The following is a 461,373-nucleotide window of genomic DNA, read 5'->3' on the forward strand; positions in this document are numbered from 1 at the left end:
AGTTTCAGGGCGCTTTTTTTCGAGTGGGGGCGCTTACCACTTAGGCACGTAGTTTTGGGCGCAACCAACACGTAGGCGACAGCCCTGTGTCCACGTAACAGCAGCTCCCTACCGTCTCTACGGGCGCCTGTGCGCACATGGAGCGACCTTCCAGCAGCAGCGCGTGAAATTCCGTCGAAACTCCATCGGCACGCACCCCCTTAAAACATGGCAGCGCGGCCTACGACGTCGCATTCACATGTGAAAGCCGGTCAGCCGACTGTCCCGCCTTGCGGGAGAAGCCGAAGCAGTACGTGCACGGGAGTGCTTCTACGTGGCTCGTGGAGAAGCTACGTAGCTTTTCTAGTCGCACTACGTGGTTCCACTAAGTGCTCCAGCGGAGCACTACGTGGTCCCTCTAAGTGCCCTAGCGGAGCACTACGTGGTTCCACTAATAGCGCATCCCTGTCAACTTATCGATACTTACCCTAAATAACGAGATCCGCGCCTCTGCGTGCAGGCGCGGAACTTCACGACACACTGGGGACTGGCAATGCACACCGACACGACGCACGTCCGCCTCTTCGAGGAGGACTACTGGCAGCAGGCACTGGAAGTGGGGGACGCACTGCGGGCCAGCGAGCCCGTGCACCGCGCCGCGGTGGGCGGGTACCTGCCCGTGTGGATCATCAGCCGCTACGCCGACGCGCGACGCGCCCTGACCGACCCCGACCTGAGCAAGGACGCCGCCCTCATCCGCCCGGTCCTGGAGCAGCACCTGCACGCCGCAGGACTACCGACCGAACTGTCCGGGATGTTCCGGCCGCACATGCTGTTCCAGGACGAACCGGCCCACCGACGTCTGCGTCGCTTGCTGGCCGACAAGTTCACCCGCACGCGGATCGAACAACTCCGCCCCAGGGTGCTGCACCTGACCAGAACGTTGATCGACGCGCTACCCGCCGACAAGCCGTTCGACCTGGTCGACAGGCTCGCCTTCCCGCTTCCGCTCACCGTGATCTGCGAACTGATGGGCGTACCGGCACAGGATCATGAGGCACTGCGGGACTGGACCGCAGCGCTGATGGACGACAACCCCTCGCGCCTGCTCCCGGCCTCCCTGGCGATGGAGGACTACTTCACCGAGCTGATCCGCTCCAAGCGCACACGATCCGAAGACGATCTCCTCTCGGCTTTGCTCCGGGGCTCGGGTGCCGACCGTCTCGACGACGAGGAGCTGATGGGCACGATCTTCCTAATCATCGTCGCCGGACACGAAACGTCCACCAACGCCATCACCAAGGCCGCACGGTGGCTCATGGCCGACTCCCGGCTGTGGCGCCATCTCGCGGACAACCCGCACAAGACTGCCCAGGCGATCGACGAGGTGTGGCGGTTCGACTCGCCGGTACGCATGGCGACCCACCGGGTCACCGCGGCACCGGTCGTCTACGGTGGCGTCGAGATCCCGGCCGGCGAGATCGTCTTGGTATCGCTGATGAGCGCCAACCGCGACCCGGACGCCTTCGACGACCCGACCACACTGGACATCGACCGCAGGAACGCACGCCGACACCTGTCCTTCGGCCACGGCATCCACCACTGCCTGGGAGCACCCCTGGGCCGCATGGAAGCCGAGATCGCACTACGCGAATTCATCGCCCGCTTCCCGCGCGCCCGGCTCGCGGTCGAATCCGACCGGCTCCCAGCACAGCGCAGCGCCATCATGGCCGGCATCGAGGAACTACCCGTACTCGGCGGCCGACCATAGACAGCCGGGCGGGCGGCGACACGATCGGCGTCGTGTCGCCGCCGTCCCGATCACGCACCGGCCAGGCCGGCGGCGACCTCGTCCGCCGACAGGCCCAAGAACCAGTTACGGACACCCTTGCGATCCTTGACCCCACGGCTCGGGTCTTCGGCGACGAGCTTGCCGATGATCTTCGACACATGGACCTCCACCGTGCGGTGGGACAGCCCTCCCAAGGTCTCGCCGATCTCCCTGTTGCTCATGTCCTTCGCCACCAGTGAAGCGACCAGGAACTCCTGCTTGGACAGATCCGCCGGACGGCGGACGTTCATGATCGGCCGCGGCCGGAGATCATCGGCCAGGGCCATCACCGCGTCGGCGGCAAGGCGCTTGCCCAACGCGACATTGATGTCGAACTCCTCGTCACCCAGCTCGCTGCGAGCCTTGTCCTCCGCCCTCTGCTGCACGCGGAGCCACGGAAGAAGTCCTTCGATCGACGCGTTGGTCAGCTTGCGAGCGGCAAGGGCCGCGCCCATCAACTGCGCGCCGTGCTCGTGGTCGCCGAACTCGACGGCGATCAGGAACAGCAGCCACTTCGTCCACGCAGGCCCCCAGGTGTCGCCGATCGCGTGCTGGATACGCAGTGTGCGTTGAGCGAGCACCATCGCCTCGCTGGGGCTGCCGTGCAGCAGTTCGGCCAGCGCCAGCGTCCACAGAGCCCACGAGATCGACCACGTGGCTTCGGCCTTCTCCGCGGTGACCAACAGCCGTCGGCACCAGGGGAACGCCGTATCGCCATCGGTGAGGAACGCAGCGCTCATGGCGCCGAACATCAGCGCCATGAAGGCATCGGCCTCGCTGCCCGCTGCCAGGAACGCGTGTTCCGCCTGTCGATAGCCCTCCACAGAGCCTCGCGCGCGTTCGGGATCTCGTTCGGCCAGCCACAGCCTCGTCGCCCGCGCGTACAGCAGCGGAGGGAACGTGTCCTCACAATTCAGCGCGCGTGCCCCGTCCTCGGCCTGCTCCAGCAGTGGAAGCGCATTGGCCTGGTTGCCCTGGATGAACGCAAGCCATGCCGTCAGCGACAGGGCCGCGACACGTTCGACGGTCGCCGTCTCGGCGGTGTCGTCCAAGGCGGCGGCCACCATGTCGCGACCGTCGTTGAGCCTTCCCGCGAACACCAACGCACGGCTACGTCCGGTGGCCAACGTCAACCGCAGCGCCGATCGCCGATGCCCCATCGCAAGGAAGAACTCCTGCGCCGCGAGGATGTTCGGCAACTCCGCGCGGACACGCTTCATCCACCCGACCTCGTCGGGCCCCAGCCACTGCTCAGCCGCCCGCTCGGCGAGGGAGAGGAAGTAGTTGGCGTGGGCGCAGCGCAGCTTCATCGATTCGCCGGACGCCTCGACCAGCTCCTCGCCGTAGAGGCGGATGGTCTCCAGCAGCCGGAACCGGGTGCTCGGCCCGCGTTGGTCGACCACCAGCAGCGACTTGCGCTTGAGACGCGTGAGCAGCGACCGTACCTCGGCCCGGTCGATACCTCGGCTCTCCGACACCGCCGCCGCCGCGTCCAAGTCGAACCCGCCGGCGAACACCGACAACAACGCCCACATCTGCCGAAGCGGCTCGGCGAGTAAACCGTAGGACCAATCCAGCGTGGCGCGCACGGACCGGTGCTGCTCCTGCACCGCGTCACCGCCAACCAGCGTGTCCAACAGCTCCCTGCGCTCCGCCAGCATCTCGTGCAGCGTCATCGTCTCCAGCTGCACCGCCGCCAGCTCGATGTTCAACGGAATGCCATCGAGCGCTTCGCACAGCTCGATCGCCACGGGATAATCCGATGGCTGGATCTCCGCGCCGACATTCCGAGCCCGGTCCTCCAACAGCTGCAACGCTTCAGGTACGCAGCAGGAGCACTCCTCGACGCAGGCACGTTCGTTGTTCACCACCGACAGGGGTGGCACGGCTACGATTTGCTCACCTTTGACGCCGAGATTCTCTCTGCTTGTGGCCACCACATGCAGCCGCGGGGCAGCCGCGAGCAGATGACGCAGCAGCCGCGGCACCTGCCCCGATCCCGGCTCGCTACCCACCAGGTGCTCGCAGTTGTCGAGGGCGAGCAGCATCCTGCCCCGCGTCGACAGGTGCTCGATCAGTCGTGCCGTTGCCGGAGCGGGCGAGTTGTTCAGCAGGCCCAACGCCTCGGCGATCGTGGACGCCAGCCGGTCCTCGGTGGCCTTGAGTCCCGCCAGCGGGACCAGCACGACCTCGTCGAAATCGCCGGCCAGATCACCGGTCAGGCGTTCCAACAACCTCGTCTTCCCGACACCACCGGCACCGGTCAGCGTCACCAGACGCTTCGTGGCGAGCAACTTCGTCGTCGCCCGCAGCAGTGTGCCGCGCCCGATGAAGCTCGTCATGTCCGACAGTGCGGCACTGATGGCGAAGTCGACGGGCAACTCCTGCTCCGACGCAGGAATCGCCCTTCTGCCTCCGTTCGCCTCAGCTCCTATCACCATGCTCGTTGCCCCCCGGCACGTAGTACAGCCGGCACACCCACCGCGCCGACCTGGTTCCACGGACACGGTATGAGACCGCTCCCGCTGGAGCCCTACCAGGCAGGACTCCACAGAGACAGAAGATGATCACTTACCGTGCCCAAGCGACCGTACACCGCAAAAGTGCGGTCTCGCACGAGATATGAGCAAACCTCCAATCAGAGTCCGCGACCACAGCCATCCGTCACCATCGCCTCATTGACACCCGCCAGCCCAGGCGGCCACGACATCACCCCGCAGCAGACGACTTACCTCGATCTTCGCCCTGCGGCGCCAAGGGATGCGCCTCACCCGTCAGGGCCGACAGCGCCTCGGCCACCTCCTGCACTGACGCACGCACGTACGTGGCCGTCACCCCGTACCGGTTCGTCGAAGCCGTCGCGTGCCCCGCGTACGCTCGCGCAACCGCATAGCCGAAACTGCGCTCCACCCAGGTCAGAGTGGTATGCCGAAGCCAGTGCATGGTGATGCCCTGGGTCCTCACCGACTCGATGTGCTCACCGAGACGCGACCACAGATGGTCATACCGTCGGTCGGTCAACGGCTTCCCATCCAAGTAGCGGAAGACGGCGCTCTCCGGATCGCGCGCCCCACGCGTGCGCGCGTGGCGCTGCAAGTGCGACATCAACGTCGGCGACACGGGCTGCCACCGATGAACATTGCCTTTCTCCCGCAACTGCACGAGGCACTGCACCGGATCCAGGTCTCGAAGCCGCAGGGCCAACGCCCCACCACGCCGCGCCGCAGTCTCGATGTGGAACCGCAGCAGCAACGAGTCAAGCTTCGGATCGTTTCCGGTCAACGAAGCGACCTCTACGATCTCCTCGACCAGACCGACATCCAAAGAACGACGGTTCGACTTCACACGTTTGGGCTTTCTCACGTGCTCGGTAGGTACATCCCAGGGATCCATCAGTCGGTTGCTGACGGCGTGTCGGTACAGACATCGCAACGCCTCGAACGCATGCTCCGCAGCGCTGTGTCCTCCCCGGCCGGACCGCCGCTGAACCACCGTCGCCTTCGTATGCTCGATCAACCAGTTGACGTCGGTAGGATCAATCTCATCGATGCGACGATCCGCCCATACCCCCAGCATCTTGTTCCAATAAGTCGAATAAAGCTTGCGTGTCCCGTCCGGCACCGCACCGGCAACCCGCGGAACAAACTCCACAAAAGTAGGAAGAGGCGATCGACGGCTCCCTCGACCAATAAGCTGTTCCGGCGATACTCCCAACTTCCCAAGAAGCGCCGCCGCCATTTCGATGTCACCGCTCATGACGTGATCCACCTACCTGCACGTCAATACTGCGCCGGAGTTGCTCCTCATGGAAGCCGCGTACCATCTCTTCGACGTTGACGGGAGGATGCACAATCAGCATGTTGTACTCGGGCACGCCAACGAGAAACGCCAAATCGCCGTTCGACAGGTCGCAATAATGCAGCAGGCTTGCAGTAAGTCGAATCCGAAACTGACCGTCAACCGTCAGTCGACCGTCCGGAACCGGCTTCAACACCGCGTAGTTAGCACCGATCGAACTGGCCAAACGCGTGTCAATTGACCAGTTCAACGACCTGAGAACATGGCGACCCGCCACGCGCCCGCGATCGTCGACCAGGCATGCACCGAAGGTAATCACGGAACCGTTGATGCGAGAATGCAGGTCACCCAGATCCACTTTGCGCATCTGGCGACGTTGCCGCCCAGGTAGCACCACCGGATAATTGAGCGCGCCGACAACGGCATCATCGATGCCGGAGAAGCCAGAACCAGGCGAGACGAGAGATCGGCCCGCAGCCTCGACACTCTCGCTCACAGTCCCCCCGAAGTAACATCGACACTAGATGTACCGACGAGGTTAGCTCGCACCAAATGCGGTCGCCAGCATTTCACCTGCCGAAATCCGAGGGCGAGCGGCGCGTGCGCGCTCGAACAGTGGCCGTTCCCACGGCGTGCGACTCAAATCCTTCCACTGGCCGAAAGAATGAAGGCATGCCAGCCTGCGGCAGTGCGACGAGGATCACACCGTCGCGCGGGCCTGATGTCGGAGATATTTCATCCAACGACAGTGTCGGGATCCCGCAGGCTCGCCGTCCGCCGACCTTCTCTCAACTCGAAAGACGTGTGGATCCTGGCTGACGAACAAACCAATCCACTTCCCTTCCGGTGGACGAGGCATCCGCCGGTCCGCTGGAGGACCCGGACGGGGCGTGGATCCCGCTAGTCCCAGTGCCAGCGGTATTGCCCTGGCGGCCGATCGCGCGTGACCGCCGACTCGCTCAGGTATCGCGGCAGAAAGTCGAGTGCATCACGCAGGGCTTCCAGGTTCGGCGTGTTGACCATCGACCGATCCTGCCGAACACCGCCCGCGCAGCTCCTCACCGACCAGGAAGCGATCACTCAGGGCAGACACTGCACAGCAGGCAGGCAGGAGCACGTCTCACGAGCCGCTCACTTCGGCCCGCGGCAGCCCGTATCGCACCGAGTCGATACCCGGAGATGGTAGAAGTTACCGTGCGCTACATCGACACAGTCACCGCCGGGTCCACGTTCGAGGATTGGTTGCTCCCGCGTCTGGCCGAGGCCGACCTGGCGGCGATCCGCACCGGGTTCCTCACCCTGTCAGCGGTGGACACCATCGAGCAGCACCTGCTCGGGCTGCTCGACCGGGAGGGTCGAGTGCTGGTCGTCGCAGGCGGCGCGCCGGACCAGGCCGACCCGGACGCGCTCGTCCGGCTGAGCGAGCTTCTTGCGCCCTACGGTGACCGGGCTGTGCTGCGGGTCGTGGTGGGTCCCGAGGAGTTCCAGAACGCCAAGACCTACCACCTCCACTTCCCCGACGGTCACGCGGAGGCGTGGGTGGGGTCGGCGAACCTGACTCGCGGCGGCCTGACCGGTAACCACGAAGCGGGCGTGACGCTGGACTCCCGCGACCCGGCCGAAGCGCCGATCGTGGACGACGTGTTGGCCGGAATCGAGGCGTTCCGCGACAGGCCCGGGACGACCGGCGTCTCCGAGGAGACCAGGTTGCTGCTCACGCGACGCCGAACCACTCGCCACCGGCCCGACGTCCAGCGGGTCGAGATGGCGCCGTCGATGGTGTTGGAGGACTGGCTTCAGGACGCGATGGACCGCGTCGACGCCGTCGCGTCCCGAGATGGTCTGCCCGTGGGCGTTCCGACGCCGTTCGCCGACCTGAACGTGCTGACCGGCGGACTGGCTCCGGGCACGTTGACCGTGATCGGAGGTCGGCCGGGTTCGGGGCGCAGCACGCTGCTGCTCGACTTCGTGCGCCACGCCACCATCCGGCACTCGCTGCGTAGCGCGCTGTTCTGCCTCGACCAACCCGGCATCGACGTAGTGCAGCGGATCCTGTGCGCCGAAGCGTCGATCAGACCCCATGACATGCGCACCGGGCGTATGTCGGACGAGGACTGGACGGGCCTGGCCCGACGTATGAGCGAGGTACACGAGGCGCCGTTGATCCTCAACGCGACACCGTCGGCCGACCTCGACGGACTGTGCGAGGAGGCCGTCGCCCTGGCCCGTGACGAGGCGCTGCACCTGGTGGCGATCGACCCGCTCAACATGGTGCGGGCGAGGACGGAACCCGGCGCAGGCCGGGAACGCGAGGTGTCGATCGTGACACGCCAGCTGAAGACTCTCGCGCTGGACCTGGACATCCCGATCGTGGTGACGTGCGAGGTCGGGCGTGCCGTCGAGGGACGCCTGGACCACCGTCCCCAACTGGGAGACCTCCGCGAGTCCGACACGATGGCGCAGGTCGCCGACACGGTCGTGCTACTGCACCGTCCGGACCAGTACGAGCGCGACGATCCGCGTGCCGGTGAAGCGGACCTGATAGTCGCCAAGCACCGCGGCGGCCCCACGGCCACCGTGACCCTTGCTCACCAGTTGCACTACGCCCGGTTCTCGGACCTGCCTGGCTAATCACGAAGTGCTGAGCAGCGGACGTCGTCCTCGGTCATCGAGAAGCGCCATGCCCGGCGACGTGCAGACGGAGCCAGGTGCGTTGTAGTGCTTGTAGTCCTGGTCGGCCTCGAACATGCGTGTCCTATGCTCGCGATGCATGCGTGATTTCTGGACCAGAAGGCGACTGTCCATCAAACGGATCGCTAAACCCGCACACCTAATACGACAACGATAAGTTATTATCAAGGCTGCTGTGCGGTTGCAGCCTGCGAGCCTGCTCGATGTTCTATTTCGCTTGATCTCGGCCGTGCGGGTGGATCCGGCGTCACGCCATCCACTATGCGAGGCTCAACACCTCAACACCACCGACGCGGCAAGTCGAAACGGAGACGCTGTGAGCGAGGGCGCTACCACCGGGCGCGAAGAACTGACTCCCGCCCAAGAAGAAGAGCTGGTGGCTCGGATGCTGCGCCACCAGGTCGGCATCGAACCCGACCACTGCGGCGCGGTCCTCGACCTCGCCGCAGTGGGACTGGTCAACAGCGCGTGGCGGAATAGTCCGGTCGAGGACTGGCACGCCGGCGACGGCCCGTTGAGCGACGGCGACATGCTCCGCATCAATTCCCACACAACCAGCCGGGTGCGCGACATCATCCGACGCTGGCGCACCGACTGCGGCATCGACGCCCATGCACCCGTCGCCTATCTGGACGAACTCGACATCGAGGCGGTCGACTGGCTCGCGGGCAAGCTGTGCCGTTGGCTGACCGACCCTCGGCGCAGACTGCCTACCGGGGTCGCCCTCGCCGACCTCGCTGGCGACAACCTCGACGAGTACACCGATCACGCCTTGGGGGTCCTCGGCGGTGTTGCCCAGCTGGCCGAAGACCGCAACGCCCACTACGCCTTCTGGCGCGCCGCAGCCCATGCAGGGCTTGCCTGTCGCCACTGGTGGGGTACCCCGACCTGGCCGGGGCTGGTCGACCGCTTCGTCCGCGCGCTGGACGACCCGACCGACTCGCATTGGGGCACGGAAGGCCAATGGTTCTCCCGATTGCGCCCACGCCCACGGGAGATCGCAGACAACAACCGGCTGCGACGTGCGCTTCTTCAGCACCCGTGGAAACTTGGCTCGGAGTCGGCCCAGTTCCTTGTCAGCGCCGGTATCGGCATGATGCGCGATTCCATCCCGCCATTGCCTGCGACGGATTCCACCAGCTAGCGACGTCGGGCCAGCCACATGGTCGGGCAGCGGTTCGGGCCGGGCGCTGCGTGTTGCGTCGGCCAAGAGGGGTATGCGCCGTGCCGCTTGCCCGCCCATCCTTGCGCGGTGGTGTCTGCCTCCACCCAGGTGACTGTGCCCAGCGAGAAATACTCGTCAATGGCTGGGTTCACCGGTGCAGCTCGCCGCTACAGTAGTCACCAGGGCAGCGATGGCACTCCGTCGGATGTCAGGCCCCACATGCGCAGCCGCTCGGCGTGTTCCTGCTGCCCGGTGGCCTGGAGGGAGTTGATCAGGCCGCGAGAGGCGTGCTTGTTGCCGGCGTGCACTTCGTCCCACAGCAGCTCGTGTTCGCCATGCTTGGCTATCAGATCCGCCAACGCCCACGCACACGTGGAATCGGTTTCGGCACGGCTGCGCAGTAGTGTCACGGCCACGGAGAGGCGTCCACGCGTGGCAAGGTGTCGGGCCAGCTCGATTACGGCGTCGGTGTCGCCAGCGTCGCCACGAGCGCGCAACTCGTCGATCGTGTCGTGCTTTGCAAGCTGGTGATAGAGCTGACGGCGAGCGTGAGTGTCGCCAGCGTCGGATAGGGAGCGTAGCTCGTCCAGCATGCCGTGCTCGCCCCGAAAGGGACGAACGCGAAGACCGGTAGCTCGGCCAACGCATCTACGGCCGCATCAAGACGCTCTCGGGAGCGCTCGTCGGCCGAGGACAGCTCGTGATCGCCGACAACGCCGCACGGAGTTCGGCGCCGAGAAGGGCGTGAGCTTATCCACCTGACCGACAAGGAGTCCACCATGCCGGGCGTGCCGAACACCGACGTCGGCACGCGGCTCAAGGTGGAGGACCTGGAAGGCCCCGACGCCTAGCGTCGCCGTCGAGCCGTGTGCACAGGCGGCGGGATCTGCCGCCACGTCGTCCTATCCCTCTGGCCAAGGCGTTTGACGGATCCGAAGGCGGCTTCGAGGGCGTCGAGTCGTACCATCACCGCCGTGCCAGGTACGGCCCGCCGTCGCCAGGCCGCGTGTGGACGCCTCGCGCGGCTGGTTGTCGTGCTGGCCGTGTTCGCCGGGTTCGCGATCGGTCTCCAGTGCACCGACGGCATGGCCCCGGCCATGCCCATGGCACACGGTGTCACCTCCGCCTCCTGCGCGTGCGGTTCACCTGCCGCGGACATGGTGCTCGGCACGTGCGTGAGCCTGGCAACCGTCATGGAAGAGGGCTCGCCGAAGTCCGACGGCCTGGGCGGTGCGCTGGCGGTCTGTCTGGCGTTCCTGGTCGCCGTCGTGGCCGCCGCCGCGTCGCTGGGTCCGGACCGGCTCCGCGGCGTCTTCCGGCTGCTTCGACCCGCCCCCGCAGTAGTGGTCCGTGCGGTCCGGCCGCGGGCGCTCAGCCTCGCGGAACTCTGTTTGCTGCGGACGTAGGAGGAGTCTGCCCGCGTCACGGACCGCATGTCGAGGCGCGGATATCACCGCGCGCACCGACTCTCCGGTCGGAGGCGTTCGTCGTCCCTTCCTCTTCCGTTCTCCGCTGGAGGCATTTCCGTGAGTCTTGGCGCTGTCCTGGTCACCGGCCTGTTCGCAGGCGGCGTATCCTGCGCCGCTGTGCAGGGTGGTCTGCTCACAGGCTTGATCACCCGGCAGAAGGCCGCAACCACCGAGCTGGCCGCACCTCCGCGCCGGACGAAAAGTCGAACCCGCCACAGCGGGACCGACGCCGCGCGCGACGAGCAGACCGTGCTGGCCGCCGAACCGCCCACGTGGCGGGCCCGGCTCGCCGACGACATGGTTCCGGTCGGCGGGTTCCTGGCCGGGAAGCTCGTGTCGCACACCGTGCTCGGCGCGTTGCTGGGCGCGCTCGGCAGCGCCGTGGAGCTGTCGGTCGGCGTTCGCACGTGGCTCCAGATCGGCGCTGGTCTGCTGATCATCGTGTTCGGCCTGGCCCAGCTCGGGGTGCCGGGCTTCCGCGGCATCGTCGTCGAGCCGCCGATCTCCTGGATGAAGCTGGTGCGCAACCGGGCCCGTTCGCAGGCTGCGCTGGCTCCGGCGCTGCTCGGGGTGGCCACGGTGCTCATCCCGTGCGGGGTGACGCTGTCGGTGGAGGCGCTGGCGTTGACGTCGGGCTCGGCTCTGGCCGGGGCGGCGACCATGTCGGTGTTCGTGCTCGGCACCGGGCCGCTGTTCGCCGTGCTCGGCTACGCCGCTCGCAAGGCTGCCACCGCATGGCGGGGACGACTGGCCGTGGTCACCGGGCTGGTGGTGCTGGCCATGGGGCTCTACACCCTCAACGGCGGGTTGGAGTTGGCGGGCTCGCCGTTGGCGGCCAGCCGGATCACCCAGGCCGTGGGCGGCTCCGACTCGCCGGCCGACACCACGGCGGCGTCCGTCGTGGATGGACGGCAGACCGTGGTGATCACCGCACGGACGGGCTCCTACAGCCCGGCGAACGTCCGGATCCAGTCCGGCGTGCCCACCACGCTCGTGGTCAAGTCGGACGGCGTTCAGGGCTGCGCGCGGTCCTTCGTCATCCGCGAGGAGCACAAGATCCTGCCGGTCGAAGGGGAGACCCGCGTGGACCTCGGCGTGCTCCAACCGGGACGGTTGGACTACGCGTGCGGCATGGGCATGTACACCGGCGTCATCACCATCGTCTGAACAGGAGTCCACAGTAGCCATGACGACATACGTGTTCCAGGTCGAGGGTATGCACTGCGGCAGCTGCGCACTGCTCATCGACGACACACTGGAGGATCTCCCCGGCGTGCTCGACACGCAGACCACGGTCAAGCAGGGACGCAGCACCGTCGAGCTGGACCTGAGCCGGAACAGCCCGGAGGACGTCATCCAAGCGATCGAGGAACTCGGATATCGCGCGTCGCCGATGACGTGACGGTGTAGCCGCACGGTTCGGCGGTACAGGCACACAGCCTGTACCGCCGAACCGTGCGGATGGTGTGCTCAGCTGCTGGTCTCGACGATCCCCGAGCGCAACAGTCCGTGGAGGCGGCTGAGGTCGACGTTGCCACCGGAGAGCACCACTCCCACGCGTCCGCCGGGAGCGTGGACCTTGCCCGCCAGCACCGCTGCGGCTGCCAGTGCGCCGGAAGGCTCGACGACCAGCTTCATCTCGTTGAACAGCAGTGCCATCGCCGCGCGGATCTCGTCGTCGTCCACCACGAGCACCTCGTGCACGTGACGGCGGATGAGCGGGAAGGTCAGCTCACCGGGGATCTCGCCGGTGACGCCGTCGGCGATGGTGCGCGGGACCGGGATCCGCACTCGTTCCCCTGCACGCAACGACCGGCGGTTCTTGTCCCCCGCCGCGGTCTCGACGCCGATCAGGCGGGTGCCCTGGTCGGCTGCCGCGGTCACCACACCGGCTCCCGCCAGTTGGCCTCCTCCGCCCAGCGGGATCACCAGCACGTCGAGTTGTCCTGCCTGGTCCAGGAACTCGGCGGTGGTGGTGCCCGCGCCGGCGATCACGTCGTGGTGATCGTACGGGGGAATCGAGGTGAGGCCGTGTTCGGCGGCGAGCCGGGCGGTCAGGGCGAAGCGGTCCTCGGTGTAGCGGTCGAAGGTCACCACTTCGGCGCCGAGTCGTCTGACGGCGGCGAACTTGGCCGGCGGGGCGTCGGCGGGCATCACCAGCATCGCGGTGCTGCCCACCGCCGCGGCGGCCGAGGCCACGGCCAGGGCATGGTTACCCGAGGAGAACGCGATGACGCCGCGCGCCAGTTGCTCGGCGCTCAGCCGTGCGACGGCGTTGCAGGCGCCCCGGAATTTGAACGAACCGGTGCGCTGCAGATTCTCGCATTTGACCAGCACCTGGCCGCCGGTGTGCTCGTCCAACGGGGCCGCGTGCAAGACGGGCGTTCTCACCGCAGTCTCGGCCAAACGTGCTGCGGCGTCGTGCACGTCGCGTGCCGTCACCGTCGCGGCGGTGGGTGCCTGTTGGGGTTGAGTGCTCATCACTTCGTCCTTCCGCTGGTGGCGGCTGTGGTGGCCGTGGGTTGCACGACGGCCGGTGAGACCGTGGACGGCAGGTGCCCGGCTCGCAGCAGCAACGCGAGCGCACCTGTGCCCACCGCACCCGTGGCGGTCAAGGCGATCCACACCAGAGCGGGCCACCCACTGGTCAGGCCCACGCCCCACACCCACCCGGTGGCCAGGTTGCCCAGCGTGATGCCGATTCCCGACAGGGTGTTGTAGAAGCCGTAGTGCGTGGCGACCAGACGACCATCGGCGAGGGTGACGATCGTGTCCATCTCGAACGGGTAGGCGATGGCCATGCCCACGGTGAGCAACACCGTGGACACCAACGCGGGCGTCAGAGTCAGCACCGCCGCACCCACGCCCGCCGCCGGTGGCGTCGACAGGTGAGCGGTCATCACCAGCGGCAGGAACGACACCGCCATCAGCCCCAACCCGGTGGTGACCGAACGGCCCGCGCTCCACCGGGTGCGGGCCCACGCGGTGAGCCGCACCTGGCCCAGGATAGCCACGACCGCCGACACGGCGAACAGAGCGCTGCTGCCGGTGTCGCCCGCCTCCGCGCCGAGCACGTGCGCGGCTTGCAGCGGCAGGGCGAGGTAGATCTGCGACGACAGCACGTAGGAGCTGATCATCGCCAGGGAGAACAGCAGGAACGCCCGGTTGCCCACCACCGTCCGCCAGTCCGCGAGCACCCCGGCCGCGCCGGTCGGGCGCTCGGCGTCGTGGTCCTGGCCGCGCGCGGGCAACGCGCGGAGTTGCAACACTGCCAGCACGGTGAAGATCGCCGCGGCGGTGAGGCACACGACCCGGAAGTCGAGCGTGATCAACGCCAGTCCGACCAGCGGGCCCACCAGGATCCCGGCCTGGTAGAAGACGTTGAACACGGCGAACGCCTCGACCCGCTTCGGACCGGCGTCGGCCGCGACGTAAGCGCGGACCGACGGGTTGAACAACGCCCCGGCCAGACCGGTCGCCACGGACGCGACCAGCAGCGCGGGCAGGGTGTCCACCACACCCAGCAGGGCGAACCCCACGGTCCGCAGCGCGCACCCCGCGATGATCATCGGCTTGTAGCCGAGCCGGTCCGCCAGCGCACCACCCAGCAGGAACAGGCCCTGCTGGCTCAACGTGCGCACGCCCAGCACCAGCCCGACGGTCCACGCGGCCATCCCGAGCCCGTTGGACAGGTGGTTGGCCAAGTAGGGCATGAGCATGTAAAAACCGAGATTGATGCCGAACTGGTTGACCACCAGCAGTTGCACGCTGCCGGGCAGGGCACGCAACTGCCGCCACGTGCCGGTCATCGCCCGGCCCTCAAGTGCGCCAGGCGCGGGTCGGTCACCGGGTCGGTGACCGTGGTGCACCGGGTCCAGCGGTCCACGACCCGCTCGCCGGGGTGCGAGATCTGGTCGGGGTGCTCGGAGGGGGCGCGGTCGAGCAGGTTGTGAGTGTGGCAGAAGGTGTCGTTGTAGACGGTGTCGAAGTAGCGCTGCGGCCCGTCCGGGAAGATCGCCGCGATGCGGGTCTCCGGCGGCAGCGTGCGGGCCAGCCACCCCGCCACCAGGCCGACCGCGCCCACGCTCCAGCCTCCGCTGGCGTAGTGGCCGGTCGCCAGCTCCCGGCACGTCCACACCGCCTCCGGTGCGGTGACCCAGTGCACCTCGTCGAACGCGCGGTAGTCCACGTTGCGGGGATAGATGCTGCTGCCCAGCCCACGCATCAACCGCGGCCCGGCGGGCTGACCGAAGATCGTCGAACCGGCGGTGTCCACACCGACGAGCCGCAGCCGCGGGTTGTAACGGCGCAGCGCGCGGCTGACGCCGGCGGAGTGGCCGCCGGTGCCCACGCTGGTCACCAGCACGTCCACCCGGCCCAACTGTGCGACGAGCTCCATCGCCAGCGGCTCGTAGGCGGTAACGTTGTCGGGGTTGTGGTACTGGTCCGGGCACCACGCGCCGGGCTCGGCGTCAAGCAGTTCTCGCACCCGACGCCTGCGCGCCTCCTGCCACCCGCCGACCGGATCCGGCTCGGCGACGATGTCCACGCGCGCGCCGTAAGCACGCAGCATGTGCACCATCATCGGCTCCATGCCCGGGTCGGTGACCAGGGTGACGGGGTGCCCGTGCACGATGCCGGCCAACGCCAGCCCCAGGCCGAGGGTGCCGCTGGTCGACTCGACGATCGGGGCGCCCGCAGCCAACTCGCCGCGGTCGCGGGCGCGTTCGAGCATGTGCAGCGCGGGCCGATCCTTGATACCACCCGGGTTGTGGCCTTCGAGCTTGGCCCAGAACCCCCGGCCATCGTTGGTGAACGGCTCGTCGATCCACAGCACCGGCGTGTTGCCCACCACCCCGGCCGGCGTGTAGCAGGGCGCGGCGGCGGAGGTGAGCACTAACCGCGCCGAGGACGGCACGGGCTGCTCGGCAACGTCCGCACCAGGGCGTGCGGCAACGACTGGAGAAGAAACAGACATTGGAAGAAGACCTCTTCGATAGTAACGAAACGACAGCGTTCAACAGCCCTGAGCCGAGCGCGCCGTGGACCAGCCCGTTCCCGAAGTCCGCCCGCGGCGTGTTCACGCGGGTGCGGCGCCTCCGGCACGGGGGCGGCGACGGTGGTGGACGCCTCGGCGACCTGTCACTGCCGCGACACGCAGACCATCACCAGCAACCGGATGCCAGAGAGGGGGCACACCACTGGGATCTCTGCCGCAGGACGCCAAGAAGCGCCGGCGGCGTCCTGCGGCTGAGGTGCGGTCACCTGCACAACGGGTAGCTCCGGGGAGCGGACTGTGTCAGCCTGCACAGCCAGCAGTCCCGTCCCCGACGGCCCGCAGATCGGGTCGTCGTGCTCGGCCGGAGTGCCCGATCCGTCCGGGACGTCGTACGAGTCCGACGGGCCGCCTTCAGCCGCCAGGTCGTTGTCCCCGTGATGATCGTGAACGACCGCGGTGTCGAAGAGCGGTTGAGACGTCCGAGCACCTACCGCCTCGAACGACGTGCGTGCCTCGCTGTCGACATGCCCATGGCAGAACAACACACCGAGCAGGGCGAGAACGGCCGTGAGGATGGCCGTCGAACCGCCGCGCGGTCGCGCGCCCCCAGTGGCAGCGATAGGCACATGGCCACCCTACCGAGATCTTCACGCACTGTGCCACTTCAGACACGAACCGTGAAATGTGACTAATGTGACACAAATAAGGAACAGTCCGACAACAAAACCTGATATTTTTGTTACGGAGCGTCAACTAGCGAGCACTCATCGAGCACGCCGCCTGGGTCAGCCCACCACCCTGCGGGCACCGATGTAGTGCCCGTCGCCGCGCAACGGGCGGACGTCGACCAACTGCCCTTCGGTGGGCGCGTCCACCATCTTGCCTTCGCCGACGTAGATCGCCACGTGGTGGATGGCGGCGGGATTCCCCGTTCCGTCGTCGTAGAACACCAGGTCGCCCGGCTGGAGTTGGTCCTGGGACACCGGCTTGCCCACGCGGTACTGGTCGACCGCGACCCGCGGCAACGTGACGCCGGCGGCGGCGTAGGCGAACTTGGTCAAGCCGGAGCAGTCGAACGCGGCCGGCCCGTTGCCACCCCACTGGTACTGCGATCCCCGCTTGCCGAGCGCCGTCTGGAGCGCGGTGTTGGCCGCACCGAGAGGGCCGAGGTAACTGCCGGTGTCCTTGACCTGCCCGAAGCCCAGGTTCGACTTCTCGGTGGAGCTGAGCCGGTTCATCGCCTTGCGCAACTCGCCGATGCGACCGTCCAGGTCGGTCTTGCGCTTGCCCAGGTCGTCGTTGAGCTTCGCCGCGTCGTCCGCGGCCTGCCCGGCGCGGTTCCTCGCGTCTTCCGCGTTCGCACGGGCGTCGTCCGCCTGCGCCACCGCCGCACCCAGCCGATCCAGTGACTCGGCGTTGTCGGCGGCCAGGAGGTCCAAGGCCGACATCCGCTCGAGGAAGTCCTGCTGCGAGTCGCTGACCAGCAGCGCGGACAGCTGGTTGAACCGGGCGCCCTCGAAGGTCGCCTCGGTGAGCAGGTCCACTCTCCCGCGGAACTGCTCCTCGTCGGCCTTGGCTCCGCCCAGCGCCTGCTCCGCCGAGGCCAGATCGGCGTTGGCGCGGTCGAGTTCCCCTTGTTTCGCGGTGAGGTCCTCCTGGGCTTTCAGCAGGTCGTCGTTGAGCTTCTCCGCCTGTTCGCTGAGCTCTTCGTACTGCTTGACCGCATCGGATTCGGCCGGCTGCGCGGCAGCGGGACCGGAACTCGTTCCGATGACGGTCATGACAGCGGCGGCGGCGAAGGTGGCTCGCAGGCCGCGTTCGGTTCGTCGCGACATCACGTGGGCAGATACCTCCTCGGTCGGGGTGGTGGACGGCTCCTCGGAAGCAGGCCGGACGGTACAAGGAGCCGGGGACATGTCTACTATGAGGTTTAGTAGACCGAGAGAGCGGGGTGCGATCTGTGGTTGGGCTGTGGAGTTGGCCTCGCGCGCTTGTCGGTGCAGCGCTCAGTGCGATCGCGGTCGCGGTGCCGACCGATGTCATCGACAACCCGCTCTTCACCCGGATGACCCCGGTGCGCTGGTGGGAACTGCCGGTCATGGTGTGCATCGCCGCCCTGACGGCGATGTGGGCCGGACTTCGGCCACAGCGCGCGGAGAGCGTCGGCTCGGCCCGCACTTGGGGAAGTTCGCTGCTTGGCGCGCTGGCCGTCGGGTGCCCGGTGTGCAACAAGGTGGTCATCGCACTCTTGGGCACGTCCAGCGCGCTTGCCGTGTGGGCTCCGCTCCAACCCCTGTTGGCCGTGGCCTCGCTGATCATCCTGGCGACCGCAGTGGCCGCCCGATGGCGGCTCCGCGATTGCGCGCCGCAGACGTGTCCACCCGCGCAAGGCGAGGCAATCCCCTTGCAGCGGGACGCGAAGAACTCGGTGTGACCGCCACGCCACCGGTCGCCGACCTCCCCGGCCGGCCGGCACGCCCTGACCCTCGTCAACCCGTACCGATGTCCACAGTAGAAACGAGGCCGCCGGTGGTGCCGGTCAAGACGGTCGGACGCACGACGTGGCGGGCGGTCGCGACCGCGGTGGTCGGCGGCGTGAGCTTGGCGTTGGCGTTTCCACCGTTCGACCTGTGGCCCCTGGCCGCGCTCGGACCCGCCCTGCTCGTCCTGTCGGTAGCCGGCCGCCGTTTGCGCGTCGCGTTCGGGCTCGGGACGGTCTTCGGGCTGTCCTTCTTCGGCCCGTTGCTGTGGTGGTTGAGCAACCTCGGTCTGCTGCCGTGGATCGGTCTGGTCGTGCTCCAGGCGTTGTTCCTCGGCCTGCACGGGGTGCTCGTCCGGTTGCTGATGCGGCTGCCGTGGTGGCCGGTGGCGGTCGCGGCGAGTTGGGTGGCGGTCGAAGCCCTGCGTGGCCGGTTCCCGCTCGGCGGGTTCCCGTGGGGCCGGTTGGGCTTCAGCCAGGCGGACGCCCCTTCGTTGCCCTGGGCGAGCCTCGGCGGGGTTCCGCTGTTGACCCTGCTGGCGGCGGCCACCGGCACGGCGTTGGCTTGGGCGGTACTGTCGGGCGTCCCGTGGAAAGCCGGTGCGGCGGCGGTGCTGGCCACCGGTCTGGTGTGGACGGCCGGGGTGGTCCTGCCCGCGCCGAGCGCGTCCGACGACGACCTCGTCGTGGCGGTGGTGCAGGGCAACGTCCCGCGCGGGCGCACTCTGACCGAACAGGTGCGCGTGCGGCAGGTCACGCAGAACCACGCCGACGCGACGCTGCAACTGGCCGAGGACGTGCGGGCCGGGCGAGTGCCCGCGCCGGATCTTGTCGTGTGGCCGGAGAACTCCACCGATACCGACCCTCGGGGCAACCCTGTGGTCGCCGAGGCCATCCGCTCAGCCGTGCAGGCGATCGACCGCCCGGTGCTGATCGGCGCGATTGTCCGCGAGGGCGGTCGGATGTTCAACGTCGGCCAGTTGTGGTTGCCCGACCGGGGTGCTACCGCCGAGTACGCCAAGCGGCAGCTCGTGCCGTTCGGCGAGTACGTGCCGGGCCGGTCGCTGTTCGGCTGGGTGGGGCAGTTGCAGTACGTGCCACGCGACTTCAGCCCCGGCACCGGAGACGGCGCGCTCGACGCCGCCGGCACCCGGATCGGCGACGTCATCTGCTACGAGGTCGCCTACGACGGCCTGGTCCGCTCGTCGGTCGAAGCCGGAGCGGCCTTGCTCGTCGTGCAGACCAACAACGCCACCTACATGCTCGACGGCCAACGAGGCGAGACCCTCCAACAGCTCGCCATGGCGCGGGTGCGCGCGGTGGAGCACAACCGACCCGCGGTAGTCGCCTCCACCACCGGGGTCAGCGCCGTCGTCCGACCGGACGGCTCGATCGCCGCCGCCACCGAGCCGTGGGCCAGGCAGGTCCTGGTCGAACGGGTCAACCTCCGCACCACGACATCGCCGTGGCTGTCCCCCTGGCTCGAACTCCTGGCCTCCCTGCTCGTGGTGGCCGCGACGGTCGCCGGGCTCAGGCGCGCCGATGAGCGAGCAACGCCCCGATGACACCGCCAGCAAGGACAATCGCCGCACCGATCAGCGAGGTGACGAGCGCCTGGACGCCCAACGGCTGGTCGACCGGCTCGGAGCGGCGCAGCACGTAACCGACCAGGAAGGTGACCGCCACGGTTGTCATGAACGCGAAGTGAAGCAGCACGAGGACGTGTGACCTGGTGCGGACCGGCACGGGGAGCGCGTCGACGAACCCCGCGATGCCCGCCGCCAGGGCCGCGAGCAGGCCGTAACCGATCCACGACGTCGACGCCCGCACCAGCGGCGCGGGATCGGCGGCCGAGTACGAGGCGATGTCCAATCCCAGACTCAATGACCAGCACCCGATCACCACCACCCCGAGCAGGGAGTGCGGCCGGAGGTGCCGGCGCAGTGGCCGTGACCGAGCCGTGTCCTTGTCCGCGTCGCTCCACACCAACCGAAGTCTACTATTTAGTATAGTAGGTCCGCGAAGGGCGTGAGGTCGATGCCGAAGGTATCGAGGACCCGGCGTGAACGCGACCGGGCGGCTGCGGCGAACCTGCACGAGGACGAGGTCTCCAAGCAGCAGAAGGTCGGCTACACGAGCGCGTACAAGCGGTGGCTGGTCCGCCGCTTCGTAGGCATCTCGCTGCTGGTTGTCGCGGTCGTCACGGGGGCCACTCACGTCGTGGTGCACCTCGGCAGCGTGCAGTTCCTGCCGACCACCGGGCTTCAGGACCTGCTCACCGGATACCCGATGGCCGGGTTGCTCGCCGTCGCGGGCGGTGTCGTCCTCAGCCGCAAATGACCACGACGTGGGAGACGATCGATGCCGCTTGCCGCTCTGCCCAGCCCGCCGACGTCGGTCTGGTACCTGGGTCCACTGCCGATCAGGGCCTACGCCCTGTGCATCATCCTCGGCATCATCGCCGCGGTGCTGCTGACCCGCCGCCGTATCCGCGCCGAGGGCGGTGACCCCGACGTCGTGCTGGACATCGCGACGTGGGCGGTTCCCTTCGGCATCGTCGGCGGGCGGCTGTACCACGTGGTGAGCAGCCCGGAGCTGTACTTCGCACCGGGCCGCAACCCGGTCGAGGCGTTGTACGTCTGGGAAGGCGGCCTGGGCATCTGGGGCGCGGTCGCGCTGGGCGCGGTGGGCGCATGGATCGGGTGCAGGCGCAACGGTGTGGGCTTCGCCGACTTCGCGGACGCCGCTGCGCCCGGCCTGGTGCTCGCGCAGGCCATCGGACGGTGGGGCAACTACTTCAACCAGGAGCTCTACGGCGGCCCGACGACGCTGCCGTGGGCGTTGGAGATCGATCCCACGCACCGTCCCGCGGCCACCCCGGACATCGGTCTCTACCACCCGACGTTCCTCTACGAGTCGTTGTGGAACCTGGGTGTGCTGTTCGTGCTGCTGTGGGCGGGACGGCGCTTCGCGTTGGAGGGCGGCCGGCTGTTCGCCCTGTACGTCGCGCTCTACACCGCCGGACGCGGGTGGATCGAGATGATGCGGGTGGACCGGGCCAACGAGATCCTGGGGCTGCGGCTCAACGTGTGGACGTCGGTGATCCTGTTCGTCGTCGTGGTCGCGTTCCTCCTGGTGCGACGCCGGAAGCCGGAACAGGCGTCAGCCTGAGCCGGCGCCGAAATGTGCCACGGCGGTCCCGACCTCCCCGGGCGTGCGGAACACCAGCGGCTCGGTCACCTGAGTGACCGAGCCGTCCGGTCGGACGAGGTAGCTGACCGGGAGGATTTGCGGCACCTTCAACGCCCGCTGCACCGCCTCGGAGTCGTCGACGACGCTCGGATACCGCACTCCCAGCGTGATGACCGTGTCCAAAGCGTCGGATGCCCGGTCCTTGACGTTGACCCCGAGCACCGGCACGGCGCCCGGTTCGGTGGCGTACGCCTGGAGCACGGGCATCTCTTCACGGCAGGGCTGGCACCAGGACGCCCACAGGTTGAGCAGCACGGTCCGGCCGACCAGCGCGTCGCCGAGATCAACCGTGCCGGGCGCGCCGAGGCAGCGGACGGCGACATCGGCGAGCGGAGACCGCGAAGTTGCCGTTCTCCCCCGGCAGCGCGGTGCCCGGGTAGTGGCCGGGACCGATTTCCAGGTCGCGGTCGGTGGCGCCCTCGACGATCGCGAACCGGAAGTCGGCACCGAACACCGGCACGTACATCTTGGCGAACGCCTCACCCTGCACGAGATCCACGCGTGACTGGCGCTGCGGGCCGACCTGCTGCACCGTGTTGGCGTCCGCGGACCACCGCTCGTCCAGCGCCGCACTCGCCTCGCCCTGCTTGCCCGCCGAGATGAGATCGGTGACGTACACCTCGTAGACGACTAACAGGAGCACCACCAGCCCCAAGGTGACGAGCAACTCGCCGAGGCCCCTGAGCATGCGCCGGCCGATGCCATCAGGCCGGCCCGCTGCCACCCGAGGCATCACCACGGTGTCGATGTCCACGACCTCTACTATGCATATTAGTACCGCGGTCCGACAAGGAGATCGCGCACCGCACCGCGTCGAGCGGCGCACTTCCCGAGGAGGACCGAATGCGACGTGGGATCCAGGTGTTCGCCTGCCTGGCGCTGGCGGCGCTGGCCACCGCATGCAGCCAGGCAAGCCCAGAGCAGCCCGGCACGGGGACATCCGGCGCGGCGGCGCCCGGGTTGGCCCACGTGCACGGCCTCGGCGTGGATCCGGCGGACGGCATGCTGTACGCGGCGAGCCACTACGGCCTGTTCACGGTGCCTGAAGGCGCGGAGGCGGAGCGGGTCGGCGATCGGATGCAGGACACGATGGGTTTCACGGTCGTCGGCCCGAACCACTTCCTGGGCAGCGGTCACCCGGACCCGAGGGACGCCGGCAAGGCACCACAGCTCGGTCTCATCGAGAGCACGGACGCCGGGAAGAGCTGGCGTTCGCTGTCGCTCGAAGGTGAGGCCGATTTCCACTCGTTGGAGGCGAAGCACAGTGCGGTGTACGGCTACGACAGTCAGACCGGGCAGCTCGCCGTCACGTCGGACCAGCGGAACTGGGACCGGCGCGGCCAGGTGCCCCTGGCCGACTTCGCGGTCAGCCCGACGAGTCCGGACACCCTGCTGGCGACCACCGAGCAGGGACTCGCCCGCAGCACCGACGGTGGACGCACCTTCACCCCGCTCACGGGCGCGCCGCTGCTGCAACTGGTCGACTGGCCGTCAGAGGCGACCATCGTCGGTGTCGCCCCGAACGGCGGGGTCCACGTCAGCGCGGACGGCGGTACGACCTGGGCCCGTCCCGGTCAGGTGCCCGGCAAACCGACCGCATTGGCCACCAACGGTCCATCCGAGGTCTTCGTGTCCACCACCACCGCGATCCACAGCTCGACCGACGGCGGCGCCACGTTCACCCAGCGGCAGGCGCTCAACTGATCCCCGCACCACGTGCCTGCAACCAGGCCAGCGGGTCAGCCTTGCGACCGTCCGGCTCCCACACCTCGAAGTGCAGGTGGGGGCCGGTCGAGATGCCCCGGTTGCCGACTCGCGCGATCAGGTCGCCGGCCTTGACCTGCTGTCCCTCGCGGACCGAGTAGCTGTCGATGTGCCCGTAGACGGTCATGGTGCCGTCCGCGCGCTCGATCTTCACCCACAACCCGAAACCACTCGCGGGCCCGGCCTCCCGGACCACGCCGTCGGTGGCGGCGTAGATGGGCGTCCCGATCCGGTTGGCGATGTCGAGCCCGTAATGGGTGGTGCCCCAGCGCGGCCCGTAGTTCGACGTGATCTCGCCCTGCACCGGCGCGACGACCTTCGGGCGGCGCGCCTCCTCCGCCTCCCGTTCGGCCTGCCGCTGCGCCTCGATGCGCTGGTCGTCGATTCGCTGCGACTTGCGCAGTTTGCCGACCTCGTCCTGGGCGGGCTTGGCCACGAGCACCACAGCCGGCGGCGCGGCTTGACCACCGACCCCGGCGAAGTTCGCCGCCGCCAGCGGCCGGATGTCACCCGACACGATCCCACCCGGCGGCGGCGCGTTCTCCGGCGAGTCCAGCACCGCTGCCGCAGCTGCTCCGATCATGATTCCACCGGCTACCACAACCACTCGGCGACGGGACACGCACAGCCTCTTCCGCTCGGGGGACGCGGGGACCTTAACAACTATCTTGGATAGTAGAAAGCTGTCCGTCATGACTGCCGGGGTCGCCGCACGCACGTGGGCCCACGTGGGCCGCCGAGCGGCGTTCTCACCCTGCTCCTACCTCTGCTTCCGATGTGATCAGCTACAGCACGGACACCACGTCAGCCCGCAGGCCGGTCTCTGTCCATTTCGCACAGCGGCGGTGAAATCAGCGGGCTACGGCGTCGCCGTGAACACGTTCCTCGACTCGTGTCACCGCAGGATCTTCGCCCTCCTGTCCCGCTCCGGCCCCGCCGAACAGGGACGACTACTGAGGCTGGGGTTCGAGTGGTGGCACGGCAGGCCGGACCCATGGGGTTCGCGGTAGACGACTACGAACAACACAGCTACCAGACCATGCTCGACCACCTCCCGGAGCGGCTTTACCGACGAGTGCTGGACGCGGGCTGCAGCGAAGGCGTGTTCACCGAACTACTGGCCGCGCGATACCCGCAGGCCGAGGTCGTCGGCGTGGACATCACCCAGCGGCCGGTCGACCGCGCTCGCGCCGGCAGTGCGTCCGGATCCGGGAAGCGGCCCCGCTACCTGCGGCTGGACATCGTCAGCGACGACTTGGACGACCGGTACGACGTCGTGATCTGCGCCGAGATGCTGTACCACCTCGGCCGTCCCGAGCGGTGCGGCAGTTGTGCCGACGACTGAGCGAGCTGCCGACGCCGGGCGGGATCCTCATCATGGCCCATCCATGGCCCGAGGCACGGCAATTGCACGCGGACCTCGAACCGGACACGGCACTGCGGCGCCTGCACGAGCACGTCGACCGGACATCCTGGCGGCCGTTCGCGGTGACGCTCTACGAGCGGCGAACCGACCCGTCCTGGACACGGTGATGAGCCCGCACGGAGCACATCACCGCGGTATCAGGAAGTCCCGCCGCGCACGCACGTGACAGGACGCGACCGGTCGTTCCGCACTACTCGACGTAGGAGACGACCGCCATCATGCCCGCCTCGCCGTGGTAGACGTTGTGGCAGTGGGTCAGCCACTGGCCCGGGTTGTCGGCGACGAAGTCGACGTCGAGGCTCCGGCCGGGCAGGACGAGCGCGGTGTCCTTTCGTGGCCCGCGGTCGCCGGAGCCGCGCACCTGGAATGTGTGCCCGTGCAGGTGCATCGGGTGGAACATCGTGGACTTGTTCTTCATCCGCAGCCGCACGTACTGCCCTTCGCGGATCGGCAGGCCGTCCTTCGGGTCGTACGGCTTGCCGTTGATCGTCCAGTCGTAGCGCTCCCCGGGGCCTTCCAGCACCAGGTCGTGCACCACATCGGGCTGCTTCACCGGCACCGCGACCCGGTCGGCCGCCTCCAGTTCGACCGCCATGAGCACGCGCAGCTCCATCAACTCCGCGACCGCCTCCGGACCGGCCGGTGCCACCTTCGTGGTCGGGTTCCGGAGGATCACCTGCGAGTACAGGTCGCGTCCCTCCGCGATGGCGAGCACCGGCACGGCCCCGTCCGGCATGGTGATGACCGCGTCCACCCGCTCGCCCATGCCGATCATCACCATGTCGGCCTCGACCGGCTTCGCCGGGAACCCGTCGGTGTGGGTCACGCGCATGCGCACCCCCGGCAGGCCGACCCGGAACGCGGTGTCGGCCGCCGCGTTGATCAGGCGAAGACGCACCCGTTGACCCGCCTTGACCTCGGTCGAGACCGGGTCGCGGAACGTGCGTCCGTTGGCAAGCACGTGGGGATAGACCAGGTCGCCCGCGTCCCCGCCCAGCAGCACCGACCGCGGCATCGCGCCCATCGACCCGTGGTCCATGCCGCCCATGCCGTTGCGCTTCAGCTCGTCCAGTGCCTCGTCGGGCGTGCGGTCGATGCCGTCGAGCCAGTCGTCCAGCACGATCACCAGCTCGCTGTCGTAGTCCGCCCCGTCCTCGGGATCCTCCACGATCAACGGCGCGTAGAGCCCGCGGTCGAGCTGCACGCCCGAGTGCGGGTGGAAGAAGTACGTGCCGGCATCCGGAACCGTGAACTCGTAGGTGAACTTCGAGGCCTGCGCGATCTCGTCCTGGGTCAGCCCCGGCACACCGTCCATGTCGTTGCGCAGGGCGAGGCCATGCCAGTGGATGCTGGTCGGGGCGGGCAACTCGTTGCCCAGCTCGACGCTGAGCACGTCGCCCCGCTTGACCCGGATCTCCCGGCCCGGCAACTGTCCGCCGTAGCTCCAGGTGTCGACCTGCACACCACCGAGGTCCACCACTCCGGTGACCGCGTTCAACCGCACGGACGTCTTCGCCGCACCGGCCGCCCGACGTGCGTTCTCGGCGTCGGCCACCTTGGGTGAGTTCGGCGCGACCGGGGTCGTGCCCGCTCGGCCGGACGACGAGCACGACGCCAGTCCGATGGTGGCCGCGGCACCGACACCGAGCTGAAGGAACCGGCGTCGGTGGAAAACCCGTCGTGTCGTCATCTCACTCCCGTCGAGCTGTCTACTATGCACCATAGTAGCGGCGTTTGCGCACGACGAGGGCACCCCACGCCACGAGTGCGACTCCGACCAGGAGCAGGGCGGTTCCCGCTGCGTACTGCCCCACCTCAGCGGGTTCGGCGCCGGCCGGCAGGTAGAGGGAACGACGCTCGGATCGGACACCGCGCCCGGCGAAGTCCACGGGCACCCACGCCTCGACCGCACGTCCCTCCGATGTCAGCTCCGCGTAGACGAACCACAGACCGACCGAAGGCAGCGTGATGTCACCGCGGAACTCCCCGGCCCCGGTGAGCGGCGCTTCCACCACCTCACCCGCGCGACGGGCCAGCAGCCGCATCGGGATCAGGTCGACGGTGGCCGCCCCTGTCGGATCCGCCACCCGCACGAGTAGCCGGCCAGCCCCCTCCGCCGTGACTTCCATCCCGACGGTGGCGACCTCCTCGCCCTGCCCGGGGTCATGGGCACGGGCCTGAGGTGGGGTCAGGAGCGGCAGGAACACGAGCAACCCGACGGCCGCCGCGGCCTTGAGGGCTCCGACACGCCGAAGGACAAGAAGGAGGAGCAGGAGCGGCACCACGACGGCCGTCGCGATCGCAGTGTCGGTCAGACCGACCGAACTGAGCCCGGTCGCGGACGCCACCAGTTGGCCCGCCACGATTCCCAGCCCGGCGAGCGGCCACCTGGCGGCGGCCCACCGGCCGGGGAAGTCCAGCAACAGCAACCCGAGCAGGGGCAGCGGCAGGTCCGGCCCCGGCCACCCCGCCAGGGCGAGCACGGCCGCGACGACCGCGCGCAACGCGACGTAGCCGGCCACCGCCCAGGTCACCGCATAGCGGCGTCCGACCACTGAACGCACGACCCACGCGGTTCCCAGGCTCACCGCGACCAACACGGGCAGGTACAGCCAACCGGCGAACTGCGGGACATCGGTGTCGTACTCCAGCAACACCACCTGGCCCGCACCGAGAAGAACCCCGCCCAACGCGCCGTGCAGCGGTCGCGATCCACCCGGACGCAGGCCGACGAACACGGCGACCAGGAGCACGAGGGTCGCCACCACGGACAACAGGTGGGGCGGTGACCACAGCACCGCGTCGCGCCCGAAGGCCGCGTGCCACCAGGCGTCGGCCGGGGCGGCACCCGCGGTCACGACGCCGGCCGCCACCGCGAGCGGCAGACCGGGTGTGCCGAGGACGGCCTTGAACGATCGAGTCCGGACCAGCACGCGCACCACCCACGTCGCGAGCACCACGCCCACCACGGCGATCGACCCGTACAGCAGCAGGTGCGGAGGGATCAACGCGTCGTCGCGTCCCACGATCGTGTGCCACCCATCGTCCCAATAGGTGGCGAACAACCCGAGAACCGCACCCGCCACCACGCTCCAAGCACCGATCGGACCCACACCGCGCTCGTCCACTGCAGACCACCCGTCTTGATCGGAGACGAGCCCAGCATACCCCCGGGGGGTAATTAGGCAAGCCCTGTCAGCCGGCTGCCTTCACGACGCAGTCGGCATCCGCGGGGACGCTGACCACCACTTCTGTCACAGCCTCGCCGAACACGTTCACCTTGGCCCCACAGATCCGTTCCGGATTGCCCAGCTCCTCGTCCTTCTTCTCCGGGAACGATCCGCCGCAGGCGCGAGTCCACGTGACGATCCGGTAGCTCCCGACGGTCATGCTTTCGGACAGCTCGGCGGGGGCGGACCGGTACGAGCATTCCAAGACGACCTTGCCGTCCGCGTCCTCGACCCTGTGGTCGAGCCCGAAGTCGCGGCCGATCTCCTGGCACATGACGTGCCACCGGCCCGCACTTGTCCAGGAGAAGGAGTCGTTGACCTTGGTGGCACCCCAGGCGATGTGCCCGCCCGACAGGTTGACCCGAGCCAGACTGCGCCATCCGTTCTGGCCGTAGGTGTAGTTGCACACACGCACGCACTCGACCCGATGATGCGGGACAACTGCTCCGCGTCGAGGTGCTCGTGTCGCTCGCGGTGATGGCGTTCTCGAACGCGGCCGACCGGCTCCAGTCGGCGTTGGCCTGGGTGGGGCTCGAATCCCAGGTGGACGTGACGCTGTCCAGGATGGCCAGACGCAACGGAGTGGAGGTAGAGGACCGGTTCCAGTGGTAGTTGTTCCAACTGTTGGTGGCGTTCACGGGCAACGCGGTCGTCACCAAGGCAGCGATGACCATGGGCACAAGTGCCCACAGGGGTTAGCGCATGGCGGGCCCCTCAGGACGCAGGGACGGTGCCCGTGAGGTGCCGGTACCACAGTGCAGTGAGCCACGTCCCGACCGCCGACCACACCTACGAAAGTAGGACTTCGATCGCCTACGCAAGTATTACTATGTCTGATAGTAGCCAATCATCCAACCGTTGCAATCGGACTGCTATCATTCGTAGTAGGGACGTGCCAGAGCGGTGGATTCCTGCCACATCGACGCCCTGTCCGGCGCCGGACGGAACTTCCTGATCCTCGACGCCGCCGCACAGGTCGGCTGCCCCTGGCTGCGGCGGGGACTCACTGCGGCTGTTCGCCCCCGCCCGACACAGCCGCAATCGTGGATCCGCCCTGTCGGGCTAGGTCGGGCACGACGCCGCCTTGCTCGGCACGCACCTGGACCGCCACCTCGTCGACGGCGCTGTCAGGGCCGCTTCAGCGCACCCTTAGGATATCCAGAGCTGACCCGATCGTGCTCGACCGACCTGTCGTCACCCCGACACCCCACACCCGGATCCGCCTCGTCATCCCGGTCCCGTACGGCGCAGCGACGGTCGGTCGTCGGATTCTTCTCGTGCGGTCCGTGCCCGCCGCGATCGCGTTGTCGCTGGTCCTGCCAGCTCGCTGGCACCGGGGCGTCGCCAGGGGCGCTTGGCCGGGTCGTAGCCGGTGCGCAGGTCGCCGGTCACGCGCTTGCGCCACGCCGGTTCGGACGCGGATTCAGCAGAGGACGCCCCAGAGGACGACTTCCCGGGGGACTCCGCGCGGGATTCCGGGGCGGACTCCGATTCGACGCCGGCCGGCACGGGTTCGCGACCGGCCACGAACGCGGCCAGGGCGGTGGTGATCGGCACGGCGGCCACCAGGCCGATGCTGCCCACCAGGGTCCGCACGACCTCCTGCGCCACCTCCTGCGCGGTCAGGATCTCGCCCAGGCTCCGCCCGGACAGCGAGAACGCCAGCAGCAACGGCAGCGCCGCGCCCGCGTACGCCATGACCAGCGTGTTCACCACGGACGACAGGTGGTCGCGGCCGATCCGCGACCCCGCCGCGTACAACTCGCGGAACCCCAGCCCCGGGTTGGCCCGCCGTAGCTCCCACACCGCGCTGGTCTGCGTCACGGTCACGTCGTCCAGCACGCCCAGCGCGCCGATGAGCGTGCCCGCCAGCAACAGCCCGCGCGTGTCGATGCCGTGCCCGAGCAGTGACACCAGGTTCGCGGTGTCCTCATCGAGCCCGGTCAGCTTGGCGGCCGCGGAGAACAGCGCGCCCAGCACGCCGATCAACCCGAGGCTCGCCAACGTGCCCAGCACCGCGGTGGACGTCCGGGCGGACAGCCCGTGGGTCAGGTACAGCACCACGAACATGATCAGCCCCGCGCCGACCACGGCCACCGTCAGCGGGTTCTCACCGGCCAGGATCGCGGGCAGCACGAACAGCACCAGCACCACGAAGCTCAACGCCAGCGCGCCCAGCGCCGCCAACCCCTGCCAACGCCCCAGCAGCAGCACGGCCACCGCGAACAGCACGGCCAGCAGCAGCAACGGCACCCCGCGCTGGAAGTCGGCCAACTGGTACGACGTGCTCTCCCCGGGGTTGCCCCCGCCGTAGGACAGCACCACCGCGTCGCCGACCGCGAACTTCGGCGTGCCCGGCTGGTCCGGCACCGGGACGCGGATCTCCCGCCCGGCTGCCGCGCCGTCGCTCATCTTCACGGTCACCAGCACGCACCCGGTGGCGCCCGGCTCGGTCGCGTCCGGCCCGCATCCGCCCTGGACCACGGCGGTCACGTCGCCGCGCACCGGCACCTGCGCCAACCCTGCCGCCGCACCCGTGGGCTGGTCTCGTCCGAATGGATACAGCAGGAGCGTGCCGACCACGGTCGCCAGCACGAACGGCAGCAGCAGGACCAGCAGCAGCTTGCGCACCGGCTTGGAGGCGGGCTCGGCGGGGCCGTGCCCGTGGCCGTGGGCGGCGATCAGGTCCTTGACATGCACGTGTACATACTGCCCGAACCACCTCGACCGGGCGCATCCAGACAGTTCGCCCGCCGCACAGGTCCAGTGGTCGACGACCTGACCGGCGACGCGGCCACTTTAGTATTCGGTATCCAGGGCGGCCACGCCGTCGTGGCGGCGTACGTCGACAGCGTCATCGGGCCGGTGCGGGCGGTGCCCGACTTCCGCTTCGCCCGCCGCTCCCCGGAGGCGGGAATCCGTGGGCACGTGGGTGAGGAGTCGTTCCGGCAGGGGCACAGCGCAGCCGATGGGGGTTGCTGCTGCCCGCACAACCGCCGCGTCATTTGCCCTACTGGTTCCGCTCACCGGTCTCTTGCTCGCGATGGTGTGGAGGTGTCGGGTTCTCGCGGTCGGTGGCGGCCAGCACGGCCTCGGTCAGTTGATCCGCAGGGGTGCTGCGCCCCGGCCGCTTGACCAGGGACACGTGTGCTTCGTCGCGCATCCGCTGCACCATGTGCGGGTAGTGCAGCTCGAAGGCCGGCCGCTCGGAGCGGATGCGGGGCAGCTCGGTGAAGTTGTGCCGCGGCGGCGGGCACGAGGTCGCCCATTCAAGTGAGTTGCCGAAGCCCCACGGGTCGTCCACAGTGACGACTTCGCCGTAGCGGCAGCTCTTGAACACGTTCCAGATGAACGGCAGCGTGGACGCGCCGAGCAGGTAGGCGCCGATGGTGGAGATGGTGTTGAGCGTGGTGAAGCCGTCGCTGGGCAGGTAGTCCGCGTACCGGCGTGGCATGCCCTGGTTGCCCAGCCAGTGCTGGACCAGGAAGGTGGCGTGGAAGCCGAGGAACGTCGTCCAGAAGTGCAGCTTGGCGAGACCTTCGTCGAGCATCCGGCCGGTGATCTTCGGGAACCAGAAGTAGATGCCGGCGTAGGTGGCGAACACGATCGTGCCGAACAGCACGTAGTGGAAGTGCGCCACCACGAAGTACGTGTCCGAGAGGTTGAAGTCGATCGGCGGTGATGCCAACAGGACTCCGGAGAGCCCGCCGAAGAGGAACGTGACCAGGAAGCCGACGCTGAACAGCATCGGTGACTCGAACGTCAGCTGCCCCTTCCACATCGTGCCGATCCAGTTGAAGAACTTGATGCCTGTGGGCACCGCGATGAGGAAGGTCATGAACGCGAAGAACGGCAGCAGCACCGCGCCGGTGGCGTACATGTGGTGGGCCCACACCGCCACGGACAGCACCGCGATGCCCAGCGTCGCGTAGACCAGGCCGTTGTAGCCGAAGATCGGCTTGCGGCTGAACACCGGGAAGATCTCCGACACGATGCCGAAGAACGGCAGCGCGACGATGTAGACCTCGGGGTGGCCGAAGAACCAGAACAGGTGCTGCCACAGGATCACGCCACCGTTGGCCGGGTCGAACACGTGTGCGCCGAGCCGGCGGTCGGCGAGCAGGCCGAACAACGCGGCCGTCAGGATCGGGAACGCGATGAGGAGCGCATATGGCGACCGGGACCGTGATCACTGGCGAGGCCGGTGAGCTGCGCGACCACGACCAGCAGGACCAGGATGCCGACGATGATCGTGGACACCTTCACCCAGCGCGGCACCCTGGGCGGTGTGTGCGAGCGCGGTCCGCGGTCGGGCGTGACGCGGGTGTCGTCGCCGCTGGACGGATCGGGCGATGTGTTCACCAGGGACCTCCTCGGTCGTTGCACCGAGTTTATTGAGACACTGTGTCGCTGTCTGACGGAAGCGTCACAGGGTCGTCGTCACGTATACTGCGAGCGTGTCCAGGCTATGGAGCGACACGATCGACGCGCACCGCCACACGGTGCGGGAGGCGATCGTCAACGCCACCACGGAACTGGTGGGCGAGCAGGGACTGCTGTCGGTGACCATGTCGAAGATCGCCGAGAAAACCGGGATCGGGCGGGCGACGCTCTACAAGTACTTCCCCGACGTCGAAGCGATCCTGCACGCCTGGCACCAACGGCAGATCGCCGATCCCCTCCGACGACTCACCGACATCCGAGATCAAGCCGGCGACGCCCGCAAGCGACTCGAATCCGTCCTGCACGCCTACGCGCGCATCTCCCGCGACCGGTTCTCCCACGACCATCCCGGCCCTCACCTCGCCGCGCTGCTGCACCAAGGCATGCACGTCACCCAAGCCCAGCAGCACGTCCACGGCCTGATCAAGGACCTGCTGACCGAAGTAGCGGCGACCGGCGACCTCCGGGACGACGTCGCACCCGGCGAACTCGCCGGCTACTGCGTCCACGCCCTCGCGGCAGCCGGCAGCCTGCCATCCGAGACCGCGGTCCGCCGTCTCGTCACGGTCACCCTCGACGGCCTGCGACCGCCGCACTGACGTGCGCCAGCGCAGATGCCTCGCCAGCTGTCCAGTCCCCACACATGCCTGACGTCGCTCCGTTCGCAACGGCGTCCCGGCGTGTCGGCCCCTACCGGTCGGCAGGCTGAAGGCGTGCGGATTCCTGGGTGACCAGCCACCGGCCGTCCGGTTGCCGGTGCAGCACGAGAGAGCTGTCCTGGGCCGGCTTGTCACCGGCCTGCCACGTGCCGCGTAGCGCTATCGCGCCCCGGTTCTCGTCGACCGTCACCACGTCGAGTGACAGCACACCGGCGACCGACACCTTGTCGTCCCCGACCACCTTGCCCCTGGGGTGGTCGGGGTTGTCCGGTGCGAGGTACGGCAGCACACGGCGGTTGACGCGGCTCACCTCCTCCGGTCGAACGGTGTGCGCGGCAACCAGGTATGCCCTTGCGACGGACGTGGGATCGGTGAAGTCGACGCCCGGTTCGGCGGGAGGGATGCCGGATTCGGGCGGCTCGACCGGGACGGCGGCAGCGGACCTCGCGTCCGGGCCGGGAGGCTGCTCGTCCACCGAGGTGGTCGAGGCGGACGGCTGGCCGGTGGGCGGGCTTCCCGCGCCGGGGTCTTCGTCGTCCAGTGTGGAGATGAGCAGGACTCCCCCGACGAACAACGCCACGAGCACGACTCCCCGGACACTTCCCGATGCCATCACCACTCCCCGGTCACGCGGCGAAGCTGATGTGCAGGTGGTCGTAGTGGCCACCGGTCGGGCTGCTCACGTCGTACACGCCCGCACCCGTGTACCGCTCGCCCCACCCGTCCTGATCACCGGTGGAGGGGTCCCAGTACCGCGCTTGCCAGATGATGTAACGGATCTTCAGTGGACCCGCGTACGCTCGCGCCCACGCCGCCACCCGCCACCCGGCGACAAGCTGTTCACCGGCAGGGAAGACGCCGAAGCGATCCGGGAACACGTCGCACGCACGCCCGGTCGGGTGGTCGCTGGTGGGCGTTTCGGGACGCGCGCCCCAACAACTCACCGACGCGATCTGCCCGCCGAACGCGGACCGGATCTGACCGAGCGCGTGCGCCGTGCCGGCAGTCAGACATCCCGAGGTCGTCGGGTCGTCCACCACGCATCCGGTCACCGGCCCGGTGTAGGCCACCGGCGCGGGCAGTCCCGCCAAGTCCGCTCCCACGGGGACCGGGCCCGCCTGGTCCGGTGTGGAGCCGACAGCCGCGCATTCGCGCTCGTACCGCCGGATGTTGTCGAGGTAGCGGCGGATGAGCGACACGCACTGCGCACCACAGTCCACTTCACCGGGTTCCGGCATGCCGGTCCGGCTGAACAGGACCCGTCCGCACCCGGCGATGTGGCAGACGCTCATCGCGTCGTGGGGTTCGATCGACTTGCCGGTCCGCTCGACGTGCGCGGTCATCGCCCGCAGGTTGCCGCACAGGAACTTCAGCCCCAGCCGAAGGTGGATCACCGGGTTGAAGATGTCCGCATCGGCGGTCGGCGGCACGCTCGCCCACCGTTCACCACCGAGGCTGATCCAGTTCGCCTGGTTGATCTGGAGCAGACCCGCCGCGCCCCCGTTCACGTCGTTGCTCCACGCCCCAGGTCGCCACCCCGATTCGGCCTGCACCTCGGCGACGACCCGCAGCGGACTCAACTCGGGGCAGTTCGCCGCGACGAAGGAGTCGATCAGGGGCGCGGTCTCACGCGCCAGCGCGGGCAGTTTCCCGATTTCGAACGTCTGCTGCCACGCGGAAGTGCTGTCGGAGGTCGCCTGATTCGCCTGGGGAAAGAAGTTGGGGGCGAAGAGGAAAGGGATCGCGAGAAGTAACGCACCGCCCGCAGCGCACAGCAACAGGACCACGTGCGGTGGTCTCATCGCGCCTCCCCCACCTCCCCCGGCAACAACTACCCGTCATAGTAGTTGACGATCGACAGCCGGCGGTGCCGCCCGACGGAGTAGTAGCCCGCCCCACACGACACCGACGACGGCCAGCACGAGCCAGGCCGCCGCTGCCGCGATCGAGCGGGGTGAGTCGAGGGCGAGCGCGGCGTCGCCGAGGGTGGCGGCCAGGGCGGTGGTCGGTACCAGGCCGAGCGCGGTGCCGGCGGCGAAGGAGGTCGGGGCGACCGCGGTGACGCCGGCGCCGTAGTTGGACACCGCGAACGGGATCACCGGGAGCAGGCGGAGCACCAGCGTGGCGGCCAGGCCGTTGCGCGCGAAGACGGCGTCGAGAACCCGCAGCCTGCCGGACCCCAGCCAGCGCGCGACGGACCGCCGCCCCGCCAGGCGGCCGATGAAGAAGGCGATCAGCGCACCGACGGTGAAGCCGACCACCGCGACGACCAGTCCGGGCAGGATGCCGAACAGCAGGCCGGACGCCGTGGCCAGGACGGGTTTCGGGAAGAACGCCGCCGTGCCCACCGCGCACAGCAGGAAGAACACGAGCGGAGCCCACAGTCCGTTGCCGGCGACCCAGCTGCGGAGCTGCTCGGGCTCGGGCAGGTCGACCAGCACGGCTGCGACGGCAAGCCCGAGGACCACGACGGCCAGGCCGACCAACCGCGCGTGCCGCACCGTCTCCCCCGAACCGCTCCCGTGCACAACCCTTACCGCCGCGAGCGGCCTACTATGAACTATCGTAGACGATGTGAGGTCCTGGTCGTGATGAAGCCGCAGCTCCGCGAACGCGCCAAATCGGACCCGAGACGGCGCTCCGACCAGCCACTCGTCGCCCGACCCCGGCCGGCTGACGGCCACCGAGCGGCCAAGCCGCGCCGGCGCTCAGCCCGCAGCCAGGTCGCGGCGGCGATGAGCGTGCTGCTCCTCGCGGGGCTGACCGTCGTCGTGGTGCGCAAGACCGTCACATCACCTCCACTGCCGGTCCAAGTCGCGGCGCCAGCCGCCGCCGACGCCCACGAGGACGGCGGGCACCCCTCCCCCGGCCGCACTCCCCCGGCACCCAACCCCGATCCGGCGCTGTTCGACGCGGCCACCGCCTCGGCCGAGCTCCCGCCCGGCGGGGAGTTCACCGCACAAGGAGGCAAGAAGTGGACGGTGCTCCCCGGCACGGCAGCGGCCGTCGGCGGACCGGACCGCGTCACCTACACGATCGAGATCGAAGAGGGCGTGCAGCTCGTCGGCGGCCCCGAGGGCTTCGCCGCCGACGTCACCACCATCCTCGCCGACCCGCGGGGGTGGATCGGCGACGGGCAGACCGGGTTCCAGCGGATCGACAACGGCAAGCCGGACCTGCGCATCAAGCTCACGTCGCAGCTGACCACGCGTGAGGTCTGCGGGTTCTCGATCCCGTACGAAGGGTCCTGCGCCACCACCGACGTCGTGACCATCAACGTCGCCCGGTGGGTGCGCGGCGCGGTCTCGTTCCAGGGCGCGCTGGTGGAGTACAAACAGTACGTGGTCAACCACGAGGTCGGGCACGGCCTCGGCTACCCCCACAAGTCGTGCCAGGAGAACGGCGCGCTCGCCCCGGTGATGATGCAGCAGTCCTGGGGCGTCTCGAACGACTACCTGACCGCGCTCGGCACCGATCGAGTGGTCGCGGACGGCAAGGTGTGCCGGCCCAACGCGTGGCCGTACCCGACCGGGGGCCGCTGAGGCGCCGTCCCGGAATGGAGGCTCCGCACATGGTCACGACCGAGGAACGGACGACCGCGTCGCCCCGGTTCGACTGGGCGGTCGCCGGCGGCTCGACGTTGCTGTTCGGAGGCGTCGTGCTCGACGGGTGGGCCCATCACAACCTCGCCTCGGCCCTGGAAACGTTCTTCACCCCGTGGCACGCCGTGTTGTACTCCGGTTTCGCCGTGGTGGCCGCGGTGCTCGTCATTCCTGCTGTTCGCTCTCGGCGATCAGGACTGCGGCGATCCCTGCCCGACGGTTACCTGCCGTCACTGCTGGGGGTGGCGCTGTTCCTCGTCGGCGGCGCGGCCGACCTGGCCTGGCATCTCGCGTTCGACATCGAAGTCGACCTGGAAGCCGCGCTGAGTCCGACGCATCTGTTGTCGTTGACCGGCGGCGTCCTCGTGTTGTCCGGACCGCTGCGATCCGCGTGGCGGACGCATCCCGGCGGGAGCGCTCCGCTGCCGGCGGTCGTCTCCCTGGTGCTGACGTCCTCGCTCATCGGGTTCTTCGCCGAGTTCGGCAGCGTGTTCAACACCCTGTGGCCGGCCGGACGCAGATGCCCGGCGCGGTCGAACTGCCGCCCGAGGGGGACAGTTGATCGGTGTGTCGAGCGTGATGCTCCAGAGCGCGGTGATCGCCGGGACGCTACTCCTCCTGCTCCGCCGCTGGAGCCCTCCCTTCGGCACGGTGACCGCGCTGTTCACGGTCGAGATCGCGATCGGGTGCCTGGTCCACGGAACCCAGCAGTTGATCCCGGCCGTGCCTGCCGCGGGCCTGCTCGCCGACCTGCTCATCGCCCGCGCGACCGGCGTCCGGGCGGGTGGTCGTGCTGAGGATCGTCAGCAGCGCCGTTCCGCTCGTGCTGTTCGCCCTGTACTTCCTCGCCCTGGCGCTGACCGACGGGGTCACCTGGCCGGTGGAGCTGTGGACCGGCTCGATCCTCATCGCGTGCGCGACCGGTCTGCTGACGAGCTACGTCACGGTCCCGTGGCGCTCGGCGGTGGAGCACGGCCGCAAAGAGTGAGAGCGAATTCGATTCCGCTACGGAAAGACGACGACTTCGGTTCAGATGTGATTCACCACATTCCACATCCGCATCGAAACGTACCTCTTCGGCGTGAACAAAGGCCCGCCCGGTGCGCGTCAGGTGATTTGTGTATCGTGATGGCGTGCTCTATCGCGTCCGCATCCGAGCCTCGCAGTGGGCCTTGGTGTGGGCTGTCGCGTTCGCCGTGGTCGGCATGCACCACCTCGGCACGCAGGAGCCGGCCGCGCACCCGACGGCCGCCTCGGCAGCCGTCACCGTGGTCGACTGCTGCGCGCACGGCGCGTCCGAAGAGCACGCTCCGGCCCCCGGCGGCCAACACGACATGCTGCACCTGTGCCTGGCGATCCTGTGCGCGGTACTGGGCCTGACGCTGACCCTTTTTACTCTGCGCGGTCGGGCAATCACGGAACGTTTCAGCTCACTGCGGACGCGAGCGGTGCGGCCGCGTCCCCCTCCTCCGAGACCGGGTGGCGCTCGGGCGCTGCTGGCCAACCTCTGCGTCTTGCGGCTGTGACAGGCGGCGCGTGACGTCCGATCAGGACGCCGACGCGACGCCACACGACCGACTCGATCTTCAACACCCGCAGAGGACATCATGACCAGGAAGAATCTGGTCGGGACGGCGCTTGCCGTCCTGACCACCGGACTCGTGCTCACCGCGTGCGGCAACGGCTCCGACACCGGCTCCGGCGGCCACGACATGGGCAGCATGACCGGGACCACGAGCACCACCAGCGCTGCCGCCGCGCCGGCGGGCGAGCACAACGACGCGGACATCACGTTCGCGCAGGGGATGATCCCGCACCACCAGGGCGCGCTGGAGATGTCCAAGCTCGCCGAGGGACGGACGTCCAACGCCAAGGTGCTCGACCTCGCGTCGCGCATCGAGAAGGCGCAGGACCCTGAGATCAAGACGATGACCGACTGGCTCAAGGCGTGGGGCGCCGAGGCGCCCAGCACGGGCATGCCCGGCATGGACCACGGCTCCACACCCATGCCCGGCATGATGAGCCAGGCCGAGATGGACATGTTGAAGCAGGCCAAGGACGCCGACTTCGACAAGATGTTTCTGGAGATGATGATCAAGCACCACCAGGGCGCGATCGAGATGGCCCAGACCGAGCTCCAGCAGGGCTCCAACGCCGACGCCAAGAAGCTCGCCCAGCAAATCATCGACTCGCAACAGGCCGAGATCACCGAGATGCAAGGCCTGCTCCAGACCGGCTGACGCCGATCGAGTACCGCTGCCCTCGCATCACGCTTATTATCCCCGGTAGGAGGCGTGATGCGAGGGCTCGGCGAGTTGGAAACCGCGATCATGGACGTGCTGTGGCGCACGTCCGAGGCTAAGCGGGTCCGCGATGTGCTTGAAGCGATCACCAAGGAACGCACGCTCGCATACACCACGGTCATGACCGTGTTGGACAACCTGCACCGCAAGGGCTGGGTGGTCCGCCACATGGAGAGCCGGGCCTACCGATACCAGGCGGCGATGAGTCGGGACGAGGCCGAGGCCAAGGCGTTGCGGGAACTGCTGGACACGGCAGGCAACCCGGAGGCGGTCCTGATGCACTTCGCGCGAACGGTGTCCGCACGGGAGTCCGAGGTGCTGCGCAAAGCCCTCGATGGAGAACCATGATTCTCGCGTTCGCGCTCGTCCTGGGCGCCCTGGTCGTCGGCTGGGCGGCCCCACGGCATTTGCACAGGCTGACCACGAGCCGGGTAGACCCGGCATTGGGGATCGCCTGGTGGTTCCTGACCTGCCTCGGCGTGGCCGCGACCGCGGCGGCGGGCGTGGTGATGGTGCTGCTCCCGGAGCACGGCCCGGCCAGGTGGGTGTTGGAATGGCTGCACGGGTGCTGGACCGCCGTGTCCCACGGCGGCATGCCCCGTCTGGACGACCTGGCGGGCCTCCTCGGCACCACCGTGCTGCTGGCCGTCGCGGCCAGGGTCGGCATCGGCGCGGCCCGACGACGTGCCGCCTCCCGACGTACGCACCGCCGACAACTGGACCTGCTCCGGATCGCCGCACGCGAGCAACCCGGCCCCATCCCGGTGCTGTGGCTCGACCACGACCAGCCGCTGGCCTACAGCGCCTCCGGCACGCCGCCGTTCATCGTGGCGAGCCGCGGGCTGGCCGACCGGTTGTCCGACGCAGAGTTGGACGCCGTGCTTGAACACGAGCGTGCCCACATCCACGGACGTCACCACATGCTCGTCGGGCTCGCCGAAGCCCTGGCCTGGGCGATGCCGTTCGTGCCGCTGACCCGCCAAGCGCCGGACGCGATCCGAGTACTGGCGGAGATGGACGCAGACCGCCGTGCCGCCGCACGGCACGGCGCGGACACCGTGCGCGACGCGTTGCTCCGGATCGGGGCCGGCGGCGCACCGGCCGGGGCGCTGGCGGCAGCCGATCACGATGTCGCACTGCGACTCGAACGGCTGGCGCGCACGCACCGGACCCCTCTCGTGCGCCGCGTCGGCGCACTGGTGACGGTCGCGGTCGCGGCGACCAGCCTGCCCGGTCTGGCCGGACTGGGCCTGCTGGTCGCCACGGCCGCGATCTCCTGCCCACTGCTGCCGATGTGATCGGCTACCGGGTGAGCACGACGTCGACCCAGTAGTGGTTGGCCCCGAACGAGGTGTTCGGGAACCCCGTGCCCACCCGGTAGACGCCGTTGGATGAGTTCTCGGCGTTCGCCGGTGCGGTCAGCGGTGAGCTGGTCACCGTGTAGCCGCCGAAGTAGCCCTGGTTGATCGCGTACCGACCGGTCGTCGTGGTGTACGAGGCGATGTAGCCGGTCCCGACGGTCATCGGCACGGCGGTGGCGAAGGTCAACGTCTGCCAGCCGGTGGCGGTCTCGTTCGAGAACGTCCCGGTGGTCAGCAGCGTCCCGTCGAGCGACCACAGCGAACCGGTGTGCGTGCCGGTGTTCCCGATGCCCTTGTAGAACTTCACGCCCGTGACCGAGCCGCCGGCGGAGGACGCGAACCGGACGCCCAGCTCATAGGCACCGGTGTCCTCCGCCGCTGTGGTCGTCGGGACGGTGGCCGCGCTGAACAGCGAGCACGGGCAGGTCTGACTCGCCGTGCTGGTGAACGACCACGTGCTCGCCGACGCCGAGAGGTTGCCGTTGACGTCCGCCGCCCGCACGGTGGCGGTGTACTTCGTGGACGCCGCGAGCCGCGCGGCCGGTGTCCAGATGACCGTCTGCTGGTCGGCGGAGCGGGTGACCGCGCCGGCCAGCGTGGCGCCGCCGGGGTCTCGGACGGTGACCCGGGTGTTGGTCAGATCGATCGGCTCGTTGAACGACGCGGTGGCGGTGCTGGTCAGTGCCACGTCGACGGCGTCGGGCAACGGTGTGCGGCCGGTCATCACGGGCGCGGTGGTGTCGGTGTTGGGCGTGTAGACGACGTCGACCCAGTAGTTGTTGCCCTGGTAGGTCATGGTCGGGAACCCGCCGCCGGGCTGGAACACGCCGTTGGGGTTGCCGTCGCCGTTGCGCGGCGCGGTCAACGGCCCCGCGTCCACCCCGGCCCGCTGGAAGTAGCCCTGGTCGTTGGCGTAGCTGCCGGTGGTCGTGGTGTAGGAGGCGGTGTAGACCAGGCCGGGCGCCACCGTCACCGGGGTGGCGAACGTCAGGGTCTGCCACCCGGTGTCCGACTCGACGGTGAAGGTGCCGGTCGCGAGCCGCTGACCGGTCGCAGACCACAGCGAGCCGGTGTGCGTGCCGGTGTTGCCGGCACCCTTGTAGAACTTCACGCCGGTGATCCGGCCGCTCTGCGTCGGGCTGAACCGCACGCCCAGCTCGTAGGAGCCGCTGTCCTGGGCGGATGTCACCGCGGGCGTGGTGGCGGTGCTGAACAACGAGCACGGGCACGACGCCGTGGTGGTCGTGGTGAACGACCACGTCGCCGCGCCCGGCATCGCGTTGCCGTTGGCATCGGCGATGCGGAAACTCACGCCGTAGGTCGTGCCCGGCGTCAACGCCCCCGACGGCGTCCAGGTCGCGGTCCGCTGGTCACCTGACAACGAAACCGTGCCGGTGAGCTTCGCCCCGGCAGGGTCGGTGAGCCAGACCTGCGCGCTGGCCGGGTCGACCGGCTCGCTGAAGGTCCCGGTCACCGATGTGGTCAATGCGACGCCGGCCGCGTCGACCGCCGGGGTGCGGGCGGTCAAAGTCGGCGGGGTGGTGTCGCCGTTGAGCCCGTTGCGGTACACCACGTCCACCCAGTAGTTGCCCGCGTTGTACGACGAGGTCGGGAACCCTCCGCCGTAGCGGTACAGCCCGTTCGGTCCGTCGGCTCCGTTCGCGAGCGCGTGCACCGGACCGTAGTCCGCGCTCGCTCCGGCGAAGTAGCCTCCGGTCACGGCGTAGCGGCCGTTGGGTGCGTAGTAGGACACGATGTAGGTGGTGTTGGCTTGCACGACGACCGGGGTGGTGAACGTCAGGGTCTGCCAGCCGGAGGAGGACTCGCCCGTGAACGTGCCGGTGGACAGGAGCAGCCCGGTCGAGGACCACAACGACCCGGTGTGCGTGCCGGTGTTGCCGGCGCCCTTGAAGAACCGGACGCCCAACACCTCGCCCTTGCCGTCGAACCGCACCTTCGTGCCCACCTCGACCGGCGCGGTGTCGCCGGAGGTTTCGGCCGCGGGGCGGGTGAAGTCGTCCCACACCGTGCAGGGGCACGTCGCGGGCCGGGTCGCGCCGGTGGTGAAAGACCACGTCCACTGGCTGGTCTGGTTGCCCGCCGAGTCGGCGACGCGGACCGACGCCGAGTAGGCGGTGCGGGGCAGGAGCGCCGCACTCGGGGTGAACTGCGCGGTCCTGCCGTTGCCGGTCACCGAGGTGGTGCCCGTGATCGCGCCGCCGGGCCCGCTGACCGCGAACTGCACCGAGGTCGGGTTGACCGCTTCGTCGTAGGTCGCGGTCAGCGTGGGGTTCAGCGCCACGCTGCCCGCGCCGCTCGACGGCATGGTGTTCACCAGGTCCGGCGCCCGGGTGTCCGGACCCGTGTCCGGCGCCCACAGCACGTCGACCCAGTAGTTGCTGTCCACCGAGGTGCGGTCCGGGAACCCGGCGCCCGACCGGAAGACCCCGTTGGGTCCGTCCACTCCGGCCTGCAAGCCGGTCAGCGGCTCCAGGTACTTCGACTTGCGGCTGAAGTACTCCGTGTCGACGGAGTACTTGCCGGTCGGTGAGAAGTACGAGGCGACGTACGTGGTGTTCGCGGTGACGGCGACCGGCACAGGGAAGGCCAGCGTCTGCCAGCCCGATGCCGTCTCAGCGGTGAACGTGCCCGTCGCCAACTGCTGCCCCGTGGACGACCACAAGGTGCCTGTGTGCGTTCCGGTGTTGCCCGACCCCTTGTAGAAGCGGACTCCGCGCACGTAGCCGTCGCCGTTCGCGCGCCACTTCACGCCGAGTTCGAGTGAGCCGCCGTCCGCGTTGTCCGGCACGGCCGGTGCGTCGGCATTCGTCCACAGGCCGCACGGACACGTCCGGGCCGCCACGACGGGTGAAACCGACACCGGTGCTGAAAGGTTCAACGAGTCGTCCACCGCCCGGACCCGCAACTGCGCCGGACCGGACGCCGACGGGGTGTAGGTGTAGCTCCACGACGATTGACCGGCCTGCCACACGGCCGGGTGCCATCGCGCGCCACCATCGGTGGATACCTCCACACCTCCGACCTGGCCCGCAGCGTCGGTCACCGTGCCGGAGAAGGTGTGCGGAACGCCCACGGTGGACACCGCGGGCACGTTGGTGTAAGCGACGGTCGGCGCCTGGGTGTCCGTGATACCGCCCGACTGGACCAGACCGGCCATCAACGTGGTGGCCTGCACGCCCATGTCCGCGAGGAAGTTGATCGTCGCCTGCTGCATCCGAACGTCGGCCGTCGGCGTGTTGGTGAGGAACGCGTGCTCGTTGTCCACGCCCCACGCCCACTGCACCGTTCCCGCGCCGAACACCAACGATCCCGACGGGTGCCGGTAGTAGGTGATGGCGTGGGTCTCGGTGCCGGAACCGTACACGTCACCCCAGTTCTTCAACCCGTAGACGCCGGCCAGGTACACCGACGTCCGCGACATCTGCGCCACACCAGGGGGTTGAGATCCGTTGTCCGGTACGGTGTTCCACTCGTACCCTAGCGTCCCGGCTCGAACGTGTAGGTCGATCCGGCGGCCATGGTCTGCAGCGACGTGTTGCGCCACAGTCGCATCTTGCCGTAGGCGGCAGGCACCTGGAGTGAGTCTTCGCGGCGACCGTTGACGGTGAAGATGTTGCCCAACAAGGCGTTCTCCGGCCGACCGCCATCCTGTGGCGGGCTGTAGCGGGGATCGCGCCACGTGCCCGTCCAATCGGCGAGCCCGTCGTTCTGGGTTCCCTTGGTCTCCTTGAAACAGGCCAGCGTGCGCCAGTCCGTCTGCGAGGGGTCGATGGACTTCTCCCACCGGGTCTTCCAGAAGATCTCGTTGGCGGTCAGGAAAGCCAGGTGCACGCCAGCCTCACGGGCTGCCTCGACGTTCGCGCGCTGCTCGTTCGACCAGTACTCGTCGTGGCCGACGGCCATGAACACCTTGTGGTTCTTGATCAGCTGTCCGCGGCGAGCCGAGTCCACGTCGGTGGTGTAGCTCAGGTCGTACCCGTTGCGCTCCAGGAACCGAAGCATCGGGTACTCGGCGTTGAAGACGAAGTTGTCGTCGCCGTCACCTCCGGTGTAAGGCCGGTTGTAGCTCACCTTGTACGCCTGGCCACCCTGACCGGGGCCGTCACCGAAGTACAGGCTGTTGCCGCCGTACCGGTTGTAGGCCACCCACGTCGAGTCCGAGGTCTGGAAAAGGACCCTCGATCTGCTCGCGTCATCGCGGATCACGAACACGATCTCGTTCAGAGCACCGGTGTCGTTGCGCTGCACCCGTGCGTAGTAGATGCCCGAGACCGCATCCGCCGGAACATTCCAGCTTACCGACACCGCCCAGTTGCCGCAGTCGATCAACGCGGTCGGGCCGTCACGCAGGCATGGCGGCTGGTTCTGCGCGGAGCTCCGCGACACCGATCCCACGAACCGCGCGCCTTTGCCCGCGTAGTAGCCCAACCGGTAGATATCGAGCCGGTAGGATGTCGCGGTGGTCTGCATCTTGAAGTCGACGCGGCCACCGGGTAGCGCGCTGATGTCCGTGGTGTAACCCACGATCGAGTCGTTGCGCACGGGCACCTGCCAGTTGTCCGCCCCCGCCTTGGTGTTCTCGCACGCCACCTTGTTGACCACCGGCGCATCACACGGTGCGGCATTGGCCACGTGAGGGGCGATGGTGCCGATGACGACGGTGACACCGAGTGCGAGCGCAAGCGCGACGACCAACCGCAGGAGTCTTGCGATGAGCATCGAGCGCAGCGGCACCTGCGGTGTCGTCATGACGGGTCACCTCTCCGGGGCATCAACAGTCCGTGACGCACTGACTACTATGACCCGTAGTAGAAAGCCGTCACCGCAGAAGTCGATCGCAACGCGCGGGGCGTTACAGCGAAGAGCGATTCGATGTGCGCGGTGGACCTATCGGAGTCGCCGGCCGGCGAGGCTTCGCGACTGCGTCCGTCAGCGCGGCGGTCGCAGGCCGGCGATCGTGACAGTGACGAGTCTGCGGACGGCGGCCTCGGATCGCAGGCTCTCGGCTGCCGAGAGGGCGTGCACGCAGTAGGCGGCGAGTTCGTCGGGTGCGACGTCGTCCCGGAGGTCGCCGGTCGCCGCGACTTCGATCAGCAAGTCCTTGATCAGGTCCTGGACCTGCTGTTGGGCATGAACGAGCTGTGGGCCCTGGTGGAGGGCCGCGGTGAGTTGGTGGCCGGGACGGTCGTGGGACGAGCGTTCCCGCGAGATGTGCGCGTAGGCGTGCAGAACGGCATCGAGCCGCTCGCGGGGGTCGGCGACCCGATCCCGGATGTCGACGAGCTGCCGGAGGTGATCCTCGACCTGTCGTTGGTGCCACGTGTGCAGGATCGTCTCGACGTCGGGGAAGTACTTATAGAGAGTCGCCCTCCCGATCCCGGTGTGCTCGGCGATCTTCGACATGGTCACCGACAGCAGGCCGTGCGCCCGGACCAGTTCTGCGGTGGCATCGAGGATGGCCTCGTGGACCGCTTGGCGGTGCGCGTCGATCGTCTCGTTCCACAGCCTTGGCACGCTCGAAGTGTACGGCGCGACAACACAGAGACACGATGGTTGGACAGCGACAGATTGTCTCGATAAACTTCGCGGAACGACGAGGAGGCCACCGTGAGCACACCGCCCGACCACTCCGGCGACGACACCGGCCCGAGTCCCGCGCCGGGACCGGACTCGGACACCCCGCCCGGGGTGCCGCGCTGGGTGAAAGTGCTCGCGGTCATCGCCGGAGCCCTCATCCTGCTGGCTTTGATCGTGATGCTGACCGGACTCGGAGGCGAGCACGGCCCTGGTCGTCACACCGGTGCCGGCGTGACGGTCGGCGTCACGACCGAGGAGACGGCAGCCGGCGGTGAGGTGTGAGGTTGGCGCCCGGCACCCGCAAGTTCGTGCTGCTCGTCCACATCACGACCGCGGTGGGGTGGTTGGGGGCGGTCCTGGCCTACCTCGCGCTGGACATCACCGCTACCACCGGTCAGGACGTGGAGACGGTGCGGGCCGCATATGTCGCGATGGAACTCATGACTTCCTACGTCATCGTTCCGCTGGCGCTGGCATCAGTGCTCATCGGCATCGTCAACGCGCTGGGCACGCCGTGGGGGTTGTTGCGGCACTACTGGGTGCTGGTCAAGCTGCTGCTGACCACGTTCGCCGCGACCGTGCTCTTGACCGAGGTGTCGGCGGTGCGCCACCTGGCCGACGCGGCGACCTCGGCCGCCGATCCCCGTGAGTTGCCCGGCACGCTCCTGCACTCGGCCGGCGGTTCGGCGGTGTTGCTGCTGGTCGTGATGCTGTCGGTGTACAAGCCGCGCGGTGTCACGCGCTACGGGTGGCGCAGGCAGCAGGCGCAGCGGCGTGAGCAGCGGCCGACACCGGTCCGATGACCGGCACCCGGCGGTTCAGCTCGCGGCGCTGTCGTCGGCCGGTCGGTCGATCAGGTGGTTGTTCAGGCCTTCCGACATCTCGGCACGGCCGGGGCCGCCCGCGGCCACCCAATCGAGGATCAGGTCCACCGCCTCGTCGGTGAGCACGCCGCCGAACCACACCGGCCTCGCCGCGACACCGCGCGCCGGCCTGACCACGACGACGTTGGACGACTCGCAGGAGCTCAGGCAGTTGGCCACGGTGACCGCGTGCGACCCAACACCTTCGCGGAACCTGCGTAGTTGCCTCACGTGGTCGACGTCGGGGTGCTTCTTCACGGTGCCGCAGCAACAGCCCCGGCAGACGGTCAACTTGCTCGAATCGGACACCTGATCTCCATGCCGCCGCCGTTACAGCCCTCAACGTACTAGGACGGGTAGTGCTCTGGTCAACGCCGGTCACTGCGTGACGTGCACCTGTGCAAGTGCTCCCCGTATACCCTTCGGGGTATACGGGGAGCAGACCGGTGCGAGCTTGACACGCCACCGGACTAGACCTCGGCCGCCGCCTGCTCGGCAGGCTGGGCGACCCGGCCGCGCAGGGTGAGGGCAGCCAGCAGCGCAGCAGTCAGGGCGACCAGCGCAGCGCCGGTGAAGGCGGCCGAGTAGCCGTCGGTCAGGGCGACCGCGTCACCCAGCCGGTCGGCGCCCTGTGACGTCGCCACCGCGGTCATCGCGGCCAGGCCGAGCGCCGAGCCGACCTGGTAGGTGGTGTTGACGATGCCCGAGGCCAGTCCGCCCTGCTCAGGGGAGACTCCGCCGATGGCGGCCATCGTCGCCGGGATGAAGACCAGCGCCATGCCGACCGCCGAGATCAGCGAGCCCGGCAAGACGTCGACGACGAAGCTGCCGTCCGGGTCGGCGGTGGCCAGCAGGCCCAGGCCGACAGCCAGCACGGCGAGCCCGGCCACGATCAGCGGCTTGGTGCCGAACCGGCCGATCAGGCGGCCGGAGACGGTCGTCATCAGCACCGTCATCAGCACTGTCATCGGCAGCAGCGCCGCACCGCTGGCGAACGCGTCGAACCCGAGCACCTGCTGGACGTAGAGGTTGAGGAAATACCACATCGGGATCCACGCCGCGCCCAGCAGCGCCATCGCGACGTTCGCCGCGGCGAGGTCGGGGGTGCGCCACACCTTCAGCGGCATCAACGGGTTCTTCACCGCGCGCTGAACCAGCAGGAACCCGATCAGCAGGACCGCCGCGGCAGCCAGCTGCACGAGAGTGGCGGTCGACGCCCAGCCCTTCTCAGGAGCCTGAACGATGGCGTAGACGGCCAAGGCGAGCCCGCCGGTGACCGCGATCGCGCCACCGACGTCCATGCCACCGCTGCGACCGGGGACGGCGGGCAGGAGCTTGGGCGTGAGGGCGAGGGTCAGCACGCCGATCGGGATGTAGATGATGAACACCCACGGCCAGCTCAGCCACTCGGTGATCACGCCACCGAGGAACACACCCGCCGTGCCGCCCGCCGGTGCCGCCGCGCCGTAGAAGGCCATCGCCTTGGGCAGCTCGTTCGGCTGACCGGCGAACAGGACCATCAGCAGCGTCATCGCGGCCGGTGCGATCAACGCCGCCCCGACGCCCTGCACACCGCGGCCGATGATCTCCACACCGACGCCGGTCGCGGCGGCGGCGACGACGGACCCCGCGATGAGGGTGGTCCACCCTGCGGCGAACACCCGACGTGCGCCCCAGAGGTCCGAAAGTCTGCCGCCGAGCAGCAGCAGACCACCCAGTGCGACCGCGTAGGCGTTGAACACCCACTGGAGACCACCGGGCGTGAAACCGAGGTCGCGCTGCATGTCGGGCAGCGCCACGGCGATGATCGAAGTGTCCATGATGACCATGAACTGCGCCGCCGCGAGCACGACCAGTGCCCACCAGCGCCGGGGATCGGGGTTCATGACGGTCCTTCCAATCTTCGTCACCTATACCCCCTAGGGGTATCTTGCAAAGCGACCGAAAGATACCCCTAGGGGGTACGCTGATGTCAAGTCGCAGTTTCCGATGACAGGCGGCGGGCGACCCGCAGGACGGGAGAGACGTCGGGTGAGCCGGACGGGAGACACACGTCCGGCTCACCCGACGCAGCCGCCGAGGAGGGGGGAGGGCTCGACGGACACGGGCCGCGCGGGCAGCGCGGACCCTTTCCTACTATATCGACTAGTAGAGGTCGCGTCTTCTGAGGGCCCCTTCGACCACGTAACATGTCGTGGTCGAAGGGGGCATGATGCACGGGCTGGGCGAGTTGGAAGAAGCGGTGATGGACGTGCTGTGGCGCGCGTCCGAGCCGATGAAGGTCCGTGACGTCCTCGACGACCTCGACACCGGCAGGCAGCTCGCCTACACGACGGTCCTGACCGTGCTGGACAACCTGCACCGCAAGGGCTGGGTCCAGCGCGAACTTGTCGGCAAGGCCTACCACTACGAGCCGATGACGAGCCGTGCCGAAGCCGCGGCGAACGCCGTGCGCGAGCTGGTCAACGCCTCCGGCGACCCGGACGGCGCGCTGCTGCACTTCGCGCGCTCCGCGTCGGAGCACGAGACCGAACTGCTCCGCAAGGCGCTGCCGAGGAAGCCGTGCAAGAAATGACCGTGGCCGCCGCGTTGCTGGTCACGGCAGGGCTGATGGGCGTGCTCGCACCCCGTCAGTTGGTGCGCCTGGTCGCGTGTGGCACCGACCCGCTCGTCCCGCTGCTCGCATGGCTGGCTTGCGCCGTGAGCGTCGTGACCACCGCCGCCCTGGCCGTGACGCTGCTCCTCCTGCCCGACCACGGTTCCCACGCGCTGGCCTTGGCGCACGAGTGCTGGTCGTCGCTGGCCCATGGCATGACGCCACGCATCGAGGCAGCCGGCGGCGTCATCGGCCTGGTGCTGCTGGTCGCACTCCTGAGCAGGCTGACCGTCGTGAGCATGAGAGGCGCACGCCGGCGGGCAGGCAGGCGCCGGGACCACCTGGCGACGCTCCGCGTCGCCGCCCGTCGCGAACCCGGCTCACCGACGACGCTCTGGCTCGACCACGACGAGCCGCTGGCCTTCAGCCTGGCCGGCACGCCGGGCGTCGTCGTCGCCACCGAAGGCCTCCGCCGCCGACTCACGCCCGAACAGGTCGACGCCGTGCTCGCCCACGAGCGCGCCCACCTGCGAGGCAGGCACCACCCCCTCGTGGCCACCGGTGACGCGCTGGCGACCGTGCTGCCATTCCTCCCCCTGTTCCGCCGCGCGCCCGCCGTCGTGCGGGAACTGGTCGAACTCGCCGCCGACGCCGCCGCCGTCCGCGCCTGCGGGGTCGACGCCGTCCGGGCAGCCCTGCTGGGCGTGTCGGGCAACGGCGCACCGGGCTCGGCGCTCGCGATGGGCCGGGACTCGGTCGACGTGAGGCTCGAACTCCTGGCCGGCCCGCGTCGCCGACCTGATTCGGCTCGTAGCCTGCTGGTCTACGGAACGGCCTGCGTTGCGGCCATGGTGATCCCGGTGATCGCCGCGTTCACCGGACTGCTGGCCGTCATCCTGGTCGCCTGCCATTGACGTTGCCAATCGCATCGGTCGCGAGTCGATCGTCCGACCCCTAAAATCTACGACCGTGGATAGTCGGGGAACATGACCGGCCTCGTGACACTGCTGGCGGTGACCACCGCCTCGGTGGCGGCGCTGTACGGCGCGGCCACGTTGTTCCGCCTGAGCGCGGCGATGGTCGAGGCGTCGCCGTTCCTGTCCGGGCACGTGCCGAGCGAGCACGCGGTCTCCCGCTATCACGTGCGTTGGTACACCATCACGATGGTGTTCCTCGCGTTCGACATGGAGATGGTCTTCATGTACCCGTGGACGCTCGTCGTGGCGGAGCTGGGCACGCCCGCAGTGGTCGAGATGTTCCTCTTCCTCGCGGTGTTGATGGCCGGGGTCTGGTACGCCTGGCGGGAAGGCGTGTTCCGATGGACCTGATCGAGTGGTTCCTCAGGCGCACTCCCCCGCGGCCCTTCGTCATCGCCACCCCCGGCGGAACCCTCGCTCGCTTCGCCGTGGAACGGGTTGTCCGCGAGCGCGGCTGGTCGACCGCGAGCAGTCCCGCCGAGGGAAACGTGTTGGTCGTCGCCGGCCCGCCCGCATCCGGACTGGACGCCTCCATCGACCGCGTGTGGAACGCCATGCCCCTTCCACGGACACGCACCCACGTCACCGCCGCAACAGAAGCGCCGACCGCACTGGACGCCGCAGCCGCTCGGCTGCACGACCGGGTGCGCCAACGCGACGAAGCCGCTCATCAACCGGCGGAGCTTCCTGAGGACGTGCACGAGATGTCCTGCGGCTCAGGCATGTCCTGCGGGTCCGCCACGCCGGGGATGGACCACGGTGGCCACCAGCACGAGGCGGATCACCAGCACAATACTCGAGAGCATCACAGCGGGCAGGAACCCGATCCAACGCACAGCGGTCACCACAGCCAGGACATGCACCACGGACACGACATGTCCGGCATGGAGATGCCCGGCAGGGTGCCCATGGCGGACCGCGCGACCGACCGCGACGGTCTGATGCTCGATGTGCTGCACGTTCCGCTGGGCCCGGCCCTGCCGGACTGGCCGGAAGGTCTCATCGTTCACACGGTCTTGCAAGGAGACGTGGTCCAAGAGGCACAGGTCGAACTGCTCGCCGGTGCGCATCACACGTCGTGGCGCCAGGAGGTTGCCGACCCTGCGCTCGTCCACCGGCTCGACAGCGCGGCCAGGTTGCTGTCCGTCGCCGGCTGGCAGGACGCGGCCACCACCGCACGACGCCTGCGAGACGACATCTTGGCCGGGTGGACACCCGAGCCCCGACTGGACCGATGGGCCAGGCGGGTGCGGCGTTCCCGGACGCTGCGGTGGTCGCTGGCGGGTGTCGGCGAGTGCGAGGGCAGCGATGCCCTTGGTCGCCTCTACCGCTGGATCGAGGGAGAAGACGAAACGCTCTCGTCGGACGTCCTCCCGCACCTGCTGGTCGGTACGGAGTTGTCCGCCGCGCGATTGATCGTGGCCAGCGTAGGCCTGGACCTCGGCCGGCGGGTGCACGCGCATGGTTGAGGAGACAGCGTGGTGGGGCGGCCTGCTGTTGCCGCTGGTCCTGATCGCCTTCGCGCTGGCAGCTGCCTCGCTGGACTCCGCGCTGGCGTCGAAGGCCTCGGGTGCGCCGCTCGACCTCGCCCGACCACTCCGTGCCACAGCCGGGCTCCTGGTGCAGCAACGCCGCGGCACGCTCGCCGCCGACTCCACGCTGTGGCGAACGGGCGGGGTTGTGCTGCTGGTAGCGGCGGTCTTGGCGTCGGCCGCCACACCGCTGGGTGACTGGGTGGTCGGCGACCTGTCGGTTGGTGTCGTGTGGTTCAACGCGATGGAGGTCGTCGCCTGGGCGGCGGTGTGGTTGGTGGGCTGGGGCGCGAACTCGGCGTTCGGCCTGGTGGCCGGCTACCGGTTCGTCGCCCAGGGCTTGGCTTACGAGTTGCCGCACATGTTCGCGCTGATCACGGCGGCGCTCGGCGCGGGGTCTCTGCGAGTGGGCGACATCGTGGCGGCGCAGGACGACCTGTGGTTCGTGGTGTGGATGCCGATCGCGTTCGTCGTCTACCTGGTGTCGGTGCCGGCCATGGCGTTCTTCCGGCCGTTCGACCAGGCCACCGGCGTCGACGTCGCGGGTGGTGCGCTGGCCGAGCTGTCCGGCGTCGACCGACTGGTGTTCGTCGCCGGCCGGTGGCTGCTGCTCACGTCCGGCGCGGCGATGGCGGTGCCGCTGTTCCTGGGCGGCGGGCACGGGCCACTGCTGCCCGGCTGGCTGTGGTCGGTGGTCAAGACCGCCGCCGTGCTGGCGCTGCTGGTGTGGGTCGGGCGCCGGCTCCCCACCATCCGGGTGGACAGGTTCCAGGAGGTCGCGTGGATGGTCCTGATCCCGGCAGCCCTGCTGCAGGCGTTGTTCGTGTCCGTCGTGGTCGTGTGGGGGTGATCTCCGGTGTGGCGTGACGTGCTGTTCTGGGTGTGCTCGGTGCTCGCCGTGGCGACCGGGATCGCCGTGTTCCGGGTGGACTCGATGGCCCGCGCGACGTTCGCGTTGCTGGCGTCGTTCATCTTCGCGGCGGGCACCGTGCTGCTGTTGGACCTGCCTTACCTCGGTGTGCTGGTCATCCTGATGATGATCATGGAGATGGTCGTCATGGCGGTCTTCATGATCATGTACATGATGAACCCGGCGGGACTGATGCCGATGACCATGGTGCACAACCAGAAAGGCTCGCTGACGATCGCTATCGGCACGTTCGTCCTGCTCGCGTCAGGTGTGCTGCTCACACCGTGGCCGACATCGTCCGCTCCGCGGCCGGAGGACCCGACGATGCAGCTCGGCGAGGCCCTGATGGGCTCGAAGATGCTGGTCATGATCGTGCTCGGCCTGGCGTTGTTCGCGACCATGGTGTGCACGGTCGTCCTGGCCACGCACCGGGGCCGCTACGACCGCTACGGCGACCGGCTGGAGCGCAAACGCCCGCACGACCCGATCCGGGGAGGTCTGGGCCGATGAGCCTCCAGGCTTTCCTGCTGCTCGCATCCGCGCTGTTCAGCGTCGGGCTGTACGGCGCGTTGTCCCAGCAGTCCATCGTGATGATCATGATGGGGTTGGAGCTGATGGTGAACGCGGTCATCGTGGGCGCCGCCGCGTTCTGGTTCCACACCTCGCCCGACCGCGGCGACGGGCAGGTGATCGTGCTGCTGGCCGTGACCGCGATGGCCATCGAGATGGCGGTCGGTTTCGCCGTCACCACCGCGATCTTCCGCAGCCGGGACGTCGACATGACCGACATGGCCGCGGACCTGAAGGGCTGACGGCGTGCTGCTGTGGATGCTCGTTGGCGTGCCGGTCTTGATCGGCTCGGCACTGGCCGTCGTCGGGCGACGAGCGGATCGGCTGGCTCCAGCTGCCGCCGTGGGTACCGGTGTCATAGTGCTCGCGCTGGCGGTGTGGGCCTCGGTCTCTCGACCGGCGGCGTCCGCACCGCTGCTCGACGGTCTTCCGGTCGGGCTGGCGGTGGACGGGCTGTCCGCGGTGATGGTGCTGACCGTGGCCGCCGTGCTGCTGGCTGTGCTGGTTTTCTCGGCCGGCGAGATCAATGACGCTCGCGCCCGGTTCTTCGGGTTGGTGCTGCTGTTCGCGGGCGCGATGCTGGTGACCGTCACCGCGACGACGATGACGGCGCTGCTGATGTCGTGGGAGGTGATGGGTGCGACTTCCTACGCGCTCATCGGCTTCTGGTGGCGTGACGAGAACCGGGTCGCGTCGGGCAGCGTTGCGTTCCTGACCACGCGGACCGCCGACCTCGGCCTCTACCTGGCCGCCGGTGCGATGCTGGCCGGTGGTTCCGGCGGACTTGTGCTGGCCGACCTGCCGGGGATCGAGCCGGGGTGGCGGGACGTGGCGGCGACGGGTGTGGTCGTCGCGGCTCTCGGCAAGTCGGCGCAGTTGCCGTTCAGCTTCTGGTTGTCCCGTGCGATGGCCGGCCCGAGCCCGGTGTCCGCGCTGCTGCACTCGGCCACGATGGTGGCGGCGGGCGCGTACCTGCTGCTCCGGGTGCAGCCGCTGCTCGGTGCGACCGGTTGGGCGGCCGCGGTGGTCGCGTGGGTCGGCGCGCTGACGGCGTTGGTGCTCGGCGCGGTGGCCGTGGTGCAGCGGGATCTCAAGCAGTTGCTGGCCGCTTCGACGTGCTCCCAGGTCGGGTTCATGGTGCTCGCCGCAGGAGCGGGTGGCGTGGCGGCCGGGACCGGACAACTGGTCGCGCACGCGGCGACGAAAAGCCTGTTGTTCCTGTGTGCGGGTGCCTGGCTCTCAGCATTGGGCACCAAGGATTTGCACGCGTTGCGGGGCGTCGGGCGGCGTTATCCGGTGGTCGGGGTCAGCTTCGGCGTCGGAGCGGCCGCACTGGCCGGCGTGCCGCCGTTGTCGATCTGGTTCACCAAGGACGCTGTGCTGAGCTCGGCGCTGCACTCTTCTATCGCGCTGTACGTGGTCGGACTCGCCGCGGCGGTGGCGAGCGGCTTGTACGCGGGCCGGGCGTTGTTCCTGCTGTGGGGACCGCCGGCGGTGAACCCCGAGTTCGACACCGAGGAACGCGGCACAAGGGTGGTGACACGCCTTCAGCAGTGGCCGCTGCCCGTGTTGGCGGTCGGTGCGGTGGGACTGGGTGCCGTGTTCGGCTTGGGCGATTCCCGGTGGTGGGAGACCGTGCTGTCCGCGGTGATCGCCTTGGTCGCGGTCGGGTCGGCGGCGTCGTCGACCCGTGACGGATCGGATGTTCTCGGTGGTCGGTCGCGCGCACTGTCGACATGGCTGTACATGAACACCCTGGTGAGCAGGGGCGTGGGCACGCCGGTGGTCGGGCTCGCCGGATTGCTGGCCCGCTTCGACGACCGGGTGCTGGACGCCGGGGTGCGCCGGGGCTTCGGCACGCCCGTGATCGTGCTCGCCGGGTTGCTCGCCCGATTCGACGACCGGGTCGTGGACGGCGGCGTGCGCGTGACGGCCGGATTGAGCGGCGCGGTGGCGCGTGTCGCCGACGCGAAGGTCGACTGGTCGGTGGACCGATTGGTGCGATGGATCGCGAGCGTCGCACGTGGCCTCGGCCGTGTGGCCAGGCGGCCGCAGACCGGCCAGCTGCACCACTACTACGCCCAAGCCGTGGTCGCCCTCGTGGTGCTCGCGTTGCTGGCGATCGTCGTCGGACGAGGATGAGGTGAACGTGCTCAGCATCGTGGTCTTCCTACCGGTCGCGGTGGCGGTGGCGCTGCTCGCGCTGCCCCGGATCGGAGACCGGGTCGTGCGGTCGGTCTGGATCGCGGTGAGCGCGCTGGACGTGCTGCTCGTCGTCGCGTTGTGGATCGGCTACCGACCTGGGGAATCCGGGTTCGCCTACGAGGTCGACCGGCGGTGGATCCCGAGCGTGGACTCCGGCTACCACGTCGGCGTCGACGGGCTGAGCCTGCCGCTGGTGGCGCTCACGACTGTGCTGTTCCTGGCCTGCGCGATCTACTCGGCGCGGGAGACGCGACGGGTCCGGTCGTACGCGGCGCTGTTCCTGTTCCTGGAAACGGTGTGCCTCGGGCTGTTCGTCTCGCTCGACCTCATCCTGTTCTTCGTCTTCTTCGACCTGTCCATCGTGGGCATGTACTTCGTGATCGCCGGCTGGGGCCATCGGGACGCGGCCCGTGCGGCGCTGAAGTTCTTCCTCTACACGTTCCTCGGCTCGTTGGCGCTGCTGCTGGGGTTCATCGGCCTGTACCTCGCGGCCACGCCACACACCTTCGACATCGTCGAACTGATCCGCCAGGACCCGCTGGCGGGCAAGGGCACCGTGGCGGCCCTGGTGCTGGCGGCGCTGGCTCTCGGGCTGATGATCAAGACGCCGACCATTCCGTTCCACACGTGGCTACCGCCCGCGCACACCGAAGCACCGGCGGCCGGATCGGCGATCCTCGCCGGTGTGCTGTTGAAGATGGGCACCTACGGTTTCGTGCGCATCGCCATGCCCGCGCTGCCCGGAACCTGGCGGAGTTACGCGATGGTCTTCGTGGTCATCGGGGTGGTGAGCGTCGTGTACGGGGCGTTGGTGGCGTTGGCACAGCGCGACTTCAAGCGGATGATCGCCTACACGTCGGTCAACCACATGGGGTACGTCATCCTCGCCGTCGGCGCTGCCGGGGTGGTCTCGTCGTCCGACGCGCAGGCCCGTGAACTGGCGGTGACCGGCGCGGTCACCCAGATGGTGAGCCACGGCCTGATCACCGGTGCGCTGTTCCTGTTGGCCGGCGTGCTCTACGAACGCGGCGGCACCTACGAGATGGACCGCTACAGCGGGTTGGCGGCGCAGGCGCCGCGTTTCGCCGGATTGACCGGTCTGGCCGCGTTCGCCTCGTTGGGGCTGCCGGGCTTCTCCGGGTTCATCGCGGAGTTCCAGATCTTCACCGGCTCGCTCGGCGGCGCACCGATATCCACGGCCGTGGCCTTCCTGGGCATCCTGATCACGGCCGCGCTGTTCCTCCGCGCCCTGCAGCAGTTGCTGATGGGATCGTTCCGCTCCCCCAACGGCCCGTTCCGGGATCTGACCGCCCCGGAGGCGGTCTCCATCGCACCGCTCATCGTGCTCGCGGTCGTCATCGGGCTGTTCCCGCGCTTCCTGCTGGACCTCATCGAGCCCGCCTCGCGGGTGCTGACCTCGATCCTCGGTGGGTGACACCGTCGTGGAGATGATGGACGAGAACCCCCTCGCCCTGCTGCCCGAGATCCTGCTCGCCGTCGCCGCCGTGCTCGGCCTGCTCCTCGGCTCCTACCTGCCGAAACACCGGCAGTGGCTGGTGCGGCTGCTGGCCGCGCTCGCCTGCGGGGCCGGTCTGGTCGTGACGGCCTCGGTGTGGAACGGCGAGCCGATGGCGGTGTTCGGTGAGACCTACGTGGTGGACGTCGCGACCAACGCCACGCGGGTCGCCGTGCTGGTGTCCGTGCTGCTGGTCCTGGGTTTGGCGGGGGCCTCGGTCCGCGGTGCGATGCGGGAGAGCGAGTTCGTCGTGCTGCTGTTGCTCGCCGCGTTGGGCAGCGTGCTCCTGGCCGGGTCGAGCGACCTCATGCTGCTGGCTGCCGGCTACTTGCTGGCCAGCATCCCCCTCTACGCGTTGGCGGGCTTCGCGAAGGACGCGCCCGGCACCGAGGCGGCGCTCAAGTTCTACCTGATGGGAGCCCTGCTCGGGGTCACGATGCTGGCCGGGCTCGTGGTGCTCTTCGGCGTGGGCGGTGCGACCGAGTACACCGCGTTGAGCAGCGGGCTTGCGGACGCACCCGTTGCGGCCTTGGCTGTGGGTGCGATCGCGGTGCTGGCCGGGTTGCTGTTCAAAGCCGGCGCGGTGCCGGCCCACTTCTGGGTGCCCGACGTGACCGAGGGAGCCAAGCCCGTGGTCGCGGCGTTCATCACGACGGTGCCCAAGATCGGCGCGGTGGTCGCGATCTACCGGTTCGTCGCCGTGCCGCTGGGCCAGACGCGGGTGGACTGGGCGCTTCTGGTCGCGGTCATCGCCGCCGTGACGATGACGCTGGGCAACCTGGCAGCGTTCTTCCAGGACAACGTCCGCCGATTGCTGGCGTACTCCACGATCAGCCAGGTCGGCTACCTGCTCGTCGGCGTCGCCGCGGTCGACCGCAGCGAACTCGCGCTGCCGAGCGTGTTGCTCTACCTCGGCGGATACGCCGTGACCAACCTGGGCGCGTTCGCCGTGGTGTGCGCACTACCCCGCGCAACGGTCCTCACCGACTACCGGGGTCTGATCCGCCGCCACCGATGGCTCGCGGTCAGCCTCGTCGTGCTGCTGCTCGGCCTCGTCGGCACACCGCCGACCGTCGTCTTCGCGGGCAAGCTCACCGTGTTCACCGCCGCCTTCGAAGCCGACCTCGTGTGGCTCGTCGTCGTGGCCGCCATCAACACGGTCGCCAGCGTCTTCTACTACCTGAGTTGGATCGGCCCGGCGTTTCGGGGTGAGGAGTCGGCCGCACCCGAGATCAGCCGCTGGGCGGTGCGCACCGCCTACGTGACGGCCACCGTGTCCGTCTTGCTGGGGCTGCTGACCGGTCCTCTGCTCGCACTTCTCGGCACGTGATGCAAGGCGTCCGGAACGGTCGTGCAGACCGCTCCGGACGCCAGGTGGGTCACACTGCTTCGGCCAACTCCCGCTCTTCCGCCTTCACCTGGACCGACGGGGTCCCAGTGTCCGTAGCGGTGGTGCGAAAGCCGCGCAGGCGCAGGCTGTTCGACACCACGAACACGCTGGAGAACGCCATCGCGGCACCCGCGATCATCGGGTTGAGCAGGCCGGCCGCCGCCAGGGGCAGTGCGGCGACGTTGTAGGCGAACGCCCAGAACAGGTTGCCCTTGATCGTGGCCAGCGTGCGGCGGGACAGGCGGATCGCGTCCACGGCGGCACGCAGGTCGCCTCGCACGAGGGTCAGGTCGCTGGCCTCGATCGCCGCGTCGGTGCCGGTGCCCATGGCCAGGCCCAGGTCGGCCTTGGCGAGGGCGGCGGCGTCGTTCACGCCGTCGCCGACCATCGCGACGACCTTGCCCTCGGACTGCAGGCGCGTGATGACGTCGACCTTGTCCTTCGGCAGCACCTCGGCGATGACCTCGGTGATGCCGACCTCGGCCGCGACGGCCCGCGCGGCGGCTTCGTTGTCACCGGTCAGCAGGACGGGCGTCAGCCCGAGCGCGCGCAGCTGCCGGACGGCCTCGGCGGAGGTGGCCTTGACGGTGTCGGCGACGACCAGGACGGCTCGCGCCTCGCCGTCCCACGCGACCAGGACCGCGGTGCGGCCCTTGGCCTCGGCGGCACGCTTGGCCTCGGCCAGGTCGTCGTCCAAGTGCACGCCCCACTCGGCCAGCAGCCGCTCACGGCCGACGATGACCGCGTGACCATCGACCACGCCCTGCACCCCCAGGCCCTCCAGGTTCTGGAACCCTTCGACCTCGGGCAGGTCGCCCACCCGCTCGGCAGCACCGGTGGCAACGGCCTTGGCGATCGGGTGCTCCGAGGCATGCTCGAGCGCACCGGCCAGCCTCAGCACCTCATCCTCCTCGACGCCGGACGCCGTGTGCAGGGAGACCAGGCTCATCCGGCCGGTGGTGACGGTGCCGGTCTTGTCCAAGACCACGGTGTCGACCCGTCGGGTCGACTCCAGCACCTCCGGCCCCTTGATCAGGATGCCGAGCTGCGCGCCGCGCCCGGTACCGACCAGCAGCGCGGTCGGCGTGGCCAGGCCCAGGGCGCACGGGCACGCGATGATCAGCACCGCGACCGCCGCCGTGAACGCCGCCGACACTCCCCCGCCCGCACCGAGCCAGAACGCCAGCGTGCCCACCGACAGCGCGATCACGACCGGGACGAACACCGCCGAGATCCGGTCGGCGAGGCGCTGCGCCTCGGCCTTGCCGTTCTGCGCGTCCTCCACCAGCCTGGCCATCTGCGCCAGCTGCGTGTCGGACCCGACCCGCGTGGCGGTGACGACGAGACGTCCACCGGCGTTGACGGTCGCGCCGACGACCGCGTCACCCGGGCCGACCTCGACCGGCACCGACTCGCCGGTCAGCATGCTCGCGTCGACCGCCGAGCTGCCCTCGACCACCACGCCGTCGGTGGCGATCTTCTCGCCCGGCCGGACCACGAACCGGTCGCCCGCGGTGAGGTCGCCGATCGGGATCCGGACCTCGCGGCCGTCCCTCAGCACGGCGACGTCCTTCGACCCCAACTCCAGCAATGCCCGCAGCGCCGCACCCGCCCGCCGCTTCGACCGAGCCTCGAAGTACCGGCCGGCCAGGATGAACACCGTCACGCCCGCGGCCACTTCGAGGTAGATCGCGCCAGCGCCGTCGGTGCGCTGCACGGTCAGCTCGAACGGGTGCGTCATGCCGGGTGTGCCGGCGGTGCCGAACAGCAGCGCGTACAGCGACCACGCGAACGCCGCGATCGTGCCCATCGAGATCAGCGTGTCCATCGTCGCCGCGCCGTGCCGCAGGTTCGTCCACGCCGCCCGGTGGAACGGCCACGCGCCCCACACCAGCACCGGAGCCGCCAGCGTGAGCGAGATCCACTGCCAGTAGGTGAACTGCAGAGCCGGGATCATCGCGAGCAGGATCACGGGCACCGCCAGCAGGGTGGAGACGATCAGCCGTTGCCGCAGGGCCGTGGTCGGATCGACCTCGATCGCGTCGGCTCGCTCGGGTTCGGCGGCGGGGAGTGCGGCCTGGTAGCCGGCCGCCTCGACCTGGGCCACGAGGGTCTGCGGGTCGACGTCCTCGGGGAAGGTGACGCGCGCCTTCTCGGTCGCGTAGTTGACCGTCGCGGTCACACCGTCAAGCTTGTTCAGCTTGCGCTCGATCCGGGCCGCGCACGAGGCGCAGGTCATGCCGGTGATCGCCAGTTCGATGTCAGCCATGACCGTGCTCCTCCTCTTCCACCTGACCGCCCGCGGTGGGCGTGGATGCCGTGGTGGTTGTCTGCGCCGGCCGCTCGACACCGGTGGTGTCCACGGTGAACTCGGCGGTGCGCACGACGCCGTCGTGCTGGAAGTCCAGGAACAGCCGGTAGCCACCGGCGGACGGCACCTCGGCCACGAACGCGATGCTCGGACCGGCGGGCGTCTTCCCGTCACCGGGTGCGCCCTCCGGGTGTACGTGCAGGTAGGCCAAGTCGCCCTCGCGCAACGCCACCAAGTGACCATACGCCGCCAGGTAGGGCTGCAAGTCGGTGACCGGTGCGCCGTCCTTGGTGACGGTCAGGCGGATCGGGGAAGCCGTGCCTGGGACGAGGTCGCCGTCCAGTTGCACGCGGTAACCGTCGACCTCGGCGACGCGGGAAGGCTCGTGGGCGCGCGGTTCGAACGCACCCGCCGCGTTGACGTCGACACCGAGCGTGGTCACCTCGGCACCCGTGGGCTTGAAGTCGGCGAAGACGCGGTAGCTCCCGGCCTCCGGGACGTCGAAGGGCACGGTCCACGTGCCGTCCGGGGCCATCTCGGGGTGGACGTGCCGGAAGTGGGAGGTGTCGCGACGGACCGCGATGAGGTGCATCCGCTTGTCGTGCTCGACGTCGAAGGCGGTGACGGCCGTGCCGCCGGGGCCCAGGACACGAAAGGAGAAGGAGTTGTTCCCCGTGGTCAGCGTCGTGTCGGTGGGCGCGAGGGTGTAACCGCCCCTGGACGACGCCAGCCCCGCGGGCTGGTCCTGCGCGGTCTCCGCGACGGTGCCGCTGTGGTCGTCCCCGTGGCCGGTGCCCTCGGCACCGGACTCGCCGTCGTGACCGCTCGGGGCGGCTTCGACGGTGAAGGGACCGACAGCGCTTCCGGCCGCCCAGGCGCCACCGGCGACCAGGGCGAGTACCGCACCGTAGGCGGAGAGCTTCGCTGCTGTGTTCATCTCAATCCTTGAGCTGGGGAGCCCGCCGCGCGGGCGGGCTCCGGGTGGATCGGCATTCAGCCGGCGAGCGCGTAGCCCGCTTCCTCGACCGCGGCCTTGACGTCCGCTTCTTCGACCGGGGTCGCACTGGTCACCTTGACCGCGCCGGTCGGCAGGTCGACATCCACGTTCGTCACGCCGGGGATCTGCGACACCTCCTCGGTCACCGACGCCACGCAGTGGCCGCAGGTCATGCCGACGACGGTGTAACTGCTCTCGATCACCGGTAACTCCTGTTCGTTGTCAGGAACGCACCAAGCGGGCGATCGCCTCGCTGGCCTCGCGCACCTTCTCCTCGGCGCTCTCGCCGCCCGCGTTCAGCGCATCGGCGACGCAATGCCGGATGTGGTCGTCGAGCAGGCCCAGGGACACCGCCTGCAGCGCCTTCGTCGCCGCGGCGATCTGCGTGAGCACGTCGATGCAGTACTCGTCGTTCTCGACCATCCGCTGCAACCCGCGAACCTGGCCCTCGACCCGACGCAACCGCTTGAGCAAGTCGTCCTTGCCGCTCGTGTATCCCCGCATGTCCGCTCCTTCATCCGCCCGACGAACCTCAAACTACTCGCGAGTAGACCCTCGGGGCGGGCGCCCTGCTCACAAACGAAAAGATACCCCCGGGGGGTACCTCTGTCAAGTGATCCGGCGGGCACCGTCAACCCCCTCCCCGTACCGGTACGCAGGACTCGCCCACTACGACAATCAGGAGGTCGTCGCGACCACGACACAGGAGATGCTCCGCGCCTACCCTGCCGACCTCGGCAAGGTGGACCGAGAGGCCCTCGCGAAGTGCATCCAGGCGTGTTTCGAATGCGCACAGGCGTGCACCGCCTGCGCGGACGCCTGCCTGAGCGAGGCCGGAGTCGCAGAGCCGGTCAAGTGCATCCGAACCAACCTGGACCGCGCGGACATCTGCGCCACCACCGGTCGGGTCCTGTCCCGGCACACCGGCTACGACGCCAACCTCGCCCGCGCCGTGCTCGAAGCGTGCGCAGCGGCTTGCAAGTCGTGCGGTGACGAGTGCGGCCAACACTCCGGGATGCACGACCACTGCCGGATCTGCGCCGAAGCCTGCCGACACTGCGAACAGGCGTGCCGGGAACTTCTTGCCTCCCTCGGGTGACGGACAGTCGGAGCCGGGAGGTCCGTGCCATGACCCGGGCTCGACGAGGCGATGGCACGTGCTCCCGGCGTCGACCGGAAAACGGTCCACCGCTTCCTCATGTGCCTCATCGCAGTCGATCTTACTATCCGTGATAGTGGACGAACGCCGCGTCCTTCCGTAGCCTGTCCGAGACCCGATCCGGGGTCACCCATTCGGATTACCTACCGCACGAAGGAGGCTTGCGCGATCGTGGCGTCCCCACCCGCTCAGCGCACTGTCCGGGCCGCGCTGGCGGCCACCGCCGCCGCGGTGCTCACAGCCGGTATCGCCGCACCACAAGCCGCAGCCGACCCAGCGGTGCCGTCCAACGCCTCCGAGGCGCTGAAGAAGTACACCGAACTGGCCGGCCAAGCCGAGAAGCTCAACGAGGAGCACCTGCGGGCACAGGACGACCTCAAAGCCAAACAGGGCGAGCTGGACAAGGCCAACGGCGACCTCACCGGTGCGCGCCAGGCAGAGGAGCAACTGCGCGGCCAGGTCGACCTGCTGACCGAGGCCTCCTTCGAAGGTGCCCGGTTCAACCAGCTCTCCGCGCTGCTGGTCAGCAACTCTCAGCAGGACTACCTGAACCGGATGTCCGCGCTCGGCATCCTGGCCGACGACAACGCGGAGGCCCTGGCAGGGCTGTCCAAGGCGGTCACCGACGCCGACGACGCCCAACGCCGGGCCACCGACGCCGCCAATGCGGCCACCAAGATCCTGGACGACATCGCCCAGCGCAAATCCGACCTGGACAAGCAGGTCGCCGACGCGCGCGCCCAGTACGACCGGCTGAGTTCGGCCGACAAGGCGACGCTCGCCAGTCCAGGCGACACCACCCGCATCCCCGTCCCCGCCGGCACCGCCGGAAAGGCGCTCGAGTACGCCCTGGCCCAGCGCGGCGACGACTACGTCTTCGGCGCCAACGGCCCCGACCAGTGGGACTGCTCCAGCCTCATGCAACAGTCCTACCGCGCCGCCGGCATCTCGATCCCCCGCACCACCTACGGCCAGGCCGGCATCGGACGCCCGGTCTCCCGCGGCGAGGTCAAGGCGGGCGACCTGATCATCTACTACGCCGACCAGCACCACGTCGCCATGGCGGTCGACAGCGTCCGCGCGGTGCACGCCTCCACCGAGGGTGTCCCGGTGAAGATCGCCGACATCGACTCGATCGGGCCGATCAACACCATCCGACGCATCGAAGGGTGAGCACTCCACACGGAAGTGCAACACAAGACTCCAGGTGATGCCCGGAGCGGCGAGGATCGCTCCAGACATCCCTGAACGCAGACGTCGTGCCGGGCACGCGGTCCGTCGGCCGGTACTCGTGTCGTACCGGACGACGTAGAACAACTCCGGGTGCTTGCAACCTACTTCGTCATCTCATGACCGACCTGCGCGTGGCCGCGCCGGAACCGGCGCGCGGAGCATCCACGCCCGACACCACCAGCCTGCCGCACAGACCGCACCGCGGTGCTCGGGGGAGGCTGTCTCCAGCGCGACCCGCAGCCTCGGAACCGACTTCGATTCCCATCCCGGTTGCCGCAACCCGGTGCACCCTTCCCACTGGCAGGTGCGCGGCACATCCTCTGCGCCGCCACCGTCGCGTCGCACCGGTGAGCACGCCCGACGCCGCCGATGACCTCGCGAGAGGTCGACGAGCAACGGCTCCGTGAACATGGCCGCCTGCGCACCTCAGGACTACTGCCCGCCAGCAGTCGCCTCGTGGAGTTGCCGGTCACCAACCGTCCGGTATACGGTACGGGGGTACCCCATACTGGCCGCGTTCGACGAACGTTTCCGCTGCCAGCGTCCACCCCACCTTCCCGCCATGGAGCACCGATGCAGAACAACTCGATCAACGTCAGCGGCATGACCTGCAACTCGTGCGTCGGCAAGGTCACCGCGGCGGTCTCGTCGGTCCCCGGAGTCGAGGACGTCGACATCGACATCGCCACCGGAAAGGTGACCGTCATCGGCGATCAGGTCGACCTGACGAACGTGAAGTCCGCGGTCGAGGAGGCCGGCTACAAGATCGCGTCCTGATATGACGGTCTGCGGCGCACCTCGCCTGGTGCGCCGCAGACCTCCTGACTGCGAGGGAGGCCGACGTGGACCAGGAACAGCCAGAAGTAGTGATCAAAGTCGTGAACTCGGGCCCCTATCAGGTGAAAGGACCGATGAGACTGGTGGACCACGCCGGCAACGCGTTCGACGTCCCCGCGCGCCGCAGCGTCCTGCTCTGCAGATGCGGCAGATCCGCGACGAAGCCGTTCTGCGACGGCACCCACGCGAAGACCGGTTTCCAGTCGGAGGAGGCCGCCTCGACCGGCTGACGAGACAATCCCAGGACACAGAGAGGGGTCGACGTATGAACACAGAACATGCCGGACACCACCAAGAGCACAACACCCACCAAGGACACCCACCCCGCGCGGGGTGGGGCATGGCAGCCTCGGCCACTCTGCACTGCCTCACCGGCTGCGCCATCGGCGAAGTCCTGGGCATGATCATCGGCACGTCGCTGGGCTGGAACAACCTCGCCACCGTCGTACTGGCGGTCGGACTGGCGTTCGTCTTCGGCTACGCCCTGACCATGCGCGGAGTCCTCAAGGCCGGTGTCGGCTTCCGCCGCGCGCTGAAGGTGGCCCTGGCCGCCGACACCATCTCCATCGCCGTCATGGAGATCGTCGACAACGCCGTGATGCTCACCGTCCCCGGCGTGATGGAGGCAGGCGTGGCGTCGTGGCTGTTCTGGGGAGCGCTCGCCTTCGCCCTCGCGGTCGCCTTCGTGGTCACCGTGCCGGTGAACAAGTGGCTCATCGGACGCGGCAGCGGCCACGCCGTCGTGCACGCCTACCACCACTGAGCCGATGACCCACCCACCCGAACACTTCACCTACCGCGGTCGGGACGGCTGCGCACTGCACGCCGCCTCCCTCGGTGACGGCCCACCCGTCGTACTCCTGCACGGCGGCGGGCCCGACCACCACAGCCTCCTACCACTGGCCGGATCCCTGGCCGACCGGTACACCGTGGTCCTACCCGACGTGCGCGGCTACGGCCGATCGATCTGCACCGACCCCGGCAGGCACACCTGGAACAACTACGCCGACGACGTCACCGCCCTGCTAGACCACCTCGACGTCGAGACCACCGTCCTGGGCGGCACCGGCCTCGGTTCCAGCATCACCCTGCGCACCTGCCTCCGACACCCCTCGCGCGTCCGCGCCGCCGTGCTGATCAGCGTCGAGGACATCGAAGACGACCACGCCAAGGCAGCGGAGGTCGAGTTCCTCGACGCCTTCGCCGCACGAGTACGCACCGAGGGCATCCAGGCGGCATGGGCCCCGATCCTCCCCACCCTCACGCCCGTGATCAGCACCCTGGTCGCCGACGCCATCCCCCGCTCGGACCCCGACAGCGTCGCCGCGGCCGCCGCCATCGGCCACGACCGCCTGCTCCGCTCCCTCACCGAACTGGCCCACACCACCACACCGACACTGGTGATCCCCGGCATCGACCAACGCCACCCCACGGCGATCGCCGAAGCCGTAGCCGCGACACTGCCCCACGGCAGACTCGCCACCACCGGCATGTCGGACAACCTCCGCACCGCAGAGGACCTCGCCATCGCGTTCGAGCCGCCCATCAGCACGTTCCTCGCCGAACTCCAGTAACCCCTTCAAGCGATCTGGTAGCACCGAAGGCACCGCAGCCTCAACAATCACCACGACAGCGTGCTCCAGCCGCAGGAGGGCATCAACCAACCCTCTGCCAAAGAAAACGTCCTACCACTGGTCCGTGATCACCCGCACCGTCCGCGCATGGTGCTGCGGCGTCACCGACGGGTGTCTACGGCGCTTCCACTAATCCCGAGCGCATCCCGCGATCGCCCGGCGCCGGCCGGTCCCCAATTCGACCAGCACTTCAACGGTCTGCTCCAGTATCATCCCATCGTGCCGGTGGAAGGCCCAACCTTCGGGCACCCACCCGACGGAGTGAACGATTTCCGATCGCACGAACTGCGCAGCACCTGTCGTCAGACGACTCCTGTCGCGGTACGGATGCGACCTAACAATGAACGCATTCTGTCGCGAAGACGGGATCTCGTCGCTAACGTTCTGACCAACACGGCCTCGCTAAAGCACTACGACCTGTCCTGCCTACGTCGCAAGACCAAGCTCGCCGCCTGTCACGCCGGACCGTTCTTCGAGGGCAGCGCCCGCATCGACGTCGCCCACGACCTCATCGTTCACGGCGAACGACTACTGCGGTATATCAAGGTCTTTGCAGCAAAATTTCCACTTCAACCCGCTACCGCACTCGCACGGCCGGTATTCACCCTCGCGGTAGGTTCCGTCTGGAAGATCCAGCGGCGGGACCGGCTGTTGGACCAGCAGTACCGTGCCAGGACTGACCGTTACCGACATCGACGGCTCGTCGTCGATGTGCCATGGAGCCCGGTCCGATGCGTTCCCGTCCATCGGCCTGGTCATGGCGAGCTCGTCAACCACCGAGCGGTGGTGCTTGTAGAGCTCACAACCGCAAGACGCGACGAGGACGAGGCGCGCGAGCGCGCCGTCAACGCCTGGGTCCAAGCAGCGGACCACCACGTGCGCGGTGGCATCGACGATGCGGAAGGCGGCGCCGAGGATGCTGCGTCGTCACCACCCACCGGTTACCGACGGGACGCCACGTGGGTCGTTCCATGCAGTACGACGAGACCAATCACCGCGGCCGCATCGTTCGCGGACGGGCCACGGCATGATGGACCGGGTGTCACCGAGTCACCACGAAGTCGTCGGCGCCTTCATCGTCCGCGCCCGGCGCATCCAGGCCCACTCGCTCGTCCAGGACCCCACCATCCTCTCCGATCTCGCCCAGGAACGGTTCGACGTACACCTGCGCCCGGACGGAACAAGTCGGATCCGCCATCGCCTTCCTCCCGACGAGGAGGTCTTCGAATCCTTGGCCACGCGGGTCCGCCCGCTGCTCCTCGGGGACGAGTCGGTCCACCACTTCAAGGTCACCAAGGCGTTGAGGCGCCTGCTCGACACGAGTCCGGCCCCTGACGTCGAGCAGTACCGTGAAGAGTTGAACGAGCTGCGCGAAGCGTGGAAGACGACCACGACCGGCAAGACCTACGGGCTGGTCCAATGGAGGGGAACCGAGGTTCCCGACACACTCACCCCGGTGTCCAACGTGCTCCTGGCCGAGGCATGGATGTACATCGACCTCGTGCACGTCGATCCCGACCAGCGCAGACGTAACGCCCTGGACTACCCGATGCGGCAGCGCTACCTGGCCGCGGTGCGCTACTACTGCCGGATCGCCGAGCTGGTAGTACGGACGTTGCGCTACGTGGAGAAGCTGCGCGACGCCGGCGTGGTCGTGCTCGACGCCGCCGACTGGGAACGCGACGTCGTCGTGGGCTCGGAGATCGTCGAGGAGGGCATCATCCGCGTCGCGCCCGCCGGGACCGGGGCGACTACGGCGGACTTCGGCGAGCAACCCGGGGAAGCCTGGCGTGATCTCACCGCCGTCGAGGCACTCCGACAGGGCTCGGCGACACGACTGCGAGTGATGCTCAACCGTGCCGACGGAACCCTGGTGGCCGCCTACGACACCGCCATCGTGCCCCGCCCCGCCGATGCGGAGGATCGGCAGGGCGCCGACGTCCTGATCGCCGGCGGAGTGGTGTGCCGTCTACGGTTCCCGGTGGCCGACGGACAGCCGGGTCCACCGTCGATGAAGCTGGTCAGCGCAACCGACAGCAACACGGCCCATCTGGCGCTGTGCCGCTTCCAACTGCGGACGGGCGAGGCGCACACCCTGGCGTTCTTCGGCGAACACGACGAGGAACCGCACTTGACCTTCACCACCACCGACCTCACCGCCGAGGACACCGAACAACTCCGGGTGGTCATCGACACGCTCGAAGACGTCTTGGCCATCGGAGCCCTCACCGGCCGAAGCCTGGGCCGCCCTACCGCTGTCGGCTATCAAGAACGCGTCCTGCTTCGGGTCGCGCGACGACTCCACGAAGGACGAGTCGCCGAACTCGCCCGCTCTATCGGCCCACGAATCGACCCCCGCGGCGAACTGCCCACCGGCGAACACAGCTGCCTCATCCGGAACGAACCGCAGACGATGACGTTGGCGGGAGTTGAGGTCCCGATGCCCGCCTTCGTCGTGTGGCACCCTCGCGCTTCCACCCGCGACCTCGGACCGGCACCCGAACACGGTCCCGAGGCACGACGGTTCGACATCGCCGCCCCGCAAGGCGAGCGGTTCCTCGCCTGGGCACCCGACATCTGCACGATCGCACCGGACGAGATCACCCAGCACGTAGAGCCGTGGGACCTGTTCGGCATCGACCAGCGGACCTGCCCGTTGTGACCGACCCGCCGCGACGACGGATCCGGGTGGCGGACACGTCACCCGGAACTTCCCGTGCACTTCTCCCGCTGCGATGAGATTCCCCAAGACGTCGGCATCACGGCGACTTCAACCACGATGCCTTCGCGACGACCGTCGGGGATGGACAGCTCACCGCCGGCGGACTCGACAGGACAAAGCGCGTGCTCGCGGTCGACGCCTGGGTTCAATCCTCGGACCAGCAAGCGCCTGCGGTGGCGGCCACGATGCGACGATCCGCGCCGAGGACGCTGCGCCATCGCCACCGCGTCTACCGGCCGTTCCAGAAAACCTCGAAGCCTATGTGATCAGCCGCTGGATCACTACCCGGCCATCTGCATCGGCATCCGCGAGGCCAGCCAACGGTCCGACCGCCGCTTGGCCACCGAGGCCGAGAAACGACCCGGCCACCACTCCGAGGTCCTCACCAGCCGCCCGCCCGCGCCTGCAGACCCTGGTGACGACAGGCGCGCCTGTCGAGACGAAACGGGAACGGGTGTTCGATAATGTCTACGGTCACAACCTGTTTCCGCAGGCTACAGGGACAGCGTCATCCCCGTGGCTGCACGCTCACACGAAGGCCTGATCACATGAGGATCGACATCGAGCACCACGCCCGAGGGCTGCTGGAGCACCTGGGGCAGAGCGGCGAGAACGAGGTCGCCGACTACCTCCGAGAGAACGAGATCGACATCCAGAACGGTCACTTGGTCGTCGAGTATCTCGTCGGCACGGGATTGGCCAGAGACTGCTCCACCTTCGGTGGTCCCGACTGTCGTCTCACCGGCAGTGGTCTGGCCAAGGCCCAGCAGTTAATCGCCGAGCGGAACAGCCCGGTCCGCCGCCTGGGCACGCTGTGGACCAGGATGCTGCGCTGGTTGGAGGACAACCGCGGGGTGTCGGACTGGAGCGGATTTCTCGCTGGCGACGGCATGCGTTACCCCGGCGGCGACTTCACCAAAGCCGAGGTGGAGAAGGAGGCCGCCTACCTCTACGGGCACGGTCTGATCACCGCTGCGCGCGTCGACGAGGCCGAGGATGGCACCCTCCGCCCCGGCATCACCACCGCAGGCCGCGACTGTCTGATCCATTTCGAGGGAGACGTGAACCAATACCTCAACCGTGGTGGGCGCTCCACCACAAGCCACACGACCCACAACAACACGACGATCACGATGACCGACAGCGTCGGCAACATCACCAACGCCAGCTCCAACGTCCAGCAGAACGTCAACTCCGGGCTCGACACCACCGAGGTGCTCAAGTTCGCCGGCGCCGTTCGACAGACTCTGCCCGTGCTCGGACTGGACGAGGAAGCCCGGCAAGCCGCCGACGCCCAAGCCGAGGAACTTCACCAGCAGGCGAGTGCCGCGACTCCGGACCGCGGTCGGATGCGAGCCTTGACCGACAGCATCATGCAAACGTTGCAGACGGCCGTGCCGACCATCGCCCTGGAGATGATCACTGGTCTGGGCATGCAGGCGATTCAGGCTCTCGGCGGCTGACAGCCCGCTCCCACGAGACCGGGCTGCAACTCTGGACGCCCAACTCAACCATCGACGCCGCAGGTCGCGATGCTCAATAGCGTCGCCAGCCAGAGGCAGAACAAGCGCGCCTGGGACGCGGCACCGACGATCGCATGGTCGTTCGCGCCCGCCGCCGAGCGCGGTCCCGTCTACGCGCCGGTCACTGACTTGAGGGCCTTCTCACCCAACCCGATGGCGGTCGACCGAACCACCGTGGGCGCAGCCATGCGCAACCCGTCGAGAACTGCGTCGAGCAGTCCGCGCAGCCTGCCCCGGTCCGGAGCAGCCGAACTCGCTTCCTGATGCAGCTCCTCCGCCTGGGCGTCGAGTGCCTCGTGCGCACTCTGCTCGACCCCGAGGACAGGCAGACTCTGACGGACGAAACCGGCGAACTTGAGCACCTCGGTGGTGCTCAGGCCCGCGTTCACGTTCTGTACGACATTGTCACTCGCGACGGTGATGTTGCCAGTGCTGCCGGTCATCATGATGTTGGTCGTGGTATTCGACTGTTGCCCTCGGTTCAAGTATTCGGAGACGTTGCCATCGAAGTCGACAAGACAATCCCGACCGTTAGACGTGATAGTCGACCTCGCCACCCCCGGACTCCTGCTCGCGGTGGACAGCGTCTTTATCAGGCCACGCTCATGGAGATAATCGGCCTCGCGCAACACTTCTTTCTCCGTGAAGTTATTGCCGTAATACCCGATGTCAGGACCGGCGAGAAATTCAGACCACGGGCGGGATCCGGTCTGTCGATCGTGACCATCTAGCCAGGTCAGCATACGCGAACGTAGGACGCCCAACCGTCGAGCAGGCTTCATGCGCTCGCGCCGAATCTTTTGGACCGCTACCACCCCCTCGGCGTTGATCGACGCGTCCGGGCCCTCATGTGTCGTAAGGTCGTCGACCAGACCCCTGTTGCCAAGGAAGGTGACCAGCTTCCCGCCCGTCTCGGCGTCGAGGCTGTGGGTCGACAGGTACGACGAGACACCCTCGTCGGGCGAATCATACAGGAATTCCAGAAGTGCAGTTGCGTACTCGTCGATGTCAACACCCATGTTGTGCCACCCTTCTTCACCAATGATTTCGTACGGTGATCAAGCTTGTCCCTACTGCCAGCACCCTTGCAGCATCTACGCGCTTCGCTGGCGTCACGCCCAATACCGACATGAGGATGCACAGGGCGGTGGTCGAGCGTATCCTGCACTGATGACTGCATCCGCCGCCTCGGCGTGACCGACGACTTCGCTGGCCGTTCATCATGCGCCTTCCCGATCACCGGACGGAGAGCCTCATTCGGCAGCGGTGATGCGGCGCTGCTCGTCGGGTCGACACCTCGACTCTTCGATCTGGCGCTCAAGTTCAGCCTCGCCGGTGTCCCGCCTCACCCGCAGTGCCTTCATGTACGCCGAAGAGGGCTGCGGAGGCTCGTTGCGCACGTAGCGACCGAGCACGGCGAGCCCTTCACGGCACGCGCACCAGACCAGAGGCTGCGCGGTCGTGTCCTCGCCTTCCCCGAACATGAGCAAGATGCCCGACTCGCGAATGGCGTCATGGACAAGGTCGATTTCCGCACGCACCATCGGGTCCGTGAGGTACTCGATTGCCCGCCCCAGTTGATCGAGGTGCCTACCGAGCTCCAGGGCGCGGGCGCGTTGAGCGGGCTGTAGTGCAGCGACTTCGTTCGGACTGTCCAGGAGGGCGGCCAACTCGGAGTCCTTCTGCAACGTGCGTAGGGCCTCGATTGCCTGATCCGCCTTCTCTCGGCCGCGTTCCAGGACCGCGTTCTCGTGTTCGAACTTGTGCTGCCGCTCCTGGGTCTTCTTGCTGCCGAAATAGGCACCGACCCCAGCGGTGATCATTGAGCCGACCACTGTTCCGACCGGGGCCAGCCACTCCCACGCCACGTCTTACCTCCAGCGATGCGTCAGATCGGCGAAGCGGTCAAGCCCGGCCAGGGGCCGAACATGTCGTACATCGCGGCACGGGCCTCGTTTTCGGCGTCGATCTTCTCGCGAAGGCCGGTGTCAGTGCCGTCGAGGTAGTTCGCCACTCCTTCCATCGTTTCATGGAACAGCCGCATGTGAACCCGGGGAAGCGCTGCGAGCGTGGGTGAGCCGTCCTTGACGACGGGGTACCTGAAGTGCTCCGAGGTCGGGTCGAAGCTCTGCAACTGCATCAACACCCGCTCGACGTTATCAACCGCGGCCGTATCATCATCGGGATAGACCTCTGTCAGAAGCTTCCGGGCCTGTCGCCACAGCAGTTCCAGCTTGTGCGTATGGGGAAAGTCGACTTCCTCTCTCTTGCAACGCAGGCATTGAATGATCAAGTTTTTGAGCTGCAGCTCAACGTGCTGACGCCAACACATCAGGAAGGGATAGACCAAGTAGTCCTGGTTGTGACCGGTGACCGCAACCTGCGCCAGGATCAGCCCGGCCGCCTTCCGGTAGCCCTCGATGTAGCCAAGCCACTGGTCCCGGGGCCAATCCATGCAGGCGACGAACCACCAGTCGTCGTTACCGGCAAGAAGATCTGCCTGCGAGTTGGGCCAAGCCGCAGCGGGTCCATCGAATGGGTCGGTCACGGAAAAAGCGTGAGGCACGCTTGCCGTAAGGTCGAGAGGTTGGCCCCTACTGTTCCCACTGGCTCAGCCCTTGGCAGCGCCCCGCAGGCAGCGGCGATCACCCAGCTCGTATCACACCGCACCGGCGATGTCCTGCTCTACGACGACCCGGACATGTCCGTGGTGATGAGCGCGCAGGGTCGAGCAAGCCGCGATCCTGGCCACCTCGATCAACCCACCGGCGGAATGCCCGGAGAGCTGTGACCCGGCTTGCCCATGAGCGGATCGATGAACGCCCCGATAACACTGACCTGGCGCCGCCCACAGCCTTGGCCGGCACGAACCAGCTCGCCGAACCGAACCAAGTTCCCCATCGAGGTCGAGTCGACCGCGCCCCTACCCTGAAGCACCCGGAACGCGCCCGTCCACGCTCGGCAAGACCGATTACCCGTATCGTCCGACGGCCATGGTCGCAGTGAGGTACTGCTGGCTATGCTCACGCCCGGCCAGAGCTTCGAACTCGAAGTGCCACTTCGGCGCCTTCGAACTCACAGGGCGAAGGAGGTAGCGCAGTGGCCAAACGATCAGCTGCGCCGAAGCCGCCTTCCTACGTCGAGCGCCTAATGGCCGAACTGGACAACATCCACACGGCCTACCAGGAAGTCCTGGCAGCCTCCGGCATCATCAACATCGACCCCAACCGGCATGGCCGCGGAGATATGGTCTTTATCGGTTTCGCCAGCTGGGGCTGGGCTTCCAGCGATGCCCCGCTGGAAGCGGCACGCATGAAACTCCTGGCCCAGATACGCGACTGGGAGCCCCGCTACCGACTGCTGTTCCCCCACCCCACCCCCGCGGTGACCAAGCGCTTGGACACGCACCTGGGCCGCCTGGAGGACTGGCTCGTCCGCCCAGGCCGCGCCTGTGGCATCCCCGACACCGTCGCCGCAGCCACCAGCATGATCAATTTCGATCTGGCCGAGCTGCGCTCGATGACGGGCCTCCTCACCGGCGACGACTATGCCGTCCGGCTCGTGGTCGACACCAACACGCTGCTCGACAATCCGGACCTGGCCGCACACGTCCCCACGCTCGGCGGCAAGTACATGGCGCACCTGCTACCGGTCGTGCTCCGAGAGATCGACGACGCCAAATGTGCCGGACGGAACCAGGACCTCCGCGACGCCGCCCAACGAGCCGACCGGCGCCTCAAAGGACTACGCACCAACGGCGACCCACGCACAGGCGTCCGGGTCGCCGGCGACGTCTCCGCCGTCTTCGAGCACATCGAACCCCGCGGCGACGACCTGCCGTCCTGGCTGGACCTCTCCGTGCCCGACGACCAGTTCATCGCCTCCAGCCTCCTGCTGCAATCGCGGCACCCCGGCTCTGCGCTCTACGTCGCCACCAGCGACATCAACCTGCAAACCAAGCTGTCCGCAGTCGGCCTGCCCTACGTCGAACTGCCCTGAAACGGACGCACTCGACCGACAGAGTCGGTCGAGCACCTCGCGCACGTTCCACTCGGCATGCCCGACCAGATCGCGATACAACATCACGACCAGCGGCATGGCTACTTCGTTGAGGCGCGACGCACTCGTAGCATCCCGCCATGAAGTTCCCCGGACGCCGTGTCCACGAAGACTTCGACCACAACGTGTTCACGGCGATGGTCGAGCGGATCAACAAGCTCACGGCCGACGGCCTCAGCGACGACGAAGCACACGAACGCGTCGTCAACGCCTGGACGCAGGCCGCGGACAAACACGCACCCGCGGTGGCGTCGATGATGCGGCGCAGTGCACCGACGACCGTGCGACATCGCCGTCGCAGCCACACGCCCTTCCGGCGGGCTCTCAGGATGTACTGGGGTCGACCGCTCGACCTCTACCTGGCCATCTGCGTCAACGCCCACGACGCGGGCAAACGGTTCGACGACCGCCTGGCCGCCGAGGCCGAAGAACGGCAGGACTACCACTTCGAGGTCCTGACCGGCCTCTACGCCCGCGCCTGTCGCACCGCGCTGGAGATCCATCACGCCCTCGCAGGCGGCTACCCGATGGCGGCACTGGCCCGCTGCCGCACATTGCACGAGATCGCCGTGATCATGCTCGTGCTGACCGAATTCGGCGAGACGACGGAACATGCGGACCTGGCAGAGCGGTTCTACCTCCACGAACGAGTACTGACCGCCAAGGACGCCAAGACCTACCAGGACCACTGTGAAGTGCTCGGTGGCGAGCCGCTGGCCGACGAGGAGATCGCCGAGCTGGAGCAAGCCCGGCAGGAGCTCCTCGACAGGTTCGGCACCGACTACAAGGATTCCTACGGCTGGGCCTCGGGTGTGGACGGGCTGCGGCGCCCGAACTTCGCCCAGCTGGAGAAGTTGGTCAAGGTCGCCCACCTGCGCGGCCACTACTACTGGGCCAGCCACGAGATCCACGCCGACGCCAGAGGCGACCAACTCAACGTCGTCGAACGCGGAGACGTCCTCCACAGACAGACCGGACCGATGCTGTCCGGCCTGGCCGAGCCGGCGACCTGGGCGCTGGCATCCCTCGAACTGTGCATGCAGACGCTGCTGTACAGCACAGACGACGTCTCACCACTGGAGATGCTCGGCAGCAAGGCACTGCAACACCTCATCGACGACGCGAAGAAGGTGTTCGCACAGTCGGAAGAGTATGTGGAGGAGATGGAGAACCGCGTTCACCTATGGCCGCGATGGAGGCGCGAACTCTGGATTAGGTGGCGATTGTTTATTCAGCGGTTCTGAAAACAGAATATCGTCATAGAATATGACGTCCAAGCTTTGCACATCTCTCAACCGCTCCAAGAGGAGTGCCGCAGAACCTATAGGCTGTCACCGAGAGTACCCAGCGGGGCAGCGGCCGCTTCCACTGGACGAAAACCGACGTGGGGAATTCCCCACTCTTGCAAAGACGCCCCAGACCCCTGCTAGGCTGGACTTATGAGCCACTCCCCTTCGAGAGGAGTGGGAAATTCCCCACGGATGCGTGTTCGGGCAAACCTCTCGGACACATAATTTGCCCCGCGAGATATTTCCAGGTCACCTGGGATGCTCGTGGGGCAAATTGCTTCCCGATGCGGCTTCGACTTTACCTGATGGCCGCTGCTCGTAGCGTGTCTGCTGGCGCGATGGCAGGAGCAGTGGGCTACGGCCAGCTCGTCCCACGACCTGTCGACCGCGGTCGCCGCCGTGCTCGCCCGGCGGCGGGTACTCAACTCCCCCGGCCCGGGATGCGTCCCGCGAGCGGGTGGTGCGGAGGGCGAATTGGAACCCAATCTGCCGGCGCCGACGCTGGGGCACTGCCGGGCGGATCGGTCGCTGTAGAGGCTGGCGTGTGGGGCGAGCTCTGTGAGCCGGTGCATTGACCTTCGCGGCGGGCGCGTCGGGTTGATCCGCCGCCGAGACCGCCGCACAACTCAAGGCCAGCAGGTGTTGTTCACCTGCCTCTCCACGATCTCCGGTCGCGAACCTGCCATGGACAAGCTGCGGTGCCACGCGCCTGCGTGGTGTGCGTGCTCGCCCGGTGGTACCGCGGTCGAGCAGAGCGACCCCGACGGTGTCGCAGCGGAGGACGAGTCCGAGTTCGTCGACCAGCCGTGCGGTGTGCTCCGGGCCGGGGTTGTCGGCAATGCCCACGGCGGTGAGGTGTGCGGCGATGCGGCCGAGCAGGTGATCCTCGCGCAAATAGAGGTTGCCCGGCGCCCCCTCCGGTCGGGTACGGGCGCTGGTGTGACCATGACGGCAACGGTACGCGGCACGACCGTGGGAACGGTGCGAGTCCATCTTCCGCCCGCAGAACCCGCACTGGAGCCTGCCCGCCAACAGGTAGACGCACTCGCCTCGGTCAGCGTCGGCCTGCCGGGTGCTGTTCCTGGCGGCCTGGATGGTCTGGGCGGTGACGAAGTCCTGCTCGGACACCAGCGGGGTGTGGGCGATGCACGTCGAGATCGCCCAGGCGTGCTGCTCGTTGCGGACGCTGGTGCGTCGACCGCTCGGCGAGCGGGTGGCACGGTCGGCGCTGGTGCGATTCCACACCTGACGACCGGTGTAGCGCGGATTGCCCAGGATCTCCATCACCGTACGCAGCGACCAGCCGGGTTCGACTCGAGGCCGGTCGCGTTCCGCGTCGGCGCTCGACGGGCTGGGCACGGCCTGCTCGTTGAGGTGGCGGGCGATACCTGCGGCACTGTGTCCGGACAGACGTAAGGAGAAGATCAGCTGAACCACAGGCGCCGTGACCGGATTGGGCACGAGCCGCTGCTGCCGCACACCGCGCCGCGCCAACGCTCGATTCGGGTGCGGGCCAGCGTCGACGAGACAGTAGCCGTAGGGCGGCCTGCCGCCGAGGTAGCGGCCCTGCTCGACGGTCTGCATCCGCATGGCGGTGACGACCCTGTGGCGGGAACGCAGCACCTCCGTGAGCGAGCGCTTCGCCAGCAGCGCCAGCAGCGCCTCGTGCGCGGGATTGTCGAAGTCCACCGGCCCCTCGGCCTCCGGCAGCCACAACTGCACCCCGTACCGCTCCAACACCGCCCGCAGCTCCCGCACCTGAGCGCCGTCGAGGAACGCACGCTCGTACTCTCCGACCACCACCGCGTCGACCTGGTCGGCGTTGGCCGCGATGTAGCGCAGCATCGCCGCCGCCCGAGGCCGTAGATGCCACGGCACCTGACGGGAACACCCGACCTCGAAGTACTCCCCTACGATCACACCGTGCCCGCCGGTCAGCCTACGGGACACATCCAGCTGCCACGCCCGCGACGTGCGCGGGTCCTGGTGCTCACGAGTGGAAGCCCGACCGTAGAACAGAAACCGCAAACTGCCGACAGGAGTCGCATCCATGGCCGGGATGCCCGGCGGGACCGTGGCGGCGATCCACTCGGCAAGCGTGGTCGGACGGGACAGTGCGGACACCGACATGGCGCGGTCCTCGACATCGGAACGGGGGTTGGACGCCGAGGTGACGAGGCGCCTTCGCCACGATGACAAGGAACTCCAGATATACGCCCAATCGGAGCAGCCCGAGCCGCCTGTGCTTGTCTGAACAGCTGCGGCATACGCGTATCTGACCGCCTGGTGGCGTCGATACCCACGGCAAGTCGCTGCTCGATAGCGCGGAACCGCGTTGCCGCAGGCTTGACGTCGGCTTCAGTCTCTCGCGCACCGACGCCGACCTACCCCAGGTCGACTGCTCAACCGCTGTCCGGGTTGGCGCTGGTGAAGTGGTCGAGCTCGTCGAGCTGCTGTTGGACGCGTTCGGCGTCGGCGTCGCGGCCTTGGTCCCGGTACAGCTCCAGTGCCTCCTCCCACACGGTGCGGGCCTGCTCGTGTTGTCCGAGGGCGGCGTGGGGGTGGCCCACGCGGTCGAGGTTGTTCGCGACCTCGTAGGTGTTGCCGAGGTCGCGGTTCAGGGTGAGGGCGTGGTGGTAGTGGTCGAGGGCCTGGTGGTGGTCGCCGGTGTGGTGGGCGATGTAGCCCAGGCTGTCCAGGGTGGCCGCTTCGCCTGTGGGGTTGTGGTGGTGTCGGTGCAGGGTGAGGGCGGCCTGGCAGTGCTCGCGGGCGGCATCGAACCGGCCCAGCCGCGCGGCGTACCAGCCCACCGAGTTGAGCGCGTTGGCTTCCCGCACCGGCTGGTCGAGGGCGCGGTAGAGGTCGAGGGCGTGGTGGGTGTGCTCGAGGGCCTGCCGGTCGTCTCCCCGTCGTTCCCAGGCGACCGCGAGCACCTGGCGGGTGAGGGCCTGTTCGGTGGGGTCGTGGTGGCGTAGGGCCAGGGCGAGGGCCTGTTCCAGGTGGGTGGTGGCTTGTTCGTGCAGGCCCAGCAGGGAGCAGGCGAGGCCGAGTTGCCGGTGGGTGCGGCTGCGGGTGGTGGGGTCGGGCAGGTGGTCGGCGGCGTCCAGTGCGGCCTGCCACGTGGTGACCGCGTCGCGCCGGTGTCCTCGTCGGAGGTGGAAGGTGTGCAGGTTCCAGGCCAGGTGCCAGACGGTGTGGTGGTGGCCGAGGGTGGCGGCGGTGCGCTGGGTGGCCAGCAGGGTGGCGTGCTCGGCCTGCAGCCAGGCCAGCGCCGTGGCGGTGTCGGGCAGCGGGTGTGGGTGCACGCCGGGCGCGGGCGGCTCGGGCGACACAAGAGGGCGGTGGGGGTCCAGGAGGCTGTCGGCGGCGTGGGCGGTGTGCAGGTGGAAGTCCACCACCCGGGTCAGGGCCGTGTCCCGCACGTCGTCGGGCAGGGCGGTGTGGGCGGTGTCCGCGGCGTAGCGACGGACCAGGTCGTGCATGGCGTACCGGCCACCGGGTCGTCGTTCCAGCAGCGAGGCGTTCTCCAGCCCGCTCAGCGTCCTGCGGACGGAGCGGTCGGGCAGACCGGTGAGGGCGGCGGTGGCAGGCGGGGTGGTGTCCGGGCCGGGGGCGATGCCCAGCAGCGCGAACAGAGTGCGCTGGGTGTCGGTGAGGTGGCGCAGGGACCAGGACAGCACCGTGGGCAGGCTGGCGGCCGGGTCGCTGTCGTGGTCGAGCGCCTCCAGCCCGAGGTCGCGCAGTTCGGCGGCGACCTCGGCCAACGCCACGTCGGGGTGGGGCCCGGCGGTGCGCGCGGTGATCGACAACGCCAGCGGGTGGCCCCCGCACAGCCCGATCAGCTCGTCCACGGCCTCGGGTTCGGCTGCGACGCGGTCGGCGCCCAGGCGGGCGGCCAGCAGGCCGCGGGCCTCGTCGCGGTCCAGGACGTCCAAGGGCAGGTGGCGGGCGCCGTGCCGGTCGATCAGCGAGGCCAGCCGGTGACGGCCGGTAACCAGCACGGTGCAGGACGGCGAGCCGGGCAGCAGGGGGGTGACCTGGTCGCTGGTGGCGGCGTTGTCCAGCACGATCAGCATCCGCCGCCCGGCCACCAGGCTGCGGTACAACGCGGCCTGGGCGTCGAGGTCGGCGGGGATGCGGTCGGGGTCGACGCCCAGGGCGTCGAGGAACCCGCGTACCGCCACTGCCAGCTCGGTCGGCTCGCCTGTGGGGCTGAAGCCGTGCAGGTCCACGAACAACTGCCCGTCGGGAAACCGCTTCAGGTGCCGATATGCCCACGCCAGGGCGAGCCAGGTCTTGCCGATGCCCCCGGCTCCGCCGATCGCCGAGACCAGCACCGTCGCGCCCTGCCCCGCACCCGCCAGGCCGGTGGTTAGGGCTGCGGTGGTCGGTTCCCACGCGTCGGTGCCTGGTTCCTGCGGTGTAGCGGCGTGGGTCAGGGCGCGATCCAGACGGGCCAGCTCCGCGGTCCGGCCGGTGAACAGTCCCGGTGCGGCGGGCAACTGCCGCGGAATGACCGGCGCGGGCCGCGGTGGTGGCGGGTGCAGATTCAGGTTGCCGTGCACCACACCGACGGCGGCACCGTGATCGGTGGCGACCAGGTCACCGTGGATACTCGTTGTCACCGCGGTGCTGGCGTCCGGGGTGGTGTCGGGGTGAGGCGGGTCGGCCGCCGACGCGGTGTGCCCGTGGTCCGCGTCGGCTAGGAGCTGTTTGGGGTTCGGATCTAGGTCAGGCCGGGTGGTGTGCTGGTAGGGCTGGTAGAACACGGGTGTGGCGCGTTTTGATCTGGCCGATGCCGAGTGGGCGTTGATCGAGCCGCATGTGCCGGTGGCTGCTACGGGGCCGTTGCCGCGTCGGGTGCGGGATCAGTTCAACGGGATCCTGTGGCGGTTCCGCACCGGGTCGGGTTGGCGTGACGTCCCGGAACGGTACGGGCCCTGGTCGACCGTCTACTCCCGGTTCAACGCCTGGGCCAGGGCGGGGGTGTTCCAGAGGTTGATGGACGCGCTGATTGCCGAGGCCGCCTCCCGCGGGCAGGTCGGGTTGGAACTGGTGAGCGTGGACTCCACGATCGTGCGGGCGCATCACGAATCGGCCGGACTCGCGGTCGCCGGGGAGACCCTCGACGCGCTGGAGCAGGCGCTGACCGAGGAAAAAGGGGCTCCGCTGCCCACCCAACACAGCGTGCTGCGGGTAGTGCGTCGCGGTCCGCGCCTGACGCGTCCGGCGCGGGCACGTCTGCCGGTCGGGACCGTGCCGCCCTCCGGCGGCGTCGCAAGGCGCGGGCTGCGGCGGCCGGGCTCGGCCGGTCCCGAGGCGGGCTGAGCAGCAAAATCCACACCGCGGTCGACGCCGCCGGGCTGCCGTTGGCGTTCGTGCTCACACCCGGCCAGGCCGCGGACGGCCCACAGTTCCAGACCGTGCTGGACCGGATCCGGGTTCCCGGCCCGACTGGCCGACCCCGCACCCGCCCGGACGCGGTGGCCGCCGACAAGGCGTACTCCTCCAAGGCCAACCGGGCCTACCTGCGCCGCCGCCGGATCACCGCCGTGATCCCGGAGAAGACCGACCAGCAGGCCAACCGCAAGAACAAAGGCTCGGCCGGAGGGCGGCCGGTGTCGTTCGATCCCGCGCGCTACCGGCGGCGCAACACCGTCGAACGCTGCTTCCAGAAGATCAAGACATGGCGCGGCCTGGCCACCCGCTACGACAAGACACCACAAAGCTACGAGGCCGGACTGAACCGCCCCGGCTTTGGTGGGGACTCCATTGCTTGTGGAGGATGGAGTCATGGCAGGAACGTCACGGCACTCGGCCGAGGTGCGTCAGCGGGCGGTGCGGCTGGTGGAGGAGCACCGGGAGGAGTATCCGTCGTGGTGGGCGGCGGTGTGCTCGATCGCGCCAAAGTTCGGGGTGACTCCGGAGACGCTGCGCAAGTGGATCAGGCAGGCCGAGGTCGACTACGGCACCCGTCCCGGGACCACGACGGAGGAGTCTGCGGAGCTCAAGCGTCTCAAGCGTGAGGTGGCGGAACTCAAGCGCGCCAACGAGATTCTCCGGTCGGCGGCGACTTTCTTCGCGGCGGAGCTCGACCGCCCCACGCAACGGTGATCGCCTACATCGACGAGCACAGGGACCGGTTCGGGGTCGAGCCGATCTGTCGCGTCCTCCGTCAGGCAGGCGTGGCGATCGCCCCGTCCGCCTACTACGCCGCCAGAACTCGCTCCGCCTCGGCGCGGGCCGTCCGCGACGGGGAACTGCGCGAGGAGATCCTGTCCGTGTGGCGGGAGAACTACCAGGTCTACGGAGCGCAGAAGATCTGGATCGCATTGCGGCACAAAGGAATCACGGTCGCCCGGTGCACGGTGGAGCGGCTGATGCGCGAACTGGGCATCACCGGCGTGGTGCGCGGCCGTCCCCGCCGCACCACGATCCCCGCCAGGGACGGGCGCCGCGCCGGCGACCTGGTCGACCGGGATTTCACCGCCGGGCGGCCGAACGCGTTGTGGGTGGCGGACTTCACCTACGTGTCGACGTGGTCGGGCACCGTTTACGTCGCGTTCATGATCGACGTATTCTCCCGTCGGATCGTGGGCTGGAAGGCCGACACCTCCATGCGCACCGGGCTGGTGCTCGACGCGCTGGAGATGGCGTTGTGGGCCCGCGGGCACACAGGTCACCCGATCGCGGCGGGGTTGATCCACCACTCCGACGCGGGCAGTCAATATACGTCTTTCGCCTTCACCGACCACCTTCTCGCGGCCGGGATCGACGCCTCGATCGGCTCCGTCGGCGATGCCTACGACAACGCCCTGGCCGAGTCGACCATCGGGCTCTACAAGACCGAACTGATCAACCGGCGAGGCTCCTGGCGCACCCGTGACCAGGTCGAATACGCCACCCTGGAATACATCGACTGGTACAACAACCGGCGGCTGCACAGCAGCATCGGGCACCTGGCACCCGCTGAAATCGAGGCCGTCTACTACCGTCAACGCCAGCCAACCCCGGCTGGAGCAGTCAACTGAACGAGTCTCTATCGAACCCGGGGCGGTTCAACCCGTGTGCTGCCACACGCTCAGGCGCTGTCCCGATTGACGCCGGTGACGCCATCGAGATCGTCGAGTTGCTGCTGAACGCGTGCAGCATCAGTACTGCGACCTTGTTCCCGGTACAGCGTCAGTGCCTCTAGCCAGGCCGTGCGAGCCTGGTCATGTTGTCCGAGGGTGACACATGGGTGGCCGATTCGGTCGAGGGTGTCGGCGACCTGATAGAGGTTTTCCGTAGCGCGGTAGAGCGTGAGTGCCGACTGGTAGTGATGCACGGCTTGATGGTGACGGCCGGTGCGATGGTCGATGTAGCCGAGGCTATCCAGAGTTGTAGCCTCGCCACCGGGGTCCAGGAGGTGTCGGTGCAGGGCCAGGGCCTCCTGACAGTACTCGCGGGCGGTATCGTGATCGCCCAAATGGGCGGAGAACCAGCCCACTGCGTTGAGTGCCGCAGCTACCCATACCGGGGTACCGCAGGTGCGGTACAGGTCCAGGGCGTGTCGGGCGTGGCGCAGCGCCTTCCCGTCCGCTCCGCGTTGTGCCCACATTGATGCGAGGGCATGGTGTGTGCCTGCCCGTTGGAGCGTGTCGTCGTGGTGCGTGGCCAGGGTGAGCGCCTGATGCAGGTGGTCGCTGGCCTCGTCGAACCGGCCTAGGGCGGCATGGGCGTGGCCAAGGTAGCGGTGTGCGCGGATGCGGGCGGCAGGGTCGGATAGGTGTTGGGCAGCGTCCAGCGCCGTTCGCCACATGGTCAGGTCGTCGTGGAAGTAGGCCCGCCGCTGGTGCAGGACTGCCACATTCCAGGCGAAGTGCCAGGCGGTGTGGTGGCGGTGATAGGAGGCGGCGGTGCGCTGGGCCGCGATCAGTTGGAGATGTTCGGCCTCCAACCAGGCCATCGCCGCCGACTCGTCGGGCAGCGACTGCGGCACCACGCCAGCGGTAGGCGGCTCTGGCCGGATCGACGCGCCATAGGGATTGACTAGGTGGTGGGCCGTGTAGGCAGTGTGCAGGTAGAAGTCCATCGCGCGCTCCAGTGCCGCCCATCGCACGGACTCCGGGAGGTAGCTAGGAGCGGTGGTGGCGGCGTAGGCGCGGACTAGGTCGTGCATCGCGTACCTGCCGCCCGGTCGCCGTTCGAGCAGCGACGCGTCCTCCAGCGCCGCCAGCGTCCTGCGGGCGGGGCCGTCGGGTAGGCCGGTAAGAGCGGCGGTGGCGGATGGGGTGATATCGGGACCAGGGGCGATCCCGAGTAGGGCGAACACGGTGCGCTGCTGTTCGGTGAGCCGGCGCAGGGACCAGGACAGCACAGTGGGCAGACTCGCGGCCGGGTCGGTGTCGTGGTCGAGCATCTCCAGCCCGAGTTCACGCAGTTCGGCGGCGACCTCGGCCAGCGGGGTGTCGTGGCGGCTGTCGGCGGTGCGGGCGGTGATCGACAGGGCCAGCGGGTGGCCACCGCACAGCCCGATCAACTCGTCCACGGCCTCGGGTGCGGCGGCGACGCGGTCGTGGCCAAGTCGATCAGCCAGCAGGGCACGGGCCTCGCCGCAGGTGAGGACGCCGAGAGGCAGGTGGCGGGCGCCGTGCCGGTCGATCAGCGAGGCGAGCCGGTGGCGGCCGGTGACCAGCACCGTGCAGGTGGGTGAGCCGGGCAGCAGGGGAACGACCTGGTCACCGGTGGCGGCGTTGTCCAACACGATCAGCATTCGACGCCCCGCGACCAGGCTGCGGTACAGAGCAGCCTGCGCGTCGAGGTCAGTTGGGATACGGCCAGGGTCGACCCCCAAAGCGTTGAGGAACCCACGCACCGCCGCCGCTGGCTTCACCGGATCGCCCGCAGCACTGAAACCATGTAGGTCCACGAACAGCTGGCCGTCAGGGAACTGGTCGAGGTTGCGGTGTGCCCAGGCCAGCGCGAGCCAGGTCTTGCCGATGCCACCAGCCCCGCCGATCGCCGACACCAGCACCGTCGCCCCCGCGACAAGGGGACCAGTTGGCCGGCCAGCGGGTGCCGGTCCCGCCGCGCGGGCGTGCGGTCCGTCCGGCGCGGCGGTACGGGTGAGGACATGATCCAACCGGGCCAGTTCCGTGGTCCGGCCAGCGAACAGTCCCGGTGCGGCAGGCAGCTGCCGCGGCACCACCGGAACTAGCTGCGGTGGTGCGGCGTGCAGGTGCACGTTGCCGTGCACCACGCCGACGGCGGCGCCGTTATCGGTAGCGGTGATGCCACCGTGAGTTCCTGTCGTCATCACGGTTCCGACGGCTGGCGCCATGTCGAGGTGGGGTGGGCTGGGCGCCGACGCGGTGTGCCCGGAATCCGGGTCGGCTACCGAGGGTCTCCTGACTCCCTCGGTGGTGAGGTGTGTGGTGGGTGGATGGTGAGGTGGTCGCCTGTGGCGGCGCCGATGGTGATACCCCACGCCGCACCGTTGACCCCGCCGTGGATGGTCGTGCTGCGATCACCAGCCTGATCGGCACGGTCGCGACCGACCCCAAGGGTCTTGCCTGCGGTACCGGGATCGTCGGATGCGTCGTCGGGGTCTGGGGACGTGCTGTGCAGGGTTGGTATGCTGGGGCCGGGTGGATAGGCGGCAAGGTGGTGGAGTCGGGTCTGAGTGGTGGCCGAAAGTCCGGTGCCGCCGCTAAGCTCGCGCATGCGGGTGACGATGTGGTCCGCCCAGATGGTGATGTCGATGTGTCGTCCGGTGCGGGCAAGTGCCTCCGCGCCGAGGAGCAGGAGCCGTTCGTCGTGGACGATGTCGGTCTCCAGGGAACCGAGCTGGGGTGGGATCTCCTGGTGTCGGTCGCGTTCGAGCAGCAGCTCCCAAAAGGTGACCAGGGCGGTGCGGCGGTGTGCGTAGGCGTGGTGGCGGAAGGTGTCCACCCACCGACGACGCACGTCCTCCAGCGGAGTCCCGCGCCACAGCCCGAGGGCCTCGTGGAGCCGGTCGGGATCGCGACGCGCACCTGCAACATGGGCCGCGCGGAGGAAGCGGTGGTAGTCGATCGTGTCTGGGTCAATGTCGAGCAGGTAGGCGTTGGCACCGGGCTCATGGCGTAGCCACGCCCGCTCACCACCCGCTTCTTCCATGGCATCGCGAATGTAGGTGACGTAGCGAGTAAGGGTTTCCGCCTTGGGCTCGCTGCGGCCTTCCTCGCTCCAGATTCGGTCGAGCAGGGTCGTGACGGGTACGGGTCGGCCGACGTCGACGGCCAACAGGCCCAACAGACACCGCTCCGCCGACCTGGTCAACGTGATGACGTCGTGGTCGTTGTGGATCTCGACGTTGCCCAGTATCCGGATCTCCACCCGTCCCCCCGGCTGTAGCCCCTTCTTGGGAGCGCAGTCTGTCGAGATTCGCACCGCCGTCCAGCCGATACGACGGTGCTGCACTCGTCCGTAACGCGGGTCCACCCGGATGGGGCAGGAGCCGTCGACGGTGCGTGGCGGTTTCACACTTCGGGTTCAACCGAGTGGTGTCCGACAACTGCGGACACCACGGCGGACACGATTCCCACCCATTTGGGGTAGCGATGTCCGTCCCGGTGTCGCGGACGCCGTCCGGGGATCTGTCGCGTGCGTTCGCCGATGCTGATTCCAGTCCCGGCACACGGGATGCGAGGTCGGAATCGGAGATCGACGTCATGAGCGGCTTGGGTGGCTACGGCCATCACCTACCGGATGCGTACCAGGCGGAGCAATTCCACTGCCGGGTCTTACTCCGGGAGGGTGTGCGCGGCGTGGTGCCGGCTCCTTGGGCGGGGAGGGAGGTGGCTGTGGTGATCGAGTTCGAGGATGTGGTGTGGCAGGAGTCGTTCAGCGGCGCTCAGTCCGGCGGTTGATCAGAAGGAGGGTGTTGATGTTTCGTCCACGAATCAAGTTCGAACACCGGCCCGTCCGCTACGGCGAGGACCGGATCAGGATCGGGGGCGACGTGGTCGGTGTCGCCTCGGAGATCAGTGACCCGGAAGGGTGGGTGTGGACGTTGCTCAACACCCTCGACGGCACGCGCACGGTGGACCAGGTCGTCGCCGACCTGGTCCACCGCTACCCCGACCGGTCGCAGGAGCAAATGCGGCAGGCGGTGGACGACCTGGTCACGACAGGGTACGTCTACGACGCCGCCGCACCTCCACCAGAGCGGGTGATCGGCACGGGGTTGGATCGGTACGACCGGGGAATGATGCTGTTGCGGTGGATGGACCGCACTCCCGGCCGCAGCGCCTGGGACGCGCAGTTGCTGCTGCACCAGGCGCGGGTCACCGTGGTCGGGGTCGGTGGTGTCGGTGCCGAGGCGGCGTGGGCGTTGGTCGCTTCCGGTGTCGGGAAGGTGCACTGCGTGGACGGGGACGTAGTGGAGCGGTCCAACCTCAATCGGCAGGTCCTCTACACCGAGCACGATCTGGGGCGGTCGAAGGTCGATGCTGCGGTGGAACGGCTGCGGCAGCACAACGGCGAGGTCGTGGTCACCGGTGAGCACCTGATGATCAACGGCTCGCAGCAGTTGGAGGCCCTGGCGGCGGATTGCGATGTGCTGCTGCTCGCCGCGGACACGCCAGGTGAGATCCGGTCATGGGCCAACCGGGCATGTTTGGTGACCGGGACGGCGTGGGTGCACGGCGGCTACTTTGGCCCGCAGGTCCATATCGGACTGTACCGGCCAGGAAGCGGGCCGTGCGCAGACTGCGGCCGCACCGCCCGGTTGGAGCGTGATGCCAGGTTGCCTCCGCTGACCTCATGGACACCGGCCCGCAGTCAGACGCCTCCGCACGCGGCGAACGCGGTGACCGCAGGGATGACCGGATTATTGGCGGCCCACGCGGTCACCAGCCTGATCACCGGCGCGCCCGCACTGTCGGTCAACCGGGAATACGGGCTGAACCTAATAACCCTGCGCGAACACACGGTCGGGTTGGATTCACCCCGGCCCGACTGCCCGACCTGTTACGGGCTGCTCTGATCCGCTGCTCCGGCTTCCAGCGCGCGAAGCCGGAGCAGCACCTGCTCCGCCTGCGGATCCATCAAAGTGGTCAGCACCGCTATCGCCTCCTCCAGCTTCTGCCGGGCTTGCGCTGGTTGCCGGAGGTACTCGTGAGAGGTGGCTGCGGTCTCGCACAGTGGCGCGACCAGGTACTCCATCCCTCCTACCTCCCGGCACGACTGCAATGCCTGCTCGCACAGCTCCAACACACGGCGATGTTCACCCAATTGCTGCCAGGCGACCGCCATCGCCTGCAGGGCGTGTGCCTCGCTCGCGGGATCGGCCGCGCGACGCAATACCAGCTCGCGCTCCGCGTGTACTAGTCCTTCCCGTGGCCGTCCGGCGGCGGTGTGGATCGCCCCCAGGTTGCCCTCTACCACTGCCTCGGTGCGCACTTCCCCCGCCTGGCGCGCCAGCGGTAGGGCTTCGGTGTAGCAGGCCAATGCCTGCCCGTAGCGTTCGTGCGCCCTGTGCAGATAGCCCAAGCCACACCACGCATCCAACTCACGGACCGTATCGCCCACCCGGCGCGAGACCTCCAACACCTGCATAAAATCGGCTTCGGCCTGCGCCCACAGTCCCATATCATGATGGGTGTTGCCGCGGCGGATCAGCAACGACAACTCCGAGGCATCGTCGCCAGTTGCCTGTGCGGCCGACAATCCCAGCGTCTCCGCCTCCAGCCGCAACGGCCACCACGACTGCGGACGCAACGTCACGAACCGGTACGCGCCAGCCAGCAGGATCGTCTCTTCCCACAACCGGTCCTGGTGGGCGATGCGCACCGCCGACATCATCGTAGGCAACTCCGAGATCAACCACTCCATCGCCGCCGCGCGGTCGAACTCCGGCACCCCACGAGCCCTGCCTCGCAGCGCCAAGGGCGAATTGCCGGGAAACACGACCCGGTCTGCCACATCGGCGACTGTCGCGTACCAGCCGATCACCCGTTCCACAGCCTGTCGCCGCTCCGGCCCGGAATCGTCGGCATCTGCCCGCCCCGCCGCGTAGGCGTGCGCCAAGTCGTGCAGCCGGTACCGCCCCACCCCGACCGGCTCCACCAGATTCAGATCGGCCAAGTCCTCCAACAGCCGACGGGCCTGCGGCATCGGCCAGTCCGACAAGGCTGCCGCCGCACCCTCGCTCAGTTCGACTGTGGGATGCAGGCCCAGCAACCGGAACAGGCGAGCCTGCTCCGGTGACAACCGTGCATACGACGCGTCGAACACCGCCCGCACCGCAGTCGAATCATCCCCCGACACGCTCAACCCCTCCACCCTGCCCCTCTGCCCGGCGATCTCGGCCACCAACCCCGCCACACCGCCATGCCTACGCCCCGCGACCCGACACGCCGCCACCCGCAACGCCAACGGCAACCCGCCACACAACGAAACCAACGACGCGATCGCCTCCGACTCCACCCGAGCACGCTCCTGACCGATCACACCCTCCACCAACGCCACCGCATCCTGAGCGGGCAGCACCCCCACCGGCAGCCGTACCGCACCGTCGGAGACCGCCAACCCCGTCAACGCCGCACGCCCGGTCACCACCGTCACACACCATGACCCCACAGGCAGCAACGGCCTCACCTGGTCCGCCGACACAGCGTTGTCCAACACCACCAACACCCGCCGCGACGCAGTCAACGACCGATACAACCCGACCTGCGCCTCCTCAGCCGCGGGCACAGCCTCCGCCGAAACCCCCAACCCTTGAAGAAACCCTGCCAACACCGCCGATGGCGCCAACGGCGCACTCGGCCCGTAACCCCGCAGATCGGCGAACAACGTCCCGTCGGGAAACCGCGACTCGGCACCTCGCGCCCACCGCACCGCCAACGACGTCTTCCCGACCCCACCCATCCCCTCCAACACCACCACCGACGGACCATTCGGCTCATCCGACGACCCGCCCAGCGCGCTGTCCACCGCCGCGAGCTCGACGGCCCGGCCGGTGAAGTCCCGGACGCCAGCTGGCAATTGCCGAGGTACCGGACCCCGTGGCGTCGGAAGCACCACCTGTCCGATGCTGCCCGCCTGCACCACCACACCCGCCACGGCCGTTCCCGCCAACGAGTTCGACACACCCATCCCGTCCGTCACCCACCACAGATCCCACAACCGGTACCGATGAACCGCCCCGGCTTTGGTGGGGACTCCATTGCTTGTGGAGGATGGAGTCATGGCAGGAACGTCACGGCACTCGGCCGAGGTGCGTCAGCGGGCGGTGCGGCTGGTCCAGGACCATCGGGATGAGTACCCGTCGTGGTGGGCGGCGGTGTCCTCGATCGCGCCGAAGTTCGGGGTGACCCCGGAGACGCTGCGCAAGTGGATCAGGCAGGCCGAGGTCGACCACGGTGCCCGTCCCGGTACCACGACCGAGGAGTCCGCGGAACTCAAGCGCCTCAAGCGTGAGGTGGCGGAACTCAAGCGCGCCAACGAGATTCTTCGATCGGCGGCGACTTTCTTCGCGGCGGAGCTCGACCGCCCCACGCAACGGTGATCGACTACATCGACCGCCACAAACAGGAGTTCGGGGTCGAGCCGATCTGTCGTGTCCTGCGTGGGGCAGGCGTGGCGATCGCCCCGTCCACCTACTACGCCGCCAGAACTCGCCCCGCCTCGGCGCGCACCGTCCGCGACGGGGAACTGCGCGAGGAGATCCTGTCCGTGTGGCGGGACAACTACGAGGTCTACGGGGCGCGCAAGATCTGGACCACGTTGCGTCACAAGGGGATCACGGTCGCCCGGTGCACCGTGGAGCGATTGACGCGCGAACTGGGCATCACCGGCGTGGTGCGGGGCCGTCCGCGCCGCACCACGATCCCGGCGAAGGACGGGCGCCGCGCCGGCGACCTCGTCGACCGGGACTTCACCGCCGGACGGCCGGACGCGTTGTGGGTGGCGGACTTCACCTACGTGCCGACCTGGTCGGGAACCGTCTACGTCGCGTTCGTCGTCGACGTGTTCTCCCGCCGGATCGTGGGCTGGAAGGCCGACACCTCCATGCGCACCGCGCTGGTGCTCGACGCGCTGGAGATGGCGTTGTGGGCCCGCGGGCACACGGGTCACCCGGTCACGGCGGGGTTGATCCACCACTCGGACGCGGGCAGTCAATACACGTCTTTCGCGTTCACCGACCACCTTCTCGCGGCCGGGATCGACGCCTCGATCGGCTCGGTGGGCGATGCCTACGACAACGCCCTGGCCGAGTCGACCATCGGGCTGTACAAGACCGAACTAATCAACCGACAGGGCCCCTGGCGCACCCGTGACCAGGTCGAATACGCCACCCTGGAATACGTCGACTGGTACAACAACCGGCGGCTGCACGGCAGCATCGGGCACCTGGCACCCGCCGAAGTCGAGGCCGTCTACTACCGTCAACATCAGCCAACCCCGGCTGGAGCAGTCAACTGAACGAGTCTCTATCGAACCCGGGGCGGTTCACCGACGCACCACCGCATCAACTGGAGTCCACCCGGTCGGCTCACCCACCCGCGACACACATCCTCCTGGCCGTCGATCGATCGACGGCCAGGAGGATGTGGAAGCATCGGATAGCACACCGGTTGTTGACCCACGGCTGCTGAAGCTACGGCGCTACCAGCCGGTCGGATGGTGGAGTACAACCGACGGTGCGATCGACACGCGAGATAGACCACGTCGCAGCCACTCACAACGCCATCGGCAATCTCGCGAACACCGATGTCCACCGAGCGCGTTCGGTGACCAACGATCACCGCCGAACAGCGGACCGGAGTGGTGGCATACCCACCAGTCGGGTGGACTCGTGCAGCCGATTGAGCGATTGGTGCGCCAAATAGCACGTAATCCACCCTCACCGGTCGGTAGAACGGGGGTTCATCGGCGCACCACGCGGTTCTGCCCTCGGGGGTCGACATGACGGGTACAGGTCGGCACGCGGTCCACCGCACGATGGTCCTTTTCGACGTGGAGGGTTCCAGCGCCCCCGACCGGACGCTGACTCACCAGTTCGGCACTCGCGCGGGGCTGTACGCGGTGGTCGGAGAGGCGTTGGCGGCGGCCGGAGTGCCTTGGGACGCCTGCTACCACGAAGACCGCAGCAACGGCCTGCTCCTGCTGATCCCGCCGGAGCATCCGAGGGCGCCGCTGGTTGAGGCGCTGTCGGGAGCGTTGGCGCGGACGATGCATGGACACAACACCAGCAGCCCCGACGCCTCCAGGGCACGACTGCGGCTGGCGGTGCATGCGGGTGAAGTCGCCATCGACGAAGACGGCGTCACCTCCACATCACTGACCACGGCGTTCCGGATGGTCGACGCGCCGCCGTTGAAGCACGCCCTGGCAGATGCGCCCGGTGTGCTAGCGATGATCGTGTCCCAGGTGGTGTTCGACGAGGTAGTGCGGCACTGCGCCACGTTGGACGCGGCGACGTTTCGGCCGGTCGAAGTGACGGTGGGCGGGATCCGCGACCTTGCTTGGATCACCGTGCTGGATCGCCCCTACGAACCCGACCCAGCCGGGCTCGATCGGCGACCGACGGATTCTGTGTCGTCCACCCTCATGCGAGGTGGACGCGCCTCGCCCGTGCCCGACACCGACGACACAGAACTGCCCGGTGTTCCTGGGCCTCGTGCCGTGACCATCGTGGGCGGCGTAAATGGAGCCGGGTCAGGCATCACGATCGGCGCCGCCACGGGCGACCACTTCGCCCTCGGCGCACCACCGGCAGGCGACTCGGAAAACCCCCAGTAGCCGACACGGGGAACGGGCACACCGTGTCGGCACACGAGCCCGAAGCCACACCACCCACTGGCACGCAGACGGTCACACGGATTCACGGCGCCCTCACCGCCACCGACAACAGCACCTCCATCGGAGCGGTTCACGGCGGCCTGCACCTACACCAGTCACCACCCTTACCGCGCATACCTGCCCCGCGGCAGCTCGGTCCCCGACCGACGGCGTTCGTCGGCCGCGTCGACCAGCTCGCCGCGCTCGACCGCGCTCTCACCACCGATCCTCACACCGGGAACGGCGAATTCCGAACCGGCGACGCGGCGGTGATCTCGTCCATCGGCGGCACCGGCGGCATCGGCAAGACCTGGCTCGCCCAAACCTGGGCCCACGACAACCTGCACCGCTTCCCTGACGGGCAACTCTCCACCGACCTGCGTGGCTTCAGCCCTGGCCAGCCTCGTGCGCCGATCGACGTGCTGGGCGACTTTCTCGACGCCCTCGGCATCGACCGCGATAACCAGCCCAACGACCTGGAAGCCCGAATCGGGCTTTACCGCACCCACACCAACGGCAGACGCCTACTCATCCTGCTCGACAACGCCGCCCACGCCGATCAAGTCCTGCCGCTGTTGCCCGGCGGCACCACCTGCACCGTCTTGATCACCAGCCGCGACCAACTCCACGGCCTCATCGCGCGCCATGGAGCACGCCCTGTTCACCTCGACACCCTCACCGACGCCGAGGCCCACACCCTGCTCACCACCGCCCTCGATAACACCCCCACCACCTCCGAGACCGAACGCGCGATCACCGAACTGATCGGCCTGTGTGGCAGGTTTCCCCTCGCGCTCGGGCTGATCGCCGCCCGAATCCGCACCGATCCTCATCTGCTGTACGACCTCGCTGCCGAACTACGTGAACTCGGCCTGGATGCCCTCGACTCTGGCGACTCGCACGCCAGTCTGCCTACCGTTCTGTCTTGGTCGTTGCGCTACCTCACTAAACAACAACGCGCTCTGTTCGAGTTGCTTGGCATCGCCCCCGGCCTCGACGCCTCGCTGCCTGCTGTCGCCTCTCTCGCCGGACAACCCTCACGGGAAACTCGTATAATGCTACGCGCCCTGACCGATGTCTCGCTGGTTGCTCATCTTCCCGGCGACCGTTACTCAATGCACGATCTGGTACGCAGCTATGCCACTACACGCGCCAACAGCCTGCCCCAAACGGATCAGCTTGTAGCACTGCGACGGATCGTCGACTTCTATCTCCACACCGCATATACTGCAAGCCGAATCCTAGAGCCCAACGGTACGACAATTCAGCCAAATCCTCCCGCTTCCGATGTCCAACATTACCCGATGACCGACCACTCCACCGCGATAGCCTGGATGGACGCTGAGCATGCTTGCGTTTTGGCTTCCCAGCGCACCGCCTTTACTTATCAGTGGAATGACATTGTGATTCAGTTCGCTTGCACGCTAATCGGGCTCCATTCTCGGCGAGGACACATACTAGACGATCTCGCTTCGTGGAAAGCAGCCTTGAAGGCCGCCGAACTCTCGTCCAGCATCGATGCTCACATACTGACCCATAGAGGACTCGGCTTCGCCAACGCACAGGTAGGAGGACACAATGAAGCCATCCGACATTTGAACGAGTCCCTCTCCATCGCTCGACAGCGAGGTGATCGAGCTGAGGAAGCTCATAGCCAGCGTGTCCTCGCTTGGGTGTGGGCAATGCAAGGCAACGGTCGTCGAGCGCTGGAACACTGCCGACTCGCGCTTGGGTTGTATCGCACAGTCAACCTGCCTACAAGGGAAGCGAATGCCCTTAATGACCTTGGTTGGTTCGCCGCCCGCTTGAAAGACTTCGACACCGCGCGCGCCAACTGTCTGGCCGCTCTCGCTATGCACCGACAGCACGGAAGTGCTACCGGCGAGGCATCGACATTGGACAGCTTGGGATACATAGCACACAGCACGGGTCGTCATCACGAGGCCATCGAGCACTACAAGGGCTCCATTGCACTTCTCGTAGCTAATAGCTTCAGCGCGCACGTCTCCGATATCCTCGACCGACTTGGCCATCCTCACGCCGCATTAGGTCAACACAACGAGGCTCGGCGAGCATGGCAGCAAGCCCTGATGCTCTATCAAGAGCAGGGCCGGACCGCCGATGCCGAACGCATCCAACAGCAGCTCGACGACCTCGACACTGTCATTCGTTGATTGCTCATCCGGACTCAGCGTTGCGCACTGCCTGCCCCAATAAGTTGCGTTGCCGCAAGGAACCAGCCATCTTCACCAAGAAGCCCGGCCGTTCTTGATCGAACGCGACCGCCCAGTCATGAAATCGAGCCATCTGAAAAGATGGTGCCAGTTGCCACATGCCGTCTTTGATCACCGTAGATGTCTGGTCCGGCATCGTTTCACCGATAAACGTCAGCAGACGTTCCAAGTCACTCAGCAGTGGTAAGGCGGCTCGCAGCCGACCCGGTTCAGCGGCGGACGCGGTCAACAGGAATCGATTAACCGACCACTTGCGACGGCGGAACGCCGTGTCCATGACGGTCAGCAGCGCCTCAGCATCAAGAGGACCACCCGTCCGGCGTTCAAGCGCCTTCCAGGCCACCGATTTACCACGAGACTGCCCAGGCAGAACTGCAATGGCCCCGACGACGACTGCCACCCACTGCCATGGGTCCACCTGCCGTTCCAGCGCGTCGTCGAGCGGCAGGTTGAACGCCGTGAGCGCGGCCAATGACGCGACGCCAGCCGCAGCGAGTCCACGTCGCCAGGTCAGTTGGGGCCGTATAGAACGCCAACGTTCCAAAACTCGGTGTGCTGATGGGTCGTCGAACAGGAGCCGCAACGCCGTGCCCTGCGGCAGCGGTTTCACCGCCGAACCGCCTTCGGTAGCCAACACCATGAACATCGCCGCGGGCCAGGTGATGACGCAGAACAGCAGTGGGCGCATAAAAGCAACCCACTCCCCGACCCAAATGTCCTGCGCGAACTGCGTGACCGTCCCGATCGTCAGCAACCCGCCGAGCCCCACCACGAGCCAGAAAAGCACTTTGCCGACCACTTCCGCCGCTCGTGCAGGAACGAACCTTCCCGGTCGAGCGCTCAGCACCAGGTGTGCTACCGCCACAACCAGGCCAGCGACGCTGAGTAAGTCGGGGCGGCCAGCGCGGACCTGGGCGATCCCGAAGAACACGAGCATCCCGATCGCGGTCCACCTCGCCACCTCACCCAGTGCTGTGATCATCCGGCTAGTGCCGTCCCCTCCAGCGCGGGTCGCGTCAACCAGCGAAGTGAGGAGTCCCGACCTCGCCACGTGAACCATTAGACGCAATCGCTCCGGACCGCTGAAACCTGCTAGGAAATCGCCGTAGGCACCTGCCTGCTTGACCGCAAGCCTGCGGAGATTCGCAGGTAAGGCGACGACGTACCACAGCAGCTCAGTACGACAGTCTGGAGACGCCAGCGGCAGCATCCGAATCCCGGAGTAGCGGGCCGACGCGCCGCCGGCGAGGATCGCCCGACGGATGGTGGCGTCTACGGCCGGCTGCGCTGCAAGAGGCAGCACGAGCGGTCTCCCGGTTAGGCTGTCACGGAGCACGGTCAGAGCGAAGAGTTGTGACAATGGCCAGCGGAAGTCACCTTGAGGTTGTCCCCGATGACCGGACACCGGATTTCATGCCACGAGAGTGAGACCTTGACGATAGCCGATGCGGGCTTCGTGCGGGGTGCGGTAGCCGAGTGTCGAATGTAGACGGTCGTGGTTGTAGTAGCCCAGGTAGGCGAACACGTCCCTGCGGGCGTCGTCGCGGGTGTCCCACACCGTTGTGCCGATCTCGGTCTTGAGGGTGGCGAAGAACGATTCCGCGACCGCGTTGTCGAAGCACGACCCGGTCCGCCCCACCGATGGCCGGATGCCGTGACCGGCGAGGGCGGAGCGGAACAGTCCGGAGGTGTATTGCGAGCCGCGGTCGGCGTGAAAGGCCGCGCCGTCGCCGGTCAGGCCGCGTCGGACGGCGAGGTCGAGGGCGTCGCGGACCAGCTCGGCGCGCATGTGGTCGGCCATCGCGTGCCCGACGACCTCGCGGTTGTGCAGGTCTATCACCGTGGCCAGGTAGAGCCACCCCTCCCGCGTGGGCAGGTAGGTTATGTCCCCGACCAGCCGCCTGCCCGGGGCCGGGGCGGTGAAGTCGCGGCCGATCAGGTCCGGTACCGGCGCCGCGACTGCATCAGGCCTGGTCAGCGACCTGCGGCGTCGGCGGGTGAGACCGACGACCCCGCGCTCGCGCATGACCCGCCCGACCCGCTTGTGGTTCACCCGACGGCCTCGGCGGCGCAGCGCGACGACGATCCGCGGACGCCCGTAGGCGCCCCGGTGACCCGCGTGCACCTCGGCGATCTCGGCGGCCAACTCCTCGTCCGCCTTCGCCCGCTCCGCCCTGGTCGGGGCGGCGGCGAGCCACTCGTAGAACCCGGGGCGTCGCACGCCCAGGACCCTGCACAGCCGGGTGACGCCGAAGACGGCGCGATGTTCGGAGATGAACCGGTAGCTGCGGGTCAACGACCCATCTCCCGTGCAAAATACGCGGCCGCCTTACGCAGGATGTCCTTCTCCAACTCCAACTCGGCCACCCGCTTGCGCAGTTCCCGCAGCTCCTGGCGCTCATCGGCCGACACACCGCCCACCGGCGCAGCGACCTGGGCCTGTTCGGCGGTGCGGACCCAGTTGCGCAGCGTCTCGTGGTTCACGCCCAGCTCACGGGCGACCTGCCGCAACGGCCGGTCCGACGAACGGGCCAGCTCGACGGCGTCCCTGCGGAACTGCTCGGGGTACTTCGACTTACCTGACACGGAGGACATCCTTCCCCCAGAACGCTGTCTGGGATCAAGGCGTCCGGTTCAAGGGGACAACCTCACCTGGTACCAGTCCGTCTGCTCTGGCAGTGTCGAGCTGGTGGTCTTGAACTCGGCGCGCGAGCCGCGTGATGAGCTCGTCCCGCACGGCTCCATCGGGGCTTCGCAACGCGGCCACCAACATCGCACGCCCATCAGCATCGTCCAGGAGCGCGTCAACGTCGATCTCCGGGTTCTGCCGCAGGACGTAGCGGGCGGCCAGGTGAGCCTGGGTAAGTGGGCTCCGGAAACGGAATGTCGTTCCCTCGAATCGACCGAGGTCAGCCACGACGACGGCCGCTACGCTATTGGCACCGACAGCTGCGTTCGGATCGACGATCAGACGAAACGCCGCCTCTTCCGCGTGCGCCACTCTCGCGGCAAGGTCTTCGCCGAGGTACCCTGCCAGATCAAACCGGGACGCAAGGAAGCCGTCAATCACCTCCTTCCGGGATTCGCCCCGGAATGGCGCCGTCGCCCAGTACGACGCGAGGCCGCTGAACAAGGCCACTTCCCGCCGCAGCTCGACGAACTCCGGATCGGTGTGCAGCCGGTCGAGCAGGGCCGCATGCGTCGATATCGTGATGCCATGGCGCTGCAATAGTCGCAAGCTTGACAGCGCCGTCAGCTCGCCGACCGCGAGGACGACGTCAGCGTTCGGCGGTGGCGTGCGCATCGCGATCACGGCCCGGTCCCGGTGCCTGGTGCGCAGGAACTCTCCGACCGCCGCCGCGTACTTTGCTGCCTGGTCGAGGGTCAGATCGTCGCCGATGTCGAACGCGAACAGCCACCGGTGGCGGCCGGTCCTGTCGTCGAGGTACTTCCCGAGCTTCTCCCCCACCACGGCGTCGTCGAATCCTTCAGTAAGATGCCGCCGGATCGCGCCCACGGTGATGCTCTCCAACGCGCGCACCTCGACATACACCACGAGGTCCCGCGGCTTGCGCCGGTGGAAGGACCGCCGGCACCAGTCAAGGGCGAACCGGCGGAGCACCGCCGTCTTGCCCGACCCGCGACCGCCGCACAGGAACGTCACTCCGCCAGCGACAAGCGTCGAGACGGACAGGCTTCTCGGCGGCCGTCCTACAGGCTCGTCCATGCGCCGCACGCCGAGGTCGACCTGGTGCCGACGATCGATGCGATCACGCCGCTCGCTCTGCTCGATCCGGAGTTCGACCGCCGCGAGCACCTCCTGCATGTCGTGCCGGTCGATGCTGGGGGCAAGCAGGACGACCGTCGCACCGATGATGCTGAGCACCACCCCGGCAGCAGCCAGTGCTGCGAACTTCACGCCGGTTCCCGCGAGCGGCGATAGGTCCTGGGTGTACAGCGGCACCGCCGCCATCGCCACCGCGAAGAGCCCCAGGATCATGCAGGTCACGCCGACCGTAAGGCGCAAGACGCCACGCTGCACCCGACGTTGCTGCACGACGGCGACCATGGTCACCACAACGGTCGCCAATCCAGACAGGGCGGCGACCAACCAACCCACTACCCCAATCAGCGTTTCCTCCATGCCCTACCCATACATGATCAACGATGGCGGCCGCGGCGGCCGCTCAGCCGTATTTCGAATCGCCATCCCCAAGCGTTAGCGATTCCACGTGACCGCTGCCGGGGGATCCGCTATCAGTGAGCCCTTTCCAACCTCATCCAGCGTCGAGGTGAAGCGTGAGGACGGCTCTGGTCAGGTCGGTGGTGCGGGTCGTGAAGCAGCGGAGTCTGCGCAGCAGCCGCCAGGCCTTCAGGATCGAGACGGATCGTTCGCCGAGGGCGCAGATGCGGGCATGTGAGCGGTTGACAGCCTGCTGACCGGGCGAGAGGTTGTGCCACTTGCCGCGATAGGGCACGCGGATTGGACTGCCGGTTCCCCGGCAGGCCTTGTCCGCCCAGCATGGGATGGCCGCTCCGGCCAAGGCGTCCACGATGCCGTGGGCGCGGGCCGAGGTCAGATCGTGGGCCGCGCCTGGCAGTGTGGGCGAGGTCCAGAGCAGTCGCCCGGCCGGGTCGGCGAGGACTTGGACGTTCATGCCGTGGCGTTTCTGTTTCCCGAGTAGTACGGCCGGTCGGCGGCGATGCGGTCGATGGGCAGCAGGGTGCCGTCGGGGATGACGTATGCCTTGCGTGTGGCGACTTTCAGCGCGTCGGCCAGGTCCGGTGCCAGTGCCGCCAGGAGTTGGACAGCTTCGTGGATGTAGCGGCAGACAGTGGCCAGGCCGACGCCGCCCCCGCGGCAAGGCGGCTGTAGGTGTCGCCGCGACGCAGATGCGCCAGCACCAGCAGGGCTTGGCGTCCGGGAACCAGCCTGCGCCACCTGCTGCCGATCCGGCGCCGGTGCGTGGTCAGTTCCCGGGCCAGGAACTGAAGGTGTGAACTGGACAGGTCGATCGCTGATAGGCGGACAAGCACTCGAAGCTCCTGGCGATGGCCTTGCTCATGGTCGAGAAGTCATCTACCAGGAGCTTCGCAATGCTGCACCACGGTCACCGCCCACGCCATCAGATCGGAAAGGACTCAGTGATGGATTTGCTCTACAGGCTCGGGGAACGCAGCCGCATGTCGTGGCGGAAGAAGCCATGGAGCCCACACCTACAAGCGACTACAGTTAAGTGCGCCCGGTGGCGAGACGCCGCGTCGAAGCAGGCAGCTCTCGATCCGGGCCCGGATGATCCGGCCATCGCCCTCTCCGGAGAAGGGTGCAACCTGACGTCCGCCGGGTTCCGCACCGCTCCCGGCGGAGACAGCAAGGCAGCCTCGCGCCAGCTAGGGCGTGTCTGACGGATCTTGATGTTGAGGTCCGGCAGAGTTCCGGTCATGGGCAAGCAATTGATGCCGGATGCGGCGTGGGCGGTGCTGGAGCCGTTGTTGCCGGATCATTCGCCGCGTCGGGGTGAGCGGTGGCGTGATCACCGTCAGGCGATCGAGGGCATCGCCTACAAGTACCCGGTGGGCGTGCCCTGGCGGGAGGTGCCGGAGCGGTTCGGGCCGTGGCAGACACTCTACGAGCGGTTCGGCCACCGAACTCGTGATCAACCTCAAGCGCACGACCCACGAACTGCTCCCCATCGACTTGAGCGGTGAACCCACCACCGTCGAACTCATATCGCATGTGGAAATCGGCGAACTGATCGACCGCCGACCACAGAAGGCGCTGAATCACAGCATGACGAGCACAACCTTTTGGAAATAAACTGACCAGCAGAGCACAAATTTGACACGTGCATGATGCCGCCCGCCTGGGCTACGGTGACCAGGTCGCCCTCAACGGCGAGCGAGTCGAACAACGCCCATATGGCCGCATTTTTGCGGAAATGATGTGGTGAAGCAGCCGGAGGGGGAGCAGTGCGGGAGCCGCGGCGGTGGTGGCAGGAGGTCGAGGCGAGCGACTGGACGGCGTTCGCCATGCCTGACGACCTGGTGCGGGAGCGGTATACCGCCCTGCTGGCCGCGCTGGAGGAGTTGTCCACTCGCGGCCCCATGTCCACTCTGACCGAAATCGCCGATCAGGCCAAGGAGGTCGGCTACCACGATCCCCTACCCGAGGGTGAGTTGCGTTCGGCGCTCGACCAACTCGCCAAATGGGGATTCGCCGAGCCCTTCCGGGACTACGCGGCGCCGGTCCGCAGTTTTCAAGGGATGGTCGTCCGACAGGAATCGTGGGCACTCACCCGCAAGGGCAGGGGGATCGTCGCCGCAGTGCGACTCGCAATCGTCGACGCACGGAGAGCACTGCAACTGCCCAGCAGGCTCCTCGACGGGGTTGAGAGCACGATCCGCGGATTGTTGGCACACGCGGATAGCGACCCGGGTTTGCTCCCGGTGGACTTGGACGACGTGCGGACACGGGTCGACGAACTGCAGAAGGTGACCGCCGACTTCTACGCGGCACTCGCCCAGATGGTGCAGTCCGACGTCACCGACGACGATGTCTTCGGCGAGAACCGGGACCGGGTCGTCGAGGCGTTGCGGCAGTTCCCTCGCGAATACGAACGAGCGCTGCAGCGAGTGGAAGCGGCTTTGAAGGATTTGCGAGCGGCGGGCCATCACGCCTTGGTGGAGGCTGCGGTCGGCCACGCCGGTTTGATCGATGCGGCCGATCAGCAGAGCTGGGTGGAGGACAGGGTGCGGCGGCTCGCCGACCTGGAGGCGTGGTTCCACCCCGACGGCACAGTGCACCGGTTGATCGCCTCGGCGACGGGAGCCGTGCACACGCTGCTCGTGGCGATCGACCGCCGCTACACGGCCCGCCGGAGGGGATCCGACCTCGGGCACGACTTCCGGATCCTGGCGCGGAGTCTCCACGGGCAGCCGACGGACGTCGAGGCCCGGCGTGTGTACGCCGCCGCGTTCGGGGACTGGCCCGCGTGGCACGCCGTGGCTCGGGCGACCGAGGAGGACGTGGCGCACGGGACGTTGGCGGTGGGTAGCCGCACCAGACACCACGTCGAGGTGACACTGCGGGAGCACGAGCGCCACGGACCCCCCAGCGGACGACCGCGCAAGGTGGCGGACACGAGCAAGGAGCGCGAGGCCGCACTGAAGGACGCCGCAGAGCAAGCCGTGCACCGGCAACGGCTGATCGCCTTGTTGGAGACCGGTGGCGAGGTCGGGCTGGACCACTTCGCCGGGCTCACCGCCGACGCGGCCACGGTCCTGATGCGCACCATCGAGGTCGCGCTGACCCGGTTGGACCCCGTCACCGGCCTCGGACGAGCCTATGCGGACAGCGCGAACCTGCAGGTTATGGTGAGGATCGGGGTCCCGGGGAGGGTGGTCCGCGTCCGACTCTCCAACGGGGTGCTGACCGCCCCCGATGTTCGCGTGCGCGTCATCCCGTCCGCCGACGTCGAGACCGATCCCGACACCGAACGCAAGGGCGGTGCGGCATGAGCAGCGCCCGTGCCCTGACTCCCGAACTCCGGGAGCCCGCGCGCAAACTGATCGCCACCGGTCGCATCCTGGCCGAGCGCGATGTGGAGCTGTACCGGGCCGCCGTGCAGGGGCGCCGCGACCTGACCGAATTCTTCCGCACGGAGCTCGGCTGGACTCTGGAGGTCGTCGAGTCCGCTGAACTGGTCCGCCTCCACAAACGTCGCACCGACGTGCCGACCGACCGGGGACCGTGGTTACGCCGTGACGGCCGTGATGCGCACCTGGCTTCGAAGGACGTGCTTGTACTGGTCGCGCTCGTGTGCGAACAGCTGTGGCGCAGGCCGCGGATGAGCCTGCGCGAGTTGATGCAGGCCATCGCCCAGGTGTGCGCCGCCGAGGCGCCGACCAGGCAGCTGCCCCACTTCAAGATCGTCGCCTCCGACGGCACGGGGAAGAAGGAGGCGCGGACCAGCCGGATCAACCTCGTCGACGCCCTCAAACTCCTGGAGAACGAGGGGGCGATCTCCGTGGACGCGGACCTCGACCGCGTAATCGGCGAGGACGAGAGCGATCTGGTGGTCACCGCCTCGCGGGAGAGATTGGCGCAGAAGTTCTCGGCGCTGTCTCCCGCCCTCCTCGGCTTGGAGGGACTGCCGGTGGCCCGGCACGCCGATGCCCTGTCGTCGAGCGTACTGGTCGACGACTCCGCCCCCGTGGACGAACCGACCGTCGACGACCGGCGACTGCTGGCCATCCGCCGCCTGGTCGACGATCCCGCCACCGACCCGCTCGACGACCGGGCCGCGATGCCGTACCTGCACACACCCGCCGGCCGCGACCGGGCTCTCGAGGTCACCGCGGCCCTGGGGTTCACCACGACCGCTCGGCGCGACTGGTGGGAGGTCACCGATGCCACCGGCATCGGCACGTCGATCAACTTCCCCAACGGGCGGCGGAACGAGCGGCAGGCGGCGCTCGCCCTGCTGGAGGCGGTGAACCGGCGTGCCGAACCGCAACGCGAGCTGCACATCTCCGAGGTGGTCGAGTTGTTCGAGCGGGTGAGGACGACCTTGCCGCGCTGGGCAGCCGCCTACGACCACCGCCTGCGCGTGCTGGCGAGGGCGGCGGCTGCGGAACTCGTCGCCGTCGGGTTGCTCGTACCGGTGCGGCAGGACACCTGGCAGCCGACACCCGGTGTCCACTTCTGGCGGGTCGTGGTCCGGCGCACCAACACGTCGAACACCGAGGAGCACAGCGAGCGATGAGCACTACGGAGCACCCGGCGACGCGGTTGGGGGCTGTGCGCGATCTGCCTTCCGTCGGTGTGCCGGGCGTCGACGGCCGTTGGCAACCGTCCCGTGCCGGTGTGGTCAACTCCTGGGCCTGGTCCAACGAGGTCTTGGTGTTCGCGGACGGTTGGATGACCCTGACCGGCCCGAACGGGTCCGGCAAGTCTTTGACGGCGTCCATGCTGGTCACGCTCCTCCTGGACGCCGACACCTCGCAGACCGCCCTGTCCGTGTCGGGCAAGGCGGCGGGCACGCTGACCAGCAGGCACACCGACCGCAATGAACGTGAGGACCGCACGGGCGCCTGGTGGCTCGAATACGGGATGCGGGACGCGGACAGTTCGGAGACGACTTACCTGACCACCGGGCTATGGCTGCGTTCGGTCGGTGGAAACCTTCAACGGGCCTTCTTCATCGCGCCTGCTCGGGTCGGCCCGCAACTCGTGCTGGAACGGGAGGGGAACCCCGTCCGCATCGAGGACCTGGCTGCTCAACTGGCCATGGCCGGTGGCGAGTTGTTCACGTCGGCCGCCCCGCTGAGGTCGAAGGCTTCGGGGCACCTCGCGGCGGTCGGTGACGAACCCGGTTACCGCCACGCGGTGCGCACCCGCCTGTTCGCCCCGCTGGACGAAGTCCAGTTCGAAGCGCTCGTTGGCGTCCTGCGCAGCCTGCGGAGCCTGCGCACCGCGGAAGCCATCCCGCCGGCTCAGATGCGCGCCGTCCTCACCGAGGCCTTGCCCGCCTTGGACCCCGACCGCCTGACCGTCATCGGCGAAGCCATGGAACGCATCTCCGAACTGGAGACGCAACTGGTCGACATGCGCGACGAGGCCAAGCAGCTGACTGCCACCGACAGGCGGTACCAACGGTATGTCTCGGCGCTGGTCGCGGTGGAGGCGGCGCAGCTCGCGGCGGCCAACACGGACTTCGACGCCCAGACGCGCCGGACCCGGGATGCCACCGCGAAGCTCGACGCGGCCCGACGGGAGCAGGACGAGGCCGCGGAGCGGCTCAAGGACCTGAACGCCCACATCTCCAAGCTCGAAGGTCGACGGGATGCGACGGACACCGCGCTGCGCGGTCACGCCGGAGCCGAACTCCCGCACATGGAACGCCGGGCGGCGGAACTGACGCAGGAGGCCGTTCGAGCTGAAGGCCGAGCCGACGAAGCCGAGCACGACGCCCGGAGCGCAGCCGAGCAGTCCGTCGAGGCCGCGTCGAGCGCCGTGGAAGGGGCGGTCCACCTCGCAGAGCTGTCCGACGAACTGCGCTCCGCATCCCGCGAGGTGGGAGCCGGCGCCGCACTCGACAGGCTCTTCGAGGTCGCTGACCTGCTGACGTCGGCCGGCGAGCACGAGCCGTCGGCGGTCGAGTTCCAGCAGACGTGCGCCACCCCACTGGCGTGGGTGGCCGCGCGCACCGAGCAGGTCGCCCGCGTCGACGGAGCGCTGCAGGCGCACGCGGACGCCCAACGCGACGAGCGCTCGGTCGCCCAGGAGCTGCGCCGGCTCGAACAGGACGAGACCGAGGCCCGGCACCGCGCGGAGGACTCGACCCTGGCACGCCAAGCGGCCGAGGCACGACTGGTCGAGGAGGTCGCCGCCTGGGAGGCACGGGGCACGCACTTCGGCGACGTGCCCGTCGACCTAGTCGAAACGCGCGATTCGGTTGGCGAGCGCCTGGCACCGGACCGCATTGAAGCCTGGCTCTCGTCGGCTGAGAGCCTCGTCCGCAGCCGGATCGACGTGGCGGGACGTCACCGCGCCGCCGACACCGCCGCGGCTCTGCGGGATCAGGCCGAGCAGTCGCTCGGCGCCGCGCGCGAGGAGCAGCGGAGCGCCGAGGAGGCAGTCGGGGAGACGACCGCGGCGCTCTTGGCGGTGCACGAGGAGAACCAGGCCGAGGAGGCGGAGGACGGGCGCCGACGCGACTCGGCGGCCGAGAGGTGCGCACGGGAGACGGTCGCCGCACGACACCAGCTGGACATCGCCGAGCAAGCCGCTCGCGAAGCCGACGCAGCCGCCGGGCGGGCCGCGACGAGTTGGGTGGAGGAGATCCACCGGTGGCACCATGCCGCGCGGTTCCTGACCACCGTCCCCCTCCCCGAACCCGCCGTGGACATCGACCCGGCCACCGTCCGGATCGCGGTGGTGCAAGCGCACGCGCAGGTGAAGACAGAGCTGGAGCTCCTCGTCGACGCCGCTCGGCGGGCAGTCACGAGCGCTCGGGGCGCGGTTGACGAGGTCGAGGGCGCACTCGCCGATGCTCGGAGGGCGGCTCCGGTTCCGACGGCGCCCCCGTGGCGTGGTCGCCGACCGGACCAGGGCGTACCGCTGTGGGCCCTGGTGGACTTCGCCGAGGGTTTGTCACCCGACGAGGCGGACCGGCTGGAGGGTGCACTCCTGGTCTCCGGCCTGCTGGACGCGCTCGTGACGCAGGACGGTTCGGCACTGGTCGGCGACCTGGTCCTCACCTCCGACGTACCGGCGCCGGGACGCACGCTGGCCGATCTGTTGCGCCTTGAACCCTCCCCCGGCGTTCCCCCGGACCGGGTCACCGCGCTGCTCCGGTCGATACCGGCTCCTCAGGTGGTCGAGCACGGCATCATCGCCGCAGGGGCCCTGACCGCAGCCGCACCTGAGGGGTACCGCGCGGAGTTCATCGGCCGCACGACCCGCGAGCGCAGGCGCCTGAGGCTGGTCGCCGACCTGGAAGCAGAACTGGCCCGCGCCGTGGCGGTGGTCGGCGCGGCCGAGGAGGAGGTGTCGAAGCGGGAGGCGGACGTCCTCGCGGCGAGGGCGGAACGCGACGCGTTCCCCGAACCGACCGCACTCTTGAACGCGCGCCGGGAAGCGGAGCGGCTCCGTGCCGAAGCGGACCAGGCACGGCACCGGGCAGCGGAGCGCACGACCCAGGCGGAGCGGGAGCGGGACCGGGTGCTCGCCCTGCTGGACGCGGCAGCGACGAAGCGGGTCTCCCGCGTCGCCAGTGCCGAGCAGCAGCTCCGTCATGCCGAGGAGGTCGCCGTCCGGGCACGTTCCAAATCCGACGAGGCGGCACGGGTAGCGGAGGTACGTCGAACGACAGCAGCCGAGACGGCCACAGCACTGAGCGAGGCGACCGAAGCACAGCGGGAGGCAGATGGCGAACGCGCGTCGTTCCCCGACTTGGAAGATGTCCGGCGTGCACACACAGATGAGGACCGCCACGAGGAGGAGTTGCGTCGCGCGACCGCGCTGGTCATCCCAGCCGCGGAACGCCACCGGGAAGCCGGCGAGGCGGTGCGGGAAGCCCTGCGTCGGCTGAATCACGCGGCCACGCTGCCTGACGGGACGTTGCTGCCCACTGAACGAACGCTTCTCCGGGAGCACGGCACCATCGTCACCCGCCTGGGGCACCAGGTGGAGCTGTGGGGACAGGCCGCCAAGCGCGCCGCTGACCTGTCCCGTCAAGCACGCGCCTCGGCCGACGTGGCTCGTCAACGCGCCGACATCGCCGCCAGGTCGCGGGCTGAGGTGGAGGAGGCCAGGCTCACCGCGATCCGTGAAGCCTCCGCCGTCGCCGAGGCGCGGGAACTGCACGGTGCCGAGTACGAGCAACTGCGGTCCGCCAGGGAACAGGTCGTCACCGAGCTGACCGGCGCGAAGGAGGAGCACTCCGGGGTGCTCAAGCGCGGTCAGAAGGCCGGAGAAGCCGCAGCCGCAGCACAGGCCACGCTCAATGGCATCGCGCCCCAACGCGAGGCCGCCGAGAGACGACGTGATGGGTGCGTGCGACAACTCGGTCGGCTCGTCGAGGAACGCTTCGCCTCCGTACCGGACGACCTCAGGGACGACTCGGGCAAGCCCGCGCACCTCACCGCCGCTCTCACCTGGGCACGACGGCTGCTGGCCGACCGCACGGGAGGAACCGACCGGTTGGAGGCACTTCGCCAGGCACGCGCCCAGGCGCTCTCCCAACTGGAGGCGAGCGTCCGCACGACCAGCAGCGCTTTGGCGCGGTTCGACCGCCAAGTCGTGCTCGAAACCGTCGAGGGCACCGAGTGGCGTCGTGCCGTGGTGGCCGACCCCGGAGCGAACCGGGGTGAAGACCTCCACGCTGCCGTCGAGAAGCTGGAAGCGACGGCAACGCAGTTGGAGGAGGACCTGCGAGATGACGTGAAGCGCACCTTGAAGACGGGCCTGTTCACGCAACTCCGGCGCGACATCCTGGTCCGCAGGCAGGCGGCCCAGGAGTTGGTTCGCCACATCCGCGGCACTCTTGCCGAGGTGCGCACCGGTGTGGCCAAGGTCGGCGTGCAGGTCGACTGGATCGTCCGGGAGGACGAGGACGCCCGGCGCATGGTCGAGTTGATCTCGCAGCCGCAGTCGGATGAGATTTTCGAGGACATGTACACCGTGCTGCGCCAACGGATGAACGAGAAGGCGGGCGAGTCGTGGAAGGACCGCGTCGCGCACACCTTCGACTACCGCTCGTGGCACGACTGGAAGATCTTCGTCACTCACTCCTCCTTCAGCGACCAGGACCAGGGGAAGTTCCGCGAGGTGACTGCGCGTTCCAACCCGCTGGAAACCCTGTCCACCGGCGAGCGGCGGTTGGCGACCATGCTGCCCCTCCTCGCGGCGGCGTGGTCGATGTACTCCGGAGCGGACTACCGGGGACCGCGGTGGGTGTCGATCGACGAGATCGACGCCGCGTTCGACGAACCGAACCTCCGGCAGGTGCTTGCCCTCCTCCGATCCTGGGAGTTCGACGTGCTGGCGACCGCACCGTTCATCACTCCCATGATCAAGAAGGAAACGGGTCGGGTCGTGGTCCACCAGGTCGTCACCGCGGGCAAGCGCCGCGTCACCGTGCCGTGGCTGTGGGAGGGACAGGGCGAGCCGGAAGTGCTGACCCTCGACTTGGCCCTCGGCAGGAGCGACGACTGATGCCAGCACGGCTGGACGACCTGGCACGCGACCAGGACCTGGCTCCGCTGTGGGAGGCCGTGCACAGGAGGCTGTGCACGGGTGCTCGACCGGAGGCCATCGCAGGGATTCGCGTGGACGGCCTGTCGACCAACGGGATAGCGCTGCTCAGGGCGTGGCTGGACACCACCACGCGCCGTCGACGCGACAAATCGGCCGTGGAAGTCCGGGACGGCGCGGCAGTGGTGCCGTTGCGCCAAGTGCTGACCGCCCTCGGAGTAGGGACCGACCAGTTGCTCCCCCTGGTTGAGTTGGCCGTGGGGCGTCCGGTGATCGACTCGGCGGCCCTGCGACGGGAAGCCCTCGCCCAACGACGTGACCTCTGGGCCGAAGTCGAGGCGAAGCTGCCCACCCTGCCTGGTCTGGTCGCGCGGATGCGCGCCGCGGGAACCGACGACGAAGCGTCGGTCCGGCGCTTCACCGACGCGCTGGCGAAGATCGTCTCCGCACTGCCGTGCGATCCACCGATCAGCCTGGCCAAGTTGTCCCACGACAATGCGGGTGATCCCCACTTCTTCGACCTCGATCGTCTCGCCGGCGCGCGGCTCGTGAGCGCGGTCGCGGAGTGGACCGGCAAGCCCGAACCGACACGTCCCGATTTGATCCGGGCTCTGCTGACCGAGGTAGGCATCCTCGCCGACCGGTTGTCCGCCACGGTCCTGTTGCACCAAGTGCGAGTGGTCGGCGACGGCCCGGTGGACCGCCGCCTGCGCGACGCGACCACACCGGTAGCGGTCACGCTGCTGGACCTGACCGTGCACCCACCCACGCTGGCTCCCCAGGTGCTCACCGTTGTGGAGAACCCTTCCGTCCTCGAAGCCGCGATGCGCCACCGAAGCCCGCTCGCCTTCGCATGCACCAGCGGCCACCTCGGCAGTGTCGACCACGCTTTGCTCCAACTCGCCGTCGACCAGGGCGTTGCCTTGCGCTACGCGGGAGACCTGGACGGCCCTGGCCTGCGCATCGCCGGCCAGGTCGCGACGACGTACGGAGCCACGCTGGTTGCCATGTCTGCGGACGTCGTCCGGCACGCCGGGGCGGAGCCGTCTGCCGTGCCGTTCGGTGAGCCTGCCGACTGGCTCGATCCCGGACTCCGAGATGCCATCGCCCTTTCCGGACGCATCGTGTACCAAGAACACGACGCGGTGTTGGGAGAGCTTCTCACGGATCAGCCCGATCTACATACGCACTCGACTTGAACACGAATCATATCCAAACGGTCGTCCGCACGCCTTGGAAAGTCACGTGTCGACGTAGTCTTCGAGGTTGTCGAACTGCCGCTGAACGCGTTCGGCTTCGCAGCTTTGTCCCTCGTACAGCCTCCAGCACTTCCCGCCATATCATCCAATAAGGCCACCAGTGCAAGCGTCCAACTATTGAAGTTTGTGATGTTGTCAACATTTTTAGCGAGTTCACTTCGCGTCGTTTAACGCCGAAAATACCCGCAGACGCCGCCCGTAGTGACGGAGCGTGTTCACCGAAGAGGGCTCCGGCTTCCGCTGCATGAAAGTCTCCGTGGGGAATCCCCCACTCTTGCCACAGGAGGCTCGCGCCCCTGCTAAGCTGGACTTATGAGCCACCCCTCCTCGACAGGAGTGGGGAATTTCCCACGGGCGCGTGTTCGGGCAAACCTCTCGGACACGCGCACTATTCACACGGCCCACGGGTTTGATGATCACATCAGCCTCGTGGGCCGTGTGCGTGTAGCGAACTTGCAGGTCAACTGCCCTGTAGAGGCTCGCCACGCTCTCTATCTCAGCATCGGCCAGGGTCGCTCCGACGTTACCCAGTGAGTCGATCATCGCGTGCACCTCGGCTGCGCTCAGCGCGTCTGGTGCCGGCGTTCCCTCCAGTTCCGCCCGCGCGGCTGCCCGTACCGCCTGCGCCTCGTTCATCGGCTCGACCAGTGCCAGCGGGTCAATTCCCGCTTTGATCGCCTCTTGGAACCGGCTCAACTGAGCTTCCGCTTTGGCGAGCCGCGCTTTCACGGCCTCCCTGCCGTTCGCCGCGCCGTTCGCTCCCTGCGACTCCAACAGGGCGGCAACGGTCCGGTCCCGGTTCTCCGGCGCGAACAATCGCCCGAGCCACCCGTTCACCGCATCCTGAAGAACGTCCTCGCGGAGGTAGACCGTAGGCGGATGCGTGGCGAGCGCAGGTGATCCGGGCGCGAGCGTCCTAGCCGGACACCGGTAGTACACGCCGCGCGCTCGTGGGCTTGCTTCCATCTTCCGACCGCAGGCGGTGCACCTAACGATGCCCCGGAACAGGTACGGCCGTTTCGTGGGCCGCTCGGCGCGCTCGGTCTTGCGTGCCGTCTTGAGCCCGCCAGCGGACTTCGACTTGCGTAGCAGGTGCGCCTGCGTGAACTCCTCAACGCTCACGATCGCCGGGTGCGCAGGCTTGCGGGACCGCACGATCCGGTCGGCGCTCGCCCGCCGGAAGCGGATCACGTAGCCGGCCGCCACGTCGTCAGGGTCGAGCAGCATCTCCTGCCGCGCCCACCGGCCGAAGAACGCGAACCCGGTGTACCTCGGGTTGTCCAGGATCGCCCGGACCGTGCTGCCCTGCCAGCCATCGGCCAACCGGTGCCGGTTCTGGTCCGGCCGCCGAGCAGACGGGCAGGGAATCCCGTCCCTGTTGAGGCCCGTTGCGATCGCCCGGTCACCTCGACCGCGCACGTACTCGGCGAAGATCCGCTGGACCACCTCCGCCGACTGCTCGTCAATGGCCAGCACCCGCAACCGGTAGCCCTCACTCGCCTTCCGGGGGTTCGGGTGCGGACCACCGTCCACCACGACGTAACCGTACGGCGCACGTCCGCCCTGGTGCCGCCCCTCGTTCACGACTTGAGCGTCCATCGCCGCGCGAACTCGTGCCTGCACGTGCTGCCGCTCGGATTCGCTCATCCCTCCGAGCACGCTCATCAGCATCTTGTGTGACGGGTTCCGGGCGTCGAACTTCCCGCCCAGCTCCGGCACCCACAGGTCAACGCCGTACGCGGCGAACTTCGGCGCGACGAGTGAGAACTGATTGCCGAACCAACACCGAGTGCCCTCCCCGACCACCAGGGCGTTCCACCCGCGATACGAGTCCTTCAACGCCGCGAGCAGCCGAGCCGCCTCTTCGCGCCGCTCCCACGGCACGGACCTCGACTGCCCTACGTCGAAGAACTCCTCAGCGACGACACCGCCAAGCGGCTCCACGAACTTCCGCGCGTTGCCGAACTGCCAACCACGCGACGTCTCGGGATCTTGGTTGTCCTCGGTCGAGCACCGCCCGTAGACCGCTACCGGCCCGATCCCGTCCTCGATCGCTTCGACCACCTCGACGCCCAGCAGCTCGTCCAGCGTCGCCCACGGATCTCGGCTGATTTCAACAGTCATCGTCACCCCCTCCCGGAGGTCCGTCCAAGACCTCCACCTCGGTCAGTTCGACCAGTATGGCAAGCAGTATGCGGCTGGTAGAAGCCGTCAGCACAGGTAGTTCATCCGGCAGGCGCACGGTGACACGGCCATCACCGGTCATGCCTGATCACCGCCCTGCGAGCCGATTTCATCATCCCTACTCGCTCGACAGCCGCCCGGATGTCGGCCGTCAGGTAGCCACGGACACGCCGTGAGGTCTCCCCATCCGGCACGTACTGCCGCAGCGGCTTGCACCCCAGCTCGCTCATCTCGCGAGCGAACGTGACCGCCTCGACCTCCAACCCCTCGACCAGCTCCGATGTGGGCACGAACTCGCGTTCGTCCAGCTCCTCGCCGAGGTAGTCCACGACCGCCGCCAACGGTTCCGGCAGGTCCACGACCCATCCGTCCGACGTCCCGCTCACGATCGCCTTGACGACCGACGTCGAGTCGATCGGACGTGCCGCATCGTCACCCACGGCGTGACCGGCGAGTGTGCCCGCGGCTTCCCTCAGCGCTCGACCACGCGCACAGATCACCCTCCACTCGGCGTTGGGCATGTAGTACGTCCGCACGGTCATGGCGATCATGTCCGTCCCAGCGTCCGTCTCGCCGTCCGGCCGGAGGATGCCGACGCCCTTGTGACTCGGCAACAACGTCGAAGCGTCGTACCCACGCGTGTTCATCTGCTCGCCGAGCACGATGTTCGAGTCACGCCAGTCCATCACCCGCAGCGCGAACCGCGAGCCGAGCACCGCCCGCAGCCGAGACGGGATGGTGTTCGAGTCCGGCCGCTGAGTGGCCAGGATGACCACCACACCGGCCGCCGGTCCCTTCCGCACGAGGTAGGTCAACAGGTCCGCGATGTACGCGCCGAGCGTGGTCTTCTTGCCGCCCACCTGCTCACGCGTCGGGTTCTCCAGGAACACCTGAACCTCGTCGATCACCACCCCAGTGATCGGCATCGCAAGGTCTGCGTCCCGCGAGATGGCTGGCGTGATCTTCGACTCCGGACAGATCTCATCGTCCAATGTGGCCATCCGCGCATACCGCGCTTGGACCTCCGCCACCAACTCCACGAGGTGATCCCGCACGGCGTACGCGTGCTCAAGCTCGTCCCCGCACACGTAGCGGTAGGCGATCTGCTCGGCGGCCTCCCAGTCCTTGCCACCCTTCCCGTCAAACACGTACAGCCGCGCGTACGGGTCCAGCACGAGCCCAGCGGCAGCCAACCGAGTAGCGAACGTCTTGCCCTGCCTAGGAATCGCCCCAACGAGCAATGACGTCCACACCAACGGAAGATCAATCCGCCGGTTCCGCGCGTCCCGACCGAACGGCACCGGCCGCCACGCATCCCACCGCTCCACGTCGAGCAGCGGCGTCCGCAACGGCGCACCCGCATACGGGTCTTCATCCGCCACCCACAGAGCCACCCGCCCCGCGTGCCCGCCCCGACCGCGGACCCGCTCCACGATGAGCTGCACCTCGTCCACCGCCAGCGCCGATGCCAGCGCGTCCCGGTGCTTGATGACGTCCACAGCCTTCCGCGTGGCCGGAAGGTCGACCGTGACCGCCCAGCCCTCACCCACACGTGCCGCGCGCTCGACCAACCGCAAGGTCTCGTCCTTGCCGATCAGCTTCGCGTCCCGGAACGCGTCGACCAGGAGCTGCGAGTCCATCGTCCAAGCCAGTGTGCGCGGTCCACCCAACACCGCCTTGCGCCCCGGCGAGCCGTCCTTCCGACGCCCCACGATCGCCAGCACCACCGACACCAACCCGGCGGCACTCCACAAGACAATCCCGCCATAGAGCACGTACAGAACGAGCAGCGCCGCCGCGACAGCCCCGACCACCGCACCGGTCACCTTCCACCGGAACAGCGTCAAGACGCGGATCTCCACGAACTTGTCCGCCAACTTCTCGGACTGCTCCGCAGCCTCCCGGTAGTCCCGCACGCGAACCCAGCGCCGCCACGCGCGAGCCGCTACCACTGCTCCCCTGCCCACTCCGCTGACGAACCGACTCGGCAGACCCACAAGCCATCCGAGTACATATTTCAACCAACACTGAAGGAATTGTGATGACTTCAACTTCGGCGGTACGACACCGCCTCGCCGCCAGCCGCTCCCCAACCGCCGAACCAACGTCTTCGGTTCACCGACCAACTCGCCATCGAGCACCGGCTCCGTAGGCACCAGGTCGCCGTTCATGAACGGCCCCCGTCCTCCATGAGCGCCGCAGCAAGCCGTGACGACAACCCGCGCGAGCACCCGGTGACTTCCCGGACCCACGCCGGCGTCACCTTCACGTCCGGCGTCCGCGCCGCCCGAGCCACCGCGAGATAGTCCGCGAACGACGTCCGCGGAGCCGTAGGCGCCGGTGCCGGCGGAGCGCTCGGCGCAGCGCTCACGGCCGCGCCGAGCTTGTCCCGCAACTCCGTAACCGCCTCCGCCGCCACGAACACGACCAACGGCGGCACCGAGTGCAGCACCACGAGCGCCGCCGAGCCGGCCACGAACGCACTCCAGGTGTTCATGACGTACGTGGCAGCGAGCGTGAACCACTTCGCCGCCCGCACCCACCCGCCCATCCGGACGCCGTACCGCGCGGTGACCTGCTCGGCCCGGAGAATCGCCAGGAGCACGAGCGACACCATCGGATCGAGCAGCCACGCCGCAGCCCAGGCGAGCGACCACACCGGCGCACCAGCCGCTGCGAACTGCTGGACGTTGGTCATCGTGAACGCCAGCCCGAGCAAGATCCCCGTCCAGCACAACCGGTCAACCTGTCGAGCCGCCCGATCAACCGGCTCACTCATCGTCGCTCACCCCGACGACGAGACGGCTCGTACGTCGTCACGGTCAGCGCTCGCGTCAACGCATAGGACGCGAACAGCGCCGGCACGACGAGCACCACCAGGAGCAGCCACCCGTCACCGCGATGGGTGATCACGACCCACTGCACGAGCACGATCAATACCGCGTTCACGGCCACCCGGCCAGCGAGCGACACCAGCCGCGCACTCGTCCGTGCCGCACTCGCGGCGGCCTTCGCTCGCCGAGCACCAGCCCGCCAGACGAGCAGCAACACCAGGACCACGCCGAGCCCAGCGAGCAGTTGCGTCGGAGTGAGGCTGAGAGCGTTCATGAACCCGGCCCCCTCTCGACCCGTTCACCGCGTCGCAGCCAGTGCGGGTGCAGATCGCGCCGATCATCGGCAGCCAGCCCACCCCACACGCCGACCGTGTCCGCCCCGGCCGTGCGCAACGCCAGTTCCAAGCACTCGTCCCGCACCGGGCAGCCGGCGCACATGCGCGCGGCCAACTCCCGATCGGTCATCTCCTCGTCAATCCACGGCGGCAAGTCCGGGAACGCCTCCATGCAGAGCCCGTCGCGTTCCACGACCAGGGCCAGCACCGCACTCGGCACCCACCGGAGCCGGTCCAGCTCCCAGGCGATCTCAACCAGGTTCACGGCGTGCCTCCCGAACGGGGCTTGCCGAGCAGCCGCACGAGCGCGACCACCGGGATGACGAACCGGCCGTGCCGCCGCACCAGCGGCAGCCTGCCGAGCCGAACGGCGCGGTGGATCGTGGCCGGCTCGACTCCGAGCGCCCAAGCCGCCTGACGAACGGTGTAGCCGGAAGAAGACAGAGAAGTACGCATCAGAAAAGCCCTTCGACTAATCGAGCTGACGATTTCAGCTCTAGATTGCTGATTTCAGCGCAACGGAAGGCGCGTTTGATCGCACCCGACGCGAAATGCGCCGTGTCACGTCACGGAACAGCGGAAGACGGCTAATCTCAGCGCTGAGGCGGAGCGCGGAGGAATACGTGTCGGAGGATTGGGCGGCAGTCGCCAAGGCCATCAACCAGCGCGTGAACGAGCTGGGTTGGCGTCAACGGGAGCTTGCGGAACGCTCGCACGTCTCCCAAGCGATCGTCCGCGAGATCCAGCACCACACAGTCGAGCGCCGCCGCAGCCCGCGGACCCTGGAGTCCCTGTCGACCACGCTCGGCTGGCACCCGCAGCACCTGGACTCCGTGCTGCACGGTCGAAGGCCACCGGAAGCCGACGAGCCGATCACCAACCCGACCGACAGCCTCTGGTCCCGTTTGGACGGTTTCGAGCAGCGGCTCAACGACATCACCGACCGCCTCGACGACCTCAAGTCGGACCTCTCGACCGTGATCGAACACGTCCGCGACCGCCGCTAGCGCGATGCATTTCCGCTGGTAGAACGAGCTGCTTTCCATAGGCTCAATTCCACAGCGGAGAGGCCTTCGGCCCCATGCATCACCGATGCACATCCAGTGCACCACCAGTGCACATCGCTCCGGGGGATAGCGAGAAGATGAGCCAGCACGAGGGTTGGACCGGCCGAACCGCCAGCGCACTCCAAGCAGCGATGCGCCTCACCAACGAAGCGTTCGCCGAGCACCTGGGAATCGCCGTCCGCACGGTCGCCGGCTGGCACCAGAAACCGGACCTCAAGCCGAAGTCCGAGATGCAACAGCTCCTCGACACCACCCACGACCAGGCGGACCCAGCGGTCAAGTCCAGGTTCGCCGCCCTGATCACACCGAAGCTCGACCTCCCCGACGGCTCGGCAGCCGACGCCGAACTACGGCTCAGCTCAGACCCGAACATCGTCGCGGCGCTCGACTGGCTCGACCAGCACGCAAGCTGGGAGCCGGGAACGGCACGGCGCGACGTCGCCGCCCGCCTCGTCCGCCTGGACGTCCGCGCGCTACAGGACCGGGGCGTCCGCCGAGGTCGGGTGAACCAGCGCGACACAGCACGAGCGCTCGCTGAGTACTACGGCACGACCACCACCGACCACGGCCGCTACGCCGCCCGCTTCGGCTCCGCCACCCGCGCGTCCACGACCGTGCTCACGCACCCGAACTGGCTCGACCTCGACTGCCCACTCATCTCGGCCCACGACCGGCTCAAGCTGTCGACCGTAACCCCGGACGATCTTCAGCCGATGAACGAGGAGAGCGCTGGACGCGCGGCCCAGCGGCTGGCCGAAGCCCTGGCGCTCGGCAACCGCATGGTCAACATGCCGCTGTATCGACTACTCGACGTAGGCGTGCAGAGGAACAAGCTCGGCGGCGGAGTCGGCGTGACGAACTTCGTGGGGTACGTGGTGACGATGGACCTGCTCGAAGGCGAGCTGGTCGATGCGCTCACCACCAACCAGCCGATCAGCCCCGGCGCCCTACCCCTCCGCGACGCCTACCTACCCAACCTGCTCTCGGTCCTCGACGTCTCCAGCCGCATGTGCGCGGGCGGCGCTCTCGCCCTGACCGCGATCGCACGGCCAGCCGACCCCTTCCGCGGCGAAGCGGACTACCTCCTGCTGGTCCAGGAACGCTCCGGCCACGTCATCAACGCCGCACGCCGCCTGGCCGTGATTCCCAAGGGCTTCCACCAGCCGCTGACCGACTACCGGGCCGATACCCAGATCGGCGCGACGCTCCGCCGCGAGATGGAAGAGGAGCTGTTCGGCCGCGACGACATCGACAACACGGTCGGCGACCAGCGCCACGCGGACCCGATGCACCCGACCCGCCTGTCCGAGCCGATGCGCTGGCTGCTCGCCGAGCCCGGACGTCTGCGGATGGAGTGCACCGGCTTCGGCCTGAACCTCGTCAGCGGTAACTTCGAGTTCGCTAGCCTGATCGTGATCGAAGACGAACAGTTCTGGACCGAGTTCGGCGGACAAGTCCGAGCGAACTGGGAATCAGCGAACCTCCGTCAGTTCTCCAGCCTCGACACCGACAGCCTCGAAGAACTGACCAACGATGTAGCGTGGAGCAACGAAGGACTGTTCGCGCTCCTCCAGGGACTCCGCCGCCTACGGCAAATCGGCGGAAGTCGCGTGAACCTGCCAACGATCGAATGGGAGACAGAGTGACCGCCAACTGGCAAGCCGGAAACGCCAACGAGGACGGCGCGGTGACCCGCGGCTGGCTGGTAGGCCACTTCATCGACCCGTCCGAGGGCGTCCGGTCCCAGAAGGACGTAGAGGTCAAGTGGTTCAACCACCCGGCGGGTGACAAGCGCGTCGAGTGGACCTCCGACGACCAGCGAACCACCCTGGTCCTGTTGGTACAGGGCAACTTCCGCATCGACACCACCGAAGGCAACACCACCATGACCCGCCCCGGCGACTACGTCATGTGGGGTGCCGGCGTCGATCACTCGTGGGAAGCGCTCGAAGACTCGACCGTCCTCACGGTCCGGTGGCCGTCACAGACCTGACACCTCGACCGCCGGCAGCTTCACCCGCCGGCCACCAATCTCCGCAAGCCGCCGAAGTCCCTGGAGCAACGCGAACAGCCCTTCGTTGCTCCAGGACTTGTGCGTCACCAAATCAGCAATCAATTCGTCATCGAGGCTCGAATACAACCGCAGACCAGACGCCTCCCAGTTGGACTCAATCGCCCCACCGAAGCGCGTCCAAAACTCCTCGTCCTCGATAACCACAAGACTGGCGAACTCGTAATTCCCGCTCACCAGGTTGAACCCGAACCCGGTGCATTCCATCCGCATCCTGCTCGGATCATCACGCAGCCACCTCATCGGCGCAGACCACCGGCCAGGGTGCATCGGCGAAGCCGCACGACCCTCCCCCACCGTGGTGTCCACCTCGTCGCGGCCGAACAGCTCCTCCTCCAGCTCACGGAGCAGCGTGGCACTGACCCGAGCGTCCGCACGCACATCGGTCAACGGCTGGTGGAAGCCCTTCGGCACGACAGCAAGCCGCCCGGACGTGTTGAGCACATGCCCCGACCGCTCCTGCACCAGCAGCGCGTAGTCCGGCGCTCCCCGGTACGGATCACGCGGTCGAGCGATCGCACACAGCGCCAGCACACCACCCGCGCACACCCGGCCCGGTAGGTCGAGCACGGCGTCGAGATTCGGCAAGAACTCGCTCCGAAGCGGCAGGGCATCCGGGCCCGCGCCAGAGACCACCGCGTCAACCAGCTCGCCTTCGAGCAGGTCCGCCGTCAACGCGTACTCGGCGAAGTCCACCAACCCCACAGTGCCCTCGATGGCCGAGTCGACGTCTACTCGCAACAGCCGGTAGAGCGGCAGGTTCATGACTCGTACGTCCAACGTGGCCCACTCAGCGAGCCGTGCCACGGCCGCCTCCGCCGCCGCTTCACTCAAGCCAGCGCGCGGGCCGTCACGACGGCCGGCAAGCACCAGGCGGTCGTTCTCCGCCGTCAACGAAGCGGGCTGATCAAGCCACTCGTGACGAGCAAGGATGCTGGTCCTGACGTCTTCGCCACCACAACGCACGCGGTACATGTCGTACTCCGCGACTCCACGGCGGTAGTACGCACGCAGCGCCCGAACGATCTGCTCCCGGCTCGCCCTCGTGCGCCGATACCGCCAGTCGACCAGCGCGCCCGCCTCGAACGTGGCGAGCTTGGCGTGAACCTTCGCCCGACTCTCCCCCGGCGCCCACCCGGCCCGCTCGTCCAACCAATCCGCCATGCCGGCCAAATCGGCGTTGCCACGCATGTCCAGCTTGCCGACCCTGTTGCCCGCAGAGCCAGCGGCCGAAGGCTCCGCCAACAGGTCATGGATGCTGGTCCGGAAGATCTTCTCCAACAGCCGAGCAGTCACCGGCCGCACCGGACCGAGCGGCTGACCGGACGACCTCCGCCCCGCAGCCAACCTGTGAAGGTGGCGCAAGCTGATCGTGCCGGGTTCTCCAGCCTCCCGTGCGAAGACCTCGACGTACTCGGCGAACTCCTCCAGCGTCTGCTGTCGGTCCCAGATCTTCTGCTCAAGCACCGTGCGCGCCGTCCGCATGACCACCTCTTATCGGCTGATTCTGCGCTGACAAGCCGTTGATTTCAGTGTGTCACGACGCAGCAGTCACCCGTCCCGAGGCCCGTTCCACCCAACCAACCCGTCCCGACCGACGGGACACCAAGCACATCAGCACTGACCAGCGAAAACGCGCCGTAGTGACGTTTGGGACGGGACACATCAACCCGTCCCAAACGCACGAAACGGCCGTGCGCGACGCCATCCGAATGGATGGTTCGCACACGGCCGTCCCGTCCCACGGGTGTCGGGAGGCGTCCGGCACCTATGCCCAACCGTCAGGACGCAGTCAACGACGGTTGGAGGTTTCCAGCGCCAACAGCCGCGCCAGCTCCCGGCCGCTCAGCAACCCGTCACTCTCGACCGGCGACACGAGCCACCGCGTCTCGTACCCCTCAACCACAGCCGGCGGCAGCGGCAGCAACCCATCCGCGGGGAAGACCAGCTTCTCGTTCAACCCTTCGGCCGACGATACGACGAACACCGCCGACTCGATCATCACGCCGAACATCGGTACCGGAAGCATCACCACCGGCGTCGGCGCAGTCCTGAACGCCTCCGACTCGATCACCCGCCGCGCTGGCTCCAGCTCCACGACGAGCGCGGTCATCAGCGTCCCAAGGACAGCCAACGTCGACCGCGTGACGCCCTCCCCCACCACCGGCCACAGACGCCGGACCTCCTCCGGGTCCAGCGTCGCCAACGCCGGAGATGACAGGGCGAGCGCATCGGACTCGGCGTTCGTCACGGGATCGACGTAGGTGTCATCGATCCACAGCGCACCCGGAACCACCGGCCACCCCCGCTCGACGCACTCCAGCGCGGTCTCCAGCCCGTTACTCCCCACCTTCGCCGCCAACCCAGAAGATACGGGGAATCGCACGCCCACCGGCCCGGTAGAAGATCAGCGCGTTCTCCGCCGACTGAAGACCCATACGCGCCCCGCCGTGCACCCCGACCACCTCCACGCCCGTCTTGGTGGTCATCCCCCACGCCACGATCTGCAAGTCCTCCGGAGGCCCGAACGTCTCCTGCACCATCGCGAACACACGCGGAGCCTGATCGTCCACGAACTCCTGAACCTCACCGACGACCTTCGGATCATCGAACAGCGAGACGGGCCTCTCCCCACCCTCTCCCTGCTCGCCGTCACTCACCAGCGTCACCATCATGACTGCCTTCCCTCTGCTCCTCACGGATCAGGCGCACCTCATCCCGCGCCCAAACCGCCGCCTGTGCGTTCTCCTGGCACTGCCGCACGTACTGCCTACCGACGGCAACGAGGTAGAGCAGAGGGATCACGAGCCATACCAAGAACAGCGCCATGCCGCCGAGATCACTCGCCAACTCACTCCACACCACAACCATCACCACCTCAGACGATCCGTTGACCAGGAGTTTGGCCAGCGGTCCCGCCGAGATGAATGACCTATCTCTGACCTACCAAGACATACGCGGTCACTGAGAGGAATCAGCACCATCGGACGTTATCGGCGACCAGCCGGTATGTCGCAGTTCGACTGGCCGTGCCGCGTCGACGTACAAAATCAGCTCACGGCAGAGCAGATAGCACCGATCTAGCGCATTCCAATCAAGATCAATTCTGTCGCCGACCACCGAGACTCCAATAGCACGAATCTTGTCACGGTCTTTTGAGTTCCGCTGTCGCATGGTAAGAGAACCAAGACCATGCGCAATGGCGTTGCGCACATCTATCGCAGCGTCGAATTCAGACCAACGACCAAAGGACTGAATATCGATAGAATGATACCGAGACAAACTACTTTTTCTTTCATCCCAAGTACTAGTCGCGCGAAGTTCCATGTCGGTGACCAGTTGCCTGATAACCGAACTATGACTTTTGATAGTTTCTCGCCAGATTTGCCCACCAAGTGAGTCTAGGTATGACTCAACCACGCCTACGTATCTAAGGTATGTCGATGCAAGCTTCGTTTGATCATGATCGAACGCACCGAGTGATCCCGCGACCTGGATTCGACCAACAATGACGTCGTCTTGCTCTGTCGACCGATAGACAGCGCGGTTCTCAGCAAGAAGGGCCAAAGCTTCTTCGGCCAGCTCCAAATTATACCTAGACATCTGCCGTCCGACCAGCAATAGATGCGTACAGAGGCGAGGACGCTTTAAAAGCAGCTAGGCGCTTCTTTGCCCCCTCACCCTCTTCGCCTTCTACTTGACAGCAACTCATCAGTGATTCTATGTACCAGGGCTTCAGCACATCTGGAGCCGATTCAAATCCGTCGACTACATCGCTCGCTGCCAAGCGTCCTGCGCCTGCCAGCGTTCGTGTTGCGTAGGCAACTGTAGTAGAGGATGACGATTCAAATCGAAGGCGGCTAACCCAAGTGATCCTACGAGGCAGGTCGGCATGTGAACCCTTAAGTAGATCCAGGTCTTGCATCAGTTGCAGGAACCATTGCCGCTGCCACTCATTCATTGAAAGGTCCGTAGCGGAATCGACCACCTTGGCAACTTCCTCAGGAGCATCTTTGTAGGCCGCTGTGAGATAACGGCATACAGTAGGCGTTATCGCCGGAATGTAGGGGAGTATCTTGCCAACATCTTTCACCACTGTGGAGTCTCCTGCCACAGCAAGGCTCCCGATAGCGCGACGAAGTGTGCGCATACCGGCTGAATCGATACTACGCAGCTTTATGCCTTCCCCCTCTTGTCCGGTCGCGGTACGCTGAACAATCAGTCGAGCACTCTCCGGATTTTCGGAAAAATCTTCAATATATTCACTGACGGCCGTTTCAATCTCGTCCAAGTCTACCGCACCTTGGCGTTCATGTTCGACCAGGCCAACATTGTCAAAGACGTATTTCACAAAGCCATGAGTCAAAGTTTTGTATTCGCTTGTCACCAAGCCAACAGCCCTCGCCGAAGCATCCAACTTCTCAATCGATTGCAGAGCTTCGCCGTAGGACCGGCACGCTATCCGGAAGTCATCGTTATACCGCCAAACCGGCAGACCGTGACGTATCAGATCCCGCTCAACACGTTCGATATAAACTTCCGACAGAAAGTCAGATGGATCAAGGAGTTGCGGAATCCCGAACGTTCTACCTTGGACCTCTTGTAGCAGTTCAATCAAATGTTCGATCGCATCGAAGTCCCCTCCTCGCACCCTCAGTTCACGTGCAAGAATATTGTGATCGACATACTGATAGAAGGCGGCAATATCGGCAGATACAACATACTCGATTTCGGAGTCATTCAGAAAGAACAGATTCAGCACGGAATCTTCGGTAGCGGGCCGCCGCTTTGTCGCGGCATATGAAATTGGCCCGTTCACAAATTTCAAATACGCATTTCCTGATCGATCGAAGACGAATCCATCACCTACTGCCAGCTTCGTCAACGCCCGGTAGACGATACGTTCAACTACCCCCCAAACCGCCACGGGCCTCGTACCGTGCAATTTACGAACCGAGGTAATCTCTTGGGGTGCCGGTTTGAAGCCGCCCCTTAGCTGCGAAGTGATCGATTTTACTAGCCGCCCGGAATTCTTCGTAATATTAATCCAGTTCACTTCACGAGGCAGCATATTGCGCTCAGTTGCAGCTTCCTCCTGTATTGCTTCACTCAGTTTTAGCCGACTAACGATTTTTTCCGGTATAGCTTTCATGTCAACCTCTTTCATCACCCATTTGGTCAACCCAGCGGCTCATTGCTAGGTGCATTTCCAGATTCACACCTCTCGTTAGTCCGTACGGTATATCATCTCCACGAGGTTCGGCACTACCCTTCGACAGGTGCCATCTTATGCGCATCTGGAGTCGCGCGCACCATCAGCAGTCGCCCAGGGTTGTCTAGGTCAGAAATTCTGATCTTCCATCTGCAAACTATCGACCCAATGCCCTCCCATAAGAACTGCTTCTGTGTCACGATGCGCTCCGCGCCTAAGCGGAGCACTCCGAGTTCGATCCAGTTTTTTATAGATGACATCAATACATAAACACCATTCCAAATGATACCTCAATGGCGCGGGCCATCAATTCCGAGATAAAGTCGGTCAGTTTCGCGCAACTGGAAACGTGTGGATAGTGCGCAAGTCGCTCTCGGACACAGAATTACCCCACGGAAACGCTTTGAAGACTATCAAAGCGTTTCCGTGGGGTTTGTCGTTTCTACGGCCTCGGGGGCTGGGTGTCGAGCGGCCAGGGTCAGTTGGTCGATGTCGTAGACGATCACCTGACCATGTGCGCGAAGCTCGGCGACCAGCTCGTGCGGTGATCGGGCCGGGCGATCCTCGTCGGGATGCAGGAGTTCGGCGAGCCTGGTCAGCAGCTCGTCCTCGCGGACGTAGAGCGTCTTGGCCGCTTCTCCCCTACGCTGTTCGGGGTGGTCGCCTTGGTGGCGGCAGCGGTAGCCGGGACGGCCGTGGGCCCAGTGGGAGTCCATGCGGCGTCCGCAGGGGCGGCAGCGGAGGTCTCCGGCGAGCCGGTAGGTGCGGGTGGTGCCGTCCTGGGTGGGACGGGCTGTGCGCAGGCGCTGGACTGAGACGAAGGCGTGCTCGCCGACCAGCGCGGCGTGCGCGGGAGCGTTCGAGAGCACCCAGTTCTTCTTGGCGGCGGTACGGCGCCCTGGTCGCCCGCGGCGCCGTTCGGTCGGGGTGGTGTTGTCGCGTTCGGCGGTCTGGCGGCCCCAGACCTGCCAGCCGGTGTAGCGGGGGTTGTTCAGGATCGTCGCCACGGTCTGCACCGTCCAGAGCCCGCGGATACGGTGCCGGTTGCGGTCGGCGTCGTGCTCGGCCGGGCAGGGCACCTTCTTGTCGTTGAGCGCCGCCACGATCGACTCCAGGCTGACCCCGCCGAGGCGTTGGGCGAACATCCACCGCACGTGCGGCGCGGCCACCGGATCCGGCTCCAACCGCCGCAGCCGACGACCCGCTTGGGCGTGGGAAGGAATCGGGTGGGGTCCGGCGTCGACGAACCGGTAGCCGTAGGGCGCCCGGCCGCCGAGGTAGCGGCCCTGGTCGCGAGTCTGGACCGTCATCGCCGCCCGCGCCCGGTACTTGGCCCGCCGGATCTCGTGCAACGACCTTGCGGCGAGGATCGTCATCAGCGCCTTGTGCTCCGGGGTGTCCGGATCGACCGGGCCTGCGGCCTCGGGCAGCCACACCCGGACTCCGTAACGCCGGAACAACGGCAGCAGCCGCGCCAGTTCCTCACCGGCGAACGCACGCTCGTACTCCCCCACCACGATCGCGTCGAACCCCCGGTCCGGGTCGCGCAACGCCCGCAGCAGCGCCGCGGCCTCCGGGCGGTCCCGCCACGGCACACTGCGCGACTTCCCGACGTCGAAGTAGTGCGCCACGATCGTGCCGTGGCCAGCCGTCAACTCCTCGGCCGACTCACGCTGCCACGCCGCCGACGTCACCGGGTCCTGGTGCTCGGAGGTGGAGGTGCGACCGTAGAACGCGAACCGCACCCCGCCCGCCGCGCATACCGACTGCCGCTCCGAACGCGCCTGATCAGGCAGCCCCATCCACTCGATGAGCACATCACGACCCGACCGCACGACACCCGCCTCGACGACCACGCCACCCTCAACCCCGTCACACACGACCGCGAGCAGAACCGACGCGGCCGACGATCACTTCATGATCAACTATAGGTGGGCGGATCTTCGATCGGGCACGACCCCACAACGTGATGGGATCCTGGCGGCTCGCAGAGTCCGACAGAAGCGGTCACGAGGCCACCCGGCAGCGTTGGCGACCTCGCTCCCCACGTCGGGGCAGCCACAGTGGACGCGACGCCCGCGCCACAAGCGGCTACAGGGCGTCGAATCCCCCTGGGCGGCTACGTCACGCAGAGCGCCGTCACCGAGGACTTCGTCGCCGCCATCCCCGACGGCCTCGGCTGGTCGAGGCCGCGGACAGCGCTCCGTCAGCCGAGCAGGCCGAACTCCGCCAGGATCGCCGGCCACTTGCGCAACAGCGCCTCCAACTCGGCCGAGGACCAGATCGTGATGTCCGGCCGCCGGGCTTCCCGGTTGTGCTGCTCGACCCAACGGACCGCGTCCTGGGTGAAAGAACCCGTGGTGGCGACGATCAGTCCCCGGATGGGCTCACCCTCCCAGAGCGGCAGCTTCGCGTGCACCAGGTCGGCGATATCGGAGGAGTTGATCCCGCGCCCGGGCCAGTGCTTGGCCTGGACGATGACCCGTTCCAGACGCTCGGCCGCCAGGCCGTCGGACACGCGCCGAAACGCCTCGATGTCACGGCCGGCGTCCGCTGCGTTGACGTTCATGGGCCGGTTGATGTTGGTGTACGTGCCGGCATGCTCCAGCAGGCGGGCAAGCAGCCGCTCGAACCCGTCGGCGTCGACCCGCTCCCAGTGCACCACGGACGGCACCGACGAGGCCGTGGCACCGGCCAACACCGCAAGGTCGTCGACCTCCACCGGCACCGGTGCCTCGTCACCGTAGAGGGCCAATTCGACGTGCGGCCGAAACGCCGGCCAGTCGAACACCGCGATGTCGCGCAGGTCGTGCGGCTCGCCGAAACGCAGATGACGGTGCAGGTCATGCTGACGAGGACCTCCTGTCAGCGCCTCGCCCAGCAGGCGCTCGATCTCTGCGACCACCACCCGCAGGGTGTCGACAACCGGAGCCGTCTCGACCTCCGTCAGCAAGGTCTCCGGGTCCGTGGGCACCGGCTCGAGCAGGCCGTCGACCTCCCGCACGAGGTCGGCGGCACGCTTGCGCACCAGGCGTTGGCGGGCGCGGGCGAGTCGCTGCCGGTACCGGGCCGCCTCGGTGCCCGGCGCGGCCACCTGCGCCTCGAAAGCGTGCAAGCCCAGGGGCTCGTCGATCTCCAGGTAGTCCACACGTGCCTGCCCGATCGCCCCGTAGTCGACGACTTCAACCTCCAGGCGCCAACCGTCGATGGCCGGCAGGCTCGCCGCGATGTCCTTCCACGACTGCGCCAACTCGCCGTACAGGACCTCGTCGTCACTACCGCCGGCGAGGAACGGCCCCTCGGGCACAAGATCCCGCATCCGCTGCCATACACGATCCAGCTTGTCCAGGTTGAGCGCCACCCGGTCGTAGACCTCCAGCGCGGCGGAAAGATCCATCCCACGATTCTCGCAGGCCAGCCGATCATCGGAGGGCTACGACATGCCGCCGCGCAGGTCCACTCCCGCGGCTCCGCACACGACCACCAGTCCCGAGGCGCGCAGACGAGCTGGAAGCGAGCCCACCGCGACGCCCGAGTCCGCCGCCCGAGTCCGCAAGCCCGGCCAGCTCGCCCAATAGGTGGTCCTCGCGGCGATACAGCGGCCTGAGTACCTGTGGGACAGCCCCGCGCCGGGCGTGTTCCTCGTGGACGCCGCACTGCTGGCCGGAATGTGGATTGTGCCGCCCGACGCGGCGGGATGGACGATGCTGCCCGGCCTCGGGCTGCTGGCCGGGAATCTCGACGGCCAGGGGCTGCACTGCGTGTGGCGGCGCGTGCAGCCGGGCTACGCGCGGTTCCAAGACGAAGAGCGCGCGGCGCTGCACCGCTGGCTACGCCACGGCGGCAGCCGGGCGTAGCTGCCGGGCGGCGGAGTGGTGTCAGCCGCGGGCGCGCGGATGAAAGGGCAGCACCTCGGCCAGTGGGCCCGGCTCGGCCGGGTGGCAGTTGCAGGCAACGTTGTCGAGCACGCCGCCAGCCAGTCCCAGACCGGGGTCAGGGAGGTGCCAGCCCGTGTGGGACTCACGCACCGAAGTAGGTGAACGGAGCCCACAGGGTCGCTGGAGCGCCGTGGTCACGTGCTCGCTCGATCGCCGAGCCGAGAGCCTTGGTCCCCGTCATCGTGGCCAGACCTTCATGGAAACGGGTCATCAGCCGCACAGTCCTCGGTGTGTCGGGCACCGGCCACAGTGCGGCGACGACCGACCGGGCGCCGCAGGCGAGCAGTACCGCGGGGAATCCCAGTTGTTCCCCCGGGCTCTGGGTGCCGATTCCGGCGAGATCGCACGCGGACAACACGATCAGGGACCCGGGCTGAAGGTCTTCGGCGAGCATGGTGCCGACGGGTAGGGTGCCGCCGAGCAGGAGCGCGGATTCCAGCGGCTTGGCCGGGCTGATCATGCCGTGGCACGCGAGGTGCACGATCGCGCTCGTGCGGATCCGGTCCACCAGGTCCTGCGATGCCCGGGCGCCGGTGTCGAAGGCCTGCCGGGTTGCCGACCGCAGCCGTTCTTCGTTCCCAGGGCCGGCAACGGTTCCGATGATCGTGGGCGGCACGCCGTGGACGTCCGCGACCGCCTTGGCCTCGTCCACGACGTAGGGCAGTTCGTCGTCGCCGGAGGAGGGGTCGGCTGCCACGAGGATGGTTCCGGATGCGACGGGGTGTTCGGCGGCGAGCACCAGAGACCGCGCGGATGGCGCGATCGTGAGGTCGAGCGTCGCGCACACTGGCCGGTCGTCGATCAGTGCCGTGTAGAGCGGGAGCTGGGCGGCCTCGCCCAGCGGCACGACCACGAAGGGCTGCTCCCGCAGGTCGGGCCAGCGGTCCAACAGCGGCTGCCACACCGTCCGGCCCAGCCATTCCAGCAACTGCTCGATGTGCTGGGACAGCACGAGGCCGGTGATCCGCCGTTCGCGCCGGTCCGTGGCCACGGCGTGCAGTTCGCTGACCTTGCGCTCGATCGTCTTGATGTCCGCGTCGGGCAGTGTGATGCTGGTGGCGAGGCGGGTCTGCGGGTCGTTGAGTGCTGCGGCGTCGAACCGGATTGCGACCCCGTCGTGTACGCCACCGCCCAGGTAGACCAGCGAGCGGCCGGTGGCCCGCATCGCCTCCAGTGTGATGCCCGTACCGGCGGCCAGTGCGACTCGGGCACCGCCGGTCCGGTTGTGGTCGATGCGCTGGAAGTCAGCCAGGATCTGCTGGGAGTAGAACGCATCCAGCTCGCCGGGTTCACCGCCGAACGTCAGCGTGCGCCGGGCGGCGGAGATTTGCTCGCGCAGCGTCTCCTGCACCTGCCCCTGTGCCGAGGCCGGTTGCCCGGTGGCCAGGGCGGTCGCCGACCGGAGGAGCATCCGGTCGTCCAACCGGATCGAGGTGAGCTGCTCGGCGATCGCGCCCGCGGCCGCAGGCAGGCTGGCGTGGTGAGCGGCGTAGGCGATCATCTCGGCGTTGCGGAACAGGTCCCGCGCGAACGCCTCGAGCAGGCCCGGGCGTGGCTGGATCTCGTTGTCGAGGTCCAGCTTGGAGATCGCGGAGGCCATCACCCAGCCGGTGGCCACCACCCGGTGCCAGTTGCGGGCGCCCAGATCTGGGACCAGCAGGATCTTCGCGGTCGCCAGGGCGACCACGGCTGCCCGGAAGTCGTCGACGATCCGCGGTGCGCAGTCCTTGATCAGTTGCCAGGCCAGCTCCTGCACTCGGGGCCAGCGGTTGGGGCCGCCGGGATTGGCGTGCGCGTGCCGGGCCAGATCCCTGATCTCGAGATAGCGGTCGTCTAGGCTCTTGCGCTGGCCGAACAACCCCATGGTGTGCCCTCGTCTCCACGCGCCGGCAGGTACGGTGGTCCATCGTGACGACGGACGCCCTGTTACACGGTGAGAACGCCGACGACCTGCGCGAGCTGCGCACCCGCGTCAGGCGGAGCCGGTTGACCGTCGAGGAATGGGCCGAAGTCGCCACCACTCTGGTCACCCTCCGCGACGCCCTCCGCCGGGGGACGGCCCGCGAGGTGCTGAGGGCCATGGGTGTCTTCGACGATCTGGTCGGTGTGCGGGTGCGGGCCGAGCCCGGCGCCCTGCCGGTCGACGGACCGCCGGACGAGGTCGTGCACCTGGTGCACGAGGTGGAGCTGGCGACAGACGCACGGCTCGCCGGTTTGCCCGCCGATGATCAGTAGACCCGCGTTGCTGCTCTACGCCTTCGCGTCCCTCGACGGTGGTCGGGTCATGGCCGAACAGGGCTGGCAGCAGCTCGATCAGGTGTGGCGAGCGTGCCGGGAGGCCGGCTCGATGACCGCGCCGCTGTTGAGCGTGGACGCGCCGGAGCAGCTGCCTGCGGTGCCCACGGGAAGCGGTCCCTTCCGGATCGTCGCCTCCGCGGCTCGGGCTACTGCCGGCCGTATCCGATCGATGTTCGTCTTCGCTGAGCACGGCACCGCGGGTCTGGTGGCAGCCATCTCCGCGGACGACGACGGTGAACGAGCCTGGGCCGACCTGATCGAGCAGTGGCACGCCGTTGCCCGGCCCGACGCCGAGCGCAACGGAATCGGGCGCGTCACGGTGCTGCTCGGCCTGTCTCCTGACAGCTCAGCCCTGGACGACCTCGCCACGGTGGGTAACCGGCTGGCGCGCAAGCTGGGCGTGCACGCGGACCTGCCGCTGGCCGACCCAGGCCCCGCGGGGGCGTTGCTGTGGGAGCTTCGCCCCTCGTTCGAGACCGCTGATCGCCACCGCACCCTCGTCATCGCCGCACCGGAACACGCTGAGGACACCGTCGACGAATGGATCTGGACGGCCGACGGCCACCAGGGCCTGGTACCGCTTGTCCGGTATTGCCTCAACATCTACCGAGCCGGTCACCAACGCCGTGTCCACGAAGCACAGACACCACTGCCCGACCTCGTGGCCGACACCGACACCGCCGTCACAGGCCTCGCCTCTCAACTGGCCAGTGTCGGCAGCCCGTCCGCTGCCCCGGCCACGGTGCTCGCCACGGACGACCTCGTCCAGCAGGTCCAGCTCGCCACCACGAAACTGCTGTGGCGCCAGACAAAGATCCGGGAGATGGCGACGACCACCCGGGCGCTGCACGTGAACGCCCGCCGCAACCGGCCCGCCCCCAGCCCGATCCCCGGCGGCATGTTCGCCCGTGACGACACCGACTTGGCGTGGTTCGTCGACCAGCTCGACCGCGAAGCCACCTACCTCGATGCCCTGATCCAACGAGCGACCACCGTCAACGCCACGGCGGCCAACGTCACCAGCGCCGTGACGACCCGACGGCGCGACCGGATCACCCTGCTGCAAACGTCATTCCTGGGCGCCCTGCTGATGGCACTCGCCGCCATCCAGTCCTTCCAGTACACGACGTCGCTGAACCCGGCCCTCAAAGGCCCCGTGATCGGTGCGCTCGCCGCGGCCGCGTTCGGGCTCCCGGTGCTCGTAGCCCGGTGGAGCGGTCTCGTTCCACGGACAGAGGCATACCGGTGGCTCGACCTCGTCGCCGCAACGTGCTTCGGCGCAGCGCTCGGCTGGCTCGTCAGCAGCATCGTCTGGATGGCAGCGGCGGAGCGCCTCGCTCCCCCGGTCGTCACCGGTTGCGCGGTCGCCCTCGGAGCACTCCTCGTCCTGACACCCACGTGGCTGATCAGCCGGCGCCGGATGTGGTCGGGTGTGCGGTGGCGCCCAGGACGTGAATCCGGCGGCTGGCGTGTTCGATGACCGCGAGCACGTACAGGCGGGCACCGCTCAAGGTGGAGGTCTCAACGAAGTCGCACGCCGGCACAGCGCCAGCCTGCGAGCGGAGGAATGCCGACCAGGTGGCGAAGGTGCGCTCGGCCGCCGGATCGACTCCGGCGTCCTTGAGGATCTGCCAGACGGTGGACGCGGCCACCTTGATGCCGAGTACGAGCAGTTCGCCGTGGATGCGGCGGTTGGGATTCTCACTTGCCAGGCGCAGCACCAGGAGCCGGATCGACCGTACGGTCCGTGGTCGGACGGGACGCTTGGGGCGGGACTTAGGCCGCGTGGCGGTGTGCGAGAAATCCCGGTGCCAGCGCAGCACCGTCTCCGGACGTATCCGCAGCCTGAACCGACGGAGCGCCTCCGTCGGGAGTCGGTGCAACAGCGCCGCGAGGAACGCCCGGTCGCCTGGGGAGAACCGCGGTCGGGTCTTGCCCAGTTGGCGTTCCAAGACCGTGATCTGATGGCGCAGCACCAGGATCTCCGCATCCTTGTCCCGATCGCTCGCGGGCAGCAGCCGCAGTAGCGCGAACGCATTGGTCACGCCAGCTAAGCCAGTCGGAGCAGCATCACCGGCCATCATGCCGTGCTGATCGACAACAGCGCGGAATCAGGACCGCTTCCGCGCACCGTCTCTGCAGCCCCGCTACCTGCACGGATGAGGTTATCGACAGCCACAAGGCCGCGATCTGGTCGGCCACCTCGAGCAGCTCGAAGTTCTTGCTTGACAACGCCGTGAGGCGACGCTTCCCGTGAAGAGGATATCGGGGACGGCCTGACCTGATCTCTGGCGTTGCACGCGCCGTCCCTACTTCACGGTTGAGTGGATGATGAAGCCCACTTCATCCGCAGCGGCGCTACTGCACTGGAGTGAATTTTCGCTCGATTGGAGTAACAGAGAACAAATCCGTGACGTTGCCGGCCTATCGTCACCACCTCTTGAAGTGACGGAGCCAGCGGGAGGCGCTGTGGGACCGAAGCGTTGCGATTGGCGAATTAAGGACAAGCGTCAGACACTATTCGAGGCATGTCTCCTCTAAACGTGTCTTTTTCGGACTGTCTGCCAACGGTGAAACGAATCGAGAATTCCTTAGTTTCAACGTCGCTGGGCGTGCCTACATTCGAGTGTACACCGGTGATCTAAACGCAATGCGATCTGGCCGAGAGGAGCGGGACTTGGAACCGGAGAAGTCTCTCGCCGAAGCGCCACGACGAATTATCTTCATTGGAGGCGTGCACGGTCGTACTGGTACGAGCGTGGTTAAACGATTGCTGTGTGGCCACCCAGATGTCAGTGCCGTCGCCGGCGGCGAGACGCGGATGCTCGAGGCAATTTGCGAACTTTGGCCGACGCTGGCAATTAATGTCGCATATACCCCGAGTGCAGCGATGAGCGGACTCGCCGCCTTTACGGCCCACGTGCACAACATGCTCGGGGACACTCCCGAGCTGAGGGGAGCAATCGACAGGCTCGCCGACCAACTCGGCGTGCGTTACCTACGCCTGCCCGGCCGGCAACGTCTGCCTATGCCAGCGCCTCAGGATGAGGGGTCGCTGACCGAAGCACTCGGGGCTTTCATCGTCGAAGCGTTTAGCGCTGCTGCTCTTGACCCAACTAGGCCAGTCCTGTGCGAGAAGACTCCCAGCAACGCTCTCTATCTTCGCCGATTGTGCCGTCTATTGCCTGGAGCTCGCATTGTGGTGATGGTCCGGGCTCCGTTGGCCGTGGCGCTATCGCACACGCAACGAGACTGGGGTCCGCCTGACCCGGCCGAGGCTGTCGCATATACCGCCGCGTATTTTAAGCGGTGGCGGCTCATGGACGTACAAGAGGAGCGCTGCCTGCTGGTGAGACAGGAAGACCTGGTTATCGACCCCGATCGGACCTTCTCGCTGATGTTAGATCACCTCCGTCTGCGCAAGGATGACGAGCTTCTGCGTCACGCGCGCAGCCAACTGCGGCCAAGTGTGGACCGCCGTTCACGGTTCGCGATATCGGAGTTGGCGGTTCTGAAGGCACGGCTAGGCGACGAACTCGATGCATTTGGGTACGAAAGCTGAAACCGGGGCAGGCGATGAGCAGTGAGATCTCAGCGTTCTTGCAGGCCAAATGGGAAACCGAGGCGGACGAGAGGGAGCGGGCGTATGTTCCACTTGTAAGGCCCTACTTGCCTCCTCTGGACAAACTTCTACCGCTGTTAACTGAGATCTGGGCTTGCGGTCGGATCACCAACAATGGCCCGCTTCAGCAGAGGTTAGAGGCGGCTCTACAAGACCGCCTCGGCTGGCGCAACGTCGTGGCCACAGCAAATGGCACGCTTGCTTTGCAATTGGCCTGCCGGTCGCTCGATCTCGACGGCGAGGTGATCGTTCCTGCCTTCACCTTCCCAGCGACTCTGCAAGCATTGATGTGGAACTCTCTGGTACCCGTTCTCGTAGATGTGGAGCCGGACTACTTGACCATCGCTCCCGACGCAGTGGAGGCCGCCATCACACCGCGGACAGTTGCCATACTCGCTGTACACACTTTCGGGCAACCTGCTGACGTCCTGGCTCTGCAGAAAGTCGCCGACCGGCACAGTCTTGCGCTGGTATATGACGCGGCTCCCGCAGCTGGCGTCCGTGTCCATAACCAGCCTGTTACTGCATTCGGCGACGTGTCCGTCGTCAGCTTTCATGCCACCAAGGTGATGCACACTGTAGAGGGCGGCGCGGTTACGACCCCTCACGAATCGGTAGCCAACGCGGTGCGGCGATTGCGAAACTTTGGCCTTGGTGGCGGTCGAGAGGCGCTCGCGCTAGGTACGAACGCCAAGCTGAACGAACTCGAGGCGGCGGTGGGCTTGTTGGTGCTGGACGCGTTGGATACTGAGATCGCTAATCGTGCAGTTGCTATGAACGCCTATATCGAAATGCTTGCGGATATTCCTGGCGTACGAGTTTTGAGTGCAGCCGCAGATGTGCAGCCCAATAATGCATACGCAGTCGTCCGACTACGAACAGGTGTACAGGCAAGGGCTGATGAAGTGCATCGCCGACTTCAGGTTGCCCGAATCGACAGTCGACGCTATTTCAACCACTGCTATCAACTCGCCGATGTACTGCGGCGCGATGAAACCGCTGTTGCTGATGCGGCCGCGGAAGACGTGTTGTGCCTCCCGCTTTGGGGTGACATCCCCCTTGCGACTTTGCGGCGCATAAGCGACGTCATCGAGGAGGTCATGGCATGACCGAGCGCAGCCGCGGTGAGGTATGGGTGCAAAATCCGCCCTGTGCGATGCTGTTAGAGAGAGTTGCCGCTGGTGCCGGCGTGGCTATGGCGAAGCGCACCCATGGAGTTTGGGATCATCTGAGCCTGCTTACAACCGGCGGTTGGCGGGCCGACAGTTGGCGCCGTTGCGACCAGATGATCTTTAAGCAGGTTCGAGAGTTCGAGCCCTCAATCAAGGGCGAACGCCGGGAGTACATGCGCTACCTCAACGAACTCCTCGACGATGTGGTCAATCCCCCTCGAGATCCCCGCTGGCTGGAGACAATCAGTCTGGATCTGGACTACCTCACAAAGAAGCTCTACAAACCAGCTTTCAGACTTCGAACGAGAGTTGACCCTCGACTGCTTGCCTACTGGCAATGGCAGTATTCCTATGCAGACCTTATCGGGGCGTACGGCCTGGCGACCCGCGAGTTCCATTTTGCACAGATGCTCACGCAGGGAGTGATATCGCTTTCAATACTGGAACTCCCGGATATCGCGCGCAGCTGCCACGTCATTGTGGTTGGCCCAGAGAAGACTCGGGATCTCGCGTCGCGATGGCGATTAGATGACGGCCACTTCTCATTTATCCCAGCGCCTGATTGGCCCTCGCGGCGTCCTGACGGCAACCTGTTCAGCGACCCTGTGCTGCCAGCTCTGCAGACTTTCCGGATCCGCCACGAACTACTTGCGGAGCTAAAGTCGATTAAAAGTGCCCGACCACTGCTCTATCTGTTTGAACTAGGCACTTGCGCACAATGGCTCATCGCCCGACTATTCCGAGACCGGCCGAGCGCCTCCTATCTCGATCTAGGCCGGACACTGGAGTTGTGGTTCCCCGATTCTGCATGGCCTTTGAAGAAGCCTGTTTCTGCGTTCTACCGGCGTGCAGCCCGCGCTTACTACGGTGATCGCCGCTACACGAGCCTGGTGGCCGCATCATGAACGATGCGAGGACGATCGTATTGACGAGCGCGACGAGCGGGGTGGGCGCCGCAGTGCTGCAAGCGGCCGCACTCAGTCGGAACGCCTACCGGATCACGGGGATGAGTTCGGTCCCCGCAGATATACCGATGGGTGTTACCGCCTTAGCATGCCCTCCGACCGCACACCGCGTGGCCTTCCAGACGCGAGTTCTGGAGCTGGTGGAAACGGTTGGCCAATGCCTGCTGGTACCTGGCAGAGACGAGGACGCCGTCGCGCTATTGGAAATCGCCCTGGCGTTGTCTGAACGTGGGGCGACGCTGACCAGCGGACCGGGAAGCGTGATCTCGGCCGCCTATGACAAAGCAGCTACTGTGCGTATGTTTGGTGCCATAGGACTGCCGTTTGCTGGAACTTCGGACGACATTGAAGGTGCTGCGAAGTTGGCTAGCCGATTCGGCTGGCCACTGATAATCAAGCCTCGACATGGAAACTCATCGCGCGGTGTCCGACTAGCGCGAAACGAAAGCGGATTGCGTGCCTGTTTTCGTCCGGACGTGGACATTGCTCAGGAGTTCCTTCAGGTGGGCTCGCGGGACCAACGTAGCTGGGACGGCCAATTCCCTGGGGGGCAAGATGGCGAGTATTCCCTGCAACTCCTCTTGGATAGACGAGGACAAAAGATCGGCCACTTCTGTAGTCGCAATACGCTGGCAGCGGGCGTTCCCCGCCTTGTGGAAACTGTAGCCGACACGCAGATTGACGTTCTTCTTCAACAGTTTCATCATACCTTGGGTTCGCTAGGCGCATGGGGTGTCTGGAACCTACAAGGGAGATGCTGCAATGACGGAACCATCCGCGTGTTCGAGATCAACGCGCGACCTACCGGACTTACCGGACTACGGGCCCGACTCGGATTCAATGAGTTAGACCTATTGTACGAGGCGTTGATTCTCGGTTATTCCCAGTCAGTGTTGGAATCGCCGACTGTAGGCCTACTCATCAACACGGTGTCAGGCGTTGTCGTCAACGCCGACCGCCCTGGGCCGGAGGTACTTACTTAGTGATCACGTCGACTATCGCCGTCACCGGTTCCAAGGGCTATCTCGGCAGCGCAGTCACCAAGGCATTGGCGGAGCGCAACTACGTACACGCTATCGTCGCCGAGCGCCTAGAACGTCTCCGCCCAGGCGCCCTGAATTGCCAAGCGGTTCTGCATTGCGCTGGCAGGCTTCGCGGGCACGGCGCCCAGCGGATCTGGGCCGACAACGTCACCACCACCGCCACGCTACTACGGGCCGTGCGGTCGAATACTGTGATCGTCTTGGCCTCTTCCCGCGCTGTCGACTCGGCGGTTCCAGACCAATACAGCCGCAGCAAGCAGGCTGCGGAGCAGCTGGTGGCCGCCCATCCTGGACCAACGTGCGTGCTGCGACTCACGGTATTGGCGGGCCCGTCACCTGGCGGCCTCGGACGATCGTTCTTGTCACGCATGACCGCTCATGCGATCCGCGATAGGACGATCACTGTCCCTCAGCACACCCGACCAGTCGACCTGCTCGACGTTCGAGAGGCGGCGGCCGTACTGGCAGCCGTCTCCGTTGCGCCTGACCGGCGCCGCATGACACTTCACGCAACAGCCGGTCCCGTGGATCTCTTCGGTCTCGCCGAGCTAGTGGCTGACACTGTGTACGCCGTAACACGCCAGCGAACGCAGCTTGTTCGTGCCGCGATGCCAGCCAACCATAGCCCCAGTCCAGCAAGCCCGGCCGCATGGCGAGACCTGTGTACGCGGCATGGGGTGCATCCGATACCTCTGGAGATCACCGTCCGGGACGCGGTCGAAGCGCATGTTGCAGCCCTGGAGGCAGGCCGTGTCGGACCATGACAGGCTCATACTTGTAGCCTCCGGACCAGGTCGCTGTGGCGCGGACACGGTGCTTGATGTCCTGGGGCGCCACCGGTCCGCCATTGTGTGCCAATCGCTCGGACCGCCAGTGGTTGCAGCTTTTATCCAGCTACTCATCCACGCGCCCAGCGACAATGAGGTTTGGTTGCCGCGGCGCGCGGCGCAAGCGTTCACTGATGTTTTCGAGCGGCTGGAGGCGATGGGCGAGGGTGGCCGGGTTGCGGCTATGTCCCTAGCAAGATCCGTACAGGCTCAACCGATGTACATCCCGGTGTATGGACAACTGATGCTTCCCGCAGAAATTCCCCTGCAGCAATGGAGTTCTCTTGTGCGCCAGACACTGTTCAAGGCAGCTGGCCTTGATGATGCAACCCACTTAGCTCTAAAGACTGGCCCGCACTGCGCCCCTCTTGCGCTTTCGCTGTTGCGACCGGCTGACGCCTTGATATATACAATTCGCCATCCCGCAGAGACTGTAATCGGCCTCACCGAGTCGGTGGTGGACGGCATGCGACCTGCGGAGGCTGTGCAATACGTTGAACTCCATCTACGGCAAGCTGCCCATCTCCTTGCCACTTCGGCGTTTCCGACATTGTTAGTTCGTCTCGAAGACTTGGTGACCCAGACCGAGGTATCGCTCGCACAGTTGGTTAACACAACCAAGCTGTCCAACGAGAGAGACTGGCAGCAGGCAGCGCTCGCGGCGCTACCCAACGACATTTATTGCTCCCCGCGTTGGGACCACCCGACCGTGCGGCCGTATCGCACTGAGTTGGCAGCGTTGGGTGACGCATGGGGATATGCATGAGCGTCGGTCTTCCAATCATTGCCTCAGTTGCATCCGTCGATATCGCTACTTGCGTTGCCGCCCTGCGCAAGTATGGGGTTGTAATAGTTGAGCGATGGGCGACCGGGCGCAAGCTTGAGCAGTTAATCGACGAACATAATCAGGTCTTCGCGGCAAAGATCGACACCACGCGCGAGCTGAACAATTATCGTCCAGGCACAGGGTCACGCGCGGCACGGCTGGTCACCGACCAGATCGCGGCTATTCTACCAGAGACCTTCACCTTCCTTACTGACACCACATTGCGCGGGATCGCCGGATCCTATCTTGGTCGAACTGCCACTATCAACCACGCCGCCTATCTGACTCTTGACGTCGCCCACTCCACGCCTGTGACCGAACTGCACTACGATCGAAAGCATGCCCTCAAAGCATTTTTATGCCTTACTCCCGCATGCCGGGCATATGGCGCTCCGGAGTTCGTCCCGGGCAGCCATCGCCACAGCAAGATGATCCGCGAGGCTCACCTCGGCGCCGGAATTCCGGAATCCGATCTACCCATCGAATTCGGCCACGATGGCCGGGTAGCTATCTCAATGAATAGTCCGGCAGGAAGCCTAGCCATCTTCGATACCGACTGCCTGCATAGTGGAGGTCGGGTCCTGCCAGGAAAGCTTCGTCGGGTCCTGCGCGGACACTCCCACTCCACTGACGTAAAGGCGGCGCTCAGTTCAGGGAAAGATTAGTTTGGTCATACTGTCTTGCTCGACGCAACTGGCAACTACCTATGGGAAATTAGCTGGTATACGGAGTCAACAGACTCGACTTCCGTCTGAGTGTCGGTGAAGACTCGAAGATCAGGGTGGGACGGCGTCTCGTACGGATCATCTACGCCGGTAAGACCACTAAGCTGACCCGCCCTCTGTCGGGCATATAGCCCCTTTACGTCGCGCTCAGTGCACACCGCGACGGGCGTAGCGATGTGCACCTCGAGAAACTTTATCCCCTCGCTGGCGTGAAGAAGTCGAACCTTTTCTCTACTAGCCGCATACGGGGCAATCACCGATACCAGAACCGTTACGCCGTTGCGCGCAAGCATCACCGCCAGAACACCGATGCGGCGTACGTTCTCTTCGCGGTCGACCCTACTGAACCCAAGGTCGGCGGTGAGGTCTCGGCGGATCTTGTCGCCGTCGAGCACTTCGACTCTGTGCCCCTCGGCTCGCAGACGGCTCGCAACACCGTTCGCAATTGTCGATTTTCCAGCACTTGGTAGACCAGTGAGCCACGCCGTCAATCCGGATTGCCGAACGGCGTGGTTGGACGTCTCGGCCTTTGGGTCCTTCAAATCGCTCACATACGAATCATCGTCAGAGTCGTGTACACGGTTACTGATCGACCGGGCGGGGATGGACGGTGTCGTGAGCATGTCAGCAGATCTAGAGCCGATCGGGCGTAGTAGTCCTCTAGATGTTGCGCCTCCAGCCAGTCGCATCGCGCTCGACCAAACGGACGTCGCCGTCTGCCGTGGTTGAATCCGTGCCTGATTCGTTACCCGAAGGATACGGATGTCAACGACGGAAGTTCTCGCCATCAAGGTCGACATCGATGCGGTCGCCCTGTCCTTGCTGAGATGGGAGGCGGTCGGCCTCCAGGCCCGCTTCGTCCGTGAACGGATCGGGCAGTCGGACTACTCGAACACGGTGACGGTGCCCGGCGAGCTGCGCTTCCACCCTGACGACTCGCGTGACCGGTACAACGTCACGAACCTCTTCGAGGGCGACTACCTGCCGGGCCTCATCTGGCAGTTGCGCTCGACGCGGCACGGGCCGCTCATGGGCTATCAGACCATGACCGACGCGATGAAGGCCAAGAAGCTGCGCGCTCCTTGGATGATCTCCGAGAGCATGAAGCGGTGGTACTCGACCTACGCCCACGCGCCTGCGCCGACCACCCGCGACTGCGGGCCGCGTTGTAGGACACACCGCTCATTGTCGGCCCCATGTCGGATCGGAGCTGCCAAGTGCGGTCACCCCACCGCCGAACAGCCGACGAACCGACCCGATCATCACCACCACCAGCCGCAAGCAAGCCGCCACGACCGAGCCCCTGCTCGACTACGTAGCCGATCGAGACCGCCCACGACTTCCCGCTCCCGTGAAAACGAACTGAGGTCCGGAGGTCAGCGGACGTACTGGCGCGCCACGTCCACGAACGCTCGCACCTCCGCCTCCATCGCGTCCGCGGCCTTCCGCACAGTCAGCGGCAACGTATACCGCTCGAACGTGGATGCGTCCTCCGCGATGAACCGCACCATCCCCAGCTCGCGGTCGGCCTGGCGGACGGCCCGCGCGCCGGCGGCCAGCTCGTCCGGACCGGACAGGTCGAGCAGGCCGGAGACCTGCCGGATCTCGTTGCGCGCCGTGTAATAGGTGTTCTCGACCTCGAACTCTTCGGCCATCTCCACCACGTCGGCCCCGAGTGTCCGGCGGCGGTGCAGTGTGTTCAGCCGGATCAACGTCGAGCGGGCCGTGGTCGCGGCCTCTACCAATCGCGCGCATCGCTCCGCTCTCTCCTGCCGGGACCGGGCACGCGCCGCGAACAGTGCCTTCACGGGCTCCAGCATCACGCCGAGCGCGACACCGCCCAGCGCGAACAGGCCGGTGATCAATGGGGTCAGCATCCCGACAGCGTCGCCGCAGTCGCGCGGCCGGGCGATCGACCGACACGGTGAGATCGCTACGCCGGCAGCTTCCGTGCTGTCGCCGCGAACTCGTGCACCACATCCTCTAGCGTGTGGGCGACGTCGAGCACGGCCTTCGGCGGCCTGTCTTTGTCGAAGCGCTCGCCGTCGTCGCCGACGAACCGGGCACCGCGGAGCGCGCGTTCAGCCTCCCTCACCCCCATAGCGGCGTCCACCAGCTCGTCCGGGCCGCTCAGCCGCAGCAGCGCCACGGCCTGCCGCAGCTCGTTGCGGGCCAGCCGGTAGGCCTCGACCAACTCCTCCTCGCGCGTCGCGTCGACCTCGACTCCGGACGCGGCGCGACGGTGGGCCTGGTTCAGCGCCAGCAGACGGGCTCGACACGTCATCGACGCCTCGATCAACTTCGCACATCGTGCCGCCCGGTCGTCGCGGACACGGGCACGCCGCGCGGCACCGAGCTTGAGCGGTTCGACCAGGGCGCCGACGGTCACGCCACCGAGCGCGGCGGTCGCGGCGATCAGAGCGGGGGCCAGGGTGGTCCACATGCCTACGAGGTGCACCGCGCAGTCGGCCAGGTACATACGCCGAGCAACTCCAGCCGAACGGATCAGCTACTCGCCGGCACCAATCTCAGGTCCGTCACGGCCCTGTTCAACACGCCGCATGGCCACGCCTCGCCGCAGTCGGCGCCCAGGACTCGGCGGCCTTCGCCAGCGCCCAGAAGTACATGTTCGGGTCGGTGCTCTTCTCATTCATGCGGGCATCGTGACAAGGCGGTGTTGCCCACCCATCCCGACACTCCATCGCGCCCCTCAGCGTTTGACGCCACGTCGGGTTCAGAAGCGGCGGAGGTTCCACAGCTGCTGCTCGTGCAGGGCGGTGAGCACGCGCTTCTCCAGTTCCACCGCGGTGGCCCGGTCGGCCGTGGTGGCCCAACACAGCCACAACCCGGCTTCACACATGGCCAGGGCCGCCCAGCCTTTCACGTCCAGCCGCTCCCCAGCGGTCAAGGCCGCCAGCCGCCTGCTGAGGAACGCTCCATCGTTCAAGGCGCGATCCAGTACCGCTCGGCCCAAACCGGACACCGCCGCCTTGCCGGTGCAGTAGGCGGCCATCCTGCCACGCAGGCCCACGCCCCGGCGGTCTCCAGCCATACCCACGTAGACCAGTCCCGCCGTGGTGGCGGCCAAGTACACCCCCGGCGAGCGAGGCGCCGCCGCAGGCAACACGTCAAACGGAATCCAGGGCGACCAAGTGGCCAGTGCAGCCACGGGCTCGGACAGCTCCACCGCCACAGTGTCGATCACGGTCCGCTTGTCCGCAGCGATGTCAGTCAAAGGAACCACCTCCGCAACTCTGGACCAGTACTGTCGCTCGGACCATAAACCGTGCGAGCAAGCGTTCGCGCGTCTACCGAATCTCGGCACTAGCGGACGTTCGCCGCCATGCTCGATCAGCGGCATGTCAGGACGTTCGCGTAGTTTCCGAGCCGGTATCGCCCGGTCGGTGTGGATATTCGAATCGGGGCTGGTGCTGTTGATCGGTGCCTGGGCTGAGGTGTCGGACGCGTCTTGCCCGTCGCCCGCGGGCCGACGGGTCGTGGATGTTTCGCGCTCAACAGATCCGAGTCTTACGGGGTGTATTGCTGCGGGGTGTGGCGCAAGGCGGGCGCCGTTGGTGACTGACAGCGCCGGAACGACGCGATATCGTGCTGGGCGTGCCCGCAGTTCTTCGGTGCGGGCGGGTGGCTTGCCGTGTGGACTCGCTGGATGGGCGAGACGAGCGCGGTGAACAAGTTGTCGGGTCGCGTGGGTGGGGCCGCTGTGCAGGCGGGCACCGTGCACGGGGGTGTGCATCTTCATGTCGATGTTCCCGCGCGGCCGGTGCCGCGACAACTGCCCGCCGACGTGGCCGGGTTCACCGGTCGTGAGGAGCAGTTGGCGTGGCTGGACGAGCGTGCGCGGCAGGGCGGGGTGGTGGTGGTCACCGGCACCGCCGGGGTCGGCAAGACCTCGCTGGTCGTGCGGTGGGCGCACCGCCACCTTGAGGGCTTCCCCGATGGCCAGCTCTACGTCGACCTGCACGGCAGTTCGCCACGCGGTCCGGTGACCTCCGGCGAGGCCCTGACAGGCTTCCTGCGCTCGCTGCACGTCCACCCGGAGACGATCCCGGTCTCCGACGAGGACAAGGCGGCCCTGTACCGCTCGCTCACCCACGGCCGTCGGCTGCTCGTGGTGGTCGACAACGCCGCCGACGCCGACCAGGTACGCCCGCTGCTGTCCGCGTTCGGCACGGTCGTGGTCACCAGCCGCAACCGGTTGGCGGGCCTGGTGGCCCGCGACGGCGCCGTCCGCCTCGGCCTGGACGTGCTGCCGGCGGCCGAGTGCCTGGCCCTGTTGCGTGCGACCGCGGGCGCCGACCGCGTCGATGCCGACCCGGACGGGGCCGCGCGGTTGGCTGAGCAGTGCGCGTATCTGCCGCTGGCGTTGCGCGTGGCCGCCGAACGCATCGCGGCCGACCCGTTCGCCACGCTCGCCGACCTGACCGCCGAACTGGCTGCCGAGGAGGACCGCCTCGACCTGCTATCCGCGGAGGGGGACCCGTCGTCGGCGGTGCGCGCGGTGTTCTCCTGGTCCTACCGGTCGCTGTCCGACGAGACCGCGGCGGCGTTCCGGGCGCTCGGTCTGCACCCGACGCCGGAGTTTTCGCTGCGCGTCGTGACCGCGCTGCTCGACGCCACGCCCGGCCGGGCCCGGCGCCTGGTCGAAGCACTGGTGTCGGCACACCTGGTCCAACGCACCGCCCGCGACCGCTACCGCCTGCACGATCTGCTCCGGGTTTACGCGGTGGAACTTGCCGCGGACGCCCCTGGATGTGCGGGCGCGATCCGCCGCGTCCTGGCGTGGTACCTGTACGCGGCGGACGCGGCCGACCGCGTCCTGCTGCCGCTCTACCGCCGGCTGCCGCTGCCCGACGACCGGGTGGCCCGCGAGCAGTTCGCCGACCGGGCGGCGGCGATGCGGTGGTGCGAGGCGGAACGCGTGAACCTGGTGGCAGCCGTCCGCCTCGCGGCGGACTCCGGCGAACACGCCATCGCCGCACGGTTGCCAGTCGCGCTGTGCAGCTTCTTCGACCTGCGCAAGTACTGGCTCGACTGGGCGACCACGTTCGAGATCGGCAGGGAAAGCGCGCGGGCTGCGGGCGACCGGCCGGTGGAAGCCCATCTGCTCTACGGACTCGGCACCATCCACTACGAACTCTGGCAGGACGACCACGCCGCCGCGCGGTACCGGGAAGCGTTGGCGCTCAGTCGCGGGATCGGCGACGGCTGGGGAGTGGGCGCCGCCCTGGCCGGACGCGCCTACCTCCACCGCAGGCACAAGCGCTTCTCCGCGGCGTTGGACGACTTGCGTGAGTCGCTGGCCGTCCGTGAGCGCATCGGCGATGAACGGGGTGTGGCGATCACGTTGAACCGGCTGGGTTCGGTGTACCGGGATTTGGGGCTTCTGGACGAGTCGCTGGCGCACCTGACCGGTTCGCTGGAGGTACGTCGACGGATCGGAGACCGGCACGGGCAGGGGTATGTGTTCCACAGTCTGGCCGTGACCCACGAGTATCTGGGTCAGCCCGACTGAACCGCCCCGGCTTTGGTGGGGACTCCATTGCTTGTGGAGGATGGAGTCATGGCAGGAACGTCACGGCACTCGGCCGAGGTGCGTCAGCGGGCGGTGCGGCTGGTCCAGGACCATCGGGATGAGTACCCGTCGTGGTGGGCGGCGGTGTCCTCGATCGCGCCGAAGTTCGGGGTGACCCCGGAGACGCTGCGCAAGTGGATCAGGCAGGCCGAGGTCGACCACGGTGCCCGTCCCGGTACCACGACCGAGGAGTCCGCGGAACTCAAGCGCCTCAAGCGTGAGGTGGCGGAACTCAAGCGCGCCAACGAGATTCTTCGATCGGCGGCGACTTTCTTCGCGGCGGAGCTCGACCGCCCCACGCAACGGTGATCGACTACATCGACCGCCACAAACAGGAGTTCGGGGTCGAGCCGATCTGTCGTGTCCTGCGTGGGGCAGGCGTGGCGATCGCCCCGTCCACCTACTACGCCGCCAGAACTCGCCCCGCCTCGGCGCGCACCGTCCGCGACGGGGAACTGCGCGAGGAGATCCTGTCCGTGTGGCGGGACAACTACGAGGTCTACGGGGCGCGCAAGATCTGGACCACGTTGCGTCACAAGGGGATCACGGTCGCCCGGTGCACCGTGGAGCGATTGACGCGCGAACTGGGCATCACCGGCGTGGTGCGGGGCCGTCCGCGCCGCACCACGATCCCGGCGAAGGACGGGCGCCGCGCCGGCGACCTCGTCGACCGGGACTTCACCGCCGGACGGCCGGACGCGTTGTGGGTGGCGGACTTCACCTACGTGCCGACCTGGTCGGGAACCGTCTACGTCGCGTTCGTCGTCGACGTGTTCTCCCGCCGGATCGTGGGCTGGAAGGCCGACACCTCCATGCGCACCGCGCTGGTGCTCGACGCGCTGGAGATGGCGTTGTGGGCCCGCGGGCACACGGGTCACCCGGTCACGGCGGGGTTGATCCACCACTCGGACGCGGGCAGTCAATACACGTCTTTCGCGTTCACCGACCACCTTCTCGCGGCCGGGATCGACGCCTCGATCGGCTCGGTGGGCGATGCCTACGACAACGCCCTGGCCGAGTCGACCATCGGGCTGTACAAGACCGAACTAATCAACCGACAGGGCCCCTGGCGCACCCGTGACCAGGTCGAATACGCCACCCTGGAATACGTCGACTGGTACAACAACCGGCGGCTGCACGGCAGCATCGGGCACCTGGCACCCGCCGAAGTCGAGGCCGTCTACTACCGTCAACATCAGCCAACCCCGGCTGGAGCAGTCAACTGAACGAGTCTCTATCGAACCCGGGGCGGTTCACTTGCGGGGACGGTACTTCCGGACTGTCGGTTCCGGTCGTCGGGTGGGTGGCGGAGGGCGGTGGTCGCGGTCCGCATCCGGGTTGTGACCGTCCCGTCCGGCGCCCGGGGCTGCGATGACGAAGGCATTGACAGCCCGAAAGCACCTTCCCCGCAAGGGGATCGATCTCCACCGTAAGGTCACGGCCGCGACCGGCTACCAACCGTCACCACCGGAAGTGCGCCAGAGCCACTCGTTTGACCCCGACGTCGTTGAGGATGTCGACGGCAAGCCCATTGGAACCGCGGTGAAGCGCATGTGCCGGTTGTTCGACGAAATTGGCGACCATTGCCCTACGGCCAGCACCGTCCGGCACGGCGGCAACCGGAACTGGCCGAGCCCGACGTGCCGCGCAGGCCTGACCAGCCGATGACACGGAGGCCCGGAACGACTCTTGTTCCGGGCCTCCCGTCTCGTCGCAGGACGTTCACAACCGGGCCGCAACAGGGCTCGCGTATTCCTGTCACCAGGCAAGGCAGTCAGAGGGGGACAGGAAGATGCGCAGACTCATACCGGCAGTGCTCACCGCCGCGGCGGCGTTGACGCCGATGATGGTGCACACCGCGACCGCGACCGCCACGTGCGTGCCCGAGGTGACCATCCAGAACGCCGGGCAGTACGAGGGCAGCCTGAACGCGGCCAACGCGCTGGTGTTCACCGTGGACGTGGCGCCGGGGTGCGATGGGCAGGGGACGGTGGCGTACCGGACCAAGGACTACAACGGCGTGGAGGGGTGGGCGACCGCGCACAACGACTACACGCCGGTGAACGGGGTGCTCCAGGTCGGGCAGGGGCCGCTGGTCGTGAAGGTGCCGCTGGTCTCGGACCAGGAGGTCGAGGAGGACGAGTCGATCGCGGTCGAGTTGTACGACCCGCAGGGGGTCGTCATCGTCAACGACGTCTTCGGCCTCGGCACGGTGTACGACGACGACTCGCTGTCGGTGTCGCTCGACGGCGGCAAGATCTGCTGGGACCCGGAGTGGACGGGCGTGCAGCTGGACCTCACGTCCGCGGCCGAGATGCCGGTGACCGTCAGGTTCCACGTGTCCGGCGGGACGGCCGTGGCGGGCGTGCACTACGAACCGGTCCGCGAGGGGACGGTCACGATCCCCGCGGGCTCGACGACCGGCATGGCCGCGGTGCGGCTGTTGCCGGGTGCCGAGCGGGAGCCGGACCGGTACTTCGTGGTCGAGATCTTCGACCCGTCGGCGGGGACGGTCGGCACCAGCCGGGCGACGGTGACGGTGCGGCCCCCGACCTGATCGGGCCGCGTGGCGAAGTGCTCTGGCCGTGGGGGGCGGTGGTCATCGCCCCCCCCCACGGTCACGCGCTGAGCGCTTGGGCGTCCGGCAGGGCGTTGGCCTGCTCGTACAGCCTCATCGCCGTCCGGCGGTGGTGGGCCGCGACCGGGTCGCTCAGGCGGTCGGCGAGATCGGCGAGGTTGCGGTGGACGTGGGCCTCCTCGTAGGGGTCCGGCACGCGTTCCCTCACGACGAGGGCGGCGTGCAGGTGCTCGCGGGCGGCGTCGAGGTCGCCGACGAGCAGCAGCGCGCGACCGATGTGGCCCAGCGTCGAGGACTCGCCGTGCCGGTCACCCACCTCGCGGCTGACGGCCAGCGCCTCTTCGAAGCGCTCCAGCGCGGACGCGTGGTGCCCGCCGTCGAGGCGCGCGATACCGGTGTCGAGCAGCGTTTCCCACTCCAGCCAGCGGTCGCCGATGTCGCGGCTGATGGCCAGCGCGCGTTCGAAGTGCTCCGACGCCCGGTGCCGCTCGCCGACCTGCAAGTACGCCTCGCCGAGGGTGTCGAGGGTGCCCGCTTCCAGCCGGGCGTGGCCCAGCTCGCGCAGCCGGCGCAGCGCCTCGTGCAGCGGGGCGAACGCCAGGTCCGGCCGGCCCATCCGCACGTACGTGTGGCCGAGGTTGCGCTGGGCCAGCGCCCGGCCCAGGTCGTTCCCGGCGGCGGTGCTGTGCTCGACGGCGAGGTGGTGGGCGGTGACGGCCCGGTCGAAGTGGCGCAGCTCGGCGTGCATGTTGGCCATGTTGTTGTGGATGTGGCCCTGGGCCGCCAGGTCGCCGACGGCACGCGCGACGGTCAGGGCGCGGTCGCTGGCCGCGAGCGCTTCGGGCAGCCTGCGGGTCATGAAGTAGGCCACGCCGAGCGCCCGCAGCATCTCCGCTTCGGCCGCGGTGTCGCCGAGGTCGCCGGCCGCCGCCGCGCCGTGCCGGCACAGCTCGACGCGGTCGTGCCAGTGGCCGGCGGCGTCGTAGAAGCTGGTGAGCAGCGAGGTCAGCTGCCAGGCCGCGGTGAGGTGGCCGTTCTCCCGGGCGTGCGCCACGACCGGGACCAGGTTGGCCCGCTCCGCGTCGAGGAACGCCAGCGCCGCGCGCTTGTCCGGGGCGAACGGCGGCTCGGCCGGCGTGTGCCGCGGGGTGGGGGTGACCGGGCTGCGGTCGGGGTCGATGAGCCTGCTCGCCCGGAACGCCGCCGCGAGGTACCAGTCGACCAGCCGCGCGGTGCCGTCGTGGTCGGGTTCGTCGGCGCGCACGCGGCAGCGGGCGTATTCGCGGATCAGGTCGTGGAACCGGTAGCGGCCCTGCTCCACCGGCGTGACCAGGTGTGACGCGGCCAGTTCCGCCACGGCACGTCGACCGGCCGCGGCGGGCAGGCCGCACACGGCGGCACCGAGGTCGCCGCCGAACGTGGGGCCGGGGTGCAGGCCGAGCCCGCGGAACACCCGGGCCACCTCCGCGGTCAACGGCCGGTAGGCGCTGTTCAGGACGGTCCGCACGGTGCGGGAGTCGCCAACGACGGCCAGGCCGTCCAGCCGCTCGGAGTCGGTCAGTTCGGCGGCGAACTCGGCGACCGCGCCGACGGGCCGGCCGACCAGTCGGGCCGCGGCGATGCGCAGGGCCAACGGCATCCCGCCGCACAGCCGGGCCAGCCGGGCCGCCGGACCGGACTCGCGGGCCACCCGGTCGTCCCCGATGACGCTGCCGAGCAGGCTGACCGCCTCGTCGTCGCACAGGGCCGCCACGCCGACGACCCGGGTGGCGTGCCGGGCGGCCAACGCGGCCATGTTCTGCCTGCTGGTGAGCAGCAACAGGCTCCCGGGGCCGGGCGGCACGAAGCGCAGCACGTCCTCCACGCCGGCCGCGTCGTCCAGCACCACCAGGTACCGCTTGCCGTGCAGCAGCGACCGGTACAGCGCGGCCTGCTCGTCGGGTTCGCCGGGGATCCGGTCGTCGGGCACGTCCAGGGCGCGCAGCAGGTGGGCGAACGCGTCGCGGCCGGGCAGGGCCAGCTTCGGGTCGTGCCCGCGCAGGTCCAGGTACAGCTGCCCGTCGGGGAACCGGTCGGCGACCCGGTGCGCCCACTCCACGGCCAGCGAGGTCTTGCCCATGCCGGCGGCACCGGCGACCACCACGATCGGGAACCCGTCCCGGGCGTCGTGCGGTGCGAGCACCCGGTCCAGTTCGGCCAGCTCCGCGGTGCGGCCGGTGAAGTGGCCGACCCTGGCCGGGAGCTGCCGCGGCGGCACGGTGACCGCCGCGGGCAGCGGGTCGAGCACTGGTTCGCGGCGCAGGATGGCGGTGTGCAGGTCCACCAGCTCCGGGCCGGGGTCGACGCCGAACTCGTCGGCGAGCGTGCGGCGGAGGCGGGCGAACGCGTCCAGGGCGTCGGTGTGCCTGCCGCAGCGGTGGAGCGCGAGCATGTGCAGCCGGACCAGGCGTTCCGTGGTCGGGTGCTCGGCCAGCAGTCGGGGCAGTTCCAGCACGGCGGCCTCGTGGCCGCCCGCGCGGATCTCGGCTTCCCAGAGGTCCTCCACGGCGGAGAGCCGCAGCGCGTGCAGGCGTTCCACCTCGTGCTCGCCCCACGAGCTCAGGTCGGTGCCCGCGAACGCGTCGCCCCGCCACAGGCCCACCGCCTCGCGCAGCACCGCCACCGCCCGGTCGACCGCTGCTCCCCCGGTCAGGGCCGACCGCCCGGCCGACGCCAGCCGTTCGAACCGGTGCGCGTCGACCTCCTCACGCGGCACGTCCAGGACGTAGCCCGGGTTCCGCGTGGTCAACGCCTCGGGCACGCCGCAGGCGGACAGCGCCTGGCGGATGCGCGCGACGTGGCTGTGCAGGGTGCGCAGTGCGGTGCGCGGCGGGTCCTCGCCCCACAACACGTCCACCAGCCGTGACGCGGACAGCACCTCGCCGGCGTGCAGGGCGAGCACGCCCAGTACCGCACGCTGTCGGGTGCCGGCCAGCGCCGCCGCGCCGCCGGAGCCGTGCGCGCAGACCGGACCCAGCACGCGGATATCGGATCTGACCAGGTCAGCGGGGTGTTCCAGGTGCCGGGCACCGGTCACAACAGCACCACAACCGCAGGACAACGACACCTCCGTAGACCTGTCGGTGTCGGGCGGACAGGGATCGCCCGGAAACCGAGGGGAAAGCTGCGATGGATGCACACTTCCGTAGTCGTCCGAGAAGCACTTGGCGCTACGCGCTGCCCGCCGTCCTGGTGACCGCCGCCGTGGCCGCGACGCTGGTCCCGGCCCAGGCCGTCGCACAGGTGAACCCCGCCACGACGGTCGAGGAGGACCAGGACTTCCCGCCGATGACCACGCCGGACCCGACCCGCACCGACCCGGAGGTGCTGGCCGTCACCAGCGCCGCGGCGGACGCCCTGGAGTACTCCACGGCGGTTGTGGCGGCCGACCCGACCAGGGTGTACCCGGAGGGCTCGGTGGAGGCCATCCTCCAGGCCGGGATGCTCACGATGCCGGCGGAGGTGCTGCGGGAAGCCACCCGTTCGGCGCAGGCGATGGTGAACGCCGACGTCGACGCCAGGATGGCCGAGTTCGGCCAGTACGGCCGCAACGACTGGACCACGCACGCCCGGCTGGGGTTCGCGGGCGTCTTCCGGACCGAGACGCTGCCGGTGGACCGGGCCGCGCTGACCGCCCGGCTGACCAGCCAGGCCGACCAACTGGCGATCGAGGGCCGCGCGGCCGAGCAGCAGGTCGACGAGGAGGCCGACAGGCTCGGCGTCGACCCGTCCACCATCAAGCGGGTGAAGGCGCTCGCCTTGGACATCACGTCGGTGAAGTGCTTCGAGACGACCTCCCAGGAGTGGTTCAGCGACGAGATCGAGATGGGCGGGGTGGTCGTCGGTTCCGACGGGGTGACCAAGAAGGTCCCGCCGTTCCAGGTGCACGACGACTTCGACGCCGGTGAGATCATCACCTACGGCAACGGCGGCAAGCGGTTCTCCACGCTCGACATGTCCCAGCCCGGCGTGTGGCCGCGGTACTACGGGCACAGCGTCTTCCTCTCCGAGGAGGATCTCGGCGGGTTCTCCGACGCCCTGACGACCGCCTGGGAGAAGGTCAAGGGCATCGTGCAGGACGCGATCGCGAAGCTGATCGGCGGGCTGCTCTCGCCCTACCTCGGCGCCGCCATCGCAGGCGCGATCGGCAAGGCGGTCGCATGGCTGGTCAACGTCTTCATCGGGTGGCTGATCAAGCTCGTCAAGGACGACGTCTTCGCACCGCAGCACGTGAACGTCAAGCTGCCGTCGAACGCCGAGTTCATGTACACCAACCCGGTCCACCTCGGTTGGGACGACCACCGCTCGCCGACCATGTCCGGTTGGTACAAGGGCCACGGCGGCGTCTACCGGGTCAACGCCCACCTGGAGGTCCTCCCCTGACCTCTCCACCGACCACGGCCGGCCCGCGAGCGAATCCCGCTCGCGGGCCGGCCGTCGTCGTGGCACGGGCGCTCATTCGTCCTTCTTCTCCTCCCGCGAGTGGCGCAGGTACAGGTCGCGGAGGAGGTTCACCGTGTCGACGGGCAGGAGCGGCTGCCCGCCGGAGAGCCTGGTCACCAGCGCGTCCGCCTGCCCGGTCGACGTCGGAGCGCCCGCCCGATCCCAGTCGTCGCAGGTCCGGGAGGTCCATGAGCGTGTGGTGTCACGTCCGCGGAACTGTCGACCGAAGTCGCGGCGTCAGCGCGTGTGCCAGGCCGGCAGGGTCATTGCGTTGCGGGGTAGCTGCTGGTCACGGCGGTGATCAGGTCCTGTGACCGGCGGTTGGCGCGTCGAAGGGCACGGGCGATGTTGGTGTCGCCGTTGGCGTGTGGGGTGCCAGAACTCTGCACCGGGCCGCTGAGCTGCGGTGACCGTGCAACACGGTCGACAACCCCGGAAACCCCGGACCGTCCACCGAGACCGGACCACCCGCCTCGGCATCCACACCCGCACCCCATGACGCCCCGCCGGCAGGAGCTGGTCGTCTCCGTTCCGAAGCGTGTCGTGTCCGGGCTGCCGGACAAGGCGCCTGCGTGGTGTGCGCGCTGACGTGACGGCACCGCGTTCGAGGAGTTCGACGCGGGTGGCGTCGCAGCGGAAGACGAGCCCGATCGACGGTCTGCACGCGTATGGCGGTGACGACCCGGTGGCGGGAGCGGATCACCTCCGTTTGTGAGCGCATCGCGAGCAGCGACAGCAACGCCTCGTGCGCGGGGTTGTCGAAGTCCACCGGCCCCTCGGCCTCAGGCAGCCACAGCTGCACCCCGAACTGCTCCAGCACCGCTCGCAGCTCCCGCACCTGGGCGCCGTCGAGGAACGCACGCTCGTACTCGCCGACCACCACCGCGTCGGCCCGGTCCGCGTTCGCCGCGATGCAGCGCAGCATCGCCGCGACCCGAGGCCGCAGATGCCGGGGAACCTGACGGGAACACCCGACCTCGAAGTACTCCCCCACGATCGCGCCGTGCCCGTCGGTGAGCCTGCGCGAGACATCCAGCTGCCACGCCCGCGAGGTACGCGGGTCCTGGTGCTCGTGGGTGAAAGCGCGACCGTAGAACAGGAACCGCAGACTCCCGACCGAAGCGGCGTCCAGGGCCGGGATGCCCGGCGGGATGGTGGCGGCGATCCACTCGGCGAGCGTGGTGGGACGCGGCGGGGCGGACACCGTCATGGCGCGGTCCTCGACTCGGCACGGGGAGTTGGATGTCGAGGTGACGAGGCGCCCACGCCGCGATGACGAGGGGTTCAGGAGGTACGCCTGGGTGGACCGGTGCTGCGGTCTTGGGCGTTGATCCGGGAGCCGGTCCGATGAGGTGGTCGGCAGACCGACCCTTGATCGTTGATCGGGGGGGTGCTCGTGGACCGTCGTGCTGAGGGACGCTGATCGGGTTCACGCGCTGTGAGACCGCGAGGACGTGTGCTTCAGCGGCTTGCGGGTGATGCGGTGAGGTCGAGCGCGATGTCGGTGATCATGTCTTCCTGGCCGCCGACCATGCCGCGCCGGCCGACTTCGACGAGGATCGCGCGGGTGTCCAGGCCGTAGCGCGTCGCGGCGGCTTCGGCGTGGCGGAGGAAGCTGGAGTAGACCCCGGCGTAGCCCAGGCTCAGGGTTTCGCGGTCGACCCGGACCTCCCGGTCCTGCAACGGGCGGACCAGGTCGTCCGCGGCGTCCATGAGCGGGAACAGGTCGCAGCCGTGGTCCCAGCCCGTGAGGTCGGCGACGGCGATGAAGGCTTCCAGCGGGCAGTTGCCGGCACCGGCGCCTTGACCGGCCAGGGAGGCGTCGACCCGGGTCGCGCCGTGCTCCACCGCGACCACGCTGTTGGCGACGCCCAACCCCAGGTTGTGGTGTGCGTGGATGCCGATCCCGGTGTCCGGTTCCAGGACCTCGCGGTAGGCGCGGACGCGGTCGCGGACGTCGTCCATGGTGAGGCGGCCACCGGAGTCGGTCACGTAGACGCACCGGGCGCCGTAGGACTCCATGAGCTTGGCCTGTCGCGCGAGTTCGGCCGGTTCGGCCATGTGGGACATCATGAGGAATCCGGCGACGTCCATGCCCAGGTCGCGGGCGGCGCCGATGTGCTGGGCGGAGATATCGGCCTCGGTGCAGTGCGTGGCGACCCGGACCGAGCGGATGCCGAGGCGGTGTGCCTGCCGCAGGTCGTGCAGGGTGCCGATGCCGGGCAGGAGCAGCGTGGTGGGGACGGCGCGCCGGGTGACGTCGCAGACCGCCTCGATCCACTCCCAGTCGGTGTGCGCGCCGACGCCGTAGTTGATGCTGGAGCCGGACAGCCCGTCGCCGTGGGCGATCTCGATCGCGGCGACGCCCGCCGCGTCCAGTGCGCCGGCGATCGACCGCGCCTGGTCGACGGTGTAGCGGTGCCGGACGGCGTGCATGCCGTCCCGCAGGGTCACGTCCTGGACGTACAGGCTGCTCATCGGTTGTCCTCCCGGCGGCGGGCGGCCATGTGCTCGGCGGTCCGCAGGGCCGCCGAGGTCATGATGTCGAGGTTCCCGGCGTAGGCGGGCAGGTAGTGCGCGGCACCTTCGACCTCCAGGAACACGGAGACCTTGACGGCGTCGGCGGGTGCGCCGGCCGGGACCAGGCGGTGCAGGGGGTCGTCGGCGGCGACGGCGTCGAACTGGACCTCCTGCTTGAGCCGGTAGCCGGGGACGTAGGCCTGCACGCGCCCGACCATCGCCTCGATCGACGCGGTGATGGCCTCCGTGTCCGCGCCGGACACGAGGCAGTGCACGGTGTCGCGCATGATCAGCGGGGGTTCGGCCGGGTTGAGGATGATGACGGCCTTGCCCCGCGCGGCGCCGCCGACCTTCTCGATCGCGGACGCGGTGGTCTCGGTGAACTCGTCGATGTTGGCCCGCGTACCCGGGCCCGCCGAGCGGGAGGAGATGGAGGCGACGATCTCGCCGTAGTGCACGGGGGTCACCGCACCGATCGCGGCCACGATCGGGATGGTGGCCTGCCCGCCGCACGTCACCATGTTGACGTTGGTCGCGTCGAGGTGCTCGTCCAGGTTGACCGGCGGCACGACGTAGGGCCCGAGCGCCGCGGGGGTGAGGTCGACGACGGTGCGGCCCAGGGCGCGCAGGACTTCGTCGTGGCGCCGGTGCGCGCCGGCCGAGGTCGCGTCGAAGACGTACTCGACGTCGGCGAACTCGTCGAGGCGCACGAGGCCGTCGACGCCCTCGTGGGTTGTGGCGACCTTGAGGCGGCGGGCGCGGGCGAGGCCGTCGGAGTCGGGGTCGATGCCGACCATCGCGGCGAGGTCGAGCTGGTCCGACTGCCGCAGGACCTTGATCATCAGGTCCGTGCCGATGTTGCCCGAGCCGATGATCGCCACTTTCGCGGGGCCGCTCACGGGGTGCTCCCTTCCGGGGCGAAGCTGATCCGGACCGACCCGAGGCCGGAGATCCGGGCGGAGAAGGTGTCACCGGGCACGACGGGGACCATCGGGCCCAGCGCGCCGGTGAGGACGACGTCCCCGGCGCGCAGCGGCTCGCCGCGCTTGGCCAGCGTCGAGGCGAGCCAGGCCGCGGCGGCGAGCGGGTCGCCGAGGCAGTCGCGGCCGGTGCCCTTCGAGACGAGGTCGTCGCCGCGGTGCAACCGCATCTCGACGTCGGCCGGTTCGACGTCGTGGATCGGCACGCGGGCGTCGCCGAGGACGAACAGTCCCGACGAGGCGTTGTCGGCCACCGTGTCGACGATCGTGATGTCCCAGCCGGCGATCCGGCTGTCCACGATCTCCAGGGCGGGTGCGAGGAACGCCGTGGCGGCGCGCACGTCGGCCGTGGTGCACTCCGCACCGGTCAGGTCGGAGCCCAGGACCAGCGCGAGCTCCGCTTCCACCTTGGGTTGCAGCAGTCGGCCGGCCGGCACCGTCGCGCCGTCGTCCAGTGCCGTGTGGGAGAACAGCGCCCCGAAGTCGGGCTGGTCGACGCCCAGCTGGCGCTGCACGGCGGGTGAGGTCAGGCCGATCTTGCGGCCGACGAGGCGGTGCCCGGCCGCGAGCACGCGTTCGGTGTTGAGCCGCTGCACGGCGTAGGCGGCGTCGACGTCGCCGTCGGCGAACAGGTCGCGGACCGGCGGGCACGGCGTGGCGGTGTCGGCCGCGGTCGCGAGCGCCTCCGCGGCCTTGCGGACGGCGGCGTTCACCGCGGTACCCGGCGGGATCGGGTCGAGGACATCGTGGACCTCCGGGGGTGGGATGTGACGTGCCAGGTATAGGTCGAAGCGGTGGGGTGTGCCAAAGTTCGTTCCGTGACGCGGAACAGCCACTACGGGAACATGCTCGACAAGGCCGCCGCCGTGCTCGATGTCTACCGACCGAACGGCGGCGAGTTCCGCCTCACGGAACTGGCAACCAGAGCGGGGCTGACCAAGACGACGGCTTTCCGACTCGTCGGCGACCTCGTCCGCCTCGGCCTGCTGGAACGTGACGGCGAGCGGTACCGGCTGGGTGGCGCGCTGTTCGAGCTGGGTTCGCTCGTGCCCCGCCGGCAGGACCTCCGCGAGACCGCGCTGCCGTTCCTGCAGGACCTGTTCGAGAGCACCCGGCAGACCGTCCACTTCGGGATCCGCGACGATCGCGACGTCGTCTACCTCGAACGCATCCACGGCCACGACGCGGTCCCGCTGCCGTCCAGGATCGGCGGCAGGCTGCCGCTGCACTGCACCGCGATCGGCAAGGCGCTGCTCGCGTTCTCCGAGCCCGAGCTGGCGGAGGCCGTCCTCGCCGATCCGCTGCCGGCGCTGACGCCGTCCTCGATCACCGACCCGGTGCTCCTGCGCACAGCGCTGGAGCAGACGCGGGTGTCCGGTCTGGCCTACGAAGAGCAGGAGGCCGCACCGGGGGTGAGCTGCATCGCCGCGCCGGTGTTCCGCGGCGCGGTCGTCGTGGCCGCGTTGTCGGTGGCGGTGCCGCGCGAGCAGTTCCGCCCCGCCCACCTGGCCCCCGCGGTGCGGACAGCCGCGCTCGGCCTGTCGCGGACGTTGCGCCAGTCCGCCGAACCGGCCCGGTAGCGCGGCTGCCCCCATCGCGAATCCGGGGGTGGGTGGATCACGCCGCCGGCGCCGCGGTCTTCGCCTCGACGGCCTCCGGCTGCTCGGCACGCGCTTGCTTGAGCACGAGACCGGCGACGAGGCTGATCGCCGATGCCGCCGCCATGTACCCCGCGACGGCGACCCAGGAACCGGTGGACTCCAGCAACGTCGCGCTGATGGCCGGGGCCAGCGCGTTGCCGAAGATGGTGCCGAACGTGAACCCGATCGCCATCCCGCTGAACCGCAGCGACACCGGGAACGCCTGCGAGAAGAACACCGGGAACATCGCGAAGTTGCCCGAGTAGCCGGCGAACAGCAGGGCGAACCCGAGGAACATCAGCACCGGGTTCTTCGTGTTCAGCAAGGCGAACCACACGAACGGGAGCACGACCATCGAGGCGGCGGTGGCGGTGAAGACCGTCCGCGGCCCGATCCGGTCGGCGAGGCGGCCGTAGAGCGGTGCGCAGACCACGACCACCACCAGCCCCGGCAGGAGGGCGCCGAGCATCGTGGACGTGCTGAGCCCCAGTGCGGTCTTGCCGTACGTGAGGGCGTAGACCGACCCCACCGTGATCATGATCCCGGCGCCGACGGTCGCCAGGGTCACGAGGACGACGGTGCCGCCGCACTTGCGCAGCACGTCCACCAGCGGCAGCTTGTGGACCGCGCCGGTGGTCTTGGCGTTCTCGAACTCGGGGCTCTCGCGCAGCTTCACCCGGATCACGAAGCCGGTGATCACGAGCAGGAAGCTCGCCAGGAACGGGATCCGCCAGCCCCACGTGAGCAGGTCGTCCTCGGGCAGCTGCGACACCAGCAGGAACGCCACGTTGGCCAGGATGGTGCCGACGGCCGTGCCGGTGTTGAGGATTCCGCCGAAGAAGCCGCGGCGGTGCTCGTCGGCGTGCTCGACCGTGAGCAGCACCGCGCCGCTGGACTCACCGCCGAACGACACGCCCTGCACGATGCGCAGGGCGACCAGCAGCACGGGTGCGGCGATGCCCCACTGGCCGTACGACGGGAGCAGCCCGATGGCGGTGGTCGCGAGACCCATCATCACCAGCGTGGTGACCAGGATGAACTTGCGGCCCATCCGGTCGCCGAGGTGCCCGAACAACAGGGCGCCGAAGGGACGTGCGACGTACCCGACGCCGAAGCTGGACAGCGAGATCAGCGTGCCGACGACCGGGTCCGCGGCGGGGAAGAAGATCTTCGGGAACAGCAGCGAGGCCGCCAGGCCGTAGAGGGCGAAGTCGTAGTACTCGATCGTGGTCCCGAACCACCCGGCGAGGGCGGCCCGGGCCGGTTGCCGGTGTGGTTGTGTAGCGGTGGACATGGCTGCCTCCGAGCGAGCTGGTCGAGTGGACGTACCTTTGCCGCGGGGATCGACCGCGACAACGCCCGGGTTCAGTCAGCGGACCGGGGAAGCGGATCACCGGGCGAACCGGCGCAGGAACGGCAGCACCACGGCCGCCACCTCCTCGGCCTTGTCCTCCATGAGCGCGACCGTGCCGCCCTCGATCACGGCTCGGCGCACGACCTCGGCAGCGGTCAGGTTCCGGGCCAACGGCTCCAGCGCGGGCAGCGCGAACGGGTCGTCGGCGGCGCCGAGCAGCAGGACCGGCGCCCGGACGTGCCCGATGCGCCGCTCCATCCCGTACCGGGCGCACGCGAGGTGGCCTTCGCGGGGATCGACGCCGGGAGCCAGCGCGTCCCGGACGAACCGGTCCAGCAGGCCGGTCGCCTCGCGCGGGTAGTGGGGCCGCCGCTGCTCCCACCACGTCAGCAGGTGGCCGCCGCCCGGGTCGCGGGGGGCGTCGTCCACCCCGGGACCACCCACGCGCGACGCGCGGTAACCCGCGTCCGTCCACGGCGTGGAGGACAGCACCGCGGCCGTGACCCGGTCGGGCGCGGCGGCGGCCAGCTCGACCGCGACCACGCCACCGGTGTGGTGGCCGAGCAGTGCCGTGCGGTCCACGCCGAGGGCGTCCAACGCCGCGAGCGTGCCGCGGGCGTAGTCCTCGATGAGCTGCGGAACGGGCAGCGGCGAGCTGTTGCCGAACCCCGGCACGTCGATCGCGATCACCCGGTGGTCGGCGGCCAGCAGCGGCTGGAGCTCGCGGAACTCGTCCAGCGAGCGCGGGGCCTGGTGGAGCAGCAGGACGGGCGGTCCGCTCCCCTGCTCCGCGTAGTGCACCTGGCCGCCGGGGACCGCGACGTAGCCGTACTCGACCGCGCTCACACCGCGCTCCCGGCCGGAACCGTCTTCCTCACCATCGGCCTCCACCCGCCGCACCTCCAGCCGGTCCCGCGACACCGCGAGCCGTGCGCGCAGTGTCCGCCGTCACGGTCGGTGAGCCCACCTCTCCGGTCCGCTCAGCGGACCACCGCCGACGAATGGCCCCACCACGGCCGCTACCGGAAACGCGCAGGTAACGGACGGTGACAGTCACTGGACTTGGATCTTGCCGGATGGCGATAATCACGACCCGTTCCCGGCCGGTGAGGAGGCTCCATGCCAGCAGAGGACGAGGGCCGGCCGAGCTCGGTTCTCGGCAAGGCCCAACTGCTGCTGCGCGCTTTCGAGTCGGGCACCTACCAGTTGGGGCTCACCGACCTGAGCCGCCGGTCCGGCGTGCCCAAGGCGTCGGCCTACCGGCTGGCGCAGGAACTGGTCGAGTGGGGGCTCCTGGAACGCCGGGGCGACTGTTACCAGCTCGGGTTGCGGATGTTCGAACTCGGCCAGCGGGTGCCGGTCTCGGCGGTGCTGCGGTCCGTCGCGGGCCCCGCGCTGGCCGACCTGTTCGCCGTCACCCGGGCCACGATCCACCTGGCCGTGCTCGACGGCGCCCACGTGCTCTTCCTGGAGAAGGTGGCGGGCGAGGCCAACATCCACTCGCACTCGCGCATCGGGGGCCGGTTGCCCGCGACGTGCACGGCGACGGGCAAGGTGCTGCTGGCCGCCGCACCCGACCTCGAGGAGCACCTGGCCCGCTTCCGCTCGGCCGGGTTGGCCCACCTGACCTCCCGCACCGTGTCCTCGGTGGACGACCTGCGCAAGCAGTTGACGGCGGTCCGGGCCCAGGGGTTCGCCCTGGAGATCGAGGAGACGATGCCCGGCGTCGGCAGCCTCGCGGTCCCCGTGACCGGCGCGGACGGCACCGTCCACGCGGCGGTGTCGACCACCGCGCCGGTGGCCCGTCTGACCCCCCGGCACCTGCTGCCCGAGCTGCGCACGGCCGCGACCACCATCGCCCGGGCGCTCGACCGCGCGCTGCTCACCGCCTCGGCGGTGCGCGACGAGCCGTTCACCGTGACGCTTCCGGTGAAGCGGGCGGCCGGCTGACCGGTCCGCTGAGCGGTCCGCCCCCTTGGCCGGGTCCGGCGCCGACCCGACGATGATCGGGGTGAGCGAGGATCAGGCGAGTTCCCCGGTCGACCTGCTGACGAGCCGGTCACGGCAGGACCCGGACCGCGAGTTGGTCCGCTTCGACGACGGCACGCGCCTGCGCGTCGGTGACGTCGAGGAAGGCTCCCGCGCGCTCGCCGCCCGGCTCCGGGTCCCGCCCGGTACCCGCGTGCTGACCTGCGTGCGGCCGGGCGGCGTGGCCGTCGAGCTGCTCTTCGGCCTCGCCCGGCAGGGCGCGGTGGAGGTGCCCCTGGCCCTCGACGTCACCCCGTCCGCCGCCGAGTCGATCCGGCGGTCCACCGGCGCCGCCGTGCTGGTCGCGGGTACGTCCGCGATCGCGGACAACCCCGCCGTGCGCGCCCTGCTGAGCAGGGTCGAGCGGGTCGTGCTGGTCGCCGAGGACGATCCCGGTCCGGGTGGTCACCCGTTCCTCCGCGAACTGCCCGTCGTCGGGGCGCGGGAGCACCGGCCCGCACCGGGTGACGTGCTCGTCGTGCTGTCCACCTCGGGCACCACCGGACGGGCCAAGGCGGCCGAGCTGCCGCACTTCGCGGCCGTGCGCCACGCCCGTCGGGTGGCTGCGACGATGGGGTACGGCCCGACGGACGTGCTGTTCAACGTGTTCCCCTGGCACCACGTCAACGTTCGGCACACGGCGCTGCTGCCCGCGTTGCTGACCGGCGCGCGGCTGGTCGCGCACCGCCGCTTCTCGGCCTCCCGGTTCTGGGGGGCGTGCCGGTCCGAAGGGGTCACGGCGTTCAACTTCATGGGCGCGATGCTGGCGATCCTGGACCGGCGGCCGGGCGACGGCCGCGACCGGGACCACGCCGTCCGCCTCGCCTACGGCGCGCCGGCGCCCGCCGAGCTGACCGCCCGGTTCCTGGAGCGGTTCGGGGTGCGGGCACTGGAGGCGTACGCGAGCACCGAGCTGGGTGACGTCGCGGCCAACACCCCGCACGACTGGCGGCCGGGCACGGCGGGGCGTGTGGTCCCGGAGTACGAAGTCGCGATCCTGGACGAGGCCGGACGGCCCCTGCCACCCGGGTGCACCGGGCAGATCGCCGTGCGCGCGAAGCTTCCGCACATGCGGTTCCACGGCTACGCCGGCGACCTCGTCACCACCGCATCGGTCCTGCGTGACGGCTGGTTCCGCACCGGCGACCGCGGGCGCTTGGACGAGGACGGCTACCTGGCCTTCGCCGGGCGGCGCGGTGACGTGGTGCGGCGGCGCGGGGAGAACATCTCGACCTGGGACGTCGAGCAGGTGGTGCGCGCCCTGCCCGGCGTCGTGGACGCCGTCGCGCTCGGGGTCGAGTCCGACCTCACCGAGCAGGAGGTCCTGGTCGTGCTCACCACCGACGACCGCACCGTCGACGGACCGGCGGTGCGGGACTGGTGCCGCACCCGGCTGCCGCGGCACGCCCTGCCGCGGTACGTGCGCATCACCCGCGAGCTGCCGCGCAACGGCAGCGGCAAGGTCGTCAAGTCCCTGCTGCCGGCCACCGTGGACGACTCCACGTGGGATGCCGAGCACCGGTCCGCCCAGTGAACCGGACGCGGGCTGCCCGACGTCGCCGCTCCTTACGGTCGGGTGACCTCACCCCGGTCCACCTGGAGGGCAGCGTTGCGCGTACTCGACCTCACCGACGACCTGGCCCGGCAAGGCGCACGACTGCTCGTCGGACTCGGCGCCGACGTGGTGCGCGTCGACCCCGACGAAACGCTGGACGAGGCGGAACACCTCCACTGGCACGCCGGGAAGAAGCTCGTCCGGATCTCCGGTGACGACGACCTCGACGCGCTGGCCCGAGACGCCGACGTCGTCCTGGAGAGCGGCCCGGTCGCGACGCTGCGCGGCCTGCGCGCCGACGGCACCTCGCGCTGGCCGCACGCCGTCCACGTGGTCGTGACCCCGTTCGGGCTGACCGGCCCGCGCCGGGACTGGATCGGCGGCGATCTCGTGCTCGCCTCGGCCGGTGGGATGACCTGGCTGGGCGGGCAGCCCGGCGGCCAGCCCAAACCCCCGCCGCGGGAGCAGGCGTGCCAGGTCGCCGGGGCGCACGGGGCGATCGCGGCCCTGCTGGGCGTCCTGGCCCGGGACCGCGTGGGCACCGGTCAGCTGATCGACGTCTCCGCCCAGGAGGCGGTCGCCGCCACGCTGGAGACCGGCGCGATCTCGTGGATCCACGCCGGTCGGTTCCCGGTCCGCAACGGCGGCGTCTACGAGCACGTGGCGCACCGGATCTTCCCGGCCGCCGACGGGTACGTGGCGGGCGGCTACTCCGGCAGCGACCGCATGTGGACGGGCCTGCTGGCCTGGCTGGCCGAGGAGGGCGAGGCCGGCGAGCTGCTGGACGAGCGGTTCGCCGACCCGGTGGTGCGCTGGGCGGAGCGCCCGCGCGTCGACGCCGTCATCGCCCGGTTCGTCGCGAAGCGGACGGCGCGGGAGGTGACCGAGCAGGGTCGCGAACGGGCCCTGCCGTGGGCCGAGGTGACGCCGCCCGCGGCCTTGGTCCGCAACCCGCAACTCCGCGACCGGCGGTTCTTCGTCTCCATCGACGGCACCGAGGACGCCGGGTTCCCCTGGAACGCGCCGGGCCTGCCCCGACCGGTGGCGCTGTCCCCGCTCACGGAGGGCACGTGGACCGGCCCGGCGCGCGGCCGGCGGGCCACGAGTGGCCGTCCTCCCCTCGACGGCGTGCGGGTGCTGGACCTGACCTGGGTGCTGGCCGGGCCGTACGCGACCAAGGTCCTCGCCGAGCACGGCGCCGACGTGATCAAGGTGGAGTCCCGGCACCGGCACGACCCGACCCGGTTCTCGCCGTCCATGCGGCTGCGGCCGGGCGCGGGCCCGGACGACTCGGGCTACTTCCTGAACTTCAACCGGGGCAAGCGCAGCGTCGCGCTCAACCTGCGCACGCCCGAGGGGCAGGCCGTCCTGCGCGACCTGGCCGCCCGCTGCGACGTCGTCGTGGAGAACTTCAGCCCCGGCGTGCTCGACAAGTGGGGGTTGGACCACGAGTCGCTCCGCGCGCTCAACCCGCGGGCGGTCCTGGTGTCGATGTCCGGCGTCGGGCACACCGGCCCGTGGCGCAGGGCGGTCACCTTCGCCGACACGCTCGCCGCGATGTCCGGGCTGTCCAGCGAGACGCGCGATCCCGGGATGCCACCGCAAGGGCTCGTGTTCGGCCTGGGTGACGTGGTCGCGGCCAACGCGGCGGTGCTGGGCGCACTCGACCTGCTCGTGCGCGGCCACGGCGGGCACGTCGACCTGTCCCAGCTGGAGGCGATGGCCGCCACGATGGGCCCGGCCGTGCTCGACCACGGGCACGACGACCCGCGCACGGCCGCGCACCCGAACCGGTCGCGCCACGCCGTGCCGCACGGCGTCTACCCGGCGGCCGGGGACGACCGGTGGGTCGCCATCACCGCGCTGGACGAGGCCCAGTGGGCGGTGCTGCGGGACCTCGCCGACCTACCCGGTGACGGTGACCTCGCCCGGCGGCGGGCGGCCGAGGACGAGATCGACGGGGCCCTCGCGGCGTGGACGCGTGAGCAGGACGCCGAGCACCTCGCCGCGCGGTTGCAGAGCGCCGGAGTCGCCGCCGCCCTGGTCGCGACCGGCCGCGACCTGGTCGAAGGTGACGAGCACCTGGCCGAACGCGGCTTCTACCAGCCCTTGGACCACCCTGTCGCGGGGACGGTGCTGCACGAGGGCATCGTCGCGCGCCTGACGGCGACACCCGGTGCGCTGACCTCACCCGCTCCCCTGCTGGGCCGGCACACGGACGAGGTACTTCGGGAACTGCTGGACGTCGACGACAACCGCCTGGCGGCCCTGCGCGCCGCCGGGGTCACCGAATGAGAGGAGCGCCGGTGCTGACCGTCACCCAGGACGCGGGTGTGGCCACGATCCGGATCGACCGGCCCCCGGCCAACGCCGTGGACCCGGCCATGATCGCGGAGTTCCAGGAGGTGCTGCCCCCGCTGGCCGAGGACCCGACCGTGCGGTGCCTCGTCGTCACCGGCACCGGGCGGTTCTTCGTCGCCGGCGCCGACATCGCCGTCATGCGGGACCTGTCCGGGGCCAACCAGGCGAGGATGCGCGGGTGGGTCGACGTGCAGCGCCTGCTCGAACGGGCGCCGAAACCGGTGGTCGCGGCCATGAACGGCCACGCCCTGGGCGGCGGCGCGGAGCTGTCGCTGGCCTGTGACCTGCGCATCCTGTCGGCTGCGGCGAGCTTCGGCTTCCCCGAGATCACCCTCGGCCTGTTCCCCGGCGCGGGCGGCAGCCAGCGCCTGCCCCGGCTCGTCGGGCCGCACCGGGCCAAGCGGCTGATGGTGGACGGCACCCGGCTCACCGCGCACCGGGCGTGGGAACTCGGCCTGGTGGACCGGGTGGTCGAGCCCGAGGTCTTCGACGCCGTGGTCGCGGAGGAGGCTCGGTTGCTGGCGGCCAAGCCGACCGCGGCGATCGGGCTGATCAAGCGGGTCGTGGACGAGGGCTACGGGCTGCCGATCGAGGAAGCGCTGCGGCACGAGGAGAAGGGCGTGCTGGAGCTGACCGGCACCGCGGACGCCGCCGAAGGGCTCCAGGCGTTCCTGGACAAGCGCCCGCCGCGGTTCACCGGACGCTGACAGCGCGGGGGCGGCACTCCGGGTGCCGCCCCCGCGCTGTCAGTACTGCGCGACCATGGGGGTGTCCACCCCGATGTCGCCGACCTTGCCCGCGCCGCCGGGGTCGCCCAGCGGCGCGTCCCGGCCGGGCAGGGTCTGGGTGAAGAAGGCGATCGAGTCGGTCACGAACACCGCCTTGCCCTCGTCACCACGTGCCTTGCGGTCCACGAAGATGGCGTCCACCGGGCACTCCGGTTCACAGGCGCCGCACTCGATGCACTCGGTGGTGTTGATGTAGCTCTTGCGCTCGCCGACGTAGATGCAGTCGACGGGGCAGACGTCCAGGCAGGCGCGGTCGGTGACGTCGATGCAGTTCGCGCCGATGACGTAGGCCATGGTTTTCCCTCCGGGGGTCAGGAGTTCTCGGTCGAGTGGCCGGGGAACAGGGACAGCTCCGGGTCCAGGGCGACCGCGGCGTTGTTCACCGCCGTCGCGACCTCGCCGAAGCCGACGGACATCAGGCGCACCTTGCCGTCGTGCTCCGCCACGTCCCCGGCGGCGTAGACGCGGTCCAGGCTGGTGCGCATCCGCGAGTCGACCAGGATCGAACGGCCCCGCAGCCGCATACCCCAGTCGGCGAGGGGGCCGAGGTCGCTGATGAACCCGAGGGCCGCGACGACGCTGTCCACCTCGAACACCCGCGGCGCGTCCTCGCCGCGGACGCGGACGTGCGCCAGCCGCACGGTGTCCTCGCCGACGAGCGCTTCCACCTCGGCGTCGGTGACGACCCGCGTCCCGCCCTCGGTGACGGCCGTGACGTTGGCGGCGTGCGCGCGGAAGGTCGAACGGCGGTGCACGAGGGTGACCGACTTCGCGATCGGTCCCAGTGCCAGCGCCCAGTCCACCGCGCTGTCGCCCCCGCCCACGACGAGCACGTCCTGACCGCTGTGCGCGGCGGGGTCGGTGACGAAGTAGCTCAGGCCCCGGCCGAGGTACTCCTCCCCGGCGGGCAGCTTGCGCGGCGTGAAGGTGCCGATGCCGGCCGTGACGATCACCGCGCCGGCGCGGACGAGCCGGCCGTCGGACAGCGTCACCTCGGGCCGGCCCTCGTCGTCGCGGCCCAGTGCCACGGCCTGGCGGCCCAGCAGGTACTCCGGGCCGTACCGGTCGGCCTGGTCGAGCAGTGCGGCCACGAGGTCGCGGCCCCGCACGCGCGGCAGTCCGGCGACGTCGAGGACCTCCTTCTCCGGGTACAGGGCGGAGATCTGCCCACCGGCCTGGGGTAGCCCGTCGACCACGACGGTGCGCAGCCCGCGGAACCCCGCGCAGTAGGCGCCGTAGAGCCCGGTCGGTCCGGCGCCGACCAGGAGGATGTCGGTGTCGAGCGGTGCAGGGGGCATGGGCCGGCCTCCGTCGGTGCGGTGGTGTCGGGAGTGGACGGACGACGTCCGCGGATCACCGGACCCTAGGGCGGTGTCGCGGTACGAGCGCGGGTCGCGGACCGCTGAGCGGACCGCGGCCCGGATTTCGGATCCGGTCCGGTGAGCGGACCGGAGGCGTTGGCCTGCGGGCACCCGGGTGGTGGACTCGCCGTCAGCTTCGGCACAACGAACTTGGAGCGGCCATGAGCACGCAGAACGGGGAGAAGACCGGCACCCCGCCTCGGCGGACCCGGCGACCGGCGATCCTCCCGGGCCGGCAGGACTGGTCGAGCTGGCCGCACTACCAGGCCGCGGCGGCGGGCTTCCGCGGCTACTGGTACCCGGTCGGCTATTCGTCGCGGTTCACCGGCACGCCGCGGCAGGTCACCCTGCTGGGCCAGAAGATCGTGCTCGTCCGCGACGGCGGCGAGGTCTACGCGCTCAAGGACCGGTGCCCGCACCGCGGCGTGCCGCTGTCCGAGGGCAACCAGCAGTTCCCCGGCACCATTTCCTGCCCGTACCACGGCTGGACGTTCGACCTGAAGACCGGCGACCTCAAGGCCGCGATCACCGACGGCCCCGCCTCACCGATCTGCGGCAAGGTCACCCAGCCCACGTACGCGGTCGAGGAGCGCCTGGGCATGGTGTGGGTCTTCGTCGGCGACGGCGAGCAGGCCCCGCCGATCGACGAGCAGCTGCCCGAGGAACTGGTGGGCAACGCCGCGGTCGTCGGGTCGCGGATCCAGCCGCGCGAGGGCAACTGGCGCTTCGCCTGCGAGAACGGCTACGACGAGGGCCACGCGAAGTACCTGCACCGCACCGCCCTGTGGCGGTTGTTCAAGGCCATGCCGGTGTGGAACGAGACCCGGATCGTCCAGCGCGGCCGGTGGATCTACCGCGTCCAGGACGAGCAGTACTGGACGGCGGACTTCCCCGGCCTGGGCAAGTGGGACAACCAGGCGTGGTTCAAGCTGAGGCCGCCGAAGAAGGTCGGCAACATCGGCAACACCGGCTCGCACCGGCAGGTCAACCCGGTGATCGCGGCGCAGGAGTTCCCCGGCTTCGCCTCGGTGAGCATGCCCGGTGTGCTGCGCATCGTCTACCCGACGTTCATCCACTACGAGTTCTACGTGCCGGTCGACGCCGACAACCACCTCTACGTCGGCGTGATGGCCGATTTCCGGCGCGGGTGGAAGGCGTTGCCCTTCTACGCCAAGTACCTCGGTTTCGTGCGGTGGCTGTTCCACGGCCAGTTCTCCGCGCAGGACAAGTGGATGGTGGAGGTGACCGACGCGCCGCCGGAGAAGCTCTACCGGCCCGACGACTCGCTGCTCAAGTGGCGCAAGCTCGCCGAGGACACCTGCGAGGAACGCGTCGAGCGGCTGGGCGCGCAGGGCGTCGCCGTCCCGGTTCCCGAGGCGGACTGATGGCGCGCGTGGTGCTCGGCGTCGGCGCGTCCCACTCGACGCTGATGAACACCCACTGGGACCAGGTCGTGCACACCGACCGCGCGGAGCGGTTCCGCGACGCGCTGCGCGAAGCGCGGAACGAGATCGCCGCGGCGAAGCCCGACGTCGCGATCATCGTGGGGTCCAACCACTTCCGCGGGTTCTGGCTGGACATGATCCCGTCGTTCACCCTCGGCGTCGGCGAGGTGATCGGCTCGGGTGAGGCGAAGACGCCGTCCGGGCCGCAGAAGACCGCGCCGGGGTTCGCGCAGCGGCTCGCGGAGGAGCTGGTCGAACGGGGCACCGAGGTGGCGATCTCGGCCCGCCTGCAGATCGACCACGGCCAGACCCACGCGATCCAGTACCTCCTCGACGGCGTCGACGTGCCGGTGGTGCCGCTGGTCGTGAACGTCTTCGCCGCCCCGCTCCCCCGCACCGACCGCTGCGCCGAGCTGGGGCGCAACCTGACCGCCGCGGTCGAAGCGCTGCCCGAGGACCTGAAGGTGGTCGTGATCGCCTCCGGCGGCCTGTCGCACCAGCTGCCCTGGCCCGACGACTGGCGCGCCCCCGACGGCGAGGACGAGGAGTTCCTGGTGGAGGCGTGGCTCAACGGCCGCGGCGACTGGGAGCGCTACGACGGCCGCCGCCGCGAGATCATCACCGGTGCCCGGCCGGTGCTGTTCCCCGACTTCGACGAAGCGTTCCTGGCCGACCTCGAACGCGGCGAGCTGGAGAAGTACACCGCACTGACGACCCGGGAGATCGGCGAGGTCGCCGGCAACGGCGGTCAGGAGCTGCGCACCTGGCTCGTCATGGCCGCCGCGCTGGGCTTCGCGCCCGGCCGCGCGCTGGCGTACTCCCCCATGCCGGAGTGGCTGACCGGGATGGGCGTCGCGGTGATCAGGCCGTGACCGCCCTCGACGCGGTGCTGGGGCACATCACCGAGGACCGGCTCCGCGCGGCGGCACGCGCGGTCACGGCCATCCCGAGCCCCACCGGCCGCGAGGCGCCGTTGGCGCGGATGCTCGCCGCCCGGCTGTCGGCCGCGGGTTTCGCCGCGCAGGCGCAGCACCTGGACGAGTTCCAGGCCAACGCCGTGGGCCGGCTGCGCGGGACGGGCGGCGGCGAGGACCTCATGCTCTACGCACCGATCGACACCCTCACCACCGGGCAGCCCGAGCTGGACGTCCCGTGGATCGGGCCGGAGCTGCGCCCGGACATGCTCGCGCAGGCGCGTGACGAGGGGCCGTTCGTCTTCGGTCTGGGCGCGAGCAACCCCAAGGGCCACGCCGCCTGCGTCCTCGTGCTGGCCGAAGCGCTGGGCGCGGCCCGGCCCGACCTGGCCGGTGACGTGGTCGTCGCCTTCGGCGCGGGCGGGATGCCCACCAACGCCGTCGAGGCGCCGGGCTACCCCGCCCGCGCCAACACCGGTCACGGCGTCGGCTGCTCGTTCCTGCTGGAGCGCGGCTGGCACGCCGACCACGCGGTGATCGCCAAGCCGGGTGACTTCATCGCCCACGACGAGGTCGGGCTGTGCTGGTTCGAGATCACCGTGCCCGGCACCCACACCTACGTGGGCAGCCGTCACCGGCTCCCCTACCGCAACCCGATCGTCACCGCCGCCGAGGTGGTGACGCGCCTGGAGCGGTGGCTGGCCGACTACCCGGCCAGGCACCGCACCGCCACCGCCGCACCGCAGGGGGTGATCGGGTCGATCGCCGGCGGCTGGGAGCGGGTGCTCGCGGTCACCCCGGCGGTCTGCCGGATCCGCCTGGACCTGCGGATCGCGCCGGGGGTGACGCCGATGGCCGTCAAACGGGAGCTGGCCGCGTTCCTGGCCGGGTTCGACGACGACCTCGGGCTGGAGATGGTGCTGTCGATCCCCGGCACCCGCACCCCGCCGGACGCGCCGATCGTGCGCACCGCGATCGAGGCGTGGGAAAGCACCCGCGGTCGGCCGCACGAACCCGTGCCGGACAACAGCGGCGCCACGGACGCGAACATCCTGCGCGCCCGCGGCATCCCGACCGTCCGGACCGGCATGCCCAAGGTCACCTCGACCGACTTCGACGTCGACTTCAGCCGCGGCATGAACACCGTCGACGTGCGCGCGATGCGCCGCCTGTGCGAAGTGCTGGCGCGCACCACCCTGTCCATCACCCAGAAGGAAGCAGCATGAGCCCACCACCCGAGAGCCACTACGCCGACGGCGGCGGCGTCACCTACCACTACCACGACCTCGGCTCGGGCCCGGACACCGTGTTCCTGCACGGCGGCGGTCCCGGCTGCACCGGGTGGAGCGACTTCGGTCCGGTGGCGCCGCTGTTCGCCACCGACCGGCGGTGCCTGCTGGTGGACATCCACCAGTACGGCCGCTCCTCGAAGACCCAGATCACCGGGCCGATGTGGGACCACCACGCGGCCAAGACCGTCGCCCTGCTCGACACCCTGGGCGTCGAGCGCGCCGACTTCGTCTGCAACTCCTGGGGCGGCACCATCGCGCTCAACCTCGCCGCCAAGTACCCGGACCGGGTGCGGTCGCTGGTCGTCACGGGCAGCATGCCGGTGTTCCACGGCCCGCTCGCCCCGCTACCCGAAGGTGGCCGCCGCGGTCGCAACGCCCGCGACGCCTACTACGGCGGCGAAGGCCCGACGCGCGAGAAGATGCGCCGCCTGATCACCACCCTGGAGTGGTACGACGGGGACCGGCTGCCCGAGGAGACGCTCGACCTGCGCTACGAGCAGAGCCTCGACCCCGGCGAGCGGGAACTGGCCGCGATGTCGGACTCGCCACGGGGGGAATGGCAGGACCTCACCGCCGAGCTCGGCCTCATCCAGGCCCCGGTGCTGTTCATCTGGGGCATGCAGGACGCGTTCCTCACGCCCGACTACCCGCTGATGCTGGCCCGCATGGTGCCCCGAGGCAACCTGCACGTCATGGACCACGTCTCCCACCACCTGCAGGAAGAGCGCCCCCACGCCTACCACGCGGTGGTCGACGGGTTCTTCCGCTCCTTCGTCCCGGAAGGGGTCGCCGCGTGAAGGCCCTGTTCGCCCTGGCCGCCGCGGCGGCGGCCATCGCCGCCCTGCGCAAGCTCGCGGCCCACAGCAACACCCAAGTGCACCGCATCAACACCGAGGAATCCTCATGAGCATCTGGACCGACCTGAGCCCGATCGCCCACCGCGTCGAGTACGTCGACGCGGCCGGTGTGCCCACCCGAGCGCTGCGCGCGGGCAACCCCGATGCCGACGCCGTGGTCTTCCTGCACGGCACCAGCGGGCACCTGGAGGCGTTCAGCCGCAACATCGCGGCGCACGGCGAGTTCGACGTGCACGCCATCGACATGCTGGGCCACGGCTACACCGGCAAGCCCGCCCGGCCCTACGAGATCGCCGACTACGTCCAGCACCTGCTGGACTACTTCGACGCCGTGGGCATCCGCGCCGCGCACATCGTCGGCGAGTCCCTGGGCGGCTGGGTCGGGGCGCGCGCCGCGATCGACAGCCCGGAGCGGGTGCTGAGCCTGCAACTGCTGTGCGCCGGCGGGACCGTGGCCAACCTCCAGGTCATGGACCGCATCCGCACCAGCACGAAGGCCGCCGTCACCACCGACGACGTCGAGCTGACCCGCAAGCGCCTGCGGCTGCTCATGGCCAGCGCCGAGAACGCCACCGAGGAGCTGGTGGAGGTCCGGCACGCGATCTACCACACGCCGGAATTCGTGGCCAACGTGGACAACCTGCTGTCCTTGCAGGACATGGAGCGGCGCCAGCGCAACCTGCTGCGCCCGGAGCACCTGGCGCGCATCACCCAACCGACGCTGATCGTGTGGGGACGCCAGAACCCGTTCGGCGAGGTCCCGGAAGCCGCCAAGATGCACGAGAACATCCCCGGGTCGCAGCTGGAGCTGTTCGAGGAGTGCGGGCACTGGCCGCAGCACGAGCAGGCCGCCCGCTACAACCCGCTCAGCGTGGAGTTCCTGCGCAAGGCCGCCGCGGCATGAGGGCGGTGCGGTTCCACGCGTGGGGCTCGGCTCCCGTCGTGGACGACGTGCCGGAGCCGGTGCGCGGCGAGGGCGAGGTGCTCGTCGACGTCCAGGCGGCGGCGGTGGCGCACCTGGACACCACCGTCGCGAGCGGGACGTTCGACCTGAAGCCGCCCCTGCCCTACACCGGCGGGGTCGAGGGCGCGGGGGTCGTGGCCGAGTGCGACGCGGACTCCGGCCTCGAACCGGGCTGCCGGGTGATGCTGCGCGGCGCGGGTCTGGGCCTGCTGCGCGGAGGCACCTGGACCGAGCGGGTGAGCGTCCCGGCCAAGGCCGTGACCCGGCTGGACGCCCCGCTGGCCCCGGCGATCGCGGCGACCTTCTTCGTCCCGGCGACGACCGCGTTCGCGGCCCTGCACGACGTGGCCCGGCTCGGCGAGGACGAAGAGGTGATCGTGGTCGGCGCCGCCGGCGCGGTCGGCTCGATGGTCGCGCAGCAGGCACGGCTCGCCGGCGCGAAGGTGACCGGCGTCGTCGGACGCGCGGACCAACTGGCCGACGTGCCCGACGGGGTCACCGGCGTGTGCCTGGACTCGGCCGAGGACGTCGAGCGGCTCGCCGCGGACCGCCCGGCGTCCCTGCTGGTCGACACGCTCGGCGGCGACGGGCTGGTGGCCCGCACCCGTTGGGTCCGACCGGGCGGGCGCGCGGTGGTCATCGGCTACGTGACCGGCGCGGAGGTCCGCGTCGACCTGCCGTCCTGGCTGCTCGACGACGTCGCGCTGCTGCCGGTCAACATGATCCGCCGGGAACGCCGGGCCCGCGAGGTCGCCGGCGACCTGGTGAAGCGGCTGGCCGCGGGTGAACTCCGGGTGGGCGTGCAGGAGTACGCGTTCGCCGACGCGGCGTCGGCCGTCGAGGACCTGAAGGCCGGCCGGGTGCGCGGCCGAGCGGTCCTGATCCCGTAGTCCAGGTCCGGTCGGCGGACCGGTCGCGCCGTGCGAACCGGTTCCGCTGACCGAACCGGCCCGATGTCCGGACTGGCGGTGCTTCCATGACGGCGAACAGCGTCCTCGGCAAGGTCCAGCTCATCCTGGAGGCGTTCGGCCCCGACGACGAGCACCTGAGCCTCACCGAGCTGTCCCGGCGGTCCGGGGTGGCGAAGGCGTCGGTCCACCGCCTGGCGCAGGAACTGCTGGCCTGGGGCGTCCTGGAACGGCGCGGCAGCGACTACTGGCTCGGCATCCGCCTGTTCGAGATCGGCCAGCGGGTACCTCGCCAGCGCATCCTCCGCAACGCCGCCCGCCCGTACATGGAGGACCTCTACCACGCCACGAACGAGACCGTCCACCTCGCCGTCCCCGACGGTCGCGAAGTCCTCTACCTGGAGAAGGTGTCGGGCCACGGCCAGGTGACCAGGCCGTCGCGGGTGGCGGGCCGCATGCCCATGCACTGCACCGCGACCGGCAAGGTCCTGCTCGCCTTCGGTCCCCGGGCACTGGTCGACGAGGTGATCGCCGATCCGCTCGAACGCCTCACACCCCACACGGTGAGCGCGCCGGGACTCCTGTTGAACGAGCTGGCCCAGGCGCGGGCGAACGGCTACGCGGTCGAGTACGAGCAGACCCGCGTCGGGTACGTCAGCGTGGCCATCCCCCTGACCGGCCCGACCGGCCTGACCACCGGCGCGCTGTCCATCACCGCGCCGTTGTTCCGGGCCGACGTCGCCAAGTACACGGGATTGCTGACGATGGTCGGCCACCGGATCACCAGGACGATCAGCGCCCTGCAGTCGCAGTCCTCCGAGCCGTGAGCCGCGGGGGTGATTCCCGATCCGCGGGTCCGGTGACCGAACCGCCTCGTTGTCCCGTGCCCAGCGCCACAACAAGCTGACCGAAAGCAGCTCGCCCTCGGGAGGAACGTTGCGGAGAAAACTCAGATGGCTCGGTGTCGCGGTCACAGCGGTGGTGGCCGTGACGTCCATCGCCACCGGTGGCACGGCCACCGCGGACAGCTCGCGCCTGGACACGCGCTCGCTCCAGGTCCGCACGGAATCCGGTGAGCTCATCGGGAAGACCGACGGCGTGGTGGACTCCTTCCTCGGAATCCCCTACGCCGCTCCCCCCGTGGGAGGTCTCCGGTGGCAACCACCGCAACCGCCGCGGGGGTGGGCGGGAGTACGGCCCGCGACCAACCACGGGCCCACCTGTCCCCAGGCGTACCAACCGCTGGTGACCGAGGACTGCCTCTACGTGAACGTGCACCGCCCGTCGAGGCCGGCCGGCGAACGCCTCCCGGTGCTGTTCTGGATCCACGGTGGCGGGTTCTCGGCCGGCTCCGGCAACGTGGACGCCTCCCTGGTGGCCCGGACCAACAACATCATCGTCGTGTCGATCAACTACCGGCTGGGCGCCTTCGGCTTCCTGAGCCTGCCGGGCCTGAGCCAGGGCGGCGCCGGGAACTACGGCCTCCTCGACCAGGCCGCCGCGCTCCGCTGGGCCAACCGGAACATCGACCGGTTCGGCGGCGACAGCAGGCGCGTGACGATCGCCGGCCACTCCGCCGGCGGCCACTCCGTGTGCTCCCTGCTCGCTTCACCCCTGATCCACGGCTTGATCAACGGGGCGGTCATCGAGAGCGGGGGGTGCCCGAGCCGCACCGTCACCGAGTCCCAGGCGGCCGGCCGGCGCTTCTCCACCGACGCCGGGTGCGGCACGACGAACAACCCCGTGGCCTGCCTGCGCGGGAAGTCCGCGGCCGAGATCCTCAACTCCAGTGCGGGCTTCCGAGGCGGTGTCCTCTCCGGAGCGCTCCCCACGGCGGGCGTCGCCGAACTGCCGGTCGCACCGCTGACCGCCTTGCAGACCGGCAGGTTCGAACGGGTCCCGCTGCTGATCGGCAGCACCCGTGACGAAGTGCGGCCCTGGGCCCTGCCGTTCGCCTACGCGACTCCCGCGCAGTACGAGAAGAGCCTCCAGTACCTGTTCGGCGACCGGGCGGCCGACGTCCTGGAGCAGTACCCGTTGAGCGACTTCCCCTCCCACGAGACGGCGACCTACGCCCTGGGCTCGGTGTGGCTGGACTCCAGTGCCTTCTACGGGCTCGGCGGGTGCGGATACGCACAACTCGCGAAGCAGGTCTCGAAGTACCAACCGAAGACGTACCTGTACAGGTTCGACGCACGGAGCCCCGGTTCCGGGCCGGAGAACCCGAACGCCTTCGACCCCGGTTCCTACCACGGGGTGGACCAGCCCTACCTCTGGCCGACGCCCGACAGCCTCCACGACCGCGACGAGCTCCGCCTCTCGTCCGAGATGGTCCGGTACTGGGGCGCCTTCGTCCGGCGGGGTACGCCGGACACGACGGGCCAGGCCCCGTGGCCGGGCATCTCGAACGACCGCGTGATGATCCTGAAGACCGGTGGCAGCGCGACCGTGTCCTCGGCGGAGTTCTCCGCCACCCACCACTGCGACCTCTGGAACAGCACCAACCACAAGTGGCTCGACCTGGCTCCCGACAAGCTCGCCCGACAGGTCGGGGTTGGGCGGTAGTCACTTCCCGACGGCGCCGGCCGACGAAGTCCCAGGACGCGTCGGCCGGCGATCCGCCGGAGCCACCGACTTCGGTGACCGCACCTCCCGCGGAGAGCGGGAACCTGAGGTTCCCCCGACAACCCGAGGCGGTTGTTACCCGGATCGGATCGGTGATGCCGGGATGGCAGTCGGTTCGGTCTGGGCGGCGTGCCAGGCGGCTTCGTACTCGTCGGGACTGAGCCGGCCGAGGTCCTTCTGGATGCGTTCGGTGTTGTGGAACCCGTCGATACAACGGAACAGTTCGTTCTCGGCCTCGTCGCGGGTGCGCCAGGAGCGGCGGTAGACCAGCTCGATCTTGAGCGTGGAGAAGAAGTTCTCCATCAGGGCGTTGTCGCAGGAGTCGCAGACCGACCCCATCGAGGGCAGGATTCCGTTGTCCACCAACCGTTCCGCGGAGCGGAAGGCCGTGTAGGTCGAGCCGCGGTCGCTGTGGTGGATCAACTGCCCGTCGCGCACGTCGCGGGACCAGATCGCGTACTCCAGGGCGCCGAGCACGAGGTCGGTGTCGCAGCGGTCGCTGGTCTTCCGGCCCACGATCCGGTTGGAGAACGCGTCGCGCACGGCCGCGAGCCAGAAGGCACCCTCGCCGGTGCGGATCCGGGTCGCGTCGCCCCCCACACACAACAACCGGTCCGGCGCGGAGGCGCTGAAGTCCCGGTTCACCCGGTCAGGCCAGTCGCACGACGGCGTGGACCTTGCAGACGGCGGCGTGGGCGACCGTGGCGACGACGGCCACGCGCACGGTGCTGTCGTCGTACTTGTCGCGCACCTTGCCGGACAGCTCGACGGCCGCTCCCGCGTCGTCGTCCGGAACGGCGACCGGGCGGATGAAGCGGCTGGTGAACTCGACGATCGCGCCCGCGTCGCCCGCCCAGTCGGTGATCGCGGTGCCGGTCAGGGCCATGGCGAGCATGCCGTGCGCGATGACGTCGGGCAGGCCGGCCCCGACTGCCACGCGCTCGTTCCAGTGGATCGGGTTGAAGTCCAGCGAGGCCCCGGCGTAGCGGACCAGGTCGGCGCGCCGCAGCCGCACCTGGCGGGCAGGCAGCGCGTCCCCGACCGAGACCGACTCGTGGGTCCTGGCGCTCATGCCCCTCCTCCTGTCGATCCGCCCCCCGGCCGCACGACGAGCAGCGCGGTCGCGGTCAGCACGGGCTCGCCCTCGGTGGTGGTGATCTCGTGGCGCAGGGTCAGGAACCCGCTGCCGAGCCGGGTGGTGATGTCGGTGACCGAGACGGTGTCGTTGACCAGGTCGCCGGCGACCAGGGGCCTGCGGTAGTGGAAGGTCTGCTCACCGTGCACCATGCGGGCGTGGTCGAAGCCGAGGGCGGGGTCGGCGACGAGCGACTCGAAGGCGCCCCGGGTGATGGCGGCCGCGAAGGTGGGCGGCGCGATCACGTCCGCGTACCCCGCGGCCCGGGCGGCGTGCGGGTCCCGGTACACGGGATTCGGGTCGCCGATCGCCCCGGCGAACTCCCGGATCTTCTCCCGGCTGACCAGATAGGGCCGGGTCCGCGGGTAGCTGCGCCCGATGAACGAAGGGTCCAGAGCCATGGCGCCACCCTAGTACGGAGACCCGGCGCGGACGATAATTGAAAAACCAACTTCCCGTTTACCGGTCGCCCGTCCGGGCAGGCGTTTCCCGATTCGGTACGAAAAAGTTTCGAATCGAGCGGCGAGACTATCCCGCAACGGGCGCCCGCGGTCAATCCGAAGGTTCGGACAAGGGACACGAAGGCACTGTGACGATGATCACACTTTTATGAAAAACCGACCGTAATCGCTTGGGCAGTGGCAGGTTCGGCGCCCTGGGGCTATCGGCACGTGCACCGGCGACCCACGTGCACCGGTGATCATTGACGGAAACGGCTGGCGCGCATTAATCACGCGAAGCGCGCCGGAGTTTCCGTGCCGAACTCCCGGGGAGCCGGTCGTACCGGCTTCGAAGCTGGGCAACGGGAGCCGGTGACGGCTCCGAACAGGCTCGGAGATCTGGGGACTCGTCATGGGAATTCTTGACGGAAAACGCGTCCTGGTGACGGGGGTGTTGACCGACACGTCCATCGCCTTCCACATCGCGAAGATCGCGCAGCAGGAGGGCGCGCAGGTCCTGCTGACCGCGTACCCGCGGCCCGGGCTGACCGCGCGCATCGCCAGGCGGCTGCCGTCCGGACCGGACAACGTCCCGCCGGTGCTGGAGCTGGACGTCACCGACGCCGCGCAGCTCCAGTCGCTGGAGGGCCGGCTCCGCGAGCACGTGGACGGCCTGGACGGCGTGGTGCACGCGATCGGGTCCGCGCCACCGGGGGCGCTGGGCGGCAATTTCCTGAGCACTCCCTGGGAGGACGTCGCCGCGGCCGTGCACGCCTCGACGTACTCCCTGAAGTCGCTGACCACGGCGTGTCTGCCACTGCTCGGACCAGGCGGTTCGGTGGTGGGACTGGACTTCGACGCGTCCCGCGCGTGGCCGGCCTACGACTGGATGGGGGTGGCCAAGGCAGGGTTGGAGTCGTGCGCGCGGTACCTGTGCCACTACCTGGGCCCCAAGGCCATCCGGGTCAACCTGGTCGCGGCCGGGCCGCTGGAGACCGTCGCGGCCACCAGCATCCCGGGCTTCCACGAGATCTCCGCCCCGTGGGCCGAGCACGCGCCGCTCGGGTGGGACATCACCGACCCGGTGCCGGCGGCGCGGGCCTGCGTGGCGCTGCTGTCCGACTGGTTCCCGAGCACCACCGGGGAGATCGTCCACGTGGACGGCGGCGTGCACGCCGTGGGCGGCGGGCACTGACCGGACCGGGCACGCGCACACCGAACTGGGAAGAAGAAGACATGCCCCCAAGCAGGGAAGAAATCGCCGACTTCGTCACGTCCGTTCTCGCGAACTTCCTCGAAGGGGAGTTCGACGAGGGGATCGACTGGGCCGCGCCGATCGGCGCAGACGGACTGGGGGTCGAATCCATCGGCATCCTGGAGGTCGTGGTCAACGTCGAACAGGAATACGACTTGAGCATTCCCGACGAGGTCATCGAGAGAATGGCTTCCGGCACGTTCGGCGCGTTGGTGGACGAGGTGGCCGCACTGCACCCGGCGACCGCGGAAGCGAAAGGAGCGTGACCCGGTGATCACCACGGCTGACATCCGCACGATTCTCGTCGAGGGAAGAACGCTGGCCGGCGTCGACGAGCTGGAGGACGACACCGAACTGGTGGTCGACTCCTTCTCACTGGCCTGGTTGCAGCACAGCCTGCGCACCGAGCACGACATCGAACTGGATCTTCGCGAGGTCCGCGCGGAGCACTTCTCGTCGCTCACCCGGATACGGGACTACGTCAACGAACTGGCCGCTTCGACCAGGCAGGGCTGAGGAATCGCGATGACAGCCGACACCGACGTCGTCATCACCGGGATCGGGGTGTTCACCGCGTTCGGCTTCGGCGAGCAGGCGCTCCTCGACGGTGTCTTCACCGGGACGCACGCGTTCGGCCCGGTGCGCCGCTTCGACACCGGGCGGTTCCGCTGCGGTGCGGCGGCCACCTACACCGGCAGCGGTCCCGGCTACCCCGGCATGCCCGACGACGCCACCGCGCCGCTGCGGCAGCGCGACGTCCTGGTGGCCTGCTCGTCGGCCGCGATCGGGATGTCCGGGCTCGCCCCCTCGGCGATCGCCGGCACTCTCGTCGGGAGCCAGGGCGACTACACGCCCATCACCTCCTTCTGGCGCTCCGGCGACGACGGCGACGCGCCGGTCCCCGTCGCGGACAGCCTGCCGAGCCACCTGTCGCACGCCCTGGCGGACGAACTGGGGCTCGGCGGGCTCCGGTCGACGTTCATCAACGCGTGCGTGGCCTCGGCGGACGCCGTCATCCACGCCGCCAGGCTGATCCGCGCCGGGCGGGTGGACGCGCTGCTGTGCGCGGGTGCCTACCTGGTCGAGGAGGAGCTGTTCGCGAAGTTCGACTCGGCCCGCGCGTTCGCCAAGGACGGGCACGTCCGCCCGTTCTCCAAGGACCGCACCGGGCTGCTGCTGGGCGACGGCGTGGCCGCGCTCGTCCTGGAGTCGGGGCGCGGCGCGCGGGCGCGCGGGGCCGAGGTGCTGGCCCGCGTGACGGGGTGGGGCATCACCTCCGACGCCTTCCACGTGAGCCGCCCGCACCCCAGGGGACGGGGCACCGCGGACGCCGTGCGGGCGGCGCTGCGCACCGCACGCCTCGACGCGGACCGCGTCGACTACGTCAACGTCCACGGCACCGGCACGGCGTCGAACGACACCGCGGAGACCGCCGCGCTGCACGACGTGCTGGGCGCCAGGGCGCCGGAGGTCGCGGTCAGCTCCACCAAGAGCACGACGGGGCACCCGCTGGAGGGCGCCGGCGCGGTCGAGGCCGTGATCACGCTGTTGGCGCTGCGGCACGGCATCGTCCCGCCCACGGCGAACTTCACGACGCCGGACCCCCGGTGCGACCTGGACTACGTCACCGACACCCCGCGAGAGGTGCGCATGGACCACGCCGTCTCCCTGAACTCCGCCTTCGGCGGGGTCAACACCGCACTCCTGCTGAGCCGCCCGTGACCACTGCGACGACGATCGGCCACCACCTGGTGGCCGAGGCGTTCCTGTCCCCGTCCGGGCGCGCCCCGGACGGGTCCGCGCACGAGCCGGTGGCGCTGCCCAGGGTGTCCGGCTTCGTGGAGTCGACCTTCAGCCCCCTGGTCCGGGCCGTGGTCGAGCGGTGCGTGGCCGGGGTCACCGGTGGCGAGCCCTTCGGCGACGAAGGGGCCAGGACGGCTCTCGTGCTCGCCACGACCTTCGGCGACGCGGTGACCGCGGACCTGGGCAGCAGGCTGCTGGCGTCCGGCCAGATGCAGAACCCGCTGCTGTTCTACCAATCGGTGCCCACCACGATCCTCGGGGTGGTCGCGCGCGACTTCGGCATCACCGGGCCGACGATGTGCTTCTCCGCGCAGCGGGACCTGCGCGACGAGGCCCTGGACCTGGTGGACGTGCTGCTGAACGACGACGAGGTCGACCAGGTGCTGCTGGTCGCCGTCGACCTCGAAGCCGACGTCCGGGCCCGGCGGGTCGCCGAGGAGCTGGTCGAGCGGGGCACGCGGCTCCCCCTGGCGCGATCCGACACGGCGGTGGCCTTCCTGTTCCGCGGAGCCGCGCCGCCACACGACCGGACACGGTCCGGCGCGGTGGTCGAGGGCGACCCCGGATCGGGGTTCGGCGCGCTGTCCGGCCTGGTGGAGCTCTACCTCGCCGCGCTGACCGCCCGGCGGTCGCCGGAGCGCGGCGCCCTGACCGTCCCGCTGACGACGGCCTGGGGGCCGCGTCGGCTGACGGTGCTGCTGTGAGTCGAGGACCCGGGGAGCTGGAGATCGTGACAGGGCACATCAGGCGCGTCGGAGGTGGCTCGTGGTCGGACCGGTGACGCTCGACGGCTTGCTCGCCGCCAGCGCCGCGCGGCACCCCGGCCGACCGGCGCTGGTCGCCGACGGCCGGACCTGGACCTACGCCGAACTGGACGCCGCCGTCGACGACCTGGCGGAGCGGATCGGGCGGGCGGGCGTGCGGGCCGGGGACCGGATCGGCGTCTTCGCGCCCAAGTCGGCCGAGGCGGTGCTCGGCATCTACGCGGGGCTGCGCGCGGGGGCCGTCGTGGCGCCGCTCGACGTCCGGGGCCCGGTCGGCCGCACCCGCCGGATGCGGGACCAGGCGGGGTTCTCCCTGCTGCTCACCACTCCGGCGACGCGCGCGGCGGCCCGGGTGGTGGCCCAGGCGGACGAGGACCACCCACCCGCCGAGGGCGACCTGGGGCACGGGATCGGCTGGACGAGGTGCGATCCCCCGCCGACCACCGCGCCCACCACCGAGGGCGGGTACGTGCTGTTCACCTCGGGCAGCACCGGCCGGCCCAAGGGCGTCCTGCTGTCGCACGGGAACGTCGCGCACTTCGCGCTGTGGGCGGCCCGCGAGGTGGGCCTGGCGGAGACGGACGTGGTCGGTTCGCAGGCGGCCCTGACCTTCGACCTGTCCACCTTCGACCTGTTCGGCACCGCCGCGGTGGGGGCGTGCGCCGTCCTGATGCCCGAGCGCATCCGTGCGTTCCCCCGCGACGTGGCCGCGTGGCTCGCCGAGCGGGCGGTGACCGTGCTGTACGCGGTGCCGTCGCTGTACCAGGAGCTGCTGGAGCGCGGCGGTTTCCGGGACGACTTCCCGCCCGCGTTGCGCGTCGCGCTCTACGCGGGCGAGCCGTTCCCGCCGCGCGCACTGGAGACCTACGTCGAACTCCTGGACGGGCGGCCCCTCTACAACCTGTACGGCCCGACCGAGACGAACGTGTGCACGTTCACCAGGGTCCCGCCCGACTGGACCGCGGACCGCGGGATGACCGTCGGGCGGGCCGTCCCCGGCGACGTCGTCGACGTGTTCGACGAGTCCGGCCGGCCCACGGACGGGGAGGGCGAGATCTTCGTCGCCGGCGCCACGGTGTTCCGGGGCTACCTGGAGGCGGGCGAGCTGCACGACCCGACCCGCCCCCTGCGGTTCGGCGACGGGGTCGTGCGCCGCGCCTACGCCACCGGCGACATCGGCCGCCGCACGCCCGACGGGCGGATCGTGCTGCGCGGACGGCGCGACGTCCAGGTCAAGCGCCGCGGCTACCGCATCGACCTGGGCGAGATCGAGAGCGTCGCCGGCGAGGTAGCCGGGGTGGACGCGGCCGTCGCCGTCCAGAAGCCCGGCGACCACGAGGGCGGGATATGGCTGTACGCCTCGGGCGCCGCCACCGAGGGGGAGATCACGGGCCACCTGCGCGGTCACCTCCCGGTGTACATGGTGCCCGACCGCGTCGTCCGCCTCGACGCGGTGCCGGTCAACGACCGCGGCAAGATCGACCGCCTGGCGCTCGCGTCGGCGACGTACCGGCCCTCGGTCGACGGACACGGAACAGGAGAACACGGTGACTCTTCCTGACGACTTCCAGGGCATCCTCGAAGCCGCCCACGGAATCGGTCCGGAGCTGGCCGCGTCGGCCCGCGACGTCGACGCCCGCACCGGTGACAGCCGCGAGGCGTACCGCGTCCTGCGCGACGCCGGGTTCCTGCGGCTCATCGTCCCGCGGCGACACGGCGGAGCCGGTCTGGGGTTCGAGCAGTACTGGCGCGTCCTGGCGGTCCTCGCTTCCTACAACGGCGCCGCCGCGCTGGGCTTCAACATGCACAACGCCGTCATCGGACCCATGTGCGAATCGGCGGACACGCCACTGCCGCCCATGGCCGAGGAGTTCCGCACCTGGTTCTTCGACGAGATCGTGCGCGGCGGCCGGATGTTCGCCTCCGCGACCTCGGAACCGGGCAGCGGCGCGAAGCTGCTGGGCCTGCGCACCACCTACCGGCCGACCCCCGACCGCTCCGGGTTCGTCATCACCGGCAGGAAGTCGTTCGTCTCACTGGCGGGCGTGGCCGACTACTACGCGGTGCCGGCACGCCCCGAAGGCAACACCGATCCGGGCAAGATCTCGCACTTCCTGGTTTCCCCCGACGACGTCGGCGTCACCTTCGGGGAGGTGTACGACCTGAGCGCGATGTACGGCACCAGCACCGCCGGCATGACGCTCGACGACGTCGAGGTGCCCGCCTCGCGGCTCTTCCTCGGCATCGAGGGCATGTCCCTGCCCCGGATCATCCGCGAGCCGCACTGGATGGTCGCCGGGTACACCGGGGCGTACCTCGGGATCGCCGAGGCCATCCACCGGCACGTGGTGGAGGCGGTGGCCACGACGCCCTCGCGCGCGGAATCGCCCGTGGTCCAGCGCAACCTCGGTTACCTGTCGGCCCGCCTGGCCGCGGCGAGCGCCCTCGTGCACGAGGCCGCCCGGTCGATCGACGCGGACCGCGGCAGCACCGAGACCAACGCCAGGGTGCACGCCGCCAAGTACGTCGTGGGCGAGCTGGGCGCCGACCTCGTCCGGGAGGCCGTGGCCACGTGCGGGTCCGCGGCGGTCAGCCGGTCGAAGCCGCTGGAGCGGTTGATCAGGGAGATCCAGTACTGCGCCGTGATGCCCGCCAAGCCGGACGAGTGCCTGGAGTACCTGGGCAAGGCTGCTCTCGGGGTAAAACTGCACGAGGAAGGCGCGTTCACCTGGTGAACGCCGACGCGGAGGAGCGGTCATGACAGCCCGAGAGCAGGACCACGACGGAGTGAAGCCGGGGTACTCGTTCACGCCCCGCTTCTACGAGATCGACGGCCAAGGCGTCATGTTCAACATGTGGTACCTGGGCTACGTCGACGAGGCCATCGACGTCTTCTTCACCGAGCGGGGGCTGCCGTACCCGCAGTGGCGGCACCTGGGCTTCGACGTGCACGTCGTGCACTTCGACTTCGACTTCAGCGCCGGCGTCCGGGCCCGGGACCAGGTGGAGGTCCTGGTCAGCACGTCCCGGATCGGCGGGAAGAGCTTCACCCTCGACTTCGCCTTCCGCCGCGACGGGCGGACCGCCTGCACCGGCGGCATCGTCTACGCCACCGTCTCCACCGAGGGGCACGGCACCATCGCGCTGCCCGACCGCCTGGTCGAGGCCCTCGGCCCGGTCCGCCCGCTCCGCGGCTGACCCGGCGGCGCACCCACCAAGAACCACGAGCACAGAAGGGCCACCGCCGACATGGCAGAGCTGACGCTCGACGAGCGCGACCGCGTCAAAGGAATCGTCTGCGAGGCGCTGGACCTCCAGCCCGAGCAGCTCGCCGACACCGCCGACTTCAAGGAGTACGGGGTCGAGTCGGTGCAGGTGATCGAGATCATCACCATCATCGAGGACGAGCTGGACGTCACCATCGACCTGTCCGAGGCGGGCCGGATGACGAACCTCGCCGGGGCCTACGAGGTCGTGGCAGAGGCGCGATGAGCACGGCGGAGCGGGTGGTCGTCACCGGGCTCGGCGTCGTCTCGAACATCGGTACCGGCGCGGCCGGGTTCACCGAGGGCCTGCGGGCGGGGCGCAGCGAGGTCGGCCCCGTCACGGCGTTCGACACCACCGGCTTCGACCACGTCAACGCCTGCGAGGTGCCGGACTTCCGACCCGAGCGGTGGATCAGCCGGGTGCCCGCGGCGGAACTGGGCAGGGCGAGCGGGTTCGCCGTCGCGGCGGCCCGGATGGCGGTGTCGGACGCCGGCCTGGCCGACGCGGACCTGCGGGACCGCCGCGGCCAGGTCGCCATCGGCACGACCAACGGCGAGGGCGCGGACCTCGACCGGCTCGGCGCCCAGTTCGTCGCCGGCGGGCCGGAGGCGATGGACCCGGTCCTGGCCGGGCGGGTGGGGGTGGACCGGCTGGCCGCGTCCGTCGCCGGCGAACTGGGGCTGTGGGACGTGGAGGCGGTGGTGTTCACGACCGCCTGCGCGGCGGGCAACTACGCCATCGGGTCCGGGTTCGACGCCATCCGGTCCGGTGACGCGGACTACGCGCTCGTCGGCGGCGCGGACGCGGTCTGCCTCCAGTCCTTCGCGTCGTTCTACCGGCTCGGCATCATCGCCCCCGACAGGTGCCGGCCGTTCGACGCCGATCGCCAGGGCATCCTCAACGGCGAGGGCGCGGGGGTGCTGCTGCTGGAGAGCCTCACCGCCGCCCGCGCGCGGGGGGCGCGCATCCACGCCGAGGTCCTCGGCTACGGGCTGAACTGCGACGCCGCCCACCCGACGCTGCCGGACCAGGGCGGCGTCGAGGTCTGCATCGCGCTCGCGCTGGCCGACGCCGGGGTGCGGCCCGAGGAGGTGGACCTCGTCTCCGCGCACGGCACCGGGACGAAGTTCAACGACGTCACCGAGGCACGGGCGATCCGCGCCGCCTTCGGCGACCACCCGCCGCGGACGATCGGCCTCAAGTCGATGCTCGGCCACGCGATGGGTGCCGCGGCGGCCCTCGGCGCGGTCGCCGGGACGATCGCGATCACCGGGGGCTTCATTCCCCCGACCGCCAACCACCGCCGCACCGACCCGGAGTGCCGGATCGACTGCGTCCCCAACGAGTCGGTCCCGGCGGAGGTGCGCGTGGTGCAGAACAACAGCTTCGCGTTCAACGGGAACAACGCGATCGTCGTCCTCACCCGGTACGAGGAGCACACGTGATCGTCGTCGACTGGGCGGCCGTCTCCCCGTTCGGGGTGGACACCGCGGACTTCGCCGCCGGCATCCGCGCCGGGGGGCCCGGCGGCGACGGACCCCGGGCGGTCCCGGGCTTCGACCCCCGCGAGGTCGTCGGCAGGCAGGCGGTGCTGGGCATGAGCCGCGCCGCGGCCCTCGCCGTCGTGACCTGCGCCCGCCTGGTCGCCGACGACGACGTGCCGGCCCGCACCGGGCTGGTGCTGGCGACCACCGGGAGCGTGCAGAGCAGCCTCGACGTCGTCCGCATCTCGTTGACCGGCAAGAAGCCCTACCGCATCCCGCCGTCGACCATCCTCGCGGCGACCATGAACAGCGCCGCCGGCCAGTGCTCCATCCACCACTCCCTCAAGGGGCCCAACACGACCCTGGCCGCCGGTCGGCCCTCCGGGCTCGTCGCCCTCGGCTACGCCCGGCGCCTCCTCGGCGCGGGCCGCGCGGACACCGTCGTCGCGGGTGCCGTCGAGGAGCACTCCGAGGCCAGGCAGCAGGTCGACCGGTTGTCCGGCGGTACCGCGCCCCTGGTCGAGGGGTGCGCGATGTTCCGGCTGGAGCGCGCGGGGCGGGGGCTCGCCGAAGTCCTCGCCGTCACCTCGCTGGTCGCCCCGGACGGCGAGACCGGCGCCGCCGTGACCCGCGCGGTGCGGCGGGTCCTCGACGCCGCGCCCGCCGAACCCGTGTGGATCGCCACCACCTCGGGCGTCACCGACGACGACGAGCACACCGCCGTCGTCGAAGAGGGTCGTCCGGAGGTCGTGCTCGCCCCGCTGACGGGATCGCTGGGCGAGGCCCACTCCACGTCCGCCGCCTTCCAGTTGGCCGCCGTCCTGAGCCACGCCGCGGCCGACCCGGGTTCCGCCGGCCGGCTCGCGCTGGTGACGTCCGCCGACCCCCGGGGAGCCGTGGCCGCCGCCCTCCTGCGCCTGGGCCGCCCGCGTGCCGGCGGGTGAGCGGGAGGTGGCGACCGCCGAGTGGCACGAGTTGTCCGCGAACGGTCCGACGGCGGTGCTCGTGCACGGCATCGAGGACGGCTGGCGCAGCTGGGCGGAGCTGGCGGAACTGCTCGCGCCGCGCCACCGACTGATCGCGCTCGACCTGCCGTGGCGCGCGGGCAACGACTACTCCTGGCACGCGAGCGGCACACCGGGGCAGTGGCTGCGCCGCGCGCTGGCAACCGTGCCGCACCCGGTCCACGCCGTGGTAGGCCACTCCTTCGGGGCGAACGCGACGCTGGAGCTGCTCAGCGCGGGACTCGCGTTCGAACGCGTCGCCCTGCTCGCCCCGGTGTACCAACCGGGCGGCGCCGAGGTGGACGACGGCTTGAGGTCCGCGGCGCGCGTCGCGCTGGAGTCGGCCGTCCGCGACGGGCTCCGGTTGAAGGTGCGCGCCAGGACGATCGCACCGCGCGTCCTGGCGGGCATGGAGCGCAAGCTGGTCCAGCACGTGGTGCCGCGGGCCTTCGGGCCGTTCCTCGACTGCACGGTCGCCACCTGGGAGCTGGACCTCAGCGGGGTGGGCAGCCGGACGCTGGTCCTCGCCGGCACCACCGACGTCTCCCTGCCCCCGGCGGGCGCCCGCGCGCTCACCGAGGCGATGCCGGCCGCGCAGGTCCGCCGGCACGCCCACTACACGCACTTCTGCCACCTGGAGCAGGCCGGCGACGTGGCGGCGGAGCTGGAGGACTTCCTCGGCACGTGACGGACGCCCGAAGGGACCCCCGCCCCGCTCAGGGCCGCCAGGTGTGGAAACCCCGGCCCGACTTCTTGCCCAGCCGACCGGACTCGACCATGTCCGTCAGCAGGGGGCACGGGGTGTAGAACGGGTCGTCCAACAGCTCGCGCAGCACCAGCAGGGTGTCCCGGACGGTGTCCAGGCCGATGAGGTCGGCGGTGCGCAGGGGACCCGTCTGGTGGGCGAAGCAGGACACGAAGACCTCGTCCACGGTGGCCGCGGGGGCGGTGCCCTCCGCCACCACCTTCACCGCCTCGTTGATGGCCAGCATCAGCACCCGGTTGGTCACGAACCCCGGCGCGTCCGCCACCACGATCGCCTTCTTGCCCAGCGACGACAGCACCTCGGCCGTGCGCGCCATCGTCGCGTCCGAGGTCCTCGGGCCGCGCACGACCTCGACGGCCTCCTTCAGCGGCGCCGGGTTCATGAAGTGGGTGGCCAGCACGCGGTCCGGTCGGGTGGTGACGGCCGCCAGCACGTCGACCGGGATCGCCGACGTGCACGACGCCAGCACGGTGTCCGGCCCGCACAGGCGGTCCAGCGCCGCGAACAGCTCCTCCTTCACCGCGATCCGCTCCGGGCCGCACTCCACGACGAACCCGCTCCCGGCGAGCGCGTCGAGGTCGGCGGTCCAGCCCACCCTGCCCGGCACCCCGGCCGGATCGGCCGGCGCCGGTCCGAACAGCACCTGGAGCCGCAGGCCGTCGCGCACCCGGTCCGGCCCGGTGGCCAGTGCCGCCGGGTCCGGGTCGACCACGACCACCTCGTGCCCGGCCGCGGCGAAGCACTGCGCCACGCCGGTGCCCATCACCCCGGCGCCGACCACACCGACCTTCACCGCCGCCTCCCGTCGACCAGCCGCACGTGCGCGGGAACGGGCAGTGGCTCGGGCGAGGTCCGCGCCAGCAGCATCCGGTCGCCGTCCCGCTGCACCACCTCGAACCCGGCGAACCGCAGCGTCACCAGCATCACCTGGTTGACCGGCGTGCGCAGGAAGCGCGCCACCGGCCGCCGTCGCCGCTCCACGGCGTCGCGCACGATGTCGCCCAGCAGCGCCGAGCCCACACCGCGCGACATCACCCGGCACGACATGAGCAGCAGTTCCAGCACCGCGTCGCCGCCGAGGTGCGCCACGACCGCGAGCCCGATCGTGCCGTAGTCGCCGAACCGGTCCCGCAGCCGTGCCACGAGCACGTCGTGCTCCGGCGACGCGCACAACGCCCGCAGTTCGTCGAGGTCGTAGGTGATCCCCGTGGTGTTGAGCTGGTGGGTGCGCACGGTCAGTTCCCGCGCGCGGTCCAGGTCGGCCTCGGTGGCGGGCACGACGGTCAGCTCCAGGTCGAGCGAGGCCAGGAACCGCGCCGCCGACCCGTCGAACCGCTGCTCGGCCTCCGCGCGCTCCCGCTCGGTCAGGTAGGACTCGCGCCGCCGACGCGACTCCGCCGTCACCGGCCCGGTCCGGAACTCCGGCAGCGACGCCAGTGACCCCACCTGCTCGGCCGGGTAGCAGCGCACCTGCGGCAGTGCCGCGGCGACCTCCGCCCGTTCCACCACGTCGTTGTCGGTGAACGCGATGGTGTCCAGCCCGATGCCGAGTCCTCGCGCGATCCGCCGCACCGCCTCGGACTTCGGACCCCAGCCGACCTCCAGGGCGCAGAACATCCGGTCCAGGCCGTGCTCGGCCAGGTGGGCCAACGCCACCTCGTGGTCGCCGCGACTGGCCACCGCGTGCAGGATTCCCCGCTCGTCCAACGCCTTGAGCGCCGCCACCGCCTCCGGTCGCGGCACGGGGCGGTCGCCTTCGAGCACCACGCCGTCCCACAACGTGTCGTCCAAGTCCCAGACCAGGCACTTCACCGCCGTCACGACCCACCCCGCAACGCGTAGCCGCCCAGGTGCTGCTCGGCCACCTCGTCGGCGCCTTCGATGATCCGCATGACCGCGGCGTCCCGGTGGAACCGGCCCACCGCGCTGTCCGGCGCGATCCCCGCCGCGCCGTGCAGCCGCACGGCGTGCTCGGCGACCACCGAAGCGGCCCGCGCCGCGCCGTACTTGGCCAGCACGGTTTCCGCCAACGCCTCCGGGTCGCCGCACTCGCGCAGGGCCGTGGCGTGCGCGCAGAGCTGCCGGGCGGCCCGCGTCTCCACCAGGCACCGGCCGAGCACCGCGCGCACGGACTGGTGCGCCGACAGCGCCGTGCCGCCCTGCGTCCGGGCCGCGACGTGGGCGACCGCGAGGTCCAGGCACGCCCGGGCGAGGCCCGCGCACCCCCAGGCCACGGTGAAGCGCCCGTGGTCCAGTGCCGTGCCGACCACGTGCGACAGGCCGAAGCCGGGCGGCGCCAGCACCTCGGCCACCGGCACGTCGTCGAAGCGCACGTGCGCGATCCGCGCCGCGCGCATCCCCAGCTGCCCGGTGACCGGTTCCACCGAGACCCCGGGCTGCCGGGCGTCCACCAGCACGGTCACCGGCCGCCCGTGCTGCGTGGCCAGCACCAGGAACACGTCGGCCACCGCCCCGAACGTCACCCACAGCTTGCGCCCGCGCACCCGGCCGGCGTCGAGCGCGGTGCTCACCGAGGCCAGGTCGCTGCCCGCGCCCGCCTCGGTCGCCGCGAACCCGGCCAGCACCTCGCCAGAGGTCAACGCGGGCAACCAGCGGTCGCGCTGGCCGGCGTCACCCCAGCGCAGCACCGCGGCGGCCACCATGCCCTGCACGGTGACCAGGCCGCGCAGCGCGCCGCAGACGCCACCGAAGTCCGCGCACAGCCGCCCCACCTCGGTCGGTGACCAATCCCGGCCCCCGTAGCGGGCGGGCACGTCGGCGGCCAGGAACCCGGCCCCCGCCACCGCCCGCACGACCTCGGCAGGCACGCCGCCCGCCCGGTCCCACTCGGCCGCGTCCGCGCGCACCGACTCCGCGAAGGTGACGTGGTCCACCGCTCACCGGGCCGCGGCGAGTTTGCCGCGGACGAACGCGGCTATTCGGTTCATGGTCCGGAAGTTGTCCAGGTCGAGATCCTCGACGTCCACCCGGATGGTGAAGCTCTTTTCCACGTAGGTCACCAGTTCGAGGGCGAGCAGCGAGTTCACCAGGCCGAGCGCGAAATAGTCCTGGTCCGGTTCCAACGGGCTTTCCGGCAGTGCCGAGGCGAAGAACGCGCGTATGCGCTCGACGATCGGGCCGAGGTCGTCGTCCACGCCGAAGTCGCTGGCCACATGACCTCCTCCGGTGAAGTCCACGGCAACGTAACACGGTCGGGCAACTGTGGCGACCAGTGGTTCAACATTCAACGTCCGGCCGCGACCGGAGCGCCGGTTCGGTCCTCCGAATGACATGCCACCAATTGGCGGTTGCCCCCGTCGGCGGGCGCTGGAAACGTCGGCGCTCCGGTTGTTGCGTTCGAGGACGATATCCGGAGTCGACTGGCGGAATTGCGCATGGATGTCGAGCACTTGTCGGTGGGAAGCGTGCACGACCTCCTCGCGGCCCGGGTCGCCGCCGAGCCGGACCGGACCTCGGTGGTGTGCGGGGAGCGGCGGCTGACCTTCCGGGAACTGGCCGCCGGGGTGGACGCGGTGGCAGGTGGACTGCTCGCGCGCGGCGTGCGGCCGGAGGACCCGGTCGGCCTGCTCGTCGAACGCGGCGTGGACGCCGTGGTGGCGCTGCTCGCGATCCTGCGGGCGGGCGGTGCGGTCGTGCCGCTGGCCGTGGACCTGCCCGACGCGCGCCTGGCCGAGCTGGTCACCGACGCCCGCCCGGCGCTCGTGCTCACCCGGCGGCGGTTCGCGCACCGGCTGCCCGACGTCCCCACCGTCTTCCTCGAAGGCGACCACCCGCCGAGCGGCGCGCCCCCGCCCCGGCTCACGCCCGACCACCTCGCCTACGTCCTGCACACCTCCGGCTCCACCGGCCGCCCGAACGGCGTGCTGGCCACCCACCGCGGCCTGCTCGCCCTGCACGCCCACCACAGCCGCGGCCTGTTCGCCTCGGCGTCGCCGCTCAAGGTCGCCCACACCGCCGGGCTCGGCTTCGACGCGATGTGGCTGCCGCTGATGTGGATGCTGGCCGGGCACGAGCTGCACGTGATCGACGACGACACGCTCGCCGACCCGAGGGCGCTGGTCGACCACGTGGCGGCCGCCGGCATCGACGTGCTGGACGAGACGCCGTCACGGCTGCGCGAGCTCCTGCGCGCCGGGCTGCTCGAAGGCGGGCACCGACCGCGGGTCGTGGTCACGGGCGGGGAGCCGGTCGACCCGGACCTGTGCGCGAGCCTGGTCGCGGCCGGTGTCGCCGCGCACAACGCCTACGGCACCACCGAGGTCGCGGTGGAGAGCCTCCTGTGCCCGGTGACCGAGGTCGACCAGGCGGTGCTGGGACACCCGATCGCGGGCGCCCGCGCGCACGTGCTGGACGCCGACCTGCGACTGGCCGACGAGGGCGAGCTGTACCTGGCCGGTCCCGGCGTGGCCCGCGGCTACCTCGGCCGGCCGGGCCTGACCGCCGCGTCGTTCGTCGCCGACCCGCACGGCCCGCCCGGCGGCCGGATGTACCGCACCGGCGACCTCGTGCGCCGCCGCCCGGACGGCCTGCTGGCCCACCTGGGCCGCGCCGGCGGGCACGTGAAGGTGCGCGGCGCCCGGGTCGACCCGGGCGAGGTCGAGGCGACGCTGCTGCGGCACCCCGACGTGTCCGCCGCGGCCGTGGTCCTGCGGGACGACCGGCTCGTCGCCTACGTCGTGACCGACGGGACCCCGGACGCGCTGCGGTCCCACCTCGCCGACCTCCTGCCCGCCCAGGCGGTGCCGTCGCTGGTGGTGCCGCTGGCCGCGCTCCCGCTGACCGCCAACGGCAAGCTCGACCGGCGCACCCTGCCGCGGCCGCGGCCCACCGGCCCCGTGACGCCACCGCGGACCCCCGCCGAGGAACGGGTCGCCGCCGTGTGGCGCGACGTGCTCGGCGTCGAGCGGGTCGGCGCGGACGACGACTTCGTGGCGCTGGGCGGTGACTCGATCCTGGCCATGCGGGTCGTCGCCGCGCTGGACCGGGACCTGCCCGCGCGGCAGGTGTTCGCGCTGCGCACGGTCGAGGCGCTGGCCGCGGCGCTGTCGTCCGACGAGCGCCCCCGACCCGGCGCGGACACCACGCCGCCGGGGACCGCGGCACCCCTGTCCTACGCCCAGGAACGCCTGTGGTTCCTCGACGAGTTCGCGCCCGGCGGCACCGAGTACACGACCACGGCCGGGTTCCGGCTGCGCGGCGAGCCGGACCCGGGCGCGTTGGGCGTGGCCCTGACCCGGCTCGTCGCCCGGCACGAGCAGTTGCGCACCACCTTCCACACCGTCGACGGCCGCGGCACGCAGGTGGTGGCACCGCCCCACGAGGTGCGGGTGGAGTCGGGGACGCAGGCCGGGTTGGCCGACTTCACGGCCCGGCCGTTCGACCTGCGCACCGGGCCGCTGCTGCGCGCGGCGCTGCTGGCGGCGGACGAGGACGGCGAGCACCTGCTCGTGCTGTGCCTGCACCACATCGTGACCGACGGCTGGTCGATGGGCGTGCTCGCGCAGGAGCTGGGCCTGTGCTACTCCGCCGCCGTGCGCGGGCGGGAGGCCGACCTCGCGCCGCTGCCCCTGCGCTACACCGACTTCGCGCGCCGCCAACGCGCCCGCCTCACCGGTGCGGCGCTGGACGCGCACCTCGTGCACTGGGAACGGCGGCTGGCCGGCATGGCGGTGCTGGACCTGCCCGTGGACCGGCCGCGTCCCGCGGTGCGCACCGCGGCCGGCTCGACCCACCGCCGCACCGTGCCGCCCGAGGTCGCCGAGGGCCTGGTGGAGCTGGGCCGCGGCCACGGCGCGACGCTGTTCACCACGCTCATGGCGGCCACGCAGGCGTTCCTGGCGCGGGTGAGCGGTCAACGCGACATCGCCGTCGGCACGGTGACCTCCGGCCGCGACCACCCCGACCTGGCCGGCCTGGTCGGGTTCTTCGTCAACACCGTGGTGATCCGGTCGCAGGTCGACCCCCGACTGCCCTTCGTGGACTTCCTGCGCCGCGTCGAGGACACCGTCCGCGACGCGCTCGACCACGACGAGGTCCCGTTCCACCGCCTGGTCGAACTGCTGCAACCCGAACGCGACGCCGGCCGCTCGCCGCTGGTGAACGTGGTGGTGGCGCTGCAGAACGCGCCGGCCGCGCCACCCGAACTGGCCGGCCTGGAGGTGGTGGAGTTCGACCCGCCGCGCCAAGCCGCCGCGTTCGACCTGACCCTGGAGTTCACCCGCGACGACAGCGGCCTGCACCTGGTCGTCGAGCACAGCACCGACCTGTTCGACGACACCACCGTCACCCGGCTGGTGGACCGCTTCCTGGTGCTGCTCGGCGACATCACCGCCGACCCGCACCGGCCGCTGTCCCGGCTGCGCCTGCTCACGCCCGGCGAGCGGCGCCGGGTCCTGCACGACTGGACCTCGGGGGCGTCGAGACCGGACCGCACGATCACCGGCCGGTTCGCCGACCACGTCGCCGAACGCCCGGACGCGGTCGCGGTGACCTGCGACGGGGCGTCGCTGACCTACCGGGGGTTGGACGCGGCGGCCAACCGGCTCGCCCACGGGCTGCTGGCCCGGGGCGTGCGGCCGGAAGACCGCGTCGGCCTGTGCGCGCCGCGCGGCCTGCCCGCCGTCGTCGCGCTGCTGGGCATCCTCAAGGCCGGCGCCGCGTTCGTGCCGCTGGACCCCGGCTACCCGGCCGGCCGGCTCGCCGACATGATCACCGACTCCGGCGCGCGCCTGGTGCTCGCACCCGCCGGCGCACGGGAACGGCTGCCCGCCGGGATCGACGTCGCGGACCCGACGCCGGACGACCGGCTGCCCGACCACGCACCGCCGGTCGTGGTCCGGCCGCGCAACGCCGCGTACGTGATGTTCACCTCCGGCTCCACCGGACGTCCGAAGGGCGTGCTGGTCGAGCACCGGTCGGTGGCCCGGCTCGCCGAGGGCGACCCGTTCCCCATCGGCCCGCACGACGTGGTGGCGCAGTGCTCCACGCTGTCGTTCGACGCCTCGACGTTCGAGATCTGGGCGGCGCTGCTGTCCGGAGCCCGGCTGGCGGTGTCCTCGGGGACGCTGCTGTCGCCCGACGACCTGCGCGCGTTCACCGCCGCGCACGGCGTGACCGTCCAGTGGCTGACCGCGGGACTGTTCCACGAGGTCGCCGCGGCCGACCCGACCGCGTTCGCCGGGCTGCGCCACCTGGGCAGCGGCGGTGACGTGATCTCGCCGGGCCACTGCGCCGCGGTGCTGCGGCACGTGCCGGACCTGCGGGTCGTGGACGGTTACGGCCCCACCGAAGGCACCACCTTCGCCTCGGCGCACGTCGTGCGGCCGGTCGACCTCGGCGCCGCGTCCGTGCCGATCGGGCGGCCGGTCACCGGCACGCGGTGCTACGTGCTGGACGAGGACCTGGACCCGGTGCCGGTCGGCGTGCCCGGTGAGCTGCACATCGGCGGCACCGGGCTGGCCCGCGGCTACCTCGGCCACCCCGGGCTGACCGCGTCCCGGTTCGTCGCGGACCCGTTCGGGCACGGTGACCGGCTCTACCGCACGGGCGACCTGGTGCGCTGGACCGCCGACGGGCTGCTGGAGTTCCTCGGCCGCACGGACGACCAGGTCAAGATCCGCGGGTTCCGGGTGGAGCCGGGCGAGGTGGAGGCGGCGCTGCGGCGCCACCCCGAGGTGACCGAGGTGGTCGTCGTGCCGCACGAGCACGTGCCCGGCCACAGGCAACTCGTCGCCTACGTGGTCGCGGGCGCCGGGGCCGACGAACTGCGCCGCTTCCTGGCCGACCGGGTGCCCGCCCACCTGGTGCCCGCCGTGGTCGTGCCGCTGCCCGCGCTGCCGCTCATGGTCAACGGCAAGGTCGACCGCAGGGCCCTGCCGCCGCCCCGCGCCCGGTCCGACCGCGCCCTCGTGCCGCCGAGCGGGCCGCACGAGGAGGTGCTGGCCCGCGTCTGGGCGGAGGTGCTGGGCGTGGAACGGGTCGGCGCGGACGACAACTTCTTCGCCCTCGGCGGCGACTCCATCCTCAGCATCCAGGTGGTGTCGCGAGCCCGTGAACTGGGGGTGTCGGTGACGCCCCGGGACGTGTTCCTGCACCAGACGCTCAGCGGCGTCGCGGCGCACGCCACCACCGCCCGGCCCCCGTCCGCCGAACGCGAGCCCGCGACCGGCCCGGTGCCGTTGACCCCGGTCCAGCACTGGTTCCTGGCCACCTCGGCCGACCCGGCGCACTTCGCGCAGTGGCTGGAGGTGGAGCTGGACCCCGACGTGGACGTGGCCGCGCTGCGGGCCGCGGTCGAGGCGCTCCCCGTCCGGCACGACCTGCTGCGCGCCCGGTTCGAACGGGTCGACGGGCAGTGGCGGCAGCACGTGCCGGAGGAGTCGGGCGAGGTCCTCACCACCGGGCCGCTCGTGCCGGACGAGTGGCGTGCCCCGCTGGCCACGGGCCCGCTGTTCCGGGCCGTCCTGTCGACCGACGCCTCGCGGTTGGTGCTGCTCGCGCACCACCTCGTCGTGGACGGCGTGTCGTGGCGGATCCTGCTGGAGGACCTGGCCACCGGCTACGACCAGGCCGCCGCCGGCCGGCCCGTCGACCTCGGACCGCGGACCACGTCGTTCCGGGAGTGGGCGCGGCGGTTGCACGCCGGGGCCGGGCGGTTCGCCGAGCACCTGGAGTACTGGGAACGCGCCGTCACCGCCGCGGCGGGGCGGGATGTGGCCGGGCCGGCGGATCGACCGGAACCCGCGGACCGCGCTGTGGCGGCGGAGCCGGACGAGGCCGAGTCGCCCGGGCACGCCGTCACCGTGGGGCTGTCCGCCGAGGAGACGGCCGCGTTGCTGCGCGGCGCGTCCACCGCCTACCGCGCCGGCGCGGAGGACGTGCTGGTCGCCGCGGTCGGCCGGGCGCTGGGCCGGTGGAGCGGGCAGGCGCGCGTGCCGCTGGAGCTGGAGGGCCACGGGCGGGAGGAGGTGTTCGCCGGGGTCGACCTGTCCCGCACGGTCGGCTGGTTCACCACGCTGTTCCCGTTCACCGCCGAGCTGCCCGACGCCGACTGGGGCACGGCGGTCAAGACCGTGAAGGAGCAACTGCGCACCGCGCACCGGCACGCGCTCAGCCACGGTGTGCTGCGGTGGCTGACGACCAGCCACCCGGCCGGGCACCGGCCGTTGGCGCGGGTGAACTACCTCGGGCGCTACGACGCCGTGTTCGCCCGCGTGCCGGGCGGCATCCGGTTGGCCGAGCCGCCGACGACCGCGCCGCGCCTGGACGTCACGGCCGCTGTCACGGCCGGTGGCGAGCTGGAGGTCGAGTGGGTGTACGCGCCGGGGGCCCACCCGACGCCGGTGGTCGAGCGGATCGCCGAGGACGTGCTGGCCGCGTTGCGGGAGATCACCGCGCACTGCGCCGGACCGGGCGCGGGCGGCGTCACGCCGTCGGACTTCCCGTTGGCCCGGCTGGCGCAGGACGAGCTGGACGTGATCGCGGGTGACGGCCGGTCGGTCGAGGACGTCTACCCGCTCACGCCCGCGCAGGGCGGGATGCTGTTCCACAGCCTCTCCCGGCCCGACGCCTACGTGGAGCAACTGCACCTGACCCTCACCGACGCCGACCCGGACGGCCTGGCCCGGGCGTGGCGGCGGGTGGTCGACGCGAACCCCGCCCTGCGCACGTCCGTGGTGTGGACGGGGGTGCGCGAGCCGGTGCAGGTGGTGCGGCGGTCGGTCGACCTGCCGATCACCCACCACGACTGGCGCGGCGCGGCGGACGACGAGCGGTGGCGGCGGTTGCTGGCCGAGGACCGGGCGGCCGGGTTCGACCTGTCGGCGGACGCGTTGACCCGCCTGGCGTTCGTCCGCACCGGCGACCGCGAGATCCGTCTGCTGTGGACGTTCCACCACCTGCTGCTGGACGGCTGGAGCGCGTTCCAGGTGCTGTCGGAGGTGCTGGGCGGGCCGCGGTCGCGACGGCCGTTCCGCGACCACGTGGCGCGGGTGCTGCGCCAGGACCCGGGTGAGGAGCGCTGGCGGGCGCTGTTCGACGGGTTCCGCGGGCCGCCCGCGCTGCCCTGCGACCGGCCGCCGGACCGCGCGCACCTGTCGTGCTCCTCGGCCGTCCACGTGACCGGGCTGCCCGCCGGCGTGCGGGGGTTCGCCCGGCGCAACCGGCTCACGCTCGGCACGGTGGTGCAGGGCGCGTGGGCGCTGCTGCTGGCCCGGCACGGCGGCACGCGTGACGTGTGCTTCGGCCTGGTGGTGTCCGGGCGGACCCCGGACCTGCCCGGCGCGGACACCGTGGTCGGCATGCTGGTCAACACCGTGCCGGTGCGGGTGCGGGTGGAGACCGACGACGTGCCGGGCTGGCTGGCCCGGCTGCAGGCCGAGGGCCGGCCGGCCGACCACGCCGCGCTGACCGACATCCGGCGGTGGGCCGGGCTGCCAGCCGGGACACCGCTGTTCGACACCGTGGTGGTGGTCGAGAACTACCCGCTGGACCACGACGTCGCGGCGGTCGACGTCCAGGCGGTGGAGAACACGAACTACCCGCTGCACCTCGTCGTCCACGACACCGAGCCGCTGACGGCCCGGCTCGGCTACGACCCGGACCTGTTCGACGCGGCCACGGCCGCCACCCTGCTCGACGAGTTCGCGGCCCTGCTGGCGGACCTGGGCAACGCGGCTCCCGCTGTTCCGCCGGACCGCGCCGGCCGGCCGGTCGACCGCGACGACCCGCCCGCCACCGGGCCGGCGCGGTACGTGCCGCCGGCCACGCCCGGGGAGCGGGCGGTCGCCCGAGCCTGGGCCGACGTGCTCGGCGTGGACCGCGTCGGCCGCGGTGACGACTTCTTCGCCCTCGGCGGCGACTCGCTGCTCGCCGTCCGGGTCGCCGCCCGGCTCCGACCGGTCTTCGGGCGGACGGTGGTGCCCCGGACGCTGTTCGACCACCCCACGGTCGGCGCGTTGGCCGCGGTGCTCGGCAGCACCGCGGCCGAGGACGCCCACGCCCGGGACTACCAGCTGTGACGACGGAGGCAGCCGTGCGGGACGAGGACATCGCCATCATCGGGGTCGCCGCGCTGGTGCCCGGCCTCGACGGCCCCACCGGTCCGGACGACCTGCACCGGCTGCTGGCCGAGGGCACCGACCTGATCGGGCAACCGTCGCCGACCCGCGTGCGGCACACCGGCGGCACCACCGGCACCCGGTACCTGCCGATGGCCTACCTGGACCGGATCGACCTGTTCGACCACCGGTTCTTCGGGATCTCCCGCCGCGAGGCCGAGATGATGGACCCCCACCAGCGGCTGCTGCTCCAACTCGCGCACGAGGCGATCGAGAACGCCTGCCTGGCACCGGGTTCGCTGCGCGGGTCGCGCACCGCCGTCGTGCTCGGGCACTCGCAGTCCGACTACGAAACCCTCTACCAGGGCGAGGACCCGCACCAGACGCTCGGCGCGCTGTCGGCGTCCTCCGCCGCCCGCGTCTCCTACCACCTGGCCCTCACCGGACCGGCGTACGTCGTGGACACGGCGTGCAGCAGCAGCCTGACCGCGCTGGCCGGCGCGGTGGACGCGTTGCGCCACGGCACCGCCGACCTGGCGTTGGCGGGCGGTGTCAGCGTGCGGCCCGTGCTGCTCACCGAGCAGACCCACAGCCCGGTCCGGGGCGTGGAGTCCACCGACGGCCGGTGCCGTCCGTTCGACGAGCGGTCCACCGGCGCCCTGGCGGGCGAGGGCGGCGCGGTCGTGCTGCTGCGCCGGCTGCGGGACGCGGTGGCGGCGGGCGACCCGGTCCGGGCCGTGGTGAAGGGCATCGCGGTCAACCACAACGGCCACCGCATGGTCGGGCTCAGCGCGCCCAGCCGCATCGCGCAGACCGAGGTGCTGCACCAGGCCTGGCGCGACGCCGACGTCGACCCGGCCACGATCGCCTACGTGGAGTGCCACGGCTCGGCCACGCCCCTGGGCGACGTGATCGAGGTGGACGCCCTGCGCGAGGCGTTCACCGCGGCCGGTGTGCCCGCGCCGGGCGCCGCGATCGGCTCGGTCAAGGGCAACGTCGGCCACCTCGACGGCGCCGCGGGCATGGCCGGGCTGCTCAAGGCGCTGCTGTCGGTGGGGCGCGGCGAGCTGTACCCGACCGCCAACTTCACCTCGCCCAACCCGATGCTCGACCTGTCCGGGCCGGTGCACGTCAACCCCGGGCACCGGCCGTGGCCCGAACGCGACGGCGTGCCGCGGCGGGCCGGCGTGACCGCGCTGGGCATGACCGGCACGAACGTGCACGCGGTGCTGGAGCAGCCGCCCGCGCGGGTGGCGCCGGAGCCGCAGTCCGGCGTGGAGCCGGGGTCCGGCGTGGAGCTGGTGACCGTGTCGGCGAAGTCCGCGGCGGCGTTCCGGGCCTACTGCGACCGGCTCGCCGACTTCGTCGAACGCACCGGGCACGGCCTGCGGACCGTGGCGCACGCGATGAACCGGGGCCGCGACGACCACGCGTTCCGCGGCGCGTTCGCGGTGGAGAGCGGGGAGGAGCTGGTCAAGGCGCTGCGATCGGCCGTGCCGCCGGACGCCGCGGTGCCCGACGACCGGCCGGTCGTGGTGTTGTTGCCGGGCGACGCCGCGCCCGACGACGCCACGTGGGCGGAGCTGGCCTCGTCGTTCCCCGCGCTGGCCGCCGTGACGCTGCCCGAGGCGTCCGCGGCCCGGCTGGTCGTGGCGCAGACCGCGTTGCTCGACCTGGCACGGGGACTCGGCGTGCGGGACGCGCACCTGGTCGGCTCGGGCGCCGGCAACCTCGCGGTGCGGGTGGCCCGCGGTGAGCTGTCCCTGCCGGACGCCGTCACCGCCGCCGCGGAGCTGGGGCTGACCTCCGAGCTGGACCGCACCCGCCTCGGACGGGTGGTCGAGCGGTTCGCCGCCGACCAGGCGGTGCTGGTGGACCTGGGCGGCAACGGCGTGCTCGTCCGCGAGATCCGCCGCCTCCGACCGGACCTGCCGTGCGTGGAGCTGTTCTCCGTGCCGGGGCGGCGGGGCGTGCTGCGCCAGCTCGGCGCCCTGTACCGGCTCGGCGCGCGGATCGACTGGGACGCGCACTACGCCGACACCGCCATCCCCCGCGTCGAGGCGCCGACCTACCCGTTCGAGCCGGTGCGCTGCTGGTGCCGCCCCCTCGGCCCGGTCCAGGTCACCCGCCCGGCGCCGGAGGTCGCCCGACCGAGGACCGGCGCCGCTCCCGAGGACCGGGTGGCCGAGGTGTGGCAGGAGGTGCTGGGCGCGGAGGGGCTCACCCCGGACTCGGACTACTTCGCCCTCGGCGGCACGTCCATCGCCGGGATCAGCGTGCTGCGCGCGTTGGAGCGGGACTTCTCCGTGCGCCTCACCTTCGCCGACCTCTACGCCCACCCGACCGTGCGCGGGCTCGCCGGCCGCGTGGCCGAACTGCGCGACGAGGGCGGGACGAGCGGGCCCGCGCCGATGGTGCTGGTGCCGCGCGGCGGTGCGCTGCCGGTGTCGTTCGGCCAGGAGCAGCTGTGGTACCTCGACCACCTCGACCCCGGCACCCCCCTCTACAACATCCCGCACGACCTGCGGCTGACCGGCCCGCTCGACCGGACCGCGCTCGTCGCCGCCGTGCGCGGCATCCTCGCCAGGCACGAAGTGCTGCGCACCCGCATCGCGGCCGACGACGACGGCGTTCCGCGGGCGTACGTGCGCGAGGAAGAACCCGAGGTCACCGTGATCGACCTCAGCGGGCTGCCGGAAGCCGAACGCCACCGCCGGGCGCGGCGGGTGGTGGACGAGGAGGCCCAGCGGCCGTTCGACCTCGCCGCGGGACCGCTGGTGCGGACCACGCTGGTGCGCCTGGCCGAAGAGGACCACGTGCTGATGTGGAGCTACCACCACATCGTCTTCGACGGCTGGTCGCCCACGGTGTTCTTCCGCGACTTCACCGAGCTGTACCTGGCCGCGTCGGCCGGCCGCGAGCCCGACCTGCCCGTGCCGGCCGCGCAGTACGCCGACTTCGCCGAACGGCAACGCCGCCGGTTCGCCGACGGCGCGCTGGAGGCCGACCTCCGGTTCTGGCGGACGCAACTGGCCGGGCTGCGGTCGCCGGAACTGCCGCTGGACCGGCCGCGGCCCGCCACGCGCTCGTTCGCGGGCGCGATGGTGGAGTTCGAGGTGGGTGCGCGGGAGGCCGAAGCGGTCCGGGCGCTGAGCAGGCGCCTGGGCGTCACCACGTTCGTCACCATGCTCGCCGCGGTCGACGCCCTGCTGCACCGCTGGGGGCGGCTCACCGACGTGGTGGTGGGCGTGGCCACGTCCGGCCGGGTCGACCCGGCCTCCCACGACCTGATCGGCTACTTCAACAACGTGCTGCCGTTCCGCACTCCCGTGCGCGGTGAAGCGCGGTTCCGCGACCTCGTCCAGCGTTGCGCGCGCACCGTGGCCGGCGTGCTCGACCACGAGGAGGTGCCGCTGGAGAAGATCGTCGCCGACGTGCTGGGCCGACGCGACCCGGCGCGGCACCCGCTGTTCGACGTCGTCTACACCTACCAGAACGTGCCGCAGGCGACCGCCGAACTGGCCGGCCTGCCGTGCTCGCGCTACCTGGACGGCGCCATCGCCGGCATCGCGCCCGGCACCGCGAAGTTCGACCTGACCTTCGGCGTCGTGGACCAGGGCACGGGCGCCATGAGCGGCTACGTCGAGTTCGCCACCGCGCTGTACGACCGGGGGACCGCCGACCGGCTGGCGTCGTGGCTGGCCGCGATCGTCGCGCGGGTGGCGGCGGACCCGGACGTGCGGCTGGACGACCTGACCGGCGATGAGGAGGTACGCGTGACGAGCACTGCTCCGACCAAGGCCGTGGAGGTGCTGGGCGCGATCTGCGCCGACCTGCTCGGCGTGGACGCCGTGTCCGCGGACGACAACTTCTTCGCCCTGGGCGGCGACTCCGTCCTCGGCGTGCGGGTGGCGGCGCGGGCGGCCAAGGCGGGCGTGCACATCACGCCGCAGCAGTTGTTGCAGCACCAGACCTTGGGCGGCTTGGCGGCGGCGGCCGTGGTCGACGGCGCTCCCGCCGCGGCGCCCGCCGTCGTCGCCGACCGAGCCGGCGCCCCGGTGATCGCGCCCGGGGCCGAGCCGGTGGACGAGCGGCCTATCCCGCTGACGCCGATCATGCGCAGCTTCCTGGAGCACCTGCCCGAACGGCGCGGTGACCTGGTCGAGGTGCACGTGCTGGAGCTGACGTCCGCCGACATCACCGCCGACCACGTCCGCACCGCCCTGCGCCACCTCGTCGCGCGGCACGAACCGCTGCGCTACCGCTTCCGGCGCAACGCCGTCGGCACGCGGGCGGAGTGCCGGCCGGACGCGGAGGTGCCGTTCGACGTCGTGTTCCTCCCACCGGGCGACGAGCGCGAGGTGGTGGAGGCCGACTGCCGGGCGTTGAAGGACGACCTCGACCTGGACCGCGGACCGGTCGCCCGCGCCCGCTACTACGAGCGCGGCCACCGGCGCGGCGGGCTGCTGGTGCTCCTGGTGCACCACTTCGTGTTCGACAACATGTCCACCGTCGTGCTGATGGACGACCTCGACGCGCTGCTCGCCGACGCGGCGGCGGGCCGTGCCGCGACGCCCCGCCCGGCGGCGGCCGGGTGGCGGGAGTGGGCGTGGCGGCTGCACGACATGGCGTCCTCCGACGAGGTCGCGGGGGAAATGGGCTACTGGACCGCGGTCCTGCGCGAGGGCGCGTCGTTCGGCACCCTGACCGGACCGGGCGGGACCGGCCTGGTGCACCGCTCGCTGCCGCCGGTGTCGACCCCGGACGCGTCGGCGCGGGAGGTCGCGTTGTGCGCGGTCGCCACCGGCCTGGCCCGCTGGCGCGGTGAGGAGGGCGCTCACCTGGTGGTGGAGGGCGAGGCGACGCCCAACGTCTACCGGCACGCCGGGCGGGGACCGTCGATCGGGTGGTTCACCAGCCTGCACCCCGTGGCACTGCCCGTGACCGCAGGCGCGCGGGACACGTTGGCCACGGCGGTCGACCGCGCCCGGTCCGTGCCGAACGACGGCGTGGGCTACGGCGTGCTGCGGCACCTGTCGCCCCACGGGCCGGAGGTCGGCCGGCTGCGCGCCCTGCCCGAGCCGCGGGTGCTGCTGGTGCACGTGCCGGGGGACCTGGCGGCGTTCGACTCGGGCATCGGCCTGCTGCGGACGCGGTGGGACCTGTCGGTGAACCTCAAGCGGGGCATGACCTCGTGGTTCCCGTTGATCATCGCGGTGTCGGGGCGCGACGGCGAGCAGCGCCTGGAGGTCAACAGCCTGGTCGACTTCGGGCAGTCCGAAGTGGAGGAACTGGCCGAAGCGATCACCTCCGCCTACGGCGAGCTGGCGTGATCGCGCTCGCGGGCTCGGGCTGGTGCCTGGGCGACCCCGTGCCGATCGGGGAGTTGCCCGAGTGGGCGGACCTGGCCGACGCCGAACGGGCGGTGTGGCCGGCGCTGGGCATCGGGAGCGTCGCGGTGGCCGAGTCGGCCGGTGCCACCGACCTGGCCGTCGTGGCCGCCCGACGCGCGTTGGCGGCGGCGTCGGTCTCCGAGGCCGAGGTCGACGTGGTGATCACCGTGGAGGCACGCGCGCCCGAAACGCTGATCAGCTCCGACGCCACCCGGCTGCAAGCCGCCCTCGGCGCGCGCCGGGCGATGGCGTTCTCCGTCGGCGGGCTCGGCTGCACGTCGCTCACCCCGGCCCTGCTCACCGCCGCGGGCCTGCTGCGCGACCCCGACGTGCGGACCGTGCTCGTGGCGCACGGCAGCAAACCCGCCACCTCGCGCCGCTACCGCCACCCCGTGACGATCAACGGCGACAGCGGCGGGGCGCTGGTGCTGATCAGGTCCGGCGACACCCGCATCCGCGACGTGCTGCTGGAGACCAACGGCGACTACGCCGACCTCTTCCGCGTGCCGTACCGCGACCGCCCGTTCCGCGAGTGGCGGGAGGAGTGCGCCGACCCGACCACCTACTCGTTCCGCCTCGCGGTGGAGACCCGCAACCGCCTGCGCGACCTCACCGCCCGCCTCCTGGACCGCAACGCCCTGAGCCCCGCCGACGTGACGTGCTACGTGGCGCAGAACCTGTCCGCGCCCTCGCACCGCAACTACGTCGACGTCCTCGGCCACCCGCTGGCGCCGTCGTGCGGCGACAACCTCGCCCGCTACGGCCACCTGGGGCCGAACGACACGTTCCACAACCTGCACACCGCCGACGTGCCACCCGGCAGCCGGGTGGTGCTGCTGGACACCAGCCCGACGGCGGCGTGGAGCGCGGTCCTGGTGGAGGTCGGCGGCACGGACAGCGACACCCACCTGTTGTGACGACCGGTGATCGTGCCGGTCAGCGACCGGCCCCCACCGCGGACGGTCGGGAACCGCGGGACGTCAGTCCCACCGGAACGTCCACGAGTGGTCGTTCACGAGGCGGTCGGCGCAGGCGGCGGCGAGGGTGGGCGGCCGGGGTGGCGGGCGCTTCTGCCTGCCAGGTGTCGTCCGGTCAGTCCTCCCAGTCGCGCAGCAGCGGCGAGCAGGGCACGCGAGGTGACGAAGGTCGACCTGCAGGCGTTCCGGGAGCGTGCCGTAGCCGAAATCCGGCCTGGCCGGCGCGATGCGCGAGCGCCGGGTCGCGGTGCACGAAGAGTCGGTCCTGGCACTGCTGCTCGACGACGTGAACCGGTGACACTTTCTTCCGCTGAACGAAAGCAGGGATGGGCAATTTTCCACATCTGCGGGTTCGAGCAAACCTCTCGAACCCGTTCGGCTCGAACACCACGGTCCACGTGCCGAGCGACAGCGCAGCCGCCGGGTCGGGACAGCCCGCGTAGGCGTCCGCACACAACAGCTCATCGACATCACGCACGTGAACCCCCGGATGAGCGAGGCGCGACCAACCGGAAGGTGGAACGCGGGGTGTCCGGCGGACATCGTAACGGCGGCTCGCCCCGGGACGACTACCTGACACACCGCCGACGCCAAGCGAGGACATGTGAAACTCTCGGAATTACTCGGGCTGCCGAAGATCACCGCGGACGACATCAAGAAGACGGAGGAGTACGCGCAGGTCCGGAACCACGCCGGGGAGGAGGCTTCGGTCCTGGCGTGCCGGATGCAGCTGCGCGGCAGCGTGAAGAGGGCGGTGGACTCGGCTGACCTGGCCGGCCGGCAGCTCACCGCGTTCGGCGCCATGAGGAAGCTCGCGGAAAGCGCGCCGAAGCTTTCGTGGGTCCCGTCCGGACCGGGCGGCGGCAACGCCTTCGTCCGGCTGATCGACGGTGATTCCGACACGTTCCCGTTCGGCGACCCCTCGACCACGGTGAACTGCTGGGAGGTGATCCTGCTCGCGGTCATGCTGGACGGCCAGATCACCAGTACGCACAAACTGCGGGTGGCCTACGGCGAACGGCCCCACAACTTCGAGGCGGAGTTGACCACGCGGCTGATGGGCGGCGTGCTGCTCCCCTACACCGGCAGGACCGTCGGCACCCCGGTCGCGGGCGACATCGTCCTGTTCGACGGCTTGGCGCACGTGGCGATGGCGACCGGCGTCCACACCGAGGGCCCGATGATCAGCCCTCAACACCCGACCGGGGCGCAGGTCATCAGCTTCTGGCCCGCCCCGCTGCAGAAGTCGTTCGGGCCGGGTGCCCGGACGACGGTCGGCTACACGACCATCGAGGCACTCCTGGCCTGGCACGACGACAACAACAGAGCCCGGCCGACGGTGACGTTCGGCTCGCCGGACTGGTCGATCCTCAACTGAACGGCCCCGGGCCGTGGGTCCTGCCGCACAACGCGACCCACGGCCCGGAGTTCGCACGGGTGCCGGTCAGCAGAACCACCTGACGCGGCACAACGTGCCGTGGGCGCCGTGCGGCGGGCGCGGACGTGGACGGGTGCGAGCCGCCGACCGCTGGACCTGGCGATCCTGGCCGCCCACACCCGACTGCGCCCGGCCCGCCCACTGGTGGCCGACCTGCGCCGCCCCTGGGAACGCCCGCCGAACCCGTCAAGCTCGCCGGGCCGCACCTCGTGGATCACGGCGCGGTGTTTTTCCGGCTCGCGTGGGACAGGTACCTCCGCGGGGTGGAGGTGTGCCCGGAGGCCGTCTTATCGGCGCAGGAGTGCTCCTTGTTCAGGTACGCAGCACCCGGTGTGGTCCACAGGTGGTGCTTCACCTGCGCCACCTCACGACCGAGGACGTTGACCGGTGAACCGATGTGATCGTCGTGGAAGTGGCCGGCCGACAGGATGAGGTGCGGACACCAGGACGCCCCGGCACGCACGACCCCCATTCCTCCACCACCTCGTGCACGCCGTCGCGGAACATCGCGTCACCACCGTCGATCGGCAGCGCCTTGGCCGCGGTCCCGTGCAGCGGCACGTCGTTCAGCGGGCGTCCGCGACCATGCGGACGAGGGTGTCGACGAGCTCGTCGGCGGTGGTGCGCCACTTGTCCGGGCCGAGGTGGCCGCTGAGCTCCATGCCCGCGATGCCGTGGGCGCTGCTGAGCAGCAGGGCGCCGTAGTGCGGTGCGTTCCGCTCCCCCACGAGGGTGGCGACGATGGCCAGGAACTCGTCCTGGAAGCGTCCGGCCGCGCGGACGGCCGCGGCCGGGTCGCCCTCCGGTCCGCACAGGTGGAGCCGGACGCGTTCGAGTCCGTCACCGCGTTCCCCGGGACGGTCCCCGCGCTGCCTGAACAACACCTGGTAGAGGTGCGGCTGGTCCCGGCCGACGCCGATGAGGGCGCGGAGAGCGCCGCGCAGCTTCTCGGGGGCCGACAGGGCCGGGTCGGCACGCAGGGCGTGCACCCGGTCGCCGATCCGTTCCCAGCTCTCGGCCGCGACGGCGGTCAGCAGGCTGTCCTTGCCCGCGAAGTGCCGGTACGGCGCTCCCCGCGTCACGCCCGCCCGCGCGCCGACCTCGCGCAGGGTGACCGCTTCGGGGCCGCCGAGGTCGAGGAGTTCGGCGGCGGCGTCGAGCAGGGCGCGGCGGGTGGCGGCGGCGGACTCCGCACGGGTGGCCATGACGCCCATCATACAGTTGACGTTGTCATCTGAACTGGTAGCGTCGTCAAGGTGACAATGTCATCTGAAAATCAAGGGCTGGTCGTCGTGACCGGGGCCTCCACGGGCATGGGCGCGTCGACCGCCCGCGAACTGGCCCGCCGGGGGTTCCACGTCCTGGCCGGCGTGCGGCGCGACCGCGACGCGGACGCCATCCGATCGGCCGGCGTCGAGCCGATCATCCTCGACATCACCGAGCCCGAGCAGGTGGAAGCGCTCGCCGCGCGGGTCGCCGACGACCCGCGCGCACTGCACGCGCTCGTCAACAACGCCGGCATCCAGGTGAACGCCCCGGTCGAAGCCCTGCCCATGGCGCAGTGGCGGTGGGTGTTCGAGGTCAACCTGTTCGGCCACGTCGCCCTCACCCGGGCGCTCCTGCCCGCGCTGCTGCGCAGCAAGGGTCGCGTGGTCAACATCAGCTCGGTCGGCGGCAAGGTCGCCATGGCCACGTACGGCGCGTACGCCGGCGCGAAGTTCGCCCTGGAGGCGGTCAGCGACTCGCTCCGCCGGGAGGTCGCGCCGCTGGGCGTGCAGGTGGTCGTGGTCGAGCCCGGCGGCGTCCGCACGGAGATGGCCACCCGCGGGATCGCGACGGCGAACGACCTGGCCGCGCAGATGACGCCGGAGCAGCAGGAGCGCTACGGCGACCTGGTCCAGGCGACCAACGCGCTGATGGCCTCGGGCACCGCGTCGGGCCTGACCGCCGACGCCGCCGCCCGCGTCATCGCGAAGGTCGTGACGACCCGCAGACCGCGCACCCGCTACACCATCGGCCGGGACGCCGCCCTGATCACCCGCCTGACCCGGGTGCTGTCCGACCGCACGCTCGACCGCGTCCTCGCCGCCAACCTGCGCCGCCACCACCCGAAGGGAACCACCCACGCCCAGAGCGGCTGACGAACGACAGGGCGCCGCCCGCCTTCACGGCGGGTGGCCACCACTCCCCAGGCACTTCGGACCCACGGGCTCCCATGCCCTCGACCTGCGTGGACGAGGCTCCCGGCGGGTGCGCGTCGACGCCGCTGCCGCCCCTCGGTGCGGGTGTTCCCGGCGTCCCGGACCCCGACATCCCGCCCTTGTCCTCCGTCACGCGGAATTGCGGAAATCATCACCGCACAATTCCTTGATCCACGCTCCTGCGCCGGTTCCGCACCGCGGGCTCGGCCCGCATCACCACGCCCAGCGGTTCGGACCTGAGCGTCGAGTTCGACCACGACCGCTACCAGTGGACCAGCAACCGCGGCGTCAAGGGCGGCAGCGGTTTCCCCATCCTGCCGCCCGGAGAGGTGGCGACCTTCCCGACGCGCGTCAACGGCACCCTCGTCGCGGACGCCGCGTTCAACGTCAACGTCTTCACGCGCCTCGACGCCCGCCTGCGCGACCACCCGGTGACCGTCGACGTCGTGGACAGCACCGCTGTCGACTTCACCTGCGCCAGCCCGGACGTGTCCCGCCTGCTGGAGCTGTGCCGGGACCTGCCGCACGCCCGGCGCGTCGGCGAACTCGGGTTCGGCACCAATTCCGGCGTCACCTCGCTGATCCCGATGAACTCGCACATCAACGAACGGGTTCCCGGGGTGCACATCGGTTTCGGGCAGCACAACCAGGACATCAAGATCGTCGACTACTTCTGCGAGATCCACCTCGACCTGATCGCGTTCGGCGGACTCGTCACGACCGACGTCGACGACGAACCGGTCGACCTCGCCGAACCCCGCGACGACGGCTCGCCGCACCCCGACGGCGTGAACGACGAGGACATCGACGGCGACTGCTGCGCCCTCACCGTCGAGCAGTGCCTGGTGCTCCGCGAGAACTGACGACCGATCGGGAACACCGGCGCTCGCCGCCGGGGAACGGGGCACCGCGGTGGAAGAGATGCCGACCGAGCACGTGTTCGGTTTGACCATGCCCAGCCTGCCCGACGACTGGCGGGCGGTGAAGGCCGTGGTGGTCCTGGAGTGCCTGACCCCCACCGGCGCGGACCTCCGGATGATCGTGTCCGGCGCCGCCCGCTGGGAGGTGCTGGGCCTGCTGGAGGCCGCCCGCGTCGAAGCCGCCTCGATGAACGGCGGCAAGGACGGGCAGTGGCACACCCAGCGGGAGTGAGCCGGGAGCGGCACGCCGCCGTCTTCCACCGCTACCCCGCCGTCAGGGGGCAGTCCGCCCTGGGCACCGCGGTGAGCGACGCGGTCGTGCCGCTCATCGCGGCCGTGGTGCTCGGTGCCACGACCGGCCAGGTGGGCGTCCCGCCGGCCGTCACCTACGGCGTCCGACCCGTCGCCCGGCTGCTCGCGGCCGTCGCGGCGGAGCGGTCCACCCGGCGCACCACCGCGCTCCGGCTGCTGGAGCTGGGCCGCTTCGCCTCCGTCGGCCTCGTGCCGGTGACGTGGTGGACGGGCCACCTCACCGTCTGGTCGCTGATCGCGCTGACCGCCGTGACATCCGCGTTCACCGGCTGGTTCACCGCGTACGCCGTGCCCGTGGTGGTCGACCTGGTCGACCGCGGGTCCCTTGCCCGGGCCAACGGCCTGATCGGCACCGTCACCAGCTTCGCCCAGGTCGCCGGCCCCGGCTTGGCCGGGGTGGCGCTGCGCTTCCTGGCGGCGCCCGTGGTGCTGCTGCTCGACGCGGTGACCTACCTGGCGTCCGCCCTGCTGCTGCGCGGCCCGGTCCAGGCCCCCCCACGAACGCGGACCGACGAGGACCCCGGGCTCGCCGGCGTGGTGCGGGGATTCCTGGTGGTGCTGCGCAGACCCCTGGCCCCGATCGCCTGCGGCGCACTCCTGATGACCGCGTTGAACGGTGTGGTGAGCACGGTCCTGCCGATCTTCGCCACGCGCGAACTGGGTCTCGCCCCGAGCACCTACGCATGGCTGCTGGCGGCCGGCGCGGTGGGCGGCATCGCGGGCGGCGCGTCGGTCGGGGCACTCGCGAGCCGGATGCCGACCACCCGCGTCGCACTGCTCGCCCTGCTGCTCATGGCCGCGTCCACGTGGGCGTTGCCGCTGGCCGGGCCGGGTTGGACGGCCGTGGTCGGCCTCGCCTGGTACGAGGGCGTCGGCAGCTTCGCGGGCGTCCTCTTCATCGCCTCCCTGATGACCGCGATCCCCGCCGCCGTGCCGATCCACACGATCGCCCGAGCCTCGGCCGCGGCCATCCTCATCCCCGAGGTGGGCATGGCCCTGGGCGCCGCCGTCAGCGGGACCGTCGGCGACCTGGTCGACCCCCGACGCCTGCTGGTGCCGGCCGCGGTCGCCTCGCTGTCGCTGCCGGTGTGCCTGGTGATCGGCGGGCGCCGGGCCGTCGCGCGACGTGGTGGTGCCACCGAGGAGGACCGTTCGCGATCGTCCGGCGGCCGTTGACGGTGCCGTCCCGGCACAGCGTGGACGGGCCACGACCAGCACGACGAGAGAGCGGTGCCCGCCTCCGATCGGCGGACACCGCTCTCCGTGGACCCTCAGTTCACCCCGGTCTCACCCCGGGCCGAGGATGCCGGTCGGGTCGAACGCGACGAACCGCCCGTACGGGCGACGTCCCCAGTCCGCCAGCTCGGGGTGCCGGTCGGCCACCTCCGGGCGCAGGACCAGCACGTCGGGCCGGGTGGTCACCGGCGTCGGGCCGCCCAGCACGACGTCGTCCAGGTCGATCTCCAGCGAGCCGCCCCAACGGTCGGCGAGCAGGCCGACGGCCGCTTGGCCCACCTCCCCCATCCAGCCCAGGACCAGGTGGATCACCTCGTCCTGGGTCATCTCGGGCACGACGCCCGAGTGGGTGAAGGGCTCGGGCTGCCTGAACCCGACCAGGTCGAACTGCTCCACCACGACGTCCGGCGACACGCGGCGCACCGTGTAGAACAGGTCGTTGGGCGCACCCAGCCAGAAGGTGACGGACCCGGTGTCCCGGTCGGCGAGCGCCAGCTCCCGGACGAGCCGGTCCCGGTCCGCCGGGATCGGCTCGTTCCGGTCGTCGAACTCGCCGGTGATGATCAGGCCGGTGTCCGGGTTCTCCAGCGTGCCACCGGCCGCCTCCACGGACGCGATGCGTTGCGTGACACGTTCGGGTGACCAATCGGTCCGGTAGAGGTGGACGTAACCGTCTGCCATTGACGCCTCACTTGAAGATGTGCACGTTCTCGACCCCGACGTGGCGGGCCGCCAGGTCGATGATGCTCTGCGGGGTGCCCTCCTCGAAGTACACCTTGGCGACCACGCCGTCCCGGTCCGCGCACCACTTCAGGATGCTCGTCGCCTTCCCGAACTTGGCGGGGTCCTTCGCCTTGCTCGGGCCGCCGACGGCGATGTACTCGCCGTTCTGCCCGAGCACGTCGACGTCCGTCTTGCCGACGCCCGGACGGATGATCTCGTAGTCCCCCTTGCCCGCGGACCCCGCCACCCGGCCGCCGGTCAGCTCGGCGACGCGGACCTCGCGCGCGGCGCCCGCCGCGTTCGCGGCCTGGCCGTCCCTGAGGTCCTGGGCGGCCTTGCCGAGGCCGTCCATCGCCATGGCGAGGCCGTCGAGCACCGCGGCCGCGCCACCGACGATGGCCCCGCCGCCGACGAAGACGCAGGCGATGAGCCCGCCGACGGACCCGATGGCGGCACCGGGCAGGGCCCCGACACCGCCGACCGGTGCGCCGACGGCGGCACCGGCCGCCGCGCCGCCGCCGACCGTGGCCGCGCACAGCTCGAGCCCGCCGGCGATCGCCGCCACGCCCGCAGCGGCGACCCCGAGTCCGGCGCCGATCTGGAGGACGTCCGTGAGCAGGGCCATCAGCTCACCCGCGTGCTCCTGGACGAACTCCAGGGTGCCCGCGGCCATCTGGTCGATCAGGCCGAGCAGGGCCACGACCCGGTCGCGGTACCGCTCCAGCTCCTGCCGCAGGTCGTCGGGCAGGTTGTCCTGCTCCAGCGCCTCGTTGACGGCGTCGCGGAGGGTGGCGACCGAGGCGCGGGTGCCCGTCGCCGCCTGCCTGGTCTGCTCCTGGGACTGCTTGGCGAGGACCGCGTTGTCCGCGTCCACCTGGGCCTGGAGGGCCGCGGCGAACGACTTGCCCGCGGCTTCGGCGTCGAGGCGGGCGTTCTCGGCCGCGGTGCGGGCCGCGGCGGCCGACAGGGCCGCCTGGCTCGCCGACGCCGACGCCTGGGCGGCCGACCGGGACGCGGCGTCGGCGTAGCGCTGCGCGGTGGCCGCGGCCTGGCGGGCGGTGTAGGCGGACGTGGCCGCGTCGTTCGCCGACCTCTCGGCCTTGTCGGCGGACACCCGGGCCTCGTCGGCGGCCTGCCGTGCCCGGTCGGCCGAGGCGACGGCCTTCGAAGCCCAGGCGGCGGCCTCGTCGGCGGCGTTGCGGGCGGTGGCGGCGGCCTCGGAGGCGGTGGCGGCGTGCTGCCACGCGGTGGCCGCCGCCTGGGAGGCCGCGGCCAGGTAACCGGTGACAATGGCGATGTGGTGGGTGGCCTCGAAGTCGCGGGTCGACGCCTGGTACTGGCCGACCCGCAGGAAGTCCTGCACGTAGGACCACGGGCCGGACAGGGCGGCGTTCGCCGCGGCGCGCAGCTCGGGGCCGCCCGCGTTGACGAGTTCCTGGACGGCGATGCGGTCGTCGTCCTCGGCGGCCTTGTACTGGCCGGTGGTCAGGAACTCGCGGACGTCCTCGGCGGTTCCGGAGAGGGCGGTGTTGGCCGCCGCCCTGGTGACGGGGCCGCCGCTGTTGAGGATGAGCTGGACGGCGATGCGGTCGTCGTCGGCGCGGCCCGGGTAGGCGCGCGTCGCCAGGTAGGTCTTGACCTGGTCGTGGGTGCCCTCGACGGCGGTCTTGGCGGCCTGGCGCTCGGCGGGGCGCAGCGAGGCGCCGCCGACGATGCGGGCACCGGCGCGGTCGTCCCGCTCGATGGCCGCGTCCACACCTGTCCGGACGAACGCGGTCACGGTGGTGGCGTCGCCGGACAGGGCCTGGGACGCGGCGGTGACCACGTTCGGGCCGGCCGAGCGCCACAGGCGCAGGGCGGCCTGGCGGCCCGCGGTGGCCGCGGTGTCGGCCGGGGTGTCCTGGGCACGGGCACGGTCGAGCAGCGCCCTGGTCTCCTGGTCGGGCTGGTAGGTCCTGCCCGCCTGCCAGCGCTGGGCGGCGTTGCGCTCCTGCTCGTTCTCGGCGGCGAGGGCGTCCTGCGCGTCCCGGGTGGCCTGGCTCTCCCGGGCGGCGAGCTGCTGGGCGTCCGCGGCGCGCGCGACCTCGAAGGTGCGGACGGCCTGGTCGGCGGCTTTCTGCGCCTCTTCCGCGGTGACGCGGGCCGCGTCCGCGGCGTTCTGGGCGCGGGTCGCGGCGCCGTCCGCCTCGCCCGCGTGCTTGATCGCCTCGTTGGCGGCGTTGGCCGCGTTCGTGGCGTGGGTGGCGGCCTGGGTGGCGGCGCGCTCGGCCTCCTCGGCCTGGTTGGCCGCCTCGGTGGCCAGCGATGCCGCTGCCGCGGCGGCGCGGCGGGCCTCGGCGGCGTTGCGCTGGGCCCGGGTCGCGGCGTTCTGGGCCCGTCCCGCGGCCGCGCCGGCCTCGACCGCGTAGCGGTCGGCGTCCAGCGCCGCCTGGGCCGCGGCGGCGGCGTCGGTGTTGACCTGGGCGAGCGCGTTGGCGGCGGCGGCGACCTGGCGGGCCACCTCTGCGGCGTGCCTGACGGCGGTGGCCGCGTCCTGCGCGGCCTTGGCCGCCTGGGAGGCGGTCACCGCGGCGCCCGACGCCTGCTCGACCGTGCCGCGTCCCAGGGCGACGGCGGTGGCGGCGCCCTGGGCCAGGGCCGCGGCGTCGCCGGCCTTCGAGGCGGCCCACGCGGCCTGGGCGGCGGCGTTGGCGGCTTCGCGGGCCGCGACCACGGCGGCGGCGATGGCGTTGATGGCGACCTGGGCGGCGTCGGCGGCGCGCGCGGCGGCGTCGGCGGCGCGACCGGCGGCCGCCGCGGCGCGCACGGCGGAGTCCTGGGCCGCGTCGGCTTCCCTGGCGGCGGTCTCGGCGGCCTGCTTCGCGGCGGCCGCGGCGGCGAGCGCGCGACCCGCCTCGTCCAGCGCGATCTCGCTCTGGAGCCCGGCCCTGGCGGAGGCGTTCTGCGCCAGCAGGGTGAGCTGCGAGACCGACGCGACCTCGTTGTCGCGCTGGAGGGCGACGTTGTAGCCGGTGGTCAGGAACTCGCGGACGTCCTCGACCGGACCGGACAGCGCGATGTTGGCGGCCCGCTTGACCGCCGGGCCACCGGTGTTGAGCAGCCGCTGCGCGGTGATGCGGTCGTCGTCGTTCTGGGCCAGCCGCCAGCCGGTGGCGAGGAAGTCCAGCCGCGCCTGGTCGTCGCCGTTGAGGGCGGCGTTGGCCTTCGTGCGCACGACCGGGCCGGTGGCGCTGGTGAGCAGCCGCTGCACCCGGATCCGCAGGTCGTCCTGCCACGGCCGCTTCCAGCCGGACACCAGGAACGCCCGCACGTCCTGGATCGGCTTGCCCAGCGCGGTGTTGGCCGCCTCCCGGGTGGCCGGGCCGCCCTCGGTCAGCAGCCGCTGCACGGCGATGCGGTCGTCGGCCTCCTGCGCCGCGGGCAGCGCGGCCAGGAACTCCCGGACGTCGGCGTCCGAACCGAGCAGCGCCGTCTCCGCCTGCGCGGACACGACCACGCCGCCGGCGCGCAGCAGCGCGAACGCCTGGGCCCGGTCACCCGTCGCGTCCTCCTGCGCCAGGGCCTGGTTGCCCATGACGACCAGCGACGTCGCCAGCACCCCGGCGACCACGGTGCGCAGGTGTCTGCGCCTGCCTGTAACCACGGTGTCTCCCCCGTTCGTCGAAAACCGTCGCCGCCCGCACCGGGCGGAGGGCGTGCTGCGCCCGCCCGCGGGCACCCGGCTCACGGCCGGGTGCCCGCGGGCGGGGTCGGAAGGGTCAGGAAACCTTGAGCGCCAGCAGCACGGCGGGGCCGTCACCGACGCCGTACCCGACGCCGGTCCACGTGTTCTTCTCGATGGACACGTCGCTGGTCTCCTCGTCGACCGTCACGGTCGCCTTGACCACCTGGTTGTTGCCCTTGATCTGGAACGTGTCCGGGACCTCCAGCTCCAGGTAGCCGGACGTGCCGCGCACCTGGAAGCAGTAGTGGCCGGGGTCGGGGTCGTCGTCGACGTCCTCCGCGCCCGAGCGGCGCACCTCGATCAGGCCGGCGCCGCCGCACGCCACCAGGGTGATGTTGCCGTCGCCCTTGACCAGGCGGATGCCGCGCCGGGCGAAGATCGCGTCGGCGCCCGGGTAGGAGAAGTCCTCGACCAGGGGCGACTGCTCGGTGGCGGGCTGGTCGCCGCCGGTCTGCCCGAGGGCCACCGCACCACCGGTCAGCAGGGACAACACGACCGCGCCGGCCGCAACGAGACGAAACATGGTGATCACCGAATCTGTTGGTGCGAAAAAGGGGTGGACATCTCCGCGCGGGCCAACGGCTCCCGCCCGTCGGTCACTTCACGAGGACGCACGCCCCGCCCGCGCCGAGACGCCGGGCACGGTCGTGCCGCCGGGGACGGCCCCGGCGCCACGGCCGCGGTGAGACCCGCGGCCGGCGCGGAACGCCGTGCGGCTCTCGTCCTGGCGGTCACAGCAGCTTCGCCCCCTGCGCCTGCCAGTTCTGCGGACCGCTGTCCCACTGCTGCACCGGTGCGGCGAAACCGGTGGCGGTGCCGAACCACAGGTAGGCGCGGGTGACCCCGCCGTCGAGGTTGTAGAACGCCGCGACGTCGCCCCGGCCGTCACCGTCGTAGTCGCCCGCGACGATCCGCGCGGACTGCGCCGGCCAGTTGCCCGCACCGCCGTTCCACTTCTCCGCGAACGGCGCGAAACCGGTGGCGGTCGCGTACATCACGTGCAGGCTCGTCGCACCGTCGGCGTAGTTGTAGAACGCCCCGACGTCCGCCCGGCCGTCACCGTTGAAGTCACCGGCCACCCACCGGGCCCGGCCGTGGGTGAACTGGCCGACACCGCTGGACCACTTCTCCACCGGCGGGCCGAACGCGCCGCCGTTGGCGGGGAACACCCACAGCGACGTGTTGTCCTGGAAGTAGTCGTAGGCCGCGGCGAGGTCCACGCGGCCGTCACCGTCGAAGTCGCCGGAGACGAACGCGGCCCTGCCGTGGTCGAACTGGCCGGGGCCGCTGTCCCACTTGAGCGCCGGCGGCTCGAAGCCTGTCGCGGTCGCGCGCCAGACGTACAGCGCGGTGCGCGCGCCGCCGAGGTCGTAGAATGCCGCGATGTCCGTGCGGCCGTCGGCGTCGAAGTCGCCCGCGGCGAGCTTGGCACCCTGCGCCGGCCAGTTGCCCGCACCGCCGTTCCACTTCTCCGCGAACGGTGCGAAACCGGTGGCGGTCGCGTACATCACGTGCAGGCTCGTCGCACCGTCGGCGTAGTTGTAGAACGCCCCGACGTCGGCCCGGCCGTCACCGTTGAAGTCACCGGTGAGCCAGCGTGCCCGGCCGGCGGTGAACTGGCCCGCGCCGCTGTCCCAGCGGTACTCGGGGACGCCGATGCCGTCCTCGCCGCCCGGCCACACCGGGATGCGCGTGCGGTCGTCCCCGCTGTCGTAGGCCGCCGCGAGGTCGTCGAAGCCGTCGCCGTCGAAGTCGCTGCGCGTGGGCACCCGCGTCGTGGCGGACGCCACCACCGACGCGGTGCCGTCCTGGGCGACGACCCGGTAGTGCCACGTCTCGCCGGCCGGGAGCGCGGCATGCGTGAACGACGCCCCGGTCACCGTCGCGATCCGGGTGGACGCGTCGACCGGCACGTCGGCCGACCGCGAGGCGTGCACGGCGAACGAGCCGTGACCGCGCGGGGCCCAGGTCAGGCCGACGGCGTGGCGCGGCAGCGCGGTGGCGGTCAGGTCGACCAGCCGCGACTCGACCCAGCCGGCCACGTCGTCCACGCGGGTGCCGGTGGAGCCCGCGCGGGTCTCGGTCACTCCCAGGCAGCCGTGCTGCCACGACAGCCGGTTGACCGCGACGAGCTGCGGCACGCCGTTCACCTCGCGGAACGCGGGACCGCCCGCGTCGCCCGCGCAGGTGTCGCGGTCACCGGACAGCGCCAGGTCGGCGCCGGTGGTCCCGGACGCGGTGAAGGTCGCCAGGCTCGGCCGGGCGGGCACCCACTCGGTGGCCGTGCGCCCGAAGCCACCCGCCTTGAGCACCTCGCCCGCGGTCGGCGCCGCGGTGGCGACGGCGATCGGCGCGGTGCCGGTGGCCGGGGTGGCGAGCTTGACCAGGGCGAGGTCGCGGTCCGGGTGGCGGACCACGCCGGCGGAGGCCGACTTCGTGCCCGCGCCGGTGGTGGTGTCGACGTTCCCGACGGCGACGTCGACCCGCCCGTCCTGCGGCACGCAGGACGCGGCGGTGACCACCCACCGCGGGTCGACCAGGGCGCCGGAGCACGCCTGGCCGGGCGCGGTGATCCGGGCGAGGAAGCCGTACGCGCCCTGCGGGACGGACCCGCCCGGCACGGCTTGCGCGGCTCCCGCGGCCAGCAGGGCGACGCCCGCGGCGATGACGGCGATCCCGCGTCTCACGAGGTCTCCTCGGTCGCAACGGGGGCGGTGATCGGTTTGCGCGGCAACGGTTTCACGTGTCGGTACCTCGGTTCGATGGTGGTTGCGCGGGTGCGCGGTGGCGCGGTGCGCAGGTGCATGGGTGCGCGGTGGCGCGGGTGCTCGGGTGAGTGGTGGCTCGGTGGCTCGGTGGCTCGGGTGACGGGATCAGGCGAGCCGGGTCGGCGCGGCCCACTCCTGGTTCGGGCCGCCGTGGCACCCGTGGGAGATGACCCGGCTGCCGGACGTGCCGAAGGTCCCGTCCAGGCACAGACCGGTCGCCACGTTCGTCACCGAACCATCAGCGTTGAACCGCCACTGCTGCGCCGGAGTCCCGTTGCACGGCCACAACACCGCGTAGCGGTGCACCGAGTCGAACAACGGACCGTAGACGTCCACGCACTTGCCCAGCACCCGCAACGCCCCGTCGTCGGTCGCGGTGAAACCCTGGGCCGGGGCGTCCGCGCTGTACGAGGCGTGGCAGCCGTGGAGACCGAAGCCGGTGCCGGCGTCGTCCCGGCCACCGCTGACGTCCAGGCACATGCCCCCGACGCCCACCACCTGGCCGAAGCGGACCTGCCGGGTCGGCGCGGCCCACTCCTGGTTCGGGCCGCCGTGGCACCCGTGGGAGATGACCCGGCTACCGGACGTGCCGAAGGTCCCGTCCAGGCACAGACCGGTCGCCACGTTCGTCACCGAACCATCAGCGTTGAACCGCCACTGCTGCGCCGGAGTCCCGTTGCACGGCCACAACACCGCGTAGCGGTGCACCGAGTCGAACAACGGACCGTAGACGTCCACGCACTTGCCCAGCACCCGCAACGCCCCGTCGCTGGTCGCGGTGAACGCCTGCGCGCCGTTCTGCTCGTGGTCCTGGTCGTGACAGCCGAACAGGCCGAAGCCGGTGCCGTTGTCGTCGAAACCGTTGTTGACGTCCAGGCACAACCCGCCGGTGCCCGTCACGCGACCGAACCTCGCCCGCGAGGGGTCGGCGTGCTGCCCGATCCAGTCGGCGACGTCGTCGGTGCGGGTCTCGGTGCTGCCCTGGCGGGTGTCGTCCACGTCCAGGCAGCCGTGCTGCCAGGAGGTGCTGTGCACCGCGACCAGCTCGACCCCGCCGCCGACCGCGCGCAGCGCCGGTCCGCCCGCGTCGCCCTTGCACGTGTCGGTGCCGCCCGGCCCGGTCAGCGACGCCGTGCCGGCGCCCACACCGGTGACGGTGAACGCGGCGGCGTGCGGACGGTTCGGCACCCACGACCCGCTGGTGCGGCCGAACCCGGCCACCAGCAGCGACTCGCCCACCGCCGGTGGAGTGGTGCCGAGCTGCACCGGGGTGGTGCCGGCGGCCGCGTTCTCCAGGCGCAGCAGCGCCAGGTCGCGGTCGGTGTGGCGGACGACGTCGACGACGGCGGTCCTGGTCCCGGCGCCGGTGGCCACGGCCACGTCGCCCAGGCTCGCGGTGGCGCCCGCCGGGACGCCGCTCGGCGGCAGGCAGCGGGCCGCGGTGAGCACCCACTGCGGGGAGACCAGCGCGCCCGAGCACGCCTGCTCACCCACGACGACGCGCGCCAGGAACCGGTGGGCACCGGCGGGCACCTCGGTGCCGCCGGACACGGCGGACGCCGGCACGCCGGCCGCGACGGCGGCCAGGACGGCGAGGACACCGACCCACTTCACCCGGCGGCCGAGTCGCCGGGACGCGCCCGGTCTGCCGCCCTCGGCCGAGAGCGGCTGTTCCGTTCTCATGTGGAAAGTCCCCCTGCATTGTCACGTCGGAAGGTCGAGCACTTCGGGTTCGCGCGCGATTCACCCGGTGGTGGACCGGCCAGGTCCACCACCGGGTGTCATCACGCGGAGGTCTTGTCGTCCGTCAGTCGGGGGCGGGCCGCCCGGCGCGCGGCGGCCGGTCGCGGCGGCTCACGGCGCCGGGGTGCACGGGGCGCGGTAACGCCGGGTCGGTCGGCAGGCGGTCTCCTCGGCGGCGCCGGGCGACGGCGCGGTCGGCCGACCGCCACGAGGACGCACCTCTCCCCACGCCCCTGTCCAACGCTCCCCCGGAACCCACGCGCCGGCGGTCCGGCGCACCTGCGGCTCGTAACCGAGCAACGCTCGCAGACCGTAGTGCATGACGGCCTCTCCGGCGCAACCCTGTCGTGTCGGCCACAGCACGGCAGCGGGCCCGGTGCCTCGCCGGCGGGACACCGGGATTCGCGCTCACCGCGGGGGCGGGCACCGTTCGAGGCGGGTCCTGGCCTCGGCGCAGGCCACCTCCGTGGTGGCCGGGTACCGGTCGTCCCGGGGCGGTCCGGGCCGGTCCTCGAACTGATCGCCCGGACCGCGGGACGCGCCGTGGCTACAGCGGGATGTTGCCGTGCGCGCCGCGTGCGGGGCGGGCCGCGAGCAGTGCCTCGGCGATGCGGCGGCGGGTTTCGCGGGGGTGGATCACCTCGTCCACCACGGCCAGGTCCAGGGCTCGTCGCACCCCGCCCGACACCCGCTGGTGCTCGGCCACCAGTCGGGCCAGCAGGGCTGGGCGGTCCGCCTCTGCGGTGGCGGCGAGTTGTTTGCGGTGCAGGACGGTGACGGCGGCTTCGGCGCCCATGACCGCCACCTCCGCGTCGGGCCAGGCGAACACCGAGGTGGCGCCGATCGAGCGCGAGTTCATCGCGATGTACGCGCCGCCGTACGCCTTGCGCGTGATCACCGTGACGCGGGGCACGACCGACTCGGCGAAGGCGTGCAGCAGCTTCGCGCCGCGGCGGATCACCCCGCCCCACTCCTGCCCCACGCCGGGCAGGTAGCCGGGCACGTCCACCAGGACGACGAGGGGGATGCCGAAGGAGTCGCACATCCGCACGAACCGCGACGCCTTCTCCGCGCTCAGCGAGTCCAGGCAGCCGCCCTTGCGCAGCGGGTTGTTCGCGACCACGCCGATGGTGCCGCCGCCGAGCCGGCCCAGGCCGACGACCACGTTGGGCGCCCACTTGGCCTGCAGTTCCTCGAAGGAGTCCGCGTCGAGCACGGCGCGCACCACCGGGCGCACGTCGTAGGCGCGGCGCGGCGACGCCGGGAGCAGCGTGCCCGGGTCGGTGCCGCCGTCGTCCGGCACGATGCGGGCGGGACTCGCGAGCAGCACGGCCAGCCGCCGGGCGCGGGCGAGGGCGTCGTCCTCGTCGGCGGCGACCACGTGGGCGACGCCCGACTTCGCGCCGTGCGCCTCGGGCCCGCCCAGGCCGGTCATGTCGATCCGCTCGCCGGTGACGCTGCGCACCACGTCCGGGCCGGTGACGAACATCCGGCCCGCGTCGGCCAGCACCACCAGGTCGGTCAGCGCCGGGCCGTAGGACGCCGCGCCCGCGGCGGGGCCGAGCACCACCGACAGCTGCGGCACGCGACCCGACGCGGCGGTCATGGCGGCGAACATCCGGCCCACGCCGTCCATCGACTCCACGCCGTCGGCCAGCTTGGCGCCGCCGGAGTGCCACAGGCCGATCACCGGCACGCCATCGGCCACGGCCGCCTCGGTGGCGCGGATGACCTGGTCCGCACCCGTCGCCCCGAGGGCGCCGCCCATCCGGGTGGCGTCGGTCGCGAAGGCGACCACGGGCGTGCCGTCCACCGCGCCGCGCACCACCGCCACGCCGCTGTCGCCCGTCGGGTGCAGGACCTCGACCGGGCCGGGATCGAGCAGGCGCGCGAGGCGGGCGGCGGGCAGGCGGGGGTCGTCGTCGACCCGCGGCAGGGACAGCGCTTCCGGCCGCGGTGCGCCGGGCCTGGCCGGCGCGCTGGTCCGGGCCGGTGCGGAGGGTGCCGCAGCGGAGGGTGGAGTGGCGGTGGGTTCTGCGGCAAGGGGCGCAGTGGCAGGGGGTGCCGCGGCGGCTTGGGGCGAGCCGTGGTGCGGCGCGGCGGTGCGGGCGGCGGGGACGGTGGGCGCCGGGGTGCTGAGGGTGTGGTAGCCGCCGTCGAAGAACAGCAGGCCGTCCCGGCCCTCACCGCGCCCCGCGGCCAGCACGGTGCCGATGAACAGGGTGTGGTCGCCGCAGTCCACGGCACGTTCCAGGTCGCACTCCAACCACGCCAGGGCGTCGTCGAGGACCGGCGCGCCGGTGCGCTCCCCCGGTGTCCAGCGCACGTCGGCGAACTGCGCGGGGCCCAGCGGCCGGTCCTTGTCGGCGAAGTGCCGGGCCAGGTCCTGCTGCGCCGCGTCCAGCACGGACACGGCGAACCGGCCGGTGGAGCTGATGGCCCGGTGCATCACGGCGGTGTGCGCCACGCAGCACACGACCAGCGGCGGGTCGAGGGAGACGGAGGTGAACGCGTTCGCGGTCATGCCGTGGATGTGCTCGCCGCCCACCCCGATCACCACCACACCCGTGGCGAACCGGGACATCACCTGGCGCAGCAGCGCCCGCGGGGCGGTGGTCGGCGGGGTGGCGGTGCCTTTCGCGGCCATGGAGCGTCCTTTCCGCTGGCGTCGGAGAGCTTGCGTCGGACGGGGTCGTGCCGTCACGCCCGACGCTAGCGGCGGTCGCCCCACCGGCCGCTCACCCCGGGGTCACCGCACCCGGCGCGGGGAACCGGTCGTGCTCCAGCCGCAGCAGGCCCCGCAGGTAACCGCGGCGGTCGCGCGCGTCCTGCTCGGCGCAGCAGTCCAGCACGTCCGGCAGCGGTGCGGACCAGCGTCCGCCTATTTCGGACACCAGTTGTTCGAAGATCCGGTCCATCGCCTCGTCGGTCAGCGGTTCCAGGGTGATGGTGGCGGCGTGCGCGGCACCACCGCCCCAGCCCGGGTGCCGGTCGAGCAGGACGGGCCGGGCGCCGACCACGAGGCACAGCGGCACGGGCACCGGGGCGTCGAGCAGGTCGCGGACCGCGTCCAGCAGGGTGTCGTCGGCGCTGTGCAGGTCGTCCACGGTGACCACCAGGGGCGCGTCGCGGTGCAGGTGGCGCATGACGCGACACCAGGTGGCCGGCACGGCGCGCGACGGCCGCCCGGTGTCGCCGCCGAACAGCGGCAGCAGCTGCTCCACCAGTTCCCCGGCGTCCGGCAGGCGGTCGCCCAGGGCCTCGGTCAGCTTGGTCCGGGCGGTGGACGGCAGGTCGTCGGGCGCGATGCCGCAGCGGGCCGCCAGCAGCGCGGCGTGCACGGACAGGGGGTGCTCGGCCAGGGGGTGCTCGGCCGCGGGCAGGGCGACGGCCCGGAAGCGCCTGCCGATCTCGGCCAGGAAGCGGGTCTTGCCGGTGCGCGCCTCGCCGAGGACGGTCACCAGGTGCGGGCGGGCGCGGTGGCCGGCGCGCTCGACGAGGCCGGCGACCAGGGCCAGCTCGCTGTCCCGGTCGACCAGGGGGACGTCGTCGGGCACGGGCGGCGACGACGGCAGCGCGCGGACCGACCAGCAGTCGTCGAGCCCGCCCACGCGCCGGTAGACCGCGATGCCCTCGGTGGCGCGGCGGGTCGCGCCGCACACCCGCACCTCACCGGGCGCGGTGCCGGCCAGCAGCAGCCGGCAGTGCTCGACCAGCACGCCGGTGACCGCGGTGGGCATGGCGTCGGCGGCGGTCAGCCTCAGCACGCCGGTGGTGATCGCCGCGCTGACGGCGGCGTCGGGACCGAAGCGGTCGCGCACGGCCACCGCGGCGCGCACCGCCCGCTCGGCGTCGTCCGCGCCCGCGCCCGACAGCCCGAACACCGCCAGCGACGTCGAGCCGATGGACGTGGCCACGACACCGCCGGCGCGCTCGACCTCGGCGCGCACGCCCGCGGCGGTCTCCGCCAGGACCTCGTCCAGGTGCTCGGGGTCGGCGCCCTCGACGGGTCCGCCGTGCACCATGAGCACGCTGACGTCGCGGCGGACCACGCCGCCGCGCTGCACCGGCAGCAGCGCGGGCACGGCGGGTGCCCGCCGCGGGACGGGCCGGGCGGCGCAGCGCTGGTGGTGCGAACCGAGCACGGTCACCACCGGTGCCGGGCGCGCGGGCACGGGTCGGTGGTGGTGCGCGCCTTCGGTCTCCGACGCGCTCGGGGACGCCGCCGGGGCCGGTGGGACCGCGGCGGGTGGGATCACGGCGGGTGAGGTAGCGGCGGGCGCGGCCAGCGACGGGTCGTGGGTGAGGATGGCGCGCTGGAGGCGCCGCAGGTCCTGGCCGGGCTCCAGGCCGAGCCGGTTGATCAGCGCGGCCCGCGTCGCGGTGTAGACCTCCAGCGCCTCGGCCTGGCGACCGCAGCGGTAGAGCGCGAGCATCAGCTGACCGCAGGCCCGCTCGCGCAGCGCACCGCCGTTGACCAGGGCGCGCAGCTCGCCCAGCACGGCGTGGTGCCTGCCGCAGGCCAGCTCGGCGTCGAACCAGTCCTCCTGGGCGTCGAACCTGGACTCGTTGACGGCGTCCAGCTCGGGCCACGACAGGCCTTGCTCGACCAGGTCGGCCAGCACGGGGCCGCGCCACAGCCGCAGGGCGTCGCGCAGCAGGGGGGCGGCGGCGTGCGGGTCGCCCGCGGCCATCCGGGCCCGGCCCTCGGCCACCAGGTCGCGGAAGCGCAGCAGGTCCACCTCGGCCGGGTCGACGTGCAGGACGTAACCGGGGGCGCGGGTCTCCAGCACGGGCGTGCGCGAACCGGGGGCGGACTCCAGCGTCGTGCGCAGCCGCCACACCGCGTTGTGCAGGATCTTCCGCGCGGAGGCCGGCCGTTTCCCGTCACTCCACAGCGCCCGCAGCAGGGCGCTGGAGGCCACCACCTGGTTGGCGTTCAGCAGCAGGCAGCCCAGCGCCGCCCGTTGCTTGACGCCACCCAGCGGTACGGCCTCGTCGTCGCCCTCCACCATCAGCGGGCCCAGAAGTCGGAATCGCATGCGAACCCCAGTTCTCGTTGCACATCCAATGGGCAGACTGGTGCATTCGAATCTGCGTAGGCGCGGGAGGCCGGAGACGGCGAAGAGCTGGAACCCCAGTAGACCCGGCACTGCATCACCGGTACCCCCATGAACCATGACTACCGTATTTCACGCCTCAATCAAACTGTGAGCGTAGTCACACCCGATAGGCGTAAATCGGAAGCGGACCGAAAGCGGGCCACAAGTGATTCCGGAGTCTTTGCCGCCATCATGAACAGGAAACGGATACCGGTATTTCCACCCGGTCGCGCCGCGGCCCGGCCGAAGTGGTGAGGAGGAGTGGAGAACATGGACACGACCGGACCCGGCGACCGCGCGCCGGTGACCGTCCTCGGCCTCGGTCCGATGGGTGCCGCCCTGGCCGCCGCGTTCATCGAGCACGGGTACCCGACGACGGTGTGGAACCGCACCGCCGCCAAGGCGGAGCCGCTGGTGGCCAAGGGCGCGCAGCGGGCCTCGACCCCGGCGGAGGCGGCCGGCGCGAGCCCGCTGCTGGTGATCTGCGTCAACGACTTCGCCGCGGTGAGGTCGATCCTCGACGGGGCGGGTTCCGCGCTGGCGGGCCGCACCGTGGTCAACCTGACCTCCAGCACCCCCGACGAGGCCCGCGAGGCGGTCAGCCTGGCGGCGGGCCACGGCGCCGAGTACCTCGACGGCGCGATCATGGTGCCGCCGCCCGCGATCGGCAGCCCCGAGGCCGTGTTCCTCTACAGCGGTTCGCGGTCGGTGTTCGACGCGCACGTGGAGACGCTGCGGGCGGTCGGCGGGGACGCGCGGTACCTGGGTGACGACCCGGGCCTGGCGGTGCTCTACAACACGGCCCTGCTGGGCTTCATGTGGGCCACCGTCAACGGCTACCTGCACGCGACGGCGATGGTCAACACCGCCAAGGCCACGGCGGCGGAGTTCGCGCCGATCGCGCTGGACTGGTTCATCCCGTCGGTGGTGACCCCCATCCTGCACGCGGCGACCCGCGAACTGGACGAGGGCGACTACCCGGGCGACGCGGGCACCGTCAAGATGAACCTCACCGCGGCCGAGCACCTGCTGGAGACCAGCCGCAGCCAGGGCGTGGGCACGCAGGTCCCGGACTTCCTCAAGGGGATGCTGGACAAGACCATCGCGGCCGGCTACGGCGACAACAGCTACATGAGCATGGTCGAACTGATCCGCAAGCCCCGGGGCTGACCTCGCGGAAATGCGGAAAGGCCCTCCCGGTGATCCCGGGAGGGCCTTTCCGCGCGCCGTCGACCGGCCGGTGGGGGTGTTCGAGGCGGTCGACGCGAACCGGTCCCGAACACCCCCGGCCCGCGCGCTTAGGGGGCGACCGCCCGGCGCGGGGCGCCCACGAGCGCCGGGCCGTCCTCCTCGTGGAGCAACCGGCACACGTCCCGCAGCCCGGCGGCCAGCCGCCGGACCTCGTCGTCGGTCAGGTGCAGCGACGGCGCGAAGCGCAGCGTGTTGGGCGCGCTGCCGGTGGGGAACGTGCGGACCCGGTGGGCGCGCAGCAGGTACCCGGCGATCGCGTAGCCGAGGAACCCGGCCCGGGACAGCTCCGCGATCGGCGCCGAGGAGGACCCCGGCAGGTCGCGGAACTCCAGGCCGAGCATCAGGCCGCGCCCCCGCACGCCGACCACGACCTCCGGGTGGTCCGCGGCCACGTCGTCCAGCGCGGCCCGCAGGCCCGCCCCGACCCGCGCCGCCTGCCGGTAGGCGGCGCCGTCGTCGGCCTCCAGCCGGGCGAGGACCTGGCGGGCGAGCGCGGTGCCGAACCCGTCCTTGGCGAACGTCGAGCTGTGCACCAGCTCGAACTCCGGCCGGTAGCGGTCGGCCCGGATCAGCGTGGCGGCCACCTTCGCCAGGCCGCCGCCCAGGCTCTTGGCCAGCGTGACGTAGTCGCCGACCAGGCCCACGGCCGGGCCGGCCAGGAACGCGCCGGTGCGGCCCATGCCGGTCTGGATCTCGTCGGCGATCACCGGGCAGCCCAGCTCGGCGCACACCCGGTGCACCTCGGCGGCGAACTCCGGCGTGATCTCGCGGATGCCGCCCTCGCCCTGGATCGGCTCCAGCGCGAACCCGGCGACGCGGGGCAGGTCGCGCTCGACGACGTGCACCGCACCGCCCTCGACAACGGCGTCCAGCAGCACGACCCGTTCGTCCCGGGCCACCTCCGCGACCAGGTCCGGGCGGTCCGGCGGCACGAACCGCGCCTGCGCCGCCAACGCGCCGAACGGGCCGCGGAACGCCGGGTTGTGCGTCAGCTGCACGCTGGCCACCAGCTTGCCGTGGAAACCGCCCGCTGCGGCCAGGAACACCGGCGGCAGGCCGGCCGCCTCGGTGTTGTGCGAGGTCACCGCGGCGGCGAAGGACTCCGGCGCGGCGTCGCCGGGCAGGCCCAGGCGCTCGGCGGCGGCCGGGGACAACGTGGCCGAGCCGTCGGCCAGGGCGGCCCGCGCGGCGGCCACCCGGTCGGCGACCCCGGTCGTGAGGGCCGCGGCACGCAGGCCGCGGTCGAACTCGGCGTGCTTGACCGCGATCTCCACCGCCTCCGCGCCGCTGTTGGCGAAGACCGCGTGGTACGGCTGCTCGCCGCCGACCTGCCGCCGGACCGCGCGGTCGAGGTCCGCCGCCAGCGCGGTGGCGTCGTCGGAGCGGGAGAACTGCGCGAAGACGGGGCGGCGGCGGTCGAGGAAGTCCCGGGCGGCGGCCACCACGCCGGGGTCGTGGTGGCCGAGGACGAGCGAGCCGAAGCCGCCCACGAAATCGGTGACGGCGACCTCCTCGCCGTCCTCGGTGCGGTGGTACAGCGTGTTGCCCTCGGCCCGGTGGTAGGCGACGTCGAGCCCGACGCTCGACAGCACCTCGCCGAGGTGGGCGTCGGCCGAGCCGTGCTCCTGCTTGGCGGGGTTCATGGCGTTCCCTGTCGGTCGATCGAGTGCGATTTCGGGGGTCGCCGCGTGCGGGAATGCCGGCACCCGGCGCATTCACCGCCGGACGTTACCCCCGCCGCGCGGCCGGGGAGATTCCCGGCGCTCATACCCGGGTAATCGCCGATCGATATCACCCGACCAATGCGGGCGCATTCTCCGCGGGGGCCGATTATCAGCCGGTTACGCCGCGGGCCCGCCCGGGGCGCGACCCGTTGCTATGGTCGCGCCAGTCCCCCGAAAGCAGTCCGCGGAATCCGCACGCACAACACCGGTCGCCCAGTGCGATCGCAGGCCCCGTTCGCGGTTTTCCCACCACCACCGCACGACGACGTCGCCCGCTGGAGGAAGCATGACCGCAACACACCAGGTCCCCGCCACCGCGCACGAGGTGGACTCCGTCCTCGACGCGGTCCGGGAGGCGGTGCCGACCCTGCGCGAGAACGGCCGAGCGGCCGAGGAACAGCGCTGGCTGCCGCAGGAGAACATCGACCTGCTGGAGAAGGCCGGGGTGTTCCGCATCGCCACGCCGCGCCGGTTCGGCGGCCTCGACCTGTCGCTGGCCGACCAGGTGCGCGTGCTCACCGAGATCTCCCGCGGCTGCGGGTCCACCGGCTGGGTCTCGCTGGTGTGGGTGTCCAGCGCCTGGATGGCGACGCTGTACCCGGACCGGACCCAGCAGGAGATCTTCGCCAACGGCTCCGTGCGCGTGTCCGGTGGCTTCACGCCCACCGGCACCCTCACCCCCACCGAGGGCGGCTACCTGCTCAACGGGAGCTGGCGGTTCAACTCCGGCTGCCGCGGCGCGGACTGGAACATCAACGCCGCCGTGCTCACGCACCCGGACGGCACCACCGAGGAGATGGTCGCCGCGGTGCCGATGTCCGAGTTCACCATCGCCGACGACTGGCACACCTCCGCCGCGGCGGCCACCGGCAGCTCCACCTCCACCGCGAAGGACGTCTTCGTCCCCGAGCACCGGGTGATCAGCTACGCCGACGCGATCCTGGGCACCACCGCCGACCGCACCCCGACCGAGGACCGCGACTACTCGCTGTTCACCTTCGTCATGGCCGAGAGCGTCGCGGCGTACCTGGGCATCGCCAAGGGCGCGTACGAGATGTTCCTGGAGCGCGTCCCCGGCCGCGGCATCGCCTACACCGACTGGACCGACCAGTCGCAGCACCCGCTGACCCAGATCCAGGTGGCCACCGCGGCCAACAAGATCGCGGCGGCCGAGGGGTTGCAGGACGGCTACCTGCCGATGCTGCAGCGGTACGCCGACGCGGGCGCCCAGCCCGACGTGGCGGAGCGGGCGATGGTGCGCGGGCGTGCCGCGTACGCCATCCAGCTCGCGAAGGAGGCCGTGGAGATCCTCTACACGGCGTCCGGGGCGACCGTGATCCAGAAGTCGGTGCCGCTGCAGCGGTTCCACCGCGACATCCAGGGCCTGTCCCTGCACGGTCTGCTCCTGCTCAACACCAACCTGGAGGTCCAGGGCCGCGTCCTGCTGGGCCTGGACCCCGGTACGCAAGTCCTGTAACGCACCACGCATAGGGGAGCACATGAACTCTGGAGGCTTAACCGGGACCGTCACGGGTGGTCGCCCGATCACCCGCAGGGCCCTGCTCAGCGGCGTCGTCGGCGGTGCGGTCACCGCCGCGACCGCGGGCGTGGCCCGGGCCGGCGCCGCCGCGCCGGAACGGTACCGGCTGGGGGAACGCGACGTCATCGTCGTGGGCGCGGGCTTCGCGGGCGTCACAGCCGCCCGCGAGCTCGCCGCCCGGGGCCTGAGGCCGCTGGTGCTGGAGGCGCGCGGCCGGATCGGCGGCCGGGCCTACACCGACACCTACCTGGGGCACCGGGTGGAGTTCGGCGCGCAGTGGCTGCACCCGAACTACACCCTGGTGTACCGGGAACTGGCGCGGTACGGCATCGGGACCGTCAGCGACGCCCCGAGCGACCGCGTCATCTACCCCACCGGGACCGGCGCCTACTCGCCGGTGGACCCGGTGGCGACGTCGCGACGCGCGGGCGAGGTGCTGGCCGCCTTGTTCGCGGGGTCCGAGGAGTACTACGCCCGACCGCACGAACCGCTCTACCGGGCCGACCTGATCCGGCAGCTCCACGACGTGTCGCTGCAGCAGCGGCTGGACTCGCTGGGCCTGTCGCCCGTCGACCGCAGCCTCGTCGCCGGCGTGCTGGAGAACTACTCCGGCGGCGACAGCTCCAGGGGGGCGCTGACCTCCCTGGCGCAGTGGTGGGCCCTGTGCGGGTTCACCCCGGAGGGCTGGTACGCCCAGTCGGCGGCCGGCCCGGCCACCGGCATGGGCGGCCTGGTCCGCGCGATCCTGGACGACTCGGGGGCGGAGCTGCGGCTCAACTCCCCCGTCACCTCGATCACCGACGACGGGCACGGGGTCACGGTGCGCACCGGGGACGGCGGCTGCTTCACCGCACCCGCGGTGGTGCTGGCCGTGCCGGTGAACGTGTGGCGCACCATCCGCTTCGAGCCGGGGTTGCCGCCGGAGCACGCCGCCGCGACCGCGGAGGGGGTCGGCATCACCCCCGCCGCGGCCAAGATCTGGCTGCGGGTCCGCGGTGTGTCGGACCGGGTGTTCGCCCAGGGTGACGAGGGCGACCCGGTGCTGGCGCTGATCCCGTACGCGCGGCTGACCAACGGCGACCAGCTGATGATCGCGGGCAACGGCCGGGGCCTGAACCTCGGCAGCAGGGCGGCGCTGGAGACCGCGGTGCGCCGGGTGCTGCCGGAGGCGTCGGTGGTGGAGATGCGGGTGCAGGACTGGGCCACCGACCCGTACTCCCTGGGCGGCTGGACCATGCGCAAGCCGGGGCAGCTGCTGCGCCAGCTCCCCCACGTCCAGCAGCCGCACGGCCGGGTGGCGTTCGCCACCGCCGACATCGCCAACGGGTGGAACGCGGCGATCGAGGGCGCGGTCGAGTCCGGTTTCCGGGCGGCGGAGCAGGTCGTCGGCCTGCTCGGTCGCGTCGGGGCCGGGGCCGCCGCCTAGCGGCCGGGGCCGGTCGGCTCTCCTCGCGGGAGCCGACCGGCCTTCGCCGCGGGGTTCGGCGCGGGATTCGGCGGACCGGCCGGGATCACCGGGGCCGCAGCGACCGAGGTCCGGGTGCGGTGCGCACCGCACCCGGTTCAGCCGCGGTGGCCGGCCGGTCGCTCGGCGCGGTCGGTGGCCCGGTCCGCAGCCCGGTCAGCGGCAGTGCCCGCGCCGGCGCTCACGGCAGCGCGGCGGGGTCCGCCGACCACCCTCCCGCGAACGCCTCCTCGAACGCCGGCTCGCCCAACGCGCCCCGGACCCGCTCCTCGACCCGGTCCACGTCACCGCGCTCGGCCGCGGGCAGCGGCGCCCCCACGGACTCCCGGGCGACGGCCGCGGCGCCGAGCAGGCGGGCGGCCCCGGCGTGGTCACCGGCGAGCGACACCGCGCCCGCCACCCCCTCCAGGGCCAGCGCCACCGCCCGCGGGTCGCCCGTGGCCCGTGCGGCGGCCAACCCCTCCAGGTGCAACGACCGGGCGCGCGCGGCGTCCCCGCGCTGCTCGGCGATGAACCCCAGCTCGGCCAGGATCAGCGCGACGCCGGCGTCCCCGCCGAGCCTGCGGTTCCAGTCCAGCCACGCGAGCAGGTGCTCCTCCGCGGCGTCCAACCGCCCCTGCCGCCGCGCACCCAGCGCCAGCCCCATCTCCGCGAACTGCTCCATCAACGGGTCGGACTGCTCGACGGCCAGCCGCAGGGCCCGCCCGTGGAACTCCTCGGCGGCGGCGAAGTCCCGCTCCAGCAGGGCGATCCGGCCCGACGTGGCCAGCTTGTGCGACACCTCGGTCCACAGCCCCAGCTCCTCGGCGCTGCGCAGGCCGTCCCGGTTGAGGCGCTGGGCCACCGGGTAGTCGCCGGTGATCAGGGCGTGGGAGCAGAGCATGTCCGCGGCCCGCAGCTGTCCCCACCGGTCGCCCAGCTCGCGGAAGAGCGCCTGGCTCGCGGCGCCGTCCCCGGCGAGGGTGCGCAGGTCGCCGCGGCCCATCGCCAACCGGGCGCGGGCGGCCAGGGCGGCGGCGCGGACCCAGTCGTCGCCGTGCGCCCGGGCGTGCGCGAGCGCGGTCTCGACCCGCTGCTCGCCCGCCGACAGCTCGCCGATGCCCCACTGCGCGAAGCCGATGAACCACTCGGCCCGCGCCCGCGTCCGCTCCTCCCCCGCGAAGTCGCGCAGCGCCGCGTCCGCGGCGGCGACCAGCTGCGCGCCGTCGCCGCCCACCAGCATGGCGATGCCCGCCCGCCACACCCGCGTCCACGACCGGGCGCCGGCGCAGCCGCCCGGCACGGCGAGCGCCAGGTCCAGCGCCCGCAGCGCCTCGCCGAGCCGGCCGCGCAGGAACCAGTACCAGGCCATCGCGTTCACCAGCCGCAGCGCGTCGTCGGCGGAGGAGGCGCGCACCGCGTCGTCCAGCGCCCGCCGCACGTTGGCCACCTCGGCGTCCACCAGCTCCAGCCACTGCCGCTGGCCGTGCCCGCGCAGCCGCGGCTCGGCGTGCTCGGCGACGGCCAGGTAGTGCGCGCGGTGCCGGGCCCGGACGACCTCGGCCTCGCCCGCTTCGACCAGGCGTTCGGCGCTGTACTCGGCGACCGACTCCAGCAGCCGGTACCGCGGCTCCTCGGTGTGCTCGGACAGGACCACCAGCGACCGGTCGACCAGCCGCGCCAGCAGGGTCAGCGCGTCGCCGGGCGCCACCCCGTCGCCCGAGCACACCACCTCGGCCGCGCCGAGCGTGCAGCCGCCGGCGTGCACGGACAACCGGCGCAGCACCGTGCGCTCCGGCCCGGTCAGCAGCTCCCAGCTCCAGTCGATCACCCCGCGCAGCGTCTGCTGCCGCGCGGGCACCCCGCGCGGTCCCCCGGCCAGCACGCGGAACCGGTCGTCCAACCTGGACACGAGGCCGCGCAGGCCGAGCGACCGCACGCGGGTGGCGGCCAGCTCCAGGGCCAGCGGGACGCCGTCGAGCCGGGCGCAGAGGGTCGCCACGTCGGCGGCGTTGTCCGGCGTCAGCTCGAACCCCGGTGACGCGGCGGAGGCGCGGGCCACGAACAGCCGCACCGCGCTGGAGCGCGACAGCTCGGTGAGGTCGTGCGCCCGCTCGGGCACGGGCAGCTCCAGCGGCGGAACGGTCCAGACCACCTCGCCCGGCAGGCCCAGCGGTTCCCGGCTGGTGGCCAGCACCCGCAGCTCCGGCGCGGTGCGCAGCAACCGGTCCACCAGCTCGGCCACCGCGTCGACGACGTGCTCGCAGTTGTCCAGCACCAGCAGCACCCGCTTGCCGCGCAGCGCACCGGCCAGCCGGTCCACCAGCGGCGCGGACGCGGCGCCCGCCACGTCGTCGCGGATGCCCAGCGCGGAGGTGACCACCTCGGCCAGGGACGCGACCGTGCCCGACGAGGCGCGCAGCCCGCCCAGCTCCACCAGCCACGCGCGGTCCGGGAAGCCGGGGGCCAGCCGCCCGGCGCTCTCCAGCGCCAGCCGGGTCTTGCCCACCCCGCCCGGGCCGACCAGGGTGACCAGCCGCGCCGCGGCGACCGCCTTGCCCACCTCGGCGACCGAGTCACCGCGCCCGATCAGCTCGGTCAGCGGCTCGGGCAGGTTCGACGCCGGCCGGGCCGCCGAGGTCACCGGCGGTCGCGGCGCCTCCAGCTCCGGGTCCTGCTCCAGGATCGCCTGGTGCAGGTCCGCGACCGCGGGGCTGGGGTCCAGGCCCAGCTCCTCGACCAGCCGGGTGCGCAGGTCCGCGTAGGCGGCCAGCGCGTCGGCCCGCCGGCCGACCCGGTAGAGCGCGCGCATCTGCGCCGCGCGCAACCGCTCGCGCATCGGGTGCCGGGCCACCAGGTCGCCCAGTTCCCCCACCAGCAGGCTGTGCTCGCCCAGCCGGAGCCGGGCCTCGGCCAGCTCCTCCACGGCCACCAGCCGCTCCTCCTCCAGCCGCTGCGCGGCCCCGAGGGCGAACGCCTGGTCGGCGAAGTCGGCGAAGGCGGGACCGCGCCACAGCGCCAGCGCGTCGGACAGCAGGACGGCGCGCGCACGGGGTTCGCCCCCGCCCAGGGCGCGCGCCACCAGCGCCCGGAACCGCTCCGCGTCCACGGCGTCCGGTGCGGTCTGCAACTGGTAGCCGGGTGGGCGGGAGAGCAGCAGGTCGCGCCCGCCCGGTTCCGCCGCGGCCAGTGCGCGGCGCAGCTGGGACACCTTGGTCTGGAGGGCGCCCACGGGGTTGGCGGGCAGGTCGGTGCCCCACAGGTCGTCCGTCAACCGGTCCACGGCCACCGGGCGCCCGGCGTGCACCAGCAGGTCCGCCAGCAGCGCGCGGACCTTCAGTTCCGGGATCTTGACCGGAGCCCCCTCCTCGGTCCACACGGCCAGTGGCCCAAGCACCCCGAAACGCATACCGCCACGTTAACGCACGGGCTGTCCCGGCATCCGAACGCACCGAAGCCAACCCGAAGCGGACCGTGACCGGACCGAAAGCGGCATCGGGCACGCTCGCCGTGAACCGCTGTGCCCGGCGTCCGGCCGTTCGCGGCCCGGCCGCGGGGGCAGCACCGCGAGGAACGCGTCGCGGTGCCCCGATCGAGGCGGGCGCCGGGCTCGACCACGTCGGCCCCGGGCCGACCGGGAGAGGAGAACGGAGCGATGACCGGGACGCCCCCCGTGCAGCGCGCAGGCCCCCGGGAGTGGGCGGGTCTCGCGGTGCTGCTGCTGGCGACGACCGTCCTGACCCTCGACCTCGGCGTGCTGTGGCTGGCCGCCCCGTACCTGGCCGCCGACCTGCGACCGTCCGGTTCCGAACTGCTGTGGGTCACCGACGTCTACGGCTTCGTGATGGCGGGCCTGCTGGTCACCTCCGGGGCGCTGGGCGACCGCGTGGGCAGGCGCCGCCTGCTGCTGGTCGGCGCGGCCACGTTCATCGCCGCGTCGTTGCTGTGCGCGTGGTCGACGAGCCCCGCCGTGCTGATCGGCGCGCGGGCGCTGCTCGGCGTGTCCGGCGCCCTGGTGCTGCCGTCCACCCTGTCGCTGATCGCGGCCGTGTTCCCCGACCCCGGGCAGCGGGGGCGGGCCATCGCGATGTGGGTCACCGCGATGTCGCTCGGGGTGGCGATCGGCCCGCTGGCGGGCGGCGTGCTGCTCCAGTGGTTCTGGTGGGGCTCGGTGTTCCTGATCGGTGTCCCGGTGATGCTGCTGCTGCTGGTGCTCGGCCCGGTGCTGCTGCCGGAGTTCCGCTCCCCCTCCGCGCCGCGGCTGGACCCGCTGAGCGTGGTGCTGTTCATGGCCGCGGTGCTGCCGGTGGTGTACGCGGTGAAGAAGTACGCCGAGCACGGCCTCGGCCCGCACGTGTGGCTGTCCGCCCCGGTGGGCCTGGCGGTGGGCGTGCTGTTCGTGCGCAGGCAGAACCGGCTGGAGGAGCCGCTGCTGGACCTGCGGCTGTTCCGCGGCGGCTCGTTCCGCGCCGCGCTGTCGCTGCTGGTGCTGGTGATGGCGGCGATGAGCGGCCTGGAGTACCTGGTGCCGCAGTTCTTCCAGATGGTGGTCGGGCTGTCGCCGCTGGCGGCCGGCCTGTGGCTGCTCCCCGGCGCGGCGGGTCTGCTGATCGGCTCCCAGCTGACGCCGGTCCTGGGGCGCTCCCTGCGGCCCGCGTCCGTGGTGGCGCTGGGCACCGCGGTGGCGACCGCCGGTTTCGCGCTGGTGGCCGTGGCGGACCCGGGCGACGGCCCGGTCGCGGTGTCGGTGGGGCTGGGCGTGCTGCTGCTGGGGCTGTCGCCGACGATGGTGCTGGGCACCGACCTGGTGGTGGGCTCCGCGCCCGCGGAGAAGGCGGGCAGCGCCTCGGCGGTGTCCATGACCGCCACCGACTTCGGCTCGGCCGCGGGCATCGCGCTGATCGGCAGCGTGACCACGTCGGTCTACCGGGGCGAGGTCACCGCGGCGGTCCCGGTGACCTCGCCCGCCGCGGACACGATCGGCGGCGCGGTGGCCCACCTGCCGGCCGACTCGCCCGCGCTGGAGGTCGCGCGCGCGGCGTTCACGCACGGCGTCAACGCCGCCGCGTGGGTGGGTGCGGCGCTGTGCCTGGTGCTGACGGTCGTGGTGCCGTTGACGCTCAAGCGGTTGCGGACCGGCGGCGACGCGCCCGCCGAGGACGGGGCGCGGCACGTCACCGCGTGAGGTCCGGCCCGGACGGGGGCCGGGGACGGGCGGTCACCCCGCCCGTCCCCGGCCCTCTTTCGTGTCCGCGGGTCCCGGCGGGCCCGCGCGGTCGGTCAGCCCGGTTGCGCCTGCCGGGCGGTGGCCAGCACCTCGGCCGCGACCCGGTCGGGCACCTGCTCGGCCTGCCAGTGCGACACGCCGTCCAGGCGCACCAGCCGGTAGGGCCCGGTGACGTGGTCGGCGGTGCCCAGCGCGGCGGCCTCGCTCACCGAGGGGTCCTCCGGGCTCCACAGGTACGCCGTGGGCACCGGCACCGGGCCGAACCCGATCGACTCGTCGAGCAGGCTGCCGCTGCGGTACCAGTTCAGCGCCGCGCGCAGCGCGCCCGGCTGGGACAGCGGGGCGGCGTAGGTGGAGACCTGCTCGTCGGTCAGCGTCCGGTCCACCGCGTGGTAGAGGCCGCGCAGCCCCTTGCCGTCGTCGGCCACCAGGGCGTCCGGGGTGGACTCGGCGGAGAAGAAGTCCAGGTACTCGGACGCGGCCCGTTGCGCCGGGTCGTACCGGAACGCGGCCCGGTAGGAGTCGGGGTGCGGGAACGCCAGCGCGGTCAGCGAGCGGACCCGCTCGGGGTGCCGGGCGGCCAGGTACCAGGCGACCACGGCGCCCCAGTCGTGCCCGACCACGTGGGCCGACTCGACGCCGAGCGCGTCCAGCACGCCCAGGGCGTCACCGGCCAGCAGCGGCAACCGGTAGTCGTCGGGCTCCGCGGGGCGGGCGCCCGGGGAGTAGCCGCGCTGGTCGAACGCGATGGTGCGCAGGCCCTCGGCGGTCAGCAGGGGCACCACGGCGTCGTAGGACCGGTGGCTCTGCGGGAAGCCGTGCAGCAGCAGCACGGGGGTCCCGTCCTCGGGGCCCTCGACGCGCACGTCGAAGGTCAGGTCCCCCACGGGGGTGGGTCGGGTCATCGTCTCACCTCTTCGGGTCGGTTCGTCGGGGTCGTCGCGCGACCGCGCGGCGGGCCAGGCGCAGGACGCGGAGCACCCGGTCCGGCCGCACGAGCTTCGAGGGCGGGTCGACCAGGCCGCTGACCCGCATGAGGGTGGCGGCGACCCGGTCGTCCGCGGTGGCCGCCAGCTGCACCCGGCGCATGTAGGCGTTCATCAGGCGCAGCAGCGCCCCGCGCTCGCCCGCCACGCGGGGGTGGCCCAGGTCGGAGGAGGTCATCATGTCCCAGGACCGGTCGAGCACCCGCCGCGCCAGGTCCCGCAGGTAGGCCCGCGGGTCGGGGTCCGCGGACCGCAGGTGCTCGCGCAGGACGAGCGCGCTCAGCGCGGCCACCGTCATGCCCTGCGCGTAGGAGGGGTTGAAGCTGCACACCGAGTCGCCGATGGGCAGCAGGCCCCGGGGGAAGGCGCGCATCCGCTCGTAGCGGCGGCGCCTGCTGGTCGGGTAGCGGTAGGGCACCGGGTCGGTCAGCGGTTCGGCGTCCGCCAGCGCCTTGGCCAGGTCCGGCACTGCCAGCGACTCCAGGAACGCGGTGAAGCCGTCGGGGTCGGTGGGCGGGTGGTCGCCCAGGATGCCGTACGCGGTGACGATCGCGCGGTCGCCCTCGATGCGCGTGCAGATGCCGCCGCGCGGCACCTCGGGGGAGGCGATCGTGTTGATCCCGACCTCGTCGGCGGGCAGGCCCGAGCCGAGGCGGTACAGGCGGGTCGCGTAGCCCAGGCCGATCTTGACGCCGTCCTCCTCGACCCGCCCGTACCCCCACTCCTCCAGCCAGGTCGGGGTGCGGGAGCCCCGGCCGGTGGCGTCGACCACCAGGTCCGCCACCACCTCCGCCTCGGCGCCGGACACGGCCAGGCGCACGCCGGTCACCCGGTCGCGCGACTCGGTGGTGAGCAGGCCGACGACGTCGCACCGCTCGATCAGCTCGACCCCGGGCAGCGCCAGCACCCGCTCGCGGACGTGGCGCTCCAGGAAGGGCCGGCTGACGCTGAGCAGCACCAGTCCGGCGACCGGCTTGCGGATCTGCCTGCCGCCCAGGTGGACGCGCACGTTGGCCGCGACGTCGCCGGTCTGCCCGCCCTCCGCCACCGCGGCGGCGGTCAGGCCGGGGAACAGCTCCTCGATGACCTGCTGACCGCGTGGTTGCAGGCCGTGCAGGTGCTTGCCCTGCGGCACGCCCTTCCGCCAGCCCCCGGCGGAGCGCACCTCGTCCCGGTCCACCAGGGTGACCTTCGCGCAGCGGTCGGCCAGCACGCGGGCGGCGAGCAGGCCGGCCATGCCCGCGCCGAGGACCACGGCGTGGCCGGACGCGGGGCCGGACTTCGCTTCGAGCATGGTGTCCCTCCTAGTCGGGGCTGGTGGCGTGCCGCTCCCCGGTGCCGCGCAGCAGCACCGCCTCGGTGGGGCAGCAGTCGCGCACGGCGCGCGCGGCGGCGATCTCGTCCGGGTCGCCCAGCTCGGTCTTGCGCGCCTCGGCGACGCCGTCCGCGTCGAGGCGGAACAGCGCCGGGTGCATCGACTCGCAGAGCCCCACCCCGCCGCAGACCGCGCGGTCCACGCTCACGAACACCTTCCCGGCCACCTCAACCACGTCCGTCCAGGCGGACCGGCAGGTGCTTGACGCTGCGGCCCAGCCAGTTCTCGTCGTGGCGGACGTCCTGGCGCGGCACGGCCGGCTCCAGGTCCGGGTAGCGGCGGAACAGCGCGGGCAGCGCCGTGCGGGTCTGCAGGCGGGCCAGCGCGGCGCCCAGGCAGTTGTGCAGGCCGTGGCCGAAACCGACGTGCCGGGGGCCGGTGCGGGTGATGTCGAGCCGGTCCGGGTCGGGGAAGCGCTCGGGGTCGCGGTTGGCCGACTGGAGGGCGGCGATGACGGGCGTGCCGGTGGTCAGCCGCTCCCCCATGAACTCCAGGTCCTCGGTGGCGAACCGGATCAGGCCGATGGTGAACGCGCCGTCGTAGCGCACGAACTCCTCGACGGCGCGGTCCACCAGGTCCGGCTGCTCCAGCAGCAGGCGCCGCTGGTCGGGGAAGTCGAACAGGGCCAGCGCCGCCGAGCCGATGACGCTGCGCACGGTGTCCAGGCCGGCGATGATCATGAGGGCGACCATGGACACCAGCTCGTCCTCGGTCAGCCGGTCGCCGCCCTCGCGGGCGGCGATGAACATGGAGATCAGGTCGTCGCCGGGCGTGCGCCGCTTCTCCCGGATCAGCTCCCGCCCGTAGTCGGCGACCTCCTCGAACGCCCTCATCGGCGCGTCCGGGGTGGGCGGGGACGGGTCGAAGCCGCGCGCGATGGCACCGAGCACGTCGTGGTAGCGGTCGAGCGAGAACCCCAGCATGGCCCCCATGACGCGGGCCGGGACGCGCTCGGCGTAGTCCATCAGGTCCGGTTCCGCCTGCTCGCCGAGCCAGTCCAGGGCGTCGGCGACCTCGCGGTCGATCGTCTCCTGCCACTTGGCGACGCCGCGCGGGGTGAAGGAGCTCATCGCCAGCTTCCGCACGCGGGTGTGGTCGGGTGGGTCGAGCATGGTCAGGGTCCGCTCGACCACGGTCCCCCCGCCGAGCACCAGGCCGGCGTCCCGGAAGTCCTGCCGGGCCCACTTCGCCCCGTCGGTGCTGAAGCGGGGGTCGGCCAGCAGCCGCTGCACGTCGGCGAAGCGGCTGACGATCCACAGGGGGACGTCGCCGACCGGGTACCGGAACCGGTGCATCGGCGCGTGCTCCCGCAGCCAGGCGAAGGCGGGGTAAGGGTTCTGGTAGTACGCGCTGCCGAACAACTCGGGCTGCGCGGTCAGGGTGTCCATCTCGACCTCCTCGGGGCCTGCACGGCAACGTAACGGGATTCGGCTCAGCGGCCGGTCACCGCCGGGTCCTCGCCGGGCGGTGACCGGCTCAGCGGGCGGTCACCGCCGGGCGGGCGGCGGCCCCGGTGGGTCCGGTGGGTTCGGGGAAGTACCCGGTGGCGACGAAGAAGTCGACGTAGGTGTCGAACAGCCGCCGGTCCACGTCCGGGCACCGGATGCCGCTCGCGGCCAGGGCCGCGGCGGTGTCGGCGGTGTCGATCGGCGGGTAGAAGTCCGCGCCGGTCGAGACCATCGCCTCGAAGGCGTCCAGCAGCGGGTTGAGCGCGTTGCCCGGGTCCGACCGCACGCTGTCCGCGACCGCGGCCCAGTCCCGCTCGGGCACCTCGTAGCCCCGCTCCCGCAGCCAGTCCACCAGTTCGCCGAACTCGGGCCCCTCCGGGTTGCACACGTGGAACGTGCGGCCGGTGTGCTCGGGGCGCCACGACAGCGCCAGCACCGCCGCGCTGACGTAGTCCACGGGCACCGCCCGCACCGGCGCGGTCAGCCCGCCCGGCGCGGCGCCCGCGCGCAGCAGGCCCTTGAGGCTCAGCCACACGTAGTCGCGGGTCTGGCAGGCGCCGGTGCGCTGGTCGCCGCACACCACGTCGACCCGGTACACCGACACGGGCAGGCCGCGCTCGCGGGCGAGCTCCACCACCTGCTCGGCGACCCACTTGCTCCGCACGTACCCGGTGGGCAGCGCCTCGGCGGGCCCGGTGGGGTCCTCGACGCGCAGCGGCCGGCCGTCGCCCGCGCCGCGCGGGAACACGCCCGTGGTCGAGATGTGGTGCACCGGCACGGTGCGGTGCCGGGCCGCCAGCCGCAGGACCTCCCGGGTGCCGCCGACGTTGGCGGCGCGCAGCATCGGGTACGGGTGCAGCCAGTGGACCGACGCGCCCGCGTGGTAGACCACGTCGACCTCGCGCGCCAGCTCGTCGAACCGCTCCTCGGTCAGGCCGAGCCGGGGTTCGGCCAGGTCGCCCGGGACCACCCCGACCCGGTCGAAGTCCACTTCGGACAGCAGCCGGTACCAGGCCAGGTTGTCCCGCAGCCGCTCGTGGGCGGCGTCCCCGTCGTCGGCCCGCACCAGGCACAGCACGCGGGCGCGGGTGGTGCGCAGCAGGTCGCGCAGCAGGTAGGCGCCCAGGAAACCGGTGGCGCCGGTGAGCAGCACGACCTCCGGGTCGTCCACGGCGGGCACGACCTCGGCCGCCGGGCGGATGTCGTCGTCGAGGGCGATGTCGGCGGTGTAGTCGGTGCCGGGGGCGGTGGTGCCCAGCTCCGCGCCCAGGCCGTCGAGCAGGAACGCGGCCAGGGCACCGGGCGTCGGGTGGTCGAACACGAGGGTGGGCGGCAGCCGGAACCCGACGGCGGCGGCCAGCCGGTTGCGCAGCTCCACCGAGGTCAGGGAGTCGAAGCCCAGCTCGGGGAACAGCGCGTCCGCGCCGATGCGCGCCGGGTCGGGGTGGCCGAGCACGGCGGCGACCTCGGCGCGCACCACGTGCAGCACGGCGGGCTCCCGCTCCTGCGGCGCCAGCTCGGCCAACCGGGTGGCCAGGTCCTCCGGGCCGCCGTCGCCGGTGCGCGCCGCCGGGCGCGGCGAGGTCCGGGCCAGCGCGCCGAACAGCCGGGGCGCCTGCTCCGCCCGCTCGCGCAGGGTCGTCACGTCCAGCGGGGTGACCACGAGGGCGGCCGGGCCGTGGCGCAGCGCCGCGTCGAGCAGCGCCGGGCCGCGATCGGAGGTGATGGGGCGCAGGCCGCTGCGGGTGATGCGCTCGCGGTCGGCCTCGTCCATGCCGCCGGTCATGCCGCTCGCCTCGTCCCACAGTCCCCACGCCAGGGAGGTGGCGGGCAGGCCCCGTGCGGCGCGCAGCCCGGCCAGGCCGTCGAGGTAGGCGTTCGCGGCGGCGTAGTTGCCCTGGCCCGGACCGCCGACGACACCGGCGACCGAGGAGAACAGCACGAACGCCGACACGTCCCCGGCGAGCTCGTGCAGGTTCCACGCCGCGTCGACCTTGGGCCGCAGCACCGCCGCCAGCCGCTCCGGCGTCAGGTCGGCGACCAGGCCGTCGTCGAGCACACCGGCCGCGTGCACGACGCCGGTCAGCGGGTGCCGCGCCGGGACACCCGCCAGGAGCGCGGCCAGCGCGTCGCGGTCGGCGGTGTCGCAGGCCACGACGTCGGCGTGCGCGCCCAGGTCCGCCAGCTCGGCGACCAGCCGCCGCGCGCCGGGTGCGGCCGGTCCGCGGCGGCCGACCAGCAGCAGGCGCCGGACGCCGTGCGCGGTGACCAGGTGGCGGGCGACCAGCGCGCCGAGCGTGCCGGTGCCGCCGGTGACGAGCACGGTGCCGTCGGGGTCCCAGCGCCCGCTCTCCCGCCCGGTGGGCGTGGCTCGGCCCAGCCGCGGCACGAACGCGGTGCCGCCGCGCACGGCGACCTGCGGTTCGCCCAGCGCCAGCACGCCCGGCAGCACGTCGGCCGGGTCGCCGTCGGTGTCCAGCAGCACGACGCGGTCCGGCGCCTCGGACTGGGCCGAGCGCACCAGGCCCCAGACCGCCGCGCCCGCCGGGTCGGTGACGCCGGAGCCGTCGGGGTCCACCGCGCCGCGGGTGACGACCACCAGCGGCGCGTCGGCCGGCCGGTCGTCGGCCAGCCACGCCTGGAGCACGGCCAGCACCCGCCCGGTCTCGGCGTGCGCCTCGGCCGCGGTGGTGCCGCCGCAGGTCAGCAGCGCCGGCCGCGCGTCGGTCGCGGTGACGTCCCCGGTGGTGCGCACGGCCCGCCAGGCGACGGCGGGGCGCGGGGACAGCAGGACCGGCGACCAGTCGACGGTGAACAGGTCGTCGCCGAGGCGGGCGCGGGCCTCGGCCACCTCGCGGAACGGCACCGGCGCGATGGTGACCTCGTCGAGGGTGGCCACCGGGCGGCCGGTCCGGTCGGCCACGCGCACCTCCCAGGTCGTGTCGCCGGTCGGGCGCAGGTGCACCCGCACCGCGCGGGCCCCGGCGGCGTGCACGCGCACCCCCCTGAAGTGCATCGGCACACCGGTGCCCGGCCCGCCGGCCGGGCCGACGACGTGCAGCGCGGCGTCGAGCAGCGCCGGGTGCAGGGCGTAGGCGCCCGCGGTGGACTCGGCCGGCTCGGGCAGCTCGACCTCGACGTAGAGGTCGTCGCCCGCGCGCCACAGGCCGGTCACGCCGTGGAACACCGGTCCGAGGTCGAGTCCCGCGCCGACCAGCGGCGCGTGGGCGCCGGCGGGGTCCACGGGCTCGGCCGCGGGCGGCCACCGGCGCAGGTCGAAGTCCGCGTCCAGGCCGCGGGTGCCGAGCACGCCGCTCACCAGCCGGGTCCACCGCGGGTCCCCGTCGTCGGGCCTGCCGTGGACGGCGAACCGCCGCCTGCCCGAGCCGTCCGGGGCGGACAGGCGCACCTGCACCTGCGCACCGCCCTGCCGGGGCAGCACCAGCGGGGTGTCGACGGCCAGCTCCTCGATCGCGGTGCACCCCACCTCGTCGCCCGCCCGCACGGCCAGCTCGACCAGGGCCGCGGCGGGCAGCACCGGTGCGTCGCGCAGGGCGTGCTCGGCCAGCCAGGGGTGGGTGCGCAGCGACAGGCGGCTGGTGAACAGGAACTCGTCGGCCCCGGCGACCTCCACGGCCGCGCCGAGCAGCGGGTGGTCCGCCCCGGCCAGGCCCAGGCCCGCCGGGTCGCGGCCGGCCGCCGCGTCCACCCAGTAGCGGCGCGGGCGGAAGGCGTAGGTGGGCAGCTCGACGTGCGGGCCGGCGGGGAACGCGGCGGCGAGGTCCACCGGGACGCCGCGCACGTGGGCCTCGGCGACCGAGGTCCAGAAGCGGCGCAGGTCGCCCTCGCCCCGGCGCAGCGTGCCGACGGCCGCACCGGGCCGCCCGCTCTCCTCGACGGTGTCCTGCACCGCGGTGGTCAGCACGGGGTGCGGGCTGCACTCCAGGAACGCCCCGAAGCCCTGGTCCAGCAGCGCCCGGACGGCGGGGGCGAAGCGCACCGGCCGGCGCAGGTTGGCGAACCAGTAGTCCGCGGTCAGCTCCGGACCCCGCACCCACTCACCGGTCAGGGTGGACAACATGGGGATCTCCGCCCGACGCGGCACCACCGGCGCCAACAACCGGGCCAACTCCTCACGCACGTCCTCCACGTGCGCCGAGTGCGAGGCGTAGTCCACCGGCACCCGCTTCGCCCGCACCCCCTCGGCCTCACAAGAGACCAGCAACTCCTCCAACGCGGCGGGCTCACCGGAGACCACCACGGCACCGGGACCGTTGACCGCCGCGATCTCGACCCGGCCGGCGTAGCAGGTGATCCGCTCGCGCACCCACTCCTCCGGGCGCGCGATCGACACCATGCCGCCGCGGCCGGCCAGGGCGGAGCGGATCGCCCGGCTGCGCAGGGCGACGACACGGGCACCGTCCTCCAACGACAACGCACCCGCCACGCACGCCGCCGCGATCTCCCCCTGCGAATGACCCACCACCGCAGCCGGCACCACACCCACCGACCGCCACAACCCCGCCAACGACACCATCACAGCCCACAAAACAGGCTGCACCACATCAACCCGATCCAACCACCCCCCACCACCCCCACCACGCAACACCGCATCCACATCCCACTCCACAAAAGGACGCAACGCCGCACCACACTCAGCCAACCCAGCCGCGAACACCGGAGAACCCTCCGCCAACCCCACCGCCATCCCCACCCACTGCGACCCCTGACCCGGGAACACCAGCACGGGCTTGAGGGGGTCGCCGGCGGTGCCGAGCACGACGTCCGCCGCGGGCCGCCCCGCGGCCAGGTCCTCCAGCCGGGCGAGCGCGTCCTCGCGGTCGCGGACCAGGAGCACGGCGCGCTCGGCCAGCCGGGCGCGGGCGGCCAGGGCGCGGCCCACGGCGGTGGGGCCGCGGTGGTCCAGGCCGCCGTCGCGGACCCAGGCGGCGAGCCGGGCGGCCTGGTCGGCGGTCCCGCCGGGGCGGGCGGACAGCACCCACGGCACGAGCGGCAGCCCGGGGCCCTCCGGCACCTCCTCCCGGTCGCCCTCCTCCAGCACGACGTGCGCGTTGGTGCCGCTGACGCCGAACCCGGACACGCCGGCGCGGCGCGGCCGGTCGGGTCGCGCGGGCCAGTCCCGGGCCTCGGTGAGCAGGCGCACCGCGCCGAGGTCCCAGTCCACCAGCGGGGTGGGCTCCTCGACGTGCAGGGTCTTCGGCATCCGGCCGCGGCGCATGGCCTGCACCACCTTGATCACGCCGCCCACGCCGGCGGCGGCGGCCGAGTGGCCGATGTTGGACTTCAGCGATCCCAGCCACAGCGGTTCGTCCCGGTGGGCGCCGTAGGTGGCCAGCAGCGCCTGCGCCTCGATCGGGTCGCCCAGCCGGGTGCCGGTGCCGTGCGCCTCGACCAGGTCCACATCGGACTCGACGAGGCCCGCGTCGGCCAGGGCGGCGCGGATGACGCGTTCCTGCGAGGGCCCGTTGGGCGCGGTCAGGCCGTTGGACGCGCCGTCCTGGTTCACCGCCGTGCCCCGCACCACCGCCAGCACGCGGTGGCCGTTGCGGCGCGCGTCGGACAGCCGCTCCAGCAGCAGCAGGCCCACCCCCTCGGCCCAGGCCGTGCCGTCCGCGCCGGCGCCGAAGGACTTGCAGCGGCCGTCGGCGGCCAGACCGCGCTGGCGGGCGAAGTCGACGAACCCGCCGGGGTCGCCGTTGACGGTGACGCCGCCCGCCAGGGTCAGCGACGACTCGCCGCGCCGCAGCGAACCCACCGCGAGGTGCAGCGCGACCAGCGACGAGGAGCAGGCCGTGTCCAGGGTGACCGCCGGTCCCTCGAAGCCGAAGGTGTAGGCGACCCGACCGGAGGCGACGCTGGCCAGCTTCCCGGTCATCAGGTAGCCCTCCAGCTCCTCCGGGGCCTCCAGGCCCAGGTAGGTCTGCTCGGGCACGCCGACGAACACGCCGGTGTCGCTGCCGCGCAGCGGCTCCGGGTCGATGCCGGCGTGCTCGAACAGCTCCCACGCGGTCTCCAGCAGCAAGCGCTGCTGCGGGTCCATCGACAGCGCCTCGCGCGGGGAGATGCCGAAGAAGTCGGCGTCGAACCCGGTGGCGCCGTCGAGGAAGCCGCCGTGCCGGGTGTAGGTGCGGCCCGGCTTGCCCGGCTCGGGGTCGTAGAGGGCGTCCACGTCCCAGCCGCGGTCGGTGGGCCACTCGGTGATGGCGTCCACCTCGTCGGCCACCAGCCGCCACAGGTCCTCCGGTGACGCCACGCCGCCGGGGTAGCGGCAGGCCATGCCGACGATCGCGATCGGCTCGTCGGCGGCGGACTCCAGCTCCGCGATCCGCGAACGCGCGGACGACAGCTCGGTGGTGACCCACTTGAGGTAGTCGACGAGCTTGTCCTGCTTCTCCTCGGCCATGACGGGGTTTCGCCCTCCTGTGGGTGTCCGGCTCAGCTCGTCGAGCGGCCGAGCTGGGTGTCGATGAAGCGCAGGACGTCGTCCACGGACGCGGACTCCAGGTCCGCGGTCGGCGTCGGGTCGGGCTCCGGCTCCGGCTCCGGCTCGGGGCCGAAGGTCGCCAGCAGCGTGCGCAGCCTGGTCGATACGGTCGCCCGCTCGCGGCCGGGCACGGCGGCCAGCAGCGCCTCCAGCCGGTCGAGCTCGGCCAGCGCCGAGGCAGCCGGGGCGCCCGGGTCGGCCTCGTCCGCCGGCCCGGTCGCGGCCAGCCGCTCCAGGACGTGATCGGCCAGCGCGGCGGGCGTGGGCCGGTCGAACACGACCGTCGCGGGCAGCCGGACGCCGGTGCCGGCGGCCAGCCGGTCGCGCAGGTTCACCGCGGTCAGCGAGTCGAACCCGAGGTCGGAGAACAGCCGGTTCGCGCCGACGGCCAGCGGGTCGGTGTGGCCGAGGACGCCGGCCACCTCGGCGCGGACCACGTCGAGCACGACCTGGCGGCGCTCCTCGGGCGTGTGGTCGGCCAGCCGGTCGGCCAGGGACACCGACCCGGTGGGGCGCGTCGGCTCCGCGCGCAGCGGCGCGGGGACGACCGGCAGGTCCCGCAGGGCCTCCACGTCCACCTCGGCGACGAGCAGGCCCGCCGCGTGGGCCGCGCCGCTCGCCGCGGCGGCGAGCACCGCGGCCGGCAGGTCGGCGCCGGCGACCGGGCGCAGGCCCGGCGCCCGGCCCTGCCGCAGCCAGGCCAGGTGCGTGCCCGGCAGGCCCAGGGCTCGGCGGTGGCGGGCCAGCGCGTCCAGCGACGCGCCGGTGACGGCCTCCTCCCGGTCGCCGCCGACGATCCCGGCGGCCGGGCCGAGCAGGACGAACCCGCGCAGGTCGCGCTCGGCGGTCAGCCGGTGCAGCCGCCAGGCGTCCTCGACGTCGCCCGCGTGCACCACGGCGACCGGGTCGTGGGCGTCCAGCGCGGCGGCCACCTCGTCCGGGCCCACCCGCACGGCGTGCCCGGCGAGGGCAGCCGCCAGGTCGAGCGCCAGGTCCGCGGCCCGGTCGTCGGCGACGACCAGCACGGTGCCGCCGGGCTCGGCCGCGGCGGGCGGTGCGACCCGGGTCAGCCGCGGCACGAACACCCTGCCGTCGCGCACGGCGGCCTGGTCGACCCCCGCGGCCGACAGCCCCGCCAGCAGCGCGTCGGACGGCTGCTCGTCGGCGTCCACCACGAGCACGGGGCGGCCCTGCGCCTGCGCGGCCCGTGCGAAGCCCCAGGCGGCGGCCGCGGCCGGGTCGGTCACGGGCTCGTCGGCCACGGCGACCGCGCCGCGGGTGAGCACGACCACCGGCCGGTCGGCCGGCTCGGCGGCGAGCCGGTCGACGACCTCCCGAGGGGTGCCGCCGGTGACGCGGTGCACCACCCGGTCCCCGCCGACGGCGGGCAGGACCTCGACCGGGGCCCAGGTGAGCGCGTGCAGGGCGCCCAGGCGGGCGGTGGCCAGGTCGGCGGTGCGCAGCGGGCGCAGGGCGACGTGGTCCACGGTGGCGACGGGTTCGCCCTGCTCGTCGAGCAGCCGCAGCGCGGCGCCGCCGTCCCGCTCGACCAGCACGGCCCGGGTGGCGGTGGCGCCGGGGTCGTGCAGGCGCACGCCGCGCCACCGGTCGGCCACGCCGTCGCCGACCTCGCGCAGCACGGCGTCGAGCAGGACCGGGTGCAGGCCGTAGCGGTCGGCCTCGGCGCGCAGCTCGTCGGGCAGCACCGGCTCGACGACCCGACCGTCCCCGGCGGGCGCGGCGGGGTGGTCGGCGGTGACGTGGCCGCGGGCGTGCTCGACCCACTCGCCGTCGCCGAGGCGGGCGTGCACGACCACCTCCCGCCGGCCGCCCGCCTCGGCCGCGACGCGCACCTGGAGCGCGGCGGAACCGTCGGGCGGCAGCACGACGGGTGCGACCACGTCGAGGTCGGCCACGGTCGGGCAGCCGGCCTCGGCGCCCGCGCGGGCCACCGCCTCGACCAGGGCCGAGGTCGGGACGACGACGGTGCCGCGCACGTCGTGCCCGGCCAGCCACGGCTGCGACCGCACGGCCAGGCGCCCGGTGCCCACCACCTCGTCGGCGCCCGCGAGGCGCACCACGGTGCCCAGCAGCGGGTGGCCGCCCGCCGGCTCGTCGGCGGACCCGGCGTCGAGCCAGTAGCGCCGCCGCTGGAACGGGTAGGTGGGCAGCGGCACGGGCCGCGGGGCGTGGGGCGCGAAGAACGCGGCCCAGTCCACGGCGACGCCGTGGCCGTGCGCGGCGGCCAGGCCCTCGACGAAGGTCTCCGCCTCGGGCCGGTCGCGACGCAGCAGCGCGACCGCGGCGGTGCCGGGCGCCGTCTCCCGCGCCAGGGCGGTCAGCACGGCGTCCGGGCCGACCTCCACGAACGCGGTGACGCCCCGCTCGACCAGGGTCCGCACGCCGTCGGCGAACCGGACCGCGGCGCGCACCTGGCGCACCCAGTGGTCCGGGTCGGTGAGGTCGACGTCGCCGCCGGTCACCGTGGACACGATCGGGACGCGCGGCTCGTGGTACTCCAGCGCGCGGGCGGTCTCGGCGAACTCGTCCAGCACGGCCTCCACCCGCGCGGAGTGGAAGGCGTGGCTGACCGGGAGCCGCTTGGTGCGCCTGCCCCCGGCGGCCAGCCGCGCGGCGAACGCGGTCACGGCGTCCTCGTCGCCGGACAGCACCAGCGAGGTCGGGCCGTTCACCGCGGCGACGTCCACGCCGGCGGGCAGCGGCGGCAGCTCGTCCTCGGCGACCTCGACGGCGACCATCGCCCCGCCGGGCGGCAGCGCGTCCATCAGCCGGGCGCGGACCGCGACCAGGCGGGCGGCGTCGGCCAGCGACAGCACGCCGGCGACGTGGGCGGCGGCCAGCTCGCCGACCGAGTGACCGGCCATCACGTCCGGGCGCACGCCCAGCGATTCCAGCAGCCGGCTCAGCGCCACCTCCACGGCGAACAGCGCGGGCTGGGTGTAGCCGGTGCGGTCGAGCAGGTCGGGGCGCTCGGCGACGACGTGCCGCAGGGGCTGTTCCAGGTGTTCGTCCAGCGCGGCGCACACCTCGGCGAAGGCGTCGGCGAACACGGGGTGCGCTTCGGCCAGTGCCAGGCCCATGCCCACCCGCTGGGCGCCCTGGCCGGTGAAGAGGAACGCGGTGCGGCCGGCGCGGCGCTGCGCGGTGGGGGCGCCGTCGACCAGGGCGCGCAGCCCGGCGCGCAGGGCGTCGCGGTCGCGGCCGACGACCGCGGCCCGGTGCTCCAGCGCCGCGCGGCCGGTGGCCAGGGTGAACCCGACGTCCACCGGGTCGGCGTCGGTGTCGAGCAGCCGCCGGGCGGCCTCGGCGAGGGCCTGCGGCGTCTTGGCCGACAGCAGCCAGGGCACGACCGGCTGGTGCTCGCGCCCCGCGGTCCGCTCGGCGCGCTCGGGCGCCTGTTCGAGGATGACGTGGGCGTTGGTGCCGCTGATGCCGAACGACGACACGCCGGCGCGGCGCGGCCGGTCCACCTCGGGCCAGGGCCGGTGCTCGGTGAGCAGCTCCACCTTCCCGGCCGACCAGTCCACGTGCCGGGTGGGCTGGTCCACGTGCAGGGTGCGGGGCAGTTCGCCGTGCCGCAGCGCCTGCACCACCTTGATCACGCCGGCGATGCCCGCGGCGGCCTGGGTGTGGCCGGTGTTGGACTTCAGCGACCCCAGGTAGAGCGGCGTCTCGCGGTCCTGGCCGTAGGTGGCCAGCAGCGCCTGGGCCTCGATGGGGTCGCCGAGCCGGGTGCCGGTGCCGTGGCCCTCGACGGCGTCCACGTCGGCCGGCCGGAGGCCGGCCGAGGTGAGCGCGGCGCGGATGACCCGCTCCTGGGCGGGGCCGTTGGGCGCGGTCAGGCCGTTGGACGCGCCGTCCTGGTTCACCGCGCTGCCGCGCACCAGGGCCAGCACGGTGTGCCCGTTGCGCTCGGCGTCGGACAGCCGCTCCAGCAGGACCAGGCCCACGCCCTCGGACCAGCCGGTGCCGTCGGCGGCGTCGGCGTAGGACCGGCAGCGCCCGTCGGCGGACAGGCCGCGCTGGCGGGCGAACTCGACGAACCCGTTGGGGGTGGCCATCACCGTCACGCCGCCCGCGAGCGCGAGGTCGCACTCGCCCTGGCGCAGCGCGGACACCGCCTGGTGCAGCGCCACCAGGGAGGAGGAGCAGGCGGTGTCCACGGTGACCGCGGGCCCCTCCAGGCCGAGGGTGTAGGCGATGCGGCCGGAGGCGACGCTGCCGGTGTTGCCGCTGAGCAGGTAGCCCTCCAGGTCGGGCGGGATGGACCGGACGCGGGAGCCGTAGTCGCTGTACATCACGCCGGTGAACACGCCGGTGCGGCTGCCGCGCAACCCGGTGGGGTCGATGTCGGCGTTCTCCACCGCCTCCCAGGCCGTCTCCAGCAGCAGGCGGTGCTGGGGGTCGGTGGCCAGCGCCTCGCGGGGGGACATGCCGAAGAAGTCGGCGTCGAAGTCGGCGGCGTCGTGCAGGAAGCCGCCCCCGCGGGCGTAGGTGCGCCCGGTCCGGTTCGGGTCGGGGTCGTAGAGCCGGTCCAGCGGCCAGCCGCGGTCCTCGGGGAAGGCGGAGACCACGTCCGCGCCGTCCGCGACGAGCCGCCACAGGTCATCGGGCGAGGCGACCCCGCCGGGGTAGCGGCAGGCCATGCCGACGACGGCGATCGGGTCGTCCGCGGGCGGTCCGGCGGTGGCGCGACCGGTTGCGGCGCGGCCGGTTGCGGCGCGATCGGTGCCGGCGCGGCCGGCCAGGCGTTCGTCGAGGAACGCGGCGAGGGCGGCCGGGGTGGGGTGGTCGAACACCAGGGTGGCGGGCAGGGTGCTGCCCGTGGCCGCGGCCAACTGGTTGCGCAGTTCGACGGCGGTCAGCGAGTCGAGGCCCAGCTTGCCGAAGGCGCGGTCGGGCTCGACGGTGGCCGGGTCGTGGCCGAGGACGGAGCCGACGTGCGTGCGCACCAGGTCCAGCAGGGTCCGCCGCCGGTCCTCGGCGGGCAGCCCGGCCAGGCGGTCGGCGAGCGATCCGCCGGTCGGTGCGGCGGTGGCCGTCCGGCGCCGCCGGGGCACCAGGCCGCGCAGCAGCACCGGCGGGTCGCCGCGGTGGTGGCGCAGGGCGGCGAGGTCGAGGCCGGTCGCGCCGAGCACGGCGTGGCCGGTGGCGTGGGCGGCGTCGAACAGCGCGAGCGCGTGACCGGTGGTCATCGGCAGGAGGCCGTCGCGGGCCATGCGGCGGCGTTCGAGGTCGCCGACGCCGTCGGTCATGGCGCTGGTGTCCTCCCAGAGGCCCCAGGCCAGCGACAGGCCCGGCAGCCCCGCCGCACGCCGGTGAGCCGCCAACGCGTCCAGGAACGCGTTCGCCGCCGCGTAGTTGGCCTGCCCCGCCGTACCCAGCAGACCCGCCAACGACGAGTACACCACGAACGCCGACACGTCCCCGACGAGTTCGTGCAGGTTCCACGCCGCGTCCACCTTCGGCCGCAACACACCCGCCAACCGCTCCGGCGACAGATCCGTCACCAGACCGTCGTCCAACACACCGGCCACGTGCACCACCGCCCGCACCGGGTAACGCCCCAACACCGCCGCCAACGCCTCCCGATCGGCCGCGTCGCACGCCACCAACTCCACGTCCGCGCCCAGCCCGCGCAACTCCCCCACCAGCTCCGCCGCACCCGGCGCGTCCCCACCGCGCCGGCTCAGCAGCAACAACTCCCGCACACCCCGCTCCACCACCAGGTGCCGCACCAACGCACGACCCAACACACCCGTCGCACCCGTCACCAACACCCGACCCACCGACCAGTCCACACCGGACCGGTCGGGGTCGGGGTGCGCCCGGGTGAAGCGGGGCACGGTGATCGCGCCGTCGCGGACCGCCAGCTGCGGCTCACCGGACGCGATGGCCGCGCCCAGGTCGGCCGGGTCGGTGTCCGGGGCGGCGTCGACGAGGGTGAAGCGGCCGGGGTGCTCGGTCTGCGCGGAGCGGACCAGGCCCCGGACCGCCGCGTGCTCGACCGCGTCGCCGGTGCGGATCACCAGGCGGGTGTCGGCGAGGCGCTCGTCGGCCAGCCAGCCCTGCACGGTCTCCAGCGCCCACCGCGCGGCGGCGTGCGTCCGCGCCGGGACGTCGCCGTCGAACTCGGGCGGTGACGTCACCACCGGGTCGCCCGGTTCGGCGCCGGCGACCGGGTCGGCCGCGGTCCACCGGACGGGCTCGGGCCGGTCGGTGAGCGGCTGCCACTCCACGGCGAGCAGCCCGTCCGCGGCGGGGCGGCCGACGCCCGCGGTGTCCAGGGGCCGCAGGGCGAGCGACTCGACCTCGGCCACGGTCACGCCGGCGCCGTCGAGGGCGGTGAGGGACACCGCCTCCGCGCCGGTCCTGGTGAGGCGGACGCGCAACGCGGTCGCACCGGTCGCGGCCACGCGCACGCCGCTCCACCCGAAGGGCACCAGGGGCCGGTCGCCGCCCAGGCCGGGCAGCAGGGCGTGCAGCGCGGCGTCCAGCAGCGCCGGGTGCAGCACGAACCCGGCCGCCTCCACGCCCTCGGGCAGCTCGACCTCCGCGTGCACGACGTCGTCGGCGGACCAGGCGCGGCGCAGGCCGCGGAACGCGGGGCCGTACTCGATGCCGGTGTCGGGGACGCGCTCGTAGAGGTCGTCGGTGTCGATCGCCTCGCCGCCGGGCGCCCACTCGGCGGTGCCGACCGGCTGGTCGGGGGCGAGGGTGCCGGTGGCGTGCTCGGTCCAGGTGCCGCCGGAGCCGGAGTGGACGCTGACCGGCCGGTCGCCCGCCTCGTCGGGGGCGCCGACGCGCACCTGCACCGGCACGCCGCCCCGCTCGGGCACGACGAGCGGGGCGCTCAGCACGAGGTCGGCGACGACCGGCGTGCCGGTCTCCCCGCCGGCGTGCAGCACCAGTTCCAGCAGCGCGGTGCCGGGGACGACGACCGCGCCGCCGACCCGGTGGTCGGCCAACCAGGGGTGCGTGCGGCGGGACAGGTGGCCGGTGAACAGCGTCTCCGCGCCGCCCGCGACCTCGACCGCGGCGGTGAGCAGCGGGTGCTCGACGGCGGTGAGGCCGAACCCGGCGGCGTCGCCCGCCGCGCCGCTGCCGTCCAGCCAGTAGCGCTCGCGCTGGAAGGCGTAGGTGGGCAGGTCCGCGTGCCGTCCGCCGGTCAGGACGGCGTCGAGGTCGACGTGCAGGCCGCGCACGTGGGCCTCGGCGACCGAGGTCCAGAAGCGGCGCAGGTCGCCCTCGCCGCGGCGCAGCGTGCCGACCACGGCGGCGGCCCGGCCGGCGTCGTCCACGACCTCCTGGACGCCGACGGTCAGCACGGGGTGCGGGCTGCACTCGACGAAAGCGGTGTGGTCGGCGTCGAGCAGCGCCCGGACGGCGGGGGCGAAGCGCACCGGCCGGCGCAGGTTGGCGAACCAGTAGTCCGCGGTCAGCTCCGGACCCAGTACCCAGTCACCGGTCATGGTGGACAACATGGGGATCTCCGCCCGACGCGGCGTCACGGGCGCCAACAACCGGGCCAACTCCTCACGCACGTCCTCCACGTGCGCCGAGTGCGAGGCGTAATCCACCGGCAGCCGCTTGGCCCGCACCCCCTCGGCCTCACAGGAAGCCAACAGCTCCTCCAACGCGGCGGGCTCACCGGAGACCACGACGGCGTTGAGGCCGTTGACCGCGGCGATCTCGACCCGGCCGGCGTAGGGGGCGACCCGGTCACGGGCGTCCTGTTCGGACAGTGCGAGGGAGACCATGCCGCCGCGACCGGCGAGCACCCGGCCGATGGCCCGGCTGCGCAGGGCGACGACACGGGCACCGTCCTCCAACGACAACGCACCCGCCACGCACGCCGCCGCGATCTCACCCTGCGAATGACCCACCACCGCAGCCGGCACCACACCCACCGACCGCCACAACCCCGCCAACGACACCATCACAGCCCACAAAACAGGCTGCACCACATCAACCCGCTCCAACCACCCCGAACCACCCCCACCACGCAACACCGCATCCACATCCCACTCCACAAAAGGACGCAACGCCGCACCACACCCAGCCAACCCAGCCGCGAACACCGGAGAACCCTCCGCCAACCCCACCGCCATCCCCACCCACTGCGACCCCTGACCCGGGAACACCAGCACGGGGCGGTCGGCGTCCACGGCGGTGCCGCGGACCGCGCCCGCGGGGTCGCCGCCGGCCAGGGCGCGCAGGCCGGCCAGGGCCTCGTCCCGGTCGGCGGCCACGACCACGGCCCGCTCGTCAAGCCGGGCGCGGCCGGTGGCAAGCGACCAGCCCACGTCCAGCGGGCGCAGGTCGGGGGCGTCCGCGAGCCGGTCGGCCAGCCGCGCGGCCTGCTCGCGCAGGGCGGCGGCGGTCGCGGCGGTGACGACCAGCGGGACGACCGGCGGTTCGGGTGCGGGCCGGTCGGCCTCGACGGGCTCGGGCTCCTCCAGCACGACGTGCGCGTTGGTGCCGCCGAAACCGAAGGAGGACACGCCGGCGCGGCGCGGCCGGTCGGCCGGCGCGGACCACTCGCGGGCCTCGGTGAGCAGCCGGACGCCGCGGTCCCAGTCCACGTGCGGGGTGGGGTCGTCCACGTGCAGGGTGCGCGGGGCGAGGCCGTGGCGCATGGCCTGCACCACCTTGATGACACCGCCCACGCCGGCGGCGGCCTGGGCGTGGCCGATGTTGGACTTGAGCGACCCCAGCCACAGCGGCTGCTCGCGGTCGGCGCCGTAGGTGGCGATCAGCGCGCGGGCTTCGATGGGGTCGCCGAGCGTGGTGCCGGTGCCGTGCGCCTCGACCAGGTCGACGTCCTTCGTGGACAGCCCGGCGTCGGCCAGGGCGGCGCGGATGACCCGCTCCTGGGCCGGGCCGTTGGGCGCGGTCAGGCCGTTGGAGGTGCCGTCGGAGTTGACGGCGGTGCCGCGGACGACGGCCAGCACGCGGTGGCCGTTGCGGCGGGCGTCGGACAGCCGCTCCAGCAACAGCAGGCCCACCCCCTCGGCCCAGGCCGTGCCGTCCGCGCCGGCGGCGAAGGACTTGCAGCGGCCGTCCGGCGCGAGGCCGCGCTGGCGGGAGAACTCGACGAACCCGGTGGGCGTGGCCATCACGGCCACGCCGCCCGCCACCGCCAGGTCGCACTCGCCGCGGCGCAGCGCGGCGACCCCCTGGTGCAGTGCGACCAGCGAGGAGGAGCAGGCGGTGTCGACCGCCACGACCGGTCCCTCGAAGCCGAAGGTGTAGGCGACGCGGCCCGCGGCGACGCTGCCCGCGCTGCCGCTGTAGAGGTAGCCCTCCAGGCCCTCGCCGGACAGGCTCGGGCGGGAGCCGTAGTCGTGGTACATCACGCCGGTGAACACGCCGGTCCGGCTGCCGCGCGTGCGGTCGGGGTCGATGCCGGCGTGTTCCAGGGCCTCCCAGGTGGTCTCCAGCAGCAGCCGCTGCTGGGGGTCGGCGGCCAGCGCCTCGCGCGGGGACATGCCGAAGAACACCGGGTCGAAGCGGTCGGCGTCGTGCAGGAAGCCGCCGTGACGGGTGTAGGAGGTGCCGACGCGGTCCGGGTCCGGGTCGTAGAGCGCGTCGAGGTCCCACCCCCGGTTGTCCGGGAACCCGCTGATCGCGTCGACCTCGTCGGCGACCAGCCGCCACAGGTCCTCCGGCGAGGCCACGTCGCCGGGGTAGCGGCAGGCCATGCCGACGACCGCGATCGGTTCGCGGGCCCGGTCCTGCACCTCTCGCAGGCGCCGGCGGGCGTCGCGGGCGTCGGCGACGGCCCGCTTGAGGTACTCACGGAGTTCCTTCTCGTCAGCCACGTGTCAGCTCCGGTGGTCGGTTCGGGAACGTGTCGTCGGGGTGGGTGCGGCCGGCTGCCGCGCGCCGGTCACCGCGGTTCCGCCTCGTCCAGGTCGTCCAGTTCGTCGACCAGGGCGAACAGCTCCTCGTCGGTGGCGCCGGCCAGGTCCTCGCCCGAGGTCGCCCCGGCCAGCTCCAGCAGTTCGCGCAGCCGGTCGGCCAGGCGGGCGCGGTGGGCGCCCGCGGCGCCGGGCAGCACCGCCGCCACGCGGTCGAGGTCGGCCAGGGCGGCGCCGACCTCGTCCACCACGAGGTGGTCGCGCAGGTGCGCGGCCAGGGCGGTGGCGGTCGGGTGGTCGAACACGACCGTGGGGGCCAGGGCCAGCCCGGTGGCCGTGCCGATCCGGTTGCGCAGCTCGACGGCGGTCAGGGAGTCGAAGCCCAGTTCGCGGAACGGCCGGCGGGGCGGGACCGCGGCGGCGCCCGCGAGGCCCAGGACCTCGGCCACGTGGGTGCGGACCAGGTCGGTCAGCGCGCGGTCGCGCTGACCGGGGTCGAGGGCCGCCAGCCGGGTGCCCCAGTCGGCAGGGGTGGTGTCGCCCTTCCCGGCCGCGGCGGCCCGGCGGGCGGGTGCGCCGGTCGTGCCGCGCAGCAGCACGGGCGGCTCGGTGCCGCGCAGCGCGGTCCGGTCGATCCGGCTGACGGCGAGCAGCGCCTCGCCGGTGGTCTCGGCCGCGTCGAAGGCCGCCAGGGCGTCGGTGGTGGGCAGCGGCACCAGGCCGCTGCGGGCGAGGCGGCGCCGGGCCACCTCGTCGAGGTGGCCGGTGAGGTCGCTGCTGTCTTCCCAGAGGCCCCAGGCCAGCGACAGGCCCGGCAGCCCCGCCGCACGCCGGTGAGCCGCCAACGCGTCCAGGAACGCGTTCGCCGCCGCGTAGTTGGCCTGCCCCGCCGTACCCAGCAGACCCGCCAACGACGAGTACACCACGAACGCCGACACGTCCCCGACGAGTTCGTGCAAGTTCCACGCCGCGTCCACCTTCGGCCGCAACACACCCGCCAACCGCTCCGGCGACAGATCCGTCACCAGACCGTCGTCGAGCACACCGGCCACGTGCACCACCGCCCGCACCGGATGACGCCCCAACACCGCCGCCAACGCCTCCCGATCGGCCGCGTCGCACGCCACCAACTCCACGTCCGCGCCCAGCCCGCGCAACTCCCCCACCAGCTCCGCCGCACCCGGCGCGTCCCCACCGCGCCGGCTCAGCAGCAACAACTCCCGCACACCCCGCTCCACCACCAGGTGCCGCACCAACGCACGACCCAACACACCCGTCGCACCCGTCACCAACACCCGACCCACCGACCAGTCCACACCGGACTCGTCACCCGGCGACACCGGCGCGAAACGGGGCGCGCACACCCGCCCGCCGCGCACCGCCACCTGCGGCTCACCGGACGCCAGGACGCCGGCCAGCAGGTCGTCCGCCACGGGGCCGTCGACCAGCAGCAACCGGTCCGGGTTCTCGTTCTGGGCGGAGCGGACCAGGCCCCACACGCCCGCCGCGCCGAGGTCGGGCCGGTCGTCCGGGTCGACCGCGACGGCGTGCTCGGTGCGCACCACGAGGCGGGAGCCGGCCAGCCGCTCGTCGGCCAGCCACGCCTGCACCAGTCCCAGGACCTCGACCAGCCGCTCGTGGGCCGCCACCGGGTCCGCGCCGCCGGGCACCGGGGCCACCACGACCGGTGGCGCGCCGGCGGACAGGTCCAGGGCGTCGAGCGCGTCACGGGTCGCGCCGGGCAGCAGGACGTGCTCGGGTTCGGCGGGCGCGACCTCCAGCGGCGCCCACCGGACGCGGTGCAGCAGGTCGGCGGCGGGGCGGACGGCCGCGCCGGTGTCCAGGGGGCGCAGCACCAGGGCGTCCACCGCCGCGACGGGGCCGCCCGCGAGGTCGGTGGCAACCAGGGCGACGGTGTCCGCGCCGGTCCGGGTCAGCCGCACGCGCAGCGCGGTCGCGCCGGTCGCCACGACCCGCGCGCCGACCCACTCGAACGGCACCACGACCCGGTCGCCGCCCAGGCCGGGCAGCAGGGCGTGCAGCGCGGCGTCCAGCAGCGCCGGGTGCAGCACGAACCCGGCCGCCTCCACGCCCTCGGGCAGCTCGACCTCCGCGTGCACCGCGTCGTCGGACAGCCACAGGGCGCGCAGGCCGCGGAACGCGGGGCCGTAGGCGAGCCCGGTGTCGGCCAGCGCGGCGTAGGCGTCCTCGGTCACCGGCACCTCGGTCGCGCCGGTCGGCGGCCACGGCACCTCGGGCACTTCCGGGGCGGTGGCGGTGGCGGAGCCGGTGGCGTGCTCGGTCCGCTCGCCGCCGTCGTCCAGGGAGGTCACCGACACCGGGTGCCGGCCGTCCTCGGCCGCGGCGCCCACGCGCACCTGCACGCGCACCGCGCCGCGCTCGGGCACCACCAGGGGGCGGCCGAGGGTCAGGGCGGCGAGGCCGGCGCAGCCCGCTCCGGCCGCGGCGAGGCCGACCAGTTCCAGCAGCGCGGTGCCGGGGACGACGACCGCGCCGCCGACCCGGTGGTCGGCCAACCACGGGTGCGTGCGCAGCGACAGCGAGCCGGTGAGCAGGGCCTCGCCCTCCGCGACCGGCACCGCCGCGGTGAGCAGCGGGTGACCGGTCGGGGTGAGGCCGAAGCCGGTGGCGTCGCCGGGACCGGTCGGGCCGTCGAGCCAGAACCGCTCGTGCCGGAAGGCGTAGGTCGGCAGCGGCACCGGCCGCGCGCCGGGCAGCAGCGCGGCCCAGTCCGGGCGGGTGCCGCGCAGGTGCAGCACGGCCAGCGCGCCCAGCAGGGTCTCCACCTCGGACCGGTCGCGGCGCAGGACCGCGGTGGCGGTGCCCGCGTGGTCGGGGACGCACTCGCGCACCAGGGCGGTGAGCACGGCGTCCGGGCCGAGCTCGACGAACTCGGTCACGCCCGCCGCCACCAGGGTCGCCACGCCGTCGGCGAAGCGGACCGCGCCGCGCACGTGCCGCACCCAGTAGTCGGGTGAGGCCAGTTCGGCGGGATCGGCCACCGCGCCGGTCACGTTGGACACCACCGGGATGCGGGGTTCGCCGAACTCCAGGCCCGCCAGGGCCGCGCGGAGGTCGTCCAGGGCGTCGTCCATGTGGGCGGAGTGGAACGCGTGGCTCACCGACAGGGCGCGCGTCCTGCGTCCGCGTTCGCGCCACACCGCCGCGACGCGCTCGACGGCGTCGGCGTCGCCGGAGACGACGACCGCGCCGGGCGCGTTGACGGCCGCGACGTCCACGCCGTCCTCCAGGGTGGCGCGGACCTCGTCCTCCGCGGCGGCGATGGCGACCATGGCGCCGCCGGCGCGGGCGTCCTGCATGGCCCGGCCGCGCGCGGCGACCAGCGCGCACGCCCGGGGCAGGTCCAGCACGCCGGCGACGTGCGCGGCGGTGATCTCGCCGATGGAGTGGCCGAGCAGGTAGTCCGGGCGCGCGCCGAGGTGCTCCAGCAGGCGGAACAGGGCGGTCCCGGTGGCGAACAGCGCGGCCTGGGTGTAGAGCGTCTGGTCCAGCAGCGCGGCGTCCGGCGAGCCGGGTTCGGCGAACAGCACCTCGCCCAGCGGCCGGGGCAGGGCCGGGTCGAGGTGGGCCAGCACCTCCTCCAGCGCCGCGCGGTAGACCGGGGAGCGCTCGGCCAGCTCGGCGCCCAGTCCCGGGCGCTGGCTGCCCTGCCCGGTGAACAGGAACGCGGTGCGACCGGGTCGCTCGTCGCCGCCCCGGACCGGGGCGGGGCCGCCGTCGGCGAAGGCGGCGAGCGCGGCGAGCAGGGCGTCGCGGTCGGCGCCGACGACCGCCGCGCCGCGCGGGTGCACGGTGCGGGTGGTGGCCAGGGACAGCGCCACGTCGGCCGGGTCGAGGTCGGGGTGGGCGGCGAGGTGGTCGCGCAGCCGGGCGGCCTGGGCGCGGGTGGCCTCGTCGTCGTGGCCGCTGAGCACCCAGGCCAGGGCGCCGGTGACGGCCGGTGGGGTGTCCGGGCGCTCGGCGGGCGGCTCGGCCGGGACCTGCTCGACCACGACGTGCGCGTTGGTGCCGCTGATGCCGAACGACGACACGCCGGCGCGGCGCGGCCGGTCGGCCGGCGCGGGCCACTCGCGGCGCTCGGTGAGCAGGGCCAGCGCGCCGGAGGACCAGTCCACGTGCGGGGACGGTTCCTCGGCGTGCAGCGTCGGCGGCAGCACGCCGTGCCGCATGGCCTGCACCACCTTGATCACGCCGCCCACGCCGGCGGCGGCCTGGGCGTGGCCGATGTTGGACTTCAGCGACCCCAGCCACAGCGGCTGCTCGCGGTCCGCGCCGTAGGTGGCCAGCAGCGCCTGCGCCTCGATGGGGTCGCCCAACGTGGTGCCGGTGCCGTGCGCCTCGACCAGGTCCACGTCCTTCGTGGACAGCCCGGCGTCGGCCAGGGCGGCGCGGATGACCCGCTCCTGGGCCGGGCCGTTGGGCGCGGTCAGGCCGTTGGACGCGCCGTCCTGGTTCACCGCCGTGCCCCGCACGACCGCCAGCACGCGGTGGCCGTTGCGGCGCGCGTCGGACAGCCGCTCGACCAGCAGCAGGCCCACGCCCTCCGACCAGGCCGTGCCGTCCGCGCCGGCGCCGAAGGACTTGCAGCGGCCGTCGGCGGCCAGGCCGCGCTGGCGGGAGAACTCGACGAAGGTGTTGGGGCTGCTCATCACGGTCACGCCGCCGGCCAGGGCGAGCGAGCACTCGCCGCGGCGCAGCGCCTGCGCGGCCAGGTGCAGGGCGACCAGCGACGAGGAGCAGGCGGTGTCCACGGTGACCGCCGGTCCCTCCAGGCCGTAGGTGTAGGCGACCCGGCCGGACAGCACGCTGGCCAGGCTGCCGGTCAGGGTGAAGCCCTCGAACTCGTCGGGGACCGCGGCCAGGCGGTGGGCGTAGTCGTCGTACATCGAGCCCGCGAACACGCCGGTGTCGCTGCCGCGCAGCGACGCGGGGTCGATGCCCGCGCTCTCGAACGCCTCCCACGCGGTCTCCAGCAGCAGCCGCTGCTGGGGGTCCATCGCGGTGGCCTCGCGGGGCGAGACGCCGAAGAACCCGCGGTCGAAGCGGTCGGCGTCGTGCAGGAAGCCGCCGTGACGGGTGTAGGAGGTGCCGGTGCGATCCGGGTCCGGGTCGTAGAGCGCGTCGAGGTCCCACCCCCGGTTGTCCGGGAACCCGCTGATCGCGTCCACGCCCTCGGCGACCAGCCGCCACAGGTCCTCCGGCGAGGCCACGTCGCCGGGGTAGCGGCAGGCCATGCCGATGATGGCGACGGGTTCGTCGGTCCGCGTCCCGGTGGTGCGGCGGACGGGGGCGGCGGTGCCCGCGACGCGGGAGAGCACGAATCCCGCCAGGGCGTCGGGCGTGGGGTGGTCGAACACCGCCGTGGTGGGCAGGGTCAGGCCGGTGGCCGCGCCGAGCCGGTTGCGCAGCTCGACGCCGGCCAGCGAGTCGAAGCCCATGTCCCGGAAGGCGCGGTCCGGGTCCACCGACGCCGGGGACGGGTGCCCGAGCACCTCGGCGACCAGGGAGCGGACCAGGTCGAGCACGGCGGGTCGCCGCTCGCCCTCGGGGCGCGCGGCGATGGCCTGCGCCCAGCCGCCCGGGGTGTCCCGGCGGGTGGTGGTCGCGCGGCGGGTCCTGGGGCGGACCAGGCCGCGCAGCAGGGCGGGCGGGGTGTCGGTGGCGTCGGCCGGGTCGAGGTGGACGGGCACCAGCAGCGCGGTGGCGGTGGTGCCGGCCGGGGCGGTGGTGCCGGTCCCGGCCGGGGCGGCGGTGCCGGCGTCGGTGCCGGTCGGGGCGGCGGTGCCGTTACCGGCGAGGGCGGCGGTGCCGGCGTCGGTGCCGGCCGCGGCGGCGTCGGTGCCGGCCGGGGCGGCGGCGTCGATGCCGGTCGGGGCGGCGGTGCCGGTCCCGGCCGAGGCGGCAGCGTCGGTGCCGGTGCCGGTGCCGGTGCCGGTGCCGGTGCCGGCCAGGGTTGCCAGGGCGGCGTCGAACAGCGCCAGCCCGTGGTCGGCGTCGAGCGGGGCGATGCCGACGCGGGACCAGCGGGCCAGGTCGGCGTCGGTCAGCGCGGCGCCCATGCCCTCGCGCCACAGGCCCCAGGCCAGCGACAGCGCGGGCAGGCCGTGCGCCCGCCGGTGGGCGGCCAGGGCGTCGAGGAAGGCGTTGCCCGCGGCGTAGTTGGCCTGGCCGGGGGTGCCCAGCAGGCCGGACACCGAGGAGAACAGCACCAGCGGGGTGTCACCGACCTGCTCGTGCAGGTGCCAGGCGGCGTCGAGCTTGGGGCGCAGCACACCGGCCAGCGCCTCGGGGGTGAGCGCGGTGACCGTGGCGTCGTCGAGCGCGCCCGCGGCGTGCACGACGGCGCTCAGCGGGTGCTCGGCGGGCACGCCGTCGAGCACGGCGGCGAGCCGGTCGCGGTCCGCGCAGTCGGCGGCGACCACGTCGACGCGGGTGGCGCCGAGGTCGCGCAGCTGCCCGACCAGCGCGTCCACGCCGGGCGCGGCGGCGCCGCGGCGGCCGACCAGGAGCAGGCCCCGCACGCCGTGCCGGGCGACCAGGTGCCGGGCGACCAGGGCGCCCAGCCCGCCGGTGCCGCCGGTGACCAGGACCGTGCCGTCGGGGTCGAACGCGGGCGTCCCGCCGGCGGTGGTGCCGGTGCGGACCAGGCGCGGGACCAGCAGCCGCCCCGCCCGGACGGCCACCTGCGGCTCGCCGGTGGCCGCGGCGGCGGCCACCAGGTCCGGCCGCGCGTCGGCACCCGGCTCGGTGTCGACCAGGAGCAGGCGGCCGGGGTGCTCGGCCTGGGCGGTGCGCAGCAGGCCCCACGCGGGGGCAGCGGCCAGGTCTGGCACGTCCTCCGCGCCGGCGGCGACCGCGCCGGAGGTGAGCACGAGCAGGCGCGCGGCGGCGAACCGCTCCTCGGCCAGGAACCGCTGGACCACCTCCAGCAGGTCGCGGGTGGCGGTGTGGGCGGCGGCGGGCGTCTGCGCCCCGGCGGTGTGCCGGAGGACGACCACCACGCCGTCGGGCACCTGCGCGGGCAGGTCGTGGTCGGCGGGCAGCAGTTCCGGCCGCGCCTCGGGGACGGGCACGGAGGTCCAGTCGACCGCGTGCAGGGGTGCGTCGGCGCGCCGGGTCAGGCCGCCGCGCGGCGCGGTGCGGAAGGCCAGCGAGTCCGCGGTGAGCACGGGTGCCCCGGCCTCGTCGGCCAGCAGCAGCGCGAACTCGTCCGGGCCGGTGCGGCGCAGGTGGGCGCGCAGGGCGGTGGCGCCCACCGCGTGCACCCGCACGCCCGACCAGGCGAACGGCAGGCGGATCGCGTCGGGCTCGCCGCCGGTGAGCACCAGCGGGTGCAGTGCCGCGTCCAGCAGCGCCGGGTGCACGGCGAAGCGGTCGTCGCGCGCCTCCTCGGGCAGGCGCACCTCGGCGAACCAGTCCTCGCCGTCCCGCCACGCGGCGGTCAGGCCGCGGAAGGCCGGGCCGTAGGCGTACCCGCGCCCGGCCAGCTCCGGGTAGGCGTCGGCGACGCGCTCGCCGGCCGGCGGCCACGCGACCGCCCCGCCACCGGGCCCGGCGGTCTCCTGCCCGGCGGTCTCCTGCCCGGTGGTCTCCTGCCCGGCGGTCAGGGTGCCGGTGGCGTGCCGGGTCCACCCGGCGCCGGCCGCGCGGGCGTGCACGGTGAACGCGCGCGAGCCGGTGTCGTCGGCCGGGCCGACCGCGACCTGCAAGCCGACCGCGCCGCGCTCGGGCAGGAGCAGGGGCGCCTCCAGGGTCAGGTCCCGCACTCCGGGGGCGCCGACGCCCTCGCCCGCCGCGACGGCCAGCTCCAGGAAGGCGGTGGCGGGCACGAGCACCGCGCCGTCCACCTCGTGGTCGGCCAGCCAGGGGTGCTCGGCCAGGGACAGCGAGCTGGTGAGCACGGCACCGCCGCGCTCGGCCAGCTCCACCGAACCGGACAGCAGCGGGTGGTCCACCGGGTCCAGGCCCAGGCGGCGCACGTCCGGCCGCCGGCCCGGCGCCAGCCAGTACCGCCGGTGCCGGAACGGGTAGGCGGGCAGCCGGGCGGGGGCGGCGCCGGGGAAGAACGAGGCGCCGTCCAGCGGGGCGCCCGCCGCGTGGGCCTGCGCGAGCCCGGTGACCAGGGCGTCGGCCTCGGGGACGCCCGCGCGCTGGGTCGGCACGGTCGTGGCCGCGCCGGTCACGCAGGACCGGGCCGCGGCGGTGAGCACGGCGGCCGGTCCGACCTCGACGAACGTGGTGGCGCCCAGGGCCTCGGCGCGGCGGACGGCGTCCAGGAAGCGCACCGGGCGACGGACCTGGGCGGCCCAGTAGGCGGCGTCGGGGCGGTCGAGGACCTCACCGGTGACGGTGGACACCAGCGGGACGCGCGCCTCGTGCGCCCGCACCTGGCCCGCGATCCGCTCGAACTCCTCCAGCACGTCGTCCACGTGGGCGGAGTGGAAGGCGTGGCTGACCTTGAGGGCGCGGGTGCGCTTGCCCCGGTCGCGGAAGTGCCCGGCGACCCGCTCGACGTCCCGCGCGGTGCCGGAGACCACCACGGACCCCGGGCCGTTGACCGCGGCCAGCGACGCCCCGGTGCCCTCCAGCAGCGGCGCGACCTCGTCCTCGGGCGCCTCCACCGCGACCATGGCACCGCCGGGGCGGGCGGCGTTCATCAGCCTGCCGCGGGCGGTGACCAGCAGCGCCGCGTCGGCCAGGTCCAGCACCCCGGCCACGTGCGCGGCGGCCAGCTCGCCGACGGAGTGGCCCGCGACCACGTCGGGCACCAGGCCGTGGTGGGCCAGCAGCCGGGCCAGCGCCACCTCCACCGCGAACAGGGCGGGCTGGGTGAAGTCGGTGCGGTGCACCAGCTCGGCGTCGGGGGTGCCCGGTTCGGCGAACAGCACCTCGCGCAGCGGTCGCTCCAGGTGCTCGTCCAGCGCGGCGCAGACCTCGGCCAGCGCGTCGGCGAACACGGGGTGCTCCCGCGCCAGCTCGCGGCCCATGCCGACCCGCTGCGCGCCCTGGCCGGTGAACAGGAAGGCGGTGCGGCCCGCCTTGCCCGCGTCGCCGAGCACCACCGCCGGGGAGGCGGTGCCCCCGGCCAGGGCGGCGAGCCCGGCGCGCAGGTCCTCGGCGGTGCGGCCGACGACGGCGGCGCGCCGGGCGAACGCCGTCCGGCGGGCCAGGGCGGCACCGATCCCCGCCGGGTCGTCCAGCGGGGTCTCCAGCAGCCCGGCCGCCCGGGCGCGCAGCGCCTCCTCGTCCTTGGCCGAGAGCAGCCACGCCACCGGGGTGCCGGGCAGCGCGACCGGCTCGGCGGCCGGCTCCGGTTCGGCGGCCTCCAGCACCGCGTGGGCGTTGGTGCCGCTGATGCCGAACGACGACACCGCCGCGCGCCGGGGCCGGTCCCCCGCCTCCCACGGCCGGTTGTCGGTCAGCAGGGCCAGCGCGCCGGAGGACCAGTCCACGTGCGGGGTCGGCCGGTCGGCGTGCAGGCTGCGGGGCAGCACGCCGTGCCGCATGGCCTGCACCACCTTGATCACGCCGCCCACGCCGGCGGCGGCCTGGGTGTGGCCGGTGTTGGACTTCAGCGACCCCAGCCACAGCGGGGTGGAGCGGTCGCGCCCGTAGGTGGCCAGCAGCGCCTGCGCCTCGATCGGGTCGCCCAACGTGGTGCCGGTGCCGTGCGCCTCGACCAGGTCCACGTCCTCTGTGGACAGCCCGGCGTCGGCCAGGGCGGCGCGGATGACCCGCTGCTGCGAGGGGCCGTTGGGCGCGGTGAGGCCGTTGGACGCCCCGTCGGAGTTGACCGCGGTGCCGCGCACCACCGCCAGCACCGGGTGGCCGTTGCGGCGCGCGTCGGACAGCCGCTCCAGCAGCAGCAGGCCCACGCCCTCGGCCCAGCCGGTGCCGTCGGCGTCGGCGGAGAACGGCTTGCACCGGCCGTCCGGGGCCAGGCCCCGCTGCCGGCCGAACTCGATGAACATGCCGGGGGTGGACATCACGGTCACACCGCCGGCCAGCGCCAGCGTCGACTCGCCCGAGCGCAGCGACCGGACCGCCAGGTGCAGCGCGACCAGCGACGAGGAGCAGGCGGTGTCCACGGTCACCGCCGGGCCGACCAGTCCCAGCTGGTAGGCGATGCGGCCGGACATCACGCTGGCGGTGCCGCCGGTGAGCACGTGCCCGGCGACCTCCTCGGCCGAGTCGTGCATCCGGGGCCCGTAGTCCAGCGCGGTGCCGCCGACGAACACGCCGGTGCGCGTGCCGCCCAGCGCGGTCGGGTCCAGCCCGGCGTCCTCGACCGCCTCCCACGCGGTCTCCAGCAGCAGCCGCTGCTGCGGGTCCATGCCCAGCGCCTCGCGCGGGGAGATGCCGAAGAAGTCCGCGTCGAACCCGGTGGCGTCGTCCAGGAACCCGCCGCCGCGGGCGTAGGTGCGGCCGGGGCGGCCCGGGTCGGGGTGGTGCAGCTCGGGGTCCCAGCCGCGGTCGGTCGGGAACCCGGTGACCGCGTCACCGCCCTCGACCACCAGCCGCCACAGGTCCTCCGGCGAGGCCACGCCGCCCGGGTAGCGGCAGGCCATGCCGATGATCGCGACGGGGTCGTCCGCCGGCTCGGGCGCGGCGCCGGCGGGCACGGGCGCGGCCCCCGGCACGACCTCGGGCGCCTCCGGTGCGCCGACCAGCTCCTCGTCGAGGTGCGCGGCGACCGCGCGCGGGGTGGGGTGGTCGAACAGCAGCGACGAGGTCAGCCGCAGACCGGTGGCGACGGCCAGCCGGTCGCGCAGCTCGACCGAGGTCACCGAGTCGAAGCCGAGGTCCTTGAACGTGCGCTCGGCGTCCACGTCCGCGGCGGAACCGTGGCCCAGCAGCACCGCGGCGTTCCCGCGGACCAGCTCCAGCAGCGCACCCGGGCGGTCCTCGGCGGAACGCGGGCGGGCGGTCGCGGCCGGTTCCGCGGCGGCGGTCTCCTCCCCCACCCAGTACCGGCGGTGCTGGAACGGGTAGGTCGGCAGGTCGACCCGGGCACCGCCGGGGTTGAGCACGGCCCAGTCCACCGGGACGCCGCGCACGTGCGCCTCGGCCAGCGAGGTCAGGAACCGGTCCGGCCCGCCGTCGCCGCGGCGCAGCGAACCGACCACGGCCGCACCGCCGCGCTCGTCGGCGACCTGCTCCACGCCCACCGCCAGCACCGGGTGCGGCGAGGACTCGACGAACACCGCGTCACCGTCGCGCAGCACCGCGGCCACCGCGTCGGCGAAGCGCACCGTCTGGCGCAGGTTGCGGTACCAGTAGTCGGCGCCCAGCTCCTCGCCGTCGAGCAGGTCACCGGTCACCGCGGAGTAGAACGGCACCGACGCGGGTCGCGGCGCGATGTCGCGCAGGGCCTCCCGCAGCTCGGCCTCGACCTGCTCCACCTGGGCGCAGTGCGAGGCGTAGTCCACGTTCACCCGCTTGACGCGCACGTCCTCATCGGCGCACTCGGCCAGCAGCTCGGCCAGCGCGCCCGGCTCGCCGGAGACGACCACGGACGCCGGGCCGTTGACCGCGGCCAGCGACAGCCGCCCGGGCCACCGGGCCAGCCGCTCGGTCACCCGTTCGGCGGGCTCGGCCACCGACGCCATCCCGCCCGCGCCGGACAGCGACCGGATCACCCCGGCGCGCAGGGCGACCACGCGTGCGGCGTCGCGCAACGACAGCGCGCCCGCCACGCAGGCCGCCGCGATCTCGCCCTGCGAGTGGCCCACCACGGCCGCGGGCTCCACGCCGTGCGCGCGCCACAGCTCGGTCAGCGACACCATCACCGCGAACAGCGCGGGCTGCACCACGTCCACCCGCTCCAGCGCCGGGGCGCCGGGCTCGCGCAGCACCGCCTCCAGGTCCCAGTCGACCACTTCGGACAGCGCGGCGGCGCACTCGGCCATGCGGGCGGCGAACGCGGGTGCGGTGTCCCACAGCTCGACGGCCATGCCGGCCCACTGCGCGCCCTGCCCCGGGTAGACGAACACCGCCCGCTCCCCGGCGCGCGCCACGCCCTGGACGACCCCCGGCGCCGCGCCGCCCGACGCGAGGGCGTCGAGCCCGGCCAGCAACCCGTCGCGGTCGGTGCCCAGCACGACGGCCCGGTGCTCGAACCGGTCCCGCGTCGCGGCCAGCGACCAGCCGACGTCGACCGGGTCGGCCTCGCCGACGGCGGCGCGCAGCCGACCGGCCTGCTCCCGCAGGGCCTCCGCGCCGCGGGCCGAGAGCACCCACGGCACCAGCGGCGGCCGGGTGCTCGGCGCCCGCCGCGGCACACCGGGCGGCGCCTGGGACACCACGACGTGGCAGTTGGTGCCGCCCATGCCGAAGGAGCTGACCCCCGCCACGCGCGGCCCCTCGACCTCCGGCCACGGCCGGGTCTCGGTGGGCACGGCCAGGCGCAGCGCCGGGAGGTCGATCGCCGGGTTGGGGCGGGTGAAGTTGCGGTTGGCCGGGATCACCCCGTGGTGCACCGCCAGCAGCGCCTTGAGCAGGCCCACCGCGCCCGCCGCGCCCTCCAGGTGCCCGACGTTGGTCTTGGCCGAGCCCACCAGCAGCGGCGCGCGCCGGGTGGGGGCGAACACCGCGCCGAGCGCGGCGGCCTCCACCGGGTCGCCCACCGGGGTGCCCGTGCCGTGCAGCTCGACGTAGGACACCGCCTCCAGCGGCACCCCCGCCCGCTGGTACGCCTGCCGCACCACCTGCTCCTGCGCGACGCGGCTGGGCACGGTCAGGCCGGGGGTGTCGCCGTCGTTGTTCACCGCGCTGCCGCGCAGCACGCCGTAGACGCGGTCGCCGTCGTCCAGCGCCGCGCGCAGCGGCTTGAGCACGAACACCACCGCGCCCTCGCCGCGGACGAAGCCGTTGGCGCGCTCGTCGAAGGTGAAGCACTCCCCGTCCGGCGACAGGCCGCCGAACCGCTCCTCCACCACGGCGCTCTCGCCCAGCAGGTTGAGGTTCACGCCCGCCGCGATCGCCAGCCCCGCCTCCCCGGTGCGCAGGCTCTCGCACGCCAGGTGCACCGCGACCAGCGACGAGGACTGCGCAGAGTCCACGGTGAGGCTCGGGCCGCGCAGGCCCAGGTGGTAGGACACCCGGTTGGCGATCACACCGCGGTTGAGACCGGTCATGCTGTGCTGCGTCACCGCGTCCGCCCCGTGCCGCGCGACCAGGGCGGCGTAGTCGTCGCGCAGGGAGCCCACGAACACCGCGGTGCGGCTGCCCGCCAACGAGGTCGGCGCGATGGCCGCGTCCTCCAGGGCGGCCCACGCCAGCTCCAGCACGATCCGCTGCTGCGGGTCCATCATCGCGGCCTCGCGCGGCGAGATGCCGAAGAAGGACGCGTCGAAACCGGCCGGGTCGGGCAGGAAGCCACCGCGCCGGATCACCGCCTCGGGCCCCCAGCGGTCCGGCGGGGCGTCACCGAGACCGCTGCCGGCGGTGCGCAGCAGCTCCCAGAACGCCGCCGGGTCCGCGGCCCCGGGCAGCCGGCAGGAGACGCCCACGACCGCCACCGCGTCGTGGTGCCACACCCCCGGGCGGTGCTCGATCCGGCGTTGCTCGATCCGGTGCTCAATCGTCATCGCGTTCTCTGCCTTCCGGCCGTGTCCGGTCGATGGACGAGGTTCGCGGAGCGGCCGACCGGATATCCGGGGCCGAAGTCGATGTTACGAATCCGGGCGGTCCCGGAAGTTCGCCCGAGGTAATCGCCCGGTATACGCGGCGGCCCCGGCGCGCGATGAGCGGGCGGTGTGGCCGCCGCCGTTATGGTGGCCGGGACCTGGACCGGCGAGACCTGGACCGGACGGACGGACCTGTTGCCCGGCAGAGCGGCACGACCGAAAGGCGGGATCGATTTCCGATGACCAGTCAGCACACCACCGTCGAAGTTCCTCAGGACGTCCTGGACCACGTGCGGCTGTACGAGCGGTTGTTCAACGAGGGCGACGCCGAGGGGGTGGACCGGCTCTACACCGAGGACGGCATCTCCGCCTGGGAGCCGGACAAGCCGCTCTCCGGGGCGGCCCGGGGTCAGGCCCTGGCCGAGTTCCTGGCGCTGCGGCCGACCATCTCCACGCGCGTCGTGGAGGCCCACGTCGTCGACGACACCGCGCTGGTCGTCGTCGACTGGACCATCGACGTGACCGACCCCGCGGAGGGCGAGCAGCACTTCTCCGGCATCGGCATCGACGTGCTGCGCCGTGACGCGGAGGGCCGCTGGCGGCACGCGGTGGACAGCCCGTACAGCGGGGGCCGCGAGTAGCGCGCAGGCGGCACGACCCCGGCACGGCGGAAGGCGGCGCTCCCGGTGGAGCGCCGCCTTCCCGTTGTCACCGGTACCGTCCTCCGCGGCCCGCGCGGACCCGCCGGGTGCTGCGCGGCCCGGGTGCTGCGCCGCTCGGGTGCTGCGCGGCCCGGGTGCTACGCGGCCTGGCCGGAGTCGGGGACCTGGTCGGGCACGGGGCGGTCGATGGCCAGTTTCCAGCGGCCGTCCGCACCGCGCGTCATGACGTCGGTGCACGTGCCGCTGATCTGCACCGGCTGCCCGTCCTCGCCGGTCATCCCGACCCGGTAGTGCACCACCAGCAGCGACGTGTCACCGGTGCGGTAGGTCTCCCGCAGTTTCGCCTCCAGTTTCGGCCCCCCGCGCAGGAACTCGGTGATGAACTCCGTGCGGGCCCGCCCGGTCAACGGCGCACCGGACAGGTTGGAGATGGCGTTGTCGTGGTAAAGGCTGTCGAAGATTCGCCCGTCGCCGGAGTTGAAGGCCCGGATGAAGACCTCGTTCTGCTGTTCCGGGTCGTCGGTCATTTCCCAGGTGCCAACAGCGTCAGCCATGCGGTTCCTCGCTTCCGTTCACCCGCGGTCGGTCACCGCCGACGCTAACGCCACCGACCTCACCGGCGCCTCACGCACCGGTAACCCCGCACGGGCCCCACCGATGACCGCTCGTCGGAAAACCCCGGTGAGGGCGGGGCGGCTCTGTTCTAATGGGCGTCCCATGCTTGACGACGGAACGTTGATCCAGAAGACGCTGCGCGTGCCGCGGTCGCCCGGCCCGACCGGTGATGGTCGGGCCGTGGCGCGGCGGTTCGACGCCGCTCTGCTCCAGGTCGGCTTCAAGGCCTCCGGTGACCTCCTGCGGCACGTGTCGGGGTTGTCGCCGGCGGCCGGTGAAGGGCTTGCCGGTCGGGTGGTCGCCGCCGTGCGCGAACTGGTCGCCGATCACATCGCCCACAACCCCTACTTCCGGGACTTCCCGCGCGGGGTTCCCGACACGACCGAGTTCTGGCTGGAGTGCCTGCGCAAGGCCGTCGGCGACGCTCCTCCCCCGCCGGTCGTCGACCTCCTCCGGTTGCCGGGGTACGGCCGCGTGCAGCACTCCTACGAGGACCTGCTGGCCGCGCACGACGAGCTGATCCCCTCGGTCCGGGACCGGCTCACGGTGCTGCACCTCGGGGGGACGTCCGCCGAGGAGGCCCGGGCGCTCTACGTCGAGCTGGCCACCAGTGCGACGCCGTTGCGGGAGGAGGACCTGGTCCTGCTCGACGGGTTGGCCCGGTCCTGCCTCGACGGGGAGCAGCCCGGGGTGGTCCCGGTGCGGGAGAACCGGGCCGTGCTCAACGCGGCCCGCCTCGCGGCCGGTCGGCCGCCGGTGGCCGTCGACACGGTGACGGACGTGTTGCGGCTGGCGTGCGCGGCCTCGGGCGGGGACGTGACGCTGGTGGAGCCGACCCGGTTCCGGTCGTTCCGCCGGGCGGAGCGCCGGGTGCTGATGGCCGCGCTGGACGCCGTGGTCGCCGCCGGTCGCGGCAAGCTCGGGGACGTGGTCACCCACCGGGGGCGGTGGCAGCGGTTGGGTGAGCGCCTGCACCCGCACGAGCACGGCGCGTTCCCGCACGCCCAGGACGTCTTCGCGGTAGCGCGCGGCGAGCGGGAGGTCCGGTCGTTCGCGGGGCGGGTCGAGGTCGCGTTCGCCGCCGGTGACGTCCTCGGGGCGGCCCGGTTGCTGTCCGGTGCCCCCGGGCGGTTGGTCCGGTCGTTGGACCGGGTGCTGCGGTCCTGCGCGCCCGGTGACGTGGAGGACGTCGTCCGGGTGGTGGGGTCGGTGCTCGGTGACGTGTCGGGACGGGTGCTGTGCTCGGTGCGGGAGCACCTGGTCAACCGCACCGCCGCCGGCTCGACGCGGGTGTTCGTGAACAAGGAGGGGCGCGGCTGGGTGACCCCCGACGAGCGTCCGGGGCTCGCCCCGGCGGTGGTCGACCGGTTGGCGGCGGCGGTGGACGACGAGTTGTCGCGCCGGCTTCCCGCGCACGAACGGCTCGTGGTGGACCCCGACGTGCTCACCCTGGCGTTGCCGCTGTCGGACAAGGCGGTCGCGGACGGTTTCGGCGTGGTGCCCCGCGGGTCCGTGACGGCGCTGGACGGCGAGCTGCTGCGGTTCTTCGTGCACTGGCGGCAGCGTGCGGAGGAGACCGACTTCGACCTGTCGGCGCTGCTGCTGGACGACGACTTCGGCTTCGCCGGGCAGGTGTCGTGGACCGCCTACGGCTCGGGTGGCGCGTACTACTCCGGTGACCTCACCGATGCCCGCGACGGCGCGACGGAGTTCATCGACGTGCCGCTGGACGGCGTGACCGCCCGGTACGTCGTGCCGCAGGTGAACGTCTACTCCGGCGAGGGGTTCGCGGACGTCGCCGAGTCGGTGTTCGGCTTCATGACCCGGGACCGCGACCAGTGGGGGCGCCCGTTCGAGCCGGCCACCGTGCGGACGCGGTCCGACCTGCGGGGTACCGGGCGCGTCGCGGTGCCGATGGTGTTCCGCCGGGACGACGACGGCTCGTGGTCGGCGAAGTGGCTGCACCTCCACCAGCGCGGCGCGACGTGGGGCAACCGGGTCGAGGGCAACCGCGTGTCGGTGGCCTTGCTCGTCAAGTCCCTGGTGGAGCGCCGGAGCACGACGGTCGGTCACGTCGTGGAGCTGTTGCGCGCCAAGGCGGGCAGCAGCACGACGTGGACGCCGGGCGCGGTGTTCACCGAACCCGTCACCTACATCGGTCTCGAACGGCCGGACGGGCTGCCCGCCGGGTCGACGGCGATCACCCTGGCGACGTTGCGGAACCTGGTGCCGCACTGACCCCGGCGTGTTGTAGGTTGCCCGGGTGAGGCCATGGGGGCACTTCCTTCTACTTCCGGATTAGTTCTCCCGCTCTCCTCCACCCGCGGTCCGCCGCCGCCCGGCCCATCGGCCCCGCGGCGGTGGACCCGAGGACCGCCGCGCGGAGCGCACGAGGGCGGCCCCACGCGTTTTCCAGGGTCTTTCGGTCTCTCACGGCCCCGGTGCGGAAGCGCTCGACCGGGACCGGGGACGACGCGATCCGGACCTCGCCGGTACCCGCCGGCGGGAACACCCGGTCGCCCTTTCACGTGTGGGGATTCTTTCTTCGGCCCTCGTGCGGGGAGGGCGGGATGGGCGGGCTGCGGGCCGGTTGCGGCCGACAACCGCACGGTCGCGCTGAACCCGGTCTCGCCCGAGGAGGGCGAGGTGTCGATCCGCGACTACCGGCTGCACCGGGAGCGGCCGGCGGAGGGACTGGGCACGGACCCCGGCGCGGACGCCGAGGCGCTGTTCACCGCGGTCTCCGGGCGGTCGGGCGCGCGCATCGCCTCCTGGGCGGCGGTCCGCCCCGGCCCTCCGGATCGCCGCCCGGTTGCGCGACCGTCCCGTGTGGACGAACGCCGACTTCGCGCGCCGGCCGGGACGAGCACGGCGGACGTGGAACCGCTGCCCGACGACCGGCACGACGCCCACCTGCTCGGCCAGGGGGAGGCCCGGCGGCAGGCCGAACGGGCGCGTGATCGGGCCGGGTCGCGCGGGGTCGCCGAATCGGTTTCCCGCATTGCGCGGACTATATCCGTAATATACCCGCCGCGCCGTACCCCCGGAAGTAACCGGCAGTTCACCGGAGCACCGAAGGCGCTTCCGGACGACCCCCGATCCCTCCCCGAAGAAGGTTGCGACGGCCCTCTCGCCGCTTGTACGCTCCAGAGGACAGTACGTGTGTTTGCGTAGTGTCGAACTACGGCGACTCCGAGAAAGGGCCCAGAAACACATGAGCACCACGAGCACCCTCCTTCCGCATGCCCTCTTACCCCCGTCCGACAGTTCCCGAGAAACAGCCGAATGGGTCGCGAAGGTGACGGAAATCGCCCCGCTCATCACCGAGCACCGCAAGGGCGCGGACGAGGCCAGGCGCACACCGGAAATCGTGGTGGACGCCCTGCGCGCCGCCAACCTGCACCGCATGTGGGTGTCGAAGGAGTTCGGCGGCGGCCAGGTCGGCATCGAGACCGGGTCGGCCGTCGTGCAGGCGCTGGCGCGCCTGGACGCCTCCGTCGCCTGGCAGGTCGGCGTCCAGGGCGCCATCGGCCGGCTCTCCGACTACCTGCCCGAACCGGCGGCCCGCAAGCTGTTCAAGGACCACTCGGGCCTGGTCGTCGGCGGGGTCAACCCGTCCGGCACGGCCGAGGTCGTCGACGGCGGGTTCCGCCTCAGCGGCCAGTGGGCGTTCGCCAGCGGGTACGCGCACGCCGACTGGATCGTCTGCTCGGCCTTCGTCACCGAGGGCGGCAAGCCGCGGACCACGCCGGCCGGGCGGGAGACGCGCATGGTGTTCGTGCCGGTGGCCGAGACCCGGCAGCTGGACACGTGGCACACCGTCGGCCTGCGCGGCACCGGCAGCAGCCACTACACGGTGGCCGAGACGTTCGTGCCCGAGGAGTTCACCGTCGCGGGCCTGGACACGCTGCGCCCGCCGGCGGCCCGCCCGTCGCGCGCCTACGCCGTGGGCTACTACGACTTCGGCCCGTTCACGTCGGCGTCCACCGCGCTGGGCATCGCGCAGGACGCGCTCGACGCGTTCCGCGAGCTGGCCACCGCGAAGACGCCGACGGGCGCCGCCACGACGCTCGCGTCCAGCCACACCGCGCAGGAGCGGTACGCGCGCTACGAGATGCTCGTGCGCACCGCCGGCGTCCTGCTGCGGGACACCGCGCGCGAGGTCGTCGCGCACGGCGAGGACGGCGGCGACGCGCTGTCCGCGCTCGTCCGGGTCACGGCGGCCAGCGTCGCCGAGCACACCGTGGCCGCCGTGAACGGGCTCTACCAGCTCGCCGGTTCCAGCTCGCTCTACACCACCAGCAGGCTGGAGCGGTGCTTCCGGGACATCAACTCGGCGACCAAGCACATCACCCTCTCCTCGTCGCACTTCGAAACGGTCGGGCAGTACCTGCTCGGGGGCCCGTTGCAGATGCGCCGCTGATGTCGACCGGCAATTCCTGACCAGCTGACCAGAGAGCAGCAGCACCGCGCCGGAACACCGGCCCACGCGCCGGTCCGGCGTACCACAAAAAATGGGGTGGGAAATTCCGTGGAAACCATGAAGGCGCTTCAGCTGATCGCTCCGCGCAAACTCGTCATGGCGGAAATGCCGTTGCCGGAGACCCCGAGCGACGGTGTGCTGATGAAGACCCGCTGCGTCTCGATCTGCTCGACCGACATCTCGTTCTTCGAAGGGCACCTGTTCCCGTCGGAGTACCCGGTCGTGCTGGGCCACGAGTACCTGGGCGAGGTGGTGGAACTGGGCTCCGGCTTCTCCGCGGCCGACGGCCACGTCCAGGTCGGCGACCGCGTCGTGTACTGGGGGCAGACCGACTTCGGCGGGTTCGCCGAGTACCGCTCGTTGCGGCCGATCTTCTCCGGGCAGGTCGTGGAGGACGTGTTCCCGGCGGACCGCAACTTCTTCGACGACCAGCGGGCGGCGGCGGTGCGCGTGCCCGAGGAGCTCGACGACCTCCAGGCGTCGTTCATCGAACCGACGACCGGCGCGCTGCGGGCGATCCTCACCCACCCGCCGAAGGTCGGCGACCGGGTGCTGATCCTGGGCAGCGGCCCCATCGGCGTCATCGCCGGCAGCATCATCAAGCGGTTGCTCGCGCCGAACTCCGTGGTGTCGGTGGACGCGAACCCGCAGCGCAACGCGTTCGCCCAGGAGCACTTCTCCGAGCGCGCCTACCTCCCCGACGAACTGCGGGAGGAGGTCGCGGACAGCACGTTCGACTACGTCTTCGACGCGCTGCCCACCATCCAGGGCGTGGACGAGGACAAGGACCCGCGCCGCCTCGCGATGCGCAAGCTCAAGCCGCGCGGCCGGTACGTGCTCTACGGCGCGTCGCAGGAGATGCAGAAGTTCGACACCTGGCTGATGCTGGCCAAGGGCATCAACATCATGTCGGCGCCGTTCGACGTGACGAGCTTCCCCATGCACAAGACGGCCAACGTGATCGCCTCGGCGATGCAGATGCTGCTGTCGGGCGTGGTGGACGGGCGGCGGCTGCTGTCGTCGGTGCACAGGTTCTCCGAGTACGACAAGCTCGTCACCGTGCTGGAGAACTACCGGGGCACGACCCACCTGAAGACCATCGTCGACTTCAGGTAGGCCGGGTGCGCCGGTCACAACGTCGTGACCGGGTCACGCCGCGGCACCCGACGGCCCCCGGCGGCGGCGCGGGTCGGTGGGGCGATCACGCGGTGGCGTCCCCCGCGGTCAGCGCGGCCACCAGGTCGGCGACCGCGGTCATGTCCGCCGTGGTCGCGGGTTCCCACGCGGGCCGGCCGCGCAGGTGGGCCAGGAAGGCGACGAGGGCGTCCCCCGCCGCCGGCGGCGGGAAGTGGCGCGTCCCGGGGGCGGTGGTCGGCGTCCCGGGAGTCGTGGTCGGAGTCCCGGGAGTCGTGGTCAGGGTCCCGGGGGCGGTGGTCGGCGTCCCGCGCACGGTCAGCGTCCCGCCGTGCACGGTCAGCGAACCGGCCGTGCCCTCGACGTGCAGGTGGAACCCGCCGGGCCGGGCGGTCCAGCCCGCGTGCAGCGTGGTCGGCGTGCCGCCCCAGTCGACCAGGGCCGCGCCGCCGGAGTCGACCGGCAACCCCGCCGCGGGCCGCAGGGCCGCCGCGCACGCCGTCAGCCGCGTGCCCGGGCGCAGCCAGAGGAGCAGGTCGAGCAGGTGCACGGCCAGGTCGGCGAAACCGCCCACCCCGCCGCAGCGCGGGTCGAGCATCCACGGCACCTCCCGCAGCGCGCCGTCGCACAGGCCGGGGTGCGTGAGGCGCGCGTGCGCGGACACCAGCTCCCCCAGGTCGTCGAGCGCCCGGCGGGCCACCCGCAGCGCGGGCGCGCAGCGCAGGAACATCGCCGTGGTGACCGGGACCGGGCTCACGTCCAGCAGCGCCGCCAGCCACCGGGTGGACCCGCGGGTCGAGGTGAGCGGCTTCTCCACGAGCGCGGGCACGCCGGCGGCCACCACCCGGGGCAGCAGGACGGCGTGCTCCGCGGTGGTGGAGTCGACCACCGCGGCGTCCGCGGACCGCAGCGCGTCGACCGGGTCGGTCACCTCGCGGGCGCCCGGCACCGGCACGCCCCGGTCGCCCCGGTACACCGCGACGAGTTCCACGTCCGGGTCGGACCGCAGCACGTCCAGGTGATCCGGCAGGTGGATGTGCGCGGTGCCGAGCAGGGCCACGCGGAGCCGGCTCACCCCATGCCCACCGGGTGGGTGAAGGACCGGTCCCAGTAGGTGAGCGGGACGTGGTCGGCGCGGTAGGCGGCCTGCACGAGCCCGACGAGGATGGTGTGGTCACCCGCGTCGATCGACTGGTGCGCGGTGCAGGCGAGCCGGGCAGAGGCCGTGAGCAGGCCGGGCAGGCCCAGTTCGCAGGAGACCGCGTCCTCGGCGGCGAAGCGGTCGGACCCGGACCTGGCGAACCGCAGGGCCACGTCGGCCTGGTGCCGGCCGAGCACGTTGACGAGGTAGCGGTCGGCGGTGCGGAAGGCCGCGTGGGTGCTCGCCGACTTGGCGAGGCACACCAGGACCAGCGGCGGGTCGAGCGACACGGAGCAGAACGCGCTGCCGGTGAAGCCCCAGCGCTTGCCCTGCTCGTCCACCGTGGTCACGACGGCGACGGGTGCGGGGACCTTCGCGAGGGCGGCGGTGAACTCGGCGGGACCGACGGGCATCGGGACCTCCAGGTCGGTGTGGCGGGAGGGGGCCCGGGCGGCCGGGTACGGGGGGGTACCCGGCCTCCCGGGCTCGGGCCGCGCGGCCTGGGGGAACCGCGCAGTGGTCCGGGGGCGGACGGCGGGTCCGGGGTCAGACGGCGGTCGCCGACCGCGGTTCGGGCACGTCGGCCGGCGCGGGGGTCCGGACGGCCCTCGGCAGCGCGAGGGTGAGCAGCAGGCCGACGAGCATCCCGGCGGCGGTGACCAGCACCGCGACGTACCCGCCGTCGGCGGTGGCCGAGCGCAGCAGGTCGCCCTCCCGGTCGCCGACGCCCGCGTTGGCGATGGCGATCAGCACGGCGAGTCCGACGGCGTTGCCGAGGTTGAGCGTGGTGGACGCCATGCCCGACGCCACGCCCTGCTCCTCGGGGGCGACACCGCTCGACGCCGCGATCCACATGCCCGTCCAGGAGATGCCCTGGCCGATGCCGGACACCACGAGGCCGGGCACGAGCGTGAGGAACGTGCTGTCCACGTCGAACCCGACCGCCAGCACGGCGGTGCCGACGACGCCGACGCCGAACCCGGTCAGCAACGTGGTGCGCGTGCCCAGGCGGGTCGCCATCCGCTCGCCGAGCTGCGTGCCGAGGGCGATGGCGACCGACGGCACGAGGAACGCCAGGCCGCTCTGGAGGGCGCTGAAGCCGTGCACGCTCTGGAGCAGGACGGTCAGGAAGTACGGCAGGGCGCCGAACGTGGCCATGTAGACGGCCGTGACGGTGACCGCGACGACGAGGCTGCGGTTGCCGAACAGCCGGAAGGGCATCAGCGGGTCGGCGCTGCGGCCCTCGATGACCGCGAACGCGGTCAGCAGCAGCACGGCGAGCACCGCGCTCACCACGACCGGCGTGGCGCCCCAGCCGACCTCGGGCCCCTGGACCAGCACGAACACCAGCAGGGTGGCGCCGCCGGTCACGGTGAGCGCGCCGGGCAGGTCGAAGCGGCGGCGTTCGCGACCGCGCGGGTCGGCGGGGATGACGAGCAGCGCGGCGATCGCGACGATCCCCGCCAGCGGCACGTTGACGAAGAAGACGGCGGGCCAGCCGAACGCCTCCGTGAGCACGCCGCCGAGCAGCGCGCCCACCGTCAGGCCGCTCGCGCCCGCGCCGCCCCACACGGCCAGCGCCCGGTTGCGCTTGGGCCCCTCCTCGAACAGGGTGTTGATCAGCGACAGCGTGGACGGCAGCAGCAGCGCGCCGCCGATGCCCTGCACCGCCCGCGCCACGATGATCACCGTCGGGGAGGTGGCCAGGCCGCCCGCCAGCGACGACACCGCGTAGATCGTCAGGGCGAGCACGAACATCCGCCGCCGCCCGAGCAGGTCGGCCGCGCGTCCGCCGAACAGCAGGAACCCGCCCGCGAACACCATGTAGGCGCTGACCACCCACTGCTGGGTCTGGCCGGAGAAGCCGAGCTCGGCACCGATGTCGGGCAGCGCCACGAAGACGATGTTGATGTCGAGGGAGAAGATCAGCTGGGCCAGCGCGAGCAGGGTGAGACTCAGCCCCAGCCCGCGGCGCGCCGGCGTGGACGCGGAGGTGGACATGGCGTGCCCTTCTTAAACAGTACGCGGATTGTCGAACAGTCGGATCGTACGACAACCCACGTACCGAGTGGAAGGGTCAGTACGAAAGTTCGCGTGCACACGTATCTTCGGGGTTACACTTGACGACGTGACGCACCACCACCCCGAGCGGGACCAGATCAGGCTGGAGAACGTGCTCACCGCACTGGGCAACCCCATGCGCCTCGCCGTCGTCCGGGCGCTGGCCGGCGGTGGCGAGCACGCCTGCGGCACCGTGCTGAGCAAGGAGATCTCGAAGTCCACGCTCACCCACCACTGGCGGGTGCTGCGCGACAGCGGGGTCATCCGGCAGCGGCCGTCGGGGCGGGAGAACCTGCTCTCCCTGCGGCGCGAGGACCTCGACGCCCGGTTCCCCGGCCTGCTCGACGCGGTGCTCAACGGCGTCTTCAGCGCCCCGGAGACGGTCGACCAGTACGCCGCGTCCTAGCACCGGCTCCGCGCCCACCGCGCCGATCCCCGCCCACCCCGGTGGGCGCAGGCCACGTGCCGGAGCGGAAGTGCTTGAGCCACAACGCACCCCGGTGGCGAAAGGCCCTCGGAGGGTGGCGCGACCTCGCTACGATGGCCCGGTGACCCCAGGAGAGGGCGTTACCGCGAGGCAGGCGTCGATCGGGGGCCCGGGTACGCGGGCGGCCCTCCGCCTGTGCGCCGTGCTGTGCTGGCTCAGCGTCCCGATGCCCGTGATGCTGCTGTTCACCACGGAGATCCCGCTGTGGGCGGCCGTGCTCGCCGGAGTGCTGCTGCTGGTGATCATGGTGCCGCTCGGGTTCGCGATCTGGTTCGACGCCGCCGAGCACAAGGACGACACCGAGCGGTTGCTGCGCGACGGCCGCCCCGCGGTGGCGGAGGTCGTCGGCGTGGACCTGGTCGAGTCCCACGACGGCGACTCGGAAGTCGCGGTGCTGCGCCTGCGCGTCAGCGGTGACGGCGTGCCCCCGTTCGAGGCGACCCACCGCGGTCGCCCCGACCCGGAGTTCCGGCCCGGCGCGCTGCTGTACGCGACCGTCGACCCGACCGACAACCTGTTCACGCTGGAGCGCCTCCACCCGTCGTGACGGCGGCGGCGCGGACGCCCCTCCACGCCCGACGCGGGTGGCAACGGCTCGATCGCCCGCCAGGACGGGCCCTTGGCATCCGGGGGGTGCCCGGCAGCCCTCTCGTGGCCGTGCCGCCGTCCCGCGCGGTGGCCTGATCAGTCGGTCAGGCGGACCGTGCCCGGTTGGTCGACCACGGCCGGGTCGCGGTGGTCGAGGAACAGGCGCCGGTGTCCGGGGCGGATCTCGACGACCTCGCCGCCGCGCGACTGCACCAGGCCGACGCCCTCGGTGACGTGCAGGGTCCGGCCGACCGCGTGGCGGTGCCGGGCGGTGCGGGCGCCGGGGGCGAAGCGGACGTTGTTCACCCTCATCCGCGAGGGTTGTTCGCCCTTGGCGAGGACGTCGAACCACACGTCGCCGGTGAACATCTCCGCCGGGCCCTTCGTGCTGGGCTGCCGGGGCAGGATCTCCACGTCGTCCTCCGGTGCTGTCGGTAGTCGGTCGTCCGCTTCCGGGGCTTCGTCGCGGTGGTCGCGGACGGGCGGGGTGAGGTCGTCCGGGGAGCGGTCAGAGGCGGATGAGGGTTTTGAGGGCTTCGCGGCGGTCCATGGCGCGGTAGCCGTCGGGCGTCTGCTCCAGGCCGATGGTGAGGTCGAAGACCTTACCCGGGTCGACGGTGCCGTCCAGCACGGCGGGCAGCAGTGCGTCGATGTAGGCGCGCACCGGGGCGGGGCCGCCGGTCAGGGTGATGTTGTGGCCGAACAGGCTGCCGAACCCGATCGGGGCCTGCTCGTACTGCGGCACGCCGACGCGGCTGATGACGCCGCCGGGGCGGACGACGCCGACGGCCATGTCGTAGGCGCTCATGTGCCCGACCGCCTCCAGCACGGCGTGGGTGCCGTCGCCGCCGGTCAGCTCGCGGACCTTCTCGATCCCCTCCTCGCCGCGCTCGGCGACCACGTCGGTGGCGCCGAACTCGCGGCCGAGGTCGGTGCGGTCCTCGTGCCGTCCCATGAGGATGATCCGCTCCGCGCCCAACTGCTTCGCGGAGAGCACGGCGAGCAGGCCGACCGCGCCGTCGCCGATCACCGTCACGGTGGTGCGGGGGTCGACGTGCGCCTGCCTGGCGGCGTGGTAGCCGGTGCCGTACACGTCGGCCAGGGTCAGCAGCGACGGCAGCAGCGGCGAGTCCTCGCCGACGCCGGGGAGCTTGACCAGGGTGCCGGACGCCTGCGGGACGCGGATGGCCTCGGCCTGCCCGCCGCCGACGTCGCCGTTGGCCCAGAACCCGCCGTTGCGGCAGGAGGTGTGCAGGCCCTCGCGGCAGAACTCGCAGGTGTTGTCCGAGTACCCGAACGGGGCCACCACGAGGTCGCCGCGTTCGAGGCCGGTCACCTCCGGGCCGAGGTCCTCCACGACGCCCAGGAACTCGTGGCCCATCGGCGTGCCCCGCTCGGAGGCGGGCATGGAGTGGTACGGGTGCAGGTCGCTGCCGCACACGCAGGAGCGCACGATGCGCACGACCGCGTCGGTGGGCTGCCGCAGCACCGGGTCCGGGGCGTCCTCGACGCGCACATCACCGGCACCGTACATGAACGTGGCTCGCATGAATTCCTCTCAGGAACACGGGTTTCGCGTTCGGGCCGCCGGGACGGCCGGCCTCGGCCCGTGGACGGCCGGCACCGCCGGGTCGACCGGCGGCCGGCGCTCGACCGCTGGTCGGCGGCTTCCTCCGGCGTACCCTGGACACCTCCCACAAAACTCCACCGCGCGCCCGCGCGGGAGGGGCTGTCCTTCCGGGTAATGGCAGGACCCCCCCAGAAGGGGTTTACGTCGGGGGGTTCACGCCGAGGGGTTCACGCCGAGGGGTTCACCCGAGGCGTCCTGGGTGGCGGCCCAGCTGGCGAGCACCGTGAGGCCGTCCGCGGTGGGGGTGTCGGGGGCGGCGGTGTAGACGTTGAGGGTCAGGCCGGGTTCGGAGGGCAGTTCCATCGACTCGAAGTCGAGGTCGAGTTGTCCCACGACCGGGTGACGCAGCCGTTTGCGGCCGCTGCGGTGGTACTGCACGTCGTGCGAGGCCCAGCGACGCCGGAACACCTCGCTGCGCGTGGACAGCTCGCCGACCAGTTCGATCAGCGCCCGGTCGTGCGGGGCGCGGCCGGCTTCCAGGCGCAGCATCGCGGCGGCGTCGTTGGCGACGCGGTCCCAGTCCACGAAGAACTCCCGGGCGGCCGGGTCCAGGTAGAGGAACCGGGCGGTGTTCGCGGGGCGGCGCGGGTCGGCGAGCACGGGGGCGTAGAGGGCGCGGCCGAGGCGGTTGAGCGCGACGATGTCGTGCCGGCCGTTGCGCACCCACGCGGGGGCGTCGCGGATGGCGTCGAGGACCTGCTGCACCGCTGGTCGCACGCTGGTGGGCGGTGTGCGGCGGCGGCGGGACCCCGGGTCGGCGGCGCGGGCGAGGGCGAACAGGTGCTCGCGCTCGGCCTCGTCGAGCCGCAACGCCCGGCTCACCGCGTCCAGCACGCCCTCCGAGGCGCCGGAGAGGTTGCCGCGCTCCATGCGCACGTAGTAGTCGATGGAGACCCCGGCGAGCAGGGCGACCTCCTCGCGGCGCAGTCCCTTGACGCGCCGGTTCCCGCCGCCGTAGGCGGGCAGCCCCGCCTGTTCAGGGGTGATGCGCGCCCGCCGCGAGCTGAGGAACTCGCGGACCTCCGCGCGGTGGTCGACCTGTCCCATGAACCCAGGGTAGGTCGCTCGCCGGAGGTGGAGGAGGTAACGCCAGTACCCCCCGACCCCGTCGCCGTCGTGCCCGTCCCCCGCCGCCACGCGTTCGTAGACTGGCGGCCATGAGCGAGTTGGGCGCTTTCCTGCGGGCCCGGCGGGCGCGGGTCGAGCCCGCGGACGTCGGGCTGCCCGGCACCGGCCGCAGGCGGGTGGCCGGGTTGCGCCGCGAGGAGGTGGCCGTGCGGGCGGGCCTGAACTCCGACTACTACGCCCGCCTGGAGCAGGGCCGCGAGCGCAACCCGTCGCCGCAGGTGCTCGACGCACTGAGCCGCGCGCTGGACCTGGACGCGGACGCCCACGACCACCTGCACCGCCTGGCCGGCGTGGTCCCGGAGCGCCGGCCGGTCCCGGCGTCCGGTGTGGTGGACCCCGCGCTGCGGCGGCTGCTGGACGGCTACCCGACCACCCCGGCGTTCGTGCTCGACCGCACCCTCGACGTGCTGGCGACCAACGCCATGGCGGACGCCCTGTTCTCGCCGTTCGCCGCGGTGGACAACCTGGCGCGCATGGTGTTCGCCGACCCGGCGGCGCGGCGGTTCCACGTCCGCTGGGAGCAGGCGGCGGAGGCCACCGCCGGGCACCTGCGGGAGGGGGCGGGGCACGACCCGGGTTCGCCCCGGCTGCGGGAGCTGGTGGCGGAGCTGAGCCGGGTGAGCCCCGGGTTCACCGCCCTGTGGGAGTCGCACGCGGTGCGCGCCAAGACCAGCGAGGGCGCCAAGGCGCTCCTGCACCCGGACGTCGGCCCGCTGGAGCTGGCCTACCAGTCGTTCGACGTCCGGGGCGCGGCCGGGCAGCAGCTGGTGGTCTACCACGCCGAGCCCGGCAGCCCGAGCGCGCGGGCGCTGGCGCTGCTGGGCCCGGCGGCCGGTGGCCGGTCGGCGACCGGTGGTCGGGCGGCGCGGTCGCCGGAGGTGCTCAGCGGCGGGTGAAGCGGTACCCCGCGTGGTGCAGCACGTCGCCGTCGAACTCGCCGAACGCCCAGAAGCCCAGGTCGTCGAGGTAGACGATGCGGGTGCCGGTGACCCAGTAGCGCCCCTGGTAGGCGCTGGGCCGGTCGCCGCGCGCCTCGTCGTAGCGCCCGTCCGGCAGCAGTTCCTGGCGGATGAAGCCGGCGTCGTCCACCCACGTGCCCGTGTACGGGTGTTCGGTCGCCACCGGTTCGACGGGCGTGACGGGGCTGGTGCCGTCGAGGCGGCGGCCCCGCCACAGCTCGACCCGGCCGGCCAGCACCACGACGTCGAGGTGCCCGCCCCGGTACGGGACGGCGTCGGTCGGGGCGTCCTCGGGGTCGGCGACGCGCACGACGGCCACGTCCGCGCGGGTGCCGGGCGTGAGCGTGCCGGGGCCGCCGGTGAAGTCGACGACGGCGGGGAGCACGACGCAGCCCGTGCAGTCCACGACGATCATGCCGTCGTCCTCGGCGGCGGTGAGCAGGCCCGGTCCGACGCCGACGATCCGGTCGCCGCCGATGAGCACGTCCGCCCGCTCCCAGTCGCCCAGCAGCGGGTTCGCGGTGACCACCGCTCCCCCGGTCAGCAGCAGCGGCCTGGTGGAACCGGCGGTCAGCGCGGCGAACGCCTCGGCGTCGCGGTCGGCGGTGGTGGCGGTGGTCCCGCCTGCGGCGGTGGCGGTGGCGGCGGCGGCGGTGGTGCTGGTGGTGCTGGTGGTGCTGGTCATCCCGGTCTCCGGTGTCCTCGGTGGTGTCGGACCCGGTGGTGCCCGACGAGGTCCAGCCTGCGCCCACCGCCGGGTGCCGCCCAGGTCGTGCTCAACCTGGACGTGGCGCGTCCAGGGTGAGCACGACCTGGTTGCCCGGCCGCCGCCGTCGGAGGGTGGGTGGTGCCCGAGAAGCACGACCGACGACGGAGACCGCCGTGACGAACTCCCGCGAAGCCACCCTCGACCTGCTGCGCCGCACCGCCCGCGACCCGCGTCGGCGCGTCCTGTTCCGCAACGCCACCGTCGTGACGGTGGACCCCGCGACGGGCACCCTCGCCGGAGGGGACGTCCTCGTGGAGGGCCCGACCATCGCCGCGGTCGGGCACGCGCTGCCCGTCGCGGACGCCGTCGTGGTCGACGCCACCGGCATGATCGCCGCGCCCGGGTTCGTCGACACCCACCGCCACGCCTGGGAGGCGCAGCTGCGCCGCGTCATGCCCGACGTGGACGACCTGGGCGCCTACGTCACCGAGACGCTGCTGGGGTACGCGCCGGCCTACCGGCCCGAGGACATGTACACCGGCACGAAACTGGCGGCGCTGACCGCGATCGACTCGGGCATCACCACCATGCTCGACTTCTCGCACAACTCGCGCACCGCCGCGCACTCCGACGCCGCCGTCCGGGCGCTGCGCGACACCGGCGTCCGGGGCGTGCACGCCGCCATGGGCCCGCACTTCGGCGCGTGGGACCACCAGTGGCCGGCCGACCTGGCCCGGCTGCGCGACCAGCACGGGGGCGACCTGCTGACCTTCCGGTTGGCCTGCCTGGCGACCGACGGGATCGCGGGCCCCGACCTGGCCTACGGGCCCGCGCTCGCCCGGCACGCCCGGGAGCTGGGCGTCGGAGTCAGCGTGGACGCCGTGTTCGGCGAGTCGTCGTCCCGCGCGGTCCTGGAGTGGGAGCGGCAGGGCCTGCTGGGCCCGGACGTGACGCTCATCCACGCCACCGGGCTGACCGCCGACGCCTGGCGCGCCATCGGCGACACGGGCACGACCGTCGCCCTCGCGCCGACCTCGGACGCGCAGATCGGCCTGGAGACCGCCGTGCCCGCCGTGGACGAGGCACTGGCGGTCGGCGTCCGCCCCGGGTTGAGCATCGACGTGGAGGTGGCCCTATCCAGCGACATGTTCACCCAGATGCGGGCCCTGCTCGCCATCCAGCGCATGCGCGCCGTGGAGGGCGCCTACGGCACCGACCGCACCCCTCGCCGCATCGGCGTCGCCGACGTGCTGGACTTCGCCACCCTCCAGGGCGCGCGCACCAACGGCCTGGGGGACGTCACCGGCTCGCTGACCCCCGGCAAGCAGGCCGACCTGCTGCTGATCACCGCCGAGGCGCTCAACACCATGCCCCTCAACGACGCCGTCGGCACCGTCGTGCTGGGCGCCGACGCCCGCAACGTCGACACCGTCCTGATCGGCGGCGAGGTCCGCAAGTGGGCGGGCGAGGTGCTCGACGTGGACCTCGCCGCGCTGCGCGACGAGGTGACGGCCTCGCGCGACCACGTCGTGGCCGCGGCACGCGCCGCCGCGTCCCCGGCTCCGGCCGCCAGGTGATGTTGACACATCAACAATCAGGGCACTAGTTTGTTGACACATCATCAAATGCTCGGTCGGAAGTCGAGGGGACAGCGATGAGGGCACTGGTCGCCCGCGCCTACGGGGCGCTGGAGGAGCTGGAGATCGCCGAGGTCGCGCGGCCCGTGCCCGGGCCGGGGCAGCTGCTGGTCCGCGTCGAGGCCGCCGCCGTGAACCCGATCGACGTCAAGCTCGTCACCGGGGCCATGAGGGACTTCCTGCCGATCGCGCACCCGTTCGTGCCGGGCGTGGACGTCAGCGGCGTGGTCGAGGAGGTCGGCGCGGACGTCGGGCGGTTCGCCCCGGGCGACGCGGTGATCGCGTGGAACGGCGTGCCCTCGGGCGGGTTCGCCGAGTACGCGCTCGTGCGCGCCGACGACACCGCGACCGCCCGTCCACCGGAGCTGGACGCGCGCCGGGGCGCGGCCCTGCCCACGGCCGCGCTGACCGCGGCGGCGCTGCTGGACCTGGTGCGGCCGGCCCCCGGCTCGTCGCTGCTGGTCGTCGGCGCGGCCGGCGGCATCGGCGGTTGCGTCGTGCAGCTCGCCCGGCGCGCCGGAGCGGTGGTGCTGGCCACCGGGCACGAGGACGACCGGGAGCGGCTCGTGGGGCTGGGCGCCGACGACGTGGTGGACCACCGCGCCGAGGACGTCACCCGCTGGGCGCGCGACCGGTTCCCCGAGGGCGTCGACGCGGTGGTGGACCTGGTGGCCGCCGGGCCCGCCCTGGCCGCCTCCGCCGCCGCGGTCGGGCCCGGTGGCCTGCTGGCCTCCCCGCTGGGCGGTCCGCCCGCGTTCGACCGGGACGTCACCGCCGCCTACACCGGGACCACCACGCCGCCCGGTCGCCTCGCCGAACTCGCCGCCCTGGCCGCCGAGGGCGCGCTGCGGGTCGGGATCGCCGCGGAGTACCCGCTCGCCGAGGCCCGGCGGGCGCTGCTGGACTTCACCGGGCAGCACGTCAGCGGCAAGTTCGTCATCACCCCCTGACCACACCCGCCCCGCACCCCGCGCACCACCCGAGGAGGAACCCGATGGCCACCGACGTGCGCCGCAACGACGCCGAGAGCCGCTACGAGATCATCGTCGACGGCGAGCTGGCGGGCATCGCCGACTACGCCGACCTGGACGGGAAGCGGGTCGCCCACCACACCGAGGTCTTCGACGCCTTCACCGGGCGCGGCCTGGCCACCGCGCTCGTCGCCGGGGCCCTCGACGACATCCGCGCGACCGGCCTGCGCGTCGTGCCGGTGTGCCCGGTGTTCGCCGCGTTCCTGCGCAGGCACCCCGACCGGGCCGACATCGCCGACCCGGTGCACCCGGAGCTGCTGCGCCGGCTGGGGGCCGCGCTGGGCGCCGGGGCGTGACAACGCGGTCCGGACCGGCCGCCGCCCCCGCGCGCGACCGGTCCGGACCACCCGGCTAGCAGGTGCCGTTCGACTCCTGCATACCGGTGTCGGCACCTGCCGTGCGGTTCACGATGCCCGGCACGCAGGCGGTCTGGTCGAGCGTGAAGCTGTAGGGGATGGCGACCGCGGTGGTGGACTTGACGTCGGGACCGGCGGGCTTGTGCTCGCTGCCGGGGGCCGACCAGGTCACGTTGTCGAAGGTGTTCCCGCTGACCTGCCAGTAGCCGGCCTCGGCGGTGTAGAAGGTCCCGAGGACGTCCTTGGAGTTCTTGAAGTAGTTGTTGTCCACCCTGGCCTTCGCCCCGGCGCGGGAGTTGATGCCGGACTCGTTGAGGCTCACGTAGTAGTTGTTGTACATGTGGCCGACGCCGCCGCGCAGCAGGGGCGCCCGTGAGTCGATGTTCTCGTAGAGGTTGTGGTGGTAGGTGACGAACCCGTTCGAGCGGTCGCTCTCGCTCGACCCGACCAGCCCGCCGCGCCCGGAGTTGCGCAGGGTGCTGTAGGACAGCGTCACGTACTGCGTGTTGTCCTTCATGTCGAACAGGCCGTCGTAGCCCTCCGACTCACCGCCCGACGCCAGCAGGTTGACGTGGTCGACCCAGACGTTGCGGACGTTCTTCTCCATGCCGATGGCGTCGCCGCCGTTGGACGTGGGCGAGCCCGACTTCTTGACGTTCCGGATGGTCACGTTCCGGATGACGATGTTGCGGGACTCGCGGATGTGGATGCCCAGCTGGTCGAACACGGCGCCGCCGCCGACACCGATGATGGTGACGTTGCTGATCCGCTTGAGCTCGATCACCCCGGCCGCGGTCTCGCAGCTGTCGCCCGAGACCTTGGTGGTGTTGCCGTGGTTGATCGTCCCCTCGACCTCGATGATGATCGGGGTGGAGCTGCCGGCCCGGCTGCACAGGGCCTGGTGGATCTTGGTCCCCGTGTTGGCCCGGACCGTCGCGCCGCCCTGCCCACCGGTGGTCCCGCCGTTCTGGGACGCGTAGCCGGTCGCGGTGCCGGCCGCGGCCGACGCCGGTGCTGTCGCCAGGACCGCGCCGGTCGAGGTCGCGACGGCCAGCGCGGCCACGACCGCGGAAGCTCGCCAGGTGAGTGATCGTGCCATGTCGTCTCCTGCGTCGTCGAAGGGTGGACGGTGCCGGCGCGGTTCGCCGGCGAAGTCGGGTTACAGCCGGGCGCCGAGCTGGGGGTGGCTCTTGGGCACCAGGAAGGACGAGGTGCGGATGTCGCCGTTCGCGTCGCGGGCGCCGGTGGTGGTGGCGGCGTCGGTGCTGACGAGGTCGGCGTCCTTCCAGCCGGACTTGACGTTCCAGGAGTTGCCCGAGGCGGTGGAGGTGCCCAGCGAGACCGGCGAGGCGTTGTTGACCGCGAGGTTGCCGGTCAGCGTGGACCGGGACCGGTTGACGGTGAAGCCGGTCTTCGCGTTCTTCCACGCGGTGTTGCGGGTGAGGGTGATCGCGCCGGGGTTGCCGTTGTCGGTGTAGCCGTGCGCGGCGTTGCGGAAGGCCATCGTGTTGACCACGGTGTGCGCGGCGGCCGGGGCCGGGTCGCCGCCGCCGAGCTTGAACCCGTTGCCGTCGCCGGAGAAGTCCGGCAGGTCCCACCGGTTGTAGCCGTTGCCGTGGGCGATGGTGTTCTCGATCCGGATGGGCGAGGTGAACTTCCAGGCGTCGAAGCCGTCGTCGACGTTGTTCCACAGACGCGCGCCGCGCACCACGTTGCCGGTGCCGGAGCCCTCCTTGATCGCCAGCCCGTCCGCGCTCTCGCCGTTCTTGCGCGGGTCGCGGTTGCCGTGGCTGTCCAGGTTGAGGATCAGGTTGTTCGCCGAGGAACCCTGGAGCTGGAAGCCGGACTCGTAGTTGTCGCGGGTGACCAGCCGTTCGTAGACGTTGTCGTTGCAGCCGTCGCAGTACCAGGCGTACGGGCCGCGGACGATCTCCAGGCCGGACACGTGCCACCAGGAGGAGCCCTCCTGGTGGAAGGTGCCGCGCTGCTCGCGCGGGATGCTGCCGCCCACCGGGGTGTGGCTGGCGGGCAGCTGCTCGCCGTCCACGACCACCCGCTCACCGGGGTGGTTGGCCAGCCGGATCGGCCGGCCCGGCTCGCCGCTCTTGCGGATCTGCACGTTGGTGGTGACGGTGTGGGTGCCGCCCCGCAGCAGGATCGAGGTGCCCGGCTGGGCCAGGTCCACGGCCCTCTGGATGGACTTGAACGGTCGGTCGACGGTGCCGGGGTTGCCGTCGTCGCCGTCGACCGCCACGTACAGCGCGTCCGCGGCCGACGTGGTGGCGACGGCAGCGGTGGCCGCCACCACCAGTCCCCCGGTCAGCGCCACCACCGACACGGCCACAGCGGCGGTCCGGCTCATCGTGCGCTCGTCCGTGCGCAGACTCATGCATCGCCTCCTCGCGTGCAGGGTGGTCCGATGGCGATCCCCGGTCGCGCACCGATCGCGACGGCGACGGAATCCGCGATGGCGACTATCTCTGGGAACGCTCCCAGGGAGCATTGCGCACGCTTGCGAAACAAGCAACAAGATTCACAATCATGAACGGCGCAGGCCGTTCACCTGCATGAACACCCTGTCGAAGCGGTCGGCGGAGCAATCACCGTCGATTTCCCCAGCCGCAGTTCAGGGATACCGGGAATCGATTCAGGCACGATGTCCGGCGCGGGAACGGGATGTCGGGAACATTCACAGCCGTGAACGGGAACGCCGCGTCCGCGGCTGCGACCGGGGGTGCGCACCGTGCACCCGGCAGCGCCGGCCCCGCTCCACCGGACGGGGGCAGCGGGAGACGCTGAGACATCGATCAGCGCGCCTCAGACATGGCCCGTCCTGCTAAAGGCGGCTTGACTTGGCACATGCCTCAACACCCGGTTCCGGTCGCCGACACGGGCACGTGCGGGGACCGGGTCGTCGCCCTCCCCCCGGGGGCGGGCGTACCGGTGCGCGGCACTGGAGGCCGGGTCGCCGTCCGAGCGGCGACCACTTCGTGAACGAACACTGGGGGCTCACCACAGCGCGGCGGTGAATTCGACCGAATTCCCGTGGCGCACGTCGGCGATTCGCGGCACGCGACGTCGACGGTCGCGGCACGGGAAAACCGGAACACCGTCGCATTGAGGTCGTGAACAGCGCAGGTGCCATGTCGAAAACACGGCATGACGCCTTTTCAGGCGCTCCAACGACCGCCCGGGCACACCGTTCCCGCGCCGCCGGACAGGGCGGTCCCGCAGCACGGGAACCGGACATACACGCAGTTCGGAGTGCGGGAACGACCTCTCGCGCACACTCCGTATCCGCCCGGCTACGCAGCTACAACTATGGCACACCCCGGGCGGCGCGTCCAGGCACGACCAATGCAGTTCACCTATTCGGTGAAACGCCGTCGAGACGAGGGAACAAGCAGTGAGTGAAAACAAGGGGGCCGCGCACAACCCCGATCGCGCGTGGTCGCGGAGACGCCTGCTGAAGGCGGGTGGCGCGGCCATCGCCGCCACGGCGGTCGGCGCGGGCACCGCGACGGCGCAGCCGTCCGCCCGGCCGGTGATCCACGACGCCATCGTCGTGGGCGCCGGGTTCGCCGGGGCCATCGCGGCGCGGCAGCTCCGCGCCGCCGGGCTCAACACGCTGGTGCTGGAGGCGCGGGACCGCATCGGCGGCCGGACGTGGACCGAGTCGTTCGTCGGGCAGCGGGTCGAGATGGGCGGCCAGTTCGTCGACAGCTCGCAGCAGCTCGTCACCGCCGAGCTGGCGCGCTACAACATCCCCGTCTCCAGCGGGCTCACGCCCGCGCGGGCGATCATGCCCGCGCCCGGCGGCTTCTCCTCCTACTCGCTGGAGGAGATGGTCACGCGGCAGGGCTCGTTGCTGGAGCGGATGTTCGCGGGCACCGAGGACTACTTCCCGGCGCCGCACGACCCGATGCTGCGGCGCAGCCTGGTCGCCCAGATCGACGGGTTCTCGCTCAAGGACCGGCTCGACCAGCTGGCCTTCACCGCCGAGGAGCGGAGCTGGCTCAGCGGCATGACGGCCGGGCAGTCGGGCGGCTCCAGCGCCTACGGCGCGATGACCTCGCTGATGCACTGGTGGGCGTTGGCGGGCTACAACACCGGCGCCTGGTACCGGGCGCAGAGCCAGCAGGTGTCGGTCGGCATGTCCGGCCTGGTCGCGGCCATCCTCAACGAGGCCAACGCCGACCTGCGGCTGAACACGCCGGTCTCCGCGATCAGCGAGAGCGGCGGCCTGGTCACCGTCACCACGCGGGCGGGTGCGCGCCACACCGCCCGGACCGTCGTGGTGGCCGTGCCGGTGAACCTGTGGAGCACCATCGCGTTCTCCCCCGGCCTGCCCGCGGTGCAGGCCACCGCCGCCGCGCAGGGCGTGGGCGTGCGCAACAACCGGAAGCTGTGGCTGCACGTGCAGGGCCTGACCGAGCCGGTGCTGGTCAACGGCGCCGAGGGCGACACGTTCATGACGGTGGTGTCGCACAGCCACACCACCGACGGCGGGCAGCTCATGCTGGCGCTCAACAGCCTGCCCGCGCTGGACATCACCAGCCGCGCGGCGGTGAGCACCGCGGTGCAGCGGGTGCTGCCCGGGACGACGGTGGTCAACTTCCGGGCGCAGGACTGGGGCGCCAGCGCGTACTCGCGCGGTGGCTGGGCGCTGCGCAAGCCGGGTCAGATGACCGCGCAGCTCTACTCGATCCAGCAGCAGCACGGCCGCCTCGCGTTCGCCACCAGCGACATCGCGAGCGGGTGGGCCGGTTTCGTGGAGGGCGCGCTGGAGTCCGGGTTCCGGGCGGCGGCGCAGGCCCTGGCCGTCGTGGGCTGACACCCGCGTGCCACCGGACCACCGGCGGGCGGCGCGTGCCGCCCGCCGGTGGTCCCGCGCGGGTCAGGGCGCGTGCAGCTCCTGGTCGATCAGGGCGAACAGCTCGTCGTCGGAGGACCCGGCCAGCTCGGCCACGGCCGTGGCCTCCGGGTCGAGGCGGCGCAGCAGGTCGCCCAGCCTGGTGACGACGGCCGCGCGGTCGGCGGTCGGGTCGGCCAGCACGGCGTCCACCGCGGCGTCGATCCGCTCCACGCCGGTCGCCGGTCGGTCGCCGGCCAGCAGTTCGTCCAGGTGCGCGGCCACCGCCCTCGGGGTCGGGTGGTCGAACACGAGCGTCGTGGACAGCCGCGCGCCCACCGCCGCGGCGAGCCGGGTGCGCAGTTCCAGGGCGGTCAGCGAGTCGAACCCGTCGTCCAGGAAACCGGCGTCCGGGCGGACGGCGCCGGGGTCGTCGTGCCCGAGGACGCCCGCGGCGGTGCTCTGCACCAGGTCCAGCAGCAGGGCGAGCCGGTCCTCGTCCGCGAGCCCGACCAGGTCGTCGGCCACGGACCGGGTGGGCGGGGCGGGCCGGCGGGGCGCGGCGCGCACCAGGCCGGCCACCAGCGGCGACCCGGTGTCGGCCGACCAGCCGGCGGTGTCCAGGCGGGCCGTCACGAGCAGCGGTCCCGGTGCGGCGAGGGCGGAGTCGAGCAGCGCGAGGCCGTGCGCGGCGGACATGGTCGCGAGGCCCCGCCTGCCCAGCCGGGCGACGTCGGCGGCGGACACCCCGTCCGCCATGCCGCCCGCCCCGGCCCACGGGCCCCACGCCAGGGAGGTCGCGGGCAGGCCGCGGGCCGTGCGGTGGTGGGCCAGCGCGTCGAGGAACGCGTTGGCCGCCGCGTAGGCGGACTGGCCCTGGTTGCCGAGCACGCCGACCGCCGAGGAGAACAGCACGAACGCGGCCAGGTCGGCGTCGCGGGTGAGCCGGTGCAGGTGCCAGGCGGCGTCGGCCTTGGGCCGCAGCACGGCGTCGGCGTCGGCCTCGGTCAGGCGGTCGAACGTGGCGTCGGCGAGCACGCCCGCCGCGTGCACGACGGCGGTCAGCGGGTGGGCGGCGGGGACGCCCGCCACCAGCGCGGCCAGGTCGTCCGGGTCGCCCGCGTCGCAGGCGACCACCCTGGCCTCCGCGCCCAGCGCCGCCAGGTCGGCGACCAGGTCGGCCGCACCGGGCGCGCCCGGTCCCCGCCGGCTGGTGAGCAGCAGGTGCCGGGCGCCGTGCGCGGTGACCAGGTGCCGGGCGGTGAGCGCGCCGAGCGTGCCGGTGCCGCCGGTGACCAGGACCGTGCCGGCCGGGTCGAGCGGCCGTCCCGGCGCGCCGCCGGTCGCGCGGGCCAGGCGGGGCGCCAGCACGACCCCGCGCCGCACGGCCACCTGGGGCTCGCCGGCGGCGAGGGCGGCCGACACGTGCCGGTCGCCGTGGTCGTCCACGTCGAGCAGCACGACCCGGCCGGGTTCCTCGGCCTGCACCGCGCGCACCAGGCCCCACAGCGCGGACGCCGCCAGGTCGGGCACGTCCTCCCCGGGCGCGGTGGCCACCGCGCCGGAGGTCAGCACCACCAGCGGCCGGTCCCGCACCGCCGCCGCCCGCAGCGCGCCGACCACGTCGGCCAGCACGCGCCGCGCCTCGGCGGGCACGTCGTCGCCGCGCGCGCCGCGCGTGTCGAGCACCAGTGCCGACCGGCCGGGCGGCACCGGGTCACCGGGCCGGACCAGCGCGAACGGCTCGGTGCCCGCGGTGGGCACCGGCGACCAGGCCACGACGTGCGGCCGGGCGCCACCGGCGGCGACCTGGTCGGGCGTCACGGGCACCAGGCGCAGCGACCGCGCGGACGCCACCGGCCGGCCGTCGACGTCCACGACCGCCAGCGCCACCCCGTCGGGCGACGGCGTCAGCCTGGCGCGCAGCACCGCGCCGGTCGGCCCCGCCACCCCGACGCCGGACCAGGAGAACGGCAGCGCCACGCCCTCGCCGACGCCCACCAGCGGGTGCAGGGCGGCGTCGAGCAGCACGGGGTGCAGCGCGAACCCGCCCGGCACGCCCTCGGGCAGCTCCACCTCGGCGAACAGCTCGTCGCCGTGCCGCCAGGCCGCGCGCAGCGCCCGGAAGGCGGGCCCGTAGTCGTAGCCGCGGTCCGCCAGGTCGCGGTAGAGCGCGTCCACGTCGAGCCGCTCCGCCCCGGCCGGCACGTCGACCGGTCCGGGCGCGGCCACCGGGTCCGGGGCCAGCAGGCCCTCGGCGTGCCGGACCCACTCGTCGTCGCCCGCGCGGGCGTGCACGGCCACCGGCCGCCGGCCGTCGCCGTCCGGGTCGCCCACCTCGACCTGCACCCGCACCACGCCGTCCTCCGGCAGCACCAGCGGGCGCAGCAGGGTCAGCTCCTCGACCGCCGCGCAGCCCGCGTCGGCGGCGGCGCGCAGCGCGAGGTCGAGGAACGCGGTGCCGGGCAGCAGCGGGCCGCCGAGCACGGCGTGGTCGACCAGCCAGGGGTGCGCGCGGAGCGACAGCCGCCCGGTGAGCACCGCGCCGCCGCCCGCCAGCCCGACGGAGGCGTCGAGCAGCGGGTGCCCGTCGACCGGCGCGTCGGCGCCCGCGTCCAGCCAGTGCCGGCGGCGCTGGAACGGGTAGGTCGGCAGCGCCGCGCGCGCCGCGCCCGCGCCGAACACCGCCACCGGGTCGAACCCGACGCCCGCGACCCACAGCTCGCCGAGCGCGCGGACCGCGGCCACCGCCTCGTCCTGGTCGGCCCGCGAGGCGGGCACCACCGCGGCGTCCTCGGCGGTCCGCCGCGCCTGCGCGGTCAGCGCCCCGTCCGGCCCGACCTCCAGGAAGCGACCGGCGTCCACCGAGGACAGTGCCTCGTGGAAGCGGACCGTGCCGCGCACGTGGCGCACCCAGTGGTCGGCGTCGAAGGACCGCGCCGGCTCACCGGTCACGGTGGACACGATCGGGATTTCCGGTGCGCCGAACGGGATCGCGGCGACGACCTCGCGGAACTCGTCGAGCACCGGGTCCATCAGCGGCGAGTGGAACGCGTGGCTCACCCGCAGCCGCTTCACCCGGCGCCCCGCACCCGTGAAGTGCCCGACGACCTCGTCCAGCCGCCGCGCGTCGCCCGAGACGACCACCGAGGACGGCCCGTTCACCGCCGCCACCGCCAGCCCCTCCCCCAGCAGCGGCAGGACCTCGTCCTCGGTGGCCTCCACGGCCGCCATCGCCCCGCCGCCCGGCAGCCCGTCCATCAACCGGCCGCGGGCGGCCACCAGCCGCGCCGCGTCCTCCAGCGGCACGACGCCGGCCACGTGCGCGGCGGCGATCTCCCCCACCGAGTGCCCGATCAGCCGGTCGGGGCGCACGCCCCACGACTCGAACAGCCGGAACAGGGCGGTCTGGAAGGCGAACAGCGCGCCCTGGGCGTAGACCGTGCGGTCGAGCCGGTCGGCGTCGTCCGCGACCACCTCGCGCAGCGGGCGGTCGACGTGGCCCGCCAGCGCGGCGTCCACCGCCGCCACGGCCTCGTCGAACGCCGACGCGAACACGGGGAACGCCCCGCGCAGCCCCGAGCCCATGCCGACCCGCTGCCCGCCCTGCCCCGAGAACAGGAACACCAGCCCGGCCGGGGCCGGTCCACCGACCGGGCCGCCCGTCGCGAGCGCGCGCAACCCCGCGACCAGCTCGTCCGGGGTCCGGCCGGCGACCGCGGCGCGCCGCTCGTGCACCGCCCGCGACGCCAGGGTCAGGCCCGCGTCGGCGGGCCGGTGCGCGCCGACGCGCTCGGCCAGGCGGGCGGCGAGGTCGCGCACCGCCTCGTCCGTGCGGCCGGACAGCACCAGCGGCACCACCGGGGCCACCTCGCCCGCCGGGAGCGCGGCGCCCGGCGCCTGCTCCAGCACCACGTGCGCGTTCGTCCCGCTGATCCCGAACGACGACACGCCCGCCCGGCGCGGCCGGTCCACCTCCGGCCACGGCCGGGCGCCGGTCAGCAGTTCGACCGGACCGGCCGCCCAGTCCACGTGCCGGGACGGGACGTCCAGGTGCAGGGTGCCGGGCAGGGTGCCCTCGCGCAGCGCGTGCACCATCTTGATCACGCCGGTGACGCCGGCGGCGGCCTGGGTGTGGCCGATGTTCGACTTCACCGAGCCCAGCAGCAGCGGCCGGTCGGCGGGCCGGTCGCCGTACGCCGTGATGAGGGCCCGCGCCTCGACCGGGTCGCCGAGCGCGGTGCCGGTGCCGTGCGCCTCCACCGCGTCCACGTCGGCCGGGCGCAGGCCCGCGTCGGCCAGCGCGGCGCGGACCACCCGCTCCTGGGCGGGCCCGCTGGGCGCGGTGAGGCCGTTGGACGCGCCGTCCGAGTTGACCGCCGTGCCGCGCACCAGCGCCAGCACGGGCCGGCCGAGCCGCCGCGCGTCGGACAGCCGGGCCAGCAGCACGAGGCCGACGCCCTCCGCCCACGCCGTGCCGTCCGCCCGGTCGGAGAACGGTTTGCAGCGGCCGTCCGCGGCCAGCCCGCGCTGGCGGCTGAACTCGGTGAACATGCCGGGCGACGACATCACCGCCACCCCGCCGGCCAGCGCCAGGTCGGACTCGCCGCGCCGCAGCGACTGCACCGCCAGGTGCACCGACACCAGCGACGACGAGCACGCGGTGTCCACGCTGAGCGACGGGCCCTCCAGCCCGTAGACGTAGGACAGCCGGCCGGAGGCGACGCTCGCCGTGCCGCCGGTCAGGGCGTGCCCCTCGTGGCCGCGCGGCGTGCGGTGCAGGGGCGGTCCGTAGTCGTGGGGCGTGAGGCCGACGAACACGCCGGTCCGGCTGCCGCGCAGCGATCCCGGCTCGATGCCCGCGTTCTCCAGCAGCTCCCAGGACGACTCCAGCAGCAGCCGCTGCTGGGGGTCCATGACGGCGGCCTCGCGCGGCGGCACCCCGAAGAAGTCGCCGTCGAACCGGTCGGCGTCGTGCAGGAAGCCGCCCTGCCGGGTGTAGGTGGTGCCGGGCGCGCCGCCCGGGTCGTACAGGGCGTCCAGGTCCCAGCCGCGGTTGTCCGGGAACGGCCCGATCGCGTCGACCCCGTCCAGGGCCAGCCGCCACAGCGCGTCGGGCGTGTCCGCGCCACCGGGCCACCGGCCGCTCACCGCCACGATCGCGATGGGCTCGTCCTCGACGACCCGTGCGGCCGGGGGCGGCGCGGGCGCGGGGGTGTCGCCGGAGAGGTGGCGGACCACGGCGGCGGGCGTCGGGTGCTCGAAGGTCAAGGTGGCGGGCAGGCGCAGGCCGGTGGCCTGGCCGAGCAGGTCGCGGAACTCGACCACGCCCGCCGAGTCGAACCCGAGGTCGCGGAACGGCCGGTCGAGGTCGAGCGGGTCCGGCGCGGTGCCGAGGACGACGGCGGCCGTCTGCCGCACCAGCGCCGCGAAGTCGACCCGGTCGGGCGCGGGCCCGTCCACCGCTCGCCCGACGCCGGCCGGTTCCGCGAGGTCCGGCTCCACGACGTCGGCCCGATCCGCGAGGGGCGCGGCCGGTCCGGGGGCGCCCGGCAGCCAGTGCCGCCGCCGGTCGAACGCGTAGGTCGGCAGTTCCACGCGGCGGGCGCCGGCGCGCGCGGTCGCCCGCCAGTCCACCTCGACGCCGCTCGCGTGCACGCGCCCCAGCGAGGTCAGGAACGTGCCCCGCCCGCCGTGGTCGCGGCGCAGCGTGCCGGTGACGAGGCCGTCCACGCCGGCCTCCGCCAGCAGCGCCTCGATGCCGACCCCCAGCACGGGGTGGGCGCTGACCTCGACGAACGTCCGGTGCCCGGCCTGCACCGCCCGGGACGCCGCGCCCTGGAAGTCGACGGTGCCGCGCAGGTTGCGGTACCAGTACCCGGCGGTCAGGCCGGTGGTGTCCAGGGGGCCGGCGGTCACCGTCGAGTAGAACGGCAGCTCGGCGGCGCGCGGCCGGACGCCGGACAGCACGCCCAGCAGCTCGTCGCGGATCTCCTCCACGTGGTCGCAGTGCGAGGCGTAGTCCACCGGCACGACGCGGGCGTTGACCCCCTCGTCCCGGTAGTCCGCGACGAGCCGCTCCAGCGCGTCCCGGTCGCCGGAGACGACGGTGGACGACGGCCCGTTCACGGCGGCGACGGCGAGCGGCCCGCCCGCGACCCGGTCGCGCACCCCGGCCGCCGGCAGCGGCACGGACGCCATGCCGCCGGCCCGGGTGATGCCGGTGAGGGCCCTGCTGCGCAGCGCCACCACCGCCGCCGCGTCGGCCAGCGTCAGCGCGCCCGCGACGTGCGCGGCGGCGATCTCGCCCTGGGAGTGGCCGATCACCGCGTCCGGCCGCACGCCCGCCGAGCGCCACAGCGCGGCCAGCGACACCATGACCGCGAACAGCACCGGCTGCACCACGTCCACCCGGTCGAGCGACGGCGAGCCGGGCCGTTCCCGCAGCACGTCGAACAGCGACCAGTCCACGTGCGGGGCGAGCGCGTCGGCGCAGTCGACCAGGGAGGCGGCGAACACCGGTTCGTCGGCGAGCAGGGCGCGGGCCATGCCCGGCCACTGGGTGCCCTGACCGGGGAAGACGAACACCGTGCCGCCGGTGGTGCTCCGGCGCCGGCCGCGCACCAGGCCCGCGGCCTGGCCCCCGTCGCGCAGCGCGGCGAGCCCGTCCAGCAGGGCCTCCCGGTCGGCGCCGACCACGACGGCGCGGTGGTCGAGGTGCGGGCGGTCCACGGCGAGGGACAGGGCGACGTCGTGCGGCGGCAGGTGCTCGTGCGCGGCGACGTGGTCGTGCAGCCGCCCGGCCTGGCCGCGCAGCGCGGCGGGCGAGGCCGCCGACACCGGCCAGGCGACGGCGGTCGGGCGGCGCCGGGCGCGGAACGGCACCGGGGTGCGCGGCGGGCTCGCCACGACGACGTGGCAGTTCGTGCCGCCCATGCCGAACGCGGACACACCGGCGACCGCGGGACCGGGCAGCTCCCGGTACTCCCGCTGCACGGCGAGGCCCAGCGCGTCGAGCGGCACGTCCGGGTGGGGGCGCTCGAAGTTCAGGCTGGGCGGCAGGCCGCCGTTGGCCAGCGACAGCAGCACCTTGAGCAGGCCGGTGATGCCCGCCGCGCCCTCCAGGTGGCCGGTGTTGGTCTTCACCGAGCCCACGGCGAGCGGGGTGGCGGCGTCGCGCCCGAACACCGCGCCCAGCGCCGCCGCCTCGACCGGGTCGCCGACCCTGGTGCCGGTGCCGTGCAGCTCCACGTAGGCGACGTCGGCGGGGTCCACCCCCGCCCGGCGGTGCGCGGCGGTGATCACGGCGGCCTGGCCGCGCGCGTCCGGGGTGGTGAGCCCGTCGGTCGCGCCGTCGCTGTTCACCGCGCTGCCCAGCAGCACGCCGAGCACCCGGTCGCCGTCGGCCTCGGCCGCCGCGAGCGGTTTGAGCAGCAGGGCCACGCCGCCCTCGCCGCGCACGTAGCCGTTGGCGCGGGCGTCGAAGGTGAAGCTGCGGCCGTCCGGGGACAGCGCGCCCAGCCGTTCGACGCGGACCGTGCTGTCCGGTGCGAGGTTGAGGTGCACGCCCGCCACCAGGGCCAGCTCGGACTCGCCGCGGCGCAGGCTCTCGCACGCCAGGTGCACCGCGACCAGCGACGAGGACTGCCCGGAGTCGACGGTCAGGCTGGGGCCGTGCAGGCCGAGGGCGTGGGACAGGCGGTTGGCGAGCATCCCGCGGTTGAGGCCGGTCAGCGTGTGCCGGGTGATCGCGCCGGTGCCGCCGCGCGCCGCGAGCACCGCGTAGTCGTCGGCCATCGCGCCGACGAACACACCGGTCGCCGTGCCGCGCAGCGCGGTGGGCGGGGTGCCCGCCCGTTCGACGGCCTCCCAGCCCAGCTCCAGCACCAGCCGCTGCTGCGGGTCGAGGTCGGCGGCCTCCCTCGGGGTGATGCCGAAGAACGCCGCGTCGAACAGGTCCGCACCGGGCACCACGCCCGCCCAGCGGCCGGGTTCGACCTCGACCACCGCGCTGCGGCCCTCGGCCAGCTGCCGCCAGAACCCGGCCGGGTCGTCGGCGCCGGGCAGGCGGCAGGCCGCGCCGACGACCGCGATGGCGTCGGTCCGGGTGATCGGTGCGCTCATGTGTACCCCGTTCTCGCTCGGGAAGGGCGGGCCCGCGCCGTCGCGGCGCACGGGGCTCGCGGAGTGGCGCCCGAGCCGTTCGGCTGCCGCGTCCACTTCATCCTGGTGATCCCGGATAACCCACCGCTAACCCGCGGATAACGCGGCGCGGGTGGCGTTCCCGGGCGGTCCGGCGCGCCGGGGGACCAAATCCGCGGCGGACTTTGGTGCCGCGGCCACAGCTGTCGCGGCGGGCGCGGGACTACCGTTTCCCCACGACCGCGCGAGAAGAACGGGGACGAACGTGGGCAGGATCGACGCAACGCGTTTCCGGAACACCCTGGGGCACCTGCCGACCGGGGTCGTGGTGATCACCGCGACCGACCGGCTCGGGCTCCCGGTGGGCCTGGCGTGCAACTCGTTCACCTCGGTGTCGCTGGAGCCCCCGCTGGTGCTGTTCTGCGTGGGGCTCGGCTCGTCCACCTGGCCCGCGGTCCGGGCGGCGGGCAGGTTCCGGGTGAACGTCCTGGACCGCGGCCACGAGCACCTGAGCCGCCGGTTCGCCGCGCGCGGCGTGGACCGGTTCGCCGGCGTGCCGTGGACGCCCACCCCGTTCGGGCCGGCCCTGGAGGGGGCGGTCGCGGGCATCGGGTGCGAGGTGGCGGCGGAGCACCCCGGCGGCGACCACGTGATCGTCGTCGCCGGGGTGCTCGCGCTGGAGGTCGGCGAGTCGCCCGCCGAGCCCCTGGTGTTCCACCGCGGCCGCTACGGCTCCTTCGCCGAGTTCGACCCGGCGCGGTGAGGTGGGCCCTCAGCGCCCGCCTCGGGTGCCCGCCGGGGCGAGTGCCGCGTCGGGGCCGGGCTCGCGGTCGAGGATCGCCCGCTCCAGCTCCCGCAGCGGCGGGCTGGGTTCCAGCCCGAGCCCCTCGACGAGGGCGGCCCGGGTGCGCCGGTAGACGCCCAGGGCGTCCGACCGCCGCCCGCACCGGTAGAGCGCGAGCATGAGGTTGCCGCACGCCCGCTCGCGCAGGGGTTCGGCCTCGACCAGCGCCGCCAGGTCGCCGATGACGTCGCGGTAGCGGCGCATCGCCATGTCCGCCTCGACCCGGTGCTCCACGGCCGCGGTCCGGGCGTCGCGCAGCGCCCTCATCTCCGGCCAGTCGTAGCCGTGCTCGACGAGGTCGGCCAGCGCCGGTCCCCGCCAGCAGTCCAGCGCCGCGCTCAACGTGGCCGACGCCCGTTCCCACAGCCCGGCCGACAGCTCGGCCCGGCCCTGCTCGGACAGGGTGCGGAAGCGGGCGAGGTCCACCCGGTCGTCGTCCACGCTGAGCAGGTAGCCGGGTCCCCGCCGCAGCAGCAGCGGCGGGTCGGCACCGGGCGCGCCCGCCAGGGCGGTGCGCAGCCGGAACACCGCGTTGTGCAGCACCTGCTTGCCCGACGGCGGTGCCGCCGCCGGCCAGACCGCGTCCATCAACCTGCTCACCGGGACCATCTCGTTGCTGTACAGCAGCAGGTAGCAGAGGGTGGCGGTCCGCCGGACGCCGCCGAGCCGCACCTGCCGATCACCGTCGTGGACCCGGAGCGGGCCCAGCACCTCGAACCACATGACTCACCTCGATGGGGTGTCGCCGTGCTCGTGCGCGGGAGGGAAGTCGTGCCGGGGCGACCACCGGTCAGTCCTGCGCGCCCCAGCCGGTGTCGAGCGCGGTGCGGTTTCCACGGTTTCGATCGAACATTTCTTCTCCCAAGTACCGGTTGATTCGGTCGGGCAAAACGCCCGGGATGTACCCCCGAGGTCTTCCCGCAGCCATTTCGAGGTTAAACACGGAATCAGCCGGACTTCCACCGCGCCCCTGCGCAGGAAGCTGCACTTCATCTTCCGGAACGACTCGGGCGGTCGGCCGGGAAACGCGCCGGGAGCGGGCACGGCGGACGGCGGAACCGCCGAGGGCGGTTCCGCCGTCCCGAGCACGGGTGGGTCAGGACTCGTCGTACCGCATCTCCCGCACGGCGTAGCCCAGCTGGAAGCGGCTCGTCGCGCCGAACCGCTGCATGAGCTGGCCGATGTGCTTGCGGCAGGTGCGCACGGACAGGCCCAGCCGTCGGGCGATGGCGTCGTCCTTGGCGCCCGCCTCCAGCATCTTGACGATCTCGACCTTGAGGTCGTCGCCGATCACGTCGGGCGCCGCGCGGCGCGTGTCGAACTCCTTGGCGCCGCCCCACGCCTGCTCGAAGCAGGAGTGCAGGAACCCCACGAGGGCGGGGTCGCGGACCACCGCCGCGGCGCCGGGGCCCGCCGCCGGGGCGGGCACGAAGGCCGTGGCCTGGTCGAAGATGATGAGCCTGCCGAACAGCGCCTCGGCGGTCCGGAACTCGGCGCCCTCGGTGATGAGCTTCTCGGCGTGCTCGCGGGTGTTCGGGTCGAAGCGGGCGGTGTGCTGGTAGAGCACCCGCATCCGCACGCCACGGGCCAGCATCCGCCGGTCGCGTTCCTCGGCCTCGTGCAGCTCCTGCGCCGAGCGCGGTCCGCCCGGTTGCACGGACACCACCTCGATGGTGCAGTTCGCGGCCGCCTCACGGAGGAGCGCGAGGACCGAGACGACGTCCGGCACCACACCCCACCCGGACGCGCCGCGGATGCCGAAACGGCTCTCGCGGAATTGTTCAGCGGCATTCCTCAACTCTTCCCGGAAATGATCGAGCTCGGCTTGCCGTTCCAGCACCTCGAGTTCCGCCGACGGCAGGAGGGTGTTCACCGCGACGCTCGGGTTGCTCGGCACGTAACGTCCCGAGGCCGTTCTCCTGATCAACCTCATGGCGAGCAGGTTGGCGATCACCCGCTCGCCCTCGTCGAGGGTGCGGCCCAGTGCGCCGGCCGCCTCCGCGGCGCTGAAGTCGTCCTGGCCGAGCGCCCACCGGTAGACCTCGAAACTGCCGTCCAGCGGTTTCGGGATACCTTCCGCCCAGTCCACTGCCGTCCTCCTGGTGATCGCGCGCGCCGCTCATGCCGTGAACCCCCGGACGACCAGGAAGAGGTTGAGCCCGGACACCAGCGCGGCCGCGACCACGCCGACCGCCGTCGTCGCGCGGCGGTTCACCAGGGCTCCCATCACGTCGCGCCGCCTGCCGAGCAGCACCAGCGGGACGAGCGCGAACGGGATGCCGAAGGACAGCACCACCTGGCTGAGCACGAGGGCGCGCGTCGGGTCGACGCCGGACGCCAGCACGGCCAGCGGGGGCACCATGGTCAGCAGCCGGCGCAGCCACAGGGGTATGCGCCGGCGCAGGAAGCCCTCCATGATCACCTGACCGGAGTAGGTGCCGACGCTGGACGCGGCCAGCCCCGAGGCCAGCAGCGCCAGGGCGAACGCCAGCGCCGCGCCCGTCCCGAGCACGGCGCCGAGCCCGGCGTGCACCTCCTCCAGCGACTCGCCGACGCCGGTGCCGTGCAGCGCGTCGGCCGCCACCACCAGCATGGTGGCGTTGACCAGCGCCGCGAGGCCCAGGGCGACCGCGATGTCCACCCGGGCCGCGCGCACCAGCACCCGTCGACGGTCCACATCGGACGAGTGCAGGTGCTGGGTGAGCGCCGAGTGCAGGTAGATCACGTGCGGCATCACCGTCGCGCCGAGCATCCCGGTGGCCAGCAGCACGCTGTCCACGCCCGCGAAGCCCGGCACCAGCCCGCCCGCCAGGCCGTCGAGCGGCCCGAGCTGCAACGCCTGGTAGAGGAAGCCGGCGAGCACGACCGCCAGCATCCCGCCGATCACCGTCTCGAAGCGCCGGCGTCCCGAGGGCGCCAGCGCCAGCACCCCCGCCGAGACCACCGCCGCGATGACCGCGCCGACCAGCAGGGGCACGTCGAACAGCAGGTTCAACGCCACCGCCGCGCCGACGAACTCGGCCAGGTCGGTGGCCATGGCCACCAGTTCCGCCTGCACCCACAGCAGGCGGGTGACCGGCCGCGGGTAGTGCTCCCGGCACAGCTCCGCCAGGTTCCGGCCGGTCGCCACGCCGAGCTTGGCCGACTGGTGCTGCACGAACATCGCCAACGCGCTCGCGCTCACGATCACCCACAGCAGCAGGTAGCCGTGCGCGGCGCCCCCAGCCGTGTTGGTCGCGAAGTTGCCCGGGTCGACGTAGGCCACCGCCACCACGAACGCGGGCCCGATCGCCACCGCGGCGGACCCGATCCCGGTCCGCCCCGTTCGGCGACGCAAGGTCCAAACCATGCTCGCATCCTCTCCGCCGCGAAGTCCACGCACCGGGCGGCCAGGGGCCGGTCCGGAGCCGAGGGGAGCCTGCGCGGGCGGAAGGCGGTGCGCCCGCGACATCGGAGACGGGGAGCGCGGCGGCACGCGGCGGCCCCGACGAATCCTCTTCCGGCCGGTGGCGCACCGCTCACACCCGCGCCGACCCCCGCAGACGAACGTATTCACAGTTGAAGGAGTGCAACCAGTGTCGTCTTATCGTGGTACTGGCACCACCAGTCGCTCCAGGTAGGTCAACCGCTCGACCGTGTCGGAGGCGGGATCGGGCATGTAGAGCATGAGCCGGTGGTCCGGCCGGTCGATCGGGGTCAGGGCCACGTGCTCGAAGGCGAGGACGCCCACGACGGGGTGGCGGAACCGCAGCAGCCGCAACGGGGTCTCGACCAGTTCCTGCAACCCCCACAGGGACACGAAGCGGTCGCTGGACGCGGACAGGTCCAGCACCAGCCGCTCCAGCACCGGGTCGTCCGGGTAGCGGGCGACCTGGGCGCGCAGCTGCGCCACGAGTTCCCGGGCCAGCTCCTCCTCCTGGGGGTAGAAGTCCGTGACGCCCTCTTCGAGGAAGAACGAGTGGAAGCAGTTCTCGTGCGGCGCGGCGAGGTTGAACGCGCGCTGCGCCACCACGTTGGCGGCGACGACGTTCCAGTGGCGGTCCAGGACGTAGGCCGGGTTGGGCGACCAGCCGTCGGCCAGCAGGACCAGGTCGCGGACGTCGCGGCCGGGTGGCTCGACGTGCCGGGCCGGTGGTACCAGGCCGACCAGGTTGTAGAGGTGCGCGCGTTCGGCGTGCGACAGCTTCAGCGCCTGACTGACGGAGTCGAGGACGCGCTCGGACACGTTGATGTCCTTGCCCTGCTCCAGCAGCGTGTACCAGGACAGCCCCACGTTGGCCAGCACCGCCACCTCCTCGCGGCGCAGGCCCGGCGTGCGGCGGCGGCCGTCGACCGCGAGCCCCACGTCGGAGGGGGCGAGCCTCGCCCGGCGAGAACGGAGGAAATCGCGCAACTCGTGCCGGCGGGCGGGCGCGCTCAGCGCCGGCGAGGTTCTCTTGTCCATACTTCGAAAGTAGGACGGCCACCGACCGCGCGGCAACATCCCGGGAAGCGCGGAGGAATCACGGGATTGACGCGGAAGACGTGCCGAAGTGTGCACCAAAAGGCACCACACAAAGTCTTCACCCGGACGGACGAAAAAGAATCTTGGACACCGGGGGGACGTCACAGCGCGCACACGGAAGATGCCGCAAATGGGGCACGACTAGGCTGATCGAGCCGGTCCCCCGAGCGCCGGCCACCCACCAAAGACGCTCTGAGCAGCGAGAAAAGCCTTGTTCGACGCGGTTTACGGAGCGGAACCGAAAGACTTTCCCAACACTGAGAAAGGAGTGATCCTAATCACATCCAATTGGCGGAACAAGATCGAAGCTTTCCACCGGTGCGCCTGATGGACAGGCCGCGCGGCAGCGAATAGGCTGACCGGTGTTCGACCACGTCGACTCGGGGGATGCGGTGGTCTTGCGTGAGAATGCGGTGAAGAAGACCATGCGCCGGGAGTTCCTGCATTCACGGAGGGCACGCCTTTCCCCGAGCGACGTCGGGTTGCCGTCCAGCGGCCGGCGCGGCACCCCGGGGTTGCGGCGCGAAGAGGTGGCGGCGCTCGCCGGGGTCAGCGCGTCCTGGTACACGTGGCTGGAGCAGGGCCGCGACATCAAGGTCTCCGACGCGGTGCTCGACGCGGTCAGCGAGGCGCTGCGGCTCAGCCCGGCCGAGCGCGCGCACCTGTACCGGCTGGCCGACCGCACCCCGCCGCCGCACGCCGCCCCGACCGGCCTCCAGGCGGCCGGGCTGGCCCGGTTGGCGCACGGCTGGCGCACCGGACCGGCCTACGTGCTGGGCCGCCTCTGGGCGGTCGAGGCGGCGAACGCCGAGGCGCGCGACACCCTGGGCGTGCGGGTCGGCCGCAACCGCCTGGTCGACTTCTTCACCGACGCCGCGTTCGGCGAGCGGCACCACCGCTGGCTCGACACCGCCGAACTGCTGCTCGGCGCGTTCCGGGTGCAGGCGGCCCGCTTCCCCGGCGACCCGGGGGTGGCCGCCCTCGTGCGCGAGCTGTCCGCCACCAGCCCGGTGTTCCGCGAGCTGTGGCGCGAGCAGCACATCACCGACGGCGCGTGCGCGGTGGTCGAGGTCCGGCGGGCGGACGGCGCGCACACCCGGCTGCGGCGGGCCGTGCTCGGCGCGGACGAGCGCGGCGACGCCTGCCTGGTCGTGTACTCCCCCGCCGACGCGTGAGGCGGGCGGACGGGCCCTCGCCGAGGACCCGTCCGCCGGGGCTCACTCCGCGATCTTCGTCCGGTACGACCAGGTGAACACCGGGAGGTGCTCCCCGTCCACCAGCCTGCTCTCCTCGCTGCGCGTGAAGTGCTCGTGGCCCGAGGCGTGCGGGACGCGGACCTTCGCGTCGAGCCCGTCCACCAGCTCGACGACCTCGCCGTCGAACGTCCGGGGCCCGCCGGTCAGCACTGCCTTCCTGCTCTGCACGATGTCCACCTTTCGCCGGGCCCGCCTCGGCGGGCCGCCCGGTGTGCGCGAATCCACTGTGTGCCGGCAGGGCCGGGGAACGGCCCCGCGGAGGTGCTCGGGAACCTGCACGCGACGAGCCTCAGCGGCCCGGCGGCGGCGGGAAGTAGCCGCTGCGCACGAAGAACCCCAGGTAGGTGTCCAGCAGCTCGCGGGTCACCCGCGGGCAGCCGACGGAGGTGCCCGCCAGCGCCGCGTCGAGCTTCTTGGTGTCGATGTCGGGGTAGCCGCCGCCCACCGCGAACGCGGTCTCGAACACGTCGAGCAGCGGGGTGAGCGCGTTCGCCGGGTCGCGGCGGACCAGCCGCACCCACTCCTCCCTCGGCAGCTCGGCGATGTCGTAGCCCGACTCCCGCAGCCGGTCGACGACCTGGCCGAAGGTCAGCGCGTCCTCGTTGGACACGTTGTAGGTCTCGCCGACGCTCTCCGGCCTGCCGAGCAGCGCGACGACCGCGCGGCTGACGAAGTCCACGGGCGTGGGGTGGAAGGCGAGGGCGGCGCCGGCCGGTGCCGCCCCGGCCTGGAGCATCCCGCGGACGCTCAGCCAGACGAAGTCCTGCGTCTGGCAGGTGCCGCGCTCGTGGTCGCCGGAGACCGAGTCCACCCGGTACACCGAGACCGGGACGCCGCGCTCCCTGGCCAGCTCGATCATCCCCTCCGCGACCCACTTGGACCGGCGGTAGCCGTTGGACAGGGCCTCCGGCGGGCCGATGGGGTCCGACTCGGTGACGGGCGCGCCGCCGGGCAGCTGGCCGTAGACGCCGGTGGACGACACGTAGTGCACCGGCACCGTGCGGTGCCGGGCGGCCAGCCGGAGGACCTCCTCGGTGCCGCGCACGTTGACCGGCTTCAGCTCCGGGTACGGGTAGATCCAGTTGACGTTCGCGCCCGCGTGCACCACCACGTCCGCGGTGCGGGCCAGCTCGTCGAAGACGCCCTCGGCGAGGCCCAGGCCCGGTCGGCCGAGGTCGCCGCGGACGACGCGGACCCGGTCGTCCAGCTCGACGCCGGTGTCGTACTGGACGACCGCCCGGCGCAGCCGGTCCTCGGCCTCCCGGTCGTCGGCGCCGCGCACCAGGCAGTGCACCCGGGCCCCGGTGTGCCGCAGCAGGTCGCGCAGCAGGAACGACCCGAGGAAACCGGTCGCCCCGGTGAGCAGCACGTGCCGGGGGTCGGCGGTGCGGTGCGGCGACGTCGCCGCGGTGATGTCCGGCGCCAGGACGACCTCGCCCGCGAAGTCGACGCCCGCGGTGTCCGCCGCCGGCTCGCCGAGCAGGTCGGCGAGCAGCCGCTCGACCAGGGCGTCCGGCGTGCGGTGGTCGAACACCGCGGTGGCCGGGAGCTGCACGGGCACCGCCTTGGCCAGGCGGTTGCGCAGGTCCACGGCGGTCAGCGAGTCGAAGCCCGCCTCCTGGAACACCTGGTCGGCGGTCAGTCGCTCGTCCCGGCCCAGCACCGCCGTGGCGTGGTCCAGCACGACGTCGCGCAGCAGGGCGCGGCGGTCGGCGTCGCCCAGCGCGGACAGCCGGTCCAGCAGCGCGCCACCGCCGACCACCCCCGCCGCGGCCGACCCCGGCCTGACCCGGGTGCGGGTCAGGCCGCGCATCAGCACGGGCTGCGCGGGGTGGGTGCGGGTGGCGGACAGGTCCACCGGCATGCCGATCACCGCGGGTTCCGGCTGCGCGGCGGCGGCGTCCAGCACGGCCATGCCCAGCTCGACGGGGAGCAGCAGCAGACCTTCCTTGGCCATGCGCTGGAGGTGCACCTCGGTCAGGTGCCCGGTCATGGCGCTGGTGCCCTCCCACAGGCCCCAGGCCACGGACACCGCGGGCAGGCCCCGCGCGGCGCGGCGCGCGGCCAGGGCGTCCATGAAGCTGTTGGCCGCGGCGTAGTTCGCCTGCCCCGGCGTCCCCATCACGCCGCTCACCGAGGAGAACAGCACGAACGCGGACAGGTCCAGGTGCTCGGTCAGCTCGTGCAGGTGCCAGGCGGCGTCCACCTTGGGCCGCAGCACCGCGTCCAGGTCGTCGGCGGTCAGCGAGGTGAGCAGGCCGTCCGCCAGCACGCCCGCGGTGTGCACGACGGCGGTCAGCGGGTGGGCGTCCGGGACGCCGGCCAGCAGGTCGCGCACGGCCTCCCGCCGGTCGACGTCGCAGGCGGCCACGGTGACCCGGGCGCCGGCGGCCTCCAGTTCGGCGACCAGCTCGGCGGCGCCCGTCGCCGCCGGGCCGCGCCGACCGGCCAGCAGCAGGTGCCGGACCCCGTGCCGGGTGACCAGGTGCCGGGCCACGGTCGCGCCCAGCGCGCCCGTGCCGCCGGTGATGAGCACGGTGCCGTCCGACCGCCAGGTGGCGGCCGGGGAGGCCGGCAGCGGCAGTCGGGCCATCCGGGGCACCAGCACGCGGTCGGCCCGCAGCGCGAACTGGGGTTCGCCGACGGCCAGGGCGGCGGCGAGCACCCGGTCGACGTCCGGTTCGCGGCCGGGCTCGGTGTCCACCAGCACGACCCGGTCCGGGTGTTCGGACTGCGCGGACCGCACCAGCCCGCACAGCGCCGCACCCGCGAGGTCCGCCTCCTCGCCGGGGGCGGTGGCGACCGCGCCCTCGGTGAGCACGACCAGCCTGGTGCCGGCGAGCCCCGGTTCCGCCAGCAGGTCGCGCAGTTCGACCAGGGCGCGGTGGAGCACGGCGTGGGCGGACCCGACCGGGTCGTCCGGCGACCCGGCGGGGTACGGGCCGACGAGCAGCACCTCCGGCGGGTCGTCGAGGGCGCCGGGGTCCGTCGCCCGCGCCCAGCCGGGCCGCCGGGCCGGGGTGGGCAGCGCGGTGGGCACCCAGGTCACCCGGAACACCGCGTCGCGCTCCGGCCCGCGGGCCGCGGTGGCCGGCGCGGTGCCGATCTCGTCGACGGTGAGCACGGGCTGCCCGGCGGGGTCGGTGGCCCGCAGCGCCCACGCGTGCTCACCGGTCGCGGTGAGGCGCACCCGCAGGCCGGACGCGACGGACGCGTGCAGCCGGACGCCCCGCCAGCGGCGCGGCACCAGCGCGCCCCCGCCGGGTCGCGGGCGCAGCGCGGCGTGCAGGAGCAGCGGGTGGACGGCGAACCCGGCGACCGCGCCGAGGTGCTCGGCGGGCAGGGCCAGCTCCGCGAACAGCTCGTCCCCGCGGCGCAGCACGGCGGTCACGCCCAGCGCGGCCGACTCCGCGTCGACCTCCTCGGCGACCGCGCCGGCCGGTGGCCAGTCGGCGTCGGGCGGTTCGGCCAGCGCCACCTGCCTGGCCAGCGTGCCGTCGGCCACCAGCACCCACGCGCCGTCCACGGTGTCCTCGCGGGCGTGGACGGTGAACCGGCGCTCGCCGAGCTCCCCCGGCGGTTCCACGGCCAGCCGCACCCCGGTGGCGGACCGCGCGGCCGGCCGGATCGGGCTGTGCAGGACGAGGTCCCGGACCACGTCGCAGTCGGTCTGGTCGGCGGCGTGCAGGGCCAGGTCGGCCACGACCGCGTCGGCCACGTCGGGCACGTCGGCCAGCCACGGGTGCGCGGAGGTGGACAGCCGCCCGGTGAACAGCACCCCGGCCCCGTCCGGGTGCTGCGCGAGCGAGCCGAGCAGCGCGTGCCCGGCCGGGACGAGGCCGAGGTCGCCCGCCTCGGCCGGGGACCCGGCCGGCAGCCAGTACCGGCGTCGCTGGAACGGGTAGGTGGGCAGGTCCACCGCGGCCGCGGAACCGCCGAACACCGCGGACCAGTCCGGGGTGGCGCCGGCCTCGTACAGGCTGCCCAGCGCGCCCAAGGCGGTGCGCGGCTCGTCCTGGTCGGGCCGCAGCGCCGGCACCACCAGGTGCCGGTCGCGCGGCGAGTCGTCCAGGACGCGCTGGGCCTGCGCGGACAGCGTGCCGTCCGGGCCGAGTTCGACCAGCGCCGTCACGCCCGCCGCGTCCAGCGCGGTCACCGCGTCCAGGAACCGGACGGCGTGCCGGGCGTGCCGGACCCAGTAGTCCGGGTCGGCCATGTCGTCCTCGACCGGGCGGCCGGTCACCGTGGACAGGATCGGGATGTCCGGTTCGCCGAAGGACAGCGTGCCGAGCACCTCGCGGAACCTGTCCAGCACCGGCGTCATCAGCGGCGAGTGGAACGCGTGGCTCACCCGCAGCGCCTTGGTCCGACGTCCCTGGGCGGCGAACCGGACCGCCGCCGCCTCGACGGCCTCCCGGTTGCCGGACAGGACGACCGAGCGGGGTCCGTTGACCGCCGCGAGGCCCACCTCGTCGTCCAGCAGGGGCAACACTTCGTCCTCGGTGGCCTCGACGGCGATCATCGCGCCACCCTCCGGCAGGGCCGCCATCAACCTGCCCCGTGCCGTGACCAGTCGCGCCGCGTCCTTGAGGGAGAAGACACCGGCGACGTGCGCCGCCGCGATCTCGCCCACCGAGTGCCCGACCAACCAGTCCGGCCTGAGCCCCCAGGACTCGTAGAGCCGGAACAACGCCGTCTGCACCACGAACAACCCGGCCTGCGCGTAATCCGTGCGGTCCAACAACTCCGGGCGCCCGGCCAACACCTCCCGCACCGACGGGGACACACCGTCCTCCACCGCGTCCAACGCCGCGTCCCACGCCGCCGCGAACACCGGGTACGCCGCGTACAACCCCTGCCCCATGCCGACCCGCTGCCCGCCCTGACCCGAGAACAGGTAGGCCAAGCCGCCGGGACGCGCAGACACGCCCTCACCGCTCTCGGCGAACTCCTCCAGCCCCGCCACCAACTCCTCCCGATCCGCACCGACCACAGCGGCCCGCAACGGGAACGCCGTGCGCGTCGTGGCCAGGGAGAAACCGACATCCACCGGCGGCACGTCCGGACGCTCACGCAGGAACGCGGCGATCCGCTCCGCCTGCGCCCGCAACGCCGGTGCGGTCCGCGCGGACAGCACCAGGGGCGTCACCGCGATGGACGGCGCGCTCCGCTCCTCCGCCGGTTCCACCTCCTGTTCGACGATCACGTGGGCGTTGGTGCCGCTGATCCCGAACGACGACACCCCCGCCCGACGAGGACGACCCACCTCAGGCCACGGCCGCGACTCCGACAACAACCGCACCGCACCCGACTCCCAATCCACCTCCGAACTCGGCCGATCCACGTGCAACGTCCTCGGCAACACACCGTGCCGCATCGCCTGCACCACCTTGATCACACCCGCCACACCCGCCGCGGCCTGCGTATGACCGAAATTCGACTTCACCGACCCCAACCACAACGGACCACCACCGGAACGCCGCCCATAAGTCGCCAACAACGCCTGCGCCTCAATCGGATCACCCAACGTCGTACCCGTCCCGTGACCCTCCACCAAGTCCACGTCCTCCGGGCGCAGCCCCGAGGCGGCCAGCGCCTGGTTGATCACCCGCTCCTGCGCGGGGCCGTTGGGCGCGGTCATGCCGTTGCTCGCGCCGTCCTGGTTCACCGCGCTGCCCCGGATCACCGCCAGCACCGGGTGGCCGAGCCGGCGCGCGTCGGACAGCCGGGCCAGCAGCAGCAGGCCCACGCCCTCCGACCAGCCGGTGCCGTCGGCGGTGTCGGCGAAGGACTTGCACCGGCCGTCCGGGGCCAGGTTGCCCTGCGCGCTGAACTCCAGCCAGCCGTCCAGGCTGCCGGTGACGGAGGCCCCGCCGGCCAGCGCGAGGGAGCACTCCCCGCTCCGCAGCGCCTGCGCCGCCAGGTGCATCGCCACCAACGACGACGAGCACGCGGTGTCGACGGTGACCGCCGGCCCCTCCAGCCCGAGGGTGTAGGCGATGCGGCCGGAGGCGACGCTGCCGATCACGCCGGTCGCCAGGTAGCCGGCGTACTCCTCCTGGTCCAGGGACTGGTTGTAGGTCTGGGCGGCGATACCGGTGAACACACCGGTCTTGGTGCCGCTCAACGAGCGCGGGTCGATGCCGGCGTGCTCCACCGCCTCCCAGGCGACCTCCAGCAGCAGGCGGTGCTGCGGGTCCATGACGGTGGCCTCGCGGGGCGAGATCCGGAAGAAGTCGGCGTCGAACTCGGCCGCGTCGTGCAGGAAGCCGCCGTGCCTGGTGTAGGTCTTGCCGGGCTTGCCGGGCTGCGGGTCGTACCGCCCGGCGACGTCCCAGCCCCGGTCGGCGGGGAACTCGGTGATCGCGTCCCGTTCGTCCGCCACCAGCCGCCACAGCTGCTCGGGCCCGGCGACCCCGCCGGGGAACCGGCAGCCCATGCCGATGATCGCGATCGGCTCGCGTTGCGCGCTCTCCAGTTCGGACAGGCGTTCACGGGTGCGCCGCAGGTCCGCGGTCACCCACTTGAGGTACTCGACGGCCTTGTTGTCGTCGGACACCGGCTCGTCCTCCTTCGGGCTGGCTTGGTCAGCGGGTCGCTCGGCCGAGCTGGTTGTCGATGAAGTCGAAGATCTCCTCGGTCGAGGCGGTCGCCAGCTCACCGGGCACGGCCCGCTCGCCGGTCAGCGCCGTGAGCAGGTCCCGCAGCCGGTCGGCGATGGCGACGCGGTCGTCCGGGTCCAGGTCGGCCCGGGTGAGCCGGCCCTCCCACTCGTCGAGCCCGGTCCGCAGCCCGGTCAGCGGGTCGTCGTCCGGCACGAGCAGCGTCCGCAGGTGCGCGGCGACCGCTCGGGGCGTGGGGTGGTCGAACACGGTGGTGGCGGGCAGCCGCACGCCGGTGCGGGCACCGAGCAGGTTGCGCAGCTCCACCGCAGTCACCGAGTCGAAGCCGAGGTCCTGGAACGGGAAGTCCGGGTCGACGTCGGCGATCCCGTCGTGGTCCAGCACGGCCGCCACGTGCTCCCGCACCAGGTCGAGCACCAGTTCCTGCTGCTCGGCCGGCGGCAGCCCGGTGAGGCGGTCCGCCAGGGTCGCCGGGTCCGCCGGGTCCGGCGGGGTGGCCGCCGGGTCCGGTCCGGGCGCGGGGGTGTCGCGCCGGGCGCTCCGGGGCGCGGAGCCGTCCGCCGGCACCGGCGTCCCGTCGACGTCCAGCCAGAACCGCCGTCCCCGGAAGGCGTAGGTGGGCAGCGGGACCGCGACGGCGTCCTCCCCGAAGACCGCGCGCCAGCGCGGGGCGACCCCGGCGGAGTGCAGCGCGCCCAGGGCGGTGAGCGCGGTGCGCGCCTCGTCCTTGCCGGCGCGCAGCGCGGCGGTGAGCACGTGGTCGCCGCCGTCGAGGACGCGTTCCGCCTGCGTGGCCAGCACGGTGTCCGGGCCGATCTCCAGGAACTTCGTGCCGCCCGCGACGTCCACCGCGCGCACCGCGTCGGCGAAGCGGACGGTGTCCCGGACGTGCCGGACCCAGTACTCCGGGTCGGACATGTCGCCGTCGACCGGCTGCCCGGTCACCGTGGACAGGATCGGGATGGCCGGTTTCCCGAAGGACAGCGTGCCGAGCACCTCGCGGAACTCGTCCAGCACCGGCGTCATGAGCGGCGAGTGGAACGCGTGGCTCACCCGCAGCCGCTTCACCCGGCGGCCGGTGAACCGACCGGCGACGGCCGACACCCGCTCCTCGCTGCCGGACAGGACGACCGAGCGGGGTCCGTTGACCGCCGCGAGCCCCACCTCGTCGTCCAGCAGGGGCAACACTTCGTCCTCGGTGGCCTCGACGGCGATCATCGCGCCACCCTCCGGCAGGGCCGCCATCAACCTGCCCCGTACCGCGACCAGTCGCGCCGCGTCCTTGAGGGAGAAGACACCGGCGACGTGCGCCGCCGCGATCTCCCCCACCGAATGACCCACCAACCAGTCCGGCCTGAGCCCCCACGACTCGTAGAGCCGGAACAACGCCGTCTGCACCACGAACAACCCGGCCTGCGCGTAATCCGTGCGGTCCAACAACTCCGGGCGCCCGGCCAACACCTCCCGCACCGACGGGGACACACCGTCCTCCACCGCGTCCAACGCCGCGTCCCACGCCGCCGCGAACACCGGGTACGCCGCGTACAACCCCTGCCCCATCCCGACCCGCTGACCACCCTGACCCGAGAACAGGTAGGCCAGACCACCGGGGCGCGGGGTGGTCGGGGTGATGTCGGCGAGGCGGTCCGCCAGCTCGTCGACGTCCTCGCCGACCACGAACGCCCGCCGGTCGAACGGGGTGCGCGTGGTGGCCAGCGACCAGCCGGTGTCCGCCGGTCGCCGGTCCGGGTGCCGACGCGCGTGCTCCGCCAACCGGGCGGCCTGGGCGCGCAGCGCGTCGTCGTCGCGGGCCGACAGCACCCACAGCACCGGACCGCGCCGCTCCTCGGCGGTCGTGGTGGTGGGCGCGGGCTCGTCCGGCGCCTGCTCCAGGATGAGGTGCGCGTTGGTGCCGCTGATCCCGAAGGCGGAGACGCCGGCCCGGCGCGGGCGGCCCGTCTCGGGCCACTCGCGGTTCTCGGTGAGCAGGGCGACCTCGCCGGTGCCCCAGTCGACCTGCGGGGTGGGCTCGTCCGCGTGCAGGGTCTTGGGCAGCACGCCGTGCCGCATGGCCTGCACCACCTTGATGACGCCCGCGACCCCGGCCGCGGCCTGGGTGTGGCCGATGTTGGACTTGACCGCGCCCAGCCACAGCGGGCGGTCGGCGGGGCGCTGCCCGTAGGTGGCCAGCAGCGCCTGCGCCTCGATCGGGTCGCCGAGCGTGGTGCCGGTGCCGTGCGCCTCCACCGCGTCCACGTCCTCCGGCCGCAGCCCGGCGACGGCCAGCGCCTGGCTGATCACCCGCTCCTGCGCGGGACCGTTGGGCGCGGTCAGGCCGTTGCTCGCGCCGTCCTGGTTCACCGCGCTGCCCCGGATCACCGCCAGCACCGGGTGGCCGTTGCGCCGCGCGTCGGACAGCCGCTCCAGCAGCAGGAACCCGACGCCCTCGGCGAACCCGGTCCCGTCCGCACCGGCGCCGAACGCCTTGCACCGGCCGTCCGGGGACAGCCCGCGCTGCCGGCTGAACCCGGTGAACAGGCCGGGCGTGCCCATGACGGTGGCGCCGCCGGCGATGGCCAGCCCGCACTCCCCCGCGCGCAGGGACTGCGCCGCCACGTGCATCGCGGTCAGCGAGGAGGAGCACGCGGTGTCCAGCGTCAGGGCCGGGCCCTCCAGCCCGAGCGCGTAGGCGATGCGGCCGGAGGCGATGCTGGCGGCCCCGCCGGTGAGGAAGTGGGTCTCGTGCTGGTCGGCGATCACGTCCGACCGGGGGCCGTACTCCTGCCGGATCAGGCCGACGAACACGCCCGTGCGGCTGCCGCGCAGGTCGGCGGGGTCGAGGCCGCCCGCCTCCAGCACCTCCCAGGCCGACTCCAGGAGCACCCGCTGCTGCGGGTCCATGATCGCCGCCTCGCGGGGGCTGATGCCGAAGAAGTCGCTGTCGAAGGTGGCGGCGTCGTGCAGGAAGCCGCCGGTGCGGGCGTAGGTGCTGCGCGGGCGTTCGCCGGTGGGGTCGTACAGGCCGTCGACGTCCCAGCCCCGGTCGGTGGGGAACTCGCCGATGGCGTCGACCCCCTCGACCACCAGCCGCCACAGGTCGTCCGGGTTGCGCACGCCGCCGGGGTAGCGGCAGGCCATGCCCACGATGGCGATGGGTTCGTCCGCGGCGGCCACCGCCGTCACCGGTGCCGCGGCGGCCCGCCCGCCCAGCAGGGCGGTGCGCAGGTGGTCGGCCAGGGCCACCGGGGTCGGGTAGTCGAAGGCGAGCGTGGCGCGCAGGCGCAGGCCGGTGGCCCCGTTGAGGCGGTTGCGCAGCTCGACGGCGGTCAGCGAGTCGAAGCCCAGCTCCCCGAACGCCTGGTCGGCCCGGATGGCCGCCGGGTCGGCGTGGCCGAGGACCGTGCCGACGTGCTCGGTGACCACGCGGAGCAGCAGGTCGCGCTGCTCCGCCTCGGGCAGCCGGGCGATCCGCTCGGCCAGGGCGCTCCCGCCGGGTCCGCGCCCCGCGGCGGTCCGCCGGGTGGTGCCGCGCACCAGGCCGCGCAGCAGGGCGGGCACGTCCGGCCGGGCCCGGAGCGCGACGAGGTCCACCGGCACGGCCGCGAGCGCGGGCACGTCGCCCGGCAGCGCCGCGTCGAGCATGGTCATGCCCTGCGCGGCGGTGACGGGCCGCAGGCCGTCCCTGGCCATCCGGGCGTGGTCGGCCGCCGACAGGGCCTCGACCATCCCCTCGGCGACGTCCCACAGCCCCCACGCCAGCGACAGGCCGGGCAGCCCCAGGCCGGCGCGGTGCTCGGCGAGGGCGTCCAGGAAGGAGTTGGCGGCGGCGTAGTTGGCCATGCCGGGGTTGCCCATCGCGCCGGCCGTCGAGGAGTACAGCACGAAGGCGGCCAGGTCGTGGCCCTCCGTCAGCTCGTGCAGGTGCCAGGCGGCGTCGGCCTTGGTCCGGAGGACGCCGGTCAGCTGGTCCTCGGTCATCGCGGTGACCAGCGCGTTGTCGCCCACGCCCGCGACGTGCACGACCGCCGTGAGGGGGTGCTCGGCGGGGATGCCCGCCAGCAGCCCGGCCACGGCCCGCCGGTCGGTGACGTCGCAGGAGGCCACGGTGACCTCCGCGCCGAGCGCCGTCAGCTCCGCCACCAGCTCCGCCGCGCCGGGTGCGGCGGCACCGCGGCGGCTGGTCAGCAGCAGGTGCCCGACGCCGTGCCCGGTCACCAGGTGGCGGGCCGTGATGGCGCCCAGCGCCCCGGTGCCGCCGGTCACCAGCACGGTGCCGGTCGGGTCGAGGGTCCGGCGGGCGTCCCGGTCGGCGGGCGGGCCCTGCGCGACCAGCCTGGGGACGAGCACGGCGCCCTCCCGCACGGCCACCTGCGGCTCGTCCAGCGCCAGGGCGGTGGCCACCGCGTCGGCCAGCTCCACGGTCGCGCCCGGCGCGGTGTCCACCAGGACCAGGCGGTCGGGGTGCTCGGTGCGCGCGGTGCGCACCAGGCCCGCGACGGCGGCGGCGGCCGGGTCCACGGCCTCCCCGGGTCGCACGGCCGCGGCGCGCTCGGTGCGCACCACGACGAGCCCGTCCCCGGCGAGCAGTTCCCGCAGCGCCGCCAGGGTCTCGCGGGTCGCGGCGTGGGCGGCGGTCAGCGGGTTGCCGGTGGTGTCAGGGGTGAGCACGGTGTGCCCGCCGATCGGCGCGGTGCTCACGGGCACCGGGGACCAGGTCGTCCGGAACAGCGACGGGTGGGCGGACGCCGCGCTGGGCGCGGTCAGCCGGTCCGCCGTCACGGGGCGCGTGGTCAGCGCCTCCACCGTGCACACCGGGGCGCCGGTCGGGTCCGCGACGTGCAGCCGCACGCCGTCCGCGCCCCGCGGGGTCAGCCGGACGCGCAGCGCGGTGGCGCCGGTGGCGTGCAGCCGGGCGCCCGACCAGGCGAAGGCCAGCGCGGCCTGCCCGGCACCCAGGTTGTCGTGCGCGTACAGGTGCAGCGCGGCGTCGAGCAGCGCGGGGTGGATGCCGAAGCCCTCGGTGGGCGCGGCGGGCAGCTCCAGTTCGGCGTACAGCTCCTCGCCCCGCCGCCAGCCGGCGACCAGGCACCGGAACAGCGGGCCGTAGTCCAGGCCGTGGTCGGCGAGGTCCGGGTAGACCGCGCCGACGTCGAGGGGTTCGGCCCCCGGCGGCGGCCAGGCCGCGAGGTCGTCGTCGGGTGGGGCGGTGCCGGGGCCGAGCACCGCGGTGGCGTGCCGCGTCCACGGGGTGTCCGGGACGTCCGGTCGCGAGTGGACGGTCAGCGACCAGCCGTCGTCGTCGCCGGGGGTGGCCACGAGCTGGAGCTGGAGCGCGCCGTCCACGGGCAGCACCAGGGGCGATTCGGTGATCAGCTCCTCCACGGCCGGTGAGCCGAGCTGGTCGCCGACGTGGAGGGCCAGGTCGATCAGCGCCGAGCCGGGCAGGACCACCCCGCCGAGCACGGTGTGGTCGGCCAGCCAGGGCTGGGACGCCGGGCTGATCCGGCCGGTGAACACCGCGCCGTCGCCCTCGGCGGGCCGCAGCACGCCGCTGAGCAGCGGGTGCCCGGCGGGTGCGAGGCCCAGGTCGGCGGGGTCGGCGGGCCGGGTGCCGGTGAGCCAGTGGCGCTGCCGCTGGAAGGCGTAGGTGGGCAGCTCCACGGTGGTCGCCGGGCCGAGCAGCGCCGACCAGTCCGGGGTGACGCCGCGGGTGTGCGCCCGGCCGACGGCGGTGAGCCACTGGCGCTGGTCGCCGTGGTCGCGGCGCAGGGTGCCCAGCGCGGCCACCGGGGCGTCCGCCAGGGTGTCCTCGATGGCGGCCACCAACACCGGGTGGGCGCTCACCTCGATGAACACCGCGGGTCCGAGCGCGTCGGCGACGGCCCGGGTGGTGTCGGCGAACAGCACGGGCCGCCGCAGGTTGCGGTACCAGTACCCGGCGTCCAGCCCGGCCGTGTCGGTGAGCGCGCCGGTCACCGTGGAGTACAGCGGCACCCCGCCCGAGCGGGGGGTGATCCCCGCCAACTGCTCCAGCAGCCGCGTCTCGACCGACTCGACCTGCGAGCTGTGGGAGGCGTAGTCCACGGCCAGCAGCCGGTGCCGGGTGCCGCGCTCGGCGCACCGCGCGGCGAGCACGGCGAGGTCGTCGGGCGCCCCGGCCACCACGACCGAGGTCGGCCCGTTGACGACCGCGACCTCGGCCAGTCCCCCGGCCAGTTCGGCGGCCTCCGCCGGGGAGAGGGCCAGGGACAGCATGCCGCCCTTGCCGCTGAGGTCCTCGGCGATGGCCTTGGCGCGCAGGGCGACCACGCGGGCGGCGTCGGCGAGCGACAGGCCGCCGGCCACGACGGCCGCCGCGATCTCGCCCTGCGAATGACCCACCACCGCCGACGGCTCCACACCCACCGAACGCCACAACGCCGCCAACGCCACCATCACCGCGAACGACACCGGCTGCACCACATCCACCCGGTCCAACCCCGGCGCACCCGGCACACACCGCACCACATCCACCACAGACCAACCCACGAAGGACGACAACGCCGCATCACACTCGACCAACGCGTCCCGGAACACCGGCAACCCCAACAACCCCGCCGCCATCCCCACCCACTGCGCCCCCTGACCCGGGAACACGAACACCACGTCGGGGTCCGCGCCCACGGTCCGCGCGGTGTCCTCGGCGGTCACCGCGCGGAGCCTGCCGATCAGCTCCGCGGTGTCCCGGCCGACCACCGCCGCGCGCACCCCGAGGTGGGCGCGGGTGGTGGCGAGGGAGTGGGCGACGTCGGCCGGGTGCTCGCCCGGGCGGCCCGCCAGGTGCTCGGCGAGCTTGGCGACCTGGGCGAGCACCGCCTCCCCGGTCCGCCCGGACACCACCCACGGCACGAGGTCGGGCAGGTCGCGGGGGCCGACCGGGTCCGGTTCGGGCGCCTGCTCGACGACCACGTGCGCGTTGGTGCCGCTGATGCCGAACGACGACACCCCGGCCCGACGCGGCCGACCCACCTCCGGCCACGGCCGCGACCCGGTCAGCAGCTCCACGCCGCCGGCCGACCAGTCCACCCGGCGGGTCGGCTCGTCCACGTGCAGCGTGCCGGGCAGCACGCCGTGGCGCATGGCCTGCACCACCTTGATCACCCCGGCCACGCCCGCCGCCGCCTGGGTGTGCCCGAGGTTGGACTTCACCGACCCGAGCCACAGCGGGCGGTCGGCGGGCCGACCGCGACCGTAGGTCGCCAACAACGCCTGCGCCTCGATCGGATCACCCAACGGCGTACCCGTACCGTGCGCCTCCACCACGTCCACATCGGACACCGACAACCCCGCCGACGCCAACGCACCCAGGATCACCCGCTGCTGCGACGGCCCGTTCGGCGCGGTGAGGCCGTTGCTGGCGCCGTCCTGGTTGACCGCGCTGCCCCGGACCACGGCCAGGACGCGCCGCCCGTTGCGCCGGGCGTCCGACAGCCGCTCCAGCGCGAGCAGGCCGACGCCCTCCGACCAGCCGGTGCCGTCCGCCGCGTCCGCGAACGCCTTGCACCGCCCGTCCGGGGCCAGTCCCCGCTGCCTGCTGAACTCCAGGAACACCGTCGGGGTGGCCATGACGGTGACGCCGCCGGCCAGCGCCAGGTCGCACTCCCCGGCGCGCAGCGCCTGCGCGGCCAGGTGGAGGGCCACCAGCGACGACGAGCACGCCGTGTCGACGGTGACCGCCGGCCCCTCCAGCCCGAGGGTGTAGGCGACCCGCCCGGAGACCACGCTCCCGGCGGTGCCGGCGGCCAACAGGCCCTCGACCTCCGGCGGTGCCTGGCCCGCGGGCGGCGCGTAGTCCTGGTACATGGCGCCGGCGAAGACACCGGTGCGGCTGCCGCGCAGGCCGCTCGGGTCGATCCCGGCGTGCTCCAGCGCCTCCCACGAGGTCTCCAGGAGCAGGCGGTGCTGCGGGTCCACGGCCTGCGCCTCGCGCGGCGAGATGCCGAAGAACCCGGCGTCGAACTCGCCGGCCCGGTAGAGGAAGCCGCCGTTGCGGGTGTAGGTGCTGCCGGTGCGGTCCGGGTCCGGGTGGTGGATGCGGTCGGTGTCCCAGCCGCGGTCCGCGGGGAACTCGCCGATGGCGTCCCGGCCGTCGCGCACCAGCTCCCACAGCTCGTCCGGTGAGCCGACGTCGCCGGGGTACCGGCACGCCATGCCCACGATCGCGATGGGTTCCCTGGCCTGCTCCTCCAGCTCGCGCAGCCGGCCCTGGGCCTGCCTGGTGTCGGAGATCGCCTTCTTCAGGTACTCGCGGAGCTTCGCCTCGGTGGACTTCGCCTCGGTGGACATCGCCTCACTCCTTCCCGGTGGCGTCGACGAGGCGGAACAGCTCGTCATCGCTCGCACTGTCCAAATCGGGTTCGTCCGCCGCCGCGTCGACCTCGCGCCAGCGCTGGAGGACCTGCTCCAACCGCTCGGTGACCCGGCCCCGGGCGTCGGCGTCCAGCGCCACGTCCGCCAGCAGCACGTCCACCTCGTCGATCTTCGACCGGACCACGTCCGCGACCTCCGGGGCGAGCTGCGCGCGCAGGTGCTTCGCCAGCGCGGCGGGCGTGGGGTGGTCGAACACCAGGCTCGCGGGCAGCCGCAGGCCGGTGCCGGCCGCGAGCAGGTTGCGCAGCTCGACGGCGGTCAACGAGTCGAAGCCCAGGTCCAGGAAGGCCTGGTCCCGGTCGATCGCCGCGGGGTCGCGGTGGCCCAGCACCCGGGAGATCCCGGTGCGCACCACCTCCAGCAGCAGTTGGTCCTGCTCCCGCTCGCCCAGCCCGCGCACGCGGTCGGCCAGGTCGGCCACCGGTTCGGCGGCGGCCCGGCGCGGCGCGGTGGGGACCAGCCCGCGCAGCAGGGCGGGCACCTCCCCGGAGCGCGACGCGGCCCGGTCCACCGGGGCCAGGACGACCACCGGGTCCGGACCGGCCAGCGCCAGGTCGAACAGCGCGGCGCCCTCCGGGTCGGTGATGGGCAGCAGCCCGCCCCGGCGCAGCCGGTCGCGGTCGCCGCCCGACAGCCGGTCCGCCATGCCGCCGCCCGACCACGGCCCCCACACCAGCGACCGGGCGGGCAGCCCGAGGCGCGCGCGGTGGGTGGCCAGCGCGTCGAGCGCCGCGTTCGCCGCGGCGTAGTTGGCCTGGCCGGGGCCGCCCAGCAGACCCGCCACGGAGGAGAACAGCACGAACGCCTCGACCGGCCCGGCCAGCTCGTGCAGGTGCCAGGCCGCGTCCACCTTGGCCCGCAGCACGTTGTCGAACCGCTCCTCGGTGAGCGCGGTCAGCACGCCGTCGTCGAGCACCCCGGCCGCGTGCACCACGGCCGTGACCGGGTGCTCGCCCAGCAGGTCGGCCACGGCCGCGCGGTCGGACACGTCGCAGGCGACCGCCGTGACCTCGGCACCCCGGTCGGTCAGCTCCCCGACCAGCTCGGCGGGCACGCCGCGCCGACCGACCAGGACCAGTCGCCGCACGCCGTGGGCGAGCACCAGGTGCCGCGCGATCACCGAGCCGAGCGCGCCGCCCGCCCCGGTGACCAGCACCCGGCTGCCCGGCGTCCACGGGGAGCCGTCCGCCGCGACCGGCACGGCGGTCAGCCGGGGCGTGCTCGCCCGGCCCGCCCGCACGGCGACCTGCGGCTCCCCGGTGGCGGCGAGCGCGGCCAGGTCGGGTTCGGCGCCCGGTTCGGCGTCGACGAGCACGATCCGGCCGGGGTGCTCGGCCTGCGCGGACCGCACCAGCCCCCAGACCGCGGCACCGGCCGGGTCCGGTGTCTCCCGGTCGTCCACCGCCACCGCCGAGGTGGTGCGCACCACGATCGTCCCCTCGGAGCGGGTCAGCTCGTCCCGCAGCCCGAGCAGCACGGCGTTCAGCGCCTGCCGGATGTCCGAGAGGGGTTCGGCGGCCGGTTCCGGCAGCTCGACCACCCGGACGTCGGTCCGCCCGGCGTCCCGGTCCGCCAGGGGGTGCCAGGCGAGCACGTGCACCGCGTGGCCGGTCCGGGGCCGGGTGGCCAACTGGTCCGCGCTGACGGGCCGGGTGGTCAACCGGTCGACGGTCAGCACGGGCAGCCCGGCGGCGTCCACCGCGTGCAGGGTCAGCGAGTCCTCGCCGTGCCTGGTCAGCCGAACCCGCAGCAGCCGCGCGCCGGTGGCGTGCAGGTGGACGCCGGTCCAGCCGAACGGCAGGCGCAACCGGCCGTCGGCGTGCGCCGCCGGGTGCAGCGCCGCGTCCAGCAGGGCCGGGTGCAGGCCGTAGCCGTCCTGGTCCAGGGCCACCTCGGCGTACAGGTCCGCCCCGTGCCGCCAGGCGGCGCGCAGCCCCCGGAAGGTGGGCCCGTAGTCCAGGCCGCGGTCGGCCAGGTCCTCGTACAGCTCGGCCACCCCGACCGGCGTCGCACCGGCGGGCGGCCACTGGCCGATCGGCGTCGGCGTCGGGACCGGCGCGTCCACCAGGGTCGCGGTGGCGTGCGGGACCCAGTCCGCGTGCGGGTCGTCCGGCCGGGAGTGCACCCGGACCCGCGTCCGGTCGTCCGCCGAGGACACCGTCAGCTGCACCTGGCGCGGTCCGTCCAGCTCCAACGGGGTCTCGACGAGCAGTTCCTCGATGGTGGTCGCGCCGGTCCGCGCCGCCGCGTGCAGGGTCAGCTCCACCAGCGCCGCGCCGGGCAGGACCACCCGGCCGAGGACGCGGTGCTCGGCGAGCCAGCCCGGCTCGTCCGGCGTCAACCGCCCGGTGAACACCAGCGCGCCGTCCTCCGCCAGCGGCACGGCCGCGCCCAGCAGCGGGTGGTCGGCGGACTGCTGGCCGACCGCGGCCGGGACGCCGGTGACCGGCGGGCTGTCCAGCCAGTAGCGCTCGTGCTGGAACGGGTAGGTCGGCAGGTCCGCGACCCTGGCCCCGGCGAACACCGCGGCCCAGTCCGGTTCGTGCCCCGCCGAGCGCAGCGCGCCGAGCGCGGTCGTCGCGCTGCGCTCCTCGTCCTGCCCGGCGCGCAGCGCGTGCGCCACGACGCGGTCGTCCAGCACCCGCTGGGCCTGCGCCGCCAGCACGCCGTCCGGCCCCAGCTCCAGGTAGGTCGACACGGACCGGCCGTCCACCGCCGTCAGCGCGGTGTGGAAGCGGACCGGGTCGGTGACGTGCCGGAGCCAGTACCCAGGGTCGGCCATGTCGCCGTCGACCGGCTGCCCGGTCACCGTGGACAGGATCGGGATGGCCGGTTCGCCGAAGGACAGCTCACCGAGCACCTCGCGGAACCTGTCCAGCACCGGCGTCATCAGCGGCGAGTGGAACGCGTGGCTCACCCGCAGCGCCTTGGTCCGACGTCCCTGGGCGGTGAACCGGGCCGCCACCGCCTCGACGGCCTCCCGGTTCCCGGACACCACCACCGCGTCCGGGCCGTTGACGGCCGCGAGGCCCACCTCGTCGTCCAGCAGGGGCAACACTTCATCCTCGGTGGCCTGCACGGCGATCATCGCGCCACCCTCCGGCAGGGCCGCCATCAACCTGCCCCGTACCGCCACCAACCGCGCCGCGTCCTTGAGGGAGAAGACCCCGGCGACGTGCGCCGCCGCGATCTCCCCCACCGAATGACCCACCAACCAGTCCGGCTTGATCCCCCACGACTCGTAGAGCCGGAACAACGCCGTCTGCACCACGAACAACCCGGCCTGCGCGTAATCCGTGCGGTCCAACAACTCCGGGTGCTCGGCCAGCACGGTGCGCACGGGCAGCGGTACCCAGTCCGCCAGTTCGGCGTCCACGGCGTCCAGCGCCGCGTCCCACGCTTCGGCGAACGCCGGATATGCCGCGTAGAGCCCCTGCCCCATCCCGACCCGCTGACCACCCTGACCCGAGAACAGGTAGGCCAGACCACCGGGGCGCGCGGTCACACTCTCACCGCTCTCGGCGAACTCCTCCAGCCCCGCCAGCAACTCCTCCCGATCCGCACCGACCACAGCGGCCCGCAACGGGAACGCCGTGCGCGTCGTGGCCAGGGAGAAACCGACATCCACCGGCGGCACGTCCGGGCGCTCACGCAGGAACGCGGCGATCCGCTCCGCCTGCGCCCGCAACGCCGGCACCGTCCGCGCGGACAGCACCAACGGCACGGTCGCGGTCGGTGGGGTGGTCCGCTCCTCGGCCGCCTCCTCCGCCTGCTCCACGATCACGTGGGCGTTGGTGCCGCTGATCCCGAACGACGACACCCCCGCCCGACGAGGACGACCCACCTCCGGCCACGGCCGCGCCTCCGACAACAACCGCACCGCACCCGACTCCCAATCCACCTCCGAACTCGGCCGATCCACGTGCAACGTCCTCGGCAACACACCGTGCCGCATCGCCTGCACCACCTTGATCACACCCGCCACACCCGCAGCGGCCTGCGTATGACCGAAATTCGACTTCACCGACCCCAACCACAACGGACCACCGGAACGCCGCCCATAAGTCGCCAACAACGCCTGCGCCTCAATCGGATCACCCAACGTCGTACCCGTCCCGTGACCCTCCACCACGTCCACATCGGACGGACCGAGCCCGGCGGCGGCCAACGCCGCCCGGATCACCCGCTCCTGCGACGGACCGTTCGGCGCGGTCATCCCGTTGCTCGCACCGTCCTGGTTCACCGCGCTGCCCCGGATCACCGCCAGTACCCGACGCCCGTTGCGCCGCGCGTCGGACAGCCGCTCCAGCAGGAGCAGCCCGACGCCCTCGGACAGGCCGGTGCCGTCGGCGGCGTCGGCGAACGACTTGGAGCGCCCGTCCGCCGCCAGGTTGCCCTGCCTGCCGAACTCCGCGAACGTCTCCGGGGTGGCCATCACCGTGACGCCGCCGGCCAGCGCGAGGGAGCACTCCCCGCTCCGCAGCGCCTGCGCCGCCAGGTGCATCGCCACCAACGACGACGAGCACGCGGTGTCGATGCTCATCGCCGGTCCCTCCAGGCCGAGCACGTAGGACAGGCGGCCGGACAGCACGCCGCCCGCGTTGGCCGCGCCGAGCACGTCCTCGTAGCCGCCGGCGGTACCGGTGAACCGGGCGCTGTAGTCCCGGTACATGGAGCCGGCGAACACGCCGGTGGCGGTGCCGCGCAGGGACGCCGGGTCGATGCCCGCGCGTTCCACGGCCTCCCACGCGGTCTCCAGCAGCAGCCGCTGCTGCGGGTCGATGGCCACGGCCTCGCGGGGCGAGATGCCGAAGAACGCGGGGTCGAAGTCGGCCGCGCCGGCGAGGAAGCCGCCGCGCCCGGTGGGGACGGTGTCCAGGGTCGGCCAGTTCCGGTCCGCCGGGAACGCCGACAGCCCTTCCCGCCCGGCCGCGAGCAGCTCCCACAGCTGCTCGGGGTCGTGCACGTCGCCGGGGAACCGGCAGGCCATGCCGATGATGGCGACGGGTTCGTCGGCGGCGGACCCGGCGGTGGGCCCGGCGGTCGGCGCGGTCGGCGCGGCTGGCGCGACGCCCAGGGTGGCGAGCAGGAACCCGGCCAGCGCCGCGGGGGTGGGGTGGTCGAACACCAGCGTGGCGGGCAGTCGTGCGTCGATCGCCCTGGACAGCCGGTTGCGCAGCTCGACCGAGGTCAGCGAGTCGAACCCGAGGTCGCGGAACGCCTGGTCGGCGGGCACGGCGGCCGGGTCGGCGTGGCCGAGGATGTTCGCCACGTGGCCGCGCACCACGTCGAGCAGCGCGGCGTGCCGCCGCGGTTCGGTGAGCGCGCGCAGCCGGTCGGCCAGGTCGGTGGCGTCGCCGGGGACGGCCCGGCGACGGGCGGGCGGCACGAGGCCCCGCAGCAGCACCGGCACCTCCTCGGCGGTGCGCAGCGCGGCCAGGTCCAGCGGCGTGACGGCCAGCACCGGCCGGTCGGCGGCCACGGCGGCGTCGAAGGCCGCCAGGCCGGCCCCGGTGTCGAGCGCGGCGAGGCCGTCGCGGGCCAGCCGGGCGTGGTCGGTGCCGTCGAGGTGGCCGGTCATCCCGCTGGCCTGCGCCCACAGCCCCCAGGCGAGCGAGGTCGCGGGCAGCCCGAGGTCGCGGCGGTGGCGGGCCAGGGCGTCGAGCGCCGTGTTGGCCGCCGCGTAGTTGGCCTGGCCGGCGCTGCCGATCAGGCCGGCCAGCGAGGAGTAGAGCACGAAGGCGTCCAGGTCGCCGGTCAGGTCGTGCAGGTGCCAGGCGGCGTCCACCTTGGCCCGCAGCACCCGGTCGACCTGCTCGTGGGTCAGCTCGGTGAAGGTCGCGTCGTCGAGCACCCCGGCGGTGTGGACCACGGCGGTCGGCGGCCGGTCGAGGTCGGCCAGCAGCGCCCGCACGGCCTCGCGGTCCGCCACGTCGCAGGCCGCCACGCGCACCGCCGCGCCCAGCCCGGTCAGCTCGTCGGCCAGTTCCCGGGCGCCAGGGGCGTCCGGGCCGCGCCGGCCGGCCAGCACCAGGTGCCGGACGCCGTGCTCGCGGACCAGGTGCCGGGCCAGGGCCGCGCCGAGCACGCCGGTGCCCCCGGTGATCAGCACGACGCCGTCCGGCCGCCACCCGGCAGCGGGGGCGGCGGGTGCGGTGAGCCGGGCCAGTCGGGGCACCAGCGCGGTGGCCGCGTCGGCGTCCCGGACGGCGAGCTGCGGCTCCCCGGTCGCGGCCACCCGCGCGAGGTCGGTCCCGGTGGGCGCGTCCACCAGCACGATCCGCCCGGGGTTCTCCGACTGGGCGGAGCGGAGCAGCCCCCAGACCGCGGCGGCGGCCGGGTCCACCCGGTCCCCCGGTGCGGCGGCCACCGCGTGCCGCGTGGTCACCACGAGGGTGGAGTCGGCGAACCGGTCCTCGGCGAGGAACCGCCGGACCGCGTCGAGGGCCTGCCCGACGACCTGCCGCACGGCCGTCGCGGGGTCGGCGTCGGCGGCGGGCGCGTCCCAGCGGACCAGCGGGCCGGGCCGGTCGTCGTCCAGCGCGGACACGACGGCCGCGGTGCTCCCCGGCACGGCCACCGGCCGCCAGGTCTCCTCCAGCAGCAGGTCGCCGCCGGGCACGCGGGTGGTGAACGGCTCGGCGGGCCGGGTGGTGAGCGAGTCCGCGGTGAACACCGGCTGCCCCGCCGGGTCGGTGGCGCGCACCGCGACCGCGCCCTCCCCGGCCGGGGTGAGCCGGACCCTCAGCCGGGTCGCCCCGACCGCGTGCAGCCGCACGCCGTGCCAGCTGAACGGCAACCGGACGCCGTCGGTGAAGTCCTCGTGCGCGAACAGGTGCAGCGCGGCGTCGAGCAGCGCCGGGTGGATGCCGAAGCCCTCGTCCGGCTCGGCGGGCAGCTCCACCTCCGCGCACAGCTCGTCGCCGAGGCGCCAGGCGGCGGTGAGGCCCTGGAAGGCGGGCCCGTACCGCAGGCCGCGACCGGCCAGCTCGGCGTAGGCGCCGGTGACGTCCACGGGCCGCGCGTCGGCCGGTGGCCACTGGTCGGTGTCGGCGGGTTCCGGGCGCTGCCCGCCGCTCAGCACGCCGACGGCGTGCAGCACCCACGGCTCGTCCTCGGCGCGGGAGTGGACGGTCACCGTCGCCCGGCCGTCCCCGTCGCGGTGCGCGTCGACCTGGAGCCGGCGCGGCTCGGTCAGGTCCAGGGGCGCTTCGACGACCAGCTCGTCCACGGTCGGCAGGCCGAGGTGGTCCCCGGCGTGCACGGCCAGTTCGACGAGGGCCGCGCCCGGCAGGACGACGGTGTCGCCCACCGCGTGGTCGGCGAGCCACGGGTGGGTCGCCAGGCCGACCCGACCGGTCAGCAGCACGCCGTCGCCGGTCGCCGCGGGGAGCGCGGCGGTGAGCAGCGGGTGGCCGGTGGCGTCGAGGCCCAGGCCGGCGGGGTCGCCGCCGGCCTGGTCGGTGTCGAGCCAGAACCGGCGGCGCTGGAACGCGTAGCCGGGCAGCGGCACGCGGGCGGCGTCCGGCCCGAGCACGGCGGTCCAGTCGACGGCCACGCCCCGGCTGTGCGCCCGGCCGACGGCGGTGAGCCACTGGCGCTGGTCGCCGTGGTCGCGGCGCAGGGTGCCCAGCGCGGCCACCGGGGCGTCCGCCAGGGTGTCCTCGATGGCGGCCACCAGCACCGGGTGCGTGCTCACCTCGATGAACACGGCCGACCTGAGGTCGTCCACGACGGCTCGCGCGGTGTCGGCGAACAGCACGGGCCGCCGCAGGTTGCGGTACCAGTACCCGGCGTCCAGCCCGGCGGTGTCGACCGGTCCGCCGGTGACCGTGGAGTAGAACGGGACCCCGGCGGACACCGGCGCGACGCCGGACAGCCCGGTGTGCAGCGGGTCGGCGATCCGCTCGACCTGCGCGCTGTGCGAGGCGTAGTCCACGGGCAGCAACCGGTGCCGGACGCCGTCGCGCTCGCACCGGGCGGCCACCTCGGCGAGCACGTCGGGCGCGCCGGCCACGACCACGGAGGCGGGTCCGTTGACCACCGCGACGTCGGCGCCCGCGGCCAGTTCGGCGGCCCGCTCGGCGGACACCGCCAGGGACAGCATGCCGCCCAGGCCGCTGAGCTCGCGGGCGATCAGGCCGCTGCGCAGCGCCACGACCCGCGCCCCGTCTGCGACGGTCAGCGCACCGGCCACCACCGCCGCCGCGATCTCGCCCTGCGAATGACCCACCACCGCCGACGGCTCCACACCCACCGAACGCCACAACGCCGCCAACGCCACCATCACCGCGAACGACACCGGCTGCACCACATCCACCCGGTCCAACCCCGGCGCACCCGGCACACACCGCACCACATCCACCACAGACCAACCCACGAAGGACGACAACGCCGCATCACACTCGACCAACGCGTCCCGGAACACCGGCAACCCCAACAACCCCGCCGCCATCCCCACCCACTGCGCCCCCTGACCCGGGAACACGAACACCACGCGACCGGGCCGGACCCGGTGCACGTCGGCGCGCCCGTCGGCCACGGCGGCCAGCTCGGCCGGCAGGGTGTCCCGGTCGCCGGCCACCGCGGCCCGGTGGTCGAACCGGTCCCGGCCGGTGACCAGCGAGAAGGCCACGTCCGCCGGGTGCGGGTCCGGGAACCGGGCGACGTGCTCGGCCAGCCTCGCGGCCTGCGCCCGCACCGCCTCCTCGCTGTGCCCGGACAGCACCCACGGCACGACGGCCGGCAGGTCGCGGGGCCCGGCCGGCTCGGGCTCCGGGGCCTGCTCCAGGATGACGTGCGCGTTGGTGCCGCTGATGCCGAACGACGACACCCCGGCCCGACGCGGCCGACCGACCTCCGGCCACGGCCTCGACTCGGTCAGCAGCTCCACGCCGCCCGCCGACCAGTCCACCTCGGGCGTCGGCTCGTCCACGTGGATGGTCCTGGGCAGGACGCCGTGGCGCATCGCCTGCACCACCTTGATCACGCCGCCGACGCCGGCCGCCGCCTGCGTGTGGCCGATGTTCGACTTCACCGACCCCAACCACAGCGGGCGGTCGGCGGGCCGACCGCGACCGTAGGTCGCCAACAACGCCTGCGCCTCGATCGGATCACCCAACGGCGTACCCGTACCGTGCGCCTCCACCACGTCCACATCGGACACCGACAACCCCGCCGACGCCAACGCACCCAGGATCACCCGCTGCTGCGACGGCCCGTTGGGGGCGCTGAGCTGGCTGCTCTTGCCGTCCTGGTTGACCGCGCTGCCCCGGATGAGGGCCAGCACCGGGTAGCCGAGCCGCCGCGCGTCGGACAGCCGGGCGAGGACGAGCGTGCCGACGCCCTCCGACCAGCTCGTGCCGTCGGCGGCCTTGGCGAAGGACTTGCACCGGCCGTCCGGCGCCAGGCCCCGCTGCCTGCTGAAGTCGATGAAGAAACCCGGGGTGGACAGCACCGCGACGCCGCCGGCGAGCGCCAGCCCGCACTCCCGGCCGCGCAGCGCCTGCACCGCCAGGTGCATCGCCACCAGCGAGGACGAGCACGCCGTGTCGACGGTGACCGCCGGTCCCTCCAGGCCGAGGGTGTAGGAGATGCGGCCGGAGGCGACGCTGAGCTGGTTGCCGGTGACCAGGTAGCCGTCGGCGGCGGCGACCGTCGGGTTCAGCAGGCTGGGGCCGTACTCCTGCGCCATGACGCCGACGAACACGCCGGTGTCGCTGCCGCGCAGCGTGCCGGGCGCGATGCCGGCGTCCTCCAGCGCCGAGTACGCGGACTCCAGCAGCAGCCGCTGCTGCGGGTCCATGGCCTGCGCCTCGCGCGGCGAGATGCCGAAGAACTCGGCGTCGAACTCGTCGGCGTCGTGCAGGAAACCGCTCTCCCGCAGGTAGGAGGTGCCCGGCCGGTCCGGGTCCGCGTCGTAGAGGGCGTCGAGGTCCCAGCCCCGGTTGGTGGGGAAGTCGGTGACCGCGTCCCGCCCTTCGGCGACCAGCTCCCAGAGGTCGTCCGGGTCGCGCACGTCGCCGGGGTAGCGGCAGCTCATGCCGACGACGGCGATGGGCTCACCGGCCGCGTCGTCCAGCTCGCGGATGCGGCTGCGCGCCTGCTTGAGCTGCACGGTGACCTTGTTGAGGTAGTCGCGCAGCTTCTCGGCTTCCGCCACGGTGGTACACCTTCCTCGTGCTCGTGCGGGCTGGGTGCTCGTGCGGCCGGGTTGCTCGTGCGGGCCGGGTGCTCGTGCGGGCCGGGCGGGGCCCGGTGCGGTCAGGCCGTCGCCGCCGTGCCGACGGGCCGGGGGTCGCCCGTGTCCAGGACCTCGGCCAGGTGCAGGGCGGCGTGCAGGTGCAGGCGGTTGTCGCCCAGCGGGCTGCCGCGCAGCCGCTCGGCCTTCTTCACCCGGTACAGCACGGTGTTCTTCGCGACGTGCAGGCGCCGGGCGGCGACCGCGGGGCTGCGGTCCTCGTCGAGGTAGCTCTTGAGCGTCGCCCGGAGCACCCGCGCGGACGGGGTGTCCGCGCCCAGCGGCCCGAGCTGCCGCGCCACGAAGGCCGCCGCCGCGGTCTCGTCGGCCGCCAGGAGCGCGACGAACTCCAGGTCGCGGTACTCGTGCACCGCGGACGCGCCGGAGCGCGCCCCGATCCGGGCGGCGGTCACGGCCTGGAGGTGCGAGGCGCGCAACCCGGCGAGCCCGGCGGCCGGCAGCCCGACCGCCGCGCGCACGTCCTCGGGCAGCGGCACGTCGGCCAGCCCCGTGCCCGTCGCCGGTTGCGCGCCCCACGCCCACAGCCCCGCGGCACCGGCCGGGATGAGCAGCGTCGCCGCGCACCCCGCGCGGCCGAGGAGGCGCAGCGCGGCCAGCTCCAGGTCGGCGTCGCGCCGGTCGGCGCGCTCGGACCACACCAGCACGGCGAGGTGCTGCCGGGTCACGTCGTAGCCGAGCCGGCGGGTGGCCCGGTCCTCGGGCACCGGTTCGCCGCGCAGCACGCCGCGCACCAGCTCGCGGCGCTGTGCGACCAGCCCGCCGCGCCACCTCTCCCGCTCCCGCAGGAACCGGGTGGACACCAGCCTGCACAGGGTCTCCACCGCGTCGAACAGCGCCTCGGACAGCTCGCACATCACCGCCACCGGCTGGTGCTCCTCGTCCAGCCGGCCGCACCTGCCCATCAGGTCCCGGGTGATCCGGGCGTGCGCCATGCGGACGAGGGCCAGCGAGCCGTCCAGCTCGAAGCCGCGCTCCACGTGGGTGCGCACCGCCGCCTCGACGCCCTCGGTGAGCGGCGCGGGCAGCCGCCGCGCCCCGCTCAGCCGCAGCGCGCACCACAGCGCGATGATCTCCAGGAACGCGTGGTCCTCCCGGGTGAGGCGGGTGTCGCCGCACTCGGCCAGCTCGCGGGTGATGGCCGTCCGCAGGCCGAGCGCGGTGGACACGGCCCAGCCGACCCCGTCCCGCCCGCAGTGGGTGGCCGCCTCCTCGATCACCTCGGAGCGGCAGGCGGTCTGGCCCGCCGCCCCGGGCGCCGCGGACAGCAGCAGCCTCGCGGTGTTCGTCATCCCACTCCCTAGAAGGCGCGTTCGGCGACGAACGCGGTGAGCCCCTGGTCGTCGCCGGCGCGCAGCAGCGCGCACAGCGCGCGCAGGCCGGCGGCCAGCCGGTCGATCTCCTCGTCGGTGACGTGCACCGAGGGCTGCAACCGCAGCGTGTTCGGCGCGCTGCCGGTGGGGAACAGCCGGACGCGGTGCTCGTGCAGCAGGTAGCCGCTGGCCAGGAAGCCGAACTGGCCCGCGGCCTGGAGCTGCGCGGCGAGGGCGGAGCCCGAGGTGGACAGGTCGCCGAACTCGACGCCCTGGAGCAGGCCGGGGCCGCGGACGTCGACGAGGATCTCGGGGTAGTCCGCCCGCACCGACCGCAACGCCCCGGCCAGCCGCGCGCCGCGCTCGCGCACCCGGCGGTAGAGCGCCCCGCCGTCGGCCTCCAGCAGCTCCAGCACGGCGGCGGCCACCGAGGTGGACAGGCCGTCCTTGGCGAAGGTCGAGCTGTGCACCATCTCGAACTCGGGCCGGTACCGGGAGGCCCGCACGAGGGTCACCGAGAGCTTGGCGAGCCCGCCGCCCAGGCTCTTGGACAGCACGTAGTAGTCGCCGAGCAGCTCCTGCTGGGCGGAGGCGAAGAAGGTGCCGCTGCGGCCCATGCCGCTCTGCACCTCGTCCACGACGACCGGGCAGCCGAACTCGGCGGCCAGCGCCTGCACCTGCTTGGCGAACTCGGTGGTGAGCGGCACGATGCCGCCCTCGCCCTGCACCGGTTCCAGCAGCAGCGCGCAGAAGACCGGGGCGTCGCGCCGCACGACCTCGACCCGCGCGCCGGTGGTCCGCAGGTCGTACGCGACGACGCGGGCGTCCTCGAACACCGCCCGCAGCGCCTCCGGGTCGTTGGCCGGGGCGAAGGTCGCCTGCGCGGCCAGCGAGGAGAACGGCAGCCGGTAGTCCCCGTTGTGGGTGAGCTGGCTGGTGCCCACCAGCTTGCCGTGGAACCCGCCGCTCAGCGCGAGGAGCCGGGGCGGGGTGGCGAGAGCGGCCTCGTTGCGCTCGCGGACCGCCGCCACCACCTCGTCGAGCCCGGTCCCGGCGGGCAGCCCCAGCGCGGAGGCGTCGACCTCCGCCGGCGCGGCGGCCAGCGCGGCGGCGACGTGCTCCTCGACCTCGGCGCGCAGCGCGCCCTCCCGCATCCGGCGGTCCAGCTCGGCGTGCTTCACCGCGACCTCGACGCCCTCGGCGCCGCTGTTGGCGAAGACCCCGAAGTACGGCTCGTCGGTGTCGAACTCCCGGTGCAGGACGCGGTTCAGCGCGTGCACGACCTCGTTCGCCCGGGGGCGCAGCGACAGCGGCGTCAGCACGGGGGCGTCACGGCGGAGCAGGTCCGTGAGGTGGGCGACCAGGACCGGGTGGTTGTGGCCCAGCAGCAGCGCCCCGTACCCGCCGAGGAAGTCCGCCACCGGCACCTCGGTCCCGTCCACCCCCTTCGCGAACAGCGTGTTGCCGGTGGCCCGCACGTATTCCACGTCCAGGCCGACTTCGCCCGTCGCCTGGTGCAGGGCGCCGTCGACCAGTTCGTTGACTTGGGACGTCATGGCCCTCTCTTTCCCCTCGGCCTGAGTTCATTCTTTCCGACCGGCTTAACTGCTCACTAATCCACCGCTAACGCCTGCGGGGCGTTAGCGGTGGATTAGCGGGCGGTTATCGCCGGAACCGGTCCGGACTTTAACCTTGCCCCAGCGGGACACATTCCCGACACAGAGGAGCGGGAAATGTTCAGAGAGGATCTGTGGATGTTCGCCGAAATCCAGAAGAAGTACACGGAAGCGTTCAACGCGGGGGACGTCGACGGGGTGCTGGCCACCTTCGTCGACGACGGGGCCACCGTGGTCGAGCCGGGCCTGGCCCTGCCCAAGAGCGGTGACCTTCGCGAGGCGCTGGCCGGGTACTTCGCCGAGTCCAAGCCGCAGGTCCACTTCGAGTTCGTGCACACCTACCTGGCCGGCGACGTGGCCCTGGCGGTCACCGAGTGGTCGCTGGACGAGCTCGGCCCGGACGGCGCCCGCCACACGCAGAGCGGGCGGGCCACCGACGTGCTGGTGCGCGACCCGGAGGGCGGGTGGAAGTTCGCCATCGACAACCGCTTCGGCTCCCGCTGACCCCCGACCGCTGACCCCCTACGCCACGCGGCTCGCCCACCGGTCCCGGTGGGCGAGCCGCGTCGTGCGGGTCGGGTCAGTGGATGACCGAGACCGGCTGTTCGGTGCCCAGCAGCGCCCGGCTGTAGTCCTCCATGGCGATCAGCCTGCTGAGGTGGATGTGGTGGCTGCCCACCTCGAAGTCCCGCCAGTAGCGCTGCAACGGGTTAGACTCGGCGAAACCGCTGGTCCCGCCCAGGTCGAGGATCTTCATCATGGCCTGGCGGGCGGCGTCCAGCGCGGAGGCTCCGTGCCTGCGCGCGCGGGTGCGCTCCTCCCGCGACATGGAGCCCGCCGCCCGGGCCGAGTCGTACATGTCCGAGGCGGTCATCACGTGCTGGTAGGCGGTGTCCACCAGGTGCGTGGCCTCGCCGAGCCACTGGCGCACGACCGGCGACTCCAGCGCGGAGCCGTAGGTGGTGTCCATGAGCGGCCTGCCCTTGTCCAGCATCGCCCGCACGACGTCCAGCGCGCCGTGCGCGGTGCCGACCAGCGAGGCGATGGTGCGGTGCGCCACCGCCGCGAAGCTCTCCAGGCTGGGGAAGTTCGTCAGGCCCAGCTCGGGGTCGAGGGTGTGCTTGATGACCCGGCTGTCCGGCACGAACAGGGCGTCGTACTCGACGGTGTGGCTGCCGGTGGCCCGCATGCCCGCGACGTGCCAGGTGCGGTCGATGCGGGCGTCCCGGGGCGGGGCGGCCAGGGAGATCAGCTCACCGGTGGGCTCGCCGTCGGCGACGACCGGCACGACCGCCAGGATCATCCAGTCGCCGATCTCGCAGCCGGAGATCGTCGGGAACCGGCCGGAGACCCGGTAGCCGCCGTCGGCGCGCGTCGCGGTGGCGGAGTGGTGCCCGCCGTTGGCGCACACGAAGACGTCCGGCGAGGGGCCGAACATCTCCTTCGCGCCCTCCTTGGAGATCAGCGAGGCCAGCGTCTCGGCCGCGACGCCGATGCTGACCAGCCAGCCCGCCGAGGCGTCGCCGCGGCCGACCGCGGCGATGACGGCGGACTGGCCCCGGACGTCCAGCCCGTCGCCGCCCAGCCACTGGGGCACGCTCATCCGGAAGAACCCGGCGTCGCGCAGCGCGTCCACGCACTCCGCCGCCAGGCCGCGCTCCTCCTCACCGCGGGCCGCGTTGGCGCGCAGCAGCGGGATCAACCCGTGCGCCTTGTCGACCAGCTTCCGGACGTCCGGCGCATATCCCATATCGAGGTCCGTGGACACGCAGTTCACCTTTCGATCGATGTTGTTCCCCGGATTTCCGGCAGACCGGTGCTCAGTCGAAGCTGGTCGGGACCAGTTCCATCGCGGCGAGGCTCTCGATGAAGAAGAACACCGCGCGGAAGAAGATCAGGACATTGCCGTGGGTCAGCCGCAACTGCTTGTCCACCACCATCCGCTGGTGGTTCAGCTGCCCGGCGTGGAAACGCCGCCAGGTGTCCTTGGTGCCGACGATGACGAAATCGGCCGACACCGGTTCACCCGGCGCGACGACCTCGGCCTTGGCGCACTTCCCCTCCTGCCACGTCAGGTGGAGGTAGGTGGTGCGGCCGTCGCGCTCCTCCACGCCGAGCGCCCAGGTGTGGGAGTACGCCCCGCGGGTGGCGGCGATCCACTCCCAGTAGCTCGCCTGCTTGCGGGCCAGGGTCTCCTCGCTCGGCCCGCGGTCGAGCCGCTCGCGGACGGCCTCGGCCCACTCGTCGCCGAGGAATCGGTAGGTCTGCGCGGTCGCGGTCATCGGTCAGCCCCCCGCGATCTCGGGCTGGATGTTGTTGACCATCTCCTGGATGTCCGGCGGCAACGAGATGCCGACGTCGGACACCTTGTTGTTGACCTGTCGGATCATGAAGTGGACGACCTCCTCCTCCGAGAACCCCAGCGGCTGCAGCGGGGCCGGGACGCTGGCGCCGCCGTTCATCGCCAGCTCGGTGCGCAGCGTCTCGTGGATCTCGTGCAGCAGCCGCGGGTCCTGCTGCACCGAGTCGCGCAGGAAGCGCATGCCGAACTGGACGTGCCTGGCCTCGTCCCGGCAGGAGGCGATGAACCCGGTGTAGTAGCCGGGCAGGTAACCCTTGTTGCGGCAGTAGGTGAGGGTCAGCTTCATGATGGTCAGGGCGAGCACGCCCTCGATCCACAGGAAGTAGGACGTGGCGAACCGCACCCGCTTGGCCGGGCTCTCCGGGTCGCGGCGCAGGTCGTCGGACAGGTAGGACAGCAGGCCGAAGGCGCCCACGAACGTCTCGGGCACGTGCGGGAAGGAGGCGGTGAGCATCTCCTCGACGGAGTCGCCGGGCAGGCCGACGACCTCGCGGTAGAACCGGTCGAAGAACAGCGTGTGCCGGGCCTCGTCCTCCAGCTGGGTGGCGAGGTACATCTTGGCCTCTTCGCTGCCCGTGAGCATGAAGATCGGCAGCTCGACCTCGACCTGGCGCTCGGCGTGGTGGAACGCGGCGGCGATCTCGGTGAACGCCTTGCGCTCCATGTCGCTCATCTTGGTCCGCCAGTCGATCGCGTCCTGGGTGAAGTCCAGGTCGTAGGCGTTCCACCGGTGCGTGAAGTAGCGCTTGTAGAGGTCGATGTTCTCCGGCAGCTTCTTCAGGTCCTTGTGGACGTAGGCGATCATGTCGTCGATGTTGACGTCCTTGAGCTCGTCCAGCGTCGCGTGCTCGACCGACGCGAGCACGGCCGGTGACATCCGAGTCATCCAGTGGTCTCCAGTTCTCTTCCGCCTAGGCGGGGTCACGGGTTCGGGGCGGCGTCAGCCGCGCCCGCGGACGCCGGGGACCGGGTCCCCGGCGGACACGGGCGCGAGGTCGTGGTTGAGGATCGCGTGCTCCAGCTCCCGCAGCGGCGGGCTCGGCTCCAGGCCGAGCTGGCCGATCAGCGCGGACCTGGTGGTGCGGTACAGGGTGAGCGCGTCGGCCTGCCGCCCGGTCTCGTACAGCGCCCGCATCAGCCGGCCGCAGACCTGCTCGTTGAGCGGGTCGACCTCCAGCAGGCGCTCCAGGTCGCCGATGACGTAGGCGTCGCGGCCCAGCGCGAGGTCCGCGTCGACGCGGTCGAGCAGCACCGACGCCCGCTCGTCGTGCAGGGACCGCAGCTCCGGCCAGTCGTAGCCGTGCTCGGCCAGGTCGGCGAGCGCCGTGCCGCGCCACAGCCGCGACGCGCGGCGCAGCGTGGCGGACGCCCGTTCCCACTGGCCGGCGCGCAGTTCGGCCCGGCCGCGGCCGGCCAGGTGCCGGAACGCCGCCAGGTCGAGGGCCTCCTCGTCGACGAGCAGCGCGTAGCCCGGGCCGACGCGCCGCAGCTCCGCCGGGCGGGTGCTGCGCACGGCGGCGAGGGTGCCGCGCAACCGGAAGACGGCGTTGTGCAGGACCTGCCGCCCGGTGGGCGGGACCCTCGTCGGCCAGAGCGCGTCGATCAGCCTGCTCACCGGCACCATCTCGTTGGCGTGCAACAGCAGGTACCCCAGGGTCGCGGCCTGCCGCACCCCCCTCACCCGCACCGGGCGGTCGTCGTCGCGCACCTGGAGCGGGCCCAACACGTGGAATCGCATGCTTCCCCCCAGGCGTTCTCCGTCGGCCACCGCGGTGGTGCCGTCGATGAGGACCGTATGTCCGGGGTTCGGCGGGCTTCCAGGTCGCGGCGCGCTCATGAAGCTGCACTTCCGCTTCCGGAGGCACGGCACCGGCGTCGACGGGTGGGCCGCGCGGCGCGGCTCCGGTAGACAGCGGAAGCGGGCCGGTCGAGGACCGGTCCGCCGACCCCGTCGAAGGAGATGCGCGAAGTGATCGCACCCGTCAGCCGCACCCTCGCCGTCCGCAGCCTCTCCCCCACCGAGAGCTGGTACGCCGCGCTCGGCACCTGCGTGGGCTACACCATGGAGGTCCGCGGCCCGCTGGACCTCGACGCGCTCGCCACCGCGCTGGAGTGCGTCCGGCACGCCTACCCCGTCCTGGCCGCGCGCCTGGAACAGGTCGGCGACCACCGGGTGCTGGTCGCCGCCACCGGACCGCTGCCCGGGGTCAGCGTGGTCGAGGCCGACCCGTCGGCCCCGCTGACGGGCTACGACGTGGACCCGCACGACGGCCTGTCCGCGGTCCACGTGGTGCGCGACGGCGACCGGGCGACCGTCGCGCTGATGATCCACCACGCCATCGCCGACGGGCACCACGGCGTCGCCGTGCTGGAGGACTTCTGGTCCTGCTACACGGACGTCGTGGAAGGCAGGTCCTTCCGCCTCGACGCCCGCGGCTACCCGGACGCGGTGGAGAAGATCCTGGCCGACCGGGGCGTGGGCGACTTCGAGTACCCGCCCCCGCCGGCGGGGCCGCCGACCGGGCGCGACGCCGAGGTCCTCGACCTGCCCGCTTTCACGAACGAGATCGTCGGGTGCGAGCTGGACACCGAAGCGCTGCGGCAGCTGTGCCGCCGCGAGGGCGTCACGCTCAACGCGCTCGTGTCCGCGGCGATCATCCGGGCGGAGGCCGCCGAGCGCGGGCAGCCGATCACCGCGATCCCCTACTACATCACCGTGGACATGCGGGCCAGGCTGACCCCGCCGGTGGCGGCGGCCGACGGGACGAACGTGATCAGCTTCGTCGGCTTCACCGCGACCGACGACACGGACGGCGACCTGGTCGGCCTGGCGCGCGCGGTCGGCGCGTGCCTGCCCGAGGCGCTCGACGAGGGGACGGGCATCCGCCGGACCGCGGCCGGCATCCCGGGTTTCCTCAACGACCTCGCCCGGCCGTCCGCACCCGGTAGCGTGTTGACCACCAACCTGGGCACGATCCCGGAACTGCGCTCACCGGCGGGACTGGCCCTCGACGCCTACCGCGGCGTCCTGCACACCAAGGTCCAGGACGCGAGCGTCCTGAGCCCGACCAGCTCCGGTTCGATGCACCTCTACGTCATCTACTCGTTCAACGGCAGGACCTCCGTCGAGATCATGCTCAGCGACCCGGCCCTGCGCGAGTCCGCGCTGCGGAAGCTGGCGGCCCTGCGGTCGGGGCTGGGCGACCTCCTCGGCTGACCCGCCCCACCACGTGCTCCGCACCGCCCGCCGGTGCCCCCGACAGGTCCGGGAGGACCCCCATGACCGACCAGTTGCGCGACCTCACCCCGCCGGACGCCCCGCCGGTACCCGCCGCGGTGGTCACGCCCGCCGACCGCCGGTACGCCGACCTGGTGATCGGTTCCAACGCCCGGTTCGTCGGCACGCCGCGCCAGGTGCACGTGGTCGACTCGGCCGCCCAGGTCGTGCGGTCCGTGCAGGGCGCGGTGGACGCCGGCCTGAAGGTCGTCGTCCGCAGCGGCGGGCACTGCGGGGAGGACTTCGTGCACGCGCCGTCCTCGCAGGTGATCATCGACCTGTCGGAGCTGGACGCGATCGACTACGACCCGGTGCACGGCGCGTTCCGCGTCGAGCCGGGCGCCGAGCTGGGCGAGGTCTACCGCGCGCTCTACAAGAAGTGGGGCGTCACCGTGCCCGCCGGCCTGACCCCGACCGTGGGCACCGGCGGGCACGTCAGCGGCGGCGGCTACGGCAGGCTGAGCCGGTTGCACGGCACCTCGGTCGACCACCTGCACGCGGTCGAGGTCGTGGTGGTCGACGCGGCCGGGAAGGCCCGGTCGGTGGTCGCCACGCGGCGGGCCGACGACCCGAACCGGGAGCTGTGGTGGGCCCACACCGGCGGGGGCGGCGGGAACTTCGGCGTCGTGGTCAAGTACTGGTTCCGCTCCCCCGGCGCCACCGGGACCGACCCGACCCGGCTGCTGCCCGCGCCGCCGGCGATCGTGCTGGACAGCCTGGTGCGGTGGTCGTGGGCGGACATGACCCGGGACGCCTTCCGCAGGCTGCTGCGCAACCACGGCCGCTGGCACGAGGCGAACAGCGAACCGGGTTCGCCGTGGGCGAGCCTCTACAGCCTGTTCACCGTGATGCGCCGGCAGTCGGGCGTCCTCGACCTGAGCACCACCCTGGACGGCACGCTGCCCGACGCGGACCGGTTGCTGGCCGACTACCTCGCCGCGCTGAACGACGGGGTCGGCGTGCCGTTCACCCACGACGCGCGCCGCGACCCGTGGCTGAAGTCCGCGCTGCTGTCGCGCAGCCCGGACACGTTCAGCGGCACCAGGGCGAAGGTGAAGGCCGGTTACCTGCGCAAGGCGCTGCCGGACCGGCAGCTCGACATCGCCTACGACCGGCTGACCGACGACGACTACGACAACCCGGCCGCGGGCTGGCTGATCACCTCCTACGGCGGCGCGGTCAACACCGTCCCGCCGACGGCCACCGCGCTGGCCCAGCGCGACTCGGTGAACAAGATCGTCTACGTGACGAGCTGGACCGACCCCGCCGAGGACGCCGAGCACCTGCGGTGGATCAGGGAGTTCTACCGGGACGTGCACGCCGACACCGGCGGCGTCCCGGTCCCCGGCGAGCTGTACGACGGCTCCTACATCAACTACGCCGACGTCGACACGGCGGACCCGGCCTGGAACACCTCGGGCGTGCCCTGGCACACCCTGTACTACAAGGGGAACTACCCGAGGCTGCAACAGGTCAAGGCCAGGTGGGACCCGCGCGACGTGTTCAACCACGGGCTCTCGGTGCGGCTCCCGGGCTGACCGCCCACCGGCGCGGCGGGTCTCAGCCGGCCCGCCACGCCGGTTCCGGGCTGCGGTGGTCGCTGGGCCGCGTGCCGCGCACCCGCTTGAACGCCACGCTCAGCGCGAAGGCGTTGGCGTAGCCCACCTTCCTCGCGATCGTGCCCACCGTGTCGTCCGTCTCGCGCAGCATGTCCGCCGCCAGGGCGATCCGCCAGTTCGCCAGGTAGGCCATCGGCGGTTCGCCGACCATCGCGGTGAACCGCCGGGCGAGCGCCGCCCGCGACACCCCCACCCCGGTCGCCAGCTCCGCCACCGTCCACGGGTGGGCGGGCTTGTCGTGCATCAGCCGCAGCGCCGTGCCCACGACCGGGTCCTCCAGCGCCCGGCACCAGCCCGGGGCGTCGGCGGCCGGGTTGTCGAACCAGTTGCGCAGCACGGAGATCAGCATCAGGTCGAGCATCCGGTCCAGCACCAGCTGCTGCCCCGGGCGGTCCCTGGCGACCTCGTCGGCGAGCACCGCCGCCGGCGGGTAGATGTTCTCGGCCCGCACGACCAGCACCGGCGGGAGGGCCTGCAACAGCCGCTCGCTCAGCTCGCCGCGGCGCTCGAACGCCCCGCTGAGCAGCACGGTGGACCCGTCGTCGGGCGTGCCGCAGGTCCACCCGGAGGCGTGCTCGACGCCCTCGACCGTCGAGCAGTAGTCGGCGCTGGTCACCACCAGCGACGGCGTGGTCGAGGGGTCGTCGGCCACGGTGTAGGGCACGTCGCCGCGGACGACGGCGACGTCACCGGCGTCGACCGGCACCGGCTCGCCCCGGTCGGGGATGATCCAGGCCCGGCCGCGCAGCATCGTGGCCAGCGTCAGCGGGGCGCCGCTGGCCATCCGCAGGGCCCACGGGGGTCGCATGATCGCCTGCTGGAAGAGGGCGCCGTGCGCCCGGACGTCCGCCAGCAGGTCCGAGACAGCATCCATACCCACACTGTAGACGCAAAGACATCAAACAAAGAGTCTCAGCCATTGATGCTCTCGGTTACCCCCGGTTGGATGAGGTCATGTCTGACCAACCAATTCTCGTCACCGGGGCCACCGGCAAGTCCGGCAGCCGCGTCGTCAAGCAGCTCCGCGCCCAGGGCCGCCCGGTCCGCGCGGCTGCTCGGCACGGTGAGCACGTCTTCGACTGGACCGACAGCGGCACGTGGGACGCCGCTCTCGAAGGTGCCCAGTCGGCCTACATCGTGCAGCTCGACGGCACGATGCTCGTCCGCCCGTTCGTCGAGCTGGCGGTGAAGCACGGCGTCCGGCGGATCGTGCTGGCCTCGGGCCGCGGCATCGACAACCCCGACTACGCGAACGACAGCACCGGCATGCTGGAGGGCCTCCTCGACAGCGAGGCCGCCGTGCGGGAGAGCGGCCTGGAGTGGACGATCACCCGTCCGGGCTGGTTCGCGCAGAACTTCAGCGAGGGCTTCTTCGCCGACTACGTCCGCGCCGGTGAGCTGCGGCTGCCCGCCGCCGACGGCGCGGCCAGCTTCGTCGACGCCGAGGACATCGCGGCCGTCGTCGTCGCCGCGCTGACCGAGGACAAGCACTCGGGCCAGATCTACGAGCTGTCCGGCCCGGCCGCGATCACGCTGGCCGAGGCGGTCGCCGCGATCTCCGAGGCCGCCGGCCGCGAGGTCCGCTACGTGCCGCTCTCCGTCGAGGACTTCGTCGCGGAGCTCGTCGAGCAGGGCCTGCCGCGCGAGGACGCGAGCGTCTTCGCGGACATGGTGGAGCCGCTGCGCAACAACACGGACGCCTACCTGTCCGACGGCGTGCAGCGCGCCCTCGGTCGCCCGCCGCGGACCTTCGCGGAGTTCGCCAAGAGCACCGCCGAAGCCGGCGGCTGGGCGGTCTGACCGCGTGCCCGTGGACCCGACAGGTCACGACCTGTCGGGTCCACGGGCGTACCCGGCACCCCGGCGCGGCGTTCTTCGGGGGTTGCAACAGCCGCGCCGGTCAGAAGCACGAACAGGGGGGAAGGACCATGAACGGGATCACCGTCGCCACCGACGACTCGTCGTTGGCGCGACAGGACTACGACGTGATCGTCGTGGGAGCCGGGTTCGCGGGGGCCGTGGCGGCCCGCGAGCTGTCGGCCCGCGGCCTCGATACGCTCGTCCTCGAAGCACGCCACCGCCTCGGCGGTCGCACGTGGACGGACACCTTCGCCGGGCAGAGCGTGGAGGTGGGCGGCCAGTTCGTCTCCGCCGGGCACCCGCTGGTGATGGACGCGCTGCGCCGGTACGGCATCGGGACCGTCGGCGGACCCGCGCCGACCCGCGCCGTGATGCCCACCCCGGACGGCCCGGGCGACTTCACGATCACCGACCTCGTCACCCGCCAGGGCGGGCTGCTGGAGAGGCTGTTCGCGGGCTCGGACGAGTACTTCCCGAACCCCGCCGAACCGCTCACCCGCGAGGACCTGGTCCGCGCGGTCGACCACCTCTCGCTGCGGGACCGGCTCGACGAGCTGGGGCTGTCCGCCGACGACGAGAGCTGGGTCACCGGCGTCACCGCGGGGCAGTCCGGCGGTTCCAGCGCGTTCGGCGCGCTGACCGGCCTGGCGCAGTGGTGGGCCCTGGCCGGTGGGAACGCCGCCGACTGGTACTCCAGCCAGGGCCTGCGCCCCGCCGGCGGCATGTCGGCGCTGATCGGCGCCGTCCTCGGCGACTCGGACGCCACGGTGTGCCTGAACGCGCCGGTGCGCGCGGTCACCCAGAGCGCGCGGCGGGTCGCCGTCACCGCCGGCCTGGGCCGCGGCTACACGGCCAAGGCCGTGGTGGTGGCCGTGCCGGTGAACGTGTGGAGGACGATCCGCTTCTTCCCCGCCCTGCCGGAGGTGCACGCCACCGCGACGCGGCAGGGCGTCGGCGTGCCGAACGTGCGCAAGCTGTGGCTGCACGTGCGCGGCCTGGACGACGACGTGCTCGTCAACGGCGCCGAGGGCGACCCGTTCGCCGCCCTGGTCTCGCAGGGCAGGCTGGCCGACGGCCAGCTGATGTTCGGCATCAACGCCCTGCCCGCGCTGGACATCAGGGACCGCTCGGCCGTCGAGCTGGCGCTGAAGGCCGTGCTGCCGGAGGCGATCCTGGTCGACTTCCGCGCCCACGACTGGGGCGTCGACCCGTACGCGCGGGGCGCCTGGGCGCTGCGCAGGCCCGGCCAGCTCACCACCCAGCTGCCCGCGATCCAGCAGCCGCACCGCAAGGTGGCCTTCGCGACCTCCGACATCGCGAGCGGCTGGACCGGTTTCGTCGAGGGTGCTTTCGAGTCGGGCCTGCGCGCGGCGCGGCAGGCCGCCGACCTGCTGGGCTGACGGCCTGCCGGGCTGACGGCCCACCCGGGCTGACGACCCGCCGGAGCGGTCGCCCGCCCGGGTGGGCCGGCGTGGGCGGTGCCCGCGTCAGCCCGCCACCGGGTGGGCGGCCAGCTCGCGGCGCAGCTCCGCGAGGCGGGTCCGGTAGCGCTCGACCGAGGCGAGCTTGACGTGCTCGTAGCCGCGGACCTCGTCCGGCAGCCCGGCGAGGGCGACGGCGACCGGCAGCGTCCCGGCGTCGAGGTGGTCGAGCGCGGAGCGCACCGCGTCGCGGTACTCCTCGACGAGTGCGCGCTCGACCCGGCGGACGCGGGCGACGCCGAACGGGTCGAAGGCGGTCCCGCGCAGGCGGCGCATCGCGCGCAGGGCGCGGAAGACGGGCCTGACCCACGGGCCGAGGGCGATCTTGCGCTTCATCCCGAGGGCGCGCAGCACCGGCGGGTGCAGGCGGTAGCGGATCGTGGCGCCCTCGCCGAACTGGTCGCGGACCGAGTCCTCCAGCGACGGGTCCAGCGACAGCCGGGCGACCTCGTACTCGTCCTTGTACGCCATCAGCTTGAAGAGGTGCCGGGCGACGGCGTCGGCGAGCCCGGTGCTGCCGGGGACGGCCAGCTCCTCGCGGGCGCGGACCTCGTCGACGAACGCGGCGTACCTCCCGGCGTACCGCTCGTCCTGGTACGCGGTCAGCTCGGCGGTGCGGCGCGCGACCAGCTCGTCCAGGTCCGCCGGCTCGTCGGCCCCGGGCTCGTCGTGCCCGGCGGGCCGGTCGGGCCGGTCGGCCTCGGCGACGAGGCGGCGGCCGTGGCGGAAGGCCGCCAGGTTCGCGTCCACCCGGGTGCCGTTGAGCCGGATCGCCCCTTCGAGGGCCTCGGCGGGCAGGGGGATGCCGCCCGCCTGGAACGCGGCCCCGACCAGCAGCATGTTGGCGAACTGCTCGTCGCCGAACAACCGCTGGGACAGCTCGTCGGCGGCCAGGTAGTGCACCCGGGCGACGCGCCCGTCGAGCGCGGAGCGGATGCGGTCCTGGTCCGGGAAGGACGCGGTCGGGTCGACGACCATGTGCCCGGTCGGCACCTCGGCGGTGGAGACGACGGCAATCGTGCGCCGGGGGTCGGTGACGGTCATCCGCTCGGGGTCGGTGGCCACCAGGGAGTCGCACCCGAGGTAGAGGTCGCACTCGCCCCCGGCGAGCTTGGCCGCGCGGTCGGTGGCGGTGGTGCTCACCTTGACGTCGGAGACGACCGCGCCGCCCTTCTGCGCCAGGCCGGTCTGGTCGAGGGTGCGGACGTGGCGGCCCTCGATCGCGGCGGCGGTGGCGAGGACCTGGGCGACGGTGACCACGCCGGTGCCGCCGACCCCGCTGACGCGCAGGCGGTAGTCGTCGGTCGGGACGCGCAGGACGGGGTCCGGCAGCGGCCCCACGTCGACCGGGACGCGCTTCGCGACGCGCCGCGCCGCGGGGGTGACGGTGACGAACGAGGGGCAGTCCCCGTCCAGGCAGGAGTAGTCGAGGTTGCAGGAGGACTGGTGGATGCGGGTCTTGCGGCCGTACCCGGTGTCCACCGGGCGCACCGACAGGCAGTTGGACTTGCGGCCGCAGTCACCGCAGCCCTCGCACACCCGCTCGTTGATCAGCACCTTGGTGGTCGGGGTGGGCAGGGTGCCCCGCTTGCGCTTGCGGCGCTTCTCGGCGGCGCACTCCTGGTCGTGGACCAGCACGGTGACGCCGGGCTGCCCCGCGAGTTCGGTCTGCACGTCGAGCAGGTCGTCGCGGTGGCGCACCGAGACCCGGCCCCGGACGCCGATCCCCCGGCGGCGCAGGGACTTGCGGACCCGCGCCGGCTGCTCGGTGGTGACGACGACCCGGGTCACGTCCTCGGCCAGCACGGTCGCGACGAGCCGGGCGAGGTCGCCGCCGCCCACCGCGTCCTGCCCGCCGGTCATCGCGACCGTGGCGTTGAACAGGACCTTGTAGGTGATCGGGACGCCCGCGGCGACGGCGGCCCGGATGGCCAGGCTGCCGGAGTGCGCGAACGTGCCGTCGCCGAGGTTCTGGAGGAAGTGCCGCTGCTCGACGAACGGGGCCATGCCGATCCAGTGGCCGCCCTCGCCGCCCATCTGGGTCAGGCCCGTGACCTTGCCGACCTGTTCCTCCGGCATCATCAGCACCATCGCGTGGCAGCCGATCCCGCCGCCGACCAGCGCGCCCTCCGGCGGTTTGGTGGACGAGTTGTGCGGGCAGCCGGAGCAGAAGTACGGCGACCGCACCGCGAGGGGGAGCGAGATCCGCTCCCGGGGCTCGCGCTCGGCGCGGGAGCGCAGCGGCCCGAAGCCGCCGAGGTCGCGCAGCCGCCTGGCCAGGCCCGTCGCGACCAGGTCGGGGTCCAGCTCCCCGATGTCGCTGAACAGGCGCGCCCCGTGCGGGTCGCGCTTGCCGACCACCACCGGGGCGGCGGCGGTGCCGTAGAGGACGTCGCGCACGGCGACCTCCAGGAAGGCGCGCTTGTCCTCGACCACGACGATCTCGTCGAGCCCCTCGGCGAACTCGCGCACGATCGTCGGCTCCACCGGGATGATCGCGCCCAGCTTGAGCAGCCGGACGCCCAGGCGGACCAGGTCCGCCTCTCCCAGCCCGAGCGAGTCCAGCGCCTGCCGCACGTCGAGGTAGGTCTTGCCGGCGGCGACGATCCCGACCCGCGCGCGGCCGGTGGCGCCCAGGACGCGGTTGACGCCGCTGCGGCGCAGGTACTCCAGGGCGATGGGCAGGCGGACCTGCTGGAAACCGCGCTCCAGCCCGGCGAGGTCCCGGCCCAGCAGCCGCGCGTGCGGCACGTGGGAGTAGGCGCGCAGGCCGCCGGGCAGGTCGGACAGGTCCGGCGGGGTCCACCGGGGCGTCACCTCGGCCGAGGAGGCGCCGTCGGCGACGTTGGTGACGACCTTCACCGCCGTCCACAGCCCGCTCGCCCGGGACAGCTCGACGGCGTGGAACCCGAACCGGAGCACCTCGTCCGGGTCGGCCGGGTAGAAGGTCGGCAGCTGCAGGTCCGCCAACGCCGGTTCGGACGAGCCGGGGACGCTGGACGACTTCGCGGCCGGGTCGTCGCCGACCAGCGCGACCACCCCGCCCCGGGGCGAGGTGCCGATCATCGCGGCGTGCCGGATGGCGTCGGTGGCGCGGTCCAGGCCCGGCGCCTTGCCGTACCAGAAACCCGTCACCCCGTCGGTGTTCAGGTCGGCGACCTGCCCGGCGAGCTGCGTCCCGGCCAGCGCCGTCGCGGCCAGCTCCTCGTTGAGCGCGGGGGCGTGCACGACGCGGTGCGCGTCCATCAGCTCCCGGCGCCGGGCGATCTCCAGGTCGTAGCCGGCGAGGGGGGAGCCCTCGTACCCGGTGACGTACAGCGATCCCCGGTGCCCCCGGCGGTCGTCGTGCCGCTGCCGGTCGAGCAGCACGCGGACCAGGGCCTGCACGCCGGTCAGGTACACCCGCCCGTCCTCGGCCAGGTAGCGGTCGTCCAGCGAGAAGGACGCCGGGCCGGGTGCGGTCGGCGCCACCCCCGGGGCGGCCCCCGGTGTATCCAGGGTCGCGCTCATCGCGGAATCCCCTCCTGCGCGCGTCGTGGTGGTGATGTCGATCAAGGGTGCCACGACCGCGTGCGGGGCGGGGCGGAAGCGCGAAGGATTCCGGAAAAGCTGGACCACGGGCGCTGTTCGCGCGGTCGGGACTGGACCGGTGGCGCAACGGTCCGGTCCGGACCGGGCCGAGTCCGTTGTGGACGGTGCACCGCCCGGCCGGACCCCGGCCCCGGACGGGACAGCGGGTCGGTCACCTCGCCCGGGCGAGCCAGAGGGCGTCGGGACCGGCCGGGAACCGGAGCTGGCCCGTCGTGTCGTGCGCGGCCCGCCACACCGCCTCGGCGACCTCACTCTCCCGAGTGAACAGTTCCTGGCTCGTGAAGGCGCTCACCGCCTTCTCCGCCCACGGCGCGCAGGGCGCCGGGACCAGCTCGCCCACCGGGGCGCCGCCGGTCGCCCTGGCCCCGAAGTTCGTCGTCAGGCAGGCGCCCGGCTCGACCGTCTTCGCCCGCACGCTGGAGTCACGTTGACCACCACGCCGGAGCCGCGCTCGCGGAACAGCGGCAGCACGGCCCGGGTCGTCGCCATCACGCCGAACGTGTTGACCTCGGACACCTCCCGCACGCGCGTCACGGGGGTGCCCTCGAACACGCCGATCGACGGGACGCCCGCGTTGTTGACCAGGACGTCGACGGGCCCGCCGCTTCGACCGCGGCGGCGATGCCGTCGGGGTCGGTCACGTCGAGCCGGACGACGCGCAGCCGGTCCGACGCGGGGAGGACGTCCGGGCTCGGGGTGCGCATCCCGGCGACGACGTTCCAGCCCCGGTCGTGGAGGTGCAGGGCGGTCTCCCGCCCGTAGCCGGAGGAGGTGCCGGTGATCAGGACCGTCTTCATGGCGTCCCGCAGGCGGGCCGCGTCCTGGCTCGGGGGCGCGCCGAACCGGCGGCGGTACTCGCGGCTGAACTGCGACGGGTTGTCGCAGCCGACGCGCCGGCCGACGCCGGTGACGTCGCCCGGGTGGGTGGCGAGCAGCAGCCGGGCCTCCTGGAGGCGGATCTGCTTCCGGAACTGGATGGGGCTCATCGCGGTCACCGCCTGGAAGTTGCGGTAGAAGGCGGAGGGGCTCATGCCGGACATGCGCGCCACGTCCTCGACCCGGAACGGCTGCGCGTAGTGCTCCCGGATCCAGCGCACGGCCCGCGAGACGTGGCTGAGGCCGCTGTCGGGCAGGCCGAGCCGGCGGACCGTCGCCCCCTGCTCGCCGGTGATCAGCCGCCACAGGATCTCGCGCTTGACCAGCGGCGCCGGCACGGCCCGGTCGCGGGGCCGGTCGAGCAGGCGCAGCAGGCGGACCACCGCGTCGAGCAGCTCGGCGGACGCGTCGCTGACCGCGATCCCCGGCGGAACGCCCTCGCCGGTCCGGGGGACGTCCCCCGGACCGGCCTGGAGCAGCAGTTCGGCGACGGCGGCGGGTTCCAGCACGAGGCCGAAGCCGGGGGCGGGCCGGCCGGGCTCCACCCCGGTGAACTGCCCGGTGACGGGCAGGTCCACGGAGGCGACCAGGTACTGCCCGGGGCCGTACTCGTGAACCCGGTCGCCCAGGGCGAGGCGCTTGGCGCCCTGGGCGATGACCGCGAGGACCGTGCCGGTCATCGACGGCGTCGGCGGGTCCGCCCGGTCGACCCGCGAGATGAGGACGCCGTCGACGGCGGTGCCCCAGTCGGGGCGGACGTGCCGGGCCAGCACGTCGCGGAACGAGTTCGGCCGGCACGCCGTCCTCGGCGACCTCCGCGACGACGAGGTCACCGACTACATCTCCCCCGCGCCGGCCGACGACCTCTCGGGCCTGCCGGCCACCTACGTCGACACCGGCTCCGCCGAGGTCTTCCGCGACGAGGACACCGACTACGCCACCCGCGTCCGGGCGGCCGGCGGCCAGGCCGAGCTGCACGTCCGGGCGGGCGGCTTCCACGGCTTCGACGCCCTGTACCCCCGGGCGCGCATCTCGGCCACGGCCCGCCGGACCCGCACCGACTGGCTCGCCCGGCTCCTGTCCGCCGACGCCCACGCCGACGCGTAGGCCGGGCTGTTCAGCGCACGTGCCCGGTCGTCAGGACGGGTGCCGGTCGGCGGACGCGGAGCGGGTGGCGTGCAGCGACGCCAGGAGCCGCAGGCGGTCGGCGTCGGGGCTGCCCGGTTCGGTGGTGAAGACGAGCAGGAACGGGCCGGGGTCGCCGGGCAGCGGGTAGGTGTCCCAGTCCAGGGTGATGTCGCCGACGCCGGGCACGTGGAAGGTCTTGGTGCCGCTGACCGACTCGCGCACGTCGTGCAGGGCCCACAGCCGGCGGAACTCGGCGCTGCGGATGCTCAGCTCGCCGATGACCGCGGTGGCGCGGGGGTGGGTGGGGTCGGCGGCGACGGCGGCGCGCATCATGCCGATGTACTCCAGGGCCTGCCGCTCCCAGTCCGGGCAGCTCCGGCCGCCGGTCGCGGTGTCGTCGAACAGCAGCAGGAGCATGTTGAGCCGGTCGGGCGGGAGGTCGCCCGGGTCGCCGAGCAGCGCCTCCGCCATCGGGTTCCAGTCCAGCAGGTCGAGGTGCCTGCCCAGCACGACCGCCGGGGTGTCCACCACCCGCAGCAGCCGGCGCGTGCTGCGGGGCACCCGTTCCGGGGCGCGGTCCACCCGGGTGGGCACCGGGCGGCGGGCGGCGCGGGCAAGGGTGAACAGGTGCCGGCGCTCCTCGTCGTCGAGGCCGAGCGCGCCGGCGATCGCGTCCAGGACGTCGTCGGACGGGCGCACCTCCCGGCCCTGCTCGATCCGCTGGTAGTAGTCGGTGCTCAACCCGGCCAGCAGGGCCAGTTCCTCGCGCCGCAGCCCGACGACCTTGCGCCGGCCGCCGGGCTCCAACCCGACGTCGCGCGGGTGCAGCCGGGCGCGCCGGGCGCGCAGGAAGTCGCCGAGTTCCCGAGCGTGCGGGTGACTGCTGCCCATGCCCCGAGTGTGCCGCCCCGGCCGGCGCCCTGGGTAGGTCTGGCGGACCCGGGCAGGCGGGGCCGACCGAACCGCGCCGGATCGCTCCTAGCGTCGGTGGCGCAGCACGCCGACACCCCCAGGAGCAGCAGATGACCGGATGGACCGCCGACCACATCCCCGACCAGCGCGGTCGGGTCGCCGTCGTGACCGGCGCGAACTCGGGCCTCGGCCTGGTCACCGCCACCGAACTGGCCCGGCGCGGCGCCCACGTCGTGCTCGCCGTCCGCGACACCGCCGCCGGCGGGCGGGTCGCCCACCGGATCGGCGGCGGCACCGAGGTGCGGGAGCTGGACCTGGCCTCCCTCGGCTCGGTGCGCGCGTTCGCCGCCGGGCTGGTCGCCGACCACCCGGCGATCGACCTGCTGGTCAACAACGCCGGCGTGGTCCTGCTCGGCCCGCGCCGCACGACCGTCGACGGCTTCGAGCTGCACTTCGCCACCAACGCGCTGGGCCACTTCGCGTTGACCGGCCTGCTGCTCGACGCCCTGGCCGCGGGGCGGGGGGCCCGCGTGGTCGGCCTCAGCTCGATCACCCACCGCAACGCGCACCTCGACTTCGACGACCTGATGTCCGAGCGCGGCTACCGGGCCGCCACCGCCTACGGCCGGTCCAAGCTCGCCACCACGGTCCTCGGCGTCGAGCTGGACCGCCGCCTGCGCGCCGCCGGGTCGCCGGTCGCCGGCGTGCTGGCCCACCCCGGCCTCACCCGCACCAACCTGACCCCGCGCGCCTGGGAGCACCGGGGCCGGCTGGGCCGGTCGATCGCGGCGGTCGGCCTGCTGGTCACCCAGCCGGTCGAGCGCGGCGCGCTGCCGCAGCTGCGCGCCGCGACCGGGACCGGTGTGCGGGGCGGCGAGTTCTTCGGGCCGTCCGGGCCCTGGGAGGCGCGGGGCGGCGTCGCCCGGGCCCGGTTCGGCCGGGAGGCGACCGACCCGGACGTCGGCAGGCGGCTCTGGGCGGTGGCCGAGGAGCTGACCGGCGTCAGCTACCCCTGAACCCGGCGGGCGCGCTGTCGGTCGGCGGTCACCCGCCGGTCGGCGCGCCGTCGGTGACCGTGCCGTCGGTGACCGCGCCGACGACCGTGACGCCGACGGAACCCGGGTTGCGCGACGCCAGGTCGAAGCGGATGCGCTCGACCTGCTCGACCTCCGCGTCGGCCGCCGTCAGCACGGACACGTCCTTGGTGACCTCACCGCGCTGGAAGTAGGCGGTCACCTGCAACCCGGTGGTCGACAGCGGCCGCGAGGGCAGCGGCTCCTCCCGGGAGACGCGTTGGCGGAACCACGTCTCGTCGACGTCCGTGGTGGACAGCTCGACCCCCTCCGGGGCGACCGGCCGGCCCGCGACCGTGTAGTTCGAGTCGGTCGGCGAGGACAGCGCCACCCGCCAGGTCAGGGTGCCGCCCTCGGTGACCGAGTCGGTGACCGGCGTGGCGGTGAGGGTCGGCTCCGGGTCGTCGTTCGGCACCGTCAGCCTGTTCGTGTAGTGGCCGACGACCGCGCCGCGCACGGCCTTGGCCAGCACCACGCGCTTCAGGTCGAAGCTCCAGCGGGTGTTGCCGGTGACCTGCACCGGGAGTTCGACCTCGTGCTGCCCCGGCTGGACCGCCACCAGCCGCTCGGTGTACGCGCGGCCGTCCTCGTCCTGGACGAACACCCGCACGGAGCCCGCGCCGTCACCCGTGACCGAGACCGGGAACCGGACGGTCCGCGTGCCGGAGTCGCCCTCCTCGGTGGTCAGCGCGCCCACGTCGACGCGCGGGAGCGCCACCGGGCGCGGGTCCGGCAGGCCGGGCGCCCAACCGTGGGCGTCGACGAGCCACGCCTCACCGGAACCGCCGTGCGGGACCAGTTCCAGCCCGGCGACGCGGCGCAGGTCGATCCCGCGCGACGGCAGCGGCACGCGGACCTCCTGCGCCCAGCGGGCGGACAACCGCTCGGTGGCGGGCAGCCCGTCGAGCGTCACCGACCCCAGCGGCGCGCGGCGCCCGGTCGCGTCGGTGACGGCCACGTCGAAGCGGGTGCCGGTGGTGTTCGGCGGCACGACCAGCCTCAGCGCGAGGTGCCGCGCCCCCGCCAGGGACACCGGCGAGCCGGGGCGCGCGGTCGCGGCCTGCCCGTCCGCGGTCCACCGCAGCGCCACGGCGAACCGGCCCGACTCGGGCACCACGCGGTTGAAGCGGACGAAGTGCGGCGAGGGTCGGGTGGCGGCCGGGTCGACGCACGCCGCGGCCGGGTCGGCCGAGACCTGCGCGCACACCCTCGCGGACCCGCCCGCCGAGGTCGCCTCGTCGGGCACGACGAACGGGGACCGCGCGCCGCCGACCGCGTGGGCGAGCACGCGCGCCGGGTCGGCCGAGGGGGCGCGGACGCCCGAGCCGTCGAGCAGCGGCAGCACCCGCCGGTCGCCCTCGACGAACAGGCGCGCCGCCGCGGCGACGTAGGTCGCGCCCGCGGTCTGCTGCTGCTCGGCCGTGAGCCGGGTGGCGGTGCCCGGCGAGCACACCGCGTCGTCGGGCGGGGAGCGGAAGTCGTCGGACGCCGGGGCCTGCGCCTGGCCGGGCGTCCACTCGGTGTTGAAGTAGTTGTGGTTGGCGCCGACGAAGTACAGCGCGCTGTGCAGCGCGGTCCCCCGGCTCACGCCGCGGGTCGCGTCCACGAACAGCTGGCCCTGGAGGTCGGACACGTCGCCGTCGCAGCCGGGCAGGATCGTCACCGACGGCACGTCCGGCGCGGGGTTGTGCCCGAAGATCGTCGGGCCGATGAGCAGGGTGCCCTTGACGTTCCAGCGCACCGGGGCGTCGCCGGGGGCCGGGGAGAGGCTGTCGACCGCGGCGCGGTTGACTCCCTCGCCGCCGCGGGAGTGCCCGACCAGGAACACCCGGCCCAGGTCCGCGACGGGCGCGGCGCGGACGACGTCGGGGGCCGATCCCCGACCGGCGCCCGCCCAGTCCGCCCACCTGGCCAGGTGGGCGCGGACCAGCGCCGACCGCGCGCCCGCGCCGGCCTCGAAGTCGAGCGTGTCGTGGGCGTTGACGGCGTTGGCCGACACGGACACCGTCACGTAGCCCTGCGAGGCGAGCAGCCGTTGCGACTGGAGGTAGCCGCGGTGGCTCGGCACCGACGTGGCGGAGGCCGGGCAGGGCCAGTCCAGCAGCATCGTGGTGCCGTCGTAGCAGGTGATGTGCCTGCCGTGCAGGAACAGCGCCAGCGGGCGCCTGCCCGGCGCGTCGGTCGGCGCGACGACCACGGCCTCCATCTCCAGCGGGACCGGGTAGCCGGGCACGGTGACGGGGTCCAGCGCGTAGTCCCCCGTGCGCGTGGCGAACGGGCCGGGCACGCCGGGGTCGGTGGCGCCGGCCGGGAGCAGCGCGGGCGGTGTCGCGTTCGCCGCGACCGGCGGTGCCGCGGGTTCCTCGGCGTCCAGCCGCCTGCCCGACAGCCGCACCTGGAGCCCGTCGACGTCGCCGACCCCGTCCGCGTCCAGGGTGTAGGTGCGCAGGTCGGCGGACGGGCGCGGCACGCCCAGCAGCCGGTCGCCGTCCCAGAACTCGACCGCGGCGCCGCCCGGCGGGACCGGGGCGGGCGCCGTCCACGCCAGCCGCTCGCCGCTGACCGCCCACCCCGGCGGCGGCGAGTCGGGTGCCCGCAGGACCTGGGCCGTCGCCGCGACCGGTGTCGTGAGAGCGGTTACCACCAAGGCGGGTAACAGGAGTGTCGTCAAGCGCATGTGCGATCCCCCTCGGGGTCGAGCGACGGCCGACCAGTTCTAGCGGGGCCGGTCGCCGCGCCACAAGCGTTGTCGAAACTGTTGCGGACCGCCGGCGCGAAGACGTCCCGAAAGTGCACCCCGCGGGAGGGCTCCGCCCGTGCCCGGCGGCCGAACGCCGCGTGCCCGGCCCGCTCCCGCACCAGGACGTCGGTGTCTTCCACCGGGTCCGGCCCACCGGCGGCGAGCCGCGGCCCCAGCCGAACGGGGAGACCGCCGAGTCGGTGTGGACGCCGATCCCCGACGTCGCCCGCCTGCACCGGTCGTCGCTGGTCGACGTCGACCTGGTCCGGCACTGAGGCCGGTGTCGCCGGGCGTGCGTATCGCGGGCGTATGGGAAACCGCATACGCCGCCGCAACCGTCCCGGGTCTTCGGTGGGGGCACGGACCGCGGCGCGACCGCACGGGTGGCGCGGGTCGGTCCGCCGATCGGGAGAGGACGGTGATCGTGGACCCTGGTTCCGCACGTGGTGTCGACCGACGACGACTGCTCGGGTGGGGTGGCCTGATGGCGGCCGGCGTGGCGGCCGGTGCGCCGCTGGTGGGCACCGGGCTCGGCCACGCCGCGCCCGGGCAGCCCGGGAACGAACACGACCACGGGCGCGGGCACGGCCCGATCCCGTTGGACACGCGGCCCGGCGGGGCCTACGACCGGTACGTGGCGGGACTGGCCGCCGAGGACCGGTTCTCCGGCGTGGTGCTGCTGTCGCACCGGGGCCGGACCGTGCTGTCGCGCAGCTACGGGATGGCCGACCGGGAAAGGGGGGTCCGCAACCACGAGGACATCGCGTTCACCCTCTCCTCGGCGAGCCAACCGTTCCTCGCGGTGGCCGTCCTCCAGTTGGTGCAGCAGGGCAGGCTGGCGCTGTCGGACGCGGTGGGCGCGCACCTGACGGGCTTCGCCGAGGGGATCGCCGAGCAGGTGACCCTCCACCACCTGCTCACCAGCACCTCCGGGCTGGACGCCCCGATGCCGGACCGGGATCGCGTCTTCCACAGCAGGGAGGAGGTGCACGAGCACGACCGGCACTGGGCGCGGCAGGCGGAGCTGGTGGCCGTCCCCGGCTCGGCCGACAGCGAGAACGGCCACCGACCCGGCGGCGGCGTCGGCCTGTCCATCGCCGCGCAGGTCGTGGAGGCCGTGTCCGGCACGACGTTCTGGGACTACGTGCACGAGCACGTCTTCGCGCGCTGCGGCATGACCGGCTCGGGGTACTACACCAGGGACCGGTGGCTCACCGACGAGCACATCGCGCACCCGTACATGCGCCAGGCCGACGGCAGCCGGGTGGACGCCGTCCGCAACCTGGACAAGGGCTCCGTGAACCCGCACATCGAGGGCCGGAACCCGGCCCGCGCCTTCATCGGCAACGCCTCGGGCGACGGTTTCGCCACCGCGCCGGACCTGGTGCGGTTCGCGACCGCGCTGCACGACGGCACGCTGCTGGCCCGCCCGTACGCCGACCTGTTCACCGGGCCCAAGCTCCCCGGTCACGACCCCACCTCGTACCGGGGGTACACGATGCCGATCTCCATCGTCGGCGACCAGTGGACGATCGGGCGCGGCGGCGGAACCGGGGGCGGCGGCGCCACCTGGACCGTCTACCCGGACACGGGGTGGGTCGGCGTCGTCCTCGCCAACTACGACGACTTCCCGCTGCTGGAGATGGGCATCGCGGAGACCGAGGCCGTCACGGGCGTGGAGCTGGACCCGCCGGGCGGCGGCTGAGCGCGGCCACCGCCGGACCGGGCGCGGACGGCCACCGCCGGACCGCGCCCGGTCCGACCACCGCCGGACCGGGCGCGGGCGCGTCCGATCCGCATACGCGGGCGATATGCCGCGCCGCCTACCCTCCGGGCATGCGCGTGCTGGTCGTGGAGGACGAACCCCACCTGGCCGAGGCCGTGCGCGACGGCCTCCGGCTGGCGGCGATCGCGGCCGACGTCGCGGGCGACGGCGACACCGCCCTGGAGCTGCTGGGCGTCAACTCCTACGACATCGCCGTGCTCGACCGCGACATCCCCGGCCCCTCCGGTGACGAGGTCGCCCGGCGCATCGTCGCCTCCGGCAGCGGAATGCCGATCCTCATGCTCACCGCCGCCGACCGGATCGACGACAAGGCGTCCGGTTTCGGGCTGGGCGCCGACGACTACCTCACCAAGCCCTTCGAGCTGCGGGAGCTGGTGCTCAGGCTCAGGGCGCTCGACCGCAGGCGCGCCCACCGCAGGCCACCGGTGCGGGAGGTCGCGGACCTGCGGCTGGACCCGTTCCGCCGCGAGGTCCACCGCGCCGGCCGCTACGTCGCGCTCACCCGCAAGCAGTTCGCGGTGCTCGAAGTCCTCGTCGCCGCCGAGGGCGGTGTCGTCAGCGCCGAGGAGCTGCTGGAACGGGCCTGGGACGAGAACGCCGACCCGTTCACCAACGCGGTGCGCATCACCGTCTCGGCGCTGCGCAAGCGCCTCGGCGAGCCCTGGGTCATCGCCACCGTGCCCGGCGTCGGCTACCGCATCGACACCGGGCACGGGGGAACCGGGCACGGGGACACCGGGCACGGGGACACCGGGCGGGGAGCGGCGGACCGTGGGTAGGCGGCCCGGTCCGAGCGTCCGCCTCAAGCTCACCCTCAGCTACGCCGGGTTCCTGGTGCTCGCGTGCACCCTGCTGCTCGCCGCCGGGGTGCTCTTCTACCTGCGGGGCCTGCCCGACGACGCGGTCCACGCCACCGACGACTTCCAGATCAACCGCTACGCCATCGTGCGCGCCTTCGTGCCGTTCCTGGCCACCGCGCTGGTGTTCCTGCTGGTGTTCGGGCTCGTGGGGGGCTGGTTCCTCGCCGGCCGCGTGCTCACCCCGCTGACCCGCATCACCGACGCCACGCGCCGGGCCGGGGACGGGTCGCTCTCCCACCGGGTCCGGCTGCCGGGCCGCGCGGACGAGTTCCGCGAGCTGGCCGACGCCTTCGACGCCATGCTCGCGCGGCTCGAAGCGCACGTCGCCGAGCAGCGGAGGTTCGCCGCCAACGCCTCCCACGAGCTGCGCACCCCGCTGGCCATCTCGCAGGCGCTCCTCGACGTCGCCCGCGACGACCCCACCGGGGACCGGGACGAGCTCGTCGAACGCCTGCACACCGCCACCAGGCGGGCGATCGACCTCACCGAGGCCCTGCTGGTGCTCAGCCGGGGCGACCGCGGGGGCTTCGCCCGCGAGCCCGTCGACCTCTCCCTCCTCGCCGAGGAGGCCGTCGAGACGCTGCTGCCCCTCGCCGAGCGGCGCGGGGTCGCGCTCGACGTCACCGGCGGGACGGCGTGGGCCGCCGGCTCCCCGGCGCTCCTGCTGCGGGTGGTGACGAACCTCGTCCAGAACGCCGTCGTGCACAACCTCCCCGCCGGCGGCACCGCGACCGTCCACACCGGAACGGGGCACGGCGTGGGCGTGCTGCGGGTCGAGAACACCGGCCACCCGCTGCCGCCGGAGCTGGTGCCGCCCCTCACCGAACCCTTCCGGCGCGGGACGGGGCGCACGCGTACCGACGAGCACGCCGGCGTCGGCCTCGGGCTGGCCATCGTGCGCAGCGTCGTCCAGGCGCACGACGGCACCCTCGACCTCGCGCCCCGCCCCGCCGGTGGCCTCCTCGTCACGATCGGGCTCCCGGCGCCGCCCGGGGAGCCGGGGACCTCACCCCGCGGAGCCGCGGTGGGCACGTCGGGGCGCCGTCGCGGTGCGGAGCGCGGTGGCCGAGCGGACGAGTGACGTGATCGCCGGTGAGCGGCTGCCCGAGGGCCACGCGATCACCGTGGTGATGTCCGGCGCGTCGACCACGGGCACCGCGACGTGGTCGGGCCACTGCCAGGCGCGGCTGGAGGCGGGGATGACGAGCAGCGCCTTGCCGAGCGCCACGAGCTGGGCGAGCTGCGACTGGGTGCGCACCTCCGGTCCCGGTCCGTCCGGGTAGGACCCGTCGAGCCGGGGCCACCGGGCGATCGGCAGGTCCGGCACGTCGCCGACCTCCGCCAGGGTGAGCCGGTCGCGCGAGGCGAGCGGGTGCCTCGCGGGCAGGAGCGCGACCTGGCCCTCCACGCAGAGGTCCTCGGTGTCGAACCCGGCGAGGTCGTCGACCGGCCGGTGCATGATCGCCACGTCGGCGCGCCCGTCGCGCAGCGCCCGCGCCTGTTCGCCGACCTCGCACAGCAGCACCTCGACCGGTGGCGCACCGGGTTCGCGCGCGACCGCGTCGAGCAGCCGTTGCAGCAGCTCGTAGGACGCCCCGGCCTTCGTCACGAGCACCAGCGGTCGCTCCGCGTCCCCGGCGCGGCGCGTCCGGCGCGCGGCGGCGGCGACCGCGTCGAGGGCGGTCCGGGCCTCGCGGAGCAGCACCGCGCCGGCGTCGGTGAGCGCGGTCCCGCGGCGGTCCCGGTCGAGGAGCCGGACGCCGAGCCGCCGCTCCAGCCGGCTGATCGCGCGGGACAGCGGCGGTTGCGCGATCCCGAGCCGGTCGGCGGCGCGCCCGAAGTGCAGCTCCTCGGCGACGGCGACGAAGTAGCGCAGCTCGCGGGTCTCCAGGTCGTCCACGGGCGGAGCCTACCCACTGATACCCGGCGGGTATCAGGAGGTGCCGGACCTGTCTTGGACACGGGCGCGCGCCCCGTCGAGCATGGACCACGTGGACGACAAGAAGATCGCGCTGGTCACCGGCGCGAACAAGGGAATCGGTCTCGCCGTCGCCCGGGGGCTCGGGGCCCTCGGCTTCACGGTCGCGGTGGGCGCGCGTGACGGGGCCAGGCGCGCGGAGGCCGTCGAGCGCCTGCGCGCCGAGGGCGTCGACGCGGTCGGGGTCGCCCTCGACGTCACCTCCGACGACAGCGTCGCGGCGGCGGCGGCGACCGTCGAGCGGACGGCGGGGCGGCTCGACGTGCTCGTCAACAACGCCGGCATCGCCGGCCGGCTCGACGGCGGCGCGCAGGACCCGACGACGCTCGACCTCGACGTCGTCCGGACCGTCCTCGACACGAACGTGTTCGGGGTCGTCCGGGTGACGAACGCGATGCTCCCGCTGCTGCGCCGTTCGGCCTCGCCGCGCGTCGTGAACATGTCGAGCAACATGGGCTCGCTGACGCTGCGGACCGGGCCGGTGATGGCCGCGTACGCACCGTCGAAGTCGATGCTCAACAGCATCACGACCCAGTACGCGCGCCGGCTCGCCGACACGAACGTCATCGTGAACGCCGCCTGCCCCGGTTACGTCGCGACCGACTTCACCGGCTTCGCCGCGCCCCGGACGCCCGAGCAGGGTGCCGCCGTCGCGATCCGGCTCGCCACCCTGCCGGACGACGGACCGCGCGGCGGCTTCTTCGACGACGGGGGCGTCGTCCCCTGGTGACGCGGGGCCGAATGCCGGAACTGGGCCGTTCGAGCGCGGTCAAGACTCCGCCCGGTCAGCCGTTTTCACACGCCGCCGGTGCCGAGCGTGTGCGTCGGGCACGCCGGAACCGCTTCGGCTGGGCCATGTCGTGCGTCTTCGATCCACCGGCTGCGCGGGGGTAACACGGCGAACGGGAGGGCCGACACCACTCGGGGGCGGCACGACGTCGGCGCCGACCCGCACCCCGCGCACACGACCGTCCCGAATGGACTCCGGATGGGGTCCGGCGTTCGGCGGCGCCCGCGAGCGCGGTGGCGATCCGGAGAGGAGCACTCCCCCATGTCTTCCCGCCAACGCGCCGTCGCGGTGCTGGTCCTGGCACTCGCCTGCGCCGGTGCCGCGCCGCCCGCCCAGGCCGAGGCACCCCACCAGGTGGTGTCCATCGCGCAGGCCCGGTCGTCGCCGCTGGGCGCGGTGGTCACGGTCGAGGGCACCGCCACCACCCCGTCGGGCGCGTTCGAGTCCAGCTTCTTCGACAAGGGCTTCGCGGTCCAGGACCGCTCCGCCGGGATCTACGTCAGCACCGCGGTCGACGCGGGGGTCGCGCCCCGCGACCGCGTCCGGGTGACCGGCGTGCTGCGCGACAGCGCCGGGCTGCGCGTCCTCGTGCCCGCCGACCCGGCCGCGGTCCGCGTGCGCGGCAAGGGTCCCGCGGTCCGCCCGGAGCCGGTGACCACCGGTGCCGTCGGCGAGGCCACCGAAGGGCTGCTGGTGCGCGTGGTCGCCACGATCACCCGCCCCCCGGCGCAGGACGCGGAGTACGGGTACAAGTTCTTCGTCGACGACGGCTCGGGTGAGCTGACGATCTTCGTCAACACCCAGGCCGGCATCGACCTCTCCGGTCTCGCGGTGGGCCAGGTCGTGCGGGTCGCCGGTTTCAGCAGCCAGTACGACACCCACCACGAGATCGACCCGCGATTCCCGGACGACATCGTCGTCCGGCGGCAGCACAACTGAAGAAGAGGAAGAAGACCCCCATGGGCTCCAGAGCCGCGTTCCCGGACCACACCGACCAGGAATTCCTGGACGGCATCGTGCAGAGCATCAACGACTACCGCGCGAAGCACGGCGCGGCCCCCGTGCAGCTCGACCCGGAACTGGTGGAGTACGCCAAGTCCCGCGCCGCGCTGGTCTCCACCGAGAACTACCTCAACCACGGCCACGCGGGGCTGCGGACCGGCTTGGGGGAGAACCTGTCCTGGCAGGCGTCCTCCGCGCCCGGCGTGGCGGCGACCACCGGGGCGACCGGCAGCTGGTACGGCGAGATCAAGGACTACGACTTCGCCCTGCCCGCCCCCGCCGACTCCTCCAAGACCGGCCACTTCACCCAGCTCGTGTGGAAGGACAGCGCCCGGGTCGGCGCCGGCCGCGCGTACGGCAAGGGCGGCGACTGGTACGAGACCTACATCGCCCTGGTCTTCTCCCCCGCCGGGAACATGGAGGGCGCCTACCAGGCGAACGTCTCGCCGACCGCGTGACGACCGGGAGCACGTGCCGGGAGCGCCACTGACGCGCTGAGCGCGCCGCCGCCCGTGCCCACCCGCTCGCCCGGTCGCCGCGCGCGCCGCCGTCCCGCCGTCCCGCTGGGCCGAGGGGCCCTACTCGACCGCGGTGCGCGCGGCGGCCGGGGCGATCTCGGCGAGCAGGCCCTCGACCAGCGCCTTGATCTCGTCGCGGATCGGTCGGACGGCCTCGACGCCCTGCCCGGCGGGGTCGGTGAGCTTCCAGTCCAGGTAGCGCTTGCCGGGGAACACCGGGCAGGCGTCGCCGCAGCCCATGGTCACGCAGACGTCCGCCTCCCGCACCGCCTCGTGGGTCAGCACCTTGGGGCTCTCGGCGGAGATGTCGACGCCGACCTCGCGCATCGCCTCGACCACCGCCGGGTTGACCCGGTCGGCGGGTGCCGAGCCGGCGGAGCGGACCTCGACCCGGTCGCCGGCCAGGTGGGACAGCCACGCGGCGGCCATCTGGGAGCGGCCCGCGTTGTGCACGCAGACGAACAGCACCGACGGCTTGTGCGGCGCGGTCGCGTCGGGACGGGCGGCGGGATCGGTGCTGGTGGCGTCGGTCATCGTGCTCCCTCGTGGTCGGGCCGGGGCGCCACGACGCGTCCCGGGTACAGCAGGCGCAGCAGCGGGACCGCGATCGCCACCGCGACGAGCTGCGCCAGCACGTAGGCGGGCACGGAGGTCGGGGCGATGCCGGCGAAGCTGTCGCTGAACACCCGGCCGACGGTGATGGCCGGGTTGGCGAAGCTGGTGGAGCTGGTGAAGAAGTACGCCGCGCCGATGTAGGCGCCCACGGCGGCGGGCGCGCGGTCGGCGCGGCCGGAGCGGGTCAGCGAGAAGATCACCAGCAGCAGGCCGAGGGTGGCCACGACCTCGGAGAGGCCGTGCGACCAGGTGGCGCGGTCGGTGGTGGAGATGCTGACCGGGGCGGCGTCGAACAGCACGTTGGCCAGGACCGCGCCCGTCACGCACCCGGCGACCTGGGCCGGGACGTAGAGCGCGAAGCGCCGCCACGGCAGGTCTCCGAGCACGGCGTCGAGCAGGGACACCGCCGGGTTGAAGTGCGCGCCGCTGACCGGTCCGAAGACGAGGATGAGCGCGTACAGGCCCACGGCGGTCGCGGCGGCGTTCTCCAGCAGCTGGAGGCCGACGTCGTCGGGCGAGAGCCGCTGGGCGGCGATGCCGGAGCCGATCACGAGCGCGGCGAGCAGGAGGCTGCCGAGGAACTCGGCGACCAGGGGGCGGAACACGTGCCGCGTCATCGGGGGTTCCGTTCTCGGACGAGGTGGTGCTGCGGGGCCGGCGGTGGGCCGAGCCGGGCGGCGGTGCGGGTCAGGGGGCGCGGGTCAGGGGGCGCGGACGGCGGGCACCAGGCGCTCGACCCGGTCGGCCAGGTCGCGGTAGGCGGCGTCGAAGGCGTCCTCGGTGCCGACCGCGGCCGGGTCGGGCACGGACCAGTGCAGCCGGTCGGCGGGGTCGAGTTCCTCGTGCGCGCTGTCGCACACCGCCACCACCAGGTCTTCGGGGCGCACCACCTGCTCGACGTGGTGGGTGCGGGCGCGACCCAGCGACAGGCCGTGCGCCTTCGCGGTGGACACCGCCATGGGGTGCACCCGCTCGGCGGGTCGCGTGCCGGCCGACGCGGCGGGCACCCCGCTGTGCGCGGCCCACAGCGCCGCCGCCAGCTGCGACCGCGCGGAGTTGCGGCTGCACACGAACACCACCCGCGACGCCCGCCGCACCCCCGAGGGCACCAGGCCGGACAGCGCCGCCGTCCGCAGCCGCAGGTAGGTGCGGCGGGCGTCGCCCTCCGAGCGCGAACGCAGCACCAGCCCCGCCTGCTCCAGCAGCTTCACGTGGTGGGCCAGCAGGTTGCTGGGCAGCCCCAGCTCCCGGCCGACCTCGCTGGGCGAGGCGTCGCCGAGCAGCAGCAGGTCCACGACCGCCAGCCGCGCGGGTTCGCCCAGCGCGGCGTGCAGGCGTGCCCGCGCCACCAGACCGGGAGGCCAGTCAGTGCTCATTGACTCAATGGTGGTTGACCGTCTCGCCGTTCGTCAAGTCGGGCGCACGACGCACGGGGAACCGCCCGGCCGGGTCCGTCGTCGGACGGCACCCGGTCGGGCGGGGATGGCGGTTCGACCAGGGGGTCAGGCGGTGGAGCAGGGCGCGCCGTTGAGGGTGAAGGAGGCCGGCTTGGCCGTGTCACCGGTGTGACTGGCCTGGAAGCCGATGTCGACCGAGCCGTTCGGCGGGATCGCGCCGTTGTAGGCGGCGTTGCGGGCGGTCACCTGCCCGGAGTTGGGCGAGTAGCTCGCGTTCCAGCCGGAGGTGATGGTCTGCCCGCCCGGCAGGGTGAAGGCCAGCGACCAGCCGTTGACGGCGGTGGTGCCGGTGTTGGTGATGGTGATGCTCTCGGTCAGACCGCTGCTCCAGGCGTTCACCGTGCTCCTGACCCGGCACGCGCCCGTGCCCGGCGTCGTCGTCGTGGTGGTGGTCGTGGGAGTGGTGGTCGTGGTGGTCGTGGTCGTCGTGGTGGGGCCGCCGGTGCCGTCCAGGCCGAAGAACGCGACGGCGCGCGCGGCCATGCCGGCGGACGGGAGGCTGTGCCCGGCGCCCTGGATGCTGTACGCCTCGACGAGGGTGGTGCCGGAGGCGTCGTTGAAGCGGCGGCGGTTCCAGTTGGGCTGCGGGGTGTCGCTCGACGTCGGCGTCTGGCTCAGGCCGAACACGTCGGTCCACTGCTCGACCGACTCCTGGAGCAGCGAGTAGGGCACGAGGGTGTCGGCGCTGCCGTGCCAGAGCTGGACGCGCGGCCGGGTCCCGGTGTAGCCGGGGTTGGCCTGCCGGACGGCGTCGCCCCACTGCTGCGGCGTGCGGTTCGCGCCGCCGCCGCCGGTGCAGCGGCTGTTGCCGGGCGGGTAGTCGGCGGCGTTCGCGAAGCAGTTGAAGGGCACGCCCATGAACGCGGCGCCGGCCTTGAACACGTCCGGGTACAGGGCGAGCATGTGGTTGGTCATCATGCCGCCGGAGGACGAGCCGGTGGCGAAGACCCTGCTCGGGTCACCGCCGTAGCGCTGCTGGACGTGGGTGACCATCGAGATGATGGAGACCGGGTCGCTGCCGCCGCCGCGCCGCTTGGCGGCGTCCGACCAGGTGTCGAAGCACTTGCCGAACCCCGCCTCCTGCTGGGCGCTGGGGTAGACGACGACGAACCCGTGCCGATCGGCCAGCGAGGCGAACTCGCTGCCCGAGTAGAACCCGGGGCCGGAGCCGCCGCAGCCGTGCATGGCCACCACGATCCCGGGGTTGGCGGGGCGCGAGTCCGGCACGTAGACGTGCATGCGCATCCCGCCCGGGTTCGCGCCGAACCCCGTGACCTCGGTCAGCGTCGCCGCGGACGCGGGTGCGGGCGCCGTGGCCACGAGGCCGGCCACGGCCAGCGACGCGGCCGCGGCGAGCAGGGGACTTCGGGTGATCTTCATGCGGGGGACTCCTTTGTTCCGCGCGCGGTCGGACGACCGTGGAGGGGTGCGCGGGCGGCCCGCGGTGCGGCGGCGCGGACCCGCTCGCGGGTCGCCGACGGGGGACCGGCGTCGACGGCGGTGCCCGATCTCGGCGTGCCCGGCACCCGACCACCTGTCGTATGACAGTTAGCTTGCTCGCCGGCCGAAAAACTGTCAATCGACTGTCTCGGTTCGACCGCGACCGGCTGCCGGACCCGCCCGAGGTCACCGCCGGTGGCCTGTCGGTGGGAGCGCGCCGCGCGCCGGTCGCCACGCGCCGGGCCGATTACAGTCGGTGCCGACCGCCCGCCCGAGCCCCGCCGGAGCCGCCGTGACGAGCCCTTACGACATCGAGGAGATCTTCCCGGACGACGGGTCCGGGCAGGTCCGGCTCCCCCGGCGGCAGTCGGGCAACTCCCCGCAGGGCCTCGCCGTGACGCTGCTCGCCGACTACACGCTGCGCACCCGGGCCTGGCTGCCGTCGGCTGCCATCGTGGCCCTGCTCGCCGAGGCCGGCGTGACCAGCGCCGGCGCCCGCACGGCCATCAGCCGGCTCGCCCGCCGGGGCGTGCTGGAGGGCAGCAAACGGGGGCGCAACAGCTCCTACCGGCTGACCCGGTCCGCGGCGGCCGTCCTGTCCGCGGGCGGCCGGTCGATCGCCTCCGCGGCCGAGGCGGGCGCGTGGGACGAGCACTGGACGCTGATCGCCTTCTCGCTCCCCCAGGACGAGGTCGCCCGGCGGCGGGAACTGCGCACGCGCCTGCGGTGGCTCGGGTACGCGCCCCTCTACGACGGCCTGTGGATCTCGCCGCACGCCCTCACCGAGCAGGCCAGGAAGCACCTGGCCGAACTCGCCTTCGGCGCCGTGACGGCCTTCCGCGCCAAGCACGTCGAACTCGACGCGGTGATCCACCGCGACCCCCTCGACGCCTGGGACACGGCGGCCATCGCCCGGCAGTACGAGACCTTCATCGACAGGTGGGGCCCGCTGCTCGACGACGTGCGCGCCGCCCGCGTCACCGGGGCCGACGCGGTCCGCGCCCGCACCGAGGTGATGGACACCTACCGCCGCCTGCCCTACCTCGACCCGCGGCTGCCCGCCCGCCTGCTCCCGCCCGGCTGGCTCCGGGAACCCGCCCGGGCGCTGTTCGCGGCCGTGTACGACAACCTCGCCGCCCCCGCCGAGGACTACGTGCGGGCCGTCGCGGGCCGGTACACCGACGAGCCGCTCACCGACATCCGGGCGCACACCACCACCGACCTGTTCGACGGTCGGCGGGACGCGACCGCGCCGAGCCCGGTCACGTAGCCGGGGGGCGCACGCTGTCCCGCGCCACGAGGGTCGGCTCACGGCTGCGCGGCACCTCCCCCGCGCCGTCCTCCCCCGCGCCGCCCCCGCCGGTCTGGGCCAGCAGCAGGGCCAGGGCGTCGCGGGCGACGGCGTCGAAGTCGGGGCGGACGGTGGTCAGCGGCGGGGTGAAGTGGGCGGCCTCGGGCACGTCGTCGAAGCCGACGACGCTCACGTCGTGCGGCACCCGCCTGCCGGCCTCGTGCATCGCCCGGAGGATGCCCAGCGCCAGGTGGTCGTTCGCCGCGAACACGGCGGTGAGGTCGGGCACGCGGGCCAGTTCCCGGCCCGCGCGGTAGCCGGACGCGGCGCTCCAGTCGCCCGGCACGACCGGTGGCGCTTCCAGCCCCGCCGCCTCCAGGGCCGACCGCCAGCCGCGCACGCGGCCCGCGCTGTCGAACCAGTCCTCCGGGCCGGACACGTGCCACACGGCGCGGTGACCGGCGTCGATCAGGTGCCGGGTCGCCGCAGCGGCGCCGGCCACCTGGTCGACGGTGACCGTCGGCGTCGCGCGCCCCGGGTCGCCGTCCACCATCACCAGGGGCGTCGCGGACCGGACGGCGTCGACCGCGTCGTGCACCGGGGCGGTGGGCGCGATGACGACGATGCCGGCCACCTGCCGGCCGTAGTGCCACTCCAGCGCCCGGGACACCGACCCGGGGTCGAGCACGTCCACCCGCAGGGCGGTCACCACGAACCCGGCCTCGGCCGCCGCCTGCTCGATGGCCGCGAGCAGCGAGGCGGGTCCGTACAGGGTGGAGTTCTGCGCCACCACCCCGATGAGCTGCGAACGGCCCGTCACCAGGGCGCGGGCCACCTCGCTGGGCCGGTAGCCCAGTTCGGCGATCGCCGCCCGGACCCGCAGGCGCGTCTGCTGGCGGACGTGCGGGTGCCCGTTGAGCACCCGCGACACCGTCTGGTGCGAGACGTTGGCGAGCCGGGCCACGTCCGCCATCGCGGGCACCCCGGGAATCCTGTTCCCCACCGCCGTCCCCTCTGCTCGAACGCGCAGCCGCCCGCCGGGGGGAGGGCCCGGTGGCACCCGGGCCCTCCCCCGTCGACCGGGGTCAGCCGACCCGGCAGGAGAGGACGGGCCAGTTCCAGTTGCCGCCGTGCTGGACGGTGAAGCCGAACGTGTTGCCGGTGCCGTTGGGGCGCGCGGTCATCACGTTGGCGCTCTCCCACGTGGCGGTGGTGTTCCAGGTGGCGATGATCCGCTGCGGCGAGCTGACGGTCACCGTGACGACCCAGTTGTCCGTGCCCGAGACGGTGACCTGGCCGTTGAAGCGGTCACTCCACTTCTGCCCCTCGGAGTACGTCGCGGTGCAGCTGCCGCCGGGGTTCTGCGGGGTGGTGGTGGTCGGGTCGGTGGTCGTCGGGGTGCTGGTGCCCGAGCCGCTGTTCAGGACGTTGAGGACCGACGTGTACGCGGCCTTCTTGTTGCCGCTGCCGTCGAACAGCAGCGGGGTGCCGGAGGCGCGCCACGAGTCGGTGTCGCGGATGCCCCACACGGTGATGCCGGTGCAGCGGGCGACCGAGAGGCACGCCTGCACGACGCCCTGGTACTGCTGGGCCTGCGTCGACCCGGAGCCCTCGATGTCCAGCTCGGTGATCTGCACGTCCACGCCGAGCGCGGCGAAGTTCTGCAACGTGGTGTGGTAGTTGCTCGGCACCGGGTTGCCGCTGTTGAAGTGGGCCTGGAAGCCGACGCAGTCGATGGGCACGCCGCGCGACTTGAAGTCCTGCACCATCCGGTACACGCCCTGGGTCTTGGCGTGCGACCAGTTGTCGGTGTTGTAGTCGTTGTAGCAGAGCTTCGCGCCCGGGTCGGCGGCGCGCGCCGCGCGGAACGCGGCCTCGATCCAGTCGTTGCCGGTGCGCTGGAGGTTGGAGTCGCGCCGGCCGCCGGAGCTGCCGTCCGCGAACGCCTCGTTGACGACGTCCCAGGCGTAGATCTTGCCGCGGTAGTACGTGGCGACCTGGGTGACGTGGTTGAGCATCGCCTGGCGCAGCGTGGAGCCCTCCATGGACTGCATCCAGCCGGGCTGCTGCGAGTGCCACGCCAGGGCGTGCCCGCGCACCCGCTTGCCCTGGCCGCGCGCCTGGTTGACGATCCGGTCGGCGTTGCCGTAGCTGAACTGCCCCCGGTTCGGCTCGGTCGCGTCCATCTTCATCTCGTTCTCGGCCGTGACCATGTCGAACTCGCGGTTCAGGATGCCCACGTAGGTCGAGTCCGAGAGCTTGTTCGCCGCCACGGCCGTGCCGAAGTACCGGCCGCTCTGCTGCGCCGCCGCGGCGAGCGTGGAGGCGGCGCCGCTGGCGGGCGCCGCCACGAGGACCGCGGCACCCGCGGCCGCGGCCACCAGTGTGGACACGAGTGCGGCTCGTGAGACCGACTTCGCTGTCAGCTTCATGTTCGCGCTTTCTGAGGAAGTACCCGCACGGGGGCGGGTGGGGGACGGGTCGGAGCGGCTGGCGGCCCGCTCGGTGCGGGGTGGCCGAGGACTCTCGTCACCACCCGCTGTTGGCTCTGAAACCTTTACGAGTATTAACCGAAACAGATCGGCCGATCAAGCCCCAATTTCACATGCCTGAACCCATCCGTCCCTGATCCAGCCCCAGAACTACGCGCTCAACCAGGGGAAACACCATCAAAACCGATGCAGAAGTATCGAAAATATTCGAAACTTCGTGCGCAACTCTTGCCTTGCGCAGGCTCTTGAGCAGGTCCTCAAGCCGGCGTCGAATCGTCGTGCGGACCGTGCTCGAACCAGTCGAACCACGCGGTGCCCTCGACGGCGTACACGCCGATCACCCGGCCGGTGAAGCCGGTGGCGACCTCGGTGGACAGGTACCTGCCGTCCAGCTCGGCCAGCGGCTCCGGGTCGTCCCCGACGTGGAAGGCGACGTAGTCGGGCGCGGCCACGTGCAGGCCCGCGGGCTCCCCGTCGCCCGGTGGCGACTGCCGGTCCAGGCGGGTGGTGATCACGAGGGTGACCGGTCCCGGCGGCACCGGGCGCGTGGCCGTGCTCTGGCGCAGCGGTCCGATGCGCGCGACGACGCCGACCTGCCCGTCGGCGACCTCCAGGTCGTAGTGGTGCGCCTCGTCCAGGCGCACCGACAGGCCCGCGCGCCCGGAGCCCGGGTCGAGGAGGACGGCGGTCCGGCTCTCCTGGTGCTGCTGGCGGCGGCCGAAGAAGGTGGCGCCCGGCCGGTCCAGCGTGGGGCCGGTGGCGTGCAGGGTCAGCCACCCCGGCCGCTCGGTCAGCGACCACGAGCCGTCCGGGCGCGACCGGGGCGAGATCCACCGGGGGTCGGGCTCGGGGTCGTCGAAGTCGTCGCGTCGCGGGGCCGGTTCCAGCGGTCGCGGCGCGCCCGGCGCGCGTTCCCGCAGCTCCACGGGACCCACGCGCGGCCAGCCGTCCTCCCACCGCACGGGGGTGAGGAAGGTTTCCCGGCCCAGCACGTGGAAGTTCGGGCTGTAGCCGCGCGGGCGGGTGGCCAGCAGGACCATCCACCACTCGCCGTCCGGGGTGGTGACGAGGTCGGCGTGGCCGGTGCTCTGGACCGGGCGGTTGGTGCCGCGGTGGGTCAGGACCGGGTTGTGCGGCGCGGGTTCCCAGGGGCCGTGCAGCGAGCGCGCCCGCGCCACGGCGACGGTGTGGCCGCGCTCGGTGCCGCCCTCCGCGATCAGCAGGTACCACCACTCCCCCACGCGGTACAGGTGCGGGGCCTCCGGCCACTGCAACCCGGTGCCCTCCCAGGCGGGCAGCGGCCCCTCCAGCACCTTCCCCGACCCCGGGTCGACGCGGGCGACCTGCACGCCGAAGAACTCCGCCCCGTGCGCGCCGGCGAAGGCGCACCAGCAGTTGCCGTCCTCGTCCCAGACCAGGTCGGGGTCGATGCCCGGCAGGTCCACCCACACCGGGTCCGACCACGGGCCCTCGGGCCGCTCGGCGGTGACGAGGAAGTTGCCGCCGCTCGACACGTTCGTGGTGATCATCCAGAACCGGCCGTCGTGGTGCCGGATCGTGGGCGCGTAGATGCCGTCGGAGGCCGCCGCGTCGGGCGGCAGCGGGAGCTGGGAGGGCCGGTCCAGGACGTTGCCGATCTGCCGCCAGTGCACCAAGTCGCGGCTGTGGAAGATCGGCACGCCCGGGAAGTACTCGAAGCTGGAGCACACGAGGTAGTAGTCCTCGCCGACCCGGCACACGCTCGGGTCCGGGTGGAACCCCGGGATCACCGGGTTGTCGTAGAACGGCGCTTCGGTTCTCGGTGACGTCATGTCTTCCCTTGTCGTGCGGGGGGGTTTCAGCCCTTGAAGGCGCCGTCGAGGATGCCGGCGACCATGCGGCGGCCGACGACCACGAACAGGACCACGAGGGGGACGGTGGCCAGGAACGAGCCGGACATGGCGAGCCCGAGGTCCACGTCGTAGCTGTTCTGGAGCGCCTTGATGGCGATCTGGGCGGTGTAGCGCTCGGGTGACTTGAGCACGATGAACGGCCAGAGGAAGTCGTTCCACGCGGTGACGAACCCGAACAGGCCGAGCACGAACGCGGCCGGCCGCACGATGGGGAACGCGATGCGCCAGAACACCTGCCACGTGTTCGCGCCGTCGATCGTGGCGGCCTGCACCAGTTCGTCGCTGATCGTCGCCGTGATGTGCTGGCGCATCCAGAAGATGCCGAACGCGCTGGCCAGACCGGGCACCACGAGGGCCTGGAGGGTGTCCACCCAGCCCAGCCACGACATGATCATGTACTGCGGGATGACGGACAGTTGGGTGGGCACGGTCATGGTGAGCACGACGACCAGGAACAGGGTGTTGCGGCCCGGGAAGCTCAGCTTGGCGAAGGCGAACCCGGCCAGCGCGCACAGCACCGCCTGGCCCACCCCGATGGCGGTGGCCACGGCCAGGCTGTTGAGCAGCGCCTGCACGAACGGCACCGTCTCCAGGACCAGCCCCAGGAGGTGCAGGAAGTTGTCACCGGGCACGACCTCGGGCGGCATCCGCGTGGCCGTCGCGGTGTCCGTGGTGGCGACGATGAACATCCAGTACAGCGGGAACAGGCACGCGACGGTGGCCACCGCCAGCAGCAGGTAGGTCCACCACCGGACCCGGCCCGGGTGCCGCCGGCGCGGCGCGGTGGTCGTCATCGGTCCGCCTTGATCCGGGTGGACAGCAGGTAGTTGACCGCGGCGATCACCACGACCATGGCGAACAGCGCGACGCCGATCGCCGAGCCGTAGCCGAACTCGAACTGCCCGAAGCCCTGCTCGTAGAGGAACAGCGTCAACGTCTGGCACTGCCGCACCGCCCCGCACGTCAGCGGTGCGCCCGAGGCGATCAGCAGCGGCTCGGTGAAGACCTGGAGGCCGCCGATGGTCGAGGTGACCACGGTGAAGATGATCACCGGTCGCAGCGACGGCACGGTGATGTGGCGGAACCGCTGCCACGGGCCCGCGCCGTCGATGGCCGCGGCCTCGAACACCGAGCGGGGCACCGACTGAAGCGAGGCGAGGTAGAGCAGGGTGGTGTAGCCGAACCACCGCCACGTCACCATCGTGGCGATGAGGAGGTGGCTGCCCCAGGTGGACTGGACGAAGTCGACCGGCGACACGCCGACCAGCCCCAGCAGCCAGTTGAGCAGACCGTAGTCGCGGTCGAAGAGCTGCGCGAACACGATCGCGGTGGCCGCCACCGAGGTGACGTACGGGACCAGCATCGACATCCGGAAGAACAGCGCGAACCGCAGCCGGGCGTGGTTGAGCACGTGCGCCAGCACGAGGGCCAGCACGAGCTGCGGCACGGTGGACAGGAACCAGATGCTCACCGTGTTGCCCGCGGCGTTCCAGAACCGCGGGTCGGCGAACATGCGGGTGAAGTTGTCCGCGCCGATGAACACCTGGTCGCCGATGGGGTTCCAGTCGAACAGCGCGACGTAGAACGTGAAGGCGAACGGGAACAGGCCGAACACCGCGAAGAGCACGAAGAACGGCGCGATGTAGCCGTACGCCGACAGGCGCTCCCCCAGCCCCCGGGCGGTCCGGGGGGCGAGGGGCGGCGGCGCGACCGGTGGTGTCGGGGTGAGCACGATGGCCACCGCGCTCACCCGCCGATGGCGGTCTTGATGTTGCGCACCGCGTCGTCCCACGCGGTGGCCGGGTCGCCGCCGCTCTGCTCGACGTTGGTGATCGAGTTGAGGAACTCCTGGCCGATGGTCGCGCTGTCGGGACCGATGTAGAACGGCTTGAGCTCCAGCAGCGCGTCGGTGTAGATCTTGCCGGTCGGCGCGCCGGAGAAGAACGGGTCGGTCGCCTCGGCGACCTTGGCGTCCTGGTAGACCGAGGGCGTGGACGGCAGGGCGCCGGACCGGCCGAAGTGCTCCAGCTGCCCCTGCGGGGACTGCATCTCCTTGATGTACTCCCAGGCGGCCTGGGGGTTCTGCGCGCGCTTGGGGATGGCGAGGTAGCTGCCGCCCCAGTTGCCCGAGCCGCCCGGGATGCGGGCGATGTCCCACTTGCCGGCGGTGTCGGGCGCGGTGCTGCGGATCGAGTTGAGCATCCACGACGGCGCGGACACGGCCGCGTAGGCGCCCTGCGCCATGCCGGCGCTCCACGCGCTCTCGAACGACGACTGCCCGGCGGTGATCCCGGCGGTGGCCGCCTTGATGCCGAGGTCGAACGCCGTCCTCACCTGCGGGTTGCTGTCGTAGACCGGCTTGCGGTCCTCGCTGTAGTACTTCTCCGAGACCTGGTTGACGGCCTGGTAGAACACGCTGGTGGCCGCGTTGTCGGTGAACGCCTTGCCGGTGGCCTGCTTGTAGCGCTTCCCGGTCTCGATGAACGCGTCCCACGTCGGCCACAGGGCGCTCACCGCCTCCCGGTCGGTGGGCAGCCCGGCGGCGGCGAACAGGTCGGTGCGGTAGGCCACGGCCATGCCGCCGACGTCGGTGGGGATGCCGAGCACCTCGCCGTCCTTGGCGACGCTCTGCGTCATCACCCAGTCCAGGTAGTCGCCCTTCAGGTCATCGGCGCCGAGGGTGCGCAGGTCGACGAAGTTCTGCGGCTGCTGCACGAACTGCGGCAGGTTGTCGCCCTGGATGAGCACCAGGTCCGGCACCTTGCCGCCGGCCAGCGCCGTCGTCAGCGCCTGGGCGGTCTCGGTCGAGGTGCCCACCTCGGTCAGCTTGATCTCGATGTCCGGGTGCTTCTCCCGGTAGGCGTCCACGGACGCCTTCTGGTTGATGGCGGAGAACGACCAGAAGTCGAAGGACTTGCCGTCCCCGCCCCCGCCCCCTCCGCCGCCCGGCGTGCAGGCGGTGATCAGGGCGAGGGCCGCGGCGGCGGCGAGCAGCAGGGGCGGGCGGAAGGTCACGACGCTTCTCCAACGTGTGCGGCCAAGCGGCACGTGGCCGCGCGGGTTCCTGGGTGGCCGGGAGTTCCGGCGGGCACCGCGTCGAGCGGCACCCACCTCAGCGGCCGAAAGTTTCGCTTCCAACTCCGATTGTTAGCGCTCACGACCGTAAGGCGCGTCACACCGGCCGTCAAGGACGGGTCTCGGGAATCCGCGGGGATCACGCGCCCACCAGCGGCGTCGCCGAAGGCGGCGACCGGACGCCATTCACCGAAACAAAGGTGGAACACGGCGCGGCGCAGGCCCCGGCGGTGCGGTCCGCGCAATTCCGCCGGGATCGGGCCCGACCCGCCCGGCACCAGGTCTTCTCCGGCCCCACCGCGCGAAAGGTAACCGCGGCTCCGCCGGGCGGTCAACGCCGACGCCCAGCTAAAGATGTTTGCGTTAACTTTAGCTATTCGCACGAGACTTACCTCGGCGAAACATTTTCGTCATCTCTTGACCCGCTGTGCGCAATCCTCCACAGTCTTATGGACGCGGCGGACGTCCCTCCGACGGCGATGCCGACGCCTCATCGCACCCGCTTGCGCAAAAGAGCGCGAATCCCTGGTTTGTTAGCGCTAACAGCCATGGTTCGGACTCGGGTGGCCACCGCGTGCCCGGTCGGCGGACCCGGCCCCACCCCGGACCGGCCCACCTCCGAAGGAGACGTGATCACCGTGCACGGAATCGATCCACTCGCCCGGCGAACGGCGGCGGTCGGCGTCGCGCTGGCGCTGACCACCACGGCGGTGGCACTGGTCGGGGCGCAGTCCGCGTCCGCCGCCGCCGGCTGCCGGGCCGACTACGCCGTCTCCTCGGAGTGGCCGGGCGGGTTCGGCGCGAACGTGGTCGTGACGAACCTGGGCGACCCGGTGAACGGGTGGCAGCTCTCCTGGTCGTTCGCCGGCGACGAGCGCATCACCCAGTCGTGGAACGGGACCCACACCCAGTCCGGCGCCCGGGTGACGGCGACCAACGCCGCCTGGAACGGCTCCGTCGCCACCGGTGCCGCGGTGTCGTTCGGCTTCAACGGCACCTCCGGGGCCCGCCCGACGCCCCCGGCGGTGTTCACGCTCAACGGCGTGGCGTGCACCGGCTCCACCACCCCGACGAGCACCACGACCACGAGCACGACCACGACGACCACGACGACCACCACCACCACGACCACCACGACGCCGCCGAACCGCCCCGCCGTGGAGAACAACTTCGCGGTCACCCGGGAGGGCGCCTACGGCGACAACCGCTACACGGTGTTCCGCCCCTCGAACCCGCAGGCCGTCGGCCGCGCGCTGCCCGTCGTGGCCTTCGGCAACGGCGCGTGCGCGCACACCGACAACAGCGAGGTCACCCGCATCCTGACGTTCATCGCCTCCAAGGGCTTCGTCGTGGTCGACACCGGGTCGGCCAACGGCTCCCCCAACGGGGTGCCCAGCGGGTCGCCGATCCCGTCCCTGCTGACCGACGCGATCGGCTGGGCCGAGCGCGAGCAGAACCGCTCCGGGGCGGCGCTGCGGCAGCAGCTCGACCTGACCAGGGTCGCCACCGCGGGCCACTCGTGCGGCGGCATCGAGGCCCTCATCGCCGCCCAGGACGCCCGGGTCGACGCGACCGTGTCGCTGGACAGCGGCCTCTTCGCCGACGGCTCCTTCGGCTACTCGCGCGCCGAGCTGGGCAAGCTGCACGCGCCGGTGCTGTTCATGGACGGGGGCCCGTCCGACATCGCCTACGACAACACGCGGGCCAACTACGGCCTGGTCACCGTGCCCGCCGTGCTGGCCGAGCACCCGCAGGCCGGGCACGGCGGCTTCATCACCGGCGCCCAGGTGACCGAGGGCATGACCACGGTCGTCCAGTTCCTCGACATGGTCCTCAACGGCAACCAGACCGCCCGGAGCTACGTCCTCGACCCGTCCGGCCTCGCGTCCCGGTACCCGTGGGTCGTGGCCAAGAAGAACTTCTGACCCGCTCCACCGCCTCAGGGGCCCGGGCGCACCGCCCGGGCCCCTGAGGCGCGTCAGGCGCGCTGGAGCTGGAAGCGCTGGTTCGCCGCCCCGGTGACGGTCCACTGCGAGATGCGCGCGCCGTCCGCCGTGGACGCCGACCACACGTCCAGCGCGAGCCCGCCGGCGCGGTTGACCAGGCTGACGACACCGCCGCCCTGGTCCACCACCCGCCACTGCTGGGCCGTCGTGTTCCCGTCCGCCCGCTGCGCCACGTCGGCGCCCGTCCCGGTGCCCGCCGGCTGGAGCACCAGGCCGCTGTGCCGGGCCCGCACGCGGTAGTACCCGCCGCCGGAGTCGAGGAAGTCGAACCGCTGGTTGGCGCCGCCGGTCGCGGACCACTGGGTCAGCAGCGCCCCGGCCGCGGTGGACGCGCCGCTGATGTCGGCGAACTTGCCGCTGTGCTGGGCGACCAGCCGGTAGTCCACGCCGACCTCGACCACCGGGTCGGTCCCGCCCTGGCCGGTCGCCCGGTAGGCGCGGCCCGCCTGGGCGGTGAACTCGACCACGTCGGGCTCGGGGCGGGCCGGCTGCACGGCCGTGCCGGTGGTGGTGTCGAGCAGGGTGAACGCGCCGGTGAACAGGCGGCTGCGCACCCGGACGGCGCCGGTGCGGTCGGGGGTGACGGTCAGCTCGGTGTTCCGACCGCCGGCCCACGTCGCGCCGACGGTGTGGCCGCCGCGCCCGCGCAGGCCGGTCACGCTGCCCGCGGGCCAGGCCGGCGGCAGCGCGGGCAGCACGTGCAGCTCCCCGTCGTGGCTGTGCAGCAGCATCTCCGCGATCCCCGAGGTGGCCCCGAAGTTGCCGTCGACCTGGAACGGCGGGTGCAGGTCGAACATGTTGGGCGCCAGGCGCTCGGTGGTCACCAGGGAGCGGACGAGGTCGTGCGCCCGGCCGCCCTCCTCCAGCCGCGCCCAGTAGTTGATCTTCCAGGCGAGGGACCAGCCGGTGCCCGCGTCGCCGCGCAGCTGCAACGTGCGGCGGGCGGCGGCGAACAGGTCCGGGGTGCCGCGCTTGGTGATCTGGTTGCTCGGGTGCAGGCCGTAGAGGTGGGAGACGTGCCGGTGCTGCGGCTCGGTCTCCACCCAGTCGTGCAGCCACTCCTGGACGTTGCCCCGCGACCCGATCCTCATCGGCGCCAGCCGCTGCCGCGTCGACCGGACCTGGCCGCGGAACTCGGCGTCCACGCCCAGCACCTCGGAGGCGGCGGCGCAGCCGTCGAACAGGTCGCGCAGGACCTGCATGTCCATCGTGGGCCCCGCGCACACGCTGGCGTTGGCGTGGTGCGGCAGCTCGGGCGAGTTGGACGGGTTGGTCACCAGCGTGCCGAAGGTCGGTTCGACGACCAGGGTGTCGAGGAAGAACTGCGCGGCGCCCTTGAGCGCCGGGTAGTACCTCCGCAGGAACTCCACGTCGCCGGTGAACCGGTAGTGGTCCCAGACGAGCGTGGCCAGCCACGCGCCGCCGGTCTGCCACATGCCCCACAGGGCACCGTCCACCACGGACGACCCGCGCCAGGCGTCCGTGTTGTGGTGGGTGACCCAGCCGCGCGCGCCGTACTGGGCCTGCGCGGTCCGGGTCCCGGTCACCACCAGGTCCTCGATCATCCGGAACACCGGCTGGTGGCACTCGGCGAGGTTGGTGGTGTTCGCCGGCCAGTAGTTCATCGGCAGGTTGGCGTTGATCGTGTACTTGGACTCCCACGCCGGGGTCATCGAGTCGTTCCAGATGCCCTGGAGGTTCGCCGGCTGGGTGCCCGGGCGGGAGGAGGCGATCAGCAGGTAGCGGCCGTACTGGAACAGCAGCGTCGACAGCTGCGGGTCGCTGGTGCTGTTGTGCTGGGCGATGCGCACGTCGGTGGTCTGGTCGGCGGCGGCCGTGCGGCCGAGGTCGAGGGCGACCCGCCCGAACAGCGCCTGGTGGTCGGAGACGTGCCGGGCGCGCAGCGCGGCGAACGACTGGCCCTGCGCCGCGGCGAGGCGGGTGCGGGCGAGGCCCTGGTGGTCGCCGTCGACGGTGCGGAAGTCGACGTAGCTGGTGCCGATGGAGATCAGCAGCGTGACCGTGTCCGCGTTGGCCACCCGCAGCGAACCGCCGGAGGAGCTGGTCGTGCCGCCCTCGGCGAGCACCCGGGCCAGCGCGAGGAACCGGACGGAGCCGGGGATGCCGCGCATGTCCCCGGACACGCCCTCCAGGGCGATCGTCGTGCCGTCCGGGCTGGACGACGAGGCGCGCTGCGGCGTGCCGAACGACGCGGTGAACGACACCGAGCCGGGCGTGCCCGCCGTCAGCCGCACGACGACGACCTGGTCCGGGGCGCTGGCGAACACCTCGCGCCGGTACCGCACGCCGTTCGCGGTGTAGGTGACGCCGGCGGTGGCGGTGGTCAGGTCGAGCCACCGCTGGTAGCCGGTCGGGGTGGCGGCCGGCAACGCCAACCGGAGGTCGCCCACGGGCTGGTAGGCGAGCTGCGCGGCCGGGCTGCCCAGCATCGCCTGGTTGATCAGGTCCTGCGCCCGGGTCCACTGGTCGGCGAACACCAGCCGCCGGATCTCGGGCAGCGCCGCCGCGCCCCGGGTGTTGGTGTAGTCGTGCGGGCCGCCCGCCCACACCGTGTCCTCGTTGAGCTGCAACCGCTCGGTGTCGGTGTTGCCGAACACCATCGCGCCCATCCTGCCGTTGCCGATCGGCAGCGCGCGCAGCCAGTCCGCGCCGGCGGGTTCGTCGTACCACAGGGCGAGGTCGCCCACCTCGGGCGGCGCGGCGGCGCCCGCGCCGGGGGCGGCGGTCCACGACGCGGTGGTCAGCGCGGCCCCGACACCCGCCGCCCCGTACCTGAGCATCTGCCTTCGGGTGAGGTCGGACATCCCGTCTCCTTCAGCCGGCGGTGGTCGTGCTCCGGGGGTCGCTGGGCTACCTGGGCGTGAACTGCCACCAGTTGACGTTGAACAGGTAGCCGCTGCCCCCGGTGAACCGGAAGTGCACGTCCTGGGTGCCGGACAGGCCGCTGACCGGGCACGAGACGGTGGTCCAGTTCTGCCAGCCGCCGGTGCCGGGGACGGTGCAACGGCCCACGACGGTCCCGGTCGGGCCGCCGGTGCGGACCTCCAGCGCGCCGCCGGACGTCCCGGAGGCGACGCGGGCGGTGAGGGTCGCCGCGCCGTTGCCGAAGGCGACGTTGCGCACCTTGGTCCAGTCGCCGTTCTCCAGGTAGCCGATGTTCATGCCGCCCTCGCCGGCGGGTTCCGTCTCGATGCCGCTGCCCCAGGCGACGGTCTCGGCCTCCTGGCGGGTGTAGGGGTTCAGCACGTCCACGGGCGGCGGGCCGCCGGTGGTCATGTTCAGCGTCGGGATGGTGCCGTCGGCGTTGTAGGCGAACCGCTCCACCGCGACGGAGCGGGCGTAGCCGCCGCCGCCCGGCAGCGCGCCGTTGTGGTAGAAGAAGTAGGAGTTGTTCTTGTAGTCGACGACACCGGCGTGGTTGGTGAAACTGCTGCCCTGCGTGGGCATGACGGTGCCGCGGTAGGTCCACGGCCCCGTGGGCGAGGTGGCCGTCGAGTAGGCGATGAACTCCGAGCAGCACTTCGCGGCGAAGACGTTGTAGTACAGGCCGTTGCGCTTGTAGACCCAGGGCGCTTCCTCGTAGAGGGTGGGCCTGCTCGCGTTGCCGGTGCGGGTGCCGAAGCCGGCGGTGGTGAGCGGGATCTGGGTGGGGCTGCCGGAGAAGCTGGTCATGTCGGCGTTGAGGCGGACGTACCAGAGGTTCGGGTTGCCCCAGTAGAGGTACGCCTGACCGTTGTCGTCGATCATGACGGAGGGGTCGATCTCGCCGTTCTCGACCAGCGGCCGGCCGAGGGCGTCGCGGAAGGGCCCGGTGGGGCTGTCGGAGACGCCGACGCCGATGGCCATCCGGTTGGTGGCGCGGTTGACCACGGGCACGTACCAGTAGAACTTGCCGTTGCGCTCGATCGTCTGCCCCGCCCAGGCGTCCCTGCTGGCCCAGGAGAACGTGCTCAGGCTCATCGGCGAGCCGTGGTCGGTCCAGTTGACCATGTCGGTGGTGGACCAGACGCGCCAGTCCTTCATGGTGAAGTAGGTGGCGCCGTCCTCGTCGTGGCCGGTGTAGAGGTAGAGGCGCCCGTTGTGCACCAGGGGCGCGGGGTCGGCGGTGTAGACGTGCTGCACGATCGGGTTGTCCGCCCGGGCCGCCGCGGGGAGCAGCGCCGCGAGGCACAGGGCCGACGCGGTCCAGGCGAGGACGCGTCGCAGGGTGGATCGGGTGCGTGTCACGGGGGCCTCCGGGGTCTGGGTGCGGTCCCCCGTCCGGAGGAGGCGACAGCGTTCGGACGGGGGACCGCGGCAGGGCTGGTCACGACATCAGGCGCAAGCGGTCCCGTTCAACGACGGCGCGGAGAACGGGGGCGTCGTCCCGCTGTAGTTCGCGTTGTAGCCGACGGTCACCTGACCGCCGGACGCGAGGGCGCCGTTCCAGGACGTGTTGACGACGCGGACCGCGTCACCCGCGTCGGTCCACGTCCCGTTCCAGCCCTGCGTGACGGACACGCCGGGTGCCGAGAACGCGAGGGTCCAGCCGGTGACCGCCGGTCCCCGGTTGGTGATCACGATCTCGCCGGTGTACCCGCCCGTCCACTGGCTGACCACGCGGTGGGCCACCGCGCAGCCGCCACCCGGGTTGGTGCCCGTGGTGGTCGTCGTGGTCGTGGTGCTGGTGGTGGTCGACGTCGGGCCCGCCGCCATCGCCAGCTCGTAGGCGCGCTGCGGCACGAACTGGCCGGCCGGCCCGATGCAGCCGTCCGACTCGCCGGGCAGCTTGACCCACAGGAACGCCTCGATCCTGGCGTCGCCCGTGCTGGTGGTGCTGGGCGTGCCGATCGCGCGCCCGGCCGGGTCGCACCACTCCTCGCCCAGCGGGCCGTTGCCGTTGCGGCTGGTGTCGATGACGGCCTTGAGCCGGCTGTCGCCCAGGGCGTTGAGGATGTTCTTGGTGTAGGCCACCTCGTCGGGGGTGCTGCGGTAGTTCGACACGTTGCTGGCGATGCCGTCGGCGCTGTTCGAGATGTCCGCGGCGCGCAACCGGTTGGCGGCCTCCGACGGGCTCAGCCACGCGGAGTTGCCGATGTCGTAGTACACCTTGGCCTGCCCGGAGCCGGACTTGAGCTTCTTGCCCGCGTAGGCCATCGACGCCCTGGTCTGGCTCTGCTGGTCCGCGTTCTGGCAGTTGCTCATGATCGGCAGCACGTCGGGCTCCAGCACGATCGTCGCCGGGCGACCGGCCAGCCCCGCCGCGACCTCGTCCACCCAGGCCCGGTACGCCTGGTGCGAGGGCGCGCCGCCGCCGCTCGCGCCGCCGCAGTCGCGGTTGGGGATGTTGTAGACCACCAGGATCGGGATCTTCCCCGCCGAGGCCGCCGCGCCGACGAAGGAGCTGATCTCCGAGCGGACCGACGAGGTGTTGGTGGTGGTGAACCACCGCGCCTGCGGGACCGAGGCGATGCGGTCGCGGATGACGGCCGCCCGCGAGTCGCCCGCGTTGGCGGCGACCCACTTCGCGCTGGAGGTGGACGGGTCGACGTAGAAAGGTGAATCGGCCGCCTGGGCGGTCGTGCCGCCGCTCGTGGCCAGGACTGCCGCCCCGGCCACGAGGGCGATCGAGAGCACGGACGCGGACGCGGCCCGTTTCCTGCGCCGCACGGGACCGCCTCCCGCCGAAGTGCCGGTGTCGCGCGTCGGGTTCGTTGTTCTCATCCCATGTCCTCGCAGCGTCGTTGCTGTGTCGCGATAAGGGCAGATCCGCTCCGGGAGCGCTCCCAGACGAGCGGTCGCCGAATGTCCCCGGTGGTGGATCACGGTGGTTCCCGCACCTGCGGAAAGGAATTCGGCTCCGGATCAATCTAGCCAGGAGCCCGGATGGGGTCAATTATCGGGAATGCTAAAGGTAATGCCACCGCCTTTAGCCGGACCGTCCGCACGTCCACGCACGTGCCGCTGCCCGCGTCGACGACCTCGTGGTGGCCGCCGCCGACGTCGCGGACCCGCCGGCGCCGGGCGGCGCGGCCGTCGGGCGCCGACCGGGCGGCGCGGCCGTCGGGCGCCGACCGGACGACGTCGCCGCCGTCCACCGCCGGGGCGTCGCGCACGTCGACGACCTCGTCGCCGTGCTGCGCGGTGAAGGTCTCCGCGGCGGGCACGGGCACGGTCGTGCGCGGCGTGAGCCGGTAGAGGCCGGAGCCGTGCGCGGGCAGCGACCGGGACAGCGTGCCGCTCACCACGCCCAGGCCCGCGCCCGACCACAGGTCGACCACGTCGGCCGAACCGATCCCCAGCTCGGCGAGCGCGAGCGACACGGTCGACGTGCCGCCACCCCGGTTGAACAGCGCGACGTACCGGTCCCGACCGCCGGGCGCGTCCGCCGTCCAGGCGGTGTGCGTGCCGGCGAAGAGCTGCCGGTTGCCGGTGCTGTGCTGGTCGACGGCGAGGACCGCGGCGTTGGTCATCAGCGCCAGTTCGCTCGGCCTGTTCCGCGTCAGGTCGCCGCCCCACATCAGCGGTGAGCGGGTGATGGACCACAGGGTCATCAGGGTGCGCTGCTCGTCGGGGGTGAGGTTGGAGTAGCGCGGCGGGCCCACGGGTCCCTGCTGGGACAGGTGCCCGATCGGGATCATGTCCGGGTCGGGCCACGCGCCGGGCGCGCGGTGCGGCGTCCAGGCGTGCAGGCGCTCGAACAGGGCGTCCAACCCGGACCAGTCGTCCCACAGGTCGTTGACGATCCGCCACAGGTGGGCGTTGGCCGCGACGTGCGCGCCGTTGCCGGTCGAGGTCGGGCCGGGCGAGAGGCTGAGCACCATCGGGCGACCGCTGCGCCGGATCGCCAGCCCGTAGCCCTCGACCTCGGCCCGCCGGTAGGTCGGCGCGGCGATGTCGTCGACCTTGACGTAGTCCACGCCCCACGAGGCGAGCAGCGCGAACTGGGCGTCCAGGTACGCCTGCGCGCACGGGTTGGCCATGTCCAGGCCCCAGTTCAGGTTCAGCCACGCCGCGGTGGTGCCGTCGTCGACCTCGTTCGCGCGGCAGGCCGTGCCCGGCACGGGGAGGTCGTCGGCGACCACCTGGCGCGGGACGCCGCGCATGAGGTGCACGCCGAACTTCAGGCCCTGGGCGTGGACGTAGTCGGCCAGCGGCCGGAACCCGTTGCCGCCCGCGGCGGAGGGGAAGCGGGTGGTGTCGGGCAGCAGCAGGCCGCCCGCGTCCGTGCGCAGCCTGGGCCGGAGGTTCGCGTCCTGGCTCGGCGCGCCCGTGCCGCTGCCGGGGCGGTACCAGGCCCAGTCGACGACGACGTACTGCCACCCGTGCTGCCGGAGGTTGTCGCGCATGTAGTCGGCGTTGGCCTTGACCTGCGCCTCGGTGACGTTCCAGTTGAACGAGTCGTAGCTGTTCCAGCCCAGCGGCGGGGTGGCGGCGACTCCACGCACGGTGCCTCCTGCTCGTCGTCGAGAGGGCGCTCCTGCCGCTCACCCGCGGCGGCGGTGGGCCGGGCCCCGGCGGAGGAGGTCGGCTCCAGGTCAACGTAACCGCGCGGTACGGGGCCGTCAATTGCGCAAAGCGCTAAATGTGTGAGCGCTAACTTTAGCTCGGCGAACCGCAGGACCCCGGGTGGAGCACTTTCACCGGTGGTTGTCGAGCAGATTTTTGTGAACGTGAACATGCCGTGGCGACGGCCGGGCGAGCGCACGCCTGCGAGGCCGGGGACAGGGCGCCCCCGGCCTCGCAGGTGGTGGGGTCAGGCGACCGCGCAGGCCGCGCCGTTGAGCGTGAACGACGCGGGCTCACCCGTGTCGCCGGTGTGCGTGGCCTGGAAGCCGATGCCCACCGACGCGTTCGGGGCGATGTCGCCGTTGTAGGAGGCGTTCCTCGCCGTCACCTGGCCGGACGACGGGGAGTACGCCGCGTTCCAGCCCGAGGTGATGGTCTGCCCGCCCGGCAGGGTGAACACCAGCGACCAGCCGCGGATCGGCGACGTGCCGGTGTTGGTGACGGTGATCTCCGACGTCAGTCCGCCGCTCCAGGCGTTGATCGTGTCGGACACCCGGCAGGAGGCGTCGCCCGGCGGGGTCGTGGTCGTGGTGGTCGTGGTCGTCGTCGTGCCGGTCGTGGTCGTCGTCGTGCCGGTCGTGGTGGTCGTCGTGGTGGTGATCGTCGTGCTGCCCGGCGGGGTTCCCTCGAACTGGGAGAAGAACCGCCAGACCTCGCCCTTGGTCCACGTCCTGACGCCGTTCTCGCAGGCGCACCCGTCCACGGCGCCCGGCAGGTGGCCGCCGTCGAACGCGGCCCACACCACCGGGTACCCCGCCCGGCAGCCGGTGTAGGTGGTGGTGATGTGCGTCAGGCTGCCCGCCGCGGGTTCGCGCGGGGTGGTGGCGGTGCAGCCGTTGTTGCGGACGAACCTGTCGCGCAGCGACCGTCCCTGGGAGATGTTGAGCACCGTGTCGCCGAGGCCGTGGATGCCCATGTAGGCGACGGGCTGCGTGCCGCCGTTGCAGCCGCTCAGCTGCGCGCCCGAGAACACCGCCACCGCGCGGAAGACGGTGGCCCGGCCGCAGGCCAGCGCGTAGCTCATGCCGCCGCCGTAGCTGAACCCGGTCGCGAAGCGCAGCGCGGTGTCGACGCAGAGGTCGGCCTCGACCCGCCTGAGCAGCTCGTCGACGAACGCGGTGTCCTGCTCGCCGGTGTTGGGCCAGGCGTTGTCGATGCCCTGGGGGGCGATGAGGATCGCGCTGTTGTTCGACTGCTCCTGCTGCCCGTAGTAGGCCCAGGGCGTGCCGCTGCTCCCGCCGGACGCGACCTCGTTCGCCGTGCCGCCCCACCAGTGGAAGGCGAGGATCAGCCGGTACGCCCTGGTGTTGGCGTAGTTGTCCGGGATGCGCAGGATGAAGGTCCGGCTCCGGCCGCCGACCTGGACGGTCTGCGTCCCGTTCCGCAGCGTCGGCGCCTTGCCGCACCCGGCGGTCGTCGCCAGGGTGCCGATCTCGGTGGGTGCCGCCGCGCCGGGGCCGGCGCTCAGCGCCAGGCCGCCCGCCAGGAGCGTCGCGGCCGCGATGACGGCCCCGAGGGTTCTCAGCTTGGACATCACACGACTCCTTCTGCCGTTCAGGCCGGTGGAGGGTGACGACGCCGGAGGGTGGCCGCGTCCCGCCAGGGGCACCGGCCGACGGGAGAGCGTCGTGCCGCCCGCCGGTCGGGGTCCCGCGTCGCGGTCGCCGCCGCGGCGGGGCGGCGGGTGCTCGACGTGCGCGTGCGCATCGGGTTCTCCCACGTCGTCGTTGACGGTCGGTCGACCTGGCGGAGCCGGCTGGCCGGGAGGCGCCGGGACCGGACAGGCGTCCCGACAGCCAGCAATGTAACCAGGCGAACACGGCGCGTCAAAGCTAAACGTGTTAGCGCTAACTTTAGCTAATTGGCCCGCTGAGGCCGAAAAAATCGATCGACTCGACGACATCACCCCAGGTGGAACGAAACATTTCGCAGCCGGACTCCGTTCAGAGCAGTCAGGCCACTTTGTCTTTCGATGACATCTTGTGAGCGTGAACAAACACCTGGCACACTGCCGGTCACCGGGCCGTCACGGTGTGCGGAGGACCTCTCCGAGCGCTGGGTCGACCTGTTCGTGCCCGCGCACGCCCGACCCGGTCGGGTGTCCCCGGAAGGTGCCGCCGCATGGAACTGACGCCGCAGTCGGTGACCACCACGTCGACGGGTGCCCCGACCGCGCCCGGCGGCAGGCCACCGGGCTGACGCGCCCCCCTCAGGGGGCCGCCGCGCGCACCGACGAACCACCGCGCAACGGCATCGGCACCCGGTGGACGGTCGGCGCCTTCCCCCCGCGCCGCCGCCGTTCGAACAGGTCCAGCAGCACCTCGACCGCACGCGCGCCCAACTCGTGGTGCGGCAGGGCGACGGTCGTCAGCCGCGGTCGCATCCAGGAGGCGATGGGATGGTCGTCGAACCCGATCACCGAGACGTCGTCCGGCACGGACAGGCCGGCCTCGGCCAACGCCTGGTAGGCGCCGAACGCCAGGCGGTCGTTGAAGCACACCAGCGCCTCGGGGCGGTGGTCCCGCAGGATCTCGCGGGTGGTGTCGTAGCCGTCCTCCGGCATCCACTTCGGACAGCGGTGCGCGCCGGCCGGCTCGACGCCCGCCGCCCGGAACTCGCCGCGCAGGCCGAGGAGCCGCTCCACCGCGGCGACGCTGTTGGGCGGGATGTCCTCCGGGTCCGGCCCGGCGCCGATCAGGTGGATGCCCGACCGGTGGCCCGCGTCGAGGAGCGCCCGTGCGGCCGACCGCCCCGCCCGCACCTCGTCGGGCAGCACCGAGGGGATCGACGAGCGGGTCGCGGGCACGGCGTTGAGCAGCACGGCGGGCCCGTCGTGCAGGCCCTCCGGCACGGCGACCGACCTGGTGTACATGGCGGCGAAGACGATGCCGTCCACGCGGCGGTCGTGCATGGCCTCGACCAGCGCCCGCTCGACCGCCGGGTCGCCGCCGGACTCGCCGACGAAGAGCATGAACCCGCGCCGGTACGCGGCGTCCACCGCGCCCTTGATCATGTTGCCGGCGAGGCCGGACGAGGCGACGGTGTCGGACACGAAGCCGATCGTCTGCGTGCGGCCGGTGCGCAGGCCCACCGAGAGGGTGTTGCGCCGGTAGCCCAGCTCCTGCGCGTTCGCCCGCACCCGGCGCTCGGCCTCCTCCGAGATGCGCAGCTCGCGCGCCCGCCCGCTGAGGATGAGCGACGCGGTCGTGCTGGACACGCCGCTCGCCGCCGCGACGTCGGCCAGCGTCACCCGTCTCCGCCCCACCGCAGGACCACCCCCCGACCGTCGTCGCGCCATGGCTGCGCGACGCTAACACGATTTAGCACACAAGAGTGAGGAGAACGCGATGCAGCGCTCGGCCCTCCGCCGCGCCCTGGCGACCGCAGTCGCGTTGACCCTGTGCGGGGTCGGCTGCTCCGCGCCCGGTGCCGACGCCCCGCCCGGGGCGGACACCGCGGCCGTGGCGGCGGACCCCTCGTGCGGGCCGGGACCGGTGACGTTGCGCGCCCGCTTCGAGACCGGTTTCCCGCTGGCCCGGGCGCTGGCCGACGAGTTCACCCGGCAGCACCCCCACGTCACGTGGGACGTCCGGGAGGAGCAGTTCGACGTCCTCACCCGCAACGCGCCGCGCGTGCTGGCCGACGACCCGCCGGACCTGATGCGCCTGCCGCAGGTGTCCGACGTCGCGGGCGCCGGGTTGCTGCGCAGCCTCGACGGCTACGCCCGCCGGTTCGGGTGGGACAGCAGGCCGGTGTCGCAGACGCGCCCGCTGCGCGTCGCGCCGGGCGGCGGGCCGCGCGGCGAGGGGCCGCTGTACGCGACGGGGCTGTCCACCAGCGTGACGGGGTTCTTCTACAACAGGGACCTGGCGGAGCGGATCGGCGTGCGCGAGCCGACCACGCTGGCCGAGCTGGACGACGCGCTCGCCCGCGCGAAGCGCGCGGGCGTCACACCGCTGGCGGGTTTCAACGGCGGCGCGACGGGCGGGCTGACGTTCCCGCTCCAGAGCCTGATGGGCGCCTACGGCTCGACGAGGGCCATCGACGACTGGACGTTCCAGCGGCCCGGCGCGAGGATCGACACCCTGCCGAACGTCGAGGCCGCGCGGCACCTGGCGCGCTGGATCGCCGCCGGCTACTTCGACCCGGACCTCAACGCCACCGACTACGCCCGCATGGTGGACCGGTTCACCTCCGGCCGGGCGCTGTTCATGGTCAACGGCGACTGGGAGTCCGCCGCGCTCGACCGCCGCATGCCCGGCCGCGTCGGGTTCTTCCTGACGCCGCCGCTGAGCGCGGGGGCGCCGCGCGCGGCGATGGCCGGACCGCCGTCGTTCGGGATACCGGCGCGGGCCGCGCACCCGGACTGCGCGGCGGTGTTCCTGGACTGGGCCGCGTCGGACCCGGCCGCCCGGGACCTCGTCGTGCGCGTGGGCGGCGCACGTCCCCTGGGGCCGGCCGACGCCTCGCTGCCGGTCGAGCCGGGTTCGGTCACCGCCGCCACGTTCGCCGCCACCGACGAGGTGCTGGCCGACGACACGGCGATGGACTTCATCGCCAACGCCACCGGCTCCGCGTACGCGCGGAGCTGGACGCCGCAGCTGCAGCGGCTCGTGGAGGGCGCGCAGACCCCCGAGGGGCTGCTCGGGCACGTGCAGACCGACTACCTCGCCGAGACCGGGGGCTGAGGCGTGGCCCACCGCCTGGTCGGGTGGCTGTTCGTGCTGCCCGCGCTCGCCGTGTACGGCGTGTTCGTGCTGCGGCCGCTGGCGCTGACCGCCCAGTACTCGCTGTACCGGTGGGACGGCGTCGGCCCGTCGACGTGGGTCGGCTGGGACAACTACGTCGCCGTGCTCACCGACGCCGACCTGCTCGCGCCCCTGGCGCACGCGCTGCTGCTGGTCGTGGCGTTCGCGGGCGGGCCGGTGCTGCTCGGGCTGGCCCTGGCCGCCGCGCTGCGGCCGGGGCCGTCGCTGGTCCTGGTGCTGCCGCAGGCCGTGCCGCCGGTCGCGGCGGGGCTGGTGTGGAGCGTGCTGCTGTCGTCCACCGGCGCGGTGAACCGGGCGCTGGAGGCGGTCGGGCTCTCCGGGCCGGCGCGGACGTGGCTGGGCGACTCCTCGACCGCGCTCGCCGCCGTGGGCGTGATCGGGGCGTGGGTGCTGCTCGGGACGTGCGCGCTGCTGCTGTCGGCGGGCGTGCGGCGGCTGGACCCGGCGCTGTACGAGGCCGCCCGCCTGGACGGGGCGCGGTGGTGGCAGGTGTTCCGCGCGGTGACGCTGCCGGGCGTGCGGCGGGAGGTCGGCGTGTGCGTGGTGATCACCTCGGTCGCCGCGCTGTCCAGCTTCGACGTCGTGTACGCCACGACCCGGGGCGGGCCCGGCGGCGCCACGTCGGTACCGGCGCTGGAGGTGTTCCACCTGGCCTTCACCGAGCGCGAGGTGGGGCTCGCGTCGGCGCTGGCCGTGGTGCTCGTGGTGCTCGTGCTGGCCGTGGTCGCCCCGGTGCTGCGGTGGTCCCGGTGAGGGGTCGGGTGGGGGCGGCGGGCGCGGTGGGCGGGGCGGTGCTGGTGCGCGTCGGGCTCGTCGCCGTGACGGTGCTGCCCCTGGCGGAGCTGTTCGTCACCGCCCTGCACCCGCCCGGCACCTATCCCCCCGGCCTGACCTGGCCGGACGACCCGCACTGGTCGAACTTCGCCCTGGCGTTCCGGACGGCGCGGGTGGACCGGGCGCTGCTGTCGGGGCTGGTGGTCGTGCTCGCCGTGGTGCCCGCGGTGCTGGTGCTGTCCACCGCGGCCGGGTACGGGCTGGCGCGGCTCCCGTTCCCCGGCGCCCGCGCGGTGCTCGGCCTGTTCGTGCTCGGGCTGGTGCTGCCGCGGGAGGCGCTCGTCGTGCCGCTGTACCAGCAGGTCCGCGACCTGGGGCTGCTCGGCACCACCACCGGGCTGGCGCTGCCGCTGATCGCGGTGCACCTGCCGTTCGGGGTCGTGTGGATGCGGGCCTGCTTCGCGTCGGCGCCCGCGGAGCTGTCCGACTGCGCACGCGTGGACGGCGCCGGCCCGTGGGCGGTGTTCCGGCGCGTGCACCTGCCGCTGTCCGGGGACGCGCTGCGGTCGCTGGCGCTGCTGCTGGCGGTGTGGACGTGGAACCACCTGCTGCTCGCCCTGGTCCTGGTCGACGACCCGCTGCGGCGGACGGCGGCGGGCGCGCTCAGCGCGTTCCAGGACCGCTGGGGCACCGACGTGCCGCTGCTGTGCGCGGGCGCGCTGCTGATCACCGCCCCGGTGGTCGTGCCGCTCGTCCTGCTGCGCCGCCGGTTCGCCGACGCCCTGCTCGGGTGGGCCTCGGTGCGCTGACGGCCGCGGGGCCCCGATGAGCCGTCCGACGAGATCGAAGGAGAACGCCCATGGCCGATCCCGGCCACTCCCCCGCCGGCCGAGACCGGCCGCCCCCGGCGCCCGCGCGCACCATCACCATCGCGCAGGTCGCCGAACTGGCCGGGGTGTCCACCACCACGGTGTCGAAGGTGTTCAACGGGCGCGCCGACGTCGCGGCGCGCACCCGTGCGGTGATCGAGGAGATCATGCTGGCCCACGGGTACCAGCCCCGGACCAGGTTCGTCACCGCACCGCTGGTGGAGCTGGTGATGCACGAGCTCACCGGCCCGTACGCGATGGAGGTCATCCGGGGCACCGCGCGCACCGCCGACGCCCACCGCGCGGCCGTGGTCGTGTCGGAGCCCGGCGGGCGGCACGTGCCCGACGGCACGTGGATCGAGACGGTCCTGTCCCACCGCTCCCAGGGGGTCGTCGCGGTGCTGTGCGGGCCGACCGACGAGCAGCGCGCCCAGCTCGCGAGCCGCTTCATCCCCGTCGTCCTGGTGGACCCGCTCACCGAGCCCGGCGCGGGGGTGCCGGTGGTCCGCGCGGCCAACCGGGAGGGCGGCCTGACCGCCACCCGGCACCTGCTGGAGCTGGGGCACCGGCGGATCGCGGTGATCACCGGGCCGCTCGGCGTGCTGTCCGGCCGGGAGCGCCTGACCGGCTACCACGAGGCCCTCGACGCCGCGGGCGTGGCGCTGGACCACGCGCTGGTCCGCGAGGGCGGCTACCAGGTCGTGGACGGCCGCCGGCACACCCACGACCTGCTCCGCCTGCCCGATCCGCCGACCGCCGTGTTCGCCTGCAACGACGCGCAGGCGCTGGGCGCGTACCAGGCCGCGCACGACCTGGGCCTGCGCGTGCCCGACGACCTGAGCGTGGTCGGGTTCGACGACCTGCCGCCCGCGCAGTGGGCCACGCCGGGCCTCACCACGATCCGCCAACCGCTGGGCGACATGGCCGCCGAGGCCACCAGGACCGCGATCCGGATCTCCCGCCACGAGCTGCCGGCGCACCACCGGGTCGTCCTGCCCACCGAACTCGTCCGCCGCGGGAGCACCGCGCCGCCGCGCCCCGGCACGATCGGCCCGTTCACCCGTCCGGGGGTTCCCCACCGGGGTTGAGCCCGGTCCGCGACGCGCCGGGGACGCCGAGGAAGGCCGAGGCGACGAGGGCGACGGCGCGGTCGTCGTCGCGGGCCAGCCGGCGCAGGACGTCCCGCGCCGCCGTCCCCGGCAGCTCGACCAGCGCCTGCGTCAGGCGGATGCGGACGGCGGGGTCCGCGGTGTGCGCGGCCAGTTCGTCGACCAGCGCGGCCAGGACCCGGTCCGCGCACGCCGGGTCCCGGGACAGCGTCCCCAGGACCTCCGCCGCGTCGACGTCGCGGGTGCCCTCGACCACCATGTCGACGAGCACCGGCACGGCCGCGGTCGCGCCGCGCCCGCCCAGCGCCAGGGCGGCGTGCCCGCGCACCGTCGCGTCGGGGTCGCCGAGCGCGTCCGCGAGCACCGCGGACGCGGCGGGGGCACCGGGCGCCGCGGCGATCGCGAGCACCGCGCGCCGCCGGACGTCGACGTCCGCCGAGCGCGCGCCGGCGGCCAGCGTCGCCGTGCCGTCGCCACCCGACCGGGCGAGGGCCCAGCGCAGGGCGCCCGCGACGTGGGGGTCGGTTTCGGCCAGGACCGCCCCGGCCAGCAGCTCGGCGGGGGCGGGCGCGCCCTCCGGCCGGGTCAGGACGGCCTGCTGCCTGCGCGCGGCGCTGGCCGAGCCGAGCCCCTGCACGAGCTCGACGATGCGCAGCACGCCCTGCCACCCGGCGGGCGCCGACGCGTCGATCGCGCGGAGCCGGTCGAGCAGCTCCCGGTCCCGCTCCAGGCGGTCCTCCGTCCACCGGATGAGGTCGCCGACCACGGCGGACGGCGTGAAGGCCGGGTCCTCCAGGGCGCGCCCGATCTGCTTGAGCGAGAGCCCGAGGGACCGCAGGGCCTCCACGTGGAAGATCCTGCGGACGTCCTCGGCGGAGTACTCGCGGTAGCCGCCGACGGTGCGGCCGGTCGGGCGCACCAGGCCGAGGGCGTCGTAGTGCCGGAGCATCCGGGTGCTCACCCCCGAGTGGCGGGACACGTCCCCGATCAGCACCCCGCAGACCCCACGGACCCCACCGCCCCCGCGGCCCCCGCGGACCGGGCGACGGCGGCGGCCCGCTCGGGACCGAGCGCGACGACCCGCCTCGCCTCCTCGACGGCCGCGTCGAACCCGGTCTCCGGGTCGCGCAGGAGGAACGCGGTGGCGCGGGCGTGCTCGGCCCGCTCCGGGTCGGGGTCCGCCGCCGCCTCCTCCAGGGCGGGTTCGACCACGTCGCCGAGGTCGACGAGGGCCCGGCTCAGGCTCAGCCGCACGGTGCGGTCGCCGCGGCCGAGCTGCGCGACCAGCTCACCGGCCAGGGCCTCCTTCCCGTCCTCGGGCACGAGCGCGACCGCCGTACGCCACGCCGTGCGCGCGACCTCGTCGTCGGCGTCGCGCAGCAGGTCGCGGGTGATCCAGGCCCACGCGCGCCGGTCGCCGACCTTGGAGAGCGTGTGCAGCGCCTGGCCGCGGGCCCGGGGACGCCCGGAGCGGAGCTCCTCGCGGACCCGGGGCAGGGTGACGTCCGGCGGGAGGCGGGTCAGCGCCCAGGACAGCATGTCCCGCACGAAGAAGTCCGGCTCGACCGCGCACCGCTCGACGAGCACCTCCAGCAGGCCGGGGTCGGGGTCCGAGCCGGCCGCCAGGGCCGCCCGGAGCCTGGTCGACGGGTCCTCGGCGCGCAGGGCGCCGGCCACCCGGGTGTGCCGCGGGGTTCCGCTTGTCGTGTTGATCGGGACCACCTCCTGCGCCCAGTGGACACCTTGTCACCGTGTCAAGGTCAAGCCCGTGGCCACCCCCGCGCCGGTCGGGCGGACGCACGGCCCCCGCCGCACCTGGTGCCACAATGGTGGAATCACCGGGGTTCGGCGTCGGAAGGGACTACGTGGGCGGGAAGATGCAGATCGGCGAGGTGGCCGAGCGGACCGGCCTGTCGCTGCGCACCATCCGCTACTACGAGGAGGTCGGTCTCGTCGTCCCCAGCGCCCGGAGCCAGGGCGGGTTCCGCCTCTACGCCGAACCCGACGTCGACCGCCTCCAGGTGATCAAGCGCATGAAGCCGCTGGGGTTCCACCTGGAGGAGATGCGCGAGCTGCTCACCATCCTCGACGGACTGGCCACCCCCGACGCCCCCGAGCGGGACAAGGACCTCGACCGGCTGGCGCAGTTCCACACCGCGGCCGAGGAGCGCTGCGACGAGCTGCGCGCCCAGCTGCGCATCGCCGAGGACTTCGCCGCCACCCTGCGTGCGCACCTGCCCACCGGCTGAGCACCCGAACGACCGGGTGCCTCACGGCCCGACCACACTCTGACGTAACGTGAGGGTGTGACCATGGCTCGAATTTCCACCCCGCCGCCGCCGCTCGCCCCCGAGGCCCTGCGGATCGTCGCCCTGGGAGGGCTCGGCGAGATCGGCCGCAACATGACCGTGTTCGAACACGAGGGCAAGCTGCTGATCGTGGACTGCGGGGTGCTGTTCCCCGAGGAGCACCAGCCCGGCGTGGACGTCATCCTCCCCGACTGGACCTGGATCCGCGACCGCCTGTCCGACGTCGTCGCGGTCGTGCTCACCCACGGCCACGAGGACCACATCGGCGGGGTGCCCTACCTGCTGCGCGAACGCCCCGACATCCCCGTCGTCGGCTCCCGCCTGACCCTGGCCCTGCTGACGGCCAAGCTGGTCGAGCACCGCATCACACCGGTCGCGGTCGAGGTGGCCGAGGGCCGGCGGCTGGTGCGCGGGCCGTTCGACCTGGAGTTCCTGGCGGTCAACCACTCCATCCCGGACAGCCTGGCGGTCGCGATCCGCACCTCCGCCGGGCTCGTGCTGCACACCGGCGACTTCAAGATGGACCAGTTCCCGCTCGACGGGCGGATCACCGACCTGCGCGCGTTCGCCCGCCTGGGCGAGGAGGGCGTCGACCTGTTCCTGGTCGACTCCACCAACGCCGACGTGCCCGGCTTCACCACCGCCGAGCGCGACCTCGCGCCCGCCATCGACGAGGTGTTCCGCACCACGCCGCGCCGGGTGATCGTCTCCAGCTTCGCCAGCCACGTGCACCGCATCCAGCAGGTCCTCGACGCCGCCCACGCGCACGGCCGCAAGGTCGCCTTCGTCGGCCGCTCCATGGTCCGCAACATGGCCGTGGCCACCGAGCTGGGCTACCTCAAGGTGCCCGACGGCCTGGTCGTGGACATCAAGCGGATGGACCGGCTCAAGCCCCACCAGGTGACGCTGGTCTGCACCGGCTCCCAGGGCGAGCCCATGGCGGCGCTGTCCCGGATGGCCGGTGGCGACCACTCCATCCAGGTCGAGGAGGGCGACACCGTCCTGCTGGCCAGCTCGCTGATCCCCGGCAACGAGAACGCCATCTACCGGGTCATCAACGGCCTGATCGACCGCGGCGCGAACGTGGTGCACAAGGGCAACGCCAAGGTGCACGTCTCCGGCCACGCCAGCGCCGGCGAGCTGGTCTACTGCTACAACATCGTGCAGCCGGCCAACGTGCTGCCCGTGCACGGCGAGGCGCGCCACCTGCGGGCCAACGCCGAGCTGGCCGTCCGGACCGGCGTGCACCGCGACCGGGTGCCGATCGCCGCCAACGGGCACGTCATCGACCTCCAGGACGGGCGCGTCCAGGTCACCGGCAAGGTCGAGATCCACAACGTCTACGTGGACGGGCAGACCGTGGGCGGCGTCACCGAGGCGTCGCTGGCCCAGCGCCGCACCCTCGGCGAGGAGGGCGTCATCACCGTCGTGGCGATCGTCGACCTCGACACCCGCCGGCTGGCCGAGCCGCCGGACTTCATCGCCCACGGCTTCGAGCACGACGCCTCGACCTTCGCCCCCGCCGTCCCCGCCATCGAGAAGGCCCTCGCCGGCGCGAGCGAGCGCGGGGTCACCGACTTCGAGGAGCTGGAGCGGCTGGTCGGCCGGGAGGTCCAGTACTGGGCGCACCGGACCCACCGCCGGCGCCCCGTGGTCATCCCGGTGGTGATCGAGGCGTAAGGCCCCGCCCGTCCCCGACTCCCCCGGTCCCACCCGCGTCCCCGCGGCGGGCGGACCGGGGACGCGGTCGGCCCGCCCACCCCGGGCCGACCCCGGTGTCAGCGCCGTGGCTGCGCCGTGTCAGCGCCGCCGGCGATCGTTGCGCCGTGACCGGTTCGAGGGCGACACCTCGACGGACGGGCAGCGACGAAGGGGTGGACGAGGGTGCGGACAGCAGACCCGACGCCGAGGGCGATCGGCGACGAACGGCACCGGCGGGCGTGCGAGGCGCGCACGCGGCGGCTTCCGGGGGGCCACCGGGCTACGGCGGCCCCCGCCGGATCGGGCGGGGGTGCCCGACCGTGACGGCACCGCCGACCACCGGGCCCGCGATCCGCGTGCGGGGCCTGGAGAAGTCCTACGGGGACCTGGCGGTCCTGCGCGGGGTGGACCTCGACGTGGCGCGGGGCAGCGTCTTCGCCCTGCTCGGCTCGAACGGCGCGGGCAAGACCACGGTCGTGAAGATCCTGTCCACGCTGCTCGCGCCCGACGCCGGGACCGCCGTCGTCAACGGCTTCGACGTCACCGCGCGGGGCGGGGACGTGCGGGAGTCCATCAGCCTCACCGGGCAGTTCGCCGCCGTCGACGACATCCTCACCGGGCGGGAGAACCTCGTCCTGGTCGCCCGGCTGCGGCACCTCGGGGACCCCGGCGCGATCGCGGACGAGCTGCTCGGCCGCTTCTCGCTCACCGACGCGGGCGGGCGGCGGGTGGCGACGTACTCCGGCGGCATGCGCCGCCGGCTCGACCTCGCGATGAGCCTCGTCGGGAACCCGCCGGTCGTCTTCCTCGACGAGCCCACCACCGGGCTCGACCCGCAGGGGCGCATCGAGGTGTGGCGGGCCGTCGAGGAGCTGACCGCCGGGGGCACCACGGTGCTGCTCACCACGCAGTACCTGGACGAGGCCGAGCAGCTCGCCGACCGGATCGCGATCCTCCACGAGGGCCGGATCGTCGTGGACGGCACCCTCGCCGAGCTGAAGGAGCTGCTCCCGCCCGCCGAGGTCGAGTACGTCGAGAAGCAGCCGACGCTGGAAGACGTCTTCCTCGCGCTCGTCGGGGACAAGGGGCGGGAACGATGACGACCAAGCACTTCGCCGGCGACACCTCGGTCCTGCTGGGACGGTCGCTGCGCCACGTCGCCCGCAGCCCGGACACCATCATCACCACCGCGGTCGTGCCGATCGCGATGATGCTGATGTTCGTCTACGTCTTCGGCGGCGCGATCGACACGGGTCCGGGCTCCGGCTCGGACTTCTACGTGGGGTACCTGCTGCCCGGCATCCTGCTCATCACGGTCGCCTCGGGCATCTCCTACACCGCGTTCCGCCTCTTCCTGGACCTGAAGGGCGGGATCTTCGAGCGGTTCCGGTCCATGCCGATCGCGCGGTCGGCCGTGCTGTGGGCGCACGTGGTGACCTCACTGGTGGCCACCTTGGCCTCGCTCGTGGTCGTCGTGCTCGTCGCCCTCCTCATGGGCTTCCGCTCGGGCGCGGGACCAGGGGCGTGGCTCGCGGTCGCGGGCATCCTGTTCCTGTTCACCCTGGCGCTGACGTGGCTGGCCGTCATCCCCGGCCTCACCGCGAAGTCCGTGGACGGCGCGAGCGCGTTCTCCTACCCGCTCGTGTTCCTGCCGTTCCTCAGCTCGGCCTTCGTGCCCACCGAGACCATGCCCGGTCCGGTGCGGGCCTTCGCCGAGCACCAGCCGGTGACGTCCATCGTCAACTCCCTCCGGGCCCTGTTCGCGCAGCAGCCGGTCGGGACCGACCTCTGGGTCGCCCTCGCCTGGTGCGTCGGCACCCTCGTCGTCGCCTACGCCTTCGCCACGGCCGCCTACCGGCGGAAGACCTCCTGAGGCCGACCGCGGCGGGCGTGAGGACGACCGCGGCACCGGTGGCTGGCCTGCCGGTGCCCGGGGCGGGGTCGTCCGGCCACCCGGGCTGCGGTGGCCGATCGGGTGAGGCTGTCCGGGCGCGACCGGCGGGTTGGCCTGTTCGTCCGGGCGCGATCGTCCACCGGCACCCTTCCGCGCGCCGCGCGGGTCACTAGCGTCGAAGGGGTTCGGGGCTCCGCGACGTCCGGTCCGCCGGCCGACACGGGTGTGGCGCCTTGTCGCGCGACCGGACCGGAGGTGTCTGTGCCGAGCACGAAACTCTTGCGCCGCACGGGTGTTGCGGCAGTGGTGGGGTTGGTGGCCGCGAGCGGCGCGCCACCGGCGTCCGCGACACCGGCGGCGCCCCCCGCGGTGGTGTCCGCCGTGACGGCGGTGGCGCCCACCGGGAACGTCGACGTCACGCTGGTGACCGGGGACCGGGTCTCGCTCGACGGCGGTCGCGTCGTGTCGATGCGCCCCGGGCCCGGCCGCGAAGACGTGTACTTCCACCACTTCCTGGACGGCGGGCACGAGCACGTCGTCCCGTCGGACGCGTTGCGGCCGCTGGACGAGGGCAGGCTGGACCGGCGGCTGTTCGACGTGACCGGCCTGGCCGGGACGGGGTACGACGACGCGAGCCGCGACTCCGTGCCGCTGCTGGTCACCGGTGCCCGGTCCGGGGACCTGCGGGCCGCCCGCGACCTGCGCTCGGCCCGGGACCTGCCCGCGGCGGGCGCCGTCGCCGGGCACGCGCCCAAGGCGGGGGCGGCGACGGCGTTCCGCGCGCTGATGGCCGACCCGGCGGTGGAGAAGGTCTGGCTGGACGGGACGCGGCAGCTCGCCCTGGACCGCAGCACCGCTCAGGTCGGCGCGCCCGCCGCCTGGGAGGCCGGGCTCACCGGTGAGGGCGTCCTGGTCGCCGTGCTGGACACCGGCGTCGACGCCGGGCACCCCGGGCTGGCGGGGCGGGAGGTGGCCGAGGCCGACCTCACCGGCGGCGGGGACGCCACCGACACGGTCGGCCACGGCACCCACGTCGCCTCCACCATCGCCGGCACGGGCCCGCGCTACCGGGGCGTCGCGCCCGGGGCGCGGCTGCTGGACGGCAAGGTGTGCGCCACGACCAGCTGCTCCGAGTCGGCGGTCCTGGCGGGCCTGCACTGGGCGGTCGAGCAGGGCGCGGACGTCGTCAACCTCAGCCTCGGCGGCACCGACACCCCCGGCACCGACCCCCTGGAGGCGGCGATCGACCGCCTGTCGGCCGAGACCGGCACGCTGTTCGTCGTCGCCGCGGGCAACGCGGGCCGCCCCGGCACGATCGGTTCGCCGGGCAGCGCCGACGCCGCGCTGACCGTGGGCGCGGTGGACCGGCAGGACGGCCTCGCGCCGTTCTCCAGCCGGGGCCCCCGCCTCGGCGACGGCGCGGTCAAACCCGACCTCACCGCGCCCGGCGTGGGCATCGTGGCGGCCAGGGCGTCGAAGGGCACCGCGGGCACGCCCGTCGACGCGCACCACGTGGCACTGTCCGGCACCTCCATGGCCACCCCGCACGTCGCGGGCGCGGCGGCCCTGCTCGCCCAGCGGCACCCCGACTGGACCGGCGCGCGGCTCAAGGCGGCGCTGACGTCCTCGGCGCGGCCCAACCCCGCGCTGGGCCCGTACGACCAGGGTGCGGGACGCCTGGACGTGGCCGCCGCCGTCGACCAGGTCGTCACCTCCGAGCCCGCCGGCCTCGCGTTCGGCACGCAGCCGTGGCCGCACCACGACGACACCCCGGTCGCGAAGGAGCTGCTCTACCGCAACGCCGGGACCGCGCCGGTGACCCTGCGCGTCGGCGCGGAGCTGACCGGACCGGACGGGGCACCCGCCCCGGCGGGCCTGCTCACCGCCTCACCCGCCGAGGTCGTCGTGCCCGCGGGCGGTCAGGCCGCGGTGACCGTCACCGCGGACACCCGCGTGGGTTCCCGCGACGGCGACCACGCCGGTGTGGTCGTCGCGACGGCGACGGGCGGCGCGGCGCTGCGCACCCCCGTGGTGGTCGGCCGCGAGGTCGAGAGCTACGACGTCGACTTCCGGCACCTGGGCCGCGACGGGCAGCCCGCCCAGCAGGCGGGCACGCGCCTGTTCGACGTCACCACCGGCACGGAGCGGTACGTCCCCGGCGGCGTCACCCGGCTGCCCCGGGGCGACTACTTCGCGGTCGGGGTCGTCGACACCGGCGGTGGCGGCATCGCCCTCGTCTACCGGCCGGAGCTGCGGGTCACCGCGGACGCGGTGGTGACCGCGGACGCCCGGACGGCGGGACCGGTGCGGGTCACCGCGCCCGACCCGGCCGCCCGGGGGATGCTCTCGGTCATCACGGCCAGGCGGTACCACGGGGACGTGACCACCGGCTGGGGCATCGCGGTGCTGTTCGGCGGCTTCGACGACCGGTTCGCGGTCGGGCACGCCGGGCCGGAGGTGCCCGCCGACCGGTTCGCCGCCAAGGTCGCCGCCGAGTTCGAGGGCGACCCGGGTGCCGACCCGAAGGTCCGCTACCGGTTCGCCTGGGGCTCGACCGGGAGGTCGTTCACCGGGTTGGAACGCGCGCCCGCGAGGTCCGAGCTGGCCGAGGTCCGCACGTCGTCCGGCCCGGTCCCGGAGGGCCGGACCGCGGTGCACGGCGGCGAGTCCGAGGCGGCGGGCATCCGGGGGTACACGTGGTCGCAGGGCTCCGGGCCGTCCGGCGGGTTCGTCGACCGCGTGACGACCGAGGACGTCCGGTGGACCTGGCACGCCGAGCAGTGGCGGTCGGGCACCACGGAGGCGCGGTTCACCAGCCCGACCCGCACCTACCGGCCCGGCCGGGTGTACCGGGAGAGCGTGAACGTCCCGGTGTTCGGCCCGGCGGCGCCCGACCGGGGGTCACCGGCCCTGCGCCGCGCGGGCGACCGGATCGCGCTGGACCTGCCGCTGTTCACCGACGGGGCCGGCAACGCGGGCACGTCGCGCACCGCGTCGGCGCGCACGGCGCTGTTCCGCGACGGCGCGCTCGTCGGCGAGACCGCCGCGCCGGGCAGCGGCGCGTTCGACGTGCCCGCCGGCCGGGCCGCGTACCGGCTGGAGACCGGGGCGGTGCGCGAGGCGGGCGTGTCGGACTTCTCCACCGAGGTGAGCGGGAGCTGGACGTTCGGCTCCGCCGCGGGCGACCGGGAGCTGCCGCTGACCACCGTCCGGTTCGCGCCCCGGCTGGACCGCGACGGCGCCGCGCCCCCGGGCCGGCTGCTGCCCGTGCCGCTGGTGGTGGGGCAGCAGGTGAGCGCGCCGATCCGGCACCTGCGCGTCGAGGCGTCGTTCGACGACGGGAGGAGCTGGAGCCGCGTGCCGGTCCTCGGGCGCACCGCGCTGGTGCGCCACCCCGGCACGGCGGGGGCGTTCGCGTCGCTGCGGGTCGAGGGCGCGGACGTGCGCGGGAACACCTTCCGGCAGACCGTGCTGCGCGCCTACCGGATCGGCTGAGGCGGGCCGCCGGCCGCCGCCGCGGCCGGCCGGCCCGTCGTCCTGGTGCCCAGGTCGTCCAGCCCCGACAGCGACAGCACGCGGGCCGGGGCGGAGCCGGCCGCCACCACCAGGGCGAACGCCCGCCCGGCGCGGCCGGCCGCCGCCGCGGCGTCCAGCAGCAGCGCGACGCCCGAGCTGCTGAGGTAGCGCAGGTCGGTGAGGTCCAGCTCCACGGGGCGGTGGTCGCCGCCGCCCACGCGGAACAGCAGGGCCTCGCGGAGCCCGTCCACCGTGCCGGTGTCCAGTTCGCCGGTCAGCCGCAGGCGCGTGGCCCCGTCGGTCGAGTCGTCCACCAGGCCGACGTCCCCGTCCGCCGTCGACGGGGACGCGGTCGGCGCGGCTGGTCGGGTTGCGGCAGGCAGGGTCACGACCGGCAGGGTCACGACCGGCGGGGCTTCGGCCGGCGGGGCTGCGGCCGGCGAGGTCGAGGCCGGCGGCGAGGTCGGGGCGGGTCGGGCCGGGGTGCCGGTGTGCGGGGTGCCGGCCTGCGGGATGTCCGGCTGCGGGGTGAGGTGGAAGTCGACGGTGGTGCCGTCCTCGCGGCGGTCGAACACGACCTGCTCGGTCAGCGTCCGGATGATCCGCACGCCCCGGCCGCGGTGGCCCGGGTCGGCGGGCGGGGGCCGCCACCGGCCGTGGTCGCGCACGGTGACGTGCACGCCGGTGGCGGTGGTGGCCAGCTCGTACTCCAGGTCGCCGGTCCCGTCCGCGTAGGCGTGGTCCACGACGTTGGCCGCCGCTTCGCCCAGGGCCAGCTGGAGGTCGTCGAGCGCGTCCGCGGACAGCCCCGCCGCGGCGGCCCAGGCGGTGACCTCGCGGCGCATGACGGTCAGCGAGGGCGGTAGCGCGGGCAGCGTGGAGCGCAGCGGTCGCGGCAGGTGGCGGGTGACGACGAGCGCCACGTCGTCGTGCCGGCCGTCCGCGAGCAGGGTGTCCGCCACGATGTCGGCCAGTTCGGCGGGCGGCGCGGCGGCGGAGTCGCGGACGACTGCGAGCAGCCGGTCCAGGCCCTCGTCGAACGGGACGTCGCGGCGCTCGACCAGCCCGTCCGTGTAGAGCACGACCGTCGCGCCCTCGGGCAGCTCGCAGTCCTGCTCGGGGTAGGGCGGGCGGCCCGGCACGCCCAGCACCGGCCCTCCCCCGCCGGTCAGGTACCGCGCGGAGCCCGCGTCCGCGACCAGGGGCGGCGGGTGGCCCGCCAGCGCCCACCGCAGCACCCCGGTGGCGTGGTCGAAGGTCAGGCACGCGCAGGTGCTGCCGGTCGCGCCGTTGACCCGCCGGGCGAACACGTCCAGGCGCTCCAGCGCCGCCGCCGGGGAGTGCCCGTCGAGCAGGTAGCCGGCCAGGGCGGTGCGCAGCTGCCCCATCACGGCGGCGGCGGCCGGCCCCTTGCCCACGACGTCGCCGACGCACAGCGCCACCGAGGTCCCGTCCAGCTCCAGCACGTCGTACCAGTCGCCGCCGATCTGCGCGTACGTCGACGCGGGCAGGTAGCGGGCCGCGGTCGCCAGCCGGTCCAGCGCGGGCAGCTCGCGGGGCAGCAGGCTGCGCTGGAGCGCCTCGGCGATCTCGTGCTCGCGCCGCAGCAGCAGTTCGCGCTCGGCCTCGGCGCGCTGCCGCTCGGTGACGTCGCGCCCGATGGCCTGCACCCCGGTCGGGGTGGTCCGCATGCCCAGCTCCAGGGCGATCACCGCCCCGTCCGCGCGCCGCACCCGCCACACCTCGGTCACCACGTGCCCGGCGGCCGGGTCGCCGTCCGGCACGCCCACCCCGGCGGTCCGGCCGGACACCACGAGGTCGGTGGCCCGCGTGCCGATCAGCTCCTCGGCCGAGCGGCCCAGCACCGCGCACGCCGCCGGGTTCACCTCGACGAACCGCAGGTCGCGGTCGAGGACCCAGATGGCGTCGGTGGCCCGCTCGACCAGCAGCCGGTGCCGCTGCTCGCTCTCGCGCAGCGCCCGGTCGGCGTGCACCCGCTGGAGCGACTCCCAGCTCCGGCCGGCCACCGCGGAGATCAGCTCGACCTCCCCCGGCGTCCAGTGGCGGACCGACGCCTGGTGCACGGCCAGGCCGGCGACGAACCGGCCGCCGCGCAGCAGCGGCACCGACACGACGGCGCGGATGCCCGTGCGCTCGTAGGCGACGCGGTCGTCACCGGACAGGCGCGGGTCCAGGGTCGCGTCCGCCACGATCCACGGCCGCCCCGCCCGCATCGCCCGCAGCGCTCCCTCGCCGAACGCCGACATCGCGAACCTGCCCCGCAGCGACGGCAGGCCGGTGGCGTGGTCGCCGCTCATCACGAAGTGGTCCTCGTCGGCCTCCACCCGCGCGTAGGCGCACCGGTCGGCCTCCAGGTGCTCCCGCAGCAGCCGGGTGACGACGGCCATGACCTGCTCGGCGTCGTCGACCCCCTGCAACCGCCGCTCCAGCGCCGCGAGGAAGCGGTCCTGCTGCTCGGCCACCCTCCGCCGGGTGACGTCGGCCAGCATCCCCCGGGCGCGCACGGGGACGCCGGCGTCGTCGTGCGCCACCTGCGCGCGGCACCGCAGCCACAGCACGCGCCCGTCCGCGGCGGTGGCCCGGAACTCCAGCTCGACGTAGTCCTTCTCCGCGCCGGTGCGCCACGCGCGCAGCACCTCGGCGCGGTCACCGGGGTGGACCCAGCGGACCAGGGTGCCCACGTCGTCCAGCCACTCGTCCACCGGGCGGCCGAGCAGCACCTCGGCGTACCGGGAGACGAACGTGAAGCGCCGGGAGGGCACGTCGGCCTCCCAGACGACGACGCCCATGTCGTCGACGAGGCCGGTCAGGTCGGCGCCGCGCCCGACGTCCCGCGCGGTCACCGGGGGCGACCGGCGCACGGCAGCCGGACCGCGCCCGACCGGGGCAGGGCGGAACCGCGTCGCGCGCGGGGGGCACACCTCGTCAACACCAGCACGCGTTACCCCTCCCGGGGGCGGTTCAAACCCGTCACCCCGGGGTGGCCGGCACCAGGTCCGGGCCGGTGGCGGCGCCGAGGACGCGCGCGGTGCGCCCGCGCACGGCCACCGAGGTCGGGTTCCGCACCCTTTCGGCGGGTCCGAGCAGCGTCGTGGCGACGGCGACCGCCCTGCTCCAGCCGGGAGCGGTAAGGGACGTTCACCCGGCCGGCATCGCCAACTGCTCCCGCCGCGGCCCGTCCGGGTGGGCACCGCCCGGGATCGGCTGTCCACAACGGACATCCTCGGGCGAGCCGCCGCCGGCGGTGGAGTGCGCCCGGTCAGGTGCGGGGCAGGTAGGAGGCGACCTCGGCGATGGCGTCGAGGGTGTCGTGGTCGAACTGCCCGCCGGGGGCGTTCTCGGCCTCGGCGACGGTGACGCCCGCCCCGCCGACGTCGATGTCGCTGCCGTAGCGCAGCCCGGTGAAGGTGATCCCGCCCAGTCCCAGCAGTTCCCCGCCCAGCGGGGTGATGTCGCCGCTGCCGTGGACGTCCACGAGGTCCCGGACCTGCCCGAACGAGGCCGTGACGCACTCGGCCTGCTGCCTGGCTACCCGCTTGCCCTGCCGCAGCCCCATCCGCTGCCAGGCGCCCTCGAACTCGCCGCGCCGCGCCGCCCTCCGCCCCTCGTCCTTGCGCGCCCGCAGCTGCCCCGACGACCCGCCCAGCCGCACCGACCCCACGCCCACCTCGGACGCCGTCCCCGCCGTGCCGAGGCCCACCGAGGTCGCTCCCCCGCCGCCGGCGACGATCCCCAGCACGGCGACCCCGGCGACCACCGCGCCCCCGTTGCCCTTCTTGGGCGTGATCGGCCTGACGCGTCCCTGCTTGTCCGTGAAGAACGGCATGTTCCCACCCCTGGTCCGGCCGACCGGTCGCGTGGCCGGTCGCGCACCGTCACAGGGTCCTGCACCTCGCCGCCGCCGCTCCCGCAGGACTGCGGCGAGCCCGCGATCAGGCGGGTTTGCGGAAGAGGAAGAGGTAGGAGCCGAGGTGGTCGCGGACGAAGGCGCGCAGCAGCGGCATGGTGGTGTCCATCTGCTCGGCCAGCTCCGGGCCGTAGCGCTCGACGACCTCGGCGCGCCGGTCGGTGTAGAGCAGGCTCATCAGCTCGCCGCTGAACGCGCAGTTCTGCGTCATGTCCTCGACCTTCACCAACTCGAACCCGGCGTCGGCCGCCCGGGCGACGGTCTCGGCGGGGGTGGTCGGGGGCATGGAGCGCCAGACCTCCCGGTACGCCGCCATCCCCGCCTCGTCCGGGGTGCCCCGGACGGTGAACTCGCTCATCAGGAAGTGCCCGCCGGGCCTGAGCACGCGGAACGCCTCGCGGAACGCCTCCTGGCGGTCGGACAGGTGGGCGTGGACGTCGATCGACAGGGCGGCGTCGAACGACCCGTCGGGGAAGTCGAGCGCCATGGCGTCGCCGTAGCGGAACGAGACGCGGTCGGCGACGCCCTCGGCCCTGGCCGTCTCCCCGGCCCTGGCGAGGTGCTCGCGGCTGACGTTGATGCCGGTGACGCGCCCCCCGGTGCGCTGGGCCACCCGGACGGCGGGCATCCCGGTGCCGCAGCCGATGTCCAGCAGGTGCTCGCCCGCGCGCAGGCCGAGGGTCCTGATGTGGTGCTCGGTCTGCCGCTCCTGCGCCCGGTTGGCCAGGTCGGCGAGGGTCGAGGCGGGTTCGCGCGCACCGGGCTCGGACCACTGGCCGATGTGCAGGCCGACGTCACCGATGACGATGCCGTACAGGTCGGTGAACCGGTCGTAGCCGGCCCCGATCTCCTCGGGGGTGGGCGGGGTCGTGCCATCACCGGTCGCCGTCATCGGTCGGCCTCCTCGGCGCGGTTCGCGTTGCGGCTCGCCCCACGGTAGCGACTGGTTCGACCCCCGTGGGCGGAAGTCACCCCGGGGAAGCAACGCGGGGCCGTGCACGGCCCGCCGGCGTCAGGGGCGCAGCAGGTGGCCGAGGAGGGCGCGGCGCTCGGCGGTGTTGGCCGGGCTCGGGTTGAACACCGCGTCGAGCAGGGGGAGGACGCGGGCGCGGGCTTCGGGGGTGCGCATGACGCGCTTCCACAGGGCCAGGTTCAGCGCGTAGCGCCACTTCGGGGTGGTGGCCAGCTTGAGCACGTTGACGACGTTGCCGTGCACCTTCGGCGGCAGCGCGGCCAGGTCGGCGGGCGTGCTGAGCAGTGACTCGGGCAGCACGTCGAGGCCGTGCTCGGTCATGAAGTCGAAGTCCGTCGGCCACGCCGCCGCCCACAGGTAGTCGACCATCCGGCACCAGCCGCGCAGGAAGTCGACCTCCAGCTCCGGCCACGGCGCGGTGTCGACGTCGGCGAGCGCGCGGACCACCACGTCCAGGCACGTCTTGTGCGCCTTCCACAGGGCGCGGCGCGCGGGTTCCTGCTCGGCGGACCGGCTCACCAGGGTGAAGTAGGCGCGCCAGTCGGCCACCGCGTCGACCAGCTCCTCCGGCGGGACCCCGCCCACCGCGTACCGGAACCGGGAGCGGGTCGGCGGGTCGGCGACCGGCAGCGGGGGCACCACCCCGGCGGCCACGGCGCCCAGCCACGGGACGGCGCTGAGCGCGTAGTTGCCGTAGCCCCACGGCGAGTCCGGGTCGATCAGCCCGTCCTCCCGCGTGCGGACGCCGAGCCGGCCGGTGCGGAACTGCCACTGGTGCTGGAACACCAGGCCCCACAACGGGTTGCGCCGGTTGTCCGCGCCGAACCCGCCCGTCGCGTTGGTGCTGCGGATCATCAGCCGGTAGGCGGCCATCCGCTGCTCGAAGCGGAACGGGTCGAAGGACCCGCCCAGCTCCTCCGCCGTCGTCCAGACCGGGTGCAGGTCCAGGGCAGCCAGCTCCTCGGGGTGGGCCATGACCGGGATTCTCCGCACGCCGCCGGCCGGTGTCCACGAAGATCCGCTCGACCGACCACCCGATCACCCCTCCGCGCCCGGCCTTCCCGCGTTCGAGACCCGCTTTCTGCGGTGCGCGTACAGCGGGTGGGTGCTCCGGTACGCCCGTTCACCGGAACGCGCCCTGGTGCGTCGGGCGCACTACCGATGAGGTGGTGGCACACACGTGGAAGGGGGGACCCCGTGATCGACGCAGCCGCTTTCGAGGCCCTGAAGTTCCAGGGCGATCCACTCGCCGACGCGGTGGTCGCCGACCTCGTCGCGACGAACCGGGTCGGCCTCGTCAACGAGGTGCTGGAGCACTTCCGCACCAACGACCAGCCGATCCCGGAGCAGCTGCCCGACTCGGTGCGGGAGTTCCTGGTCGCCACCGACAGCCCGCCGGCGTGGGTCGACCCCGAACGGGTGGCGCGGGCCTACGACTTCTTCGTCGACGACGGCGTGCACGTCGCCTCGGTGCTCACCTTCGGCGCGATGGTCAACTGCTACGCCCACGCCCGCACGTCCCGGGTGCTGACGCGGACCCACGGCCTGAACCAGCCCCACCGGCGGCTGTCGGAGACCTCCCAGTTCGTGATGGACATGATGGGCCGCGACGCGTTCGGCTCGGGCGGGTCGTTCGTGCCCACCATCCAGAAGACGCGGCTCATCCACGCCGCCGTGCGCCACTTCCTCACCGCGTCGGGCCGCTGGGACGTCGCCGCCGACGGCGTGCCGGTGTGCCAGCAGGACATGGTCGGCGGCCTGATGATCTTCTCCGTGCAGGTGATCGAGGGCATGCGCCGCATGGGCATCTCGGTCACCGAGCAGGAGGCCCGGGACTACTACTACGTGTGGCGGGCGGCGGGCGCCATGCTCGGCATCCCCGTCGAGGCCGTGCCCGAGTCGGTCGAGGACGCGCGCGAGCTGAGCGCCGCGATGGTCGAGGCCGCCTACGGGCCCTCCCCGGAGGGCGTGGCGCTCACCCGCCACCTGCTCGACCTCTACGAGAAGCTGTTCCCCGGCAAGATCTTCGACGGCATCGCCGCAGCCGTGGTGCGCCAGGTCGTCACCCCCGAGGTCGCCGACTGGATGCAGGTGCCGGAGTCGCGGGGCTGGACGCGCGTGGTCGGCGCGGGCACGCGCCTGGTGCGGGCGCTGGAGCGCTCCGAGGACACCAGCGCGCTGGCCACCACCATCCTCGACCGCGCCGGCACCATCCTGCTCGGCGGCAGCGTCCGCACCCTCACCAACGGCCAGTCGACGACCCTCACCATCCCGGCCGATCTGCGCGAGCGCTGGGAGGCCGCCGGGAGGTGACGCGGTACGCACCGGGCGGCGGCGTCAGCGCAGCCGGCCGGGGGGCGTCAGCGCAGCCGGGCGGCGGCGTCGTGCGCCTGGCCCCTGGTCCTCAGCGGCGTGCGGCGGTCCCGCGCCAGCTCGTCGAGCTTCGCCGCCGCGCCCGCCGGGTCCAGGTCGCCCAGGGCGATGCCGGCCGCCAAGCGCGTGTCGGGGTGCTCCGCCGCGCTGTCGGCGATCGTCCCGAGCACGGCGGTCCGGTCCGCCGGCTCCAGGTCCGCGACGAGGCCCTTCCGGAACGAGTACGGCACCGTGGGGGTGGCCGCCAGCCGCCGGAGGAGGTGGGCGTCCTCGTCGCCGCCCTTCAGGACGGCCTCCCGCGCCGCCTTCACCCGCAGCGCGGGGTCCTCGTCGCGGTCGCGCACGAACCCGCGCAGGAGTTCGAGGGCCGTGCGGGACCCGGTCTTCCCCGTGAACCACAGGCGTTCGTCGACCGGCAGGTCACCGCGCCGGGCGAACTGCGCGCACAGCTCCCGGCCCTCCCGGGGGTCGGTCCTGACCAGCGCGGCCACGGCGTCGGCCCGTTCCCGCGCGGTGGCCGCGCCCAGGGCCATGTCCCGGTGCAGCGCGGTCCTCTGCCGCTGCCCCAGGTGACCGGCCGCCGCCTTCACCGCCCGCGCCCGGTCGCGGAACGGGAACCGCCGGTCGGTGGCGACGCGGTGCAGGTGCTCGAACGCGGAGTCGGGCGACAGCGGCGCCAGCAGGGCGACGGCGCGCACCGCGACCCCGAAGTCGTCGCCGGCGTCCGCGACGACGCCCTCCAGCACCTCCGCCGTGGTGGCCCGCCGGTCGACGTCGAGGGCCCGGAGCCGCAGCTCCACCGGCACGGTCCGGTCCGACGCCAGGTCGACCACCACCTCCGGGCCCCGGCCGAGGCGTTCGACGAGGTACCGCGCGAGGTACAGCCTGCGCTCGGGCGCCGCGGTGCGGCGGCGGTCGTCCAGCAGGCCGGCCAGGCGGTCGGGGGCCACCCGGCGCAGCTCGTCCAGCGCCGCGCCGCGGGCGTCGTCCCCCGCCGCGTCGTCGACGAGGTCGGCGAGCAGCGCGACACCCCTGCCCGGGTCGTGCGCGAAGGCGTGCCGCGCCGCGGTGAGGCGTTCGGCGTCGGGCAGCCGGCGGTTCGCGGCGGTCGTGGCGGACAGGGCGAACGCCCTGGCGGGGTCGTGGCGGCGGAAGAACTCGGCCACGTCGTTGAGCACCGCGCCGTCGTCCGACCGGGCGGCCACCCGCTCGAACACGGCCAGCGCGGTGGGCAGGTCGTGCCGGGCGAGCACCTGCCCCACGGGGATGCGGACCGTGCGCCGCACGCGGGGGTCGAGGACCAGCTCCCCGGCGACGGGCACCGCGCGTTCCGGGGAGATGCCGTGCAGCGCGTCGAAGGCGCGGTAGCGCTCGGTCTCGTGCCGGGACGGCGTCCGCGCGAGGGCGGCCAGGCACTCGGCCGCGTCGTCGGGGTCCAGCTCCGCGTGCCACCGGGCGTACCGGCGCCACGCGGTGTCCGGCGCGTGCCCGCCCACCAGCGCCCGCAGCGCCCGGCGCGCCGCCGCGACGACGTCGTCGGGCACGGGGACGCCCCGGCTCAGCAGGGCGGGCACGAACCCGGCGTTGCGCCGCCGGACGACCGGCCACGTCAGCCGGCGCAGCGGTCCGCCCAGCTCGACGCCCGCCTCCGCCCAGCCCCGGACCTCGGCGACCCGGGCCTCCAGGTCGGGCCACGGCCACGTCCGCCGCGGGCGCAGGGCCCGGCGGACCGCACGGCCGTCCGGGGACACCGCACGGCCGTCCGGGGACTCGGTCACGCCTGACGCCTCCCTGTTCCGCGGTCGGGTGCGGGCCTCTCGGCGGTCGTCCGCCGGGGTGGCCCTCTCGCGCCGGGCGGTCCGCGCCACGCGTTCGAGGGGCCGCGCGGTCGGCGCGCCTCGGTGCCCCGGGCGGTGATCGGCACCCGGCGGGCACGGCGGTCGGCCGGGTCGGGGCGGCGGGTGACCAGGTCCGGGACCCCGGGTCGTCCTGTCGGCAGACTATCCGGTGCGCGGGCCGGGCCGCATGACGACCTTCCCCCGGCACCCGGTCCTCGTCGGCTGCCCCGAGCGCCCCCCGGCGCCGGACGGGCCCGAAGCGGCGGGGGCCGGTGGCGCGCCGGCCGTGTGACGATGGCCGGGTGCGCGCGGTGGCGGTGGTGCTGGTGCTGCTCGGGATCGGCGGTGCCGTCGCCTGGCAGCTGGGCGACGCGCTGCGGGTGGAGGTGCGGCCGGCGGACGTGCCGGTCGAACGGCCCGTCGCCGCCCCGCCGCGCCCGCTCGCCCCACCACCGGACGTCGACTCGATCGGCGTCCCCGACGAGCCCCGGGTGCGGCTGGCGGCCTCCGCCGTCGCCGACGCCCTGGTCGAACGCGGCCGTCCCCGGCCGGTCGTCGGCGTCGACGGGCGGCTCCTGGGGCGGCTGGAACCCGGCCTGCCCGACGAGGGCTACCGGGTCGACCCCGGCCCGGTCGTGGTCGGCAGCACGCCGGACGGGCTCGCGGCCGGCCTGTACGCCGTGGCCGACCGCGTGCGCGCCGGGGCCGAGGTGGTCGCCGACGGGCGGGTGGTCGCGCCGCGGCTCGGGTTGCGGATGACCGACCTCGGCGCGGTCGGGCTGCCCGACGACCCGGCGCGGTTCGCCGCGGGCGCGGACTACTCGCTGAACTCCGACGTGGTGGGTGCGGCGGTCCTGCCGGGCGCGCCCTACGTCGACCGCGCTGCGGTGGACGGCGTCTCGCGCCAGTTCCGCGCGCTGGTGCACCACGCGCTGGCCGACGGGTACAACGCCGTGGTGGTGCCGGGTTTCCTGGAGTACGTCACGTTCGACGGGCTCGACGTGCACCCGCCCGGCGACCCGCACCGGGAGCGGGCGGAGGCGATGGTGGCCGCGTTCGGCCCGGTGTGGCGCTACGCGCACGACATGGGCGTGGACGTGTTCCTGTCCACCGACATGCTCGCCCTGTCACCGCCGTTGAAAGCCTTCCTGGAGCGCGAGGTGGGCGGGCTGCGCACCGAGGACGACCGGCTGTGGCGGGTCTACCGGGCGGGGCTGGCGGAGCTGTTCGCACGACTGCCGTACGCGGCCGGCGTGATGGTCCGGATCGGCGAGGGCGGGTCGGCCTACCGGTTCGCCGGCTGGGACTACACCTCGGAGATCGCGGTCACCACGCCCGCGGCGGTGCGGGCGATGCTGCGGGCCTTCCTGGACGTCGCGGCCGAGCACGACCGGCAGGTCGTCTTCCGCACGTGGAGCGTCGGCATCGGCGAGGTCGGCGACCTGCACACCGACCGCGACGTCTACGAACGGGTCCTCGGCGAGCTGGTCGACGATCGCCTGATCGTGTCCACCAAGTACACCCTCGGTGACTTCTACAGCCACCTCCCGCTCAACGACACCCTGTTGGTGGGGCGGCACCGCCGGATCGTGGAGTTCCAGTCCCGGCGGGAGTTCGAGGGTTCCGGCGCGCTGCCGAACGACCTCGGCGAGCTGCACCGGCACGCGCTGCGCACGTTCCTGGCCAACCCGCGGGTGGAGGGGGTGTGGACGTGGCGCCAGGGCGGCGGGCCGCTGCTCGCCGGGCCCCGGCTGCTGGACCTGAGGACGGGTTTCTGGCAGCTCTACGACCTCAACTCCCACGTCACCGGGCGGTTGGCGCGCGACCCGGACCTGGACCCGGCGCAGGCCACGGCGGACTGGGTGCGGCGCACGTTCTCGCACGACCCGGGCGTGGTGGACGCGGTGTGCCGCGCGCTGGCGCTGTCCCGCGAGGCGATCACCGCGGGCCTGTACGTCGGCCCGTACGCGCGCCACCGGGTGCGGGCGCTCGGCCTGGAGCCGCCACCCATGATGTGGATCTTCGAGTGGGACGTCCCGACCGGCGACAGCGCCACGTGGGGCACGGTCTACGCGGTGGGGCGCGACCGGGTGGACGAGGCGGTCGCGGAGGGCGCGGCGGCGACCGGCACCGCCCGCCGGATGCGCGAGCTGGTCGCCGGGACCGACCCGGCTGGGTGGCGCGACCCGGCGCTGCGGGAGCGGTTCGTCGCCGCCCTGGACCACCAGGTCGACCTGTTCGGGGTGCTCGCCGCCTACCGGACCTCGGCGCTGCGGCACGTCCAGTGGCTCGACACCGGCGACGGGGGCGCGCGGGACGCGGCGCGGGCGGCGGCGGTGGAGTACCGGGCGCTGCGGGCGGAGCACCTGCGGCGGTACGGGGACGACCTGGCGCTGCCCGCCTACAACCTCACCGCGGCCGACCTCGGCCTGGCGCGGGCGGAGCGCGACGAGGCGATGGCGTGGGCGGCGCGGGGCGCGCTGCTGGGGCTGGGGCTGCTGTTCGCCCTCGGGTGGCGCAGGCCGTGGGCGCGGGCGCTGACCCGGCCGTGGCGGCCGGGCGGGTCGCCGTCGCGCGTCGACCGGGTGCTGGTGTGGGCGGTGCCGGCGGTCGCGGTCGTGCTGGGCCGCGCGGTGCTCACGTGGTTCGCCGCGCCCGCGCACCTCGTGCCGGCGCTGGGCGCGTGGGCGCTGTTCGCCGCGGTGCTGTGGCTGACCACCCGGCGGGCGCCCGGGGTCGCGGCGGCGGTCGGCGCGGCGGTCGGCGCGGTGGCGCTGCTGCGCTCGGTGCTGCTGCTGGGCGTGCTGGCGGTGCGCGGGCCGGGGCTCTACTGGTTCTCGTTCTGGACCGACCCGACCGCGCGGGCGGTGTACGCGACGGCGGCGGTCGCCGCGTTCCTGGGCACCTTCGCGGCGGCGTACGCGGCGCTGCGCGGCGGCTTGGGCCGCGCGGGCGCGGCGGGGCGCGTGCTGATGGCGGCCGGCGCGCCGGTGGCGGTGCTGGGCGGCTGGTGGCCGTGCTGGGCCTGGAACGCGCCCTGACCGCGTGGAACGACCAGCTGGCGCTGCTGCCGTGGGGCCTGTCGCGCATCCTCGGCATCACCGCGCACCTGGAGATCCCGACCGGCCTGCCGGTGGTGGCGCTGGCGGCGGGCGGCGCGGCCGTGCTGGTGGGGGTGTCGCTCGTCCTGGGGCAGCGGCACTGGGCCGGCGGTCGCAACGGGGGTGGGCCTTCCGGGGCCGAAGTCCGCAGCCAATGTGAATAGTTTACGCGTTAGTACCTGTGGTGAGGTATTCACCCACAAGATCACCTGTTACGCATGGTGGTGTCCGCTCTCCCCCCGAACTCCCCGGAGACGAGATCCATGCGCGCACCACGGGCCCTGTTCCCCGTACTGGCGGCGCTGATCGCCACCGCGGTCCTCGCCGCACCGGCGCAGGCCGCGCCCCTGGCGGGCAAGTACGTCGCCATCGGCGACTCGTACACCACCGCCCCCGGCACCCGCACCTACGACGACCCCAACGACGCCTGCCGCCGCGGGCCGCTGACCTACCCCCGCCTGTGGGCGGCGGCGCACCCGTCGGTGGCGTTCGTGGAGGCCGCCTGCTCCGGCGCCAAGACCGCCGACGTGATCACGGACCAGATCCCGCTGCTCACGGCGGACACCACCCTGGTCACCATCCAGGTCGGCGGCAACGACGTCGGCTTCGTCGACGTGCTGACCAACTGCATCCTCACCATCGACGACCGCGACTGCGTCAACGGCGTGGAGCTGGCCAAGCAGGCGGCCAACGCCTACCTCTCCCCCGCCCTCGTCCAGGTGTACGCGGCGGTGCGGGCCAAGGCCCCGTCGGCGCGGGTCATCGTGGTCGGCTACCCGCGGATCTACACGATCCGGGGCACCTGCGGCCTCTTCGGGCTCAGCGACACCGAGCGCAACGCGCTGAACTCGGCCGCCGACACGCTGGCCGCGGTCATGGCGCAGCGCGCGGCGGAAGCGGGCTTCACGTTCCTCGACGCCCGGCCGGTGTTCGACCCGCACACGCTGTGCTCCAGCGGGACGAAGTGGCTGACCAGCCTGGAGTGGGACAAGATCAACGAGTCCTACCACCCGAACGCGGCGGGTCACCGCGACGGCTACTACGCCCGGCTCAACGCGCTCACCGCGGGCGTGGCGGGCGTGGCCTGACGGCTCCCGGTCCGGCAGGGGGTGGGGCGCCCGCGCACGGCGGGCGCCCCACCCGTCGTCAGGCACCGGGGGCCGCCGGCACCAGCAGCTGGGTCGCGGCCAGCTCCCGGTACAGCTCGTCCCGCTCCACCAGCTCGTCGTGCGTGCCCTGCGCGCGCACCGCGCCGTGCTCCAGCACGACGATCCGGTCCGCGTCGGTCACCGTGGACAGCCGGTGCGCGATCAGGATGACCGTGCAGCCCAGGGCCACCTGCTCCACCGCGTCGCGCAGCGCGTTCTCGTTGCGGGCGTCGAGCTGGGCGGTGGCCTCGTCCAGCAGCAGCACGCGCGGCTTGCGCAGCAGCGCCCGCGCGATGGCCAGCCGCTGCCGCTCGCCACCGGACAGGGTGACGCCGCGCGTGCCGACCTCGGTGTCCAGGCCCGCGTCGAGCCGGTCCACGAAGCCGAGCAGCCTGGTCACCCGCAGCGCCTCGGCGATGTCCTCGGCGGAGGCGTCCGGCGCGGCGTAGAGCAGGTTCTCCCGCAGGGTGCCCGCCATGACCGGCGAGTCCTGCTCCACGTACGCGATGAGCCGCCGCAGCTCGGCGCGCGACAGGTCCGCGATGTCCGCGCCACCGACCCGGATCGTGCCCGCGGTCGGCTCGTAGAACCGCTGCAGCAGCGCGAACATCGTCGTCTTGCCCGCACCGGACAGGCCGACCAGCGCGGTGCGCGTGCCGGGCCGCGCGGTCCACGACACGCCGCGCAGCGCGGGCCCGCGACCGGGGTAGGCGAACTCGACGCCGTCGAACTCCACCGCGGGCGGCGGGCCGTGCGGGGTCGGCACGGCGAGGTCCACGTCCTCCTCCACCGGCATCCGCCGCACCTCGTCGATCCGGCCGACCGCGCCCAGGCCCTGCTGGAGCATCCCGAGCCCGGCGGCGAGCGACCCGATGGGCGAGGCCAGGTAGAACACGTAGAGCAGGAACGCGATCAGCTCCGGCGCGGTCATCCGCCCGGCCGCGACCAGCGCACCGCCGACGCCCAGGACTCCCAGGAACGCGCCCTGGATCGCCACGCCGGTCAGCACCTTGACCACGGCCGCGTACCGCGCGCCGACCAGCCCGGCGGCGTGCGCCTCGTCCAGGGCGGCGCCGGCAAGGGCGGTCTCGCGGGCCTCCGCGCCGTTGGCCTTGACCGTGCGGGCCGCGCCGAGCGCCCGGTCCAGCGCCGCGCCGACCGCGCCCACGGCCGCCTGCGCCCGCGCCACCGCGAGCCGGATGCGGGGCAGCACGACCAGCAGCACCAGGGCCACCGCGACGATCACCCCGGCGGTGACGCCGAGCAGGCCCAGGTGCACCACGCCCATCAGCACGACCGCGCCGAGCGTGGTCAGCAGGCCGTTGGCGACCAGCACCAGGCCCTCGGTGGCGGCGTTCTGCAACAGGGTGCTGTCGGAGGTCACCCGGGCGGTCAGGTCGCCGGGCGGGCGGCGGTCCAGCTCGGGCACGCGCAGCCGGATCAGCCGGAACACCAGGTCGCGGCGCACCTGGCGGACGACGTGCTCGGCGGTGCGCTGCTGCCACCACGACTGCACGCCGGTCAGCACCGCGCCGAGCACCACCAGCCCGGCCAGCAGCAGGACCGGTTCCAGCACGGACCCGCCGGTGCCCAGCGCCTCCAGCACGTCCTGCGCCACCAGCGGCTGCACGAGCCCCGACGCGCCGGCCGCGAGCACGAGGAGCAGGCTGCCGGCCAGCACGGCGCGGTGGGGGCGGGCGTGGTCGAGCAGCACCCGCAGGGCACTGGTCGAGGGACTGGTCGTCATCGTGTTCCCCAAGGCGGTAGCCGGGTCGGGCGAGGGGGTGCGGCTCAGGTGGTGGCGGGGGTGCGGGCGGCCACCGCCGCCAGGTGGTCGGCGGCGGCGGGCGCGCCGCCGGCGGCGTGGAAGGACCGGGCGAGCGCACGGGCCGCGTCGCGGTGCCCGGAGGCGGGGTCGAGCACGGTGTCCAGGGCCGCGCCCAGGCCCTCGGCGGTGACCCGGCCGAACCGCACCCGCACGCCCGCGCCCGCCGCGACGACCTGGCCCGCGACCACCGGTTGGTCGTCGCGGATGGGCGCGAGCACGAGCGGCACGCCGTGCCACAGGGACTCGCACACGGTGTTGTGCCCGGCGTGGCACACCACCGCCGCGCAGCGGGCCAGCAGGTCGAGCTGCGGCACGTGCGGCACGACCAGCGCGCCCGGCACGTCGCCCAGCACGCCGCCGGGGTCCACCACGACGCCCTGCACGTGCGGTCGGGCGACCACGGCCGTGGCCGCCTCGCGCAGGAACCGCGCGCCCGCGTCGACGTTCGCGGTGCCGAGGCTGACCAGCACCACGCGGCGGTCGGGGTCGAGCCGGTGCCACGGGAAGTCGCTCGACGGGCGGGACGTGACGGCCGGGCCGACCAGCCGCACGCCGTCGGGCAGGGGCACGTCGCCGACCAGGTCGCCGGTGGTGAACGCGACCACGCCGCCGGGCGGGTGGCGCGGGTCGTGGCCGGCGGTCGGGTCGCCGATCCGGCGGCGCAGGTCGGCGAGCAGGTCGGTCAGCCAGGCGGCGACCTTGGGCAGCCCGGCCAGCGGGTCGACCAGTTCGGCGGAGGTGCTGGCCGAGGTCGCGCACGGGACGCCGAGCCGTTCCGCTACCAGCGACCCGGCCACCGCGTGCTGGTCGGCCACCACGAGGTCGGGCCGCTCGCGCTCGACGGCGGCGGCCACGCCGGGCGCCATGGCGTCGGCCAGCGGCACGAAGAAGTCCCGCCACAGGAACCGGAACGCGGCCGGGCCGGTCAGCTCCGGCGGCCGGTGCAGCAGGTCGGTGGGCGGCAGCGCGCAGTCGTGCACCCGCGCGCCCGGCGCGAGCAGGCGGCGCAGCAGGTCGGCGTGCCCGGCCCAGGCGACGTCGTGGCCCCGCGCGGTCAGCTCCGCCGCCACCGCCGCGAGCGGGTTGACGTGGCCGACCAGCGGCGGCGCGACGAACAGGAACCGGCTCACCGGGGCGCCACCGCCGGGGCGTGGTGGGCGCGCACCCAGTCCAGCAGCAGTTCGCGCGTCTCGTGCGGCCGTTCCACCAGCACCGAGTGGCCCTGCTCGGGCAGCACGACGGTGCGGCAGTCGGCGAGCGCGGCCTCCAGCCCGGGGACCTGCTCGCACAGGCCGGACTCGTCGCCGAACACGGCCAGCAGCGGGCGGGTGAGCGCGCTCAGGTCGTCGTCGACCACCCGGCTGCGCGGGACGTCCTCGGCGAGCGTGGTGGTCTGGAGGATGCGGCTCGCACCCCGGGACAGCTTCGCGGTGTGCGCGCCGTGGTTGGCCTCGATCCAGCCGATGACCTCCTCGCGCGCCAGGCGCGCCTTGGCGTCGGCGAGGCCGTCGGCCATGTGCCGGGTCCAGGCGGCCACCGGCGGCTCGGCCTCGATCATGGTGACGGTGGCGACCAGGTCGGGGTGCCAGGCGGCCAGGCCGGCCGCGACCGTGCCGCCGAACGAGTTGCCCACCACGTGCGCGGGCCGGGTCTCGCCGAGCGCGTCGAGCAGGTGCGCCAGGTCGTCGACGAAGTGCTCCAGCCGGTAGCCGGTGGCCGGGCGGTCGCTGCGGCCGTGCCCGCGCAGGTCGTACATGAGCACGTCCGCGCCGGCCGCCGCGACCTGCGGGCCGATCGTGAAGTAGTAGCTGGCCAGGCTGTCGGTGAGCAGGCCGTGCACGAACACCACCAGCGGTGCGGCCGGGTCGCCGTCGGCCGCGGGCAGCCGCTGCACGTGCGTGGTGATGTCGCCGGTGCGGACCTTCGCCATCACGCGGCCCGCAGCGAGGCGACCACGTGGTCGACCAGCTCGCCGACCGTGAGGCCGATGATCTCGTCCAGCTCCAGGTCGGCGACGAACTCGGCGAAGTTGACCCGGTCGCCGTAGTGCTCGCGCAGCGACGCCGACAGCGTCACCAGGTCGATGCTCTCCAGCTCCAGGTCACCGTGGAACGTGGAGCCCCGGGTGATGTCCGCGTCCGGCAGGCCGTGCTCCTCCAGCAGTTCGCGCAGCATGCCGGTGATGTCGGCCAGCACGGTGTCGGGGTCCGCGGCGGTGTCGGTGTTCATGATCCCTCTCCTGGTTCCTGCGCGGTCCACGCGACCACGTACTCCCGTGCGGGCAGGCCGGGCGGGTTGGCGACGGCGCGCACGCGCACGACGTGCTCCCGGCCGCCGGCGGCCACGACCAGCCGGTCGTCGTCCTCGGCGAGGACCCGGCCCGGCGCGCCGGCGAGCTTGGCGACCGCGGCGAGGGCCGCCTCGTGCCGCTCCCCGCCCTCCCGGACCTCGACGGCGCACGGTCCGCGCCGGGCGATCGCGACGCCGACCTCGCCGTGGTGGGCGAGGTCCACGTGGACGCCGGTCACGTCCCGGCCGTGCACGCCGCGCAGCCTCGGCCGGCCCTCGACGTCGTCCACCGCGACCTCGGCCGGGTAGACGTCGCCCTCGCCCCCGCGCCAGAGCAGCGCGCGGGCGGCGTCCTTGGCGGCGATGCGGCCGAGCAGCCAGCGGCGCTTCGCGTTCGGCGGCCGGGTCTCGTAGTCGGTGCGCTCGACGCCGCCCAGGACGTTGCGCATGACCAGCTCGCGGGTGGCCAGGTCGGGCCAGCGCTCGTGCACCACGGCCAGACCGTCCTCGTCCACGGCGGACAGGGTGTGCGCGCCGGGGAACCGGTCCACGGCGCGGATGCCGGGGTCGGTGTCGAAGCGGCGGTCGCTCCACCCGGTGATCTCCACCCAGACCCGGTCGTCGTGGGACAGCTGGACGTCGGCGGTCACGGTGCTGTCGGTGACGGCGGTGATCCGGACGTGGCAGTGCAGCTCGGCGTGCGGCGGGGGTTGCGGGCCGTGGAACGCGATGCGGTCGAAGCGCACCGGGAACACGGTGGTGCGGTTCGGCAGGACGGCCATCACCCAGTAGCCGAACAGCTGGCCGACGTTGTCCAGCAGCGCGCCGGGGGTGGGCAGGGCGGCCAGCACGCCCCGGACGTGCCGCTCGCCGATCGCGGTCAGCTCGGTGACGCCCTGGAACAGGGGGCCGTGGAACATCCAGCGCTCGTCGTAGAGCTGGTGGGCGCGCAGGTCGGGGACGCGCTCGGGGTCGTCGACGGGCCAGCGCGGCGGTGGTGGCGGGTAGTCCTCGGCGAGCGTGACGGTGGCCCGGGAGAAGCCGGTCAGGCCCACCTCGACCTCGCCGGGGGCGCGGTGGTGGACGGTGACCGGGATGTCCGCTGCGGGGGTGGCGGTGATCCACTTGAGCAGCCGCACGTCGTGCACGGCGGTGGCGCGGGTGCCGGGGGCGGTGCGCTCGGCGATGGCCGTCAGGTGCGCGACGACGGTGGTGGCGGGGACGATCGGCCAGCGGTCGGCGTCGTCGGGCCAGTCGGGGCGCTGGCGGAAGAAGCAGTGGTCGCGCAGGTACGGCATGTCCGCCAGGTCGATCCGCAGGACCTGCCCGGGTGGTGCGGGCGCGGTGGTGGCGGCGCGGGCGGGTTCGGCGGCACGGGCGGGCGGGGCGGCAGGGCCGGGCGCGACGGGCGAGGCAGGGGCGGCGGGGCCGGGCACGACGGGCCGGGTCGGTGCCGCGCCGGAGGCAGGTGCTGTGGCGTGAATGGGCGGGGCGGCGTGGACGGGTGCTGCGGCGCGGGTCGGTGCGGCGGTGTAGGTCGGTACGGCGGCGTGGGTCGGCACGGCGGGCCGGGTCGGCACGGCGGGCCGGGTCGGTGCGGCGGCGCGGGCGGTGAGCAGGTCGGTCGCCAGGCCGGCCGTGTCGCGCAGCAGGGCGGACAGCTCGGCGGCGAGCGGGTCGTGCGCCAGGCCGGCCAGGGCGTCGGGGACGGTGGTCGCCGCGGGCGGGGTGATCCGCTCGGAGGCGGGCAGGGACACCTGGGGGTTGCCCAGCTCCAGGCGGGTGCGGTGGGCGGTCCGGCGCGCCGGCAGCAGCGGTTCCGCGTCGGCGGGGCGGCCGTGCACCCACAGGGCCGTCACCACGCGCCGCAGCTGCGCGAGGCCGCCGTGCGCGGACACCACGAGGTGCTCCTCGCCCGCCAGGGTGTCGTTCACCAGCGACCCGAGCTGGCCCGCGCCGAGCTGCACGAACGTGCGGAAGCCCGCCGCGTGCAGGGCCTGCGTCAGCGGCCGGAACCGGACCGGTTCCAGCAGGTGCCGGACGAACAGCTCGCGCACCGCCGCCGGGTCGTCCGGGAACGGGGCGGCGGTGGTCGCCGACCACACCGGCGTCGTCGGCCGGTGCAGGGCGTAGCGCTGGGCGGCGTCGCGGATCGGGGCCAGGTAGGGCGCGAGCATCGGCGTGTGGAAGCCCGACCGGAACGGCAGCACGCGGCCGATCACCGCCTCCGCCCGGAACCGGCGCACGACGGCGTCCACCTCCGCCTCCGGGCCGCACACCATCGCCTGGTTGGGGGCGTTGTCGTGGGACAGCACCACGTCGGGGTGGTCGGCGAGCGCGGCGGCGACCCGGTCGGCGGACGCGCCGAGCACCGCGAACACCACGCCCGGCACGCGCAGCGAACCGGGGTCGAACGAGGCCAGGAACGCGTCCACCTCGGCGGCGGCGTGGATGCCGCCCGCCGCCATCGCGGTCCACTCCCCCACGCTGTGCCCGGCGACCGCGTCGGGCACGACGCCGAGCCGCCGCAGCGCCGCGTCCAGCAGCCGCCCGACCTGGAACACGGCCGCGCCATGCCGCCCGACGTCGCCGACGCGCACCTCGGCCTCGGCCCAGGGCAGGCCGAACCGGGCGGCGACGTCGGCCACCTCCGGCTCGAACTCGGCCTCCAGGCCGGGGAACAGGAACGCGGTGCGCCCGCCCAGCGGGGCGGGGCTGAACCACACGTCGCCGCGCCCGCGCCACGGCACGCCCTTGGCCACGGCCTTGCGCGCCAGGGCCAGCTTGCGCGGCGTCGGGTCGACGACGCCCAGCCGCACGGGGTGGCGCACGTCGGCGCGCTCGTCCAGGCCGGCGGGGTCGTCGGTCAGCTGCTCCAGCAGGGCCGCCGGGGTCGCCGCGGCCAGCCGCAGCACCCTGGTCGGCTCGCGCACCACGACGGGTGCGGCGCGGGTGGCGGGTTCGCTCAGCACGACGTGCGCGTTGATGCCGCCGAAACCGAACGCGTTGACCCCCGCCCGGCGCGGCGCGCCGCTGCCCGGCGCCTCCCACGGCCGGGCTCGCGCCAGCGGCTCGAAGCGGGTGTCGGCGAGCGCCGGGTGCGGGTCGTCGCAGTGCAGGGTGGGCGGCAGCACGCCGTGGTGCAGCGCCAGCGCCGCCTTGACCAGCCCGGCGACGCCCGCCGCGGGCATGGTGTGGCCGATCATCGACTTGACCGAGCCGAGGGCGGCGCGCGGTCCGTTCGCCGGGCCGAACACCTCGGCCAGGGTGCGCAGCTCGGCCCCGTCGCCCGCCGGGGTGCCGGTGCCGTGCGCCTCCAGCAGGCCCAGCGCGTCGGGGTCGCGCGGGTCGAGGCCCGCCGCCTCCCACGCCTGCCGCACGGCGCGCGCCTGGCCGCCGGGGTCCGGGTTGAGCAGGCTCGCCGAGCGGCCGTCGCTGGCCACGCCGGTGCCGTCGACGACCGCGTAGACCCGGTCGCCGGCGCGCTCGGCGTCGGCCAGCCGCTTGAGCACGACCACGCCGGTGCCCTCGCCGATCAGCACGCCGTCGGCGTCGCGGTGGAACGGCCGGATGCGCCCGCTGCGCGACAGCGCGCCGAGCTGGCTGAACACGCTCCACAGCGTGATGTCGTGGCAGTGGTGCACGCCGCCCGCCAGCACGACGTCGCACCGGCCGCTGTCCAGCTCGCGCACCGCGTGGTCCACGGCCACCAACGACGAGGCGCACGCCGCGTCCACCGTGTAGGCGGGGCCGCGCAGGTCGAGCCGGTTGGCGACGCGGGACGCGGCGAGGTTGGGCACCAGGCCGATGGCCGACTCGGGGGCCTCGGGCCCCAGCTGCTCGGCGAACGCGGCGCGCACCCGTTCCAGCCGGTCGTCGTCCAGTTCGGGCATCAGCTCGCGCAGCGTGCGCACGACCTGGTTGGCGGTGCGGACGCGCTGGTCCAGCCGCACCAGGCCGGGCGTGAGGTAGCCGCCCCGGCCGAGGACGACCCCGACCCGCCGCCGGTCGCCGGGCAGCGCGGCGTCGCCGCCCGCGTCGGCCACCGCGTCCGCCGCCACCTGGAGCGCGATGAGCTGGTCCGGTTCGGTGCCGGGCACGGACGCGGGCATCACGCCGAACGCGGCCGCGTCCACCGACGCCTCGACGAACCCGCCGCGCCGGGTGTAGACGCGGTCGGCCCGGCGCAGCGCGGGGTCGTGCGAGGCGGGGTCGTGGAACCCCGCGTCCCAGCGGTCGGCGGGCACGTCGGTGATGGCGTCCACGCCGCCGACGACGTTGCGCCAGAACGAACCCAGGTCGGGCGCGCCCGGGAACAGCACCGCCATGCCGACGATCGCGACCGGCGTCACCCCGGTCACCAGCCGGACGCGGAGCTGACGACGGCGTGCACGTCGGCCGGGCCCCAGGCCAGTTCCCGCAGCAGGCTCAGCGGTCCCTCCTCGGGGTCGATGAGCGCGACGCCGCGCGCGGCGTAGGAGCGGGCCAGCTCGGGCGAGACCATGCCGCCGCCCGCCCACGGTCCCCAGTGGACGGTCAGGCCGCGCCGACCGGGCCGCGACCAGCGCCGGCCCAGCTCCTCCAGCGCGTCGTTGGCGGCGGCGTAGTCGCACTGGCCCCGGTTGCCCAGGGCGGCGGCGATGCTGCCGAACAGCACCGCGTACCGGGGGCCGTCGGGCAGCGCGTCGACCGCGTCGAGCAGGGTGCGGGCACCGTCCACCTTGGTGGAGAACACGCGCCGGAACGACTCGACCGACTTGTCCGCGACCAGCTTGTCCTCGATCACGCCCGCCGCGTACACCACCGCGTCCAGCCGGCCGTGCTCGTCGTGCACCCGCTTCACGGTGGCGCGCACCGCCTCGGCGTCGAGCACGTCCACCGCGTGGTAGCGGGCCAGGTCGCCCAGGTCGGACAGGGTGGTGCGGACCTCGCGCTCGGCCAGCGCGGCGGACACCGCCCGTTCCACCTCGGTGGGCGAGGTCATGCCGCGGGCCAGGAACGCGGCGCGCAGCGCGGCCCGGTCGGTCGCGGCGACCAGGTCGGGCTCCTCCGGGCCGAGCGGCGCGGGGGTGCGGCCGAGCAGCTCCAACCGGCAGCGGCCCGCGGCGGCCAGGGTGCGGGCGAACCGCGCGGTGATGCCGCGCGCGCCGCCGGCGAGCAGCACCACGGCGTCCCGGTCCAGCCCGGCGGCCTCGGCCTCGGCCGCGCCGTCGCCAGCGGGTCCCGCGCCGGCCGCCGCCACCGGCCCGAGGTCGGTCACGGTCAGGCGCAGGCCGCGCCGCGTGCCGGGGCCCGCGAGCACGACGGGTTCGCGGTCGGCGGTGGGCGGCGCGGCGAGTTCGGCGAGCAGGGCGGCGGCCACGGCGTCCGGCCCGGCGTCGGCCGGGACCTCGACGAGCGTGGTGGTCAGGTCCGGGTACTCGCGGGCCAGGGTGCGGAAGAAGCCGCGCAGCCCGGTGGCGGCCCCGACCTCGCGCCGGTCCACCGCGAGCAGGCCGCGCGGCCCGGCGGCGAGCAGCGACTGGATGCGCGGGAACTCCTCGGGCAGCAGCGACTCGTCGGCGTCCAGCGCGCCCAGGTGCAGCACGACCGCACCCCGCACCTCCAGGCCGATCTCGACGCCGGCGGCCAGCAGGGCGGAGGTCACGGCCTCGTCCGGCGCGCCGACGACCACCACGCGGGTGCCGCGCACGTCGGCGGCGGGCACGGGCAGGTCGTGCTCCTCGAACACCAGCCGCTTCGGCGCGACGACCAGCGGTGCGGCGACGGCCTCGGGTTCGGGTTCGGCCGTCCGGAGTTCGACGGGGCCGGTCGCGGGTCCGGCTGCGGGTCCGGTCGCGGCGGCGGGTTCGGGCGCTGCCGCGCGCTGCTGCTCGATCAGCTCCGCGATGGCGGCGGCGGTCCGGGCCGCGCTGAGCGCCTCCAGGGCCGCGCCCGCGCCGGCGTCGAGCCCGAGCCGGGTGGCGATCTCCCCCGCGATCTCGGCGCGCTTGATCGAGTCGACGCTGAGGTCGGCCTCCAGGTCCAGGCCCGGTTCGACCATCTCCACCGGGTAGCCGGTGCGCTCGGCCACCACCTCGACCACGGTCGTCAGCACGTCCACCGCGATCGGCTCCACCGGGATCGGCTCCACCGCGATCGGCTCGAGCGGGATCGGCTCGGCCGCCGCGACGGCGACGGGGACCGGGGCGGGCGCGACGGCCTGGAGCACCACGGGCGCGACGGGCGCGACGGGCGCTCCGGGGACGCCGGTCGCGCCGAAGTAGGTCATCAGCACGTCGCGCTGCGCGGCGATCATCTCGCGGCTGGTGCGCAGGAAGTCGGCGACCAGCGCGTCGGACGACACGGGCGTGGAGAGGTGTTCGGGCACGATCGGCTCCGTGATCCGTTGGGCGGGGCGCAGCGCGCCGGGCTGGATGGCGCCGTCCGCGCGCCGCACGAGGTGGCCGTCGACGGTCCACCCCGGCACCGCGGGCACGGCGGACGGGTCCGCGGCGTCCCGGCCGCGCACCAGCGGTCCGGTCCGCACGTCCACCCCGGCGACCGCGAGCCGCGCCAGGGCGGTGAGGAAACCGGGCAGGTCCTCGCCGAGGTTCACCACCCGGTGGGGCCGGTCGCCGAGCACGGCGGCGACCAGGCCGCTGAGCACCCGGCCGGGCCCGACCTCGACGAACACCCGGACGCCGGCGGCGTGCATGGCCTCGACCTGCTCGGCGAACCGGACCGGTGCGCCGATCTGCGCGGCCAGCCCGTCGCGCACGGCGTCGGCGGAGGCGGGGTAGGTGTCGGCGGTGCGGTTGGCCCAGACCGGCAGCTCCGGCGCGCGCAGCGGCATCCCGTCGAGCACCCGGCGGAACACCTCGCCCGCGCCCGCCACCAGCGGGCTGTGGAACGCGCACGCCACCGGCAGCGGCTTGGCGGACCACCCGGCGGCGCGCAGCAGCTCCACCGCCGACGCCACCGCCCCGGTCGGCCCGGACACCACGGTCTGCTTGGGCGAGTTGCGGTTGGCCGCCACCACGGGCAGGTCGGCGGCCCGCAGCACCGCCTCGACCTCGTCGGCCGGCGCGGACGCGGCGGCCATCGCGCCGGGGTCGCCGTCGCGCACCTGGTCGAGGATCGCCTCGGCGCGGGCGGCGCTGGCGGCGAGCAGGTCGGCCGGCTCGAACACGCCGGCGGCGGTCAGCGCGACCAGTTCGCCGTAGCTGTGGCCCGCCACCGCGTCCGGCCGCACGCCGACCGACGCGAGCAGGTCGGTGGCGGCCAGCTCGACCACGCCGAGCGCGGGCTGCGCGACGGCCGTGTCGGTGATCCGGGCCCGCTGCGCGGCCTCGGTGGCCGGGTCGAACGCGGTGGGCGGGTAGAGCGCGTCGGCCCACCGCGCCCCCAGCTCCAGGTACCGGTGCAGCTCGGGGAAGGCCACCACCAGGTCGGCCAACATCCCCGGCCGCTGGCTGCCCTGGCCCGGGTAGAGGAAGGCGACCGACCCGGTCTCGGCCACGTCGGCGCTGAACACGCCGTCGCCGAGCACCCCGGAGCCGAGCACCCCGGAGCCGGCCACGACAGAGCCGGCCACGCCGCCGCCGGACACGACAGAGCCGACAACACCGCCGCCGCCGGAGCCGGAGCTGCCGGTGGCGGTGCTGGTGCCGCCGGACACGGCGAGCCGCAGCCGGTCGCGCAGTTGTGCGACGTCGTGGGCCACCACGGCGAGCCAGACCCGGTCACCGCGCAGCGCGGCCACGTCGGCCTTGGTCGCCGCACCGCGGGCGAAGTCGCGCAACCGGGCGGCGGGCGTGGCGTCGACCTGGTCGAGCAAAGCAGCGGCGGCGCGCGCGGCGGCGGCCGGGTCCGCGCCGCGGAACAGGAACAGCTCGGCGGGCCACTGGTCCAGGGCGTGCGCGGCGGGCGCCTGGTCGTGGGCGCGCAGCACCACGTGGAAGTTGGTGCCGCCGAACCCGAACGCGCTCACCCCGGCGACCCGCTCGGCGGGCGGCGCGACCCACGGCCGGGCGGCGGTGTGGAACGCGAACGGGCTGCGGTCGGGTTCCCACGCCGAGCTGGGCTCGCGCAGGTGCGCGGTCGGCGGGCGCACGCCGTGGTGCACGGCCAGCGCCGCCTTGATCAGCCCGGCCAGCCCGGCCGCGCACTTGGTGTGCCCGATCTGGGACTTGACCGACCCCAGCGCGCACGACCCGGGTTCGGCGCCCGCCTCGGTGAACACCTCGGTGAGGGTGCGCAGCTCGGTGCGGTCGCCGACCACCGTGCCGGTGCCGTGCGCCTCCACCAGGCCCACCCGGGCGGGTGACACGCCGGCCATCCGGTAGGCGCGTTCCAGCGCGGCGCGCTGCCCCTCGGGGCGCGGGGCGGTCAGGCCGAGCGCGCGGCCGTCGCTGGCGCTGCCGACGCCGTCGACCACCGCGTACACCCGGTCGCCGTCGCGCAGGGCGTCGTCGAGCCGCTTGAGGACCACGCACGCCACGCCCTCGCCGAGCGCGATGCCGTCGGCGGACCGGTCGAACGTGGCCGAGCGCCCGCTGGGCGAGAGGGCGTGCACGGAGGAGAACAGCAGGTAGTCGTTGATGCCGTTGTGCAGGTCCGCGCCACCGGCCACGACGAGGTCGCTGGTGCCGGCGACGAGTTCCTTGCAGGCCACGTCCACGGCGGTCAGCGACGACGCGCACGCCGCGTCCACGGTGTAGTTCGCGCCGCCGAGGTCGAGCCGGTTGGCCACCCGGCCCGCGATGACGTTGGCCAGCATCCCGGGGAACGAGTCCTCGGTGAGCCGGGGCAGCTGGGCGTCCAGCGCGGGCGGCAGGGACCCGGTGTAGGAGGGCAGCACGGTGCGCAGCGTGGTGGCGTTGGACAGGTCGCTGCCGGACTCCGCGCCGAACACGACGGACGTGCGGCGGTGGTCGGTGGCGGCGTGCGGGTAGCCCGCGTCCTCCAGCGCCCGGCGGGCCACCTCCAGCGCGAGCAGCTGCACGGGCTCGACCGCGCCGAGCGAGGCGGGCGGGATGCCGTAGGCCAGCGGGTCGAACGGGATGCGCGGCAGGAACCCGCCCCAGCGCGACGGCGTGCGCTCGCCGGTGCCGTCCGGGTCGTAGTACAGCTCCGGGTCCCACCGCTCGGGCGGCACCTCGGTGACGCTGTCGGCGCCGGACAGCACGTTGGCCCAGAACGAGGCCAGGTCGGGGGCGCCGGGGAACACGCAGGCCATGCCGATGACCGCGACCCGCAGCGGGGCGGGCTCCGGTTCGGGTTCGGGGGCGAGCAGGTCGGCGCGCAGCGCGGCGACCCGGTCGGCCAGCCACCGGCCGGCCGCCGCGCCGACGGAGTCGTGCAGGCCGGCGACCGTGGTGACGGCGTCGCGCAGCACGCTCACGTCGCCGGCCATGAACATGCCCTCGGCGGCCTGCCGCTCCTCGGGCACGGGCCGCAGGTCGTCGCCGACGCGCTCGACGCCCTTGCTGGCCACCCGCAGGCGGCCGACGTTGAAGCGCTCCAGGCGGTCCCACGCCTCGCGGTCGGGCACGCCGCCGGCGCGCAGGTCGTCGCGCAGCGCGGCGAAGTCCTCGGTGAAGCCGCTGCGCACGCACCGGGTGGCGTGGCCGGGCGCGGTCTCCAGCAGGTCGGTGCGGTCGGCGGCGACGACGTGCCGCTGGAACACGGGGCCGATCGCGCCGGTGCGCACGGCCTCCTCGGTGAACAGGTAGGCGGTGCCCATGAGCAGGCCGACGCCGACCCCGGCGCGGGCCAGGGGCGCGGCGAGCGCGGCGACCATCGCGGCGGAGCGCTCGTCGTGCACGCCGCCCGCGAAGAGCACGGTCAGGTCCCCGCCCGCGCCGCCCGCGGCGAGGTGGTCGAGGAGGACGTCCACCTGGGACTCCCACAGGGGGAAGCTGTGCCGGGGGCCCACGTGGCCGCCGCACTCCGCCCCCTCGAAGACGAACTTCCGCGCGCCGGCGGCGAGGAACTGGCGCAGCAGGCCGGGCGAGGGCACGTGCAGGAACGCCGAGACGCCCGCGGCCTCCAGGTGGGCGGCCTGCGCGGGCCGCCCGCCCGCGATGATCGCGTGGGTGGGCCGGACCTCCTCGACCACGGCGAGCTGGGCGGCGCGCACGTCCTCGGCGGCGAACCCGAGCACGCCCACGCCCCACGGCCGGTCGCCCAGCTCGTCGCGGGTGCGGGTGAGCAGCTCGCGGGTCTGCTCCGGGCCGGACAGCGCCAGGGCCAGGAACGGCAGGCCGCCCCCGTCGGCGACGGCCGCGGCGAACCCTGGTCGGTCGCTGACGCGGGTCATCGGCCCCTGCACGACGGGCAGCGCCGTGCCCAGGTGCCGGGCGCCGGTGGAGCCGGGGCCGAGCACGCGCACGGCTGCGTCGTCGGCGATGGCGGCGAGCACCGCGTCCCGCACGCCGCGGACGGCCGCGCCGGCCGTGCGCCAGCGGCGGGCGAACGCGGAGGCGAGCGCCACGTCCTGCCCGACCGGGGGGAACTGGGTGCGCAGGTCGGGGCCCAACCGGTCGGCGACCCCGTCCGCGGGCAGCTCCGGCACGCCGGGGCCGCGTCGCCTCAGCACCCGGTGCCCGTGGTGCAGCACGGTCTCCGAGCCGTCGAGGCCGTCCAGCGCGGCGGTCAGCTCCGCCGGCAGCCCGGCGTCGGGGAACAGGGCGAGCTGGGTGTCGAGCACGACGCCCGCCGCGCCGCCGGCGACGGCCGCGGCGGCGGTGTGCGGGCCGATGCCGCCCGCCGCCCACACCGGCACGTCCACCGCGCCGAGGACCTGTTGCAGCAGCACGAACGTGCTCAGCTCGCCGACCCGGCCGCCGGCCTCCCGGCCGCGCACGACGAGGCCGGCCGCGCCGGCGGCCACCGCGGCGAGTGCCCCGGCGAGGTCGACCACCTCGGCCAGCACCCGCCGGCCGGGGAAGTCGGCGGCGGTGCGCGCCGGGTCGGCCAGCAGCACGGTGTCGGCGGCGGCGGGCAGGTCGGGGACCGCGCAGCCGGGTCGGACGCGCACGCCGAACCGCCCGGTGGTCCACCTCGCGGCGCGGTCCAGCGCGTCGGCCGCGGCCCGGGGGTCCCCGGGCAGCTCCAGCACGCCGAGCGCGCCTGCGCGGGCCGCGACGGCGGTCAGCCGGGGCGCAGGGTGGTGGACCGGGTTGACCGCGACGACCAGCTCGGAGACATCCATCCGTTCCGCCACTCCCAATCGACACGAGCAGCCGATGACGTCGTGTAGTCAAGGGAGTGCGGTACGTCGCGTCAACGCCCCGAACTTACGCGACCGTAGGCTTGAACAGCGATAACCGAGCAGGGCACGCATTGTCGGCACGACCGCGTTCAGCAGCGCAGTTCGCCCATTGGACGCGAATCCGCTTCACGTGCGGTCACGGCGGCGTTACCGGCCGGACATGGACGCAGCACGCGCACACCGAATACTGTGACCGGGCACACACCCGTTCGGCGGCTCGCCCCCGGCCCCGTTCGCGCGAGTTACCGCACCGCCGAACAGCCCCGCTGCCTTCGGGGGGTGGACAGTGACCTTACCGAGCGGTAACAGCCGCGCGGGCGGTGGATCAGCGTTTCAGCGCGGTCCAGTGCTCGTCCACGTACGCGGCGCACGCGGCCCGCGTCGCGGGCCCCAGCACGGTCCGCCACCCGTCGGGCACGGGGACCGCGGTCGGCCACAGGCTGTGCTCGCCGCGGTCGTTGACCAGCACCAGGAACGGGCCGTCGCCGTCGAAGGGGGTGGTCACGTCGGCACCTCCTCGGGACGTGGCACGCGGTTGCGGACGAGGGGACCGGTGGCCGCCGTCGTCAGGAGCGCCACCAGCACCAGGACGGTGAACGCCGCCTCGTTGACCAGGCCGTGCTGGAGGCCGGTGGAGACCACCACCAGTTCCGTCACGCCCCGGCAGTTCATCAGCGCCCCCAGGGTCAGGGCCTCGTGCCTCGGCAGGCCCGCGGCCAGGGCGCCGCCCGCCGCGCCGACGACCTTCGAGCCGATGGCCGCCAGGAGCAGCACCAGCAGGGCCGCCCACATCACGAGGTCGCCGCCGAACAGGCCGAACGCGGTCTTGAGGCCGATGCCGGCGAAGAACAGCGGGAGCAGGACCGCGACCGCGAAGCCCTGGAGCTGCTCCCCCACCCGCGTCACCAGGGCGCTGTCGCGGGGCACGGCCAGGCCGAAGAGGAACGCCCCGATGACCGGGTGCAGGCCGACCACCTCGCTCAGCGCGGACCAGGCGACCGCGCCGACCACGAGCGCCGGCAGCATGACCGCCTCGGGGCGCGGCCGTCCCCGCAGCGCGCGGTCCAGGGCCGCCAGGCCGGGCCGCGCGCACAGCGCGGTGGCGACGACCAGGGCGACCGCCATCGCCGCCTTGGCGGGCACCGCGCCCATGCCGCCGCCGTCGGTCAGCGCGAGCACCACGGCGAGCGCCGACCAGGCCACCGCGTCGCCGATGGCGGCGCACGCGATCGCCACCGTGCCGACACCCGTGGACTGGATGCCCGAGTCCACCAGGATGCGGGCCAGCACCGGCAGCGCCGTGATCGACAGGGCGATGCCGAGGAAGAGGACGTACGGCAGCAGCGGCGTGCCGGGCGGCAGGAACGCGTCCCGCCACAGCCACGCCAGCAGCGCGCCGGTCGCGAACGGCACCGCGATCGAACCGACCACGACCAGGCCGACGACCCGTTCGCTGCCGGTGACGCGTTCGAGCCGCAGCTCGGCCCCGAGCAGGAACATGAACGTCACCACGCCCAGCTGGGCGGCCAGGGCGAGGCCGTCGGTGACCTCGGGCGTGAACAGCGCCTGCTGCCCCCGCGGCCACACCGCGCCCAGCGCCGAGGGACCGACCAGGAGCCCGCCGGTGATCTCGCCGACCACCGGCGGCTGGCCCAGGCGCGCGAACAGCAGGCCGAGGAGGTGGCTCGCGGCGAGGACCACGCCGACGGCGACCAGGAAGCGGGCCGCGGTGGTGAAGCCGTGCCCCACCCGGGGCCCGAGGAGCACGAGGGCGCCCACCAGGACCGCGACGCCGACGAGCGGCCCCACCCAGGGCCACCGCCCGCCCCCCGCCGGCGGCCGGGTGACCTCCCGGGGGATCACCGCCCGCCGCCGGCGGGGGCCGCGAGGTCGCGGTGCGGCAGCGTCTGCACGCAGGCCACCAGGCTGCGCAGCTCCACGGTGAGGTAGTTGCTGTGGGCGAGCAGCGCGCACAGCCGACCCAGGGACAGCCAGCGGTAGGAGTCCGGCAGCGCGGACGGGAAGTCCTCGCCGACCTCCACGACGACGTACCGGTTGCTGGCGTCGAGGAACCGGCCGCCCTCCTCGGACTGCATCACGTCGTAGCGGATCGCGCCGGGGTCGGCGCCGAGGACCGCGTCGAGGAACAGCGGCGACCGCTCGGGCGGCAGGCCCCGGTAGTTGTCGGGCGTGCAGTGCACCGAGGCGGCCAGCTCGACCCCGTTGAGGGAACCCGCGTCCAGCTTGGCCTGCACCAGCACCTCGACCGGGCCGCGGGTGCGGCGCACCAGCAGGGCCAGCAGGCCGCTGCCCACGGGGGCGATCAGCGGCTGGCACCACGAGGCGACCTCGCGCGCCCCGGTGCGCACGTCCACGCCCACCACCGTGAAGAACCGGCCGCTGTCGTGCTCGATGCGGTCCGGGCCGCGCCGCCAGCCGTGGTTCGCGCCCCGGTTGAGCGGGACGCGCTCCTGGAGGAACTCGCGGCGCGAGCGCTGGTCCGTCAACCAGCTCAGCACCTCCCCCGCGCCGCGCGGGTCGCGGTCGTGGTCCCGGAAGGACGCCAGGACCGCGGCGCCGAAGTCGTCCGTCTCCACCTCGTCGAACCCGGCCCCGTCGGCTCCGGCCCCGTCGCGCCCCGTCCCGTCCGGTCGGGCCGCGGTGACCACCGGGGGCAGGCAGGACAGCACCGTGCGGGCGTCCATGTTGACCACGTCGTCGCGGTGCAGCAGCCGCCACACCTGGCCGAGCGTGAGCCACCGGAACCGGTCGTCGTGCTCGACCGGCTCGGTCGTCTCCACCACCATGTTGCGGTTGCGCTTGTGCAGGAACCACGCGTTCTGCTCGGACTGGAGCACGTCGACGAGCACGCCGGACGACCAGTCGCGCAGGAAGTGCTCCAGGTGCGGGATCGACGCGCCCCGGTGCACGCCGGTGTAGTTGCTGCGGGTGGCCTGCACGGTCGGCGAGAGCTGGACCACGGTGACGTTGCCCGGTTCGAACTTGGCCTGCATCAGGAAGTGCAGGACGCCGTCGAACTCCTTGACCAGCAGGCCCAGGACGCCGATCTCCGGCTGGACGATGATCGGCTGCACCCAGGTGCCGTCGTCCGTGGTGACCTTGACGCCCTCGACGCTGAAGAACTTGCCGCTGTCGTGCCGGAGGTTGCCGGTGTCCTCGGCGAAGCGCCAGCCCCGCACGTCCGCGAACGGGACGCGGTGGACCACCGCGGCGCACTCGGCGCGCTGCCGCTCCAGCCACGCGTCGACCTCCGCGTTGGGGGTGAGCGGGCTGTCCGCGCGGCGGGCCGAGCGCAACAGCCTCGCGCTGATGTCCGACCCCGCGGACGACCCGGTGACGTGGGCGGTCATGGCGCACCTCCGTTCGTGCTCGGCCCCGTCTCGGGGGCGGGCACCGCATTGTGCGGGCAGGGCGGTCGGTGCGCGCTGCTCAGAATTGACCGTCACGGCCGGGTCGCCGCGGTGCACACTCTGCGGGCCCCGGGGCGTCCCGGGGCGTTGCCGGACCGGGAGGCGTGGCGATGGCGACCCTGGTGTGGGATTACCTGGACGAGTGGGAGAACGAGCGCTCGGACATCATGGACGCGGTCGAGACCGTGTTCTCGTCCGGCCGACTGGTGCTCGGGCCGAGCGTGGCGGGGTTCGAGCGGGAGTTCGCCGCGTACCACGGGGCGGCCCACTGCACGGGCGTGGACAACGGGACGAACGCGCTGGTGCTGGCGCTGCGGGCACTGGGCGTCGGTCCCGGCGACGAGGTCGTGACGGTGTCGAACACGGCCGCGCCCACGGTGGTGGCGATCGACGCGGTCGGCGCGGTGCCGCGGTTCGTCGACGTCGACCCGGACACCTACCTGATGGACACCGGGCAGGTGGCGGGGGCGATCACCGAGCGCACGCGCTGCCTGCTGCCGGTGCACCTGTACGGCCAGTGCGTGGACGTGGAACCGTTGACCGAGCTGGCGCGGCGGCACGGGCTGGCGGTGCTGGAGGACTGCGCGCAGTCCCACGGCGCGCGGCGGCACGGGCGGATCGCCGGCACGTCCGGCGACGCGGCGGCGTTCTCGTTCTACCCGACCAAGGTGCTGGGCGCCTACGGGGACGGCGGCGCGGTGGTCACCTCCGACGACGGCGTCGACGCCCGGATGCGGCGGTTGCGCTACTACGGCATGGCCGAGAAGTACTACGTGGTGGAGACACCGGGGCACAACAGCAGGCTGGACGAGGTGCAGGCGGAGATCCTGCGCCGCAAGCTGCGGCGCCTCGACGGCTACCTGGCGGCCCGGCGGGAGGTAGCCCGCCGCTACGCCGAAGGGCTCGCCGACACCGACCTGGTGCTGCCCGCCGTGGCCGACGGCAACGACCACGTCTACTACCTGTACGTGGTCCGCCACCCGCGCCGGGACGACGTCCTGGAGGCGCTCAAGGCGCACGACGTGCACCTCAACGTCAGCTACCCGTGGCCCGTGCACACCATGAGCGGTTTCGAGCACCTGGGCTACCCGCGCGGTTCCCTGCCGGTGACCGAGCGGCTCGCCGGCGAGATCTTCTCGCTGCCCATGTACGCCGGGCTGGCGCCGGACGTGCAGGACCGGGTCATCGACGCGGTGCGCGCCGTCCTGGCCGGACTGTCCTGATAGGAGCGTTTCGTGAAAGCACGCGGGCTCGCCGTCGACGGCGCGTTCGAGTTCACCCCGACCACCTTCCCCGACGAGCGGGGGCTGTTCACCTCCCCCTTCCAGGAGGGCGCGTTCACCGAGGCCACCGGCCACCGGCTGTTCACGCCGGCGCAGACCAACCACAGCCGGTCGCGGGCGGGTGTCGTGCGGGGCGTGCACTTCACGACGACCCCGCCCGGCTGCGCCAAGTACGTGTACTGCCCGCGCGGCGCGGCCCTGGACTTCGTGGTGGACCTGCGGGTCGGCTCGCCCACGTTCGGGCGGTGGGACGTGGTCCGCGTCGACCCGGTGGACTTCCGCGCCGTGTACTTCCCGGTGGGGCTGGGGCACGCGTTCGTGGCGCTGGAGGACGACACGGTGATGGCGTACCTGGTGTCGTCGGCGTACGTGGCGGAGCACGAACTGGCCGTGCACCCGCTGGACCCCGCACTGGGCCTGGAGCTGCCCGACGGGCTGGAGCCGCTGCTCTCCGACCGGGACTCCGTCGCGCCGACCCTCGCCGAGGCCGGGGCGGCGGGCCTGCTGCCCCGCTACGAGGACTGCCTGCGGCTGGAGCGGGAGCTGACCGCGTGAGCGCGCGGGCCGTCGTCCTGGGCGGCACCGGGTTCATCGGCTCGGCCGTGCTGCACGCGCTGGCCCGCGACGGCCTGGCCGTGCGCGCGGTCGCCACCCGGCCGACACCGCCGCCGCCGGGCGCGACCGGGTTCGAGGCCGTGGTGGCGGACCTGGCGGCGCCGGGCGCGCTGGCGGAGGCGGTGGGCGACGCGGACGTGGTGGTGTACGCGCTGGCCTACCGGTCCGGTTCCGGTTCCTGGCGGGTCGCCGACGGCGACACCGGGGCCGAGCGGGTCAACACCGGGCTGGTGCTCGACCTGGTGGACGTCCTGTCCGCGCGGGGCGGCGCGCCGCCGGTGGTGCTCTACGCCGGGACCAAGAGCCAGCTCGGGGACACCGACCGGGTGCGCGTCGACGGCACGGAGCCCGACCGGCCGCGCACCCCGTACGGCCGGCAGAAGCTGGCCGCCGAACGGGCGCTGACGGCGGCGACCGCCCGGGGCGCGCTGCGGGCGGTCTCGCTGCGGCTGCCCACCACCTACGGCCACGTGCCCGGCACCGGTGCGGTGGACCGGGGCGTGGTGTCGGCGATGGCGCGGCGGGCGCTGGCGGGCGAGCCGATCACCATGTGGCACGACGGGACGGTGCGGCGGGACCTGCTGCACGTCGCGGACGCGGCGGAGGCGTTCCGGCTGGCGCTGCGGCACGTCGACCGCCTGGCGGGCCGGCACTGGGTCATCGGCACCGGCCGCAGCGCACCCCTCGGCGAGGTGTTCGGGGAGGTCGCGGCGCTCGTGGCCGAGCTGACCGGCCGACCGGCCGTGCCGGTGCGCTCGGTGCCGCCGCCGGGCGAGGTCGACCCGGCCGACCTGGAGAGCGTGGAGTTCGACGCCGCCGCGTTCACCGCCGTCACCGGGTGGCGGCCGGCGGTGGCGGCGCGCGACGGGCTGCGGGACACCGTGGCGCGCCTCGTGGCCGACGAGGTGGCGCGCCGCTAGCGGGCGGGCGGTGGAGCGGACGACCAGCGCGACGGGGACACCCGTCGCGCTGGTCGTCGTGCTGGTCGGCGCGCACACCGGAAGCCGTCGCACCGACTGGCGGAAGTCGTTGCGGGACAACGAAGTCCGTTGCCGAGGAGTGCTCAACGTTGCGCAGACCGGACCGGGCGGTCCGGAGCACGATTCCCCCACAGCACAGAGCGAGGGGAGGTGACCACACATGAAGAAGCTCGTCGTCCGCCGCCTGGAGACCGTCAAGACCAGCGCCGCGACCTCCTGCTCGGTCGTCGTCGCCTGACGACACCCGGCAGCAACGGAATGACCAGCCGGTGGGTCGGCGCGCGTGCGCCGGCCCACCGGTTTCCCACGGGAGAGAAAGGACCGCACCGATGCCCGGCTATCCCCCCGACTCGGTGATCACCGTGCTGCCGTACTCGCATCGGCGCGAGGCCGACTCCGCGGTCATCGGCGACGTCGACCGACAGGTCTTCCTGAGCATCCCCCTGGAGGGGCTCGACGTGCTGGAGTGGTTCGCCGAGGGCTGCACGCCCGCGGAGGCGAGCCGCCGCTACGAGGCCAAGCACGGCGAGACCGCCGACCTCGACGACTTCATCGACGCGATGGTCGCCGAGGGCTTCGTCACGGTGGACGGCGAGGCGGGCGGCACGGTCACCGCCACCGCCGCGGCCGGCACCGCCACCGCGGCCTCGGGCGCCGCCGCACCGGCCGGCGACCCGGCACCGGGCCTGCGCTGGAAGAGCCACATGGAGTGGATCAGCCAGAAGACGGCGCGGCGGATCTTCTCGACGCCCGTCCTCGTGCTCTCCGGCCTGGTCATCGCCACCGGCGTGCTCATCGCGATCCTGAACCCGGGCATCATCCCCGGCGCCACGGTCCTGCTGTTCCCCGAGCACTTCGCGCTGCTCACCTGGTCGACCATGGCGATCATGGTGCTGGGCATCTACATCCACGAGGTCGCGCACCTCGTGGCGGCCCGCGCCGCCGGCGTGCCCGCGCGCATCGGCATCGGCAGCCGGCTCTACATCCTGGTCGCCGAGACCGACATGAGCGGCATCTGGCTGGCGTCCAAGAAGGAGCGCTACGTCGCGTTCCTGTCCGGCCCCATCGTGGACGGCGTGTTCGGCTCGATCGCGATCATCCTGCTCAAGCTGATGGAGACCGGCGCGCTGTCGGTTCCGCAGGAGATCCAGTGGCTCACCGCCGCGGCGCTGTGGACCTACTTCGGCCGCCTGCTGTGGCAGTGCTTCTTCTTCATGCACACCGACTTCTACTACGTGATCACCACCGCGATCGGGACCCGCAACCTGATCAAGGACACCGAGAAGTGGATGCTCAACGGCCTGCGCAGGCTGTGGCGCTCCCCCAAGCGCGAGGACCTGTCCGACCTGAGCCCGCGCGAGATGAAGTCGGTGCGCTGGTACTCGGCGGTGTACCTGCTGGGCCGCGGCGTCACGATCGCCTCGCTGTTCGCGATCACCCTGCCGGTGCTGATCGGCTACCTGTCGCAGGCGTTCCTGTTCGCGACCGGCCAGGACAGCCGGATCAACTCGTTCGACTTCGCCACGATCGTGCTGGTGGCGGTGCTGCTCGACGGCGGCGGCCTGTACGTGTCCACCCGCAACCTGCTCCGCAGGCGGCGGGCGCGGCGCGCGGAGCTGGCGCTGCGCGACGAGCGGTTGAGCTCGGCGAAGGCCACGGCGCAGGCGGGCGCGGTCGGCTCCTGACCGCCCCCGGCACGGCGGGACGGGTTACCGTACCCGGGACACGACCCGCACTGTGGAGGCAAGGACACGTGACCGCGGCCGGCATCACGACCCGAGAGCTCAACCGCGCCCTGCTGGCTCGCCAAGGACTCCTGGAACCGATCGACGACTCGGTCCCGGGAGTCCTCGCGCGCGTGGGGGCGGTGCAGGCGCAGAGCTGGCCGGCGGTCCCGGTCGCGCTGTGGACCCGGACCGCCGACCTGGCCCCGGACGCGGTCACCGCGGCGGCGGAGCGCGGCGAGCTGCTGCTGTCGACCCTGCTGCGCGGCACGCTGCACGTGGTGGCCGCCGAGCAGTACCCGGCGTACGCGGCGGTCACCGCCCTCACCGGCGCGGCCGACTGGCGGCGCAAGACCAAGGGGCCGGCGCCGCTGATGGACCGGCTGCTGGCCGAGCTGCGCGAGCACACCGCCGAGCGGGCCCGCACCGTCGACGAGGTGTGCGCGTTCATCGAGGCGTTCCTGGAACGCCACCCGGACGCCACCACCGACGAGGAGATCGCGTTCCAGCGGCAGTACAAGTGGCGTCCCTTCCGGGGTGTGCCCGCGTTCGTCCGCGCGCCGGCCGACGGCACGTGGGGCGCGAAGGCCCCCGAGGCGCTGCGCGCCGCTCCCCCGGCCGACGAGGACGCCGACGCCGCCCTGGGGGCGGTCATCCGGGCGCACCTGCGCGCGTTCGGCCCCGCCGCCGCGGACGACGTCGCCACCTGGATCGGCCACCGCACCCCCGCGGTGCGCGACGCCCTGGCCGCGATGGACGACCTGGTCACGTTCTCCGAGGACGGCCGCCGCGTGCTGCACGACCTGCCGGACGCGCCCAGGCCGGACGCGGGCACCCCCGCGCCGGTGAAGCTGCTGCCCGCGTTCGACAGCACCCTGCTGGCGTACCAGGGCGCGCACCGCGAGCGCATCCTGCCCACCGCGCACAAGGACGTCGTCTACGCCAAGTCCAACCTCCAGATCAAACCGACCTTCCTGGTCGACGGCCTGGTGGCGGGCACGTGGGCGATCGAGGTCAAGCGGCGGGTCGCCACCGTGTCGCTGCGCCCGCTGGAGGCGCTGTCCGCGAAGGACCGCAAGGCGCTGGAGGCGGAGGCCGAGCGGCTGGCCCGGTTCGCCCAGCCCGACGCCAAGGGCCACGCGGTCGTCGTGGAGGGCTGACCCGCCCGGCGCGAACCCCCGGCGCGGGAGGGCCGGCCCGTCGCGGGCCCCGGCGCGGGAGGGCCCGCCTCCTAGGATGGGCGTCGTGGAACTGCGCCGACTCCGGTACTTCGTCGCCGTCGCCGAGGAGCTGCACTTCGGCCGGGCGGCGGCCCGGTTGCTGATCGCGGGGCCGTCGCTGTCGCAGCAGATCAAGGCGCTCGAACGCGACCTGGGCGTGCCGCTGTTCGCCCGCGACCACCGGGCGGTCGCCCTCACCGCGGCCGGCGCCGCGCTGCTCCCGGACGTGCGCGCGCTGCTCGACTCGGCCGACGCGCTGCGTCGCCGGGCGCAGCGGCTGGCCGGGGCCGACCCGGTACGCGTCGGCTACGTCAACTGGCTGCCCCCGGACCTGTCCTCTCGCACGTCCGGGGTCGCGCAGCTGTACGTGGACACGTGGGTCGTGCCGTCGCACGCGCAGGCGGCGCGCGTCGCCGACGGCAGCCTCGACCTGGCCGTGTGCTGGGTGCGGACCGCCGACCTCGCCCGCCGGGGGCTGACGGCCCGGCTGCTCGGCGCGGACCGGCTCTACGCCGTGTCGAGCGGCGCGGACAGCGGCCCGGTGCGAGCGGCGGACACCGCGGTGCTGGTGGACGACGACGTCACGTCGTGGTCGTCGTGGAACGCCTTCGCCGAGGAGTTCGCGCGCGACACCGGCGCCCGCGTGGTGCGCATCCACAACGGCGCCGTCACCGGGCCCGCGTTCTTCGACCACGTGCGGGCGTGCGCCACGCCGGTGCTCAACTCGCCCAAGGGCCAGACCGCGCCGCTGCCACCGGACCTCGTCCAGCGGCCGGTGGTCGACCCGGAGGTGGTGTGGACGTGGTCGCTCGTCCGCCGCGACGACGAGGTCCGCGCCACCGTGCTGGCCGCCGCCGACGCCCTCACCCGTGACGTGGGCGACCTCGGCCTGCGCCGGGAGGGCGTGTGGCTGCCCGCGGACGATCCCCACCGGGCACCGGGAGGCTGAGCCTCCCGCGGAGGAGGAAACAGGTCGTGGCACGCGGACCCGCCCGCGCGCACGATCGAGGAGCGGGTTCCACCACTCCTCACCGGAAAGCGGGTACTCCGACATGGACACCCAGAAGGTCGCCGTCATCACGGGCGCGTCCCAGGGCATCGGCGCGGCCCTGGTCCCGGCCTACCGCAAGCTCGGCTACTCCGTCGTGGCGGTGTCCCGCACGATCGACGCCCCCGACGACCCGGAGGTGCTGGCCGTGCGCGCCGACCTGTCGCGGCCCGGGAACGGCGCCCGCGTCGTCGAGGAGGCGCTCGCGCGGTTCGGCCGGGTCGACACGCTGGTGAACAACGCGGGCGTGTTCGTCGCCAAGCCGTTCACCGACTACACCGACGAGGACTTCGCCACCGTCGTGGGCACCAACCTGCGGAGTTTCTTCGACATCTCCCGCAGCGCCGTGGCGGCGATGCTCGCCCGGGGCGGCGGCGGCCACGTGGTCAACGTGTCCACCAGCCTGGTCGACCACGCGCTGTCCGCGTTCCCCTCGGCGCTCGCGTCGCTGACCAAGGGCGGCCTGAACGCCGTGACCAGGTCGCTGGCGATCGAGTACGCGTCCCGGGGCGTGCGGGTCAACGCCCTCGCGCTCGGCGTCATCCGCACGCCGATGCACGCGCCGGAGGCGCACGACGCCCTCGCCGCGCTGCACCCGGTCGGCCGCCTGGGCGAGGTCGACGAGGTCGTCGAGGCGATCACCTTCCTGGAGCAGGCCGGGTTCGTCACGGGCGAGGTCCTGCACGTCGACGGCGGCCAGAGCGCGGGGCACTGACGTGGGCGAACAGGTGCTGCGGGACGTCATGGACCGGTGGAAGGACGCCGTGGACGCGCACGACCCCGAGCGCGTGGCCGCGACCTTCACCACCGACGCGATCTTCCGGGGCCTGCGCCCCCACGGCGTGGGCCGCGCGGCGGTGGCCGAGTACTACGGCTCCCAGCCGCTCGGGCTGAAGGCGGACTACGAGGTCCTCGAAACCCGCCAACTGGCCGACGACCTGGTGCTCGGCTACCTGGACGTGGCGTTCTCCTTCGTCGACCGGCCGACGCTGCGGGTGCAGCTGGGCGTGCTCGTGGAGGGCGACCTGATCAGCTACTACCAGGTGTCCGCGCCGGTCTGAGCCGCCGCGCCCGGGGTGGTCCGGGCTCGGGGTGGTCCGGGCTCGGCGCGACGGTTCAGGCCATGGCGGGGCGGGGTCGCGGTACGGGCCTGCCGTCCACCATCTCGTGCACCTCGCCGCCGACCCGGCGCACCACCGCCGGGTCGTGGGTGACCACGAGCAGGGTGAGCCCGCGCTCCTCGCGCAGCTCGGAGAGCAGGTCGACCACGCTCGCGGCGACCGCGCGGTCCAGGGCGCTGGTGACCTCGTCGCACAGCAGCACGTCCGGGTCGGCGGCCAGGGCGCGGGCGATGGCGACCCGCTGGCGCTCGCCACCGGACAGCGCGGCGGGCAGGGAGTCGGCGTGCCGCTCGGTGAGGCCGACCCGGCGCAACAGCCCGACCACCTCGTCGGTGACCTCCTCGTCGTCGCCGCACAGGTCGAACTGCTCCAGCGGCCGGGCGACGATGCGGCGCACGGTGTGCCGCGGGTTGAGCGAGTCGTAGGGGTTCTGCGGGACCAGCTGGACGCGGCGGAGCTGCTCGGCGTCGCGGCCGGCCACCAGCGGGGCCAGCGGCACGCCGTCGAGCAGGACACTCCCCTCGGCGGGCGCCATCAGGCCCGCGACGACGCGCAGCAGGGTGGTCTTGCCGCACCCGGAGGGCCCGACCAGGCACACGCCGCCGCCGGCGGGCGCCCGCAGCGACGCCCGGTCCAGCACGACCCCCACGCCGCGCCGGCGGACGGTGACGCCGGAGACGACGAGCAGGTCCGGGGCGTCCTCGGGGGGCTCCCGGCGCACCGGGGTGTCGGCGGCGACCACGAGCTGCCTGGTGCCGGGGTGCGTCGGCGCGGTCAGCACGCGCTCCGCCGGCCCCACCTCGACGACCCGGCCGCCGTCGACCACGGCGAGCCGGTCGGCGGCGGTGGCCAGCGCGGGCAGGTCGTGGGACACGAGCACGGCGGCGGCGCCGGAGACCCGGCACAGCTCCACGAACTCGGCGAGCAGGCGGTCGGCGTTGTCCGCGTCCAGGGCGCTGGTCGGCTCGTCCAGGACGACGACCGCGGGCCGGTGGGTCAGCGCGATGGCCAGCGCGAGGCGCTGGAGCTGGCCGCCGGACATCTGGTGCGGCCGGCGGTCGAGGAACTCGTCGTCGTCCGGCAGGTTCGCCCGGCGCAGGGCCGCCCTGGACAGCGCGTCGACCTCGGCGCGGGCGACGCCCCTGGCCCGCAGCACCTCGGCCAGCTGGGCGCGCACCCGCAGGTGGGACGGCAGCGCGGTGCGCGGGTCCTGGGCGACGTAGGCGGCGTGCCGGGCGCGCAGCAGGCGCAGGGCACGGCCGGACCGCGCGCCCAGGTCGTGCCCGGCGACGCGGGTGACGCCCCCGACGTGGACGAGCCCGGGGCGCAGGTGGCCGAGCAGGGCCAGGGCGATGGTGGTCTTGCCGCTGCCGGACGCGCCGACCAGGCCCAGCACCTCGCCCGGCCGCACGGCCAGGTCCACGCCGTCCACGACGGTGCGGTCGGTGCCCGCCACGGCGATGCGCAGCCCCACCACCTCGGCGGCGACCGCGGGCCGGGGGTCGTCGGCGACGGCGCGGACCACCCGCGCGCGGCGGGGGGCGCGGCGCGGCGAGCGGTCGACGGCCAGGCGGTCGGCCAGGGCGCTGGACAGGCTCAGCAGCACGACCAGCGCGGCCACCGGGGCCAGCACGGCGAGCGGCTGCAACGCCAGGCCGCCGCGGTTCTCGAAGATCATCAACGCCCAGTCGGCGGTGGGCGGCTGCACGCCGAGCCCGAGGAAGCTCGCGGTGGCCACCGCGTACACCGCGGCGACGAACCGCACACCGAGGTCGGCGGCCAGCACGGGACCCAGGTTGGGCAGCACCTCGCGCACGAGCACCGACCGGCCGGGCTCGCCGCGCGCCGCGGCCACCTCGACGTAGTCGCGGGACAGCGCGCCGGCGGTCGCGGTGCGCACCACGCGCACGATGTCGGGCAGCAGGACGACGGTGATCGCCACCGCCGCGCCGCCCGTGCCCCGGCCGACGCCGGTGACGATGACGGTGAGCAGCACGATCGCGGGCAGGCCCATCAGCACGTCCGCGGTCCGCATGACGGTGTGGTCCACCCAGCCGCCCCGGTGCGCGGCGAGCATCCCGGCCGCCGTGGCGACCGAGTAGGTGACCACCAGCACGGCCAGCGCGACGAGCACCAGGGTCCGGCCGCCGTGCAGCAGCCTGCTCAGCACGTCGGCGCCCAGGTAGTCGGTGCCCAGCGGGTGCCCGGGCGCCGAGGGGGCGAACGGGAACGACACCGACTCGTCGGGCGCGTGCGGGGCCAGGAACGGGCCGAGCACCGCCACCAGCAGCACCAGGCCCAGGGGCACGACGAGGCCCCACGGCACCCTCGCACCCCGCCGCGCCTCGGACGTCACCGGGTCACCCCCCGTTTCGGGTCGAGCAGGACGGCGAGCACGTCGCCGACGAGGTTGAGCAGCACGGTCACCGCCGCCGCGGCCAGCGCGACGGCCTGCACCACCGGCACGTCGCGGCCGGCCGAGGCGGTGACCAGGGCCGAGGCGAGGCCGGGGTAGCCGAACATGGTCTCGGCGATCAGCGCGCCGCCGAGCAGGAACCCGGCGTAGCGGCAGAAGATCGGCAGGGCCGGCGGCAGCGCCGAGGGCAGCACGTAGCGCAGCACGACCCGGTGCTCGGGAACGCCGTTGAGCCGGGCGTTCTCCGCCGCGTCCCCGGTGGACACCTCGCGCACGCCCGCCCGCACCAGCCGCACGTTGTGGGCCAGGCAGACGGCGAGCAGCGTGACGACCGGCAGCACGAGGATCTCCGGCGAGTCCAGCGGCTGCTGCCCCGGCGGCACGAACGACACGGCGGGCAGCACGCCCAGCTGCACGGCGAACACGACCACCAGCACGGTGCCGATGACGAACTCCGGCACCGACACCAGGCCCAGCGTGGTGCCCGAGATGACGCGGTCGGCGGTGCGGCCGGCGCGCAGCGCGGACCACACGCCGAGGCCGATCGCCAGCGGCACCAGCAGCACGACCGCCAGCCCGCCGAGCAGTGCGGTGTTGCCCGCCCGTTCCGCGATCACGTCGGAGACCGGGCGGTGGCTGACGTAGGAGACGCCGAAGTCGCCGCCCGCCGCGCTCCACAGCCAGTCGAAGTAGCGCACCACCGCCGGGCGGTCGAGCCCCAGCTCGGTGCGCATCGCGACCACCGAGGCAGGGTCGGAGTCGGGGCCGAGCGCGGCGGTGGCGGCGTCGCCGGGTGCGAGCTCGGTCGCGAGGAACACGATCGCCGACACCGCCAGCAGCACCCCGAACCCGGCCACCAGCCGGAAGGCGACGAGCCGGGGCAACCCCCCGGCCCGCCGCACCGCCACCTCCGCGGTCATGCCAGGAAGGCGTCTCGGAAGCTGGGGAACCCGGGGTAGCCCAACGACTTCACGCCGTTGACCTTCGGGGTGCCGGCCGAGACGATCGGGGCGCGGGCCCACACCAGGTCGCCGCCCTCCTCGCTGAGCAGCTGCTGGAGGTCGCCCATCGAGGTGCGGCGCTGCTCCTCGCTGACCGCGGTGCGCACGGCGGCGGCGAGCTTGTCGACCTTCTCCCCCGCCAGGCCGGTGAACGGCAGCAGCGCGTCGGAGCCGTAGAAGAACAGCACGTCCAGCGGCAGCGGCCGGGGCTTGCGGTTGGCCGACTGGAACTGCGCGCCGACGAACACCTTGTAGTCGGCGAGGAAGTCCGCGGCGGGCACCTTGTCCAGCTCGATGGTGATGCCGGCGGCCTTGGCGTGCTCGGCGAACGCGACCGCGCCCTCGGTGAGGCCGTACTCGTAGTCGCTGGTGCGGATCTTCAGCTTCAGGTCCGACATGCCGGCGTCCTTGAGCAGCTTCTTGGCGCGCTCCGGGTCGTACTCGCGCTGCGGCAGTTCCTCCGCGTAGAACGGCAGGTGCTTGCCGAACAGGTCGTTGCCCAGCTCGCCGAAGCCGAGGGTGACGTTGTCGACCATCTTCTGCCGGTCGACCGCGTACCGCAGGGCCTGCGTGACGCGCGGGTCGGTGAACGGCTCCTTGTTGCGCTTCATGGACGCGCCGAAGTTCGCCCACTCCCACTTGGGCGGCACGAACAGCTTCACGTCGGCGTTGTCGCGCTCCACGCGGGCCGAGGTGAGCGGGATGCTCGCGGCGTAGTCGAGCTGCCCGGACTTGAGGGCGTTGAGCCGCGCCTCCGGGTCGGCGATGGACAGCAGCTCCAGCTCGTCGAGGTACGGGCCGCCCTCGGGCCGCCAGTAGTTCGGGTTGCGCTTGAGCAGGCTGCCCTTGCCCGGCTCCAGCCGGTCGACGGTGAACGGGCCGGAGCCGATCGCCTTGGTGAAGTCCGTGGTGTCCTTGGAGAACACGAACACGCCCTGGGTCAGGGCCAGGTCGAGGAAGCCGTGCGGGCGCAGCATGGGCAGCACCAGGGTGCGGTCGTCCTGGCGCTTGGCGTTGGCCAGGTCGATGTCCATGAGCAGCGGCGCGGTGTTGGACTTCTGGTCCACGTAGGTGCGCAGCGTGTGCAGCACGTCCTCGGACGTCATGGTGCGCCCGTCGTGGAACGTGATGCCCTCGCGCAGCCTGATCGTCCACTGGGTGCCGTCGGCGTTGGGCGCGATCTCCTCGGCCAGCACGAACGTCGGCTTGCCGTCGGCGTCGATGTCGACCAGCACGTCGTACACGACGCGCGTGCGGACGTAGTCGATCGGCGTGTTGGTGGACTTGAGGATGTTGGCGGTCTCGTTGCTGCCGCCGATGAACGCCGCGCGCATCCGGCCGCCGCGCTTCGGTTCGACCGAGGGCGCGGTGCTCTGCGCGAGCGGTCCGGCGCCGGACCCGCCGCACGCCGCGAGAGCGCCCGGCACCGTCGCGGCGAGCGACACACCCGCGAACCCCCGCAACAGGGCCCGCCGGTTAAAACCACGACCGTCCGACATGGACATCGCACCTCCTGGTCCAGGACAGGGTCGCGCTCGGCGACCGTCGGCGGCACGCTAACGGCCGGTGCGCGTGGGCGACTGCTCAGAAGTAGGCATCCGGTCCGACCTGTGATGCGCAGTTCGGCACAGACACGCGTCGCGGTCGCCTGCGATCGTGCGGGGCATGAGCGAGCGATTGAAGGACGTGCCGGAGGACTTCACCCGCGTGCTGTGCGTGGTGGCCCACCCGGACGACATCGAGTTCTCCGGCGCGGGCGCCGTGGCGGCGTGGACCGCCGCGGGCAAGGAGGTGGCCTACGTCCTGGTGACCCGGGGTGAGGCGGGCATCGACGGCCTGGACCCGGCCGAGTCGGCGGCGGTGCGCGAGCGGGAGCAGCGCACCAGCGCGGACCTGGTGGGGGTGAAGGAGGTGGTGTTCCTGGAGGGCCACCGCGACGGGGTGATCGAGGAGGGGGTGGCGCTGCGCCGCGACCTGGCCGCCGAGGTCCGCCGCTTCCGGCCCGAGCTGGTGGTGGGCTACAACCACCGCGACGAGACGTTCACGAACCGGTGGAACAGCGCCGACCACCGCGCCGTGGGCCGCGCGCTGCTCGACGCCGTGGCCGACGCGGGCAACCGCTGGATCTTCCCCGACGCGGGCGAGCCGTGGACGGGCGTGCGCCACGTGGCGGTGCTGGCCTCGCCGCGGCCCACGCACGCGGTGGACGTGAGCGGGTCGGTGGACCTGGCCGTGGCGTCGTTGGAGGCGCACCGGGCGTACCTGGACGCGTTGGGCGCGACCGACGTGCGGACCCCGCTGACGCGGCTGTTCGAGGCCAACGGTCAGCGCTACGACGGCCGTCCCGCGGTGACGCTGGAGTTCGTCGTCGGCGGCTGACCCGGCGGTTCGACCGGGTGTCCGGTCGGGGGTGTTCAATTCTGGGCATCACCGCGCCACCACCGGGTGCCACCCTCTGCCCATGCCTGCGATCCCTTACCTGAAGTACGAGAACGCCGCCGCCGCGCTGGACTGGCTCAGCACCACGTTCGGCTTCACCGAGGACAAGCGCTACGCGCACGAGGACGGCACCGTCTTCCACGCCGAGATGAGCACGCCGCTCGGCGACCCCGTCTACCTGGCGGGGCCGGGCGGCGAGTACCGCAACCCGCGCAACAGCGGCGCGGTCAACGCCATGGTCTCGGTCGACGTGGCGGACGCCGACGCGTTGCACGAGCGGGTGACCGGCGCGGGCGGCGAGGTCGCGTTCCCGCCCACCAACACCCCGCAGGGCATGCGGGTGTTCAAGGTGGTGGACGTGGAGGGCCACGAGTGGTTCTTCAACCAGCGGCTCGACGGGACCGCCTGAACAGGTGCGCGACGACGTGAGGGCCCCGACCGCGGTCGGGGCCCTCACACCTTTTCCGGTGCCGCGCCGGGCCGGCCGGCGGGGTGCGCGCGGTCGCCCGGCCCAGCGGAGCGCGGTCGCCCGGCCCGGCGGAGCGCGGCCGAACGGCAGTTCCCGGGCCTCCCTCGGGCGGGAACGTGTCGACGACCCGCGAGACCCAGCGGGGCAACGTGGGCCGGGCGGTCCCGCAGCTCCGGGCCACCCCGGACGAGTGCTGCGAAACGCAGGTCCGGAACGCGGGCGCGCACCCGCTGAGCTGCGGCCGGTTCCGCTGATCCCCGAGTGGTCCGAGCGGGCGCCGTCGTGGGACTCCACGACGGCGCCCGCTCGCGTTCGGGGCGCGCTAGTCGGCCGGCGGGTAGACCACGCCGCCGGAGGCGACGTCCACCAGGCCGATGGCCTCCACCGGGCAGGACTCGGCCGCGTCGAGCAGCGCGTCCTCCCCGTCGACCTCCTCGCTGACGACCTCGGCCGGGCTGCCCGCCTTCACCCGGAACCGGCCCGGCGCGAGCGCCTGGCAGATGCCCGAGCTGATGCACGCGCCCTGGTCGAGGGACACCTTCCAGGTACCGGTCATCACCACTCCACCGGCAGGCCCTGGAGGCTGTGGATGACGGCGTTCTTGCGCCACGGCAGCTCCGACTCGTCGACCGCGAGGCGCAGCGTCGGGAACCGGGTGAACAGCGAGCCCAGGCCGACCTGCATCTCGATGCGGGCGAGCTGCGCGCCGACGCAGTGGTGCGCGCCGTGGCCGAAGCTGGTGTGCGGGCCGGGGGCCCGGGTGATGTCGAAGCGGTCCGGGTCGGCCCACACCTCGCCGTCGCGGTTGGCGGAGTTGGTGACCGCGATGACGCCCTCGCCCGCCCGGATGAGCGTGCCGGCGACCTCCACGTCCTCGGTCGCGACCCGCATCAGGCCGCCCGCCGCGCCGCCGGGGATGAACCGCAGCAGCTCCTCCACGGCGGCCGGGACCCGGCTCGGGTCCTCGCGCAGCAGCGCGAGCTGGTCGGGGCTGCCGAGCAGGATCAGCACGGCGTTGGCCAGCCGGTTGGCGGTCGTCTCGTAGCCGGCCACGATCAGGCCGCCCGCGAAGGAGACCAGCTCGCGCTCGGTCAGCGCGTCGTTGTCCTGGTGGCCGATCAGCACGCCGAGCAGGTCGTCGCTGGGGTTCGCGCGGCGGGCCTGCACCATCGCCGCCAGGTAGCCGATGAGCGCGTTGCGGGCGGCGACCGCCTCGTCGAGCTTGTCGGCGGTGCTGTGGAACATGGCGTCCGACCAGTGCCGGAACCGGTCGCGGTCCTCGCGCGGCACGCCGAGCAGGTCGCAGATGGTGATGATCGGCAGCTGCGAGGTGTAGAGGCCCACCAGGTCGGCGGGCTTGCCGGCGGCCTCCACCTGCGCCAGCAGGTCGTCCACGGTGGCCTGCACCCGACTGCGCATGGTCTCCATGCGGCGGGCGGTGAAGGCGGGCGCGACCAGGCGGCGCAGCCGGGCGTGGTCCGCGCCCTCCTTGCTGACGATGGACTCGGGGTCGCCCTCCACGCCGGGCATCAGGCGCGGTGCGCCCGGCAGGGCGGCGGCGGCGCGGCTGAACCTGGGGTCGGCGAACACGGCGCGCACGTCGGCGAACCTGGTCACCAGCCACGCCGCGTCGCCGCTGGGCAGGCGCACCCGCATCACCGGCTGCTCGTCGCGCATCCGCCGGTACTCCGGCGACGGGTCGAGGGCGGAGGTGATCGGGAACGGGAACGGCGGGTCGGTCGGGGTCTCGGCGGTCGTCGCCTCGGCCTGGGTCATGGTGGTGCTCCTCGTTGCTACCAGGTGACGGGGAGGCTGTGCACCCCGTGGACGAACATGTCGGTGCGGAAGGGGACCTCGTCGAGGTCCACGGCGAGCCGGAGGCCCGGCGCGCGATCGGCCAGGGTCGTCCACAGCAGGCCGAGCTGGAGGCGGGCCAGCAGCTGCCCCAGGCACTGGTGCAGGCCGAACCCGAACGCGAGGTGGCCGCGGGGGTCGCGGGTGATGTCGAACCGGTCCGGGTCGGGGAACACCTCGGCGTCGCGGTTCGCCGAGGACAGGACCACCACGACGCCCTCGCCGGCGCGGATGGTCGTGCCGCCGACCACGACGTCCTCGGTCGCCACGCGGCGCAGGCCGTAGTCGATGACCGTCTGGTGGCGCGCCAGCTCCTCCACCGCGGGGACGACGAGGCCGGGTTCGGCGCGCAGGCGGGCGTACTGGTCGGGGTGGGTCAGCAGCAGCAGCGTGCCGACGCCGATCTGGTTCGCGATGGTCTCGAACCCGGCGATCATCAGCAGGGTGGCGACGCCCACGACCTCGTCGTGGGTCAGGCCGCTGCGGTCGCGGTCGCGCGACATCCGGCCCAGCAGGTCGTCGGTCCCGGCGGCGTGCTTGTCGGTCACCAGCCGGTCGAGGTACTCGCGCAGCTCGTCGCGCACGACCTGGCGGGCGGCGGGGGACGCCTCCTGGTCGCCGATGACGGCGGTGCGGTCCTGGAAGAACTCGCGGTCGTCGTAGGGCACGCCCAGCAGCTCGCAGATCACCAGCGTCGGCAGGGGCAGCGCCAGCGCCTGCACCAGGTCGGCGGGCTTCGGGCCGGCCAGCATCGCCGACACCAGGTCGTCGACGATGGTCGTGATGGCCGGGCGCATCTCCTCGACCCGTCGGGGCCGGAACTCCTCCAGCACCGCGCGCCGCAGCCGGGTGTGGTCGGGGGCGTCCATGCGGATGAACGTGCCGGGTCCCGGCGGGCGCACGGTCATCCGGGCGGGGAATCCGGGGCGGGAGAAGTCGGAGCTGAAGCGGGGGTCGGCCAGCACCGCGCAGGCGTCGGCGTGCCGCGTCACCAACCAGACGTCGCTGCCGTCGAAGTCCAGGCGCGAGCGGCTGATCGGGGCGTCGGCGCGCAGCGCGGCGTACTCCTCCGCCGGGTGGGTCGGCCGACCGCGCGGGATGGGGTAGCGCTCGGCCACCAGCGGCGCGCCGGGTGCGGGAGCCGGGTCCATGGGTGCCTCTCCTCCACGGGGACGGGCGGGCGTGGCGCGCGACCACGCCCGCCGCGCCCGGTCACTCGAAGTCGTAGTCGAACCGGTAGGCGGCGTTGCCGCTGTCGGAGTGCTTGGCCACGAACCCGCCCTTGCCGGTCAGGCCGGCCAGCTCACCGGTGCCGGAGCCGGGCACGACCGTGAACTCGACGGTCGCCTGCTCGCCGTCCAGCTCGCCGGTGTGGTGGAGCACGAACGTGCCCTTGCGGTCGCCGATGCGACCGACCACGTGCTCCAGGCCGACGAACGTCGTGGACTCCTCGCTGCGGTAGGCCATGACGTACTCCTTGAGCCCGCTGCCCTCGACGTCGCCCTCGAAGACGTAGCGGATGGTGGAGCGGGTCAGCTTGATCCCGTCCTCCTCGGAGAACGTGGTCTCGTCCCAGCTGCGCAGCAACAGGTCACCGGTCGCGGTGAAGCCCATGATTGGTTCCTCCTACTCGAAGTGCCGGTCAGGGAGCGGAGCCCGCCGCCTCGGTGGTCTCGGCGGACTCGGTGGCCTCGGCGGACTCGGCGAACCAGTTCCGCATCCCGCCCTCGATCCCGGCGACCTGGCGCCAGATCAGGCCGTCGCGCAGCACGTAGGCGCCGAAGCCGAGCTCGTGCTCGCCGCGCACGCTCATGTGGGCGCGCACGAAGATGGTGTCCTCGGTGTGGGTGTACTCCAGCAGTTCCTCGTACCTCGCGGCGATGTCCATGTACCGGCCGAAGGTCTCGCGGATCTCGTCGATGCCGTTGAGCACGCCCTGGAAGCGGACCACGACCGCCTCCGGGTGGTAGGTCTCGAGGAGACCGGCGATGTCCGCGTTCTGCAGGCACTCGATCTGCTTCGCGAACAGCGGGTGGACTCGGGACAGGTCCAGGTCGGCCACGGTGGGTCCTCCTCGCGCGGTGGGCGCCCCCCGACTGCGGGGGCGGTCAGGAGGGTGGCACGGACCTCGGTGCCCCGTCTGCGCACTGTTGAGCGGTTCGGCCCAGCAGGTCCTCGCGCACGGCGCGCATCAGCGCGGGCGGGGCCCCGCGCAGGTAGAAGTGGTCCCCGGCGAAGGTCCGGAGGCTGAACGCGCCGCGCGTGACGTCGCGCCACGCCGCCAGTTCGTCCACCTGGGCCTCGGGGTCGGCGTCACCGGTCATGGCGGACACCGGGCAGGTCAGCGTTGGTCCGGGCAGCGGGACGTAGGTCTCGTTCAGCTCGAAGTCGGCGCGCAGGGCGGGCAGGAACAGCCGGGCCAGGCCGGGTTCCGCGAGCAGTTCGGGCGCGGTGCCGCCGAGTCCCGCCAGGGCGGTGAGGAACGCGGCCTCGGGCAGGCCGTGGCGCGGCTCGTGGCGCGCGGGCAGGTGCGGCGCGCGGCGGCCGGAGGCGAACAGCCGGAGCGGGGGGCGCGCGCCCCGCGCCACCAGGGCGCGGGCCACCTCGTAGGCCACGACCGCGCCGGTGCTGTGCCCGAACAGCGCGTACGGCCGGTCCAGGGCCGGGGCGAGGGCGTCCACCAGCTCCGGCACCAGCGTGCCCATCCGGCGGTGCGCGGGCTCGCGCAGCCGGGACTCGCGGCCGGGCAGCAGCACCGGCCACACCCCGATGTCGGGTCCCAGCGGCTCCCGCCACGGCCGGAACCCGGCCGTGCCGCCGCCCGCGTGGGCAAAGCACAGCAGCACCACGCCGGCGTCCCGCCCCCCGGCGTCGCGGGGCACCCACGGGGCCGTCACCGGACCACCTCGGCGTCGGTGATCACCAGGGACGTGGTGATGCCGCCGAAGCCGAACCCGTTCGACACCGCGACCCGGGCCCGCACGTCCTCGGCCCGCTCCCCTGCGTACCGCAGCCCCGGTTCGACGGGGTCGCGCAGGTTGGGGTTGGGGTGCAGGAACCCGCCGCGCAGCTGCGCGACCACGGCCACCGCCTCCAGCACCCCGGCGGCGTGCAGGCAGTGGCCCGTCAACGCCTTGGTGGCGTTGACCAGGGGGCGGTCGCCGAACACCCGCAGCAGGGCGGCGGCCTCGGTGCGGTCGCCCAGCGGCGTGCCGGTGGCGTGGGCGTTGACGTGGTCCACGGCCGCCGGGTCGAGCCCGGCGGCCTTCAGCGCGGCCGTCACGACCTCGACCTGGGCGTCCTCGCTGGGGTGGGCCAGGCTCGTGCCGGCCATGCGCACCGCGTGCCCGGGCAGGGCGGCCAGCGCGGGCACGCCCCGGTCCGCGGCGGACCCGCGCCGTTCCAGGACCACCGCCGCGCACGCCTGGCCGGGCACGAAACCGCTGTGCGCGCGGTCGAACGGCCGGCACAGCGCCGCCGGGTCCGCGTCGTCGGCCAGCGGCGCGACCGCGCCGAGGTTGGCCAGGGCGTGGCGCTCCAGCCGCGACGGGTCGGCCAGCGGGCCGACGACCAGCACGGCGTCGGCCGCGTCGCAGGCCAGCAGGCGGGCCGCGGCGACCAGGGCGACGTTGCCGCTGGCGGACGCCCCGCCCGCGGTCATCCCCTCGCCGCGCGGCCCGAACACCTCGGTGAGCACGCCCAGCAGGTCGGTGTCCATCAGGTGCAGGGCGGCCCGGCCGGGGACGAAGGCCGGGGCGGCGGCGAGCTTGCGCGCGACGTCGTCGGCGTAGCCGCCGGTGAGGTTGTGCCCGGCGACCACGACGGCGACCCGGTCGGCGGGCAGCGGGGCGCGGTCCAGGGCGGCCTCCCGCCACGCCTGGGCGACCGCGGCGACCGCCGCCCGCACCCCCGGCGGGGCGCGGTGGGCGGCCCGCCGCGCCCGGTCCCGCACGCCGTCGTCGGCGTGGGCCGCGACCAGCGCGGCGTCCAGGTCGACCGGCGGCAGGGGCGCGCCCGCGCGGGGGCCGTCGAGGTCGTCGACGACCCGGACGACGCCGCGCGCGCCGGCGCGCAGCCGGTCGGCGAAGGTCGGCACGTCGTCGGCGACGGCGCAGCGCACCCCCGTCCCGGTGATCACCGGGACGGGGGTGCCGGGCGAGGACGTCACACCCGCTCCGCCAGCAGGTCGACCAGGGAGCGGATGTCGGCCACGTGCTGGAAGTCCATCACCGGCACGACCACGTTCAGGCGCTCCATGGTCATGGTGACGACCTCGGCCCGGTCGATGCTGTTCGCGCCCAGGTCGGACATCGCCGCGTCGATGGTGACGCTCTCGCGCGGGATGCCCGGCACCACGGTGAGCAGGTTGTCCCGCACCACCGCGAAGATCTCGTCGTGGGTCATGGTGTCCCTCCGGGGGTTCAGCGCCACTCGTACTGGCGGTGGTAGTCCTGCACGCGGCTGAGCACGAGCATCGGTTCGCGGTCGGGGACGCGGTCCAGGTACTCGTCCCACCTGGGCAGGTCGACCTCGCGGTCGCGCACCGGCACCAGGCAGCGCAGCGTGTCCTTGAGCAGCAGGTCGTACTCGGCGAAGGTCAGCTCGGCGCGCGCGTCCAGTCGCTCGGCGATGCGGGCCGCGCGCACGGTGGCCGCCGCGCGCGGGTCGGTGACGCCGCTGAAGAACTCGGCCGAGCAGCCGGAGCCGTAGGAGTACAGGCCGAGCCGGACGCCGCCGCCGATCGCGGCGTTGTCGATGGCGCTGGCCAGGCCCAGGTAGACCGAGCCGGAGCACAGGTTGCCCACCCGGCTCGCGTACGCCGTCGCGGGCCGCAGCCGGCGTTCGAAGTCGGCCTCGACCTCCGCCGGTGCGGCGCGGCGCAGGTCGCGCATCATCTTGCGGTGCGCGGCCTTGACCAGCCCGACGAACGGGGTGTGCATGACGAGGTGGTCGAACGTGTCGACGAAGTCGGCGTCCTCCACCTTGTCGGCGTAGTCGGCGAAGCTGTTGGCCAGGCAGTCGAGGTAGGCGAACAGCGAGCGGTCCACGTCGGCGACGTCGAACTCCGGCGTCGGCCGCGCCGAGTCGAGCGTCTCGTAGCTGTGGTTGCCGAAGGCGCCGAGGTCCATCGCCAGCACGGCCGGGTCGTCGCCCAGCAGCACGGCCGCCGCGCCGTGGCCGGTGGCGGGTTCGGCGTACTCGGCGCGCGCGTCGACCAGGGCCACGTCGGTGGCGATGACCAGCGCCTTCGCCCCCGGTGACAGGCCGGAGGCGAGGTAGCCCACGGCGAGCTGCACGGCGGCCGTCGCCGCGTAGCACGCCTGCTTGACCTCCACCACGCGGCACTTCGGCGACAGCCCGAGGTGCTTGTGCACGTAGGAGGCCACCGACTTGCTGAAGTCCACACCGGACTCGGTGGAGGTGACCAGCAGCTCGATCCGGTCCCGTTCGGCGGGGTCGAGCGCGTCCACGACCGGCTTGGCGGCGTTGACCGCGTTGGTGACCGGGTCCTCCACCGGCAGGCCGATGGAGCGCTCGGACATCATCAGGTTCGCCAGCCGCGCCGGGTCCAGCCCCCGGCCCCGGAACAGCTCGGGCACCGGGATGTACGCGACCCCGAGGTAGGCGTTGACGGCCTCGATCCCGTAGGCGCTCACACCGGCCTCCGCTCCAGCAGCCGGTCGACGAGGGCGTCGAGGTCGGGCAGGCCGCTGAAGTCCGACATCGGCGCGACCACGCCGAGCCGGTCCATGGCCTCGACCACGATCTCCACCCGGTCCACCGAGTCCGCGCCCAGCTCCTTGAGGCTGTTCGCGGTGGCCACCCGGGCGGGGTCGGCCGCCGGCAGGATCACCGAGATCACCTCGCGCACCACGCGCTCCACCTCCGGCCGGCCGCTCACGCCGCACCCCAGGTCAGCTCCTGGGAGGCCACGGCGACCACCGCGCCGGTCTCCCTGTCGCGCAGGACCACGTCCACCACCTCGTCCGTCCACCCGCCGGGGGAATGGGTCAGCCACGACGACACCCCGGCGGTGAGGACGGTGTCGGCGTCGACGTTGCTCAGGTAGCACAGCCGCCGCGCGCGGGTCCGCCGCGCGAGGAACGCGGCGCCGGGGCGGCCGGCGGAGCGCCACGCCGCCAGCAGCGCCCCGTCCACGATCGAGAAGTAGGCGGCGAAGTAGACCAGGCCCACGCCGTTGAGGTCGCGGGTCGGGTCGATGCGGTAGTCGGTGGTGAACCCGGTGATGCCGGGCTCGCCGGTGCTCGCCGGGCCGGACGCGGTGAGGTCCCGCAGGGTCAGCTGCTGCCGGGCCTGCGCGCAGGCCAGCCGTGGCGAGTGCTCGCGGGGCAGCTCCGGCAGGTGCGCGGTGGTGAACCCCGGCGGCGAGGCGCGCACCAGGCCGCGGTTGCTGCCGGGCGCGGACCGGGAGACCCAGCGGTTGAAGTTCAGCGCGTACAGGCAGTCCGGGCGGCGGTCCTCGAAGAACTCCGCGGGCTCCAGGGACGGGTCGGCCGCGCCCTCGCTGCCGGCCGGGGCGACGCGGTGCAGCGTCGCGACCGACTCGGCGCCGCAGGCGAACACGGCGGTGCGCACGTCGATCCGGTCGCCGAAGGTGAAGCCCGCCGGGTCCGCGCCCCACACGTCGAACAGCTGGAACGCCAGGTACGTCGGCTCGCCGTCCGCGTTGCGGGCGGTCAGCGCGTCGACGCCGCACGCGGCGCTGACCGCGTTCCACGTCCAGTCGCCGAGCCGCCCGACGAACAGCGAGTTCGGGCCGCACATGGCCGGGCTGAGCACGAACTCCTGCGAGCTGGTGGCCGTCGCGCTGGTCATCGCGCACCCCCGGCCGGGGCGGTGGTGGACCGCTCGGCGAGGAACCCGTCGAGCAGGGCGTTGAACCGGTCGGCCGCCGTCAGGCTCGGGAAGTGCCCCGCGTCGGGGAACTCGTGGAACCGGACGTCGGGCAGGGTGCCGTGCAGCAGGTGCCCGGTCTTGAGCGGGATGACCGTGTCCAGCGCGCCGTGCACCTGGAGCACCGGCACGTCCAGCTCCGGCAGGTGCGGCAGCAGGCCGGGGTCGGTGGCGAACTCGTCGAGGTAGCGCAGGCCGGTGTGGGTGCTCATGCTCTCGCAGCGCAGCAGCATCCGCTGCAACCCGACCCGGTCGACGGTCACGCCGTTGCGCTCCAGGCGCCGGAAGTCCTCGTCGGCGACCAGGCTGAGCCGGTTCATCTCCCCCGCCCGGTTGCCCACCCGGTAGGAGCTGCCGATCAGGGTCAGCGACGCCGTGCGCGCCCGGTGCCGCAGCGCGAACGCCATCGCCACGATGCCGCCGAACGACGCGCCCGCCACGTGCACCGGGCCGGTGATCCCCAGCGCGTCGAGCGTGCGCCCGAACAGGTCCGCCAGGCCGTTGACCGAGATGTCCGTGGCCTCGGTCGTCGCGCCGACCCCGGAGTGGTGCACGGCCAGCACGCGGTACCGGTCGGCCAGCGCGGCGAACTGCGGCCCGAAGAACCCCGCCCCGATGTTGAACGGGTGCATCAGCAGCAGCGTCTCGCCGGAACCGGCGGTGAACGCCTCCACCTCCCCCGAGCCGACCCGGACCAGCACCCGGCGCACGTCCGGCCGGAACCCGGTCAGCACGGCGAGGTTCTCGTCCAGCGGGCGGTGCCCCTCGTCCATCGCCTCCCGCACGTCGTCGGGCAGCAGGTCGGCCGGGTAGTAGGCGGCCTCCGCCGCGCCGGTGCCGCCCGCGTCCGCCGCGCGCACCAGCGCGGGGGGCGTGCCGCCGGAGCGCGCCAGCGCGGCCAGCCTCGCCCCCGCCTCGGCGGCCCGCGCGGCGGTCGTGCCGACCGGGACGGCCAGCCGGATCAGCGTGCCGCCGTCCAGGTGCGGGGCGGCGCGGACGCCGGTGGCGCGGAAGACCCACGCCAGCGCGGACGCCACCACGTGCTCCAGCCCGTCGGCGCCGGGCAGCCGGGCCGCGTCGAGCAGCACGGCGTGCCCGCCCGCCGGGCCCACGACCGGCAGGCCGGCGTCGACCATCGCCCGCCACAGGACGCGCACGGCCTCCATCCGCTCCAGCACGGCCCGTTCCGCGCCGGCGGTGTCCGCGAGCGCGGCCGTCATCACCCGCCGGGTCGCCAGGCCGGCCTCGACGCCGCGCAGCGCGACCTGCTCGCGCAGGGACGCGGCGAGTTCGTCGTCGTCGGTGAGCACGAGCCCGCCCGACGTGACGCCGTAGTCCTTCGACAGGCCCATCGTCACCGCCCGCACGCCGGCGAGCAGCTCGGCCAGCACGTCCACCAGCGGGCGGTCCGGGGTGCGCAGCTCGTGCTCGCGGACGAACGCCGCGTTCTCCAGGCCGCGCGTGGCGTCGAGGACCAGCGGCACGCCGTGCCGGTCCGCGACCTCCCGCACGCCGCGCAGGTTGGCCAGCGACACCGGGTGCCCGCCGCGGGCGTTGGTGCTCAGCTCGACGCACACGAACGACACGCGGCCCCCGCGCGCGGTGAGCGCGCGGTCCAGCTCGGCGAGGTCCAGGTCGCCCAGGAACGGTTCGGCGGCCCGGGGGTCGACGCGGACCGGCACCGGGGTGAAGCCGTGGTCCAGCTCGCTGACCGCCCAGGTGGGGAACAGCGCGTTCTGCACGACGTGGCCCCGGCGACCGGGCCAGGCGCGGCAGAGCAGCGCCTCCGCCGACCGGCCCGAGTTGGTGGGCACGACGCAGCGGTGCGGCAGCGGCGCGGTGACGCCGTACGCGCCGGCGACCAGGTCCACGGTGGCCGTGACGTCCCGGGCCGCGGTGGCGAGGCGGGCGGAGTGGTCCCGCACGTGCGGGGTGTCCAGCTCGGTCCAGGAGTCCGTGGTGAAGTCGAACTCCACGTCGTGGGCCGGGACGCGCAGCGGGTTGTGCCCCGCCCGGGACAGGGCCTTGTCCCGGCGTGCCGCGCCGTCGTCGGTGGGCAGCGGTGCCGGTGTGGGACGCGGGGTCGCGCGCCGCACGGTCGCGGTCGCGTTCTCGGTCTCGGTCTCCGGTTCCGGTTCGGTGGTCGCGCGGTCCTGTGCGGTGATGGCCGGCGGGTTGGCGATCATCAGGATGATCGACGCGACGTCGGCGGCCGGCTGGTCGGCCGGTTGGCACAGGTAGACCGGGTGGTTGGTGGTCTGGAACTTGTTCTTGAAGCGGAAGTTGCCCTCGCCGGTGAACACGCCCAGGGAGCGCAGCTCGGCCAGGCCGCGCTCGACGTCCGGGTCGGCGTTGGGCGAGCCGGTGAGCCGGACGCCGAAGGTCCCGCCGAAGCTGAACGAGGTGTCGCCCTCGGCGGCCAGCCTGCGGATGATCTCCACGATGCCGTGCTCCAGGCAGCCGCGCGGGGTGCTCTCCCGGTAGAACTCCAGGTCGAGCAGGTGCCCCCGCTCGGACGGGATGCGCGTGACGATGATCGCGCTCTGGAGCACCCCGTCGAGCCTGGTGAGGAACATGCGGTGCCGGGGGCCGAGGACGCCGCGGCCGATCTCGTCGCGCACCGTGCGCACGTAGGGGTTGACCATGTCCTTCTGGGCCGCCCAGTC

333 protein-coding genes, 8 pseudogenes and 3 other annotated features (1 of these 344 only partly in view) are annotated in these 461,373 nt (G+C 72.5%); of the genes and pseudogenes, 164 read left to right on the forward strand and 177 right to left on the reverse strand.

Annotated features, from left to right (window positions below; genetic code table 11):
* The first annotated feature begins 532 nt into the window (after positions 1 to 532).
* Complete coding sequence (locus ACRAKJ_RS26045; protein ID WP_438922244.1) at positions 533 to 1,750, forward strand: cytochrome P450; 1,218 nt, start codon at positions 533 to 535, stop codon at positions 1,748 to 1,750.
* 50 nt (positions 1,751 to 1,800) lie between these two features.
* On the opposite strand, the gene ACRAKJ_RS26050 is transcribed toward ACRAKJ_RS26045, so the two are convergent.
* The 3 genes from ACRAKJ_RS26050 to ACRAKJ_RS26060 form a co-directional block, all read right to left on the reverse strand.
* Positions 1,801 to 4,191: an AAA family ATPase gene (locus ACRAKJ_RS26050; RefSeq protein ID WP_438922243.1), complete on the reverse strand. Its 2,391-nt coding sequence runs from the start codon at positions 4,189 to 4,191 to the stop codon at positions 1,801 to 1,803.
* A gap of 328 nt (positions 4,192 to 4,519) precedes the next feature.
* Positions 4,520 to 5,566, reverse strand: coding sequence for a tyrosine-type recombinase/integrase (locus ACRAKJ_RS26055; protein ID WP_438922242.1), 1,047 nt, complete (start codon positions 5,564 to 5,566; stop codon positions 4,520 to 4,522).
* Complete coding sequence (locus tag ACRAKJ_RS26060) at positions 5,556 to 6,104, reverse strand: hypothetical protein (protein ID WP_438922241.1); 549 nt, start codon at positions 6,102 to 6,104, stop codon at positions 5,556 to 5,558. Before ACRAKJ_RS26060 ends, ACRAKJ_RS26055 begins: the two co-directional genes overlap by 11 nt.
* Positions 6,105 to 6,802: 698 nt before the next feature.
* Between ACRAKJ_RS26060 and ACRAKJ_RS26065 the strand changes: the two genes are divergently transcribed.
* A complete protein-coding gene (locus ACRAKJ_RS26065) occupies positions 6,803 to 8,239 on the forward strand; it encodes a DnaB-like helicase C-terminal domain-containing protein (RefSeq protein WP_438922240.1) in 1,437 nt (478 codons plus the stop codon).
* 235 nt (positions 8,240 to 8,474) lie between these two features.
* Positions 8,475 to 9,443, forward strand: a complete 969-nt coding sequence (locus ACRAKJ_RS26070; RefSeq protein ID WP_438922239.1) for a hypothetical protein — start codon at positions 8,475 to 8,477, stop codon at positions 9,441 to 9,443.
* A 197-nt stretch (positions 9,444 to 9,640) separates the two neighbouring features.
* On the opposite strand, the gene ACRAKJ_RS26075 is transcribed toward ACRAKJ_RS26070, so the two are convergent.
* Complete coding sequence (locus ACRAKJ_RS26075) at positions 9,641 to 10,057, reverse strand: hypothetical protein (protein ID WP_438922238.1); 417 nt, start codon at positions 10,055 to 10,057, stop codon at positions 9,641 to 9,643.
* A 381-nt stretch (positions 10,058 to 10,438) separates the two neighbouring features.
* On the opposite strand from ACRAKJ_RS26075, the gene ACRAKJ_RS26080 reads away from it, so the two are divergent.
* From ACRAKJ_RS26080 to ACRAKJ_RS26090, 3 genes are read left to right on the forward strand one after another with little or no spacing between them, the layout of a single operon-like run.
* A complete protein-coding gene (locus ACRAKJ_RS26080) occupies positions 10,439 to 10,870 on the forward strand; it encodes a hypothetical protein (RefSeq protein ID WP_438922237.1) in 432 nt (143 codons plus the stop codon).
* A 27-nt stretch (positions 10,871 to 10,897) separates the two neighbouring features.
* Positions 10,898 to 12,100, forward strand: coding sequence for an urease accessory protein UreH domain-containing protein (locus ACRAKJ_RS26085; protein WP_438922236.1), 1,203 nt, complete (start codon positions 10,898 to 10,900; stop codon positions 12,098 to 12,100).
* A gap of 19 nt (positions 12,101 to 12,119) precedes the next feature.
* Entirely contained in the window at positions 12,120 to 12,335 is a 216-nt protein-coding gene (locus ACRAKJ_RS26090) for a cation transporter (RefSeq protein WP_438922235.1), read from the forward strand.
* A gap of 68 nt (positions 12,336 to 12,403) precedes the next feature.
* On the opposite strand, the gene ACRAKJ_RS26095 is transcribed toward ACRAKJ_RS26090, so the two are convergent.
* The 5 genes from ACRAKJ_RS26095 to ACRAKJ_RS26115 form a co-directional block, all read right to left on the reverse strand.
* Positions 12,404 to 13,414, reverse strand: a complete 1,011-nt coding sequence (locus tag ACRAKJ_RS26095) for a pyridoxal-phosphate dependent enzyme (protein ID WP_438922234.1) — start codon at positions 13,412 to 13,414, stop codon at positions 12,404 to 12,406.
* Positions 13,414 to 14,742 carry an MFS transporter gene (locus tag ACRAKJ_RS26100; protein ID WP_438922233.1) on the reverse strand — a complete coding sequence of 443 codons (1,329 nt, stop codon included), beginning with the start codon at positions 14,740 to 14,742 and terminating at the stop codon, positions 13,414 to 13,416. The genes ACRAKJ_RS26095 and ACRAKJ_RS26100 overlap by 1 nt, the downstream gene beginning before the upstream one ends.
* Positions 14,739 to 15,830: a pyridoxal-phosphate dependent enzyme gene (locus ACRAKJ_RS26105; protein WP_438922232.1), complete on the reverse strand. Its 1,092-nt coding sequence runs from the start codon at positions 15,828 to 15,830 to the stop codon at positions 14,739 to 14,741. Before ACRAKJ_RS26105 ends, ACRAKJ_RS26100 begins: the two co-directional genes overlap by 4 nt.
* Positions 15,831 to 16,075: 245 nt before the next feature.
* Positions 16,076 to 16,558 (reverse strand): hypothetical protein, encoded by a 483-nt coding sequence (locus ACRAKJ_RS26110; RefSeq protein ID WP_438922231.1) that lies wholly within the window; start codon positions 16,556 to 16,558, stop codon positions 16,076 to 16,078.
* 159 nt (positions 16,559 to 16,717) lie between these two features.
* Positions 16,718 to 17,767, reverse strand: coding sequence for an NlpC/P60 family protein (locus ACRAKJ_RS26115; protein WP_447008701.1), 1,050 nt, complete (start codon positions 17,765 to 17,767; stop codon positions 16,718 to 16,720).
* Positions 17,768 to 17,892: 125 nt separating this feature from the next.
* On the opposite strand from ACRAKJ_RS26115, the gene ACRAKJ_RS26120 reads away from it, so the two are divergent.
* A complete protein-coding gene (locus tag ACRAKJ_RS26120; RefSeq protein ID WP_438922229.1) occupies positions 17,893 to 18,366 on the forward strand; it encodes a hypothetical protein in 474 nt (157 codons plus the stop codon).
* 68 nt (positions 18,367 to 18,434) lie between these two features.
* Positions 18,435 to 19,976 (forward strand): apolipoprotein N-acyltransferase, encoded by a 1,542-nt coding sequence (gene lnt / locus ACRAKJ_RS26125; protein ID WP_438922228.1) that lies wholly within the window; start codon positions 18,435 to 18,437, stop codon positions 19,974 to 19,976.
* Here the strand turns inward: lnt and ACRAKJ_RS26130 are convergent.
* On the reverse strand, positions 19,942 to 20,397 hold the full coding sequence (locus tag ACRAKJ_RS26130) for a DUF2231 domain-containing protein (RefSeq protein WP_438922227.1): 456 nt from the start codon (positions 20,395 to 20,397) through the stop codon (positions 19,942 to 19,944). The two genes, lnt and ACRAKJ_RS26130, sit on opposite strands and share 35 nt — an antisense overlap.
* 51 nt (positions 20,398 to 20,448) lie before the next feature.
* Between ACRAKJ_RS26130 and ACRAKJ_RS26135 the strand changes: the two genes are divergently transcribed.
* Both ACRAKJ_RS26135 and lgt read left to right on the forward strand, forming a co-directional pair.
* Entirely contained in the window at positions 20,449 to 20,751 is a 303-nt protein-coding gene (locus ACRAKJ_RS26135; RefSeq protein WP_438922226.1) for a hypothetical protein, read from the forward strand.
* Positions 20,752 to 20,772: 21 nt separating this feature from the next.
* Positions 20,773 to 21,582, forward strand: a complete 810-nt coding sequence (lgt, locus tag ACRAKJ_RS26140) for a prolipoprotein diacylglyceryl transferase (RefSeq protein WP_438922225.1) — start codon at positions 20,773 to 20,775, stop codon at positions 21,580 to 21,582.
* Here lgt and ACRAKJ_RS26145 read toward each other — a convergent pair.
* A complete protein-coding gene (locus ACRAKJ_RS26145; RefSeq protein WP_438922224.1) occupies positions 21,574 to 21,918 on the reverse strand; it encodes a redoxin domain-containing protein in 345 nt (114 codons plus the stop codon). The two genes, lgt and ACRAKJ_RS26145, sit on opposite strands and share 9 nt — an antisense overlap.
* Before the next feature lie 28 nt (positions 21,919 to 21,946).
* A complete protein-coding gene (locus tag ACRAKJ_RS26150; RefSeq protein WP_438922223.1) occupies positions 21,947 to 22,417 on the reverse strand; it encodes a hypothetical protein in 471 nt (156 codons plus the stop codon).
* An 89-nt stretch (positions 22,418 to 22,506) separates the two neighbouring features.
* On the opposite strand from ACRAKJ_RS26150, the gene ACRAKJ_RS26155 reads away from it, so the two are divergent.
* Positions 22,507 to 23,367, forward strand: a complete 861-nt coding sequence (locus ACRAKJ_RS26155; RefSeq protein ID WP_438922222.1) for a F510_1955 family glycosylhydrolase — start codon at positions 22,507 to 22,509, stop codon at positions 23,365 to 23,367.
* Here the strand turns inward: ACRAKJ_RS26155 and ACRAKJ_RS26160 are convergent.
* On the reverse strand, positions 23,360 to 24,010 hold the full coding sequence (locus tag ACRAKJ_RS26160; protein WP_438922221.1) for a peptidoglycan DD-metalloendopeptidase family protein: 651 nt from the start codon (positions 24,008 to 24,010) through the stop codon (positions 23,360 to 23,362). The two genes, ACRAKJ_RS26155 and ACRAKJ_RS26160, sit on opposite strands and share 8 nt — an antisense overlap.
* Positions 24,011 to 24,400: 390 nt before the next feature.
* On the opposite strand from ACRAKJ_RS26160, the gene ACRAKJ_RS26165 reads away from it, so the two are divergent.
* Positions 24,401 to 24,772: a methyltransferase domain-containing protein gene (locus ACRAKJ_RS26165; protein ID WP_438922220.1), complete on the forward strand. Its 372-nt coding sequence runs from the start codon at positions 24,401 to 24,403 to the stop codon at positions 24,770 to 24,772.
* Positions 24,773 to 25,043: 271 nt separating this feature from the next.
* Here ACRAKJ_RS26165 and ACRAKJ_RS26170 read toward each other — a convergent pair whose 3' ends face one another.
* The 3 genes from ACRAKJ_RS26170 to ACRAKJ_RS26180 all read right to left on the reverse strand — a co-directional run bounded on the left by ACRAKJ_RS26170 (position 25,044) and on the right by ACRAKJ_RS26180 (position 28,492).
* Complete coding sequence (locus ACRAKJ_RS26170; protein WP_438922219.1) at positions 25,044 to 26,408, reverse strand: multicopper oxidase family protein; 1,365 nt, start codon at positions 26,406 to 26,408, stop codon at positions 25,044 to 25,046.
* A gap of 157 nt (positions 26,409 to 26,565) precedes the next feature.
* Positions 26,566 to 27,981: a hypothetical protein gene (locus ACRAKJ_RS26175; RefSeq protein ID WP_438922218.1), complete on the reverse strand. Its 1,416-nt coding sequence runs from the start codon at positions 27,979 to 27,981 to the stop codon at positions 26,566 to 26,568.
* A gap of 67 nt (positions 27,982 to 28,048) precedes the next feature.
* Positions 28,049 to 28,492 carry a hypothetical protein gene (locus ACRAKJ_RS26180; protein WP_438922217.1) on the reverse strand — a complete coding sequence of 148 codons (444 nt, stop codon included), beginning with the start codon at positions 28,490 to 28,492 and terminating at the stop codon, positions 28,049 to 28,051.
* A 53-nt stretch (positions 28,493 to 28,545) separates the two neighbouring features.
* Between ACRAKJ_RS26180 and ACRAKJ_RS26185 the strand changes: the two genes are divergently transcribed.
* Complete coding sequence (locus ACRAKJ_RS26185) at positions 28,546 to 28,695, forward strand: hypothetical protein (protein WP_438922216.1); 150 nt, start codon at positions 28,546 to 28,548, stop codon at positions 28,693 to 28,695.
* 615 nt (positions 28,696 to 29,310) lie between these two features.
* On the opposite strand, the gene ACRAKJ_RS26190 is transcribed toward ACRAKJ_RS26185, so the two are convergent.
* From ACRAKJ_RS26190 to ACRAKJ_RS26200, 3 genes and pseudogenes are all read right to left on the reverse strand, one after another.
* Positions 29,311 to 30,783, reverse strand: a complete 1,473-nt coding sequence (locus tag ACRAKJ_RS26190) for a YibE/F family protein (protein WP_438922215.1) — start codon at positions 30,781 to 30,783, stop codon at positions 29,311 to 29,313.
* A gap of 310 nt (positions 30,784 to 31,093) precedes the next feature.
* Positions 31,094 to 32,248, reverse strand: a pseudogene (locus tag ACRAKJ_RS26195) (cytochrome c oxidase subunit I); the annotation flags it as partial.
* The gene (locus ACRAKJ_RS26200; protein ID WP_438922214.1) at positions 32,224 to 32,445 is read right to left on the reverse strand and encodes a hypothetical protein; all 222 of its coding nucleotides are present in this window, start codon (positions 32,443 to 32,445) and stop codon (positions 32,224 to 32,226) included. The gene ACRAKJ_RS26200 and the pseudogene ACRAKJ_RS26195, both read right to left, overlap by 25 nt.
* A 95-nt stretch (positions 32,446 to 32,540) precedes the next feature.
* Between ACRAKJ_RS26200 and ACRAKJ_RS26205 the strand changes: the two genes are divergently transcribed.
* A complete protein-coding gene (locus ACRAKJ_RS26205; RefSeq protein WP_438922213.1) occupies positions 32,541 to 33,125 on the forward strand; it encodes a TetR family transcriptional regulator in 585 nt (194 codons plus the stop codon).
* A gap of 91 nt (positions 33,126 to 33,216) precedes the next feature.
* Here ACRAKJ_RS26205 and ACRAKJ_RS26210 read toward each other — a convergent pair whose 3' ends face one another.
* From ACRAKJ_RS26210 to ACRAKJ_RS26220, 3 genes are read right to left on the reverse strand one after another with little or no spacing between them, the layout of a single operon-like run.
* Entirely contained in the window at positions 33,217 to 33,798 is a 582-nt protein-coding gene (locus tag ACRAKJ_RS26210; protein WP_438922212.1) for a hypothetical protein, read from the reverse strand.
* A gap of 13 nt (positions 33,799 to 33,811) precedes the next feature.
* Positions 33,812 to 34,972, reverse strand: a complete 1,161-nt coding sequence (locus ACRAKJ_RS26215) for a transglycosylase SLT domain-containing protein (RefSeq protein ID WP_438922211.1) — start codon at positions 34,970 to 34,972, stop codon at positions 33,812 to 33,814.
* Between the two features lie 51 nt (positions 34,973 to 35,023).
* Positions 35,024 to 35,713 carry a VTT domain-containing protein gene (locus ACRAKJ_RS26220; RefSeq protein WP_438922210.1) on the reverse strand — a complete coding sequence of 230 codons (690 nt, stop codon included), beginning with the start codon at positions 35,711 to 35,713 and terminating at the stop codon, positions 35,024 to 35,026.
* A 207-nt stretch (positions 35,714 to 35,920) separates the two neighbouring features.
* Between ACRAKJ_RS26220 and ACRAKJ_RS26225 the strand changes: the two genes are divergently transcribed.
* The 7 genes from ACRAKJ_RS26225 (at position 35,921) to ACRAKJ_RS26255 (ending at position 40,388) form a co-directional block, all read left to right on the forward strand.
* On the forward strand, positions 35,921 to 36,727 hold the full coding sequence (locus ACRAKJ_RS26225; protein ID WP_438922209.1) for a DUF3152 domain-containing protein: 807 nt from the start codon (positions 35,921 to 35,923) through the stop codon (positions 36,725 to 36,727).
* Positions 36,728 to 36,756: 29 nt separating this feature from the next.
* Positions 36,757 to 37,584 (forward strand): hypothetical protein, encoded by an 828-nt coding sequence (locus tag ACRAKJ_RS26230; protein ID WP_438922208.1) that lies wholly within the window; start codon positions 36,757 to 36,759, stop codon positions 37,582 to 37,584.
* Positions 37,578 to 37,775 (forward strand): hypothetical protein, encoded by a 198-nt coding sequence (locus ACRAKJ_RS26235; protein WP_438922207.1) that lies wholly within the window; start codon positions 37,578 to 37,580, stop codon positions 37,773 to 37,775. Before ACRAKJ_RS26230 ends, ACRAKJ_RS26235 begins: the two co-directional genes overlap by 7 nt.
* A gap of 145 nt (positions 37,776 to 37,920) precedes the next feature.
* Complete coding sequence (locus ACRAKJ_RS26240; RefSeq protein ID WP_438922206.1) at positions 37,921 to 38,313, forward strand: hypothetical protein; 393 nt, start codon at positions 37,921 to 37,923, stop codon at positions 38,311 to 38,313.
* Positions 38,314 to 38,394: 81 nt separating this feature from the next.
* Positions 38,395 to 39,027: a DUF305 domain-containing protein gene (locus ACRAKJ_RS26245; RefSeq protein ID WP_438922205.1), complete on the forward strand. Its 633-nt coding sequence runs from the start codon at positions 38,395 to 38,397 to the stop codon at positions 39,025 to 39,027.
* A 57-nt stretch (positions 39,028 to 39,084) separates the two neighbouring features.
* A complete protein-coding gene (locus tag ACRAKJ_RS26250) occupies positions 39,085 to 39,438 on the forward strand; it encodes a BlaI/MecI/CopY family transcriptional regulator (protein ID WP_438922204.1) in 354 nt (117 codons plus the stop codon).
* Positions 39,435 to 40,388, forward strand: coding sequence for a M48 family metalloprotease (locus ACRAKJ_RS26255; protein WP_438922203.1), 954 nt, complete (start codon positions 39,435 to 39,437; stop codon positions 40,386 to 40,388). Before ACRAKJ_RS26250 ends, ACRAKJ_RS26255 begins: the two co-directional genes overlap by 4 nt.
* 4 nt (positions 40,389 to 40,392) lie before the next feature.
* Here the strand turns inward: ACRAKJ_RS26255 and ACRAKJ_RS26260 are convergent, their stop codons facing one another.
* The 3 genes from ACRAKJ_RS26260 to ACRAKJ_RS26270 all read right to left on the reverse strand — a co-directional run bounded on the left by ACRAKJ_RS26260 (position 40,393) and on the right by ACRAKJ_RS26270 (position 45,986).
* Entirely contained in the window at positions 40,393 to 44,016 is a 3,624-nt protein-coding gene (locus ACRAKJ_RS26260; protein WP_447008702.1) for a DUF4082 domain-containing protein, read from the reverse strand.
* Positions 43,950 to 45,221 carry a N,N-dimethylformamidase beta subunit family domain-containing protein gene (locus ACRAKJ_RS26265; RefSeq protein ID WP_447008703.1) on the reverse strand — a complete coding sequence of 424 codons (1,272 nt, stop codon included), beginning with the start codon at positions 45,219 to 45,221 and terminating at the stop codon, positions 43,950 to 43,952. Before ACRAKJ_RS26265 ends, ACRAKJ_RS26260 begins: the two co-directional genes overlap by 67 nt.
* Before the next feature lie 180 nt (positions 45,222 to 45,401).
* Positions 45,402 to 45,986 (reverse strand): TetR family transcriptional regulator, encoded by a 585-nt coding sequence (locus tag ACRAKJ_RS26270; protein ID WP_438922202.1) that lies wholly within the window; start codon positions 45,984 to 45,986, stop codon positions 45,402 to 45,404.
* A gap of 93 nt (positions 45,987 to 46,079) precedes the next feature.
* On the opposite strand from ACRAKJ_RS26270, the gene ACRAKJ_RS26275 reads away from it, so the two are divergent.
* Positions 46,080 to 46,331 (forward strand): hypothetical protein, encoded by a 252-nt coding sequence (locus ACRAKJ_RS26275; protein WP_438922201.1) that lies wholly within the window; start codon positions 46,080 to 46,082, stop codon positions 46,329 to 46,331.
* 2 nt (positions 46,332 to 46,333) lie between these two features.
* Entirely contained in the window at positions 46,334 to 46,852 is a 519-nt protein-coding gene (locus ACRAKJ_RS26280; protein ID WP_438922200.1) for a DUF2269 domain-containing protein, read from the forward strand.
* A gap of 15 nt (positions 46,853 to 46,867) precedes the next feature.
* Here the strand turns inward: ACRAKJ_RS26280 and ACRAKJ_RS26285 are convergent, their stop codons facing one another.
* A complete protein-coding gene (locus tag ACRAKJ_RS26285; protein ID WP_438922199.1) occupies positions 46,868 to 46,999 on the reverse strand; it encodes a hypothetical protein in 132 nt (43 codons plus the stop codon).
* Here ACRAKJ_RS26285 and ACRAKJ_RS26290 point away from each other — a divergent pair.
* Complete coding sequence (locus ACRAKJ_RS26290) at positions 46,992 to 47,225, forward strand: hypothetical protein (protein WP_438922198.1); 234 nt, start codon at positions 46,992 to 46,994, stop codon at positions 47,223 to 47,225. The two genes, ACRAKJ_RS26285 and ACRAKJ_RS26290, sit on opposite strands and share 8 nt — an antisense overlap.
* Positions 47,226 to 47,382: 157 nt before the next feature.
* Here ACRAKJ_RS26290 and ACRAKJ_RS26295 read toward each other — a convergent pair whose 3' ends face one another.
* Positions 47,383 to 48,798, reverse strand: coding sequence for an MFS transporter (locus ACRAKJ_RS26295; protein WP_438922197.1), 1,416 nt, complete (start codon positions 48,796 to 48,798; stop codon positions 47,383 to 47,385).
* A 326-nt stretch (positions 48,799 to 49,124) separates the two neighbouring features.
* On the opposite strand from ACRAKJ_RS26295, the gene ACRAKJ_RS26300 reads away from it, so the two are divergent.
* From ACRAKJ_RS26300 to ACRAKJ_RS26345, 10 genes are all read left to right on the forward strand, one after another.
* A complete protein-coding gene (locus ACRAKJ_RS26300; RefSeq protein ID WP_438923505.1) occupies positions 49,125 to 49,487 on the forward strand; it encodes a BlaI/MecI/CopY family transcriptional regulator in 363 nt (120 codons plus the stop codon).
* Positions 49,484 to 50,422, forward strand: coding sequence for a M48 family metalloprotease (locus ACRAKJ_RS26305; RefSeq protein WP_438923506.1), 939 nt, complete (start codon positions 49,484 to 49,486; stop codon positions 50,420 to 50,422). Before ACRAKJ_RS26300 ends, ACRAKJ_RS26305 begins: the two co-directional genes overlap by 4 nt.
* Before the next feature lie 72 nt (positions 50,423 to 50,494).
* Entirely contained in the window at positions 50,495 to 50,836 is a 342-nt protein-coding gene (locus ACRAKJ_RS26310) for an NADH-quinone oxidoreductase subunit A (RefSeq protein WP_438923474.1), read from the forward strand.
* Complete coding sequence (locus ACRAKJ_RS26315) at positions 50,827 to 51,954, forward strand: hypothetical protein (protein ID WP_438923475.1); 1,128 nt, start codon at positions 50,827 to 50,829, stop codon at positions 51,952 to 51,954. Before ACRAKJ_RS26310 ends, ACRAKJ_RS26315 begins: the two co-directional genes overlap by 10 nt.
* Positions 51,947 to 52,867: an NADH-quinone oxidoreductase subunit H gene (locus tag ACRAKJ_RS26320; protein WP_438923476.1), complete on the forward strand. Its 921-nt coding sequence runs from the start codon at positions 51,947 to 51,949 to the stop codon at positions 52,865 to 52,867. The genes ACRAKJ_RS26315 and ACRAKJ_RS26320 overlap by 8 nt, the downstream gene beginning before the upstream one ends.
* A gap of 6 nt (positions 52,868 to 52,873) precedes the next feature.
* Positions 52,874 to 53,437 carry an NADH-quinone oxidoreductase subunit J gene (locus ACRAKJ_RS26325; protein WP_438923477.1) on the forward strand — a complete coding sequence of 188 codons (564 nt, stop codon included), beginning with the start codon at positions 52,874 to 52,876 and terminating at the stop codon, positions 53,435 to 53,437.
* Positions 53,434 to 53,739 carry an NADH-quinone oxidoreductase subunit NuoK gene (gene nuoK, locus ACRAKJ_RS26330; RefSeq protein ID WP_438923478.1) on the forward strand — a complete coding sequence of 102 codons (306 nt, stop codon included), beginning with the start codon at positions 53,434 to 53,436 and terminating at the stop codon, positions 53,737 to 53,739. The genes ACRAKJ_RS26325 and nuoK overlap by 4 nt, the downstream gene beginning before the upstream one ends.
* A 4-nt stretch (positions 53,740 to 53,743) precedes the next feature.
* Positions 53,744 to 55,639: a proton-conducting transporter transmembrane domain-containing protein gene (locus ACRAKJ_RS26335; protein ID WP_438923479.1), complete on the forward strand. Its 1,896-nt coding sequence runs from the start codon at positions 53,744 to 53,746 to the stop codon at positions 55,637 to 55,639.
* 7 nt (positions 55,640 to 55,646) lie between these two features.
* A complete protein-coding gene (locus ACRAKJ_RS26340) occupies positions 55,647 to 57,137 on the forward strand; it encodes an NADH-quinone oxidoreductase subunit M (RefSeq protein ID WP_438923507.1) in 1,491 nt (496 codons plus the stop codon).
* The gene (locus ACRAKJ_RS26345; protein WP_438923480.1) at positions 57,130 to 58,548 is read left to right on the forward strand and encodes a proton-conducting transporter transmembrane domain-containing protein; all 1,419 of its coding nucleotides are present in this window, start codon (positions 57,130 to 57,132) and stop codon (positions 58,546 to 58,548) included. Before ACRAKJ_RS26340 ends, ACRAKJ_RS26345 begins: the two co-directional genes overlap by 8 nt.
* 49 nt (positions 58,549 to 58,597) lie before the next feature.
* On the opposite strand, the gene ACRAKJ_RS26350 is transcribed toward ACRAKJ_RS26345, so the two are convergent.
* The 4 genes from ACRAKJ_RS26350 to ACRAKJ_RS26365 are packed head-to-tail and all read right to left on the reverse strand — an operon-like array spanning position 58,598 to position 62,420.
* On the reverse strand, positions 58,598 to 60,877 hold the full coding sequence (locus ACRAKJ_RS26350) for a heavy metal translocating P-type ATPase (protein ID WP_438923481.1): 2,280 nt from the start codon (positions 60,875 to 60,877) through the stop codon (positions 58,598 to 58,600).
* The gene (locus tag ACRAKJ_RS26355; protein ID WP_438923482.1) at positions 60,870 to 61,856 is read right to left on the reverse strand and encodes a hypothetical protein; all 987 of its coding nucleotides are present in this window, start codon (positions 61,854 to 61,856) and stop codon (positions 60,870 to 60,872) included. Before ACRAKJ_RS26355 ends, ACRAKJ_RS26350 begins: the two co-directional genes overlap by 8 nt.
* 56 nt (positions 61,857 to 61,912) lie before the next feature.
* Positions 61,913 to 62,119 (reverse strand): cation transporter, encoded by a 207-nt coding sequence (locus tag ACRAKJ_RS26360; protein WP_438923483.1) that lies wholly within the window; start codon positions 62,117 to 62,119, stop codon positions 61,913 to 61,915.
* 19 nt (positions 62,120 to 62,138) lie between these two features.
* The gene (locus tag ACRAKJ_RS26365; RefSeq protein ID WP_438923484.1) at positions 62,139 to 62,420 is read right to left on the reverse strand and encodes a metal-sensitive transcriptional regulator; all 282 of its coding nucleotides are present in this window, start codon (positions 62,418 to 62,420) and stop codon (positions 62,139 to 62,141) included.
* A 205-nt stretch (positions 62,421 to 62,625) separates the two neighbouring features.
* Between ACRAKJ_RS26365 and ACRAKJ_RS26370 the strand changes: the two genes are divergently transcribed.
* The 8 genes from ACRAKJ_RS26370 (at position 62,626) to ACRAKJ_RS26405 (ending at position 70,964) form a co-directional block, all read left to right on the forward strand.
* The gene (locus ACRAKJ_RS26370) at positions 62,626 to 63,015 is read left to right on the forward strand and encodes a four-helix bundle copper-binding protein (RefSeq protein ID WP_438923485.1); all 390 of its coding nucleotides are present in this window, start codon (positions 62,626 to 62,628) and stop codon (positions 63,013 to 63,015) included.
* Between the two features lie 231 nt (positions 63,016 to 63,246).
* Positions 63,247 to 64,248, forward strand: coding sequence for an NlpC/P60 family protein (locus ACRAKJ_RS26375; RefSeq protein WP_438923486.1), 1,002 nt, complete (start codon positions 63,247 to 63,249; stop codon positions 64,246 to 64,248).
* Between the two features lie 633 nt (positions 64,249 to 64,881).
* Complete coding sequence (locus ACRAKJ_RS26380; protein ID WP_438923487.1) at positions 64,882 to 65,085, forward strand: cation transporter; 204 nt, start codon at positions 64,882 to 64,884, stop codon at positions 65,083 to 65,085.
* Positions 65,086 to 65,150: 65 nt separating this feature from the next.
* On the forward strand, positions 65,151 to 65,375 hold the full coding sequence (locus tag ACRAKJ_RS26385) for a CDGSH iron-sulfur domain-containing protein (protein WP_438923488.1): 225 nt from the start codon (positions 65,151 to 65,153) through the stop codon (positions 65,373 to 65,375).
* A 110-nt stretch (positions 65,376 to 65,485) separates the two neighbouring features.
* Complete coding sequence (locus ACRAKJ_RS26390; protein WP_438923489.1) at positions 65,486 to 65,908, forward strand: DUF4396 domain-containing protein; 423 nt, start codon at positions 65,486 to 65,488, stop codon at positions 65,906 to 65,908.
* Between the two features lie 4 nt (positions 65,909 to 65,912).
* Positions 65,913 to 66,719, forward strand: coding sequence for an alpha/beta fold hydrolase (locus ACRAKJ_RS26395; RefSeq protein ID WP_438923490.1), 807 nt, complete (start codon positions 65,913 to 65,915; stop codon positions 66,717 to 66,719).
* 1,087 nt (positions 66,720 to 67,806) lie between these two features.
* Positions 67,807 to 69,441, forward strand: a complete 1,635-nt coding sequence (locus ACRAKJ_RS26400) for a hypothetical protein (protein WP_438923491.1) — start codon at positions 67,807 to 67,809, stop codon at positions 69,439 to 69,441.
* 608 nt (positions 69,442 to 70,049) lie between these two features.
* On the forward strand, positions 70,050 to 70,964 hold the full coding sequence (locus tag ACRAKJ_RS26405; RefSeq protein WP_438923492.1) for a hypothetical protein: 915 nt from the start codon (positions 70,050 to 70,052) through the stop codon (positions 70,962 to 70,964).
* A 170-nt stretch (positions 70,965 to 71,134) separates the two neighbouring features.
* Here ACRAKJ_RS26405 and ACRAKJ_RS26410 read toward each other — a convergent pair whose 3' ends face one another.
* The 3 genes from ACRAKJ_RS26410 to ACRAKJ_RS26420 form a co-directional block, all read right to left on the reverse strand.
* Positions 71,135 to 72,043, reverse strand: coding sequence for a hypothetical protein (locus ACRAKJ_RS26410; protein WP_438923493.1), 909 nt, complete (start codon positions 72,041 to 72,043; stop codon positions 71,135 to 71,137).
* 234 nt (positions 72,044 to 72,277) lie between these two features.
* Positions 72,278 to 72,892, reverse strand: a complete 615-nt coding sequence (locus tag ACRAKJ_RS26415; protein ID WP_438923494.1) for a hypothetical protein — start codon at positions 72,890 to 72,892, stop codon at positions 72,278 to 72,280.
* A gap of 20 nt (positions 72,893 to 72,912) precedes the next feature.
* The gene (locus tag ACRAKJ_RS26420) at positions 72,913 to 73,572 is read right to left on the reverse strand and encodes a hypothetical protein (protein WP_438923495.1); all 660 of its coding nucleotides are present in this window, start codon (positions 73,570 to 73,572) and stop codon (positions 72,913 to 72,915) included.
* Positions 73,573 to 74,174: 602 nt separating this feature from the next.
* Here ACRAKJ_RS26420 and ACRAKJ_RS26425 point away from each other — a divergent pair.
* Both ACRAKJ_RS26425 and ACRAKJ_RS26430 read left to right on the forward strand, forming a co-directional pair.
* Positions 74,175 to 75,023, forward strand: coding sequence for a PIN domain-containing protein (locus ACRAKJ_RS26425; protein WP_438923496.1), 849 nt, complete (start codon positions 74,175 to 74,177; stop codon positions 75,021 to 75,023).
* A 140-nt stretch (positions 75,024 to 75,163) separates the two neighbouring features.
* Entirely contained in the window at positions 75,164 to 76,327 is a 1,164-nt protein-coding gene (locus ACRAKJ_RS26430) for a DUF5677 domain-containing protein (RefSeq protein ID WP_438923497.1), read from the forward strand.
* A gap of 294 nt (positions 76,328 to 76,621) precedes the next feature.
* Here the strand turns inward: ACRAKJ_RS26430 and ACRAKJ_RS26435 are convergent, their stop codons facing one another.
* Both ACRAKJ_RS26435 and ACRAKJ_RS26440 read right to left on the reverse strand, forming a co-directional pair.
* Complete coding sequence (locus ACRAKJ_RS26435; protein WP_438923498.1) at positions 76,622 to 78,502, reverse strand: recombinase family protein; 1,881 nt, start codon at positions 78,500 to 78,502, stop codon at positions 76,622 to 76,624.
* 272 nt (positions 78,503 to 78,774) lie between these two features.
* The gene (locus tag ACRAKJ_RS26440) at positions 78,775 to 80,874 is read right to left on the reverse strand and encodes a tetratricopeptide repeat protein (protein WP_438923499.1); all 2,100 of its coding nucleotides are present in this window, start codon (positions 80,872 to 80,874) and stop codon (positions 78,775 to 78,777) included.
* Positions 80,875 to 81,145: 271 nt separating this feature from the next.
* Between ACRAKJ_RS26440 and ACRAKJ_RS26445 the strand changes: the two are divergent.
* Both ACRAKJ_RS26445 and ACRAKJ_RS26450 read left to right on the forward strand, forming a co-directional pair.
* Positions 81,146 to 82,119, forward strand: a pseudogene (locus tag ACRAKJ_RS26445) (IS5 family transposase); the annotation flags it as partial.
* Positions 82,120 to 82,165: 46 nt separating this feature from the next.
* Positions 82,166 to 83,403 (forward strand): IS3 family transposase gene (locus ACRAKJ_RS26450; protein ID WP_438923508.1). Its coding sequence is split into 2 segments (ribosomal slippage): positions 82,166 to 82,445 and positions 82,445 to 83,403, totalling 1,239 coding nucleotides; the frame shifts between segments, so codons are not numbered across the junction.
* Positions 82,441 to 82,572: a sequence feature (AL1L pseudoknot), on the forward strand. (Overlaps the previous gene by 132 nt.)
* 50 nt (positions 83,404 to 83,453) lie before the next feature.
* Here the strand turns inward: ACRAKJ_RS26450 and ACRAKJ_RS26455 are convergent.
* Positions 83,454 to 85,694, reverse strand: coding sequence for a tetratricopeptide repeat protein (locus tag ACRAKJ_RS26455; RefSeq protein WP_438923500.1), 2,241 nt, complete (start codon positions 85,692 to 85,694; stop codon positions 83,454 to 83,456).
* Between the two features lie 53 nt (positions 85,695 to 85,747).
* Positions 85,748 to 86,731 carry a BTAD domain-containing putative transcriptional regulator gene (locus ACRAKJ_RS26460; protein WP_438923501.1) on the reverse strand — a complete coding sequence of 328 codons (984 nt, stop codon included), beginning with the start codon at positions 86,729 to 86,731 and terminating at the stop codon, positions 85,748 to 85,750.
* A gap of 224 nt (positions 86,732 to 86,955) precedes the next feature.
* On the opposite strand from ACRAKJ_RS26460, the gene ACRAKJ_RS26465 reads away from it, so the two are divergent.
* Together ACRAKJ_RS26465 and ACRAKJ_RS26470 are read left to right on the forward strand one after the other, a co-directional pair.
* Positions 86,956 to 87,264 (forward strand): hypothetical protein, encoded by a 309-nt coding sequence (locus ACRAKJ_RS26465; RefSeq protein WP_438923502.1) that lies wholly within the window; start codon positions 86,956 to 86,958, stop codon positions 87,262 to 87,264.
* A 17-nt stretch (positions 87,265 to 87,281) separates the two neighbouring features.
* The gene (locus ACRAKJ_RS26470) at positions 87,282 to 88,382 is read left to right on the forward strand and encodes a ThiF family adenylyltransferase (protein WP_438923503.1); all 1,101 of its coding nucleotides are present in this window, start codon (positions 87,282 to 87,284) and stop codon (positions 88,380 to 88,382) included.
* Here the strand turns inward: ACRAKJ_RS26470 and ACRAKJ_RS26475 are convergent.
* Entirely contained in the window at positions 88,367 to 90,508 is a 2,142-nt protein-coding gene (locus tag ACRAKJ_RS26475; RefSeq protein WP_447008704.1) for an ATP-binding protein, read from the reverse strand. The two genes, ACRAKJ_RS26470 and ACRAKJ_RS26475, sit on opposite strands and share 16 nt — an antisense overlap.
* Before the next feature lie 79 nt (positions 90,509 to 90,587).
* Between ACRAKJ_RS26475 and ACRAKJ_RS26480 the strand changes: the two genes are divergently transcribed.
* The 3 genes from ACRAKJ_RS26480 to ACRAKJ_RS26490 all read left to right on the forward strand — a co-directional run bounded on the left by ACRAKJ_RS26480 (position 90,588) and on the right by ACRAKJ_RS26490 (position 95,358).
* Positions 90,588 to 91,825, forward strand: a protein-coding gene (locus ACRAKJ_RS26480) for an IS3 family transposase (RefSeq protein WP_438927070.1) whose coding sequence is annotated in 2 segments (ribosomal slippage) — positions 90,588 to 90,867 and positions 90,867 to 91,825 — 1,239 coding nt in all. Because the reading frame shifts where the segments join, the coding sequence is not laid out codon by codon here.
* Positions 90,863 to 90,994 (forward strand) — a sequence feature (AL1L pseudoknot). (Overlaps the previous gene by 132 nt.)
* A gap of 519 nt (positions 91,826 to 92,344) precedes the next feature.
* Positions 92,345 to 93,145: a hypothetical protein gene (locus ACRAKJ_RS26485; RefSeq protein WP_438926963.1), complete on the forward strand. Its 801-nt coding sequence runs from the start codon at positions 92,345 to 92,347 to the stop codon at positions 93,143 to 93,145.
* 23 nt (positions 93,146 to 93,168) lie between these two features.
* Positions 93,169 to 95,358 carry a tetratricopeptide repeat protein gene (locus ACRAKJ_RS26490; protein ID WP_438926962.1) on the forward strand — a complete coding sequence of 730 codons (2,190 nt, stop codon included), beginning with the start codon at positions 93,169 to 93,171 and terminating at the stop codon, positions 95,356 to 95,358.
* 4 nt (positions 95,359 to 95,362) lie between these two features.
* Here ACRAKJ_RS26490 and ACRAKJ_RS26495 read toward each other — a convergent pair whose 3' ends face one another.
* From ACRAKJ_RS26495 to ACRAKJ_RS26515, 5 genes and pseudogenes are all read right to left on the reverse strand, one after another.
* Complete coding sequence (locus ACRAKJ_RS26495) at positions 95,363 to 96,400, reverse strand: hypothetical protein (protein ID WP_447008705.1); 1,038 nt, start codon at positions 96,398 to 96,400, stop codon at positions 95,363 to 95,365.
* 429 nt (positions 96,401 to 96,829) lie between these two features.
* Positions 96,830 to 97,714 carry an IS3 family transposase gene (locus tag ACRAKJ_RS26500; protein WP_438922728.1) on the reverse strand — a complete coding sequence of 295 codons (885 nt, stop codon included), beginning with the start codon at positions 97,712 to 97,714 and terminating at the stop codon, positions 96,830 to 96,832.
* Positions 97,711 to 98,004, reverse strand: a complete 294-nt coding sequence (locus tag ACRAKJ_RS26505; protein WP_438922727.1) for a transposase — start codon at positions 98,002 to 98,004, stop codon at positions 97,711 to 97,713. The genes ACRAKJ_RS26500 and ACRAKJ_RS26505 overlap by 4 nt, the downstream gene beginning before the upstream one ends.
* 34 nt (positions 98,005 to 98,038) lie before the next feature.
* A complete protein-coding gene (locus tag ACRAKJ_RS26510; protein ID WP_438922726.1) occupies positions 98,039 to 99,562 on the reverse strand; it encodes a hypothetical protein in 1,524 nt (507 codons plus the stop codon).
* 133 nt (positions 99,563 to 99,695) lie between these two features.
* Positions 99,696 to 100,455: pseudogene (locus ACRAKJ_RS26515) on the reverse strand (transposase family protein).
* A gap of 405 nt (positions 100,456 to 100,860) precedes the next feature.
* Here ACRAKJ_RS26515 and ACRAKJ_RS26520 point away from each other — a divergent pair.
* The 5 genes from ACRAKJ_RS26520 (at position 100,861) to ACRAKJ_RS26540 (ending at position 110,376) form a co-directional block, all read left to right on the forward strand.
* On the forward strand, positions 100,861 to 101,127 hold the full coding sequence (locus ACRAKJ_RS26520; protein WP_438922725.1) for a transposase: 267 nt from the start codon (positions 100,861 to 100,863) through the stop codon (positions 101,125 to 101,127).
* Positions 101,128 to 101,388: 261 nt separating this feature from the next.
* On the forward strand, positions 101,389 to 102,936 hold the full coding sequence (locus ACRAKJ_RS26525; RefSeq protein WP_438922724.1) for a DUF2397 family protein: 1,548 nt from the start codon (positions 101,389 to 101,391) through the stop codon (positions 102,934 to 102,936).
* Positions 102,933 to 104,183: a DUF2398 family protein gene (locus tag ACRAKJ_RS26530; protein ID WP_438922723.1), complete on the forward strand. Its 1,251-nt coding sequence runs from the start codon at positions 102,933 to 102,935 to the stop codon at positions 104,181 to 104,183. The genes ACRAKJ_RS26525 and ACRAKJ_RS26530 overlap by 4 nt, the downstream gene beginning before the upstream one ends.
* The gene (locus tag ACRAKJ_RS26535; protein WP_438922722.1) at positions 104,180 to 109,138 is read left to right on the forward strand and encodes an SbcC/MukB-like Walker B domain-containing protein; all 4,959 of its coding nucleotides are present in this window, start codon (positions 104,180 to 104,182) and stop codon (positions 109,136 to 109,138) included. The genes ACRAKJ_RS26530 and ACRAKJ_RS26535 overlap by 4 nt, the downstream gene beginning before the upstream one ends.
* Positions 109,138 to 110,376, forward strand: coding sequence for a DUF2399 domain-containing protein (locus tag ACRAKJ_RS26540; RefSeq protein ID WP_438922721.1), 1,239 nt, complete (start codon positions 109,138 to 109,140; stop codon positions 110,374 to 110,376). Before ACRAKJ_RS26535 ends, ACRAKJ_RS26540 begins: the two co-directional genes overlap by 1 nt.
* A 213-nt stretch (positions 110,377 to 110,589) precedes the next feature.
* Here ACRAKJ_RS26540 and ACRAKJ_RS26545 read toward each other — a convergent pair whose 3' ends face one another.
* The 6 genes from ACRAKJ_RS26545 to ACRAKJ_RS26570 all read right to left on the reverse strand — a co-directional run bounded on the left by ACRAKJ_RS26545 (position 110,590) and on the right by ACRAKJ_RS26570 (position 116,245).
* The gene (locus tag ACRAKJ_RS26545; RefSeq protein ID WP_438922720.1) at positions 110,590 to 112,560 is read right to left on the reverse strand and encodes a recombinase family protein; all 1,971 of its coding nucleotides are present in this window, start codon (positions 112,558 to 112,560) and stop codon (positions 110,590 to 110,592) included.
* 131 nt (positions 112,561 to 112,691) lie between these two features.
* Positions 112,692 to 114,791, reverse strand: a complete 2,100-nt coding sequence (locus ACRAKJ_RS26550; RefSeq protein ID WP_438922719.1) for a cell division protein FtsK — start codon at positions 114,789 to 114,791, stop codon at positions 112,692 to 112,694.
* Positions 114,788 to 115,399, reverse strand: coding sequence for a hypothetical protein (locus ACRAKJ_RS26555; protein WP_438922718.1), 612 nt, complete (start codon positions 115,397 to 115,399; stop codon positions 114,788 to 114,790). The genes ACRAKJ_RS26550 and ACRAKJ_RS26555 overlap by 4 nt, the downstream gene beginning before the upstream one ends.
* Entirely contained in the window at positions 115,396 to 115,728 is a 333-nt protein-coding gene (locus ACRAKJ_RS26560; protein ID WP_438922717.1) for a hypothetical protein, read from the reverse strand. The genes ACRAKJ_RS26555 and ACRAKJ_RS26560 overlap by 4 nt, the downstream gene beginning before the upstream one ends.
* Positions 115,725 to 116,054, reverse strand: coding sequence for a WhiB family transcriptional regulator (locus ACRAKJ_RS26565; protein WP_438922716.1), 330 nt, complete (start codon positions 116,052 to 116,054; stop codon positions 115,725 to 115,727). The genes ACRAKJ_RS26560 and ACRAKJ_RS26565 overlap by 4 nt, the downstream gene beginning before the upstream one ends.
* On the reverse strand, positions 116,051 to 116,245 hold the full coding sequence (locus ACRAKJ_RS26570) for a helix-turn-helix domain-containing protein (RefSeq protein ID WP_438922715.1): 195 nt from the start codon (positions 116,243 to 116,245) through the stop codon (positions 116,051 to 116,053). Before ACRAKJ_RS26570 ends, ACRAKJ_RS26565 begins: the two co-directional genes overlap by 4 nt.
* A 167-nt stretch (positions 116,246 to 116,412) precedes the next feature.
* Here ACRAKJ_RS26570 and ACRAKJ_RS26575 point away from each other — a divergent pair, with 167 nt between their 5' ends.
* The 3 genes from ACRAKJ_RS26575 (at position 116,413) to ACRAKJ_RS26585 (ending at position 118,849) form a co-directional block, all read left to right on the forward strand.
* Positions 116,413 to 116,796: a helix-turn-helix domain-containing protein gene (locus ACRAKJ_RS26575; protein WP_106614129.1), complete on the forward strand. Its 384-nt coding sequence runs from the start codon at positions 116,413 to 116,415 to the stop codon at positions 116,794 to 116,796.
* Positions 116,797 to 116,933: 137 nt separating this feature from the next.
* A complete protein-coding gene (locus ACRAKJ_RS26580) occupies positions 116,934 to 118,502 on the forward strand; it encodes a transcriptional regulator (protein ID WP_438922714.1) in 1,569 nt (522 codons plus the stop codon).
* Positions 118,499 to 118,849 carry a signal peptidase I gene (locus ACRAKJ_RS26585; RefSeq protein WP_438922713.1) on the forward strand — a complete coding sequence of 117 codons (351 nt, stop codon included), beginning with the start codon at positions 118,499 to 118,501 and terminating at the stop codon, positions 118,847 to 118,849. The genes ACRAKJ_RS26580 and ACRAKJ_RS26585 overlap by 4 nt, the downstream gene beginning before the upstream one ends.
* Here the strand turns inward: ACRAKJ_RS26585 and ACRAKJ_RS26590 are convergent.
* From ACRAKJ_RS26590 to ACRAKJ_RS26625, 8 genes are all read right to left on the reverse strand, one after another.
* Positions 118,838 to 120,412 (reverse strand): transcriptional regulator, encoded by a 1,575-nt coding sequence (locus ACRAKJ_RS26590; protein ID WP_438922712.1) that lies wholly within the window; start codon positions 120,410 to 120,412, stop codon positions 118,838 to 118,840. The genes ACRAKJ_RS26585 and ACRAKJ_RS26590 overlap by 12 nt on opposite strands.
* 307 nt (positions 120,413 to 120,719) lie before the next feature.
* Positions 120,720 to 121,289 carry a hypothetical protein gene (locus ACRAKJ_RS26595; protein WP_438922711.1) on the reverse strand — a complete coding sequence of 190 codons (570 nt, stop codon included), beginning with the start codon at positions 121,287 to 121,289 and terminating at the stop codon, positions 120,720 to 120,722.
* A complete protein-coding gene (locus ACRAKJ_RS26600) occupies positions 121,267 to 121,602 on the reverse strand; it encodes a hypothetical protein (protein WP_438922710.1) in 336 nt (111 codons plus the stop codon). The genes ACRAKJ_RS26595 and ACRAKJ_RS26600 overlap by 23 nt, the downstream gene beginning before the upstream one ends.
* The gene (locus ACRAKJ_RS26605; protein ID WP_438922709.1) at positions 121,580 to 121,801 is read right to left on the reverse strand and encodes a hypothetical protein; all 222 of its coding nucleotides are present in this window, start codon (positions 121,799 to 121,801) and stop codon (positions 121,580 to 121,582) included. Before ACRAKJ_RS26605 ends, ACRAKJ_RS26600 begins: the two co-directional genes overlap by 23 nt.
* A gap of 87 nt (positions 121,802 to 121,888) precedes the next feature.
* Positions 121,889 to 122,515 (reverse strand): hypothetical protein, encoded by a 627-nt coding sequence (locus tag ACRAKJ_RS26610; protein ID WP_438922708.1) that lies wholly within the window; start codon positions 122,513 to 122,515, stop codon positions 121,889 to 121,891.
* Positions 122,516 to 122,522: 7 nt separating this feature from the next.
* Complete coding sequence (locus ACRAKJ_RS26615) at positions 122,523 to 124,094, reverse strand: reverse transcriptase domain-containing protein (RefSeq protein WP_438922707.1); 1,572 nt, start codon at positions 124,092 to 124,094, stop codon at positions 122,523 to 122,525.
* Between the two features lie 458 nt (positions 124,095 to 124,552).
* A complete protein-coding gene (locus ACRAKJ_RS26620) occupies positions 124,553 to 125,995 on the reverse strand; it encodes a recombinase family protein (protein ID WP_438922706.1) in 1,443 nt (480 codons plus the stop codon).
* Positions 125,996 to 126,345: 350 nt separating this feature from the next.
* Positions 126,346 to 127,536 carry a restriction endonuclease gene (locus ACRAKJ_RS26625; protein WP_438922705.1) on the reverse strand — a complete coding sequence of 397 codons (1,191 nt, stop codon included), beginning with the start codon at positions 127,534 to 127,536 and terminating at the stop codon, positions 126,346 to 126,348.
* 247 nt (positions 127,537 to 127,783) lie between these two features.
* Between ACRAKJ_RS26625 and ACRAKJ_RS26630 the strand changes: the two genes are divergently transcribed.
* Positions 127,784 to 127,996, forward strand: coding sequence for a hypothetical protein (locus ACRAKJ_RS26630; RefSeq protein ID WP_438922704.1), 213 nt, complete (start codon positions 127,784 to 127,786; stop codon positions 127,994 to 127,996).
* 163 nt (positions 127,997 to 128,159) lie between these two features.
* Here ACRAKJ_RS26630 and ACRAKJ_RS26635 read toward each other — a convergent pair whose 3' ends face one another.
* The gene (locus tag ACRAKJ_RS26635) at positions 128,160 to 129,941 is read right to left on the reverse strand and encodes a CHAT domain-containing protein (protein WP_438922703.1); all 1,782 of its coding nucleotides are present in this window, start codon (positions 129,939 to 129,941) and stop codon (positions 128,160 to 128,162) included.
* Between the two features lie 44 nt (positions 129,942 to 129,985).
* On the opposite strand from ACRAKJ_RS26635, the gene ACRAKJ_RS26640 reads away from it, so the two are divergent.
* Both ACRAKJ_RS26640 and ACRAKJ_RS26645 read left to right on the forward strand, forming a co-directional pair.
* Complete coding sequence (locus tag ACRAKJ_RS26640; protein ID WP_438922702.1) at positions 129,986 to 130,312, forward strand: hypothetical protein; 327 nt, start codon at positions 129,986 to 129,988, stop codon at positions 130,310 to 130,312.
* Between the two features lie 7 nt (positions 130,313 to 130,319).
* Positions 130,320 to 131,855: a CATRA conflict system CASPASE/TPR repeat-associated protein gene (locus ACRAKJ_RS26645; protein WP_438922701.1), complete on the forward strand. Its 1,536-nt coding sequence runs from the start codon at positions 130,320 to 130,322 to the stop codon at positions 131,853 to 131,855.
* Here the strand turns inward: ACRAKJ_RS26645 and ACRAKJ_RS26650 are convergent.
* Complete coding sequence (locus ACRAKJ_RS26650) at positions 131,782 to 132,420, reverse strand: hypothetical protein (protein ID WP_438922700.1); 639 nt, start codon at positions 132,418 to 132,420, stop codon at positions 131,782 to 131,784. The two genes, ACRAKJ_RS26645 and ACRAKJ_RS26650, sit on opposite strands and share 74 nt — an antisense overlap.
* A gap of 632 nt (positions 132,421 to 133,052) precedes the next feature.
* Between ACRAKJ_RS26650 and ACRAKJ_RS26655 the strand changes: the two genes are divergently transcribed.
* The 7 genes from ACRAKJ_RS26655 (at position 133,053) to ACRAKJ_RS26685 (ending at position 139,495) form a co-directional block, all read left to right on the forward strand.
* The gene (locus tag ACRAKJ_RS26655) at positions 133,053 to 133,937 is read left to right on the forward strand and encodes a sulfotransferase (RefSeq protein ID WP_438922699.1); all 885 of its coding nucleotides are present in this window, start codon (positions 133,053 to 133,055) and stop codon (positions 133,935 to 133,937) included.
* 14 nt (positions 133,938 to 133,951) lie between these two features.
* Positions 133,952 to 135,106, forward strand: coding sequence for a DegT/DnrJ/EryC1/StrS family aminotransferase (locus ACRAKJ_RS26660; RefSeq protein ID WP_438922698.1), 1,155 nt, complete (start codon positions 133,952 to 133,954; stop codon positions 135,104 to 135,106).
* Entirely contained in the window at positions 135,103 to 136,074 is a 972-nt protein-coding gene (locus ACRAKJ_RS26665; protein WP_438922697.1) for a hypothetical protein, read from the forward strand. Before ACRAKJ_RS26660 ends, ACRAKJ_RS26665 begins: the two co-directional genes overlap by 4 nt.
* A gap of 170 nt (positions 136,075 to 136,244) precedes the next feature.
* Positions 136,245 to 137,117, forward strand: coding sequence for an ATP-binding protein (locus ACRAKJ_RS26670; protein ID WP_438922696.1), 873 nt, complete (start codon positions 136,245 to 136,247; stop codon positions 137,115 to 137,117).
* Entirely contained in the window at positions 137,117 to 137,941 is an 825-nt protein-coding gene (locus ACRAKJ_RS26675) for an NAD-dependent epimerase/dehydratase family protein (protein WP_438922695.1), read from the forward strand. Before ACRAKJ_RS26670 ends, ACRAKJ_RS26675 begins: the two co-directional genes overlap by 1 nt.
* Positions 137,942 to 138,221: 280 nt before the next feature.
* Complete coding sequence (locus ACRAKJ_RS26680) at positions 138,222 to 138,770, forward strand: hypothetical protein (RefSeq protein ID WP_438922694.1); 549 nt, start codon at positions 138,222 to 138,224, stop codon at positions 138,768 to 138,770.
* Positions 138,767 to 139,495, forward strand: coding sequence for a phytanoyl-CoA dioxygenase family protein (locus tag ACRAKJ_RS26685; RefSeq protein WP_438922693.1), 729 nt, complete (start codon positions 138,767 to 138,769; stop codon positions 139,493 to 139,495). Before ACRAKJ_RS26680 ends, ACRAKJ_RS26685 begins: the two co-directional genes overlap by 4 nt.
* A 35-nt stretch (positions 139,496 to 139,530) precedes the next feature.
* Here ACRAKJ_RS26685 and cysC read toward each other — a convergent pair whose 3' ends face one another.
* From cysC to ACRAKJ_RS26705, 4 genes are all read right to left on the reverse strand, one after another.
* On the reverse strand, positions 139,531 to 140,106 hold the full coding sequence (gene cysC / locus ACRAKJ_RS26690; protein ID WP_438922692.1) for an adenylyl-sulfate kinase: 576 nt from the start codon (positions 140,104 to 140,106) through the stop codon (positions 139,531 to 139,533).
* Positions 140,107 to 140,931: 825 nt separating this feature from the next.
* Positions 140,932 to 141,420: a hypothetical protein gene (locus ACRAKJ_RS26695; protein ID WP_438922691.1), complete on the reverse strand. Its 489-nt coding sequence runs from the start codon at positions 141,418 to 141,420 to the stop codon at positions 140,932 to 140,934.
* A 68-nt stretch (positions 141,421 to 141,488) separates the two neighbouring features.
* Positions 141,489 to 141,998, reverse strand: a complete 510-nt coding sequence (locus ACRAKJ_RS26700; RefSeq protein WP_438922690.1) for a hypothetical protein — start codon at positions 141,996 to 141,998, stop codon at positions 141,489 to 141,491.
* A gap of 291 nt (positions 141,999 to 142,289) precedes the next feature.
* Positions 142,290 to 142,790 (reverse strand): hypothetical protein, encoded by a 501-nt coding sequence (locus ACRAKJ_RS26705; protein ID WP_438922689.1) that lies wholly within the window; start codon positions 142,788 to 142,790, stop codon positions 142,290 to 142,292.
* Positions 142,791 to 143,336: 546 nt separating this feature from the next.
* Here ACRAKJ_RS26705 and ACRAKJ_RS26710 point away from each other — a divergent pair.
* The 4 genes from ACRAKJ_RS26710 (at position 143,337) to ACRAKJ_RS26725 (ending at position 147,705) form a co-directional block, all read left to right on the forward strand.
* A complete protein-coding gene (locus ACRAKJ_RS26710; RefSeq protein WP_438922688.1) occupies positions 143,337 to 145,088 on the forward strand; it encodes a tetratricopeptide repeat protein in 1,752 nt (583 codons plus the stop codon).
* Between the two features lie 48 nt (positions 145,089 to 145,136).
* Positions 145,137 to 146,374, forward strand: a protein-coding gene (locus ACRAKJ_RS26715; RefSeq protein WP_438927070.1) for an IS3 family transposase whose coding sequence is annotated in 2 segments (ribosomal slippage) — positions 145,137 to 145,416 and positions 145,416 to 146,374 — 1,239 coding nt in all. Because the reading frame shifts where the segments join, the coding sequence is not laid out codon by codon here.
* Positions 145,412 to 145,543: a sequence feature (AL1L pseudoknot), on the forward strand. It overlaps the preceding gene by 132 nt.
* Before the next feature lie 145 nt (positions 146,375 to 146,519).
* The gene (locus tag ACRAKJ_RS26720; RefSeq protein WP_438926919.1) at positions 146,520 to 146,816 is read left to right on the forward strand and encodes a hypothetical protein; all 297 of its coding nucleotides are present in this window, start codon (positions 146,520 to 146,522) and stop codon (positions 146,814 to 146,816) included.
* A 124-nt stretch (positions 146,817 to 146,940) separates the two neighbouring features.
* A complete protein-coding gene (locus ACRAKJ_RS26725; protein WP_438926920.1) occupies positions 146,941 to 147,705 on the forward strand; it encodes a Calx-beta domain-containing protein in 765 nt (254 codons plus the stop codon).
* A 61-nt stretch (positions 147,706 to 147,766) separates the two neighbouring features.
* Here ACRAKJ_RS26725 and ACRAKJ_RS26730 read toward each other — a convergent pair whose 3' ends face one another.
* A complete protein-coding gene (locus ACRAKJ_RS26730) occupies positions 147,767 to 150,745 on the reverse strand; it encodes a BTAD domain-containing putative transcriptional regulator (protein WP_438926921.1) in 2,979 nt (992 codons plus the stop codon).
* Between the two features lie 149 nt (positions 150,746 to 150,894).
* Between ACRAKJ_RS26730 and ACRAKJ_RS26735 the strand changes: the two genes are divergently transcribed.
* Complete coding sequence (locus ACRAKJ_RS26735; protein WP_438926922.1) at positions 150,895 to 152,148, forward strand: hypothetical protein; 1,254 nt, start codon at positions 150,895 to 150,897, stop codon at positions 152,146 to 152,148.
* 361 nt (positions 152,149 to 152,509) lie between these two features.
* On the opposite strand, the gene ACRAKJ_RS26740 is transcribed toward ACRAKJ_RS26735, so the two are convergent.
* From ACRAKJ_RS26740 to ACRAKJ_RS26755, 4 genes are all read right to left on the reverse strand, one after another.
* Complete coding sequence (locus ACRAKJ_RS26740; RefSeq protein ID WP_438926312.1) at positions 152,510 to 153,418, reverse strand: recombinase family protein; 909 nt, start codon at positions 153,416 to 153,418, stop codon at positions 152,510 to 152,512.
* Between the two features lie 251 nt (positions 153,419 to 153,669).
* A complete protein-coding gene (gene dmpG / locus ACRAKJ_RS26745; RefSeq protein ID WP_438926313.1) occupies positions 153,670 to 154,686 on the reverse strand; it encodes a 4-hydroxy-2-oxovalerate aldolase in 1,017 nt (338 codons plus the stop codon).
* Entirely contained in the window at positions 154,683 to 155,627 is a 945-nt protein-coding gene (locus ACRAKJ_RS26750) for an acetaldehyde dehydrogenase (acetylating) (RefSeq protein ID WP_438926314.1), read from the reverse strand. Before ACRAKJ_RS26750 ends, dmpG begins: the two co-directional genes overlap by 4 nt.
* Positions 155,624 to 156,421: a fumarylacetoacetate hydrolase family protein gene (locus tag ACRAKJ_RS26755; protein ID WP_438926315.1), complete on the reverse strand. Its 798-nt coding sequence runs from the start codon at positions 156,419 to 156,421 to the stop codon at positions 155,624 to 155,626. Before ACRAKJ_RS26755 ends, ACRAKJ_RS26750 begins: the two co-directional genes overlap by 4 nt.
* A 105-nt stretch (positions 156,422 to 156,526) precedes the next feature.
* On the opposite strand from ACRAKJ_RS26755, the gene ACRAKJ_RS26760 reads away from it, so the two are divergent.
* Entirely contained in the window at positions 156,527 to 157,288 is a 762-nt protein-coding gene (locus ACRAKJ_RS26760; protein WP_438926316.1) for an IclR family transcriptional regulator domain-containing protein, read from the forward strand.
* A gap of 37 nt (positions 157,289 to 157,325) precedes the next feature.
* On the opposite strand, the gene ACRAKJ_RS26765 is transcribed toward ACRAKJ_RS26760, so the two are convergent.
* Together ACRAKJ_RS26765 and ACRAKJ_RS26770 are read right to left on the reverse strand one after the other, a co-directional pair.
* Positions 157,326 to 158,642, reverse strand: a complete 1,317-nt coding sequence (locus tag ACRAKJ_RS26765; protein WP_438926317.1) for an MFS transporter — start codon at positions 158,640 to 158,642, stop codon at positions 157,326 to 157,328.
* Positions 158,643 to 158,738: 96 nt separating this feature from the next.
* Entirely contained in the window at positions 158,739 to 159,593 is an 855-nt protein-coding gene (locus ACRAKJ_RS26770; protein ID WP_438926318.1) for an alpha/beta fold hydrolase, read from the reverse strand.
* Between the two features lie 228 nt (positions 159,594 to 159,821).
* On the opposite strand from ACRAKJ_RS26770, the gene ACRAKJ_RS26775 reads away from it, so the two are divergent.
* The 4 genes from ACRAKJ_RS26775 to ACRAKJ_RS26790 all read left to right on the forward strand — a co-directional run bounded on the left by ACRAKJ_RS26775 (position 159,822) and on the right by ACRAKJ_RS26790 (position 165,353).
* Positions 159,822 to 160,652, forward strand: a complete 831-nt coding sequence (locus tag ACRAKJ_RS26775) for an IclR family transcriptional regulator domain-containing protein (protein ID WP_438926319.1) — start codon at positions 159,822 to 159,824, stop codon at positions 160,650 to 160,652.
* Positions 160,653 to 160,713: 61 nt separating this feature from the next.
* Complete coding sequence (locus ACRAKJ_RS26780; RefSeq protein WP_438926320.1) at positions 160,714 to 162,264, forward strand: AMP-binding protein; 1,551 nt, start codon at positions 160,714 to 160,716, stop codon at positions 162,262 to 162,264.
* Between the two features lie 75 nt (positions 162,265 to 162,339).
* Complete coding sequence (locus tag ACRAKJ_RS26785; protein WP_438926321.1) at positions 162,340 to 164,580, forward strand: CoA transferase; 2,241 nt, start codon at positions 162,340 to 162,342, stop codon at positions 164,578 to 164,580.
* An 11-nt stretch (positions 164,581 to 164,591) separates the two neighbouring features.
* The gene (locus tag ACRAKJ_RS26790; protein ID WP_438926322.1) at positions 164,592 to 165,353 is read left to right on the forward strand and encodes an enoyl-CoA hydratase-related protein; all 762 of its coding nucleotides are present in this window, start codon (positions 164,592 to 164,594) and stop codon (positions 165,351 to 165,353) included.
* 39 nt (positions 165,354 to 165,392) lie between these two features.
* On the opposite strand, the gene ACRAKJ_RS26795 is transcribed toward ACRAKJ_RS26790, so the two are convergent.
* On the reverse strand, positions 165,393 to 165,728 hold the full coding sequence (locus ACRAKJ_RS26795) for an indolepyruvate ferredoxin oxidoreductase subunit alpha (protein ID WP_447008706.1): 336 nt from the start codon (positions 165,726 to 165,728) through the stop codon (positions 165,393 to 165,395).
* Positions 165,729 to 165,745: 17 nt separating this feature from the next.
* Positions 165,746 to 166,732 (reverse strand): FAD-dependent oxidoreductase, encoded by a 987-nt coding sequence (locus ACRAKJ_RS26800; RefSeq protein WP_438922912.1) that lies wholly within the window; start codon positions 166,730 to 166,732, stop codon positions 165,746 to 165,748.
* 224 nt (positions 166,733 to 166,956) lie between these two features.
* On the opposite strand from ACRAKJ_RS26800, the gene ACRAKJ_RS26805 reads away from it, so the two are divergent.
* From ACRAKJ_RS26805 to ACRAKJ_RS26840, 8 genes are all read left to right on the forward strand, one after another.
* Positions 166,957 to 168,180 carry a Rieske 2Fe-2S domain-containing protein gene (locus ACRAKJ_RS26805; protein ID WP_438922911.1) on the forward strand — a complete coding sequence of 408 codons (1,224 nt, stop codon included), beginning with the start codon at positions 166,957 to 166,959 and terminating at the stop codon, positions 168,178 to 168,180.
* On the forward strand, positions 168,180 to 169,112 hold the full coding sequence (locus ACRAKJ_RS26810; protein WP_438922910.1) for a DODA-type extradiol aromatic ring-opening family dioxygenase: 933 nt from the start codon (positions 168,180 to 168,182) through the stop codon (positions 169,110 to 169,112). Before ACRAKJ_RS26805 ends, ACRAKJ_RS26810 begins: the two co-directional genes overlap by 1 nt.
* Entirely contained in the window at positions 169,109 to 170,380 is a 1,272-nt protein-coding gene (locus ACRAKJ_RS26815) for a M20/M25/M40 family metallo-hydrolase (protein WP_438922909.1), read from the forward strand. Before ACRAKJ_RS26810 ends, ACRAKJ_RS26815 begins: the two co-directional genes overlap by 4 nt.
* Positions 170,377 to 171,243, forward strand: coding sequence for an alpha/beta fold hydrolase (locus ACRAKJ_RS26820; protein WP_438922908.1), 867 nt, complete (start codon positions 170,377 to 170,379; stop codon positions 171,241 to 171,243). The genes ACRAKJ_RS26815 and ACRAKJ_RS26820 overlap by 4 nt, the downstream gene beginning before the upstream one ends.
* Positions 171,244 to 171,349: 106 nt before the next feature.
* Positions 171,350 to 172,207: an alpha/beta fold hydrolase gene (locus ACRAKJ_RS26825; RefSeq protein ID WP_438922907.1), complete on the forward strand. Its 858-nt coding sequence runs from the start codon at positions 171,350 to 171,352 to the stop codon at positions 172,205 to 172,207.
* A complete protein-coding gene (locus ACRAKJ_RS26830; RefSeq protein WP_438922906.1) occupies positions 172,204 to 173,157 on the forward strand; it encodes an alcohol dehydrogenase catalytic domain-containing protein in 954 nt (317 codons plus the stop codon). The genes ACRAKJ_RS26825 and ACRAKJ_RS26830 overlap by 4 nt, the downstream gene beginning before the upstream one ends.
* An 86-nt stretch (positions 173,158 to 173,243) precedes the next feature.
* A complete protein-coding gene (locus ACRAKJ_RS26835; RefSeq protein ID WP_438922905.1) occupies positions 173,244 to 174,002 on the forward strand; it encodes an IclR family transcriptional regulator domain-containing protein in 759 nt (252 codons plus the stop codon).
* 160 nt (positions 174,003 to 174,162) lie between these two features.
* The gene (locus ACRAKJ_RS26840; RefSeq protein ID WP_447008707.1) at positions 174,163 to 175,740 is read left to right on the forward strand and encodes a carboxylesterase/lipase family protein; all 1,578 of its coding nucleotides are present in this window, start codon (positions 174,163 to 174,165) and stop codon (positions 175,738 to 175,740) included.
* Between the two features lie 135 nt (positions 175,741 to 175,875).
* Here ACRAKJ_RS26840 and ACRAKJ_RS26845 read toward each other — a convergent pair whose 3' ends face one another.
* Genes ACRAKJ_RS26845 through ACRAKJ_RS26855 form a run of 3 tightly spaced genes read right to left on the reverse strand, consistent with a single transcriptional unit; the run spans position 175,876 to position 177,336 of the window.
* Positions 175,876 to 176,445, reverse strand: a complete 570-nt coding sequence (locus ACRAKJ_RS26845; protein ID WP_438922903.1) for an IS3 family transposase — start codon at positions 176,443 to 176,445, stop codon at positions 175,876 to 175,878.
* A gap of 4 nt (positions 176,446 to 176,449) precedes the next feature.
* The gene (locus ACRAKJ_RS26850) at positions 176,450 to 176,872 is read right to left on the reverse strand and encodes a MaoC/PaaZ C-terminal domain-containing protein (protein WP_438922902.1); all 423 of its coding nucleotides are present in this window, start codon (positions 176,870 to 176,872) and stop codon (positions 176,450 to 176,452) included.
* On the reverse strand, positions 176,869 to 177,336 hold the full coding sequence (locus ACRAKJ_RS26855) for an FAS1-like dehydratase domain-containing protein (RefSeq protein WP_438922901.1): 468 nt from the start codon (positions 177,334 to 177,336) through the stop codon (positions 176,869 to 176,871). The genes ACRAKJ_RS26850 and ACRAKJ_RS26855 overlap by 4 nt, the downstream gene beginning before the upstream one ends.
* Positions 177,337 to 177,787: 451 nt before the next feature.
* Between ACRAKJ_RS26855 and fabI the strand changes: the two genes are divergently transcribed.
* The 12 genes from fabI (at position 177,788) to ACRAKJ_RS26915 (ending at position 187,640) form a co-directional block, all read left to right on the forward strand.
* Positions 177,788 to 178,570, forward strand: a complete 783-nt coding sequence (gene fabI, locus ACRAKJ_RS26860) for an enoyl-ACP reductase FabI (RefSeq protein WP_438922900.1) — start codon at positions 177,788 to 177,790, stop codon at positions 178,568 to 178,570.
* Between the two features lie 41 nt (positions 178,571 to 178,611).
* Positions 178,612 to 178,896, forward strand: a complete 285-nt coding sequence (locus tag ACRAKJ_RS26865; protein ID WP_438922899.1) for a phosphopantetheine-binding protein — start codon at positions 178,612 to 178,614, stop codon at positions 178,894 to 178,896.
* A gap of 4 nt (positions 178,897 to 178,900) precedes the next feature.
* Complete coding sequence (locus tag ACRAKJ_RS26870) at positions 178,901 to 179,146, forward strand: hypothetical protein (RefSeq protein ID WP_438922898.1); 246 nt, start codon at positions 178,901 to 178,903, stop codon at positions 179,144 to 179,146.
* 9 nt (positions 179,147 to 179,155) lie between these two features.
* A complete protein-coding gene (locus tag ACRAKJ_RS26875) occupies positions 179,156 to 180,352 on the forward strand; it encodes a beta-ketoacyl synthase N-terminal-like domain-containing protein (protein ID WP_438922897.1) in 1,197 nt (398 codons plus the stop codon).
* Positions 180,349 to 181,137 carry a ketosynthase gene (locus ACRAKJ_RS26880; RefSeq protein ID WP_438922896.1) on the forward strand — a complete coding sequence of 263 codons (789 nt, stop codon included), beginning with the start codon at positions 180,349 to 180,351 and terminating at the stop codon, positions 181,135 to 181,137. Before ACRAKJ_RS26875 ends, ACRAKJ_RS26880 begins: the two co-directional genes overlap by 4 nt.
* A 61-nt stretch (positions 181,138 to 181,198) precedes the next feature.
* A complete protein-coding gene (locus tag ACRAKJ_RS26885; protein WP_438922895.1) occupies positions 181,199 to 182,758 on the forward strand; it encodes an AMP-binding protein in 1,560 nt (519 codons plus the stop codon).
* Complete coding sequence (locus ACRAKJ_RS26890) at positions 182,745 to 183,932, forward strand: acyl-CoA dehydrogenase family protein (protein ID WP_438922894.1); 1,188 nt, start codon at positions 182,745 to 182,747, stop codon at positions 183,930 to 183,932. Before ACRAKJ_RS26885 ends, ACRAKJ_RS26890 begins: the two co-directional genes overlap by 14 nt.
* A 22-nt stretch (positions 183,933 to 183,954) precedes the next feature.
* The gene (locus ACRAKJ_RS26895) at positions 183,955 to 184,395 is read left to right on the forward strand and encodes a thioesterase family protein (RefSeq protein ID WP_438922893.1); all 441 of its coding nucleotides are present in this window, start codon (positions 183,955 to 183,957) and stop codon (positions 184,393 to 184,395) included.
* A gap of 51 nt (positions 184,396 to 184,446) precedes the next feature.
* Positions 184,447 to 184,689 carry a phosphopantetheine-binding protein gene (locus ACRAKJ_RS26900; RefSeq protein WP_438922892.1) on the forward strand — a complete coding sequence of 81 codons (243 nt, stop codon included), beginning with the start codon at positions 184,447 to 184,449 and terminating at the stop codon, positions 184,687 to 184,689.
* The gene (locus ACRAKJ_RS26905) at positions 184,686 to 185,909 is read left to right on the forward strand and encodes a beta-ketoacyl synthase N-terminal-like domain-containing protein (protein WP_438922891.1); all 1,224 of its coding nucleotides are present in this window, start codon (positions 184,686 to 184,688) and stop codon (positions 185,907 to 185,909) included. The genes ACRAKJ_RS26900 and ACRAKJ_RS26905 overlap by 4 nt, the downstream gene beginning before the upstream one ends.
* Complete coding sequence (locus ACRAKJ_RS26910; protein ID WP_438922890.1) at positions 185,906 to 186,892, forward strand: beta-ketoacyl synthase N-terminal-like domain-containing protein; 987 nt, start codon at positions 185,906 to 185,908, stop codon at positions 186,890 to 186,892. The genes ACRAKJ_RS26905 and ACRAKJ_RS26910 overlap by 4 nt, the downstream gene beginning before the upstream one ends.
* Positions 186,893 to 186,899: 7 nt before the next feature.
* Positions 186,900 to 187,640 carry an alpha/beta fold hydrolase gene (locus tag ACRAKJ_RS26915; RefSeq protein ID WP_438922889.1) on the forward strand — a complete coding sequence of 247 codons (741 nt, stop codon included), beginning with the start codon at positions 186,900 to 186,902 and terminating at the stop codon, positions 187,638 to 187,640.
* A 28-nt stretch (positions 187,641 to 187,668) separates the two neighbouring features.
* On the opposite strand, the gene ACRAKJ_RS26920 is transcribed toward ACRAKJ_RS26915, so the two are convergent.
* The 4 genes from ACRAKJ_RS26920 to ACRAKJ_RS26935 are packed head-to-tail and all read right to left on the reverse strand — an operon-like array spanning position 187,669 to position 190,891.
* Positions 187,669 to 188,511 (reverse strand): 3-hydroxyacyl-CoA dehydrogenase NAD-binding domain-containing protein, encoded by an 843-nt coding sequence (locus ACRAKJ_RS26920; RefSeq protein WP_438922888.1) that lies wholly within the window; start codon positions 188,509 to 188,511, stop codon positions 187,669 to 187,671.
* Entirely contained in the window at positions 188,508 to 189,539 is a 1,032-nt protein-coding gene (locus tag ACRAKJ_RS26925) for an HAD-IIIC family phosphatase (protein WP_438922887.1), read from the reverse strand. The genes ACRAKJ_RS26920 and ACRAKJ_RS26925 overlap by 4 nt, the downstream gene beginning before the upstream one ends.
* A complete protein-coding gene (locus ACRAKJ_RS26930) occupies positions 189,536 to 190,612 on the reverse strand; it encodes an acyl-CoA dehydrogenase family protein (protein ID WP_438922886.1) in 1,077 nt (358 codons plus the stop codon). Before ACRAKJ_RS26930 ends, ACRAKJ_RS26925 begins: the two co-directional genes overlap by 4 nt.
* Before the next feature lie 3 nt (positions 190,613 to 190,615).
* Positions 190,616 to 190,891 (reverse strand): phosphopantetheine-binding protein, encoded by a 276-nt coding sequence (locus tag ACRAKJ_RS26935; protein WP_366203051.1) that lies wholly within the window; start codon positions 190,889 to 190,891, stop codon positions 190,616 to 190,618.
* A 222-nt stretch (positions 190,892 to 191,113) separates the two neighbouring features.
* Here ACRAKJ_RS26935 and ACRAKJ_RS26940 point away from each other — a divergent pair, with 222 nt between their 5' ends.
* The 3 genes from ACRAKJ_RS26940 to ACRAKJ_RS26950 are packed head-to-tail and all read left to right on the forward strand — an operon-like array spanning position 191,114 to position 205,106.
* On the forward strand, positions 191,114 to 198,757 hold the full coding sequence (locus tag ACRAKJ_RS26940) for an amino acid adenylation domain-containing protein (RefSeq protein ID WP_438922885.1): 7,644 nt from the start codon (positions 191,114 to 191,116) through the stop codon (positions 198,755 to 198,757).
* Complete coding sequence (locus ACRAKJ_RS26945) at positions 198,754 to 204,129, forward strand: condensation domain-containing protein (RefSeq protein ID WP_438922884.1); 5,376 nt, start codon at positions 198,754 to 198,756, stop codon at positions 204,127 to 204,129. Before ACRAKJ_RS26940 ends, ACRAKJ_RS26945 begins: the two co-directional genes overlap by 4 nt.
* A complete protein-coding gene (locus ACRAKJ_RS26950; RefSeq protein WP_438922883.1) occupies positions 204,126 to 205,106 on the forward strand; it encodes a 3-oxoacyl-ACP synthase in 981 nt (326 codons plus the stop codon). Before ACRAKJ_RS26945 ends, ACRAKJ_RS26950 begins: the two co-directional genes overlap by 4 nt.
* 175 nt (positions 205,107 to 205,281) lie before the next feature.
* On the opposite strand, the gene ACRAKJ_RS26955 is transcribed toward ACRAKJ_RS26950, so the two are convergent.
* Positions 205,282 to 205,644 (reverse strand): hypothetical protein, encoded by a 363-nt coding sequence (locus ACRAKJ_RS26955; RefSeq protein WP_438922882.1) that lies wholly within the window; start codon positions 205,642 to 205,644, stop codon positions 205,282 to 205,284.
* 126 nt (positions 205,645 to 205,770) lie between these two features.
* Here ACRAKJ_RS26955 and ACRAKJ_RS26960 point away from each other — a divergent pair, with 126 nt between their 5' ends.
* Positions 205,771 to 206,544, forward strand: coding sequence for a hypothetical protein (locus tag ACRAKJ_RS26960; protein WP_438922881.1), 774 nt, complete (start codon positions 205,771 to 205,773; stop codon positions 206,542 to 206,544).
* A gap of 626 nt (positions 206,545 to 207,170) precedes the next feature.
* Here ACRAKJ_RS26960 and ACRAKJ_RS26965 read toward each other — a convergent pair.
* Positions 207,171 to 207,809 (reverse strand): TetR family transcriptional regulator, encoded by a 639-nt coding sequence (locus ACRAKJ_RS26965; RefSeq protein ID WP_438922880.1) that lies wholly within the window; start codon positions 207,807 to 207,809, stop codon positions 207,171 to 207,173.
* A 57-nt stretch (positions 207,810 to 207,866) separates the two neighbouring features.
* Between ACRAKJ_RS26965 and ACRAKJ_RS26970 the strand changes: the two genes are divergently transcribed.
* The 4 genes from ACRAKJ_RS26970 to ACRAKJ_RS26985 all read left to right on the forward strand — a co-directional run bounded on the left by ACRAKJ_RS26970 (position 207,867) and on the right by ACRAKJ_RS26985 (position 211,213).
* Positions 207,867 to 208,745 carry an SDR family NAD(P)-dependent oxidoreductase gene (locus ACRAKJ_RS26970; protein ID WP_438922914.1) on the forward strand — a complete coding sequence of 293 codons (879 nt, stop codon included), beginning with the start codon at positions 207,867 to 207,869 and terminating at the stop codon, positions 208,743 to 208,745.
* Between the two features lie 389 nt (positions 208,746 to 209,134).
* Positions 209,135 to 209,668, forward strand: coding sequence for a hypothetical protein (locus tag ACRAKJ_RS26975; protein WP_438922879.1), 534 nt, complete (start codon positions 209,135 to 209,137; stop codon positions 209,666 to 209,668).
* A gap of 58 nt (positions 209,669 to 209,726) precedes the next feature.
* A complete protein-coding gene (locus ACRAKJ_RS26980) occupies positions 209,727 to 209,957 on the forward strand; it encodes a hypothetical protein (RefSeq protein WP_438922878.1) in 231 nt (76 codons plus the stop codon).
* Entirely contained in the window at positions 209,936 to 211,213 is a 1,278-nt protein-coding gene (locus tag ACRAKJ_RS26985) for an MFS transporter (protein WP_438922877.1), read from the forward strand. The genes ACRAKJ_RS26980 and ACRAKJ_RS26985 overlap by 22 nt, the downstream gene beginning before the upstream one ends.
* A gap of 111 nt (positions 211,214 to 211,324) precedes the next feature.
* On the opposite strand, the gene ACRAKJ_RS26990 is transcribed toward ACRAKJ_RS26985, so the two are convergent.
* From ACRAKJ_RS26990 to ACRAKJ_RS27020, 7 genes are all read right to left on the reverse strand, one after another.
* On the reverse strand, positions 211,325 to 211,954 hold the full coding sequence (locus ACRAKJ_RS26990; RefSeq protein WP_438922876.1) for a hypothetical protein: 630 nt from the start codon (positions 211,952 to 211,954) through the stop codon (positions 211,325 to 211,327).
* Positions 211,955 to 211,961: 7 nt separating this feature from the next.
* Entirely contained in the window at positions 211,962 to 215,639 is a 3,678-nt protein-coding gene (locus ACRAKJ_RS26995) for an ALF repeat-containing protein (protein WP_447008708.1), read from the reverse strand.
* A 115-nt stretch (positions 215,640 to 215,754) separates the two neighbouring features.
* Positions 215,755 to 216,243 carry a hypothetical protein gene (locus tag ACRAKJ_RS27000; RefSeq protein ID WP_438925464.1) on the reverse strand — a complete coding sequence of 163 codons (489 nt, stop codon included), beginning with the start codon at positions 216,241 to 216,243 and terminating at the stop codon, positions 215,755 to 215,757.
* A 208-nt stretch (positions 216,244 to 216,451) separates the two neighbouring features.
* Positions 216,452 to 218,407 (reverse strand): FG-GAP-like repeat-containing protein, encoded by a 1,956-nt coding sequence (locus tag ACRAKJ_RS27005; RefSeq protein WP_438925465.1) that lies wholly within the window; start codon positions 218,405 to 218,407, stop codon positions 216,452 to 216,454.
* Between the two features lie 186 nt (positions 218,408 to 218,593).
* Positions 218,594 to 220,171, reverse strand: coding sequence for a ricin-type beta-trefoil lectin domain protein (locus tag ACRAKJ_RS27010; protein WP_438925466.1), 1,578 nt, complete (start codon positions 220,169 to 220,171; stop codon positions 218,594 to 218,596).
* Positions 220,172 to 220,778: 607 nt separating this feature from the next.
* Positions 220,779 to 222,878, reverse strand: coding sequence for a carboxyl transferase domain-containing protein (locus ACRAKJ_RS27015; protein ID WP_438925467.1), 2,100 nt, complete (start codon positions 222,876 to 222,878; stop codon positions 220,779 to 220,781).
* Positions 222,879 to 222,969: 91 nt separating this feature from the next.
* Positions 222,970 to 225,273: a BTAD domain-containing putative transcriptional regulator gene (locus ACRAKJ_RS27020; RefSeq protein WP_438925468.1), complete on the reverse strand. Its 2,304-nt coding sequence runs from the start codon at positions 225,271 to 225,273 to the stop codon at positions 222,970 to 222,972.
* Positions 225,274 to 225,603: 330 nt separating this feature from the next.
* Between ACRAKJ_RS27020 and ACRAKJ_RS27025 the strand changes: the two genes are divergently transcribed.
* Complete coding sequence (locus ACRAKJ_RS27025) at positions 225,604 to 226,503, forward strand: imine reductase family protein (protein WP_438925469.1); 900 nt, start codon at positions 225,604 to 225,606, stop codon at positions 226,501 to 226,503.
* A gap of 128 nt (positions 226,504 to 226,631) precedes the next feature.
* Here ACRAKJ_RS27025 and ACRAKJ_RS27030 read toward each other — a convergent pair whose 3' ends face one another.
* Entirely contained in the window at positions 226,632 to 228,227 is a 1,596-nt protein-coding gene (locus ACRAKJ_RS27030; protein WP_438925470.1) for an aminotransferase class III-fold pyridoxal phosphate-dependent enzyme, read from the reverse strand.
* Positions 228,228 to 228,594: 367 nt separating this feature from the next.
* On the opposite strand from ACRAKJ_RS27030, the gene ACRAKJ_RS27035 reads away from it, so the two are divergent.
* Positions 228,595 to 229,785: an acyl-CoA dehydrogenase family protein gene (locus ACRAKJ_RS27035; protein WP_438925471.1), complete on the forward strand. Its 1,191-nt coding sequence runs from the start codon at positions 228,595 to 228,597 to the stop codon at positions 229,783 to 229,785.
* A gap of 22 nt (positions 229,786 to 229,807) precedes the next feature.
* The gene (locus ACRAKJ_RS27040) at positions 229,808 to 231,274 is read left to right on the forward strand and encodes an FAD-dependent oxidoreductase (protein WP_438925472.1); all 1,467 of its coding nucleotides are present in this window, start codon (positions 229,808 to 229,810) and stop codon (positions 231,272 to 231,274) included.
* Positions 231,275 to 231,494: 220 nt separating this feature from the next.
* On the opposite strand, the gene ACRAKJ_RS27045 is transcribed toward ACRAKJ_RS27040, so the two are convergent.
* Complete coding sequence (locus tag ACRAKJ_RS27045; protein ID WP_438925473.1) at positions 231,495 to 234,701, reverse strand: BTAD domain-containing putative transcriptional regulator; 3,207 nt, start codon at positions 234,699 to 234,701, stop codon at positions 231,495 to 231,497.
* A 246-nt stretch (positions 234,702 to 234,947) separates the two neighbouring features.
* On the opposite strand from ACRAKJ_RS27045, the gene ACRAKJ_RS27050 reads away from it, so the two are divergent.
* Complete coding sequence (locus ACRAKJ_RS27050; protein ID WP_438925474.1) at positions 234,948 to 236,477, forward strand: MFS transporter; 1,530 nt, start codon at positions 234,948 to 234,950, stop codon at positions 236,475 to 236,477.
* Between the two features lie 95 nt (positions 236,478 to 236,572).
* On the opposite strand, the gene ACRAKJ_RS27055 is transcribed toward ACRAKJ_RS27050, so the two are convergent.
* The 7 genes and pseudogenes from ACRAKJ_RS27055 to ACRAKJ_RS27085 all read right to left on the reverse strand — a co-directional run bounded on the left by ACRAKJ_RS27055 (position 236,573) and on the right by ACRAKJ_RS27085 (position 270,348).
* Positions 236,573 to 237,424, reverse strand: a complete 852-nt coding sequence (locus ACRAKJ_RS27055; protein ID WP_438925063.1) for an alpha/beta fold hydrolase — start codon at positions 237,422 to 237,424, stop codon at positions 236,573 to 236,575.
* Between the two features lie 4 nt (positions 237,425 to 237,428).
* On the reverse strand, positions 237,429 to 238,799 hold the full coding sequence (locus ACRAKJ_RS27060; protein ID WP_438925062.1) for an FAD-dependent oxidoreductase: 1,371 nt from the start codon (positions 238,797 to 238,799) through the stop codon (positions 237,429 to 237,431).
* Positions 238,800 to 238,809: 10 nt separating this feature from the next.
* On the reverse strand, positions 238,810 to 239,028 hold the full coding sequence (locus ACRAKJ_RS27065) for a ferredoxin (RefSeq protein ID WP_438925061.1): 219 nt from the start codon (positions 239,026 to 239,028) through the stop codon (positions 238,810 to 238,812).
* A gap of 19 nt (positions 239,029 to 239,047) precedes the next feature.
* Entirely contained in the window at positions 239,048 to 240,268 is a 1,221-nt protein-coding gene (locus ACRAKJ_RS27070; protein ID WP_438925060.1) for a cytochrome P450, read from the reverse strand.
* Between the two features lie 88 nt (positions 240,269 to 240,356).
* Positions 240,357 to 246,737, reverse strand: a pseudogene (locus ACRAKJ_RS27075) (thioester reductase domain-containing protein); the annotation flags it as partial.
* Positions 246,738 to 246,784: 47 nt separating this feature from the next.
* A pseudogene (locus ACRAKJ_RS27080) lies at positions 246,785 to 256,654 on the reverse strand (SDR family NAD(P)-dependent oxidoreductase); the annotation flags it as partial.
* 92 nt (positions 256,655 to 256,746) lie between these two features.
* Positions 256,747 to 270,348, reverse strand: a complete 13,602-nt coding sequence (locus ACRAKJ_RS27085) for an SDR family NAD(P)-dependent oxidoreductase (protein WP_447008709.1) — start codon at positions 270,346 to 270,348, stop codon at positions 256,747 to 256,749.
* Between the two features lie 278 nt (positions 270,349 to 270,626).
* Here ACRAKJ_RS27085 and ACRAKJ_RS27090 point away from each other — a divergent pair, with 278 nt between their 5' ends.
* Complete coding sequence (locus tag ACRAKJ_RS27090; protein WP_438925802.1) at positions 270,627 to 271,028, forward strand: YybH family protein; 402 nt, start codon at positions 270,627 to 270,629, stop codon at positions 271,026 to 271,028.
* 158 nt (positions 271,029 to 271,186) lie between these two features.
* Here ACRAKJ_RS27090 and ACRAKJ_RS27095 read toward each other — a convergent pair whose 3' ends face one another.
* Positions 271,187 to 271,603, reverse strand: coding sequence for a YybH family protein (locus ACRAKJ_RS27095; protein WP_438925801.1), 417 nt, complete (start codon positions 271,601 to 271,603; stop codon positions 271,187 to 271,189).
* A gap of 163 nt (positions 271,604 to 271,766) precedes the next feature.
* Between ACRAKJ_RS27095 and ACRAKJ_RS27100 the strand changes: the two genes are divergently transcribed.
* From ACRAKJ_RS27100 to ACRAKJ_RS27115, 4 genes are all read left to right on the forward strand, one after another.
* Entirely contained in the window at positions 271,767 to 273,902 is a 2,136-nt protein-coding gene (locus ACRAKJ_RS27100; protein WP_438925800.1) for a hypothetical protein, read from the forward strand.
* Positions 273,903 to 274,310: 408 nt separating this feature from the next.
* Positions 274,311 to 274,838 (forward strand): hypothetical protein, encoded by a 528-nt coding sequence (locus ACRAKJ_RS27105; RefSeq protein WP_438925799.1) that lies wholly within the window; start codon positions 274,311 to 274,313, stop codon positions 274,836 to 274,838.
* 124 nt (positions 274,839 to 274,962) lie between these two features.
* Positions 274,963 to 276,087 carry an acyl-CoA dehydrogenase family protein gene (locus tag ACRAKJ_RS27110; RefSeq protein ID WP_438925798.1) on the forward strand — a complete coding sequence of 375 codons (1,125 nt, stop codon included), beginning with the start codon at positions 274,963 to 274,965 and terminating at the stop codon, positions 276,085 to 276,087.
* A gap of 117 nt (positions 276,088 to 276,204) precedes the next feature.
* Positions 276,205 to 277,263 carry an alcohol dehydrogenase catalytic domain-containing protein gene (locus ACRAKJ_RS27115; RefSeq protein ID WP_438925797.1) on the forward strand — a complete coding sequence of 353 codons (1,059 nt, stop codon included), beginning with the start codon at positions 276,205 to 276,207 and terminating at the stop codon, positions 277,261 to 277,263.
* Between the two features lie 85 nt (positions 277,264 to 277,348).
* Here ACRAKJ_RS27115 and ACRAKJ_RS27120 read toward each other — a convergent pair whose 3' ends face one another.
* The 3 genes from ACRAKJ_RS27120 to ACRAKJ_RS27130 all read right to left on the reverse strand — a co-directional run bounded on the left by ACRAKJ_RS27120 (position 277,349) and on the right by ACRAKJ_RS27130 (position 280,423).
* Entirely contained in the window at positions 277,349 to 278,356 is a 1,008-nt protein-coding gene (locus ACRAKJ_RS27120) for a Gfo/Idh/MocA family protein (RefSeq protein ID WP_438925796.1), read from the reverse strand.
* Positions 278,353 to 278,835, reverse strand: a complete 483-nt coding sequence (locus ACRAKJ_RS27125) for a flavin reductase (protein WP_438925795.1) — start codon at positions 278,833 to 278,835, stop codon at positions 278,353 to 278,355. Before ACRAKJ_RS27125 ends, ACRAKJ_RS27120 begins: the two co-directional genes overlap by 4 nt.
* A 133-nt stretch (positions 278,836 to 278,968) precedes the next feature.
* On the reverse strand, positions 278,969 to 280,423 hold the full coding sequence (locus ACRAKJ_RS27130; protein WP_438925794.1) for an MFS transporter: 1,455 nt from the start codon (positions 280,421 to 280,423) through the stop codon (positions 278,969 to 278,971).
* Positions 280,424 to 280,550: 127 nt separating this feature from the next.
* On the opposite strand from ACRAKJ_RS27130, the gene ACRAKJ_RS27135 reads away from it, so the two are divergent.
* Together ACRAKJ_RS27135 and ACRAKJ_RS27140 are read left to right on the forward strand one after the other, a co-directional pair.
* Complete coding sequence (locus ACRAKJ_RS27135) at positions 280,551 to 280,889, forward strand: helix-turn-helix domain-containing protein (protein WP_438925793.1); 339 nt, start codon at positions 280,551 to 280,553, stop codon at positions 280,887 to 280,889.
* Between the two features lie 142 nt (positions 280,890 to 281,031).
* Positions 281,032 to 281,517, forward strand: coding sequence for a hypothetical protein (locus ACRAKJ_RS27140; protein ID WP_447008710.1), 486 nt, complete (start codon positions 281,032 to 281,034; stop codon positions 281,515 to 281,517).
* A gap of 137 nt (positions 281,518 to 281,654) precedes the next feature.
* Here ACRAKJ_RS27140 and ACRAKJ_RS27145 read toward each other — a convergent pair whose 3' ends face one another.
* The 3 genes from ACRAKJ_RS27145 to ACRAKJ_RS27155 form a co-directional block, all read right to left on the reverse strand.
* Positions 281,655 to 281,972 carry a hypothetical protein gene (locus ACRAKJ_RS27145; RefSeq protein ID WP_438926399.1) on the reverse strand — a complete coding sequence of 106 codons (318 nt, stop codon included), beginning with the start codon at positions 281,970 to 281,972 and terminating at the stop codon, positions 281,655 to 281,657.
* A 94-nt stretch (positions 281,973 to 282,066) separates the two neighbouring features.
* Positions 282,067 to 283,107, reverse strand: a complete 1,041-nt coding sequence (locus ACRAKJ_RS27150) for a zinc-binding dehydrogenase (RefSeq protein ID WP_438926400.1) — start codon at positions 283,105 to 283,107, stop codon at positions 282,067 to 282,069.
* 234 nt (positions 283,108 to 283,341) lie between these two features.
* Positions 283,342 to 284,235, reverse strand: coding sequence for an MmyB family transcriptional regulator (locus tag ACRAKJ_RS27155; protein WP_438926401.1), 894 nt, complete (start codon positions 284,233 to 284,235; stop codon positions 283,342 to 283,344).
* A 110-nt stretch (positions 284,236 to 284,345) separates the two neighbouring features.
* On the opposite strand from ACRAKJ_RS27155, the gene ACRAKJ_RS27160 reads away from it, so the two are divergent.
* A complete protein-coding gene (locus ACRAKJ_RS27160) occupies positions 284,346 to 285,212 on the forward strand; it encodes an MmyB family transcriptional regulator (protein ID WP_438926402.1) in 867 nt (288 codons plus the stop codon).
* Here the strand turns inward: ACRAKJ_RS27160 and ACRAKJ_RS27165 are convergent.
* Positions 285,199 to 285,960: an Atu4866 domain-containing protein gene (locus tag ACRAKJ_RS27165; RefSeq protein WP_438926403.1), complete on the reverse strand. Its 762-nt coding sequence runs from the start codon at positions 285,958 to 285,960 to the stop codon at positions 285,199 to 285,201. The two genes, ACRAKJ_RS27160 and ACRAKJ_RS27165, sit on opposite strands and share 14 nt — an antisense overlap.
* A 197-nt stretch (positions 285,961 to 286,157) precedes the next feature.
* On the opposite strand from ACRAKJ_RS27165, the gene ACRAKJ_RS27170 reads away from it, so the two are divergent.
* From ACRAKJ_RS27170 to ACRAKJ_RS27180, 3 genes are all read left to right on the forward strand, one after another.
* Positions 286,158 to 287,561 (forward strand): amidohydrolase family protein, encoded by a 1,404-nt coding sequence (locus ACRAKJ_RS27170; RefSeq protein ID WP_438926404.1) that lies wholly within the window; start codon positions 286,158 to 286,160, stop codon positions 287,559 to 287,561.
* A 77-nt stretch (positions 287,562 to 287,638) separates the two neighbouring features.
* Entirely contained in the window at positions 287,639 to 288,571 is a 933-nt protein-coding gene (locus ACRAKJ_RS27175) for a zinc-binding dehydrogenase (RefSeq protein ID WP_438926405.1), read from the forward strand.
* A gap of 44 nt (positions 288,572 to 288,615) precedes the next feature.
* A complete protein-coding gene (locus ACRAKJ_RS27180) occupies positions 288,616 to 288,948 on the forward strand; it encodes an N-acetyltransferase (protein WP_438926406.1) in 333 nt (110 codons plus the stop codon).
* A gap of 55 nt (positions 288,949 to 289,003) precedes the next feature.
* On the opposite strand, the gene ACRAKJ_RS27185 is transcribed toward ACRAKJ_RS27180, so the two are convergent.
* Positions 289,004 to 290,107, reverse strand: coding sequence for a pectate lyase family protein (locus ACRAKJ_RS27185; protein WP_438926407.1), 1,104 nt, complete (start codon positions 290,105 to 290,107; stop codon positions 289,004 to 289,006).
* A gap of 60 nt (positions 290,108 to 290,167) precedes the next feature.
* The gene (locus ACRAKJ_RS27190; RefSeq protein WP_438926408.1) at positions 290,168 to 291,397 is read right to left on the reverse strand and encodes a right-handed parallel beta-helix repeat-containing protein; all 1,230 of its coding nucleotides are present in this window, start codon (positions 291,395 to 291,397) and stop codon (positions 290,168 to 290,170) included.
* Between the two features lie 1,017 nt (positions 291,398 to 292,414).
* Here ACRAKJ_RS27190 and ACRAKJ_RS27195 point away from each other — a divergent pair.
* A complete protein-coding gene (locus ACRAKJ_RS27195; RefSeq protein WP_447008711.1) occupies positions 292,415 to 293,842 on the forward strand; it encodes a flavin monoamine oxidase family protein in 1,428 nt (475 codons plus the stop codon).
* 63 nt (positions 293,843 to 293,905) lie between these two features.
* On the opposite strand, the gene ACRAKJ_RS27200 is transcribed toward ACRAKJ_RS27195, so the two are convergent.
* A complete protein-coding gene (locus tag ACRAKJ_RS27200; protein WP_438923362.1) occupies positions 293,906 to 301,984 on the reverse strand; it encodes a type I polyketide synthase in 8,079 nt (2,692 codons plus the stop codon).
* A gap of 283 nt (positions 301,985 to 302,267) precedes the next feature.
* Between ACRAKJ_RS27200 and ACRAKJ_RS27205 the strand changes: the two genes are divergently transcribed.
* On the forward strand, positions 302,268 to 302,765 hold the full coding sequence (locus ACRAKJ_RS27205; RefSeq protein ID WP_438923361.1) for a flavin reductase: 498 nt from the start codon (positions 302,268 to 302,270) through the stop codon (positions 302,763 to 302,765).
* A gap of 9 nt (positions 302,766 to 302,774) precedes the next feature.
* On the opposite strand, the gene ACRAKJ_RS27210 is transcribed toward ACRAKJ_RS27205, so the two are convergent.
* From ACRAKJ_RS27210 to ACRAKJ_RS27225, 4 genes are all read right to left on the reverse strand, one after another.
* Positions 302,775 to 303,569, reverse strand: coding sequence for a BTAD domain-containing putative transcriptional regulator (locus ACRAKJ_RS27210; RefSeq protein WP_438923360.1), 795 nt, complete (start codon positions 303,567 to 303,569; stop codon positions 302,775 to 302,777).
* A 373-nt stretch (positions 303,570 to 303,942) separates the two neighbouring features.
* Positions 303,943 to 304,935 (reverse strand): LuxR C-terminal-related transcriptional regulator, encoded by a 993-nt coding sequence (locus ACRAKJ_RS27215; RefSeq protein WP_438923359.1) that lies wholly within the window; start codon positions 304,933 to 304,935, stop codon positions 303,943 to 303,945.
* 30 nt (positions 304,936 to 304,965) lie between these two features.
* Positions 304,966 to 306,195 (reverse strand): Nramp family divalent metal transporter, encoded by a 1,230-nt coding sequence (locus ACRAKJ_RS27220; protein WP_438923358.1) that lies wholly within the window; start codon positions 306,193 to 306,195, stop codon positions 304,966 to 304,968.
* Positions 306,196 to 306,429: 234 nt separating this feature from the next.
* Positions 306,430 to 307,290 carry an MmyB family transcriptional regulator gene (locus ACRAKJ_RS27225; RefSeq protein WP_438923357.1) on the reverse strand — a complete coding sequence of 287 codons (861 nt, stop codon included), beginning with the start codon at positions 307,288 to 307,290 and terminating at the stop codon, positions 306,430 to 306,432.
* Positions 307,291 to 307,748: 458 nt separating this feature from the next.
* Between ACRAKJ_RS27225 and ACRAKJ_RS27230 the strand changes: the two genes are divergently transcribed.
* Positions 307,749 to 308,525 carry an MmyB family transcriptional regulator gene (locus ACRAKJ_RS27230; protein ID WP_438923356.1) on the forward strand — a complete coding sequence of 259 codons (777 nt, stop codon included), beginning with the start codon at positions 307,749 to 307,751 and terminating at the stop codon, positions 308,523 to 308,525.
* Positions 308,526 to 308,567: 42 nt separating this feature from the next.
* On the opposite strand, the gene ACRAKJ_RS27235 is transcribed toward ACRAKJ_RS27230, so the two are convergent.
* From ACRAKJ_RS27235 to ACRAKJ_RS27260, 6 genes and pseudogenes are all read right to left on the reverse strand, one after another.
* Entirely contained in the window at positions 308,568 to 308,774 is a 207-nt protein-coding gene (locus ACRAKJ_RS27235) for a DUF5988 family protein (protein ID WP_438923355.1), read from the reverse strand.
* Between the two features lie 121 nt (positions 308,775 to 308,895).
* Positions 308,896 to 315,165 carry a thioester reductase domain-containing protein gene (locus tag ACRAKJ_RS27240; RefSeq protein WP_447008712.1) on the reverse strand — a complete coding sequence of 2,090 codons (6,270 nt, stop codon included), beginning with the start codon at positions 315,163 to 315,165 and terminating at the stop codon, positions 308,896 to 308,898.
* Positions 315,166 to 315,436: 271 nt separating this feature from the next.
* A pseudogene (locus tag ACRAKJ_RS27245) lies at positions 315,437 to 323,521 on the reverse strand (SDR family NAD(P)-dependent oxidoreductase); the annotation flags it as partial.
* 37 nt (positions 323,522 to 323,558) lie between these two features.
* A pseudogene (locus ACRAKJ_RS27250) lies at positions 323,559 to 333,704 on the reverse strand (SDR family NAD(P)-dependent oxidoreductase); the annotation flags it as partial.
* A gap of 197 nt (positions 333,705 to 333,901) precedes the next feature.
* On the reverse strand, positions 333,902 to 335,188 hold the full coding sequence (locus tag ACRAKJ_RS27255) for a helix-turn-helix domain-containing protein (RefSeq protein WP_438923354.1): 1,287 nt from the start codon (positions 335,186 to 335,188) through the stop codon (positions 333,902 to 333,904).
* A gap of 8 nt (positions 335,189 to 335,196) precedes the next feature.
* A complete protein-coding gene (locus ACRAKJ_RS27260) occupies positions 335,197 to 336,765 on the reverse strand; it encodes an aminotransferase class III-fold pyridoxal phosphate-dependent enzyme (protein WP_438923353.1) in 1,569 nt (522 codons plus the stop codon).
* 177 nt (positions 336,766 to 336,942) lie between these two features.
* On the opposite strand from ACRAKJ_RS27260, the gene ACRAKJ_RS27265 reads away from it, so the two are divergent.
* Positions 336,943 to 337,329 carry a YybH family protein gene (locus ACRAKJ_RS27265; protein WP_447008713.1) on the forward strand — a complete coding sequence of 129 codons (387 nt, stop codon included), beginning with the start codon at positions 336,943 to 336,945 and terminating at the stop codon, positions 337,327 to 337,329.
* Positions 337,330 to 337,405: 76 nt separating this feature from the next.
* Here ACRAKJ_RS27265 and ACRAKJ_RS27270 read toward each other — a convergent pair whose 3' ends face one another.
* The 4 genes from ACRAKJ_RS27270 to ACRAKJ_RS27285 are packed head-to-tail and all read right to left on the reverse strand — an operon-like array spanning position 337,406 to position 340,925.
* Positions 337,406 to 338,593, reverse strand: a complete 1,188-nt coding sequence (locus ACRAKJ_RS27270; RefSeq protein ID WP_447008714.1) for an acyl-CoA dehydrogenase family protein — start codon at positions 338,591 to 338,593, stop codon at positions 337,406 to 337,408.
* A gap of 52 nt (positions 338,594 to 338,645) precedes the next feature.
* Positions 338,646 to 339,107: a hypothetical protein gene (locus tag ACRAKJ_RS27275; protein WP_438926704.1), complete on the reverse strand. Its 462-nt coding sequence runs from the start codon at positions 339,105 to 339,107 to the stop codon at positions 338,646 to 338,648.
* A 3-nt stretch (positions 339,108 to 339,110) separates the two neighbouring features.
* The gene (locus tag ACRAKJ_RS27280; RefSeq protein WP_438926705.1) at positions 339,111 to 340,073 is read right to left on the reverse strand and encodes a ribonucleotide-diphosphate reductase subunit beta; all 963 of its coding nucleotides are present in this window, start codon (positions 340,071 to 340,073) and stop codon (positions 339,111 to 339,113) included.
* A 54-nt stretch (positions 340,074 to 340,127) separates the two neighbouring features.
* On the reverse strand, positions 340,128 to 340,925 hold the full coding sequence (locus tag ACRAKJ_RS27285; RefSeq protein WP_438926706.1) for a BTAD domain-containing putative transcriptional regulator: 798 nt from the start codon (positions 340,923 to 340,925) through the stop codon (positions 340,128 to 340,130).
* 231 nt (positions 340,926 to 341,156) lie between these two features.
* Between ACRAKJ_RS27285 and ACRAKJ_RS27290 the strand changes: the two genes are divergently transcribed.
* Both ACRAKJ_RS27290 and ACRAKJ_RS27295 read left to right on the forward strand, forming a co-directional pair.
* Positions 341,157 to 342,404: a phthiocerol/phthiodiolone dimycocerosyl transferase family protein gene (locus ACRAKJ_RS27290; RefSeq protein ID WP_438926707.1), complete on the forward strand. Its 1,248-nt coding sequence runs from the start codon at positions 341,157 to 341,159 to the stop codon at positions 342,402 to 342,404.
* 62 nt (positions 342,405 to 342,466) lie between these two features.
* The gene (locus ACRAKJ_RS27295) at positions 342,467 to 344,002 is read left to right on the forward strand and encodes an FAD-binding protein (RefSeq protein ID WP_438926708.1); all 1,536 of its coding nucleotides are present in this window, start codon (positions 342,467 to 342,469) and stop codon (positions 344,000 to 344,002) included.
* A 22-nt stretch (positions 344,003 to 344,024) separates the two neighbouring features.
* Here ACRAKJ_RS27295 and ACRAKJ_RS27300 read toward each other — a convergent pair whose 3' ends face one another.
* Positions 344,025 to 344,957, reverse strand: coding sequence for a cupin domain-containing protein (locus tag ACRAKJ_RS27300; protein ID WP_438926709.1), 933 nt, complete (start codon positions 344,955 to 344,957; stop codon positions 344,025 to 344,027).
* 80 nt (positions 344,958 to 345,037) lie between these two features.
* On the opposite strand from ACRAKJ_RS27300, the gene ACRAKJ_RS27305 reads away from it, so the two are divergent.
* Together ACRAKJ_RS27305 and ACRAKJ_RS27310 are read left to right on the forward strand one after the other, a co-directional pair.
* Entirely contained in the window at positions 345,038 to 345,883 is an 846-nt protein-coding gene (locus tag ACRAKJ_RS27305; RefSeq protein WP_447008715.1) for an NmrA family NAD(P)-binding protein, read from the forward strand.
* A 128-nt stretch (positions 345,884 to 346,011) separates the two neighbouring features.
* Positions 346,012 to 347,343 (forward strand): FAD-dependent oxidoreductase, encoded by a 1,332-nt coding sequence (locus ACRAKJ_RS27310; RefSeq protein ID WP_438926287.1) that lies wholly within the window; start codon positions 346,012 to 346,014, stop codon positions 347,341 to 347,343.
* Positions 347,344 to 347,430: 87 nt separating this feature from the next.
* Here the strand turns inward: ACRAKJ_RS27310 and ACRAKJ_RS27315 are convergent, their stop codons facing one another.
* The 3 genes and pseudogenes from ACRAKJ_RS27315 to ACRAKJ_RS27325 form a co-directional block, all read right to left on the reverse strand.
* Positions 347,431 to 350,934 (reverse strand): indolepyruvate ferredoxin oxidoreductase family protein, encoded by a 3,504-nt coding sequence (locus ACRAKJ_RS27315; protein WP_438926286.1) that lies wholly within the window; start codon positions 350,932 to 350,934, stop codon positions 347,431 to 347,433.
* A gap of 232 nt (positions 350,935 to 351,166) precedes the next feature.
* On the reverse strand, positions 351,167 to 351,430 hold the full coding sequence (locus tag ACRAKJ_RS27320; RefSeq protein WP_438926285.1) for a hypothetical protein: 264 nt from the start codon (positions 351,428 to 351,430) through the stop codon (positions 351,167 to 351,169).
* Positions 351,394 to 352,724 (reverse strand): annotated as a pseudogene (locus ACRAKJ_RS27325) (SDR family NAD(P)-dependent oxidoreductase). Before ACRAKJ_RS27325 ends, ACRAKJ_RS27320 begins: the two are co-directional and overlap by 37 nt.
* Between ACRAKJ_RS27325 and ACRAKJ_RS27330 the strand changes: the two are divergent.
* Positions 352,630 to 352,998: an alpha/beta hydrolase fold domain-containing protein gene (locus ACRAKJ_RS27330; RefSeq protein ID WP_438926284.1), complete on the forward strand. Its 369-nt coding sequence runs from the start codon at positions 352,630 to 352,632 to the stop codon at positions 352,996 to 352,998. The pseudogene ACRAKJ_RS27325 and the gene ACRAKJ_RS27330 sit on opposite strands and share 95 nt — an antisense overlap.
* Before the next feature lie 30 nt (positions 352,999 to 353,028).
* Here the strand turns inward: ACRAKJ_RS27330 and ACRAKJ_RS27335 are convergent, their stop codons facing one another.
* The gene (locus tag ACRAKJ_RS27335) at positions 353,029 to 353,910 is read right to left on the reverse strand and encodes an MmyB family transcriptional regulator (RefSeq protein WP_438926283.1); all 882 of its coding nucleotides are present in this window, start codon (positions 353,908 to 353,910) and stop codon (positions 353,029 to 353,031) included.
* A 131-nt stretch (positions 353,911 to 354,041) separates the two neighbouring features.
* On the opposite strand from ACRAKJ_RS27335, the gene ACRAKJ_RS27340 reads away from it, so the two are divergent.
* Complete coding sequence (locus ACRAKJ_RS27340) at positions 354,042 to 354,947, forward strand: oxidoreductase (RefSeq protein ID WP_438926282.1); 906 nt, start codon at positions 354,042 to 354,044, stop codon at positions 354,945 to 354,947.
* A gap of 28 nt (positions 354,948 to 354,975) precedes the next feature.
* Here ACRAKJ_RS27340 and ACRAKJ_RS27345 read toward each other — a convergent pair whose 3' ends face one another.
* Entirely contained in the window at positions 354,976 to 357,648 is a 2,673-nt protein-coding gene (locus ACRAKJ_RS27345) for a hypothetical protein (protein WP_438926281.1), read from the reverse strand.
* A gap of 194 nt (positions 357,649 to 357,842) precedes the next feature.
* Between ACRAKJ_RS27345 and ACRAKJ_RS27350 the strand changes: the two genes are divergently transcribed.
* The 4 genes from ACRAKJ_RS27350 (at position 357,843) to ACRAKJ_RS27365 (ending at position 361,471) form a co-directional block, all read left to right on the forward strand.
* On the forward strand, positions 357,843 to 358,019 hold the full coding sequence (locus ACRAKJ_RS27350) for a hypothetical protein (protein WP_438926280.1): 177 nt from the start codon (positions 357,843 to 357,845) through the stop codon (positions 358,017 to 358,019).
* A gap of 209 nt (positions 358,020 to 358,228) precedes the next feature.
* Positions 358,229 to 359,449, forward strand: coding sequence for a serine hydrolase (locus ACRAKJ_RS27355; protein ID WP_438926279.1), 1,221 nt, complete (start codon positions 358,229 to 358,231; stop codon positions 359,447 to 359,449).
* Between the two features lie 131 nt (positions 359,450 to 359,580).
* On the forward strand, positions 359,581 to 360,309 hold the full coding sequence (locus tag ACRAKJ_RS27360) for a response regulator (protein WP_438925677.1): 729 nt from the start codon (positions 359,581 to 359,583) through the stop codon (positions 360,307 to 360,309).
* Positions 360,302 to 361,471, forward strand: coding sequence for an ATP-binding protein (locus tag ACRAKJ_RS27365; RefSeq protein ID WP_438925678.1), 1,170 nt, complete (start codon positions 360,302 to 360,304; stop codon positions 361,469 to 361,471). The genes ACRAKJ_RS27360 and ACRAKJ_RS27365 overlap by 8 nt, the downstream gene beginning before the upstream one ends.
* Here the strand turns inward: ACRAKJ_RS27365 and ACRAKJ_RS27370 are convergent.
* A complete protein-coding gene (locus tag ACRAKJ_RS27370) occupies positions 361,397 to 362,290 on the reverse strand; it encodes a LysR family transcriptional regulator (protein WP_438925679.1) in 894 nt (297 codons plus the stop codon). The two genes, ACRAKJ_RS27365 and ACRAKJ_RS27370, sit on opposite strands and share 75 nt — an antisense overlap.
* Before the next feature lie 91 nt (positions 362,291 to 362,381).
* Between ACRAKJ_RS27370 and ACRAKJ_RS27375 the strand changes: the two genes are divergently transcribed.
* The 3 genes from ACRAKJ_RS27375 to ACRAKJ_RS27385 all read left to right on the forward strand — a co-directional run bounded on the left by ACRAKJ_RS27375 (position 362,382) and on the right by ACRAKJ_RS27385 (position 364,618).
* Positions 362,382 to 363,098, forward strand: a complete 717-nt coding sequence (locus ACRAKJ_RS27375) for an SDR family oxidoreductase (protein WP_438925680.1) — start codon at positions 362,382 to 362,384, stop codon at positions 363,096 to 363,098.
* A gap of 321 nt (positions 363,099 to 363,419) precedes the next feature.
* Positions 363,420 to 364,097, forward strand: coding sequence for a hypothetical protein (locus ACRAKJ_RS27380; RefSeq protein ID WP_438925681.1), 678 nt, complete (start codon positions 363,420 to 363,422; stop codon positions 364,095 to 364,097).
* Between the two features lie 20 nt (positions 364,098 to 364,117).
* Positions 364,118 to 364,618: a CAP family protein gene (locus ACRAKJ_RS27385; protein WP_438925682.1), complete on the forward strand. Its 501-nt coding sequence runs from the start codon at positions 364,118 to 364,120 to the stop codon at positions 364,616 to 364,618.
* A gap of 120 nt (positions 364,619 to 364,738) precedes the next feature.
* Here the strand turns inward: ACRAKJ_RS27385 and ACRAKJ_RS27390 are convergent, their stop codons facing one another.
* The 4 genes from ACRAKJ_RS27390 to ACRAKJ_RS27405 all read right to left on the reverse strand — a co-directional run bounded on the left by ACRAKJ_RS27390 (position 364,739) and on the right by ACRAKJ_RS27405 (position 368,130).
* Positions 364,739 to 365,212: an arsenate reductase/protein-tyrosine-phosphatase family protein gene (locus tag ACRAKJ_RS27390; protein ID WP_438925683.1), complete on the reverse strand. Its 474-nt coding sequence runs from the start codon at positions 365,210 to 365,212 to the stop codon at positions 364,739 to 364,741.
* Positions 365,209 to 365,910 (reverse strand): aquaporin, encoded by a 702-nt coding sequence (locus ACRAKJ_RS27395; protein ID WP_438925684.1) that lies wholly within the window; start codon positions 365,908 to 365,910, stop codon positions 365,209 to 365,211. The genes ACRAKJ_RS27390 and ACRAKJ_RS27395 overlap by 4 nt, the downstream gene beginning before the upstream one ends.
* Before the next feature lie 84 nt (positions 365,911 to 365,994).
* Positions 365,995 to 366,669: an arsenate reductase/protein-tyrosine-phosphatase family protein gene (locus ACRAKJ_RS27400; RefSeq protein WP_438925685.1), complete on the reverse strand. Its 675-nt coding sequence runs from the start codon at positions 366,667 to 366,669 to the stop codon at positions 365,995 to 365,997.
* A 126-nt stretch (positions 366,670 to 366,795) separates the two neighbouring features.
* Complete coding sequence (locus ACRAKJ_RS27405; RefSeq protein ID WP_438925686.1) at positions 366,796 to 368,130, reverse strand: extracellular catalytic domain type 1 short-chain-length polyhydroxyalkanoate depolymerase; 1,335 nt, start codon at positions 368,128 to 368,130, stop codon at positions 366,796 to 366,798.
* 352 nt (positions 368,131 to 368,482) lie between these two features.
* Here ACRAKJ_RS27405 and ACRAKJ_RS27410 point away from each other — a divergent pair, with 352 nt between their 5' ends.
* Positions 368,483 to 369,460 carry a PaaX family transcriptional regulator C-terminal domain-containing protein gene (locus ACRAKJ_RS27410; RefSeq protein ID WP_438925687.1) on the forward strand — a complete coding sequence of 326 codons (978 nt, stop codon included), beginning with the start codon at positions 368,483 to 368,485 and terminating at the stop codon, positions 369,458 to 369,460.
* Here the strand turns inward: ACRAKJ_RS27410 and ACRAKJ_RS27415 are convergent.
* From ACRAKJ_RS27415 to ACRAKJ_RS27440, 6 genes are all read right to left on the reverse strand, one after another.
* Positions 369,453 to 370,484 carry a LacI family DNA-binding transcriptional regulator gene (locus ACRAKJ_RS27415; RefSeq protein WP_447008716.1) on the reverse strand — a complete coding sequence of 344 codons (1,032 nt, stop codon included), beginning with the start codon at positions 370,482 to 370,484 and terminating at the stop codon, positions 369,453 to 369,455. The two genes, ACRAKJ_RS27410 and ACRAKJ_RS27415, sit on opposite strands and share 8 nt — an antisense overlap.
* 82 nt (positions 370,485 to 370,566) lie before the next feature.
* The gene (locus tag ACRAKJ_RS27420) at positions 370,567 to 371,913 is read right to left on the reverse strand and encodes an endo-1,4-beta-xylanase (protein WP_438925688.1); all 1,347 of its coding nucleotides are present in this window, start codon (positions 371,911 to 371,913) and stop codon (positions 370,567 to 370,569) included.
* A gap of 317 nt (positions 371,914 to 372,230) precedes the next feature.
* Positions 372,231 to 373,784 (reverse strand): family 43 glycosylhydrolase, encoded by a 1,554-nt coding sequence (locus ACRAKJ_RS27425; protein ID WP_438925689.1) that lies wholly within the window; start codon positions 373,782 to 373,784, stop codon positions 372,231 to 372,233.
* A gap of 26 nt (positions 373,785 to 373,810) precedes the next feature.
* Positions 373,811 to 374,659, reverse strand: a complete 849-nt coding sequence (locus ACRAKJ_RS27430) for an ABC transporter permease subunit (RefSeq protein WP_438925690.1) — start codon at positions 374,657 to 374,659, stop codon at positions 373,811 to 373,813.
* Positions 374,656 to 375,615 carry an ABC transporter permease subunit gene (locus tag ACRAKJ_RS27435; protein WP_438925691.1) on the reverse strand — a complete coding sequence of 320 codons (960 nt, stop codon included), beginning with the start codon at positions 375,613 to 375,615 and terminating at the stop codon, positions 374,656 to 374,658. The genes ACRAKJ_RS27430 and ACRAKJ_RS27435 overlap by 4 nt, the downstream gene beginning before the upstream one ends.
* On the reverse strand, positions 375,612 to 376,880 hold the full coding sequence (locus tag ACRAKJ_RS27440; protein WP_438925692.1) for an extracellular solute-binding protein: 1,269 nt from the start codon (positions 376,878 to 376,880) through the stop codon (positions 375,612 to 375,614). Before ACRAKJ_RS27440 ends, ACRAKJ_RS27435 begins: the two co-directional genes overlap by 4 nt.
* Before the next feature lie 689 nt (positions 376,881 to 377,569).
* On the opposite strand from ACRAKJ_RS27440, the gene ACRAKJ_RS27445 reads away from it, so the two are divergent.
* Complete coding sequence (locus tag ACRAKJ_RS27445) at positions 377,570 to 378,865, forward strand: cellulose binding domain-containing protein (RefSeq protein ID WP_438925693.1); 1,296 nt, start codon at positions 377,570 to 377,572, stop codon at positions 378,863 to 378,865.
* Positions 378,866 to 378,918: 53 nt separating this feature from the next.
* On the opposite strand, the gene ACRAKJ_RS27450 is transcribed toward ACRAKJ_RS27445, so the two are convergent.
* The 6 genes from ACRAKJ_RS27450 to ACRAKJ_RS27475 all read right to left on the reverse strand — a co-directional run bounded on the left by ACRAKJ_RS27450 (position 378,919) and on the right by ACRAKJ_RS27475 (position 389,780).
* Positions 378,919 to 381,771, reverse strand: a complete 2,853-nt coding sequence (locus ACRAKJ_RS27450) for a glycosyl hydrolase family 95 catalytic domain-containing protein (RefSeq protein ID WP_447008717.1) — start codon at positions 381,769 to 381,771, stop codon at positions 378,919 to 378,921.
* Positions 381,772 to 381,817: 46 nt separating this feature from the next.
* A complete protein-coding gene (locus ACRAKJ_RS27455; protein WP_438926105.1) occupies positions 381,818 to 383,194 on the reverse strand; it encodes a family 43 glycosylhydrolase in 1,377 nt (458 codons plus the stop codon).
* Positions 383,195 to 383,281: 87 nt separating this feature from the next.
* Positions 383,282 to 384,616, reverse strand: coding sequence for a glycoside hydrolase family 6 protein (locus tag ACRAKJ_RS27460; protein ID WP_438926104.1), 1,335 nt, complete (start codon positions 384,614 to 384,616; stop codon positions 383,282 to 383,284).
* 200 nt (positions 384,617 to 384,816) lie between these two features.
* Positions 384,817 to 386,394 (reverse strand): glycoside hydrolase family 27 protein, encoded by a 1,578-nt coding sequence (locus tag ACRAKJ_RS27465; protein ID WP_447008718.1) that lies wholly within the window; start codon positions 386,392 to 386,394, stop codon positions 384,817 to 384,819.
* 308 nt (positions 386,395 to 386,702) lie between these two features.
* Positions 386,703 to 388,049 (reverse strand): cellulose binding domain-containing protein, encoded by a 1,347-nt coding sequence (locus ACRAKJ_RS27470; RefSeq protein ID WP_438926102.1) that lies wholly within the window; start codon positions 388,047 to 388,049, stop codon positions 386,703 to 386,705.
* Positions 388,050 to 388,724: 675 nt separating this feature from the next.
* A complete protein-coding gene (locus ACRAKJ_RS27475) occupies positions 388,725 to 389,780 on the reverse strand; it encodes a LacI family DNA-binding transcriptional regulator (protein WP_438926101.1) in 1,056 nt (351 codons plus the stop codon).
* A gap of 82 nt (positions 389,781 to 389,862) precedes the next feature.
* Between ACRAKJ_RS27475 and ACRAKJ_RS27480 the strand changes: the two genes are divergently transcribed.
* Genes ACRAKJ_RS27480 through ACRAKJ_RS27495 form a run of 4 tightly spaced genes read left to right on the forward strand, consistent with a single transcriptional unit; the run spans position 389,863 to position 394,015 of the window.
* On the forward strand, positions 389,863 to 391,203 hold the full coding sequence (locus ACRAKJ_RS27480; protein ID WP_438926100.1) for an extracellular solute-binding protein: 1,341 nt from the start codon (positions 389,863 to 389,865) through the stop codon (positions 391,201 to 391,203).
* Positions 391,204 to 391,206: 3 nt separating this feature from the next.
* A complete protein-coding gene (locus ACRAKJ_RS27485) occupies positions 391,207 to 392,037 on the forward strand; it encodes an ABC transporter permease subunit (protein WP_438926099.1) in 831 nt (276 codons plus the stop codon).
* A complete protein-coding gene (locus tag ACRAKJ_RS27490; RefSeq protein ID WP_438926098.1) occupies positions 392,034 to 392,867 on the forward strand; it encodes an ABC transporter permease subunit in 834 nt (277 codons plus the stop codon). The genes ACRAKJ_RS27485 and ACRAKJ_RS27490 overlap by 4 nt, the downstream gene beginning before the upstream one ends.
* 50 nt (positions 392,868 to 392,917) lie before the next feature.
* A complete protein-coding gene (locus tag ACRAKJ_RS27495) occupies positions 392,918 to 394,015 on the forward strand; it encodes a substrate-binding domain-containing protein (protein ID WP_438926097.1) in 1,098 nt (365 codons plus the stop codon).
* Here the strand turns inward: ACRAKJ_RS27495 and ACRAKJ_RS27500 are convergent.
* Both ACRAKJ_RS27500 and ACRAKJ_RS27505 read right to left on the reverse strand, forming a co-directional pair.
* Positions 393,984 to 395,030, reverse strand: a complete 1,047-nt coding sequence (locus ACRAKJ_RS27500) for a MerR family transcriptional regulator (protein WP_447008719.1) — start codon at positions 395,028 to 395,030, stop codon at positions 393,984 to 393,986. The two genes, ACRAKJ_RS27495 and ACRAKJ_RS27500, sit on opposite strands and share 32 nt — an antisense overlap.
* Positions 395,024 to 395,758 carry a HEAT repeat domain-containing protein gene (locus tag ACRAKJ_RS27505; RefSeq protein ID WP_438925287.1) on the reverse strand — a complete coding sequence of 245 codons (735 nt, stop codon included), beginning with the start codon at positions 395,756 to 395,758 and terminating at the stop codon, positions 395,024 to 395,026. The genes ACRAKJ_RS27500 and ACRAKJ_RS27505 overlap by 7 nt, the downstream gene beginning before the upstream one ends.
* 104 nt (positions 395,759 to 395,862) lie before the next feature.
* Between ACRAKJ_RS27505 and ACRAKJ_RS27510 the strand changes: the two genes are divergently transcribed.
* The 5 genes from ACRAKJ_RS27510 (at position 395,863) to ACRAKJ_RS27530 (ending at position 403,435) form a co-directional block, all read left to right on the forward strand.
* Complete coding sequence (locus ACRAKJ_RS27510) at positions 395,863 to 396,285, forward strand: MerR family transcriptional regulator (RefSeq protein ID WP_438925286.1); 423 nt, start codon at positions 395,863 to 395,865, stop codon at positions 396,283 to 396,285.
* Positions 396,286 to 396,348: 63 nt separating this feature from the next.
* On the forward strand, positions 396,349 to 398,025 hold the full coding sequence (locus ACRAKJ_RS27515) for an RNase J family beta-CASP ribonuclease (protein WP_438925285.1): 1,677 nt from the start codon (positions 396,349 to 396,351) through the stop codon (positions 398,023 to 398,025).
* Between the two features lie 341 nt (positions 398,026 to 398,366).
* Complete coding sequence (locus ACRAKJ_RS27520; RefSeq protein ID WP_438925284.1) at positions 398,367 to 399,146, forward strand: ATP-binding cassette domain-containing protein; 780 nt, start codon at positions 398,367 to 398,369, stop codon at positions 399,144 to 399,146.
* Positions 399,143 to 399,919, forward strand: coding sequence for an ABC transporter permease (locus tag ACRAKJ_RS27525; RefSeq protein WP_438925283.1), 777 nt, complete (start codon positions 399,143 to 399,145; stop codon positions 399,917 to 399,919). Before ACRAKJ_RS27520 ends, ACRAKJ_RS27525 begins: the two co-directional genes overlap by 4 nt.
* A gap of 402 nt (positions 399,920 to 400,321) precedes the next feature.
* Complete coding sequence (locus tag ACRAKJ_RS27530; RefSeq protein ID WP_438925282.1) at positions 400,322 to 403,435, forward strand: S8 family serine peptidase; 3,114 nt, start codon at positions 400,322 to 400,324, stop codon at positions 403,433 to 403,435.
* On the opposite strand, the gene ACRAKJ_RS27535 is transcribed toward ACRAKJ_RS27530, so the two are convergent.
* The 4 genes from ACRAKJ_RS27535 to ACRAKJ_RS27550 all read right to left on the reverse strand — a co-directional run bounded on the left by ACRAKJ_RS27535 (position 403,420) and on the right by ACRAKJ_RS27550 (position 409,332).
* Entirely contained in the window at positions 403,420 to 406,320 is a 2,901-nt protein-coding gene (locus ACRAKJ_RS27535) for a SpoIIE family protein phosphatase (protein WP_438925281.1), read from the reverse strand. The genes ACRAKJ_RS27530 and ACRAKJ_RS27535 overlap by 16 nt on opposite strands.
* A 416-nt stretch (positions 406,321 to 406,736) precedes the next feature.
* The gene (locus tag ACRAKJ_RS27540) at positions 406,737 to 407,303 is read right to left on the reverse strand and encodes a hypothetical protein (RefSeq protein WP_438925280.1); all 567 of its coding nucleotides are present in this window, start codon (positions 407,301 to 407,303) and stop codon (positions 406,737 to 406,739) included.
* Positions 407,304 to 407,409: 106 nt separating this feature from the next.
* Positions 407,410 to 408,276 (reverse strand): methyltransferase domain-containing protein, encoded by an 867-nt coding sequence (locus tag ACRAKJ_RS27545; protein WP_438925279.1) that lies wholly within the window; start codon positions 408,274 to 408,276, stop codon positions 407,410 to 407,412.
* Between the two features lie 120 nt (positions 408,277 to 408,396).
* The gene (locus ACRAKJ_RS27550; protein ID WP_438925278.1) at positions 408,397 to 409,332 is read right to left on the reverse strand and encodes a Leg1-related protein; all 936 of its coding nucleotides are present in this window, start codon (positions 409,330 to 409,332) and stop codon (positions 408,397 to 408,399) included.
* Between the two features lie 222 nt (positions 409,333 to 409,554).
* Here ACRAKJ_RS27550 and ACRAKJ_RS27555 point away from each other — a divergent pair, with 222 nt between their 5' ends.
* Positions 409,555 to 410,670, forward strand: coding sequence for an oxygenase MpaB family protein (locus ACRAKJ_RS27555; protein ID WP_438925277.1), 1,116 nt, complete (start codon positions 409,555 to 409,557; stop codon positions 410,668 to 410,670).
* A 47-nt stretch (positions 410,671 to 410,717) separates the two neighbouring features.
* On the opposite strand, the gene ACRAKJ_RS27560 is transcribed toward ACRAKJ_RS27555, so the two are convergent.
* The gene (locus tag ACRAKJ_RS27560) at positions 410,718 to 412,508 is read right to left on the reverse strand and encodes a hypothetical protein (RefSeq protein ID WP_438925276.1); all 1,791 of its coding nucleotides are present in this window, start codon (positions 412,506 to 412,508) and stop codon (positions 410,718 to 410,720) included.
* A gap of 362 nt (positions 412,509 to 412,870) precedes the next feature.
* On the opposite strand from ACRAKJ_RS27560, the gene ACRAKJ_RS27565 reads away from it, so the two are divergent.
* The 3 genes from ACRAKJ_RS27565 (at position 412,871) to ACRAKJ_RS27575 (ending at position 416,757) form a co-directional block, all read left to right on the forward strand.
* Positions 412,871 to 415,609, forward strand: a complete 2,739-nt coding sequence (locus ACRAKJ_RS27565) for a hypothetical protein (RefSeq protein WP_438925275.1) — start codon at positions 412,871 to 412,873, stop codon at positions 415,607 to 415,609.
* Complete coding sequence (locus tag ACRAKJ_RS27570) at positions 415,579 to 415,833, forward strand: hypothetical protein (protein ID WP_438925274.1); 255 nt, start codon at positions 415,579 to 415,581, stop codon at positions 415,831 to 415,833. Before ACRAKJ_RS27565 ends, ACRAKJ_RS27570 begins: the two co-directional genes overlap by 31 nt.
* Positions 415,834 to 415,932: 99 nt before the next feature.
* Complete coding sequence (locus ACRAKJ_RS27575) at positions 415,933 to 416,757, forward strand: SGNH/GDSL hydrolase family protein (RefSeq protein WP_447008720.1); 825 nt, start codon at positions 415,933 to 415,935, stop codon at positions 416,755 to 416,757.
* 58 nt (positions 416,758 to 416,815) lie between these two features.
* On the opposite strand, the gene ACRAKJ_RS27580 is transcribed toward ACRAKJ_RS27575, so the two are convergent.
* The 9 genes from ACRAKJ_RS27580 to ACRAKJ_RS27620 all read right to left on the reverse strand — a co-directional run bounded on the left by ACRAKJ_RS27580 (position 416,816) and on the right by ACRAKJ_RS27620 (position 435,562).
* Positions 416,816 to 418,564, reverse strand: a complete 1,749-nt coding sequence (locus tag ACRAKJ_RS27580) for an ABC transporter ATP-binding protein (protein WP_447008721.1) — start codon at positions 418,562 to 418,564, stop codon at positions 416,816 to 416,818.
* 44 nt (positions 418,565 to 418,608) lie between these two features.
* Positions 418,609 to 419,775 carry a nucleotide disphospho-sugar-binding domain-containing protein gene (locus ACRAKJ_RS27585; protein WP_438925338.1) on the reverse strand — a complete coding sequence of 389 codons (1,167 nt, stop codon included), beginning with the start codon at positions 419,773 to 419,775 and terminating at the stop codon, positions 418,609 to 418,611.
* Positions 419,772 to 420,575 carry an alpha/beta fold hydrolase gene (locus ACRAKJ_RS27590; RefSeq protein WP_438925339.1) on the reverse strand — a complete coding sequence of 268 codons (804 nt, stop codon included), beginning with the start codon at positions 420,573 to 420,575 and terminating at the stop codon, positions 419,772 to 419,774. The genes ACRAKJ_RS27585 and ACRAKJ_RS27590 overlap by 4 nt, the downstream gene beginning before the upstream one ends.
* Entirely contained in the window at positions 420,575 to 420,874 is a 300-nt protein-coding gene (locus tag ACRAKJ_RS27595; RefSeq protein ID WP_438925340.1) for a phosphopantetheine-binding protein, read from the reverse strand. The genes ACRAKJ_RS27590 and ACRAKJ_RS27595 overlap by 1 nt, the downstream gene beginning before the upstream one ends.
* A complete protein-coding gene (locus tag ACRAKJ_RS27600; protein WP_438925348.1) occupies positions 420,871 to 425,262 on the reverse strand; it encodes a beta-ketoacyl synthase N-terminal-like domain-containing protein in 4,392 nt (1,463 codons plus the stop codon). The genes ACRAKJ_RS27595 and ACRAKJ_RS27600 overlap by 4 nt, the downstream gene beginning before the upstream one ends.
* Before the next feature lie 29 nt (positions 425,263 to 425,291).
* Positions 425,292 to 432,131 (reverse strand): SDR family NAD(P)-dependent oxidoreductase, encoded by a 6,840-nt coding sequence (locus ACRAKJ_RS27605; RefSeq protein ID WP_438925341.1) that lies wholly within the window; start codon positions 432,129 to 432,131, stop codon positions 425,292 to 425,294.
* A gap of 385 nt (positions 432,132 to 432,516) precedes the next feature.
* Positions 432,517 to 432,696 carry an MbtH family protein gene (locus tag ACRAKJ_RS27610; RefSeq protein ID WP_438925342.1) on the reverse strand — a complete coding sequence of 60 codons (180 nt, stop codon included), beginning with the start codon at positions 432,694 to 432,696 and terminating at the stop codon, positions 432,517 to 432,519.
* The gene (locus tag ACRAKJ_RS27615) at positions 432,693 to 434,000 is read right to left on the reverse strand and encodes a cation:proton antiporter domain-containing protein (protein ID WP_438925343.1); all 1,308 of its coding nucleotides are present in this window, start codon (positions 433,998 to 434,000) and stop codon (positions 432,693 to 432,695) included. The genes ACRAKJ_RS27610 and ACRAKJ_RS27615 overlap by 4 nt, the downstream gene beginning before the upstream one ends.
* 50 nt (positions 434,001 to 434,050) lie before the next feature.
* Entirely contained in the window at positions 434,051 to 435,562 is a 1,512-nt protein-coding gene (locus ACRAKJ_RS27620) for an NDP-hexose 2,3-dehydratase family protein (RefSeq protein ID WP_438925344.1), read from the reverse strand.
* 170 nt (positions 435,563 to 435,732) lie between these two features.
* Between ACRAKJ_RS27620 and ACRAKJ_RS27625 the strand changes: the two genes are divergently transcribed.
* The 8 genes from ACRAKJ_RS27625 (at position 435,733) to ACRAKJ_RS27660 (ending at position 443,553) form a co-directional block, all read left to right on the forward strand.
* Entirely contained in the window at positions 435,733 to 436,845 is a 1,113-nt protein-coding gene (locus ACRAKJ_RS27625; protein ID WP_438925345.1) for a DegT/DnrJ/EryC1/StrS family aminotransferase, read from the forward strand.
* A 12-nt stretch (positions 436,846 to 436,857) separates the two neighbouring features.
* Positions 436,858 to 437,460 (forward strand): dTDP-4-dehydrorhamnose 3,5-epimerase family protein, encoded by a 603-nt coding sequence (locus ACRAKJ_RS27630; RefSeq protein ID WP_438925346.1) that lies wholly within the window; start codon positions 436,858 to 436,860, stop codon positions 437,458 to 437,460.
* Positions 437,457 to 438,440 carry an NAD-dependent epimerase/dehydratase family protein gene (locus tag ACRAKJ_RS27635; RefSeq protein WP_447008722.1) on the forward strand — a complete coding sequence of 328 codons (984 nt, stop codon included), beginning with the start codon at positions 437,457 to 437,459 and terminating at the stop codon, positions 438,438 to 438,440. Before ACRAKJ_RS27630 ends, ACRAKJ_RS27635 begins: the two co-directional genes overlap by 4 nt.
* Before the next feature lie 389 nt (positions 438,441 to 438,829).
* Entirely contained in the window at positions 438,830 to 440,185 is a 1,356-nt protein-coding gene (locus ACRAKJ_RS27640) for a hypothetical protein (protein WP_438926487.1), read from the forward strand.
* Between the two features lie 68 nt (positions 440,186 to 440,253).
* Positions 440,254 to 441,384, forward strand: coding sequence for a DNA glycosylase AlkZ-like family protein (locus ACRAKJ_RS27645; protein WP_438926486.1), 1,131 nt, complete (start codon positions 440,254 to 440,256; stop codon positions 441,382 to 441,384).
* 85 nt (positions 441,385 to 441,469) lie between these two features.
* Positions 441,470 to 442,393: a LysR family transcriptional regulator gene (locus ACRAKJ_RS27650; protein ID WP_438926485.1), complete on the forward strand. Its 924-nt coding sequence runs from the start codon at positions 441,470 to 441,472 to the stop codon at positions 442,391 to 442,393.
* Between the two features lie 103 nt (positions 442,394 to 442,496).
* Positions 442,497 to 443,207 (forward strand): SDR family oxidoreductase, encoded by a 711-nt coding sequence (locus ACRAKJ_RS27655; protein ID WP_438926484.1) that lies wholly within the window; start codon positions 442,497 to 442,499, stop codon positions 443,205 to 443,207.
* 1 nt (position 443,208) lies between these two features.
* Entirely contained in the window at positions 443,209 to 443,553 is a 345-nt protein-coding gene (locus tag ACRAKJ_RS27660) for a hypothetical protein (RefSeq protein ID WP_438926483.1), read from the forward strand.
* A gap of 55 nt (positions 443,554 to 443,608) precedes the next feature.
* Here ACRAKJ_RS27660 and ACRAKJ_RS27665 read toward each other — a convergent pair whose 3' ends face one another.
* From ACRAKJ_RS27665 to ACRAKJ_RS27675, 3 genes are read right to left on the reverse strand one after another with little or no spacing between them, the layout of a single operon-like run.
* Positions 443,609 to 445,969: an ATP-binding cassette domain-containing protein gene (locus tag ACRAKJ_RS27665; RefSeq protein ID WP_438926482.1), complete on the reverse strand. Its 2,361-nt coding sequence runs from the start codon at positions 445,967 to 445,969 to the stop codon at positions 443,609 to 443,611.
* On the reverse strand, positions 445,966 to 446,949 hold the full coding sequence (locus ACRAKJ_RS27670; protein ID WP_438926481.1) for an ABC transporter permease subunit: 984 nt from the start codon (positions 446,947 to 446,949) through the stop codon (positions 445,966 to 445,968). Before ACRAKJ_RS27670 ends, ACRAKJ_RS27665 begins: the two co-directional genes overlap by 4 nt.
* Positions 446,946 to 448,529, reverse strand: a complete 1,584-nt coding sequence (locus ACRAKJ_RS27675) for an ABC transporter substrate-binding protein (protein WP_447008723.1) — start codon at positions 448,527 to 448,529, stop codon at positions 446,946 to 446,948. Before ACRAKJ_RS27675 ends, ACRAKJ_RS27670 begins: the two co-directional genes overlap by 4 nt.
* 166 nt (positions 448,530 to 448,695) lie before the next feature.
* Between ACRAKJ_RS27675 and ACRAKJ_RS27680 the strand changes: the two genes are divergently transcribed.
* Together ACRAKJ_RS27680 and ACRAKJ_RS27685 are read left to right on the forward strand one after the other, a co-directional pair.
* Entirely contained in the window at positions 448,696 to 449,409 is a 714-nt protein-coding gene (locus ACRAKJ_RS27680; protein ID WP_438926479.1) for a PIG-L family deacetylase, read from the forward strand.
* An 82-nt stretch (positions 449,410 to 449,491) separates the two neighbouring features.
* Positions 449,492 to 449,878: a VOC family protein gene (locus ACRAKJ_RS27685; protein WP_438926478.1), complete on the forward strand. Its 387-nt coding sequence runs from the start codon at positions 449,492 to 449,494 to the stop codon at positions 449,876 to 449,878.
* 382 nt (positions 449,879 to 450,260) lie between these two features.
* Here the strand turns inward: ACRAKJ_RS27685 and ACRAKJ_RS27690 are convergent, their stop codons facing one another.
* The 12 genes from ACRAKJ_RS27690 to ACRAKJ_RS27745 form a co-directional block, all read right to left on the reverse strand.
* Positions 450,261 to 450,494, reverse strand: coding sequence for a 4Fe-4S domain-containing protein (locus ACRAKJ_RS27690; protein ID WP_438926924.1), 234 nt, complete (start codon positions 450,492 to 450,494; stop codon positions 450,261 to 450,263).
* Positions 450,494 to 451,714, reverse strand: coding sequence for a cytochrome P450 (locus ACRAKJ_RS27695; RefSeq protein ID WP_438926925.1), 1,221 nt, complete (start codon positions 451,712 to 451,714; stop codon positions 450,494 to 450,496). Before ACRAKJ_RS27695 ends, ACRAKJ_RS27690 begins: the two co-directional genes overlap by 1 nt.
* Before the next feature lie 17 nt (positions 451,715 to 451,731).
* Entirely contained in the window at positions 451,732 to 452,943 is a 1,212-nt protein-coding gene (locus tag ACRAKJ_RS27700) for a cytochrome P450 (RefSeq protein ID WP_438926926.1), read from the reverse strand.
* Between the two features lie 61 nt (positions 452,944 to 453,004).
* On the reverse strand, positions 453,005 to 453,406 hold the full coding sequence (locus ACRAKJ_RS27705; protein ID WP_438926927.1) for a DUF3224 domain-containing protein: 402 nt from the start codon (positions 453,404 to 453,406) through the stop codon (positions 453,005 to 453,007).
* A gap of 28 nt (positions 453,407 to 453,434) precedes the next feature.
* A complete protein-coding gene (locus tag ACRAKJ_RS27710) occupies positions 453,435 to 453,854 on the reverse strand; it encodes a nuclear transport factor 2 family protein (protein ID WP_438926928.1) in 420 nt (139 codons plus the stop codon).
* Positions 453,855 to 453,900: 46 nt separating this feature from the next.
* Positions 453,901 to 454,689 (reverse strand): thioesterase domain-containing protein, encoded by a 789-nt coding sequence (locus ACRAKJ_RS27715; protein ID WP_438926929.1) that lies wholly within the window; start codon positions 454,687 to 454,689, stop codon positions 453,901 to 453,903.
* Entirely contained in the window at positions 454,686 to 455,960 is a 1,275-nt protein-coding gene (locus ACRAKJ_RS27720; protein ID WP_447008724.1) for a beta-ketoacyl synthase N-terminal-like domain-containing protein, read from the reverse strand. Before ACRAKJ_RS27720 ends, ACRAKJ_RS27715 begins: the two co-directional genes overlap by 4 nt.
* The gene (locus ACRAKJ_RS27725) at positions 455,957 to 456,196 is read right to left on the reverse strand and encodes a phosphopantetheine-binding protein (RefSeq protein ID WP_447008725.1); all 240 of its coding nucleotides are present in this window, start codon (positions 456,194 to 456,196) and stop codon (positions 455,957 to 455,959) included. The genes ACRAKJ_RS27720 and ACRAKJ_RS27725 overlap by 4 nt, the downstream gene beginning before the upstream one ends.
* A gap of 17 nt (positions 456,197 to 456,213) precedes the next feature.
* Positions 456,214 to 457,449 (reverse strand): hydroxymethylglutaryl-CoA synthase family protein, encoded by a 1,236-nt coding sequence (locus tag ACRAKJ_RS27730; RefSeq protein WP_438923689.1) that lies wholly within the window; start codon positions 457,447 to 457,449, stop codon positions 456,214 to 456,216.
* Positions 457,446 to 457,694 (reverse strand): phosphopantetheine-binding protein, encoded by a 249-nt coding sequence (locus tag ACRAKJ_RS27735; RefSeq protein WP_438923688.1) that lies wholly within the window; start codon positions 457,692 to 457,694, stop codon positions 457,446 to 457,448. Before ACRAKJ_RS27735 ends, ACRAKJ_RS27730 begins: the two co-directional genes overlap by 4 nt.
* Positions 457,691 to 458,629, reverse strand: a complete 939-nt coding sequence (locus ACRAKJ_RS27740; protein ID WP_438923687.1) for an LnmK family bifunctional acyltransferase/decarboxylase — start codon at positions 458,627 to 458,629, stop codon at positions 457,691 to 457,693. The genes ACRAKJ_RS27735 and ACRAKJ_RS27740 overlap by 4 nt, the downstream gene beginning before the upstream one ends.
* Positions 458,626 to 461,373, reverse strand: partial view of an SDR family NAD(P)-dependent oxidoreductase gene (locus ACRAKJ_RS27745; RefSeq protein ID WP_438923686.1) — the 3' portion only. Its footprint extends 18,240 nt past the window's final position; only the last 2,748 of its 20,988 coding nucleotides appear in the window; its start codon lies off the right edge, out of view; the stop codon is at positions 458,626 to 458,628. The genes ACRAKJ_RS27740 and ACRAKJ_RS27745 overlap by 4 nt, the downstream gene beginning before the upstream one ends.

The sequence above is a fragment of the Saccharothrix sp. DSM 118769 genome (genome assembly GCF_052936295.1).

Coding starts and splice junctions, on each gene's coding strand:
- ACRAKJ_RS27545 (WP_438925279.1), bottom strand. CDS start 408,276: ATGACGGCGACCGGTGATGGCACGACCCCGCCCACCCCCGAGGAGATC.
- ACRAKJ_RS26600 (WP_438922710.1), bottom strand. CDS start 121,602: ATGATGGTGACGCTGGTGAGTGACGGCGAGCAGGGAGAGGGTGGGGAG.
- ACRAKJ_RS26095 (WP_438922234.1), bottom strand. CDS start 13,414: ATGAGCACTCAACCCCAACAGGCACCCACCGCCGCGACGGTGACGGCA.
- ACRAKJ_RS27060 (WP_438925062.1), bottom strand. CDS start 238,799: ATGCTCGAAGCGAAGTCCGGCCCCGCGTCCGGCCACGCCGTGGTCCTC.
- ACRAKJ_RS26810 (WP_438922910.1), top strand. CDS start 168,180: ATGGCGCGCGTGGTGCTCGGCGTCGGCGCGTCCCACTCGACGCTGATG.
- ACRAKJ_RS26295 (WP_438922197.1), bottom strand. CDS start 48,798: ATGAACCCCGATCCCCGGCGCTGGTGGGCACTGGTCGTGCTCGCGGCG.
- ACRAKJ_RS27420 (WP_438925688.1), bottom strand. CDS start 371,913: ATGAAGCTGACAGCGAAGTCGGTCTCACGAGCCGCACTCGTGTCCACA.
- ACRAKJ_RS26470 (WP_438923503.1), top strand. CDS start 87,282: ATGTTTCGTCCACGAATCAAGTTCGAACACCGGCCCGTCCGCTACGGC.
- ACRAKJ_RS26520 (WP_438922725.1), top strand. CDS start 100,861: ATGGGCAAGCAATTGATGCCGGATGCGGCGTGGGCGGTGCTGGAGCCG.
- ACRAKJ_RS27590 (WP_438925339.1), bottom strand. CDS start 420,575: ATGGCGAAGGTCCGCACCGGCGACATCACCACGCACGTGCAGCGGCTG.
- ACRAKJ_RS26800 (WP_438922912.1), bottom strand. CDS start 166,732: ATGCCCCCTGCACCGCTCGACACCGACATCCTCCTGGTCGGCGCCGGA.
- ACRAKJ_RS26155 (WP_438922222.1), top strand. CDS start 22,507: ATGCGACGTGGGATCCAGGTGTTCGCCTGCCTGGCGCTGGCGGCGCTG.
- ACRAKJ_RS27310 (WP_438926287.1), top strand. CDS start 346,012: ATGAACGGGATCACCGTCGCCACCGACGACTCGTCGTTGGCGCGACAG.
- ACRAKJ_RS27690 (WP_438926924.1), bottom strand. CDS start 450,494: ATGACCGGTACCTGGAAGGTGTCCCTCGACCAGGGCGCGTGCATCAGC.
- ACRAKJ_RS27470 (WP_438926102.1), bottom strand. CDS start 388,049: ATGTCCAAGCTGAGAACCCTCGGGGCCGTCATCGCGGCCGCGACGCTC.
- ACRAKJ_RS26100 (WP_438922233.1), bottom strand. CDS start 14,742: ATGACCGGCACGTGGCGGCAGTTGCGTGCCCTGCCCGGCAGCGTGCAA.
- ACRAKJ_RS26485 (WP_438926963.1), top strand. CDS start 92,345: ATGGTCCTTTTCGACGTGGAGGGTTCCAGCGCCCCCGACCGGACGCTG.
- ACRAKJ_RS27295 (WP_438926708.1), top strand. CDS start 342,467: ATGACCGACCAGTTGCGCGACCTCACCCCGCCGGACGCCCCGCCGGTA.
- ACRAKJ_RS26635 (WP_438922703.1), bottom strand. CDS start 129,941: ATGGGGTTGTTCGGCCAGCGCAAGAGCCTAGACGACCGCTATCTCGAG.
- ACRAKJ_RS27540 (WP_438925280.1), bottom strand. CDS start 407,303: ATGCCGTTCTTCACGGACAAGCAGGGACGCGTCAGGCCGATCACGCCC.
- ACRAKJ_RS26830 (WP_438922906.1), top strand. CDS start 172,204: ATGAGGGCGGTGCGGTTCCACGCGTGGGGCTCGGCTCCCGTCGTGGAC.
- ACRAKJ_RS26825 (WP_438922907.1), top strand. CDS start 171,350: ATGAGCATCTGGACCGACCTGAGCCCGATCGCCCACCGCGTCGAGTAC.
- ACRAKJ_RS26045 (WP_438922244.1), top strand. CDS start 533: ATGCACACCGACACGACGCACGTCCGCCTCTTCGAGGAGGACTACTGG.
- ACRAKJ_RS27340 (WP_438926282.1), top strand. CDS start 354,042: ATGACCGGATGGACCGCCGACCACATCCCCGACCAGCGCGGTCGGGTC.
- ACRAKJ_RS27285 (WP_438926706.1), bottom strand. CDS start 340,925: ATGCGATTCCACGTGTTGGGCCCGCTCCAGGTGCGCGACGACGACCGC.
- ACRAKJ_RS26115 (WP_447008701.1), bottom strand. CDS start 17,767: ATGTCGCGACGAACCGAACGCGGCCTGCGAGCCACCTTCGCCGCCGCC.
- ACRAKJ_RS27165 (WP_438926403.1), bottom strand. CDS start 285,960: ATGACCAGCACCACCAGCACCACCAGCACCACCGCCGCCGCCGCCACC.
- ACRAKJ_RS26590 (WP_438922712.1), bottom strand. CDS start 120,412: ATGCGGACGGCGCGCACGGTGCTTGAGCAGAAGATCTGGGACCGACAG.
- ACRAKJ_RS27115 (WP_438925797.1), top strand. CDS start 276,205: ATGAAGGCGCTTCAGCTGATCGCTCCGCGCAAACTCGTCATGGCGGAA.
- ACRAKJ_RS26685 (WP_438922693.1), top strand. CDS start 138,767: ATGAGCGTCGGTCTTCCAATCATTGCCTCAGTTGCATCCGTCGATATC.
- ACRAKJ_RS27095 (WP_438925801.1), bottom strand. CDS start 271,603: ATGGCTGACGCTGTTGGCACCTGGGAAATGACCGACGACCCGGAACAG.
- ACRAKJ_RS27450 (WP_447008717.1), bottom strand. CDS start 381,771: ATGTCCGACCTCACCCGAAGGCAGATGCTCAGGTACGGGGCGGCGGGT.
- ACRAKJ_RS27405 (WP_438925686.1), bottom strand. CDS start 368,130: ATGAAGATCACCCGAAGTCCCCTGCTCGCCGCGGCCGCGTCGCTGGCC.
- ACRAKJ_RS27220 (WP_438923358.1), bottom strand. CDS start 306,195: ATGGTTTGGACCTTGCGTCGCCGAACGGGGCGGACCGGGATCGGGTCC.
- ACRAKJ_RS27550 (WP_438925278.1), bottom strand. CDS start 409,332: ATGGCCCACCCCGAGGAGCTGGCTGCCCTGGACCTGCACCCGGTCTGG.
- ACRAKJ_RS26075 (WP_438922238.1), bottom strand. CDS start 10,057: ATGCTGGACGAGCTACGCTCCCTATCCGACGCTGGCGACACTCACGCT.
- ACRAKJ_RS27155 (WP_438926401.1), bottom strand. CDS start 284,235: ATGGGACAGGTCGACCACCGCGCGGAGGTCCGCGAGTTCCTCAGCTCG.
- ACRAKJ_RS27100 (WP_438925800.1), top strand. CDS start 271,767: ATGCTTGACGACGGAACGTTGATCCAGAAGACGCTGCGCGTGCCGCGG.
- ACRAKJ_RS26735 (WP_438926922.1), top strand. CDS start 150,895: ATGGATGCACACTTCCGTAGTCGTCCGAGAAGCACTTGGCGCTACGCG.
- ACRAKJ_RS26455 (WP_438923500.1), bottom strand. CDS start 85,694: ATGGCGCCAGCCGTCGGAACCGTGATGACGACAGGAACTCACGGTGGC.
- ACRAKJ_RS27430 (WP_438925690.1), bottom strand. CDS start 374,659: ATGACGACCACCGCGCCGCGCCGGCGGCACCCGGGCCGGGTCCGGTGG.
- ACRAKJ_RS26540 (WP_438922721.1), top strand. CDS start 109,138: ATGCCAGCACGGCTGGACGACCTGGCACGCGACCAGGACCTGGCTCCG.
- ACRAKJ_RS27255 (WP_438923354.1), bottom strand. CDS start 335,188: ATGACGAACACCGCGAGGCTGCTGCTGTCCGCGGCGCCCGGGGCGGCG.
- ACRAKJ_RS26530 (WP_438922723.1), top strand. CDS start 102,933: ATGAGCAGCGCCCGTGCCCTGACTCCCGAACTCCGGGAGCCCGCGCGC.
- ACRAKJ_RS26395 (WP_438923490.1), top strand. CDS start 65,913: ATGACCCACCCACCCGAACACTTCACCTACCGCGGTCGGGACGGCTGC.
- ACRAKJ_RS27125 (WP_438925795.1), bottom strand. CDS start 278,835: ATGCCCGTCGGTCCCGCCGAGTTCACCGCCGCCCTCGCGAAGGTCCCC.
- ACRAKJ_RS26245 (WP_438922205.1), top strand. CDS start 38,395: ATGACCAGGAAGAATCTGGTCGGGACGGCGCTTGCCGTCCTGACCACC.
- ACRAKJ_RS27385 (WP_438925682.1), top strand. CDS start 364,118: ATGGGCTCCAGAGCCGCGTTCCCGGACCACACCGACCAGGAATTCCTG.
- ACRAKJ_RS26625 (WP_438922705.1), bottom strand. CDS start 127,536: ATGGATCTTTCCGCCGCGCTGGAGGTCTACGACCGGGTGGCGCTCAAC.
- ACRAKJ_RS27640 (WP_438926487.1), top strand. CDS start 438,830: ATGCCCGGCTATCCCCCCGACTCGGTGATCACCGTGCTGCCGTACTCG.
- ACRAKJ_RS27400 (WP_438925685.1), bottom strand. CDS start 366,669: ATGAGCACTGACTGGCCTCCCGGTCTGGTGGCGCGGGCACGCCTGCAC.
- ACRAKJ_RS26430 (WP_438923497.1), top strand. CDS start 75,164: ATGAAGTTCCCCGGACGCCGTGTCCACGAAGACTTCGACCACAACGTG.
- ACRAKJ_RS26055 (WP_438922242.1), bottom strand. CDS start 5,566: ATGAGCGGTGACATCGAAATGGCGGCGGCGCTTCTTGGGAAGTTGGGA.
- ACRAKJ_RS27495 (WP_438926097.1), top strand. CDS start 392,918: ATGGCCGATCCCGGCCACTCCCCCGCCGGCCGAGACCGGCCGCCCCCG.
- ACRAKJ_RS27510 (WP_438925286.1), top strand. CDS start 395,863: ATGGTGGAATCACCGGGGTTCGGCGTCGGAAGGGACTACGTGGGCGGG.
- ACRAKJ_RS26805 (WP_438922911.1), top strand. CDS start 166,957: ATGAGCACGCAGAACGGGGAGAAGACCGGCACCCCGCCTCGGCGGACC.
- ACRAKJ_RS26160 (WP_438922221.1), bottom strand. CDS start 24,010: ATGATCGGAGCAGCTGCGGCAGCGGTGCTGGACTCGCCGGAGAACGCG.
- dmpG (WP_438926313.1), bottom strand. CDS start 154,686: ATGAGCAGCCTGTACGTCCAGGACGTGACCCTGCGGGACGGCATGCAC.
- ACRAKJ_RS26570 (WP_438922715.1), bottom strand. CDS start 116,245: ATGCGTACTTCTCTGTCTTCTTCCGGCTACACCGTTCGTCAGGCGGCT.
- ACRAKJ_RS27275 (WP_438926704.1), bottom strand. CDS start 339,107: ATGACCGCGACCGCGCAGACCTACCGATTCCTCGGCGACGAGTGGGCC.
- ACRAKJ_RS26940 (WP_438922885.1), top strand. CDS start 191,114: ATGGATGTCGAGCACTTGTCGGTGGGAAGCGTGCACGACCTCCTCGCG.
- ACRAKJ_RS27480 (WP_438926100.1), top strand. CDS start 389,863: ATGCAGCGCTCGGCCCTCCGCCGCGCCCTGGCGACCGCAGTCGCGTTG.
- ACRAKJ_RS26855 (WP_438922901.1), bottom strand. CDS start 177,336: ATGGCTCTGGACCCTTCGTTCATCGGGCGCAGCTACCCGCGGACCCGG.
- ACRAKJ_RS26720 (WP_438926919.1), top strand. CDS start 146,520: ATGACGAAGGCATTGACAGCCCGAAAGCACCTTCCCCGCAAGGGGATC.
- ACRAKJ_RS26380 (WP_438923487.1), top strand. CDS start 64,882: ATGCAGAACAACTCGATCAACGTCAGCGGCATGACCTGCAACTCGTGC.
- ACRAKJ_RS27025 (WP_438925469.1), top strand. CDS start 225,604: ATGGACACGACCGGACCCGGCGACCGCGCGCCGGTGACCGTCCTCGGC.
- ACRAKJ_RS27725 (WP_447008725.1), bottom strand. CDS start 456,196: ATGACCCACGACGAGATCTTCGCGGTGGTGCGGGACAACCTGCTCACC.
- ACRAKJ_RS26895 (WP_438922893.1), top strand. CDS start 183,955: ATGACAGCCCGAGAGCAGGACCACGACGGAGTGAAGCCGGGGTACTCG.
- ACRAKJ_RS26820 (WP_438922908.1), top strand. CDS start 170,377: ATGAGCCCACCACCCGAGAGCCACTACGCCGACGGCGGCGGCGTCACC.
- ACRAKJ_RS26495 (WP_447008705.1), bottom strand. CDS start 96,400: ATGATCACAGCACTGGGTGAGGTGGCGAGGTGGACCGCGATCGGGATG.
- ACRAKJ_RS27260 (WP_438923353.1), bottom strand. CDS start 336,765: ATGACGTCCCAAGTCAACGAACTGGTCGACGGCGCCCTGCACCAGGCG.
- ACRAKJ_RS27380 (WP_438925681.1), top strand. CDS start 363,420: ATGTCTTCCCGCCAACGCGCCGTCGCGGTGCTGGTCCTGGCACTCGCC.
- ACRAKJ_RS26560 (WP_438922717.1), bottom strand. CDS start 115,728: ATGAACGCTCTCAGCCTCACTCCGACGCAACTGCTCGCTGGGCTCGGC.
- ACRAKJ_RS26300 (WP_438923505.1), top strand. CDS start 49,125: ATGCACGGGCTGGGCGAGTTGGAAGAAGCGGTGATGGACGTGCTGTGG.
- ACRAKJ_RS27130 (WP_438925794.1), bottom strand. CDS start 280,423: ATGTCCACCTCCGCGTCCACGCCGGCGCGCCGCGGGCTGGGGCTGAGT.
- ACRAKJ_RS27575 (WP_447008720.1), top strand. CDS start 415,933: ATGCGCGCACCACGGGCCCTGTTCCCCGTACTGGCGGCGCTGATCGCC.
- ACRAKJ_RS27625 (WP_438925345.1), top strand. CDS start 435,733: ATGGCGACCCTGGTGTGGGATTACCTGGACGAGTGGGAGAACGAGCGC.
- ACRAKJ_RS26850 (WP_438922902.1), bottom strand. CDS start 176,872: ATGAGCGCCAGGACCCACGAGTCGGTCTCGGTCGGGGACGCGCTGCCT.
- fabI (WP_438922900.1), top strand. CDS start 177,788: ATGGGAATTCTTGACGGAAAACGCGTCCTGGTGACGGGGGTGTTGACC.
- ACRAKJ_RS26660 (WP_438922698.1), top strand. CDS start 133,952: ATGAGCAGTGAGATCTCAGCGTTCTTGCAGGCCAAATGGGAAACCGAG.
- ACRAKJ_RS27150 (WP_438926400.1), bottom strand. CDS start 283,107: ATGCGAGCCACGTTCATGTACGGTGCCGGTGATGTGCGCGTCGAGGAC.
- ACRAKJ_RS26555 (WP_438922718.1), bottom strand. CDS start 115,399: ATGAGTGAGCCGGTTGATCGGGCGGCTCGACAGGTTGACCGGTTGTGC.
- ACRAKJ_RS26265 (WP_447008703.1), bottom strand. CDS start 45,221: ATGACGACACCGCAGGTGCCGCTGCGCTCGATGCTCATCGCAAGACTC.
- ACRAKJ_RS27515 (WP_438925285.1), top strand. CDS start 396,349: ATGGCTCGAATTTCCACCCCGCCGCCGCCGCTCGCCCCCGAGGCCCTG.
- ACRAKJ_RS27010 (WP_438925466.1), bottom strand. CDS start 220,171: ATGAGAACGGAACAGCCGCTCTCGGCCGAGGGCGGCAGACCGGGCGCG.
- ACRAKJ_RS26740 (WP_438926312.1), bottom strand. CDS start 153,418: ATGACGGTGTCCGCCCCGCCGCGTCCCACCACGCTCGCCGAGTGGATC.
- ACRAKJ_RS27015 (WP_438925467.1), bottom strand. CDS start 222,878: ATGGCCGCGAAAGGCACCGCCACCCCGCCGACCACCGCCCCGCGGGCG.
- ACRAKJ_RS27580 (WP_447008721.1), bottom strand. CDS start 418,564: ATGACGACCAGTCCCTCGACCAGTGCCCTGCGGGTGCTGCTCGACCAC.
- ACRAKJ_RS27055 (WP_438925063.1), bottom strand. CDS start 237,424: ATGACCCGACCCACCCCCGTGGGGGACCTGACCTTCGACGTGCGCGTC.
- ACRAKJ_RS26700 (WP_438922690.1), bottom strand. CDS start 141,998: ATGTGGACCACCCTGGCCCCCGCTCTGATCGCCGCGACCGCCGCGCTC.
- ACRAKJ_RS26580 (WP_438922714.1), top strand. CDS start 116,934: ATGAGCCAGCACGAGGGTTGGACCGGCCGAACCGCCAGCGCACTCCAA.
- ACRAKJ_RS27180 (WP_438926406.1), top strand. CDS start 288,616: ATGGCCACCGACGTGCGCCGCAACGACGCCGAGAGCCGCTACGAGATC.
- ACRAKJ_RS26550 (WP_438922719.1), bottom strand. CDS start 114,791: ATGAACGGCGACCTGGTGCCTACGGAGCCGGTGCTCGATGGCGAGTTG.
- ACRAKJ_RS27175 (WP_438926405.1), top strand. CDS start 287,639: ATGAGGGCACTGGTCGCCCGCGCCTACGGGGCGCTGGAGGAGCTGGAG.
- ACRAKJ_RS26775 (WP_438926319.1), top strand. CDS start 159,822: ATGCCAGCAGAGGACGAGGGCCGGCCGAGCTCGGTTCTCGGCAAGGCC.
- ACRAKJ_RS27605 (WP_438925341.1), bottom strand. CDS start 432,131: ATGGATGTCTCCGAGCTGGTCGTCGCGGTCAACCCGGTCCACCACCCT.
- ACRAKJ_RS27355 (WP_438926279.1), top strand. CDS start 358,229: ATGGCGGCCGGCGTGGCGGCCGGTGCGCCGCTGGTGGGCACCGGGCTC.
- ACRAKJ_RS27390 (WP_438925683.1), bottom strand. CDS start 365,212: ATGACCGACGCCACCAGCACCGATCCCGCCGCCCGTCCCGACGCGACC.
- ACRAKJ_RS26865 (WP_438922899.1), top strand. CDS start 178,612: ATGCCCCCAAGCAGGGAAGAAATCGCCGACTTCGTCACGTCCGTTCTC.
- ACRAKJ_RS26350 (WP_438923481.1), bottom strand. CDS start 60,877: ATGGCTGACATCGAACTGGCGATCACCGGCATGACCTGCGCCTCGTGC.
- ACRAKJ_RS26390 (WP_438923489.1), top strand. CDS start 65,486: ATGGCAGCCTCGGCCACTCTGCACTGCCTCACCGGCTGCGCCATCGGC.
- ACRAKJ_RS26425 (WP_438923496.1), top strand. CDS start 74,175: ATGGCCGAACTGGACAACATCCACACGGCCTACCAGGAAGTCCTGGCA.
- ACRAKJ_RS27685 (WP_438926478.1), top strand. CDS start 449,492: ATGCCTGCGATCCCTTACCTGAAGTACGAGAACGCCGCCGCCGCGCTG.
- ACRAKJ_RS27035 (WP_438925471.1), top strand. CDS start 228,595: ATGACCGCAACACACCAGGTCCCCGCCACCGCGCACGAGGTGGACTCC.
- ACRAKJ_RS26465 (WP_438923502.1), top strand. CDS start 86,956: ATGTCCGTCCCGGTGTCGCGGACGCCGTCCGGGGATCTGTCGCGTGCG.
- ACRAKJ_RS26980 (WP_438922878.1), top strand. CDS start 209,727: ATGCCGACCGAGCACGTGTTCGGTTTGACCATGCCCAGCCTGCCCGAC.
- ACRAKJ_RS27050 (WP_438925474.1), top strand. CDS start 234,948: ATGACCGGGACGCCCCCCGTGCAGCGCGCAGGCCCCCGGGAGTGGGCG.
- ACRAKJ_RS27085 (WP_447008709.1), bottom strand. CDS start 270,348: ATGACGATTGAGCACCGGATCGAGCAACGCCGGATCGAGCACCGCCCG.
- ACRAKJ_RS26365 (WP_438923484.1), bottom strand. CDS start 62,420: ATGCGGGGATACACGAGCGGCAAGGACGACTTGCTCAAGCGGTTGCGT.
- ACRAKJ_RS26965 (WP_438922880.1), bottom strand. CDS start 207,809: ATGGCCACCCGTGCGGAGTCCGCCGCCGCCACCCGCCGCGCCCTGCTC.
- ACRAKJ_RS27675 (WP_447008723.1), bottom strand. CDS start 448,529: ATGTCGGACGGTCGTGGTTTTAACCGGCGGGCCCTGTTGCGGGGGTTC.
- ACRAKJ_RS26665 (WP_438922697.1), top strand. CDS start 135,103: ATGACCGAGCGCAGCCGCGGTGAGGTATGGGTGCAAAATCCGCCCTGT.
- nuoK (WP_438923478.1), top strand. CDS start 53,434: ATGAGCCTCCAGGCTTTCCTGCTGCTCGCATCCGCGCTGTTCAGCGTC.
- ACRAKJ_RS27210 (WP_438923360.1), bottom strand. CDS start 303,569: ATGTGGTTCGAGGTGCTGGGCCCGCTCCGGGTCCACGACGGTGATCGG.
- ACRAKJ_RS27315 (WP_438926286.1), bottom strand. CDS start 350,934: ATGAGCGCGACCCTGGATACACCGGGGGCCGCCCCGGGGGTGGCGCCG.
- ACRAKJ_RS26320 (WP_438923476.1), top strand. CDS start 51,947: ATGGTTGAGGAGACAGCGTGGTGGGGCGGCCTGCTGTTGCCGCTGGTC.
- ACRAKJ_RS26405 (WP_438923492.1), top strand. CDS start 70,050: ATGAGGATCGACATCGAGCACCACGCCCGAGGGCTGCTGGAGCACCTG.
- ACRAKJ_RS26400 (WP_438923491.1), top strand. CDS start 67,807: ATGATGGACCGGGTGTCACCGAGTCACCACGAAGTCGTCGGCGCCTTC.
- ACRAKJ_RS26230 (WP_438922208.1), top strand. CDS start 36,757: ATGGTCACGACCGAGGAACGGACGACCGCGTCGCCCCGGTTCGACTGG.
- ACRAKJ_RS27090 (WP_438925802.1), top strand. CDS start 270,627: ATGACCAGTCAGCACACCACCGTCGAAGTTCCTCAGGACGTCCTGGAC.
- ACRAKJ_RS27040 (WP_438925472.1), top strand. CDS start 229,808: ATGAACTCTGGAGGCTTAACCGGGACCGTCACGGGTGGTCGCCCGATC.
- ACRAKJ_RS26875 (WP_438922897.1), top strand. CDS start 179,156: ATGACAGCCGACACCGACGTCGTCATCACCGGGATCGGGGTGTTCACC.
- ACRAKJ_RS26085 (WP_438922236.1), top strand. CDS start 10,898: ATGTCGAGGCGCGGATATCACCGCGCGCACCGACTCTCCGGTCGGAGG.
- ACRAKJ_RS26250 (WP_438922204.1), top strand. CDS start 39,085: ATGCGAGGGCTCGGCGAGTTGGAAACCGCGATCATGGACGTGCTGTGG.
- ACRAKJ_RS27300 (WP_438926709.1), bottom strand. CDS start 344,957: ATGGATGCTGTCTCGGACCTGCTGGCGGACGTCCGGGCGCACGGCGCC.
- ACRAKJ_RS27200 (WP_438923362.1), bottom strand. CDS start 301,984: ATGAGCGCACCGATCACCCGGACCGACGCCATCGCGGTCGTCGGCGCG.
- ACRAKJ_RS27595 (WP_438925340.1), bottom strand. CDS start 420,874: ATGAACACCGACACCGCCGCGGACCCCGACACCGTGCTGGCCGACATC.
- ACRAKJ_RS27525 (WP_438925283.1), top strand. CDS start 399,143: ATGACGACCAAGCACTTCGCCGGCGACACCTCGGTCCTGCTGGGACGG.
- ACRAKJ_RS26615 (WP_438922707.1), bottom strand. CDS start 124,094: ATGAAAGAGGTTGACATGAAAGCTATACCGGAAAAAATCGTTAGTCGG.
- ACRAKJ_RS26510 (WP_438922726.1), bottom strand. CDS start 99,562: ATGGAGGAAACGCTGATTGGGGTAGTGGGTTGGTTGGTCGCCGCCCTG.
- ACRAKJ_RS26795 (WP_447008706.1), bottom strand. CDS start 165,728: ATGGCCTACGTCATCGGCGCGAACTGCATCGACGTCACCGACCGCGCC.
- ACRAKJ_RS27695 (WP_438926925.1), bottom strand. CDS start 451,714: ATGACCCAGGCCGAGGCGACGACCGCCGAGACCCCGACCGACCCGCCG.
- ACRAKJ_RS27620 (WP_438925344.1), bottom strand. CDS start 435,562: ATGACCGCCCACGTCACCGGGTCGTCCGCGGGGTCGGACATCAGCGCG.
- ACRAKJ_RS27670 (WP_438926481.1), bottom strand. CDS start 446,949: ATGACCGCGGAGGTGGCGGTGCGGCGGGCCGGGGGGTTGCCCCGGCTC.
- ACRAKJ_RS26545 (WP_438922720.1), bottom strand. CDS start 112,560: ATGACTGTTGAAATCAGCCGAGATCCGTGGGCGACGCTGGACGAGCTG.
- ACRAKJ_RS27700 (WP_438926926.1), bottom strand. CDS start 452,943: ATGGACCCGGCTCCCGCACCCGGCGCGCCGCTGGTGGCCGAGCGCTAC.
- ACRAKJ_RS27160 (WP_438926402.1), top strand. CDS start 284,346: ATGAGCGAGTTGGGCGCTTTCCTGCGGGCCCGGCGGGCGCGGGTCGAG.
- ACRAKJ_RS27030 (WP_438925470.1), bottom strand. CDS start 228,227: ATGAACCCCGCCAAGCAGGAGCACGGCTCGGCCGACGCCCACCTCGGC.
- ACRAKJ_RS27425 (WP_438925689.1), bottom strand. CDS start 373,784: ATGACGTCACCGAGAACCGAAGCGCCGTTCTACGACAACCCGGTGATC.
- ACRAKJ_RS26410 (WP_438923493.1), bottom strand. CDS start 72,043: ATGGGTGTTGACATCGACGAGTACGCAACTGCACTTCTGGAATTCCTG.
- ACRAKJ_RS27225 (WP_438923357.1), bottom strand. CDS start 307,290: ATGGACAAGAGAACCTCGCCGGCGCTGAGCGCGCCCGCCCGCCGGCAC.
- ACRAKJ_RS26225 (WP_438922209.1), top strand. CDS start 35,921: ATGAGCGTGCTGCTCCTCGCGGGGCTGACCGTCGTCGTGGTGCGCAAG.
- ACRAKJ_RS27045 (WP_438925473.1), bottom strand. CDS start 234,701: ATGCGTTTCGGGGTGCTTGGGCCACTGGCCGTGTGGACCGAGGAGGGG.
- ACRAKJ_RS26905 (WP_438922891.1), top strand. CDS start 184,686: ATGAGCACGGCGGAGCGGGTGGTCGTCACCGGGCTCGGCGTCGTCTCG.
- ACRAKJ_RS26310 (WP_438923474.1), top strand. CDS start 50,495: ATGACCGGCCTCGTGACACTGCTGGCGGTGACCACCGCCTCGGTGGCG.
- lnt (WP_438922228.1), top strand. CDS start 18,435: ATGTCCACAGTAGAAACGAGGCCGCCGGTGGTGCCGGTCAAGACGGTC.
- ACRAKJ_RS26835 (WP_438922905.1), top strand. CDS start 173,244: ATGACGGCGAACAGCGTCCTCGGCAAGGTCCAGCTCATCCTGGAGGCG.
- ACRAKJ_RS27705 (WP_438926927.1), bottom strand. CDS start 453,406: ATGGGCTTCACCGCGACCGGTGACCTGTTGCTGCGCAGCTGGGACGAG.
- ACRAKJ_RS27360 (WP_438925677.1), top strand. CDS start 359,581: ATGCGCGTGCTGGTCGTGGAGGACGAACCCCACCTGGCCGAGGCCGTG.
- ACRAKJ_RS26315 (WP_438923475.1), top strand. CDS start 50,827: ATGGACCTGATCGAGTGGTTCCTCAGGCGCACTCCCCCGCGGCCCTTC.
- ACRAKJ_RS26090 (WP_438922235.1), top strand. CDS start 12,120: ATGACGACATACGTGTTCCAGGTCGAGGGTATGCACTGCGGCAGCTGC.
- ACRAKJ_RS26355 (WP_438923482.1), bottom strand. CDS start 61,856: ATGAACACAGCAGCGAAGCTCTCCGCCTACGGTGCGGTACTCGCCCTG.
- ACRAKJ_RS27190 (WP_438926408.1), bottom strand. CDS start 291,397: ATGAGTCTGCGCACGGACGAGCGCACGATGAGCCGGACCGCCGCTGTG.
- ACRAKJ_RS26210 (WP_438922212.1), bottom strand. CDS start 33,798: ATGGCATCGGGAAGTGTCCGGGGAGTCGTGCTCGTGGCGTTGTTCGTC.
- ACRAKJ_RS27280 (WP_438926705.1), bottom strand. CDS start 340,073: ATGACTCGGATGTCACCGGCCGTGCTCGCGTCGGTCGAGCACGCGACG.
- ACRAKJ_RS26680 (WP_438922694.1), top strand. CDS start 138,222: ATGTACATCCCGGTGTATGGACAACTGATGCTTCCCGCAGAAATTCCC.
- lgt (WP_438922225.1), top strand. CDS start 20,773: ATGCCGCTTGCCGCTCTGCCCAGCCCGCCGACGTCGGTCTGGTACCTG.
- ACRAKJ_RS26370 (WP_438923485.1), top strand. CDS start 62,626: ATGCTCCGCGCCTACCCTGCCGACCTCGGCAAGGTGGACCGAGAGGCC.
- ACRAKJ_RS26535 (WP_438922722.1), top strand. CDS start 104,180: ATGAGCACTACGGAGCACCCGGCGACGCGGTTGGGGGCTGTGCGCGAT.
- ACRAKJ_RS27680 (WP_438926479.1), top strand. CDS start 448,696: ATGAGCGAGCGATTGAAGGACGTGCCGGAGGACTTCACCCGCGTGCTG.
- ACRAKJ_RS26435 (WP_438923498.1), bottom strand. CDS start 78,502: ATGTCGGTGTCCGCACTGTCCCGTCCGACCACGCTTGCCGAGTGGATC.
- ACRAKJ_RS27740 (WP_438923687.1), bottom strand. CDS start 458,629: ATGACCAGCGCGACGGCCACCAGCTCGCAGGAGTTCGTGCTCAGCCCG.
- ACRAKJ_RS27070 (WP_438925060.1), bottom strand. CDS start 240,268: ATGGACACCCTGACCGCGCAGCCCGAGTTGTTCGGCAGCGCGTACTAC.
- ACRAKJ_RS27020 (WP_438925468.1), bottom strand. CDS start 225,273: ATGCGATTCCGACTTCTGGGCCCGCTGATGGTGGAGGGCGACGACGAG.
- ACRAKJ_RS26990 (WP_438922876.1), bottom strand. CDS start 211,954: ATGGCAGACGGTTACGTCCACCTCTACCGGACCGATTGGTCACCCGAA.
- ACRAKJ_RS27395 (WP_438925684.1), bottom strand. CDS start 365,910: ATGACGCGGCACGTGTTCCGCCCCCTGGTCGCCGAGTTCCTCGGCAGC.
- ACRAKJ_RS27185 (WP_438926407.1), bottom strand. CDS start 290,107: ATGGCACGATCACTCACCTGGCGAGCTTCCGCGGTCGTGGCCGCGCTG.
- ACRAKJ_RS26135 (WP_438922226.1), top strand. CDS start 20,449: ATGCCGAAGGTATCGAGGACCCGGCGTGAACGCGACCGGGCGGCTGCG.
- ACRAKJ_RS27600 (WP_438925348.1), bottom strand. CDS start 425,262: ATGGCGGTGCTGTTCCCGGGCGCGCCCGACCTGGGTTCGTTCTGGCGC.
- ACRAKJ_RS26970 (WP_438922914.1), top strand. CDS start 207,867: ATGTCATCTGAAAATCAAGGGCTGGTCGTCGTGACCGGGGCCTCCACG.
- ACRAKJ_RS26305 (WP_438923506.1), top strand. CDS start 49,484: ATGACCGTGGCCGCCGCGTTGCTGGTCACGGCAGGGCTGATGGGCGTG.
- ACRAKJ_RS27000 (WP_438925464.1), bottom strand. CDS start 216,243: ATGTTTCGTCTCGTTGCGGCCGGCGCGGTCGTGTTGTCCCTGCTGACC.
- ACRAKJ_RS26765 (WP_438926317.1), bottom strand. CDS start 158,642: ATGTCCACCGCTACACAACCACACCGGCAACCGGCCCGGGCCGCCCTC.
- ACRAKJ_RS26255 (WP_438922203.1), top strand. CDS start 39,435: ATGATTCTCGCGTTCGCGCTCGTCCTGGGCGCCCTGGTCGTCGGCTGG.
- ACRAKJ_RS27335 (WP_438926283.1), bottom strand. CDS start 353,910: ATGGGCAGCAGTCACCCGCACGCTCGGGAACTCGGCGACTTCCTGCGC.
- ACRAKJ_RS27655 (WP_438926484.1), top strand. CDS start 442,497: ATGGACACCCAGAAGGTCGCCGTCATCACGGGCGCGTCCCAGGGCATC.
- ACRAKJ_RS26725 (WP_438926920.1), top strand. CDS start 146,941: ATGCGCAGACTCATACCGGCAGTGCTCACCGCCGCGGCGGCGTTGACG.
- ACRAKJ_RS27305 (WP_447008715.1), top strand. CDS start 345,038: ATGTCTGACCAACCAATTCTCGTCACCGGGGCCACCGGCAAGTCCGGC.
- ACRAKJ_RS27265 (WP_447008713.1), top strand. CDS start 336,943: ATGTTCAGAGAGGATCTGTGGATGTTCGCCGAAATCCAGAAGAAGTAC.
- ACRAKJ_RS26900 (WP_438922892.1), top strand. CDS start 184,447: ATGGCAGAGCTGACGCTCGACGAGCGCGACCGCGTCAAAGGAATCGTC.